Origin of the sequence: Bradyrhizobium prioriisuperbiae (assembly GCF_032397745.1) — a bacterium.
GTDB classification, from domain to species: Bacteria; Pseudomonadota; Alphaproteobacteria; order Rhizobiales; family Xanthobacteraceae; genus Bradyrhizobium_A; species Bradyrhizobium_A prioriisuperbiae.
Map to the genome: position 1 here is coordinate 7,101,029 of NZ_CP135921.1, position 461,373 is coordinate 7,562,401.

Below are 461,373 nucleotides of genomic sequence, written 5' to 3' on the forward strand. Positions count from 1 at the left end.
AATGCCGATGCTGCGGCACAGCACCCCAAGTCCCACGACGATGAAGAGCAGCATCATGACCCAGGCGGTGCCGACCAGCACGGCGAGCGCATACAAGGTCGCAACGCCGAACTTCGCCACGGTGAAGGCCATGGCGCCGAACGCGCCGATCGGCGCCAGCATCACCACGATATGCACCACCTTGAACACCAGTTCGCCGATCCGCTCCAGGCCGTTGCGCAGCGGCACACCGCGCTCGCCGAGCAGCAGCAGGCCGAAACCGCAGAGCAACGCCAGCACCAGCACCTGCAGGACATCACCGCTGGCGAAGGCGCCGGCAAAACTGTCCGGGATCATGTGCTGGACATAGGCCGACAGCGACGTCATGTGCGCCTGCGAATAGCGCGCCACCGTCTCCGCCTGTTGCGATGTGGCACGCGCGACGCCTGCGCCCGGCTGCACCCAGTGCACCACGGCGAGGCTGAACAGCAGGCACGCCGTGGTGACGGCCTCGAAATAAATGAAAGCCTTGAGGCCGATGCGGCCGACCGCCTTCATGTCGCCGACCTGCGCGATGCCGGTGACCACGACCACAAAGATCAGTGGCGTGATGGTCATCTTGATCAGCGAAATGAAGACATCGCCCAGCGGCTTGAAATCGACCGCCACCGCGGGAAACAAGGCGCCCGCCAATGCGCCCAGGGCCGCGCCGGCCACCACCAGCACATATTGCTCCCGCCAGAACGGCTTGCGGCGTTTCACTGCGGTCTGCGTGGGAACCGATGGATAGAGCTGCGTCTGCGCGATCTGCAATTGGATATCCTCCCACGAAACGACGGCCATGCAGGATGGCTCTATTTTATTCAGGGGCTTGAAGCCGGATTTACATTGGACCGGCGGCACGCGCGGGGCTAATGCCGTATTGGCATCATTTCAGGACAAAACGTTATCATGGACCTCATCTGGCTGGAGGACTTCCTCGCCATCGCCGAAGACGGCGGATTTTCGCGCGCCGCCGAGCGCCGCCATGTCACCCAGCCGGCGCTGAGCCGCCGGATCAAGGCGCTGGAGGACTGGCTGGGAACGCCGCTGTTCGAACGGAGTTCGCATACCCTGACACTGACGCCCGCGGGCGATGCGTTCCGCTCCGTCGCGGAAGACGTGCTGCGGCGTGTGGTGGCAGGACGCGACGAAGCGCGCGAGATCGCCCGGCTGAAGGCCGAAACCATCCACTTCGCGGCAACGCACTCCCTGTCGCAGACATTCTTCCCCAACTGGATCCAGCGCGCCGACAATGCGAGGGCCGGCGCCGCCGTTCAGCTCGTCGCGGCCAACTTCGCCGGTTGCGAAAAACTGCTGCTCGAGGCGCAGGTCCATTTCATGCTGGCACATTACGACATCTCACTGGCGACCCGGCTGGACGTGGATCGCTTTCAGCGCGTCGACCTCGAAACAGACATGCTTATTCCGATCAGTGCGCCCGCCCCGCGGTCGCAGGCCCGCGGAAGCCGCCGCAAACCGCGGGAGCCGCGCTACACGCTGCCCGGCTCGGCAAAGGCGCCGCTGCCTTATCTCGCCTATCATCCGGGCTCCGGCGTCGGCCGGATCGTCGCGTCGTTCCTGGCCGCCAAGGCCTCGCCCTGCTGGCTGACCCCGAGCTTCGCGGCCCCGGTCATGCTGCTGGCTGGCATGGCGCGCGAGGGCCGTGGCATCACCTGGGCGCCACGCAGCCTGGTGCACGAGGATCTCGCCAGCGGACGGCTGCTGCGCGCGGGACCGGAAGACTGGGACATCGCCATCCGCATCAGCCTGTTCCGCTCGCGCGCCCGCCTCACCCCGGCCGCGGAGACGTTCTGGAGCGAGGTGCAGAGACTGGAGAAGGATAAGCCGTCGCCTGGCGCAGCATCGCGGACGCGATGACAGCGTGGTAGCTCGGGTGAGCGCAAGCGATACCCGGGATTGATCGTCGCGCACCTCCCGCATATCGCTTCGCTCATGCGGGCTACTCTTGCTGACTTGCCATCAGCTACATCATATCACGAGACCACCGGCCATCCCTGAGCCTTTCAATCGTTCGGCCAGCGACGATGCGGTCGATGTCACCGGGGGTCAGGCCGATATCCATCAGCTCTCTGACACTCAGATCGTGCAAACCGACTCGCAACCTCCCGCGTTGGCGCCGCTCTCGAAACGCATGCCAATATCCCCGGAGCAAGCTCAAGACGCTCCGCGTCGATGCGACTGGTGGTCCGACCGCTTCCTTTTCCGAGAGAGCGTCTCTTAGCACTGCGATAGAGGCATCGGGGCACGCCTGGGCCAAAGCATCGCCCGTGGCGTCTTTCACCACAGCGATAGCCAGGTCGACGCGGCGCCCTGCGGCATCGCGCCCGGTCTCGGATGTGAGGTTTGTCTGTTGGGGTGGCATCGGATGCTCCTGCTGTTGTGCCGACAGGGAGCATGGCCAAACAAAAGGCCCCGTCCGATGCCGGCGGGGCCTGGTAAAGATCGCGTCGTCGAATTCCTAGCGCGCGACTCCGTCCATGGCCCAGCGAGAGCGGGTCATATGTTTACGGTTCGCGATGCGCACGACGTTGATCATCATGTGACGTTACCACGGAGACCGCGCAAAATCAAGGGATGTGCCGGTGCCACTCGCATCCTCGAGGCGAGCTCTCCTGGTCTGACGCAACGTCTGCTTTATGAACGCGAAGTTCCTGAAAGGGCCACTTCGCGTTCAGCCCACTAGACTGGCGTCCCGCCCGTGAGATCGATCTTGGTCAGCGTGGTCATGTCGCGACCGAACCAGGCGGTCAGCATGGCCTTGCGCGTGCCGAGATAATGCGGCTCGTCGCCATCGATCCGCATCGGAATGTCATGTCCGGGCACCACGATGGTTCCGGGCTTCCCGCGCCACATCCGCCAGATCGCAGCGATGGTGGCGCGACTGACGGCGGCGTCGTAGGTCATGTCGGTGTCGCCGGAAATCAATTCGGCGCGGTTCTTGGCAGCATCGCCGGTGAAGATCACGTCGCTGTCGCCGCCCGCGACCTTGAAGATCAGGCAGCCCGGTGTGTGTCCTGGTCCGAGATGGGCCGAGATCCCCGGAAGAACTTCTTCGCCATCTTTGACTTTGACCGCGGTCGGCCAGGTCAGCAGCGCGTTGGCATAGAGCTCGGCGACCGGCGTTTCACCCCATGGCTCGTCCACCGCCCAGGTCAGTTCGACCTCGCCGATCACGATGCGGGCGTGGCGGAACAGCGTCCAGTTCACCGCATGGTCATAGTGCGAATGGGTCAGCAGGACATCGGTCACGTCGGTCGGCTTGACACCGCGCTCGGCCAGTCCCGCGATCAGCAGGCCGCGCATGCCGAAATTGCCGGTGTCGATCACGGCGACGCGGCCATGGCCGCGCACCAGCGCAATGGTGCTCCAGCCGAGCCCGCCATGGCACACCGACTTGCCGGGAAAACCCTGGATCAGAATGTCGATGTCGTATCCGCCGATGCTCATCTTCATCGTGAAGGCCCCGCAAAATCGTAAAGATCAGCCGGATTGCCGACCAGGATCTGTTCGCGTTCAGGCACTGATGTCCAGCGCGCCAGCCGATGCAACGCCACCCCGTCGTCGATCGGCTCAAACGGCTCGACGCGGGCCGGATCGCGCTGGGCCCGCGGGCCGCTGCCGGTGTGCGGCCAGTCCGATCCCCACAGCACGCGGCCGGGATTGGCCGAGATCAACGCACGGACGAGTGGCGCGGCCCCTTCCCCCTCATCGGCCACACCGATGCGATGGGCCGCCGACAGTTTCACATACACCTTGCCGCTGGTCATGAGACCCAGCACGACGTCGCGCGCCTCGCGTTCACGGCTGAGATCGATCGCGGCATAGGCAAAATGATCGAGCACCACCAGCGTCGGCAGCCGCGCCAGCACCGGCGCGATCGCGGCCACCAGTGGCAATCGCGCATGGATCTGGATATGCCAGCCGAGGCCACCGACCTGCTCCGCGGTCTGCATCAGAAGCTTTGCGATCACGCCGGGATCGGCGTCGCCATAAGTTTCCAGATTGAGCCGGGCGCCGCGGACTCCCGCCGCATGCATCCCCCGCAAGTCGCCGGCGGTGAAATTCCAGTCGATCACGGCGACGCCGCGGGCACGCGGCCCGAGTTCGGCGAGTGCGGACAACAGCAGGCCGTTGTCGGTGCCATAGGGGCTCGGCTGCACCAGCACCACGCGACTTAACCCCAACGCATCGAGGAACTGCGTGAGATCCGTTACCGTGGCCGTCGCTGGCGTATAGGTGCGCCGTGCCGCCAGCGGAAATCTCGCGGGATCGAACACATGGACGTGGCAATCGCAGGCGCCGGCCGGCAGGACAAAGCCGGGATCGGAGTGGACGACGCCGAGCGCCAGCCGCTCAGCCGCCATGCCGCTGTTCCTCGATCTGGGCGGCCAGCACGAAACGGTGCGAGGCGCGGATGTGTTCGCGCATGCGCGTTTCGGCTAGGTCAGCATCGCGGCTTTCGATGGCGTCGATGATGGCGCGATGCTCGGTGAGCGCCTCCTTGGTGCGACCGGCGTTGCGCCGTGTGGTGTGGCCGGCCAGCGCCCGCAGCGCAGTAACGTTTTTGAGATGCGCGATCAGATAGCGGTTGCGCGAACACTCGTGGATCGCGCGGTGCAGCTGCTGATTATAGGCCACGCCGGCGATGAGATCGCGCTGGGATTTCTCCTCCAGCGCATGGAGCTGGCGCATGAAGCTGATGTCGGCATCGCCAGCAAACCGCGCGGCCAGCGAGGCCGCGTCCGCCTCGGCCATTTCCCGCGCGGTGAACAGCTCGGTGATTTCCTGACGCGTCAGCTTGACGATGCGCGCGCCGCGCTGGGCTTCCATGACAATGAGGCCATCGGCCTGCAGCCGCTGCAGCGCCTCGCGCACCGGCGTGCGGCTCATGCCGAGCGACAGTGTCAGCTCCACCTCCCGGATCAGCGTCCCCGGCCGCAGCCGCCCGATCTGGATGTCGGTGAAAATGGTCTCATATGCGCGGACGCTCAGCGACGTATCGCTCTGTTTGGCGTCGGCCTCGGACGGCATGCCTCTCCTCCGGAACAGATTCCTGCGGCCCGCACCTTGACGCGGGCGGGTTAATGAATTTAGCTGAATGACGTTGTATACAACTATACACAAAAATCAAGAACCGCAGGGCGCGCGTCAAAGAGCGCCAAGGGAAGACACAGCATGCCGGAGCCGACCAAACCCATTTCCGTTGCGACGCTTCGTGACGCCGTCACCGCGATCTTCGCCGCCCACGGCCTCACCGAGACCGATGCCGCGCGCGTGGCCGAATGCCTGGTCGAAGCGGATCTGCGCAACGTGTCGTCGCACGGCATCAACCGCATCCCGATCTACACGCGACGGCTGTGCGAAAAGCTGGTGGCGCCGCGGCCGGAGATGGTGCTGACGTGTCCGACGCCGGTGGTGGCGCGGCTCGACGGCGGCAACGGCATGGGCTTTCTGGTGGCGACGCGCGCCATGAGCGAGGCGATCGCACGCGCCAAACAATTTGGCGTCGGTGTCGTCTACGCCTCGAACAGCAATCATTTCGGCATGGCGGCCTGTTATCTGCGGCAAGCGCTGGCCGAGGGCATGGCGGCGATGGTGCTGACCAATGCCTCGCCTGCAATGCCGATCTGGGGCGGCCGCACGGCGTTTCTCGGCACCAGCCCGTTCGCCATGGCGGCCCCCGGCCCCACGCCGCTGCTGCTGGACATGGCAACGGCGGTGGCGGCGCGCGGCAAGATCAGGCGCGCGGCGGAGCGCGGCGAGCCGATCCCGCTGGGCTGGGCGCTTGATCCACAGGGCCAGCCGACCACCGACGCAGAGGCCGGCTATCGCGGCATCGTGCTGCCGGTGGGCGGACCGAAGGGCTCGGGGCTGTCGTTGATGATGGAAGCGTTCGCCGGCGTGATGTCGGGTGCGGCGTTCGGCGGCGAGGTCGGCAACCAGTACAAGGATTTCGAAACGCCGCAGAATGTCGGCCATTTCATCCTGGCGCTGAAGCCGGACCTGTTCGCACCCGACCAGAGCTATAGTGCGCGCATGGACGCGCTGGTCTCGCGCGCCAAGGCCACACCGCGTGCCGCCGGCTATGACGAGATCCTGATGCCCGGCGAACCCGAGGAACGCATGGCGGAAAAGCGCCGCCGCGACGGCCTCAATATTCCTCCGGCCGACCTCGACATGCTTCGCACCGAAGCGACGCAAGCCGGCCTCACCCCGTCCCTCTGATCACTCTCTGAGAAGCAAAGCACCCGACCATGAAACTCGTTGTTCTTCCCGGTGACGGCATCGGCCCCGAAATCACGGCAGTGACCATGGCCGTGCTCGATGCCGCTGCTAGCCGCCATGGCCTCGCCTTCGAGATCGAACAGCACGATGTCGGCCATGCCAGCCTCGCCCGTCACGGCACAACGGTGCGCCCGGATCTCTTGGAGCAGGTGCGCCGCGCCGACGGCTTCATCCTGGGACCGACCGCCACCTTCGATTTCAAGGATGAAGCAAAGGGACAGATCAACCCGTCGAAATTCTTCCGCAAGTCGCTGGACCTGTTCGCCAACGTCCGGCCGGCCCGCACCTACAAGGGCCTGAAGGCGCCGGTCGGCGACTTCGACCTGATCGTGGTGCGCGAGAACACCGAAGGCTTCTACGCCGACCGCAATCTTGAACAGGGCGGCAGCGAAATGCTGGTGACGCGGGACGTGGTGATCTCTCTGCGGCGCATCACACGTCTGTGTTGCGAGCGCATCGCGCACGCCGCCTGCGCCCTCGCCGCACGCCGGCGCAAGCGCCTCACCGTGGTGCACAAGGCCAATGTGCTGAAAATCGCCGACGGGATGTTTCTCGAGATCTGCCGCGAGGCGGCGACGCATTATCCCGGGCTCGCCGTCGACGAAATCCTGGTGGATGCCATGATGGCGCATGTGGTGCGCAACCCGGCCCGGTTCGATGTGATCGTCACCACCAACATGTTCGGCGACATCCTGTCGGATCTGACGGCCGAGCTGTCCGGCAGCCTCGGTCTCGGCGGCTCGCTCAACGCCGGGCTTGCGCATGCCATGGCGCAGGCGGCGCACGGCTCGGCGCCTGACATTGCGGGGCGCGACATCGCCAACCCGGCCTCGCTGATCCTGTCCGCCGCGCAACTTTTGGAATGGCACGGCGCGCGCAGGGATCAACCGCGCTTTGTCGAAGCCGCCCGCGGGATTGACGCCGCCCTCGCCGCTGCGATCGCGGCAGGACATGCGACGCGGGATTTAGGAGGCAACCTCGGCACTGCGGCGTTCGGGCAGCGTGTGGCGGAGATCGTTCGCGGTTAGCGGAGATAGGCACGCAGCTCAGGAAATTGGACTGCATTGTTTTAGCTCGTCATCACCGGGCTCGTCCCGGTGATCCCGCTTAGGGACGCACTGCCCTCCTAAGCGGGGTTGCCGGGACAAGCCCGGCAACGACAAAGGAAAGTGCATCACGCCTCCTCCAAATGAGGAGAAAAATTCAATAACGAAAAACATTGGGAGCGGAACATGAGCATTGCGCAGCAGGTGGCGACGGCGCCGCCGCAACTCGATCATTTGAGCGCACGGGAAAAGGTGGTGTTCGCCAAGATCGCCTGGCGCATCCTGCCGCTGCTCAGCCTCGCCTACATCATCAACTTCATCGACCGCAACAATGTCGGCTTCGCCGGCCTCACCATGATCAAGGACGTGGGGCTGACCCCGGCGCAGTTCGGTTTCGGCGTCGGCATCCTCTCGGCCGGCTATTGCCTGTTCGAGGTTCCCAGCAACATCGCGCTGTACAAGTTCGGCGCGCGGCGCTGGCTGGCGCGGATCATGATCAGCTGGGGGCTGATCTCGATGGCGACGCTGTTCACCGTCGGCCCCTATAGTTTCTACGGCCTGCGTTTCCTGCTGGGCGCGGCAGAGGCCGGCTTCTTCCCCGGCGCGGCCTTCTATTTGACCCTTTGGTTTCCCGCGGAATATCGCGCGCGGATCTACGCCTGGTTCCTGATCAGCATACCGGCCTCGACATTCGTGGCGGGGCCGCTGTCCAGCCTGCTGCTCGAGCTCGACCAGGCGCTGGGGCTTGCCGGCTGGCAGTGGCTGTTCCTGTGTGAAGGCCTTCCAGCCGTGATCGTCGGCGTGCTGTTGCTGTTCTGGCTGTCGGACCGGCCCTCGAGCGCGGCCTGGCTCAGCGACGAGGAGAAGGCCATTGTCGCCGGGCGCATCGGCGCCGAAAAGAAGGAGCGCGAGCGGCACAATATCTGGCAGAGTATCAGGGATCCGCGGGTGCTGATCCTGGCGCTGAACCAGTTCACCTTCCTGGTCGGCTCCTATGGCGTGGTGATTTTCCTGCCGCTGATCCTGAAGCAGCAGAATTTTTCCAACTTCACCGTCGGCTTTCTCGCCGCCGTCCCCGCGCTGATCGCCTGCGTCGCCATGATCTACTGGGCCGGCGTGGTCGACCGCAGCGGCAAGAAGATCGACCACCTGATCTACACGTGTTTGTTGTCGTCGGCCGGCATGGTGATCGCCGTCTATGCGCCGACCTTCATCATTCCCTTCCTCGGGCTCACGGCGGTGCTGGTCGGCACCAGCACGGCGCGCGCCATTCTCTGGACCATCCCGACGCGCTTTCTGTCAGGGATCGGCGCCGCCGCCGGCCTCGCTTTCATCAACTCGGTGGGCACGCTCGGCGGCTTTGTCGGTCCCTTCATCATGGGCTGGACCCGCGGCGAGACCGGCTCCTACAACGTCGGCCTGCTGGTGCTGGCCGGCTTCATGGTGGTATCGATGCTGCTGGGGCTGTCGCTCAAGCTGTTCATCAAGAACGAGTGAAACGAAAAAGAGCCGGAGGCTATTTCGTCCCGGTCATGTCCGGATAGATCACCAGCAGAGCCGTGCCGGCCGCCTCTTTCAAGGCGTCGAGCGAGCGCTCGCCGGTGTTGGCGCAATCCAGCAACGCAGTCGCGACAAAGGTCCGCACCTGATTTTGACCGACCGGCACGTCCCGACAGATGTCGTCAAGCACCTGGCGCATCAGTGCCAGGGTTTCAGTATCAAATGGCATGCCGCGTCTATAAGGGACCGCGGCGGCCGCTTCTGTGATCCAGATCACATTTTGGGGAAACACACGCTGTGCGCGCATGTAAGCGGGTAACCTCGTTGCCATGCCGTTGGCGCATATCACACGTCCGTAATCACCGGGACGTAGCCTGAACTTTTCGCCGCGCCGCACGCACGAAAGAGCGTTGGGACACAACAATTTAAGTGCCGGATCGCTCTCCTCCATTCGTACGAGCAGCTCGTGCCGGTGACCAGCGGACCCAAAGATGATGATCAAGACCACTCTGTTATTTTTTGGCCTGCTCGGCACCGGCCTCTCAGTCACCCATCATTACGAGGCGTTTCGCGCGCGCGACCTGCACTCGATTCAGAAGCAGGAAACGGCGAACCCCATCAAGACGGCATGCCGGTTGAAAGCAAGCCACGACTCGTCGCGCCTGCAGAACATCGAACAGTTAGCATCGCGGTGAACGCTTGCCCGTAGCCCGGGTGAGCGGAGCGACACCCGGGATTTTCACACCGATCCCACCCCGGATATCGCTGCACTCATCCGGGCTACGCTCCCAACACTTTGCTCACTCCTCGTCCGACGGCAATCTGAGACGGATGTCGGAGCTGCCCACCGTGCCGTGGTCCATGGTCACGATGGCCACGTCGGCAACCCGCAACGATCCCGGCCGCTCATAGATGTAGGTCAGATGCGAGGGAGAACTGAGCTCCGGGGTGACGATGAAATCTCCAGAGCGGATCACCCTGGAAATCAGCTTCAGCACCTCGGTGTTTTTCAGCTCCGCGCGCAGCAGGCTGTCCAGCAGAACCGCCAGCGTGGTGCCGTTGGTCAGCATGTAGCGCGCGTTGATGTCGCCATGGACATGCCGCAGCGCGCGGACAATCGCCGCGACAGTATCCGGATCGTTGAGCCACGCAGCCATTGTCCCATCATGGTTGCAGCCCCCGCTGCGAGACCATGCAGATTCTGCGCTGTTTGACCAGCCTGAGCGCAGACTGGCTAACATATTTCAGCGCCCTGCCTCCAACTCCGAGCCCTCTCGCTGATGTTTTCAAAACCATCGGTGCATTGCAACACGCGCGGCCACCAGCGGATGCAGCCGCCTCGCACGGGACGACATCTTGAACGTTAATCTAAAATGCCCGGTATCACGTTTAGAAACCGCGCCACGGCCGCGAACGAAGCGAGGCGTTACCGCGAACAGCATCGGACCGAGCGCTCATCGACGCCGTGAACTGCGAGATGCCAGTAAGAGGTTGCCGTGATCCGGCCCAACTCGTTAAGGCGATGCCGCAAGCTTACGGCGCCACCTTCGCGTTGGCCGATCCGCCGCTGTCGAGGGCGCGGCGCACGGTGCCGTCCGTCTTGGCGTCCTGCAGGAATTGCGCCGCCCACGCTTTGGCCACAGTTCGCCCTTTTGGCACGACCACCACTACGCCGGTGGACTGGATCACGCCGTCCAGCACCCGCGTGCCCGACAACTTGCGCGCAAGATCTTCCACGGCCTCCGTCCCCATCGCCAGCGCATCGAGCTGTCCCTGGCCGATCAGTTCGGCCGCCGCGTCGGCCTTTTCGAACTTCGTCAGGGTGGCGTGTTGCAAGGTCCTCGTCAGGGTGCGCGACGTCGCGGTACCTTCGATGCAGCCGACCCGCACGCCGGTACGATCGACCTGCGCGTTGGCGCTGATATCGGAGCCGGCGCGCACCAGATAACTGCTGGTGTAGGCCACATAGGCGGGCCCGTGGTCCACCATCACCTCGCGCCGAGCCTCGGCGGGAATGAACGAGATATCCCAGGCGTCCGTGTCGCCGGCGGCTGCGATCTCGTCCGAACTGCGGTATTCGACCAGTTGCAGCGGCACGCCCAGCCGGCCTGCCGCTGCTTTGCCGAGCTCGACGGTGACGCCGCGGGGCTTGCCGCTGGCGGGATCGCGCGTCGCCCAGAACGCCGATGCCGCGGGACCGACCGCAACCGCCACCCGCAGCGAGCCGGTGGGCGCGATCTCGCGCACGCCCTCCGCGCGCGCACCGACAGCGACGAGTGCCGAGCCCAGGACCAAAGCAAGCAAACTGCGTTGCAACACGGCGCACCTCCAGGAAAGGCGATCATACCATGCGCCGACTGCGCCATCGCAAGGGTTACGATGGATCACCGTTTGTCCGCTCGAAGATCTCGCCGGCAATGATGCGGGCCAGGCGCTGCCAGTCGTCGAGATCCGCCTTGTAGGTTTGCCCGGTCACCTGCCACCGCGTAGCCACCAGCCACAGGCGAAAGGCCACACCCATCCGGGTGTCGGTAATCTCCGATACCTGTCCCGCGACCAGAACGGAGACATAGAGTGATCGCCAGTCGTCCGGCTGTGGAATATCGTCGAAAGCCACCTGCCTGGTGTTGACCTCGTCGGTATCGACGATGTGGAACGGACCGCTGGCCCGGAGCAGAAGTCGAATCTCGCGCGAGATATCAAGTGCGGTTTGCGCGAGCCGTGGCGTTGTCGCAACGAAATCGGGAATCGCAAGTTTCAGCGGTGGTAGCGGTGTTACGGTCTCGAAATTGGGGATTGGTCCACGAATCATCCCGCGGCCGGTCTTCGCGGCGCTCGCGGCCGACAGCAGAACGCTGGTGAATCCAGCGGCACCGACGGCAAGCGCGCGGCGTCGCGTCAATCGCGTGAGCACGAATGGACCTCCATTGCGCCATCGAGCACACCCTTGAAACCAGAGGTCGAAAACATCCCGGTTCCTTTGTCAGTCCCACCTCTGTCAACGCCCGTAACTGAACTTTCCGCTCAAAATGAGACGCATTGGCAATTTCCGGATGGGGTAACGGTGACGGTGCATTAAATTTGGCTGACCTTCGGCAGCCAGATCAAATGACAGTTTAATGCACTGTCATCATAATCGAAGCTTGGAAGCTTGGGCTTGAGCCGATGCGATGAGGGGGCGGCGAGCGATTGAGGTTTGCATGGCGCGGATCATCCCCACTCCGTCATTGCCCGCGTTAAGAATTGAAGCATCTCGCCACTCTCGGTGTCATGCCCCACGAAAGCGGGGCATCCAGTATCCGGGAGCGGGCAAGATGAGAAGAATGCATCAGCAAAGCCCAGTGGCTGCCGCGTCGGACGCCGCCATTTAAGCCGCTGGCGTCACCACCTACTGGGTCCCCGGTCAAGCCGGGGGACGACACTGAGAATGACGAACCGCTCTCCGTTGTTCTGAATCTCCCCCCTCACACGATCTGCATCCGCTCCGCCAGCAGGCGGCGGCGTTGGTCGCGGGTTTGTTCGGGTTGCGCGGTGACCAGCTTGTCGAGGTCGTGCAATTCGCTGGGCACATAATAATGCACCTTGTCGCCGTGATAGGCGGCCCACACCGCGTCCGCCACGGCGCTCGGCGGCGACAGCCGCCAGAGGCCTTCTGCCGGCAGATGATCCCGCATCTCCTGCGACACCAGCGGCGTGTCGATCCAGCCCGGCAGCACGTCGGCGCAGCGAATGCCCAGGCGAGCAAGCTCGACCGACAGCGCCTCGGTAAAGCCCTTCACCGCATGCTTGGTGGCGGAATAGACCGAGATGCGCGCCGCGCCGAAGATCGCGGAGGCCGACGAGGTGGAGAAGCACAGCGCATTCGGCGTCGCCTTCAACAGCGGCATCGCGGCGTGCACGCCGCTGAGCACGCCAATCAGATTGATGTTGACGATCCTGAGCACATCCTCCCACGCCATCTCGTCGTAGAAACCGCCGAGGCCAATGCCCGCATTGTTGAACAGGATGTCCATCCGCCCGCCGGTGGCGCGGCCGAACGCGGCGATGGTGTCGAGATAGGCGGCGCGATCGCAAACATCGAGCCGCTGGAACAGTCCGGCATTGCCGCCGAGTTCGTCCTTGAGGGTCGTGAGACCGTCGTCATTGACGTCGTAACAGCCGACGAACCAGCCATGGCCGGCGAAGAGTTTGGCGGTCTCCCGCCCCATGCCCGAGGCCGCGCCGGTGATGAAGATCGATTTGCGTTCTGTCGTCATCACGCCACCTCCACTGTGGTGCGCGCGAACGCGAGCCCTTCGCAATCCCCCGCCTTGCGCCAGTTTTCGAGCACGGCGATGAACGCCGCGGGTCCCCGGCCATAGACGCCGTTCTGGATGTTGAGTTTCGAGAGCTGGCCCTCGGCATTGTAATAGCCGGGCGTACACTCCTCCTGGTAGGCGCGGCGCAACACACCGGCCTTCATGATCACCTCGGTCCAGGCGGCTTCGCCCTCTGGGGTCGGCTCCACCGCATCGCTATCCTCGGAGAGGCAGCGCTCGACGATATAGGCGATGTGGCGCGCCTGCTCGCTCAGCATGTGCGGGAAGTTCGGTGCCAGGCCCGATTGAAGCGTCGAGACGATGAAGCAGTTGGGGAAATCCCGCGTCATCAGGCCGTGCAGCGTCCTGGCGCCGCCGCTCCACTTCTGGGTCAGCGTCAGCCCGCCGCGCCCGCGTATCTCAAGCCCCGAGCGCCGCTCGTAGGAGGTGCCGACCTCGAAGCCGGTGGCGAAAATCAGACAATCCAGCGGATACTCGCGCCCCGCCACCACCACGCCCGCCGGCGTGATGCGCTCGACGCCCTGCCCCGCGGTGTCCACCAGCGTGACATTGTCGCGGTTGAACATGTCGAGATATTCGTCATGGAAACACGGCCGCTTGCAGAATTGCTTGTACCAGGGCTTTAGTGCCTCGGCGGTGGCCGGATCGCGCACCACGGCGTCGACCCGCCCGCGCACCTGCTCCATCTTGGTGAAGTCGGCCAGTTGCATCGCCTGCATCAGATCGCCGCCGCCCGCGTGTGGTCCGCGCTGCACCAGCTTCATGATGTCGGTCCAGCCGTCGCGGACCAGGTCCTCGTCCTGGGGAATGCCGGAGACGAGATTGTTGAAATTCTCCATCCGCCGCTGCTGCCAGCCCGGCGTCAGTTGCGCCGCCCAGGCGGGATCGGTCGGCGCATTGGCGCGCACGTCGATCGAGGACGGCGTGCGCTGGAAGATGAAAAGCTCCCTGGCACTCTCGGCCAGATGCGGCGCGCACTGGATCGCGGTGGCGCCGGTGCCGAGCAGGCCGACGCGCTTGTCACGGAGATTGTCGAGCCCGCCGAGCGACGAGCCGCCGGTATAGGCATAGTCCCAGCGGCTGGTGTGGAAGGAAAACCCGGCAAAGCTTTCCACGCCGGGAATGCCCGGCAGCTTCGGCCGGTTCAGCGGCCCCGTGGTCATCACCACAAAACGCGTGGTGATGCGATCGCCGCGGCTGGTACCGATGGTCCAGCGCGCCGCCGCGTCGTCCCAGTCCATCGCTTTGACTTCGGTCTGGAACAGCGCATCGCCATACAGATCGAAGTGCCGGCCGATCGCTTGGGTGTGCGCCAGGATCTCCGGCGCCTTGGCGTATTTCTCTGATGGCATCGCGCCGAGCTCTTCCAGCAGCGGCATGTAGATGTAGGATTCGATGTCGCAGGCGGCGCCGGGATAACGGTTCCAGTACCAGGTGCCGCCGAAATCGCCGCCCTTCTCGATGATGCGGATGCGCTTCAGCCCGGCTTCGCGCAGCCGCGCCGCCGTGATCAGCCCGCCGAAACCGCCGCCGATCACCACCACATCGACCGCGTCATTCACCGGCGCACGGCTGAAGCCGGCATCGACATAGGGATCCTCGGCATAATGGGCGAGTTCGCCCGCGATCTCGCGATATTGTTGATCGCCATCCGGCCGCAGCCGCCGCTCGCGCTCGGCACGGTATCTGGCGCGCAACTGCTCCGGATCGAAGGACGGTGTGTTGGACGAAACATCTGACATGGGGCGCGTCTCTCCAGGCGTGCGTTTCCAAAGTGCGGCGTCGGCCCGGCCTTGTGTCCGGCGGGTCCGCTTTGCTTGGGCACATTAAGGCCCCCGCGACGGCAAATGTCCGTGACACCATCCGCCAAATAGATGACATTAGGCGCCAGACGAGGCGGATTTTCGTGGCGGGAGATGACAAGATGAGGGCGATCGGCCGTGGTGTCGTAGCCCGGGTGAGCGCAGCGACACCCGGGAAATCCAGGCAAAGCCGTCCCGCATATCGCTCCGCTCATGCGGGCTACAGGCCCCTTCTCAAACACTAAGGCTCCCATGTCCGCCCTCACCATGACCTCGACCTGGATGAACGCGGTGCTGGACGGCATGGCGCGGGAGGGGCTGGATCGCGCCGCGCTGACCGCTGACATCCGCGGCTTCAGCGGCGGGCGCATTGCGGGCAGCGCGCGCATCGAAGTCTCGCTGGCGCGGCTGATCTGGCGGCGCGCGGCCGAGCTGAGTTCCGATCCGCTGCTGGGTGTGAAGATCGGCAGCCAGCTGCCGCTGCAGGCCGGCCATGTGATGACCATCATCCGCATCCACAGCGCAACCTTGCGCGACTTCCTCACCGCGATGGCGCGTTACCAGCCGCTGCTGAGCGAGGCCGGGCGTTACCGCATGACGCCGACGCGGCGCGGGCTGCGGCTGACTTATGTGTCGGCCGCAGCCGCGATCGCGCCGCATCCGCTACAGATCGATTCCGGCCTCGCGGCGCTGGTGAGTTATGGCCCGCGGCCGCAGCTCGTGCGTCTGATCGGCCGCGGCAACCAGGACCCCGCGCCGCAGGCACAATGGCTCAACTGCCCCGTCGCCTTCGGCGCCACCCAGGCGCAGGTGGACTATGACCACGCGGCGCTGACTGCGCGCACCGAGGGCACCGACCCGGCGCTGCTGGCACTCAACCTCGCTTATGCGGATTCGCTCTTGGCCGCGCACCGCCCCCTCGACGCGCTCTGCGACAGCGTGCGCGCCGCGATCGGCCGCCGCGGCCTGCACCACGCCACCGTGGAGAGCGTGGCGCGCGACATCGGCTGCTCGCCGCGCACCCTGCAGCGGCGCCTCGCCGGCGCAGGCTCCAGCTTCAAGGCGATCTTCGACAGCCACCGCATGGAGGAAGCGCACATCCTGCTGTCGAAGTCGCACGCCAGCATCGCCGAGATCGGCGAGCGCCTGGGCTATTCGGAATCCAGCGCCTTCTCCCGCGCGGTCACCAGCTGGTGGGGGCAATCGCCACGGGCGTTACGGAAGGCGCAGGCGTGAGGATGATTCAACTCGCGATCAACAGCATTAGACGTCTAGAGCGTGATGGATTTGAAGTTGAGCCATATTCCGTCATCCTGAGGTGCGCGCTCTTGCGCGCCTCGAAGGATGAACGGCCCCAGAATAGCCGCTCGGGCCGTCGCCCTTCGAGGGCCATGCTGCGCATGGCCACCTCAGGGTGACGGATCACATAGATCGAACCTCAACTCACCATGCTCTAGGAAAACTCCCCCTAGCCTGGGTGAGCGCAGCGATACCCGGGTCGGCACGCCCCTGAATCAACCACTTGCTCACCTGGCGAGCCGCATTATGAGTGGTTGACGGCGAAAACGAAACTTCGGAGATCGGACACATGGCGCTCAAACGGATGGACAATGTCGCAATCGTGGTCGAGGACCTCGCGGCGGCGATCGATTTCTTTCGCGAGCTCGGCCTCGAGTTCGAAGGGCGGGCCACGATCGAAGGCGAATGGGCCGGACGTATCACAGGACTGGGCGATCAGCGCGTCGAGATCGCCATGATGCGCACGCCTGATGGACACAGCCGGCTCGAGCTGTCCCGTTTCCTCGCGCCGCCTGTCGTCGCGGATCACCGCAACGCTCCGGTGAACGCGCTCGGCTATCTCCGCGTCATGTTCGCCGTGGATGACCTCGACGAGACGCTTGCAAGACTCCGCAAGCGCGGCGCGCAGCTCGTCGGCGAAGTCGTCGATTATAAAGACGTGTATCGGCTCTGCTACATCCGCGGGCCGGAAGGGCTTCTGATCGGACTGGCCCAGGAGCTGAGCTGACAGGAGCTGAGCTGACAAGGCCTGAGCTGACAAGACCTCGGCTGAGCGCAGAAATCCGACGGATCGAACCGGCGACGCGTCATAACGCGTCCCCCGGAGCCCCGACGCATGACAACCTCCCCGTGCGCGTGGCCGTCTGCGCGCACGCTCAAATGGGAGGTGACGGTGCGGCGGCTCAAACCTTGAAATAACCCGGCTGGCCGATGTCCGCGATCAGGCCGATCCCGCTGGGCGTCCAGCCCAGCCGCTGCCGCGTCAGGGCGCTGGAGGCCGGCATGTCCAGACCGGCGAACATCGCCAGCGGCCCGTAATAATCACCCGCCTCTTCCTTCCGGATCGAAACCACCGGCACGTTCAGCGCGCGGCCGACAACCTCGATAACCTCACGCATCGGCACGCCCTCCTCGCCGACGGCGTGGTAGATCCCGTCCACCGCGCCATTTTCCAGCGCAAGCCGGTACAGCCGGGCGACATCCAGCCTGTGCGCCGCGGCCCAGCGCTCAGTACCCTCGCCGACATAGGCGGCAGCACCTTTTTGACGCGCAAGTTCGACCAGGTAAGAAATCAGCCCGGCCTTGCCATCGGCGCCGTGAACCTGCGGCAGGCGGATCGCCATCGCGCGCACGCCGCGCGACGCATAAGCGAGGCCCGCCTGCTCCGAGACACGCGGCACATGCGGGCTGGAGTCGCGCCGCATCTCTTCGGTGATCAGCACACCCGGCGCAATCAGACCCGTTCCCGAGGTGACGATGAACGGCCTGTTCGTGCCCACCAGCACATCGCCGATGGCTTCAATGGCCGCCTTGTCGATGGCGCCATTCTCGGCGAATTTCGCGAAATCATGGATGAAGGCCAGATGGATCACGCCGTCTGCCTCCCTTGCACCGCTTTTCAGACTTTCGAGGTCCAGCAGCGAGCCCCGATGAATCTCCGCGCCCAGCTCCTTGAGCGTGCGGACGTTGTCGTCGGAACGCGCGAGGCCGATGACATGATGGCCGTGTGCGATGAGTTCTCTGGTGGTTTCGGTGCCGATAAATCCGGCGGCTCCGGTGACGAATACGCGCATGAGAAAGATCCCTGTTCAGTGCACCGGGATATTGGTAAGTTTCTCATTCGGGTAAAGATGTGAGATTATACAGGTATAATCGCTAACAGGATGACGGACACGAACTCGCTTGGGACCTATCTGAGGGATCGCCGCGCCAAGCTCGATCCCACGGCCTTCGGCTTCGCGCTGCAGCGGCGCCGCACGCCGGGACTTCGGCGCGAGGAAGTGGCGCAGCGCGCCAATGTGAGCGCCACCTGGTACACCTGGCTGGAACAGGGGCGCGGCGGCGCGCCCTCCGCCGATGTGCTGGACCGCATCGCCCGCGCCATGATGCTGACCGACGTCGAGCGCGAACATCTGTTCCTGCTCGGCCTGGGCCGGCCGCCGGAAGTCCGTTATCGCGCGCCTGAGGGTATTTCACCCCGCCTGCAACGCCTGCTCGACACGCTGACATACAGTCCCGCTTTCATTCGCACGGCGACATGGGATGTGGTCGCGTGGAACAGGGCCGCCGCGGCGGTCCTCACCGACTACAGCAGACTTCCCGACGGACAGCGCAATGTTCTGCGCCTGATGTTTCGCGACAGCCGCGTCCGCGCGGCGCAGCCCAATTGGCAAGGTGTTGCGCGCTATGTGGTGGCGTCGTTCCGCGCGGACGTGGCGCGCGCCGGCGCGGCGCGCAACGTGCAATCCCTGGTCGACGAGCTCTGCGCGACCAGCCCCGAATTCGCAGCCATGTGGCGCGACAACGATGTGCAGGCGCATGGCGACGGCGTGAAAACACTGCAGCATCCTGTCGCCGGATCGCTCTCGATGGAATTTTCAGGTTTCGCCGTCGACGGCCGGCCCGACCTCAGCATGGTCGTCTACAATCCTGTCACGGCCGCGGACGCGAACAAGATCCGCGCGCTGCTGAAGTCTCTGCCGAAGTAGGTTCGCGCTGATCCGGGCGTGGCTGCTGCAACAAGACTTGCCGTATATTGGCGGGCTGAAGAGACGATTTGACAGGCGACGGGATGAAGGGCACCAGTCAAATAGCAGAACTTTCGGCAGCCGGCGGAATGAGGAATGATAGTTAAGTGCACTGAAGATCATCTAGCCGGCCTTCGCAACACAGAAGGCGGTGGGGCTAATGTGAATTCGGCATCACCGAATCACTTTAGGCCACAAGGAGGCGAAGATGATGTACAGCGGGATTGATCTGCATTCCAACAACAGCGTTATCGCGATCATCGACGATGCCGATCGCGTTGTGGCGCAGAAGCGCCTGCCGAACGACATCACGAAGATCGTCGGATTTCTAACTCGATGGCAAGATGACTTGGCCGGCGTCGTGGTCGAGTCGACTTACAACTGGTATTGGCTGGTCGACGGGTTGCAGGACGCGGGACTCCACGTGCACCTCGCCAACACCGCCGCGATCAAGCAATACGACGGACTCAAGCACAGTGGCGACGAGACGGATGCGCAGCACCTGGCCCACCTGCTGCGGCTGGGTATCCTGCCGACGGGCACGATCCTGCCACGAGAGCACCGCGTCGTCCGCGATCTGGCGCGCAAGCGCATGCAGATGGTGCACTGCTGCACCACGCATGTCCTCGCGGTCGAGAACATCATGGCCAGGCAATTGGGTGGGCGGATGACCAGCAATCAGATCAAGCGCCTGACCGCCGACGCAATCGACAATATGCCGCTGGCGGCCGATGTCGGCCTGGCGATCAAGACCAACGTCGCGGTCATCGCGACCCTGCAGTCACAGATCTCGGTCCTCGAAAAGCGCCTGCAAGAATGCGTCAAACCCCGACCTCACTACGGCTTCCTGACTAGCGTACCCGGCATCGGCCCGACGCTCGCCACCGTCATTCTTCTGGAAACCGGTCCGATCGATCGGTTTGCCGGCGTCGGCAACTTTGCGTCCTACGCGCGCTGCGTCAACAGCGTGCACACCAGCAATCGCAAGAAGAAAGGCGAAGGCAACGTCAAGAACGGCAATAAGTATCTCGCCTGGGCGTTCGTCGAGGCGGCGAATTTTGCCGTGCGGTTTTGCCCAGAGGCCAAGCGTTTCCACGAGCGCAAGAAGGCCCGGACCAACAACATTGTCGCCACCAAGGCGTTGGCGCACAAGCTGGCGCGCGCCTGCTACCACATCCTGAAGGAGAGCAAACCGTTCGACGTAACGCGCTGCTTTGCCTGAAGGACGACGACGATCCGGCGAGCCACGTACGGTGACTGGGGTCGCAACCAGCTGCACTGAATTGGACGCCGGATCGCCGTCACCAGTTGCAGTGACGACGATCGCCCGCACCGCAAGCCATTCGGAGATTGGCGCCGGCACGCCGGTAGCCACGGTTCTGTGAAATTCTTTTGGATGCGGCTCGGTACCAACGTTCTTCTGGGGCGGCTATGCCGCCAGGGCGCAGGCCTCAATCGGGCCGATGCTTGATCCTCATGGGTGTCTGGCGCGATCCGTGATGCGGCGCAGCCACAAACCGAAGAAACGGGCGCGGCTCGAACACTATCGCTGGAACGACGAACGAAACATTGAGCAGCTCGCGCTGCTGAAAAGTAGTTTTGCACCCTTGACGAGGGGCCGGCTAATGGGTGTCACCGTAACCCTGTCACCGTAACCCTGTCCGTAACCCCACCGCGGTGATCGTCGGTGCCGAGGACCGGTTGACGCCGATCGAATTGTCCCAGGAAATTCACGCCCTCACGCCGGGATCGACACTTCACGTGATCCCCGGCTGCGGCCACCTCCCCCCGATCGAGGCGCCGGCCGCGCTGGCCGGGATCCTGGCAGAGCTCATGAAGCAAGACTCATGAAGCAAGCCTCGTAGCCCAATGAGCGAAGCGAGACCCGGGTCGGCACGCCGACCCATCTCCCGGACGTCGCGGAGCCTGTCATCGGGCCGCACTCTGCGCCGTTTTTTGCTCCTGACCTGCTTTCTTCCCGATGTCCCAAAGTCTATCTTGGTTGAAAGACACGAGAGGCAGCGAAATGCGACTGGAACCAATTCTTGATTGTTTCTACCGTTCCAGCGGGCTCTGCCTTCACACCTGGATCGTCGCGACTTTCGCAATCATGATGGCCTCCGCTCCATTGCAGGCTTCAGCTGCACCAAAAACGTCAGCGTGCGGCTACCTCGCTGGTCTGATTGATAAGGCACCGCCATCGGGGCCGTTGTTCCTGCCCAGTTATCCGACCGTCGAAGCGGGGCCTCTGCATGGCGCCGCCTACCTCTATGACAATGCGGCAGCCGCCATCGCATTGGTCGGTTGCGGTGAGCACGACAAAGCGTCTCGGATTGGCTCGGCTATACTCCGGGCCATCGACAACGACCGCATTTGGCATGATGGACGGCTCAGGAACGCTTACGCCGCGGGCGTGGTGGCGGATGGCCCCGTCAAACTTCCGGGCTGGTGGGACAAGACTCAGAACAAATGGTTGGAGGATCGATATCAGGTGGGCAGCGATGTTGGTAACATCGCATGGGCCATGCTGGCGTTGCTGTCGATGGATGATGTGAACACCGGCTCTCAGTTCCGCGATGGCGCAGCACGTCTCGGCGCTTGGGTCGCGCAATGGGCCGATACGCGCGGCACTGGCGGCTTCACGGGCGGTACGTTTGGGCACGAACCGACGCCGGACGTGCGGACGTGGAAATCGACAGAACACAATACGGACCTCGCCGCCGCGTTTGGCCTGCTTGCGATCCGTACAGGTGACCAGCGCTGGCGCGACAAGGCAACGATTGCCGAGCACTTCGTCAATACGATGTGGGATCCGGCATGCGCCTGTTTCGCCGCAGGGACCGCTGAAGACGGTGTCACGCACAATCCGATTTTGGCGCTGGATGCCCAGGTCTGGCCTTCAATGGCGCTCCCCGGAGCGGCCGGGAAATTTGCATCGGCAATGACGACCGCCGAACAGCGCATGAGTGTCGACGAGGGCTTTTCCTACGGTGAAGACCGGGACGGTGTGTGGACCGAAGGGACCGGCCAAATGGCTCTCTTAATGAAATTGCTCGGCAGGACCGGGAGGGCAGAGTCGTTGATCGCTGTCATCGAATCCCAGAGGTCGCCGGATGGTGGGTTGTATGCCGCAAGTGTCCACGAGTTACCGACCGGGTTCGTGTTGGACACCGATCCGACCAAGCCGCGACTCTATTTCCGATTGCCTCATCTTGGCGCAGCGTCGTGGGCGGCCCTCGCGGAACGTGGGTTCAATCCCTTTACGGTGACAAATGGACTTCCGTAGTTGAGCCGCAGAGCTTCTCGTCTCGGCCGTTTCGGTCGTAGCCCGGATCAGGAATGTGCTTGGGCGCCTCTAATAGTCTGCTGAATGCGGCCTCGCTTATCTCTCCACCCGCTACGATTACCGGCTGCACCGCCACGCGTTACCGCCTTGGCAGGCAGACATACAGGTTAAATCGCCGTTACACTGGGCCATACATTGCGCTCCAATGTTGCCCCGGCATGCGTTCGCTTTCCGCATAGCATCGACGCGGCCCGAATCGTAACGGGGTGCGCCGACCCCGTGCATCTCACGCATATATTTGTCAGAAATCCCCTTCCGTCTATAGGTGGTGCGACACTCTTGAATGTGACGTTTGATGTTACGGCAACCTTCCTTTGAAAGACCCCCAGGCCCGCACAAAACATCAGCCCGAGCCTGCATCTCTTCGAAATCGCATTGCTGAGCGCTCGTTGCAGACGAGGCGAAGATCGCGCAGAGCCCTAGAATTCCGATCAAAATGCGCATGTCACTCCCCTTCCATCAAGTTTAATATGAATAGATGCGTGAGCGCCGATATCACATGCCGCGCCCACCGTAATTTGCGTGGTTGAGTTACGATTCAAATTTCGACACCCTAAACATATCTTCCGTAGCGCGCTTGTACTCGATGAGCTCTGAAACCGCATCGTAGGAATGGTAACGGGCATAAACGCTTTTGGTTTTCCTTTCCCGCAGGTCGGCCAACGCCTCGGCCCAATAAGCGATCATGGCGCGGCGAACGCCGGGGAGACGGAATACCCGCTCCGCATTCGCGAAATCCTCTCGGAAACTGATGATTACGGCTCGATCGGCAGATGCGTAGTGGGCATCCTGGACCTCGCCATCATGTTTACCGATCCAGATAACGGTTTCTGGATAATCGAGGATGAGGCGATCAAGGATGAGGTGGTGCTCAAATTTGCCATCGATCGGCTTGAAAGTACTAAACGCCACTTCGTGAGGGCCGATGTTCAGCGTGAACCATCGACCTCCGCTGGTTTTAGGCAACAAACTCAGGGTCCAAGCCCCCTGAATATCTAAGCAGCCGTACAGTCCAGAAAGCTGGAAAAGCTTGAATAGATAGAGCCCAACGTTGCGGTCTCTGAAGAGCTTGTCGGCCCTCTCATGGTCCACCCGCAGCGCAACGTCCGTAAGCCGCAGTCGGCTCCTGGCTTCATGAGGTGGCACAGCAAAAAGCTCTCGGGTACCGGCGATCTCGCGGACGTTTCTTTCCGCAAAGTGGCGGTGCATACCGCCCTCTACCAAACGCCAGTCAATCACGTGGAGGAAGTCCGACAACTCCCACGGCCCGTGCTCGGCATAAGATTCGGTACCATTTATACCCCGCAATCGCTCGCTTATCGGACGCTCGGTGCCCCCGATCTTGATATGACTGCTGTTCGGCGAAACCAGAATGTAAACAAAGCCCTGCATCTGGAGATGGTAAGAGAGAAACTCCCGCCCGACAATTGGCCCTACCAATGTAAGATTTTAACTTGGGGCTTCGCCTCACGGGCGGAATGACAGCTAAGTGCACTGGACTGCAACTCACCGAGCAATCCCCCTCCACTGTCCTCCTGGATCTCACGATTGACTAATGCGCCTAGCCTCAAAACTCGTGTTACTCAGCCTCGAAAGCCATAGGTCAAAAACCAATCCCTGCCGCGATCTCGAACAGCGACATTCGCCATCGCATGTTTAAAGAGTGGAAGCTCTGAGAGATCAATATCCGGCTTGCTAGCGGGCTTGCCCAGCTGAACCACCGGGGACATAGACTCCGGCACGGCATCCCTTCGAAGATAGTTTTCGAGGGGAATAATTTTTGCCGCGCTCTGTTCTGGCTGTCGGTCTATGCCTTTTAGGGTATTGGAAAGTTGCTCAAAGCGCCGCTTTACTCGCTCTTTCTCCGCCCTAATAGGCCACACTCCAAGTTCGCGCATTCGCATTTCGGCGGTTTCTACACTGACGGAAGCATACATCGCGAGGCTTCTGGGAGATCGGAACTGAGTTACTACCGTTTTTGGGAGCAAAAACTCTCTCATGAAAAGGTTGGCTTCTCGTTCAACTCTTTTCGATTTTGCTCTGTTATAGAAACTGTGAGAGCGTTTCCCGTGCAACATCACATGACCGATCTCGTGCGCTAGCTTTTCCTTGTCGTACTCGTTGCCATCACCACTACCTCGATAAACTGCTTCCGAGGTGACAATTTTGTTCGCAAATCCGTGAGAAACGTTGGTATTTGCAACAAACCTATCTCCATGAGACGCATCGGCATCGACTTGCAGCACGAAGTTAGGATCGACTAGGTGAAGCTTGTTCTCAAGAACATCGAGAATTGAAATTGAGATCTGATTTCCAAGACCAAATGCTTCTCTAGCAAGTAGCGCTAACTTGCTGATCTCGCCATCGCGAAAACTGGATGCGCTTCCCGAAACGAGTGAACTTCTCAGGTGACGAAGACGCTCGATGGACGCGTCTATCAGATCCGAGTCTATGAACTCCCCCGCAGATTTTGATCCGATGCCAGCGCGGGCTAAATGATCGAGTTCCGCGCGCTCGTCGCTCGAAAGCTTTAGCCACTCTGCGAAAGCGGAAGGGTAATCAGATGGAACTTGGCGGGTTCCGCGCTCTATTGCGGAAATGTAGGCCACGGAACAGCGCAGCGCTTTCGCTTGATGATGCATCACCAATTCCCGTCGAAAACGATGTTGGCGGCAGGCAGTTCCAAAAGGCGTCAATCCAGCACTCATGCGAATCACCCCCTTGCGTACCTTCAGGCTACTTCCCCCCAGATGTAGATCAACAAAATTGTAGAAAGAATCTACACAATTGCGACCCCTCGCCAATTATGATATTGCCACAAGTGACATTATCACAGCAAAGGTTGGATGATGAGACCCGAACAGACCCGAATGGGGCGAGCCCTATTGAATTGGTCGCTCGATCAGTTGGCCGCTGCATCTGGCGTCCATCGCAACACCATTTCGAATTTCGAAACTGGAAAATACGGTGGCGACGCGGAGAAGCTTGCTGCAATCAAGAACGCGCTTGAGTCCTCCGGCGTAATCTTCGTGGACGAGAACGGAGAAGGCTCAGGGGTCCGACTGAGACGATTTAGGATCGGCGACATCGTCAGATTCAGGCCGCAAACGAGAGTGCGGCTCAGCTTTGACATCGCGGCCGACGATGTTGGCACGGTTGTAGAAGTGGAACCGCATCCTCCACAGACCGGCCCCACATATCGCATGAGCGTTCAATTTGCGCGCGTGCTTGTACCTGGCGTCTTCAGGTTTGAATATGAACTTGTAAAAGCAGCGCCAGCCTTCTCCATCCAAAGCTTCATTGAAAGCGGCGGAAGACCAATGATACCTCCGGGCAACTTCATAGCGAACCCCGTGCAAGATTTACCGGCACAACTTGAAACTGATTTGAATAGGCTGCCGCGGGAATTGGGGGCGCTCATTCTCGTACCTACATCAGACGTCAATCTGAGACGCGAGGTCGATGCGCGCGGCTTCTTCGTGAAAGAGAGCTCACAAGCTCTCGTGCTCCTGTTTCGTCAGTTTCCAGAGGGAGTTCTCTACACTGGATCCTGGACACCAACATGATATCTCGTCGGACTTCCGACACATCATTTGTGAATTGAAGTGTAGACATCTAAGTCAGCACACTTGTCGTCACCCATTGCGGCGACGGGGTGGACGGCACCCTGAACGGCACCAATGCGCCAAGATGGTCGTTGACACAACCCATCTGAGTGGAGCCGCCCATCCCATCACCTTAATTCTTCACCTAAGGCTTGGACTGGAGCCGATGTGATCGCAAGATGATCGGCGCAAGTGTCGGCACACCGGAAGCCGCGGTTCATCAATGCCCCTTACGGCTGTTCTGATATCTTCGCCTAATCTATGAGAGCGCTCAGTTCTGCAATCAGCGCAACCGCAGCCTCGCTGTTGCCCTCCTGTTGCATCCAGATACCAAAGAGCATGGGAAATAATTGCGCTGGCGACAATCCCAACTGGCTACACAAATTCGAATACCAGTCGTGATTCTCTGCCCCCTGTAGGCCGAATAGGATGACCCCAACATCATCTGAACCAGTAGCATTCATGAGGCGCTCCGGCTGCTGAGTGACGATTTCTCTTAAGTGAAGTTCGAGCGATTTGTCACCTGGGAGAAACGTTGAGAGGCGCCTGATATCTCCAGTTATGCTCTCGCGCATATCGCCGTCATAGCAACCTATGATTTTCACCTTTTGAAATTGATCATTTAGTTTTTTTAGAAGACTAGTTATATCTCCATGCCCATTGCGAATACTGATCTCTATTCGTCGCGAAAGAGCAGGTCGCACGCGCTCGAGCATTAGCCTCAAGAAGACCTGGGCAAGTTGATCTTCCACCAACACCACCACATCGACATGAGGATCTATGCCTATCGTTTTCATGAGCGCTGGAGGGGGCAACCCAGACCTAGTCTTTACAAGCGCCCCGTAGCGGAACAGGAAAACTAACTGCCCCTCAGAGAAGCTGTTTATGATCTTATGAGAATGACTAGTGAGCACAACGCTCAACCGCTTCTCTACAGCAACCTTCAAGAGATAGTGACTCAACGCCTCTTGAGAAGCAGGTGAGAGGTGGGTCTCAGGTTCTTCGATCAATAAGACGGCGTTGTCAGATGCGCGATCGATAGACCACCAAAGAAAAAAGAGCGCGACCTCTCCCGCTCCCATTGTTCTGCTATCGTATCTTTCGTTGCCATAGGAAACCTCGAAGAACGGCAGAGGGGAGCCATCGTTCTCAATTTCGTAGACTTTGACCTCTCGATAATCTCTTCGGCTAATATAATTAATTTCCTCGAGGCTCTTTGCGTCCAGCGTTCGGTGCCCTACTCCGTTGATCAGATCTTCAACCTCATTAAAGGCACAGAAATTGATCTGCTGCCTTTTCGATTCATCGGACGAATCCAGATGAATTACGTCAGTTGCAACACCAGCATCCCCGTCAACCTTCACTATTCCTTGAGTGAATGTGGCGACTGACGTCTTGGAAACTGAGTCTTGAACGTACGATAACGTTCCTTTCCCTACGCTGAGCTTGAGCTTCGTAGACGGATCATCATGCGCCAGAGCTGGCGCAGCAGCTGCCCAGAGCGCCCTCAACAAGGTGGTCTTACCGACACCATTCGGCCCGGCAAGCACAACTATAGGAGAGGGAAAAGGCAGTTCACCACTGCCAACGCTCGGGATATTCTCGAATTCGAAGCGCTCTAGCCGAATTGGCCATCCATGAGCAGATGCTTCTAGCCGCCTTTTGTAATCTTGGACCTGTGCCAGCTTCACGAAAGCCTGCTCCACTTTTCAGTGTTCACAAGCTGCGACACCGCGTACTCAAATGTCGCATCATTCCGTTGACTCAGTGCATCATGAACGCTGACGCACGCCCCCCTGTCCACGCTTACGGGAAGAGAGGCGTCGAGCGCATAAATATAAGAGTACCATAATGCAAAGTCCCGGTAGACGACTGAAGATACGTCGGTGACACGTAAGCTCGCCCTATTCTGGAAGACACTTGCTGCCTCAGGAATATAGTTCCGGGCGAATAGCCCGCCCTCACCTCCAAAGCGAGACATGAAAGAAAAATCGGGAGTCGGATCCTCTCTAAAGCGCGCAAAGAAGAGCAGCCAACTCAGCGCGCTCGCTTTATTCAGACGAATAGACGAGGCTTGCTCTCGCGACCTTGAAAATAGATTGATGCTGACCGACGCAGCAGAAACAGTTTCCGGGCTGAACTCATCTCGTTCTTTGAAACGCTGCGATATTAGGGTTTCCGTGCTCTTGATAGCGAACGTTCTTGCTTCGAGGAAAAACAACAAACGCGCTATAATATCATCGTAGGCCAATCGGGCGTTAGAGAAGCCAATCGTCTTCTTGCTATTGTCGCCGGCTTCAAAATCCCCGACCAGAGCCTTTAGCTGTTCTCTCGCCGGCCCATAAAACGCATTACGCTGCTCTCCCGCTGTCAGCATGCTTGGCTGATTTAAACGATAAAAAAGTTCACTCGGCTCATCGGGCAGGTAGTCAGTAATTCGGAAACATCGCAGAGTATATTGATCAAGTAGGCGCTGATCCGAGCGGCTAAGTGAACGATAGTACTTACCGTGAAGAGCAACTACGCGAGGATCGCTAGGAGTTATGTTGCCATCGATTGTGAATTCATTTTGAACGAAATCGCGGATGGCTGCGAGCCGTTGCTGGCCATCTAAAACGTCCATCCTGCCATCTGCCCGAACGACGAGGAAAACGGGAGGAATAGACCACCCTCGGATTATCGTATCGATTAGTTTCTTCTTCTTGCTTGGCGACCAAATCTCTTGCCGCTGAAATTCGGGCTGCAGGTCAATATCTTCATTATTTATTCTATCAACAACAGTTTTAAGATCCGGCTCCCAAGGAGTCATCTTCATGTAGAGCAATCCATTATTTTATTTACCCGGCGCTACCTGGACCACGACACTATCAAAGGCGGGTGGTCCGTCACCAATATTTGACACGTGCCCACACAGGCTTCACTCCACTAGCCGCCGCTCTTCGAGCCCCTCGTCAGGAATATTTCGCGGCAACTCCCTCACTCCGCCGCCACCACCCGCGGCCGCTCCCCCTCCGCCTCCTCCCGCAACTCCGGATCCAGCCGCCTCTTCAACCGCCGATCAATCCGGTCGAGGTAGATATAGATCACCGGCGTGATGAACAGCGTCAGCAGTTGCGACAGGCACAGGCCGCCGACGACGGCCACGCCAAGAGGCTGGCGCAGTTCGGCGCCGGCGCCGGTGCCGAGTGCGATCGGCAGGGTGCCGAAAATCGCGGCGAAGGTGGTCATCATGATCGGGCGAAAACGCAGCAAGGCCGCTTCGCGGATGGCGTGTTCGGCGCTGAGGCCCACGCGGCGGCGCTCGAGCGCGAAGTCCACCATCATGATGGCGTTCTTCTTGACGATGCCGACCAGCATGACGATGCCGATCATGGCGATCACCGACAGCTCCATGTTGAACAGCATCAAGGTCAGGATGGCGCCGATGCCGGCCGAAGGGAGACCGGAGATGATGGTGATGGGGTGGATGAAGCTCTCGTAGAGAATGCCGAGGATGACGAAGGCGGCGAACACCGCGGCGAGGATCAGGACGCCCTGCCCGCGCAGCGATTCCTGGAACACCTGCGCGGTGCCGGAGAAGCCGGTGACGATGGTCACCGGCAGGTTCGACTGCTGCTCCAGCCCGGTGATCTTGTCCACCGCATAGCCCAGCGAGACGCCGGGCGCGAGGTTGAACGAGATGGTCACCGCGGGCTGCTGGCCCTGGTGGTTGATCTGCAGCGGGCCGACGGTCGGCACCATGCGCGCCACCGCTTCCAGCGGGATGGTGCGGTTATCGGCCGTCTTCATGTAGAGCTTTGACAGGTCGGAGGGATCGACCCGGAACTGCGGCTGCGCCTCCAGGATGATCTGGTAGTCGTTGGAGGGCATGTAGATGGTGCCGACCTGGCGGGCGCCATAGGCGTTGAACAGCTGGTTGCGCACCTGGTCGGCGGTGACGCCGTAGACCGCCGCCTTCTCGCGGTCGATCTCCACCGTCATCTGCGGGTTCTTGATGTAGAGGTCGGTGGTGACGTCGAGCAGGCCCGGGATCTTCGCGATCTTGCTGCTCATGTCCGGCGCGAGGCGATAGAGCGCTTCGGTGTCGCCGCTCTGCATCACATATTGATACTGGCTCTTGGAGACCCGGCCGCCGATGTTGAGGTTCTGGATGCTCTGGAAGAACGCCTGCAGGCCCGGCACCTGCGTCGCCTTCTGGCGCAGCCGCGCGATCACCTTCGGCGCGGGATCGCGCTGGTCCTGCGGCTTCAGCGCGATGAACAGGCGGCCGTAGTTCGCGGTGGCATTCGGGCCGCCGGAGCCGACGGTGCTGTTGACGTACTCGATGGCCGGGTCCTGTTTCATGATGCCGGCCAGCACCTGCTGGCGCGCCGACATCGCCTCGAACGAGGTGTCGGTGGCGGCTTCGGTGACGCCGATCAGGAAGCCGGTGTCCTCCTGCGGGAAGAAGCCCTTGGGCACGACCGTGTAGAGCCACACGGTGCCGCCGAGCGTCGCGAACGTCACCAGCAGCATGACGAATTTGTAGGCCAGCACCCGGTCCAGCGCCCACTCATAGGCGCGCAGCCAGGACGCAAACATGGCTTCGAAGGCGCGCAGCACGATGTTCGGCTTGTGGTCGGGATCATGGGCTTTCAGGATGCGCGCGCAGAGCATCGGGGTCAGGGTCAGCGAGACGAAGCCCGACACCACGATCGCGATTGAAATGGTGACGGCGAATTCGCGGAACACGCGGCCGACGATGCCGCCCATCAGCAGCACCGGAATGAACACGGCGATCAGCGAGAAGGTGATCGACAGGATGGTGAAGCCGATTTCCCGGGCGCCCTTCAGCGCGGCCTCATAGGGCCGCATGCCGTGCTCGATGTGGCGGACGATGTTCTCCAGCATGACGATGGCGTCGTCGACCACGAAGCCGACCGAGAGCGTCAGCGCCAGCAGCGTCATATTGTTGATGGAGAAATCAAAGAGGTACATGAAGGCGCAGGTGCCGATCAGCGAGATCGGCACCGCCAGGGCCGGGATGAAGGTGGCGGAGGCCGAGCGCAGGAACAGGAAGATCACCATGATGACCAGCGCGATGGCGATCAGCAGGGTCTCCTCGACGTCGGCGACGGCCTGGCGGACCGAGACCGAGCGGTCCATCATGACGTCGACCTGGACCGAGGGTGGAACCTGGGCCCGCAGGGCCGGAATCTTCGCCCGCACGCCGTCGACCACCGCGACCGTGTTGGCATCCGGCTGCTTCTGGATGGCCAGCACGATGGCCCGCTTGCCGTCGAGCCAGGTGGCGACCTTGTCGTTCTCGACACTGTCATAGATCTTGGCGACTTCCTCCAGCTTGACCGGGGAGCCGTTGCGCCAGGCCACCACGACCTGGTTGTAATCCCGGGCCTTGTCGAGCTGGGCCGAGGCCTGCAGCGCGATGTCCTGCTGCGGACCGTTCAGCGTGCCCACAGGCGTCGAGGAATTGGCGCGCGACACGGCGGTGCGGATGTCCTCCAGCGACAGGCCGCGGGCGGCGGCGGCCTCCGGATCGGCCTGGACACGGATGGCGAACTTCTGGCTGCCATAGATCAAGACCTGGGCGACGCCCGGAATCTGGGAGATCGCCTGCCCCATGGTGATGTCGCCGTATTCATTGACGGCGGACAGCGGCAGGGTGTCCGAGCTCAGCGAGATGAACAGCACCGGGAAATCGGCCGGATTGACCTTCCGGAAACTCGGCGGCGTGGTCATCTCGATCGGCAGGCGGCGCTGGGCGATGGTCAGCGCGGTCTGCACGTCGAGCGAGGCCGCGTCGATGTTGCGGTTGAGGTCGAACTGGATGGTGATCGAGGTCGTGCCCTGGGACGACGACGACGACATCGAGGAAATGCCGGCGATGGTCGAGAGCTGCCGCTCGATGGGTCCGGCGACCGACGCCGCCATGGTGTCGGCATTGGCGCCGGGCAGCGTGGCGGAGACCTGGATGGTCGGGAAATCGACCTTGGGCAGCGCCGAGACCGGCAGCAGCCGGAAACCGAACACGCCGAACGCGATGATCGACGCCGTCAGCAGCGTCGTCATCACCGGCCGGCGGATCGACAGTTCCGACAGGTTCATGGCTTAGTGCCCCGCTTCTGAATTTTCCTGAAACATCGCCGCCCGCTCGTCATCCGTCATCCTGAGGTGGCCGTGCGTAGCGCGGCCCTCGAAGGACGACGGCCCGGGCCGTGCATCCTTCGAGGCCCGCTTCGCGGGCACCTCAGGATGACGGATTACTTTAATCGTCATGCCCTACGCTCCCGCCTTGCGCGTGCGGACCTCGACCTTGGTGCCCTCAGACAGCAGCAACTGCCCGTCGATCACCACCTGCTCGTCGCCCTTGAGGCCGGTCTCGACCACCGAGAGGCCCTGCGAGGTGCGCAGCACCGTCACCGGCTGGACATGGGCGGTGCCATCCGCGATCACGAACACGAAGTTGCCGGTCTGGCTGCGCTGCACGGCCACCGAAGGCACCACGACCGCATGTTCGGTGCGCACGGTCAGCCGGGTCGACACCAGCGTGCCCGGCCACAGCGTCTCGGTGGCGTTCTCCATGATGCCGCGCACGGTGATCATGCCGGTGGTCGCATCGACGGTGTTTTCCACCATGGCGATCTTGCCGGTCTCCGAGCGCTTGCTGCCGGGGATGGTGGCGACGACGGAGGAGCCGTCCGCCTTCATGGCGTCGCGCAGCTCGGCGAGCACGCGCTGGGGAATGGCGAAGGTCACATACACCGGCACCATCTGGTTGATAGTGGCGAGCGGCGTCAGGTCCGCCGGCCGCACGAAATTGCCGACCTTGACCATGGCGGCGCTGATCCGGCCCGCGATCGGCGCCTTGATCAGGGTGAAGGTCTTCTGGACCCTGAGATTTTCGAGTGCCGCCTCGTCGGCCAGGATGGTCCCCTTCAGGGTGTCGACCTGGGTCTTGGTGTTGTCGACATTGACCTGGGTGGTGGCGCCCTTGCCGATCAGCTCGGTGTAGCGGCGCAGGTCACGCTCGGCTCCGGCGAGCTGGGACTGATCCCGGGCGAGCGTCGCTTCGGCCTGGGCGATCTGGGCGTCGAGCTGGCGGCCGTCCAGGGTGAACAGCAGGTCGCCCTCCTTGACCCGGGCGCCGTCTTCGAAGTGCACCGATGTGATGGTGGTTTCCAGCCGCGACTTCAGCGCCACGCTGGAAATCGGGGTCACGGTTCCGATGGAATCGACGTCGACGGGAACCGGCTTGCGCTCGGCCTTTGCGACTTCGACCGACACCGTTCGCGCGCGGACCGGGGCCTGCGCGGCATCACCGCGCGTGAACCAGGATGGCTTGGTCTGGTAAGCGCCGAAACCGATGGCAACCAGCAACCCCGCCGCAATCAGCAGATGACGTGTCTTCATTACCCGTTTTTCTTTTATGTGCCGGCCAAACCTTCCCTCGGATGGACCGGTACCTCCCCCACGCGCGCTTCTTTCAGAAGCCGTTTTTGTCGTCCCGCTTATCGTCCCGTCTCGCGTCTTCTTATTATCTCGCTTGATTATATCGTTCTTATCGGCCGAAATCGCGGCCTCGCCCCACGGTAACCGGTGCCCGGCTTATCACAATCCCGCCATTCGTGGTACGCCAGACAGCTGTGATCTTGTAAAAATACCGCAGACGTCGTTACCAGCGCGCCATGCTGGCGCAAGGGAATGCGGGGTGCGACGCTACGACCTCAGGACCCGTCATCCTGAGGTGCGAGCCGAAGGCGAGCCTCGAAGGACGACGGGCCAATTCTTGAGAGGATTCGGCCGTGCATCCTTCGAGGCCCGCTTCGCGGGCACCTCAGGATGACGGTGCTAAGTTCCGTGCAGTAACTATCTGGTTGATTGCTGCGCTGCATTCCCTCCAGCCCGGCAACGACAAAGGAAGGGCGCCCCACCCCCGTTTGACTTTTGTCAATCGTCGTGACTATTGTCGAAGCCAGAGGGCGTGGACATGCCGATCCGGCTGGCGGAACAGATCATTCACAAGGCCGCGTGGCTTTATTACACCCACGGCCTTCGCCAGGACGAGGTCGCCGCAAAGCTCAACATCTCGCGCGCGTCGGTCGCGATGTATCTGCGCAAGGCGCGCGAGAGCGGCATCGTCAACATCTCCGCATCGACACAGCTGTTCGCTGAGGACGTGCTGGCCCGCGAACTGGAAGACGCCTACGCCCTCGACGGCGCCTGGGTGGTTCCACATGCTGAACCCACGGGCGACAAGGCCGATGTGCCGCAAGTGGCCGCCGCGGTGTTCGTGGAACAGGTGCAGCGCGGCGACCATATCGGCATCGCCTGGGGCCGCACCGTCTATGCCATTGCGGATGTGATGTCCTACGCGGACCTGCAGGATGTCACGGTCGTGCAGCTCTGCGGCAATCTCGGCGCGCCTTACGATTACCGTCCCGACCAGTGCACCATGGAAATCGCCCGCCGGCTCAACGCCAAGGGGCTCAATTTCTATGCGCCGCTGGTGCTGAGCTCGGAAGAGCTGGCCGACCGGTTGCGCGAGGAGCCGGTGATCCGCCAGCAGCTCGCCAGTATCAGCGAATGCAGCCTCGCGCTCCATTCGGTCGGCACCGTGGACGAAGACAGCCATGTGGTGACCTGCGGCGCGCTGGCGCCGAAGGCGATGCGCGCGCTGGCGAAATCCGGCGCCGCCGGTGTCATTGCGGGACAGATCATCGACGCGTCGGGACAAGCGCTGGACTGCAGCTACAACCGCCGGGTGATTTCCGCCGATCTCGGCTCCATCCGCGCCATCCGCAAACGCCTGATGGTGGTGCAGGAGGACGTCAAGCTCGCGCCGCTGAAGGCCGCGCTGGCCGGCGGTCTCTGTTCGCATCTGGTGACCACGGCATGGATGGCGCGACGGCTGGTTGATGATGCCGGCAAGGCGAGAGCGTGAGGAGATGACGTTCGATCGCGTTATCCGTTTTCTTTGTCGTTGCCGGGCTTGTCCCGGCAACCCCGCTTAGGGACGCACTGCCCTCCTAAGCGGGATCACCGGGACAAGCCCGGTGATGACAATGTGGGTGAAATGACTTCGCCTCTTGAAACCATGACACCGAAGTCTCTGAGCTTTTACACCCCGACATTCCGCCCAGCCAAACACCAGCAAGACGAACGAACATGAAAAACCTCTGGAACGACACCACCGCCGAAACGCTCATTGCCGACTACGCCAAGCGCAACATCGACCGCCAGCTCGCGTTGCGCGTCTACACCACCCGCCTGCTAGGCGGCGATCCGCGGCTGGTGCTGCATGGCGGCGGCAACACATCGGTGAAGATGAAAGTCACTGACCTGGTCGGCGACAGCTGGGATGTGCTGTGCGTCAAGGGCAGCGGCTGGGACATGGCGGTGATCGAGCCGCCGGGCCTGCCGGCGGTCAAGCTCGACGCGCTGCTCAAAGCGCGCAAGCTCAACAGCCTGTCCGACGAGGACATGGTGGCGCTGCAGCGCGCCAACCTGATCGATCCCTCCTCGCCCAACCCGTCGGTCGAAACCCTGCTGCATGCCTTCCTGCCGCACACCTTCGTCGACCACACCCACTCCACCGCGATCCTGGCGATCGTCGACCAAATCAACAGCGAGGCGCTGAGCCGCGAGGTGTTTGGTCCCAAGATGGGTTTCGTGCCCTACATCAAGCCGGGCTTCGATCTCGCCAAGGCCGCGGCCGATATCTATGACGCCAATCCGGCGGTGGAAGGCCTGATCCTGGACAAGCACGGCATCTTCACCTTCGGCGACACCGCGCGCGATGCCTATGACCGCATGATCCATTATGTGACGCTGGCGGAGGATTACGTCGCCAAACACGGCAAACCGGCGCCGCAATCGGTGGTGTTGCCGAAGCGGATCGCGACTGCGGCGGATTTCACATCCGCGCTGCGCGGCGCGGTCGCCGTCCATCACGGCGAAGGCCGCTTCGACCGGATGGTCAGCGACTTCCGCACGTCGCCGGAGATTATCGCGTTCCTCAATTCGCCGCGGCTGGCGGAGTTGGCCAGGATCGGCGTCTCCACGCCGGATCTGTCGATCCGCATCAAAACAGGTCCGATGGTGCTGCCCGCCCCCGACGCCGACCAGTTGGAGACATGGCCTGCGGTGATCCGCGAGCATGTGGGCCGCTTCGTGCACGACTACACGGCCTATTTCCAAGCCAATAACGCCCGCGACGATATCAAGCGCACCATGCTCGACCCGATGCCGCGCCTGACACTGGTGCCCGGACTCGGGATGTTCGGCCACGGCCGCACGCTCAAGGACGCGCGGATTGCCTCCGACATCGGCGAGATGTGGATCGAGGCAGTGCGCGGCGCCGAGGCGATCGGCAGTTTCAAACCGCTGACGCATCCGGAGCTGTTCGAACTGGAATACTGGTCGCTGGAGCAGGCCAAACTCGCCGCCAACAAGCCGAAGCCGCTGACCGGCCAGGTGGCCCTGATCACCGGCGGCGCCGGCGCCATCGGTGCCGCCACAGCCAAACTGTTCGCGACCAATGGCGCGCATGTGGTGGTGGTGGATCTCGACGTCGACAAGGCGGCCGCCGTGGCGAAAGCCACCGGCAACGATTCCATTGGGATCGGTTGTGACATCACGGACCCGGCGGCGCTGCGTGTCGCGTTCGACCGCGCTGTGGCGCACTACGGCGGTTTGGATATTTTGGTGTCCAACGCCGGCGCCGCCTGGGAAGGCGGCATCGGCGAGATCGACGATGCGCTGCTGCGCAAGAGCTTCGAGCTCAACTTCTTCGCCCACCAGAACGCGGCACAAAACGCCGTGCGGATCTTCAAACAACAAGGCACCGGCGGCGTCTTGCTGTTCAACACCTCCAAGCAGGCGGTGAACCCGGGCCCGAAATTCGGCGCCTACGGCCTGCCCAAAGCCGCAACGCTGTTCCTGTCGCGCCAGTACGCCCTGGAATACGGCCCCCTCGGCATCCGCGCCAACGCCGTCAACGCCGACCGCATCCGCTCAGGGCTTCTCACCGACGAGATGATCGCCAACCGCAGCAAGGCGCGCAGCCTGTCGGAAAAGGACTACATGTCCGGCAATCTGCTGGGCCTGGAAGTCACCGCCGACCATGTGGCGCAGGCATTTTTGCATCATGCGCTGGCGGAGCGCACGACGGGCGATGTGACCACGGTGGACGGCGGGAATATTGCGGCGGCGCTGAGGTAGGGTGCGGTCAATAGCTCCCCCTGGGCAGCACTTCATCAAATGTCAATAAATTTGACAATTGCCAGAGCAATCTCTAGCGTTTCGATGTCATGAACCCTCCGGAAAAGCGTGAGCCGGATGTGCGGACAGGTTTCGCGAGACAATCATGCGCCCTCGCGACAAACGCGAAGCGTTTGCGCTGACAAAGACACAGCACGAGGCCCGCTCCGCCTGATGACATCAGCGAGTCGAAGGTTTCGGCGACCCGGGAGGCCAACGTGACGACAACTGCGTTCGAACCGCTCACGCCGGACACACTGCCCGCGCGGCTGGGCAGCATCACCGCGTTGACGCAGCGCATCGGCGCGAACGCCTCATCATGGAGCGTGCGCGAGGTCGGCGACGGCAATCTCAACCTCGTGTTCATCGTCCAGGGATCAAACGGCTCCGTGGTGGTGAAGCAGGCGCTGCCCTATGTGCGCCTGGTCGGCGACAGCTGGCCGCTGCCGCTGAAACGCTCGTTCTTCGAATATCACGCGCTGACGCGCCAGGCGGCCCGCTCGCCGGGCTCGGTGCCCGAGATCCTGCATTTCGACCAGGCGCAGGCGCTGATTGTGATGGAGTACCTCTCGCCGCACATCATCCTGCGCAAGGCGCTGATCATGGGCCGCGAGCTGCCGCGCATCGCCGAGGATCTGGGCCTGTTCACCGCGCGCACGCTGTTTCGCGGCTCCGACCTGCATATGAGCGCGGCGACGCGCAAAGCGGACCTCGCGCTGTTCGCCGACAATGTCGACCTCTGCGACATCACCGAAAGCCTGGTGTTCACCGATCCTTATTTCGAGGCGCCGCGCAACCGCCACACCTCGCCGCAACTCGATGCCCTGGTGGCGAGCCTGCGCGCCGACCGCGACCTCAAGGTCGAGGCCCAGCGCATGAAGCATCTGTTCACGGCCAATGCCGAGACGCTGCTGCACGGCGACCTGCACACCGGCTCCATCATGGTGACCGACGAGGAAACCAAAGTCATCGATCCGGAGTTTGCGTTCTACGGACCGATCGCCTTCGACATCGGCATGCTGCTGGCCAATTACTGGATGTCGTATTTCTCGCAAGGAGGCCATGAGCAAGACGGCTCGCGGGACTCGATGCGCGCTTATCTCTTGCGCACCACCACCACGACATGGTCGGTGTTCCGTTGCGAGTTCGCCCGGCTCTGGCGCTCTGAGCGCAACGGCATGCTGTATGCGCGCAGCCTGTTCGAGGACGCCGGCGACCCGCTTGGCGCCGAGCAGGCGCTGGACACCTTCCTGCACCGTGTGTGGGAAGACCTGCTCGGCTTCGCCGGGGTCGAAATCCACCGCCGCATCCTCGGCCTCGCCCACAATGCCGAGTTCGAGACCATCGAGGATGCCGATTTGCGCGCCGCCTGCGAGACGCCGGCGCTCAGGTTCGGCCGCCATATCGCGGTCAACCGCCGCCATCTCCACAGCATCGACGAGGTCAACGCGCTGGTCGCGCTGATCGACCGGGAGAACCGTTTGTGAAAGTCGCCGACCGTCATTTCCGCACCATCTGGCTGAATGCCGACGGTCGTTCCATCGACATCATCGACCAGCGCTGGCTGCCGCACGATTTCCGCATCGCGACACTGACAACCGTGGACGAGGTCGCCACCGCCATCCGCGACATGTGGGTGCGCGGCGCCCCGCTGATCGGTGTCACCGCCGCCTACGGCGTCGCCATCCAGATGCGGAGCGATCCCTCCGAGCGCGCGCTGGATGCCGCCTGGGACAAGCTCCATGCCACCCGCCCCACCGCCATCAATCTGCGCTGGGCGCTGGACGCGATGCGCTCCGCGTTGCGGCCGTTGCCGGCCCCGGAGCGCGCCGCCGCGGCCTATCGGCTGGCCGCCGGCATCGCCGACGAGGACGTGATGCTGAACCGTGAGATCGGTGAGAACGGCCTCGCTTTGATCCGCGAGATCGCCAGCCGCAAGGCGCCGGGCGAGCCCGTGAACATTTTGACTCACTGCAACGCCGGCTGGCTCGCCACCGTGGATTACGGCACGGCGACGGCGCCGATTTATCTCGCCGTCGAACAGGGCATCCCGGTCCACGTCTATGTGGACGAGACCCGCCCGCGCAACCAGGGCGCCCAGCTCACGGCCTGGGAAATGGCCGGCCACGGTGTGCCGCACACTCTGATCGTGGACAATGCCGGCGGCCATCTGATGCAGCGCGGCGCGGTCGACCTGGTGATTGTCGGCACCGACCGCGTCACGGCCAATGGCGACGTCTGCAACAAGATCGGAACCTACCTCAAGGCGCTGGCTGCCCACGACAACGGCGTGCCGTTTTATGTGGCGCTGCCCTCGCCGACCATCGACTGGACCATCTCCGACGGAATGACCATCCCGATCGAGGAACGCTCGGCCGACGAGGTGTCGCTGGTCTGGGGCAAGACCGCGTCGGGCGAAATCACCCAGGTGCGGATCTCGCCGGACACCTCGCCCGCGGGCAACCCGGCCTTCGATGTCACCCCCGCCCGCCTCGTCACTGGTCTGATCACCGAACGGGGCGTGGCCAAGGCCTCGACCGAGGGCCTGCGCGCACTGTTCCCGGACCGGGCCGTCTGAGGCGCCGGGGGGTCGTTTCCAGCGGCAATCTCTTGCTGCGGAATGTGTGGGGAACGTGGGTAACGCCGCGCCAACCGCGCGGCCGATGCGGTATAAAAGCCGTCCCCGAACGCACGACTAGCCCGCTGACGTTGGACCCCCATGCGCATAGCCACCTGGAACGTGAACTCCATCCGCCAGCGGATCGACCATCTGGTGACCTGGTTGAAGGAGACCTCGCCGGACATCGTCTGCCTGCAGGAGATCAAGTGCCAGGACGAGGCGTTCCCGCGCGAGCCGATCGAGGCGCTGGGCTACAATGTGGTCACCCACGGCCAGAAGACCTTCAATGGCGTGGCGCTGCTCTCAAAGCTGCCGTTCGATGAAACCACCCCCGGACTGGCCGGCGATCCGGAGGATGTGCACGCCCGCTTTCTGGAGGGCGTCGTGTCGGTGAAGGGCGGGACCTTGCGGGTCGGCTGCCTCTATCTGCCCAATGGGAACCCCGTCGACACGGAAAAATACCCCTATAAACTCAAATGGATGTCGCGGCTTCTTGAGTATTCGAAGAAGCATCTTAAAGCGGAAGAGAAGTTCGTTCTTGCAGGGGATTACAATGTCATTCCGCAGCCGGGTGACGTGCACAACCCGGCCGCCTGGGCCAACGACGCGCTGTTCCTGCCGACCACACGGGAGCGCTTCCAGGCGCTGCTGGATCTTGGACTCACCGACGCGCTGCGCGCGGTCAGCGACGAGCCCGGACAGTATACGTTCTGGGATTACCAGGCCGGTGCCTGGCAGAAGAACAACGGCATCCGGATCGACCACCTGCTGCTGTCGCCGCAGGCCAGCGACCACCTGACTGCGGTCGGAATCGACAAACACACCCGCGGCTGGGACAAGCCGTCAGACCACGTGCCCGTGTGGATCGACCTCGATCTGGAAGCGGCCTGAGGCTTCGGCTCAGTCCCGGCGGCCCTGGACCCAGCGCTCGAGCATCTGCAGGGCCATGGCGCGGTCGTTCTCGGAGGCCTTGGACAGCGCCGCGTTGTAGCTTTCCTTGATCCAGGTCTCGTCGGTGGCTGCGCTGTCGCGGGCGAGCGTCAGCCACATCAGGCCGCGCGCCGCCTGGCGCTGCAGGTTGACGCCGTTGAACAGCATCTGCCCCAGCAGGGCCTGGGCCTGGTGCTGGCCCTTCTGGGCCGCGAGGCCAAGCCAGCGCACCCCGTACTTCGGATCGCGCGGGATGCCGACGCCGTCGAGATAGAGCCGCGCCAGATTGTACTGGGCCTCGGCGTTGCCGAAGTAGGACGCCGCGTAGGAGAACATCTCCCGCGCGCGCTCGGGATCGGACTTCACCCGGGTGTTGGGAATGCCGTCCAGATAATAGCGGCCGAGCGCCACAAAGGCGTTGGCGACGATGGAGGCCTGTGGCGCCGACGGATTATCTTCGGCGTGGGCGTTGGCGATCTTGCTGAAGTAATCGAACGCCCGCAGGTTGTCCTGGGTGACGCCGTCGCCGTTGGCGTACATCTGGCCGAGCTTCCACTGGGCCACCGGATGGCCGCCTTCGGCGGCGTACTGCAGCGACGTCAGCGCCGACGTGGGCGGAATGGCTTTCTTCAGGGCCGCAGCCGCGTTCGGCGTGGCAGAGACCACCGGGAGTGCGGCATCCGCGCCGGTGACGGCCGTGCCCTCGAAGGCAAACGCGGGCGCCGCGAAAACACCGACTACCAGGCCGATGGCGATATGGTCAGATATCCGCATATTGCTGTTTCTCGTGGGCCCCGCCGGGGTGCGTGACTGCGCCGCCGACGGCCGATCCCACCTGCTGGGCGTATTTCCAAAGGGCTCCCGATGTATGATTGGTCTCGCGCGGCTGCCAGGCCGCCTTGCGCTGTGCCAATTCCGCGTCCGACAGCCTGACATTCAGGGTGCCGACGTCGGCATCGATTTCAATGATATCGCCGTCGCGAAGCAAGGCGATCGGGCCGCCCACAGCGGCTTCCGGCCCGACATGGCCGATGCAGAAGCCGCGGGTCGCGCCAGAGAACCGGCCATCGGTGATCAGGGCGATCTTGCCGCCCATGCCCTGCCCGGTCAGCGCGGCGGTGGTCGACAACATTTCGCGCATGCCGGGACCGCCTCGCGGCCCCTCATAGCGAATGACGATGACCTCACCTTCCCTGTACGTCTTCTTTTTCACCGCCTCGAACGCGTCCTCTTCGCGGTCAAAGCAGCGGGCGGGTCCAGTGAACTTCAGGTTGGACATGCCCGCGACTTTAACAATCGCCCCTTCTGGAGCGAGATTTCCCTTCAGCCCGACAACGCCACCGGTCACGGTGATCGGCTTGTCCGCCGGACGGACCACATCTTGATGCGGATTCCATTTCACGGTTTTCAAATTCTCGGCAATGGTCCGGCCGGTGACGGTCAGGCAGTCGCCGTGAAGATGGCCGTGATCGAGCAATGTTTTCATCAGAAGCGGTATGCCACCAGCTTCGAACATGTCTTTGGCGACATAACGGCCGCCCGGCTTCAAATCCGCGACATATGGTGTCTTTTTGAAGATTTCGGCCACGTCAAACAGGTCGAACTTGATGCCGGCCTCGTGGGCGATCGCCGGCAAATGCAAGGCGGCATTGGTCGACCCACCGGAGGCAGCGACCACGGCGGCGGCGTTCTCCAGCGCCTTGAGGGTAACGATGTCGCGGGGGCGGATATTGGCCTTGATCAGCTGCAGCACCTGCTCGCCGGCGGCCATGCAGAAGGAATCGCGGATTTCATAAGGCGCCGGCGCGCCGGCCGAATACGGCAGGGCCAGGCCGATGGCTTCGGAGACGGTCGCCATGGTGTTGGCGGTGAACTGGGCGCCACAGGCCCCGGCCGACGGACAGGCCACCCGCTCGAGCTCGTCGAGGTCCTCGTCCGACATCTGGCCGACCGAGTGCTTGCCAACCGCCTCGAACATGTCCTGAACCGTCACCTGCTGGCCCCGGAAATTGCCGGGCAGGATTGAGCCGCCATAGATGAAGATCGACGGCACGTTGAGCCGGACCATGGCCATCATCATGCCCGGCAGCGACTTGTCGCAGCCGGCGAGCCCGACCAGGGCGTCATAGGAATGGCCGCGGATGGTCAGCTCGACCGAATCGGCGATGCATTCGCGCGACGGCAGCGACGAACGCATGCCGTCATGGCCCATGGCGATGCCGTCGGTGACGGTGATGGTGCAGAATTCACGCGGGGTGCCACCGGCGGCGGACACGCCCTTCTTCACCGCCTGCGCCTGGCGCATCAGCGAGATGTTGCAGGGGGCGGCTTCATTCCAGCAGGAGGCAACGCCGACAAACGGCTGGCGGATCTGGGCCGTGGTCAGGCCCATGGCGTAGAGATAGGACCGGTGCGGCGCCCGTTCCGGGCCCTCGGTCACATGACGGCTTGGCAGCCGGCTCTTGATGTCGGTCTTCGCGTCCATCCCACGCCTGTCTCCCCGACCATCCCGCCCAATCCCCGTGGTGATCCCTTACTGGAAGGATGTTCCACAGTGCTGGTTGTTATTGCGGCATCTGGCCTGCACTTACGGAGTCATGGAGGGGTGTGGCTAAATCGCGGCGGACACAAGGGCTAGCTCGGCCCAAGGTTAAATGTTCAATCAGTGTTGCACACACGCAACAACCGTTGCCGCCGAGCAACCCTGTACGCCACCCCTCCGCGGCTTTCTCAGGTTACGTCGGCGGCCGCGTTGAAAGGTTCAGCGACGCAGGGCGCGCCAGGCAAAGAGAATGATGATGGCGCCGACCGATGCCGAAATCAGCGTGCGCCAGAAGCCGAACACCGGCACCTGGGCGATTTCCGCCAGCTTGGCACCGACAAAGGCGCCGGCCACGCCGACCAGGATGTTGGTCAGGATACCGTGGTTGGACGAGGTCGCCCGCTCCGCGATCCATCCGGCGATCGCGCCGATCAGGATCATGGTGAAAAACCCGACGCCCGGCTGGCTGAGAAAGGCTTGCGCTTCGTTCATGCGATGTCCCCCAAAAAGACTGCTGCCTGAAGAGTTGGCCGACTCAAAGAGTAACGCAGCCGGCGCGAGTCGACAGCCGATCCGCCGGCGGCCGCGCCGAAATACACCGCAAAATAAAACGGCCGGCTGTGCGGGCCGGCCGTTGCGATCCACATTGACGGATCAGGTGGATCAGTGTCCCGCCGGCATCGGGCTCGTATTGCGATAGCGCGCCGCCTCGTCAAGCGCCGCACGCGGCGCGGCGGGACGCCATTCGTCGTAGGCGGCGCGCGCACGCGCGTCCGACACGGCGGCGCTGCGCGATACATGATGACGCGTGAGCTTATGCGGATCGCGGTTTTCCGTCGCACCTGCGGTTTGCGCTGTCACGGCCACCATCGCAGCCGCCCCAAGGGCTAAAAGTATTTTGCTTTTCATGATTGATCTCCGGCTTCCCATCTCGCACATGCGTGATGGTCTCTGGTCGAACCGCACGCGCCAAATGCGCTGCGTGCTCCCTGCGGAGATAGGTCGCGATCGTTTGCCGTCACCTGCGACAAGCCGCGCAGCGACGCAGGGTTACGCAAACGTGATGAAGGCCGATGATTTGTTAGTCAGAAAATTCCGGTGGCTGAATATTCAGCACGCGACACCAAGAGGCCCGCTACAGGCTTTGCGATGGAGCACCGCTCACGAGGGCGACGATGCGCGCGACTGGCGTATTCTTCCATCACCTTCCGGTCAACACGGGAGACAGCAAGTCGGAATTCGAAACTGGCGTGATTGCTTCGCAGGCAGATGACACGATGCTCATCCGCCTCGCGCATCACATGTTCAGCACGCGGCCGTAGGCATCCAGCACGGCTTCCTTCATCATCTCCGACAGCGTCGGATGCGGGAAGACCGTGTGCATCAGCTCTTCCTCGGTGGTCTCCAGATTCATGGCGACCACATAACCCTGGATCAATTCGGTGACTTCGGCGCCGACCATGTGGGCGCCGAGCAATTGACCCGTCTTCTTGTCGAAGATGACCTTGACCAGACCCTGATCCTCGCCGAGCGCAACCGCCTTGCCGTTGCCGATGAACGGGAAACGGCCGACGCGGATTTCGCGGCCGCTTTCCTTGGCCTTGGCTTCGGTCAGGCCGACCGAGGCAACCTGCGGATGGCAATACGTGCAGCCGGGAATGAGCTGCTTGTCCATGGCGTGCGGATGCAGGCCCTTGATGGCCTCGACGCAGATCACGCCTTCATGCTCGGCCTTGTGCGCCAGCATCGGCGGGCCGGCGACGTCGCCGATGGCGTAGATGCCGGGCACGTTGGTCTTGCCATAACCGTCGATCACCACGCAGCCGCGATCGGTCTTGACGCCGAGTTTTTCCAGCCCGAGGCCTTCGATGTTGCCGACCACGCCGACGGCGGAGATCACCCGGTCGACCTCGACGGTCTGCGGCTTGCCCTTGCCGTCGTCCAGCGTCGCCACCACGCTGTCGCTCTTCTTGTCGAGCCTGGTCACCTTGGTGCCGCTGAGGATCTTGATGCCCTGCTTCTCGAACGCCTTGCGCGCGAACGCGGCAATCTCGGCATCCTCCACCGGCAAGACCTGCGGCAGCACCTCGACCACCGTCACCTCCGCGCCCATGGTGCGGAAGAACGAGGCGAACTCGATGCCGATCGCGCCGGAGCCGACCACCAGCAGCGACTTCGGCATCTTCTCCGGCACCATCGCCTCGAAGTAGGTCCAGACCAGTTTCTTGTCCGGCTCCAGCCCCGGCAGGACCCGCGGCCGCGCGCCGGTGGCCAGGATGATGTGCTTGGCCTGATAGCTGCCGGCGCCCAGCGCGCCCTTCGGCGCCTCGACACCCGACGCCTTCACCGTGAATTTGCCGGGCGCGTCGATCGACGCTTCGCCCCAGATCACGGAGATCTTGTTCTTCTTCATCAGGAAGCTGATGCCGTTGTTCATGCGCGCGGCAACGCCGCGGGAGCGCTGCACCACCGCCTTTGGATCATAGGAGATGTTGTCGGCGGAGAGGCCGTAATCCTTGGCGTGCTGCATGTAATGATAGATTTCAGCCGAGCGCAGCAGCGCCTTGGTCGGGATGCAGCCCCAGTTCAGGCAGATGCCGCCGAGATACTGCTTCTCGACAATCGCCGTCTTGAAACCGAGCTGGGCCGCGCGAATGGCCGCGACATAACCACCTGGCCCCGAGCCGATGATGACGACGTCGAAGGATGTATCAGCCATTGCATGGATCTCTGTCTGAAAAGATTTGGGAGGCGAAAGCGACGAGAGTGGTGTGAGAGATCACACCACCATCATGATCGGGTTTTCGATCAGACCGCGGAACGCGCTGACCAGCTGGGCGCCGAGCGCACCGTCCATGGCACGGTGATCGCACGACAGCGTCACGCTCATGATGTTGGCGATCTCGATCTTGCCGTTGCGGACCACCGCCCGCTCCTCGCCGGCACCAACGGCGAGAATGGACGACTGCGGTGGATTGATCACCGCGGTGAAGTCCTTGATGCCGTACATGCCGAGATTGGACACCGCCGTGGTGCCGCCCTGATACTCTTCGGGCTTCAGTTTGCGGGCGCGGGCGCGGGCGGCGAAGTCCTTCATCTCGGCCGAGATCACCGACACCGGCTTGAGGTGGGCGTTGCGGATCACTGGCGTGATCAGTCCGCTCGGGATCGAGACGGCGACGCTGATGTCGGAGACCTTGTGCTTGAGCATCGCGCTCTCGGTGAAGGTTACGTTGGCATCGGGCACACGCTGCAGCGCCACTGCAAGCGCCTTGATGACGAAGTCGTTGACCGAGATCTTGTAGGCCGGCTTGCCGTCCTTGTCCTTCGGTGCCGCCGCATTGATCTCCTCGCGCGCCGCCAAGAGCTTGCCTATGTCGCAGTCGGTGGTGAGGTAGTAATGCGGGATGTCGCGCTTGGCCGCGGTCAGGCGCTGGGCGATGACCTTGCGCATGTTGTCGTGGGGCACGACCTCATAGCTGCCTTCAGCAAACAGCGCGCGGATCTGCTGATCCGTCGGCCCCGCCGGTGGCGGCGCCGACACGCCGGCGGCGGCAGGTGCTGCCGCAGCGGCCGGCTTGAGGCCCTGACCGGATTTGGCGCTCTCGACATCGCGCGCGACCACACGGCCGTGCGGACCGCTGCCGGTCACCCGCGACAAATCGAGGCCGGACTCCTTGGCGAGCCGGCGTGCCAGCGGCGACGAGAACACCCGCTGGCCAGGTGCGGACGCGGCCGCCGCCTGAGGTGCAGGTGCGGGAGCCGGTTTCGGCGCTTCGGCGGGGGCAGCTTTCGGAGCCTCCGCTTTCGGCGATTCAGCCTTCGGCGCTTCTGCCTTCGCAAGCGCCGGCGCAGCCGATGCGGAGGCCGCGGACTTGACGTCCTCGCCTTCGCTCGCAAGCACTGCGATCACGTCGTTGACCGGCACATCCGCGGTGCCTTCCGGCACCAGGATTTTCGCAATGGTGCCTTCGTCCACGGCTTCGACTTCCATCGTCGCCTTGTCGGTCTCGATCTCGGCGATAACGTCGCCGGACTTGACCTTGTCGCCCTCTTTCTTGAGCCACTTGGCGAGATTGCCCTTTTCCATGGTCGGGGAAAGAGCAGGCATCAGAATATTGATCGGCATTGGGAAGCCCTGCTCTTTCAGCGGTAACTAACGGCCTTGGCCGCGGCGACGACATCGGCCACCGACGGCAGCGCCAGCTTTTCGAGATTGTTCGCATATGGCATCGGCACATCTTTGCCGGAGACCCGGGCCACCGGAGCGTCGAGATAATCGAACGCGTGCTCCATCAGCCGCGCAGCGATCTCAGCACCGACGCCGGACTGCGCCCAGCCCTCTTCCACCGTGACGGCGCGTCCGGTCTTCTTGACGGAGGCGACCAGCGTGTCGGTGTCGAGCGGACGCAGCGTACGCAGATCGATCACCTCGGCCTCGATGCCCTCCTTTGCGAGTTCATCGGCAGCCTTCAGCGCGTAGGTCATGCCGTGCGACCAGGAGATGATGGTGACGTGCTGGCCAGCCCGCGCGATCCGCGCCTTGCCGATCGGCAGCACATAGTCGTCGAGCTTGGGCACCTCGCCGGTGTGGCCGTAGAGGATTTCGTTTTCCAGGAAGATCACCGGATTGGGATCGCGGATCGCTGCTTTCAACAGTCCCTTGGCGTCCGCAGCCGAATATGGCGAAACCACCTTGAGGCCGGGAATGTTGGAGAACCAGGCCGAATAGTCCTGGCTGTGCTGGGCGGCGACGCGGGCCGCGGCGCCGTTGGGGCCACGGAACACGATCGAGCAGGTCATCTGGCCACCGGACATGTACAGCGTCTTGGCGGCGGAGTTGATGATCTGGTCCATCGCCTGCATGGCGAAGTTGAAGGTCATGAACTCGACGATCGGCTTCAGCCCGGCAAACGCCGCGCCGACACCGACGCCGGCAAAGCCGTGCTCGGTGATCGGGGTGTCGATCACCCGCCGGTCGCCGAACTCCTGCAGCAGGCCCTGGGTGATCTTGTAGGCGCCCTGATACTCGGCGACCTCTTCACCCATCACGAATACGTCGCCATCGCGGCGCATTTCCTCGGCCATGGCATCGCGCAGCGCTTCGCGCACGGTCATGGTCACCATCTCGGTGCCGGCCGGGATATCCGGATCGGGCGCGACCGTAACAGCAGCTGCCGGCGCGGATGCCGGCTTGTCGGCCGCCGGGGCCGGAGCTTCAGCCTTAGCCTCGGCCGGTTTTTCAGCTCCCTTGGGCGCCGGCGCAGCGGCCTCCGCCTTGCCGAGGTCCGAGGCACTCTCGCCTTCGCCCAGGATCATGGCGATCGGAGTGTTCACCGCCACATCGGCGGTGCCTTCGGGAATCAAAATCTTGCCGAGGGTGCCCTCGTCGGTGGCCTCGACTTCCATCGTGGCTTTGTCGGTTTCGATCTCGGCGATGACGTCACCGGACTTGATGGTTTCGCCTTCCTTCTTCAGCCATTTGGAGAGGTTGCCCTTCTCCATGGTCGGCGAGAGCGCGGGCATCAGAACTTGAATTGGCATGGGTGCTCCAGAACTCTCAGCGGTAGATGTCGGTGTAGAGCTCGGACGCATCCGGCTCCGGATCGCTCTGCGCGAAGTCGGCGGCGGCGTTGACGATCTCGCGCACCTCGGCGTCGATCACCTTCAGATCCTGCTCGCTGACTTTCATTTCCAGCAGGCGGTTGCGGACCTGCTCGATCGGATCCTGATCGTGGCGGACCTTCTCGACTTCCTCGCGGGTGCGATACTTCGCCGGATCGGACATCGAGTGGCCGCGATAACGATAGGTCTGCATCTCGAGGATGAAGGGACCCTTGCCCTCGCGGCACCAGGCGACGGCCGCCTCACCTGCGGCCTTGACCGCGCGGACGTCCATGCCGTCGACCTGCTCGCCCGGGATGTTGAACGACACGCCGCGCTTGGAGAAATCCTGCTGCGCCGAGGAGCGCGACACCGAGGTGCCCATGGCGTAGCGGTTGTTCTCGATCACATAGATCACCGGCAGCTTCCACAGCTCGGCCATGTTGAAGCTTTCGTAGACCTGGCCCTGGTTGGCGGCGCCGTCGCCGAAATACGCCACGCTGACATTGTCGTTGCCGCGATAGCGATTGGCGAAGGCGAGACCGGTGCCGAGCGACACCTGGGCGCCGACGATGCCGTGGCCGCCGTAGAAATGCTTCTCCTTGCTGAACATGTGCATGGAGCCGCCCTTGCCCTTCGAATAGCCGCCGCGGCGTCCGGTCAATTCCGCCATCACGCCCTTGGCGTCCATGCCGCAAGCCAGCATATGACCGTGATCACGGTAGCCGGTGATCACCTGGTCGCCGTACTTCAGCGCCATCTGCATGCCGACAACGACCGCTTCCTGGCCGATATAGAGGTGGCAGAACCCGCCGATCGCTCCCATGCCATAAAGCTGGCCGGCTTTTTCCTCGAACCGCCGGATCAGCAGCATCTCGCGCAGCGCGCTCAACTCCTGCTCTTTGGTGAACTTGATGTCTGAGATCGAGCGGGCACCGTTCCCCGCCTCCTGAGCGACGCTTTTCTTGGCAGCGGCCATGATTAATCCGGGTGAGAGAAGATGAGAGTGGAGCGACCTCTCTACCTTAACTCAAACCGGGGTGGAAGGTTTGCATCGAGGTTTGATGCCGCATGATGTGGCGTCAAAACCGCCATCATCTCGCACTGCAGCGAAACCAGCGAAACTTTGCGCAAGCAACCGGCCCGCTTTTTGAAATTTAAAAAACTTGAAATCTAAAACAAGAAAACTCAGTGCGCGACGATGCGCACGAGATCGCGCGGGTGGACGTAGTCGAGCTGAAAACGCGCACGCTCGTCCAACATGTCGGGATCGACGCGATCGGAGCGCAGCAGCGAGACCCGCTGCTCGGCATCCGCGCGCTCCTTTTTCAGGCGCGCAAGCTCGTTGGTGAGTGCGATGATTTCCTGATCGAGTTCGACCCGCGCCGTCAGGCCGTACTTGCCGGTGTAGGCGTTGACGCCGAAATACGCGATCATCGCCGCCGCCATCGTATAGAGGGCGAGCCCGGTCATGATCGCTTTGAGGCGGGTGCGGGAAACCATATCCGCACGATGCAACGGCCTAGTTAAGGCTTTATGAACCGCGCGCGTCGGCTGATCGAAAACCTGTGATCACACCCTCGGTATGATCACATCAATGTCAGCGGCAAAGTCACCGGCAGGCCCGGCCCGCCGTCACCCCGCCTGTCATCCCTCAGGTCCGGCTGCGGACCTCGTTGAGCAGGAAGTTGCCAAAACGCTTGCCGCGGTTGCGCAGCACCTTGAGCGGTCCGGCATCGACGAAATAGGTCAGCAGGATGCTGTCGCGGGTCTTGACGCGGTTGTGGACGGGATCGGCGGAATGCCAAGTGTCCGTCCCCACCGCGAAGGCATAGCCCGAGTTGCGGGCGAACTTCATCTGCGCGGTCTTCGGCTTGCTGCCATCCGGCAGCACGTCGTGGAAAATGGTGCCGATGTCGGTGTTGGCGTTGTCGCTCGGCAGATAGAGCTGGACGGTAATGCCCTTCCAGCGCGTGTCGGTATGCGGCGGGATGCTGTAGCCGGGAATGTCCCGGGTCAGGATCGGGATCGGATACATTCCGACCGAGGCGAAACCCTTGCCGAAACGCTTTTCCAGGCCCGGCGCGAGCTTGCGCCGGAAAGCGTCCTTCACCGGCTCCGAGCACAACGTGGCGCCGACCACGCTCCAGACCGTGAGTTTGTCGCGCGGCAAATGGCGAATGTATTCGGGAAACAGATCGATCTTCACCCGGGTGTGGGTGCCGTCGGTGAGATCCTGGGCGCGGCTGCGGCCGTGCATCGGACGATAGTCCGTCGCGTTCGGCATCGCCGCCAGCATCGCGGAATAGACGTTCTCCGGGAAGACGTGATCGAATTCCAGATGATAGAACGGCTTCTCGACAAAGGTCGCCTTGTCGATCGATCCGGCGACGTAGTCGATCAGAGCCTTGGTGCTGCCGATACGGTCAGCCAAGTCAGGGACGGCCGTCTGATCCATGATATTCCACCGTGGTTGGGCCGGCGCGGACGCCGACCGGTCAATTCAGTCGGGGCGATTTATACCAGCTGATACCGCCACCGACACCAAGAAACGATCTAGCTAACAACCCGGGTTCAGCCCTTGACCCGGGCTTCCGCCCCCTTGATCGCCGCAAGGCCGCCATAACGCGCCTGGGTTCCCAGTTCCTGCTCGATGCGCAGCAGCTGGTTGTATTTCGAGGTGCGGTCGGAGCGCGCCAGCGACCCGGTCTTGATCTGTCCGCAGCCGGTGGCGACGGCGAGATCAGCGATGGTGGAATCCTCGGTCTCGCCGGAACGATGCGACATCACCGCTGTATAGGCGGCCTTGTAGGCCATCTCGACCGCCGCCAGCGTCTCCGTCAGGGTGCCGATCTGGTTGACCTTGATCAGGATGGAATTGGCGCGGCCGTTCTTGATGCCGTCGGCGAGCCGGGTCACGTTGGTCACGAACAGGTCGTCGCCGACCAGCTGGCACTTGCTGCCGACCAGGTCGGTCAGTTCCTTCCAACCGTCCATGTCGTCTTCGGACATACCGTCCTCGATCGAAACGATCGGGTAGCGCGCCACCAAGTCTGCCAGATACTTCGCCTGCTCGGAGCGGCTGCGGGTTTTGTTCTCCCCGCCATAGACGTACTTGCCGTCCTTGAAGAACTCGGTGGAGGCGCAATCCAGCGCCAGCATGACGTCGTGTCCCGCCTTGTAGCCGGCCTTGCCGATGGCCTCCATCACGAACTCGAGCGCGGCATCCGCCGACGGCAGGTTCGGCGCGAAACCGCCCTCGTCGCCGACGTTGGTGTTGTGGCCGGCCTTCTTCAGCTCACCTTTCAGGGTGTGGAAGATTTCCGAACCGCAGCGCAGGGCCTCGGCGAAGCTCTTGGCGCCGACCGGCATGATCATGAATTCCTGGAAATCGATCGGATTGTCGGCGTGAACGCCACCATTGATGATGTTCATCATCGGCACCGGCAGGGTGCGCGCCGAAGTGCCGCCGACATAACGATAGAGCGGCAGGTCGCTGGCCTCGGCCGCAGCTTTCGCAACCGCCAGCGACACGCCGAGGATCGCGTTGGCGCCGAGCCGGCTCTTGTTCGGCGTGCCGTCGAGGGCGATCAGAGTCTCGTCAATCAGCACCTGCTGCTCGGCGTCCATGCCGCCGATGGCCTCGAGAATCTCGCCGTTCACGGCGGCGATGGCCTTCTGCACGCCCTTGCCGAGATAACGCCCCTTGTCGCCGTCGCGCAGTTCGACCGCCTCATGGGCGCCGGTGGACGCGCCCGACGGCACTGCCGCACGCCCGAGCGAGCCGTCCTCCAACACCACGTCGACTTCCACGGTGGGATTGCCCCGGCTGTCGAGGATTTCGCGGCCGATAATGTCGATAATGGCGGTCATGGAGGTCCCTTCATGGCTGCGGGGGTAAAAGATGGGGTGCTTCTACAGGAAGCCCCGCGGTCGGAAAAGGCCGAACCCAAACGCTCTGGACAGGTGACCCGGCGGCCCGGATTCGCTATCAGGATCGCCACGGAGATTGTTGATTATGCCCAGAAAATCGCCCCCGCCCCTGCAGCTCGGCCAGGACGCCAAAATCCCGGCGTCCCCGGACGAGGCGCGGCTCGACCGTGTTCCCAATCCGCAGGCCGGCTCCGACTATCTGGTCCGCTTCACGGCGCCGGAATTCACTTCGCTGTGCCCGGTCACCGGGCAGCCGGATTTCGCCCATATCGTGATCGATTTTGTTCCCGGACAGTGGCTGGTCGAATCCAAATCGCTGAAGCTCTATCTGACCAGCTTCCGCAACCACGGCGCATTCCACGAGGACTGCACGGTGGCGATCGGCAAGCGGCTGGTGGCCGAGATCAAGCCACGCTACCTGCGCATCGGCGGCTACTGGTATCCGCGCGGAGGCATCCCGATCGATGTGTTCTGGCAGACCGGCAAACTGCCGAAAGGGTTGTGGCTGCCGGACCAGGGCGTGGCGCCCTATCGTGGCCGGGGCTGAGTTCTAGATTTTGCCCTTCGCGAGCTGATCGAACGCCATCAGCGTCTTCACCAGTCCTTCGAACTCGTTGAGCGGCACCATGTTGGGGCCGTCCGAGGGGGCGCGGTCGGGATCGGGATGGGTTTCGATGAAGACGCCGGCAACGCCGACTGCGACCGCGGCACGCGCCAGCACCGGCACGAACTCGCGCTCGCCGCCGGTTGAGCCGCCCTTGCCGCCCGGCTGCTGCACCGAATGTGTCGCATCAAAGATCACCGGCGCGCCGGTGCTGCGGGCCAGGATCGGCAGCGCACGCATGTCGGACACCAGCGTGTTGTAGCCGAACGAGACGCCGCGCTCGGTGACCATGACATTGCGGTTGCCCCCACTGGTCAATTTGGTGACCACATTCGCCATGTCCCATGGCGCGAGGAACTGGCCCTTCTTGACGTTGACGACCTTGCCGGTCGCCGCCGCCGCCAGCAGCAAGTCGGTCTGCCGGCATAGAAAGGCCGGGATCTGCAGCGCGTCGACCGCTTGCGCCACACGGGCGCACTGCTCCGCTTCATGCACGTCGGTCAGCACCGGCAGCCCGAGTGAGGACTTGATCTCGGCGAAAATCGGCAGCGCCTGTTCGAGCCCCATCCCGCGGACACCGGACACACTGGTGCGGTTGGCCTTGTCGAACGAGGTCTTGTAGACCAGACCGATCTTCAGCCTTGCGGCGATCTCCTTCAGCGCGGACGCGACTTCGAGTGCGTGCGCGCGGCTCTCCAGCGCGCAAGGGCCGGCGATAATCGACAGCGGCAAGTCGTTGCCGAACTTGACCGGGCCGACCTCGACGACGGGTGCGGGCGTGACGCTTGCGTTCAAGGGATATCCTCTCTTGCGATCGCACTCCGCCAAACCGAGTTGGCGGAATGCCTGTTCCCTGCCGGCTTATTTCACTGACGAAAATGCGGTCGGTGCCAGAAACTGATTGACGATATTACCAACGATCTGCCCGTCTTTCTCAGTCTCCGCCCGCGCACTGATCCATTCCGGATCGGCCATGAACGCGCCCCACTTCTTCTCGCGATCAGCCATCGAGTCCCATGCCAAGAAGTAAGTTAGCTCCTGATGGGATTCGCCAACCAGCGTAGTGAAGAAGCCGGCCTGACGGATGCCGTGCCTTTCCCAGATCTTCAGCGTGACGGTCTCGAACCGCTTCAGCAGCGCCGGCAGGCGTCCCGGCACACAACGATACACGCGCATCTCATACATCATCGGGCTGTTTCCCTGATTTGATTGTTCGCTTTACCTCCCCGACACTATTCGTGCTGGCGGGCTCCCCGGTCAATGGAAGAGTAATCAATGAATGCCTTATCGTGGCTAAACTTCAGCCCCCGCCGCCATTTCCGCCTCCGGTAGCAGGCAGTAGCTGCTCAAGCTCTTGGCGTACGTTCGCACAGTGTGACTTGGCAAAAGGCGACTTTTGAGCACGTTCACGGACGGCTTCAGGATAAAGCGATGGTTCGGATATCCCGGCTTCGAGCTCCTTCACGACCCGATCAAATTCGCCCCAGCTAATTTTGATCTCATTTTTAAAGATACAAAATATGGCCGCTGTAGCTTCAGCATTTTCTTGAAGCTCTCGCAACTCACTGGGAAACTTCTCGCGTACATTCGGATTTTTTCTTTGATCCAAGTATGCGCCTAGATTTGTCTGGATAATGGCTGGAACACGCCCTCTCAATGCAATGTCGCCATCCATAATAAACGTAGCGATTCTCACCGAATCGGAGAAAGCATGGCTATTCTTGCCTGCTTGATCCATAATCAACTCGGTTCTCGGAAGTAAAGCGCTGGTATTCTTAGTAAACTCAGCACTTTCGCGGCAAGCTCCTCGATCGTAATGACTGTTCGTTGACACGGAACCTTGATCCGGGTCCATGCCGCAATAATACTGCGTCGATCGAAGTTGGTATGCGACAGTTCCATACTGTAAAGTCGCCCAGTAGAAACGTTGTGCGATCATCAATCGCTCCAACGCATCCACATCTTGCTGGCGCCGCAGGGTAAAATTATAGATCAACACTGCAACGCCAATCGAGATTAAACTCACTCCAGCTGCAACGAGAGATCGAGCGAGATGATCTCGTCTTTTGTCTCTATCGCTGTGCCGGATAATCCAAACGGAAACCATCGCAAGCACTGCGCCGAGCAACACAAGGCAGCTGGCGAGCGCTGGAAGCAATTCGAACATTCTCCGCCCTTCTAAAGAATTTCAGAAAAAGCGTTTAAAAAAACAGGCCAACAACTTTAACGAGAACTTAGACAGACCGCAAGCAAAGCGCGAGATCAAGGAGAAACCGGCTATCGCGCCACCGCTTCTAATAGGCCAAAAACTTCACGGGAGCTCTGATCAAACCAGCCGGCTCTGCACCATCGCGGCCTGGACGAAAGACGCGAACAGCGGATGCGGCTCGAACGGCCGCGACTTCAGTTCCGGATGGTATTGGACTCCGATGAACCAGGGATGGTCCTCGTACTCGACGATTTCCGGCAGCACACCATCGGGCGACAGCCCGGAGAAGCGCAAGCCATGCTGCTCGAGCCGGTCCTTGTAGGCGGTGTTGACCTCGTAGCGATGGCGATGGCGCTCGGAGATTTCCAGCGCGTTGCCATAGATTTCCGACACCCGGCTGCCGCGTCTGAGCGCGGCCGGATAGGCACCGAGGCGCATGGTGCCGCCGAGATCGCCGGCGTTGCTGCGCTTTTCCAGTTCGTTGCCGCGCAGCCATTCGGTCATCAGGCCGACCACCGGCTCCGAGGTCGGGCCGAATTCGGTGGAGTTGGCATCAGAGATGCCTCCAAGATTGCGCGCCGCCTCGATCACCGCCATCTGCATGCCGAAGCAGATGCCGAAATACGGCACGTCGCGCTCCCTTGCGAAGCGGGCCGCGCGGATCTTGCCCTCGGCGCCGCGCTGGCCGAAGCCGCCGGGCACCAGGATGCCGTTGACGTGTTCGAGGAACGGCGCCGGGTCCTCGTTCTCGAACACCTCGCTCTCGATCCAGTCGAGATTGACCTTGACCTTGTTGGCGATGCCGCCGTGGGCGAGCGCCTCGATCAGCGACTTGTAGGCGTCTTTCATGCCGGTGTACTTGCCGACGATCGCGATCGTCACCTGGCCTTCCGGATTGCGGACACGCTCATTGATGTCGTTCCAGCGCTTCAGCACCGGCGGAGCCGAATCGCCCATGCCGAACGCCGCCAGCACCTCGTCGTCGAGGCCGGCGGCATGATAGGCCTCCGGCACTCCGTAGATGTTGTCGACGTCGCGCGCCTCGATCACGGCGGTCTCGCGCACGTTGCAGAACAGGCCAAGCTTGCGGCGCTCTTCCTTCGGAATCGGACGGTCGGTGCGGCACAGCAGAATATCCGGCTGGATGCCGATCGACCGCAGTTCCTTCACCGAATGCTGGGTCGGCTTGGTCTTCAGTTCGCCCGCGCTCGGAATGTAGGGCAGCAGCGTCAGGTGGATGTAGATCGCCGAATCGCGCGGCAGGTCGTTCTTGATTTGGCGGATCGCCTCGAAGAACGGCAGGCCCTCGATGTCCCCCACCGTGCCGCCGATCTCGCAGAGCACGAAATCATAGTCGTCGTTACCGCTGCGGATGAAATCCTTGATGGCGTTGGTAACGTGGGGAACCACCTGGATGGTGGCGCCGAGATAATCGCCACGGCGCTCCTTGGTCAGGATATCCTGATAGATGCGGCCGGTGGTGATGTTGTCCTGCTTGGTCGCCGGACGGCCGGTGAAGCGCTCGTAGTGACCGAGATCGAGATCGGTCTCCGCGCCGTCATCGGTCACGAACACTTCGCCGTGCTGATACGGCGACATCGTTCCGGGATCGAGGTTGAGATAGGGATCGAGCTTGCGAAGCCGGACCTTGTAGCCTCGCGACTGCAACAGCGCGCCAAGAGCCGCTGATGCCAAACCTTTGCCGAGCGAGGAAACCACGCCGCCGGTGATGAAAATGTACCGCGCCATGGGACTTTACCTTTAACGCTCCGCACGCGATTCGCAAAACGAATCGCGTTTTTCCGCGACCAAAATGCTACGTTGTGGGTGACTTCAAAAGCGAAGTCATTCCAGTGGGTTCGGGCGAACTATTCAGATCGCCCGAGAGGCAGACAATTCGCAGCAGCAATGCATTATTGCGAACGTGGTGCCTGGGGAGCCTGCGGCGTCTGCTGATCCTGCTTCTGGAGCTGATCCAGAATACCGCCGCTCGAGGACGGAGCGACCGGAGTTGCCGATCCAGGCGCCGAAATCGGAGCCGGGCTGCCGGTATTGATGATCGAGGACGGCTTGCGCTCGTAGCTCGCCAGCCAGGACAGGAACAGGCTGGTGACGAAGAAACCGGCCGCCAGAATCGCCGTGGTCCGGGTCAGCAGGTTGGCCGTGCCTCGGCTGCTCATGAAACCGCCGCCGCCGCCGATTCCAAGCCCGCCGCCTTCCGAGCGCTGCAGCAGCACGGTGGCGATCAGGGTTGCGACAATCATGAGATGAATGACGATAATGACGGTCTGCATCGGATCCTTCCGTCACAAACGGCTTCCACCGCGACGACGGCGGCCAGAGGTGTTTGCGGGAGTTGAAGTTGCGCGGTGTCTACACGATGGAAACGGCGAATGCCACCCCTGCCTGCATGCGGATCGTGCCCGCATCCGGGCAGAGAGGCTGCCGAACCTGTGCCCTCATTTAGGGACAGGCCGTTGCGATCGCAAGGAAATCAGCGGCTTTGAGGCTGGCGCCCCCGACCAGGGCCCCGCCGACCTCGGGCACGGCCATCAGTTCCGCCGCATTTGAGGGCTTGACCGAGCCGCCATAGAGGATGCGCACCCCCGCCCCGGCCTTGTTCAGCCGCTCGGTTAGCTTGCTACGGATAAAACCATGAACCTCCTCGACATCCTTGGTTGTCGGGGTCCGGCCGGTGCCGATCGCCCAGACCGGTTCGTAGGCGATTACAAGATTCGCCGTGGTCGCGCCGTCCGGGATCGAGCCCGCCAGCTGGCCCCCGACCACCTCAAGGGTCTTGCCGGCGTCGCGCTGCTCCTGGGTCTCACCGACACAGATGATCGCCAGCAGCCCGGCCCGCCAGGCGGCCTGCGCCTTGGCGTTGACCACGGCATCGGTCTCGCCGTGGTCGCTGCGGCGCTCCGAATGGCCGACAATGACCGCAACCGCGCCTGAATCCGCGAGCATTTCCGCCGAAATATCGCCTGTATGGGCTCCGGAGGCGGCCGGATGGCAGTCCTGGCCGCCCAGGGTCACTTTCGACCCCATCACGATGCCGGCGGCCCGCGACAGCAGCGTGGCCGGCGGGCAGATCATCAGGTCGACCTTGCGCGCCAGGCTGTCGCCCCCCTGCGCAATGGCAGCCAGTTCAATGGCCGAGGACTTCAGTCCGTTCATTTTCCAGTTTCCCGCGATCAGCGGACGCACGGCAGCGGTCATTGGTTCTCCCGATCGATTGGCACTTCTGCGCTAGCAGAGGAGATCAGCCGGCGCCAGTTGACAAGCACGACCTGCGACACCTGCACCATTTCCGGCCTCGCGCTGAGGTTGCGGGCACCGGGGGGCCACTTTATGATGCAATACAACACGGTGATGCGTATAACGCGCCCCGGTTCCCTCTCCTCAACACAAGATGGATTCAATGCTTCGAGGAATGCGCAAGGCCTCATCCAATTGGCTCGGCAAAACCATTATGGCCACGGTCATGGGGGTGCTGATCATCAGTTTCGGCGTCTGGGGCATTGCCGACATCTTCAAAGGCTTCGGCCAGTCGACGCTGGTCAAGATCGGCCGAACCGAGATCTCGACCGAGCAATTCCGCCAGCTTTATACCGACAAGCTGCAACAGATCGGCCGCCAGTTCGGACGCCCTTTGACCTCGGAGCAGGCCCGCCAATTCGGCGTTGACCGCCAGTTGCTGCAGCAGACCATCGCCGAAGCCTCGCTCGATGAAGGCGCGCGCCGCATGGGCCTCGGACAGTCGGACGCCGACGTGATCCGCTCGATCCAGACCGATCCCAACTTCAGGGGCCCCACCGGTACATTCGATCCGTCGCGTTTCGCGCAGCTGATCCGCCAGTTCGGCTACACCGAACAGCGTTACATCGCCGAACAGCGCCGGGTGGCGCTGCGCCGGCAGATAGCCGGCACCCTGAGCGCGAATCTGGAGCCCGCCAAGATCCAGCTCGATATCCTGAACCACTATCAGAACGAGCAGCGCTCGATCGACTATGTCCGGCTGACCGCGGCGCAGGCCGGCACCATCGAGCAGCCCTCGCCCGAAACGCTCGCGACCTATTTCGAGGATCGCAAGACGCTGTTCCGGGCGCCGGAATACCGCAAGGTCGGCATCGTCGTCGCGACGCCCGACGAACTCGCGAAGTGGTCCACGATCTCCGACGAAGACGCCAAGAAGGCGTACAACGAGCGGCTCGAGAGCCTCTCTACGCCGGAGAAGCGCCAGATCGCCCAGATCGTGTTCCCCAACGCCGACGAAGCCAAGGCCGCACGCGATCGGATCACCGGCGGCTTGTCGTTCGAGGACCTCGCCAAGGAACGCAATCTCAGCGCCACCGACGTTGATCTCGGGCAGGTGGCCAAATCGGCCGTGATCGACAGCGCCATCGCCGACGCCGCATTCGCGCTGGCCACCGGCGAGGTCAGCCAGCCGGTGCAGGGCCGCTTCGGCACAGCCTTGCTCAAGGTCGGCAAGATCGAGCCCGGCACCACGCCGGCCTATGAACTGGTCGCTCCCAAGCTCAAGCGCGATATCGCCACCGAACGCGCGCGGGCTTCGATCAGCGATCTCTACAACAAGATGGAAGACGAGCGTGGCGGCGGCGCCAATGTGGTGGATGCAGCCCAGAAGGTCGGGCTGAAGGTCGTCACCATCGATGCGGTGGACCGTTCGGGCCGCGGCCCGAACGGCCAGCCGGTCACCGGATTGCCGCAGGGCTTCGACGTGGTCACAGCGGCGTTCGCCAGCAACGTCAATGTCGAAAACGATCCGCAGCAGTACAGCGGTGGCTACCTCTGGTACGAAGTGCTCGACGTGATCCCCTCGCGCGAGCGCAATCTCGACGAGGTCAAGGACCAGGTGGAGACGCGCTGGAAGGACGATCAGGTCAGCACCCGCCTGCGCGACAAGGCGAAAGACCTGCTGGCGAAACTCGAAGGCGGCGCCAAGCTGGCTGACGAGGCGACAAGCGCCGGGATCAAGGTCGAGACCGCCGCCGCATTCAAGCGCGGCGCGACGGTCGAGAACGTGCCGGCAGCCGTGGTCGAGGCGGTGTTCAAGACCGCCAAGGACGGCTATGGCCAGGCCCAGGGAAGCGGCACCGAGACCCTTATCTACCGCGTCACCGCCATTACTGTGCCGCCACTCGACACCGCCTCCGAGGATAGCAAAAAGTTGAAGGACGCCCTGAAGCAAACGCTTGGCGACGAACGGGTCGGCCAGTACATCTCCAAACTGGAGACGGAGGTCGGCGTCACCATCAATCAGGCTGCGTTCGCGATCGCGACCGGCGCCGCCTCTCAAACAAATTAACGCTCATGGATGATCTCAAAGCCATCATCGGCAAGGTCGCGACCGGCGCCGTTCTGTCCCAGGAAGAAGCCGCAACCGCATTCGACCGGATGATGTCCGGCGAGGCCACGCCATCGCAGATGGGCGGCCTTTTGATGGCGCTGCGGGTACGCGGCGAAACCGTCGACGAAATCACCGGCGCGGTGTCTGCGATGCGCGCCAAGATGCTGACGGTCGAGGCGCCCTCGGACGCCGTCGACGTGGTCGGCACCGGCGGCGACGGGTCCGGCTCGGTCAATGTCTCGACCTGCGCCTCCTTCATCGTGGCCGGCGCCGGCGTGCCGGTCGCCAAGCACGGCAACCGCGCGCTGTCGTCGAAATCCGGCGCGGCCGATTGCCTGGCCGCGCTCGGCGTCAAGATCGACCTGGCGCCGGCCGATGTCAGCCGCTGCATCCGCGAGGCCGGTATCGGTTTCATGTTCGCGCCGGCGCACCATCCGGCCATGAAGAACGTCGGTCCGACCCGGGTTGAACTGGCGACGCGCACGATCTTCAATCTGCTCGGGCCGCTGTCCAACCCGGCCGGGGTCAAGCGCCAGATGGTCGGGGTGTTTTCCCGGCAGTGGGTGCAGCCGCTGGCGCAGGTACTGAAGAATCTCGGCGCCGAATCCGCCTGGGTCGTGCACGGCTCCGATGGCCTGGACGAGATCACCCTCACCGGCCCGACCTTCGTCGCAGCGTTGGAAAAAGGCGCTATCCGCACCTTCGACGTGACGCCCGAAGAGGCCGGCCTCGGCCGGGTCGAGGCCGGCGCGCTGAAAGGGGGCAATGCCGACGACAACGCCAAGGCATTGCAGACGGTGCTTGACGGAACGCCCAGTGCGTTCCGCGACGTCGCGCTGCTGAACGCCGCCGCCACGCTGGTCGTTGCCGGCAAGGTCGCCAACCTCAAGGACGGTGTTGTGATCGGCAGGAAATCGCTCGACAGCGGCGCGGCGGCGAAAAAGCTCGATCACCTCATCGCCGTCTCCAACGCCTGATCCGCAACGCCCGATCGGAACCGTCATGTCCGACATCCTCACCAAGATCGAAGCTTACAAGCGCGAGGAGATCGCGGCCGCCAAGCGCGCGCGGCCGCTCGCCGAGGTGGAAGCCGCGGCGAAAGCCGCCTCCCCGCCGCGCGGTTTCGCCAACGCCATCCGCGCCAGGCTCGCGCGCGGCGACTATGCGCTGATCGCCGAGGTCAAGAAGGCCTCGCCGTCAAAAGGACTGATCCGCGCCGACTTCGATCCGCCGGTGCTGGCCAAGGCCTATGAAGCCGGCGGCGCCGCCTGTCTTTCGGTTCTCACCGATACGCCTTCGTTCCAGGGCCATCTGGATTTCATGGTGGCCGCACGGGCCGCAACCGCGCTGCCGGTGCTGCGCAAGGACTTCATGTACGACCCCTACCAGGTGGTTGAGGCGCGCGCCCATGGCGCGGACTGCATTCTGGTCATCCTGGCGGCGCTCGACGATGCCGCGGCGAAGGACATCGAGGACAGCGCCCTCGGACTCGGCATGGACGTGCTGCTCGAGGTGCACAATCGCGAAGAACTGGACCGCGCGTTGAAGCTTCGTTCGCCGCTGCTCGGCGTCAATAACCGCAACCTGCGCACCTTCGAGACCACCCTCGCCACCAGCGAACAACTTGCGCCGCTGATCCCCGGGGATCGCATCATGGTCGGCGAGAGCGGCATCTTCACCCCTGCGGATCTGGCGCGGCTGGCGCGGGTGGGCATGTCGACATTCCTGGTCGGCGAGAGCCTGATGCGGCAGGCCGACGTGACGGCGGCGACTCGAACGCTGCTGGCGCGCGAGCCTGCGGCCGCGGCGCATTGACCACCTGACATGGCCAAATCGAGCAAGTCATTCAAGCAGACCGCCCTCACCCACATCGACGCCAAAGGTGAGGCGCGCATGGTCGACGTCTCGGCCAAGCCCGCGACCGAGCGTCTGGCGGTGGCCGAGGGACATGTGATCGTCTCCAAGGCGACACTCGATCTGATCGTGTCAGGCAATGCGGCGAAGGGCGATGTGCTGGGCACCGCGCGGATCGCCGGCATCATGGCGGCGAAACGGACATCCGAACTGATTCCGTTGTGCCATCCGCTGGCGCTGTCGAAAGTCACGATCGATATCGCGCCCGACAAGAAGCTGCCGGGATGCCGCGTCACCGCTACCGTCAAGGTGACCGGCCCGACCGGTGTCGAGATGGAAGCGCTGACGGCGGTTTCGGTTGCCTGCCTGACGATCTATGACATGATCAAGGCGGTGGAGCGCGGTGCGCGGATCGAGGCCATCCGCCTGATTGAAAAGAAGGGCGGCAAATCCGGGCACTTCATCATGACGGATGATGACACATCCCGTGATTCACGCACCGGCAAAGCGCGCACAAGAACGAAACAAGACTGACGGGAGTTTCCGATGGCGCTGATGCCGGTTGCTGATGCGCTCGCCGCGGTGGTGTCCGGCGTGGACCCGCTGCCGGAAGAATCTGTCACGCTCGAACAAGGCTACCATCGCGTTCTGGCGCGCGACGTCGCGGCGCGGCGGACCCAGCCGCCGAATCCGATGTCGGCGATGGACGGCTACGCGGTGCGCGCGGCTGACGTCGCCACAGTTCCCGCGCGCCTCACCGTCACCGGCGAAATCGCCGCGGGCCGTCCCTTCACCGGCACGCTGCAGCAGGGCAATGCCATCCGCATCTTCACCGGCGGCGTCATTCCCGACGGCGCGGACGCGGTGGTGATACAGGAAGACACCGATCGGGACGGCGACATCGTCATTGTCAACGAGCGCGCGGTTGCGGCACGCCACATCCGCCCCGCCGGTGTCGATTTCCGCGAAGGCGACGTGCTGCTGCACCGTGGGGCGCGCCTGACCGACCGCGCGCTGTCGCTGGCCGCTTCGATGAATCATACGACGCTGCCGGTGCGGCAGCGTCCCAAGGTGGCGATTCTCGCGACCGGCGACGAACTGGTCGCGGCCGGCGGCGCGCCTGGTCCCGGACAGATCATCTCGTCCAACGCCTATGCGCTGCAGGCGCTGGCGCGCGCGGAAGGCGCCGAAGCGATCGATCTCGGCACCGTCGGCGACACGCTCGAGGCCACAACAGCTGCGGTCCGGCGCGCGCGCGACAGCGGCGCGGATATCCTGGTGACCACCGGCGGTGCCTCGGTCGGCGATCATGACCTGGTCAAGTCCGCGCTCGATGCGGAAGGCGTCGAGATGGCGTTCTGGAAGATCGCGCTGCGCCCCGGCAAGCCGATGATGCACGGGCGGCTCGGATCGATGCGCATCCTCGGGCTACCCGGTAATCCAGTGTCCTCCTATGTCTGCGGCTTCCTGTTCATGGCGCCGCTGATCCGGGCCCTCTCCGGCCGCAGCGATATTCATCCGCCGCTGGAGGCGGCCCTGCTCGGCGGCCCGCTGCCGGAAAACGATCAGCGGCAGGATTACCTGCGCGCGCGTCTCGAGCTGCGCTCCGACGGTCTGCCGATCGCGACCGCGGTGAGCAAGCAGGACAGCTCGCTGCTCGGGAATCTCTCCGCCGCGCAGGCGCTGATCGTGCGGCCCCCATTCGCTGCAGCGGCAGCCGCGGGGTCATCGTGCTTCATCCTTAAGCTTCCCCTCTAGGCATTCTCCGATTTGTTGACCGTAAATTAAGAGGTTGCGGAACACATATGGAACATATAGTGTCCGTTCATGATTTGTTTCGAACGAGTCCCTGTTAAGCGCTTCGGCTCGATCGACTGAACTCAACTTGACAGACTCAACTGACAGACCTGCGGCTGTGACAGCGCCGTATTTTGGGGGAATGGTAAGATGCTCACGCGCAAGCAATACGAACTTCTCCGCTTCATCAATGAGCGGCTGAAGGAAGCCGGAGTGCCCCCCTCGTTCGACGAGATGAAGGACGCGCTCGACCTGCGCTCCAAATCCGGCATTCATCGCCTGATCACCGCTCTGGAAGAGCGCGGCTTCATTCGCCGCCTGCCCAACCGGGCGCGCGCGATCGAAGTCATCAAGATGCCCGAGCAAGCCGCCAACAACGGCGGCGGACGCCGGGGTTTCACCCCCAGCGTCATCGAGGGCAATCTTGGCCGGGTGGTTCGCTCCACCTCGGAAGATGAAGGCGGACGTCCGGTCGCCATTCCGGTGATGGGCCGCATCGCGGCCGGTACGCCGATCGAGGCGCTGCAGACCCGCAGCCACACCATCAACGTACCACCTGAGATGCTCGCCTCGGGCGAACACTATGCGCTGGAGGTCCGCGGTGATTCGATGGTCGAGGCCGGCATTCTCGACGGCGACATGGCGCTGATCCAACGCACCGAAGGCGCCGACACCGGCGACATCGTGGTCGCCCTGATCGACGAGGAAGAAGCCACCCTGAAACGCTTCCGCCGCCGCGGCGCCTCGATCGCCCTGGAGCCGGCGAACGCCGCCTATGAGGTGCGGATCCTGCCGCCCAACCGCGTGCGCATCCAGGGCAAGCTGGTCAGCATCTTCCGGCGTTACTGAAGCGTCTCAAGTTATCCGGCCCACAATCGCCCGGCGGAATGACATCCGCCGGGCATTTTTTGCGCGTGTGCATAGCCGACCGACGGCAGCAAGCCCGCAGCGCCTGTCCCGTCCATCATTAACGATACCGCGCGCAACACCCCCGGGTTCAAAGAATCAAACAATGGTTGATTCACCGTCGGGCCCTAGAATCCACCGGGTCGCGCCACTACGACGATTTGATCGATCCGGAGAGCTGCTGCAGATCGTGGCTCTCGCTTGCGAGGGACCTGCCAAATGTTTCGCATTCTCTCCTCGGTTCGGGAAGATGATGCGCCATTCTTGTTGATGTGCACAACGCTCGTCATCCTGTTCGGGATTGTAAGTATCGCCTGCGGCACCGCATACATCAGACAAATCAACGCACAAAAGATCGTCGCCGAAACGTCGCCGTCCCCTGCAACCATCATCTCCGCTGTTCCAATGAAGAGGAAGTACAGACCGCTTTATCCCAAATGGACCGAGGCGGTGATCAGGTTCGAGCGGCGCACGACGACAGGCATGGTTGCTTGCGAAGCGGTTCGGCTCAACTTCAATTCGTGGTCAACCGAATACCGTCCGGGAAAACTCTTCCAAGTTTATCCACGAAAAACGACGTGCGAAAATCCGATCTATGCCCCCGATATCCACGATCCTGCCAGGATCGGGTGGCTGGTTCTGATCACAACGACAATAACCGTACTTTTCGCCGGACTGATTGCCTACGGACTTTACAGGACGCGACAGCGCGAGATCGCGCTTGCAGCGACGCTCGCGATGCATTTCGATCGTCAGACTGACGACCGATTTCAGACGTGACGTCGACCGGAACCTCGACCGCATTCGAGCCCTCGAACGCCGCCTATGAGGTACGGATCCCGCCGCCCAACCGCGTGCGCATCCAAGGCAAGCAGGTCAGCATCTTCCGGCGTTACTGAAGCGAATTTTGAACCGAGAAAAAGCCGGCGGGCATTACGCCGCCGGCTTTGTTCCTGCGGCTGCCGGCCCGGCACTGTCCGGTTCCGCCGCGTATGGGCCGATGCTGGGCTCGGATGGTTAATCCAAGATTAATCCTCAACAGCAATCCCTTGCGATTTATTGGACGCCTCTTGCGCGCGTTCGGTTCAAGGTTGCCAGTGGCTCGTCGTCGCTCCCGATATCGCGCTAATCGTCAGACAGGCGATCGCTCTCGGCGGGTGTCACGTCCACCGGACGATCGCCGGTGCGATTGGGTGCGCTTGCCGCCTGCCCCTCCTCAATCGGCACAGCCGGCGCCCAGGGACGGTCGCGGCCTGCCGGCTTTTGCGCCTCGGCGATGAAGGTGCCGTCCCTGCGGCGCAGCGCCTGGGAGCCAGACCGGCGCAACCGCGCCTGATCGACCACGTACGCCGCGCAATCGGCAGGCGGCTGCCCGTGGGAGACGAGAAGCGCTGCTCTCGCGCAATCATCGGCGAACGCATCCGGCCTGATCGACAAGGCCACCAGAGACCCATCACGCATCTCGACCACGCAGCCGGCGCCGTCGCATGACACGCCTTCCATCAGGGACGGATCAGTCGCGATGCGTGCATCCGCATCCGCCGCGAGCCACTCCTTGACCAGGAAAGCATCCTTGCCGATGCGCATCAGATGCAGCCGTCCGTCCTTGCCACGCACGCCGATGTTCTGCCCGTCCGACGAGATCAGAATGTCTGGCTGCGGCGTGGCCAACGCCCACAGCGCCGCGACAGCGATCACGGCTAGACCCACGAAACGCAGCGGCGTCCGTAGCAGCCCCAGCATGATCATGCCGACCGTCGCAACCAGCAGTGGCCCGGTGCCGAACGCCGCCATCCGCCCGACCGCGCCCGGCAAAGCCGCGACCCACTGCGCAACCAGGATCATCCAGCCGATGCCGACATCCATCAATTGCCAAAACACGCCGTCGAGGCCGAACGGCATCGCGACCAGTCCCAGCAGCCCCGCCGGCATCACCAGCGCTGAGACCACCGGCATTGCCGCCAGATTGGCCAGCACGCCATAGGGCGTGATGCGATGGAAATGGAACGCCGCATAAGGCGTGGTGGCGAGGCCCGCGATCAGCGACGCCAGCATCAGCAGCATGAATTCGCGTCCGCCCCACAGCGCGATCCGCGTGGCCGTGGAATTGTCCGACGTTGCAAACAACGCCGGTAAACCGTTCGCCACCAGCGCGACCAGGCCGAGCGTCGCGGCAAACGACATCTGGAAGCTCGGGTGCACCAGCGCCTGCGGCGCAAGCACGAGCACCGTCATCGCGGCGATCGCCAGTGTGCGGAAAGTGATGGCGCGCCGGTCCACCATGATCGCGATCAGCACCACGGCCGTCATCAAGAACGAGCGCTGCGTCGCCACCTCGGAGCCCGACAGCAGGAGATAGAACGCGGCCGCGATCAGGGCCGCGACCGCCGACCATTTCTTGATCGGCGCGGAGACGGTCCACGCCGGCACCAGCGCCAGCAGGCCCCGCATGGCGAAGAACACGATGCCGGCCACCACCGCCATGTGATAACCGAAGATCGACAGCACGTGTCCCAGGCCCGAGATGAACATGGCGTCGTTCACCGGCGTGGTAATGGCGTCACGGCGGCAAGGAGTGCGGTGGCGATGGCGCGGGAATCGCCGCTCAGCGCAGTGCGGATACGGGCATCGATGGCGTCGCGCATACCCTGCAGTGTCGCCGCATAACGCAGCCACAGCCCGCCTCCGCTGGGCGGCGCTTCGGTGGCCTTGATGGCTCCCATCACGAAACCGGAGGCGCCGATGCCCTGGAAATACAGGTCGCGACCGAAATCGTAGCTGCCCGGCCGCAGCGGTGCGAGCGGCGGCGTCAGCCGTGCCTTCATCTCGACAAAGCTGCCGACGGCGGGCGCCAAACCCTTCCTGACCGACAGCCGCACCCGCGTCAGCTTCGCCTGCTGGCGCGGGCTATCCATTTCCTCGACGCGCAGCACAAAACGATCGGTGCGCTCGCGCTCCTCGTGAGTTTCGACAAACCCTTTCAAGGTCACACCGCTGATCGGCCGCGCCAGCACCGGGTGCGCCACCGGCGCGGTTTTCCAGGTCGCCGTTGCGAACCCCGCGGCCATTGCCGCGACCATGATCGCGATTGGGAAGACGGCACGTCCGCGCAGCAGCACGCAGACGCCGCAGAGGACTGCGGCCACCGTCGCCGTGACCCAGGCAACCGGCTCGCGGTCGGCGGCGAAATAGACGGCAATGCCGGCGCCGAAGGCGACGGGGACCCATGGCAACAGCCGTCCGGGGCCGGCTTCGGCGCGGATCCAGTCCCGCACATGGGAGGCCCAGGCCGGCCATGAGGCGCCAAAGCTTGCAGGGACCTGGGCACGCGCCGGCGTGGCCTGCGGCCAGGTCTCAGCTCTGCTTCGTGTCTGGCCCTTGTGCGGCGCCACGGCTCCCCCCGGAGGGAGAATGCTACACCAGCCGCAACCGCGCGCCAGACCGAAGCTTTACGAGCTCAAAGCCAAAGTGCGGCGGGTCAGCCTTCCGCCGCGACCTTGGCCCAGGTGTCCCGCAGACCGACGGTACGGTTGAACACCAGCTTGCCGGGCGAGGAATCCTTGTCCCGGCAGAAATAGCCCTGGCGCTCGAACTGCACGGCAGCGTCGGTGTTGTCCGTCGCCAACGCCCGCTCGACCATGCAGCCGGTGAGCGTTTCCAGCGACTCCGGATTGATCTGGGCGGCGAAATTCGTGGCCTCCGGCTGCTGGGCGCTGAACAGCAGATTGTAGAGCCGCACCTCCGCGGGCACAGCCTCGGCTGCGCTCACCCAATGCATGGTGGCCTTGACCTTGCGGCCATCGGGTGCGTTGCCGCCCCTGGTGGCCGGGTCATAGGTGCAACGCAGTTCGACCACCTCGCCATCGGCGTTCTTGACCGCCTCGCGGCAGGTGACGAAATATCCATAACGCAGGCGCACCTCCCGCCCCGGCGCCAGGCGGAAGAACTTCTTGGGCGGGTTCTCCATGAAGTCGTCGCGCTCGATATAGAGTTCGCGGCCGAAGGTGATGCGGCGGACGCCCTGCGACGGATCGTCGGGATGGTTCACCGCCTCGAGTTCTTCGCTCTCGCCTTCCGGATAGTTCTCAAGCACGACCTTCAGCGGCCGCAGCACGGCCATGCGGCGCAGCGCCGATTTGTTGAGGGTTTCGCGCACGGCGAAATCGAACATGCCGATGTCGACGGTGCTGTTGGCCTTCGCCACACCGATGCGTTTGACGAATTCGCGCAGTGCGGCGGGCGGCACACCGCGCCGCTGCAGGCCGGCGAGTGTCGGCATCCGCGGATCGTCCCAGCCGGACACATGGCCACTGCGCACGAGTTCGGTCAGCACCCGCTTGGACAACAGGGTGTGGGTCATGTTGAGCCGGGCGAACTCATACTGGTGCGGCCGCGACGGCACCGGAAGATTGTCGAGGCACCAGTCGTACAGCGGGCGGTGATCCTCGAATTCCAGGGTGCAGATCGAATGGGTGATGTGCTCGATGGCGTCGGACTGGCCGTGGGCGAAGTCGTAACTCGGATAGATGCTCCAGGCCGTGCCGGTGCGCGGATGATGCGCATGCAGGATGCGATAGAGCACCGGGTCGCGCAGATTGATGTTGCCGGAGCCCATGTCGATCTTGGCGCGCAGCACGCGGGCGCCGTTCGGAAACTCACCGGCGCGCATGCGCGCAAACAGATCGAGGTTCTCGTCGACCGAACGGTCACGGAACGGGCTGTTGCGGCCGGGCTCGGTCAGCGTGCCGCGGCTCAGCCGGATCTCCTCCTGGGACTGATCATCGACATAGGCCTTGCCGGCGCGGATCAGATCCTGCGCCCAGGCATAGAGCTGCTCGAAATAATCGGACGCGAAATGCAGGCCCTCGCCCCAGTCGAAGCCGAGCCAGCGCACATCGCGCTGGATGGCGTCGATGTATTCCTGCTCTTCCTTGGTCGGGTTGGTGTCGTCGAAACGCAGATTGCAGCGCCCGCCGAATTCCTCGGCAATGCCGAAGTTCAGGCAGATCGACTTGGCGTGGCCGAGGTGCAGGTAGCCATTGGGTTCCGGCGGGAAGCGCGTCACCACGCCCTTGGTCTTTCCGGACGCAAGGTCATCGGCCACAATATCGCGAATAAAGTCGCGGCCTGCGTCCGGGGTCGATTCGTCAGTCATCGTGGTCCTTTCAAGCTGCGCCCTATGTGCCAAATCGGCGGCCCCGCGCCAAGTGCCGGGCGACCCGCCCGCGCAGCTTTGTCGAACGGCCGGAGCGTCCGATTGTGCCGTTCAGTCCGGTATTTTCTCGGATTTTAGCCCGCGGACGGCACGATTAGCCCTGAGACAGGGTGCCGCCATTATGGTACATGGCCGCAAATAACCGCTTACCGAGATTCAACGCCCGAAATGACAGCACCGATCGTCACCCGCTTCGCTCCCTCGCCAACCGGCTTCCTCCACATTGGCGGCGCGCGCACCGCCCTGTTCAACTGGTTGTATGCACGCGGCCGCGGCGGCAAGATGCTGCTGCGGATCGAGGACACCGACCGCGAACGCTCCACCGAGCCTGCGATCGGCGCCATCCTCGACGGGCTCAAATGGCTCGGCATCGAATGGGACGGCGAGACGGTCTACCAGTTTGCCCGCGCCCCGCGGCATCGCGAGGTGGCGGAACAATTGCTGGCGGCAGGCAAGGCCTACCGTTGTTATGCGACCGCCGAAGAGCTGACACAGATGCGGGAGCAAGCGCGTGCCGAAGGCCGCGCCAAGCTCTATGACGGCCGCTGGCGGGATCGCGATCCCTCGGAGGCGCCGGCCAGCATGAAGCCGACCATTCGCCTGAAGGCGCCGCTGACCGGCGAGACCGTGATCGAGGACCAGGTCCAGGGCCGCGTGGTCTGGCAGAACGAGAACCTCGACGATCTCGTGCTGCTGCGAAGCGACGGCAATCCGACCTATATGCTGGCGGTGGTGGTCGACGACCATGACATGGGCGTGACCCATGTCATCCGCGGCGACGACCACCTGATCAATGCCGCGCGCCAGAAGCAGATCTACGATGCGCTGGGATGGGACACGCCGAGCATGTCTCATATTCCGCTGATTCATGGGCCGGACGGATCGAAGCTGTCGAAACGCCATGGCGCGCTGGGCGTGGATGCCTACCGTGCCCGGGGCTACCTGCCGGCGGCCGTGCGCAACTATCTGGTGCGGCTCGGCTGGAGCCATGGCGACCAGGAGATCTTCTCCACGCAGGAGATGATCGAGCTGTTCGACCTGCCGGCGATCGGACGCTCCGCTGCCCGGTTCGATTTCGCCAAGCTGGAAAATCTCAACGGCCACTACATCCGCAGCAGTGATGATGAGACCCTGGCTGCCGCATTCGAGGACGTGCTGGATTACAGTCCGGCCGGCGACGCGATCAAGGCCAAGCTGACCCCGACCACACGCGCGCAGCTGCTGCTGGCCATGCCGGGATTGAAGGAGCGAGCCAAGACGTTGCTGGAACTCGTCGACAGCGCCGGCTACCTCTTCGCCGACCGGCCGCTTGCGCTCGAACCCAAAGCCGCCGCCATCTTGACCCCGGAAACCCGGCAATTGCTGGGACGGCTCAAGGAGGCACTCGCGGCGGTTGAGCCCTGGACCGCAGAAGCGACGGAAGCGGCTGTCCGCACCTTTGCCGAGCAGCGCGAGCTCAAACTCGGCGCCATCGCCCAGCCGCTGCGGGTCGCCCTCACCGGCCGGACGACGTCGCCTGGTATATTTGACGTGCTGGCGGTGATCGGGCGCTCAGAATGCCTTGAAAGACTGGCGGACCAGGCTCAACTTAAGGTGTAAAGCCGCGCAATTCTGGCCATCTTGCAGCGCACACAGCAATGAGCTACCCATTTATTCCGGCGCTTCCGGCCAGCTCGCCGTGCCTCGTTTTCAGGCCCCTCGAGCCCGTCTCACAGTAACGATCACATCCGGGGACAATCGCGATGGATGCAACAACCAATACAAAGCAGGCGACGCTCAAGGTCGACGACAAGAGCTTCGATTTCCCGGTTTACAGCGGGTCGGTCGGCCCGGATGTCATCGACATCAGCAAGCTCTACGCCCAGACGGGCCTGTTCACCTACGATCCCGGTTTCACCTCGACCGCGAGCTGTGAATCCAAGATCACCTACATCGATGGCGACGCCGGCGTGCTCTTGTATCGCGGCTACCCGATCGAGCAGCTGGCCCAGGGCGACTTCCTGGAAACCTGCTATCTGCTGATGAACGGCGAACTGCCGAACGCCGAGCAGAAGAAGGATTTCGACCACCGCGTCACGAACCACACCATGGTTCACGAGCAGATGGCGCGCTTCTTCCAGGGCTTCCGCCGCGATGCCCACCCGATGGCTGTGATGGTGGCCTCGGTCGGCGCGCTGGCCGCATTCTATCACGACTCCACCGACATCAACGATCCGAAGCAGCGCATGATCGCGTCCATGCGCATGATCGCCAAGGTGCCGACGCTGGCGGCGATGGCCTACAAATACACCATCGGCCAGCCGTTCGTGTACCCGAAGAACTCGCTCGACTACGCCTCGAACTTCCTGCGCATGTGCTTCGCCGTGCCCTGTGAGGACTACGAGATCAATCCGGTGCTGGCGAAGGCGCTGGACCGCATCTTCATCCTGCACGCCGATCACGAACAAAACGCCTCGACCTCGACGGTGCGCGGCGCAGGCTCCTCCGGCGCCAATCCGTTCGCATGTATCGCCGCCGGCATTGCCTGCCTGTGGGGTCCCGCGCACGGGGGCGCCAACGAGGCCGCGCTGCAGATGCTGTCGGAAATCGGCACCGTCGACAAGATTCCGGAATTCATCGAGGCGGTGAAGAACAAGACCAGCAAGATCCGCCTGATGGGCTTCGGCCATCGCGTCTACAAGAATTACGATCCGCGCGCCAAGCTGATGCAGCAGACCTGCCACGAGGTGCTGAAAGCGACCGGCCACCAGAACGACCCGCTGCTCAAGGTCGCCCTGGAGCTGGAGAAGATCGCGCTCAGCGACGAGTACTTCGTCTCGCGCAAGCTCTATCCGAACGTCGACTTCTACTCCGGCATCACGCTGAAGGCGATCGGCTTCCCCACCTCGATGTTCACCGTGCTGTTCGCAGTGGCGCGCACGGTCGGCTGGATCAGCCAGTGGAGCGAAATGATCCAGGAGCCGAACTACAAGATCTCGCGTCCGCGCCAGCTCTATCTCGGCGCCGGCCCGCGCGACTACGTTCCGCTCGACAAGCGCAAGTAAATCGACCGACACATCGACAACAAAACGGCCGCAGCGATCATCGCTACGGCCGTTTTGCTTTGAGGGGAAGGCGTGACGACGATCAGCCCGCGGACGGACGCAGGGTCGCGAGCACGATCTCGGCACAGCGTTCGCTCGGCGACTGCGCCCCTGTCGACATGATGCCATCGAGCCGGCCGAAGGCTTCGACCTGCTTTCTCCGCGCTGCCGTATCGCCGAGAATATCACGCAGCGCAGGCACCAGCGTTTCCGGCACGCAGTCCTCTTGCATGAACTCCGGAACCACTGCTTCGCCGATGACCAGATTGGCCAGGATCACGGTCGGGATGCGCACCATCCGCCGCGCCACGAAGGCTTCGATCGCGGTGCCCTTGTAGGCTGTGACCATGGGCACGCCGGCGAGCGCCAGTTCCAGGGTCACGGTACCGGATTTGGCGAGGGCCGCGTGCGCGATGCGGAACGCTGCTTTCTTCTCGTCCTCGGTGACCGCCAGCCGCGGCTGCAACGGCCAGGTCTGCAAGGCGGCCTCGACCGTCGCGCGCAGATGCGGCGTGGTCGGCAGGATCAGATCGAACGACACCCCCTCCGAGCGCAGCCTGCCCAGGGTGTCGCCGAACACCTGCATGTGATGACGGATTTCGCTGCGGCGACTGCCCGGCAGCACCAGCAGCACGGGCGGCGCGGCATCGCGGCGGCGCTGCTCGTTCGCATCTGGGCGCAGCGTGCCAAGCTGCTGGATCAGCGGATGGCCGACATAGGTGCATGGCGGCCCGCCGAGGGTGCGATGAGCCTCCGGCTCGAACGGCAGCAGCGCCAGGACATGGTCGACGTATCTGCGCATGGCGCGCGCCCGGCCCGGCCGCCACGCCCAGACCGAGGGCGAGACATAGTCGACGATGGGGATCGACGGATCCGCCTTGCGAACGCGACGGGCCACGCGATGGGTGAAATCCGGACTGTCGATGATGACAAGGACATCGGGCTTGGCCTTCAGCACTGCCGCAGTGACCTGGCGGATGCGCCGCAAGATCATCGGCAGTTTACGCGCGATCGCCGCCAACCCCATGATCGAAAGTTCCTCGATCGGAAACAGCGAGGTCAGCCCCTGCGCGACCATATCGCGACCACCGACGCCGGCGAAGGCCACGTCGCCGACGCAGCGCGCCCGCAGCGCTGCCATCAGCGGGCCGCCGAGCCGGTCACCGGACTCTTCGGTCGCCACCAGAAAGATCGTGCGCGGCGGCGTTGTCATCGGGCCAACACGCCGGTGACGAACAGGCCGGCCTTGTCGGCGATGGCGATCATGTCCTGCGGTTCGGCGACAATCGCCCGGCCCGCCACCATGGCGACGCCGGACAGCCCCGCGGCGATCGCCCCCTCGACGGTTTTCGGACCAAAGGTCGGCAAATCGAAGCGCAGATCCTGAGTGGTCTTGGGAGCCTTGACCAGGACGCCGCGGCCGGACTTGGCACGGATGCGCCCTTGCTCGCGCAGACGGGCAATGCGCGCCAGCAGGCCGTCGGTGCCCTCGATGTCCTCGACCGCAACGACGTGTCCGTCGATCACCACCAGCGCCTGCCCGATGTCGAACGGGCTCATGGCATGAAGCGCCGCAAGGCCCTTTTCGATATCGGCACGATCATCGGCGCTCGGCACCGTGCGCGCAAGATCGCCCTCCGGCATCAACAGGTCCGGCGCGACGTCCTTGATCCCGAGCAGGCGAAATCCGTGCTGTTCGAAGATCCGCCCGATACCGGACAGCAGATGATCGTCGCCCCCGCGCAGTGCTGCGGCAATGCTGGGAATCACCCGCAGGGTGCCCCAGTCCAGCCGAATCTCGGACAAGGCCGGACGCACCAGCGCACCGATGAAAACGACATCACCGCAGTTCTCCGCACGCAACAGCCGCGTCAGCCGCCCGACCTGGCCCAGCGCAATCCAATGATGTCGGTAGGACTGAACGCGGGCGGGATCGCAGAAGCCCCGAATAGCGAAAATCGCCGGTTGCCGGCCATGCGCGCGCAGTGAATCCGCAACCGCGAACGGCAGGCTGCCGGCGCCTGCGATCACCCCCACCGAAGACTGCGATGCTGCGCTCATTCGTCTCCGGAGCCGGGGCGCCCTTCCGATGTCCCGTAGATATCCAGCGGCATACAGAGCGGGCGCTTCTTGCCGTCGCCGATGAACGTCAGAATGTCCGCGATCGCCGGATCCTCCGACGCCCGCTGCTGCGCGCGCGCAAGCCGCTCGGCGAACACGCCGGGGGTATGAAACAGATCCTGATAGAACGAGCGCACCAGTTGCAGCCGGGCATGGGAGAATTTCCGCCGCCGCATCCCGATCACGTTGAGGCCTTCGAGATGGGCGAACTGGCCGCTGACGATGCCAAAAGGAATGACGTCGCCGCGCAATCCCGAGACGCCGCCCACCATCGCCTGCGGACCGATGCGGACGAACTGGTGCGCAGCCGACAGGCCGCCGATGTAGACGAAATCACCGACCTCGCAGTGGCCGCCGAGGGTCGCGGAGTTGGCGAAAATCACGTCGTTGCCGACATGGCAGTCATGGGCGACGTGGCTGTAGGCCATGAAGAAGCCACGCGCACCGACGGTCGTCACTCCGCCACCCTTTACGGTGCCGACATTCATGGTGACGGATTCACGGATGGTGCAGCGTTCGCCGATATCGAGCCGCGTCGGCTCGCCGCGATAGCCCAGATCCTGCGGCGGTCCGCCAAGCGAGGCGAAGGGATGGATGACGCAGCCAGCCCCGATCGTGGTGTGGCCAGCTACGTTGACATGCGACACCAGCCGGCATTCCGGGCCGATCGTGACATTGGCGCCGACCACGCAGTATGGCCCGATCGAGACGCCCTCACCGATGATGGCCTCAGGGTCGATGTGGGCGGTGGAATCGATCATGTTCATCAATCAACTTTCCAGCAATCCTGTCCGGCAGGGCCCGACCTACGACGGATCGCCCGGCACGTGGAATCATGAATTGTTACGTCTGATGACTTCGAATTCAGACATGAGGCGAGGCCAAAGTTCTTTTGACGCGTTTTCTTCACGCGAACCCACTTCGCTCGAAAACGCTGCTGCCTTCAATCCGCCAGCATCGCCCCGATATCTGCCTCGGCCACCGTCACCCCGTTGACCTTGGCATCGCCGTGAAACCACCACATCGCCTTTTTCCGGGTGATCAGGCGCATATGGTACTCGATGGTATCGCCCGGCACTGCCGGCTTGCGAAACTTGCACTTGTCGATGGTCAGGAAATACACCGCGGTCGGCCGATCGGTCTCGCCCGTCGAGAGCATGCCGATGACGCCAGCGGTCTGCGCCATACCCTCGATCATCAGCACGCCGGGGAAGATCGGCCGCCCCGGGAAATGCCCGGTGAATTGTGGCTCGTTGACGGTGACGTTCTTGATGCCGATGCCGCTGAAATCGCTGCGAACATTGATGACCCGGTCGATCAGCAGGAACGGAAAACGATGCGGCAGGGTCTTGAGAATGAGGGCGATGTCCACGGCCTCGATGGTGATCGGTGCTGCGTCCATCAATCTTGTCCCTGCTTGTCGCTATCTGCGGCCTTCGCCTTGATGTCAGTCGATCTGGTATCTGCGGATTTGGATCCGGGAGCGCCAGCGCGCCCGAGCCGCTCGAGCTCAAACAGTTCGCGAAAGAACTGCTTGATCGGCTTGGCTGGCGAGCCGCCCCACTTGACCCCGGGCGGCACCTCGCCGACCACGCTGCTACGCGCAGCAATCTGGGCGCCGTCGCCGATCACAGCGTGATCGCTGACGCCGACCCGCGCCGCCAGCACCACACCATCGCCGAGCACAGAGCTGCCTGCAATGCCGCTCTGGCTGACCACGATGCAGTTTCGGCCAATGACGACGTTGTGGCCGACCTGCACGAGATTGTCGATCTTGGTCCCCTCGCCGATCACGGTGTCGCTCATGGCGCCACGGTCAACGGTGGTCCCGGCGCCGATTTCAACCGAATTCTGGATCAGCACCCGGCCGGTCTGGGTGATTTTGACATGGCCCGCCGGTCCCAAAACGAAGCCATAGCCGTCCTGGCCGATCCGACAACCGGGATGAACAATCACCCCGTTGCCGATCAGGGCGCAGAGGATCGAGGCCCCGGCCCCGATGCTGCAATCGCGGCCGATTTTCACATTGGCGCCAATCACCGCATTGGCGCCAATCACGGTACCCGAGCCGATCTCCACATTCGGACCGATCACCGCCAGCGGATCGACGATAACGCCATCTTCCAGATGGGCGGTCGGGTGGATCACCGCCGACGAAGCGATACCATCGTTGCCGAAGGTCGATTGCGGCCGCAGGCTGTCGGCGTAAAGTTCGTGCCCCACCCGGACGAAGGCGCGATACGGATCGGCCACGCGCAGCGCCACGACGTGCGGCGGAATGCTGGCCTCCAGGCGCTCACTGACCAGGCAGGCCCCCGCATGGGTGCGGGCGAGCTGGCCGGCGTATTTCTTGTTGTCGAAAAATGTCAGATCCCTGGGGCCGGCCCCCTCGAGGGCCGCAAGGCGGTTGACCCGCACATCAGCGCGACCGGCGTCCAGCAACTGGGCACCGGTCAGCGCTGCAATCTCAGCCAGCGTTGACCAGGCCGGTTGCTTGAAGAACGTCAGCTGCGTCATTCCACCCGCCGCAGTCCGGCTCGTGGTCGAACTTAGAATGTGGTGCCGCCTCCGAAGCGGAACTCCTGGGTCCGGTCGTTGGGCCCCTTCGACAATGGGACGGCGTAATCGAAGCGCAGCGGACCGAACGGCGACGCCCAGATCAAACCGACACCAACCGAGGAGCGGATCGCACGGGAGTCGCTATACTGCAGACCATACGGACCAACTTCACCGGTCGCCGCCCAAGAGGTTGGGCCTTTGTAGTCATAGAGACCACCGGCGTCCGCATACATGGCACCCTTCAGACCGACCTCCTTGGGCAGGAACCAGAACGGCACCTGCAGTTCGGCCGAAGCGCCCCAGTACATGGTTCCGCCCAGTGCATCGTTGGTGGTGCCATTGGTGATGTCACGCGGGCCGATGCCCTGCGGCGCGAAGCCACGCACCAGCTGCGGACCCATCTGGAAATGGTCGAGCATGCGCAGTTCGTCACTGCCGAGCTTGTTCAGCAAGCCGCCCTGCAAGTGGATCAAGCCAACAATGTCAGCAACCAGCGGCTGGTAGTACTTCACGTCGCCGGTGGTCTTCAGGTAGCTGACGTCGCCGCCCACGCCGGCGAAGTCCTGGCGGAAGTCAACCAGCAAGCCCGAGGTCGCGTTCTTGTTGTTGTCGAGGGTGTTGTAGGTCAGCGTGTAGCCCAGCGCCGAGGTGAGCGTGCGGCCACCCGCCAGCTCCTTGCGGATCGGCAGCGACGCTTCGCCGTCGAAATAACAGCCTAGGCCGTTCGTAGAAGAAAGATCCACGCCGTTTGCATTTGCGAAGGCAGGCGTATTGAACGTCGAGCTCAGAGAGTTATTGTTACAATTCGCCAGCTGGGACGGCAGCGAGATTTCCTGCTGATACAGCGAGTAACGCAGCTGCAGGGTGAGGTCTTCACGCAGCTGGAAACCGAGGCGCGTGCTGAAGCCCGCCGTCTTGGTGTTGTAAGAGACGTAGCTGTTGGCGAGCTGCTGACGCTGATAGACGTCGACACCGAAGGCAACGCGGTAATCGAGCAGATAAGGCTCGACGAACGACAGCGAATAGCCGCGGGCGTACTGGCCGTACTGGACCGAGGCCTTGGCGTACAGGCCGCGTCCAAGCAGGTTGCGCTCGGAGACGCTGACTTCACCAAGGAAGCCGTCCGAGGTCGAGTAACCACCCGACACCGAGAACTCACCGGTCGACTTCTCTTCGAGGTCCACGTTGAGAATCACACGGTCGCTCGATGAACCCGGTTCGCTGCTGATCTTCACCGTCTTGAAGTAGTCGAGATTCTTCAGCCGGCGCTCGGCACGATCGACCAGCGCGCGGTTGTAGGCGTCGCCTTCGGAGATGTCGAACTCGCGGCGGATCACGTAGTCGCGGGTACGGGTGTTGCCACGCACATTGATACGCTCGATGTAGGTGCGCGCGCCCTCATCGATCGCGAACACGATCGACACGGTACGCGCTTCGAAATTACGCTCGCCGGTAGGCCGCACGGTCGCGAACGCATAACCGCGGCGCGACGCCTCGATCGTCATATCTTCGACCGACTTTTCAATTGCCTCCGCATTATAGACCGAACCAACGCCGACCCGCGACATATTCGCCAGCGAGTTGCCGTCGAGCGAGCGAATGCTGGAGCGGAAATTGACCGAACCGACGCGATACTGCTGGCCCTCTTCGATCTTGAAGGTGACGATGAAGCCCTTGCCGTCCGGATCGTACTCCGTCAGCGCGGCGATCACCTGCACGTCGGCATAACCGTTCTTCAGGTAGAAGCGCCGGATCAGGTCACGGTCGGCCTCGACCCGGTCGGGGTCGTAGACGTCGTTGCCGCCGAGGAAGCTCAGGAGGTTCGATTCGCGAGTCTTGATGATGTCGCGCAGCCGGTAAGCCGAATATGCGCTGTTGCCGACGAAATTGATGGTCTTGACGCCTGTCTTGTTGCCTTCGGTGACCTCGAAGATCAGATCGACGCGATTGTTGGGCTGCTCGATGATCTGCGGCACCACGCGAACGTCATAGCGGCCGGAGCGGCGATAGATTTCAGAAATGCGCTGGGCGTCGGACTGCACCATCGGCCGCGAGAACGTGCCGCGCGGCTTGGACTGGATCTCGGCGGTGAGCTGGTCGTCCTTGACCTTCTTGTTGCCTTCGAACGCGACGCGACCAATCACCTGGTTCTCGACCACGGTGACGATGATCCGGCCACCGGCCTGGTTGATCTTGACGTCCTGGAACAGACCGGTCTCGTAGAGCGCCTTGAGGCCGTCATCGATCCGGCCGCTGTCCAGCCGCCCGCCCGGGCCCGGCTTGAAGTACGAGCGGATGGTCTCCGCCTCGACGCGCCGATTGCCTTCCACCACGATCGAAGAGACGGACTGAGCCGACACTGGCGACGCAACGAGCAAGCCCGTCACCGCACCAGCGACGGGCAGAGCGATCAACATCAGGGTCGCGAAAATGCCACCCCTAAGCACTCGCATTCCAACTTTCATGCGCCAAGCGACCTTATCATTCCAATCCCGGCCTGCTCCCCAGCGAGCCAAGAGATTCCCCAAATTCTGCGTTGCTTGTAGCCAATTTTCCCCGGCTGGCAAACGACCTTTCGCAGTGCAATTCCAATTTCTCACCAATACGTTGCCTATCGGCCACGCCGGCAAATTATTGCAATGAACCTGTCACGACCCACGCGAGTGCAAAATACCGCTGATGTCGTTGTAGAGCGTGAAAACCATCAACATCAGCACTAGCGCCAGGCCGAAACGAAAGCCCATTTCCTGCGCCCGCTCCGATAGCGGCCGCCCCCGGACAGCCTCAATGGCATAGAACAAAAGGTGACCACCATCGAGCAACGGTACCGGAAACAGGTTAAGGAGACCGATCGAAATCGACAAAACCGCCGACAGGTGCATCAGTGCGGCCAGTCCGAGGGTCGCAACCTGGCCCGAAATCTGGGCGATTCGAATCGGCCCGCCGATCTGGTCCGCGGCTTCGCGCCCGCCAAAGATACCGCCGATATAGGCCAGGGTCCGGTCGATCACGAACCAGGTTTCCTTGACCCCGAGCCAGACCGCCGTCAGCGGATCAACCGACTTGGTCACCGCTTCGTTCGACGAAGTGGCCCGGGTGATTCCCAGTATGCCCTGGCGATGGGTGTTGCCAAAATTGTCCTTGATCTCACGCAGCTCAGGCGTGGCCTCCAGCGTGACAGGCACCCCGCCCCGCCTGACCGTGAATGTCAGCTTCTCGCCTGCGTTGATCGCGACGATACGCTGCATGTCGGAGAAGCTCTCGATCTCCTTGCCATTGATCGCCGCAACCACGTCGCCCGACTGAAAGCCCGCCGCAGCGGCGGCGCTTCCGGGCTGCACGGTGTCGACCTGGGCCGTTGTCGAGGGCTTGCCGAAAAAGGTGAAAAGACCAGCAAAAATGACGATTGCCAGCAGGAAGTTGGCGATCGGACCGGCGGCAACGATGGCGGCACGGGGGCCGACCTTCTTGAAGTGGAAGCTCTGCGCGCGCTCCTCGTTGCTCATCTTGGCAAGCGAATCCGCCGACGGCGTGCTGGCTTCGCTCTCGTCCCCGAAGAACTTGACGTAGCCGCCGAGCGGAATCGCCGAAATCTTCCAGCGCGTGCCGTGACGGTCGTTGAAACCGGCGATTTCCGGACCAAAGCCCAGCGAGAACGTCAGAACCCTCACGCCGGCCCAGCGGGCGACCAGGAAATGCCCGAGCTCGTGAAAGAACACGACAATGGTCAGGACGAACAGGAACGGAATGATGTAGCCAACCAGAGTATGGCTCAACGCATTGAAAGTACTTAGAAGAATATCCAAAATCCGTTCCTCGTCCCAGGGCGCGTGGCGCCCCTCTCCAATCGTTTAGGATGCCTTTGCGGCAATTTGAGGCAAGAGGGTGGCAGCGATATTTCGCGCGTTATGGTCAATGGCGAGCGCGTCGTCGGCCGTTGTGGGCGCCTTCGCCGATCCATTGCTCACCGCGGTTTCGATCGTGGCCTCGACCAGCCGTGCGATCATGCCGAACTTGATCTTGCGATCGACGAACGCGGCGACGGCGATCTCGTTGGCGGCGTTGTAGACCGTGGGCGCTCCACCCCCGGTGCGCAGCGCCTCGAAGGCGAGCCGCAATCCCGGAAAGCGCTTCAAGTCCGGAACCTCGAATGTCAGCTGACCAATCGCCGCGAGGTCGAGACGCGCCGCAGGGCCGGGAATGCGATCGGGCCAGCCAAGGCAGTGGGCGATCGGCGTGCGCATATCAGGCGCGCCGAGCTGCGCCACCACCGAGCGATCAGAGAACTCCACCATGCCGTGGATGATCGATTGCGGGTGAACCAGCACGTCGATCTCGTCCGGCGACAGAGCGAACAGATGTGCGGCCTCGATCACTTCGAGGCCCTTGTTCATCATCGAGGCGGAATCGATGGTGATCTTCTGCCCCATTGACCAGTTCGGATGCTTCAGCGCCTGCTCCAGTGTCGCCTGCTCGATCTGCTCGACCGACCACGTGCGAAACGGCCCACCCGACGCCGTGATGATGACGCGGGTCAGTTCCTCGCGATTGCCCGATGACAGCGCCTGAAACAGCGCGTTGTGTTCCGAATCCGCCGGCAGCACTTGCGCGCCCGCAGCCAGCGCCCGCTGCATGAAGATCTCGCCGGCACACACCAGGCATTCCTTGTTGGCGAGCGCAACGGTGGCGCCGCGATCGACCGCGGCAAGCGCCGGCTTCAGTCCGGCCGCGCCGCTGACCGCCGCCATCACCCAGTCGGACGGACGAGCAGCCGCTTCGATCACCGCTACCTCACCGGCTCCGCAAGCGATCCCGGTGCCGGACAGCGCCGCCTTCAAATCGTCGAACCGGGTCGGGTCGGCAATCGCGGCGTATTCCACTTCGAACTCGCGGGCGAGCTTCGCCAGCGCATCGACATTGCTGTTCGCCGTCACCGCTGCAACGCGATAGCGATCGCGGCCGCGCCGCAGCAAATCCATGGTGCTGTCGCCAATCGATCCGGTGGCACCCAATACGGTCACGACCCGCTCCTGCTGCGGCCGCGACTGATCGATCGTCTTCAAAGGAACTGCACTCATATGACACTCACCAAATCATAAGACCGCGGCCGATACCATCGATACCGCCGCGCATGACACCAAACAGCGCCGCCACAATAATCGCCGCGACAAAACCGTCGAGGCGGTCCAGCAGCCCGCCGTGTCCCGGGATGATGTGACTGGAATCCTTCACGCCGAAGTTGCGCTTCACCGCGGATTCAAACAGGTCGCCCAGCTGCGACACGATCGACAGCAGCACCGCCAGCCCCAACAGCGGGACAAGTTTGCCAAATCCCGCCACCGCGAAGGCCGACGCCACCACGAGGCTGCCCACAAGCCCTCCGATCGCGCCGGCCCAGGTTTTTTTCGGGCTGACACGCGGCCAGAGTTTTGGACCGCCGAGACCGCGGCCCGCGAAATATCCGCCGATGTCGGTGACCCAGACGATCAGCAGGACGAAGACCAGCGCAAGAAAGCCCGAGGCCGGATCGCTCCGGACCAGAACCGACGCCAGCATGGCGAGGCCCGCATACACCAATCCGCCCGAGATCCAGGCCGACAGCGACGTGCGCAAGCCAGTAATCACCCCGGCGAGGACGCTGATCGCGACAACGGCAGCAGCAATGTCAATCCGACCGGCCGTCAGACAAAATCCGGACACCACGAGCGCCACCACGCCGATGGCCACCGCCATCACGTTGCGCGATGCGCCGACGATCATCAGCCATTCGACATAGAGGCCGATGGCAGCAAGCATCACCAGGATCGCCCAGGGCCAGCCGCCGGCATAAGCAATGGCGATGGTCAGAGGGGCCAGAATCACGGCGGCGATCACCCGCATCAGCAGGTTGCGCGATCCCTGATCGGTCGCCGCGGAAGGCGCGGTCATGATCCGGTTTTGGCGGCAAGACCACCAAAACGCCGCTCACGCCGGGCATATTCGGCAATCGCCCCTTCGAGGGCCGCTCTGTCGAAATCGGGCCAGTGAATCGGCACGAACACCAGTTCGCTGTAAGCCGCCTGCCACATCAGGAAATTCGACAGCCGCTGCTCGCCGCTGGTGCGAATGATCATATCGGGATCAGGAATGTCGGGGGCATCGAGATAGCGGCCGAGGGTGTCGGCGGTGATGGTCTCGACGGCGCGCTTGCCGTCGGCCACTTCCCGCGCCAGCCGCTGCGCCGCCTGGGCGATTTCCTGTCGCGAGCCGTAGTTGAACGCGACCACCAGTGTCAGCGCGGTGTTGTCCTTGGTCAGGTCTTCCGCCTCGGCCAACAGCGCGCGGATGTCCTGCTCGAGGCCTTCGCGCTCGCCGATGACGCGGACCCGCACACCGTCGCGATGCAGGGTCGCGAGATCGTTACGGATGAAGCGCCGCAGCAGGCCGAACAGATCGCCGATCTCGGTGGCGGGGCGCGACCAGTTTTCCGAGCTGAACGAATAGATCGTCAGATAGGAGATGCCCAGCTCATGGGAGGCACGCACCACGCGCCGCAACGCCTCCACCCCACGCCGATGGCCCTCGCCGCGCGGCAAACCACGGGCCGCGGCCCAGCGTCCATTGCCGTCCATGATGATCGCGACATGCCGCGGCGTCTCCGGTCGGGCCGGCTCCTCGGGGTGGGACGAAACACCGTTCGACATCGGATGATTCCTCAAACGGTGAGGATTTCCTTTTCTTTCGCGGCGAGCAACTGATCGATTTCCGTGATCGTCGCGTCGGTGGCCTTCTGGATGTCGTTGGCGAAACGCTCCTGATCGTCCTCGGAAATCTCGTGATTCTTTTCCTGCTTTTTGACGACGTCGAGCCCGTCGCGCCGCACATGGCGCACCGCCACGCGCGCGGCTTCGGCGTACTTGTGCGCGACCTTCACCAGTTCCTTGCGGCGCTCCTGATTGAGCTCGGGAATCCGCAGGCGCAGCACTTGGCCTTCCGTGGCCGGGCTGAGACCAAGATTGGAATTGACGATCGCCTTTTCCACCGCATGGACCATCGACTTGTCCCAGACCTGCACCGACAGCAGGCGCGGCTCGGGAACGCTGACCGTGGCGAGCTGGTTGAGCGGCATGTGGCTGCCATAGGCCTCGACCTGCACCGGCTCCAGCATCGAGGCTGACGCCCGGCCGGTCCGCAGGCCGCCGAGTTCGTGCTTGAGCGATGCGGTCGCGCCCTGCATGCGGCGCTTCAATTCGTTGAGATCGAAATTCGCGGTCGCCATGATTGTCATCCTTCTTATCGATAGTCGCCTCGACATTCGCCGGGCTATCCCGCGACGATGGTCCCCCGCCCGGTCCCGTTCAGGATCGCACTGATCGAGCCCGGCTCGGCAATCGAGAACACGATGATAGGCACGCCGGTTTCGCGGGCAAGCGCGAACGCGGTGGCGTCCATCACTTTATAGCCGCCTTCCAACGCCTGCGAGTGCGTCAGGCGCTCGAACCGCTTGGCGGTCGGATCCTTTTTCGGATCGGCGCTGTAGACCCCGTCGACATTGGTGGCCTTGAGCACCGCCTGCGCACCGATTTCGCCGGCGCGCAGCACCGCCGTGGTGTCGGTGGTGAAGAACGGATTCCCGGTTCCGCCGCCGAGCAGCACGATGCGGCCCTCGGACAGATATTTGTAGGCTGCGCTGCGGGTGAACAGCTCGCTGATCTCCGGCATCACGAACGCCGACAGCGTCCGCGCCGGCTGCCCCTTGCGCTCCAGCGCCGCGTCGAGTGCGAGGCAGTTCATCATGGTGGCGAGCATGCCCATGGTGTCGCCGGTCGGCCGCGACACGCCGCGATTGGAGACTTCCACGCCGCGGAAGATGTTGCCGCCGCCGATCACGACGGCAATCTCCACCCCAAGCTCACGGGCCTTGATCAGGTCGCCTGCGACCCGGTCGATCGTCGGCTGGTCGATGCCGAATGGCTGGGCGCCGGCCAAGTACTCGCCGGAGAGCTTGATCACAACACGTCGATAGACCGGCTCAGCCATGTGCGACAGCTCCCTTTCGAGGGAACCAACCCTCGACGACCCTCGTGGAACCGAAGCCTTGTCAGGCGGGCTTGTTGTTTTGCCCGCTGGCGGCAGCGACCTCGGCCGCGAAATCGGATTCCTGCTTCTCGATTCCCTCGCCCAGAGCATAGCGCACAAAACCGGCGACTTTCACCGGCGCACCGACTTTGCCCTCAGCTTCCTTCACGGCTTGGGCAACGGATTTGCCGGTATCGTGAATGAAGGCCTGCTCGAGCAGGCAGACTTCCTTGTAATAGGTCTTCAGGCCGGACTCGACGATCTTCTCGATCACGTTGTCAGCCTTGCCCTGCTGACGATACTTGTCAGCCAGCACGTCTTTTTCGCGGCGCACCACTTCGGGATCGAGGCCGGCGGCGTCCAGGGCGGAAGGATTTGCTGCCGCAATATGCATCGCGATCTGGCGGCCCAGTGCCGCCAGCTCATCGGTCGCGCCGGTCGATTCGAGGGCCACGATCACCCCCATCTTGCCGAGACCATCGGCCACCGAGTTATGCAGGTAGCTCGCGACCACGCCATTGCCGACCGACAGCTCGGCGGCGCGGCGCAGCGACATGTTCTCGCCGATGGTGGCGATAGCGTCGGCGATCGCCACCTCAACCGTGGCGGAGCCGACCTTGGCGGCCTTGATCTTCTCGACGTCGGCGCCAGTTTTCAGCGCGACCTGACCGATCATCTTGACCAGGCCCTGGAACTGCTCGTTGCGAGCGACGAAATCGGTTTCCGAATTGACCTCGACCAGCACGCCCTTGGTGCCAGCGAGCACTGCTCCGATCAGGCCTTCGGCGGCCACACGGCCGGCCTTCTTGGCGGCCTTCGAGAGGCCCTTCTTGCGCAACCAATCGACCGCGGCTTCCATGTCGCCATTGGTCTCGCTGAGCGCCTGCTTGCAGTCCATCATGCCGGCGCCGGTCTTCTCGCGCAGTTCCTTGACCATTGCCGCAGTAATCGCTGTCATTTGCATATCCTCTGCCTGAGAGCGCCCGATCCGCACCGACGGCGGTCATCAAGGGCGTCGCGTCCCGAATCGGACTTGCGGGAATTTAAGCGGCCAGTGTGTCCCGGCCGCGAAACCTGTGATCGGGACGGGATCGAGAGAGCCCCATCTGTGAGGCCCTCCCGACATCCACCCACGTGATCGTCACTCCGCTTCCGCGGTCAGTTCCTTGGCCTTGGTCACCCAGCTGTCGGCACGACCCGGCAGACCGACTTCTTCGCCGATGTGGTGGGCCTTGGCCTGATCGAGCTCGGCCAGCTGCCAGTAGTGGAAAATACCGAGATCGTTGAGTTTCTTCTCGATCGCGCCGGACACGCCGGTGAGCTTCTTGAGATCGTCGGCCACGCCGCGCGGTCCGGCCAGCCCCTGGAAGGCCGCCGTCTCCGCAGCCGCCGGAAGCTCTTCACGCACCGGGTTGGCCAGCGCACCGATGTCGATGCCTTGCTCGCCTTGAGCCCGTGAAATGCCGTCGATCGCGGCGCGCGCGATCAGATCGCAGTACAGGCTGATGGCGCGGCCAGCGTCGTCATTGCCGGGGACCAGATAGGTGATGCCCTTCGGATCGCAGTTGGTATCGACGATCGCCGCCACCGGGATGTTCAGCCGCTGGGCTTCCTGGATGGCGATGTCTTCCTTGTTGGTGTCGATCACGAAGATCATGTCGGGCAGACCGCCCATGTCCTTGATGCCGCCGAGCGAACGGTCCAGCTTGTCGCGCTCGCGCTGCAGATCAAGACGCTCCTTCTTGGTGTACTGCTGGCCCTCGGTCGACGCGAGGATCTCGTCGAGGTGACGCAGGCGCTTGATCGAGCCGGAAATGGTCTTCCAGTTGGTCAGAGTGCCGCCGAGCCAGCGCGAATTGACGAAATATTGCGCCGAACGCTTCGCAGCGTCGGCAACGCCGTCCTGGGCCTGGCGCTTGGTGCCGACGAACAGGATGCGGCCGCCCTTGGCGACAGTATCGCTGACGGCCTGCAGCGCACGGTGCAGCAAGGGCACGGTCTGCGCGAGGTCGATGATGTGAATGTTGTTGCGGGCACCGAAGATGTAATCCGCCATCTTCGGATTCCATCGGTGGGACTGGTGACCAAAGTGAACGCCAGCTTCAAGCAGCTGACGCATAGAAAAATCGGGAAGCGCCATTGTGTATTCTCCGGTTGGTTCCTCCGGAAACGTGTGAGCATAACGAGCCTCGCGGCCCGGATGCCACCGGACGGCCTTTCAAGCCATGTTTCCGTGTGAGATGGCGCGGTGTATAGCGGCGCCCCTGCCCCAAAGCAAGGATTTCCGACGGTTATTTGCCCGATCCGGGCCTTCGAAACCGGGCCGGCCAACCTCGGGATCGAGGTCCGGCCGGCCGCCATTTTCAGCATCGCGGAACGTTCGGCGGGCACTTCTTGGCGGCCGCCGGCGGTGCCGGGCGTGGCGGTGGCGGCGCAGCGCGCAGTGGCGGAGGTGCCATTCGCGGGGGCGGAGCCGGCCGCGCCATCGGGGGTGGCACCGGCCGTGGTGGCGGAGGCGCCATGCGGGGCGGCGGCGGAGCCATTCGTGGCGGAGGTGCCGGACGTGCGACCGGCGCCGGCCGCGGCGGTGGCGCGACACGCGTCGGCGGGGCTGGCCGCGGCGCCGGCGCGATTCGGGGTGGCGGCACAGGCCGCTGAATTTGCTGCCGAATCTGAGGTTGCGGCGCTGCCTGTGGTGCTGGCCGCGGCGGCGTAAACCCAGCTGCTGGCGGCGGCAGAACGCCCGGTCGGTGTGGAGCATTCGGCACGGCCGAGGGAAGCGGCGGCGGAGGGGCCCCCAACCGCGGGGGAGCGCCAGCAGGCGGCACGCCCCCGGGGGCGGCCGGACGCGGCGGATTGACAACAATAGGCGCCGACCCCGGCCCCTGGCCAGGCGTCGGTATATGGACCGCCCCCGGAGGGCGCCCCTGGAACCCGGCACTCGGGGGAGCCGGCGGCGCTCCCGGGGCACCCGGCATCGGAAGCACGTTGGCTTTCGGCAACCCTTGATTCGGGGTCTGCATGGGTTGCTGCCCGGGAAAGCTCTGCCCCGGAAAACCGTTTGGCCGCACGGACGGCGGAGAGCCCGGTGACCCACCGCTCGTCGGCTGCGGAGGCTGGAAGCCCGGCGCGCCCGGCCTTTGCCGTGGGTTGATCGCGGCGCTCGGAGGCACCGGCAGCTTGCCCTGATTGATAAGCGCAGCCCGCTGGGCGACTGCAGGCGGCAGCGACGGGCCTGCAGCCCCGGGCTGTGGCTGGAAACCGCCCCCGGGAGGCCCCTTGGCTCCGCCTGGCCCTGCGTTCGGACCGACACCACCCTTGGGACCAGCACCCCCAAAGCCCCCTTTGGGGCCAACGATGGGCCCACCCGGCCCCGGGGCAGGCTGCGGCGGGCGATTGATCACGGTGTTGATAATCGTCGTATTGTGGATGTTGTTGAAGATGAAGTTGTTCTGCGGCGGCCGGACATAGATCGGTGGCCGGACGTAAACCGGGATCGGCACGAAATACGGTTGCGGCAGAATGAATAGCCCTTCCGGCTCCGGCGGCGGCTCCAGCACGACGAAATCCGGTGGCGGCGGCGGCAGGAAAAACACCGGTGGCGGTGGCGGCGGCGCAAAGTCGAAGTCTGGATCGTTGAACATCAGCACCGGACGATCAACGTAGATGATTTCATCCTGCGGCGGCGGCGGCACGTCGTAATCAATCATCGCAAAACTCGGCGGCGGCTCCAGCGGCGCGGTCAGAATGGCAAGGCGGCGACGGGCGTCGGCAGCGTGCGGCCCGCGGGGATAACGCCGCAGATACGACCAGTAGCTTTCCGGCGTGTCGGCGCGGTAGGTGCGCCGCCAAGTGATCGCTTCGCGCCGCGCCGCGACGATGGCCCTCACCCGCTTGGCCAAGGGATCGCCGCCATAGGCGCCAAGAAAATCCTCGTAGCCCTGCAGGGTGTCGCGATCGAGCGCGGCGATGTAGGCGTCCTGTGCACCGAGTTCGCGGATCGGCTTGTCGCGCATGGCGGCCGCCTGATCGGGCGCGGCCGGCGCCGGCGCATCTGGCGCGCGATCGAAAAACATGAAGGGCACGCTGAGCTTCTGCGCATCCCAGGGTACCTGGGCCCCCTTGCTGGCCTCGTTGACGCGCAGCCGCAGGCGATTGAAGAGCTCCGTCAGCGGCAAGCCGCCGGTGCGGATCATCTCGGCCAGCGACTGGGCGTAGACGCCGTAGGAGCCCTGCTCGACCGGCGCGATGGTGCCCGGCGCGGCATTGTACGCGATCAGCATGTTCGTTTCCGGCTCGACCAGCGCAAGCCCGCTCGCGATCGGCAGGCCGCCTTCAATGAACGGCTGCTGCCGTGCGGCGTCCAGCACGACAATGCTGCTCTTCAGCGGCAGCGCGGCGAGCTGGCGGATATAGTCGCTGATCCGCAACCCTTCGATCGGGATGTCAGTGTCGCGATTGAGCGTCGAGTCGACGGGGATGAAATAGTTCTCGCCGGCAAGCTGCAGTCCGTAACCTGCGAGATAGACCATCGCAACGGTGCCAGGCCCGGACGCCTCCGCCTTCTGGACAAAATCGCGGAAACTCTTGCGCAAGCTGTCGCCATCAAGATCGCGGGCGCCAACGACGTCGAAGCCGGCAGCCTGCAGGGTCTGCGCAATCAGGCCGGCATCATTGGCAGCGGTGGCAAGCGGCGACTTCGCGTAAGCGCCGTTGCCCACGACCAGCGCGATGCGCTTTTCTTCCGGCTGCTGGGGCCCCCGCCGACCGGAGCAGCCCCGGCAGCGCGGAGACGATGATCAGGCAAACCGAGACGATCGACACAGCTTTGGTCAGGCGCATGGCTTTTCCATTCTGGTCGCGACAGGCGACTGCTCATTGAGCTGACATCAGCCTGAACATCGTTTGAATGAAAAGCGTTGCCAATATGGCATCTGCGCATAACGGCCCGGCGCCAGCGCACGATCCGGCGTGCACCGCAGCAGCAGAACCGTGAAGCTAAATGGTCTGCACGTCGACCACGCCGGAGACGGCCTTCAAGGCGCCGGCGATCTGCGGTGATACCTTGAAGCGGCCGGGCAGCTTCATCTCTACCTCGGTCTCGAGGTCGAGCATCATGACCAGCGTCACTTCGCCGTCGCCACCGGACCGTGCCGGCGCAGCACTGGCTACGAGCTTGGGCGCCGCCGGCCGCGCACCGGCGGCCGCGGGCTCCGGCATGGCCAGGCGCTTGGCGATCGAATCCAGCGGTTTGGCATCACGAACGAAGATCTTCAGCCCCATCGAGGTTTTGGCGGCGGCGTTGTCCAGCAGCTCGACATTGTTGATGCGGGCGCGAACGTCGTCGCCCTGCAATTCGGCCCCGAGCGACAGCAGCACCGCAAGCCCCGGCTCCAGCATCTCGCGAAACTGGCCCAGCGCCTCGGAGAACAGCACCGCTTCGAAATGCCCGGTCGGATCGGACAGGCCGATGATGCCCATCTTGTTGCCGGTTTTGGTGCGCCGCTCCATTCGCGACACCACGGTGGCCGCGACCTTGCCCGCGGTGCGGCCGTTCTTGACCGCTTGCGAGAACTCCGCCCACGACTGGGTGTTCAGGCGTTTCAGCACGACCTTGTAGTCATCCAGCGGATGGCCCGAGAGGAAGAAGCCGATCGCATCGTATTCGCGCTGCAGCCGCTCCGCCGGCAGCCACGGCTCGACTGCGGGCAGGATGACCGAGGGGGCGTCCGGCAGGCTGCCGAACATGTCGTCCTGTCCCATGGTCACCGCCGCATGGCTGCGCTGGCAGGCGGCGAGGATGGCGTCCGCGCCGGCGAACACGCGCGCGCGATTGCTGTCGAGTTCGTCGAAGGCGCCCGCCGCCGCGAGGCTTTCCAGCACCCGCTTGTTGATGGCGCGCGGATTGACCCGCGACGCGAAATCCGAAATCGATGTGAACGCCTTGTCGCCCCTCGCCTCGATGATCTGCTGCACGGCTTGGGCGCCAACGCCCTTCAGCGCCGCCAGGGCATAAAAGATCTTGCCGTCGCCGACCTCGAAGGTGACACCGGAGCGGTTGACCGACGGCGGCACCAGCTTGATCTCCAGCCGCTGGATCTCGGACCGAAACTCCGAGAGCTTGTCGGTGTTGCCCATGTCGAGCGTCATCGACGCCGCCATAAACTCCACCGGATAGTGCGCCTTCATGTAGGCGGTCTGGAACGAGACCAGCGCGTAGGCGGCAGCGTGACTTTTGTTGAAGCCGTAGTCGGCGAACTTGGCCAGCAGTTCGAAGATGGTGTCGGCCTGATCCTTCTTGATGTTGTGTTCGACCGCACCGGAAATGAAGCGCGCGCGCTGCTTTTCCATCTCGGCGCGGATCTTCTTGCCCATGGCGCGGCGCAGCAGGTCGGCTTCGCCGAGCGAGTAGCCCGACATCGCCTGCGCGATCTGCATCACCTGCTCCTGGTAGATGATGACGCCGAAGGTTTCCTTCAGGATCGGCTCCAGCATCGGATGCAGGTATTCCGGCTCCTCGTCGCCGTGCTTGCGCGCGCAATAGGTCGGGATGTTCGCCATCGGACCGGGACGATAGAGCGCGACCAGCGCGATAATGTCCTCGAAACGGTCGGGGCGCATGTCGACCAGAGCGCGGCGCATGCCCTGGCTTTCAACCTGGAACACACCGACCACTTCACCGCGCGCCAGCATCGCATAACTCGGCGCATCGTCGATCGGCAGCGTGCCGAGATCGAGGGTGATATCGCGTTGCTTCAGCAATTTGACGGCGACATCGAGCACGGTCAGCGTCTTCAGGCCGAGGAAGTCGAACTTCACGAGGCCCGCCGGCTCGACCCATTTCATGTTGAACTGGGTCACCGGCATGTCGGATTTCGGATCGCGGTAGAGCGGCACGAGCTCACTCAGCGGCCGGTCGCCGATCACCACGCCGGCGGCGTGGGTCGAGGCGTGACGGGTCAAGCCCTCGAGCTTCTGCGCGATGGCGAAGGCGCGCGCGACCACCGGATCCTCGTCGCGAAACGCCTGCAGCTTCGGCTCGCTTTCGATGGCCGCGGACAGGGTGACCGGTGCGGCAGGATTCTGCGGCACCAGCTTGGTCAGCTTGTCGACCTGGCCGTAGGGCATCTGCAACACGCGGCCGACGTCGCGTAGCACGCCGCGCGCCTGCAGCGTACCGAAGGTGATGATCTGGGCGACCTGATCGCGGCCATAGCGATCCTGCACATAACGGATCACCTCATCGCGGCGATCCTGGCAGAAGTCGATGTCGAAGTCCGGCATCGAGACGCGTTCCGGATTGAGGAAGCGCTCGAACAGCAGGCCGAAGCGGAGCGGATCGAGGTCCGTGACGGTCAGCGCATAGGCGACCAGCGAGCCCGCGCCCGAACCACGTCCCGGCCCCACCGGAATGCCGTGCGCCTTCGCCCACTTGATGAAGTCGGACACGATCAGGAAGTAGCCCGCATAGTTCATGCGGTTGATGACGTCGATCTCGAAGGCGAGCCGCGCGTGGTATTCTTCCTCCGCCATGCCCGGCGCAATGCCGTGCAGATCAATACGCGCCCGCAGCCCCTCTTCCGCCTGGCGGCGCAATTCGGCGGCCTCTTCGCTCGCCGCATCGCCGGTATTGTCGGCGCCGACGGTAAAGCGCGGCAGCAGCGGCTTGCGAGTCAGCGGGCGATAGGCGCAACGCTCGGCGATCTCCAGCGTCGATGCCAGCGCCTCGGGAATGTCGGCGAACAGCACCGCCATTTCGGCGCGGGTCTTGAAACGATGGTCCGGTGTCAGCTGGTTGCGGTCGGTTTCCGCGATCAGGCGACCGCCGGCGATGCACAGCAGCGCGTCATGGGCTTCGTAATCCTCCGCCGTGGCGAAATACGGCTCGTTGGTCGCCACCAGCGGCAGGCCCTTGCCGTAGGCGAGATCGATCAGGACCGGTTCGGCGCGACGCTCGCTGTCGAGACCATGACGCTGCAGCTCGATGTACAGCCGGTCGCCGAACAATTCGACCAGACGATCGCAACGAGTCGCGGCCAGTGCCGCCTGATCCGCGGTGATCGCCATCGAAATCGGGCCGTCGGGACCACCGGTCAAGGCGATCAAGCCTTCGGTCTCACCGAGCAGCCAGTCGAACTTGATATGCGGGGACTGATGCACCGGGGTTTCGAGAAACGCCCGGGAGTTCAGCTTCATCAGGCTGCGGTAGCCGGCCTCCCGCGCCGCCAGCAGCACCAGGCGGCCGTGGGAGGTCGCCAGCACGCTGCGCGATCCCTGCTCGACGTCGCCGAAATCGACCGCGACGGCGCAGCCCACGATCGGCTGGATGCCCGAACCGGCCATCTTGTCGGAAAATTCCAGAGCACCGAACATGTTGTCGGTGTCGGTGAGGGCCAGCGCCGGCTGATGATCGGCCTTGGCGAGTTCAGCGAGGCCGCCAATCTTGATCGCGCCCTGCAGCAGCGAATAGGCGGAATGAACGTGGAGATGAACGAAACCAGCAGAGGCCATGGGCAGTCGGCTCGGGAACAATAGGCTTGAGGACGTCCCTTGCGGGCCCGGCCGGGGCCGGAATCCGGCGCGCGATCATAGCGCTTGCCCGTTCACCCGACTCGGCCCATCGACAGTGAAGTCTTGGGACCGCCCTGTCCACGGCCGAGGGTCGGTACGGCCGACCTCTCCGGCTTTTCCCCAGGCCATGCTCCGCGGTCGCTCAAAGCTGCGGGATGACCTGCGCCCAGATCGCGACCATTCCGACGAACAACACGATCGACGTCAGCGCGGCGGCTTCTTCGACAAATGTTCTCAACATGGTGGACCCCTTTCAGGCTTTCGCGCTCAGCTTTGCGCGTTTTTGGGCTTTGGTGGCGTCCTTTGCGCGATTGACGAGCCAAGGAACATATGAAGAATAATGTTCCTTTTTTGTTCTAAGAGTCAAGCACCCGCTTTTGAGGGCCGAAATGAAAGGTGCACGTTGGTTAATTTGCCGGCGTCATCCAGAGGAACCCGGGCATCGCTGCCCGCTACGTCAAACCCGGTTACCGCCGATCCTTGTCCCGGTCTTTGGGCAGGAGCACGCCGGAGACCAGCGCGAGGCCGATGAAGGTCGCGCCCTCCAGGGCATCGCGGCGGATGATGTGGCCGGGAAATCCGAGTGCATCGTGGGCCAGATAGGCAAGGCCGAGAGCGATGCAGGTGGCCGTGGCGGCGAAAATCAAGACGTCGGCTGGGGAACGAAGCATCTCTCCAATATGTCCTCGCCCATACCGACTGCAACCCCGCCGCAGCCGGTTGAACCGGAACAGCGCCGACGCAACAAATGTAAATGGTTTTGCGGCCTTAAACGCACAAACGTGTCTTGACGGACCCCGGCTGGCACGGCTTCTTGCGCGCAAGACCTCTGAATTGTCGCGAGTCGGCAGGAGGGTGGAATGCGAAACGTCATATTGGCCGTTTTGGCCGCATTGGGGCTCGGATTGGTCGTTGGTTTCATGCCGCCACCGGCGACTGCGGCGTCGAGCTATCCGGTCTGTCTGTATGACCGCGACCGCAACGATTGCAGCTTCAGCTCCATGGGGCAATGCATGGCGGCAGCATCGGGCACCGGAGGCAGTTGCCGGGCCAATGCGGCCTACGCAGGGGGAGGACGTACGTCCTTCAACGATGAGCCGGCCCCGCGCGTGCGGGCCAAAAAGAAACGCTGGTACAAAGAGTACTATTGAGCTCGGAACGAGCCGCCAGGAGAGAATGGAATGCGAAGGATTTTGTTGGCTGGGGTTGCGGTCGTGGGCTTCGGAATGGGACTGGCCACATCGGTGACACCGGCCCAGGCGCAGACGGGCCCGATTTGCATGATCTGGAGAGAGATCACTGACTGCCGCTACTTCTCGATGGCGCAGTGCAATGCGTCGGCGTCCGGCATCGGCGCGGACTGCCTGTACAATCCTGGCTATGCGGGCCGTGTCGAGAGCGCCTACGACGACGAGCCGGCTCCCCGCCAGCGCCCGCGGCGCCGTCACCATCGGGATTATTGATCTCTCGACAAACAGTGCAAGCCATCGGCGCTAGCGCCGATGGATGTCCCACTTAATCCAGCTCCACCACGTGGCCGTCTTCGAGCGACACCCGGCGGTCCATGCGCGCCGCCAGCTCCATGTTGTGGGTGGCGATCAGCATCGCGACCCGCGTCGCCCGAACTAGCTGCATTAAAGCCTGGAACACGTGATCGGCGGTGTGCGGATCGAGGTTTCCGGTCGGCTCGTCGGCGAACAGCACCCGCGGCGCATTGGCGACCGCACGCGCGATGGCGACCCGCTGCTGCTCGCCGCCGGACAGCTCGGCCGGCCGGTGGGTGATGCGCTCGCCGAGTCCGAGGTAGGATAGGATTTCCTTCGCCCGCTGCACGGTCTCCGAGCGCTTCAGGCCGCGGATCATTTGCGGCATCATGACGTTCTCGAGCGCAGTGAATTCCGGCAGCAGACGGTGCGACTGGTACACGAAGCCGATGTCGGTGCGCCGGATCTGGGTGCGCTGGGCATCGGACAGGCCAGAGGTCGGCGTTCCCCCGACATATACCTCGCCCTCGTCGGGCGTCTCCAGCAATCCCGCGATATGCAGCAGCGTCGACTTGCCCGAGCCGGACGGCGCCACGAGCGCCACCGACTGCCCGGGCCACAGGGCGAGATTGGCGCCGTCGAGAATCGTCAGCACGGCTTCGCCCTGCCGATACTGGCGGCGAATGTCGTGGAGATAGACCACCGGCGTGTTGTCCGCGTCCTCCTGGGTCATCGTCATCGCCCTACTCGTACCGAAGCGCGTCGACGGGATCGAGGCGCGCTGCACGCCACGAGGGATAGAGCGTCGCCAGGAACGACAGCGTCAGCGCCATGATCACCACGGCGGCAGTCTCCCCGACGTCGACTTCCGCCGGCAGCTTGGACAGGAAGTACAGCTCCGGCGAGAACAGCTCGGTGTTGGTCATCCAGGAGATGAACTGCCGGATCGATTCGATGTTCAGGCAGATCAGCAGTCCGACCAGAAAGCCGACAATGGTGCCGACCACGCCGATCGCGGCGCCGGTGATCAGGAACACCCGCATGATGGAGCCCTGCGACGCCCCCATGGTGCGCAGGATGGCGATGTCGCTGCCCTTGTCCTTCACCAGCATGATCAGGCCGGAGACGATGTTGAGCGCCGCCACCAGCACGATCAGGGTCAGGATCAGGAACATCACATTGCGCTCGACCTGGAGCGCATTGAAGAAGGTGGCATTACGCTGCCGCCAGTCGACCAGGAAGATCGGCCGCCCGGCCGCCTCGGTCACGTTCTTCCGGAAGACGTCGATCTTGTCGGGATTGGAGGTGTAGACCTCGATCGCGGTGACGTCGCCGGAGCGATTGAAATAGGCCTGCGCCTCCGTCAGCGGCATGAATACGATCGAGGAATCGTATTCCGACATCCCGATCTCGAACACCGCCGCCACCTTGTACGGCTTGATCCGGGGCGTCGTGCCCATTGGCGTAATGGCGCCGCGCGGCGCCACCAGCGTCACGCTGTCGCCGGCATGAATAGACAACTGGTCGGCCAGTCGGCGACCGATGGCCACGCCCTGCCCCTCGTCAAAACCTTCGAGCGTGCCCTGCTTGATGTTCTTGGCGATCGAGGCCAAGCCGTCGAGATCCTTCGAGCGGATGCCGCGCACCAGCACGCCCGAAGCGTTGAACGGCGACGACGCCAGGGCCTGCCCCTCGACAATCGGCGCCGCCAGCTTGATGCCGCTGACCGCATTGATGCGCTCGGCAACCTCTTTCCAGTCGGTCAGCGGCGATTCCAGTGGCTGGACCAGCAGATGGCCGTTGAGGCCAAGAATCTTGTCGAGCAGCTCCTTGCGAAAGCCGTTCATCACCGCCATCACGATGATCAGCGTGGCGACCCCCAGCATGATGCCGAGAAACGAAAAGCCGGCGATGACGGAAATAAACCCTTCCTTGCGGCGGGCGCGCAGATAGCGCGACGACAGCATCCACTCGAAAGGAGCAAAGGGGGCGGTTCGGGCAGGCTCGCTCATCGTATCATCCACGTCATGGATTTCACACGATTGGGGCTAATTCGGGTCAGGTGGCCTTCGCGTCGCCGCTCTGGTGAATAACTCATGCGATCAGCCGGGCGAGCACGTCGTCCGGCGTCAGCAATTCCCGGCTGCCGTCGCTGCGCCGCTTCAGTTCGACCTTGCCTTCGGCAAGGCTCTTGGGGCCGACCATCAGCTGCCAGGGCACGCCGATCAGGTCAGCGGTGGCAAACTTCGCACCGGGACGATCGTCACGGTCGTCGTACAGCACGTCGATGCCTTTCGCGGTCAGCGCCGCATAGAGCTTCTCGCAAGCGGCATCGGTATCGCTGCTGCCCTGCTTCAGGTTGAGAAGAGCGACGCGGAACGGCGCCACCTGCTCCGGCCACTTGATGCCATTCTCGTCGTGGAAGGCCTCGATGATGGCGCCCACCAGCCGCGACACGCCGACGCCATAGGACCCGCCATGGATCGGCACTTCCTTGCCGTCGGTGCCCATCACCATGGCCTTCATCGCTTCGGAATACTTGGTGCCGAAATAGAAGATCTGTCCCACCTCGATGCCGCGGGTGTGCACGCGCTTGTCCTGCGGCACCTCGCTCTCGAAACGCGCGGCGTCATGCACGTCCTCGGTGGCCGCATAGAGTTCGGTCCACTGCTGGATGATCGGGGTGAGGTCGCCCTCATAGTCGACGCTTTCATCCGGCACCGGCAGGTCGAGCACGTCACGATTGCAGTAGACGCCGGATTCGCCGGTCTCGGCGAGCAGGATGAATTCGTGCGACAGATCGCCGCCGATCGGCCCGGTCTCGGCCTTCATCGGGATCGCCTTCAACCCCATCCGCGCAAAAGTGCGCAAATAGGCCACAAACATCTTATTGTAGGACAGACGCGCGGCGTCCTTGTCGATGTCGAAGGAATAGGCGTCCTTCATCAGGAACTCGCGCCCGCGCATCACACCGAACCGCGGACGCTGCTCGTCGCGGAATTTCCACTGGATGTGATAGAGATTGAGCGGCAGGCTCTTGTAGGACTTCACGTAGCTGCGGAAAATGTCGGTGATCATGTCCTCGTTGGTCGGACCGTACAGCAGCTCGCGCTTGTGGCGATCCTGGATGCGCAGCATCTCCGGGCCATAGGCATCGTAGCGGCCGCTTTCCCGCCAGAGATCGGCAAGCTGCAGGGTCGGCATCAGCAGCTCAACGGCGCCGGCCCGGTTCTGCTCCTCGCGCACGATCTGCTCGATCTTGCGCAGCACCCGCAAACCCAGCGGCAGCCAGGCATAGATGCCGGCAGCCTGCTGCCGCATCATGCCCGCGCGCAGCATCAGCCGATGCGACGCGATCTCCGCCTCCTTCGGCGTCTCCTTGAGGATGGGCAGAAAGAAACGCGACAATCGCATGGGAACACTCGGGAATCGTTATGGACAGGGATTTCCGCAGTGAAACCGGATCGGGGCCCAAAACACAAGCGTTCGGGTCCCCGAATCGGCGTTTTTGCCGGCCGGATGACTGGAATGTCATCCGATTCTGACGACCACCAGATCAGAATTTTCACCCTAACATCCGCGACATAGGGTCCGCCCCCAAGGAAACGGCTGCGTTGGGGCACACAAGCCGCGGCCGAGACGGGGCAGCGGACCCGGTACCGACTCCTCCAGAGCATTCACTGGGCGTGATCGACCGCGGCATCGTTCATGATGACCGTCCCCTGTCCTGGATCCCACCAAAGAAACGGCGCATTCACCACCTCACCCGCAGACCTGCATAGACCGCGCGGCCGGTGCCGGGCTCGAACAGCGGCGACGCCGCCGTAGCTTTGTCGATGATGCTGGACGAGGCGATGTAGGCTGTGTTGGCGATATTCCTCGCTTCGATATATCCGGAGTAAGGACCGCCATTGTCGAAGCCGGCCTTCAAGCCCCAGATCGCGTAGGCCTCGGTCATCAGGGTATTGGCGCTGTCGACATAGTAAGCTCGCGGAACCCACTCGACATTAGGTCCCAGATAAAATCCGGTCGGATGCTTGTAGAGCACCTCGGCGCGGAGAAAATGACGCGGCGCGCCGGGCAAAATATTGTTGCCGAAGATAGCATCACGATCGAACCGGAAATCGTTCAGCGTGTAGGCGAGATTGAGCCAGATCTTGTCGGGCTTGTCGCCCGGCGCCAGCAGCCCGCGAACAATCGCGGCGCCGACACCGGCTTCGATCCCCTGATGCACGGTGCGATCCGCGTTGGTGACATTGCAGTTGCCGAAGGCGCTGTAGAGACAGAGCAGTTCGTCGCGAATCTCGGCGCGATAGCCGGTCAGTTCCCAGGTGAAATCCGGGCGCCGTCCACGGGTGCCGATCTCATAGGTGGTCGCCCGCTGCGGCCGAATGCTGGTAAATGGAATGAACGGGATATTCGGACCGGACGAGCTTTCGCCAAAGCTCGGCACTTCCGCGCTGCGGGAGATGTTGGCGAATGCCTGCCAGGTTGGATCGATATCCCACAACAGACCGCCCTTCGGGCTCCACAACGCGAACGAGGTCGCCCCCGACTGGTCGCCATCGGACAGATAGCGATCCCAGCGATCGCGGGTGGCATAGAGAAACTGCGTGCCGCCGATCACCGCGACCGACGGCAGGACATAGAACGAGTCCTCCACATAGATTGAGGTGTTCTTCGAACGATCGACCGATGACGACAGCAGCGCACCCTTCTGGCCGCCGATATTGGCGAACTGCTGGTTGTCGATCCGGCCGTTGATGACGTTGATGCCGGCGATCAGCCGGTTGCGGTAACCGCCGATCAAGCGATCGTCGGTGATGCGCCCGAAACCGCCATAGTCGACATACTTGTAATCGAGCCACTGGAAGATCGGATGCATCAAATGACGATCGAGACCGAACACGCCGATGTCGACGGTGGTGTCATCGAATCTGAACGTCGTCTTGTTGGCGATGCGCACCGTATCGATGTTGCGCTGCTGGTCCTGTGCGATGTTGTTGACTGCCGCGGTCTCCGGTGACGTCAGCGCCGACGTCCGGCTGACCGAGCCGGGAATCCGCTGCCGCACCTCGTTGGCGTTGAGATAGAAGCGCGTTTCGAAATCCGGCGAGAATTGATAGCCGACATTGCCGCTGGCGCGGGTCGCATGACCGTCGCTATGGTCACGGAAGCCATCGGCGGCTTGGTTGGATGCCGTAAAGAATCCATCCCACGAGCCGTTCGCACTACCTACACTGGCCTGAAAACGGCGATAGCCGAATGCACCGACGTCAACGCTCGCACTGTTGACGAAGGGGTCACGGCCGGTGGGCGTAACGAAATTGATAGCGCCGCCCAGCGCGTTGGCGCCGAACCGCAGCGCGTTGGCCCCCTTATAGACCTCGACATATTTGTAGGCGGTCGGATCGATTTCCTGAAAGTCACCGTAACCGTCGGCGGTGTTGATCGGAATGCCATCCATATAGAGCTGCACGCCGCGCAGGTGGAAGTTGCGCGACAGGCCGGAGCCCCGGATCGACAGCCTTGTGTCATCCCCCCATTTGGGCTGGGCAAACACGCCCGGGACATAATCGAGAACATCCTTGATGGTGTTGGCGACCGATGAATTCCGGTACGCCTCCGCAGGCACGATGGCCACGCCACCAGGGGTCTGCTGGATGTCGCGCAACGCCTGCTGGACGGTTGGCACCGTCAAGGCGCCCGGCGCCGTTGCAGTGTGGACCGGTTGAGTTGCCGCCGCCGGATTGCGGGCGCGGGAGGCACGCGTCGACCGCGCGCCGCCCACTGGTGGACGAGTTGCCGCTGCCCGCTTTTGCTGGGGAGCGTCCACGGTCACAGGCGGCAGATGGCTTTGCGTGGCCTGAGCATGAGCGAAAGAAACGGAAAAGCATGCGGCGGCGGACGCAAGCAAAAGCCTGCGTGCCTGCATTGAGGCGAATGACATCGATGGCTCCCACCAAATAGATATGACGATTGCAATGAAGGGCGCCGAATGGCGCCGGTCGTCAGATCAGGACTGGTGGGCCACGGGGCTGATGATCGTGCGTTCGTGAAAATTCGACGCAACGCTTGATAAATTCAAACGCGAGCGGCGCAACGCTCGCGATCCGCTCCAGTGAGATCGGGCTGGGCGACGAAAGAGCGATGCCGGCATGATGCCCGATGCATAGCGGGCAATGAACAATCGCCCGCTTCTCTGTTTTTCCGGCGTCGTCGCGGACCGCTCGAATATCGGCACTGTTCGCGCAAAGCTCGTAACCGGCCGCGACAGCGGTCGGAGACAATGTCGCCAGCAGGATGCTGGAGAGGATGACATTCAGAACAAGCGCATAGGCGGCGGCCCCTGCCGCACACATGCCCAAAATACGTTTGCCCGAATATCTCACGTTCGCCCCAGCGGCTCAGTCAGCACATAACAAGAATAGATACCGCGAAGATCAGCGTGACCGCTCATCTGCCCGCGGCGGCCTGCTGGCTGGACCATTTTTCGATATCCGCCATCTCGGCTGTGCCTTCCATCGTCGTGACCTCTCCTCGCGCTGAGATCAACAGCGTCCGGGGAATATCGCCCTGCCATCCCGGATCGATCTCGAATCTCAGGCGCTCGACATAGGCGTCGTTGAAGATCCAGTTCTCCGCAGAGCCGAGACCGGATTTGTTCAGCATCGCGCGCGTGGCTTCGGGCAAGTCTGGAACGAGATCCGCGCTGATGGTCACCATGTCGACCGCGGGATGATCCTTCATGAACGCGCCGAGCAGCGGCAGCTCGACCTTGCAGGGGCCGCATGTCACGCCCCAGAAGTGCACAATGGTCGGCCGTCCGGCATGGGAGCGGACGATCTCCTGCCAGCTTCCGCGCGCGAACGGCTTCAACTGTTCATTTCCCGCAAACGCCGGTGCTGTGACCAGCAGGGCGAGCAGGAGCGCTCCACCCAGCAACCGCTCGTTCAGATATCGAAGCTTCATGGCTCATCCTCGATGGATTGAAAGCGATAGCCGTCGGCCTTGGTCATCCATGACAGGAATGTCCGCCGGCCGTCAGACACCAGCAACGGGTGATCGGAGGTATCCGATGTGCTGGCGATGGTTTTCGGCTGCGACCACGAAGCGCCGTCATCGCGCGACGTCATCAGGTTGATGCTGGTTTTTTCGCCGTCGAATTCCTTCCAAACCATCGCCGTGCCCTGCGCACTGGACACGACATAGGGCCGCGAGGGGCTGCGATCCGACCGGCCGATCGCAACCGGATCAGAGAAGGTTTTTCCTCCGTCCAGCGACCGGGCATAGAACAGACCCTTGCGCTTCTTGCCGGCGGTGTACCACGTCACGTGATAGGTCCCCGCCGCGGAGATCGAGAGGCTGGGGCCGTGATGCGGGCATGCCGCAATCTGCCAGTCATCCTCGCTGACCCGACGGACCTCGCCAGGTGTCGCCGGATCGGTAAACGTGATGACCGCATGATCCCGGATCCCGCCGTCAAAGATGTTCCGGAAAACAACGACGGGGTGGCCGGGTCCAGCAAACGCCAGCCCCAGACGACAGCACTCGCAAGTGTTGTCTTTTGCCAGCCTGGCTTCGGAATAGGTCGTCCCACCGTCAGTCGATGACGCGAAATAAAGCCCGGCGCCCTCATAGGCCCGGCCGCTCTCTTTCGCCGGGACACGGTTACGCTTGTCGAGCCAGGCGGCAAACACCGAACCGTCGGAATCCAGCGCCAGGGCTTCAAAACGCTGGCTCTCATTATTAGGCGTGATCGGTCGCGGCTCGGCAAAACTTTTTCCGCCATCGCTCGAACGGGTATAGAGCACCTGCCCGTTGAAGGCCTTGTCCCGGAAGGTCGAGAACGCCACGGCAACCCTGCCCTGCCGATCGACAACGATCTTCGGTCGCGCATCGGGGCCCCAATCCAGGTTGAGGGCCTTCTGCGTGACCTGCACCGGCGCCGAGACATTTCGGCCCGCGTCCTTCGAATTCGCAACAGAGACGCGTCCGCCGGCCATCCAGGCCAGCCACAGCGTGCCATCGGGACCGAAGGTCGGCGTCACCTTCGAGGCGCAGCGCAACGTCGTGTCATCGCATGCCGCCTCGGAGGCATGCTGATGGCTCATTTGGGCCAGCGCACTGCCGTGCCAGAACGCGATGGCCAGTGTCGCGAGGAGCGTTCTGCGAAGCATGTAATGCCCCCTGTGCTGTATGCTTGTCAGACCAATAGCGCGGACAGCCCGGGAACGCGTGGGCCAATTGGCGAATCCCCTTCCACACACCATCATTTGAACGCCACCTTCATGCCGGCGATGAAGGCTCGCGGGGAGCCCGCGTAGATTGTCACAGAACTCAAGAGCCCCTGAACACCTGCGCCGGTCACCGAATTTCCGAGATTGTTCGCGGAGGCGATGTAGGTCTTGTCGAACAGATTCCGGACCTCAACGTATACGTTCACGGCCTTGAAATAGTCCGACAGAAGATCCGTGCTGTAGTGCACATTGAGATTGACCAATTCATAGCCCGGCGCCTTCAGCAGATTGGCATTGTCCATGTAGAAAGAATCCTTCCACTGGACTTCGACGAATGCGCCGAGTCCCCGTAGCGACCCCGAGAGTTCATCGTAGGACAGCCGCGCGGTGAGCTCGTTCGGCGAGATGCCGGGGATCTTGTTGCCGGCACGATTGAAGCTGAACGTGTTGCCACCACCGGTGAGGTCCTCGGTATATTCCGTGTAAACCTGATCGAGGTAGGTATAGGCGACGGTCGCGCGCCAGCCTGCATAGATCCGCCAATCGGCGAGCAATTCGACACCGCGATGCTCCGACCGCGGCGCATTGAACATGTAGCTCGAATTCAGCGCGTTGGCCGGCGTCGCCTGGGAGACCAGTTCGTCGCGGAAAAATTCGTAGAAGCCGGTCAGGCTCACCTTGATCGCGGTATTGGGGGTCCAGTCGACACCGAGATCGTAACCGACGTTCCTTTGCGGATTGAGCTGGGTGTTGTTGCCGAACTTGCCGTCGGCAAGGATGAACATGTTGCCGACCTGGGGTGTGCCGTAACCGGAGGCAACGCGCGCCCGCAGCAGCCAATCGCTGTTGACCTTGTAGAGCAGCGCAAGCTCGGGGGCCGTATTCTGGAATTGCCGATCAGCCGTCGTCAACGATGGGTTGGAGCCGTAGACGTTGTTCGTTCCCTTCAGATGGGTATTTTCCCACCCGATGCCAGCAATCGCCGTCAGAGCCGGATTGAGCTTCAGCTCTTCCCGCGCGCGCAGCCCGTAGTTCGTGTGCTCGCCCTGCACATTGGAGACAAGGCTGCCGAGCGTGGCGTTGCCCCCGGGCATGACATTGCGCGTATCGCCCGACCAATTCAGCGTGTTGTAGAAGCCGCCGAAATAGGTCGTGGAGTCCATGCCAAAAATTTCGCCGCGGCGCGTCACATCGCTCATGTAGTTATACGAGGGATAATCCCCGATGGCCGATGTGGTGCCGGTCGGCTGGCTGATGTTGCGGTCGTCGAACACGAATTGATTGCGCCAGGTCGTCTGATTGTCGAAGTCGTGTTCCCATCGCCCACCAGCGATGGTGCGGCGATCGTTGCGGCCAAGTCCCGCCTGCTCCGCTGTCAGCGTATCCTTGATGCCGCTGGCGCCATTCCTGAACAGGCTGACCGTGGCGCACCCAGGCGCGGCACCAGCGAACGTCGCACAGCCTTGTTGGTAAGGATTCTGATTGAACTGATCGAGCGTGGAGCGGATCGGCAGGCGCGTATACAGGTCGTTGTTGATGATCTTGACCGTGAAACGATCGTCCGGAGTGGCCTGCAGGGTCGCCAGGAAGTTGACCGTCTGGGTGTTGAACCAGCTGTTGCCGATGAAGCCGTCGCCGCGGGCATCGCTGGCGAACAGCGAGGCCTCGAAATTGCCGACCTTGGTGCCCGCGGCCAGATAGTTGTTGAGGTAACCGAAGCTGCCGCCATCAATGCCGTATTCGAAACCATTGATGGTGCCGCCCGGGCGTGTCCGGAAGTTGAGCGCGCCGCCGGTGGCGTAGTTGCCGTAGAGCGCCGAGGACGGACCGCGGATCACATCGATCCCGGCATAGGCGTGGGGATCGATCAGGTCGCTGCGCGACAGGCCGTCCGGCTGGGTGACCGGGAACCCGTCCTCGAAAATCACGAGATTGCGGATGCCGAAACCGTTGCGGGCGTTGGAGCCGCGGATGGAGATACCAATGTCCCGCGGGCCATTGCCCTGCTTCACCGAAATACCGGGGCTGTCCCGCAGCGCGTCACCGACCGAGAACGATGGCCGGTTCTCGAATTGACTTCGATCGACGGTGGTCTGGGTCTGCCCGGCCGGAGCCTGGTTGAGATTGGCTCGCACGGTCGTCGCAGGGACAGGGACGGCTTGCGAGCGGGCCGCAGCGGCGACGCGGGCCGCGGGACGGGCCGACGGCCGCCCGGTCGCGGACCAGCGAATCCTCGGCTTGGCCACCGGTTTGGGGCGTTGTCCGGCGGTTTCGACCACCACCGGCGGGAGCGCGTTGGCGGCGGACTGGGCATGGGCGGGCGGAATCGAAAGCACAATCGCGGGCAAGGTGAGCCACAGGCGACGGGCCATCGCAGACGCGGATAACATCAGAAAACTCCAGGAAACTGAATTGACGCATGCAGATGCAGCAGCGCCGCGCACAAAGGCGCGGCGTTCGTCAAATCAGTGCCGGAGGACCGCGAGGACTAGTTTGGGTGAAGCGGAAAAATTGCTTGAGCCGAAGCTCGAAGGCCGCTTGCCGTGGCTGCGCCACGGCGATCCGGGCGAACAAGGCAGGCACCGAGGGGGGTGGGGTGACTGCCGCCAGCCCCGGACAGCAGAGCTTGCAATGGGCCGCCATGCGGCTCTTCGCGCCGCTGGCGTCTCTTTGGGCATCGATTTGGGCGTCGGATTGCCCCGCATCAGCGGATAAACTGGTGATGCAGAGCTCGTGACCCGCCGCAAAAGCGGAGACCGGAACCGCCGCGAGCAGAAACGAGGCCAGCATGACATTCAGGACAAACGCATAGACGGCCGCCCAAGCGGACCAAATTCCCATGCGTCGATGTCGCGGTATGCGTGCCACAGCAAGTTCCCCACGCGTTGCTAACACACGGCCATGGTCCCGGCTATGGCCGGACGGTCACAGGTGCGGCTCCGCGCCTAACGGGATACCCGCAAAAGCTGGTTCCGGAAGCTGCCGCAAATTCGAGCACAACTCTGGCGTGACAAGGAAACTGGGCACCGGCGCCCCACGTCCATGAAATTCAAATATTTGCGAGCTTTGAGACGACACAGCGAAGATTGAATTTTCATCTCTGGGTTGTATTGCACCCGATCGCACGGAGGGCCTTGAAATGATGATTTATCTGACGCCGATCTTTTAGACATTTATTGCCGAAAAGAGTGACAAACCAAAAAGTATCAGCTAGCGTGGGATTTCAGGCTGGACGTGAGGTTCAAGTCTGGTGGTCCAAGTCTCGGGAGGAGCCCTGACGCGCCGAAGCAGCGTCGCCCCGTTTAACAGCACCAAATCCAACTTATCGGGGATAATAGGGTCGACACAATTTTTAAGCAGGGCATGGCCCTGCTTTTTTTTGTCTTGAGCTCTGGCGATTGAGATATCGCTGATCACTGTCGCGCGTGTCGATCACAGCACGAGCGATTCGCAGCGCCTGTGATTCCTAAAACGGAATCCCCATCATCTTCGTCAGCCGCTCGACGTTGAAATATCCGGCCCGATAGGCCCACGTGCCCGCGGCGAAGATCACCAGCGAAATGAGCGTGGTCCAGATCAGCTTTTTCGCCATCAGCGGCAGCACCGGCGCACCGGGGTCGGATCCGGGCACGGCGTCGCCCTCCTCCATTTGGCTGCGCACGCCGAACGGCAGCACCGCGAACAGCACCACCCACCACAGCACGAAGTAAATCGCGATCGACGAGGATATCGACATCAGCGCGCCTTGGTTTCGGATTGATTCATTGTCGCGCTTTATCCTTTTGACGCGTTTTCTTCACGCGAACCGGTGTCCACTTCGCTTGAAAACGCTATGTGGCGTTACGTCTGCTCGATCTCGACCAGGGCGCCGGAAAAGTCCTTCGGATGCAGAAACAGCACCGGCTTGCCATGGGCGCCGATCTTCGGCACGCCGTCGCCAAGCACGCGCGCGCCCTCGCCGATCAGCTTGTCACGCGCCGCGATGATATCGGGCACTTCGTAGCAGACGTGGTGGATGCCACCGTCGGCGTTGCGCTCAAGAAATTTTGCGATCGGCGATGCCTCGCCCAGCGGCTGGATGAACTCGATCTTGGTGTTGGGCAGGGTCGCGAACACCGTGATCACGCCATGGTCGGGCAGCGGCACCGCAGCCGAGAGCTCGGCGCCGAACGCGCTGCCGTAGATCTTCGCCGCCTTCACCGCGTCATTCACGGCGATGGCGACATGATTGAGCCGGCCCAGCATGGCGTCCTCCGTCATCTTTTTGCACTGCCGATCGGACCCGACCGGAGCGCCTGTTCAATCCAATCAAACCGTCAGGACGTGCACGACGCAGAGCGGTTTCTTGCCCCACTGCTCCGCGATGGACGCCCGCACGGCGCGGCGTACCGATTCCGCCACCGCGTCCGCATCGCGGCGGCGCGCACGCGGCAGATTTTCGACGGTGGACACCACCAGATCGAAAACCTCGTCGGCGATCACCTCGCCCTCGGCATTGTTCTCAGGAATCCCCATCAGATCAACTTCGGGATCGTCCGCGAGTTCGCCGCTCTCAGTCAGGGCGATGGCGACAAAGGCGCAGCCGGCGAACGACATCCGCCGCCGGTCGGCGACTGCCCGTGACTTTTCGCCCTCGAGCAACAGTCCGTCTTTGTACAGGCGGCCCGACGGCACTTCGTCGATCACGGCGGGATCGCCCGGCCCGAGCCGCAGCAGATCGCCGTTCTTGCAGATGATGACCTTGGGCACGCCGGCGGCCCGCGCCAGCTTGGCATGCTCCGACAGATGCAGCGCCTCGCCATGGACCGGCACCAGCACCTGCGGGCGCACCCATGAGATCATGTCGCGCAGCTCGTCGCGGCGCGGATGGCCGGAGACATGGACCAGGTGGGTACGGTCGGTGATGACGTCGATCCCCTGCAGCACCAGGCCGTTGATGATGGCGCCGACCGCCTTCTCGTTGCCGGGAATGGTGCGCGAGGAAAAGATCACGCAATCGCCCTTGTTCAGGGTGATCTGCGGGTGATCGTCATTGGCGATCCGCGCCAGCGCCGCGCGCGGCTCACCCTGGCTGCCGGTGCACAGCGCCAGCACCTTGTCCGGCGGGAAATGGCCGTACATCTCGGCGCTGCGGAAATCCGGTACGCCGTCGAGATAACCGCATTCGCGCGCCACCTGCACCACGCGCTCCATGGCGCGGCCGACCACCACCACCTCGCGGCCGGCAGCCAGAGCCGCATCGGCCACAGCGCGGAGGCGCCCCACGTTCGACGCGAAGGTCGTCACCGCAACCCGCCCCTTGGCGCCGTCGATGATCACCTTCATCGCGGCCGCGACCTCGGTCTCCGACGGCGACCGGCCCTCGCGCACCGCATTGGTGGAATCGCCGATCAACGCCAGCACGCCCTCGTCGCCGAGCTCGCGCAGCCGCTTTTCATCGGTCGGCTTGCCGATCACCGGCGTCGGGTCGATCTTCCAGTCGCCGGTGTGCAGCACGGTGCCCGCGCTGGTCCGAATGGCCAGTGCGTGGGATTCCGGAATCGAGTGCGCGACGGGAATGAATTCGACGTTGAACGGCCCGAGATCAATGCGGCCGCCGGACGGCACCACCGTGACCGGGATCTGCGGCTGATTGCGCTCGCCCGCGCATTTGGCTTCGAACAGCGCCGCGCTGAAGGCGGTGGCGTAAATCGGCACCCGCAGCCGCGGCCACAGGTCGATGATGGCGCCGAAATGGTCTTCGTGAGCGTGGGTCAGAACCAGGCCGACCAGGTTCTTGCGCTCCTGCTCGAGGAAACGGATGTCCGGCATCACCAGGTCGATGCCCGGCAGACGGTCCTCGTCGCCGAACGACACGCCGAGATCGACCATCAGCCAGCTGCGCTGGTGGCGGTTGCCGAGACCGTAGATCGACAAATTCATGCCGATCTCGCCGACGCCGCCGAGCGGCGCAAAGGTCAGTTCATCGGGCCGCGCCATTACAGCGCCCTCGCCGAGGCGGCAGAGCCGAAATAGACGTCGCCGGCGGCGATCGGCACCCGGGCGCCGGTTTCGGTTGCGATGATCAGGCAGCCTGCTTCATCGATCGTCTCGAAAACACCCGTAATGGTCGATCCTCCGGACTTTACTGATACCTGCTCGCCAAGACCGGACGCGCGCTCCAGCCACAACTGCCGCAGCGCGCCGAATCCCCTGCCATTGTCCCACACCGACCGCAGTCCGGCCCAGGCGTCGGACAGCGCCGCAAACAGCTCCTCCGCACCGACATGGACGCCCAGCGCATGCAGGGCCGTGGCCGGAAACGGGGTGCCCTCCGGCGCCGCCACCACATTGACGCCAATACCGACCACGACCGCAAGCTCTCGTTTGCCGAAGGCCTCGGCCTCCAGCGAAATGCCCGACAGCTTGCGCCGGCCGGCGAGCACGTCGTTCGGCCATTTCATCTCGAATTTGGTGTCGTCGGAGTCCGGCGCGCGCAGCCGCGCCTCGATGCTCACCGCCTGCAGCGCCTGTTCCAGCGCAAGCCCGGCGGCAAATCCCAAGGTCGCGGCGACCGGCGGGGCGACATCCATCACCTCGACGATACTGGCGGCGAGATTGCCGCGTGGCGACACCCAGGCACGGTCGCGCCGGCCACGGCCCGCGGTCTGCTGCTGGGTGACGAACCAGGTCGGCCCGCGCTCACCTGCCCGCGCATGGGCCATCGCTTCGGTGTTGGTGGATCCGATGCTGTCGAACGCTTCCAGCCGATAGCCTGTCGATGCGGCCTTCGGACCGAGCGCGAACGCCATCAGAACAGGGACTTCGCCGCCGCCGCCGCCGCTTTCACGAGCGGCGCCGGATAGACGAAGAACAGGATGGTGAAGGTGCCGGCGATCGCCAGCACAGCGCGCAGCTCGATACGGACCGGGTCGACCGCGCCGACCGGCTCATCGAAGTACATGGTCTTGATGATGGTGAGATAATAGAACGCACCCACCACGCTCGACAGCACGCCGATCACCGCCAGCGTGAACAGGCCGGCCTTGATGGCGGCCAGGAACACGTAGAATTTGGCGAAGAAGCCGGCCAGCGGCGGAATGCCGGCCAGTGAAAACAGCAGCATGGCGAAAAAGAATGCCAGCAGCGGATTGGTCCGCGCGAGCCCTGCGAAATCCGCAATCTTCTCGACTGCCTGCCCCTGGCGTTTCATCGCCAGGATGATCGAGAACGAAGCCAGCGTCATCGCCACATAGATCGCGATGTAGACGAGCACGCCCTGGGCGCCCTCGGGCGTGCCGGCGGACAACCCAACCAGCGCGAAGCCCATGTGGCCGATGGAGGAATAGGCCATCAGGCGCTTGATGTTGGTCTGCCCGATCGCCGCGAACGACCCCAGCGCCATGGAGGCGATGGCCACGAACGCCACGATCTGCTGCCATTCATGGACGATGCCCGGGAACGCGGTCAGGGTCACGCGGGTGAACACGGCGAGCGCGGCCACCTTCGGGGCGGAGGCGAAAAACGCCGTCACCGGTGTCGGCGCGCCCTCGTAGACGTCGGGCGTCCACATGTGGAAGGGCACCGCGGAGACCTTGAAGCAGAGCCCGGCAAGCAGGAAGACGATGCCGAACACGATGCCGATGCTGCCTTCCTTGGCCGCCGCGGCGATGCCGGCGAAGCTCACGGTGCCGGTGAAGCCATAGACCAGCGAGGCGCCGTAGAGCAGCATGCCCGACGACAGCGCACCGAGGACGAAATACTTCAGGCCGGCTTCAGTCGACTTGGCGTCGTCGCGATGGCTCGCCGCCACCACGTACAGCGCAAGCGACATCAGTTCGAGGCCGAGATAGAGCATGATCAGGTCGCCGGCCGAGATCAGCACCATCATGCCGACGGTCGACAGCAGGATCAGGATCGCGAATTCGAAAATCCTCCGCGAGGAATCCGACAGGAATTCCCGCGCCAGAATCAGCGTGGTGCCGGAGCCGATCAGCGCCAGGATCTTCAGGAAACGCGCGAAGTCGTCGACGATGAAGCTGCCGTTGAACGTCGTCAGCTTGCCCGCCGGCAGCAACAGCACCAGCGCGCCGATCACGACCAGCAGCAGCACTGCAAGCACATTGATCAGGCCGGTGACCTGCTGGCCGCGGTAGGCGCCGAGCATCAGGAGCAGCATCGCACCCAGCGCCAGCACAATCTCCGGCAACACGGGAAGCAGGGAATATCCGGCGAAACTCATGATGTGCAATCCCGATCCGTCGCGGTTGGCATGGTCGTGTTCGAGACGCTTATGTTCAAAAAGCTCTTGTTCAAGAAGCTCATGGCAGCGCCGCCGCCTTCACGACCGTAATCGCCTGGCTGTAATTGGTGACAAGCTGCTGGATCGAAGCCGACGACATGTCGAGTATCGGCTTCGGATAAACACCGAACAGGATGGTGAGCACGACCAGCGGCACCAGGATCACGCCCTCGCGCAGGGTCAGATCCTTGATGCCGGCTAGCGACGGCTTGTCCAGCACGCCGAACACCACCTTGCGGTAGAGCCACAGCGCATACCCCGCCGACAGGATGACGCCGAGGGTGGCGACGGTGGCGGTGGGGATGCTGACCTTGAAGGTGCCCAGCAGGGTCAGGAATTCACCGACAAAGCCAGAGGTGCCGGGAAGACCGACATTGGCCATGGTGAACACCATGAAGACAAAGGCATACAGCGGCATCCGGTTGACCAGGCCGCCATAAGCCGCGATCTCGCGGGTGTGCAACCGGTCGTAAACCACGCCGACGCAGAGAAACAGCGCGCCGGAGACGATGCCGTGAGACACCATCTGGAACACGCCGCCAGCGACACCCTGCACGGTGCCGGCGAAGATCCCCATGGTGACGAAGCCCATGTGGGCGACCGACGAATAGGCGATCAGCTTCTTGATGTCTTCCTGCATCAGCGCGACCAGCGACGTGTAGACAATCGCGATGGCCGAGAGCGTGAAGACCAGCGGCGCGAAGTCGTGCGACGCCAGCGGGAACATCGGCAGCGAGAAACGCAGGAAGCCGTAGCCGCCCATCTTCAGCAGGATGGCCGCCAGGACAACGGAGCCCGCGGTCGGCGCTTCGACGTGAGCGTCCGGCAGCCAGGTGTGCACCGGCCACATCGGCATCTTCACCGCGAACGAGGCGAAAAAGGCGAGCCAGGCCCAGGTCTGCATGCCGCGCGGCACGGCGGTGTGCATCAGGGTCGGAATGTCGGTGGTGCCGGCATTCCAGTACAGCGCCATGATCGCCAGCAGCATCAGCACCGAGCCGAGCAGCGTGTAGAGGAAGAACTTGAAGCTGGCATAGACCCGGCGCGGACCGCCCCACACGCCGATGATCAGGAACATCGGAATCAGGCCGCCCTCGAAGAACAGGTAGAACAGCACGAGATCGAGCGCCGAGAAGGTGCCGACCATCAGCGTTTCCAAAAGCAGGAACGCCATCATGTATTCGCGCACCCGCATGGTCACAGATTTCCAGCTCGCGATGATGCAGAACGGCATCAGCGCGGTGGTCAGGATGACAAACGGCAGCGAGATGCCGTCAACGCCCATGTGATAGTTGATGGCCTGCGCCAGCCATGGGGCCTTTTCGACGAACTGGAAGTCCGGCTGCGCCGGATCGAAGCGCCAGACCAGGATCAGCGACACCGCGAAGGTGACCAGCGTGGTCCACAGCGCGATCCAGCGCGCATTGCGGCGCGCCGCCTCGTCATCACCGCGGCAGAGATAGACCAGGATCGCGCCGACGACCGGCAGGAAGGTGACGACGGAAAGAATGGGCCAGGTTGTCATTATTGGCCCCCGAGACCGAATATGAACCAGGTGATCAGCCCGGCGACGCCGATCAGCATCGCGAAGGCATAGTGATAGAGATAGCCGCTCTGAAGTTTGACGGCTCCGCGGGTGATATCGAGCACCCGCGCCGAGATGCCGTCGGGACCGAGGCCGTCGATGACGGCGCCGTCGCCTTTCTTCCAGAGGAAATAACCCAGCCGCTTGGCGGGCCGTACAAACAGGAAGTCGTAGAGCTCGTCGAAGTACCACTTGTTGAGCAGGAACCGATAGAGCATCGGATGGTCGTTGGCGAGCTCGACCGGCAGATAGGGCTTGGCGATGTAGAACACGTAGGACACCAGGAAACCGAGCACCATCATCACCGTCGGCAGGTAAGCGATGGTTTCCGGAATGTGGTGCATCTCCTCAAGGAGGTGGTCCTTCATCTTCAGCGACTCGCGGAAGAACTCTTCCACGCCATGGCCGGCGAACACTTCCTTGAACGGGAATCCGACAAGGATCGAGCCCGCGGCTAGCACCGCCAGCGGGATCAGCATCGTGAGCGGGCTTTCATGCGCCGCCTTGTGGTGCTCCTGATCGTGAGGATCGCCATGGAAGGTCTTGAAAATCAGGCGCCAGGAATAGAACGAGGTCAGACCGGCGGCGATCACGGTGGCCAGGAACGCGTAGAACGCGAACGGATTGTGCGCGACGTAGGCGGATTCGATGATCGCGTCCTTGGAGAAGTAGCCCGCCGTCAGCGGGAAGCCGGTCAGCGCCAGCGTGCCGATCACCATCACCGCATAGGTGAAGGGAATGCGATCCTTCAGCCCGCCCATCTTCCGGATGTCCTGTTCGTGGTGCATCGCAGTGATCACCGAACCCGAGCCGAGGAACAGCAGCGCCTTGAAGAACGCGTGGGTGAACAGATGGAACATGCCGACCGAGTAGGCCCCCGCCCCCATCGCCACGAACATGTAGCCGAGCTGCGAACAGGTCGAGTACGCCACGATCCGCTTGATGTCGTTCTGCACCAGACCAATGGTCGCCGCGAACAGCGCGGTGGTGCCGCCGACCAGCATCACGAAAGCCTGGGCATTCGGAGCCAGCTCGAACAGCGGCGACAACCGCGCCACCATGAACACGCCCGCGGTCACCATGGTCGCGGCGTGAATCAGCGCCGACACCGGGGTCGGGCCTTCCATCGCGTCCGGCAACCAGGTGTGCAGCAGGAACTGGGCTGATTTGCCCATCGCGCCCATGAACAGCAGCAGGCAGGTCAGCGTCAGCGCGTCAACATGCCAGCCGAAGAAATTGATGGTCTTGCCGGTGAGGCCCGCCGCGCCGGCAAAGATGGTGTCGAAGTCGGTCGAACCGATCAATGCGAAGATGGCAAAAATGCCGAGCGCGAAACCGAAGTCGCCGACGCGGTTGACCACGAAGGCCTTGATGGCGGCGGCATTGGCCGACGGCTTCTGGAACCAGAAGCCGATCAGCAGGTAGCTGGCGAGACCGACGCCTTCCCAGCCGAAGAACAGCTGCACCAGATTGTCGGCCGTCACCAGCATCAGCATGGCGAAGGTGAACAGCGACAGATAGGCCATGAACCGCGGGCGGTTCGGATCCTCGCTCATGTAACCGAGCGAATACAGATGCACCAGCGACGACACGGTGTTGACCACCACCAGCATCACCGCGGTCAGGGTATCAACCCGCAGCGTCCAGGCGACGTTGAGGTCGCCGGAGTTGATCCAGGGCAGCAGCGCGACGCGGGCATCATGGTGCATGAAGCCGACGTCGACGAACATCACCCACGACAGTCCCGCCGCGATCAGCAGCAGCGTGGTGGTGATCAGCTCCGCAGCGCGCGAGCCGGCAGCCGGCGGTTCGACCGCATGGTGGTCGTCGTGGCCATGATCGTCATGGCCGTGCGCATCATGGGCGACGGCGGCGTGAGCGGCATGATCATCGTGACCGTGATCATGGCCGTGGTCCATTTCGTCGCCGCTCGGGTTGCGCGCATGCGCGCCGAATATCGCGATCAGACCGGCGATGATCGCGCCCAGCAGTGGCAGGAAAACAATGGCCTGAATCATCAGCCGTCAGCCCTTCATCAGATTGATGTCTTCGACCGCGATCGAGCCGCGGTTGCGATAGAACACCACCAGCACGGCAAGTCCGATCGCCGCTTCCGCGGCGGCTACGGTCAGAACCAATAGCGCGAACACCTGCCCCACGATGTCATTGAGGAACGTCGAGAACGCCACCAGGTTGATGTTGACGGCGAGCAGGATCAGCTCGATCGACATCAGGATGACGATGACGTTCTTGCGATTGAGAAAAATGCCGAGAATGCCCAGCGTGAACAGGATGGCGGCGACCGCCAGATAGTGTCCGAGCCCGATGATCATCGCACCCACCCTTCGGCATCGGCGTCCTGCAGGCCCTGCCCGGACGCCACCTTGCGTACGTCCATCGCCATCTCCTTGGTGCGCGCGTTCTGCACCGGAACGCTCTGGCGCTTGACGCTCGCCTTGTGGCGCAGCGTCAGCACGATGGCCCCGATCATGGCGACCAGCAGCACCGCGCCGGCGAGCTGGAAGTAATGCACATACTTCGTATAAAGCACGAGGCCGAGCGCCTCGGCATTGCTGACATTGGACGGGATCGGCGCCACCACCGTCTTGACCAGCGCCGGGTTGATGACCCAGCCGCCGGCCACCAGCAGCAGCTCAGCCAGGAAGATCGCGCCGATCAGCAGGCCGACCGGCAGATACTCCAGGAAGCCCTGCCGCAGTTCGGCGAAATCGACGTCGAGCATCATGATCACGAACAGGAACAGCACCGCGACCGCACCGACATAGACCACCACCAGGATCATGGCGAGGAACTCGGCGCCCATCAGGATGAACAGGCCCGACGCGTTGACGAAGGCCAGGATCAGGAACAGCACCGAATGCACGGGATTGCGCGAGGCAATCACCATCACCGCGGAGGCGACGCAGATGCCCGCGAACAGATAAAAGAACAGCGCAGGAAGGATCATGCCCTCACCTCAGCGGTATGGCGCATCGAGCGCGATGCTTTTGGCGATTTCGCGCTCCCAGCGGTCGCCGTTGGCGAGCAGCTTGGCCTTGTCATAGAACAGTTCCTCGCGCGTCTCGGTCGCGAACTCGAAGTTCGGTCCCTCGACGATGGCATCGACCGGACAGGCCTCCTGGCACAAACCGCAATAGATGCATTTCACCATGTCGATGTCGTAACGCACGGTGCGGCGGGTGCCGTCGTTGCGGCGCGGGCCGGCTTCGATGGTGATGGCCTGGGCCGGGCAAACCGCCTCGCACAGCTTGCACGCGATGCAGCGTTCCTCGCCGTTGGGATAACGGCGCAGCGCGTGCTCGCCGCGGAAGCGCGGCGAGATCGGCCCCTTCTCGAACGGGTAGTTCAGGGTCGGCTTCGGTTTGAAGAAATACTGCATGGCGAGGATAAACGCCGAGACGAATTCCTTCAGCAGCAGCGAACGGGTTGCGGTTGCGACACTCATAAGGGCCTCATTTCGGCGCGAGCCCGCCGAATTGCAGCACGGCGGCGACGATCACCACCATGGCCAGCGAAATCGGCAAAAACACCTTCCAGCCCAGGCGCATCAGCTGGTCGTAGCGATAGCGCGGCACGATGGCCTTGGCCATCGCGAACAGGAAGAACATGAAGAACAGTTTCAGCACGAACCAGATCACGCCCGGCACCCAGGTGAAGGGCGCGAACGGGAACGGCGGCAGCCAGCCACCCAGAAACATGATGGCGCCCATGGCGCACATGGTGGCGATGGCAACATACTCGCCGAGCATGAACATCATGTACGGGGTGGAGCCATATTCGACCATGAAACCGGCGACGAGCTCGGATTCCGCTTCGACCAGATCGAACGGCGGGCGGTTGGTTTCGGCCAGCGCCGACACGTAGAAGATCACGAACAGCGGGAACAGCGGCAGCCAGTACCAACCGAACAGACCCACCTTGGTGTTCTGCGCCTCGACAATCGCGGTGAGGTTCAGCGAGCCAACGCAGAGCAGCACGCAGATGATGACGAAGCCGATCGAGACCTCGTAGGACACCATCTGCGCCGCGGAGCGTAGCGCGGCCAGGAACGGATACTTCGAGTTCGAGGCCCAGCCGGCCATGATTATGCCGTAGATCGACAGCGACGAGATCGCGAAGATGTAGAGGATGCCGACATTGATGTCGGCAATCACCCAGCCAAGATTGACCGGGATCACCGCCCAGGCAGCCAGCGCCAGCACGCAGGACACCAGCGGCGCCAGCAGGAACACGCCCTTGTTGGCGCCCGCCGGGATCACCGGTTCCTTCAGCACGAACTTCAGGAGGTCGGCGAAGGACTGGAACAGGCCGAACGGGCCAACCACGTTGGGACCGCGGCGGATCTGCACCGCCGCCCAAATCTTGCGGTCAGCCAGCAGGATATAGGCGATCGCGACCAGGAGGATCACCAGCAGCATCACGCTCTGCGCCACCATGATGATCAGCGGCCACAGATAGCTGGTCCAGAATTCGGCGAAGGTCATCGGCTTACTCCGCTGCCGTCAGGATACGGGCCGACGCCAGCCGCGAACACTCGGCCATCGTCGCGGACGCTCGCGCGATGGGGTTGGTCATGTAGAAATCCTCCACCGGGGAGACGAAGCCTGCCTTGTCGACGCTGCCGCCGCGCGCGGCGAGCGTGCCGACCGAGGTCGCATCCGCCGGCGCAATCTGGTCGACGCGCATCAGATGCGGCACCGCCTTGAAGATCGCCTGACGCAGCGCGGCCAGCGAGTCGTAGGGCAGCTTCTTGCCGAGCACGTCCGACAATGCGCGCAGGACCGCCCAGTCCTCGCGGGCATCGCCCGGCGGGAACCCAGCACGGTTGGCAATCTGCACCCGTCCTTCGGTGTTGACGTAAATCCCGGTCTTCTCGGTGTAGGCGGCGCCCGGCAGGATCACGTCGGCGCGGTGTGCGCCTCGGTCACCATGGGTGCCGATGTAGACCACGAACGTACTGTCCGGGACCTTGATCTCGTCGGCCGCGAGCGAAAACAGCACATCGAGCGCGCCGGCCGTCGTCATCTGCGCCGCGTTGAGAGCGCCCTCGCCCGGCGCAAAGCCGATATCGAGCGCGCCGACACTGGAGGCTGCCGACTGCAGCACGGCAAAGCCGTTCCAGTCGTCCTTGATGGCGCCGACACCGGCGGCAAGCTTGGCCGCCTGCGCCAGGATCGCGGCACCATCGGCGCGCGCGGTGGCGCCCGCGCCCACCAGCACGATCGGATGGGTGGCGCCGTTCAGCACCTGGGCAAACGAATGCTTGCCGGCGGCGAGATCGGCCAGCGTGTCGCTGCCGGCGCCGAGATAGTCATAAGCATAGGTCAGGTCGGCCTTCTCGCCGATCACGCCGATCTTGAGCTGGCCGGTGCGCCAGCGCTTGCGGATCCGCGCGTTGAGCACGGCGGCTTCCTTGCGCGGATTGCTGCCGACAATCAGGAGCGCATCGGCCTGCTCGATGCCGGCGATGGTCGGATTGAAAATGTAGGACGCGCGGCCCGCCTTCGGATCGAAGGCGCCTGCGCTCTGTGTCGCCAGATTGGACGAGCCGAGCTTCGCCAGCAGGTCCTTCAGGGCGAACATCTCCTCGACCGCGGCGAGGTCGCCGGCGATGGCGCCGATCCGCTTGCCGTCAGCACGGCCAACCTTGGCGGCGACGGCGGCGAACGCTTCCTGCCAGGAGGCCGGGCGCAACTTCCCGTTGTCGCGGATATAAGGCCGGTCGAGCCGCTGGGTGCGCAGACCGTCGACCACATGACGGGTCTTGTCGGAGATCCACTCCTCGTTCACGGCCTCGTTGACGCGCGGCAGAATGCGCATCACCTCGCGGCCGCGGGTATCGACACGAATGGCGGAGCCGACCGCGTCCATCACGTCGACCGACTGGGTCTTGCCGAGCTCCCAGGGGCGCGCAGCGAAGGCATAAGGCTTCGAGGTCAGCGCGCCCACCGGGCAGATGTCGACCAGGTTGCCCTGCAGTTCGGACGTCAGTGCGCTCTCGAGATAAGTGGTGATCTCCATGTCCTCGCCGCGGCCGGTGGCGCCCATTTCAGCCACGCCGCAGACTTCGGTGGAGAAGCGGACGCAGCGCGTGCACTGGATGCAGCGGGTCATCGAGGTCTTGACCAGCGCGCCGAGATACTTGTCCTCGACCGCGCGCTTGTTTTCGGCAAACCGGCTGGTGTCGACACCGTAGCCCATCGCCTGGTCCTGCAGATCGCACTCGCCGCCCTGATCGCAGATCGGGCAATCCAGCGGATGGTTGATCAGCAGGAATTCCATCACGCCTTCGCGCGCCTTCTTGACCATCGGCGAGCGGGTCGACACCGACGGCAATTCGCCATTCGGGCCGGGCCGGCAATCGCGCACGCCCCAGGCACAGCTTGCGACTGGCTTGGGTGATCCCTTCACCTCGACCAGGCACATGCGGCAGTTGCCCGCGATGGACAGCCGCTCGTGGTAGCAGAAGCGCGGAATTTCGGCGCCGGCGGCCTCGCACGCCTGCAACAGCGTGTACTCCGCGGGAACTTCGATTTCCTTGCCGTCGATGAGAAGCTTCGTCATCGTCTCACGACTTCCTCAATTTGCAATCCGGCGCAATCACGCCGGCCTGTTGCATCGATGTCTTGATCCATTGCTGCGCGCCGCCGCTGAAGGTCGCCAGGTAGGCCGGCTCCGCAACATTCTTTTCGCACAGGAACGGAAGGTGTGGTTTCAGGTCGTAATCGCACGACGCCTGCCACTCGCGCTTGTCGGCGAACGCCACGATCGCCTCCTCGCAGGAGTAGAGAAAATAGGAAACGAAACTCTCGTACTGCGCCAGCATCTCGCGACCGCCGGCCTTGATCGCATCCAGGTCCGGGACGGAAAATTTTGGATTCTTCAGCGCCAGATCGGTGTAGCCGAGAAACGCCTGACGCGCCGCAGCCGCACGGTTGTTGGAGCGGATCTCATTGATCTGGAACAGGATCGCGACAAAGCCGAGCAAGGCAACGGCCGCCTGCGCCATCTGCGCAAGCGTTCCGAACTTCTGCCACCATGCTGCAGCCGGTTGCGCCATGCCCTGATTACTCCGCAGCGACCATGTGGGCCGGATCAAGGATCCCAACATCATCGACACCGGCCTTGCGGGAGAAGTCATCGATGCGTCGCTCGATCTCCGGTCTGAAGTGCCGGATCAGGCCCTGGATCGGCCACGCGGCCGCATCGCCGAGCGCACAGATGGTGTGGCCTTCGACCTGAGTCGTGACCTCGAGCAGCATGCCGATCTCGCGCTTGTGGGCGCGTCCCTCGACCATGCGCGACAGCACGCGCCACATCCAGCCGGTGCCCTCGCGGCACGGCGTGCACTGGCCGCAGCTCTCATGCTTGAAGAAGTAGCTGATGCGCGCGATGGCGGCGATCACGTCGGTCGACTTGTCCATCACGATCACGCCGGCTGTGCCGAAGCTCGATTTCACGGCACGGGTGCCGTCGAAATCCATGATCAGATCCTGGCAGTCGGCCGCCGGGATCATGGGGCACGATGCGCCGCCGGGGATGATCGCGAGCAGATTGTCCCAGCCGCCGCGGATGCCGCCGCCGTGCTTCTCGATCAGCTCCCGGAACGGAATGCTCATGGCCTCTTCGACCACACACGGCGTGTTGACGTGTCCGGAGATGCCGTAAAGCTTGGTGCCGACATTGTTCGCGCGACCAATGGAGGCGAACCACGCCGCGCCGCGGCGCAGGATGTCCGGCGCCACCGCGATCGATTCCACATTGTTGACCGTGGTCGGGCAGCCATAGAGGCCCATGTTGGCCGGAAACGGCGGCTTCAGTCGCGGCTGGCCCTTCTTGCCCTCGAGGCTCTCCAGCAGCGCGGTTTCCTCGCCGCAGATGTAGGCGCCGGCGCCGTGATGCACATAGAGATCGAACGGATAGCCGTGAATGTTGTCCTTGCCGATCAGCTTTGCCTCATAGGCCTGATCAACCGCCGCCTGCAGGTGCTCGCGCTCCCGGATGAATTCGCCGCGCACATAGACGTAACAGACATGCGCGCCCATCGCCATGCTGGCGATCATGCAGCCCTCGACCAAGAGATGCGGATCATGACGCATGATCTCGCGGTCCTTGCAGGTGCCGGGCTCGGACTCGTCGGCATTGACCACGAGATAATGCGGACGGCCGTCCGACTGCTTGGGCATGAACGACCATTTCAGGCCGGTCGGGAAACCCGCGCCGCCGCGACCGCGCAGGCCGGACGCCTTCATCTCGTTGACGACCCAGTCGCGCCCCTTGTCCAGGATCGCCTTGGTGCCATCCCAGGCGCCGCGTGATCGGGCGCCTTCAAGGCCCCAATCGTGCACGCCATACAGATTGCGGAAGATGCGGTCCTTGTCGTCCAGCATCACACTTTATCCTTCAAAGTGGCGGTGGTCGAAGCGACATCCTGCAACGAGGTCTGTCCGCTGACGGGGGCTGCGAACTGCCGACCCGTCTGCGAACCCGGCTTCGGCGTCGTGCCGGCAGCAAAGCCGTCCAGCACCTTGTTCAGGCTGTCCACCGTCAGGTCTTCGTAAGTGTCCTTCCAGATCATCACCATCGGCGCGTTCACGCAGGCGCCCAGGCACTCCACCTCTTCCCAGCTGAAATCGCCGTCGGCGGAGACATGGAACGGATCATGATGGATGCGGTGCTGGCACGCCTTGATCAGGTCGCCGGCGCCGCGCAACTGGCATGGCGTGGTGCCGCAGACCTGCACATGGGCCTTCTTGCCCACGGGCTGCAGCAGGAACATCGTATAGAAGGTCGCGACTTCCAGCACGCGCACATAAGGCATATCCAGGAGATCAGCCACGGCGCGGATCGCAGGCTCCGACACCCAGCCTTCGTGCTCTTCCTGCACCTTCCACAGGATCGGAATCACGGCGGAGGCCTGGCGTCCTTCCGGATATTTCGCGATCTGGGCGTTCGCCCAGGCGAGAGTTTCCGGCTTGAACGTGAAGCTCGCGGGCTGCAGCTCTTTTGGTGCGAGGCGGCGGACGGACATCGGCTTTCAGTCTCTCAATGAACGCTGCGCCCGGCGCGGGCGTTCAGGTGATGGAAACGCTCTTCCCAGAACGCGCTCGAGGTCGCGAACACATTGTAGCCAATGTTGCGCGCGGTCTTGATGCGATCCAGCATCGAAAGTTCTTTCAGGGTCTCGAACCGGTTGCTCACCGGATCGTGGACGATCAGCTTCAGCTGCGTGTGATCAAGGATATAGCGCGACACCGTGTGGGCGCGATCGGAGCCATGCTCCTCGCACAGGATCACGGTGTCCGCCTGCAACAGCCGGGTGCCGCCCCTGATGGCGTCGATCTCGACGCCCTCGACGTCGAGCTTCACCAGATAGCGTCCGGTGGCGGCGATCTTGCCGTCGTCGATCAGGTTGTCGAGCGCGAGCACCGGCACGTCTTCACCGACTGCATTGGCCGGACCGGCAATGCTGAAGGCCTCGTGCTTGGTGCCCGACAGCCGCGCGGTGCCGCGGACCGCGCCGATTGCGCAGTTCAGCACTTCGAAACGGTTGCCGCTGATCGCCGCATTGTTGGACAGCTTGGCAAAATTGACCGAAGACGGTTCGATCGCGATCGCCTTATGGGCACCGAACGGCGCGCTCGACACCAGCACCGACCAGTAGCCGTAGTTGGCGCCGCAATCGATCAGCACATAATCGACGTCGCGGGAATCCAGAAACAGCAGTTCGAGCTCGCTCTCGTAGCTGAGCGAGCGATTGAGCAGCTTGCTCCAGTAACCGTCGCCATAGGGAAACGCAAAGATCGCGTCGGCGTTCAGCCGCATGGCGATGTCGCGCTCGGGCAGTGTCTTGCGCAGCAGGTTGGCGCACATGTTGTAGCCGCGATGGGCGAACAGCGACGACACCTTCGATCCCGCGATCAGTGTCAGCGCGGCAAGCTGCTCCCACGCGTTCGCCCCCTCGAGGACGCCCGTTGTCCGGTCGTACTGGATGGGAGCCAGCGCCATCAGCGATCGACCTCACCGAACACGATATCGAGCGAGCCGAGGATAGCCGAGACATCTGCCAGCAGATGCCCCTTGCAGATGAAGTCCATCGCCTGCAGATGCGCGAACCCGGGCGCGCGGATCTTGCACTTGTAGGGCTTGTTGCTGCCGTCGGCGACGAGATAGACGCCGAACTCGCCCTTCGGCGCCTCGACCGCGGCATAGACTTCGCCAGCCGGCACGTGGAAACCCTCGGTATAGAGCTTGAAGTGATGGATCAGCGCTTCCATCGAGCGCTTCATCTCGCCGCGGCGCGGCGGGAAGATCTTGCTGTCCTCGGTGGCGACTGGCCCCTGCGCATCGGCCAGCCGCAGTTTCTCGATGCACTGTTTCATGATGCGCACCGACTGGCGCATCTCCTCGACGCGGATGCAGTAGCGATCGTAGCAGTCGCCGTTCTTGCCGATCGGAATGTCGAAATCCATCTCGGCGTAACACTCGTAGGGCTGCGACTTGCGCAAGTCCCAGGCGGCGCCGGAGCCGCGCACCATCACGCCGGAGAAGCCCCACTCCCACGCCTGCTCCAGCGTCACCACACCGATGTCAACGTTGCGCTGCTTGAAGATGCGGTTGTCGGTCAACAGCGTCTCGAGATCGTCGACCACCTTGAGGAACGGATCGCACCAGTCCCAGATATCCTGAATCAGCGCCGGCGGCAGGTCCTGATGCACGCCGCCGATGCGGAAGAACGCCGCGTGCATGCGGCTGCCCGACGCGCGCTCGTAGAACACCATCAGCTTTTCGCGCTCTTCAAAGCCCCACAGCGGCGGGGTCAGCGCACCGACGTCCATCGCCTGCGTCGTGACGTTAAGCAGATGCGACAGGATGCGTCCGATCTCGCAGTACAACACGCGGATCAGCTGTCCGCGGCGCGGCACGGCGATGCCGAGCAGCTTTTCCGCGGCGAGGCAGAAGGCATGCTCCTGGTTCATCGGCGCGACATAGTCGAGCCGGTCGAAATACGGGATCGCCTGCAGATAGGTCTTCTGCTCGATCAGCTTCTCGGTGCCGCGATGCAGCAGGCCGATGTGCGGATCGACGCGCTCGACCACCTCGCCGTCGAGCTCGAGCACCAGGCGCAGCACGCCGTGGGCCGCCGGATGCTGCGGCCCGAAATTGATGGTGAAATTGCGGAGCGATGCCTCAGCCATTTTAACTGCCTGCCTTTCCGCCCGCCGCCTTCTCGTCGCCGGGCAGCGGATAGTCCGCGCCTTCCCACGGCGACATGAAATCGAACTTGCGGAATTCCTGATTAAGCTTGACCGGCTCGTACACCACCCGCTTTTCCTGGTCGTCGTAACGCACTTCGACGAAGCCAGTGAGCGGGAAATCCTTGCGCAGCGGGTGGCCGTCGAAGCCGTAGTCGGTCAGAAGCCGCCGCATGTCCGGATGACCGGTGAAGATCACCCCGTAGAGATCATAGGTCTCGCGCTCGAACCAGTCAGCGCCGGGAAACACGTCGATAATCGACGGCACCTGCGTGGTCTCGCCGGCAAACGCGCGCAGCCGGACGCGCTCGTTCAGGACCGGCGACAGGAAATGATAGACCACGTCAAAGCGCAGCTCGCGGCCCGGATAGTCGACCGCGGTGACGTCGATAAAGTTGACAAAGCGAAATCGCGGATCGTCGCGCAAGGTCCGCACGATCTCCACAATTTTGCCGGTCTCGACGGTGATCGTCAGCTGGTTGAAGGCGACGTCGTGCGCGAGCGCGGCGCCAGGCAGCGCTTCGACAATCGTCTGGCCCAAAGCATCCAGTTTGGCGTCGTCCATTCCTGACAGCCTTCAGCGTTGCAAATCTTTAGCGTTCAATCGTGCCGGTGCGCCGGATCTTCTTCTGCAGCAGCATGACGCCGTACAGCAGCGCTTCGGCCGTCGGGGGACAGCCCGGCACGTAGATATCGACGGGCACGATGCGGTCGCAGCCGCGCACCACCGAATAGGAGTAGTGATAGTAGCCGCCGCCGTTGGCGCAGGAGCCCATCGAGATGACGTAGCGCGGCTCCGGCATCTGGTCGTAGACCTTGCGCAGCGCCGGCGCCATCTTGTTGGTCAGCGTGCCGGCGACGATCATGACGTCGGACTGGCGCGGCGAGGCCCGCGGGGCAAAGCCGAACCGCTCGGCGTCGTAGCGCGGCATCGACATCTGCATCATCTCGACCGCGCAGCAGGCGAGCCCGAAGGTCATCCACATCAGCGAGCCGGTGCGCGCCCAGGTGATCAGGTCGTCGGTCGCGGTGACGAAGAAGCCCTTGTCGGCGAGTTCGTTGTTGACCTCGAGGAAGAAGCGATCGTCCGCCCCCACCGGCTTGCCGGTGCGCGGATCAAGTACGCCGGTTGAGGCCTGTGCGACAGCTGGCTGGATCAATCCCATTCCAGCGCTCCCTTCTTCCATTCATAGGCAAAGCCGATGGTCAGCACACCCAGGAATACCATCATCGACCAGAACCCGGCGGCGCCGAGCTTGCCGAAGGCCACCGCCCACGGGAACAGGAAGGCGACTTCGAGGTCGAAAATGATGAACAGGATGGCGACCAGATAGAAGCGCACGTCGAACTTCATGCGCGCGTCGTCGAAGGCGTTGAACCCGCACTCGTAGGCGGACAACTTTTCCGGATCCGGCTGCTGGTAGGCCACAAGGAAGGGAGCAATCAGAAGCGCCAGACCGATTACGACAGCGACGCCAATGAACACGACAAGGGGTAGATAACTCTGCAAGATGCCGCCCATCGGCGATCCTCGATCTCAGCGGAAGAACCGTTCCGCAGATTCGCGAAACTTTGGAATGGTTCTGGATTAGCGCAGTGCAACAGGGGTGGCAAGACAAGGTATTTTGAGGATTCCTGCCGGTGGGTCGAAGTCCGGGGACAAGTCTAGGTGCAAGTAGTGACAAGTCTTTTTCAGGCGGCTGGCCTGGACACAATTCCTTAATCCGAATACCCCCTCTCCGCCTCCAGCATGTCGACCGCCCGGGCGGTCAGACGGTCGATATAATCCAGCAACATTTGCTCCCGTTCCTCACTCAGCCCCTCCAGGAGGTGCTGCTGGCGCTCGATCGCACCGGCGACGATCCGGTCATGGGCCGCCAGCCCGGTTTTGGTCAGCGAGACCAGAATCTCTCGCGTGTCGCGTGCATTGACCGCCTTCGCGACCAGCTTGCGCGAAACGAGACCGGCCAGCGCCCGGCTGATCTGCCCCTTGTCCATGCCGACCGCATCCGCCAGCCGCGCGACACTCATCGGCGGCCGCCGGCCCAGTGACGCCACGAGGCCGAACTCGACCGACGACAGCCCGGCCAGACGCTTGTAGCGCAACAACGCGCCCCGCTTGAGCAGGTTGCCCAGCACAATCAGCCGCGACGACATCATCACCGTGATCGGGGCCAGCGCCGGATCGTCGGAGCCGCCGTCCGGGATGTGCTGCTCGCCTGTCGCTGGGGATCTCGCCATCCGCCGACCTCTGCCAAGAAAACCGCGTTTAGCCAAGAGCCGGCCGAGAGCAAACCGACAGTGCGTCACATATGAAGCGGACTGCCTATCCCCGCTTTAGCGGCTCCCTGCGTTAATCGTTGACATTGTCATCGATCTATTCTCCAATTTTGAAACGCTCAAAAAGCGCGGCCGCAGAAGTCGCATCCGGGGAGACCACGTCATGACCATCGGCACACACGACACCGGCACGGGCTATGAGATGAAGCCGCCGTCCTACAAGGCGGACCTGACCGAGGTTGGGCGCGGCAAGCCGATGGGCGAACTGTTGCGGCGGTATTGGCACCCGGTGGGACTGTCGCGCGATGCCGGCGACGTGCCGGTCCGGGTTCAGGCGTTGGGCGAAGACCTGGTCCTGTTCCGCGACAGGCAGGGACGGCCCGGCCTGCTCCACGCCCGCTGCTGCCACCGGGGAACCACGCTGTATTACGGCAAGGTCGAGGACAGCGGTATCCGCTGCTGCTACCATGGCTGGCTGTTCGACACGCAGGGGCATTGCCTGGAACAGCCCTGCGAGCCGGAGGGTGGCAGCTTCAAGGACAAGGTGCGCCAGCCCTGGTACCCGGTCGAGGAGCGCTACGGGCTGATCTTTGCCTATATGGGTCCGCCGGACAAAAAACCGGTGCTGCCGCGCTACGACTGCCTGGAGACCATGGACGGCGGCGAATTTGTGGAGGCCGACGATAGCTCCATCGGCGGCGGCGGCCCGGCGATCATCCCCTGTAACTGGCTGCAGCACTTTGAGAACGTCGCAGACCCCTACCATGTGCCGGTGCTGCACGGCTCGTTCAGCGGCCCGCAGTTCACCAACATGATGGCCTCGATGCCGGAGGTTCGTTTCGAGACCACCGACCGCGGCGTCGCAATCCGCTCGGTCCGCCCCCAGGACGGCGGCAAGGTGTTCTACCGGGTCACGGAAGCCATCTTCCCGACCCTGCGGGTCGTGCCCAATCCGCGCGTGGCACAGTTTGCGCGGGTGGAATCGATCGGCTGGATGCTGCCGCTGCACGACACCGCGTTCCGCATCTATGTCGCTGGGCGCGTGAAAACGTCCGGCGACATCGGCCGCATGCGCTCGAAGTTCAACGGCAAGTTCTGGTGGGACATGACCGAGCGTGAGCACCAGCAATTCCCCGGCGACTACGAAGCCCAGGTCGGACAGGGACCGATCACCCTGCATTCCGAGGAGCATTTCGGGCAGAGCGACCGCGGCGTGCTGATGGTCCGCCGCACGATCCGCAACCAGCTGGACGCGATGGCCGCCGGCCGCGATCCGGCCGGCGTCAGCTTCGATCCCGACGCACCGCCGATCGTGTTCGAAGCCGGCAACTATATCCGCGACGTGTAACGGCCTGCGCCCAAACGGGTGCAGATCTCATGACCGAAAAAAGCTCCGCACCGTCCCGGCGACGGCAAGCGGACCCCTCATAAAACGAAGAATATTTCGGGAGGATCACCATGGTCGACTTGGCTCCGCAGGCGGCCGCGCCGCCGCAGGTCAGCGCCGTCTCGCCGGTGCGGCGCTATTATGTGCTGGGGCTTTTGACTGCGATCTATGCCCTGAACTTTCTCGACCGCACCATCTTCAATGTCCTGATCGAACCGATCAAAAAGGAATTCGCACTCAGCGACACCATGATGGGGCTGCTCGCGGGCTTCGGCTTTGTTCTGTTCTATTCGACCCTCGGCATCCCGATCGCGCGGGTCGCCGATCGCATCAACCGCCGCAATATCGTCGCCGCGGCCCTGGCGTTCTGGAGCGCCATGACATTCTGCTGCGGTCTTGCCTCCAGCGTCACGTCGCTAGCGCTGGCGCGGATCGGGGTCGGCATCGGCGAGTCGGCAGGAACGCCGGCCTCGCAGTCGCTCGTCGCGAACCTGTTCAACAAGAACGAGCGTCCCCGGGCGCTCGGCATCTACGCCATCGGTACTTATCTCGGCGTGTTCCTGGGGTATTTTATCGGCGGCTGGGTCAACCAGCACTATGGCTGGCGGATGGCGTTCATGGCCGCGGGCCTGCCGGGTGTCGGGCTCGCCGCGGTACTGTGGCTGACGGTCTCCGAGCCGAAACGCGGCGCTGCCGATCCGGCGACGGCCGCGATCAAACCGGAGCCGCTCGGCGCAACGCTGTCGTTCCTGTTCACGCAAAAAACATTCGTGATCGTGCTGATCGGCTTTTGCCTGACGACCTATACCAACTACGCCACCTCGGCCTGGATTCCGCCCTTCCTCGCCCGCGTCCATCATTTGACCAGCGCGCAAATCGGCACCTATGCCGGAACGTTCAAGGGCCTGTTCGGCATGGCCGGCACGCTGGCCGGCGGCCTGATCGTGGCGCGGATCAGCCGCAGCGACGACCGCTGGAAGCTGTGGGCGCCAGCGATCATGTCCGGCCTCGCCGGACCGGTGTTTGCGGTCTGCATGCTGACATCGGATTTCAGCACCATGGTCGCGGCGCTGGCGCTCACCTCGTTTCTGGTCGGCTTCCATCTCGGGCCGATCTTCGCCATCGCGCAGACCGTCGCCCGCCCCAGCATGCGGGCGCTGGCCTCGGCGATCGTGCTGCTGACCGCCACCTGCTTCGGCCAGGGCGTGGGACCGCTGGCGGTGGGCATGATCAGCGATGGCCTGAAAGCGAGCTACGGCGCGGACGCCGTGCGCTACGCCCTGCTCTCCGCGGGCGTGACGACGACACTCGGCTCACTGCTGTTCGTGTGGGCGGCGCATGCGATCCGCGCTGATATCGCGCGGGCGGCATCATAACGCCGGGGATAAAATTCGCGGTGCCGAGCTTTTGCGCGGAATGGGACGACGCTCCCTGGCGAACATGCCACCACGCGCACGCCGTCAGGTTTGGTCAATTGCTAGACCGACAGCGTTTTTCCGATCCTCTTGGATCGGAAAAACGCGTCTTCTTAAAAGACAACGCATTTTCTTCACGCGAACCGGTATCCACTTCGCTTGAAAATGCGCTTGCAAAAAGCTCGTCGGCACGCGCCGCCGTCGGACATATTGCGTCCGGCGGCGCGCACCACGCCGACAACGGCTCTCAAAGATAGCCGCGCTTGGCCAGATTGGTCATCAGCGCGCCGATGCCGAATTGCCAGCGCTCGCATTCATCGCTGGTGCGCATCCGGTTGGTGAGCTTGCCGAGCTTCGGCGTCTCGATGGTGACGATATCGTCACGCTTGTGGGTGAACCCTTCGCCCGGCGCGCCGCGATCCTTGATCGGCGCGAACATGGTGCCGAGGAACAGCGCGAAACCATCCGGATACTGGTGGGTCGGCCCGATGGTCTGCTCCACCAGATCTTCCGGATCCCGGCTGATCTTGCTGATCGAGGAATGACCGTCGAGCATGAAGCCGTCCTCACCCTTGACCGTCATGGCGATGTCCATGGCCCTGATATCATCGAGGCTGAAGCTCTTGTCGAACAGCCGCAGGAACGGCCCGATGGCGCAGGAGGCGTTGTTGTCCTTGGCCTTGGACAAGAGCAAGGCCGAGCGGCCCTCGAAATCCCTGAGGTTGACGTCGTTGCCAAGCGTGGCGCCGACGATGCGGCCGTGGCTCGACACCACCAGCACCACTTCCGGCTCGGGATTGTTCCAGCTCGATTTCGGATGCAGGCCGGCATCCATCCCGGCGCCGACCGACGACAGCACCGGCGCCTTGGTGAAGACCTCCGCATCCGGACCGATGCCGACTTCGAGATACTGGCTCCAGGCCTGCTGCGCGACCAGCACCTCCTTCAGGCGCATCGCCTCAGCGGAGCCCGGCTTCAGCTTGGAGAAATCATCGCCGACCAGGCGGACCACTTCCGCCCGGATCGCGGCAGCCGAGGCCGGATTGCCCCGCGCCCGCTCCTCGATCACCCGCTCCAGCATGGAGACCGCAAAGGTCACGCCGGCGGCCTTCAGGACCTGCAGATCGACCGGTGCCAGCAACCAGGGCTTTGTCACATCGCGCCGGTCGGGTGGCGTGTTGGCGAGAATGCCGTCGAGATCACCGATGTGCACCCCGACGACGCCCCTCAGCGCGACCGCGGGATCAACCTCCTCCGCCAGCGCGCTGATGGTCGGGAAACGCGACGTCACATCGAAAACGCCGCCGTCGCGGATCGCCACCACCGAGGGGCCGGCAGCCGCTGGCAGCCAGACCCGGCCGACCAGCGTTCCCGCCGTGCCGTCATCGGGCAACACCGAGACCGCGTTCAAGGCCACCATCATTCATCTCCCCTTTTGTCGGATTGTTGTGTTGCTCGCTGCCCTATCATTTGCCGGGCGCGAGGCCAACCGGGCCTGCTGCAGGGCTGGCGATTTCGGATTGCCCCAGATTTTGGGATGCAATGTCCGGAGTTGGCGGCGGCGTTCGTCCGGCCAGGAGCCAGCGTTAGACCGCTTGCCCCGGCGCCTTCTTCAGAACGCATCCCACGATCTTCAGGCTGCCGTCGGGCTGCGGCTCGAGGGTGTACAGCGCCTCCCAGGCCTCACCGTCCGCATCGATGATGTGCACGTCCTGCTGGATCTGGCCCGCCACGTTGCGGGCATCGCCGAACTCGAAACTCTTGTGGCGATAGATCGGTGCGTAGCTGCGGCGGACCATCGACATGAAGATGTCAGCCTGTGGAAAGATGTTCTGGATGGCGGGTGCGGCGTAGGAATATGCGGCGGCGGCATCGTCACGGCCGAACGCTTCGGCTTGCGAGCGGATGGTGTTTTGTGTGGCAGCAACGACGTCAGCAACGGCCGGCGTCATCAAGCCAAGGACAAGCGCGAAGCATAGAAGCAAACCACGCACGGGCAGACCTCCTGTCGGACAATGTCCAGCACCAGGATATTCTGCCTGATTTCCTGGCCGGCAACCAACCCATCTGGCGCGCTCCGCGTTCAATCTTGATTTTCCGGCGCGAGTTCATCAGCATCGCGCCATGACCCATAAGATTGGCCGCCGGATTCAATGAGAACGTTCTTTCGCTGGATGACCACGCCGCCGCAGGCCTATGCCGTATATGCCGTTCTGGTGATCGCTATCGGCAGCCTGTCGTTCCTCGCCGGAACGCTGAAGCCCAAAAAGCCCCCCGGCGCGGCGCCACCTGCCGTGTCAGCCCCGCACAACTGAGCCGCATCCAGATCAGGGGAACATCGTTTCGCGGAAATCGCGCGACCAGCAGCCGAGATACGTAAAACCGCCCGTCCAGCTGGACGGTGCCATGGTCAAATTTTGCTAAGTCATTGAATTTGTTGGCGCGAGAGACGGGGCTCGAACCCGCGACCTCCGGCGTGACAGGCCGGCGCTCTAACCAACTGAGCTACTCCCGCAAGGACGGCGAACAACGCCTCCGCGATGGATGTGGGACTTAAAGGGGCGCCCCGCGCAAGTCAAGGCGAAGTCTTGATGAAGTTCCGGGAAAGCGTCGTCGAGATCGAACGGCGCGCGTTTCCCCCTTTTCTGACAGGGTTTTCGCAACCGCAATGCGAAAAATGCCCTGTTTAAAGGCTTTACAGCGTAGTCAGGGCACGGCCGAATCAAATAAGCCCGAATTTGGCTTCATTTTCGAGTGCCATAACCGAGGAGGGTCAACCATGGCGAAGAAAGCAGCAGCTACCCCAGCCACCGTCACGCTCAAGCACCTGGCCGCCGCGCTGGCCGAGGACCATGAGCTGTCCAAGAAGCAGACCGAAGCCATTCTCGGCGACCTGGTGACCCGCGTCACCAAGCACCTGAAGAAGGGCGAGCGCATCCGCATCGTCGGCCTCGGCATTCTCCAAGTTCGCAAGCGGGCTGCCCGCATCGGCCGCAACCCGGCGACCGGCGAACAGATCCAGATCAAGGCCAGCAAGAAGGTTGCCTTCCGCGCGGCCAAGGAACTCAAGGAAGCCGTCTGATATCGGCCTCTTTTCAGTTTATGATCGGCCCGGGGCAAAGCGCAGCGACTGCCCCGGGCTGATGTCCCTGTGATCGCTGCGTCGGCTTTCACAGTGACCCTCCCCCTCCCGTTTACCTACACGGTGACCGAACGCTTCGTGCGCTACGTCGCCATCGATACCCAGTCCGATCCGGACTCGCCGACCTGCCCCTCCACCGACAAGCAGAAGAACCTGGGCCGCCTGCTGGCCCAGGAGCTCAGGGATATGGGCATCAGTGACGCTCATCTCGACGAGCACGGCTACGTCTACGGCACGCTCCCGGCGACGACCTCCAAGCAGGTGCCGGTGATCTGCTTCTGCTCGCACATGGACACTTCGCCCGACTGCACCGGCAAGGACGTCAAGCCGCAGATCGTGAGCGATTATCAAGGCGGCGACCTCGTGCTGCCGGCGGATCCCTCGCAGATCATCCGCGTCGAGGAGCACCCGGCGCTGCGCGAGCAGATCGGCAACGACATCATCACCACCGACGGCACGACGCTGCTCGGCGCCGACAACAAGGCCGGCGTCGCCGAGATCATGGATGCGGCGCGCTTCCTGATCGAGCATCCGCAGATCAAGCACGGCACCATCAAGATCCTGTTCACCCCCGACGAGGAAATCGGCCGCGGCGTCGACAAGGTCGACCTCAAGAAGCTGGCGGCAGACTTCGCCTACACCATGGACGGCGAAAGCGCCGGCCATCTGGAAGACGAAACCTTTTCCGCCGATGGCGCCGTCATCGCCATCCAGGGCGTCAGCGCCCATCCCGGATTCGCCAAGGGCCGGATGGAACATGCGATCAAGATCGCCGCCCGCATCATTGAGCGGCTGCCGAAGGACACCTGCTCGCCGGAAACAACTGAAGACCGCGAAGGCTTCCTGCACGTCACGCGGCTCGAGGGCGGGCTCGACAGCGCGCAGATCAGCCTGATCGTACGCGACTTCACCGAGGCCGGTTTGAAGCAGAAGGAGGAACTGCTGGAGTCCATCACGCGGGATGTTTTCAGCGACTTCCCGCGGTCGTCCTACCGGATGGAGATCAAGCCGCAATACCGCAACATGAAAGAGGTGCTCGACCGTCATCCGGAGATCACCGCCCATGCCGAGGAAGCTATCCGGCGCGCCGGCCTGACGCCGGTCCGGACCAGCATCCGCGGCGGCACCGACGGCTCCCGTCTCTCTTTCATGGGACTGCCCTGCCCGAACATCTTCGCTGGCGAGCACGCGTTCCACTCGCGTCTGGAGTGGGTCAGCGTGCAGGACATGGAGAAGGCGGTGCAGACCATCGTGCACCTGGCGATGGTCTGGGAGGAAAACGCTTAGAGAGTGTTTCCAGGCAAGGATTCAGGTCAGTTCCTTCGGACCGGCCGGTGTTTCGATCAGCGCGCGATAACGCAGCTCGTCGCCCTGCCGCACGACCGGGGCGTTGGTCACGCCGAGATAACGGTAGAGCTCGGCCGCGCGGGCCGGGTCAGGATGTTCGACAGCAAACGAAGTCAGCTTCGCGCCGAGGTCCGGCATGGTCGGCGCCGGCGTGCCGCGTGCGCCCCAATCCATCACGGATGGCGCGAGGCCGCCGACGGGACGCGATCCGTCCGGCGACACCAGGAAATGCCAGGACCGGTCGCCGCGCGAGACTTTCGTCTTCAGGCCCAGGAAACGGCCGTAGTGGGCCTCCGCGGCGTCGAGGTCGTCGGTCCGTGCCACCCAGCCGCGCAGCCGTAGTCCCTGATCCCAGGCAGCGCGAACCTCGCCGGCATCGTCGAGGCCGAACCAGCGCGGACGCCCCGGGGACGGCGCGTCGGGATCGATGGCGATGACTTCGAGGAACACATCATCGCCGAGACGAAGCAGCCGATTGTGCGTCCCCATTTCAGGATGGGCGCCGCCGGTCGACATCTCGATATCGAGGCAAGCGCGCACATGGGCAACGCCTTCCGCAAGCGTCGGCGCGATGATGGTCAGATGATCGAGTTGCATCGCAGAATTTTCAAACCGTGGAAAAGCCGCCGGCATCCTATCACGATCGGCGGACCTCGCCTCCCTCAATCAGCGGAGACCGATCGCGTTACGAGCGTATCCAGCAGACGGCGGCGCCAGATTCTGCGTCAGGCTTTGCGGCAGATGAAAAAGATCTGCGAATTCGCCCACCAAGGCAGCGGCAACGGCGACAGGATTTCGGTTTCGATGACGAAGCGCTCGCGGATCAGCCCGCGCAGCCAGCGGAAATCGAAGCCCTTGTGGGTTGGATTACGCTCATCAGGGCGCGCGACCGGGCGTCCCGCGACGCCGGCGAGAAGCTCCGATGTCGAATAGTCGGATTTGCGCCGGAACAGGATGGAGCGGTTCAATTCCTTCAGCAGCAACGCGCCACCGATCATGATCGGCACCGAGATGATGAGCTTGCCGTCCGGCTTGAGCGCACGCCGGGACTCCGACAGGAACTGCTCGGCGTTGGCGTCACTCAGGTGCTCGCAGGACTCGAAGGCTGTGATCAGGTCCGGGCTCACCGTCAGCTTGTCGAAATTCGGGACGTAGTGAATGCGCGGATCGCTCGCCGCCGGCATGTAGGGCTCGATGGCGTAAAGCGTCGCGTCGGGCCGCTTGTCGCCCAGCGTGCTCAGGAACAGGCCGGTGCCCGCGCCGAAATCCACCACGACACCGTTTTGCGCCAGGTTCTTGTCCGCAAACGCCACCGATTTGGCAACGCGGCTCCTGTGCGCAAATCGCGCCAGAGGATTGGGGGAATTGATGGTTTGCCGATCGTAAGACACCATCGTCATCAGACCCGACCTTATATGCGAGAAGCGTTTCCGGCTGTCCCTGGACTATAACTGCCGAATGGACGGTCGATATTCGGGTTTCCCCGTAGAGAGCAGCTGGTCGCAAAACATGGTTTCCAGCCCAAACACAATCCCTGACCGCAATGATCTCGCGGTCCGAACGGCTTGCGTTCGGCTTGCCGGCAGGGCACAACACGGCCGACGGGCGGTTAGCTCAGCTGGTTAGAGCATCTCGTTTACACCGAGAGGGTCGGCGGTTCGAATCCGTCACCGCCTACCAGCAAAATCAACAACTTAGTACCAGTTGAGGCCTGAGCTAACCGTGAGTTCCACTGCGGTTGGATCGTCGCCGACTGGCTTGTCCAACTTATTCATCTGGTGAACGTGTTCGCGACACGTCGCGATTTCAGAATGTAGGGAATCCAGATCAAGGCCGCGACCGCCGTCGCAACCAGACGCCCGACCTCTTTCGAATCGAATTTTGCAACTTCTGACATCGACTGACCTGTCGCCGCCGACAACGTCACAACGACCCACAACGCGGCGGCGAGCGGTACGAAAATCGCAGCCAACCACTGATAGATGAAATAGAGCGGGAATTTGCGCGATTTGCGAAAGAACAAGAATGCCCCGTAGCTAAATAACGCGAGCAGCGCCAGGTTCAGCGCGGCTTCCCCATAAAGCGCGATCGGAAACTGCTGAAATAATTTTCCATCAACCTCGGCATAGTAGTTGACCATATCCGAGGCCAAATGAAGTACGCCAAGCACCTGGGCCAATTGCGACGAATATCAGCCAGCCACCGATGCCCGCGAGTTTAGGCTCGACGAACTTGAATTCAGTTGGATCGACCAAACCGACCGCCGGCTCCCCGGATCTTCTGCTCCGAAGAAGCGTTTGCAGCAACTCCGCAATTTCTTCGACCCGATCCGCAGGCTTCCAGTTCTCGAAGCCGTCCCGCCAGACCAGCGTCTGTCCCGGATCAGGCAGCCGGGACAGCGCTTCCGTTAAAGCAGCAAGCGTGACCGGCCCACGCGCTTCACCGCCGTCGGCATAATGCCAAATTTCGCTCATCTGAAGATCGAAGCCCCGTTTCCCCTTTTGACAGGGTATCTCCGTCCGGCTGCACGCGCCAGTTGAATGAGACGTCGTTTCTCTGCGCTTAAAACGTTATGGGCTTCAATTCGCCGACGGCACGATGTCGGCGCAATTGGTCCGGCCCGACATCACGCAATCCTGCATCCGGCTCGCTGCCGTCAACTCGCGGGCCAGCCAGAGTCCGACCAGCAGCAGAACCACGGCGATCCCCAACCCCACCAGCGCTCCGCGCCGATTGCCGCTCTGATCGTCGTCACTCATGAGCCAACAGTTACCAACACAGGTTGGTGACGAGGTTGCCGCGCTTGTCCCTGATCGCCATAGGACACTCTGCGCGCTTGAGGGCGGCTTTGGCATCCTCGTTGCCGAGCGCCGCCGCCTTCTCGTAGAACGCCTTCGCAGCGCTGGTATCCTGCGGACCGCCGCGTCCGCTCTGGGCGAACGCGCCCATCCGCTCCATGGCGCCAGCATGCCCTTGCGCGGCCGCCTTCTCGAACAGACCGCGCGCGGCCACGTCGTCCTTCGGACCGCCGACGCCGTCCGCCATCATGATCCCAAGCTGATACTGCGCCTCGGCATTGGTCTCCGCTGTTTTCGCCAGCAGCGTGCGTGCCTTGACCGGATCCGCCAGCACGCCGCCCTTGGACAGCGCCGCAAGATTGGTGACACCGCGCGGATTGCCCGCTTCGGCCGCGCGCTCAAACAGTTTTCGCGCCTGAGCTTCATCCGTCGTCCCGCCGGCTCCGGTCGCCAGCAGCACGCCGAGTTCGACCATCGCCGAGGTGCTGCCCTTGTCGGCCGCCTTGCGATAGGCGCTGACAGCCTCGGTCCCCTGTCGATTGGCGGCATAGGCGCGACCAAGCTGATACAGCGCCCGGCGCGAGCCCCCCGCAGCCACCCGGCAGAACTTGATCGCGGTCGCGACATCGGCTGGTGCGATCTCGGCGACACCCCTGACGTCAGCCGGCTTGTCCGGATCGCCGGGATCGGCGGCGACCCGGTCGCACAGCACCAGATCCGCCGACTGCGCACGAGTCGGCGAAGTCGCGGACATGCCGATCAGCGCCAGCATGCCAATCGTAGCAGTGACTGAAACTGCACAAAATCGTTCCATCATGATCGCAACAGGCTTCCTTGTACGGTGTCTGGATCGACCAGCCGACCTTACAGCGGCCGCTCCAAACAACAACGGCGCCCTTGCGGGCGCCGTCGTCATATTTGTTTGAACGTCGATCGATGCGACGTCAGATCAGTGAGCGGTCAAACCCGGCACCTCGTCCGCATCGGGCTTCGGCGCACGCGAGGTGTCCTCCTCCCACTCGATCGGCTCTGGTGCGCGAACCAGCGCGTTCTTGATCACTTCGTCCATGCGCGAGACCGGGATGATGTCCAGGCCGCCCTTGATGGCGTCCGAGATCTCGGTCAGGTCCTTGGCGTTCTCATCCGGGATCAGCACCGTCTTGATGCCGCCCCGCGCCGCCGCCAACAGCTTCTCCTTCAAGCCGCCGATCGGCAGCACCCGTCCGCGCAAGGTGATCTCGCCGGTCATGGCGATATCGTGCCGGATCGGAATGCCGGTCAGCACCGAGACGATGGTGGTCGCCATCGCCACGCCGGCCGACGGGCCATCCTTGGGCGTCGCGCCCTCCGGCACGTGCACGTGGATGTCGCGGCGGTCGAACAGCGGCGGCTCGATGCCGAAGGTGATCGCACGCGAGCGGACATAGGATGCCGCCGCCGAGATCGATTCCTTCATCACATCGCGCAGGTTGCCCGTCACCGTCATGCGGCCCTTGCCGGGCATCATGACGCTTTCGATGGTGAGCAGCTCGCCGCCGACATCGGTCCACGCCAGACCGGTGACCACGCCAACCTGATCGTCGCTCTCGATCTCGCCGTAGCGGTATTTCGCGACGCCGAGGAATTCCTCGATGGTCTTCTCGGTGACCTTCACGGACTTCTTCTTCGAGAGCATCAGCTCCTTCACGGCCTTGCGGGCCAGTGTGGAGAGCTCACGCTCGAGATTGCGCACGCCCGCTTCGCGGGTGTAGCGGCGGATCATCAGCAGCAACGCATCGTCGTCGATCGAGAACTCCTTGGAGTCCAGACCGTGCTTGGACACCGCGGTCGGGATCAGGTGCTTGCGCGCGATCTCGACCTTTTCGTTCTCGGTGTACCCGGCGATTCGGATGATCTCCATGCGGTCCATCAGCGGGCCCGGAATATTCAGCGTATTCGCGGTCGTGATGAACATGACGTTGGAGAGATCGTAGTCGACCTCGAGGTAGTGATCGTTGAAGGTCGAGTTCTGCTCGGGGTCCAGCACCTCAAGCAGCGCCGACGACGGATCGCCGCGGAAATCGGCGCCCATCTTGTCGATCTCGTCCAGCAGGAACAGCGGGTTCGAGGTCTTGGCCTTGCGCATCGACTGGATGATCTTGCCGGGCATCGAACCGATATAGGTCCGGCGATGTCCACGGATCTCCGCTTCGTCACGCACGCCGCCGAGCGACACGCGCACGAACTCGCGGCCGGTCGCCTTCGCGATCGACTTGCCGAGCGAGGTTTTGCCGACGCCGGGAGGGCCGACCAGGCACAGGATCGGACCGGTCAGCTTGTTGGCGCGCGACTGCACGGCGAGATACTCGACGATGCGGTCCTTGACCTTCTCGAGACCGTAATGATCGTTGTCCAGCACTTCCTGTGCGGCATTGAGGTCCTTCTTGACCTTTGACTTCTTGCCCCACGGGATCGACAACAGCCAGTCGAGATAGTTGCGCACGACGGTCGCTTCCGCGGACATCGGCGACATCTGGCGCAGCTTCTTCAGTTCGTGCTGCGCCTTCTCGCGGGCTTCCTTCGAGAGCTTGGTCTTCTTGATCTTGTCTTCCAGGTCGGCAAGCTCGTCGCGACCTTCGTCGTCGCCGAGTTCCTTCTGGATCGCCTTCATCTGCTCGTTGAGGTAGTACTCGCGCTGGGTCTTCTCCATCTGGCGCTTGACGCGCGAGCGGATCTTCTTCTCGACCTGCAGCACCGAGATCTCGCTCTCCATCAGGCCGAGCACCTTCTCCAGGCGCTGCGATACGGACAGCGTCTCCAGGATGGTCTGGCGATCGGAGATTTTCACGGCGAGATGCGAGGCCACCGTATCCGCCAGCTTGGCGAAATCGGTGATCTGCTGAACGACGCCGACGACCTCCGCGGAGATCTTCTTGTTCAGCTTCACGTAGCTTTCGAAGTCGGACACCACGGAGCGTGCCATCGCCTCCGCCTCGACGCTCTTGGCGTCGGTATCGGCAAGCGCGGTCGAGGCCGCCTCATAGTACTCCGAGCGGTCGGAATATTTGGTCACGCGCGCGCGCTCGAGGCCTTCGACCAGCACCTTCACGGTGCCGTCGGGCAATTTCAGCAGCTGCAGCACGCTTGCGAGCGTTCCGATCTCGTAAATGGAATCCGGGCTCGGATCATCGTCCGACGCGTTCTTCTGCGTCGCCAGCATGATCAGGGCATCGTTCTTCATCACTTCTTCGAGCGCACGGATCGACTTCTCGCGGCCGACGAAAAGCGGCACGATCATGTGCGGAAACACCACGATGTCGCGAAGCGGCAAGACGGGATAGGAGTGGCTTTCGCCGTGTACGATGGTCGGCCTGGTCTTTGAGGCAGTCATGCCCGTCATCCTTATGTTGCGCCCCCCTGCACGCAACCCGCCTTTGGGGCGCAGCTACCACAGGGTGCCAATGCGCCGGGCAGAACAGGGGCTCTTTTGAGCCATTGATCGCACCGCGATCCCCCACCTGCCCGGGTCGTCCGTTGCAGCGAATCTTGAGGGTATTTCGACGCCGCAACCGCCATTAGGTGGCTATCGGTGCCGGGGGTGTCAAGTGAACGTCGTATCGGGCTTAACAAGGCAAAAGTCGTGCCTGAGAAGGAGCGACAAAGCCGTGGGGAACTGCAGAAAGCCGAGCTTCGCAGGGAGCGAATCTCGCGCCATGGTCCTCTTCCCACCCCTGTTTGCGCTCCAAGATTCCAGAGGGATCACATGACACCTCGCCGCGTTCTGAACCGACGTACGCTGCTGGCTGCCGCAGCGGCCGTGACGGCCTCACCGGCGCTGGCCGACGCGTGCCGGATCGGCCCAGCGCCGCATGACAAGGGCCCTCTGGTCTGGATGGACCTGGACCAGGTTGAACTCGACGCGGCCTACGACCAGACGTTCTATTCGCCGCTGCAGTCGGAAATCGTCAAGCGGCTGGCCAGCAGCAGCGAACTGGTTCGCGGCCGACTGGGGCCACCGCAACGCGACTCCTACGGCCCCACCGCTGTCGAGAAGCTTGATATCTACCGCACTCCGCGTGCCGCCAAGGCCCCCGTGTTTGTCATGATCCATGGCGGCGCATGGCTGACCGGCGAAGCCAAGAACTATGCCTATCCGGCCGAGCTGTTCGTCAACGCCGGCACGCACTACATTGCCCTCGACTTTATCGACGTCCGCGCCGCCGGCGGCGATCTCCGGATCATGGTGGATCAGGTTCGCCGCGGCATCGCCTGGGCCTATCGCAATGCCGCCCGCTATGGCGGCGATCCGGAACGATTCTACATTGGCGGCCACTCCTCGGGCGGCCATCTCTGCGGTCTCGCCTTGGTCACCGACTGGCAGAAGGACTTCGCCCTGCCGCCCGACTTCATCAAGGGCGGCTTGTGCATGAGCGGGCTCTACGACATGAAGCCGGTGCGCCTGTCAAAACGCAGCTCGTACGTCAAATTTGACGACGCCAGCGAACGCGACCTGAGCGCCCAACGTCAGCTGGAGATGCTGCGGGCGCCGGTGGTCGTGACGTACGGCACCCACGAGACACCGGAATTCCAGCGCCAGAACCGCGACTTCGCGGCCGCGCTGAAAACGGTCGGCAAGCCCGTCGAGTTGGTCGAGGCCCCACACACCAATCACTTCGAGATGGTGGAATCCCTGAGCAATCCCTACGGCCCGAACGGCCGTGCGGCGCTCGCGATGATGAAATTGTCCGCGCCCTGACTGCGGCCTCCCATGGACAAAAAAACAGCGGCCCGACCGGGCCGCTGTTTTTTTGATTCGGAGATCGTCCTTTCGCGGGTCGCGAAAATCGATCAGGCGCTGGCGCTGCTCTCCACCGCGCGATCGGACCGATCGGCGTAAATGTACAGCGGGCGGGCGGTGGCTTCGACCACATCGCGCGAAATCACCACTTCCTCGACCCCTTCCAGGCCGGGCAGATCGAACATGGTTTCGAGCAGGATACCTTCCATGATGGAACGCAGGCCGCGCGCACCGGTCTTGCGATCGATCGCCTTGCGGGCAATCGCGCCCAGCGCCTCGTCGGCGAAGGTCAGCTCGATATTCTCCATTTCGAACAGTCGCTGATACTGCTTCACCAGCGCGTTCTTCGGTTCCTGCAGAATCTTCTTCAGCGAAGCCTCGTCGAGGTCTTCCAGGGTCGCAACCACCGGCAAGCGGCCGACGAACTCCGGAATGAGGCCGTACTTCAGAAGGTCCTCTGGCTCCACTTCGCGGAAAATCTCGCCGGTGCGGCGATCTTCCGGCGCCATCACCTGAGCGGCGAAGCCGATCGAGGTGGAACGTCCGCGCGCCGAGATGATCTTCTCGAGGCCCGAGAACGCACCACCGCAGATGAACAGGATGTTGGTGGTGTCGACCTGCAGGAATTCCTGCTGCGGATGCTTGCGGCCGCCCTGCGGTGGCACCGACGCCACGGTGCCTTCCATGATCTTCAACAGCGCCTGCTGCACGCCCTCGCCCGACACGTCGCGGGTGATCGAGGGATTGTCGGACTTGCGCGAGATCTTGTCGATTTCGTCGATGTAGACGATGCCGCGCTGCGCGCGCTCGACATTGTAGTCGGCCGCCTGCAGCAGCTTCAGAATGATGTTCTCGACGTCCTCGCCGACATAGCCGGCTTCGGTCAGCGTGGTCGCATCCGCCATCGTGAAGGGAACGTCCAGGATGCGGGCCAGCGTCTGCGCAAGCAGCGTCTTGCCCGAACCGGTCGGACCGATCAGCAGGATGTTGGACTTCGCGAGCTCGACGTCGTTGTGCTTGGTCTGGTGATTCAGCCGCTTGTAGTGGTTGTGAACCGCGACCGAGAGCACCTTCTTCGCATGCTGCTGGCCGATGACGTAGTCATCCAGCACCTTGCAGATTTCCTTCGGCGTCGGAATGCCGTCGCGCGACTTCACCAGCGAGGATTTGTTTTCCTCGCGAATGATGTCCATGCAAAGCTCGACGCACTCATCGCAGATGAAAACCGTGGGACCGGCGATCAGTTTGCGGACTTCGTGCTGGCTCTTCCCGCAGAACGAGCAATACAGGGTGTTCTTCGAATCGCTCGTACCGACCTTGCTCATTCCTATCTCCGTCTGCCGCTCGATCTTTTCTGGATCGCCATTCTCTAGGTCGTCTTGCTCTAGGCCGCCCTGCCCGTGTCTACACCGGGTTGGTATGTAAATAAGAGCAAAATCCGTACCAGAAAAGACCCCTCAAATCAGATGTCACACGAATCGGGGTTAACTCGTTTGCCCCAACAATACTACCCAGAATACTACCCAAATTGCTCCATCGAGCCATGGTGCCAGCCGACTATCAAGAATTCACTAATCGGATGGAAGTCCCAACAGCGTGAATCTACCGTGATTTGGGACATTTAGACGACCGCGATGCGGCAAACTCAGCGCAGCGTGGCGCGAATACCACCTCTGCACAACCCGGAACCTGGCTCAAGTCCTGAGCCAAGCAATGAATCCGCACCTGGAATATTTGCAAGCCGGTATCATTTCAGGGATCCAGGCGCCGAGTTCCAACGTCCGTCGGGCTCGGCACCTCCGCACCACGACTCGCGATGCGGTCTCTCGACGCCGCCTCTTACGATTTGGGCGCCGCCGGCTCTTCCGAGCGCTTTTCGATCACCTTGTCGATCAGACCGAAGTCCTTGGCCATGTCGGAGGTCAGGAATTTGTCGCGCTCCAGCGCGTCCTCGATCGCCTTGTAGGTCTGGCCGGTATGCTTGACGTAAATCTCGTTGAGCCGCTTCTTCAGGTTCAGAATCTCCTGAGCGTGCAGCATGATGTCAGTCGCCTGGCCCTGGAAACCGCCCGAGGGCTGGTGAACCATGATACGGGCGTTCGGCAGCGCGAATCGCATGTCCTTTTCGCCGGCAGTGAGCAGCAGCGATCCCATCGATGCAGCCTGCCCCGTGCACAGCGTCGACACCGGCGGGCGAATGAACTGCATGGTGTCGTAGATCGCCAGTCCCGACGTCACCACGCCGCCCGGCGAGTTGATGTACATCGAGATTTCCTTCTTCGGATTCTCGGCTTCCAGGAACAGCAACTGCGCGACAGCCAGCGTCGCCATGCCGTCCTCGACCGGACCGGTGAGGAAGATGATGCGCTCTTTGAGGAGGCGCGAAAAGATGTCGTAGGCCCGCTCGCCCCGGTTGGTCTGTTCGACCACCATCGGCACGAGGTTCATGTAAGTTTCGACCGGATCGCGCATGAATCACCTGAGGGTTGGCTGAAGCGTCCGTCTCCCGCGCGGGCAAGCCATGACCTTGCTTCGAGCGAACGCCCCGTAATGCAGGGGGTAGATATGAGCCGATTGACCGGCGACAAGTACGGCACGCGAACACGGGCCGGTTACGAATGGAAACGTCAGAAGCTGGAAACAGTTGAAGCTGATTCGGAAGACAGCAGCAAAGCCGGCCGCCACCTTGCCGCGCTGTTTCAGCGGGTATGCTTAATAGATGGCCCGGCTGGCTGACCGGCCGGGCCATCAGTTCGATCAGGCGGCGCTCTTCTCGCCGTCCTCGTCCTTGTAGAGCTCCTCGCGCGTGACCTTCTTGTCGGTCACGTTGGCGAGTTCGAGGATGAAGTCGACCACCTTATCTTCATAGATCGGTGCGCGAAGCTGGGCGAGCGCGTTGGGATTCTTGCGATAGAAGTCCCAGACCTCTTTTTCGCGGCCCGGCATCTGGCGGGCGCGATCGACCACCGCGCGGCTGACTTCGTCGTCAGTCACGGTGATCTTGTTCTTGTCGCCGATTTCCGACAGCACAAGGCCGAGGCGGACACGACGGTCGGCGATCTTGCGGTACTCTTCCTTCGCTGCGTCCTCGGTGGTGTTCTCGTCGGCGAAGGTCTTGCCGCTGGAGTCCATCTCGGCCTTGATCGAGTTCCACATCAGATTGAACTCTTCATCGACCAGCGACGGCGGCGGATCGAAGCGATGCGCCTCATCGAGGCGATCGAGCAGAACGCGCTTGACGCGCTGGCGCGTCGCACCGGCGAATTCCTGGGTCAGCCGCTCGCGCATGATCTCCTTGAGCTTGTCGAGTGATTCGAGGCCCAGCGTCTTGGCGAACTCGTCATCGATCACCGCATCCTTGGCGACTTCGATCTTGCTCGCGGTGGTCTCGAATTCCGCCGCCTTGCCGGCGAGCGTTTCGCTGGCATAGTTGGTCGGGAACGTCACCTTCAGCGTGCGGTTCTCGCCGGCGCCGATACCGATCAGCTGTTCTTCGAAGCCGGGAATGAAGCCGTTGGAGCCGATCACCACCTGGATGTCCTCGGCGGTGCCGCCGTCGAACGCAACGCCGTCGATGGTGCCCTTGAAGGACACGGTGACACGATCTCCGGAGGCCGCCTTGGCGCCCTCACCCGCCGCGTCGAACGGACGGTTCTGATCGGCAATGCGCTTGATCGCGTCATCGATATCGGCGTCGGTCACCTCGGCAACCGGCTTCTCGACATTGAAGCTCTTAAAGTCGGCGAGCTGGATCGCCGGCACCACTTCGATGGCGACCGAGTAGTTCAGGTCGGACTTGCCGGCGAGAACACCCTCGATTTCCTTTTCCTCCGTCGGCATGGTGACCTTGGGTTCGGTCGCCAGACGAAAGCCGCGCTCGGTGAAGATCTGCGCGTTGGTGTCGCGGATCATCTGTTCCAGGGTCTCGGCGACCACGGAGCGGCCATAGATCTTCTTCAGGTGCGCGACCGGCACCTTGCCCGGACGAAAGCCGTTGATGCGGACCTTGTCCTTCATGTCGACGAGGCGGGAATCGACCTTGGCCTCGATTTCGGAGGCCGGAAGGCTGACCTGGAACTCGTGCTTCAGTCCTTCGGCGACAGTCTCTTTCACCTGCATGGCGCTAATCTTCTTCCTTCGCCGGTCGAACGACCGGTTCGTTGCAAAATCCAATATCGATACGCGGCGTCGGCCCGTATCACGGGTCCTTCGGACATGCTCCCCCAGAGGGATTCGGTCCAAAAGAGGCTTACAAGTCTCGTCCGCAAAACGTGGCGCTGATGGTGCGGGCGGAGGGACTCGAACCCCCACAACTTTCGTCACTGGAACCTAAATCCAGCGCGTCTACCAGTTCCGCCACGCCCGCGAGGCGCATCACGTTCGGCGGCGATGCCGCGAGCGGCGGGCTTATAACATGCGCGCACCCGTTCGCAGCAAAAAAATGCCCGTTTTGGCCTGCTCCGCCCCCGGGCCGGCATGCGACCGGCTGGCGCTGGACAGGGTGGGCAGAAAATGGTCCGCATCGGGGGATGAAAAAGCACCCCCTTTTGCCGTCCCGGCGGCTTGTTCTGACCGGCCTCGGCGGCGCGGCCACCGCAGTGCTCGCCCCTCGCACTGCCGCCTTGGGGCAAAATCCGGCCAGTGCCGGCCGGCCGAGCCTGGATTTGCGCCTGCGCCCGTCAACGGCCGGCCTGCGCGACAATCAGCCGCCGTCGGCAATCTGGGACTTTGTAAGCGCGTCCGGAGCGCTGCCGACCGCCCAGGAATTTCGGCAGGGCGACGACCTCCAGCTCGCGCTGGCGAACGACCTCCCCGCCCCGGTCACCCTAAGCCTCCGGGGCCTCGTCGGCGTGGCCCAGATCGAGCCGCTGGCCGCTCGGCCACCGCTGCTGACGGGGCAGTCGTCCTCCATCAGCGTTCCGCTGCGCTTGGCCGGAACCCTGCTCTGTGACGCCAGGCTGCTGGGGGACGGACAGGCCCTGGCGCTGCCGGCTCGCGCGATCCGGGTCATGGAAAAACAGCCTGTCGCCGTCGACGCGGACCAGACCCTGCTGATCGAGGATTGGCGACTCAAACCGGACGGCAGCGCGGTGGCGCCGGGCAGCGATCCGGGTGGCGCCTCACCGCTGTTCACGGTCAACAGCAAACCCTCGCTCGACATTCCAGTCTGGACCAATGCACGGCTGCGGCTTCGCTTTATCAATGCCTGCCAACGCTCTGTGATCGCGCTTAAAATCGACGATCACGAGCTCCGCGTGATGGCCATCGATAGCCAGCCCGCCGAACCTTTTGTGGCGCGCAACGGCCAGGTCATCCTGGCTCCCGGTACACGGGTCGATGCGTTCGTCGATACCACCGGGAAACCGTCCACGACGGCAGCGGTCCAGTTGCACGACGGCACCTCGCCCCGGCCGATCGCCCGGCTGGTCTATGTCAGCGAGGGTCCGCTGCGCGCCGCTCCGCTGGCGGCTCCGGACCCGTTGCCCTCCAATGGACTGCCGGCAAAACTCGATCTGAAAAGTGCACTGCGGGTCGACCTGCCGGTCGATATCAAGCCCACCCCATCGGCACCTGAATGGCTGCTGCCGACAAACCTGGGCGCGTCAGTCGCACCCGCTTTCCGGATCAAGCGCGGCCGGGTCGCAGTTCTGGCCCTGGCCAACCGCGCGGCGACGCCTGCGGTGGTTCATCTGCACGGTCATCCATTTCGGTTGCTGGACCGCCTGGACGATGGCTGGAAGCCATTCTGGCTGGACACCCTGATTCTGGAAGCCGGACAAACCCAGCGCATCGCTTTCGCGGCTGAGTATTCCGGCTCGTGGCTGATCGAAGCGATGGGCACCGACTGGTCCGCGCCGCGGCTCACCCGGTGGTACGTGGTCGATTGAGAGCCAGCTCTCAGTAGTCGATCCCAAACCCATCCAACAGCCGCCGGAGCACCGCCGGCAGAACCTCCGGCAGATCTTCCGCAATCAGTCCCGGACCGGCCTCCTGGCCGGCCTCGCCATGCATCCACGCCCCGATGCAGGCCGCCTCGAATGCCGGCACCAGTTGCGCCAGCATGGCCCCGATCATTCCCGACAGCACATCACCCGACCCGGCAGTCGCCAGCCACGGCGACGCATTGGCTGATATCGCCGCGCGGCCATCCGGCGACGCAACCACAGTGTCCGGCCCCTTCAGTAACACCACCGCGCCCGACAGTTTCGCTGCTGCCCGCGCCTGCTCGAGTTTCGAATGAGTCTCGGTTTCAGTTTTTATCCTGCTGAAGAGTCTTGAGAACTCGCCTGAGTGAGGGGTGAGGATAACCTGTGGATTGTCTCGGCTTTTGATCTGTTCGAACAACAGTTCCGGAGCTTCGGCAAAACTTGTCAGCGCGTCCGCGTCCAGCACCACCGCCCTGTCTCCACCGAGCGCGGTCAGCACCAGGTCGCGGGTATGCGGACCGACTCCAGCGCCCGGACCGACGATGCAGGCGTTCAGGCGCCGATCGGCCAGCAGGTGAGCGAACTCGACCGGTGTGTCGCTCGCGCGCACCATGATGGCGGTCAGCGTGGCGGCGTTGACCGCCAGCGCCTCTCGCGGCGAGGCCACCGTCACCAGGCCTGCGCCCGCGCGCAATGCCCCACGTGCCGCCAGCCGGGCCGCGCCGGTCGACGCCACACCACCCGACACCACGACGGCATGGCCGCGGGCGTATTTGTGGCCGTCGATCCGCGGCACCGGAAACACCGCCTGCCACAGCTCAGGGATATTTTCGAACGCCACGGGGCGGATCGCGTGCAGCACCTCCGCTCCGATGCCGATATCGACCAGGCGAACCCGCCCGCAATGCAGCCGCCCCGGCAGCAGCAGGTGGCCCGGCTTGCGCCGGAAGAAAGTCACTGTCTCAGTGGCTCGCACCGCAGTCCCCATGACCGCACCGGTAGTGCCGTTGATACCGCTCGGCAGGTCGACCGCCAGGATCGGCGCCCCACTGGCATTCATCGCCTCGATGGCAACGAGCGGGTCGCCTTTCGCCGGGCGGTTCAATCCCGCGCCAAACAGCGCATCGATGATCAGAGCCGGATTCCCGATCGATTGCGGTTCGCACGGCAGCACCTCGCCACGCCACTCCCTCGCCGCCAGCGCCGCATCGCCTTTCAGGCTGGCTCGATCACACAGCAGGACCACGGAGACCGAGCGGCCGCGGGCAGCAAGCTCAGCCGCTGCGATAAAACCATCGCCGCCATTGTTGCCGCGACCGGCGACGACAACGATGGGGCCATCCTCGGCCAGGTGTTCGGCCGCCTCCGCTACGGCCTCGCCCGCCGCTCGCATCAGGGTTAAACCACCGATGCCGGAGGCGATTGTCAGAGCATCGGCTTGCTCCATCTCCATCGTCGTGAGCAATTCCATGCTACCGCCTCCCCAAATCGCCTCTTCCTCAGGCAATCCGCCAAAACTTGATCCACTCCGACGATCAAGTCATCCCATGACCGATCAATAATTAGGCAACAAGCCTATTTTGAAGGCAGAGCTGCGCCAGACGGTGACGCAAGAATGGTCGCACTTGCTGCCGTAACAAACTGATAATACTCTCGATTTCCCGCACTTTCCAACTTGGCACAGACCCTGCTTTTATGAGGCTCCAATGGCGTGTCGTGCCTATCGTCGAGTAACAAGCGTAACGAACAGTCGTTTGCGTGGCGGCACCCCGTGCCCCATCAGACGGCGACATGACCGCCAGCGATGACGACTTCAGCGCGAGCACGGCTGCGCGCAACAAACTGCAGATTCTGGAAGTGCCGGGGAGACGTTCAGTGAAGAAAATCGAGGCGATCATTAAGCCATTCAAGCTCGACGAGGTGAAAGAGGCGCTTCAGGAGGTCGGGCTTCAGGGCATCACGGTCACCGAGGCCAAGGGCTTCGGGCGCCAGAAGGGACATGCCGAGCTCTACCGCGGCGCCGAATACATCGTTGATTTCCTGCCCAAGGTAAAAATTGAAATTGTTATCTCCGACGAGTTGGTCGAGAAGGCGATTGATGCTATCCGCCGTGCCGCGCAGACCGGCCGCATCGGTGATGGGAAGATCTTCGTTTCCAACATCGAGGAGGCCATCCGCATCAGAACTGGAGAATCCGGCCTGGACGCCATCTAGGACGACGACCTTGTAACGCGAAGACCTTCGACCTCCCTCCCGAACGGCCGTCCTTTCCGCGGCCGCATCACCACGACCGACCAACCGACCAGTAGACCTGCAGACACAAGGGGTATTCATGAAGACCGCCAAAGACGTCCTGAAATCGATCAAGGACAACGACGTCAAGTACGTCGATCTGCGTTTCACCGATCCGCGCGGCAAGTGGCAGCACGTCACCTTCGACATCAGCATGATCGACGAAGACATCTTTGCCGAAGGCACGATGTTCGACGGCTCCTCGATTGCCGGCTGGAAGGCCATCAACGAATCCGACATGTGCCTGATGCCCGATCCGGCAACGGCCACGATCGATCCCTTCTTCGCAGAGACCACCATGGTCATCACCTGCGATATTCTCGAGCCGACCACCGGTGAGCCCTACAACCGCGATCCGCGCGGCATCGCCAAGAAGGCCGAAGCCATGGTGAAGTCCATGGGCGTGGGCGACACCGTCTTCGTCGGCCCGGAAGCCGAATTCTTCGTATTCGATGACGTGCGTTATTCGTCCACCCCCTACAACACCGGTTTCCGCCTGGACCAGGTCGAACTGCCGATCAACTCGGACACCGAATATGAGGGCGGCAACCTCGGCCACCGCATCCGCAACAAGGCCGGCTACTTCCCGGTCCCGCCGCAGGACAGCGTGCAGGACATGCGCTCGGAAATGCTCGGCGCCATGGCCAAGATGGGCGTCAAGGTCGAGAAGCATCACCACGAAGTGGCGTCCGCCCAGCACGAACTCGGCATGAAGTTCGATACCCTGACGCTGATGGCCGACCAGATGCAGATCTACAAGTACTGCATCCACCAGGTCGCGCACATCTACGGCAAGACCGCCACCTTCATGCCGAAGCCGGTCTATGGCGACAACGGCTCGGGCATGCACGTGCACCAGTCGATCTGGAAGGACGGCAAACCGGTGTTCGCCGGCAACAAGTACGCCGACCTCTCGGAAACCTGCCTGCACTACATCGGCGGCATCATCAAGCACGCCAAGGCCATCAACGCCTTCACCAACCCGTCGACCAACTCCTACAAGCGTCTGGTCCCGGGCTATGAAGCTCCCGTGCTGCTCGCCTACTCGGCGCGCAACCGTTCGGCCTCCTGCCGCATCCCCTACACCACCAACCCGAAGGCCAAGCGCGTCGAGGTCCGTTTCCCGGATCCGATGGCAAATCCCTACCTCGCGTTCGCCGCGATGCTGATGGCCGGCCTCGACGGCATCAAGAACAAGATCGATCCGGGCGCCGCCATGGACAAGGATCTGTACGACCTGCCGAAGGAAGAACTGAAGGAAATCCCGACGGTTTGCGGTTCGCTCCGCGAGGCGCTGGAAAACCTCGACAAGGACCGCGCCTTCCTGAAGGCCGGCGGCGTGTTCGATGACGACTTCATCGATTCCTTCATCGAGCTGAAGATGACGGAAGTCGCCCGTTATGAAATGACCCCGCATCCGGTCGAGTTCGAAATGTACTACTCGCAGTGAGTCCCTGATCGCGGCCCGTCCGCGACCAGCCTCGGCGATCGACACCAAAAGGCGCCCTCCCGGGCGCCTTTTCATTTTGGAACAGGTCGCCAAAACCTCTTCGATTGCTTGATCCGCCCGGCGCATTCAGCGAAGAATGACGCCCCGTAAAGACGAGGTGTCGAATGACTGCCGCTGCCGCCGACCCAACGCCGCCCCCGCGTTCGCTGGCTTGGTCAATCGCCATGGGCGGCTGCGGCATCGTCGCCTTCGCGGCGCTGCTGGGACTGGTGTGGTATTCCGCCACGACCCTGTTTCTGATCTTCGCCGGCATCCTGTTCGGCGTGTTCCTGAACGCACTGAGCCATCTGCTCAGCCGGCTGATCGGCGGCCCTTATCTGCTTCGGCTGGCCATGGTCTGCGTGCTGATCACGGGAATACTCTCCGGCGTCGTCGTGCTCGGCGGCGCGACCATTGCGCAGCAGGCCAGTGCACTGACGGCAACGCTGCGCTCCCAGGTCGGCACCGTCAAAGGTTTCCTTGAGCGGCGCGGCATCGATACCAGTTTTCTCGATCCTGCGATCACGCTGACGCCCGCACCGAATGCCACCACCACGATCCCGGTGGCTCCAGCCTCAACCTCGGACATCACAAACCGGCCCAAAACGCCTGACTTTCCGAGTGCAGGCACCATCGCTTCGGGGACCACCGCCCTGCTCGGCCAGACCGCTCGCATCCTGCTCGGCGTGTTCGGGACCGTCGGCAATATCTTCGTCGTCATCCTGCTGGGAGTGATGCTGGCGCTGCAGCCCGAGGTCTATCGCAACGGCCTGCTCGCCTTCGTCCCCGCCCGCCACTCCGCCTATGCGGCAAGCCTGATCGACGACATCGCCGAGACGCTGCGGCGCTGGCTACTCGGCCAAATGACCACGATGAGTGTCATTTTCCTGATCGCGTGGATCGGGTTGAGCATCATCGGCGTTCCCGGCGCGCTGGTGCTCGGTTTCCAGGCCGGCCTTTTGACTTTCATCCCCACCGTGGGGTCGCTGGTCGCGGGCATCATTATCGTGCTGGCCAGCCTCGGCTCCGGCTGGACGGCGGTGGTCAGCGCCTTCGGCCTCTATTTGATGCTGCAGTTCCTGGAAGGCAACATTCTCACACCGCTGATCCAGCGCCACGCCATCAACATCCCGCCGGCGACGCTGTTTGCGTCGCAGATTTTCCTAGGCGTGCTGTTCGGGCTGTGGGGATTGGCACTGGCGTTGCCGCTGATCGCCGTGATCAAGGTGGTGCTGAAGCATGTCTACGGCGAAGGCGAGCACGTGCCGGCATAACGCCGGCACGCTCTTGTCCTCAGTCGGTCGCGACCACTGTCTCGGTGTGCTCGACTTCTGGCGGCGAAGCGAAATACGGTCCGACCAGCGCGCGCCACTCGGCGAAATTCTCCGAGCCGCGAAAATCCACGGTGTGGGCTTCCACCGTTTCCCACTTCGCCATCAGCCGATAGCGCTGCGGCTTCTCGATGGAGCGATGCAGTTCGAAGCCGTGAAAACCCTTGGAGCGGCCGAACGCAGCTTTGGCCTTGGCGACCGCCGCCTCGAAATCCTTCTCGGATCCCGGCTTGACCTCGATCTGCGCGATTTCAGTGATCATGTCTTTATATCCCTTCCGTGGCAACGCATGCCCGCTGCCCCATTTTTGATTTTGCGATGGAGATGAGGCCTTTCGTCGCGCTTAGCTTATCTGCTTCACGCATCGGCAAGATGCATGCCCCTTCGGAACAAGAGAATCACGATCGCCTCTTGCCGTCGAGCGGATTTTTCAGGAACCTGCCGGAGCTACGCGATCGTCGACAAAGCTTCATTTGCGCACTTCGCTCGGTACGCATTTCACTGGATGCGAACTTACTTGGGGAGAACGACCCATGCTTCAAGCCACACCGCGAACGTATCTGTCCAAACGCGGCATCTCCGCCGCATTCGCTCTCGGGGTCGCCCTGTCCTTCGCTGGCTCGGGGTCCCCTGCACTGGCCAGGGATCTTGCTGCTGAAGCCGCAGCCCAGGCGGCGACACGCAAACCGAATGTGGTCATCCTTGCCACCGGCGGCACGATCGCAGGCGCAGGCGCCGATGTGGCGAACAGCGCGACCTACCAGGCCGCCAAGGTTCCGGTCGACAAGCTGATCGCTGGCGTGCCGGAACTGGGCAAGATCGCCAATGTCACCGGCGAGCAAGTCTTCCAGATCGCCTCGGAGAGTTTCACCGACGCGCATCTGGTTCAACTCGGCAAACGCGTCTCGCAGCTTCTCAAGCAAAGCGATGTCGACGGCGTGGTGATCACCCACGGCACCGATACACTGGAAGAGACTGCGTTTTTCCTCAACCTCGTGGTCAAGAGCGACAAGCCGATCGTGGTGGTTGGCTCCATGCGCCCGTCGACCGCCATGTCCGCAGATGGTCCCCTTAACCTTCTGGATGCGGTGACCGTCGCGGGCAGCAAGGAGGCCGTCGGCAAGGGCGCCCTGGTCGCCATGAACGACACCATCCAGTCCGGCCGCGACGTGACCAAGCGGACCAACGTCGTCCCCAGCGCCTTCTTCAGCCAATGGGGGCCGCTTGGAATGGTGATCGAGGGCCAATCCTACTTCTTCCGCACACCGTCCAAGCGCCACAACACGAGTTCGGAATTCGACATCGACACCATCGACAGCCTTCCGCTGGTGGCCATCGTTTACGGCTCCGGCAACATGTATCCCGGCGCCTACGATGCCGCGGTCCAGGCCGGCGCCAAGGCGATCATTCACGCAGGCACCGGCAATGGGTCCGTGGCGAATTACCTGGTCGATAAGCTCAGGGATGTTCGCTCCAAGGGCACACTCATCGTTCGATCATCGCGCGTTGGCGACGGCATCATCCTGCGCAATGCGGAGCAGCCCGACGATCAGTATGACTGGGTCGTCGCCCACGATCTGAACCCGCAAAAGGCCAAGATCCTCGCTGCCCTCGCTTTGACGAAGTCGAACGATACCAAAGAGCTGCAGCGGATATTCTGGGAGTACTAGACAAGGCTCGCCTGCACGCCGCAAGGCGCGGCGTCAGGCGCGTCGACTCCCACGCTGGCCGATACTCACCGCGCTTGCTCCCATCGCCATCCCCAGTTGTCGCAACGCGAGCGCGTTCAGCGGGAATTCGAGGACGATGTGCGCCAGGCTGAAGGCGAGCAGCACGGTGAAACCGAAGGCATAGTCATAGAAATATAGCGCGGTGGACGCCGCGCTGGCGGCAACGACGAGAAGCAGCCGGTTCCGCGTCATCATGGTCCAGCGGATCACCTCGGCTTTGATGAACCAGTTCAGGTAGTGATAGGTATAAACGAAGGCGAGCAGACTGGTCAGCCGGGTATCGAGCCGCAAATCCGAGATCCCGAGCAGCCGTCCGAGCGCCGGCGCCACATTGGCAAAATAATCCCGCTCTGCGGTTGCGAATGACGGGATCAGCGTTGTTGCCGTTGGCGGCACAACCAGGATTGCCGCAATCGCCGCAATATACAGCCCAACCATCAGCCACTGCATGCGAGCGCCGGACCGCCAGGCGCCCAGCGCCATGAACACCAAAGTGAACAGCGACACATGGATCAGCGTCGGCAGCAGGATGCCGAGCACGGCGATCGACAACCCGTTTGCCAGCATCACCACCGTCAGCAGCACCGCGACCATGAACAAGACCATGCTCTGCAGGGCAGATGTCGTCGCCGTGAACATGGCACACAGCACGAAGGCAGCCCACAACACGAAGCCGAACCAGGAGGCATTGTCGATCAGGGCCGCCGCAATGGCGATAACTGCGAGACCTATTGCGATACCCTGCTGCGGCAAGAAGTATTTGCGATCATGGAGCCAGGAGATCTCGGTCGCGTAGTGCGCCGGCCCGAGCACGACGTAGGCCAGCAGCAACAGTTCGAACGGCACCAGATAGGTCAGTCCAAGTGCCGCCAGCATCAAGCCGAGGTGCGCGAGGTCGATCCGCGTCGCCTTCATGCCAGGCCCTCCCCGGACAATCCACCGGGATAACCTGCGATGCCGCCGCGGGCGATCGCAACCACGTCCATGTCGGAGATCAAGCCTGAATCAATGGGCATGTAGAAGACAATATCTGCGGCCTGCGCGCCAACCGCCCAGGCAAAGCAAATGGAAAAAACAAGGGACGCCAGACATCCGGCCCACCAAATGGTGCAGCCCAGTACAGCACCGGTCGATCGAAAACAAAAGGTGGAAAACGAGGCCGATCGCCCTATCGGCTCAGCAGCAGCGCTGCGCCAGCAACGATCAGGGACAGTCCGATGAACATCATCAGCGGCACCCGGCTGGGCGGACGGCCATAGCGCCCTTGGGCGCGCCGCTCGGAAATCAACGCACGCTCATACTCGTCGGACGAGGAAAACAGGCAGGCAAAGCCGGTACGGGCCGAAGCGACCATCGCATCAAGCGCGGTCACGGCAGACTGGTGGTGCGGATCGGAGTTCGTCAACATCCATCGATGCTAGACCCGACATGGTAAATACAAGGTTACCGCGACCGGTTTCGGCTACGCCCCCGCTTCCGCGCCCATGCCCGGCACGGCGCCGGCCTGCCGCACGGCGCTGGTCACCCGCGCCAGCGTTGCCTGACCGACCAGCTTGCGCCGGCCGCTTTCGAGCGACAAAGGTTCCTCGACCGCCGTTTCCACGCGGTTACGCCCCGAGCGCTTGGCGCGATACAGCGCGGTATCCGCGCTCGCCAGCAGCACATCGAGCTCAGTGTTCGCCGGCCCTCCGGCGACGCCGATACTGACCGTGGTCGCGACCGGCATATCGTCCGCTTCGATACCGCAGTTCTGAAACGCCTCGCGAACCCTGTCGGCGGCGACCAGCGTCTCCTCGATCGAGCACGGCAGCATCGCCGCGAACTCCTCGCCGCCGATACGGCCGATCAGATCGGTGATGCGCAGATTTGCGTTCATGACCACCGCAAACAGTTTCAGCACCTCGTCGCCGGCGGGATGGCCAAAGCGGTCGTTGATCGATTTGAAGTGATCGATATCGAAGATCATCACCGTCACCGGACGGCCTGCCCTGGCTTCGCGCTCGATCATCCGCGCGGTCGCCTCGCTGAAACCGCGGCGATTGAGCAGGCCCGTCAGCGGGTCGATCGAGGCGGCGGCCTTGTGCGCACGCACCGTTCTATCATTCACCATCATGAAGATGATGAAGACGGTGCCGACCGCATAGAGCACGAGCTCGATTGCGAAAATCACCACCCAGGTGTTGTTGGTGGCGAAGGCCTCTTCCGGCCCGGCCAGCAGGCCGCCGAGCAGGATCGGCAGCATCAAGACCGCGCCGTGCAGCAGCGGAATGAGAATGGCAGGCCAGCGCGAGCGCATCGATTGCCGGCGATCGGACCACAGTTCGCTTGCCGTGGCCGTCGCATAGCTGGCGACGATGCCGGCCCCGATGACGGTGTGGAGGAAGACTGGACCAACGCCGAGCATAACATTGGTGACCGCCCAGACGACCGCACCGGCGAACAGCCCGGCCCAGTTCGGCGCCTTGCCGTGAAACACCCGCGCCGCGGTCCACACCATGCCGCACGCCACATATCCGATGATGTTGATCGCCAGCAATACCGGCTCGCCCAGGCGTGCGCCGAGCAAAGCCCAGACGCCGATCGACAGCGCGCCGACAAGATAAGCAGCGCCCCACCAGCCGAGTGCCGGTATTTTTTCCTGGCGCCAGAAGAACAGGAGCAATGCTCCGAGCATCACCGCGACCAACGTCGCAACAAGATACAGCGTCGAAATATCCAACGACATTGGTAAGCCCCAGCCAGACTTTGAAATGGCCTTCAAAAACCCGATGGAGCTGCTTTGGCCCCATTTTCACGCGATTTTAGAGAGATCACCTTCGGAAAACGTTTTCCGGGAGGTTGAAGTTTTCTCAAAAAAACGCGCCATCCGGCAAGGAACTGGAAACAATAAAAAGTCGTAGACCCTCGCGAAAAAAGCGGTCTGACAAAAGAAGAAGCCCAAAACGAAAAGGGCAGCCCTGCGGGCTGCCCTTCTGGAATTCGCTGCGCTGCAGTGCAGCGCAGAGATTGAATTAGCGCTTCGAGAACTGGAAGCTGCGGCGAGCCTTGGCGCGGCCGTACTTCTTGCGTTCGACGACGCGCGAGTCGCGGGTCAGGAAGCCGCCCTTCTTGAGCACGCTGCGCAGATCCGGCTCCATGTAGGTCAGCGCCTTGGACAGACCATGGCGCACCGCGCCGGCCTGTCCCGACAGACCGCCACCGGACACGGTGCAGACGATGTCGTACTGGTCCGCGCGAGCGGCGGTGGTCAGCGGCTGCTGGATCATCATGCGCAGCACCGGACGGGCGAAATAGACTTCGACCTCACGGGTGTTGACCAGGATCTTGCCGGTGCCCGGCTTGATCCAGACGCGGGCGACCGCGTCCTTGCGCTTGCCGGTGGCATAAGCGCGGCCGAGCTTGTCGACCTTCTTGATATACTTCGGTGCTTCCGCAGCCGCCGGCTTGAGCGACGACAACTGGTCGAGCGATTGAATGGTCTCGGCCATGATTACGCAGCCCTCGTGTTCTTGCGATTCAATGATGCGACGTCGATGAGCTCGGGCTGCTGTGCCTCGTGCGGATGCTCCGGACCGGCATAGACGCGCAGATTGCCGAGCTGCTTGCGGCCCAGCGGACCGCGCGGGATCATGCGCTCGATGGCCTTCTCCACCACGCGCTCCGGGAAACGGCCTTCCAGGATCGACTTCGCAGTGCGTTCCTTGATGCCACCGATGAAGCCGGTGTGGTTGTAATAAACCTTGTTCTCACGCTTGCGGCCGGTCAGCACGACCTGGGCAGCATTGATGATGATGACGTGGTCGCCATCATCGACGTGGGGGGTGTAGCTGGGGCGATGCTTGCCGCGCAGGCGCATCGAAACCAAGGTCGCGAGCCGTCCGACCACCAATCCCTTGGCGTCGATCAGGACCCACTTCTTCTCGACCTCGGCCGGTTTCGCCGAAAACGTTGTCATGTGAGATGATCCGTTGAAAAAAGGATCGCGGCGAAATGCGCCGCGCTGGCTGAGCTTCTAAAGAAACCAGCCGCCAGCGTCAACGCCTCGGCGCATTAAATAACTGTTTAAAAACAGTCACTTAAAAATATGGTGCAATATTACCTTTCAGAAACGACTGCGGATGGAATGGAGTATGTGGAGGTGACGTGAGCAATCGGGTCCGGTGAGGTGCCGGACAGCAAATTGACCTCCCCCACCGCCAGTCGTTTGCCGAGCTTCAGGAGTTTTGCCGCCGCCATCACGTCCTGGCCCGGCTGACCCTTGCGCAGGAAATTGATGTTGAGATTGGTGGTGACGGCGAGCCCCACCGGTCCGATGGCCGAGAGCAGCACCACGTACATGGCGAAATCGGCCAGCGCCATCAGGGTCGGCCCGGACACCGTTCCACCCGGCCGCAGCATCCGTTCATTGTAGGATTGACGCAGCAGGCAGGTCTGGCCGTCAGCGCTTTCGATCACAATATCCCCATTGCTGAACGCCTGAGGAAACTCCCTGTGAAGAAACTGCTCGAGCTCCGTCACGCTCATCTTCGCCGCGGCCATATTCCCTCAACCCTGCCCATCTCGCGCGGCTTTCGCCTCGCCTTGACCAACCGTCTACATTAGGGTGCCGACCATGAACACCCCTGTGACATTCCCATGACCGCCCAGCGCGTTGCCGTACAAGCCCCCACTCTCGAGATTCTCACCCGTGAGATCCTCGATTCCGTCGTCGTGCTGACGCTCAACCGACCCGCGGCACGCAACAGCCTCTCGGAGGGTTTGATCGCGGCGCTGCATGAAGCGCTGAATGCAATCCAGCACGACAAGACGGTGCGCGCGGTGGTGATCGCGGCCAATGGAACGGTGTTTTCGTCCGGCCACGATCTCAAGGAACTGACCGCCCGACGCAGCGATCCCGATCGCGGCCGCGCCTACTTCGCGCAGATCATGTCGTCGTGCAGCGCCATGATGCAGGCGATCGTGCGGTCGTCGAAGCCGGTAATCGCCGCCGTTCAGGGCGTTGCCACCGCAGCGGGCTGCCAGCTGGTGGCAAGCTGCGATCTCGCGGTTGCCTCCGAGGCGGCCACCTTCGCAACGCCGGGCGTCGATATCGGTCTATTCTGCTCGACACCGATGGTGGCACTGTCGCGCAATGTGCCGCGCAAGCACGCCATGCATATGCTGCTGACGGGCGAACCGGTGTCTGCACGCCGCGCGCAGGAGCTGGGACTGGTCAACGCCGTGGTGGCACCGGGCACCGAACGCGACGCCGCCATCGCGCTGGCGAACAGCATCGCACGAAAATCCGCGCACGCCGTGAAAATCGGCAAGGAGGCGTTTTATCGCCAGATCGAAATGCCGCTGGCGGAGGCCTATCGCTACGCCGCCGAGGTGATGACGGAGAACATGCTGGCGCGCGATGCGGAAGAAGGCATCAACGCGTTCATCGAGAAACGCGATCCAACATGGGAGGACCGGTAATTTTGCCGGACTTTGCGAATGAATCATGACCTCTACGACGACAATTACATCCGGGGTATCCTGAACACCGTCAAGAGCATCGCCATGGTCGGCGCTTCGCCAGTCAATGTCAGGCCCAGCTATTTTGCCTTCAAATATCTCAGCGAGCGCGGCTACGACATGATCCCGGTCAATCCGGGGCACGTCGGCAAAAGCCTGCTCGGCAAGCCGTTCGTGGCTTCGCTGCACGACATCGGCCGCCCCGTCGACATGATCGACATCTTCCGCAACTCAGATCACATCGCTCCGATCGTCGATGACGCCCTGCAGCTCTCCCCGCTCCCCCAGGTGATCTGGATGCAGCTCGGCGCGCGCAACGACGAAGCGGCAGCGAAAGCCGAAGCGCTGGGGCTGAAAGTCGTGATGAACCGCTGCCCGAAAATTGAATATGGCCGCCTCTCTTCGGAGATCCAGTGGATGGGGGTCAACTCGCGCACGCTGAGTTCCAAACGCGCACCGGCGCCCACCCACGGCATGCGACTGTCACTCAATCGACAAAGTCTCGCCGGCGGGTCAACCGTGGCCGCCGACCGCGCCAGCCAGACGCCCAAGCGCGACAACTAGGATTTGCGGCAGCCGCACGGCCACTCCCTCGTTCGCAGGACAAGAGAAAAGCCAGACTGCCGCATGCAGGTTTGTGGCAGATTTTTTTTGCCGCAACGCGGTGATGCAGCAACTCATTTGCGATTTCGGCTTTATGCCGTCGATCCGCTTGACGGCGCCTGAGGCGACCAGCAGCATGACCACGAACACCTTCGCGCCCCCACACCTTCGAGCAACCAATAGGGATCAATAATGACCGAACGTCCCCCCGGATTTTCCACGCTCTCTATTCACGCCGGCGCGCAGCCGGATCCGACCACCGGCGCACGCGCGACGCCGATTTACCAGACCACGTCGTTCGTCTTCAACGACGCGGACCACGCAGCCTCGCTGTTCGGCCTGCAGGCGTTCGGCAACATCTATACCCGCATCACCAATCCGACCACGGCGGTGCTGGAAGAGCGCGTCGCCGCACTCGAGGGTGGCACCGCGGCACTCGCCACCGCGTCAGGCCACGCGGCGCAATTCCTGGTATTCCACACGCTGCTGCAGCCGGGCGACGAATTTATCGCCGCGCGCAAGCTCTATGGCGGCTCGATCAACCAGTTCAACCACGCCTTCAAGAATTTCGGCTGGAACGTGGTGTGGGCCGATTCCGACGACATCTCGACTTTCGAAAAGGCCGTCACGCCCAAGACCAAGGCGATCTTCATCGAGTCGATCGCCAATCCCGGCGGCACCGTCACCGACATCGAGGCGATCGCCGCGATCGCACGGCGCGCCGGCGTGCCGCTGATCGTCGACAACACGCTGGCGACGCCCTATTTGATCCGCCCGATCGACCATGGCGCCGACATCGTGATTCACTCGCTGACCAAATTTCTGGGCGGCCACGGCAACTCGCTCGGCGGCATCCTGGTGGACGCCGGCACCTTCGACTGGTCGCGGGACGGAAAATACCCTGCGCTGAGCGAGCCGCGCCCGGAATATCACGGCATCAAGATCCAGGAGACGTTCGGCAACTTCGCGTTCGCGATCGCCGCGCGGGTGCTGGGCCTGCGCGATCTCGGGCCGACGCTGTCGCCGTTCAACGCGTTCCTGATCCTGACCGGCATCGAGACGCTGGCGCTGCGGGTGCAGAAGCATTCCGACAACGCCAAGGCGGTCGCCGAGTGGCTGGTGGCGCATCCCGCGGTGGCATGGGTCCGTTACGCCGGCCTGTCCGACGACCGCTACCACAACCTCGCACGCAAGTACTCTCCAAAGGGCGCCGGCGCGGTGTTCACCTTCGGCCTCAAGGGCGGCTACGACGCCGGCATCAAGCTGGTGTCGAACGTCAAACTGTTCTCGCATCTCGCCAATGTTGGCGATACCCGCTCGCTCATCATTCACCCGGCCTCGACCACCCACAGTCAGCTGGACGACGACCAGAAGGCGCTGGCTGGCGCGGGCGTCGACGTGGTCCGGCTCTCGGTCGGTATCGAGGACAAGGAAGACCTGATCGCGGACCTGGAGCAGGCGCTCAACGCCTAAGGCCACAGATCGTCATACGTAAAAAGCGCGACACAGAGTGTCGCGCTTTTTTATTTCGCTGTAATCCTGGGCCTCGCTCAGCCGTGCTGGCCGATCGCGACTGCCATCCCGGCACGGCCTTCGACTTCCCGGCTGCTCAGCCGTTCGGACTGCAGCAGAGCCAGCGTCAGCACAACGATCGCAACGCCCTGATGCGCCAGCGCGAGGCCGATCGGGACCATGTGCAGCAATGTCATGATGCCAAGCGCCGCCTGCAAGGTGACGGCCGCGGCCAGCCACAGCGCGCCGTTGGTGACCGGCGCGACCCGCGACCGCAGCGCATCGACCACATGCAGGATCGCGAGGATCCAGATCGCATAGGCCAGCATGCGATGGCTGAACTGCACGGTCAGCGTGTTGTCGAAGAAATTGCGCCACCACGGCTCTTCGAAGAACAGGCGTGCGCCCGACGGAATAAAGGCGCCGTCGATTGACGGCCAGGTGTTGAACACGCGCCCCGCCCGCAACCCCGCCACCAGCGCGCCGAAATAGAGCTGCAGGAACACCAGTGCGAGCAGCACCGTGCTGGTGATCCGCAGCCGTGCCGGCGCAACGAGACGCGCAGCGGGCTGCAATCGTCGCAGCGTCCAGACGATCGCCGAGAAGATCACCAGCGCCAGCATCAGGTGGACAGCGAGCCGATACTGCGACACCTCGACCCGGCCGGTGAGGCCGGACGCCACCATCCACCAGCCGACCGCGCCCTGCAGTCCGCCGAGCCCGAAGATGATCCACAGCCTGCGCTTGAGATCACGCCCCTGCAGCGAGCCGCGCCACAGAAACCAGAGAAACGGCAAGAGATACACCGCGCCGATCACCCGCCCCAGCAAGCGATGGCTCCACTCCCACCAGAAGATGGTCTTGAACTCATCGAGGCTCATGCCGTGATTGAGCTCGCGATACTGCGGAATGGTCTTGTAGGCCTCGAACGCCTCGGTCCATTTCTGCTGCGTCAGCGGCGGAATGGCCCCGGTCACCGGCTTCCACTCGACAATGGACAGCCCGGACTCCGTCAAGCGTGTCGCCCCGCCGACCAGCACCATGGCGACGATCAGCGCGGCAACAATCACGAGCCAGATCCGCACGGCTCGCAAGTGATGAGGGTGAGCGGCGCTGTCAGACATTGGAGCTTGGATGTCGCATTGTGATCAGGTACATGCGGACCTTATAATCGCGCCGCCCCCACCCGGAAAGCGCGTTCCCGCACCGAGACACACATTTCCGTCATGAAGATCCGCCAACGAAAGCTACTTGGAACCGTCGCGCTGCTGGTGCTGGTGGTGGTGTGGTCGTTGCTCGCCATGGCGCTGGCGCAGGCGCCTGTCATCGCCGGTTCGAAGCTGATCCAGTTGGTCTATTACATTGTTGCCGGCCTGGGCTGGGTGCTGCCCGCCATGCCGATCATCAGCTGGATGGCGCGGCCCGACCCGGCCTCATAGCCCCGACAGCCTGACCCGCAGCGCGCGCAGCGACGGCCGGCGCCCGTCCCAGGAGATACGCGGCAACGCCAGCACATGCGAGCGGCCGCCGCCCCACACCACGCCGGCCTGCGCCGAAACCGCGCTGGCGAAGCCCGCCTCCGCCGCCAGCATTGCTTCACGCGGTCCGGCGCTGTCCGGATCGCCGAACGGATAGGCGAAATGCTGTAACGGACGGCCGAGGGCGGCTTCGGCCACCTGCCTGCCCATGGTCATTTCGCGCAAGGCGACCGCGTCGGTCATGGCAGCCAGAGCCGGATAATTCACCGTCGCCGTTCCGATGGTCACCCGCGCGTCCGCAGCAAGCCTGCTTAGGTCGGCCCAGTCCATGGCCGCTGTTCGTGATATCGCCGCCAGATCGACGGCGTAACGGCTGCAGAGGTCGTGGATGGCATGGGTGAGTTCATCGGACGCCAGCCGCCGCATCCAGTTCGCCAGAAAGCCGTAGAGGTCGTGCTTATCGACGATCTCGGCAACGTCGAAATGCCGCTCGTTGCGGTCCATCACCAGACTGATGCGATCGTGGCTGGCAATCACCTGCTGCAGCGCCAGCCACCACATCGGCGCAATGCCATCGACAAACCCGGTCGGCACATAGACCGTAAACGGGACCTGATGCCGCGCCAGCACCGGATAGGCATGCATGACAACATCGCGATAGGCGCCGTCGAATGTCAGGCACACAAACCGCCGACGCCCCGCGGGCTCGGCCATGCGCCGGACCGCCTCCTCGATCGACACGACATCGAATTTCCAGCGTCGCAGCGCACGCACTAGCCGCTCGAGCCATTCGGGAGTGATTTCGTGGGCTTTCAGCGGCTGGAAACGGTCGTGGGATGCAGGGCGGACCCGCTGCAACCGAAGGATGACTCCGAAGCCGCCCCGGCGCGTTTCGAGAAGCCGTGCAACACCGCTGAAATAGGCGAGCTGCAGCGCCAGCCCGCCCGGTGCCCCTTCCCCCCACGGCACGACACATACTCCTCATTCCGCACGGCGCTCCGCGCATGCGGCACCATTCTCCTTACGCTTTGTTGACATTTCTTTGCAAAGGTCCAGATCTCCGGACAATACGGAAAATCCGACGGGATGCAGGTCCAGCTATGCCCTTGGCCGCAGTGATGGAAACCGACACCAGCCAGGGGGATATTGTGGCGAACGCGGCGCGCGTTGCGCACGTCGAGACCTTTCACCGCCTGGCAGATGTCGAGGCGGTCTGGCGGAGCATGGAAACCGCCGATCACCTGTTCACGCCGTTTCAGCGCTTCGATTTCCTCTCCGCCTGGCAAATTCATGTGGGACAGCGTGAAGGCGTCGAGCCGTTCGTCATCGTCGCCTCCGATGCGCAGGGGCGCCCGCTGGCGATGCTTCCGCTCGGCACCCGCACCGAAAACGGCGTCCGCACCGCAAGCTTCCTCGGCGGCAAGCACGCAACGTTTAACATGCCGCTGCTGACACGGGAGTTTGCGGCGACCACCGCCAAGGCCGACGTCGAAACGCTGCTCGAGCTGCTGCGTGCGCAACCGCGCAAGGCCGACCTCCTTGCGCTGGCGCGACAGCCCTCGCACTGGCAGGACATCGTCAATCCGCTTGCGCTGTTGCCGGGCCAGCCGTCCGTCAACGGCTGCCCGCTGCTCAAGCTGATGCCCAAGGCGGCGCCCACCGAGCGGATCAGCAACTCGTTCCGCCGCCGTCTGAAGAGCAAGGAGCGCAAGCTGCAGCCGCTGCCCGGTTTCCGCTACCTTGTGGCGCAGACCGATGACGAGATCCGTCGCATCCTCGAGGCCTTCTTTGCGATCAAACCGCAACGCATGGCGATCCAGAAGCTGCCCGACGTCTTCGCCGATCCCGGCGTCCGGGACTTCATCTTCTCGGCCTGCCTGGCGAAATCAGCCGGTCACGGCCACGCCATCGAAATTCACGCCCTGGAATGCGACGAGGAAGTGATCGCGATCTTTGCCGGCGTCGCCGACGGCCACCGCTTCTCGATGATGTTCAACACCTACACCACGTCCGCCAATTCGAAGTACAGCCCCGGCCTGATCCTGCTGCGCAACATCATCGATCATTACGCCGACCGGAACCATACCTCGTTCGATCTCGGCATCGGCTCCGACGACTACAAGCTGCTGTTCTGCAAGAGCGACGAGCCGATCTTCGACAGCTTCCTGCCATTGACCACCAAGGGCAGCATTGCGGCGCTCGGGCTGTCGTCGCTGACCCATGCCAAACGCCTGGTGAAACAGACCCCGGCGCTCGCCCAGATGGCGCAGCTGTTGCGCGGCGCATTGCACCGCTAAGGGCCCGCCGACAGGTTCTGTCGGGCCGCAATAACCGATCACGACAAACAACAACGGATTCTGAGGGCGACGCATCGCGCCGCCCTCAGAGCGCATTGACAATTCCAGCAGCCGATCGAATTAGGCCGCAGCCGTCGCCGGCCGCGCCTCGTCCGCGCCAAGCGGATCGGCCGGACCGTTCAGCATCGTCACTCCGACAAAGCCGGTGGCGCTCAGTTGCTCGCGCATGAAAGCACGCGCCTCTGCGGTCATCGCGGGATCGGGAATGACCACGGCTTGCGCATCCGATGACAACAACGACGCCGGAAGATCGGCTGCCGTGCCGGCGTCGAGCACCACGTGATCGTAGACCCGCAGCAGCGCATCGATGGCCAGCGCCAGCCGCGGCGACTGCAGCAACGAGCGATCCCTGGACGCACGCCCTGCCCCGACCAGATGCACCTGGGACAGCCGGTCCTTGGAAATGATTTGACCGAAGGTCGCCGAACCGAGCATCAAATCCGACAGTCCCGGCGCCATCGGATCGTTGGACACTGCGCCAAGCGTCGGCGAAGAGATCGACAGTTCGACCAGCACGACCTTTGCCTTGCGCACCAGCAGGCGCGCCAGCGTCAGCGCCGTCAGGGTCACACTCTCGTTCTGTCCGACTCCGATCAGCGTGATCTTGCGGGCGCTCACGCCGACAGTCTGCAGGTCCTGCGCCAGCCGCTCGATTTCGGTCACCGGTGCGGCGAGGCCGGGATGGGACACAGGCGGCTCTGGCGGCGAAGGAGGAGCCGGCGGCGCCGGCTGGTAAGTCATTTGCCGAGCCGCAACGGCAGGGGTGAAGATCCGCTCCGCGGTGAAGACCGGCTCGACCACGCTTGCGACCGTCGACCGCGGCTCCGCCGATGCGAAGGCCCGGGGCGCCGTCATGCGCAGCAGTTCGCCGGACGCGATCGCGCCTGCCGACAGCATCAACGTCGCCAGCGTCGCGATCAGCACGATCGGCAGCCGCTTCGGATAGGCCGGCGTGTTGGTCACGATTGCGCGCGAGATGATGCGCCCGTCGCTGGGAACAGTATCGATCGATTCACGGGCGCTCGCCTCGCGGTATTTTGCAAGATAGGATTCCAGCAGGTCGCGCTGGGATTTAGCTTCCCGCTCCAGTGCGCGCAGCTGCACGTCCTGCCCGTTATTGGAAGAGGCCTGACGCTTCATCTGATCGAGACTTGCCGTCAGGCTATCGACCCGCGCGCCTGAAATGCGAGCGTCGTTTTCCAGCGACCGCGAAATCTTGCTGGCCTCGTCACGCAACTGCCGGTCGAGGTCGGCGATCTGCGCCTTCAATTCCTTGATGCGCGGGTGGCCACCGAGCAGCGTCGAGGACTGTTCGGCCAACTGTCCCTGCAAAGTCACGCGCTGCTCGTTCAGGCGACGCACCAGTTCGGAATTGAGCACCTCGGACGCTTCGATCGGCTTGCCGGTCTGCAGCATCTCGCGGATCAGCCGCGCCTTGGATTCGGCATCCGACTTCTGCGCCCGGGCGTTGGTCAATTGCGTGTTGATTTCGCCGAGTTGCTGGGCCGAGAGCGTGGTGTTGTTGGTGCCGACAAAAAGGCTGCTGTTGGAACGAAACTCTTCGACGCGCGCCTCCGCATCCGCCACCTTCTTGCGCAGGCCGTCGATTTCACCGGACAGCCACTGCCCGGCCGACCGCGCCTGGTTCTGCTTGGCGGCCTGCTGCAGCACCAGATAACCGTCGGCAATCGAGTTGGCGACAGCAGCCGCGAGATCAGGGTCTTGCGACTGGAATTCGATCGCGATCACCCGCGACTTGTCGACGGCGTAGGCCGAAAGCCGCTCGTAATAGGCATCCAGCACGCGCTCTTCCGGGGTCTGCTTGAACGGGTCCTTGATGAAACCAAACAGCGCCAGCAGCGATTTCAGCGGTGACACGCCCTTGAGAACCTGATCGAATTCCGGCAGCTCCGCCAGCCTGTTCTTCTTGATGACGTCGCGGGCGAGATCGCGCGACAGAACAAGCTGCACCTGACTGGTCACGGCTTCGGGATCGAACGAAGCGCGATCGTCAGCCCGGTCAGCGTTGGGGCGCAGGAAGATGTTCTCGCGCCCATCGACCAGAATCTTGGATTCGGATTTATAACGCGGCGTAATCAGATTGACGGCCAGCAAGGACCCGCCGAGCGCCAGCAGCGTCGGCAGGATGACCCACCATTTCCGCCGCATCAGCGTGCGGCCGATCACGCGCAGGTCGAGATCTCCGGAGTCGGTGCCGAACACGGTGTCGCGGATCGTCCCGCGCTGCGGTTTCGCCTCGAACGCGGCCGGATCCGACGCCCTGAATTTCGGCTCGGGAGCCTCCGGCATAGCGGCCTGCGCCGACTCGACAGGCACCGCCCGGTCTTCCCGACGACGCCACAACCCGAAACGCATGAGCGAACTCCTACCGCACTGCGGACTCGACGCCCGACTGCGCTGATTACAGTCCATTAAGGTTGCTGGCGCGTTAATTGCGGCTGGTTTACCCGCTCCGGCGCCATTGATTTTGGCGCGAACCAGCCTGCGGTCATTTTTTGTTAACCATGAAAGCCCTTAATCAAAATATACTTTTTGAAATGGATTCCCCCGATGTGGGCTGTCCGCGCTTTGATCTTTAGCTTGCTCCTTGCACCTGTATTGTCGGGCTGTATGACTTTGCCTCCCCCCGTCGCAACGGTGACCGCGCCGACGTCGGCGCGCAGCGATCTCGATGCGCTGGCCTATGGCGGACCGGTCGGACCCGCGCCCGCGGTTGTCGCTCCCATCGCCTATTCCGCGGAGTCCGCTTATCGCCTCGATGCCGGCGATCGGTTGCGCATCGTGGTCTATGGCCAAGAAGGCCTCACCAACTCCTATGCGGTCGATGCCGGCGGCTCGATCACCATGCCACTGATCGGCGCGGTGCGCGCCCGCGGCCTCACGCCGGCGGAACTGGCCCAGGCCATCACCGTGAAGCTGCGCGGCGGCTATATCCGCGAGCCTTATGTCGCTGCCGAGGTCGAAGCCTACCGCCCGTTCTTCATCCTTGGTGAAGTGGCTGCGCCCGGCCAGTATCCTTATGTGCCGAACATGACGGTCGAAAGCGCTGTGGCGATCGCTGGCGGCTTCTCGCCACGTGCCCAGAAAGGCTCTGTCGATCTCACCCGTACCGATCACAATGGCCCGGTGCGCGCCAATGTGCCGCTCGGGACAGTGCTGCGGCCCGGCGACACCATTGTCGTCAGCGAACGCTGGTTCTGACCATGGCCGACGACAAACCGCTGCGCATCCTTCACGCCGTCCGCGCGCCGGTCGGCGGAATCATCCGGCACATTCTCGATATCGCCAATGGCCAGGCCGACCGAGGTCATGAGGTCGGCATTGTCGCTGATAGCCTGACCGGTGGCGAACGTGCGATCACCGCCCTTGCCGAGATCGCGCCGAGGCTCAAGCTCGGCGTCCATCGCATGGCCATCCGCCGGCCGCCACACCCCACCGACCTGCTGGTCTGGGCGCGATTTGCCTATCTGGCGCGGCGGCTCAAGCCTGACGTGCTGCACGCACATGGCGCCAAGGCCGGCGTGTTCGTGCGCTCGGGGCCGGCGCCAAAAAACGGCGTTCGGGTCTACACGCCCCATGGCGGCTCGCTGCATTTTCCGCTCCATACCATGGAAGGCAAAATCTACTCACGGCTGGAACGCGCGCTGATGAACCGGACCGAGCTGTTCCTGTTCGAAAGCGCCTTTGCGCGCGACACCTATTTGCGCCGCGCGGGTGAGCCGAAAGGTCTGGTGCGCTGCGTGTTCAACGGTGTCACGGCCGGCGAATTCGACCCGATCCCCCCGGCCCCCGATGCAACCGACGTCGTTTATGTCGGCGAGTTCAGACACATCAAGGGCGCCGACCTGCTGATCGATGCCGTGGCCCGGCTGCGCGCCAAAGGCCTTCCGGTCAAGCTGACGCTTGGCGGCGATGGCGAAGAAACCGAGCTCCTGAAGGCGCAGACCGAGCGGCTCAAGCTCGGCGATGCCGTGCATTTCGCCGGTCATGTCAAAGCGCGGTTCGGTTTTTCCAAAGGCCGCCTGCTGGTGGTTCCGTCACGCGGGGATTCGATGCCCTATGTGGTGATCGAGGCAGCCGCCGCCGGCATCCCGATGATCGCCGCCAATGTCGGCGGCATTCCGGAGATTTTCGGTTCCTACGACTCCGGACTGTTCGCCGGCAACAATGTTAGTGCAATCGCCGACGCCATCGAGGCCGCGATGAGCGACCCCGCCAGAACCCAGGAGCGCGCCCGCCTGCTGCGCGAACGCATCCTCACGCATTTCTCGCAGCAATCCATGGTCGACGGCGTCATCGCCGGCTATCGCGACGCATTGGCAAAGCGTTAACCAAACCTTCACTAACCAATTTTTCCGATTTGTCCGCTAAGCGAGATGCACGGCATCCTGCCGCGCATGAACTTGCCCTGCCAAGGCAGCAACCCAGTCCTCGCCGTGGAACCAACCGACGTACGCCCTCCCATCGACGCCGCCGCCGCAGCGCTCGCGGTCATGATCGGCGGCACCCTGCGGCAGGAACGCCGACGGCGCCTGACGCCGGCCGCGCTCGCCGTCACCAACCGAAAGGTCCTTTCGGCCTATTCGCCTGTGGTGATCACGGGCGTGGTTCGCCTGATCGACTTTGTTCTGATCACCATCAGCGGGCTTGCGGTCTATTTCGGCTATGTCACCCCGACCGCCGGCTTCGCCTGGCCCTACGTCTTCGCCGTGCTCGCCATGGCGCTGGCTGCGGTGATCAGTTTTCAGGCCGCCGAGATCTACGACATTCAACTGTTTCGCGGACGCATGCAGCAGTTGATGCGCATGATCTCATCCTGGTGCCTGGTGTTCCTGCTGTTCACAGGCGCAACGTTCCTCGCGAAATTCGGCGGCGACGTATCTCGAATCTGGCTGACCACATTCTTCGTGGTGGGCATGGGCGCGCTGGTCGTCGAGCGGCTGGTGTTGCGCGTCCTTGTGCGCCGATGGGCTCGCGAGGGCCGGCTCGACCGCCGGACCATCGTGGTCGGCGCCGACGAAAATGGCGAGCAACTGATCACCGCGCTCAAGAACCAGGAAGATACCGACCTCGAAATCCTGGGCGTATTCGACGATCGCGGCGACACCCGCGTGCAACCGACCTGTGCCGGACTTCCGAAACTCGGCAAGGTCGACGATATCATCGAATTCGCGCGGCGCACACGAGTGGACCTTGTGCTGTTCGCGCTGCCGATTTCCGCCGAAAGCCGCATCCTCGACATGCTGAAGAAGCTGTGGGTGCTGCCGGTCGATATCCGGCTGTCCGCGCACACCAACAAGCTGCGCTTTCGTCCCCGCTCCTACTCCTATCTTGGTGAGGTCCCGACACTGCACGTGTTCGAGCAACCGATCACCGACTGGGACCAGGTGATGAAGTGGTCGTTCGACCGCATCGTCGGCGCGCTGATTTTGTTCTTTCTCTCACCGGTGCTGGCACTGGTCGCGCTGGCGATCAAGCTCGACAGTCCGGGACCGGTGCTGTTCCGGCAGAAGCGCTTCGGTTTCAATAACGAGCGCATCGACGTCTTCAAGTTCCGCTCGCTTTATCATCATCAGGCCGATCCCTTGGCCTCCAAGGTCGTCACCAAGAACGATCCGCGCGTCACCCGGGTCGGACGCTTCATCCGCAAGACCAGCCTCGACGAACTGCCGCAGCTGTTCAATGTGGTGTTCAAGGGCAACCTGTCGCTGGTGGGCCCGCGTCCCCATGCAGTGCAGGGCAAGCTGCAGAACCAGTTGTTCGACGAGGCGGTGGACGGCTATTTCGCGCGCCATCGGGTCAAGCCCGGCATCACGGGCTGGGCGCAAGTCAACGGCTGGCGCGGCGAGATCGACAACGAAGAGAAAATCCAGAAGCGCGTCGAGTTCGACCTCTATTACATCGAGAACTGGTCGGTGCCGTTCGACCTCTACATTCTCTTCAAGACACCGACGGCGTTGTTGAAGACCGAAAATGCGTACTAAAGCGTTTTCAAGCGAAGTGGATACCGGTTCGCGTGAAGAAAACGCGTCAAAACAAAAGAATAGAGCGCGTTCGCGGCAGCTTTCAAAGTGAACGCGCTCGTTGCGTAGCAAGAGTATCTGATGGCGTATAGCGCGGCGGCCCGAGTTGTCGCCCCGGCCGTGGTCACGCCGGGCCTCACCGCCATGCAGCGGGGATTGATGTGGCTCGCCGGTGTCTCCGGTGGCGTGGTCATCATCGAGCCCTCGCCCTACGAACTCGTCATCGTCAGCGCGCTTGCCTTCTTCGCGCTGACCGGCCTGCGAATGGGGGCCGCGTTCCTGCCGCTGCTGTTCCTGCTGTTCCTCGTCAATATGGGCTACACGATCTGCGCGGCGTACCTGATGGACCAGACCAGGATCGTGAACTGGATCCTGACGTCTTGGTATCTCACGGTCTCCGCGCTGTTCTTCGCGATGGTGTTTGCCGAGGACACCCTCGGCCGGATCAAATTTCTCCAGTACGGACTGATGCTCGCCGCGCTGATCGCCTCGCTCGCGGCCGTCACGGGGTATTTCCATCTTATTCCCGGCCACCCCGAGGCCTTCACGCTGTACAACCGCGCCGCCGGCACGTTCAAGGATCCCAACGTGCTGGGCGCGTTCCTGATCCTGCCGGGGCTATTTGCCCTGCAAAGCGTGGTCTCCGATCCGTTTGGCAAAGCCGCCCGCAATGCCATCCTGTTCGGCCTCATCAGCCTCGCGGTGCTGCTGTCGTTTTCCCGCGCCGCCTGGGGGCAACTGGTCTTCACCTCGGCGATGCTGCTTTTCCTGACCTACGTGACCAGCCCGTCTCCATCACAGCGCGCCCGGCTGATCATCCTTGCGGTGATCGGCGTCGCGGTCGCGGCCTTTGCGATTGCCGTTCTCCTGTCGTTCGATTCGATCGGCAATCTGTTCAAGGAGCGCGCGTCGTTCGAACAGAGTTATGACTCCGGCCGGTTCGGCCGGTTCGGCCGCTATGTGCTCGGCTTCCAGATGGCGCTCGACCTGCCGTTGGGCATTGGGCCGCTGCAGTTCACCAAATTCTTCCCCGAAGACACCCACAATTCCTATCTGAACGCCTTCATGTCCGGCGGCTGGATTGCCGGAATCTGCTTCCCCGCGCTGATGTTCACGACGGTTATTCTGGGCTTTCGGCATGTCTTCATCCGCGTTCCCTGGCAACGCTGGTATCTGGCTGTTTTCACAGCTTTTCTCGGCAGCGTTGGCGAGAGCTTCATCATCGACATCGACCACTGGCGGCATTTCTGGATGATGCTCGGCATCATGTGGGGGATGTTTGCCGCAGCGTGGCAACATGTCGCACCACCCGTGCCAAATTCGACCGATCGATAATTTCTCGCCTCAGTCAGGATTAAAACCGGTTCGGCTTCGTATACCGGTTGATGAGCACCTTCGGACGGCATGACATCCTGGGATCGCTTCAAGCGCTGCAACGCTACGCGCGGGCGCTGACGCGGGATCATGGCCGCGCCGAGGACCTGGTGCATGATACCCTGCTGCGGGCGATCGAGCGGCGCTCGACCTACCGCGATGGCGAAAGCCTGATCAACTGGCTGCGCTCCATCCTGCACAACACCTTCATCGACGAGCGCCGCCGCGCCGATGCCGATATCAGGCACGTCCAGCAGGTCTCGTCGCAGACCGAGACGGAATCGCCGCCGGATCAGGAAAGCCGCCTGCATCTGCAGGAGGTCTCACGATTGTTCGACGACTTGCCCGAGGACCAGCGCGCCGCGCTCTATCTCGTGGTGGTCGAGGACATGAGTTACCGCGACGCGGCCGACAGCCTCAACATTCCCGTTGGGACCCTGATGTCCCGGATCGGCCGCGCGCGGGACGCCCTGCGCGCCGCCGGCGGTGCGGAGGCGCGCGAGCGACCGCCCTTTAAAAAAAACCTCCGTCTTCTGAGGAATGACCGATGACCATGGCCGACCCGATCGGAGACGACGATCTCCACGCCTATGTTGACAACCAGCTCAGCCCGCAGCGGCAGCTCGATGTCGCCGACTATCTGGCCGAGCGCCCCGATGCCGCCGCGCGCGTGTTTGCCGATATCCGCACTCGCGGCGCGTTGAAACTCGCCTTTGAGAGCGCCACGCCCGCACCGAGCCCGCGCCTCGTCTTCGCCGCGCGCCGGCTGCAGCGCGCCTTGACCTGGAAGGATGTGCGCCAATGGAGCGCGCGCGCCGCCGGCGTGGTCGCCCTGATCGGGGTCGGCTGGTACGCCCACTGGCAGGCCGGCGCCTTCAACATCCCTGAGAACGACGACACCCCGGCGTTCGTGGTCGATGCGGTTCACGCCTATCGCACCCACCTGGCGCGTGCCCAGACCAAAATGAACGATGCGGAAGAGGCCTTTTCCAAGACCCAGATCGCCATGCCCAATCTGAAGGGCGACTGGAAACTGTCGGACGTGCAGCTGTATCCGTCGCACGCGGGCTCGAGCATCGAAGCGACACTGCAGGCCGGTGAACTCGGCCAGCTCTCGCTGTTCGCCACGCGGACTGAAGGCTCGCATTCGATCGAGCCGAAGATCTCGCGCTCGGACAGCGAGACCACGGTCTACTGGCAGCGTGGTTCGATGTTCTATGCCGTCACCGGCAAGCGGCCGGAAAAAGTCATGCGGATTATCGCCGATACGCTGACGAAGGGCTGAGGCCCTGAGAGGACCAACGCCATGCCGACAGCCCTGCCCGTTAGACAGCGCCAGCCGTACGATTTCGCGGTGCTGCACCTGATCATGGTGCCGGTGTCGGTTCTGCTGTTTTCAACACTGATTCAGGGGGATGCCATTTCGATGACGACGGTGCTGCGCACATTGCTGCGTGGCGCAGAAGCAATTGCAGAAGCCGAACTCGGATTCGGCCGCGGGTGGATAATCGGACACATCTGACACCGACGCAGTGTTGCCGCGAGCGATCGCGGCGAACGTGCGATCGACAAACAACGCCAGTAGAGGCGGCGAAAAGGGAGCTAACGACTATGACGATAACTGCGTCTATACCCGCGGCGCGGGTTGGGGATGGTTACCGGTGGATGCAATTGACGATCGGCGTGATCTGCATGGTCATGATCGCCAACCTGCAATACGGCTGGACCTTCTTCGTTCCGGATATCCAGAAGAAGTTCGGCTGGGATCGCGCGGCGATCCAGTGGGCCTTCACTCTGTTCGTGCTGTTCGAGACCTGGCTGGTACCGATCGAAGGCTGGTTCGTCGACAAATACGGCCCGCGCATCGTGGTGATGTTCGGCGGCGTGCTCTGCGGCATCGGCTGGGTGATGAATTCGTATGCCGATTCGCTCAGCGCGTTTTATCTGGCGCAGATCATCGCCGGCATCGGCGCCGGCGCGGTCTATGGCACCTGCGTCGGCAACGCGCTGAAATGGTTTCCTGACAAGCGCGGACTTGCCGCAGGCATCACGGCGGCCGGATTCGGAGCGGGATCCGCGCTGACGGTGGCGCCGATCCAGAGCATGATCGCCACCAGCGGCTTTCAGGCGGCGTTCTTCAACTTCGGCATCGGCCAGGGCATCATCATCTTCGTGCTGGCATTTGTGCTGCTGGCACCGAAGCCCGGACAAGTGCCGGAAGTGGTGGCCAACGCCAATATCATTCAAACCCGACGCAACTACGGACCAGTCGAAGTGGTGAAGCAGCCGATCTTCTGGCTGATGTACTTCATGTTCGTGATCGTCGGCGCCGGTGGCCTGATGGTGACCGCCAACCTCAAACCGATCGCCGCCGACCTGAAGATCGACACCATTCCGGTGACGCTGATGGGCGTGACCATGACTGCCATCACCTTCGCCGCCACCATCGACCGCGTGCTGAACGGCCTCACCCGCCCCTTCTTCGGCTGGGTGTCGGACAATATCGGCCGCGAGAACACCATGTTCATCGCCTTCGCGATGGAAGGCATCGGCATCTACATGCTGTACCTGTGGGGCCACGATCCGCTGTGGTTCGTGCTGCTCTCGGGCTTCGTGTTCTTTGCATGGGGCGAAATCTACAGCCTGTTCCCTTCGACCTGCACCGACACGTTCGGATCGAAGTTCGCAGCCACCAACGCCGGCCTGCTCTATACCGCCAAGGGCACGGCCGCCCTGCTGGTGCCGTTCGCCAACTATATGCAGCAAGGCTCCGGCAACTGGAACACGGTGTTCCTGATCGCGGCGGGTGCCAACATTCTGGCTTCGGTGCTGGCGATCGCCGTCCTCAAGCCGTGGCGTAAGAAGGTGGTGGCCGCAGCACTGGCCAACTGACCCGCCTCACCCAGCTGCTCGAAGGACCGACGACGGTTTTCACGTAAAACCCAATCACGTAAAACCCAAGTCGGGCCTTCGACAGGACATGCTCAGCGGTTGACTGGGCGTGTGACTCCGGAAGACCACTTAAAGCCGCGCACCCGTGCGCGGCTTTTTTTCTTTCGACGTTTCGCTCGGCCGAGTAACCGTCACGTCCACGGCGTAGCCGGCGGAACGTCCTCGGTTACAGCCGGCACGTCCACGGTCTTGAAGTCGGCAGGGCTGACGATTTCCAAATACTCCATGTCCGGCGAGTAATCGAACAGGTAGTGCGTAATGCCCGGCCGCTGGTGCACGCAGTCACCGGCTTCCACCAAGGTCACCTTGTCCTCGTACATGAATTTGGCCCATCCCTTCGTCATCAGCACGATCTGGAAATTGCAGTCGTGACGGTGCCAGCCGGTGCCGTCGCTCGGCGGCAGGTTGGCCTTGACGAGATGGGCAATCACCTGGCCGCCGGTCGCGTCGGCGATGCCGAGGTCGCGGTACAGAAAGAAGTCGCGCAGCCCACCCCCCTCGAATTTGGTGTCGGCCGGTTTGACATGGGAGAATTTGTTGACGACGGCGTGTGTGTTCATCGCGGTCTCCAAGGGTTTGCGCGTGCGGGTTTTGCGCGTGCGCATATCGCTGGGATCGGCGACGCCCCACCCCCGGGACCGAGGCCGACCGGCTTCACACCATCCATGCGAAAACTGCGCCAGTTGCGGCAAATCCACGGCGAGCACCCATGACGCCACCGTCTCGAACGCGGAAAGACCTTGAGCCGTCGAGAGTTAGGCCAGCATGGTCGCGCGTCGAAAGGCGCCTGGCGCGGTTGCAGACCACGGCGCGCCGAGCAATGCCGTTGGATTCAAGTTGAGCAAACCGGATTTATTCCTGAGCATCATAAATTGAGCAGTCGCCTCCGGCGGCTGCCTAAAAATCGACCTCGAGCTCCTCGATATCGGCCGGCTCCAGCATGGCGGCAGCGATCCATTCCTGCATCTCGGGCAATTGCATGATGAAATCCGCATAGGTCGTAAGCCGCTCGCTGAGCTTCACGTCATAGGTCTTGAAGCGCGTCACCACCGGCGCATACATGGCGTCGGCCATGCTGCGCTCGCCGAACAGGAAGGGACCGCCGGATTCGGCGAGACAATCGCTCCACAGCATGACGATGCGATCGATGTCGGCCTGCGCCCGGGACCAGATCTTGAAGCCGGGGAAATGCCCCTTCAAATTGACCGGCAGCGACGAGCGCAGATTGGCGAAGCCCGAATGAATCTCGCCGCAGATGGAGCGGCAGCGGGCACGCAGAAGCCGGTCATCAGGCAATAAACCCGCCGCCGGTCTGACTTCATTGAGATACTCGGCAATCGCCAGGGTATCCCACACCACGGCACCATTGTGCCGGAGGCAAGGCACCAGGATCGACGACGACAGCAACAGGATTTCCGCCCGCGCCGCGGGGTCCTCCGGCGACACCACGATCTCGTCGAACTCCAGCCCGGAGAACCTGGTCAGCAGCCATCCCCGCAACGACCACGACGAGTAGTTCTTGCTGGTGATGGTCAATGTCGCCCTGTCCATGGCTCCTCCAAACGCTGACACACACGGCCAACCCGCCGCGCTGCGAACCCTGTGGCGACGGCCCTGCCCGTTGTTTGGGCCGCGGCTGTCGAGGGAAGGAGCAAACCACGTGCCAGTTCTGACGGCACCGCCGAGCCGGCTGGCGTTGAACTTGCATGACACGGGTCAAAAGGGGCCGGAAAACCTGAATGATGTACCAGGCTTTTGAAAACTACACTGCGCTAACCGCCCCCTGGCGGACCGGGGCCGCCACCGCACTTCAGTATCTCAACCTGATTCCGGCGGGGGTCTCCGACAAGGTCCTGCGCCGCCTGGCCGCGACGCTGGAGCTGATCACCCGCAGCTCGCTGAGCTACGCTCGTCCGGCCTACGGCATCAAGCCGGTGATGGCAGGAAATCGCGAGTGCGAGGTGACGGAGGAAATCACCTACGCGACCCCCTTTGGATCGCTGCTGCATTTCAAGAAAGACGGCGCCCCACCACAACCGCGGGTGCTGCTGGTGGCGCCGATGTCGGGACATTTCTCGACACTGCTGCGCAACACGGTGCAGACGCTGCTGCAGGATCACGACGTCTACATCACCGACTGGCACAATCCCCGCAATATTCCCCTGCACGCCGGTAATTTTGCGCTGGCCGACTATACCGACCATCTCATCACCTTCCTGGAGCAACTGGGCCCCAAGCCTCACATGGTGGCGATCTGCCAGCCGTCGGTCTCGGCGCTGGCGGCCGCAGCGCTGATGTCGGAGGACAACCATCCATCCCGGCCCGCGAGCCTGACCCTGATGGCGGGCCCGATCGACACCCGCATCCAGCCGACCAAGGTCAACGAATTCGCCAAGAGCAAGCCGCTGCGATGGTTCGAGCAGAACATGATCAATCACGTGCCGGTGCAATGCGCCGGCGCGTTCCGCAAGGTCTATCCGGGGTTCGTGCAACTGACCGCGTTCGTATCGATGAATCTGGAACGGCACATCAAGTCACACATGGAGCTGATGGAGCATCTGGCGAACGGCGAGACCGAGAAGGCAGAGGCCATCAAGACGTTCTACGACGAATATTTCGCTGTGATGGACCTCCCCGGCGACTTCTATATCGAGACGATCCGCGACGTATTCCAGGAGCACCTGCTGCCTCAGGGTAAACTGATGCATCGCGAACGGCCGATCAATCCCGGCGCGGTGAGCCGGATGGGCCTGCTCACGGTCGAGGGCGAGAAGGACGATATCTGTTCGATCGGCCAGACCGTGGCGGCGCAAGATCTCTGCACCGGTGTGCGCCAGTATCGCAAACAGCACCACATGCAGGCCGGTGTCGGGCACTATGGCGTGTTCAGTGGCCGACGCTGGAATACTGAGATCTATCCCCTGCTGCGGGATTTCATTCATCTCAATTCCTAGACGCGCAAGAATGGCGGCGATCGCGCAAAAAAAGACCGGCCGGAAGCCGGTCTTCCTTCATCTGTTCAAAACGTCGTAATCAGCCTCAGCACTTGAACCGGCATCGACTTCACCTCGTCCTTGCCCGCGCTCAACGCGGCATGGTCAGGATACCAGGCGTTGGCATCCGACTTGGTAGCGGTGGAATTGGCCATCGTAGACGATGAGGTCGAACTCGGGGGCGAGGTCGACGTCGAACCCACGGTGCGCTGGCCGTCCGTCGAGGGCACCGCCGCGGCGGCGGTCTTCACCGGCTCGGTCGACCATTTCAGCTTGTCGAAGCTCACCGAGATATAACGCTCGCCGACGCCAAGGAAACCGCCGACGCCGATGATCACATTTTGATACCGCCGCTGCTGTCGACGATCAGATCGTTGATGCTGCCGAGGCTTTCATTGCTGTCGTTGTACACATTGACGCCAACGAGCTTCGAGGCGCGCCACAGCCCCTGGTGACTTTGCGTCGCCACCGACGACGTTGCAGTGGTGTCGGTTCTCGGTGTGGGTGCCGTCTGCGCCCACGCGGAGCCAGTCAACAGCGCTGTACTCAAAAGTGTAGCTGCTGCGTATGTCCTGAACATCGCAAGATCTCCTTGTCGCCGATAGATGCAGGAAAACCCGGGAACATGGGGGACGTTCCCCGGCTGCGGCGAAAGCAGACCAAAGTTTCACAGGGGAACGCGCGACGTGATGTCGCGAATCAGGTTCAGATGCGGAACCGTGGTGAGGATCTCGACATGCTGGCGTGCACGCATGCATCGCAGAGCGGATTCATTGGGCTTCCAGCGTTGCGTCGGCGTCTTCTTGCAACAAAGTTGTTATCAAGGCAGGATACACCTTATTTATTTTGATGATCTGGCTGCAGCAGCCACACCCCGTGGCGTTTTTCCGGCGCGAACCGGAATGAAGCCGCGTTGTTTCACCTGTATGTGGTCAGCATCATTCGGCGGGGGGATTGGACATGGGCGGAAACAAAACACGCGTGGCAATTTTGGGCGGCGGAGTCGGCTCGCTGAGCGCCGCTTTCGCGCTGAGCGAAATCGATCCGAAAGGCGAAAAATACGAGATTACGCTGTATCAACTCGGCTGGCGTCTCGGCGGCAAGACCGCCAGTGGGCGCAACGCCGAATACGGCCAGCGGATCGAGGAGCATGGGCTGCATATCTGGGCCGGCTTTTACGAGAACGCCTTCACCATCATGCGCTCCGTTTTCAAGTCGCTGAATCCCCCTCCGGGTGATCCGATCACCACGATCGGCGACGCCTTCAAGCGGCAGAATCAGATCTACTATTCAGAGTTGTACGAGAACCAATGGCTCCCGTGGCCGTTCTGGTTTCAACCGGACCCGGATGAATCGGTATTTCCCGGACGCGACAGCATCTTTGCGCCGCCTGATCAGATCATGCCGTCGCTCTCGACCTTGCTGCTTCGGATGATTGCCGCAATCATCTTCAATCTGGATTACTACAAGAATGATTGGCCCGGTGATCAGCAAGCCGAAACGGCGGCCGCGCTGGCTGCCATGTCGCCTGAACGGCAGGTTCGGCTCTCCAGCCTACCTGTAACGAACACCAGCGGCCATCCCCTGCTCGCGCTGGCGCACGCCGTCGGCGAACGCCTGAAGAGCGATGTGGAGAATGTCCGCCGTGACGCAGAATCGGACATGATCGCGCTGCTCGGCGCTTTCCATGATCTCGTGAAGAAGTATCAAGACTCCGGCCTGGCAGAAGGCTTCAGGCGCTTTCTGGTGCTCGCCAATCTCGGCATGTGCATGTTGCTGGGCATCCTGAAAAACGGCTGCCTCTGGTTCGGGCTGGATGTTCTCGACAAGTATGAATTTCGGGACTTCCTCGCACAGGAAAACGAGGCCGCCGCGAACAATGCCATCGTGACCGCATTGTACGAGTATATTTTCGCGTATGTGGGCGGCGACCGCCAAAAGCCGTCCGTGTCCGCGTGCTCCGCCATCCAGGGGCTGATGCGCCTGTTCTTCACCTACAAAGGAGCGTTTTTCTTCAAGTCGGTGGTCGGCATGGGCGACACGATCTGCACACCGATTTATCAACTGCTCAAGCAACGAGGGGTCAAGTTCAACTTCTTCCACAACGTGACCGGCCTCGCACCAAACGCCGACGGCTCCAGCATCGGCACAATCCACATCGACCAGCAGGTCGCGTTTGTCGATGGTGTGGAGGAATACTATCCGCTGGTTCCGGTGAATGGCTTCGACTGCTGGCCATCGGAGCCGCTGTGGGACCAGATCAAGGATGGCAAGGCTCTGGAGGCGGCAGGCTACAATTTCGAGAATGCCTATGGCCCTCCCTTCCCTCCGCAGCCGGCGCCGGTCGCGCGACTGTCGCTGCAGCTTGGAAAGGACTTTGACAAAGTCATTCTCGGGATTCCGGTCGGCGCGCTCAGCAGCATTTGCCAACCGTTGATGCATGACAAGCCGGCCTGGGCAGACATGATCAACAACCTCCCGACCGTGCGCACCCAGGCCCTCCAGTTGTGGCTCAATTGCGAGGTCACCGCGCTCGGCGGACCGTATGTGACGCCCACGGTGCCACCAGCGATGGAGACGATGGGGCCGATCGTAACCACGTGCCAACCGCCGTTCGACACGTATTCGGATATGTCGCAACTGCTGCCCGCCGAGGCGTGGCCGGCCCCAGCCCCCCGCTCCATCGCCTATTTCTGCGCGGTGATGGAAGACGCAGGCGTGCCGAACAACGAGAGTCTCGCCGCCGGCAAAGTCAAGGCGGACGCTCTCGGCTGGATGACATCGTGGCTCGACACGATCTGGACCAATATAGGTTCGGGCACGAACTTCCGCTGGGATCTCCTGCACTCCCCAGGAAGTGCTGTGGGATCGGCGCGGCTCGATGAGCAATTCTGGCGAGCCAATATCAATCCGACCGAACGCTACGTCCTGAGCCTACCCGGCACACTCAAGCACCGCATGGAGCCGGGCAAATCAGGCTATGCCAATTTGTACCTGGCGGGCGACTGGACCAGGGTGCCTGAGATCAACGCCGGCTGCGTCGAAGTCGCGGCGATGTCGGGACTTATGGCCGCTTCAGCCTTGTCCGGGGTCTACATCCCGATCGTCACCATAGGCTCGGAGCCCTACAGGACGACCTCGGCACTCTCTACGACCAATCAATACGTCAACTATGGCGGATGGACGACGTTGCCTCCCCCACCCTATATCTGCAACGATTCGACGTTCTACGGGTTCGGCTTCCATGCGGATCGCAATGCCTGCCAGGACTTCCTCGATCGATCCTACAATCGCGTCGCGGGCGGCTCTCAATTCCGGGTCATGCTCGACATTGCGTTCCTGGTCGTCGTCCAATCCCGCAAGGTTGCCAACGCCACGGCACCGTTTTCGCTGGAAGGCACCATGGCAGAAACCGACATCGGTTTCTGGTTGCTGGTCGGCAACTACGATCCCGGCGCTTTGCTGCCCAAGTCAATCGCGTTTGTGCCCGCCTATCTGTTCATCGACAATGGCTGGTCCGCGGTCGCGGGGAACGACGTCTGGGGGTTTCCGAAATACTATGCGAGCATGAACTTGCCGGATACGGCCCCGTCCGACGGTCCTTTCGAGGTGTCTGCTCTGGCCATCCAGACGTATGCCCGGACGGCACAAGCGACCCAGCAACAGGTGCTCAAACTCACCGGCAGCCAGACGCAGGTGTCGTCGGCAGCTGATTTGGCTGCTTTGTCGTCAACCGATGTCTTCAAGAAGCTCTGCAGCGCGGCCGATTCCAAGCTGCTGAGCGACTTGGTTGACAACCCGGACATGCCGAAGTTCCTCGGCTCGACGGAGGGCATTCCATTTCCGGTGTTTTATCTCAAGCAGTCCAGATCGGCCAACAGCACGACAACGGCGAGTTATCAGTCGTTGCTGAAGGGAGATCTCGACCTGACGGCGATATCGCCCGGCAAGATCGGACTGCTGACAGGAAACTGGACACTCGAATTGGGCGCATTCGACAACCTGCCCTTTGTCCGCGATCTTGGCCTTGGCACGCCGACGAACGGTACAGTCACCCTGACGACCCCCATGGGTTTCTGGGCCGAGATTGATTTTACCGTGGGGATGGCAAGCCCGATCACTTAGAAGCAGGTCGCTGGGTCAGACTCAGCGACTTGAAGACTGTCCACGAATTGCGGTCTGGGGCGTTGCGAGCGAGCCAAGCAACGCCCTGGCCTCTTGCGCGAATGTCGCGGCGCTCTGAGCCTCGGCAATCACGATCGATTCCTGCAATGCAGCCGCCACCTCGTCCGGGCCAGTGCCGGGAATGCGGGTGAGGATCTCGGCCCGGCGGCGGTAGAGCGGCGACAGGAAGTAGCCATCACCATAGCGGCGCGCCGCGGCTATTGCCGCGTCGATCGTGCGCAACGCAGTCGCGACATCGCCGGTCGTGAGCTGCAGGCCGGCTACTTCACCAAGATAGAAGCCGGAAAAATGCATCATGCCCAGCTTCTCGAATGCCGGCAGATTACCTTGCGCCGTTTCGAGAGCCTGATCGGGCTGCCCGAGGTAGCCGCGGGCATGAGCCTCCAGGCTTGTCGACACCAGCTGATACAGCGAGAAACCATGCTCCCTGCAGATGCCCTGCGCCTCCTCCGCCGCCGACTGCGCGTCCGCAAAGTCGCCACGTGAACGTCTGTAAAACGAGAGCCACGACAAGGCCCAGGCGGCGTAGAAGGGGTGCGCAAGCAATCGCGCATGCGCAGCAAGCTCGGCCGCCACGCGTGTCGCGCCGGCCTCGTCACCCATCGCATGCAGCACCTGAAGGAGCGCGGCCAGACTGAGAATGAGCGGATCCTGAGTGGAAACCAGCGGCAACCGGGCGCCGTCATGGGTGGTGTAGACGTGAACCGCGGATTCGAGATGCCGCCGCGCCGCCAACAAATCACCTTTTGCGAACAGCACGTATCCCAGTTCGGCGTCGCTCTCGATGCGGTGTTCCGGAAGGCCGGTTTGCTCACCAATCGCCACGCAGAGACGCGCCGTCTCCTCGGCGCCGTCGAGATCACCCGCGATGGTCAGGAAATCGCAGATACCGCGAAGCACGGCAAACAGGCCGGCAACATTGCCGAGAGCATCGCAGATCGCCCGCGCTTCCGCGAGAATCTTCCCGACCTCGGGAACGGAGTAGCCGCGCGACGCGGAGAGGCTGACTGCGAGGCCAAGCAGCAGCTGCAGCTCCAACCCTGCACGCGTACCGTCCGCGGGTTGACGCCGCAGCAAGTCGAGCGCGGTCTGCAAATGCCGCGCCGCCTCAACATGCGCGGCGCGGGACGCAGCCCGCTGCCCGGCGGTCGTCCATAGAGAGATCGCCTCCTCGATCGCGCCGCTTTCGGTGAAGTGATAGGCAAGCAGTTCCGGTTCAGCCTCCCGGACTTCAGGAAACCGGTCCCGCAGCACGTTGGCGATCTTGCCGTGCAGTACCTGTCGCTCTCGTTTGAGAAGGGATTCGTAGGCCGCATCGCGGATCAAGGCGTGTTTGAACAAATAGGCGCTGTTCGGCGGCAGGCCGCTGCTCTCCACCAGCCCCGACTGGGTCAGGTCGCGCAGGCCCTGGCGCAAGTCGGCGTCAGGCTGCTCCGCGACCGCAGCGAGCAGATCATAGCTGAAGCGGCGGCCGATGGCGGCGCCGAGATTGGCGATCCGCCGCGCCGACCCCAGCCGATCGAGCCGGGCGACCAGAGAATCCTGGACCGACATCGGGATTTCGACCGCCGGGCTGCCATCCAGCGCCGGTGTCGTCGCCGTCGTCGCCTCAAGCACCGATTTCGTCATTTCCTCCACGAACAAAGGAATGCCGTCGCAGCGCTCAACAATCTGGCGCACAGTTGCAGCCGGCAGCGGAGACTCAGATCCGAGATGCGAGCAGATCCGCTCGGCGTCGCCGCGGTTCAGCCGATCGAGATGAAGGCGCGTGACATTGGCCTGTCCGATCCAGGTCGGTTCGTATTCCAGCCGAGCCGTGACCAGGATCAACCAGGGCCGATCCATCGAGCGTGAAATCGCGCGACTGAGCAGTTCCAGCGTTGTCGGGTCGCTCCAATGCGCGTCCTCGAGCACGAACAGGGCCGAATGAGCCGCCGCCCGCAGATCCATGATGCCGAGCAATGCGCTCTCCATGATCTCCTTTCGCTTCTCGACGGTCATGGCCTCGAGCCCCGTCCCCGCTTCGGCCGGCACTCCCAGCAGATCGGCAAGGACGCCCTGGCTCAAGGGCTCCGCCACTCCATATTGCGTCAGCAGGCGGCCGAGCTTGTCGCGGCGCGTCACGGCGCTGTCACTGCGGTCGAAGCCGGCGGCGCCCGCGAGCTGCTGGGAGATCGGATGCAGCGCGCTGTCGGTGTAGGTGGGGCCGCAGTACCAGATCATCTCCGGATGGAGAGGGTCAGCAGTGCGCTGCCGCAACTCCTCGACCAGCCGGGACTTGCCGATGCCGGGTTCGCCATGGAGCAGCACCACCTGTCCGCTTCCTGCCCGCGCCACGGCCCAACGGCCAAGCAGCAGGGCCAGTTCCCTGTCGCGTCCAACCAGCGGCGATGTCTCGCCGCGGGCGCGGGCATGGAACCGGCTTGCAACGGCCGTTGCCTCCACGACCTCGAATGCCTCGGCCGGGACTGTGAAGCCCTTGAGCTCGAATGTCCCGAGATCGCGATAGTTGAACAAGCCACGGGTGATTCGCTGAGTGGCCTTGGCGACGACAATGGTGTCGGGCGCGGCAATGGATTGCAGCCGGGCGGCAAGATTCGGGGTTTCGCCGACAATATCGACCTCACGCGCTTCCCGACGGGCGACCACATCGCTGACGACGACCAAACCGGTCGCCACGCCGACGCGCGTCCGCAAGGTCAAGCCGTGCGGGAGCCCCAGCCGTCCGACCGCATCACGTATTTCGATACCGGCATGCACCGCATTCGCCGCGTCATCCTCGTCGGCACGCGGATACCCGAAATAGGCCAGCACACCGTCGCCCGTGTACTGGTTGATATAGCCGCCATAGCGAGCAATGATATCTTCGCAGGTCGACAAATACGCATCGACGACATTGACCATGTCCTCGGGGTCGAGCCTGACGGTTAGGGAGACGGAATCAACGAGATCACAGATCAGCGCAGTAACCTGCCGCCGTTCGGCGCGGTGCGTGTCCCCTCGTCGTGACGTACGATCGATCGTAGTGCTCCGCGGCCGTGGCCGGAGCGCTCCACCGCAGCCGCTGCAAATGTCAGACCCGGGAGGGTTCTGAAGTCCACACGTTTCACAATCCATGGGCGCTCGGAACTCCCGGGAACGGCTCCGGAATGCGAACAAACGCCGTTGCTGTTGCCGATCGCCTGGATGCTTTTAGAGTTGACACTTCAGGCAGATCCAAAAGCTCAGTAACGGGCAAAATTCATACAATGTCCGGGACGGGGTGGCAACGCCGGCACGGCAGACCTGCCAGATCCCGATAAATCCTTAGCGCAGGCGGGTGCCCTCCACGTCGTTCGCCCCAAAAGGCACCCGGCCCCCCTCCCAGCCCGGGCTCTGACCTGCCCCACCCGCGTGCAAGCCCGGCAATGTTCAACTTGTGATTTTTCACACAGCGTCCCGGCGCCTCCCTCGTGCAGGGTAAGTGGTCCGGAACGACCACCCATCGGAACACCTGCAGGTCACCACAGAGGGACAGGGTCCTATGCCGCGCCCCATTCGAAAATTTTCCCTAGCCCGCGCGATTCGAAAGAACGCGAGAAATCTCGCTGAGGCGCAAAATACCTACAAAAAGAATGTGGTGGTCGTGAACACGTTCATCACCGGTGTCCTGAGCTCGTCATTGCCGTCCCTGAACGATCATCCGCCGGATTGGGAGGACTTCGTCACGGCCTATGAGGCCGCGACCGGGGACGCGCTCAACTGGGTCAACAACGTGATGGCCCGCCTGCTCAACGTTCCGGGCGAAGTGCAAAACTACGACCGCCTTGTCACCATGCTGCTGCAGGACGCACTGGCGCAGACCGCTCTGCTGGAATCCAATCCCAACAACCCCATGGCACTCGCCATCCTGAATAACGATTTGTCGAGCCTCAAGGACCAGTTGGGTCTGATCACGACCTTCATTTCCGGAGCAATTACGCAGCTACAGAATTTCAAAGATGTCCTGCCGGGCATGGCGACCCAACTGCAGGCGATTGCGACAACCTCGATCAACGCCTCCAACGCCGACCAGCAGCAGATCGCCAGTTTGAACACGCAGGTTCAGCAGCTTCAGTCCGACATCAAATCGATCACTGCCGCGATTATTGCGCTCGGCATCGCCGGTGGCGCCGCCCTGACACTGGGCATCGTGGTCACCATCGGAGCATGGCCACTCGGCGCGCTCGCCTGGATCGTCCTCGGTCCGGCCGTCGCCGTTGCAACCACTTTCATTGCGCTCGATGCGGAGAAAATCAAAGCCGACAAGTCGGCAATCACGACGCTCGAAAATCAGATCACCGGCATCACGGCCGATGTGTCCACCCTCACGCTGCTCTCGAGTGCCTATACGGCGATGGCTAACCAGACCGAACAGCTGCAGACTGATCTTGAGGTCATTCTCGATGAATGGCAGATGTTGAATAGCGACGTCTCGCAAGCCATTTCCGACATCCAGACGGCTATCGCCGACGCCAGCTCGGCGAATTTCACCGCCGTGGCAAACGACCTTAACGAGGCCGTGACCGAATGGACCGCAGCGTATACGCAGGCAGGCGCGCTCACCGTGCAGCTCAATGTCAGCAATGCGCAGCTCCAGGTCGGCATGTCCTCCGCCCAGGTTCAGCAAACACTGCAGCAAGGCCAGACAGTCGACATCATCACGTACTACAATCAGGTGAGTGCGGTGGCCAAGGCCAGGCGACTTGCACAGACGAACCTGAAGCGAGCCTCCTAGTCTGCGCGCGGGCTGGCGGCAGTCACGCCTCAATCGTCGGCAGCGTCGTCGACCATCCGGCGCAGCCGATTTGCGTCCAGCAGTTCGATCGCGCCGCGGCGGCGTGTGATAAGGGCCGCCCGTTCCAGCACGCCGAGCTCCCGTGTCACGGCCTCCCGATTGCCGCTCACCCTGGCTGCGAGCTCCGAATGAGTGGGCGGTGGCGAGACAACGAGCAAGCCCGACGTCCCCTGGGCCGGGCGCGCCAACCGCAACAGTTCGGCCCACAGCCGATGTTTCATACTCAAACCTGATGTCTCACTGGCACGGTTCGCCAGCATCCGAATCTGGCCGACCAGCACGGCAAGAACCTGGTCGCAGACATCAGGATGCTCATGGATGGCGCGTCGGAACGCAGCCGCAGGCATGCGCGCCAGCATCGAATCCGTGATGGCCACGATTCCCCCTGTTCGTGGCTTCAGATCAAGTGCAGCCAATTCGCCAAAATATTCGCCGGCCTGGAGATCGCGCAGAATCGTCTCTCGGCTCCCGACAGAAATCACCACACGCAGGTGCCCATGAAGCACAAAAAATACGTCGGTCCCTTCCGCATCGTGGTCGAGCACCCATTCCTTCGCCGCCACCCGGCGCCAGGCGCAGGAGCTCTCAACACGCTGCAGTTGCTGCTGATCGAGAGTCCGAAAGAGCGGAATCTGCGCCAGAGTTCTCGTCACCTGCGGCATTGGGTCCTCGGGATCAAAATACCTTGAACCTCAATTCCGATCGCAATCGGAACTGGCGGCTCCAGATTCTGCCCTTATGCACTTTCTGTGCGCGAACCGGTACCGGCTTTGCCGACCGATGATCAAGGCTGATGGCAAGGAAGGCGCTCAGAAAATCTCGCGCAGGAGATCTCGGCTCATGGCCAGCAGCGGAGCCGAGCGGCGCTGCACAAACCGCACGGTGCGGTGGCGTCGCGGCGGCTGCACGACAAACGCTTCAATCGGCACCCTGCCCGCCCGGGCCGCGATCAACCGGGAGCTGCGGGACAGCGAGACAAGAATAAAGGCCACGCTCGATGTCAGTACGATCCCGAGGAGCGCCGCGAAAATGACTATGGCGAACAGAATCGACATGGATGATCCGCGATCCGTGGTGGCCCTGAGCCTCAGTCGTTCAGATGAGACATCGCAACCAACCGGATGGTTCACGACAAGTTCCAGGGAAAGGAACCTGCGGAAAAAATAAGGCCGTCCGACGATCGCCCAATCCTGGCCCAGGCTCCGTTTCTACCGCGTAGCAACAAGACAAATTGTGTCGTCTTTTCAGATAGACAGACACAGATTGGTAACCAATTCGCAACAATTGATGGTCACTAAATAATCAACGACATCAGGAGAATTGATCGTGACCGAGCACAGTGCCGCCGACCCGGGCAGCAAAGCGAGCGACAGGGCCGACAACAGCCCCTCGATCGTCCCCGGTGTGTCGGATATGTCCGCCAAGGATGCTCCCGAGCCGGCGTCGACGGTACCCTCCGCCAGCACGCCCGCGGAATTTCAGGGATCGGCAGTTCCTGCCGATCCGGTCACCCCCGAAACCGACCGCGAGACCACGCGCAATTCCTCTAACATCATGATCCTGTGGCCCGAGCGTCCTGAAAGCTCGGCCAGTTCGTCCTATGCGGACGACGACGGCTTCACCCGCAAGCCGAACGCGCGAGCCAGCCTGCGCCGCCGGCGGCTGATGGCCATGGCAGCCGTGATCGCAGTCGCGGCGGTGTGCGGCGCCGCGGGTGGTTCGCTGGCGACGCTAGCGCTGGGTCACCTCTCCGCGCCGCAAGACACCAAGACGGCGGCCGTCGATGAGACAGCTCCGCTCCGGGACGCCGTCGCCCGCCTGACCGCCGACATCGGCGGGCTGAAAGCCGACCTCGACCGCACTGGCAAGTCCCGCACTGCGCAGATCGGCAAACTCGGCGACCGCCTCGAGAAGGTCGAAAAGTCGCAGGAGGACACCGCCACCAAGGTCGGCAAGATCGGCGACGCCCAGGAAAAGATGCAGGACAAGCTGCGCGCAGCCAGCGCATCCGCGGCACCCGAAACCACGGGTTCGATCGCAGCCACCCCCGCCAAGACCGACGCCGGCAAGAAGCTCGGGATTGTGGATGGCTGGACACTCAGCCGCGTCAGCGGCGGCGGCGCCATCGTCAACGGGCCGATGGGCGCTTACGAAGCCTATCCTGGCGATCCACTTCCGGGCCTCGGCCGCGTCGATGCGGTCCGCTATCAGGACGGCCGCTGGGTGGTGGTAACGCAAAAGGGATTGATCGTGCGCCGCTAAGCGCGTTCAACAGATCAACAGGATTTCACAAAAAAGCCCGGCGTCGCGCCGGGCTTTTTCGTTGACGGCTTAATCGTTGGCACCTGTTGCTGCTCAGAACCTCGCCCGCAATCCCGCATAGAACGCGCGCGGACGCGCCGGGCTGACGGAGCGAGCATCGGCGAATTGCCCGCCCGTGGCAAAATTTGGAACTGCATCGGTTTCGAAGAAGGTGCCGTGGGTGTAATAGCGGTTGTCGAGGAGGTTATCGATGCGGCCAAAGACCTGGAATGTCTTATTGATCTGATAGGAACCGTGCAGGTTGAACACGGTGTAGGAGCCGAGCTTCGCCTCCTGATTGGACCCGTCGCCGTCGAAATACTGGCTGCTGACAAACAGCATGTCGCCGCCGAGCTTGAAAGCATCGGTGACGTTGACATCGACGCCGGCCTTGACCCGGTGCCGCGGGACCGAGGGAATCTGGTTGCCCGGCAGGACCTGGATCACGCCGCCATTGTCTTCTGCCGTTGGGCTGTTGGAGCCCAGTACCATCGCGTCGCGGAAGCGCGCATCCACGAACGTGTAGCTTGCATAAAGTTCAAACCGGCTGGCTTTGAGATTCAGTTCTGCTTCCACACCCTCGCGCCGGGTCGAGCCGACGTTCTGGAAATAGCCGAAACCCTGCAGTTCGCTTGGGATGGCAAGGATGTCGTCCTTGTTGTCAGTGCGGAACACACCGAGCTTCCAGCTCAGCGCGCCGAACTCCGGCCCCAGATTACGGCTGCCGCGAACACCAGCTTCAATCGTGTGCGACACCACCTGCTTCAGCGGCGGGTCGGATACGAGGAAAGCCGCGATGGTGCATGGATTGTTCGGGTCGGCACAGCCGAGCTCAAGCGGGGTCGGAGCGCGGTTGGCCTCCGAGTAGCCGGCATAGACCGACAGCTCTGGCGTGATCTTGTAGGTGGCGCCAATGATCGGATTGAAGCGGCTGTAGCTGTGGTCGCCATTCAGCGCCGTACCGAGTTGATCTCGGAGGCTGATGTCGGCGGTGTTGAAGCGGCCGCCGCCGGTTACGGAGAGGCTGTTGGTCAGGTCCAGCGTATCGAGCGCATAGAGGCCGCCGTAAAGATTGGTGGTGCGCAGCGACACTGGCCCGATCGACAACGGGACACCTGACTCTCCAAGGAAGATGCCCGAGCCGGTCAGCACGTAGTTCGGCCCCAGCGTGCCGAGTTCGGCGCTGGCGTTGAAATTGGTGAAGCCATAATCAACGCTGCCGCCGAGCACGAATCGGTTGTTCAGCCCGAACAGCCGATCGGTGTTGGTCGCCTGCAGCGACGCGCCGGTCGTGGTCGAGCGAGTCGATGTGCGGTCGTTCTCGCCAAGCGTGGCGCCATCAGCAAACGGATTGTTGAGTTGCACGCCGTTCAGGCCGTTAGCCGGGATGGGGTCATCGCCGAAACAAAGCAATGTCGGATCGGCGCAAGGGATCGCCCCGGTCGGGTTGCCGTCCTGGGTCCTCTGACTGAACTTGCGGACACGCGCTGAACCTTCGAGTGTCCAGGTCGGCGTCGCCTCCACTTTGCCGGTCAGATTGAGATAGCCGACGCGGTTGCTGCTGGTCTGTGGTGTCGTATAAGTCGCGCCCCAGCCGCGCGCCTGCAGCAGTTCGACCGGCACCGTCGCGGCTGCGCCAAAATTGTTGTTGGCGAAACCCATGTTGAGATGAAATTCGCTGACGTCGTTGCGATAGCCGACGTCGCCGTAGAATCGACGGACGTCGGACTGCGAAAAATTGCGGAAGCCGTTGTCGTGCAGACCTTCGAACGCGCCGTAGACGGCGAAATTGTCGACCTTCTTCCCCCACTGAATCCCGCCCTGAACGCGGCCATAGGAGCCACCCATGATGGTGGCCTCCGCGCCCTGATAGCTGAAGCCGTCCTTCATGCGGATGTTCAGCGCACCACCGAGGGCGTTGAGGCCGAACGCAGGGTTGTTGGTCACGACGTCGACGGACTGGATCGCCAAGGTCGGGATCAGATCCCAGTTGACGGTGTCTCCGAACGCCTCGTTGATGCGCACGCCGTTCTGGTACACTGCAAGCCCCTGCGGCGTGCCCGCCACGGGCGAAGCGGTAAAGCCGCGGAACTGGACGTCGGGTTGAAACGGGTTGCCGGCGACTTCATTGATGATGACCCCCGGCACCCGCTGCAGCAGCGCATCGGTGATATTCATGGAGTCGGTGCGCTGGATGTCGTTGGCGTGAACCGTGGTGACGGCGGCCGGCACCTTGTCGGGATCCATGCCGGAACTGCTCAAGGGCGTGGTGGCAAAGACCTCGATGGTCGGAATGGTTGTGGCCGCTGATGTCGGCGGAGGCGCGGTCTGGGCGTCGGCACGTCCCGCCATGCAGGCGAGACACAGTGGCAGGACCGACAGATATCGAGCGCCCATATTAGCTTCCTCCCATCCCCTTTTGCCCGGTCTGATCGCCGGCTTGGGTGGTCGGGAAAAAAGCTAATGTTTCATCAGATGTCGGACACGCGAAAAAGGTCCCAACCTTCACGGGAAAACTTCCCAAACAGCCTCGAAAAGGCCCCGTCTGCGGCGATATCGCTCATGACGCCTGGGACAACCGACGATTGTGCATCAGTGTTGCATTCTTGCACTCATCGTCACCGGGGATCGTTGCTTCCACCGTCACACCGCGACCGGTCGACGTCACGGTCACATGACCTCCAAGCGCCATCACCCGCTCCCGCATTCCTGTCAGACCCAAGCCAAGCTTGTGATCGGCGGGCAGACCGCCGCCATTGTCCTCAACTCGCACCCGCGCCGCGCCGCGCCGCCGATCCGAGGGCAGCGGGATCAATTCGACCGTGACTTTAATATGGGTCGCGCCGGAGTGACGGAATGCGTTGGTCAGCGCCTCCTGCACCGTGCGGTAGATCGTCAGGTCGGCAGTCTCTCCGCTCCCGGGCGCAGGCGCGATACGCGCCTCGACCACGACATCCGGATGCACCTCGCGCCACAGCCGAAACAGGGCTGCGAGCGCCTCGTGCAACCCCAATTCTGCAAGTCCGACCGGCCGTAGCCGCTCGAGCACCCGCCGATTGGCCTGTTGCAAGGCATTCACTTGATCCAGCATGGCGCTTGCGTGCTTTCGCAACGCCTCGAGCCGTGGTGACGGCGTATCCGCCATCCGCATCAGCGAGGCGAGATGGGCCCGCAGCGCAAACAGATAGGGACCGAACTCGTCATGCAGTTCGCGCGCGATTTCCTTGCGCTCGACGTCCTGCAACGACACCACCCGCTCCGCCAGCAGCCGCTTCTCCTCCACCGCATCTCCCAGCGTTGCAGCCAGATGATTGAGCTTGCCGCAGATGGCGGCCAGTTCCGAGGAGCCGTCCGGCGCCACGCGGGTGTCGTAGTGGCCGGCTTCGATGCTCAGCATGGCCTGCGCCAGCGCATCAATCGGTGCCAGCGCCCGCTTCACCACCGTCATGGTCACCAGGAACAACAGCAGCGCGACCGCGGATCCCACCTCGAGCTGGGTGACGATGCCGTCCCAGATTTCGGCCATCTCGTCGTTGGGATGCGACGTCACCACCAGCGCCCCAAGCGAGCGACCGTTGGCAGCGACCGGAACCCGCACCGTGGTCTGCTCCGGATGGATCAGCGCGACGAACCATGCCGGTGGCGCACGCAGGTCGGGATCGTCCGAACCATCTCTCCCGACAAACTCAGGACTTCTTCCCGGATCACCGCCTTCGCGGGTGATGCTGACATGGCGCAGCCGGCTCAGATCCGCGGCAATTTGATTCAACCGCGCATCGGGATCGCCGGTCTCACCAAGGCCCGCGATCCGGCTCTCGATGAACTCCCGCGCCAACCGCACCGTACTGCGGTCCTCCGCCTGGACCCGCGGGCCCGCCTCCCACACCAGCCGCCCGATGTTGACCGCGAGGCCAAGCCCCAGCACCAGCGCCAGAAGCATGTTCAGACGCGCCCGCAAAGACAGCTTCCGCCACATCATCCGGCTCCGCTCATCCTGACATCTCGCAGCTTTCAAGACCAACATTGACAGACAAAAACTGCGGCTATCTAATTGAACGCGACTGCATTTTGTTTGCAATGGCTAACAGCAAGCGGATTGCCGATTGCCCGCATTTGCAGGGTGATCGCGTAACCGCGCCGCATTGCAGCAGAATGCGCTGCAACAGATGCAACAGATATGTGCCGGGTGCCCATGCGTGTCCTGATCGTCGACGATCATCCCATCATCGCTTCCGGCTGTCGCGCGCTGCTGGCGGGTGATTCCGACATCGAGATTATCGACGCCGCCGATGCGGACAGCGGCGAGCAAGTCTTCCTGGCGGAGAAGCCCGATGTCTGCGTGCTCGATATCAATCTCCCCGGCGTCTCCGGCTTCGAACTGGCGCGCCGAATCCTGGCCCACTCCGCGTCTGCCCGCATCATCATGTTCAGCATGAACGACGATCCGATCTTCGCCGCACGCGCGATTGAAGCCGGCGCCAAGGGCTATGTGTCGAAGTCCGGCGACCCATTCGATCTCGTCGAAGCGATCCGCGAAGTCGGCAAAGGCGGCGTCTTCCTGCCGCCAGCTATTGCGCGCGACATCGCCTTTGCCAAACCGGCCTTCGCCCAGAGCCCGCTGGCGAAATTGACCTCGCGCGAGATCGAAATCCTGCGGCTGCTGAGCGCCGGCAAGAGCCTGACCGAAATCGCCTGGCTGGTGCACGCGTCCTACAAGACGATCGCCAACACCTCGTCGATCATGCGCCAGAAGCTGGGCGTGCGGACCTCGGCCGAACTGGTACGGCTGGCGATCGAAAGCCGACTGACCTGAGCGCACGGCCGCGAGGCCGTGCCGGCATCTCCTTTGACGCTCGATCTCGCGGCCGTTCTATCTCAACAGCCGCAACAGCGCTTGCCCCGCCTTTGAGCGGAACTCTTTGCGATCCAGGGTCCCGTCGTTGTCAGGATCGGCGGCCCTGAAGCGCTGCTCGACAATCGCAAGATACTCGTCCTTGTCCAGCGTGCCATCACGATCGGGATCGGCGATCGCGAGTTCTCGCGCGGTCAGACGTCCCCGCACTTCGCGAACGTCGAGCGTTCCGTCGTGATCGGGATCTAATCTGTCGAACACCGCTGAAGCCACGTCCTTGACTTCGTCGAGATCGAGCGTGCCGTCATTGTCCGTATCGAAGATCCGGACAGGATCGAAACGGTGCGACGTCGCGAGCGCCGGCAAGCTGCCGCCGATCAGAGTGCTCGTCACCAACGTCAGCAGCATGGTACGGCGCGATATCATTTCAATGATCCCTTTCGATTCCGAATGCTCAATCACCAACACGACGCACGATTCGTGCAGCGTGTTATCCCGATACTACGTGCGAGTTATCCCGATACTACACGGGAATTGTCACAACAATTCGTTTGCCATGTCACGCCGCAATGCGGCAAGTACTTCGCGCGTTCGCATCACAAAAAACCTGCAAATCCAGCCGATCACACGAAGAAAAGCGCAGTTCAACAATTGCAATCTTGACGTTCTGTATAACCGTGCAATGCTTCGCATCATCGCAAGCAACACTCCCTTCGACATCAAGCCGAATTCCCGAATGCGGCTTGGAACAGAACCCACCCCATCCAGGCTCAAACGAAAATCGTTTGGGCGGAGACAACAAAAATGAAGACTCGCGCAGCCGTCGCGTTCGCCGCAAAGAAGCCCCTCGAAATCGTCGAGCTCGATCTCGAAGGCCCGAAGGCCGGCGAAGTGCTGGTCGAAATCAAGGCCACCGGCATCTGCCACACCGACGCCTACACCCTCGATGGTTTCGACAGCGAAGGCATCTTCCCCTCGATCCTCGGCCATGAAGGCGCCGGCATCGTGCGCGAGGTCGGCGCCGGCGTGCTGTCGGTGAAGCCCGGCGATCACGTGATCCCGCTCTACACGCCGGAGTGCCGGCAGTGCAAAAGCTGCCTCAGCGGCAAGACCAATCTCTGCACCGCCATTCGCGCCACCCAGGGCAAGGGTGTGATGCCCGACGGCACCTCGCGCTTCAGCTACAAGGGCCAGCCGGTCTACCACTACATGGGCTGTTCGACGTTCTCGAACTTCACCGTGCTGCCCGAGATCGCAGTGGCGAAGATCCGCGAGGACGCTCCCTTCGACAAAAGCTGCTACATCGGCTGCGGCGTCACCACCGGCGTCGGTGCCGTAGTCAACACCGCCAAGGTCACGCCCGGCGCCAATGTGGTGGTGTTCGGCCTCGGCGGCATCGGCCTCAACGTGATCCAGGGCGCAAGGATGGTCGGTGCCGACAAGATCATCGGTGTCGACATCAATGACGACAAGGCCGACTGGGGCAAACGCTTCGGCATGACCCATTTCGTCAACCCGACCAAGATCAGCGGCGACATCGTCTCGCATCTTGTGACGCTGACCGACGGCGGCGCCGACTACACCTTTGATTGCACCGGCAACACCACCGTGATGCGCCAGGCGCTCGAAGCCTGCCATCGCGGCTGGGGTGTGTCGGTGGTGATCGGCGTCGCGGAGTCCGGCAAGGAGATTGCCACCCGGCCGTTCCAGCTTGTCACCGGACGCGTGTGGAAAGGCACTGCGTTCGGCGGCGCGCGGGGACGGACCGACGTGCCGAAGATCGTCGACTGGTACATGAACGGAAAGATCCAGATCGATCCGATGATCACCCATGTTCTGAAACTGGAGGAAATCAACAAGGGTTTCGACCTGATGCACGAAGGCAAGTCGATACGTTCCGTCGTCGTTTTCTGACCAACAACAAACGCAGAAGGAGGATTGATCCATGACTGTTCACATCCACCCATCCGTCGATGGCGGTGTCCGCAAAGGCACCGGACACTTCGCCGGCGGAACTCTGGCCTGCAAATGCAGGGATAAGCAGGTCAAGGTCGGCATCAAGGGCGATATCGCCCACAACCACGCCTGTGGCTGCACCAAATGCTGGAAGCCTGACGGCGCCACGTTCTCGGTGGTGGCCGTGGTGCCGCGCGACAACGTGACGGTGCTGGAGAATGGCGACAAGCTCAAGATCGTGGACACCAGCGCCGCGATCCAGCGCCACGCCTGCACCGGCTGCGGCGTGCACATGTACGGCCGCATCGAGAACAAGGGTCATCCGTTCTATGGCCTGGACTTCGTCCACGCTGAACTGTTCACCGAACAGGGCTCGGCTGCCCCCGGTTTCGCCGCGTTCGTGTCGTCGGTGATCGAGTCCGGGGTCAATCCATCAGAGATGGACGGCATCAGGGCACGGCTCAAGGAGTTGGGGCTCGAACCCTACGACTGCCTGTCGCCGGCATTGATGGATGCGATCGCGACCCACGTCGCCAAGTCAAAGGCGGCCTGATCCGCAAGAGGCTGGCGGATCACCGCCGGCCTCCCCCCTTTGTCGGGCACGACACCTCGTCGCGCGATCCGCAATAATTTATTCAAGATCCCCCGCGACCAGCGGCCGGACCTGGAGACGTCATGACTATCGAAACGGTGTCGCTCAATCGATCGTATGGCGGCACGCAAGGCGTCTACAAGCACGCAAGCCGCGCCACCGCCACAACCATGACCTTCTCGGTCTATCTTCCGCCTCAGGCTGAGAAGGGCGTGACGCTGCCGGTGGTCTGGTATTTGTCCGGCCTCACCTGCACCCATGCCAACGTCACCGAGAAAGGCGAATTTCGCCGCGCCTGTGCCGAACTGGGATTGATCTTCGTGGCACCCGACACCAGCCCGCGCGGCGACGGCGTGCCCGGCGATCCGGCTGGCGCCTATGATTTCGGGCTCGGTGCCGGCTTCTACGTGGATGCCACGCAGCCGCCTTTCGCGCAGCATTACCGGATGTGGAGCTACGTCACCGAGGAACTGCCTGCGGTGATTGCGGAACACTTCCCGGCGGATCGGACGCGGCAATCCATTCTCGGTCATTCCATGGGCGGCCATGGCGCGCTAACGATCGCGCTGCGCCTTCCCGACCGTTACCGTGCGGTGAGCGCATTTGCGCCCATTGTCGCACCTTCCCAAGTCCCGTGGGGCATCAAGGCGCTGGGCGGCTATCTCGGAGACGATCGCAAAGCCTGGCGCCGGCACGATGCGGTGGCCCTGATCGACGACGGCGCGCGCGTCTCCGACCTGCTGGTCGACGTCGGTAATGCGGACCAGTTCCTTACCCAGCAGCTTCGCCCGGAGCTCCTGGAGCAGGCTTGCACCAAAGCAGGTATCCCGCTCACGCTGCGCCGGTCCGACGGCTACGACCACAGCTACTACTTCATCTCGACCTTCATGGATGACCATCTGCGCTGGCATGCGGCGCGTCTGAAGGTTTGAGGACGCCGTCCTCTCAGTGACGCACGCCGTAATTCGGCTCGAGCAGCCGGTTACGCAGCAGGAAGCTCGCGGTGCGCGCCCAGGATTCGTCGGTGTTGCCGCGAAAATCCGCGCTCATCGCGGTGACCTGCTGTCCCGTCTTCGCGTCACGCACATAGATGATCATGCTGAGAATGAGTGTCGAAATCTTGCGCACCACGCCGGTGATGGCGAGGTCGGCGCCGAGTTTCCTGGCGAGATCGACGTCACACTCCCCGCAGGCCTGCAGGTTGCTGTTGTGCGCTGCGGTGTTTACGGGGGCGATGTCGACGATAACGAATTTGCCCGACTCGGCGAGGCCCTTGCGCACCTGATCGCTGATCCGCATCAACCGGGCCTGCTCGTCGGCCTGCGGCCCATTTTTCTCGCCTTCGAGGCTGCTGTCGGCCAGTTCGAAATCGAACACCGCGGCTTTGGAGCCGGCCTGCGAATTTGATGCAGGCGCTTGCGCCCAGGCCGTCGAAGGCGGCACGATCATCAGCAGAATAATCCACCAAAGCACCCGCGTCACGGTTCCGCTCGCAGCCCGGCTACACCAAAATGTTCGTTGCAACTTAAGACGGATCGGCCATCTTGCAAGCAGGAAGTGCCCGAGAAGAATATTGTGGGAGGATGTGTTTGGCCCGATCGATATTGGGCGCGATCGCATGTGTGTGCGCGCTGATTGCAACCTCGCTTGTCTGCCCCTCTCTTGCTGCCGATCCTACCGAGATCCGGATCGGCTATCTCGGTCCTGCCGGCGTCAAGTCCACGCTCTCGCTGGCGGCACAGCCGGCGGAGAACAATGGCGTCGCCGGTGCACGGCTCGCGATCGAGGACAACAATACCACCGGCCGGTTCCTCAACCAGCGCTACGTGCTCGATGAGGTCCGCCTCAAGGATGGCGATGATCCCGCCGCCGCGGTCACCGCCCTCGCCAGCCGCAACGTCGCTTTCATCATCGCGGACCTGCCGGCGGATGCGCTGCTGAAGGCCGCGGATGCTGCCAGCAGCAACGGCGCGCTGCTGCTGAATGCCGGTGCCTCCGACGATCGGCTGCGCGAGGAAGATTGCCGCGGCAATGTGATCCACGTCGCACCGACACGCTCGATGCTGGCCGACGCGCTGGCACAATACCTGGTGTGGAAACAATGGAAGCGCTGGTTGCTGGTGCTGGGATCGCACCCGGAGGACAAACTGTTCGCCGATGCGTTGCGCCGCGCCGCCACGCGCTTTGGCGCCAAGATCGTACAGGAACGGGTGTTCGAGGATACCGGAGGCGCCCGCCGCACCGACAGTGGCATCACCCTGATCCAGCGCCAGATGCCGGTCTTCACCCAGCAGGCGCCGGCCTACGATGTTCTCGTTGCTGCCGATGAGAGCGAAGTGTTCGCCGCCTATCTGCCCTACCGCACCTGGGACCCGCGGCCGATCGCTGGCTCGGCCGGCCTGGTTGCGACCAGTTGGGACGCGGCGCACGATCAATGGGGCGCGATCCAGTTGCAGAACCGTTTCCTGAAGCTCAATTCACGGCGTATGACGGCCCTCGACATGCAGGCCTGGACCGCCGCGCGCATGATTGGCGAGGCCGCCGCACGCACCAATTCCGGCGATCCAAAAGCCATCACCACATTCCTCAAGAGTCCGAATTTCTCGCTCGCCGCCTTCAAGGGACAACCATTGACGCTGCGCGACTGGAACCTGCAACTGCGCCAACCGATCCTGCTGGCGGACGGGCGTATGGTGGTGTCCGTGTCGCCTCAGGAAGGCTTTCTGCACCAGGTCTCGGAACTCGACACCCTCGGCGTAGACAAGCCCGAGACCAAGTGCAAACTGCGTTAGGTTGAAATGGAGTCCCGAGACATGTGGCGCTGTTGTCTGTTGTCCGGAATGGCCGTCTGGCTCGCCGCTGCCACCCCGGCGGGCGCGGTCATGGCCTACGTCTCCAATGAAAAAGGCAACACCGTCACGGTGATCGATACCGACACCTGGAAAGTAACCAAGACCATCAAGGTGGGCCAGCGGCCGCGTGGCATCGAGTTCACCCATGACGGCAAATTCGTGCTGGTGGCGGTCGGCGACGACGACACCATCCAGATGATCGACGCCACGACCCAGCAGATCGTCGATACCCTGCCCTCGGGGCCCGATCCCGAGCTGTTTGTGCAGGACGCCAGCGGCAACATTCTCTATGTCGCCAACGAGAACGACAACACGGTGACCATCATCGACATCGCCAAACGCGCGCGCGTCGGCGATGTACAGGTCGGTGTCGAGCCGGAAGGCATGGCCATCAGTCCGGACGGCAAGTTCCTGATCAACACCTCCGAGACCACCAACATGGCGCATTTCATCGACACCACCACCCGCCAGATTGTCGCGAACGTGCTGGTCGACGCGCGGCCGCGTTTCGCCGAATTCAAGCGCGACAATTCCGAGCTGTGGATCTCGTCGGAGATCGGCGGCACGGTGGCAATCCTCGATCCGGACAAGCGCACGATCAAGACCAAGATCAGCTTCAATATCCCGGGCCTGCGGCGAGAGGCGATCCAGCCGGTCGGCATCGGCATCACCAAGGACGGCAAGACCGCGTTTATCGCGCTCGGACCGGCTAACCGGGTCGCCGTGATCGACGCCACGACCCATCAGGTCAGCAAATACCTGCTGGTCGGCCAGCGGGTCTGGCACATGGCCTTCACCCCGGACGAAAAATATCTGCTGGTCACCAATGGCGTGTCGAACGACGTCTCGGTGATCGACGTCGCGGCGCAAAAGGTGATCAAGACCATCCAGGTCGGCGAACTGCCCTGGGGCATCACGATCGCACCGAAATGACCGAGACCATCGCCCCCATTGCCAGTAGCACCGCACAGGCGCACGACCAAAGCGGTCCCGCCGACGTGGCGGCGCTGGCGATCGACGGGGTGAGCCATGCCTACGGCCGTCATCCCGCGCTGGAGAATGTCAGCTTCGCCGTGCGGCCGGCGAGCTTCGCCGCGCTGCTCGGGCTCAATGGCGCCGGCAAGAGCACGCTGTTTGCACTGATCACCCGCCTGTTCGGCGTGCAGAGCGGCGCGATCCGAATCTTCGGCCACGATATCGGGCGTGACCCCGGCGAAGCGTTGCGGGTGCTCGGCGTGGTGTTCCAGTCGCGCACCCTCGATCTCGATCTCTCGCTGATGCAAAACCTGCAGTATCACGCTGCCCTGCACGGCATCGGCCGGCGCGAGGCACGCGCCCGCGCCGAGGAGGTGCTGGCGCGCATCGATCTCACCGAGCGCGCCGGCAGCAAGGTGCGCGCGCTGTCCGGTGGGCAGATGCGCCGTCTCGAAATCGCGCGCGCGCTGCTGCATCGCCCTCGCCTGCTGCTGCTGGACGAAGCGACGGTCGGTCTCGACGTCAAGGCACGCGCCGACATCCTGCGCCATGTCCGCCGGCTGGTCAGCGAGGACGGCATCGGGGTGCTGTGGGCGACCCATCTGCTCGACGAGATTACGCCAAGCGACGATCTCATCATCCTGCATCGCGGCCGCGTGCTGACCACCGGGGTGGTGCCGCGCATCATCGCCGACACCGGAACGCCGGACCTGTCGTCCGCATTCATGAAGCTGACGGGAACGGCGACCGAACTTGCGAGCCCCACACCATGATCATCACACCATGACCATCGACGCCATCGCCCCGCGCCGTTCCGGATTTTCACTCGCGCAGTATGCCACCTGCCTGAACGGCATCGTCTGGCGCGAAGCGCTGCGTTTCCTGCATCAGCGCGAGCGTTTCATTTCGGCACTGGTGCGACCGCTGGTCTGGCTGTTCATCTTCGCCGCCGGTTTCCGCCAGGTGCTCGGCATTTCGATCATCCCGCCTTACGAGACCTATATCCTTTACGAGGTCTACATCACTCCCGGGCTGATGGCGATGATCCAGCTGTTCAACGGCATGCAGTCCTCGCTCTCGATGGTCTACGACCGCGAGATGGGCAACATGCGCACCCTGCTGGTGAGCCCGCTGCCGCGCTGGTACCTGCTGTCCTGCAAACTGCTGGCGGGCACCGCGGTGTCGGTGCTGCAGGTCTATGCGTTTCTGCTGATCGCCTGGTTCTGGGACATCGAGCCGCCACGGATCGGTTATCTCACGGTGCTGCCCGCATTGCTGCTGTCGGGACTGATGCTGGGCGCGCTCGGCATGCTGATTTCGTCGGGCATCCGGCAGCTCGAGAATTTCGCCGGCGTCATGAACTTCGTGATCTTCCCGATGTTCTTTGCCTCCTCGGCGCTTTATCCGCTGTGGCGAGTGCTGGAGGGCAGCCCGATGCTCTATTATGTGTGCCAGTTCAATCCCTTTACCCATGTGGTGGAATTGATCCGGTTCGCGCTCTACGGCCAGGTCAACTGGATCTCGCTGGCCGTGGTCGGCGGCTGCACCATCGTCTTCATGCTCGGCGCGGTGCTCGCCTACGATCCCTCGCGCGGCATGATCCGCCGCAACCCGGCAGGAGGTGAGGCATGAAATCGAAGGCTGTCCTGTTTGCCGTGCTGCTGCTCGCGGGATCGGCCGATCCCAGTGTCGCCGCCGATCCGCGTTATCCGGACTGGCCGTGCGCCCAGGCCAAGGTGCCGGAGGTGTCGCTCGCGGCGGTCTGGGCCGGCCCGGCCCTCGACGACGTCACGGACGCGTGGAAAGATGACACCGATGTTAGCACCCTGGTCGAACGCCTCGCCGCCCGGCGCACGCCGCTGGACGAAGCCGAGACCCTGATTTCAGGTTTCCTGACCGGTGATGTTTCAGCCAAAGCGACACGCGGCAAGCTGCTGTTTGCCGGCTTGTTCGAAACCCTCAATGCCCAGCGCTCGTCGGTGATGAACGGGCTCGAACGCGTCACCCGCAAGCAGCGCGCGGCCGCGGAAGCAATCCGGGCCGATGTCGTCGCCCTGCAGGCGCTACAGGGCGCGACCCCGCCGGATCAGGGCAAGGTCGAGCAGCTCGGCAACCAGCTCACCTGGCAAACCCGCATCTTCGAGGACCGCCGCCAGATCATCCGCTTTGTCTGCGATGTCCCTGTCGCGATCGATCAGCGATTGTTCGCGCTCGGGCGGATCATCCAGCAGCAGATGGAATAGCGCCCGGGTGAACGGGGTCAGCGATCAAGGCCAGGCCGCGTATGACGGCCTGCTGCGCGCGTGATCGAGCCGGATCTGCCGGCGATAGGTGCCGGGCGATGCACCATGATATTTCCGGAAGAAACGATTGAAGTAAGCCGGATCGCGAAAGCCGAGCCCGTAGCCGATCTGCTCCACCGGCAGATCCAGTTGCTGAAGCCGAATGCAGGCTTCATGCATCAGACGGTCGTGAACGATGGCGCGCGGGCCGCAGCCCTTCTCGCGCTGACAATGCGCATGCAGTTTGTCGGAGGTCACGCCCAGTACCGTGGCATAGCGAGCGACCGACCAGCCGTCTCGATAGTGCAGTTCGACCATCTGCAGGAAATTGCCGACCAGCGCCGCTCCACCACCCCTGCCCGCGGCATCATCGCGCTCATCGGACGAGGTCCCGAGCCGCCACAGATGCAGGCACATCACCAGAAGCTGCGACGAAATCATGGTCGCGCCGCCGTGGCCGGGATCGCGCAGCTCCGCCACGATCGCGCGGCAGGATTCCACCACCGCATGACGGGACGGTGCAACGAGCGTGTCCCCATCCAGCAGTGCGACTTTGTCGGTCGTCCGGCGCAAATGTAGCGCTTCGGCGCTGCTCGAGATGATCTTGATCAGAAAGTCGTCTTCCACGGACAGCAAAAATCCACTGGCGCCCGCGCCGGCCTCGATCGCGGCATCCATGTTGCCGGGCAGCCAGAGCAAGGCCGGCGCGGCGAGCGCAACCTGCGTGCCCTGCCACGATGCGACGCCGTGATCCGACAGCAGCAGCAGCAGATGAGCGCGGCGCGTCCCGCGTTGACGGATCAACCACGTGCGCGACGCCAACGCGGCTGAAAATGCTTCGGCCTGAACCGCCAGAGCGACCCCGACCGGCAGTCCCGTCACATCAGCCGACGCCAGCACCACACCCCCTCCTGAGACAAAACGCCGCCTGCCAAGGGGCGGGATTGCCGAAAACGTACAATCTTTCCCCGGTTTCGTCCAATTCCAAGCATCCGCACACGTCCTCTAACGTCCGGAGCGATCACGAGCGCCGACCAACGCGCCGATCAACCAAGCTGGGAGGAGACCATGAGGACATCCATCACACGTCGCGTCGCGCTGCTTGCAGCCGCCGGCGCCGCAGCCTTAGGACTGACCGGACCTGCCGACGCGCAGACCTCGATCAAGATCGGTTACGCGATCTCGCGCACCGGCCCGAACACGGGTGGCGCCGCGGTGACCACCCTGCCGAACTACGAGCTGTGGGTGAAGGAGGTCAATGCCGCTGGTGGTATCAAGCTCGGCGACAAGCGCGTCCCCATCGAAGTGGTGCAATATGATGACCGCTCGAATGCGGAAGAAGCCGTTCGCGCGCTGGAGCGGCTGATCAACCAGGACAAGGTCGATTTCATCCTGCCTCCGTGGGGCACCGGCCTCAATCTGGCGGTCGGCCCGATTCTCAACCGCGAAGGCTATCCGCATCTGGCCGCGACCGCCGTGACCGACCGCGCGCCGGAGCTCGCCAAGCGCTGGCCCAACAGTTTCTGGCTGCTCGGCACCAGTGCGGACGCCGCGAAGACGCTGGTCGAACTCCTGGTGAAGCTGCGCGACGAAAAGAAGATCGGCGAGACCGTCGCCATGGTCAGCGTCGCCGACGGCTTCGGCATCGATCTGTCGGCGGCGGCCCGCCCGGTGCTCACCAATGCGAAGTTCAAACTGGCCTACGACAAGAGTTATCCGGTCGGGACCCAGGACCTCGCGCCGATCATCAACGACGTGAAGGCCTTGAACCCGGATGTTGTGATCGCCTTCAGCTATCCGCCCGACACGCTGGCCCTGACCGAGCAATCCCGCCTCGCCGGCCTCAATCCGAAGGTGTTCTACACCGGTGTCGGCACCGCCTTCCCGCTCTATCGCCAGCGCTTCGGCAACAATGCGCAGGGCGTCATGGGCATCGGCGGCTGGAGCGGCGACAGTCCGGCGATCAAGGACTATCTCGCCCGCCACAAGGCCGCCGCCCCCAACAATGCGGAGCCCGATCGCTGGGCCAGCGCCGTGACCTATGCGAGCCTGCAGATGCTGCAGCAGGCCATTGAGAAGGTCGGCAAGATCGACCGCGCCGCGGTGATCAAGGAGCTTCAAACCGGTTCGTTCGACACCGTGATCGGCAAGGTCAAACTCGAGAACAACATGCCGACGCGATACTGGTGGGTTGGCCAGTGGCAGGACGGCGAGTTCTACGGCATCGCGCCGGCCGGCAACGACGGCGCACGCACAGCGATCGTGCCGAAGCCGGCATGGGCTGCTCCGTAACGCCGAGAACTCTGGCAACGCGACTGGCAATTGAACCATGACCAACGCCATTCTGACCGGCCTGATGCTGGGCGGCATGTATGCACTCACCGCCATGGGGCTGACGCTCCAGTATGGCGTGGCGCGCATCATGAACCTGTCCTACGGCGAGTTCCTGATCGCCGCCGCCTTTGCATCGCATTGGCTGTTCACCGGATGGGCGCTGAGCCCCTTCCTCGGGCTGGCGTTGGTCATTCCTGTCGCTTTTGCGGTCAGCTTCGCCGTCTACAAGCTGCTGCTCACGCCGCTGGTGCGCCGGGCGCGCACCCGCGACGCACTCGAAGTCGACAGCATCCTGGCGACATTCGGACTGGCCTTCATCGTGCAGGGAAGCATGCTCTCGCTGTTCGGTGGCGCGTACTACAGCTACTCGTACCTGGCTTTCCCCGTTCATTTGCTGGGTGAAACCATCGCGGCCAACCGCCTTGCCGCGCTGGCCGTCACCATCCTGCTGGGCGCTGTCCTGTACCTCGCGCTGACCCGCACCCGCGCGGGCACTGCCGTGCGTGCGGTTGCTGTCGATCCGTCCGCGGCCCAACTCGTCGCCATCGACGTCGCACGGACGTCCGCATTGACTTTCGCATTGGGGGGCGCGCTGGTCGCGGCCGCCGGCGTGCTGGTCAGCACATTCCTGACCTTCAGCGCGTCATCGGGCGTCGTATTCACGATGAAAGCGCTGATCATCGTGGTGATGGGCGGGATCGGCAACATCCTTGGATGCGTGATCGCCGGTCTGCTGCTCGGCGTCAGCGAAGCACTGGTCGCCTCATTCGTCGATCCCGGACTGACGCTCGCGGTCAATTTCGCGCTGTTCCTCACGGTGCTGCTGGTGAAGCCCGCAGGTCTGTTCGGCAGGGCCACGCGATGACCCCGCGTCATATCGCAACCGGCCTCGTCGCATTGGCCGCCCTCACGCTGCTGGCCTTGGTGCCGCGCCTGGTCAATCCGTATCATCTCGCCCTCGCCATCAGCCTGCTGCAATACACCGTGCTGGCCACAGCGTGGGGCCTGTTCTCCGGCCCGACACGTTATGTATCGCTGGCGACAACAGCCTTCTTCGGCATTGGGGCCTATACGGTGGCCGTGCTCGGCGAGGTGCTGCCCTGGCCCGTCGTTCTTCTGATCGCAGCCGCGCTGGGCATGGTCATCGCGGCACTGGTCGGGCTTTCGACCTTGCGGCTCAGCGGCGTCCATTTCGTTATCTTCACCTTCGGACTGGCCGAACTGGTCCGCCAGCTCGTGGTCTGGTTCGAGGTCAACAAGTCCCGCGTGCTCGGACGTTATGTCTTTGTCGACATCACCCAGAGCGACATCTACTGGCAGTTGCTGCTGCTCGCGGTCGCCACGTTCGCGCTGGGCTGGCTGATCAAACGATCGCGGCTGGGTTTTGCACTTCGCATCATCGGTGAAGACGAAACCGTCGCTGCCCATTGCGGGATCAACACCACCACCGCCAAGGTCGCCCTGTTCGCCATCAGTGCCACCATCATGACGCTCGCCGGCGCGATCATGGCGCCGCGCTGGACCTACATCGAGCCCTCGATCGCGTTCAACCCGATGATCTCGTTCCAGGTGCTGATCATGGCGCTGCTCGGCGGCACGCACCGCCTGTGGGGACCGGCACTCGGTGCGATTCCGCTCACCCTGCTGTTCGAACTGCTGGGTGCGCGCTTTCCGAACACCTTCACCATCATTTTCGGCTGCATCTTCCTGCTGATCGTCTACCTGCTGCCGCGCGGCGTCGCCGGCCTGCTTGAAAGCCTGCGCATCAAGCTGCGCGGTGCGCCTTCGCGACAGGTGGTGGCATGAGCAGCGGCCATCCCGGACCGGTTCTCGAGGTCGAAGGCCTCCGGCGCGCCTTCGGTGGCCTCATCGCGGTCAACGAACTCGGTTTCACGGTCGGAAGCCACGAGATTGTCGGCCTGCTCGGCCCCAACGGATCGGGCAAAACCACCGCACTCAATCTGATGTCCGGCGTGCTGCGCCCGGACGCCGGCACCATTCGCCTGGCGGGCAACGACATTTCCGGCCTGGCATCGTATCGGATCGCGCAGCGCGGTCTTGCCCGGACCTTCCAGCTCGTTCGGGTGCTCGACGGCATGGACTGCCGTGACAACGTCAAGGCCGGCATCGCCTTCCACAGGCCGCATCTCTCCGCGGCAGAGCTCGAAACACGCACGACCACGTTGCTGCACCGGGTCGGCCTTGGTGGGCAGGAGCTGCGGCCGGCGGCCGACCTGACCTATATCGACCGCAAGCGGCTGGAACTTGCGCGAGCGCTTGGACCGACGCCGCGGCTGCTGTTGCTGGACGAATGGCTGGCAGGCCTCAACCCATCCGAACTCACCATCGGGATCAACCTGATCCGGTCACTGAAGCACGACGGCATCGCCATCGTGCTGGTCGAGCACGTCATGAGCGCCGTGCGGGCGCTGTGCGACCGCTGCGTCGTGATGAGCAGCGGCCGAAAGATCGCCGAGGGAACAACTGTCGAGGTGCTTGCGAACCCGGCCGTAATCGAGGCCTATCTGGGCGGGATGGCAGCCGATGCTTGATGTCGCCAACCTCAGCGTCGCCTACGGCCAGCACCGCGCCCTCGACGGCGTCGCGCTGAACATTGAACGCGGGGAAATCGTCACCATCCTCGGCGCGAACGGCGCAGGGAAAACCTCGCTCCTGAAGGCCATCGCCGGGATGGTGCCGACGCTGCCCGGAAAGCGCGTGACTCTCGATGGTCATGACCTCGCCCCCCTCGCCGCCCACGATATCGTCGAGCGCGGCCTTGCGCTGGTTCCCGAAGGCCGCGGCATCTTCGGCGACCTGACCGTGAAGGAAAACCTGCTGCTGGGCGCCAATCCAAAACGCGCCCGCGACGGAGAAGCAGCGCGCCAGAAGCAGCTTTTCGACATGTTTCCGCGCCTGCAGGAACGCGCCGCACAGGTAGCGCGCACCATGAGCGGTGGCGAACAGCAGATGCTCGCAATCGGCCGCGCGCTGATGTCGAATCCGGTGATCCTGCTGCTCGATGAGCCATCGCTCGGCCTCTCCCCCGCCATGGTCCACGAACTGTTCGTCACGCTCCGGCGTATCCGCGAAACCGGCGTCGGCCTGCTGCTGGTCGAACAGAACGCCCAGGAAAGCCTGCGCATCGCCGACCGCGGTTATGTGCTCGAGAACGGCAGCATCGTCGACCACGATACCGCTGCCAGCCTGCGATCCAATCCGGCGGTCCAGCGCGCCTATCTCGGCGGGCCGGTGACCAGCCGCCCAATCACACCACAATGACCAGGGAAGGATATGCTCATGCATGAAATCTCACTTCTGCTCGACAGCAAGGACGTTCCGGCCGCGAACGGCGCCACGTTCGATCGCCTCAATCCGGTGACCGGCGACATCGCGAGCCGCGCCGCGGCGGCTCAGGTCGCCGACGCCCGCCGCGCCGCGGATGCGGCGGCCGCCGCCTTCCCTGCATGGTCATCGACCGGTCCCAGCGCCCGGCGTGCCATTCTGCTGAAAGCCGCGGATCTGCTGGCGGCAAAAGGTCCGCAGTTCGTTGAACTGATGGCCGTGGAAACCGGCGCGACGGCCGGCTGGGCAGGATTCAACGTCCCCCTCGCCGCCGGCATGCTGCGCGAAGCCGCCGCCATGACCACGCAGATTTCCGGCGAAGTGATCCCGTCGGACAAGCCGGGCTGTCTTGCCATGGCGATCCGCCAGCCGGCGGGTGTCGTGCTCAGCATGGCGCCGTGGAATGCGCCGGTCATTCTCGGCGTCCGTGCGCTGGCTTTGCCGCTGGCCTGCGGCAACACCGTGATCCTGAAGGCCTCCGAGATCTGCCCCGGCACCCATCGGCTGATCGCCGAATGCCTGCGCGATGCGGGCCTGCCGCCGGGTGTGCTCAACGTCATAACCAATGCGCCGGAAGACGCACCGGAGCTGATCGAAACCCTGATCGCACATCCGGCCGTGCGTCGCATCAACTTCACCGGATCGACCCGGGTTGGCCGGATCATCGCGCAGGTCGCGGCGAAATATCTCAAGCCGGCGCTGCTCGAACTCGGCGGCAAGGCACCGCTGGTGGTGCTCGACGACGCCGATATCGACGCCGCGGTTGCCGCCGCGAGTTTCGGCGCCTTCATGAACCAGGGGCAGATCTGCATGTCGACCGAGCGTCTCGTGGTCGATGAAAAGATCGCCGACAGCTTCGTGGCCAAACTTGCGGCCAAGGCCGGGTCGCTGGTTGCCGGAGATCCGCGCAAGGGCAATACGCCGCTCGGATCACTGATCGGAACCGATGCGGCAACCCGCATTCAGGCGCTGATCAGCGATGCCGTCGGCAAGGGCGCCAAAGTCGTCGCCGGCGGACGCAGCGAAGGCACCTTGATGTCGGCAACCGTGATCGATCGCGTCAACTCCTCGATGCGCATCTATGGCGAGGAGTCGTTTGGACCGGTCGTGTGCGTGGTCCGGGTCAACGGCGTCGACGAAGCCGTGCGCATCGCCAACGACACCGAGTACGGGCTGTCCGCCGCCGTGTTCGGCCGCGACATCGCCCGCGCCTTCGATGTCGCCAAGCGCATCGAGTCCGGCATCTGCCATGTCAACGGCCCGACCGTGCATGACGAGGCCCAGATGCCGTTCGGTGGCACCAAGGCCTCCGGTTATGGCCGGTTCGGAGGCAAGGCCGGGATCGCCGAATTCACCGAGCTGCGCTGGATCACCATCGAGACCGGCCCCCAGCACTATCCGATATGACGATGAGCGGCCCGGCCCGAGCCTACCGCCACAACCCGTAATCGGCCCACTTCGATTGCGGGATCAGTTCGCCGACCTTGTAGCTGAACGACTGCACCTTCAGATGGTCCGGCGATCCCTTGCAGACGAAGGCCAGCTTGTACCAGTGCCCCCGGTCGCGGAATGCCGCGCCCGGGGCGTTCAACACGTCGCCGGTATGTCGCGGCGGCGACAGGACGTCGGATTTCGCCCTGTCAGGATGAGCGGAACTGCCGTCTCGATGAATTCGCAGCATCGCCTCGAGATCGCAGACTTGCTCCAGACGTGTTCGCGGATCGAGACGGCTGAGGCTGGCGAAAAACCGTGAATCGGCTGCCTCAGCTGAATTGAAAGCGACAAGTCCGAGCAAGACAGCAACCGCAGTGATTTTCACGAGTCCGATTCCAGGATTTGAGTCTGAATCGGGACTTAGCATGCCTTGGACAGGACCGACATGGTTCACCGCGGCGTCAAGGTGATCGCCTCCCCGGTCGCGGCTTCAACGGCCGTGCGGCTGTAGAGCAGCGGAACGTACTGGCCGGTCGCCCACAGCGGAGCAAGGTCGCGGTAGTGTCCGCTGAATGGATCGCCCGACTGCCCGGGGGTATTGATGGTGCGGCTGGCGTCCCAGTTGCCGACGTCGAGTACCATGCGGAACGAGGCCCCCGAGGTCAGCTGGTAATCGGAGCGGCGATAGGTGGCGGCGTGCGGCACGTTGGCGGCGCCGCCAAGCGCCAGCGGCCCAACCGACAGCTGCGGCGCCGTCGCCTTGTCCGCCAGCGGCATCAGCGCGTGATTGAATTGCGCCTTGTGCAGCTTGCCCCAGGCCCAGCCGGTCTCGTCCGGCCCCAATTTAGCGGCGACCTCGGCGACGGCGGTGGCGAGACTGTCGCGCAGAATACTATCGCGCGCCGCCGCAGGATCGGATCCGAGCGTGGCGTCGGGACGCTCGAGGAAACCGACCACCGCCGAGATGCTGGCGGGATCGGGCGCGATGATGTCGGCTGCTTTTGGCGCCGCCACCTTGACGACTGCCGCCCCGAGATGATTGGCAATCCACACTTCGAAGACGGCCGCAGCTGCGCTGTCCGCCGTGTCGCGCGCATCCCAGGCCTTCAACAAAGTGAGCGCCTTTTTAACATTGGCGTCGTCCGACGTCAGCGGCTTCAGCAGCGCGATGAGCCGCCGTGCCAGCATCGAGGTATCGTCGTTCTGCAGGTCCATCGCATCGGCCAGCGTCACCTTGTTGTTGGCCTTCAGCACCTCGACGATACGCTGCCAGCGCGCGCTATCCGCCCACTCGAACCCGACCTTGCGCTCAGCAACGGGATAGTTATCCGGCAGGTTCATCTGGTTCGCCGTGGCAAACCAGCCCTGCTCCGGACGGTAAACACGCGGCAGGTCGTCGAGCCCGAGAAAGCCCTGCCACTCGTAACGGCCGTCGCCAGGCACCGGCATCAGACCGTCGTAGTTGCCCCGTCGCGGCGTCTTCGCACCGGGCACCCAGCCGATATTGCCCTTCACGTCGGCATAGACCTGGTTCTCCGACGGCGCGCCCCAGCGCCGCATGGCGGTCAGAAAACCATTCCAGTCCTTTGCCGTCATGTAATCGGATGAACCGAAATAGGCCGACGTCCCCGGCTCGGACCAGACGGTGCGAACGGCGAACGCCCGCTTGTTCGCCTCGTCGACCAGCAGGACCGGGCCATGCCGGGTGAACTTGAGTTCGATGTCCCTCGGCGCCTCGCCCTTGACCTCCTCGGTCTCGCGAACGATGCGCATCGTCTCCCAGCCGTCGCGATAACGGTATTGGGTCAGATCCGCCGGATTGAGCTCATACACGTAGAGGTCTTCCTGATCGACGTTGAAGATCGTCAGGCCGAAGGCGATCGTCCCGTTATGACCGATGGATATTCCGGGAAGCGCCGGCTCGCCCGCGCCGATCACCGACAGCCCTGGGGCATTGAGGCCGACGATGTAGCGCAGCGACGGCACGCTGTGTTCGCGATGCGGGTCGTTGGCGAGAATGGGACGCCCGGTCGCGGTCCGCGACGGTGCCACCACCCAGTTGTTGGATCCGATGGTGTCGCGCTGCTGATCCGCCTCCGCGAGATACGTATCGGGATCATGCGCCAGGGCAGTCTTCTGGCCCGGGCCGGCGAATGCCACCGGCCGCGTCGCCAGGTCGTAGGGCGCGAGCACGTCCTTGGGAATGCTGCAGGGATCGAGCCCCTCGGGAATCTTCGTGGTCCATGCCGGCTCGAGCTTGACCCGCAACCGGTCCGCCTCAAGTCCGGCGGCGCAGGCCACCAGCGATCGCTTGACCTCGGAGGCAACGTTTCTGGTCAGTCCATGACTGCGAATGCGGACCACATCTTCCGGGGACCAGAGATCCGGCATCGTCCCGGCGATCTTGAACTCTACCGGCCGCGGACGCCGACCAGCCCGCACATCGGCAACGTAGGCGTTGATGCCGGCCACGAAGGCCTCGGTATAGGTCTTGGCTTTCGGTCCGTAGGCCGCCCACTCGGTGGTCATATCGCCCCGATAGAGAAACAGCCGTAGCGCCTTATCCTGCTCGACATAAGCCGGTCCAAAATCCCTGGCGAGCACTCCCAACCCACGCTTGCGCCAGAGGTCGATCTGCCAGAGACGGTCGCGGGCCGCGTTGAAACCTTGCAGGAAAAACAGGTCGTGCTCGTTGCCGGCATAGATATGAGGGATGCCCCAGACGTCGACCAGGATCTTGCCCGGCGCCCGCAGTCCGGCGACGCTGCTGGTCGACAGCCGCGCCGCCGACGACAAACCTTCCTGGTCGCGCGCCTCGGCACCAAACGCCAGAACGGCCGTGAAGGCCGTTGCCGACAATAGCCCTTGCACGGCCTGCTTCATCCGCTTGTTCATCTCGCTCCCCTTTTTTGCCGGCGTCTTTCCGAACACTGCACGCGGCAGCGCCCGAGACGATCCTGGTCGCGCGTCTCGATACGACCGCACGGTCCGGCGAGTTGCACGCTATCTGTGCAAGGTACCCCGCCGATCCGGAGCTTCAAACAGCATCAGCGCAGATGTGAGTTGCAGCTTTCGCCGGTGCCGCGACCTCGGTCGCCGGATCGTTTGGGAATGAACAGCAAGCACGAGCATCGACGCGTAGCCTGCGCATTCATCGCAAGCACAGGGGCGGCCCTATCCGCGAGAGCGATCAGGCGACCGTCGTCAACAACATCTTTGCATGGCCCCGTATGAATTTTGCAATTGTCGTGTATTGTTTGCGACGTGCATGTCGATTCTCGACTTGCATAGATTCGTTTAGCCACTTTTGGACTGACAGAGGACAACATGGCGAAGAAAGCGAAGAAGGCGAAGAAGGCAGCGAAAAAAGTAGCCAAGAAGAAAACCGCGAAGAAGAAGAAGTAGTTTCCTACTCAACGAACAAATCGCTGTTTTCCACTCGGCGACGTGCTGACGCGGGGCGATGGACTTAGGTTGGCTACAGGCCAGTTAGCCGTCGGCATCGTGCAGCAACGAACGGTAGAGCCGGATCTTCATGCAGATAACTGCATGAGGGTCCGGTTTTTCGTTGATGAGGCTAAGCCCGCTGCCCGAAGCGGTGTCCTCGTATGGGATGAGACCTGATTATATTTGAAGATCAGCGAGATAGCCCAACGCCTCCACCCAACGCTCCTGTTGTCCGGTGCAGTTGGCGTTTCGTTTCTATTGCGTCGCAAAGATGAGCTGATGCGTTCGGTCGCATGAGGCAAGGAAGTCGCGCCCCTGGGTCTGGTGACCATACCGCTTCATCAGCGTCGTGCGCTGCGCCACGATCTTCTCACGCCATTCCTGCTGGCGTGTGATCACACGCCCGACCGACTCGCAGATCGACCTGGTCGAGAATGGATCGAAATAATCGGCAAGATCACCCGCCACCTCGCGAAACACCGCAATATCCGAGCACAAGACCGGCGTGTTCGCGGCCAGCGCCTCGATGATCGGCACACCAAAGCCTTCGGCAAAGCTCGGCATGATCACCCCATACGCGTCGGCGATCAGCGCCGCCTTCTCCCGCTCGTCGAGGTATCCAGTGTACCTGACATTGGGTGGCAACTGGTGTGTGACCTTGGTGCCGCCGGTGTAGCCGATCACGAAGAGGTCGGCGTTCGGAAGCGACTTGAAGGCCTGGATCACGCCGTGAAGGTTTTTTCTGTGCTCAGCCGACACGATGACGACGAAACTCGGCCGGACTGGTTCGTTACGGCCGGCGACCGACCGTGGCCGCGGCACCTCGAAACGGGTGCGCGGATAAACCACCCGCGACGGCAGATGTGCGAACTGAGGCAGCAGCTCGGCGAAGCGATCCCGGGTGTAGCGGGATACGAAGCGCAGTTCATCGGCTTGGCGCAGGCTTGTGATCAGTCGCAGCATGTAGATCCGTGTCGCGACATCGCTCAGCTTCAGGTCGGTGACCGGCAACAGATCGTGAACAACACAAACGACCTTGGTGTTCGGCCCGCGCCGGATTGTTACCCGCGTCGGCGCATCGATCAGCACGACGTCGTAGTTGCGCCCGTCCACCTGTGGCGGCGGCAAGTTCGCAACCGAGGATAGGCCCTGATGGCTGTAGATACCGGATTCGAGCTGGAATGCCTTGAACAGCTCGAGATGGCGCAGGTCTGCCGGCACATAATCGAACCCGCCTGCGCTGTTCTCGATCAGGCGGACCGGACGGCGAAACAGGCCGATCGACCGCAGCACTGACATCGCGAGATCGAGCGAGGCCGCCGCGCGTGCCCGCCTCATGACCCAGTCGATGCTTTGCCGCAGCGGGCTTAGCACCCCGCGCTCGCTCATGTCGTTCTCGTCAAGAAACCGGTAGAGGGCGAGCAATTCCACCAGACGTGACCCCGGCGGGAACAGCCGCACGCGATCCTGCTGGCGCTTCAGTTTGCGATAGCGCCGCGTCGTCTCGACGACCAGCGTCAGGCGATGGCCGTCGGCCTGCAGCGAGCGGACCAACTCGCGCGTGAAGTGAAAAATTCCGCGCTTGTGGTTCGGCTCCCCAAGGGATTCGCTGACGACAAGGATGTTCTTCATGCTCGCATCTCTTTCAATAATAATAAATCCGCTCCACGGTCGACATGCGTCGTCTGCGCAATGCGGCCATGATCGAGTTTGATGATGCTGGTGCAGATCCGGCGCAGCAGCGCGTGATCGTGCGAGGCGATGACCACGATCCCCGCCATCGAGATCAGCTTCCGCAGCCGCTGTTCGGCCTTGGCCGAGAACTTCTCGTCGACCACGCTGAGCCACTCGTCGAGCAGCAAAATGTCGGCGGGCAATGCGGTGGCCGTCGCAAACAACACGCGCATCAGCATACCCGAAGAGAACGTGCGCAGCGGTACGCGCCGCATGCGCTCATCGATCTCGGTAAAGGCCCAGATGTCATCGACGATCTTTGGCGTCGGCGTGCGACCACTGATGCGCAGCAGCAGGCGAATGTTCTCCTCCGCGGCAAAATCGAGATTGGCGCCGACGTTGAGGCCCAGCAGCGGCATGACATGCCCGGCGAGCGAGACGCTGCCACTTGTCGGCGGATAGACCCTGGCGATCAGGCGCAGCAATGTCGACTTGCCGGAGCCATTCGGTCCCTGGAGCCCGATCCGCGCGCCGACGTCGGCGCGAAACGAAATATGCTCCAGCGCGCGCACGACCCGCATCTCGCTCTCCTGCTTGAGAAGGCGTCCCAGCAGCCGGCGTTTCAGCAGGAAGTCGTAGGTGCCGTAGATCGGATAATCCAGGCAAACATCATGCAGTTGCAGATGTGTCATGGTCAGATCCAGAACACGGCTTTGCGCAACCGCGCGACGGCCACAACGCTGGCGATCGCCAGGATTGCTGCGAAGACAAGGACATAGACCACGCTCATGATATCGACGTGCCCGGTCGCCAGCGGGTCGCGCCAGACTGCGAACAGATGCGTCAACGGATTGAGGCGCAATACGATCGATCCGTGGCTGATGAAGTCAGTGGTCCAGATGATCGGAGCCGACAGGAACGCCAGTGTCAGAGACGATTCGATGATTGGTTTCAGGTCGCGGTAGCGGGTTGCGAGTGCCCCCAGCACCAGGCCGAGCCCGAGCGTGCAACCGATAAAAAGCACGAGACCCGGCATCGCGGCCAGCAGGTGCGCGGACCCGTGCCGCGCCAGCAGCAGCCAGAGCACGACCGGTACGCAAAGATTGTGCAGCGCGAACAGCCCCTGGCGGAATACGCATTGCAACAGGAAGATGATTGGCGGCAGGGCGCGATCCTTGATCAGACTGCCCGCCCCCTGCAATGCGCCGGTCGCGTCGAGCACCACGCCGCTCAGGAACGTCCATGCCGTCAGGCTGACCGCCAGCATCGGCAGCCGCTCGGCCGTGCCGGTATCGGACATCTGGCCGATCACGGAACCGAGCACCATCACCATGACCGCCATCTGCAGCGACATCCAGAACGGGCCGAGGATCGATCGGACATAACGATGACGCATGTCGGACCAGGCGAGCGTCGCCGCGACCCGGATCGAACTCGGCATCGCATGATCCTGACGGCTGGCTGGTTTGTGGCGCGCCGCATGGTCCGCGATCGCTCGGCGATAGACCGTATCGATCCCTTCCCGGAAGGTATCGACCGAGTAGACCGACCGTGCTCGCAGTCGGCCGGCGCGGCCCATGCGGTCACGCAGCTCTGCATCGTCCGCCAGGGTGTTGAGGGCCTCGGCGAGGCCCTCGTGATCGCCCGGCAGCACCGTGATCGCCTCGATCCCGTCGCGCGCGATCAGTGGAACCGCGGTCGCGAGTGACGTATTGACGATCGGAAGCCCCGCGGCCATCGCCTCGAGCTGGGCGAGACCGAACGTTTCCGCAGAAGTGACCGACGGCAAAACGAAGACGTCGGCCTTGGCCATCAGTTGCACGAGTTCGTCGTCGGGCACACAACCGAGCAACCGGACCCGCTCACCGAGGCCAAGGGTGCTGACCAATTGCTCAAGCCGCTCGCGCTCACGTCCCTCGCCCACGATCCAGACATCGAAGGTCTGGCCCGCGGCGGCGCGCAGCAGCACGTCGAAGCCCTTGTAGGGAACGAGCCGGCCGCAGGCGAGCACCACCGTCGGGTGCCGGGCGCGATCCTCACGTTCGCTGTCGCGCGCAAGCGCCGGCCGATCGTATGTCGAGGTGTCGATGCCAAACGGGACGACATGGACCTTGTCCGCGAACTCCCGCAACAGCGGCGTCTTGCGCAACAAAACGGCGTCAGAGACGATGATGGCCTCAGCACGCCGTAGCGTCCGGCGCATCAGCGGCTCAACCAGCGGACGCAGCGTGGCATGCGTGACGATGTCGGCATGCCAGTGCACCACCAGCGGGCACCTGCGACCAAAACCCAGCGCAAACACCAGATCGGCAAGCGGAAACGGTGCATGGAGCGCGCACAGATCGTGCCTCGCGATCCGCCGCCACAGCGACAGCGGATAGGTCGGCGCCAGCGGCATCGACAGGAGATCGCCGAACGACCGGACGCGCTCGACGGAAACGTCGTCCACTACGATGTGGCGGGGCTCCTTCGAACGCGAGCAAACCAGTGCTGCAAAGGCAAACCGGTTCTTCAGCCCGGCACAGATGTCACGGATCACCGTGAGCGTCCCGCCGAACAGGTCTGGATAATAGATCTTGAAGACGTGCAGAACCGAGGGGCGCCGGCGCAAGTCATGGATCGTTGTCATTGGCGATTTTCTGCTCAGCCGACCAACAGGGCGATGTCGTACGAGGCGACGATCAGCGAGAAAATGGCGGCGCTGCACAGCAGCGTCAGCAGAGCTGCACGCAACACCGCTTCGATCATCGGACTGTCGCCAATGTCAGCGCCGGGCTGAACGACGGGGTTCTCGGAACAACGGAACGGTCGACCCATGGGCGGGCTCTCCTCGTGTTTGGATGGCGCCAACCATATACGTGGGAAATTTTCACACGTCAACTGAGGTGGGATTGTATCCCACGCACGCCGATGCTAGAGATTGCCCTCATGATGGGCACGCCTCCCCGAGCTCCGAGGCCTGCATCGCCTCCCCCGATCGCCGCGCAGAATCTGCAGAGACCACTCGCGCGCCTGTTGCGGCCGCTGGTCAGGCTGTGCATTCGCGGCGGCATGACGTTTCCGACGCTGGCACAGCTTCTGCGCGAGCTCTATGTCAACGTCGCCGAACACGATTTCGTCCTGGACAAGAAGGAGCAGACCGACAGCCGCGTCACCCTGCTCACCGGTATCCACCGCAAGGAGGTAGCGCGGCTGCGTGGCGCAGGCGCCCCGGTCAATGAAACGCCCCCTGCTCTGTCCCGCACCAGCGCGATCATCGCCCGCTGGATTGCCGCGCCGGAATTTACTGGCCCCGATGGAAATCCGCTGCCGCTGCCGCGCACGGCTGGTGACGACGCGCCTTCGTTCGAATCGCTCGTTACCTCGATCACCAAGGACGTGCGTCCGCGCGCGGTTCTCGACGAATGGCTCGACCGCAATCTCGTCACGCTGAATGAAAACGACGAGATCGTGCTGGTGGATGCCGGCTTCGTCCCGCGCGGCGACGATGATCGCAAGTGGCACTATCTCGGCCGCAATCTTCACGATCACATCGCCGCCGCGGTCGACAACGTGTCGACCGCAACGCCACGTTTTCTCGAGCGCGCGGTTCACTACGACGGAATTTCGCAAAAGCTGGCGGCGCGGCTGGAGATTCGATCCCGCGAACTGGCGATGGAGGCGTTGAAGACCCTCAACCGTGAGGCCAACCGCGCGCTCGCCAAGGACGAAGGCGGCAACTGCCGATGGAATTTCGGCGTGTATATCTACCGCGAAACTGCCGACACCCCGCCCCGTGACGACAGAGACGCCCAATCATGACCAAGCGGCCGATCGTCTCGCGCAGGGCATTGCTGGCGGGACTCTCCTGGCTGATCACGCCTGGAGCGTGGGCTCAGACCCGGGGCAATGATCACGGGATCGGCGGCACCGGCGTCTCCTCCGCAACCTCGGGGGATCACGGCATTGGCGGGACCGGCATTGTCGGAGTGATCCAGCGCTTCGGCAGCATTTTCGTCAACGGCGAGCGGATCGGCTACGCGCCTGACGTGCCGGTGCGAATCGACGATCAGCCCGCCACAGCGAAAGCGCTGCGGATCGGACAGGTGGCACGCACGGTGGCAACACGCGGGGTCAACGGATCGCTGACCACCCGCGCCATCAATGTGGTCTCCGAGGTCGCGGGACCAATCGACGCGGTCCGCAAAGGCGAGATCACCGTGCTCGGACAACGCGTGCTGTGGAACGGCCGCGCGGACTGGCTGCGCCCCGGCACTGAGGTCGCGGTGTTCGGCCTGCGCCAGACCAGCGGCACCATTGTCGCGAGCCTGGTCGATCGACGCCAGGATGCGACCCCGCATGTGGCTGGCGTGCTGGAGCGCGATGCCGATGGCCTGCACATCGGCGCCCTGCGGCTCGGCGGCATGACTGGCGCCCTGGTCGGTCGGCGTGTCTGGGTCGAGGGACGCACCACGCAAGGTGTGATGCAGGTGTCGCGCGCGAGTGTTGATGACCTGTCCGATCTTGCCGGTGCCAACCGCCTGCTGATCGAAACCTACGCGCGGCGCGACGGCGACAGCCTGCGGCTCGGTTCGGGTTATGTCGCGCGCAACGCCTCACGCTACCAGCCAGCGACCGGCGGCGAAGCACGCTTGGTGATCTCTGCCGTCCGTGATGGTGCGCAGGGTCTGCAGATCGACACGGTGCGCTCCGCCCGTCAGAACGCGGGCTCGCCTTCCGGCACAACGCCGGGCAGCGGGACTGGCCGCGGCCCCGTTACGGCGCCCAATACACCGGGACACTCCCCCGGTGGCGCGCGCGGACCGGATAACTCCGCTGCACCACGAGGACCTGGCGGCTCCAGCGGACCAAGTGATTCCGGTGGGGCTGGCGGGCCTGGTGGTCCAGGGGGGCCTTTCGGACCCGGCGGGACCGGCGGCCCTGGGGGACCCGGCGGCATGGGCGGTGGCGGATTCGGCGGCGGGGGAATGGGTGGCGGTGGCCGGCGTTAGCCCCATCCATCCGCGAATCGCGCAGTAGCGATGCGCGCCGATGTATCCGATCGGCGACATTCCGGCACGCGCCGCACACAACGAGCCGCAAAGCAGCGACCTGCGTCACAGAAGCAAATGGGAAAGTGCGCTTGTTTCACTCAGCCGTTCAGGCTGGCTGGGGAACTAGGATTCGAACCTAGACAGGCAGAGTCAGAGTCTGCAGTCCTACCATTAGACGATTCCCCAACAGTAGCTGATCCGGCGGCTAAACCGCCTGATGCGGAGAATAACCTCCGCCTCAGCAAACGAAGCGTCTTGGCGCCCGATATAGAGTGCTCGAACGCTGCGGTCTACCCCACTTGTCGCCAGAAATTCGGTTCTGCCGATCGAATATGACAATGACCGCCGATTGGCCCGCGCCGAGATTTTGCAGACGAGATCTCGTGGCTCCAGCGCCATCGGTCCGTCGCACTCTATTATGGTGAATGGGGCGTTAAGCCCGCGGGGAACCTGCCCGGCCCTGGCTTTCCGGCGGTCAGAATTTACCTTTGAGAACAACATATTACCAAACCCGCCGCGATATTGGACGGAAAATCCACCGCAGGTTGCAGGGCGGTACCACCGAGGGTGGGGCCAAAGCTTAACATTTTGTCCAAACACCCCCTCCATAGTTGATCCAGAGATAAACAATAAAGAATACTGGTTCTTTCGATGCTGAGTTCGGCTCCCGCTGCGCAATTCGGGCGCGTCATTCTGGTCCGCGGGTCGCAAGCCCGAGTCGGTCTGCTCGCGGCGAGCCAAATGGGATTGGCCGAGGTGCGCGCCACGGTCGGGCGCTTCATCAGCATCCGCTGCGCCGGCTCCGCCATCGTTGCCATCGTCACGGAAGTCTCCTCTGAACATCTGCCGCCGGGCAGCCCTTACATGGCGGTCGCGTCGGTCGACCTGCTGGGCGAAATTCTCGGGAGCGGATCGTCACAGCGCTTCCAGCGCGGCGTCACCAGTTATCCCACCATCGGGGATTCCGCCGAGCTGACCACCAACCAGGAACTGCGGACGATCTACACGCCGGCCCGCTCCGACCACATCAATGTGGGAACGCTGCAGCAGGATCCGACCGTCATGGCCTATATCGACGTCGAGGAAATGCTCAACAAGCATTTCGCGGTGCTCGGTTCGACCGGCGTCGGCAAATCCAGCGGCGTATCACTGCTTCTCAACGAGATCCTGCTGGCGCGACCGAACCTGCGGGTATTCCTGCTCGACGTGCACAACGAATACGGCCGCTGCTTTGGCAGCCGCGCTTTGGTGCTCAACCCGCGCAACCTGAAACTGCCGTTCTGGCTGTTCAATTTCGAGGAGATCGTCGACGTCTTTTTCGGTGGGCGCCCAGGCGTGCCGGAAGAGCTCGAAATTCTCTCCGAGGTCATTCCCCTCGCCAAGGCGCTCTACACCCAGTACCAGAATTCCGACCGGCTCGGCCTGAAGCGGGTCGATCCCAAGACCGTGGGATACACCGTCGATACACCGGTGCCCTATCGCCTGGTCGACCTGATCGCCCAGATCGACGAGCGCATGGGCAAGCTGGAAAACCGCTCCAGCCGCATCATCTACCACAAGCTGCTGTCGCGCATCGAGACGGTCAAGAACGATCCGCGTTACGCCTTCATGTTCGACAATGCCAATGTCGGCGGCGACACCATGGCTGACGTCATCAGCCACCTGTTCCGGATGCCGGCCAACGGCAAGCCGATGACGATCATGCAGCTTGCGGGCTTCCCCGCCGAAGTCGTCGATTCGGTGGTGTCGGTGGTCTGCCGGATGGCGTTCGACTTCGGGCTGTGGAGCGACGGCGCCTCCCCCATGCTGTTCGTGTGCGAGGAAGCCCACCGCTACGCGTCAGCCGATCGCAGCATCGGCTTCGGACCGACACGCAAGGCGGTGTCGCGCATCGCCAAGGAAGGCCGCAAATACGGGGTTTATCTGGCGCTGATCACGCAGCGGCCGGCCGAACTCGACGCCACCATCATCTCCCAGTGCAGCACGCTGTTTGCGATGCGCATGGCCAACGACCGCGACCAGGCGCTGTTGCGTTCCGCAGTGTCGGATGCCGCCGCAAACCTGCTGTCGTTCGTGCCCTCGCTTGGCACCCGCGAGGTGCTGGCTTTCGGTGAAGGCGTGGCGCTGCCGACACGGCTGCGCTTCAAGGAAGTTCCACCGCATCAATTGCCCCGCAGCGAGGCAACGATTGCAACCGTTCCCACCTCCAGCCGCGGTCAGGACCTTCACTTCGTCACCACGGTGCTGGAGCGCTGGCGCGGCGCCACATCCGCCCGCGAAGTCCCCAACGATCCCGGCTTCCTCGAGAAGCCGCAATTGCAGCCGCGGACGGCGGACGCTCCGATGCTGCAGCCGTCGATGGGATTCGATCCCGACCGCTTCCAACTGCTGAAGAAACCCCTGCGCTGAGCTCTCCACGGTCGGAGCTATCCGGCGCGGCCGTCCTCGATTATCGTGATTCCCAGTCTGCCGGTGGTTTCGCCGGTACAATGGATCACAATCATGACACAGACCGAGACCAGCCGCTTTCCGATTCCCCAGCTCGAAACGCTGCCCGACGATATCCGCACGCGCATCCTCACAGTGCAGGAGAAGTCCGGCTTCGTGCCCAACGTCTTCATGGTACTGGCGCAGCGGCCGGAAGAGTTTCGCGCGTTCTTTGCCTACCACGACACGCTGATGGACAAGGATACCGGCCTCAGCAAGGCCGAGCGGGAAATGATCGTGGTCGCGACCAGCGCGGTCAACCAGTGCCTGTACTGCGTGATCGCACACGGCGCGGTGCTGCGCATCCGCGCGAAGAAGCCGCTGCTGGCCGACCAGATCGCCGTCAACTACCGCAAGGCTGATATCACCGCGCGGCAGAAAGCGATGCTGGACTTCGCGGTGAAGATCACCACGGAGTCGCACAAGGTCGGCGAACCGGATTTTGCCGCGCTGGCCGGGCACGGTCTCAGCAATGACGAGATCTGGGACATTGCCGCGATCTCGGCGTTCTTCGGCATGTCAAACCGCATCGCCAATTTCAGCAACATGATGCCGAACGACGAGTTCTACACCTTGGGACGACTGCCAAAGGCCTGACGCAGCCGCCGGCCGGCCGATCACAATTTGCTGACAATGGCGGCAGCCGGGTTTGGCAGCTTCGCACAAGCGTGCCTATGATGCGGGCCTTTGATCGAGGGATTTGCCATGACCGATACATCAAGCTCTCGCGCCGAACGGTTCAAGCTGGGCAAGGCGCTCCGCCGCAAGACGCCGCGTGAAGCGCATGCGCACCTGAAAGTGCCGCTGTCGCGCAATGCCGTGGCGATCCTGGCCGAGAGCGACCCCGATCGTGTGCCGGAGCTGGTCCCGGAACGTTATGCGCGCATGTCGGCCAACCCGTTCGCATTCCTGCGTGGAGCAGCTGCCGTCATGGCGACGGACCTCGCCGCGCAGCCGATGGCTGGACTTCCGGTGCAGGCGGGCGGCGACAGCCACCTGATGAACTTCGGCGCCTTCGTCACGCCGGAGAACAACATCCTGTTCGACGTCAACGATTTCGACGAGACATTGCCCGGCGTCGACTTCACCGTCGACCTGAAGCGCCTCGCCGCCAGCGTCGCGGTTGCGGCGCTCGGCTCGGATCTGTCACGCAAGGAAGCCCGCTCGCTCGCGGCCGCGACCGTCGGATCCTATCGGTTGCATATGACCAAACTGGCGAAACTGTCCCCGCTGGAAATATGGCACAGCCGGATCGACCTCGAACAGGAGATCGGCCGGATCGGCAATGGCGACCTGCGACGCAAGCTCAGTGTCGTGATCGCGAAGGCGCGCGGCGAAGGCCTGTCGAAGGACGACAATTTTCCGCATCTGGTCAGTGGCGATACGCCAAGGATCATCGACAAGCCGCCGACCATCTTCCATCTCGATCCGAAGGCCGACGCGAAGCATCGGCTCGGCGTCGACCGGGTGTTCGCCGCCTATCGCAAGAGCCTCAATCCAGCGGTGTTGCGGCTGCTCGACCGCTTCACCCTCAAGGACGTCGCCTTCAAGGCAGTGGGCGTCGGGTCCGTCGGAACGTTCTGCTGCATCGGCCTGTTCATGACGGGTGACGACGAACCGCTGTTCCTTCAGATCAAGCAGGCTCAGGCGTCGGTGCTGGAGCGACTCGGCGGCAAGCTCGGCTATAAAGGGAACCAGGGTCGCCGCGTGGTGCAGGGGCAGCAGATGATGCAGGCCGCCAGCGACTTCTTTCTCGGTGCAACGCAGGACGACGACACCGGCCGCCAGTTTTATATCCGGACGTTGAAGAATCGCAGGCTCGGCGGCATCAGCGAACTCAGCGAAGGCGAAGCGCTTTCGGACTATGCCCAGCTCTGCGGCCGCACCCTCGCACGTGCCCACGCACGTTCCGGCGATCCCACAGGAATCGCGGGCTACATGGGCCGAAGCGAGGCGCTCGACGATGCGATCGCATCGTTCGCGATGGCCTATGCCGACCAGACGATTCTCGATCATGCCGCTCTTCTGAAGGCAAAAGCTCCGGCAAAAACCGGCAAGAAAAAGAGCACGACCAAGAAAGCAAAGGCGGCTTAGCTTAGCGGGCGATTCCGACGCCGGCCGGGTTCCCGGAAACGTGTCTGAATGTGGCGCCATCGCAGGCCACATTCGCGCTATTCGGGCTTCCAATGCATGGCGCCGCGGCGCTATGCTGGCTGCAGAGACATCTCCCTTTGCAGGCCTCCGTTGATGCCAAGCCAGCAGCCGATCATGACGAGTGGCGAACACCGCGTCATCAAGTTCAGGCCGCGGACGCTGGCGAAACCTCCCGGTGATGGGCGAGCGGCGGTCCAGGACAACGTATCACCCCACAGCCTGCGGCGCGGGCCGGACGATCTCTCGCGGTTTCGGCGTCCGCTCGACGGCGAGGTCGACGACTATCGGCACCGCATGGTCATGAACATTGCGGCGCTGGCGTTCACGCTGGTGCTGACCGGCATCGGCGTCTGGCTGGCGACCACCATCGCCGACATGCGCCGGACCCAGGACTGCGTGCTGGTCGGCCGTCGTGATTGCGCCAAGATTCCCCCTCCCCAGGCCTTCCCGCCCCGGTCCGCCGAAAGCATCTGAAAGGGCTTGTGGGCGAACCCGGCTGGCATTGAACTCGGAGCGGCGCTCCGATATACGGGCATTCGACTTTTCACCGGCGGGTTGCGCCCCGCCCGGGACGGGATTCCCTGCGACCTGCCGATCGACGGCATTTCTCGCAAATATATCAAAGGCTTAACGATGACCGCCACATTCGACCAGGTCGCCACCATCATCGCTGAGACCTGCGATATCCCCCGCGACACGATCACCCCTGAGAGTCACGCGATCGACGATCTCGGCATCGACAGTCTCGATTTCCTCGACATCGCCTTTGCCATCGACAAGGCGTTCGGCATCAAGCTGCCACTGGAAAAGTGGACGCAGGAGGTCAACGACGGCAAGGCTACGACCGAGCAGTACTTCGTCCTGAAGAACCTCAGCGCGCGCATCGACGAATTGGTCGCCGCCAAGGGCGCGTAACGCCCCGCCATGAATCTCGAATATTTTCAGCTGATCGACCGCATCGCCGCCATCAATGTCGGTGAGCGGACGATCACGGTCGACGCCCAGGTCCCGCAGACCAGCACGATTTTCGAAGGTCATTTTCCCGGCTATCCCCTGATGCCGGGCGTGCTTCTGATCGAAGCGATGGCTCAGACGTCGGGCTGGCTGTTGATCGCGATGCTGAAGTTTGAGCGGATGCCGTTCCTGGCGGCCGTCAAGGAAGCCAAGATGCGGACCTTCATTGCGCCGGGCGAAGCGCTCAAGATCGAAGCCCGTGTCGCGCACGAGGGCTCCGGGTTTGCCGTCACCGAGGCGAAGATCTCGGTCGACGGCAAGCTCAAGTGCAATGCAACCCTGACATTCCGGCACGTTCCCTTCCCACATCCCGATTTGCGTGCCCACATGGAAGTCATGGCGACCAAGATCGGATTCCCGAAGCAGGCAATCGCGAATGGCTGACACTCCCTCCTCTCCGACGACGCCGCAACGCGAAGCCTGGGTCACCGGCATCGGCATCGCGTCGTCGCTTGGCATCGGGCTGGATGCGCATTGGGAGGCGTTAAGCGAGCGACGCGTCAATGTCGACGAAACCGGCTTTGCGCCGTATGTCGTCCACCCGATGGTCCCGATCGCGTTCGACACGCAGATCCCGAAAAAGGGCGACCAGCGCCAGATGGAAGCCTGGCAGCGCATCGGCACCTATGCGGCGGGCCTCGCCCTGGATTCCGCAGGCGTCAAAGGCAACAGCGATATCCTGTCGAAGACCGACATGATCGTCGCCGCCGGCGGCGGCGAGCGCGACTTGGCTGTCGACAGCGCCATTCTCAATGCCCAGGCGCAGGGCAATGCCGCACCCGGCTTTCTCAACGAACGGCTGATGAACGATTTGCGCCCGACGCTGTTTCTGGCGCAGCTCTCCAATCTGCTTGCCGGCAACATCGCCATCGTCCATGGCGTCACCGGCTCGTCCCGCACCTTCATGGGCGAGGAAGCGGCGGGCGTCGATGCCGCGCGAATCGCGCTGGCGCGCATTGCCGCAGGACAAAGCGACATCGCCCTGATCGGCGCCGCCCACAATGGCGAGCGCAAGGATCTCTTGATGCTCTACGAGTTCGGCGACTTCAACCTGAAGGACAAATATCAGCCGGTCTGGGAGCGCGGTGACAATCCGGGTTTTGCGCTGGGATCCGTCGGCGTGTTCTTGGTCATCGAAGCGAAGGAGCACGCGCAGGCGCGCGGCGCCAAGCCGTTCGCCCGGCTGACCAGCGTGGCCGCCGACCGCGCCCGCCGCAAGGACGGCGCGGTGAAACAGACCCTCGAATCGCTGTGGACCAAGCTCGGCCCCGCCAAGAACAACGTCGCCGTCATCACCGGCGCGACCGGCGCCGAGCCGGTCACCTCGGAAGAGCGTGCGTTTCTCCGGAGCCGTGAAACGATTCCCGTGCGCGCCACCAACACGATGTTCGGGCACACGCTGGAAGCGCAGTTTCCGCTCGGCCTCGCGCTTGCGGCGTTGTCGTTGTCGCGCGGCGAGATGTTTCCGCCGAACGATTCGAGCGGGCTCGAGATTGAAATCCCCGGTGCGCCTGACCAGATAGTGGTCGTCGGCACCGGCCATTGGCGCGGCGAAGGCATGGCACTGCTCGAAGCCATCCGCTGACTAGTACCGCCGATCTGAAGTTCCTGCACCACTTGCCGCAAACTCATCCCAGGAACTTCAGATCGAAAAGCGGTACTAGAAACATAGACTTGCTAGTGCCCCTGATGCATCCGAAGTTCGTGTCAGAGAGTGCTGCGATGTATCACGAACTTCGGATGCGGGGCACTAGTGTACGGAGGGGACGATGACATCCAAGCGTGACAGTTTCGGCAGGCCGATTGTCGTAGTAACCGGCATCGGCGTCGTGACGTCGCTCGGCGCGGGCAAGGCCGACAACTGGTCGAAACTGGTCGCAGGGCAGTCCGGAATTCGCACCATCACCCGCTTCCCGACCGACGGCCTGAAGACCACCATGGCCGGAACCATCGACTTCGTCCCGGTCGACCCGTTTTCCTCCACCGACCTCTCGGAACGTCTCGCCGACATCGTCACCGAGGAAGCGATCGCGCAGGCCGGCATCGGGACCAAGGGCGACTTTCCCGGCCCGCTGTTTCTGGCGGTTGCCCCCGTCGAAGTCGAATGGCCGCAGCGGCAGGAATTGGCCAAGTCCACCGGCACCACGTCGGATATCAACTACGATACCCTGCTGAAGGTCTGCGGCGGCGGCCAGTTCACCGGCTATCATCGCCGCTTCCTGTTCGGATCGGTTGCCGATCATCTCGCCGAGACCTTCGGCACCAAGGGCTCGCCGATTTCGCTGTCCACCGCATGTGCCTCGGGCGCCACCGCGATCCAGCTCGGCGTCGAAGCGATCCGCCGCGGCGAAGCTGATGCTGCGCTGTGCGTCGCCACCGACGGCTCGGTCAACCCGGAAGCCCTGATCCGGTTTTCGCTGCTCTCCGCTCTCTCCACCCAGAACGATCCGCCGCACGGCGCGGTCAAGCCGTTCTCCAAGAACCGCGACGGCTTTGTGATGGCGGAAGGCGCAGGCGCCCTGGTGCTCGAAAGCTACGAGGCTGCGACCGCGCGCGGCGCCAAGATCCTCGGCGTCGTCGCCGGCTGCGGCGAGCTTGCGGATTCGTTCCATCGCACCCGATCGTCGCCGGACGGCAAGCCCATCATCGGCTGCGTGCGCAATGCGCTGACGGACGCCGGCATGGTGGCGGAACAGATCGACTACATCAATGCCCATGGCACCGGGACGCCTGAAAACGACAAGATGGAATATCTCGGGGTCGCTACTGTTTTCGGTGATCGCACCAAGAGCGTTCCGGTGTCCTCGAACAAGTCGATGATCGGCCACACCCTGTCGGCGGCCGGCGCGGTGGAAGCAGTGTTTTCGCTGCTGACACTTGCCCACCAGCGCATTCCCCCGACCATCAATTACGATGTTCCCGATCCGGCCATTGCGTTCGACGTGGTTCCGAACAAGGCTCGCGACGCCCGCGTCACGGCAGTGATGTCCAACTCCTTCGGTTTCGGCGGGCAGAACGCCTCCCTGATCCTGACCGGCGAGCCGGCCTGAGCTCCAACGCGACTTCCGCAGGCCCCTCGGACGCCCCGGAAGCCCGCTCGGCTCCCGGCTTGGCCGGTTGACGCAGCACCCCGGACGGGTGATACGCAGGGCAGCCATTTCGCGGCTGTTTTCGGCCCCGAATCCCCTTTTTCAGGACGTCACAATGCGCGCGCTCACCCTCGTTGCCGACCGCCAGTTGATCGTGGCGGACATGGCGCCCCCGGCCTCACCCGGTCCCGGCGAAGTCCAGATCAGGGTTAGCGCCGTTGCCCTCAACCACATCGACGTCTTTGGCTATCGCGGCATGGCCTTCGCCAAGCGCAAGCTGCCGCTCGCCGTGGGCGCCGAGGCGTCGGGCGAGATCGCCGCCATCGGCGACGGCGTCACCCGCTTCAGGGTCGGGCAACCGGTCGTGATGTACGGCGCGCTGACCTGCGGCGTCTGCAAGGCCTGCCGCGAAGGCCGCGACAATCTCTGCGAGAATGTCGGGGGCATCATGGGCTTCCATGTCGACGGCTTCGCCCGCGAACTGCTGAACATGCCCGAACGGCTGGTGATCCCGGTGCCGGACGGCGTCAGCGCCCGCGACGCGGCCTGCGCGCCGATTGCGTTCTCCACGGTGCAGCACATGCTGTTCGACAACGCCAAGCTGGAGCCCGGCGAAACCGTGCTGGTGCAGGCCGGCGGCTCCGGCATCGGCACGGTCGCCATCATGATGGCGAAGGCGATCGGCTGCACCGTGATCACCACCGTCGGCGACGATTCCAAGATCGAAGGCGTCAAGGCGCTGGGCGCCGATCACGTCATCAACTATCGCAAGGATCGCTTCGAGCACGAGACCCGCAAGATCACCAAAAAGAAGGGCGTCGACGTGGTGTTCGAGCACGTCGGTGCGGACACCTTCAACGGCTCCCTGCTGACCATGAAGCGGGGCGGACGGCTCGTCACCTGCGGCGCGACCTCCGGACCGACCACCACCCTCAATCTGATGCAGCTGTTCCAGCAGCAATACCGCATCATCGGTTCGTTCGGAGCATCGATCCGCAACATCGCGGAAAGCCTCGACAAGATGGCCGCCGGCATGAAGCCGGTGATCGACACCGACGTGCCGCTGGACGACGTTGCCGCCGCGCTGAAGCGGATGGAAAGCCGGCAGGTGTTCGGCAAGATCATCGTTCAGTTTTGATGCTGCGGCTGTTTCTCCGCACGCGAGCCCTGCTCCGCGACGCCATCAAGCCCGCGGTTGAGGCCGTGGTCGGTGCGCTCGTGGTCGGACTGCTCAGCGCGACGCGCTATTTCGATGCGGAGCGCACCGCCAACGCGTTTGCGCGGATCACCCGCACCATCGGTCCCTACCTCAGCGAACACAAGATCGGCCGCACCAATCTCACCGCGGCGTTTCCCGAAAAATCAGCCGACGAAATCGAGGCCATCCTGCGCGGCGTGTGGGAAAACCTCGGCCGCGTCGGCGCGGAGTTCGCCCATCTCGATCACATCTGGGATTTCGATCCGGATTATCCGGGTCGCGGCCGGATCGAGTTGGCTCCAGGCACGAGGGAGCTTTTCGACAAGCTGCGCACCGACGGCAAGGGCGCGCTGATTTTTGCGTCCCACCTGGCCAACTGGGAGTTGCCGGCGCTCGCCGCTCCCGCTTACGGCATGCCATCCGCCGTGCTGTTTCGCCGGCCCAACATCGCCGCCGCCGACCGCGCCATCCAGAATATGCGTGCCGTCAACATGGGCACCATGATCGCGACCACCGCCGACGCGCCGCTGCGGCTCGCGCACGCGCTCGATGACGGCGTGCATGTCGGCATGCTGGTGGATCAGCATTTCAGCCGCGGCGTCGACGTCACCTTTTTCGGACGCAAGGCCAAGACCAATCCGTTGCTGGCACGGCTGGCGCGCCAGATCGATGCGCCGATCCATGGCGTGCGCATCATCCGCCTGCCCGGCTACCGCTTTCGCGCGGAACTCTGCGACGAGGTGATTCCGCCACGGGATGCGTCGGGCAAGGTCGACGTGCAGGGCACGATGCAGGCGGTCACCTCGGTGATCGAGGGCTGGGTGCGCGAACATCCCGAGCAATGGCTGTGGCTGCACCGCCGCTGGCGGTGAGCTGCTTGTCGTTCTATTGTTGACGCGTTTTCTCCACGACAACGCTACGCTATCAGCGCCCGGTCTTCACCCGTGTCCACAGCCGGTTGATGACACGCTGGACCGCCGGGTCGCGGGCCGTTATCACGAACAGCTTCTGCAGCGTCGCCTCGTCTGGATAGACGGTCGGATCGTTGAAGATCTTCGGATCGAGCAGCTTCTGGCTCGCCAGATTGCCGTTGGCATAGGACAGGAAATCGGAATTCTTCGCCGCCACGTCGGGGCGGTACAGGTAATTGATCAACTCGTAGGCTTCCGCGACGTTCTTCGCGTCGGCCGGAATGGCCAGATTGTCGAAGAACATCTGCGCGCCCTCCTTCGGGATCGCGTAGCCGATCTCGACGCCATTGTTGGCCTCGGCCGCCCGGCTCTGCGCTTGCTTGATGTCGCCGGACCAGCCGACCACGAAGCAGATTTCACCGGTCGCCAGCGCGCTCAGATACTCCGACGAATGGAATTTGCGAACATACGGCCGAACCTTGCCGACGACCTCGGCCGCCTTTTCCAGATCGGCTTGCGCCTGCGAATTGGGATCAAGCCCGAGATAATTCAGCGCCGCCGGCAGGATGTCGTCGGCCGAATCCAGCATGTGGATGCCGCAATCCTTGAATTTCGCCAGATTTTCCGGGCGAAACACGATGTCCCAGGAGTCGATCTTGGCGTCGGGACCGAGAATGGTGCGCACGGCCTTCGCGTTGTAGCCGATGCCGGTGGTGCCCCACATATAGTTGGCTGCGTAGGTGTTGCCGGGGTCGTACACCGCGAGCCGCCCCGTCACCACCGGCCATGCGTTGGCGAGATTGGGCAGCTTCGACCGGTCGAGCTTCTGGAAGATGTTGGCCTTGATCTGGCGCTGCAGGAAATAAGCCGTCGGCACCACCACGTCATAGCCGGACTTGCCGGCAAGCAGCCGCGTCTCCAGCGTCTCGTTGGCATCGAAGGTGTCGTAGACCACCTTGATGCCGGTCTCCTTGGTGAACGCGTCGAGCACCCCCGGTGCCATGTAGTTCGACCAGTTGTAGAAGTTGACCACGCGCTCCTGGGCCTGTGCGGAACACGACGCCACGATCGCAACCGCCACAATCCACCAAGTCTTCAAGCGCACGCCCCTCTCCTCAACCGCCTCGCACGGCGCGCGACAATCGCTCGAGCGCCGTGTCGATGGTGGAATCCTTTTTCGAAAAACAGAACCGCGCCACGGACGTCACGGGATCGTCCTCATAGAAGGCCGACACCGGGATGGCGGCGACCTTGTAGTCCGCGACCAATCGCCGGCAGAACTGTTCGTCGGTCTCGTTGAGGCCGAGCGGCGACAGGTCGACATTGAGGAAGTATGTTCCCTGCGATTTCAGCACCGGGAAACCCAGGCTCGACAGTCCCTCACTCAGCCGGTCGCGGCTGCGCGCCAGCTCCGCGCGCATGCTGAAGAAATAATCATCGGATTTGCCGAGACCGTAGGCCACCGCGACCTGCAGATTGGGCGGCGTGGTGAAGGTCAGGAACTGATGCGATTTCGCCAGCACGCGCAGCAGTGGCGGCGCGGCGCAGACAAAGCCGATTTTCCAGCCGGTCAGCGAAAAGATCTTGCCTGCGGAGCCGATTTTCACGGTGCGATCGCGCATGCCGGGAATACTGATCAGCGGGATGTGCTCGCGCCCGTCGAAAATGACGTGCTCCCAGACCTCGTCGCAAATCGCGATCAGGTTGAACTCCTGGCAGATGCGTGCCAGCAACTCCAGGTCCTCGCGCGGATAGACCACGGCGGAGGGATTGAGTGGGTTGTTGAAAATCAGGAACTTGGTTTTCGGCGTGATCGCGGCCCGCAGCGCCTCTTCGGGAATCCGCCAGTGCGGCGGCTCCAGCCGCACGAACTTTGGCACGCCACCGGCGCAGCGGATCAGGGGAATGTAGGCGTCATAGGCCGGCGGAAACACGATGACTTCGTCGCCACGCTGCACCAGCCCCAGGATGGCGCCCGCCACCGCTTCGGTTGCGCCCGAGGTCACCAGCACCTCGCTCATCGGATCGAGCGTCACACCATGCCAGTGGCCGTAATGCGTGGCGATGGCCTGCCGCAACTCGGGAATGCCCATCATCGACGGGTATTGATTGTAGCCGTCGAGCACGGCTTCCGCCGCTTTGCGGCGGATATCTTCCGGTCCCGCGTCGTCGGGAAAACCCTGGCCGAGATTGATGGCGTTGTGGTCGCGCGCGAGCTGCGACATCGCCTCGAAGATCGTGACCGGAAGGTCCGCGAAAACCGGATTCATGGCGCCGTTCAGCCGCCCGTCTTGGTGGGCAGGCCTGCGGCTTTCCAGGCCAGGATGCCGCCTTCCAGATGCGAGTCATAAGCCAGGCCATCGGCTTGCGCCGCCAGCGATGCAGTCACCGAGCGGCGGCCAGAGCGACAGGCGAACACCACGGTCTTTCCCTGCGGATCGGGAATGTCGGCGGGATCAAACGAGGACAGCGGCAACACCACCGCGTCCGGATAGGCCTCCGCGGCAACCTCGTTCGGTTCGCGCACATCGATCAAGAGGTAACGTCCGTCGGCAATACCGGCCGCAACGTCGGTTGCGGTCAAATCATGGACGCGATGGGCTTGGTCCGACACGCGGGCCTCCTTGAAATATTTCTGTTGTCGGCATGACGATCGAGGGAACGGTATTCCACCGTTCCGGATCGGGTGTCAGGCACCGCCAAAGTCTCTTGTTACGAGCGAAAAATCAAGCGGCGGAAAGGGTTTAAAGACAAAAGCCGCCCGCTGCCCGAGCAACTAGATCGACACTTGAGTTCCCACCTCGACCACCCGGCCGGTGGGAATCTGGAAGTAGTCGGTGGCGTCGTTGGCGGAGCGGCTCAGTGCGATGAATAGATGATCCTGCCAGCGCGGCATGCCGGACTGCGCTGCCGGCTTCAGCGCCCGGCGGGACAGGAAGAACGAGGTCGACATGATGTCGAACTGCCAGCCGAGCTTGCGGGCGATCGCCAGCGCCTTTGGAACGTTCGGCGATTCCATGAAGCCGAAGCGCAGAGCGACCCTCGTGAACGTCGCGCTGACTTCTTCCAGCCGCACCCGCTCGGAAATATCGATGCGCGGCGTCGATGCCGTTTCGATGGTCAGAATGACGTTCTTCTCGTGCAGCACCTTGTAGTGCTTCAGGCTGTGCATCAGCGCGGTCGGCGCGCTGTTGGGGTCGCTGGTCAGAAACACCGCGGTGCCGGAGACCCGCTGCGGTGGCCGTTTTTCCAGCATCGCCACGAGATCAGCCAGCGGCAGTTCGAGCTTGCGCGATTTCTCGAACAGCAGCCGGCTGCCGCGCCGCCATGTGTACATCAGCAGCATCACCAGTCCGCCCAGCGCCAACGGCACCCAGCCACCCTCGAACACCTTCAGCAGGTTGGCGCCGAGGAAGATCAGGTCGAGCAGCAGAAACGGTACGATGAGCGCGGCCGCTGCCAGCATCGACCAGCGCCAGACCTTCCAGATCACGACAAATCCCATCAACGCGGTCACCACCATGGTGCCGGTCACCGCGATGCCGTAGGCCGACGCCAGCGCGCTGGACGAGCGGAACAGCGCCACCAGCAGGACCACACTGATCAGCAGCAGCGTGTTGACCCGTGGAATGTAGATCTGTCCGGCGTGGCTCTCGGAGGTGTGGCGGATCTCGAAGCGCGGCAACAGACCGAGCTGAATCGCCTGGCGGGTCAGCGAATAGGCGCCGGTGATCACGGCCTGGCTCGCAATTACAGTGGCCATCGTTGCCATCGCCACCATCGGCAGCAGCGCCCAGTCCGGAAACATCAGATAGAAGGGATTTTCCAGCGCCTTCGGATTGCCGATCACCAGGGCGCCCTGCCCGAGATAATTCAGCGCCAGCGACGGCAGCACAATATAGAGCCACGCGGTCTGGATCGGCCGCTTGCCGAAATGACCGAGATCGGCATAGAGCGCTTCGCCCCCGGTCACCGCGAGAAACACCGCGCCAAGCGTCACCAGCCCGATCACACCGTGATGCAGCATGAAGGTGACTGCATGGACCGGATTGAAGGCGCCGAGCACCTCCGGATGCCTGGCGATATGCGGCAGCGCCGCCACCGCGATCACCACGAACCAGACCACCATGATCGGTCCGAAAAAAGTGGCAACCCGGGCGGTTCCCCGTGACTGCACGGCGAACAACGCGAACAGGATCACCAGGGTCAGCGGCACGACATAGGGGTCGAAGGCGGAGGTCGCGATCTTGATGCCTTCGATGGCGGACAGCACGGACAGTGCGGGCGTGATGACGGCATCGCCATAGAACAACGCACCGCTGATGATGCCGAGAAGCACGATGATGCTGCTGCGGCCGGACAAGGCGCGCTGGGCCAGCGCCATCAGGGCCAGCGTTCCGCCCTCGCCGTTGTTGTCGGCCCGCATCAGGATGAGAACGTATTTCAGCGTGACCACGACAATCAGCGCCCAGAGGATCAGCGACAGCACCCCCATCACCGCGTGGGGTGTCACGCCATCCATGCTGGCCGCAGCTGTCGCGGCCTCCCTGAAGGCATAGAGCGGGCTGGTGCCGATATCGCCATACACCACCCCGATGCTGCCCAGCATCAGCGCCCCGAAACTGGCGGTGGAATGGCTTTCGCCATGGCCATTCGCCGCCGGCGGTTCCGCGGCGGTCGCTGCGACCTCGGGTTGCATGAAGGACGGACCTCAAATTGCTACGCTGCACACTGGCAAGCGGCGGCTTATAGTTCCGCCCTCAACGCATAGGTTAGGCGATTTTCAGCGCCTAGGTATGCATGAATGCATAGCGAGTCAATCGCCGTTGCCAGACCTCTCGTTTCAAATCGTGACTTCAGATTGTGACTTGGGTCCCGACTTCAACCACCCGGCCGGTGGGGATCTGGAAATAGTCGGTCGCATCGTTCGCCGAGCGGCTCAGAGCGATAAAGAGATGATCCTGCCAGCGCGGCATCCCCGACTGCGCGGCGGGTTTCAGCGACCGCCGCGAGACGAAGAACGACGTCGACATGATGTCGAATTGCCACCCCAGCTTGCGCGCCACACCGAGCGCTTTCGGCACATTCGGCGATTCCATAAAGCCGAACCGAAGCGCCACCAGCGTGAAGCGCTCGCTGATGTTCTCGAGCCGGACCCGTTCCGAAATATCGACCAGCGGCGTATGCGCGGTCTCGATGGTCAGCACCACATTGTGCTGATGCAGCACCTTGTTGTGCTTGAGGTTGTGCAGCAGCGCCGTCGGCACATATTCGGGATCGCTGGTGAGAAAGACGGCGGTGCCCTGCACGATATGCGGCGGACGTTTCTCCAGGCTGGCGATCAGGTCGCGCAGCGGCACCTCGATCCGGCGGGTCTTGCTGATCAGGATCGCGGCGCCGCGGCGCCAGGTCCAGATGATCACCACCATGGCCAGGCCGAACAGCAGCGGCACCCAGGCGCCTTCGAACAGCTTGAGCAGGTTGGCGGAAAAGAACGTCATGTCGACAATGACCAGCGGCGCCACCAGCGCCGCCGCGGTGGCCACACGCCAGTTCCACAGTTTCCAGATCACCACGAAGCCCATGATGCCGTCGGCCACCATCGTGGTGGACACCGCAATGCCATAGGCGGATGCAAGCCCGCTGGAGGTGCGGAACATCAGCACCAGCAACAGCACACCGATCAGCAGCAGCGTGTTGACCCGTGGCAGATAGATCTGGCCGGCATGGGACTCGGAGGTGTAGCGCACCTCGAAACGCGGCAGCAGGCCAAGCTGCACGGCCTGCCGCGTCAGCGAATAAGCGCCGGTGATCACGGCCTGGCTCGCGATAACGGTCGCGGCTGTCGCCAGCAGGATCAGCGGCACCAGCGCCTTCTCGGGCACCATGCGATAGAACGGGTTTTCGATCGCGGCCGGGTGCTCCAGCAACAGCGCGCCCTGGCCGAAATAATTGATCAGCAGTGCCGGCAGCACGAAGAACAGCCAGGCAGACTGGATCGGCTTGCGGCCGAAATGCCCGAGATCCGCATAAAGCGCCTCGCCGCCGGTGACGGCCAGAAACACCGCCCCCAGCGTCACGAGGCCGATCGTGCCGTGAGTCAGCAGGAACTCGATGCCGTACAAGGGATTGATCGCAGCCAGCACGGTCGGATCATCGGAGATGTGGACCAGGCCCATGACCGTGATGGTGGCAAACCACACAAGCATCACCGGCCCAAATGCGCTCGCGACCCGCGCCGTGCCGCTGCTTTGCACCGAAAACAGAATCACCAGAATGACGACGGTGAGCGGGACGACATAGTGCTCGAGCGCCGGGGTAGCGAGTTTCAAGCCCTCCACCGCCGAGAGCACCGAAATCGCCGGCGTGATCATGGAATCGCCGATGAACATCGCGGCACCCACCACGCCAAGCGCCAGCAGCAGCCAGCTCCGCCGTCCCATCGCCCGCTGCCCGAGCGCCATCAGCGACAGCGTGCCCCCTTCGCCGTTATTGTCGGCCCGCAGCAGCAACAGCACATACTTGCCGGTCACAACGACCAGCAGCGCCCACAGGATCAGCGAGAGCACCCCCAGCACGATGGCCCGGGAGACCTCTCCGCCATGCGCGGCTCCGCCGACGGCTTCACGAAAGGCATACAGCGGCGACGTACCGATGTCGCCGAATACGACGCCGACGCTGCCGAGCGTCAGCGCCCAAAATCCGGTGGTCACCGGCGCCTCGGTCTGGCTTTCGGTTGATGTCTCGCTGGCAGCCATGATTGGAACGAACGCCCCATTCGTTGCTTCGATCCCGCTGCGCGGGCGCGCTCTTTGAGCAGAGAACGGGCGCTATTGGCAACGGTTGACTTTTCCGTTGCCCCTCGATTCGGCAGTTCGCGAACCGGTATTATAGTAGTCCGACACTCAGGGCTTGAGATTTGGCGGCAGCGGCGGGTCTTCGCGCATCAATGTGATGGTCACGCGGCGATTCGCCGCCAGCGACGGATCGTCGGGAAACAGCGGCTGGGTGTCCGATTTGCCGGACACCGCAAAGATATGGTTTGCCGGAAGACCCTCGCGTTCGAGAATCTGCCGCACCGCATTGGCGCGGTCCGCCGACAGGTCGAAGCCGTCATATCCGGTGCGCGGCGGCACGAATCCCGCAGCCGTGTGACCGGAGATCGAGATGCGCAGCGGCGTGGCCTTCAGCGGCGCCGCCAGTTTCTGCAGCAGGCTGCGGGTGCGCTCGTAGGGCTGCTTCGAGCCATCGGCGAACATCGAACGTCCTTCCTGGTCGATGATTTCCAGGTTGAGACCCTGCTTGGTCTCCTCGAACATGATGTGTTTGGAGATTTCCGTCAGTTCCGGCATGTCCTGCAGTGCCTGGCGCAGCGAGGCCGCGGCCAGCGCGAACTCGCGATCGCTCGTCATGCGGGCGCCGGCGATGCGGCTGTTCTCGTCCTGATCCGGCGTCGGCCTGTTGGAGGCCTCTTCCGGCGGAACATGCGCGACGTTCTTCAGTTTGGCGCGGGTTGGCAGGCCATCGCTTTCGATCACACCGGAATAGCGCGCCTCGTTCTGCACGCCGAAGGCATCGCGCATCGAACCCGCCACGATCTTGAGTTTCTGCGAGTCCTGGGTCGAGAACGCGACGAGCATCACGAAGAAGCTCATCAACAGACCCATCAGGTCGGCGAACGTGACATACCAGCCGTGGCCGCCAGCATGTGAGTCACCTTTTCTTTTCCGCGCCATCGCAGTCGCCCCCGAGCCCGCGACCGTTAAGCCGGAACGGGTTCATCGGCGTCGTGGCGATGCTTTTCAGGCAGATAGGCCAGCAGCATTTCGCGGACCAGTGCTGCGCTCTTGGAATCGCGGATCATCAGGATGCCGTCGATGATCAGAGTGCGATTGGTGTCTTCGTCGTGCAGCTTGAGGTGCAGTTTGTCGGCAATTGGCAGACAGAAGATATTGGCCAGCACGGCGCCGTAGAGCGTGGCGAGCAGCGCGGTGGCCATGAACGGCCCGAGCTTCGAGGGGTCGGTCATGTTGGCGAACATCTGCACCATGCCGATGATCGTGCCGACCATGCCGAAGGCCGGAGCGCAATCACCGATGGCGCGATAAATCTTCTGGCCCTCGTCCAGATGGCTCAGAAAATTGTCGCGGTCGCGCTCGAGATTGTCGCGGATAAAATCGACATCGTAGCCGTCCGCCACGTAACGGATTCCCTTGGCGAGGAACGGGTCGTCGATTTCGACCTTCTCGAGGCCCACAGGCCCCTGCTTGCGGGCGATCTCGGCGAGGCTCGCCAGTTGATCGACCAGTTCGCGCGCGGTGGTCCGGCGCATGGTGAAAGCGAATTTGGCGCCGAGCGGAAGCCCGTGCAACATCGAACTCAGTGGAAAGCGGATCAGGGTCGCGGCAAACGAACCGCCGAGAATGATGATCGCGGCATGGTCGCTGACGAACATGTGCAGATCGCCACCGAGAAGCATCATCAAAGCGATGACGCCCGTGCCTACGAGAAGGCCGATACCGGTGGCGAAATCCATGGGAAACTCCGACGCGTCCGCGTACTCACACGACCGTCGATCCTGGACGGCGACACGTCCGTTCTGGGCCGTGTAGCGACACCCTAGGTCAGCGCCATTAAAGAGCGGTAAAGTCCGGCGCATTGCGAACACGCACTGCGTTGTGCCGCAAGGACTTGAGCTGCCATTCGCACCCTTGGTGACATCAAGGCGATGCTGAAAGATGTGATAGCCGCGCCTGCAGGCTTCAGCGCGCTGGAAACGATCTGCTAACCATATTCCCGGGATCACCAGCGGCGAGATTCTGCCGGCGCGAACCAGGCGTCCACCGCGAAAAAAAATGCACTAATTCAGGCGCGGCGGACGGTCGTCCGACTGCGGTGATGTCGGCGGCGAATCAAATACCGCCGGCTGCTCGGACAAACTTGACGCAGGCGTCTCCGCGGGAGCCGCGGCAGCAGCAGCCGCCCGCTCGTGCCGGCGATACGACATGAAGCCGGCCGGCAAGGTCACCAGATAGATGATGGCGCCGGCCGAGAGCAGATGCCACGGATACCCGATCAGCAACGCGATAAAGAGGATCACCACCACGAAGACCGGCAGCACCATTTCCGGCGGCACCCGGGTGCTCATGGTCTTGCCGGAGAACACCGGCAACCGCGACACCATCAGAAACGCGATCAGCAGCGTGTAGAGCGCAACCAGCATGGTCGGCAGTTTCGGCAGGTCGAGAAACGACAGATAGATCGGCAGCAACACCAGAAGCGCGCCCGCGGGCGCCGGCACGCCGGTGAAGAAGCCGGCCGCAAACGCCGGCCGGTTCGGATCGTCGATCGACGCATTGAAACGCGCCAGCCGCAATCCGCCGCTGATCGCAAAGATCATCGCCGCGATCCAGCCGACATTGTTGAGTTCGTGCAGTTGCCAGAAGTACAGGATCAGGCCCGGCGTCACGCCGAAATTGACGAAATCGGCCAGGCTGTCGAGCTCGGCGCCGAACCGGGACTGCCCCTTGATGGCGCGGGCCACGCGGCCGTCGATGCCGTCCAGAACCGCCGCAAACACGATCGCCGCCAGCGCAAGCTCCAGCCGTCCTTCGGTCGACAGCCGAATGGCGGTCAGTCCGGCGCAGATCGCCAGCAGCGTGATGACGTTCGGCACCAGCATCCGCAGCGGGATCGGACGAAACCGGCGGCGCTTCAACTCGTCAGGCTTGGGTTCATAAGGCATCGACATCCACCCTATATAACAGGCGGACCCCTCCTCCGCCATGATGGCAAAGCAAGGGCCTAAGCGAGACCCGGGATTAGTTAATTGGGATTAGTCGACCCGGTAGGTGCGGCCACCGTCGCCGAGCCGGAAGTCGGCCAGCACGGTTTCCCCGGCGATTGCCGTCTGCCCCTCGGAGACCAGCGACTTCGAGCCCTCGGGCAGGAACACGTCCAGCCGCGAACCGAACCGGATCAAGCCAAAACGCTCGCCGGCACCAATCGTCTGACCTTCGCGCACGAACGAGACGATACGCCGCGCCACCAGTCCCGCGATCTGGATGACGCCGATCTGCCCCGCCGGTGTCGAGATCACCAGCGAATTGCGCTCATTGTCCTCGCTGGCCTTGTCGAGTTCGGCGTTGATGAACTTGCCGGGCCGATAAGCGATGCGTTCGATCCGGCCCGCGACCGGACTGCGGTTCACATGGCAGTTGAAGACACTCATGAAGATCGAGATGCGCGGCAGCGGCTTGTCACCGAGCCCGAGTTCGGCCGGCGGGACCACCTGGGTGACCATCGACACCCGGCCATCGGCCGGTGCGACAACGATGCCCTCCCGCACCGGGGTCACCCGCACCGGATCACGGAAGAACAGCGCGCACCACACCGTCAGCCCGGCGCCGATCCAGCCGAGCGGAGACCAGATATAGAACAACACCAGGCTCGCAAGCGCGAAGCCGCCGATGAACGGATAACCTTCCGGGTGGATCGGAGGAATTTGCGCGCGAATCGAATTGGCAATGGACATCTGTTCAACCTGAAAGGGGCAATGGGAGTGGACGCCAGCTACTCGGCAGCGTCCGGAGTGGCGAGCGGATCGTCGAGGTGCGGCGCGGCATGCGTCGGCGGATCGATTTCGCCGGTCTGCGCCAGCTTCTCACGCGCCTCTTCCGCCTCACGTTGCCTGTTCCACATGCTGGCGTAAAGCCCGTTTGCGGCCAAAAGTTGCGCGTGCCGCCCACGTTCGGTGATCTGCCCCTGATCGAGGACGATAATCTCGTCCGCCCCGACGATGGTCGACAGCCGGTGCGCAATCACCAGCGACGTCCGGTTGCGCGATACCCGTTCCAGCGAATCCTGGATTTCCCGCTCGGTGTGGCTGTCGAGCGCCGAGGTCGCCTCGTCCAGCAGCAGGATCGGCGGCGCCTTCAGGACCGTGCGCGCAATCGCGACACGCTGCTTCTCGCCGCCGGACAGCTTCAAGCCGCGCTCGCCGACCTCGGTCTCATAGCCCTTGGGCGACATGCGAATGAAGCCGTCGATCTGCGCAAGGCCGGCCGCCTCTTCGACCTCGGCGTCGGTGGCGCCCCAGCGGCCGTAGCGGATGTTGTAGCGGATGGTGTCATTGAACAGCACGGTGTCCTGCGGCACCATGCCGATCGACTCCCGCAGCGACGCCTGGGTCACGGCGCGGATGTCCTGGCCATCGATCAGGATGCGGCCGCCGCTGACATCATAGAGCCGGAACAGCAGTCGCGAAATCGTCGACTTCCCGGCGCCGGACGGTCCGACGATGGCCACCGTATGGCCAGCCGGAACGTCAAAGCTCAGGCCTTTCAGGATCGGGCGATCCGGATCGTAGGAAAAGAACACGTTCTCGAAGCGCACCGCACCCTGCGCTATCCGCAGCGGCTGTGCGCCGGGAAGGTCCTTTACCTCGGGATTTTTGGCAAGCACGTCGAACATCTTCTCGATGTCGATGACGGCCTGTTTGATTTCACGATAGACCATGCCCATGAAGTTCAGCGGCTGGTAGAGCTGGATCATCATGGAGTTGACCAGCACGAAATCACCAACGGTGTTGACACCCTTGCGAATGTCGATCACGCACATCAGCATGGTCGCGGTCAGGCCGCAGGTGAAGATCACCGCCTGGCCGACGTTCAGCCACGCCAGCGAGGTGTAGGTCTTGACGCTGGCGTTTTCGTAACGCGCCATCGAGCGATCATAGCGCTGGGCTTCACGTTCCTCCGCGCTGAAGTACTTCACCGTCTCATAGTTGAGCAGCGAGTCGATGGCCTTGGTGTTCGCCTCGGTGTCGGAATCGTTCATCTTGCGGCGGATTTCGATCCGCCACTCGGTCGCGACATAGGTGAAGTACATATAGAGCACGACGGTTAAGAGCGTCGCCAGCACGTAGCGCCAGTCGAACTGCCACAGCAGCACGCCCATCAACAGCACGACCTCGATGACGGTCGGCACCAGTTGCAGGATCACCATGCGCACGATGGTTTCGATGCCGGTGCGGCCACGCTCGAGAACGCGGGTCAAGCCGCCGGTCTTGCGCTCGAGATGGAAGCGCAGCGACAGTTCGTGCATGTGGACGAAGGTGAGATAGGCCAGACGCCGCACCGCGTGCATTGCCACCTGGGCGAAGATACCGTCCCGCCACTGCGTCAGCACCGCCATGACCACGCGCATGAAGCCGTAGCTCACGGTCAGGATCAGCGGCGAGGCGATCAGCCAGGTGGTCCAGTCCGCCGACGGGATCGGTGAAGTGTTGGTCCCGGTCAGGGCGTCGATGGCCCATTTGAAAGTGAACGGCACCGCCAGCGTCGCCAGTTTGGCGATCAGCAGCAGCACCATGGCCCAGACCACGCGCATCTTCAGGTCGGCACGGTCGCCGGGCCAGATATAGGGCCAGAGCCGGACCAGCGTCCCGAGCAGCGAACCGCGCTCGGCCGCAGCCGTTGGCGACTCCTGCGGAACCTGCGGTGGCAAAGAGGAAGTTTCGGTCATCAACCAGCCTGGAGCGGCCGGTTGCGGCCGCAAGCCTTCTTAAATCAGAGCGTTTCGGTCCCGATATAGTGGTTTTACCGCCACCAGACACCCTTGAAGAGAAAAAACTTTCCGCGCGACAGGCATTCGGAAACAAAAACGGACGGCACCGGGTCCATAATCGCACCCTGGCTCGTCTTGACGATGTCGCGATCGGGTGCCACATCGCCTGTATGGATACGATTTCCTCAAGGATTCGGACGGTCTGCGTCTATTGCGGCTCGGGCCCCGGCACCAACCCCCAGTTCATGGCAGCCGCCCAGGCTTTCGGAAAAGCCCTCGCTGACAACGGAATCGGCCTCGTTTACGGCGGAGGCTCCGTCGGCCTGATGGGGGCCGTTGCCGCCTCCGTGCTCGATCACGGCGGTCATGTCACCGGCATCATCCCGGAGTTCCTCAGGGCGAAGGAAAACGCCCTGAAGCGGGTCCAGGAGATGATCGTCACCAACAATATGCATGAGCGCAAGCAGCTGATGTTCGACCGTTCGGACGCCTTCGTGGCCTTTCCGGGCGGCATCGGTACGCTCGAAGAGCTGGTCGAGCAACTGACCTGGGCCCAGCTCGGCCGTCACAACAAGCCGATCCTGATGGCCAACATCGACGGCTTCTGGGAGCCCCTGCTCGGCTTGATCGACCACATGCGGTCGACCGAGTTCATCCGGCCGGGTCTCACCGTGCGCCTGCTGACCGCCAACACGGTCGAGGACATCCTGCCGAAGCTGCAGGAGGCCGCCAATGCGGCACCGACCGCCGTGCCGGCGACCAACGGCAAAGACGTCATCGAGAAGATGTAACGCGATCCGGCGCTACTGCGCCGGCGCGTCGGACTTCACCAGCTTGTACACCACGGAATCCATCAAGGCCTGGAATGAGGCATCGATGATGTTGGGCGAGACGCCCACCGTGGTCCAGCGCTCGCCGTTTTCATCCTCGCTCTCGATCAGCACGCGGGTGACCGCCTCGGTTCCCCCATTGAGGATACGGACACGGTAATCGACCAGCTTCAGGCCTTCGATGTACTTCTGATATTTGCCGAGGTCCTTGCGCAACGCGACGTCGAGTGCGTTGACCGGGCCATTGCCCTCGCCCGCGGAGATCAGGGTCTCGCCCGCCACGTTGACCTTGACCACGGCGAGCGCGGCCGTCACCTGTTGACCCAAAGCATTGTAGCGCTGCTCAACATTGACATCGAACTGTTCGACCCGGAAGTAATCCGGCACGCGGCCGAGTGTGCGCCGGGCCAGCAGATCGAATGACGCATTGGCGGATTCGTAGGAATAGCCCGCCGCCTCGCGTTCCTTCATCTCCTCCACCAAACGACCGAGCTTCGGATCGTTCTTGTCGAACGGAACATGGGAGCGTTCGAGTTCAGCCAGCACGTTGGAGCGGCCGGCTTGGTCGGACACCAGCACCTTACGGTGATTGCCGACGGCTTCCGGGGCAACATGCTCGTAGGTTTCCGGCTCCTTGAGGATGGCGGAGGCGTGGATCCCGGCCTTGGTGACAAACGCGCTCTCGCCGACATAGGGCGCATGCCTGTCTGACGGACGGTTGAGCATGTTGTCGAGGGCACGCGACACTTGAACCAGCGTGGCGAGCTTGTCCTGCGAGATATTGATGTCGAAGCTCTCAGCGAACTCCTTCTTGAGTTTCAGTGTCGGGATCAGCGAGCACAGATTGGCATTGCCACAGCGCTCGCCGAGACCGTTCAGCGTACCCTGGATCTGGCGCACCCCGGCACGCACCGCCGCCAGCGAATTCGCTACGGCCTGCTCGGTGTCGTTGTGGGCATGGATGCCGAGATTGGCCCCGGGGATATGCTTGACCACCTCGCCGACGATTGCCTCGACTTCATGGGGCATGGTGCCGCCATTGGTGTCACACAGCACCACCCAGCGCGCACCGGACTCATAGGCCGCCTTGGCACAGGCGACCGCATACTCCGGATTCGATTTGAAGCCGTCGAAGAAATGCTCGCAATCGACCAGCACTTCGCGCCCTCTGGTCTTCGCCGCCGCGACGCTGTCGCGGATCGAAGCCAGGTTCTCCTCATTGGTGGTCTCAAGCGCGACCTTCACCTGGTAATCGGAGGCCTTGGCGACGAAGCAGATCGCGTCGGCTTTGGCATCGAGCAGCGTCGCAAGCCCCGGATCGTTGGAGGCGGAACGCCCGGGACGCCGCGTCATGCCGAACGCCGTGAAGGTGGCGTGATTGAGCTTCGGATTGACGGCGAAGAAGTCTGTATCGGTCGGGTTGGCGCCGGGATAACCGCCCTCGACATAATCGACACCGAGATCGTCCAGCATCTGCGCGATCAGTCGCTTGTCGTGTACGGTAAAATCGACCCCATTGGTCTGTGCACCGTCACGTAGCGTGGTGTCGAACAGGTAAAGCCGCTCTCTGGGTGTCGCGGATGTCATTGCAGCGGGCCTTTCGGCGGTGCACCGGCCAAGGTTTTCTGCATGCGCGTGTTGGCCAGCCACTCGTCGCCCACCGAAAACGTGCTACGCTGCTGATCGACATAACCACGCTTACGGAAGAAGTCGTGAGCGTTATCGCTGGCATCGACCGTCAATTTGGTCGCGCCGCGCGTGGCTGCGAGCTTTTCCAATGCGTCGCAGAGTGCGGTGGCAACGCCCTGCCCGCCTGCGCTGGGATGAACGTAAAGCATCTCGATGTGATCGGCGCCTTTCAACGACGCGAACCCGACCGGCGACGATTGCAGGGTCGCGACCAGCGTCAGGTCCTTGCCCAGCCGCGCGCCAAACGCCTGTTCATCGTCGGCGGCCGACATCCAGGCCTGCTGCTGCGCCTCCGAATAGTCGTCGCCGGTCAGCCCTTCGATGCTTTCGACGAAGATCGCAGCGAGCAAAATGGCATCCGCCGGAAGATACGGCCGCAGGCCCACGGATGGTAGCGCTTGTCCCATAGGTCACCAGACTCCGAACAGTTTTAATGCGATCACGATTGCGACCGCGATGACGGCCCATTTGAGCACGATGTAGTAGCGCCAGTGCCGCGGAAAAGGCGTATCGGGTTTCGTCATCGCGCGACCTCCCAGGTGGTGACCGGCTTGCCGTCGGCACCCTTGCCGTCCTTCAGCACCACGCCCATGGCGACGAGTTCATCGCGAATTCGATCGGATTCCTTGAAATCCTTGCGAGCGCGCGCACTGGCGCGATCAGCGATCAAGCTCTCGACCTTCGCCGCATCGATGCCGGCATCCTGTTGTTTGCGGGATGCCCATGCTGCACGCGTCTCGGCCAACAGACCGACCAGCTTCAGCGACGCAGCGAACTCATCGCGCGCGCGTTCATCCCCCGCCACGGCAGATGAACGCAGTCCGTGCAGGGCCGCAATCATCTGCGGCGTATTGAGATCGTCAGCCAGCGCCTCGAGCACGCCCGTCGCGACACGTTCGCCTTTCGCGTCTCCGGCAGCGACATACCAGTCATCCAGGGTCTTCGCGCTCTCTTCCAGTCCCTTGATGGTCCAGTCGATGGGCGAGCGATAATGCGTCTTCAGCATGTTGAGACGCAGCACCTCGCCGGGCCAATCCGCCAGCAGTTCGCGAATGGTGACGAAGTTGCCGAGCGACTTCGACATCTTCTCGCCTTCGACCTGCAGGAAGCCATTGTGCATCCAGACATTGGCCATGCGCTCCTCGTGGAAGGCGCAGCAGGACTGGGCCAGTTCGTTCTCGTGATGCGGGAACACCAGATCGATGCCGCCACCGTGAATATCGAACTGTTGTCCCAGATGTTTCCACGCCATTGCCGAGCATTCGATATGCCAACCAGGGCGCCCTTCGACCGTGATGCCACCCGGTGACGGCCATGACGGCTCGCCCGGCTTCGCCGGCTTCCAGAGCACGAAATCCATCTCGTCACGTTTGTAGGACGCGACATCGACACGGGCGCCGGCCATCATCTCGTCCAGGGAGCGCCGCGCCAGCTGGCCGTAGGCCGGCATGGTGGCGACCGCGAACAGCACATGGTCCTGCGCGACATAAGCATTGCCGTTGGCAATCAGCTTCTCGATGATCGCACGCATCTCCAAGATGTGTTCGGTCGCCCGCGGCTCGACCGTCGGCCGCAGCGCGCCCAACGCATCAACGTCTTCGTGGAACTGACGCTCGGTCTGTTCGGTGACCTTGCGGATGGCATCGTTGAGCGGCAGGCCCGGAAAATCCCGCGCGGCGCGGTCATTGATCTTGTCGTCGACGTCGGTGATGTTGCGGACGTAGCTGACGTGGTCGGCGCCATAATGATGCCGCAGCAGCCGAAACAGCACGTCGAACACAATGACGGGCCGCGCGTTGCCGATGTGCGCGAAGTCGTAGACCGTCGGTCCGCAGACATACATGCGCACGTTGTTGCGATCGAGCGGCACGAAGGCCCGCTTGTCCTTGGTCAGCGTATCGTAGAGCTTCAGCTCCATAGGTTCCCACCCAGCAAGTTTGCAGCCGTCATCGGACCGGCTGGCCAGGCGTCTATCGATCTCTTGTGAGAAAAGACGACCTCAGCCAGCGAATCGCTAGCTAATAATCTCGCGGCAAATGCCGAAAATAGAGAAAAGGCCGTTCATGGGCGGCACCATGCGGCAGCGGGGGCGCCTGCGTCAAGGGACGGCCACCGCTTTGGCGCGCTATAAATCACCATTTCACTCCCGGGATGAGGCTTCCAAGACACGGTCTGCCGCGCGTTTGTGTGCTCCGGGCGGTTTTCCCGCCCCGGCCACGTTTTTGCCTTGGTTAATCATTTTTAAGACGACGGGTTTATCGCTGATGGACCTGCCCTCTTTTGGTCTGGTGATTGATGCGAGCTCTTTCCGCGCTGCAAGCCTGCCTGCTGATCTGCTCCGCCACCGTGGCGTTTGCGGACAGCCGGACGTTCGTGGTCGCCAACCAGCCGGACGGCTATGGCATCGACCAGTGCCTGGCCAATGGCGATCAGTGCGGCTCCTATGCCGCCCGCGCCTATTGCCAATCACGGGATTTTGCACAGGCCTCGACCTACCACCGGATCGACCCGGCCGAGGTCACCAGTGCCGTGCCGGCGTCGGCGGAAACCTGCAGCCATTCCGGCTGCAGCGAATACGTCGCTATTACCTGTCAGCGGTAAATCAAGGGCTCGTGTTTCCCGCCACGTCGGTGCCGTGGAAACGACGTGACGTTGCCCCGAGAAGCGAGTATGTGAAGCCGCGGGCGGCCTATTTTCCATTAAGCCGGAACATCCTGATTTGCTGATCTTTTCGCTTTCCCCAGGGGCTTTTGCCCGACGGCTTTTGGTCTGCGCCGCGCTCACCAGCGCACCGGTGTGGAACGCCGCCGTGATGGCCCAAGGATATCCGCCGCCAGGGCAGCCGGGCATGCCGCAGCAGGCTGCCAATCCGATGTGCCAGCGGCTCGAAGGACAGCTTGCCATCATCGACCGCGGTGGCGCGGACCCGGCAAAAGCCGACCAGATTCGCCGCTACGAAGAGTCGATGAACCGGCAGCAGGGGGAACTCGATCGCGTCACCATGCAGGCCAAGCGCATGGGCTGCGACAGCACTGGATTCTTCTCGCTGTTCAACGGGCAATCGGCGCAATGCGGTCCGGTGAACAACCAGATCCAGCAGATGCGCGCCAACCTGGATCAGATCACCAACAGCCTGCAGCAGCTGCGCGGCGGCGGAAGCTCCGATCGCGACATGCAGCGCCGCTCGGTGCTGCTGGCGCTGGCGCAAAACAATTGCGGACCGCAATACGCCGCCGCGGCCCGCGCCGCGCAGCCCGGCGGCTTCTTCGATAACCTCTTCGGCGGCAATAATGCCCCGCCTCCCCCCGGCGCCATGCCGGACGTCGGCGCACCGTCGGGAACCTATCGCACCGTCTGCGTGCGCAGCTGCGACGGCTACTACTTCCCGATTTCGTTCGCCACCGTGCCGGGCCGCTTCGGCGATGACGAACGCACCTGTAAGAGCCTGTGCCCCGCCGCGGATGCCAACCTGTTCACTTATCGTAATCCCGGCGAGGACATCAACCAGGCGGTCTCGATCAGCGGCCAGCCTTACTCGTCGTCACCAAACGCCTTCAAATATCGCCAGGAGTTCAGCCCGACCTGCAGTTGCAAGGCCGCCGGCCAGACCTGGTCTGACGCGCTCAAGAACATCGACGACAAGGCGGCGGCTGTGCAGCAGGGCGACATCATCGTCACCGAAGACCGGGCGAAGCAGATGTCGCAACCGCCAGCAACAAGAACCTCGGCCCAGAAAAAGGGCGGAGCCAGCACGACCGCGCCTGCCGCACCGCCAGCAGCCGCATCGACGGATCAAACGCCGCCCGCCAGCACCGGCGCAACCGGCGACAAGCCGATCCGTTCGGTCGGCCCGACATTCATCCCGGCTCGGTAAGTAAATCGTCCAGCGGGTTTCCGGCTTCCCCATCGGGAAGCCGGACCAATCAAATCAGCAAGATCACTCGTCGTAGCTGACCGAGCCCCGGCTGGCACGCGTCACCAGCGTTTCGTCCGGTGCCGGCAGCGGTTTGCCGGAATCACGAAACTTGTTGGTGATCGGATAGCGGCGGTCGCGGCCGAAATTCTTGCGCGTGACCTTCACACCCGGCGCGGCCTGGCGGCGCTTGTATTCCGCGATATTCAGCAGACGGTCGACCCGCGCGACCGTTTCGCGATCGAATCCCGCGGCCACGATCGATGCCAGCGGCTCCTCGCGCTCAACCAGCCGCTCCAGGATGCCGTCGAGGACATCATAAGGCGGCAGCGAATCCTGATCGAGCTGGTTCTCACGCAACTCTGCCGTCGGCGGACGCGCGATGATGTTGGTCGGGATCACCTCGCCCGAGGGACCAAACGCACCGTGCGGTTTCCAGCTGTTGCGCAGGCTCGACAGCCGGAACACCTGGGTCTTGTAAAGATCCTTGATCGGATTGAAGCCGCCGTTCATGTCGCCATACAGCGTGGCGTAACCGACCGACATTTCGGACTTGTTGCCGGTGGTCACCACCATCGCGCCCGACTTGTTCGAAATCGCCATCAGCAGCGTGCCACGGGTGCGCGCCTGCAGGTTCTCCTCGGTGATATCGCGGGCAAGCCCCTTGAACGGAACGGAGAGAATGTCCTCGAAACCGTTGACGGCCGCGGCGATCGGCAGGATCTCGTAACTGAAGCCGAGCGCAGTCGCGAGTTTTGCGGCATCGTCAAGCGACACCTGCGCCGTGAAGCGGAACGGCAGCATGATGCCGCGCACCCGATCGGCTCCCAAGGCATCGACCGCGATCGCGGCACACAAGGCAGAATCGATGCCACCGGACACGCCGAGCAGGATGCCCGGGAAACCGGTCTTGTTGACGTAGTCGCGCAGCCCCAGCACGCAGGCGGCATAATCGCCTTCATCGTCGCCGATCGGCGGCGCGATCGGGCCCTCGCAGCGCCAGCCGTCGCTGGTTTTGCGCCAGCTCAGCGTGGTCAGGTTTTCTTCGAACGACGGAAGCTGCGCCGCCAGGGTGCGGTCGCCATGCAGCACGAATGACGCGCCGTCGAACACCAGTTCATCCTGGCCACCCACCTGGTTGACATAGATCAGCGGCAGGTCGCTTTCGGTGACACGCGCGACCGCCATGGAGAGCCGAATGTCGGTCTTGCCGCGGGCATAGGGCGAACCATTCGGCACGATAAGGATTTCCGCGCCGGTCTCGGCGAGACACTCGACGACGTTCTCGTACTCCGGGGATTCCTCCATCCAGGTGTCTTCGCAGATCGGTACCCCGATCCGCACGCCCCGGATCGTCACCGGGCCGGCGGCGGGCCCGCGCGCAAACACCCGCTTTTCATCGAAAACACCGTAGTTCGGCAGGTTGGCCTTGAAGCGCAGCGCCGCGATCCGGCCCTCGTCCAGCAGCGCGCAGGCGTTGTAGAGCTTGCCGTCCTCGACCCATGGCGAGCCGATCAGCACCGCCGGTCCGCCGTCGGCGGTCTCCCGGGCCAATTCCTCGACCGCCGCACGGCAAGCCGCCTGGAAAGCCGGCTTGAGCACCAGGTCCTCCGGGGGATAGCCGGCGACGAACAGCTCGGAAAAGACGATCAGGTCGGCGCCATCAGCCTTCGCCCGGGCCCTCGCCTCGCGGGCCTTGGCGGCATTGCCGGTGACATCGCCCACGATCGGGTTGAGCTGGGCAAGCGTGATGGTCAGCTTCGCGGATTCGGTCATGACCGTCATGTAGCCTTTCGGGTCGGCTTTTCGCAATTGCACACGCTCACAGGAGGCCTATGCGCTCCGCGATGGCGACCAGCCAGACCAGCCCCGCGATCACCAACGCCACCCCGACTGCCGCCGACCCCATATCCTTGACCCGCCCGATCTGGGGATCGTGCTCAGTGGTCAGCCGATCGGCAAGCTTTTCGATGGCTGTGTTGAGCAATTCGACGGTCAGCAGCAGCAGCACCACCGCAATGAGCTCGACGCGGCGAACCGCCGTGGTGCCGACGAACCAGGCCAGCGGCAGCGCGATCACCAGCGCCACCAACTCCTCGCGGATGGCCTGTTCGGACCGGGTCGCGAATGTCAGCCCATTCCAGGTGTTGATGCTGGCCCGCCAGAATCGCAGCAACCTAAAACTCCGCCTCACATTCCCGATGCGACCGGCATCGGCCTGACCTTGCCGGCGCGGGACTGCTTGAGCAATTCGGCGATCAGGAAAGCCATGTCGATCGACTGCTCGGCGTTAAGGCGCGGATCGCAGACCGTGTGATAACGGTCGTTGAGGTCCTCATCGGTGATGGCGCGCGCGCCGCCGATGCATTCGGTCACGTCCTGCCCCGTCATCTCCAGATGCACACCGCCGGCGTGGGTGCCTTCCGCAGCGTGGATGGTGAAGAACGACTTCACTTCCGACAGGATGCGATCGAAGGGCCGGGTCTTGTAGCCGCTGGTGGCGGTGATGGTGTTGCCGTGCATCGGATCGCACGACCAGACCACGGAACGGCCCTCGCGCTGCACGGCGCGGATCAGGCCCGGCAAATGATCACCGATCTTTTCGGCACCGAAACGGTTGATCAGCGTCAACCGTCCCGGCTCGTTGTCCGGATTGAGAACGTCGATCAGCTTCAGCAGCTCCTCCGGCTTCAGCGATGGGCCGCATTTCAAACCGATCGGATTCTTGATGCCGCGGAAGTATTCGATGTGACCATGGTCGAGCTGCCGCGTGCGGTCGCCGATCCAGATCATATGTCCAGACGTGGCGTACCAATCGCCGGTCATGGAATCGACGCGCGTAAACGCCTGCTCGTATCCCAGCAGCAACGCCTCATGGCTGGTGTAGAAGTCCGTCGCGCGCAACTCCGGATGGCTTTCGAGGTCAAGACCGCAGGCGCGCATGAAATTCAGCGCCTCCGAAATGCGATCCGCCAGTTCCTTGTAACGGCGGGACTGCGGTGAGTCCTTGAGGAAACCGAGCATCCACTGGTGCACGCTGCCGAGATTGGCGAAGCCGCCGGTCGCGAACGCGCGCAGCAGGTTCAGTGTTGCCGCCGACTGGCGATACGCCATCATCTGCCGCTGCGGATCGGGCATGCGGGCTTCCGGCGTGAACGCGATGTCATTGACGATGTCGCCGCGATAGCTCGGCAGCTCGACGCCATTGATCTTCTCGGTCGGCGACGAGCGCGGCTTGGCGAACTGGCCGGCGATGCGGCCGACCTTCACCACCGGCAGCGCGCCGGCGTAGGTCAGCACCACCGCCATCTGCAGCAGCACCCGGAAGAAATCGCGGATGTTGTTGGCGCCATGCTCGGCGAAACTCTCGGCGCAGTCGCCGCCCTGCAGCAGAAATGCCTCACCGGCGGCAACCCGAGCTAGCGCCTTCTTCAGGTTGCGAGCCTCGCCCGCGAAAACCAGTGGTGGAAACGTTGCAAGCTGCGCCTCGACCTCGGCCAGGGCCTTGGGGTCCGGATACTCCGGCACCTGCACGACAGGCTTGCTGCGCCAGCTCTCGGGTGTCCACCGCTCGGACATGGTCAGCTCCTGAAAAACACCAGCCCGCAAAGCAATTTAAGGACATATCGGGCCGCGTGGCGGCGGTTATACACAGGCTGGTCCCGAACCGCTAGTTGCAATTCGGCGTGGTAAGTCAATGCCTTGCAGGGAAAGCCAAATTGACGCTAATTTAGCCGTGGGGACGACGGGGGTTTACTGTGGCTGACGCTGTCCTGGACGATGTTTTCATCGACGATTTTCAATTGCCGGCGGAAGACGGATTTTTACTGGCCGCCACGATCTACATGCCGCGCGGACCAAAACTCCACGCAGTGCTGATCAGCTCGGCCGCGGCCGTTCCGCGGAAGGTCTACAAGGGTCTCGCGAGCTACCTCGCGTCGCGTGGCTGCGTGGTGTTGACCTACGACTACCGCGGCATCGGCGGCTCGCGGCCGAAGTCACTCGCCGGCTTCAACGCCAGGATGGCGGACTGGGCCGAGAAGGATGCGACCAGCGCGGTCAGCTGGATGCGGGCGCGCTACAAGACCCTGCCGCTGAACTATGTGGGCCATTCCTTCGGTGGCCAGGCGCTGGGGCTGCTGCACAACAACGACCAGATCGCACGCGCGCTTCTGGTGGCCTCGCAAGCCGCATATTGGAAATTCTTCACGCCACCGGAAAGCTATCGCGTCTTCGCGCTGATGAACATCATTGGGAAACCCATCGCAAACATCATGGGCTACGTTCCCGGCAAGATCGGCCTGGGCGAAGATATGCCCAAGGGTGTTTTTCTGCAGTGGGCCCGATGGGTGAAAAGCGAACGCTATTACTTCGACGATGCCTCGCTCGCGGCAGCGCTGGCGAACTATGCGAATTACCGCAGACCGCTGCGGGCTTTGTGCATCGACGACGACCCCTGGGCAACGCGGCCTGCAGTTGATCTGCTGTGCTCCGCCTTCAAGGCGACATCGCCGGATATCGTCACCATCAAGCCTGCGGACACCGGCGCCACGTCGATCGGCCATTTCGGCTTCTTCCGGCCGGAGCATCGCGACACGCTTTGGAAAAACGCGGCGGACTGGCTTCTGACAAGCCAGGCCACAGGCCAGATCAGCAGCGAGGCTCTCCCGCGTTATTCCGCCGCTTCGCGCACGTAGCGGGCAAACGGCTTGCGCATGGTGACGAGCTCTTCGGCGGCCGTCGGGTGGACCGCGATGGTCGCATCGAAGTCCGCCTTGGTCGCCTTCAGCTTGACCGCAACGCCGACCACCTGGATGATTTCGCCGGCTTCCGGGCCAACGATGTGACAGCCGAGCACGCGATCGCTGATCCCGTCGACGATCAGCTTCATCAGGATGCGGGTGTCGCGGCCGGACAATGTCGCCTTCATCGGCCGGAATTCGGCCTTGTAGACATCGACATGGCTGTGACGCGCCCGCGCCTCGGCCTCGGTCAGCCCCACGGTGCCGACCTCGGGCTGCGAGAACACCGCGGTCGGGATGTCAGCGTGGTCGACGCGGGTCGGCCGGTTGCCGAATATGGTGTCCGCGAACGCATGACCTTCCCGGATGGCGACGGGTGTCAAATTCACGCGATTCGTGACGTCGCCAACCGCATAGATATGGGGCACGGAGGTCTGCGAATAGCCATCGACCGTGATGCCGCCGTTTTTCGGATTGATGGCGACCCCGGCCTTCTCCAGACCGAGATTGGCAACGTTGGGATGGCGGCCGATCGCAAACATCACCTGGTCTGACGTGACGCTGGAGCCGTTCGACAGATGCGAGGTGTACTCGTCGCCATGCCGGTCTACCTTGCTAACGGTGCATCCGGTCAGGATGTTGATGCCGGCCTTCTCCATTTCCGCGCGCAGATGCTTGCGGACGTCCTCGTCAAAACCGCGCAGAATGTTGTCGCCGCGATACACCAGCGTCACGTCGCTGCCCATGCCGGCGAAGATGCCGGCGAACTCCAGTGCGATGTAGCCACCGCCCTGGATCACGATGCGCCGCGGCTGCTTCGGCAGATAAAACACCTCGTTCGAGGAGATCACGTGCTCGATGCCTGGAATGGCGGTGCCATGATTGGGTGCAGCACCGGTAGCGACCAGGATGTATTTCGAACGAACGCTCTCCCCGCTCGACAATCGCAGCGTATGGGCGTCTTCGAACACGGCGCGCGCCTTGACGATGCGAGCGCCGGACTTTTCAACGTTGCTGATATAGGCGGCTTCGAGCCGGGCGATTTCCTTGTCCTTGTTGGTAATCAGCGTCGCCCAGTCGAACGTCGCTGACGGAATCGACCAGCCGAAACCGGCGGCGTCCTCGATCTCGTGGTGCACGTGGGATGCGTAGACCAGAAGTTTTTTTGGCACGCATCCCCGGATCACGCAGGTGCCGCCGACGCGATATTCCTCGGCCACCATCACCCGTGCGCCGTAGTCGGCGGCGATCCGCGCGGCGCGCACGCCGCCGGATCCGCCACCGATCACGAACAGGTCGAGATCGAAATCAGCCATTGGTGTTTGCTCCGCGATCAGATCTCTTTGCCGCGAGCCCGCATTTCAGCCCGGAACTTGGCTGCGACTTCGTTCGAAAACGCGCCGGCCCAGTCGTTCATGAAGGCAAGGCTGCCGGTGATCGACTTCGGCTCCTGGTCGAGAAACTTCTGGCCCAGCGGCGACTTGTAGAAGGTGACCAGATCCTTCAATTCCTGCTCGGTGAAGTTGGTCGCATAGATCAGCGCCATCGCCTTGGCGATGTCGTCACGGCGGCTGGCCAGTTCGCCGGCAAGCTTGACGGAGACTTCGTCGAGATCCTTCTGATAGTTCAGATTGTTCTGAAGGATGGCATCCTTGGTCCGCTGGATCACGGTCGGAACGATGTTCTGATAGACCGTGCTCGCCTTCTTGATGGCCAGCAGCTCGGTCGCAGCTGCCACCGCGCTTGCAGGGGGCGGCGGCGGCGAGGCCGCAGCCTTGGGAGCCTGGGCCCGCGCGCTCACCACGCTCAACGCGAGGCCGAACCCGACGGCCAGCAGTGTTTTCGAAACCTTCATCATTCCGCTTCTCCTTGACACGCGGCTCAGGGCCGCTCGATCGATCGAATTCCTGTCGGGCCCGCAAGCACCACTGTTGTCGCGAGCCTTATAAACAAGCCGTGCTCGACAACCCCTGGTATGGCGGCGAGCGACCGCGCCAGCGCAGCGGCATCGGGGATCGCCCCGAGATGGGCGTCGACAATCCAGTGGCCACCATCGGTGACAAAACCATGGCCATCCCGGCCTTTTCGAAGGTCCAGCCCCCCGGAAACGCCGTTGGCAGCGAAGGCGTCGGTGATCGCACGACGGGTCGCCGCGAGGCCGAATGGAATGACTTCAATCGGCAATGGAAAGCGGCCGAGCCGTTCCACCCATTTCGAATCGTCGGCGATCACGATCATGCGATCCGATGATGCAGCCACGATCTTTTCGCGCAGCAGTGCTCCGCCGCCGCCCTTGATCAAGTTGAGCTGGGGATCGACCTCGTCCGCGCCGTCGACCGTCAGATCGAGCCGCTCGAGTTCGTCGAGCGTGCTCAAAGGAACGCCGCAACGCTCCGCATCGGCCCGGGTGGCTTCCGAGGTCGGTACACCAACGACGTTAAGCCCCGCCCGGACTTTTTCTCCCAGCAGTTCCACAAAATGCTTGGCCGTGGATCCGGTGCCCAGCCCGAGTTTCATGCCGTCGCGCACGTGGTCGAGCGCGCGTGCTGCCGCCTGCCGTTTCAGCTCATCCATGGTCATCGAACGATCCTCTGCGGGAAAGACCGGGCCGACGGCCGCCGCTCCGGAGGCGCATATCTAGCCTCGATTTGCGGCGAGGAACAGGGCCGCGGCGGCCCTTTCACAGCCCTTCTGCGGTCCGATATTTCCGTGCTTGCGCGGTGGCACAAGTCCCGCTAGCGATCCCGTATGACTGCATTTCCCCTTATTGTTTTCGACCTCGACGGCACGCTGGTCGACACCGCGCCCGATCTGATCGGCGCCCTGAATTTCATCCTCGATCGCGAGGGATTGGCGCCACTTCCCTTCGCCGCCGCGCGGAAGATGATCGGCGCCGGCGCCCGCCGCCTGCTCGAGCGCGGCCTGGAGGCAGAGGGCCGCTCGCTGGGGCCGGACGACCTCGACCGGCTGACGCGCGATTTTATCGCCTACTACGCCGACCATATCGCCGACCTGTCGCGTCCGTTTGACGGGCTCACCGACGCCCTGGACGAGCTGGCTGCGCGTGGGGCCAAATTCGCCGTCTGCACCAACAAACTGGAATGGCTCTCCAAACGGCTGCTCGATCAATTGGAGCTGAGCCCCCGGTTTGCCGCCATTTGCGGGGCCGACACCTTCGGCGTCAGCAAGCCGGATCCGGTGATCCTGCGCCAGACCGTGGCACGCGCCGGCGGCAGCCTTGCGTCGACCATCATGGTCGGAGATGCCGGCACGGATATCGGTGTCGCACGGCGGGCCGGCGTTCCGGTCATCGGCGTGACCTTCGGTTACACCGAAACTCCGATCGAGGAGCTCAAGCCGGATATCATTATCTCTCACATGCGGGACCTGCCGAAGGCGGTTGGCCGCCTTCTGTCTCTGGCCTAAGGGCTTAACTAACTGAAATTCAGTCACATTTAATGTGGTATTTACGCACCATCGTTAACCTTTTCTGAATACCTTGTTCACCAAACGTTGCGCAGGCCGAATGACACTCTTATGGTCCGCGCGGGGACTGTGGCGGCTTGCCGCAACAAGAGACGGTGGATCATGCGTCGCGTTATACTTATCGCCGGTGCAAGCCTTTGGCTTGCCGGCTGTGGCTCTATATCAACGCCATCAATGGACTTTCTCAAGTCGACACCGCCGAGCGCGACGGTGCGGCTCGAATCGGTTCCGCCAGGAGCGGATGCCCGCACATCAGTGGGGCCCGGCTGTAAAACGCCGTGCGCCGTATCGGTCCAGGCAACAGACAATTTCACTGTCAGCTATACGCTGGATAAATATGAGCCGCAGACCGTTGCCGTGCAGGTCTTGCGACAGGGTGGAGACTTCGGAAGCGGCGTCTCGGTGACGACCGATCCGAATCCGGTGTTCGCCGAGCTGCAGCCCGCGGCTCCGCCCAAGCGGGCGATCAAGAGACCCGCCAAGAAGCGCGCTCCGAAGGCCACTGCGGCCCCGGCGGCGGCACCCGCCCCTGCTGCCGACAGCGCGTTCCCTCCACCGACCCGCTAAAACGGCTCGGGGGTCCGGAACTGATTGTATGCCAGCCGGCTGATGCTTACATTGTGATAAGCGGCCTTCGGGCCGCGGCTCACACCATTGCGTCAGGCCAGCTGGATGAACGGACCTTTTCTGCCGGAAATGATGACCGATCCGTTCGGCCGCACCATCAGCTATCTGCGGGTGTCGGTGACCGACCGCTGCGACCTGCGCTGCTTTTATTGCATGTCGGAAGACATGACCTTTCTTCCCAAAGCCGATCTGCTCACGCTCGAAGAGCTTGACCGGCTCTGTTCGGCATTCATCGCCAAGGGCGTCAGAAAATTGCGGCTGACCGGCGGCGAACCGCTGGTCCGCCGCAACGTGATGTTACTGGTGCGGTCGCTGTCGCGCCATCTCTCGACCGGAGACCTGGACGAGCTGACGCTGACCACCAACGGCTCGCAGCTGGCCAGGTTTGCCGACGAACTCGCCGCATGTGGTGTTCGCCGCATCAATGTTTCGCTGGACACGCTGGATCCGGCCAAATTCCGCGCCATCACGCGCTGGGGCGATCTGGACAAGGTGCTGGCCGGCATCGAAGCCGCCCGCGCCGCCGGCCTCAAGGTCAAGATCAATGCGGTCGCGCTCAAGAACATGAACGAAGACGAGATTCCGTCTCTGATACAGTGGGCGCACGGCAAGGACATGGACCTGACGCTGATCGAGGTCATGCCGATGGGTGAGATCGGTGAAGGCCGCATCGACCAGTATGTGCCGCTGTCATTGCTGCGAGCCCGTCTCGCCACCCAATACACCTTGACCGATCTCGACGAGAGCACGGGTGGACCGGCGCGTTATGTGCGTGTCGCAGAAACCGGCGGCAAGCTCGGCTTCATCACGCCGATGACCCATAATTTCTGCGAATCCTGCAACCGGGTCCGCATTACCTGCACCGGCACGATTCATACCTGCCTTGGCCACGAAGACGCGTCCGATTTGCGCAAACCGTTGCGGGCGTCCCCCGACAACGATCTTCTCAATGCCACTATCGATCGTGCGATCGGCCTCAAGCCCAAGGGGCACGACTTCATCATCGATCGCCGCCACAACCGGCCGAGCGTCAGCCGCCATATGAGCGTCACCGGCGGCTGAGTCCCGCCCCTCTTTTCGCTGGCACACACCATCAGATAACAAAAAGCCCGGCCGCGAGGCCGGGCTTTCCGTTTGATCCAGGCGCCTGATCAGCCGCGGGTGCGCGAGCGGATCATGAAGCTGTCGAAGGTGTATTCGGCAACCTGCCACCACAGATATTCGTCCGAGCGATAAGCCTGCATGGCCTCGATCGACTTCTTGAAATCGGGGTTCTTGGCGGAGATTTCGCCCCAGAGTTCGTTGGTCGCCTTGAGACAGGCTTCCAGCACCTCGTTGTTGAACGGCCGCAACTGCACGCCGCCGGCAACCAGCCGCTTCAAGGCCGTCGGATTCTGCATGTCGTAGCGGGCTGCCATCCAGGAGTTGGTGTTTGCCGCAGCGTTGGTCAGGATCGACTGATAGTTTTTCGGCAGCGCGTTGAACTTTTCCTGGTTGGCGAAGGCATGCACTGTCGGGCCGCCTTCCCAGAAACCGGGATAGTAGTAGTACTGCGCGACCTTCTGGAAACCGAGCTTCTCATCGTCGTAGGGACCGACCCATTCGGCCGCGTCGATGGTGCCCTTTTCAAGCGACGGATAAATGTCGCCACCGGCGATCTGCTGCGGCACGACGCCGAGCTTCTGCAGCACCTGGCCGGCAATGCCACCGATGCGGAATTTGAGACCCTGCAGGTCGGCGACGGTTTTGATTTCCTTGCGGAACCAACCACCCATCTGGGTGCCGGTGTTGCCGCAGGGGAAACCGACGATATTGAACTTCTTGAAGAACTCGTTGGCGAGCTCGTTGCCACCACCCTGGTAGAGCCAGGAGTTCTGCTGGCGCGCATTGAGGCCGAACGGAACGGACGCAAAAATCGCGAACGTCGGGTCCTTGCCGACATAATAATAAGACACGGTGTGGCTCATCTCGACGGTGCCGTTCGAGGTGGCATCGAGAGCCTGCAGGCCGGGGACGATTTCGCCCGACGCGAAAACCTGGATCTGAAACTTGTTGTCGGTCATTTCGGCGACTTGTTTGGCGAGATATTCGCCGCCGCCGTAAATGGTATCGAGCGATTTCGGAAAGCTCGACGTGAGACGCCATTTCACTTCGGGTGACGATTGCGCAATCGCCGGCGAGGCGACCGCGGCCACCGCTGCGCCGGTTGCCGATACCTTGAGAAAATCACGACGCTTCATTTAGGCATCTCCTCCTTGGGGACGTTTCTTGAACCAGAATAAGGCTCTGTAACACGGAACCTGGGCCGCGGAAAACGCGGCAAAAGGGATGACGTGTTGAATACAACCAAAGTAGGGGCCGGCAGCGAACCGCGCAATTTCACTCGAAATGGCGCACTGCACCCGGCCTGTTCGGCAGCCGGCTCAGGCCGCGGAAATGAACGGCTTCAGCTGCTCCCGTACCTTGGCGCCGATGGCGCGATAGAGCCCGGCATGGGTACCGTCCGCCTCGCTCTCCACCACCGGCGTGCCCGCGTCCGACGTGCTGCGAATCGACATGTGCAGGGGGATCTCGCCGAGGAACGGCACGCCCAGGCGCTCCGCCTCATGACGCGCCCCACCGTGACCGAAAATATCCGACCGCGTGCCACATTCGGGACACTGGAAATAGCTCATGTTCTCGACAATGCCGAGGACGGGCACATTGACCTTGCGAAACATCGCAATGCCGCGCCGCGCGTCAATCAGGGCCAGATCCTGCGGCGTCGAGACAATGATCGCGCCTTTCAGCGGGACGTTCTGTGCCAGGGTCAATTGAGCATCGCCGGTGCCAGGCGGCATGTCGACCACCAGCACATCAAGCGTGCCCCACGCCACATCCCGCAGCATCTGCGTGATCGCCGACATCACCATCGGCCCGCGCCAGATCATCGCGGTCTCTTCCTCCACCAGGAAGCCGATCGACATGATGGCGAGGCCAAAGCGCTGCAGCGGGATCATCTTCTTGGCCTCGTTGAGCTGCGGCTTGTCGCGCAGACCCGTCAGCCGTGGAATCGACGGACCGTAGATGTCAGCGTCGAGCAATCCGACCCGTAGCCCCTGGTCGCGCAATCCCAGCGCGAGATTGAGCGCGGTGGTCGATTTGCCGACACCGCCCTTCCCCGAAGCCACGGCGATCACAGCCGCAACGCCCTCGACCTCGGCCTGTTTCGCGGCTGGATGTTGCCCAGGCGCCCCGTGACTGTGCGGCCGATGTGCCGACACCGGCTGCACCCCACCCGCCGGACGCGCCGGCGCGGCCGGCGCTGTGCCGGGTTTGCGTTCGGCGGTCAAAGCCACCATCACCGTGGTCACCCCGGCAATGCCTCGCACGGCGGCCTCGGCCCGGTGGCGGACGTCTTCCCAGGCACGCGCCTCCGCCGCATCGACCCCGATCGAGAAAAACACCTTGCCGTCGGTCGCCGTGATCTCCGACAGCACGCTGGCCTGTGGCAGGGGGACACCACGCGGAGTCGGCACCTTTGCGAGCGCCTCCAGAACCTGTTGCTTGCTGACGGTCAAAACCTGATCTCCTGCCAAAGTCCGAAATTCCGGCGAGTCATCGCGCGTCCCCCGGACCGGGTCAACATCTGCATCCCCCGGTCCATGTCCCCCTGATTTGGGGCCTGATCACGGTCCTTGCAATCGAGACCGGTGGTTGGCAGGTTGCCGCACCGGCGGGATCAAAAAACCGAACAAACCGCCAATCTGCAGGGCCTGATCTCAGGGAATCAGGTGTTTTGCCGCGCAGCCGGAACGGGCCGCGGCGACGCCTCAACCGGCCTTGCGGTGCTCAAACCTCGGAACAAAGGTTCAAAAGATGGCTAAAGTCGCTTTTCTCGGTCTTGGAGTCATGGGCTTCCCCATGGCCGGACATCTCGTCACCAAAGGCAAGCATGAGGTCACGGTCTACAATCGGTCGGCCGCGAAGGCGCAGGCCTGGGCCGAGAAATTCGGCGGCCGCACGGCACCGACGCCGCAGGCCGCAGCCGATGGACAGGACTTCGTGATGGCGTGCGTCGGCAACGACGACGACCTGCGCCAGGTGACGATCGGGGCCAATGGGGCGTTCACCGCTATGAAGGCCGGCACCATTTTTGTCGATCACACCACCGCCTCCGCCGCTGTCGCACGCGAGCTCGACGCAGAGGCCACCAAGCGCGGCTTCAAGTTCATCGATGCCCCGGTGTCCGGCGGCTCGGCCGGCGCGGAGAATGGCGTTTTGACCGTGATGTGCGGCGGTGACGAAACCACCTACGCGCGCGCCGAACCGGTGATCGCGGCCTACGCGCGGATGTGCAAACTGCTGGGGCCAGCCGGCGCCGGCCAGCTCACCAAGATGGTCAACCAGATCTGCATCGCCGGTCTCGTTGAAGGACTGTCCGAAGGATTGCACTTCGCCAAGAAGGCCGGCCTCGACGTCAATGCGGTGATCGAGACCATTTCCAAGGGCGCGGCACAGTCCTGGCAGATGGAGAATCGCTACAAGACCATGAACGAGGGTAAATACGACTATGGCTTCGCCGTCGACTGGATGCGCAAGGATCTGTCGATCTGCCTGGAGGAGGCCCGCCGCAACGGCGCCAGCCTCCCCGTCACCGCACTCGTCGACAACTTCTATGCAGAGGTCCAGAAAATGGGCGGCGGACGCTGGGACACCTCGAGCCTGATGGCGCGCCTGCAGCGCTGATTGAGGCAAAGGACGGCCTGGAGCCTGGAGCCGGCCGGTTAAAACAGAGGGGCGGTCCACGGGCCGCCCTTCTATCGTTCGAGCGCCCCAAATCCTCTGGCCAGCCTTCGGACCGACATTTCTCGCTCGAAGCCCCAAAAATCGCATTTCGCCAGCGTTTCCAGGCGGCCACACGGCCATTTTAACCCGCTATTAACCCGATTGGGTTGGCCTTTAAGGCCCGCCTTAAGGATTTCTTGCCAGATATGGATAGCGGGAGCGTTGTCATGTGCGCGTGCGGGAAGCTGTTGAGTCGATGAGTGAGTCCGGCGAGATATCGAAAGTTGATCCGATGCCGGTCGAGCAGCCTTCCCTGTCGCCGGCACGTCACCGGCGCGCCGCCGCCCAGCGCGTACGCGAGGCCCGTGATCGCCTGACGTCGACCAGCGGAACCCGCCCCGCCTTCGACCATGAACTGCTGAGACAATACGCCCAGACGCGCATGTCCGCGTCGTTCGTGGTCATGCTGCTCGTGGTCGCGGCGGGATTGCTATCCGGCTTCTGGGTGCGGCCGATCGGCGCCGCGATGTGGACCTGCGGCATCCTCGCGATTCACGCCGTCATCATTCATAACTGCAGCAAATTCCTCGGCGAAAGCGCCGCCCCCGCGATCACCCGCAAATGGCGCGTGCGCTTCATCCTGCTCGATCTGCTGTACGGGCTGGCCTGGACCGTCATCCTGGTCCATCCGTCGGGACTGGACGTCGTCTCCAACACCCTGATGCTGTTCGTGATGCTGCTGGTGGTTGCGGTGTCCAGCATGCTGGCGGCCAGCCTGCCGATCGCCGCCCTCGCCGCGACCGTGCCGGTGACCTCGGCGATTGCGCTCAATTTCGTGCTGCGCGGCACCCTCGACGACTACATCCTGGCACTGCTGGCGGTGACCGCGGAAGGCTATTTCGCGCTGCTCGCGCATCGGCTGCATTCGACAACGCTGGCGACGCTGGAAGCCCGCGCTGAAAAGGACGCACTGATCGGCGAACTGGAACAGGCCAAATCGATCTCGGACGAGGCGCGCTACCGCGCCGAAGCGGCCAACGTGGCGAAATCGCGCTTCCTTGCCCAGATGAGCCACGAACTGCGCACGCCATTGAACGCGATCCTCGGATTCTCCGAGGTGATGAAGAGTGAAATCTTCGGCGCGCATGCCGTGCCGGTCTACAAGGATTACTCCGGCGACATTCACAATTCCGGCGTGCATCTCTTGAATCTGATCAACGAGATCCTCGACCTCTCGCGCATCGAAGCCGGCCGTTACGAGCTCAACGAAGAAGCCATCTCGCTGGTCCATGTGGTTGCCGACTGCCATCATCTCCTCAAGCTGCGCGCCTCCAGCCGCGGCATCACGATCCACGAGGTGTTCGAGCAGAACATGCCGCGGCTGTGGGGCGACGAGCGTGCCGCGCGCCAGATCGTGCTCAACCTGTTGTCCAACGCCATCAAGTTCACCCCGCAGGGCGGCGATATCTGGCTGAAGGTCGGCTGGACCTCATCCGGCGGTCAATATCTCAGCGTCAAGGACACCGGCTCCGGCATCCCCGAAGACGAGATCCCGATCGTGCTGGCATCGTTCGGCCAGGGCTCGAACTCGATCAAGTCGGCCGAACAAGGCGCGGGCCTCGGCCTGCCGATCGCCAAAAGCCTGGTCGACATGCACGGCGGCACGTTCACACTGAAATCGAAGCTGCGCATCGGCACCGAAGTGATCGTCACTTTCCCGCCGGAGCGCGTAATGTCGGCGCTGCCGCCGATGCATGAAGCCGCTCCGCCGCTGCAGCCCGGACGCCACAGCGCCGGCATGAGCACCGAGACTGCGCGGCGACGCAATGCTCCGATCATGAATGCGGGGACAGGACTGTGAGCGCAGCAAGCCCGCCCCCTCATTTCCGTTTGCCGTCAATGGCCAAATATGCATCAAGACATGAATGAGCATCGAAAGCCCCTGCATCAAGGTTTGCATCCTGGACGCGGCCAGCGGGCTTTGCCGCGGCTGTGCACGGACGCTCTCGGAGATCGGTGTGTGGGCGTCGATGCAGGACGCCGAACGGCGGGCGATCATGGCGGCGCTACCGGACCGGATGCGCACCGCAGGATTTCCCGCTCCGACCGCTCCCGCGGATCCCTCGACAGCAACATGACGAGGGCCTCATGAGCCGGGTCCTCGCCATCATCATTCTCATGGCTGCGACCTGTGGCGCCGTGCTGGCTTACGGCGATCCGGCAGACCTCGAGAAAGCCAGACATGCCGTGACCCACGTGTTCACCGCGCAAGCCGTCCTCAATAAACGCATCGCGGAAATTCCCCGCGGCACCGGCGGCGAGTTTGCCTTGCGCGCCAGGATCAACGGGGTCAACACACCGATGGTGATCGATACGGGAGCGAGCTGGGTCGTGCTCACCTACGACACCGCCAAGGCGGCGGGGCTTCCACTGGAACTGCTGGACTACAATGTCGACATCGAAACAGCGAATGGACGCACCCGCGCTGCGCGACTGACGCTGGATCGCCTCGCCATCGGCAAGCTGGTCGAACGCTCGGTACCGGCACTCGTGCTGCCGCGCGGCCAGATGAAAACCAACCTGCTGGGCATGAGTTTCCTCGACCGCCTGGAAAGCTGGGAAGTGCGCGCCGACAAGCTGATGCTGCGCGGCTATCCATAGACGACAAGCGAGCGGACCGCGCGTTACGCAGCCGCAGACACTGGCACCTTGTCGCCCACCAGCGCGACCGCGTCACGTAGCACCTCGACACCCGCACCCGCTCTGACACCCTGCTCGGCAAGATGCCGGCGAAACGCGCGCGCGCCCGGCACGCCGTGAAACGCACCGACCAGATGGCGGGTGATGGAGTGCAGCCGCCCCCCCTGTGCCAACTGCTCTTCGACATAAGGTACCAACGCATCGAGTGCGGCTTTCATGTCGGCACACGGCGCGCTCTCACCAAACACCACGGGATCAACCGCCAGCAGCCGCCAGGGATCCTGATAAGCCGCGCGTCCTAGCATCACGCCGTCGACATGGTCGAGATGCCGCCGCGCCTCCTCAATCGTTCCGATGCCGCCGTTGATGACGATGGGAACGTGCGGCATCGCAGCCTTCAGCCGATAGACGCGATCATAATCGAGCGGCGGGATATCGCGGTTTTCCTTCGGCGACAGACCATTGAGCCAGGCCTTGCGAGCATGAACGATCAGAACATCCGCCCCCGCCGCGACCACGGCCCGCGCCAGCGTATCCAGCGCCACTTCCGGATCCTGATCGTCGATGCCGATGCGGCACTTGACCGTGACGGGAATTTTGACGGCACGCTTCATGGCATCGACGCAAGTCGCCACCAGCGCGGGCTCAGCCATCAGGCAGGCACCGAAGCGACCGTCTTTCACGCGATCGGACGGACAGCCGACATTGAGATTGATTTCATCGTAGCCGAAATCTTCGCCGATCCTGGCACATTCGGCGAGCGCAGCCGGCTCGGATCCGCCAAGCTGCAGCGCGACCGGGTGTTCGCTCTGGTCGAAGCCCAGCAACCGTTGCCGGTTACCATGAAGGATCGCCCCGGTGGTCAGCATCTCGGTATAGAGCCGCGCACGCCGCGTCAGCTGGCGGTGAAACACCCGGCAGTGCCGGTCGGTCCAATCCATCATGGGTGCCACAGAAAAGCGATAGTCTTGCGATTCCAATCGTTTATCCAGTACTCTTAATAGGATGAAGCACGAACGTGTGCACTCCAAAATAGCCGAAATTGCACACGTTTGTACCTGTTTTGACCTCTCGGTGCACACACAGCGCACACGAAAGTCGGAGTGCACACGCGTGGCGACCTTCACTCAATTGGCATCAGGAAACTGGCGCGTCCAGGTCCGCCGCAAGACCCGTTATGTGGCCGAGACCTTCCGCCGGCGCAAGGACGGCGAGGAGTGGGCGCTCGAGATGGAGCGCAACATCGATCGCAACGGCTCACCCAGGCCACGCGCCCTCCGGAACATTCGCGCGTTCGGCGACCTGATCGACCTGCACGACGAGGACAGCGTGGCGACGCCTGAGCCCACCGAACCATCAAGTTAAACATGAACCGGGGTTCTGCAAAGAACCTACCGCTGAATAACGGGACAGCCAGACTTTCACATTCGAAACAACGGCGCACTCCTCGTCGGCGATCTATTTGTGCGACCCGTTTTTGTTCAGCTGGCTGCCGGCGCCACCACTGTTGCTCCTAGGGTCCCGGCTACGGACACCATAGAGGCTCTCGAAGCCTTACCCCCCACCTATCCAGCGCGCTGGTCAGGACGATCCACGATCGCATGATGTTGATCCTCAATCGCATGTGACGATCAGCAAGGCGCGCAAGGCCCCACCATGCCGCCTGCCTGTCGGCGAGACCGGGGGGTTCGGGAGCGAGATCTTGTTTGGACGTCAGCGCCGATTCGACGATATGCATCGGATCAAAGAAGACGACAAGATTGACGTTGTATCCATCTCAATGAAAATCGTAGATACAATTTCCGCGTGTCATTTTTCATGTCATCTACTTTTCACTTGCGCGACAAGAACGGTTTCGGCTAGCTTATGAATGGGTAAGGTGGGGCAAGCTTTCCCGTCTCGGCAATGACTTCCCATGTTACTCGCGGTGCGTGTAATCGTTCGCGCTGAGACGAGTGCTTGCGCGTCAAATCCGTGACGTGATTCCAGTGTTTTCGGCAGAGCCCGATTAAATTCTAAAGCTCAATTGACTGACCCTGGATCAGCGCGTCTTGCAGCGAGCGCGTGATTGCGCGCCTCAGGAAACGTCGTTCCAGCATCCGGCCAAAGTCAGGGAACAGCGCCGCGCATCGACGCGGTCTGTGACGACGTGAGAACTTTGTCTTGATACCTACGGTTCGCCGACGAAACGCGCGCTGGCGATACGCGGCCCGCGATCCTCCTGACGCAAACGGAGAGCGCCAAAAGCAACAGACAAAAAATGAATTGAAGCCGTAGCAATACGAGTTTTGCCGTGGAGCCGACCGGATCTGTTTGTGAGCCTTGCGAGAATTTGAATTCTTTTTTCAGAATATCGAACGCAGCGATGGAGATCGGGTCATCTGTCGAACATCCTCGACCCGCGATGGAGCAATCTGCCTGGGCGCAAGAGATTAGGTGGTGACAAAAATCACATCCGAAATAGTCACGAGCACCTAATAATTCGACGGCGAGAGCGAACGGCAGCACTATGAAATGAAGCCGTAGGAATACGAGTTGGCCATGGAGCTAATCAGATCAGTTTGCGAGCTTATTTGCCAAAGTTTGAATAGTTTTTTTCAGAACATCGATCGCAATGATGAAGATTGGGTCATTCTGTCGAACATCGTGGATCACGATGGAGCAATCTGCCAAGGCGCAAGAGATAAGATTGTTATGGTGGTGACAAACATCACACACGAAACAATCATAAGCACCTATAATTCGACTGCGAGAGCGAACAGCAGCACCTACGCAGTCGTCCAGCCGCCGCTCTATATCGACCTGTTCATCCTGTTCTTTGCGAATTTCCACGACAAGCGTTACGCGCAGGGTCTCGGAATGATCTCGAAGACTATCAGCTTCTTCCAGCAGAATCCATGGTTCACGCATGCCAACATGCCGGGCCTCGATGCGAAGATCGACAAGATCACCATGGAGATCACCAACCTTGATCTCCTCCAGGTCAACTACCTGATGGGCATGCTCGGCACGAAGTATCTGCCGTCGGTCTATTACAAACTTCGAATGATTCCCTTCTCGAGCGATGCGATGCAGGCGGCGGTACCCGCCGCGCAAGGCGTCGAGGCGCCGAAGGCACCGTGACGCCAAAGACGCCGTGACGCCAAGTGACGGGATGAAACGAGACGGAATGAAACGATAAGAAACAGGCCGCAACTGATGGGCAAGGTGGCGATGCTTCGGGGGCAAGACAGATGAATGGTGCGGCGCAAGCGGAGCAGGCTGCCAGACGGCGCTCGCTGAGGAGCGCGCCCCTGCACCGCAGGACATATTTCGAGCCGCTGATGCGCGTGTCGTTCCGGCACGCCTATTACAACCGTTTCGATGACGCCTGTCCGGACTTCGATGTCCACCCCACCGCGTTCACGCAACACCTGATGTCGTCTCTCGGTCTCGTCTTCAAGGACGAGGGAACCGGTTTCGCGGTCTTCTACGACAAAAATCGTAAAGACGATCTCGAATCGTATCTGCGGCGCCAAGGCACTGCCGAGCCGGGTATGCCCGAGCAGTTCTGGACACGGCTGTCCTTCGTGCTGGCCTCGCGAAGCCCCTACTTCCTCAACGTCACCGATGTCCCGATCGATATCAACCCGACCCAGCAGAATTTCTATTTCACCAACGAGGCCGCGCACCTCGAACCCGAGGTCGGGGTTATTCTCAATCCCAATCAGGCCGTCGGCGCCACTCAGCTTTTGCCGGTGATTCCGCAGCAGTATCCCGCCCCGGTGTCAGACGACATCGCCGGCATTACGGTGCGCGCCATTTCCGGCGAGGTGGTCTTGTGTGAGCCCCGGTGCATTCCCGATCAAGCAACGCCGTACCAGCCTTCCGCGGGCTGCAGCCACTGGCTCGCGTCGCTGCCGCCGACCCTGCCAAATCGCTGCCGCGACGTGATCTACCTCGATTTCTCACTGTTGCCGGAAGACAAGTACACGATCGAGTACATGGCCAATGACGGTCACGTCGATCGAACGGAAACGTGTCTTTATACAGCGGATGCCCCGACACCGCTCTGCCTGATCGACCTGATGTTCAGCAGGCCCAGCGCCGAGACGCCGGGAATCTACCCGGTGCAGAATCTCACCCCGAAAGGCGAGACAACGATGATCGGGGTCGACTACGTGCTGAATTTTGACGCCCGTTCGACATTCTGGACCTACTTCATCGTCCCCCAGCCCTCCCGCGTCACGTTCGACGATCTCTTCATCGAGAGCCTGCCGCCGGGCCCCTCCGCTTCCTTCGCCGGGCCGTTGCCCGTCGTGCTGGCCAATGGCGCTCCTGCTTACCAGTTTGTCTCCGAGCAGCCTCTGCTGCTGCAACAGCAATCGCCGTACCGCCTTCGCCTGAAAGGCAAGCGGTCCGACCGCCGGCTCGATGATGACACGCTTATCGATCGCCTGCCGGTTGCCGCAAATCAGCAGGTCCTGCCGCAGGCCAGCGCAACGGCTAGCCAGCCCACCCGGCGCCCGCGCAGCCGTGTGAAATCCATCCAACGTTCGACCACGCCATCGTATGCCGACGCTAATGCCGGCACCCGAAACTACTCGGATATCTACGTCTATGTCTGATTTTACTCACCAAGCGTAACTCTGTCGTGCCCACTCAGATGAGGAGCAGGTCATGTCTACCTATAAGAATAGAACGACCCCTGGCGTCTACGTCACCGAGTTCAGTGCGTTTCCCAACTCCATCCCTGGCGTCGCAACCGCGATCCCGGCGTTCATCGGTTATACCGAGAAATGCGAAGTCAGCGGCAAGCCCGCCTTCTTCACCCCGTTCCTGATCAATTCGCTGGCCGACTACAAGGCGATTTTCGGCGACGCTTTCAACTCCGTCTACGACATGAGCGAGACCGACCCCGACAAGAATGCGGTCACGGCGGACAATTGCGATTTTTCCGCCGATATCTGGGACGCGACCAGCAGCAAGTATGTGACGAAGTATTACGTCTATACACGGGAGAAAGCGCTGTTCTCCCCGATGACGGCGGACATCGACCTTGGCAAGAAAGCCGGGCTTCCGACCTACAATCTCTACGACTGCCTGCGCATGTTCTATGCCAACGGCGGAGGCACCTGCTACGTCGTCTCGGTCGGCGCTTACAGCGCTGATGGCACCATCTCGTACGACGACCTGTCGAAGGGGTTGACCGCGGTCAGCGAGCAGGTCGGGCCGACCATGCTCGTCATTCCCGACGCGGTTCTGCTGCCGGCAGATCAGCCGCCCGCGACGCCACCGCCGGGCTATATGCCGACATCGGAGAAATTCCAGCAGCTGTCCCGGGACATGCTGGCGCAGTGCACCGCGCTGCAGGACCGTGTGGCGATCCTCGATGTCTATGGGACCCAGGCTCTCAACCCCAAGAGCGCGGACTACAACGCGCAGCTGAGCACGATCATCGAGAATTTCCAGAAAGCCGTCGGCGACGCCGGGCTCAGCTACGGCATGTCGTATTTTCCCTTCCTGATCACCTCCATCATCCAGCCCGGCGAGATCACCTATCTGAATTTCGACACGTCGAAGCTGGAGGAGATTCTCAAGAGCGAAGCATCCTACCTTTATCCGTCCACCGACTCGACCAAGCAGGGCCCGGTGAACGACGACAACCCGACCTACCTGATGCTCAAGGGCTGGATCGAGGACACCGCGAAGCCGGAATATCGCGATGTTACGACCGATGCCGGCTGGAGCGCCATCACCAAGCTCAATCAGAATCTGGTGAACGGCATTCCATTGTACCAACAGATGTCGAATGTCCTTGCCTACATCATGTGCATGCTGCCTCCGAGCGGCACCATGGCCGGCATCTTCACCGCGAACGACGCCACCCGCGGCGTCTGGAATGCGCCGGCAAACGTCGTGCTGAACTCCGTGGTGCAGCCGAGCGTCAAACTCAACGGCGCGCAGCAAGGACCGCTCAACGTTCCCATCAACGGCAAGGCGATCGACGTCATCCGCGACTTCGTCGGCCGCGGGCCTGTGGTGTGGGGTGCACGCACACTCGACGGCAACAGCCGCGACTATCGCTACATCCAGGTCCGCAGGACGCTGATCTACTGCGAGACGTCGATCAAGACCGCGCTCAATCAATTCGTGTTCGCGCCCAATGACGGCAAGACATGGGTTGCGGTGGTCGCGATGGTTTCGGCGTTCCTGCAGAACCTGTGGGCGCAGGGAGGCCTGATGGGCAACAAGCCCGATGAGGCCTTCTCCGTGCAGTGCGGTCTCGGTAGCACCATGACGGCGATGGATGTTCTCGACGGCTACATGATCGTGCAGGTCACCCTGCAGATGATCCGTCCCGCCGAGTTCATTGAACTCACCTTCAAGCAAAAGATGGAAGGAATGAGCTGACGCTCACCGACGGTGCGCTTCGACTTGACTATACAATCCTACAACTCGCATCAGTCAATTGGAGAATGAAATGGCAGGCGAAGTCCAAGACCAGGTATGGCCGCTTCCTAAATTCTACTTCTCGGTGAAGCTCGGCGACGACGACAGCGTCAACTTCCAGGAGGTGAGCGGCCTCGACAGCGAAACCCGGCCGATCGAGTATCGGCACGGCAACAGCCCGAGCTTCTATCCGATCAAGATGCCGGGGCTCGGCAAGGTCGGCAACGTGACCATGCGCAAGGGCATCTTCGTCACCGATTCCAAACTGTGGAACTGGTACAACGAGATCAAGATGAACACCATCAAGCGCCGCACGGTGGTGATCAATCTGCTCGACGAGACCGGAAACCCGAAGATGGTCTGGACGCTCGGCAATGCGTGGCCGACCAAGATCACCGGCACCGACCTCAAATCGGAAGGCAACGAAGTGGCGGTCGAATCCGTCGAGGTCGCCTTCGAAACGTTGACCGTGGCGGCGCCGTAACGCGAGCAGGTTGATGACCGACACCTACTATCCCCCGCCGAGTTTCTACTTCACGGTAACCGTGCTTGGCGCGGCGACTCCTCTGGCCCTGGTGTCCGATGTCGACGCAAGCTTCCAGGAGATCTCCGGGCTCCAGTCGGAATTTCAGGTCGAAGAGGTCGCGGAGGGAGGCGAGAATCGCTTTGTGCATCGCCTTCCGAAGCAGACCAAGTTCTCGAACCTGGTCCTGAAGCGCGGGGCGGTCAGTACGCTGTCGTTCTTCGCCGAATGGTTCGGCGGGACCATTGGATCGACGCTCTCGATGCCGGTGCTCCCGCAGAACCTGCTGGTGTCGCTGCTCGGCCAGAGCGGCATTCCATCGATCGCTTGGGCGGTGGTGAACGCCTATCCGCTCAAGTGGAACGTTTCAAACCTGAGTTCGCAGGACAACAAGATTCTGATCGAATCCTTGGAGCTCTCCTACAACTACTTCGAACGCTTGAACCTGGGCGATCCGCTGACGGCCGCCGTTCAATTGGCGAAAGTGACCGCAAAACTGGCCGATCGAGCCTGATCGCGGCCTCGTGCCGCCTCGCCCGACGAATTGCACGGTGGATTATGAAGACGGGGAATGTCGATGACCATGGAGATCAATGAAATCGGCATTCGCATACGCGTGCGTGACACCGCGTCCGCCAGCGGGCAGGCTGACGTCAATGCCGCCGGAGCTGCCGGAGCCGGCCAGGCCACCGGAGAATCGATCAGTCGGGATGAGATCGTCGACGCCTGCGTTCGGCGCGTTCTTCGCGCGCTGAGAACATTGCAGGAGCGCTAGCATGGGCTACTCCGGCAGCCTCAGCAAAATGAAGATCATCGCCTACAAGAACGACAAGTTCACCCAGGAGCTTGGCCGGTTCTCGGTCTATATCAATCCCGCTTCCTACTCGCGCTCATACAAGATTCTCTACAACGACCCCCAGGCCCAGGGCAGCAATGGCGCGTCGCCCAAGTTCAACAAGACGCTGGCGGATACGGTCAAGTTCGAACTGGTGTTCGATGGCACCGGCGTAGTCGGCAGTCCCCTGCCCGGTGTGGTCCCGTTCATGTCCGACGGCATCAAGGACCAGATCAATACCTTCCTGAAGCTGGCTTTCAGCTACAACGGCGGCATCCACAGCCCGAATTTTCTCGAGGTGTCGTGGGGCTCGCTGTTGTTCAAGTGCCGACTGTCGACGCTCGACTTGAACTATACCCTGTTCAAGCCCGACGGCACGCCCCTGCGGGCGCGGGCCAACGCCATTTTCACCAGCTTCCTGAGTGAGACCGAACTTGCCCTGCTGGCCACGAAGAACTCGCCTGATCTGTCGCATGTGGTGACGGTCAAGGCGGGCGATACGCTTCCGCTGTTGTGTTACGACATCTATGGCAGCAGCGTGTATTATCTCGAGGTCGCCCGGGTGAACGGTCTCGCCCATTTTCGCGATCTGGTTGCCGGGATGCAGCTTCTGTTTCCGCCGCTGCGAGACTCTCCGACATGACGGCCCCCTCACCTGTTCTTGCCGCGGGCTCGCTGAGCAGCTTCTCGATCAAATCCGAGGGCAAGCCGATCGACAGCTCCTTCCAGGTGGTGTCGATTGAGATCTGGAACGCCGTCAACAAGGTGCCGAAAGCACGGGTCGTTCTGTCCGATGGAGATCCGGCCGAGCAGGATTTCGAAATCAGCAATCTGCCCACCTTCATCCCCGGCAAGAAAATCGAGATCGCCGCCGGCTACGACGGCACCAATCGCACGATCTTCCGTGGCGTCGTCGTCAAGCAGGGGATCGAGATCAGCGACAACGGCAGCTCGCAACTCATCGTCGATATCACCGATGAGGCGATCAAGATGGCTCTGGAGCGAAAGAACGCGCTTTTCGACAAGATCACCGACAGCGACCTGATCGGAAAGCTGATCACCGGCAACGGTCTCAGCAAGGATGTGGCCGCCACCAACACGGTCCACGAGGAAATCGTCCAGTACTACGCCAGCGATTGGGACTTGATGCTGACACGGGCGCAGATGAACGGCTTTGTGGTCGTGGTGGAAAACGGCAAGGTCGTGGTGAACACGCCCGACAACGGGCAGTCGCCGGTTCTGACCGTGGAATATGGCGACTCCATCCTCGATCTGCGAGCGGAGATCAACGCCGCAACCCAGTACGCGTCCACAGCCATCAACAGCTACACCTGGGACCCGGACTCCCAGAAGCTCGCCGAGGCGGGTCCAGGCCCGGTCAAGGTGACCGAGCAGGGAAACCTCTCCTCTGCAGATCTGGCCAAGGTCTTTGGCGTGAAGAAATTCGCGCAGCAGACCGGCGCACCGATCGAGAAGACCGCACTGAAGGACTGGTCGTCGGCGGAGCTGCTCAAGTCCAAGCTGTCGAAAATTCGCGGACAGGTCAGCTTTCAGGGCAGCGCACTGGCGCAGACCGGCAAAACCATAGCGCTCGCCGGCCTCGGCAATCGTTTTAACGGCAACGCCTACGTCAGCGGCGTCCACCACTGCATCACCGATGGTGAATGGCTGACAACGACCTATTTCGGACTGTCCGAGCGCTGGTTCGCTGCTGAAGCGCCCGAGATCGCCGCGCCCGAAGCGTCCGGCCAGTTGCCTCCGATCAAGGGCCTGCAAACCGGCGTTGTCAAGAAAGTGGCGGGCGATCCCAACGGCGAGTTTCGCGTTTTTGTCGCCCTACCGCTGCTGCAGGACGACGCCAAGGGCGTTTGGGCCAGGCTTGGCACGTTCTACGCCTCGAACAAGGTCGGAGCGGTGTTCTACCCCGAAATCGGTGACGAGGTGGTGGTCGGCTTCATGAATGAGGATCCCCGCTATGCGGTCATTCTTGCCAGCGTCTACAGCAAGAAGCTCGCCCCTCCGATCCAGCCGGACCAGAAGAACAACAAGAAGTCGCTGGTGACCCGGAGCAAGCTGGAGATCAGCTTCGATGAGGAGAGCAAGATCATTGAAATCAAGACTCCCGGCAGTCACAGCATCAAGCTCGACGACAAGGGCAAGGCGATCACCATCAAGGACAGCAACGGCAACACCGTTTCGCTGTCGAAAAGCGGCATCTCGCTCGACAGCGCCTCCAACGTCAATATCACGGCGAAAGGCAACATCACCATCGCAGCCAAGGGAAATCTCAAGCTCAGCGCCAAGGCGAACGCGACGATGGAGGGACTACAAGTGGCCCACAAGGCGCAAACGAAGTTCTCCGCCCAGGGTACCGCACAGGCCGAAGTCACCGCGTCTGGCATGCTGACCCTGCAAGGCGGTCTTGTAAAGATCAACTGAGATGAAGCCCCAGCACCGGAGCATGGCATGCCCCCCGCCGCCAGACTGACCGATTTTCACCAGTGCCCGCTCAGCACGCCGATGGCGCCGACGCCGATCCCGCATGTCGGTGGGCCGATTGCAGGTCCGGGCGCGCCAACCGTGCTGATCGGCGGACTGCCGGCGGCGAAGGTCGGCGACCTGGCGATCTGCATCGGACCGCCCGACGCCGTCATCAAGGGGTCGACCACGGTGACGATCATGGGCATGCCGGCTGCACGCATGGGCGACAAGACCGCGCATGGCGGCACCATCATGCTGGGCTTCCCCACCGTCATGATTGGCGGGTGATGGACGATGGCAAGCGCGGACACATCCTTTCTGGGGACGGGCTGGAGCTTTCCACCGACGTTTGCGCGCGCCAGCAGCTCGGTCGTCATGGTCAGCGATGACGAAGACATTCGCGAGAGTCTGTGGATTCTGTTCTCCACTTCGCTCGGAGAACGCACCATGTTGCCGACTTATGGCAATCAGCTCTGGAAGATGGTTTTTCACGGCATCACGACGACCCTCACGACGCAGCTCCAGAGCATGATCGCGCAGGCGATCCTGTACTGGGAGCCGCGCATCAATGTCGACGATATCAAGGTCAGCACCGACGTCTCCGTCAGTGGCCTGCTGTTGATTACCGTCGACTACACCATCCGCAAGACCAATATCCGCAGCAATCTTGTTTATCCCTTCTACACCCAGGGAGAGCAGACCATCCCACCGCCGCCATACTGAGTCATGAGCACGCACGCGGGAAAAATCGTCATCAACGGCGCCACCAGCCAATATGATCGCTGGCTGCCGGCCTTGCGCGACGGTTATGCGAATGTCGATGACCGCAGCCTCGCCGAGCTGTTGGAGTTTTCCGTCTCATTCGGCCGGCTGATCAATTTTTACGACCTGGCAAACGAGGTCGACGGCGACTGGGTGGATTTCTTTGCGATCGATCCGACCATCGCCCTCGCCAGCATCGAGACAATCGGCCTCGCGAATGCCGAAACTGTCTTCTTCGATCTCGAGCACCGGACACTGGAAGCCAGGCATTTCGCGCATAAATTCGATCTGTTCCAGCAGATGTTCGCGACGATCGTGCGGCTCGCCAGGCAAGTCAACGGATGGCTGATCGGACTTGGTCCACGCCCTCAAAGCAAGGCGGCGGGCCAGCTCCGCCGCCAGATCGCCGCCGCCGTTGAAAATTCGCTCGGCCCGCAGCTTCGCCTGCTCACGTCCTATGCCCAGGGGGCCGGTTTGCCTGACGCGCTGGGCCAGTCGATTCCTCTCGACCTGCACGACTTCCTGCCGATCTGGCAGCTGCAACGGATCGGCTCCGACGGCTCGATCTATCGCGGTCCTTCGCGGCAGCGAAAGATCGATCATGCATGCCCCGCCGTCAACGAGATCTTCACGCAATCGCTTGACACGCTGTCGTATCTTCAGGCTTCCGCGCGAGCGAGCTTCGCCGCGTCGCTCGAAGACGCCGACCACACGCCCCAGACGGCGCTCTACGTCGCGTTTGCCAAGCTGTTTGAGACGGCTCAGGCCACGGCCAACACGATATCGAGCCGCTACATTCACTTCTACTATCATGGCATCTTGCGCGAGGACCTCCGTCCGGCGGTTCCGGACAGCGTACATCTCACCTTCACATTAGCAGCCGATCAGGGCGTCACCAGCACGAGCGTTCCACGCAACACACTGTTCGTGGCGGGGCGTGACCCCAACGGCCTCGACATTCTCTTCGCCGCCGACAAAAGCCTGCTCGTGACGGGCGCAAGCATCGCGAAGCTGCGCACCCTGCGGGTCACCCGCGGCCCCCTGTTACCGCCCGCGCCGCCACCGGCCGCACCGCCCCGCGCCGTCATCCAGCGCGTGCTCGGCACGGACATCGCCACCGGCAACGCGAGCGGAGCAGCTGCCGGCACCGGCACGAGCGCCTGGAGCACGTTCGGCGAGACCCAGCCGGGCGCCACGGACATCACGGTCACGACACCTGCGACGATGGGATTCGCCATCGCCTCGCCATACCTGCTGTTGACGGGAGGTGATCGCGTGGTGACGCTGCGCCTGAGCTATTCGCAGAGCTCGGCCGCCCGGATGGCCCCGCTGCTCGAACAGCTCGCCGAGGCCACCAAGCTGACGCCCGCCGAGGTTTTTCGCGACGTGCTGCTGCAGGCCTTCACGCTCTATCTCTCGACCGCAACGGGCTGGCAGCGCATCGAAGGACGTTACGACATCCTCCTGAGCGACAAGACAGCCGGTGACCCGGGCTTCGCGCTGACGATCACGCTGCCCGCGTCGGTGCCGCCGATCGTGGCCTATGACCCGGCCGCGTCAGCGGATGGCGGCGCGGCCCCGTCGGCGACGGCGCCTACCGAAAGCGCCAATCCGGATCCGACCCTGCCGACACTCAAGGCCTATCTCAACCAGGAACTGATTCCGATCGGCTCCGATCCCAACCAGGTGCGGATCTATCCGCTTTCGCTGCTGTCCGAGCTCGACCTCATCGGCTGGGAGCTTCGCACCGACGTCAAGAGCCTGTCGGCGCTGCAGGTCTCCAACACCGACGGGCCGGTCGATGTCAGCAAGCCTTTCCTTCTGCTGGGCTCTCCCGTGGTCCTGGGATCGTTCCTGGAAATTCGCCATCTGGAATTGTTCGCCAAGACCCTCGACACACTGCAGGTCACCATCAAGTGGTTCGGCCTGCCGCAGAACGACGATGGCTTCAAGGGCTGGTATCGCGACTACGTACTCGGACTGAACGGCACGCCGCAGCCGGATCTGTTCAACAATCAGGTCTTTCGTGTCGGCATCTGCGTCGTCAACCCGGGGAGCTGGCAGCTCAGCGATGGGACATCCGGCAGCGCCACGCCGTCTCCCTGTGACAGCGGCCTGCTCTATCTGTTCCGCAGCAAGAGCCAGGTCTCCACGACGCCCGATTGCGCGGACACCTTTCCGGCCCAGCCGCTTTGTCCATCGACGCGGTTCGATTCATTGACGGTCACCGCCAAGACCCCTCCGGCCTACTACAACGCGGCCGACAGTGCCGTCCGCGTTCAGCTGACCGCACCGCCCTATGCTTTTGGCGATGATCTTTATGCCCAGAATGTCCTGAAAGCCGTCATCGACGATCTTCCCGATCCCACCCCACCGCCCACGACCCCACCGCCACCGGCCAAATGTCAGCAATGGAAGGAGCTGTGGGATGCCTCCCAGCTGATCCTGCAATGCCTCGAGGCCTGCGCGAAAACACCCGTCGACGGATTCCAGGCATGCATCACCCAGGGCTTGGTGACATGCCTGAAAACGCTGCTGGAGATGGCCGTCGCCTGCATCTTGGAATGCCTGACCAAAGCGGAGACCATCCCCGGCGCGCAACGGATCGATCAACTGCAGCAGACGTTTGCTGCCCTCAGCGACCCGTCCAAGAGCGACGCCGCAGCCGGCATCAGGCATTGGATCGAGACCACTCAGGCAACGCTCGATCCCGCACTCGCACCTGTGCTGGGCGAATGCCTCAAGAAATGCGCGATGCTGATCGAAGCGGTTCTGAGCATCGAGGCCTGCGAGCTCGATGCTCAGAATGAGCCGCCCCCAGCCTATCGGCGCATGATGACGTCATGTCTCGAATCCTGCGCGGCCAAGCTGGCGGAGCCCTACGTCGATTGTTGCGAGACTTTCAAGTATCCGAACCAGCCATGGATACCGCAGGCGGACAGCGTGAGCGTGGACTATTCCGCTGCCTGCACCGGCACACCGGGCAGCGACAGCAAGTCCACCGGTCGCTTTTTCTACCTGATGCCGTTCGACGGTTATGGCGAGCCGCCGCCTGAACCTGTCCCACCGGCCTTGCTGCCCCATTTTTCCTATGAAGGAAACCTTTACATCGGCTTCTCGGGTCTCGATCCGCCGCAGCCGCTGACGCTGCTGTTCCAGATGACGGCGGCCGGCGCCGTGGGCTGGCTCGAGAAAGCTCCATCCGTCGTGTGGCAGTATTTGCGCGGCAGTCAGTGGGCCAGCTTCGAGCCCGCCCAGATCCTGACCGACGGCACCAACGGCCTGCAGAACTCCGGCGTGCTCGCACTCAACCTGCCGACCTATCAGGCCAGCCACAACACCCTGCTCGGCGCCGATTGCCAATGGCTCAGCGCCGCAGTCGCCGCGGACGCGTCGCTGTTCCCCGAAACCAGCCATATCTATCCGAACGCGCTGCTGGCGACCTGGAGGGATAACGGCAGCTTCGAACACCTCAACCAGCCATTGCCGCCGCACACCATCAAGGCATCCGTCGAGGAGCTTCCCTATGTCGCGACCATCGACCAGCCGATGCAGTCGTTCGGTGGACGCCCGCCGGAAACCGGACGCAGCTTCCAGACATGGATGGGGGAGCGGCTGCGCCACAAGGATCGCGCGATCCTCGGCTGGGACTACGAGCGACTGGTGCTCGAAGCCTTTCCGACCATCTGGAAAGTCCAGACGCTTGCGGCCCGCAACATGCGGCGAGGCGCCGCCCCAGGTGATGTGCTCGTGGTGGTCGTTCCCGGCGCTGACAGTATCGAGGTGATCGATCCGACGGCGCCACTGGCAAGTGCGGACATGCTGGCGCAGATCGGCGCCAGCCTCGCCGCGGCCACCAGCCCCTTCGTCCAGCTGAGCGTGAGCAACCCGATCTATGTCCGCATCACGGTGACCGCGAAGGTTCAATTCTCTGAGGACGAAGATCCGGGTGCGTGCATCCGCCGTCTCGATACGGAGCTCGTGCAGTATCTGTCACCGTGGTTCTACGATGCGGCCCGCGCCACCAAAGGTGGCAATTATGCATCGGAGGACGAGATCATCGAGTTCGTGCAAACAAGAGCTTATGTCGATGCCGTTGTTTCAATCGCGTTTGACTATCATCCACAACCCCAGAACCTGGAATGGTACTTTCTCACATCCGCCAAGCAACATGCCATCGAAGCCGTCAATACTGAACCCGCGGCAATGTAGATGAGGTCGCAAGGCAATATGACGATCGTCGTGCGTTCATCGGCAGGTCCAAAGTGGAGACAACAATGCACACATTCTCAGTATTGCGATCCGGCGGCCAGGCTGAGCAATCGACCGGAGCTGCCGCAAGGAGCGATCTGTCGCACGCGGCCGTGACGCCGGCTGTCACGGCACAGTTGCGCCAGGCCATGAATGAGAGCGCTGCGGCCAGCGCGATGACGCAACTGAAGCAGTCGCTCAATCAGTGTCCCGCAGTCGTGGCACAGAGACAGGCCGCCCAGGACCTTTCAAGCCGCTCGATTGTCCAACGCTACACTTATGTGAGTGAAGGCAGCTTCCGCGGAAAACGGTCGCAGTATGGTCGCTATGTCACCGGCGAAGACCTGTCGGAAATGTATGCCCGGCCTGGCAACGACGTCGAACGAAGCACCAAGACGTCAGAAACGGCGGTGATCGATGGACGGGACTACGATGTCTGGAAGCCCTCGTTCGACGTGATCCAGGACTGCGTCGCCGCCATGGAGGAGCTGATGCACGGGGAGAAGCTGAAATACGGAGCGCCCGAGCTCTCGGCGTTCCGCGACAGCACGAAGTCAACGCGGTTCTTTGGTGATTCCGACCAGAGCAACAGAACACTCGGCAAGGAAACCGATCTCGGAGCCTCCGCCGATCCCGGTCTGCTGGAGGGTTTTGTGATCGCACGGCAAGGATACAAGCGCAAGGAGGCCCGCCCGCAATTCCACGGTGCAACCGTCGTCGCCCAGGACGGCAACGACAGCGTCACGCTTGAGACCACCGCACCGACCTCCGGCTCGATCTCGAGAACCCGCGTGGATGCAGTGTACGACATGTATGGAAGCAGCAAGACCAAGAAGCAGTCATTCAAGCATGCCTACCAGGCGGAGTATGGCAGCGATGCGACGGTCTCCGTCATTGAGCCCGTCAAACCGCTTCCCAAGGGCACAACGGTGCCGATGTCAGAGAAGATGGTGATCGACTTTTAGAGCGCCCCCGGCTGATGCAAGGGCGTCAGATTGATGATGAATGAACAAGGGAGTCCTAATCATGCCTGACTTTCTTCGGATCGCGCAGACCGGTCGACCGGCCCGGGATACAGCCATGCGCTCAGGGGACAACGCGGCTCATTCCGACCAGACGCCCGCGGCGACGCTCCAGACGAAACTCGCGCAGCAGTTGAACGCCGGTGTCGCCGTGCAAGCGCAGATGCAGCTTGGAGAGGCGCTCAACCAGCGCCCGAGCGTGGCGGTGCAGAGAAAGCTGTCGAGCGCGCTATCCAGCCGCACGGTTCAGCGCGAGACCATGCCTGACGACGACGAACTGATGCAGGGCAAGTTCGAGCCGGTTCAGCGGCAAAGCGGCGGCGACAGTCTTGATCAGGTCGACGACGAGGAGCCGGTGCAGGGGCAGTTCGCGCTGGATCAGAGCGATGTGGTCTCGGACGAGGACGAGCTTCTGCAGGCGAAGCGCGGGCCGGTCCAGCGCCAGGCATCTTCGGACGACGAGCTCGTGCAGGCGAAGCCCGCACCGGCGCAGCGACAGCCGCAACCCAACCGGACCGGCCTGCCCGACCACCTCAAGAGCGGCATGGAGAACCTGTCCGGCTTCGCCATGGACGATGTCCGTGTCCACTACAATTCGCCACAACCCAAGCAGCTGCAGGCGCTGGCTTTCGCGCAAGGGTCCGACATTCATGTTGCGCCGGGGCAGGAGCAGCATCTGCCTCACGAAGCCTGGCACATCGTGCAGCAGAGGCAGGGGCGCGTTCAGCCGACGCTGCAGATGGAGAACGGCGTCCAGGTCAACGACGAGACCGCGCTGGAGCGCGAAGCCGACCAGATGGGGAGCAGGCTTTCGTCAGAAAGGCAACCGGCCAGCGTTCAGCTCAAGAACAAGGTATCGTCAAGCTCGTCACCTGTTCAGGCCAAAATCGCGTATCCCATCGCAACCGGCGTTGGCCCCATCAAGAACGAGTCCGCGCTGCTGGCATTCCTCGAGAGTCGCTACGGATCGACGACACCCGTGCAGATGTTGGATCGCTACGTCCAGGATCTGGAGCGGCAGACAATTGTCTACTCCGACATCGGCGACGTAAACCATCAGGTCGAAACTCGCATTCGATACGACGCCCTTGGAACAGAGAAGTGGCGCGAATTTATCGATGCCAAAGACCACAAAGCCGCGCTCGCCGCGGCCGAGCGCGGCGCGATCAAGCATCCTGGCCAATACTACGATTATCGGAAGCTTGGTCCGGACGACGAACTCACCAAGACCGGAGATCACTACAAGGCCTTCCTGGACGCCGACGCGTTCGTCAGCGCGCGATTGAATACGAAAATGAACGCCGCCGAATACCTTCACATCCAGGCACTGGCCGCCCAGGGATTAAGTTCCTCAAAACAGGGATTGAGGAAGGGAGACGCAACCTGGGCACTCCCTCCGGGCGCGAGCAAGAAACAGCTGGACGCCCTGAAGGCTAAAGGATTGGAGAATTTGACGCCGGATCTCGCAAAAGGCGGGTTAACCGTACATGTCCCGCTACCACGAGACGGCCTCGTAAAACACATCCAGAAACAATTCGATACCTACTACACGACGCTGGATCTCTCCAGGGACAGTATCTCCCGTCTCTCGACCATTATCACGTTGTACGAATCTCTTGAAGCCGTGCACGCGTTCGAAGACGCGACCTCAAGGACCAACCATCTGGTCTTGAACAAGCTGTTGACAGAGAATGGTCTCAATCCAGCAATCCTGAACGAACCAAACAGTCCGACCAGCGACGAAGATGAGTTCGGGCGGCATGTTGTTGAAGGGATCGAGCAGACGCGTGACATAGCCAACATCGTACCCCAAACAGACAGGTTGGGCTCGATCAAGACGCTCGCAGAGCATCGAAAAGAATCAGACCTGGATGCCGAAGTTGCACGGCGGTTTGGGACAAGCGCGAGCGATCCGGGACGTCCGACGTTTGTGTCAAGACGTGATACGCTCGTTGAACCGTTTCATGCAGATCTGGACCGTTTGATGGGCGACGGCGAGCGCGAACACATCGAGCGGCTAGCGCCGATCCCGAAGAAAGAATCAGAGCAGGATGATGCACCCCGAACTTCCAGGGTGAAAAAAACCCTGAAAAGAGAGGAAGAAAGGGGAGCGCGATTGATTCTCGGAAATCGGCGGATCGACGAGCATCTCAGATACGGAAGCAGCAAGCAGAAATAGCAGGGCGCACTTCAGTTTGATCATTCAACATGCGGAAAGTTGAGCCTAAAGGCGGTCATTTGCATAAATTTCAGTAGTGCCGAACGTAGCGTCAAGAGAGCCATGAACCTGGAGAAATCTTCGATAAACCCTGCGACGCCCGCCAACAAGGGGCTCGACTACACCTGGCTCAAGCAGGCGGGTACGGAACTTATTCAGCAATTGGCTGGCGACATCTGGACCGATTACAATGAGCACGACCCTGGTGTCACCACCCTCGAACAGCTCTGCTACGCGCTCACCGACCTGTCCTATCGCGCCGAATTCCCGCTCGATGCACTGCTGATCGATCCCCGCAGCGGCCGCATCGATACCCGGCGGCAGGCGCTATTCGTTCCGCGCCGCATCCTGCCGTGCAATCCCCTGACCCAGAACGACTACCGCAAGCTTATCGTGGACCGGGTCGAGGGCGTCGCCAATGCCTGGCTGACGCCCCACCCTGTGACCGACGCCGAGCCCGTCAACGGCCTCTACGATATCGCGCTTTACGCGCCTGGGGCCGATCCTTGCGCATGCGACGGGGACTTCCAGCCCGATGCCATCAGCGCGCGGACGGAACGGGTCTATTGCCGGCATCGCAATCTCTGCGAGGACGTTTACGCCATCCACATTCTCGAGCCGCTCGTGATGCGCGTCGGCGCCGCGGCGAGCATCGACGACAGCCGCACGCCGGAATCGATCCTCGCGGCCTTGCTGTTCAATCTTGGCAATTTCCTCGCGCCCGAGTTGCGGCGCCGCCCGCTGGACAGCCTGCTGGCCGCCGGCATGACGACGGATGCCGTCTTCAATGGCCCGCTGCTGCGCAACGGCTTCATCAGCGACGATCAGCTTACGCCGAAGGCCGCCGAGATCCCGGTGTCGGGCATCGTTCGCGTGATGGTTCGCACGCCGGGCGTCACCGGCCTACGCGACGTATGGGTGCGTGTCGGCGACGACGACCACAGCTACAGCGGCGGCGAGCTGATTCCGGTGCCGGCCAAGGACATCCCGCAGCTCGACACCCGTCCCAGCCGCGATGGCTACACCATTCGACTGTATAGAAAGGGCATCGAGGTGAAACCCGATCCGGCGCGGGTCCGGCGCGAGCTCGACCGGTTGTGGGCCGGCTATCGGCGGACCTACCCGCTGATGCCGCAATATCTGCAACACTTTGCCGTTCCGCAGGGCCGTTACCACGACGTCAGGTCGTACTATTCGATCCAGAACCAGTATCCGAACACATACGGAATCAACAGCAATGGGCTTCCCGACGATCCCACGCCGACGCGCCAGGCCCAGGCCAAGCAACTCAAGGGCTATCTCCTGGTCTACGATCAGCTGCTCGCCAACTTTCTCGCTCAGCTGAGCCATGCCAAGGATCTGTTCTCGACCGAGCGGGATCTTTCGCAAACCTACTTTTATCAATACCTGAATCGCTCCGTTCCGGACGTGGAGCCGCTGTTGCGACCGGACTACCGCGACGGCCTTGCGGCCATCGTGCGCAGCCAGGACCCGGTGATCGCGCGCCGCAATCGCTTTCTGGATTTCCTGCTCGCGCTGAGTGGTGAAACGCTCGGCTCGTTGGCGCTCGCCGAAGACGGACGCAATGGAGGGCAGCAGCCGGCAGCAGGTCAGCAGGAGATGGATGCGAAGCTTGCGCTGCTGCATCGCTTGGTCGCGAGCACACGCGGCCGCGGACGTGGCTTCGATTACCTCGCGCCTGCATCGCCCGCCAATATCGCCGGCATGGAAATCAAGAGTCGCATTCAGCTCGGCATGGACCTGCACAAGTCTCACAGGCACGAAGATGTTTTCGTGGAGCTGGCGATCGAGATTGTGGCTTCCGACGCCGAGGCCTCGATCGGCCGGCCGCTCGGCGACGACACGGACTTCACCGAGGACACGTCCGTCGCCCCACCGTCGGTGGACGAGCAGCCCAGGGTCGTACGCGACGACGCCATGCATCCCTCACCCCTGCGCGGGCAAAAGGTGACGGGAGATTTCCTGCGTGCCGCCGCAATCCCTGGAAACTGCCGGATCGGATCGCTGCCGGGACGCGAAGGCATCGCCGTCGTGTGCAGGTCGCACGACCAGACCCGGTGGTACTTTGTCGGCAGATATGCCGATCAGGAGCGGGCGCGCATCGTGGTCGATCAGCTGATCGAATTGGCAGGCCAGCTCTGCCGCCACGCGCACGAGCTCCACATCGTCGAGCACACGCTGTTGCGGTTCGGTCGCTGGGAGGGCAACCTCGACGAGCCAGACACGAAGCCGCACCACGGCGAGCAGGTGGAGCCGACCCCGTTCGTCTACAGTTTCACGATGACGGCCGTGCTCGCGAGCCCCGATGACGGGGTCGACCCTGATGATTATCGAAGATGGGTCCATGAGGTGATCCGGCAGAACAGCCCTGCCCATATCGTGGTCGACTACTGCTTCCTGCGCTTCCGGGAGATGCGGCATTTCAAGACGCTGTACGATGCCTGGCGGTGGGCGCTTCGGCGCGGAGACAGGGAGAGCATCGTCGTCACCTCGCGGCGTCTGCGCCGCTTTCTCGCAAGGCATCAAGGTGATGCCGACGACGCTGGCGAAGCGCGGGAGCCATAGACGTGCGGCATATGATCCGGCAACAGATCCTCGACTTTGACGTTGACAGCGAGGCACTGGCGCTGGCGCTGCAGCCCGGCATCGCGGACATCAACCGGCGACGCATCCTGCCGCTGATCGAACGGGTGCTCGACGAGCTTGCGCCGTTCGGCCAGCGCATCAAGATCGCGCGGCTCGACATCGATCTCGGCGATCTGCCCATCGAAAATCTCGAGCAGGCGATCGAGGATGCTCTTTATCCGGCGTTGCGCGACGCCGTGGAACAGGCGCTGCGAAGCGCCTCCAATGACGCGTCGGCAGATGTCCGGGTGCAGCCGGAGACGATGTCCCAGCTCGATCTGCTTGAGCACTATTTGCTGGGTGGGACGCTGCAATTCCTGGCCAGCGGCCAAACATTTTCGGCAGAAGAACTCGTGCTGGAACTGTCGAGCCGCGATCCGGCCAACCTCGTCGCCATGATGCGACGCCACGCACACGACCAGCGTTTTCTGGAACGGATTGTCCTGCAGCTGGATGGGACATCAATCGGACGCCTGCTGCATTTGCTCGCGCCCGAGCATGCCGCCCTGATCCTGGCCTATATGCTGGATCTCCGGCACATCCATCGTATCGAACCGCTGCTGGGCCTGCATGACGATGAACTCAAACGGCTGTTGTGGGTTCTGGTTCTGAGCTACGTGCTCCGCGATCCAGGATCGCACTTCAATCGCAAGAGCTTCTTGCGATGGCTGCTGGAAGGGGTCGCGCAATCCGCTACGCTCGACTATGGCGACCTCGTCAAGACACTCCAGCGCGGCCTGGATGAAACGGAACGGCATCAATCGCTGACATCTTCCCTACCCGCGGTCCTCAATGAGTTGCTGCAAGAGCTATCTGCGGAGGATACCGAAAGCTCACGGGACGAGGCGACCGCGGAAGCTTGGGATAAGCGGGCGCGAGAGTTCGCCCCGCCGCTCGGGCACGGCGGCGCGACTTCGCGATTGGCGTCTCTCACGCAGTTTCTCCTGCATGGAACGTGGCCGTCCTCCGGCCCGGCCCGGTCGACCGAACAGCGGGTGCTGGAGCTCCTGCAAGCCGAGCCGGACGGTCTGCGCGACCTCATCCGCCGGCACGGCGCGCGCAGCGGCCTGATCCAGCGGCTCGTCGGCGCGCTCAGCGAGGCAACGCTGCAGCGGATGCTCAATCTGCTCGATCATGAACATGCGGCGCTCATCCTCACCTACCTCGCCGACATCAGGCGGGCCCATCGCGCCGCCCCGCTGATGCCGCTCACCGACGATCGCTTCGCGCAGCTGTTGTGGATTCTGAGTTTGACCTACGTCGTGCGCGACCCAGGCACGCAGTTCAACCGCAAGAGCTTCGTGCATTCGCTGCTGAAAGACATCGCACAACGCGAAGGTCTCGACCTTGCCGATTTGTCCCGGACGTTGCAGCTGGGATTGCAGGCGGTCGAGGCCCATCCAGCCCCCGCATCCTCGCTGCTGGGCATCATCCGCGAGCTCGCCGATGACCGCGTGCTGTGGCCCCTCGATCCGTCGCGGAGTGACGCAGAGGTCGAGGCCGACCATGAAAGCGATCTCGACAACTATCTGTCCCACCGGCGAATGCTGGCCGGCTGGGAGGCTGCCGACGCCGGCGCCCGGCTGCGAGATCTGCTGGTTGAAGCGGCCACCACGGGTGTGACCAGCGTCGCCGATCTGCTTCGGCGCCTTGCACGCCGGGCGGGCCTTCCCCTCTCGGCGCTCATCAACCGGCTGCTCCTGGACATGGAACCGGCCGAGCTGCTGGCGCTGATGGCGCCGGCACATCAAGCGGCGATCACAGACTTGATCGGGCGCATCAGCCAAGACCAACAACCCGCCGGCTCTGCGGCGGCGACACAAGATGCGCTGTGGGTCGCCGCCCTGGACCATCTGCTCGGTCACGCCACCGGAAGCCTGAACCTCGCAGCGATGCATCGTCATATCGTCGCTGCGGTGCGCCCCGATGTGGAGGCCGTCCTGCCGGACGAGTCCAGCTCTTCGGTGCCAGCGCGGGATGACCGCGCTCATGCCCTGATCAGCGCCCCGATTCGCGCGTTCGCGGCCTACGATCAGGCCGAGACCCTGCGTTATGTGCTGCGATACGGCTTGCTGCCATGGGCCGCGCTCCTGCGAGACACCCACATTACCGTCGAGCGCAGTTTTGCCGATCTCCTCCGGCTGTCACCCGCCGCGCTACAATCAATCGTCGCTGGCGTCCCGGTCGGCGAGCAGGCGATCATGGCCACGCGCCTCGCACACGCGTTACCCGAGGACACTCTGCTCGCACTGCTGCTGCGCTTGCTCCCGCCGCCGGGAGAAACGGACAGCCCCTTCCGCTCGTCGCTGATGACCTTCGCCGACCAAGCCAACGATCGACGCGTCTTCTACGCGAGCGTCATCGCCGCCATGCTCGACGGCCGTGTCGTCGACCTCGATGAACTGACTTCCAGATCCGCGCCTGGGGCCGCCGTCGGGCCGATCCTCGCCGACGACTTGTCGAACGCCGCCCCTCACGCCATCAAATCCGTGCTGACCGGACGACTTCGTGCTGGCGCGGATGTCTTGCCCGCCGAACCGACAACGGCCACGCTCCTGAAGGCATTGATGACGCGCGATCCGGACGATGCCCGGGATTTCCTCCAGGCGGCCGGTGAGCAGCGGGACCTGCGCGCCGCGCTGGCGCGGCAGGATTCCGCGAACGTTCTCCAGGCCGTCATCGACGCGCTTTACCCGGCCGAGGCTGCAGTGCTGCACGCCATCGTTCGCTCCCTTGCAGCGCCGTCGCCGGGTCGCCGTTTCGACGCCGATCCAATCCACGGTGAGCTGCTGCTCGAAGGCGTACTGAGCCTGGCCACCGGCCGGCGGCTCACGGCAGACTTCCTGCGCCGCCTGCTAAACGTGTTATTTGGTGAGCCGCTGCCGGACCAGGCACGCGCAGCGCTCGCGCGAGCGCTCCCCCTATGGCGACAATCGAGCCCGCTGCTGGCGACGCAAGCGGATTCCTTTGCCGCGATCATCGCCAACGACCAATGGAATTTCGGCGCCCCTGCGCAGACGCAAAGCCCCTCGCGGACCGATGCCACCCCCAGGCTGGAAGACGCCGTTCTCGCCTTTCTACGCGACGACAGTCCGGACCTTTCCGGAGCAGCGGACGCGGCGGGATCGGACCGGTTTTCCGCCGATATGCTGACCTATGCGCTCGGCCGCATGCTCGACTCCAATATGAATGAGGTCGCCGATGTCGTCCGACAAGCTGTCGCCGACCGGCGGCAACGCGAACGATGGATCCAAGTCCTGCCAGGTTCGGCCCTGGCGCGGCTCGCCTATCTGATCGAGCCGAAGCAGCACCACGCCCTGCTGACGGCCGCGGAGATTCTGGTCGCAGCCTGGCGGCAGAGCGCACCGCATGGATCTGCGAGCCCCCACGCGCAGCTCTGGGGTGCCTTGCTCGACTTCCTAGCCGAACACCAGAGCGCCGACAGGTCCGTCGAGCAACTCGTGACCGATTTTCTCGCGCGCAGCGCCGCCGTCGCCGAAGACTTCGCCGCACGATGGTTCGTGCAGGCAGGCCGCCTCGCCCAGGCCGCAGGCCACACCCAGCTGGTCGCCGCCCTCGGCCGGACCCACCCCAGCATCTCGAAAGCCACTACCGCCTTCGACCCTTCAGCCGCTGAAGCGCCGGCCAACGACACCGGCAAACCACCGAATGCGCCCCACTTGCGTCCCGCCACGCCGAAAGGCAATCGGTTGAACACGAAGACCGCTTTCAGCCTCCTTGCGGAGGACGCTCGGGCCGGCGGCGAGCCGATCTATATCGGCAATGCCGGCCTGGTGCTGACGAGCCCGTTTCTGCCGCACCTGTTCCAGAAGCTTGACCTGCTGGGGCAAAACGACAAAGGCCGCCCGCGCCTGCGGGACCGGCAAGCGATCTCGCGAGCCGTTCACCTGTTGCAGTATCTGGTCGACGGACGCACCGCGGCACCAGAGCCGCTGCTGGTACTCAACAAGGTTCTGTGCGGGGTGCCCATCTCCACGCCGGTCGCCCGCGAGATCACGCCGACGGACGACGAGACGAGGCTGTGCGAGTCGCTGCTGAAATCCATGATCGCGAGCTGGCCGATCATCGCCAGCACTTCGGTCACCGGCCTGCGCGAAACGTTCCTGCAGCGCGAGGGAAAGCTGCAGCGCCTCGATGACGGCTGGAAACTGCGGGTTCAGCGCAAGACCGTCGACGTGCTGGTCGATCAGGTGCCATGGAGCATTTCCATTCTGTTTCACGCCTGGATGCCGGAACCCCTTCATGTGAACTGGTAACGTCATGAGCACCGAAAGACTGGCCGACAACGCCGCCGTCATCGATCGCGAAATCGCCTGGTTCCGCGACATCCTGGACTCGCGCTTCAAACATCATGGCCAGGAAACGGCCGGGCCCGACCCGCTCGACCATATCGCGCCCCCGTCCCTGTCACGCAGCAAAGCGCCCTATGCCACCGTCATCCAGGCCTTCAAGATGGGCGCCGCCGAGCGCCTGGCCCTGATTCTCGCCTACATCCCGCACATCAAGCCCGAGATCCTCGATCCCTTCCTGATCCACAATCAATCGGTCCAGCGCCGCTTCACGGAGTTTGGCGGTCTCACCGGTCAATCCCATGGCGGGTTCCTGCCCACCGGCGAGACCACCATGTTCATGCTGGCGGGCAGCAACACCCGGGCACGCCTGCGCTTCCATCATCTGTTCAGCAGCGAGCATTACTTCCGCAGCCACAACATCATGGTGCTCGATCACCGTCATCAGGACGAGCCGCCGCTGTCGTCCGCGCTGCGTCTGACCGCCGAGTATGTCGAGCGCCTCACCACCGGCCTTTCCTTTCAGCCACCCTACAGTCCGGAATTTCCGGCGCAGCTCATCACCACGCCGTTCGAATGGGACGATCTCGTGATCGACGCGGCGACGCGGCAGGACCTGCAGGACATCATCACGTGGGTGAAGAACCACGACATGCTGATGAACGACTGGATGCTGAGGAAGCGGCTCAAGGCAGGCTACCGCAGCCTGTTCTATGGACCGCCGGGGACCGGCAAGACGCTGACCGCATCCCTGCTCGGCAAGATGACCGGGCTGCCGGTCTATCGCATCGATCTGTCCAAGGTGGTGTCGAAATACATCGGCGAGACCGAGAAAAATCTGGCCAGCCTGTTTGACCATGCTCAGCACCAGAACTGGATCCTGTTCTTCGATGAAGCGGATTCCCTGTTCGGCAAGCGCACAGAAACGCGCAACGCCAACGACCGCGCGGCCAATCAACAGGTGTCGTACCTGCTGCAGCGGATCGAGGATTTTCCTGGCGTCGTCATTCTCGCCACCAATCTGCGGACCCAGCTCGACGAGGCCTTCACCCGGCGCTTCCAGTCCGTCACCTTGTTCCGCATGCCGAATGCCGAGCAGCGGCTGCGCCTGTGGGAGGATAACTTCAGGGACAAGCCCTATCACCTCGCGTCCGACGTGAACCTGGAACAACTAGCGCGAGAATACGAGTTATCAGGCGGCAGCATCATCAATGTGCTGCGCTATGCCTGCCTGCAAGCCGTCACGCGCAGCCCGCAACTGATCCTTGCAGAAGACATGATTTACGGCGTGAGACGGGAGTTGCACAAGGACGGCAAGTTCCTGAGCTGAGAGGCGATGCGTGACCCGGAACGGGCCGGGCTCAACAGGGCCTTTCTTACATGCTGTCGTCGTCAGATCCCTCGTCGTCCTCGTCCGACATGTCTTCCTCCGATGTCGCAACCGGCTCAACCATGCGGGGAAGGAGCGCTTTGACATTGCCGTAGAAATAAGCCGCCTCCAGTCGCTTCTCACCGCTATCCAGCAGCGCGACGATTCTTTGCATCATCTCCACCTGCGGACCATAGTGGGTCGATTCCTTGATCCTTGCGATGCGCGCCTTCGTGGTCGCAAGCTGACCTTGGGCAGATGGCGGCGTCCCTGCACCCGTCTTCTCAACCACGTTGCTCATGACGCGTGCCCAGATCACCCGCGCGAGATATTCGACGATCCCTTCGCGCACGTCCGACTCGATGCTTTCAGGCAGTGCATTGGCGAGAAAGTCCGCGAACGCCGGATGTTCGGCGCTATGCAGGGCTTCGTGGATCAAGGTCTGATAGAGCTCCCACTGGTCCTCAAGCGAGATCTTGGTCTTGTCGGCTTCGATGTAGATATCCGGGCCATAGGTGATCGGGCCCCAACTCAATCGAAGTTGGGCCAGCTTGGCCAGGATGGCCTTGACGCCCGGTTTCTCGCGCTCGTTCCAGATCGCTTGCGCATAGGCCTCCCGCACACGGCCGATGGAGGATTCCCCATGCGATCGCTGCTGCACCTGGGTCAACACATGTTCGACCTGCGGGATGCTGGACATGGTCCAGTGCAACGCCTTCTCCGCAGCACTCTCCTTGGCTTCCGGACTGGCGTTGCCCCAACGCGCTGTCGCATGGTGCAGCCGCGCGTTCCGGAGGTTGTCGAGCGCCCTCGTATCGTGGCCATGGAAAGCAGTGGCATAGAGCATCTTGACGCCGTAACTTTCGAGAATGTCGCTAACCGCCCGGACAAGGATCGCGGTGCGCTCCCCCGACAGATCGATCTCCGGTTTGTCCCGCTTTGGGATCTGCTGCACTCCGGCCGTTGCATATCCATCGAGAGCGATAACGATTTCGCGCGCCGCATCGGAAGAGATGTCCTGTGCAGGAATCGGGGGATCCACAGCGGTCGCGGTGTCTTGGCCCAGCAACAAGCTCTTGATCGGCTCGGATTGTTCCACCCCCAGTGGCGGGAAATACTGGTACCCGGCGCGTTCACTGAACCTTTCCAACGCCTCACGGAAAATCGTCCCGTCCCAATCGGAGCTCTCACCTGCTCTCCATTTTTGGCTCAGTTCCACGATCAGGTTTCGCAGCGGGACAAGGTTAGCTCCATGCTTTTCATTGAACGCATTCCAGAATGGGACGGTGTCCGGCTCGACCGACGGTGGATCGAACATCTCCGGAGCGGATTCGCCGCGCACATCGGTGGCTGGAAATCCAACCGGATCCAGCTGCATGTTTTCCTCCCCGAGACCGAGAAGAGCCCGCAGTTGGTCGAGAAAACGCTTGAACGCAGACCAATCTCCGCTGTCGAGGCGGTAGTCATCATGCTCGTCGATCATCACCTGCAGTGCGGCGACGATTTGCTGTGTCAAGACCTCGGAACCTGCAGTGGGATGCAGCAACTGCCACTCGCTGACGATGCGCCCGTAACGCCGGGGCGTATATTCAGCGAGAAACCGCTGTGTCTCCGCAGCATCGTTGAAGAATTCGACGCGATTGCTGAGGGGGATATATGAGATGGTCCGCTGGACGATCCTATCGTCTCGACTACCGGCCACATCAGATGCGGAACGATCGGCAGCACCTGTCGCCCTTCCCGGGTTCAGGACACGCTGCAACACGCGCTGTGACTGGACACGCGGGCTTCGATCGAGCGACTGCCGCATCTGCAGCAGCGATTGCACGCGCGGGCTATGGTTCAACGACACGCCCATAGTTTCGGCAACAGCGGCCGGATCGCTCCCGTCGGCTGACTGTTGCAGAGCCTGCGCCCGATCCGCGTGTGCATAGCCGCTCACGATACCCGTCCGTGCTGCCGCGCCTGATCCGCAGCTATGATCATCGATGGCGCCTGAAGACGCAACTATTTCGTCACGGCTGGCTCGAGCATGCCGGTCTTGGGAAGCGGCTCCCCGAGCAAACCCCGACAAACTATGCTATCCTTCATTAATTCTTTTCACATCGGCAGCGATGGCACGAAGAAGATCGCTGCTATTGCACGCGTAGCCCAGGTCCGGATCTCCTTTAAGGAGTCTTTGCCAGGTTATTTTATCATAAATTTTATTCAGGGAGTCATTTTGTGCCGTAAGCTTCAGCTGCCAGATCGTAGATAGCCAACTTTCTAAACCCTTATGACGCGGGACTATCTCGGATAGCGCGATGAAGAATCCGTGCAGGTTATTGCCCTGGGCATTGGTCATTGCAGCCTGGTAGATTTCTCCGAGAGCTGGGTGTTGCCAATCGAGGTCCTGTTCGTCCTGCGCCGGCGCGCTCAGCTTCCCATCAATCAAGCTGACAATCGCTTCAACCGCCAACTCATCGACTCGTGGTGTCTGAAAATTTTGCGCGATGCGTTCAGGATTGCTCGAGCTCGCCACCTCGCCGAAACCGTAATGCGACGCCCAGATCGTCCGCGCCTGGGTTTCGTTGACACCCAGTTTTTGCAGTTGCTCGGCTTCCTCCGACGTAAAAGCAAGACCGGCACGGAGGCCATAAACGCTGTCGATGATTTTGTTGCCGGCGGTTTCGAGCTTGTCGCGGGCGCGCAATCCGCTGCCCACCTGCGTTTCGGCCTTTATGGTTTCCAATGAATCCTGAAGCATGATGATATGTTCCAGTTCCGATTCATCTATGCCATCCAAATCATCACCGGACACGTTCGAAAGGCCGCCTGCCTTCACCAGGCCCATCGCGATATACTTGTTGATTGCTCGAATGTTCGCCGCAAGATCCTCGGTATGCTCATGAACCATCAGAATGTCTATGTAACCCAAGCGCTCCAGAGCTTCCCTGATGACATCTTCGATGAACGTCTTGGTGGCAGCGTGACCGACCTTGTATACGACCTTGAAGTCTCCCCGCGCCAATCCTGCTTCCTCGCAGGCGGCCGCCAAATCACCGACACTGAAACCATACGTCTTGGCAGCGTCGAAGCAGCGGTATCCCACCTTGATTGCCGCCATGACCGCGTCTTTGTTCTTGCCATCAAGGCCGAAAATCTTGCGATCTGATACTCCCCTTCCCCACTCCTGCGCCCGTACGGCCGGCGGTTCTTCGACGCGCCTCAGGATATTATCGGCATCTCTAATGACCAGCGGCGTCTCGCCTCGCGCCAGGCCCAACGGCTGCGCGTAAAATTCCCAGGTTGGGTCCCCGCCAAGAGGAAATCGTCGTGTCTTGAGATATCTTGGGCCGACGACATCATCGATCTCGTACCATTGCCCCACTTTGATATCGTTGGGGTCCATAAGCTGGATGGTCCCGAGACCGTGCGCAACCGACGACAGCGCGTAGGCGTTCCGGTCGACTGATTTCGTTTGCAAGGCCGCCTGTCCCCTGTCTGCCTCGACAGCGATCCCGTCATTCTTCTCAAGCGTCGGCGGCGCGCGGCTGTCCCTGTGCTGCACCACATGCCGGGCCTCGCGCGGCAGGTCAGCATCTTGCCTTCCCGGATTCAAGACACGCTGCAATACACGTTGTAATTGGACCCCGCGACTTCGATCGAGCTCCTGGCGCATTTGCAGCAACAATTGTACGCGCGGGCTTTCATTCAGTGACATGCCCACGGTCCCGACGACAGCGGCCGGAGCGTTGTCGTCAGCCGACTTTTGGGGAACCTGATCCGCCTGCGTATAGCTGCTCATGACGCCGCCGTTCTTGGTGCCTTGCATGGTCGACAGCGATCATCATCGATGGCACCCGAAGGCGCAACGTTTTTGAACCGCCGGCGTGCCGCCCGGTTCGGCAAACCACTATTGCGCCCGCGCACAGACTAATGGTCCGCCCGGCACCAGCCTCGATTGCAAAATCGCCGGCAAACCCGGTAGGCGTAAAGAAGGCGCCCGCCGAGCCATCGACGCGGCTCGCGCCCTCGCCTCCCCATTGGTCACTTTGGCCATCGGGAAAGTCTCACTTTTCGAAGCCAAGGGAGGGGTGCGTGACAGTCGGCCAGGCGCGCATGGCAACGATGATGAGCCAAGCAGGAAGCGCGGTTGAAGCGCATCAGGTGCCTCCCGCGATAAGCGAACGTTTGTCGCAATGAAAAAGCCCAGCTTGTCGGAGTGGAAAGTTTTAAAACTATTCGCGCTCCAACTCATCATTCACTTTGGGGAGCGGTCGCGTGGGGTACGAGGGCCTCCGATCCAAGCATTCCATGATGTTGTAGGGAGCTTACAACTTCGCCAAAGCCGTTTGAAAGGCCCCCCGTCGTCTCGATTTTCAAACGAATGAACAGTCGCGACAGATTGACGCATTTGGTGGGCGCACCAGGGCTCGAACCTGGGACCCGCTGACTAAGAGTCAGCGGAACAACTTCACCGCCTCCATTCTCGATGACAAACTTCAAAATATCGACTCGCTGTCGACATTTCGACGCATGCGACGCCGCGATGCACACAGAGCACGCCCGGAAAAAAGGCGTGGAAACACGCGGCAATCGCGCACCGTGATGAGTCCAGGCTATCAATCCGTATGCACGTCCCTCTACCGACTCAATCTCGTCGTCGGTGAGATACTGCTCTGTTTGCCGTCATCCTTGCGGCGGCGCTCATCGTTCGCCGGCACGTCGAGCGTGCTGGCGGTCCGCCTCTCCCGTCGTCAGCTATCGCTTGAGATTGAGCGAAAACCGTAAATTAAGCGGCTGCAGCATTTCAGGTGGCGGCGCTTCGCCGATGTTGCCCCGCGTCAGGATCGTCCGCAAATCCGCATCCGCGCGGGTGTCCTTCAGCGCGGGAAACGATACCCGTTCCACCGTACCATCGGGATTGAGCCAGGCCTTGACCACCAGTGACTGCGGCAATCCGTCGTCCTTGCCGGCCCGCTCGCTTGCGTAGGCACGAAACCGATTTGCGGTTTCGTTATCGGCCCCGATCCATGTTTCGAACCGGTACTGCACCAGTTTCGCAAACTGCGCCCACGACGGCGGCGCCTTGCTCGGGTCACGATAGTCGAGACTCTGACCCGACACAGAAGCCGGATGCAGCAGGAACCCGGCACATAACGCGAGCGCCACGACGATCGGCCGCCACCGCATTCCGAACCGCGAACTGACAATGAGCATTGGAGCAACAGACCTGAAGATTAAGAGCAAGGCGGGAAGATCCCGACTTTGAACGTCTAATTTTGCAGACAGGTGACACGGGCCGAGATCGAAGCGGCGCGGTTCGCACGCGACGCACTGCCCGCTAGCTGAGGCCTGTCGTCCTCGTCGAAGCGGACACCATTTCCGGCAAGAAATGTCTTGGCTTCGGCGGCCCCCACCGCGAGCACACGGTTGACCATGGTGCGGCGGCTGATCACGCCTTCCACCAGGCCGCGGCTATCCAGCACCGGTGCTCCGCTCGCGCCGAACGTGACGTTGGAATCGATCACGAGATAACCAGCTTCGCTACCGCCGAAATTCGGCGTGACGGTTGCATTGGCAAGGGTTCCGCCGCCGGCCTGCATGCCCGACAGCTTGTCATAGGCAGACACGAACACCATGCGGTTTGCGACCGCGGTGACGTTGCGCGGAAACACCGCCGCGAGTCCGAGCGTCCTGGGTACCTTGATCAGGGCGATATCAAATCGGTCAGACAGCGCGACAACACGTGCCGCAAGGGTGCGGCCTTCCTTGTCGACCACGACCCGCAGGCAATCCTCCACCGCGTGACGGGCCGTTATCATTGATCCCGAATTATCGACAAAAAACGCCGTGCCGGACTTTTCACGCCGGCCGCCGGCGGACTCCGGAGACCGCGACAGTGGTTGCGGCGCGACGTGGTCGTGCATCTGCACAGGCTGCCAGAACTGGGCCCGCACGGGCACGGCGGCAAACGCGGTGAACCCGCACAGCAAGATCAAACCGCGTATCATCACACCTTACCGCCGTCCATGGCGAATCGCATGGTTGTGTGTCGCGCCGTCGCGACCTCAAGCGAACGGCCGCCCTGCGCCATCCCCATTCATCGATGCCCAAGCGGTGACACATAAACCGGCGCAGGGGGCCGGTAGGGATAGACGGAAACTCCGAAATTCCGGCCATATTGCTGCTGAACGCCGGGAATGTTCACGACACCGATTTTCGGATCAGAAGACTTGGCGTCGATCGGTGGCGTATTTGTTACAGGCGGATTCACGCGATTGACCTCTTGTTTCAGCTTTTGGTTGAGGCAGCCTAACGATCGCTCGCTACCGCTCCCGCCGTCGCAACGCTCCGGCGACCCGCGCGAGACGCCCGCTCCGGGCGAAACGCTCGGCCCCACGGTGGGGGCATTCGGCGGCGGCGCGCCGACAATAATTTCCGGCAGCGCGGTTCGCTCTTCCGCTTGTGCGGGCATGACCACAACGACCGCAATTGCCGTAGCAAAGATGATTGTTCTCATCGAAAGCTCCTCGCGAGCCGATCGGTCGTCACCACATTGTCCGAAGACGAATTACCGAAAAATGGTCACCGGCGGCGGCGAGATCAATGCGGTCCTATCGCCCTCCCCGCACCTGAACCACAATCGCACTGAGCCGGGTATTGAGTGCTGCGAGATCGACCCTTCCGATCTGCGACCCACCGAGGCCACGGCACCTGCGGCCGCAACTGCTGCCGCCGCCACCACCCGGTTGACCGAAAGTAGCGACTGGAACGTTGCCCGTGACCTGGAACCCGCGGGCAACGAGCTTGGACCGCACCGCCAGGCAATAATTGACCGAGAGATAGGAGAACCGGGTTTCGCCGTGGCCAGCCCGGTATTTCATCACCGCAGTGCAGAGATCGCCGCCGGCAAGACGCCATGCCTGCGCGAGATACATCGTGCCATAGCGGATATTGGTCTCCGGCCCCGCAAGATCCGCGAGCGAGCCGTTGAACCCAAGCATCCGGGCTGTCGATGGCAGGATCTGCATCAACCCGATTTCGCCGACGCCTCCGATGGCACCGGGATTGTAGCCGCTTTCCACGCCCATCACCGCTTCCGCGATTTCCGGCGCAAGGCCCGTCCCCGTCACCGCCTTCTCGATCAGCGCGCGATAACGCGCGCGTGCATCAAGGCCGCGTAGCGCGGGCGCGTCATCCTTTGCGGAACTTTCGATGTTCTTGTGCGGATCGGATGGTCTCTTGGGCGTCGCATCATCGGCTTGCGGCGGCGCTTCGATCGCCGCAAAGCGGGTATCGAACGAGGTCGACGGCGTCGACGCCTCGGCAAAAGCGGCCACAGGCGCAAGAACAACGCCGGCAAACAGAGCGCATGCCACCAGCCATCCGGACGCGAAGCACGGTCGAAACGGAGGCAAGCTGCGAGCGGCCTTCGACATGCTATTTCCCTTGCGCCGGCTGGTCGTTGGGGCGAAGGGTCAATCGCAGGTGGAGAGGCTGCAGCATGTCAGGCGGTGGCGCGCCAACATCGCCTCGGATGAGCAGCGTGCGCAGGTTGATTGAAGCACCCTGATCAAGGCCCTCGAATTCTACGCGCTCGATCCTGCCGTCAGGCTGGATCCAAGTGCGTACGGTAACCGCAACCGGCGCGGTGCCTCCGGACCCGGTGCGCTGTTCGAGCTGAGCGTGAAACAGTTGAGCGGCATCATCATCGGCCGCGAGGCGTTGCTGGAACCGGCCTTGCAACTGCCGGGCGAACGCCTGCCACGCTGCAGGTGCGGACGCCGCGGCCCGGTAGTCACTTCGCTGCGCAACCGCCGGCGTTGTCCCGGTCGTCACAGTGGCCCCCAGCAGCCCTGTGACGGTGCCGAGCCAGCCGAACAGCCCACCCCACCGCCCGCCCTGGTTCGCGCTGTTCTTCACCATATCGTCATCCATCGCGGCGCACGCCCGGTTGTCCGTGGTGCGGTCCGCGTCACTCCCGCGACTTACTGAATAGTGGCGGGTGCACCAAGATCCGCAGCACGATCGAGCGCCGGTTCCTCGGCTTTTGCCGCTGGTTGCGCGACGGGGGCCGTCGCACCATTGGTCGCGCCCAGTTTGCGCAGTTCTTCACGCAGATAGGCAATCAACTCCTGGACCAGCCGATCCCAGATTTCGATCTGCCCGCGCAGATAATTCGGCGCGACACCGCCGGCGACCGAGACATCGAGGCAAAATACCAGGAACGGATGGCTGACCTGCAGTCGTCCGAAACGGCGGGTCGCATTCCAGCGATTGACCAGATCGAGCGGCAATTCACCCTGCACCTGGAGCGCTGCGACAAGAGCGACGTCGGCAAACGCTTGCTCTTCGCCGACGAACTGGTTGCCCGGACGGATATCGAACGCCAGGCCCGCGGTCGCCGATCGCAAATATTGAATATTGGCGACCGGATCGGTCAGCGCCTCGACGCGGTAACCGGCGCTCTGGAAACCCTCGCGCAGCGTGTCGAGGGAGAGCTTAGTGATGACGGCATCAGTCATGGAATTCTCCAGATGTTATTTTCGGGAGTTGTCGAGCAGGTTCGACAACGCGAGTTCGTTGAGCACCGGCGGATTCTGCTTTTGCAGATCCGCGAGATAAGCGCGCCGCAGCATGGTCGCGCGCTCGGAGCGAATTTGCTGCACGAGCTGTTCGCGGACTTCGGGTAGCGTGCGGGTGTAGGATGCCTTGGTATCGATCAGCTTGAGGATGTGCCAGCCGTCGTCGAGCTTGACCGGATCGGACACGGTATTCTTTGTGAGCCCCATCACCTGAGTGCGAATTTCGGGCCTGATCTGATTTTCGGCGACCCAGCCAAGATCGCCGCCGTCCTTCGCGTCGTTATTGCTGGAGCTGGCAATGGCGCCAAAATCCGCGCCAGGAACCTTCAGTTTGCGGACGACGTCATCGAGCTCTTGCTTGGCCTTGTCCTCGGCAGCCTTGTCGGCCTCCTTTGGCGCAGCAATGAAGATCTGCGCCAATTGGAACTGGCGCGGCATCAGGAAGGCGCTGCGATTGGCGTCATAGACCTTCTGCACATCATCATCGCTGGGAAAGTTGGCGGGCGGGGTCGTGACCGACTGCAGATAAAGCTCGACCACTGCGCTTTCGCGCATCCGGTCGAGTTGCGCAGCGACCGCGGGCTTCTGGTCCCATTTCTTGGCCAGCGCCTCCTGCAGCACCAGCCGGTTGGCGAGCAGCAGGCGCACAGCCTGGCTGAGCAACGCCGGATCCTTGGCCAGGGCGGCCTGCTCGCGCGGACCGAGCGCCGCTACATAGCTGCGCAAATCGTCCGCCGATACGTTGACGTTGCCGACGCGCGCGATGACGTCCTCGCCACCCGCTGCCTTGCCGGTCGCTAGACCTTGCGTGGTTCCCGAAATGGTTCCCTGCGCCGCCTGCACCGGCACCGGCTGCGATTGAGCCGCCGTCGGTTGTGGCGCGGGCTTCGGCTTGGCCTGCGCCTGGACTGGGCGCGGCGCCGGCGGCGTCAACGTCTGCGCCAGCGCAACCATTGGGGTGCAGAGCACGGTCGCGGCAACGGCCGCGATGCCGGCGGATTGCACCACTTTGATGAGAACGGATGCGTTGGTCATGGGTTCTCCTTCTGATCGAGGAACTTGTCGTAGGTGTCCTGCAGCTGGTTCTGCATCTCGACCCGGCGCAGTTCCAGTACCGGCTCGCGGGCGACGATGGTGTCACCGATGGTCACTTCCTTGTAACGCTGCACCAAGTCCTTGCCGGCTTTGATCAGCAGGGTGTTCTTGGCCAGGCAGCTCTTGGTGCTGGCCTTGTAGGTGGTGGCTTCGCTTTCGAACTTGGCGCGCTCGGCATCCTTGGAACGCGCGACAGTGGCGGCCTCCTCATAGGCGGCCTTCCACTTGTCCAAGGTTTGATCGCGTTCGGTCAGGCGTTGGTTGAATTCGTCCACCGCTTCACGATGCTCCTTCTCGATCTTCTTGACCTGCGCTTTGGCGGCGTCGATTTCGGCCTTTGCCGCGGCTTTTTCGCGATCAGCGTCGGTAAGTTTAGCTTGCAGCGCCGTACGCTGGTCTTCCAGCGCACGGGTCTGCATGGTGGCGCTGCGCAAGGCCTCGCGCAGGCGGTCGGTTTCAGACTGGGCGAGCGCCATGCTGGACACGAGTGTCGCCGCCGCGATCACCACGAGATGGATGCGGATACGCATGATTAGAACCTGGCGTTGAGATCGACTTGCAGGACGTCGACGGCGTAGGGGGTGCCGGCGATGTTGTTTGCACTCATCCAGCGCAGGGTCGCCCAGACGTTCTCACTGAGACCAAGATTACCGCCGAGGAAGTAACCCTTGAGATTGGTGCCACCAAGGCCGAAATCGGAGTCCGCGAACGCATCGAGCGTGGCATCGGACTCAAGATACTTGTAGCCGGCGTGAACATTCCAATCCCATAGATGCTTGATCTCCTTGTTGCCGACGGTCAGGCGTCCCATCCAACCCTGGTTGCCGCCGTTGAACACTTGCGGAGAACCGTTCACCGAGGAAGTAAGGTTGTTGACGATGAGGTCAGGATTCATGAGGCTGCGTTTGAAAGCCGTGTTGATCACGTATTCGCCGTCGAGAACGATGTGGAAAGGATGGAAGTGACCAAGATCAAGCTGGCCGCTTACGGTCAGCGGCCGGTATTGGCTCACTAACCCAAGATACTGAAAGAGACCTGGTCCCTGCCCGTTGTTGTTGGCGACAGTCGGGATGATGCTGCGCAGCGGCATGTAGGTGTTGCCTTTCTGCGCAAACGATGGCCGGGTCAGGTCGGTATCGCAAATATCCGACGCCGAGTTGACCGAGCAGGGACTGGAGATTTGCCCCTGCACATTGGTGAAATCGTAATAAGCCACGCCAAATTTGAACGTGTATTCAGGGCTAAACCGAGCGTTGAAACCGACTTGGCCGCCAAAGAGCCATTTATCATGGCTCGGGAACCTTGCAGTATCCGTGCTCAGGTTGATCCCGGCATTGAAATCGGTGTTGTAGATCGGAAACGCGCCAGCCACCGCAAACGGCGTGAAGCCCTCGAACACCTCATGCTTGGCTTGCACGGCGAAACCATCGAAACCGAGCTCGCGGTACCAGACCAGATCGGTTGGCGACCAGAACGGATTATCAAACCGACCGGCGGAGATCTTCAGATCGCCATCCCACGTCTGATAGCTCAAATATCCACGATCGAGCCACAGCGCATATTTTGAGAAATTGCCACCGTTGTTGCCGAACGTCTGGTTGGTCGAGATCGGCGAACTGTTCTCCCCGGTGGCAATGCGCAGGCCAGCGGTAAAGCCATTATAAAGATCCGCCTCCATGCCGAGTCGAGCGCGAAGCCGGAATTGGTCACGATTTTGAGTGGAATTATAGGATGGTGGAATAATGCCATTGGCATTGAAGGGATCGAAAGGTGAACCGGTATTGATCGCATTGTAGTTTTGCGTACCGAACGGATCGTTCCCCGTCGGAAACATGCTGCCCTGATAACGCACGCGCGCATCGCCGTAGAAACGGATACGCTGCGCCCATTCCGGATAAGCGCCGGGTGACGCCCAGTTTTCCTTCTGTGCCTTAGCCATCACCTCTTTCTTAATCTCGTCACGTAACTGTCTTTTGACAACTTCGGGGACGTAGGTGACGTGACGGGTTCCAGGTGGCTGGGCTGCGGCCGACGCGGCGCTTGCCGCCTTCGCCGCATCGTCGGCTTTGGCAGTGGCATCCTTCGCCGCCTGGCGCGAGACATAGGCCTCGTCCTCGGCCTGCTTGATCAGCGTCTGGGCCTGCTCTTCCTTAAGAACCCCCTGCTGCACCAGCAGGTTGACCAGGTTGATGGTGGCGTTCGGCGAACTCGGCTTGGCGTTCGATATCGCCGGTCGCTTTTTTGCCGGCGCCGGTTCCGCGGCGGTCTGCCCCGCAGTCTGGCTCATGGCCGGCGTGGCGCAGGCGAGCGCGCACAGCGACACCGCAAGCGGGATCGCGCGCCAGTCTGCGTCTGCTCTCATCTTAAACATCAGTCCCCCAGTTCTCACTCATCACGTCAGGTGTCGGAAAATTTCACTCGGTCAGCTCGGCCGTCGCGCAGTGACACGGGTCACCACGGGCATCGGCATGTCCTTGGGTGGCGGCTCGCGCAACGTCAGGCTGCCGATCACCTCGTTGCGAAGTGCCGCATCGACCTCGGCACTGCCGGTCGATGGCGTCAGAATGACCCGGCTGATACGGCCCGAGCTGTCGGCCCACAGCCGCACCTGTATCTGCGCGGACATGTTGCGGGTTTTCGGATTGGACCGGATCGCCGCCTCGATCTGCGACGTCACAATGGTGGCGTACCAGCCCCAGCGGCTGCCACCGCCTCCTCCGCCGTAAGGATTGCCGCCGGGTTTGCCGCCGAGATTGAACAGGTCACCTGGCCCCGTCGCCTTGGCATCGAGCGAGAGCGGACCGGGAGGCTCGGCGTTCTTCGCATCCTTGATCGGCTCGTCCTTCGGCTTCTCAAGCGGCTTGTCTTCCTTGAACTCCGGCTCCGCCATCTTCGGCTGCTCGACCATCTTCTGCTCGGGCATCTGCTGCGGTGGTGGAGGCGGTGGCGGCGGAGGCGACGGCAGGATGTTGACGATGGTCAGCTCGCGAACCTGGCGTGGCGGCGGCATGTCGTCATGACCAAGGAGGTAGTAGCCGGCACCGCCGAAGATGATCGCCATCAGCGCCAGTGCGATGCCATAACGCTGGAACGAACTGCGCTCCTTGCCGGCAACCGGTTCGGACTTCGCAGCCGTTTCCATCGGCGGCTTGCCGGTTGCGGACTCGCTCGGCGAGCTTTCCGACACAACGGTCCTGCGCGCAATCAACGAGTTCTGATCTCTCGCCAGCTGATTCATGATGCGGCCCCCAAGGCTGTCGATTCCGAAAGCCTGCCGGCGACGTACTGCATGACGAACCTGACGAGTGTATCGAAGTCAGTCGTCTCCATCGATACGACCGTATCGGGCGCGGCCTCGATAGCGACGTGATATGCCGATTGACCACCGCGGATTTCGACATAGGCGGTACGGTCGATCCACAGCCGCGCCGCGGGATAACGCGACATCGTCAACATCAGCGGGTTCCGATCCGGGCCACGATCCTCGATCCGGTTGCGCAGAACCTCAGCAAGTTTCACCAGCAGCGCTTCGCCGTGAATCGGAAATGGCAAGATTGCGTTGCGTGCATCGCCGTCCGTATTCTGCTGAACCTGCTCGCGAATTTGCGTACCGACTTGAACGCCGCCGCCACCGTTCATCGCGCGCAACGACGCGTTGGCACGGGCGCGTTCATGATCGAAGGACGAGACCACATCACGCAGCCGCGACCAGAGCGTCCTTCGCTGCGGCTGAGCATCGTGCGGCAATTGCATGATCATGGCGGAGCCCGTTTGCCCGTTCACTTCACAAGCGGCTTGGTGGCAAGTCCGACCTGGGTGAGACCGATACGTCCCAGCAGGTCGAGCACGTCCATCACGTTCTGATACTGCGCCTGCGCGTCGCCGCGCAGCACAACCGGGAATTCCGGTGTCAGCGCCTTCTGCTGCACCAGGCGCTGTTCGAGTTCCGGCAACGTCACCGGAATGGTGTCGAGAAAGATCTTGCCGTCGTTGGCCACCGTAATTGCCTTGGTGGTCTGGGTAGCGAGGCTGGGCGCGGCCGACGCCTTGGGCAGATTGACTTTCTGGCCCTGCACGGTCGCCGTGGTCATGATGATGAAGATCACCAGCAGGACGTAAGCGAGATCCAGCATCGGAGTGATGTTGATGTCGTCATATGGCTTGCTGTCGCTCTGGATCTGCATCGCCGTTACTCCGCGGCGATGCGATGTTCGGCCGGACCGGGCCGATCGGCAGAGTAAAACTCCGCCATCTTGGTCACGAACTCGTCGACGAACACCTGGATGTCGCTGGTCAGGTCCTTGATCCGGGAGATCAGGTAGTTGTAGCCGAAAAGTGCCGGGATCGCGACGCCGAGGCCGGCGACGGTGGCGACTAGCGCCGCGGCGATGCCCGGTGCGATGGCATTGACGTTGACGTCGCCGCTCGCGGCAATCGCCGCGAAGGTGATCATGACGCCGACCACGGTGCCGAGCAGGCCAAGAAACGGTCCGCCGGAGATCGCAATGGTCAATACCACCATCAGCCGGTTAAGGCGCTGCATCTCCTTGACCACGCCGCTGTCAAGCGCGGCACGAATGGCGGCGATCGACACCGCGGACAGCACCGGTGCGCGGGTGCCGTTTCCGACAAAACGGTGACGGATTTCCGCGGCGCCGATGTGATAGATGCGGTAGAGCGACGAGGACCTCATCATCTTGGCATCGGCCTCGGTCAGGCGCCCGCCCAGCGTCGAGACCTCGTCGGCATCGCCGCGATCCAGCATCGTCAAATCCGAAGCGATCTCGCGAAATCCCTTCATGAACTGCGCGTTGGCCCTGGCCTGCTTGTTCAGATACGAGGCCCGGTCGTACATCACGACCCAGCTGACCGCCGCCATGATCATCAGGATTCCGATGACAACCCAGCCGTCGAGGGTGACTGATTTCAGGATCACCGCGAAATAACCCGACAGCCAGCTCGCGGTTTCCTCGTCGACGCTGAATGACATCAGCTTGGCCTGATCGGGGCCCTGCCCGATCGCGGCGGCCTTGATGAACCCGCTGGGACGCACGATCTTTGCGATCTGCAATTCATCGATGTCACCAACAAAGCCGGCCATCGCAGCGGCAGACGCCGGAGCTGTGGCGACAGCATCGGGTGCCGCAGCAGGTGTTGAGCCACCGTCCGCAGCCGGCACAGCAGGGGTCTCAGACTGTGGGGCTGCGGACGGCGCCGTCGCGGGCGTAGCCGGGGAAACACTGGGGGCCGAGGTGTCTCCCCCAACCAAGGCGACGGTATTGAGTGCGGGCAAAGCCGCGGCGAGCGACGCATAGGAAGCGCCGTCGAGATAAAGCGTGATCTGGCCATTACCGGCAACGACGGCCAGGTGATGCCAGCCGTTCGGTGCAAGCGGCGCGCCGGGGCCACTGCGCTGCGCGGCCCCGGCGTTGGTGACTTCGACGAACGGCACGCCGCTGTCGAGACCAATCACCAGTGCGCTGGCACCATCGCGGCGGCTGTAGAGAGCAGCATTTGGCTGCAGTGCCGCCGGCTTGATCCAGGCGGACCACGTCAACGACGCGTTGTCCGCGAGCGCAAGCGATGATGACGCCGGCAAGCTCAAGGCGGTGCGGCCGTCAAGCCGAAGGCCGGTGCCGATCAGCGAGCCATCCGCCGGCTGGCCGACGCTTTGGGCATTGTTGGCCCACACCGAGGAGTCGAGCGCCGGCGTGCCGCGTTCGCTGAAATGATAGACCAGCTGCGTATCGGGATCATAGGTCCCCTTCGCATCGTTGGTCGCCAGCGCTTTCTTGTTGCCGTAATAAAGCCAGATATCGGTCTTAGCGCCCGACGGCAAGCCGGGCACCGCAACCCACACCAAGGCCTCGCCGAGCAGCGAGTCGAATTTTTCAAGATGATGCTTCAGTGGCGTCTTGTCGTCGCCGGCGACGAAACGCAGATCGCTGCCGTCTTCCTTCGCCGAGGCGAACCGGAAATTCCCGACATGCAACCGCACCAGCACCGGCGAGGCGCCGATCGGATCGGTGATATTGGCGCCGGAAGCGCTGGTATCGACCGTGATCTTCTTGCGCAACTGCCATTCGTCGTTCCACCAGGCCTTCGCCGGCGACGGAAGCAGCATCGTCACAGCCGCAAACCCGAGCAGCACGGCTGTCAGAGCCTTTGCGGTCGCCCGCTGAAATGCCGATCGGCGCGTGCGCCACATATCCCACCCCATTGTCATCAGAATTCACCCCAGATCCGGAAATTCACGCGCGGATCCCGCGCTTGTGTGTAAGTTTGACTGACCATCGGCACCGAGTATGCGACCATGCCGCTGACGTAATCGAACACCTTGAAGCGAGTGCCGACGCCGTAACTCCAGACGTCGAATTGCGACACCTGCTCAACGAGCGGCCTCAACACCGTTGCGTGCCCGCCATCCGCGAACACGAAGAACCGCCAGTCATTGAACGTGGTGAAACGCGGCGCGCCCTTGCCGGACTCGTTCTTGAGCTGTGCCTGCAATAAACTGCCGATGTTGGGGCTGCGTAGCTCGAGATTGCCGGCCACGCCGCTGTCACCAAGCACTTCGGATTCAAGGTAACCGCGCACGGTATCCAGCCCGCCGAGGCTGAACTGCTCGCTCGACACCAGCGGCCCATCGGCCAATTGACCCTGGACTTTGGCATAAACCTGGAAGCCCTCGGTCAGTTCATGGGTGTGGGAGACATCGAGGTTGAGATGGGTGAAGCTCGCCGACGCATAGGTGCGCTTATTGTCGAACTCGTCCCACGGACTGCTCGGCGTCCGCAAATTGTAGGTGATGCCGGCATTGAACTGGGTGGTGAACGTTTCATTCTGGAATGTCGCACCGTAACTTGCGACCACCGGGTAATACGTGACTGGCGACGAGAAGCCATCAAGGCCGATACGCACGGTCTGGTCGAAGTGTTTGTAGTCGAGCCCCACCGACAGCGTATGGAACAGGCCATCGCGGGTCGGCAGTGTCATCACCGCGCGGCCGCCGACGATCTCGCCCGGGCCGACAATGTTGGTGCCACCCACGGAGGCGACATTGCTGCTCGACTTGACGCCGTAGAACAACAGGTTGAGCCAGTCGACGTCCGGAACCCGTGCTAGGTACGATCCGGAAAATACCTCCGCATCATGCGGACGCTCCGGGGCCACCTGATAGGTGAAGCTCAGCGAATGGCCGAGCTGCCACAGATTGTCGTAATGTACGGTAGAGCTCAGGCGCGTCGCCGTCGTGCTGGGCGACTGCCGATTGTTGACTTCGATGCTGGCATGGAACGGGGACTTGTCTTCGACATTGAGGTCGACATCGACTGTGCCCGGCGTCACGCCCGCACGCAGCGCCGGCGTAATCCGCCGATCGGGCCACTGATTCAGCGAGACGATGTCCTTGGTGACCTCGCCGAAGTTCGGCACCGTCCCCTCTTTCAGGGACGGCGCACCACCCTTGATCCGGCCGAGATCGAAATAACGCGAATTCTTCACCCGCAACCGGCCGACCTTCAGCTCAGTCACCTTGAGTGTAACGACGCCCCCTTGCACGTTCTGCTGCGGAACCGCGACACTGACGGTTTGGAAGCCCTTGTCGTGATATGCCTTTTCCAGTGCCGCCCGCGCCTTCTCGACATCATCGGCGCTCTTGTTCGGGCCGAGGAACTGATAGATGGCTTCCTCGATCTCGATCTGCGGCAAGGTATCGGCCCCCTGCACGGCGAAGTCATCGATATCAAAACGCTGCGTCGCCGCGGGCTTTTGCCCCGGAGCAGCAGCCGGCGGTGCCGTGTTGGCGGAACCCGAGGCAGGCGCCGTAGCCGTGGCCGCCTGCTTCGCTGCGTGAGCCGGAAAAGCTCCGGCAGCAAAAATCCCAATGCACGTTACCGCCGCGACACCCAGCCGCAGCTCCTTCCGGCATCGCACCCGATGCCGGCGATCCTTGTTACCACTTCGACTTCGCACAGACGTCCGCTCACTTCTTGCAGGCGCACGCGACCGTGGCAGGAACACCGCGACGACGAGGCCTCATTCAAGAGACGATTGGGCGAGCGCAAACCCGCAAAACTTTTTTCGAAAAAAGAGAAGAAATTTGGCGTTTCTTCAGGAATCGCCTTAGGCCGACACGAACTCGGCCTTCGTGCTTAACTCAGGAGCACGACACCGCCCGGAAGCGATGTGATGCGCGCACCGAAGAGTTGCTCAACTTGAGCAACGAAATTCTCGAGCTTGTCGAGCTGGAACGTGCCGTTGACAAGCCGGCGCTTGAGTTCTGCATTGGTAATGATGATTTTCCCCGAGCGATAGCGATTGACCTCGTCCACGACGCTGGTCAGGGGCCGGTCACGGAAAATCAACAGCCCCGCCTGCCAGGCCGAAACCTGGGTCGCATCGACCGGCACGGACGCTTCCAAGCCAGTGCGCGAGTACGTAACTTGCTCCGCCTTGCCAAGCCGCGCCGTGCGGCCTCCTAACTCAACCGTCACAATCCCGCTTAGGCACGTCACCGAGACGAGCCCATCGAGGCAACGGGCATTGAAATTGGCCTGCAACGCGGAAATGCGACCTTCTCCCGCGAGCATCACCAACGGCTTCGCCGCCGACAGCTTCGTGGTAACCGCAGCTTCGCCGGAGATCAGTTCGATCCTGGTTTCGCTTGGCGCGGATCGCAGCGCTATGCTTGTTTGGGTGTTCAATTCCACGGAAACCTCAGGCGCCACCACAACCTTGCGCTGCTCGCCCTTCCCGGTCCGGTAGTCCGCCGACAATTCTTCGATCGAGGGCCACAGACCGAGCGGCGGACGAACCATCACATAACCCGCCGCCGCGGCGACTGCCCCACCCAGCACCAACCGACGGGAAAGCAGGCGCGGCGGCCGTTGCGGGGCTGATACGATCTCATCAGCCTGCTCGCCGGCAAGTTCACGAACTGCGATTCCTGCATGGCGATAAAGCCGCGCAGCCTGCCTGAAAGCCGCCTCGTGTGCCGGGCTCCGCTGTCGCCAGCGTTGCAGTGCGTCAACATCGGCCTGCGTGGGCGCACCGGTTTTCAACCGAACGACCCAGTCAAGGGCCTCGTCCAACAATGGAGATGGTTCGGATGTGTGGGTCGGCACGGTCACGATTGATCGCTCATTGCCATCCTCGCCAAACCAAAACCTCCTGGTAGGCCGAAGGCATTGCGTTGATTATATAGATGATTCCATGCGAGGCAGGTGTTTCAACGTGTTGCCGCAGCCGCCGGAGGTACGAACGACCGGTGCACGTCAACGCGCGAGCGTAGGAATCCCTCATTGGAGACCTGGTCGATCCCGCCGATGGACGCTCGCCGATTGATATTGCTTTAACGTGCTTCGTCATCTCCCCCCGAAACCTCGTCCGGATCGCGCCCATCCATGATTTGCACATGGGTCCCTATTGCATAGACGATTGAAAGCCGCCTATCCCGCAGAATAATCCCGCAAAAAGTTGAGAAGCTCAGGTTTTCCGTGCTGCGATCGGGCTGAAAACGCACGAACAAAACCGCGTGCGACGGTTACATTATTGTTCTGGCAATGAATTGTTCTTGCGAATGATATTGAAGCCGATTGAACTTATGAGCGCGGGCGCGGTCCGCCGAGGCGACGGATCAGCGTGTGATCCAGACTATCCGCACAATGGTTCAGCGCCCGCTTCAAATCACTCTCGACCGTTCGAACACTGACGCCCAGCCGTACCGCGACTTCATGCGGCGAGCGTCCGTCGATTGAAATACTCTGAAGGACGTCGCGAGGCCGGGATGGCAATTCGGACAATGCTCGCTTGAAAGCTTCGATTTCGGAACGCGCCTCCGCGACCCTTGCCGGATCCGGCCCATCATCGCTTACATCAAGAAGCGTATCGATTTCGGATGCGCTGACTCTGCGATTTTGAGCTTTCTGGCGGTCCTTTGCGATGTTGATGGCGGTACGGAAAATATAGTCGGCAGGGCTACGAACCGGCACCGCATCCGTCACCCGGTCCAGGCGCAAAAACGTTTCATGCAAGGCTTCATAAGCGAAGTCCGACGACCCCAAGCGGCGCGTCAGCTTCCTGACAAGACCGTCGTAATTGTCGACGAGCTGGCCACGTAACCGCACTCGGTTGATATCAGCCACGTTTCACGGGCCCCCAGCCCTAACGCCCAGCCTCGAGCCTGCATTTTCGAGACTGCCGTTTTGGTAACGGCGGCAGACTACATATTTATGACGGCAACAGGACACCAACCAAAGTGAGAGTGAAGCGCGGATTTTTGAACACACCTACGGCCACTGGGTGGCGTCACGACGGTTCGAAAACAAGCGTCACCCGTATGTTCAGCCGGTCCGGCAGCCCGGACGGGATCGATGGCAGCGGCTGGGCTCGCCGGATCGCATCGACAGCCTCGCTGTCGAGCACTGCCTGGCCCGAACTGGTCTTGACCCAGACCCCGAGCAACGTGCCGTCACGTCTCATGGAAAACAATGTCTCCACCGAGCCCTGCAAGCGCCCTAGCCTGGCCGCATTCGGATAACGCTGATAACGCGCCACGTGGCGCAGCAATGCCTGCTGAAACCTGATGGCAGCACTGCTCGGAGGCGCATCCGCTGGCGACGGTGTTGGACGAACGCTTGGCGCAGCGATTTCTGCCGGCGTCGAATCCCGCGCTGGCTGCGTTACCGTCAAGTCGCTAATAGCAGTAGAATCAGACGGATCGATCGGCACATCGGTGCGGTTGGCCACACTCGCGGCTATCGGCGGCGATTCCAGCCCCACCGGAATCGGAGCAGGATCTGATCTTGGCAACAGACGAACCTGTACGACCGACGCTCTATCCTGCCCCGTCGGACCAGCCGGAAGCTGCTGGCGAACCCAGTAAATTCCGCCGACGAAAAGAACCGCGGCGATGGTCGGGACCAGAAACAAGCGCAGCACCTCACCCATCGACCAAGCACTTGGATCGTCACGATAAAATGCGGGCGAAGCCCGAACGACCCCGGAAGTCCGTTCGCTGGGCGTACCAAGATTCATTGCAGCGACTTTACAACGATAACGACGCGGACTGGTTGCGGCGTATTCGTTGGGGCTGGCCGGCTGATTGTGAGGCCACGAAGCGCCGACGCCACAGCTGTATCGCGCTCTTGATCGCCCGTGGAGCGAAGCAGTTCGGTTCGCTGAACCGTACGGGACGGATCAATCCATAGATCAAGGACGGCTCGATAGTTGCCGCCGCGGGTCCTGTTGTTCTTCTGCAACGCCTTCTGGATGTCGATCTGAACGCTCTCGCTGTAATCGTGGAGCCGACCGATGTCCTCGCCGTCGCTTGTTGCACGCACCCGCAACGTCCCCAACGACAGGTCCGCGCTAGCGAGCGGACTAACAGGAGGCTTGTCATCCTCCGCAGACGGGAGAGAAAGCGTAATGGCATCCGGCCGAATGTACTGGACCCTCAGTTCGGTTCCCGCCAGCAGCCGGTTGAGCGCGTCCTCCGGCGCGAAATCTCCCTCGACAGCTGCCGATTTCCGGCCGATCGCGGAATTGCTTTCATAAAGAACCTGAACCCCGGTTTGTTCTCCATAGAGCTGCAACGCGTTTGCCAGAGGTTGGGCAGCGATATGAAAGGTGATGGGTTTGGGCGTATCAACTGCCCGACGCTCTTCCGCGACAGCGACACACAACCCGGCAATCGCCAAGGCCGCCGAGACGACGGCAAAGCGCCCCGGGCCAGAGAAACCCTGCGCCGGACCACGCTGGCCAGCCGTCACGCCCCAACCTGCGACATAGGATCTGATCGCCGTCATCCCCCTGCTTCCGCCAACGATGTCCGTGACCCAATCTGCATTCCTAGCCTTCCGCCCGCCCATGTCCAGAACAACCACAGGTCAGCGAAAGACAGCAATGTTCTATATATAAAATATGTGACAGATATCTAACCTGCGCCTGCGACGTTGGACAGACGATGGTTGCCTCGGCTGCCGCAACAGCCGCCTGTTCAATTTGGTGCCTTCAATCACAACGACATACGCTTGCAACGATTTGCAGTGTCCGAGTTCTCTTCTTGATCGTGGTCTTGCCGACTTTGCCAAACACGCTTCACACGCTGGCGCATGCACGTCGCACGAGCGCGCCACAAATCTGCAATGGTAAGAATGCTATCCTTCGCCATCAAACCCACGCGGGCAAAATTGCGATGACATGTCGGCGGTACGGGAATTCTCATGTACAGCATATTGTATCAAAAGCTCGTCCTGGCGGCGATCGTTGCGACGGTGTCATTCACCGCAAATGCCGCTGATTTCACTATCGTCAACGCCTCCCAGGTTTCACTCCAGCGCCTCCATATTTCGCCCTGCGGAGCGAGACAGTGGGGTCCCGACCAGCTCATCGAACCGCTTCCGCCTTCTCGGCATTTCACGATCTCCGACATCACACCCGGTTGTTACGACGTCGAGTTCGTGGTCGCTCCCTGGAACGTTTGCGTTCTCGCCGGCGCGGATCTGCGTCGACACAAGGTCTGGAAAGTCACTCAGTGGACCGTATTCGGCTCGCAGAGCGGCGACTGCTCCCATGTCGCCGACTACGCTTCCGTAGGACGACGACCCTGGACCTGGTGACCAGCATTGGCCCTTCAAACAAAAAGAGAGTAACGTGACAAAGGTGCTGGTAACCGGCGGTGCCGGATTTCTTGGCTCGCATCTGTGCGAGCGGCTGATCGAGCAAGGCGACGACGTTCTGTGCGTCGATAATTACTTCACCGGCAGCAGAGCCAACATCGCACACCTGATCGGCAATGCACGTTTCGAGGTGATGCGCCACGACGTCACGTTTCCTCTCTATGTCGAAGTCGACAAGATTTACAATCTGGCCTGCCCTGCCTCGCCGATCCACTATCAGTTCGACCCGGTCCAGACGACCAAGACGAGTGTGCACGGCGCGATCAACATGCTGGGCCTCGCCAAGCGCGTGAAGGCAACGATCCTCCAGGCTTCAACTTCCGAGGTCTACGGCGATCCGGAAGTTCATCCACAAACCGAAGCATACTGGGGACGCGTCAACCCTATCGGCCTGCGCTCCTGTTATGACGAAGGCAAGCGCTGCGCCGAGACCCTGTTCTTCGATTACTGGCGTCAGCATGAGCTTCGGATCAAGGTGGTACGGATCTTCAACACCTATGGGCCCCGCATGCATCCCAACGACGGCCGCGTGGTGTCGAACTTCATTGTCCAGGCGCTTAAAGGCGATGACATCACAATCTATGGGGACGGACGCCAGACCCGCAGCTTCTGCTATGTGGACGACCTCATCGAAGGCATGATCCGGGCCATGAACACACCGGATGACTTCACCGGCCCGGTCAACATCGGCAATCCACGCGAATTCACGATCCGTGAGCTTGCCGAAGAAGTCATCGCAATGACCCGGTCAAGAAGCAAACTGGTGTTCATGCCGTTGCCTTCCGATGATCCTCGTCAACGCCAGCCCGATATTTCACTGGCTCGCGCCGCGCTCGACTGGACACCAACCGTCGATCTCAAGAGCGGACTGGAGAAGACGATAGCGTATTTTCGCGGCCAGATGCGAGCTGCCGCCGAATAATTTTCACCTGCCCCTCATGAGGTCCTGCGGCGCCAGAAGGCATGCAGGGTCAGATTGACCTTCAAGATCGGATCCGCGACCGCCCGCTCGCCGGAGCCGCTCGGCTGCATTAGAAGTGCGTCGACGAAGACATAGGGAGCGCCGCTTTCAAGCCGGTAGAGCAGCACCTGCAAAGCGGGAAGCGTCGCGTTCAAAGCGATTTGAAGCCGGATTGCGTCGCTCTTGTCGTCGCGATCATTCGACGGAATTCCCGACGAGACCAGAACAGCCTGCTGATCCGTGACGATTTGCGACAGATAGGCCTGGAACTGGGCCGTGGCGAGTCCGCTGGTGGGCGCATCGAGAAATGCGAGCGCAGGAGCTGCCGAATTTCCTATCCGCCGGCGCCGATCGGCAACCGATCGTGTCCGCGCCTCGAGATTCTCGAGCCGATCACGCCCCTCGGCGAGCTTCCCCAAAGCCTCGGCCCTGGTCTGCAATGCTCCCGCGACCACCAACGCGCAGATAATCAGGAGCCCGCAGAAGCCGCCGACCGCGAATGCCTGTTCACGGCTAAGTTTGAGCATGGCCTAGCCTCCCTCAACCTTCATATGCGGCTCGACCCGGGCCTCGATGTGAAACACAAAGCGCCTGCCGTCGGCGCCACGCGTGGTCGGTGCGAAAAAACGCACGTCCTTGAGATGGCCCGATTGTTCAAGGAGAGCGATCAGCGAAGGCGCATCGTCGGCCAAGCCAACGAGGCGCAGTGTCGCGCCATCGAGGTTCAACTCGGTGAGGTAGGACGTGTCCGGCAGCGAGCGTGAAAGTGCTTCCACAACGACCACCGCTACGGGCGAGGTTTCCTTCAAGGCCCACGCACGCTCCGGAGGAGCCAGCGCAGCGATCGATTGCTGCGGGAGGGTGCCCCGAACCTGACGCTGCAGTGCCGCAACGCGCGCTGCAACATCGTCGCTCTCGCCATCCGCAGAGGCCGCGGTCATGAAAGCCCAGACACTCACGCTCATGGTCAAGCAGAGCGTGGCCGCGATGAGACCACCGATCATCCAGCGCGCTCGTGCGAGACTATTTCCGGATGCGTCCGCAAGACGAGACCACAGCGTGACAGGAGCTGCTGCATCCGCAAGACGCTTCCCCGCCACGACGCGATCAATCCGCAGCCCCAGCGCGCCGAGGCGGCTGCAGGCATCCTCGAGCTGGGCGCGTGAAGTGATGAGAACACGCACGTCGAGGCTGGTGGCGTCGGCGCCTGCCCGCACATCGAACCCATAGGCCGCCTGGCTGGCACGCCAGGGCGACAGACGCTCGATCTGATTGCGCACGATGCCTGGCAACAGGTCACGAGCCTGGGCGGGAACAGTCATGCGACGCGAGATGACCTCGTCGGCGTCGAGCTCCAGGACAACAAAACTCTTTTCCGCCGCGCGCGCAATCTCGACAGGAAACGGAGTGCCGGCAGGAACGGTACCGAGCGCGACTTCCTCTTGCCCTTTCATCTGTTGAATGGTCAGCCGATCATGCTCCTCTGCGACCTTCAGCGAGTGCCGCGCGCGTTGCCCCTCCTGCCAGCCGAGCAGCAAGCCGGCCAAACTATCGATCCAGCGCATGACGATCGCATCAATACGCATCAGCGAGCTCCTAACTGCGCGGTAAACTCATCCCGGACGAACCGCAACACCGGATTCCAGGCAAGGACCCGATAGGGTTGCTTGTCGTCGGAGAGCAACACGATGAAGGCCTTGGCTGCGGCTGTATAGCCATCAGTCGTGCTGGCGACCAGATCCACCGCGATGACCTGCGTGGGTTGGGCCTTCAGATATTTTTGTGCCGGACCGAGCAGAAAAGCGAGGCGCTCGGGATCCACTAAAGGCTGACGCCGCATGCTGAGGAAGGCCTCCAGCCGCGCCTCGTCGACAAACGGCAGCGCTCGAATGACGGCGACGGGCGCTGTGAGCGGGTTCACGCCATCGCTCCCGAACACCGTGATCAGCGGCGCTATTGCGGCCAGCCATTCCGCTTTCATTCCCGGAATGCCGGCAAGCTGCCGCACATCGGTGAACACCGCGGGAGAAGGAGCCGCCGCGGGCGTATCTGGCTTGCCGTCCGCCTGCCGTTGCGCCAAGCCGTTTTTCGCCAAGTCATTTTTCGGCCCATCACCTGTTTGGGCCTGTTGGGCCGTGCCACGCAGATCGAGAATTCTCCGTAAAACGATATCGGCGTCGTCATCGTCGGCACCGACATAACGCAGCAGTGATGCCAGCAGCGCGACCGGCGCCTTGCCGATGTCGATGCGGCCGCCCTCATCGCTCACATTGACGCGCACCGACCCCGTCGACAATGACAGCGTGGTACCCCGCTCGGTCAGCGGCGCATCCTGCACGGCTCCCGCGATGCCGGCCGCAGCCTCAAGCCCCGCGCTCAGCAGCGCGTCGGCCTGCACGCGGTCGCGATCGATCGTCACGATGCCGGTAAGGCCGCGGAACGTGGTCGACGTCGACATGGCGAGCGCCGAGCAGAAGGCGATCGCCCACAGCACCGTGAACAGTATCATGCCGCGCCGGGAGTCGTAGCTGCTCATCCCCGCCCCCTGTCCGGCGAGTCCTTGGCAGGTTCCTTGGCCGGCTCGTTCTGCGGCTTGTCGCCGGCCAGGCATGTGGCTTTGGCCCCCGACTGTGCGCAGCCGATTGGCGCGTCGGCGCGCAGCACGAACTGTGCGCCGGGAATGAGGTCCGCGCCGCTGGCGCGGTCGCGGACCGTCAGCCGCACCATACGCGGCAGCAAGGGCTGTCCGCTCCAGGCTTCGCTCCAGGTCGTCGTGCCGTCGGCCGCGATGCGCGCGAAAGCAAAGGCGATGTCGATCCGGCCGTCGATCAAATTGACGGGATCGCGTAACATCACGCTGTCGAGCAATGTCCGCGGACCTCGCCATGCCGCGCGGCGCCGGACCAGCCGGCTGGTGCCGTCACTCTCTTCGACAGTGAGGCTGATCACCTCTTCGCCTTGCGGCCCGGCCGCGACGCCGCCGGCGGCGACGAATTTGATTTGGGTGGGGCTGCCGGCAAAGGCGCCCGTCGCATGGCCTTGCCCGCCGGACGGCACCAGGCGGGCCGAACCGAAATCCGCCGCGAGACGCTGCACGGCGAGCAGCAGGCGATCCGCCCGGCCGACGGTGCCGGTGCCGCGGTCGAAATTCAGCGCGACGTTGTGGATCAACGCCGCGGTGGCGACGATCACGACTGATGCGATCGCAAGCGCGGCGAGCACTTCGATCAGGGTGAAGCCGGCGGTTCCCCACGGTTGCGATCGGGTCATTCGTCGAGCCCCAGCCGCATGGTTTCGGCGCTGACCATCTGGCCGGGGCCCCACGAGACCTTTGCGATCAGGCGGAAGGCGGTCCAGTTTGGACGCGGCTCCGTCGCCTTAGCCGCCGCAGTCTGCACCAGACCTCGCTCCATCGGGACCATGGCGTCGATAAACATTGGTTCCGCGGCGACCGACCAGCGCAGGCCGCCGGTCTCGCCGTCGCGCGGGCCCTTGGCCAAGGCCGTACGATCCACCGGCGCATCCAGGATGGCGCGCAGCAGCACTTGCGCGGCGACCCGGCCGTCGACATGGTCGGCGATACGGCGCGCGTGGAACAGATGCGGCCCCAGCACCGACAGAAATGCCAACAGCAGCGCCAGCGCCACCAGCGTCTCGATCAACGTGAAGCCTGCCCGGCCCTCGCCACTGTTACGGCAGGTCGGTCGCGACCCCACCGCTGTACCAGTCGACATTGACCTCATAACGCGCTCCTTCCCACGCATAGCTGAGTTTCGCGCCGGTCGAAGCGCCATCGGGCTCGAATCGAACCACCGCCTGGCGTCCCGACCATACTTCGTCCACGCCGACGACATCGACCACCACGTCGCGCGGAATCACGACAACCCCGCTTTCCCCAACCAGTTTTCGCGCCCGGCCGTCGAGCGAGATCCGCCGGCTCTGCCCGGTCAAAATCGCGCCCAGGCGCTCGCGCCGCAGCAGCGCCGCGGTATCCAGTGTCAGCACCTTCAATTGCGCCCGGCCGGTGCCGGGAACCATGGTCACCACCAGCGCAGCAATGATTGCAATGATGAGCATCACTGCCATCACTTCGATCAGAGTGAAGCCCGCGCGCGCATGGTCGGCCAGGGAATGCGACATCGGTCCCCTACATCGCCAGCTCGGTGATGCTCAGAAGCGCGCTCATGATCGACACCACCAGCCCTCCGATCCCGACACTGACCAGAACGATGGTCGCCGGCCCAATGGCGCCCATCAGGCGGTCGAGGCCGATGGCCAAGCGTTGTTCATAGAACTGCGCCGCATGCCGCGCGATCGCTGACAGATCGCCGGTCTCGTCGCCGACACGGAGCATGCGCACCGCCAGCGGCGGCACCAGGTCGCTGTCCGCCAACGCCTCGATAAAGCGGCGGCCGTTGCGCACCTGCTCATGCACCTGCTCGATCGCCGCCGCGTAGCGTGGTTCCGTGATGATATCGCGCAGGATTTTCAGCGCCGCCGGCAGCGCCACGCCGTTCTCGACCAGGAGGCCCAGCACGCCGATGAAACGCGCGGTGCGGCGGTCGTTCATCGGTCCGGAAATTCCGGGAACCCTCGCCAGCATCCCCACAAGCCGGGCACGCGCGGCCGGCTGCCGCAGGATCATCCAGCCACCCACAACAATGGTGGCGCAGCTCACCAGGAACACCGTGAGATTATCGCGCAGCCAGCTCGAGGCCACCAGCGCAAAGGCCGCTCCGGAATTGAGCCGCCCCTTCAGATCCGAGAACACGGACTCGAACTGCGGCACCACATAGAGCAGGAAAAAGAACAGGATAATGACCGCCGACCCGACCAGGAACATCGGATACTGGATCGACGAGCTGATCTTTTGCGAGAGGTCGTCGCGCTGGGTGCGGTCCTCGACAATCGCCTTCAGCACCACTTCCAGCTTTCCCGAGGCCTCGCCGGCCCGCACCATCGCGATATAGATCGGCTCCACGATCGAGGCATGGCGCTCCAGCGCCTCGGCAAAGCCGTCACCGCCGGAGACCGCCGAGCGCAGCTCGCCGGCAAACCGCGCCACCGCCTTGTTGCTGTCGTCCTCCAGGGTCTGCAGCCCGGCCTCGACCGTCAGCCCGGATCGCAGCAGCAACGCCAGCAGGCGCAGGAAGGTGGTGAGCTCCCGCGACTTCGGCAATCCGCGGCCCGACAGGCCGGCGCGCGCCGCCTTGCCGCCGGCGATATCAGCCTCGATCGGCAGGTGTCCCAGATACTCGATGCGCCGCAGCACCTCCTCGCGCGACGGCGCCTCGACGTCGCCGAGAATGATCTCGCCGGACTTGGTCAATGCGCGGTAGCGATAGTGCGGCATCGTGGCCCTACAGGCTCATGGTCAGGCGGAAGATCTCATCGATGGTGGTCTGGCCGGCGCGGATCTTGACCACGCCGTCCTGGGTCATGGTGGTCATGCCTTCACCCCGCGCGATTGTCTCGAGATCGGCGGCATCGGTCTTCGGGCCGATGCCACGGCGCACGGCCTGGCCGATTTCCATGATCTCGAACACGCCCTTGCGGCCGCGGAATCCGGTGAAGTTGCACCACTCGCAGCCCTTGGGCCGGCAGACCACCTCGCCCGCCTCGAAACCGAGCGCCGCATACCGCTCGTCGGCGGCGAGATCGGATGCGGTCAGGCGGTGGGTCTGCTTGCAGTGATCGCAGAGGATTCGCACCAGACGCTGCGCCACGATCACCCGCGCCGACGAGGCCAGCAGGAAACTTTCGATTCCCATGTCGATCAGGCGCGTGATGGCGCCGGCCGCGGTGTTGGTATGCAGTGTGGTAAGCACCAAATGTCCGGTCAGCGCCGCCTGGACACCGATGCGCGACGTCTCGGAATCGCGCATCTCGCCGACCATGATGACGTCGGGGTCAAGCCGCAGGAACGAACGCAAAGCGGACGCGAAGGTCAGCCCGATGCCCGCATGGACCTGGGTCTGGTTGATGCCGGGGATTTGATACTCGACCGGGTCCTCGATGGTCAGGATCTTGCGGGTCGGCTCGTTGATGGCGGCAAGCGACGCCGCCAGCGTCGTGGTCTTGCCCGATCCGGTGGGACCTGTGACGATGATCATCCCGAACGGCGCCTGCAGCGCCCGGCGCAAAATGGCTTCGTCGCGCGCGCCGAGGCCGATCTGATCCAGCGCGACCAGTCCCGCGCCCTTGCGCAACAGACGGATGACGGCGCATTCGCCATGCATGGTCGGCATGGTGGCGACACGCAGGTCGATCTCGGCGCCGGAAACCACGATGCGCGCGCGTCCGTCCTGGGCCAGCCGCCGCTCGGTGATGTTCAGGCTGGCCATGATCTTGAGGCGCGACAGGATGCCCTTGGCCATGCTCATCGGCGGCGCCGGCACGTTTTTCAGCATGCCGTCGATCCGCAGCCGCACCTGAAGGGCGCCGCCATAAGGCTCGATATGCAGGTCCGTCGCCCGTTGTTCCACCGCCAGCCGCAGCAGGTCGTCGAGCGCGCGCACCACCGGCGCGCCGCGTGCGAGGTCGCGCAGATTGTCGAGATCGTCCTCGCCGGCGCCCGTCGCCGCCTGCGGCGCATCCTTCGGCTGGTCGGCCTCGAGTTTCAGCGACAGCGCGGCTTCGAGATCTTCCACCGTCGCCACCGCCAACGTAACGGTCTGGCGCAGCGCAAGCTCGATCGCCCGCAGCGTCTCCTCCTCGATCGGGGCCGCGACCGCGAGCCTCAGGCTGCCGGGCGGATTCTCATAAGGAAACAGCCGTCCCTCCCGGAGGAACCTGGTCGACATCTCGGCGCCGGCAAAACGGCCTTCGACGAGATCGTCACGCTTGACCCGGTCGCAGCGGTAGAACAGCGACAGTTCGTCGGCCAGCCCCGAAGGTGTCAGTTTGGTGACCGCGCTCCAGTCGAGATGACCAGCGCCGTCGCCATTTCGCGCCGCCTCCGCGCTCTGTCCCTCACGCAACGCCCCCTTGCCGGCGAGATACCCGATGAAATCCGCCGGCAGCGGGGCGCGTGTCTCACGCGCATCATTGACAGTGGCGATGATGTTCATGGGAGTTTGCCGGGGTGATGGGGTGGAGCGATCTGAAGTTGTCCATGCCGGGGCAATGTTGCGCGCGGCTCCCTCCCCCCTTGTGGGGGAGGGTTGGGGTGGGGGGTGCCCCAGCATTCTGATATGAGAGGTCGCGTGACGCAGCCGATCAATCGCGCGACGGATCTGCTGTTACCCCCCTCCCTAGCCCTCCCCCACAAGGGGGGAGGGAACGACGGAGCAAGATGATGGCGCTGATCGACGACGAAGCGATCGATAATAAAGCCGACACCACCACCCTGCGCGACGCCTTGCGGCCGAACGGCGCTGTGCTGCTGGTTGGCACCGTGGCAGTGGCTTTGTTGTCCGCAACGACCCTTCCGTGGCCGGATGCGATCGCGTCGACGGTGCTCGGAGCGCTCATGATTGCCGGCGCCGATGTCGATGCACGCAACTTTCTGCTTCCCAATACAGTCACCGGCGGCGCCGTGTTGTGCGGACTTGCCGCGGCCGCCGCGCTGGAACCGTTCGATCCCTGGCTCGGCTTCACGACCGCAGCCGGCGGCGCGCTGGTTGTCGGCGCGGCGCTCTGGCTGGTGCGCTGGATTCATGCGCGGATACGCGGACGCGAGGGTATCGGCCTCGGCGATGTCAAACTCGCCGCCGCGATCGGCGCCTGGCTGCCACTCGACGCCGTGCCGGTCTGTCTTACGCTGGCAACCGGCGCCGCGCTGATTGCCGTGCTTGCGGCACGCTGGCGCGGCGAAACCGTGGAGCGAACCGCGCGCGTGCCGTTCGGCGCATTTCTCTGCCCGGCGCTGTGGCTGGTTGACTATGCGACGCGACTGCAATCGGGATGATGCATTGTCAGCGTCGAAGCGCGTTGCAACATACTCCGTCGTGGCCGGACTTGTTCCGGCCACCCCGATCAGGGACGCAGTGCCTTGCGGCTCCAATATCAAACGCAGTGCCCTCCTACTCGGGGTCACCGGGACAAGCCCGGTGACGACGAAATGAGAGTCAGAGCGCTTCCCACACAGCCCGGTGACGACGAAATCAGAGTGGGAGGAGAATCTTTTCCCCGGCAACGTCATCACGCATCACCTGCCCCCGCCGAGCGGCCATCGGCGGACGAAAGCGCTGTTGTCCGGCGCCACAACGCGGCGTGCATGGGAGCGCAGATCGAACGGACCCTGGCGCCGATGTGCGGCGCCCGGCAAACGAACGCCCCGCTCGAGACGCACCGCGCAATGCGCCAGCGCCTGCTTGATCTCGACCTGGACGGTGCGCACACTGATGCCGAAACGTTCCGCGATCTTGCGCAGCGGAACTTCGTCCACGAAGGCGGCCATCAGGATGTCGCGGCGGCGATCCGGCAGTTCCTGGATCACCCGCTTGAGCGCATCGATCTCGGAGCGCGCCTCGGCTATCCTGTCCGGGCCCGGGCTCTCGTCGGGCAAGTCGAACAGTGCATCGGTTTCCGACACGGTGAGACGGCGGCGCTCCGCCACGCGCCGGTTGCTGGCCACACTCATCGCGACCCGAAACAGATAAGCGCGCACGTCGCGCACCGGTTCGGTGACGGTGGCGTTGCTCAGGCGCAGGAACGTATCCTGCAGCACTTCGTCCGCGAGATCCGCGGATCCCGCTCGTCGTGTCAAACGTTGCTTGAGATCGTCGTAACTTGCGACGAGCAGCGTGAGCAACGCCGTCCGATTGGTGTCGCTCATTGCAGGGGCCCCATCCCCGGCTGCGGCGCATAGCCAACTTGTTTTCGCCGTCGCAATTTCTAGCCACGGTTGATGACATCGCAATGAAATCGCCGCGTGTGTTCGCGCCCCACCACGCGCCGCTGTGCGCCAACTCACCTGCTTGATATTGCGCGCACAAATCGCTCCGGATGCGCGAGCAGCGCGGCTGATCGCAGATCGTCCCTGTGCATATCTCGTTGTCGGCACGGCATACCGCTCGCGCCCCATTTTGTCGCATCCGCAAAGCGCGGCGCGGCTCATGACATGGTGGCCGCGGGCGTGCGCGCGAGCTGCGCCTGCTCGTATCCGCGCAACGCCGCCGCATGGGTTGCATTGACTGCGAGTGCACTCCGGAAAGTCGTCTCGGCCTCGCCTGGGCGTTCCTGTGCGAGATAGAAGTCGCCAAGGGCGCAATGCGCCGTCACGCGCTGCGGATCGAGCATGAGCGCATGCTGCAGGCTGATTTCCGCACCCTGCGCGTTGCCGCGCGCGGCGCAGGCGCGCCCCAGTGCCTCATAGAACTCCGCCGACTGCTGCTGGTTGATTTTCGTCGCCGCCAGGAAATGCATCATGGCCTGGTCAATATCGCCGAGTTCGCACAGCGCCAGGGCATACTGGGCATGCACGCCGTCGTCATTGGGCACAAGCTCCAGCGCCTTGCGGTAATGCTGATGCATCGCGCGCCTGACCGCATCCGGTTCCATTCCGGTCGCAGCCTCGGTCCCGCTGAGCTTGCGCAACGCCGCCGCGTAGGCCATTTGCGCCGCCACGCTGGTCGGCGCGAGGTCGATCGCCTTCTGATACTGGGCAAGCGCCTGTTCGATCTTTTTCGCATCGAGCAGCACATCGGCCAGCACGATTTGCGCCGGTACAAGATCAGGGGCCTCCGCCACGGCGACCTGCAGCATCGCGAGCGCGCGCGCGCCACGACCCATGCTGAGTTCCAGCGCACCGAGATTGCACAGCGTATTGACATGCCCAGGGTCGAAGGCAAGAACCTGCTCGAACAGCGTCCTCGCGCGTTCGACGTGACCCGCACGATGCTGCCGGCAGGCTTCGACGAACAGCGCATCGCAAAGAACCGGGTCGCTTGCGCGCGGCGCCGCCGTCATCCGCAACGCCGAGGCCGTGACCGGGTCAACGATCCTGTTCATCGGCGACGAAGCACTGGCACCCGCGAAGAACCACAGCGCCTCGCGCACCCGCGCGACCACGCCGGCCCAGTCGCCAGCCTCCGTCTGCCGGAACAACCGCGCCTGCGGATACCAGGGCGTGTCCTCGCGATCCCTGAGCCAGCGCCAATCACTGAAGCCGGCGAGCAGGATCCAGACCGGCTTTCCCATCGCGCCGGCGAGATGGGCGATCGCGCTGTCGATCGTGATCACGAGATCGAGATTGGCGATGATTGCCGCCACATCGGCAAATGACGTCGTATCGATCCCCGCCGAAGGATCGACGACGAGGCCTGCGAAGGACTGCACCTGGTGCGCTCCCGGGCCCACCTGCAGGCTGACAAAGCGCGCCCCCGGACAATCCAGCAACGGCCGCAGGCGATCGAGCTGCAGCGAGCGGCGCCAGTCGTAGGGGTGCGCCGGATTGCCCTGCCAGACCAGGCCCACGGAAACACCGGAGTGCGCGCCAAGATCAACATTGAGCCGCGCGCGCCACTGCGCGACCCGATCCGGATCGGGCGTGATGTAGGGAACCGTTGCTGGAATCGTATCGCTTTGCGTGTCGAAGATCAGCGGCAGCGACACCAGCGGCACCTGCACGTCGAACGCCGGCACCTTCGCCTCGTTGTCGAAAACCTCATCGACACCGGCCACGGTTCGCATCAACGACATCAAGGGCTGTGGTGCACGCAGCACCACGCGGCCGCCCCGCGCCTTGACCATCGGCGCATAGCGCACGAACTGGAGGATGTCGCCGAATCCCTGCTCGTATTGCAGCAGGATCGTCTTGCCGGCGAGATCCTCGCCTTGCCAGCGCGGCCGGTCGGTCGGCAACAGGTGCTTGCTGACCTCCGGCTGCTTAAACCGCCACTCGTTATGCGGCCACGCAGCGCGCCAGTCGCCGCGGAGGAACAGGCAGACGAACAGCATGGTGTTCAGATTCGCATGCTCAGGGTGCCGCGCCAGCGCGTCCTGCACCAGCTCAACCGCCTCGTCCGTCCGGCCCATCTCGTTGAGCAGCGCGGCGAAGTCGACCACGGGCTCGGCATAATCGGGCGCGCGTGCCAGCACATCGCGGAACGCGTCATGGGCGAAGCTGATCAGATCCAGCTTCGTCAGCGTCTGGGCCAGGCCGAACAGCGCCGCCACGTTGTCCGGCTGCAGTGTCAAAGCCGCCGCATACGCGGCCAGCGCTTGCGGATGCTGGCAGGTCTTGAGCAGGAGCACGCCCATATTGGCGTGAGCCTCGCCGTGCGCGGGATCGAGCTGAATCGCCTCATCCAGCAGGTCCAGTGCCCGGTCGTCCTCACCGCGCTGCAGCGCGATCACGCCGCGGAGGTGCAACACCCGCTGCCGCGCCAGCGGCTCCTGTTCCATGCTCTCCAGCAACACGTCGGCGCTGTCGAACTGGCCGCTGTTGTAAAGCCCGACCGCGCGGCCCATCACGGACTGGATGAATTCCATGCGCCGCTCGGACGGCGCCTGTTTCAGCATGGCGAGGCCCGCACGCAACGCCTGCGCTTCGCTGATCGCTGCTTCCGACATGTGCGAAGTCCTTCAATGAGAATGTAGGGCGGATTAGCGCAGCGTAATCCGCCATTTCGTTCGCAACGCATGGCGGCGGATTACGCTGCGCTAATCCGCCCTACCCGCTGAGTCAGGCCGCATCCTTTGCGTTCTTGGCCTCGCACCACTCGGCCCACAGCCGCATCAGTTCGCGCGACAGGTTTGCCGCAAACCGCGGCGGGTCGCAGACGGGCGAGGCGGCGATGCGATCGCGCAGGCCGCGGCGCAGCTCGGCGAGTTCGTCGCGGCGACGGGTCCAGCCGACAGCCATGGCCACATAGTCGTCGACGCTGTGGGCGCAAAAGCTGCCGAAACCGGCGGCCGTCAGGTGCGCCGCCGAGTGGCGGCCGGCGAAGGTGTCGCCGACGAAGGTGACAGTGGGCACGCCCATCCACATCGCCTCCAGCGTGGTGACACCGGCGGAGTAAGGGAACGGATCGAGCGCGAGATCGACCTCGCCATAGGCCTGCAGCAGCTTGATCTGCTCGCCCTCGCCCACGAGCTCGACGCGCTCGGTCGGCACCCCGCCCTCGCCGAGCACCCGATGGATGGCGTCGCGGGTGCTCGCCTCGCCGAGGCCGCCATAGACCATCAGGATGCGCGAGTCCGGCACCTCCGCGAGAATGCGCGCCCAGGCCTTGCCGACTTCGGTATTGAGCTTCGCCGGGCGGTTGAAGCAGCCGAAGGTGAACCGGCCGCCGTTCACGCTCGGCAGCGGCGGAACCTCCGGCGCATTGGTCGGCGGGTGATAGCAGACGTAGCAATCCGGCAGGCGGATGGGACGCTCGACATAGGTCGCGTCGTGCTCCGGCGGAATTTCCACCGGATCCGCGATCAGGCCGTCATAGGTGTCGAGACCGACGGTGCCGACATAACCGGCCCAGCCGAGCTGGATCGGCGCGGCGCGCGTGGCGAACAGGGACAGGCGGTTACCGGCAGTGTGGCCGGAGAGATCGAACAGGATATCGACGTTATCCTCGAGGACCCGCCGCCCGAGCGCCCGATCGTCCATCCCGGACACATCGTGCCAGGCAACCGCGATCGCCTTGTAGCGCTCGCTGAAATCGTCGTCCTGCCGCTTGCTGTCGGTCTTGTAGCAGCAAATCTCGTAGCCGAGATCGGCGAGCGCTTCGAACGCGCGCAGCACGAGGAATGACACCGCGTGACGATGCAGGTCCGCCGACACGAGGCCAAGCCGCGGCTTGCGCGCCGGATCCGGCGTGTTCGGGAAGGCGAGCCGGTCAAAGGGCGCGCTCGGCCGATAGAGCGTCGCCCAGCGCTTGTGCTCGCGCAACAGCTCCTCGCGGGTGACGCCGGGCTTGTGCTGGAGCGCGAACAGCAGGGTTCCGGCGATCCCGGCGTTGGCGGGATCGAGCTCGCCCGCACGCCGATAGGCGGCGACGGCTTCCTCGACGCGACCCTGCCCCAGGAATCCGAAACCGCGGCCGACATGATGCTCGGCCTGCAGCGGATCGAGGGCCAGCGCGCGGTCGACATAGCTGAGCCCGCGCTCGAACTGGCGGTGACTGATCAGGAAGTGGCCGTACATGTATTGCGGCAGCGCGACGTTCGGGGCGCTCTCGGCGGCCAGTTCGAACAGCCGCGCCGCCTGATGGTTGCGCTCGGCCGCGCCGAAGCTCATGCCGAGCTCGAGGATCGCCCTGTAGTTCTGGCTATCGATGGTGGAGGCCGCCTGCAGGTCCTCCACCGCCTTGTCGAACTGGCCGTCCATCACATAGGCAAGGCCGCGGGTGCGGTAGGCTTCCACATAGGCGCCATTGAGCGCGATCGCCTTGTCGAGGGCCGCAAGCGCTTCGTTGCGCCGGTTCTCGGTGAGCAGTGCGAGGCCGAGGCTGTATTGCGCGAGCGGCATATTGGGTAAAAGCCGCAGCCCTTCCTGAAGATAGGGGATGCCGTCGCGGGTGCGTCCGGTGCGCGCGAGACAGGTGCCGATCTCGGCCAACGCCGGCGCGTGGGTCGGGATCACGCGCAGTTCAGCCATGAACGCGTCGCGCGCATCGTCGAAGCGGTCGAAGCGGCACAGCGCCACGCCCTTGCAATAATTGAAGCTCGGCTGGTCGGGCGCGAGCCGCACCGCGTCGTTGAACGCACGCAGCGCCTGGCGCCAGCGATCCTGCCGCGCGTGGGCGACACCCTGCTGGTGCAGGTCCTGCGCGCGCTGCAAATTGGATGACGGACGTCCGCTGCTTCCATTCGTCGGCGGCTGCGGCACCGGCCGCGCCAGAATTGCATGGCCGCCATGCTCCACGCGAAGCGCAAGTCGCCCGCTCGAATTGTCTTCCATGTGGGAGGCCCCGTTTGAGACGAATTCCCGCGAAGGTGGCGTTGTCAGAGACACCATCAGGTCGGGAGTCCATAGATCAACTCTCAGCGTATTGCCAAGATATTTTTCGGATCGTGTTCAAAATTTTCTCTGCGCGACGCCGATGCTCGTGTTGTCTATTGGATGTTAGCCAATCATCGACGACGGAGACTTGAACTTCGACGCGTGAGTGACTTGCAATCTTCATAAATCCATCTCTCGATTGTGAAGATATGCATAATATTACTTCATGACATCTTGAACATTACTTTTAGCTCTCGTGACGACGGGATGACGACGCACGCCGGTGATCAACCCCACAGGATAAATGAAATGAAACTGCAATCCTCGACCAAACACCTGCTCGGCACCGCCTCGGTGCTGGCCATGCTCGCGTCGGCGGTGGCCACGCCCGCGAACGCCGCAGCCACCAAAGGCATCTATTTCGGGGGCAGCACGCTCGCCTCGGAAGCCTTCCGCGCGATTTTCGACTGCTATATGGGCGCCACCGTCGGCGCGACCGGCTGGACCGATGGCTTCCAGTTCGGCGTCACCCCCCTGCCGGCCACCTGCACGAACTCGACGTCCAACACCGTGATCACGCTGGGCGTGCAGGGCATGTATGCCGGCGTCGGCTCGGGCAACGGCGTGCGCGGCTACATCGCCAACGATCCGAAACAGTGGTACGGCGGCTCGATCACGCCTTCGCAGACGTTTACTCTGACCAACTCGGCCTCCACGACAGTCCAGCCACCCTTCCCCGCCGTCCAGCCGCCGTTTGCCGACACTCTCAACACGACCTTCGGCGCCTATCCGTATCCGCGCGTGGACGCCGGCCTGTCTGACTCGCCGCTGCCCGCAACCCTCGCGGCCATGACGACGACGTCGATCACCTTCAATACGGTCACCTGGACCCCTCCGGCTACGGTGACTGCGAGCGGCAGCTCTGTCGTCAGCTACACCACGACGGTCACTTATGGCACCCCGATCCAGATCCCGGCCTTCGCGGTCAACGTCGCGATCCCGGTCAACACGGCCGGGCTCACCGTCAACTCGGCGATCGCCCAAGGGACGATCAACCCCACCAGCCCACCATGGGACCAGAACAACCAGGGTGCCGCCATCCAGCTCTCGGAGGCACAGCTCTGCGCGATCTTCTCGGGCAAGGTGACCAACTGGAACAGCACCGCCAACATTCCGTTCATTGACTCGACCGGCGCGGCCTCAACCAGGCCGTTCTACTATACCAACGTCGGCAACGGCATCGGAACGGCTGCGCAGTATACCACCGCGAGCCTGCCGATCACCGTGGTGTATCGTTCGGATGGCAGCGGCACGAGCTTCATCCTGACCAACTATCTGAAGGCGGTCTGCCCGCAGATCGATGCCAGCTACGCCACGATCTTCGGCGCCACGAACCTGCCGAGCACCAACTTCAGCGCCCTGATCGCCAACATCGCCAACGCGGGCATCACGGGAAGCTGGGTTGGTGTCAGCGGAAGCGGCAACGTCCAGAGCGCTGTTGGCGTCACCTCCACCCAGGGTGGCCGCATCGGCTATCTCAGTTCCGACTTCGTCAAGCCCTACGCCATCGCTGCCCAGGCGCCGTCTGCCGCGGCTGTGCAGAACGAACAGCAGCGCGCCGCCGGGGTCGAGCTTCCGATCACGACCGCGACCACAAGCCCGACGTTCATCGCAGCGACGCCGGCCGCTGCCGAACTCGCCTGGCAGGACGGCCGGCTGCAGGCGCCGAATGCATCTTCGACCTGGAACGACTACAACGTCTACGGTTACGTCTTCCCGTCGGGGACCCCCATCCAGGGCGGCGTGACTGTGGACGGCAAGTCGGTGCTGCCGCTCACCAACGTGGCGGGCGCCTATCCGCTCGGCGGCACCGCCTTCCTCGACCTCTATAGCTGCTACAGCGTCGCGGCGGACAGCGCCCGCGTGACCAACCTCAAGACCTTCCTGTCCTGGTACTTCCAGGACGCCGCCAACAACGCCCTGGCCACACAAATCATCCAGGCCAGCGGCTTCCAGCCTCTGAAGGACACCATCAAGGCCGTCATCCGGACGAAGTACCTCGGCACGGTCAACGCGACCCGCATCAACGGGGCACCCCCCTCGGGCCCGGGCGGCTCGACTGCTGGAGGATGCAACGGCGTCACCGGCGGCGCCGGCGCGCTGTAAGCTCACGTCGACGACGAACTGACAACACTGACCGGGCGCCTCGATCGAGGCGCCCGTTTTTTTTGGGGGCGGGCATTTTGTAGGAAACGCTTCGACATCCACTTCGTCGTCACCGGGCTTGTCCCGGTGGCCTCGATTAGGGAGGCACTGCGTCCCTGATCAGGCCGGCAAACGCACTGCGCCCCTCGCCGGGGTTGCCGGGACAAGCCCGGCAACGACGAAGGAAATGTATTGCGTCCCTGATCGGGATGGCCGGAACAAGTCCGGCCATGACGGAGAAGGAAAGTTGCGCCGCGCGCTAGCTCGTAATCTCGTCATACAGGTCGCGCCACGTCGGGTTGCTCTCCGCGATCAGGCGCGTCTTGTACGCCCGCGGCCAGTGCTTGATATTTTTCTCGCGCTGAAGGGCGTCGCGGATGGATTCGAAGATTTCGAAGTGAACCAGGTGCTTGATGCTGTAGGTGCGGGTGTGCCCGGCAACCACGCCTTCGCGGTGCTCGTAGACGCGGCGGACAAGATCGTTGGTGACGCCGACATAGAGCGCGCCGCCCGGCCGGCTTGCGAGGATGTAGACGTAGCAGGACATCGGCGGACGATGATGGAGGATCGGGGTGGGTCCTGCAAGCGCATCAACACCCACTCCGTCGTCACCGGGCTTGTCCCGGTGACCCCGATTGGTTTGTAGCCCGGATGAGCGCAGCGATATCCGGGATCTCATGCGATACGCCATCCCCGGATGTCGCTGCGCTCATCCGGGCTACACGACTGCGGATTTAGTTCATCGCAATCGTCCATTATCAACGCTCCCGGTTACTGGATCGCCCGGTCCTTCGGCCGGGCGATGACATCGTTGGGGACGATGCGTCTCGTCGCAACAAGCGCAGTCATGACAACGAGACGACGATTGCGCGCGTGCATCGAAAAGTCGGCGCGCCCACAAAAATAAGGCAAAAATCGCTGCGCTTCGTCTCGATTCAAATTGTCTAAGACAATGTGAGCACTGCACTGGCGTCGTTGTCGATACGGCGCGGAGGGTTGTGAGGCCCTGCGCGTCTTGCCGTCCCATGATCTTCAAGGACTTCCCAAAGGTCTTCTTCAGCAACATCCACTTCGCATCGAACAAGATCCTTCCGGTCCCGAGACCATGAGCGGGTCGCGCGACGCCGCATCACGCTGTCAAACAGGGAGTTAAAAAATGACGACGACATCCTTTGCCGGGCGCCTGCTGGGCTCGACCTCGCTGGTCGTGCTGTCGGCCGCCGCCGTGATCGGCGCGGCCCAGCCGGCCGCGGCCCAGACCGGCCTCTACGGCGGCGGCAGCACGCTGCCCTCGCTGGCGCTGCGGCAGATCTTCGACTGCTACGAGGGCGCCACCCTCGCCAATGACGGCCAGACCTTCTCGCCGGGCTTCACCTTCTCGCCGCCGAGCCCGAACCAGCTGCCGACCAGCTGCACGCTGGTCTCGACCTCGGTCGAGGGCCTGTTCGCCGCCGTCGGCTCCGGCAACGGCCAGCGCGCCTACATCGCCAACGACGCACGCCAGCTGTTCCGCGGCAGCCCTGATACGGCGCCGGCGCTGGTGAGGAAGCCCTCGGCCAAGCCGCCGTACCGCGACACGGCCAACGCCAATTTCTCGAGCTATCCGTATCCGCGGCTCGACTTCGCGGCGAGCGACGCACCGCTGGCCAGCACGGTCGCCAGCCTGACCACCGTCTCGTTCGGCAGCTTCGTGCCGACGACCAACTGGCAGAACACCCTCCTGATCGGCGCGAAGACCAGCACGGTCGTGAGCTTCAACACCGCGGCTGTCGGCGCGCCGATCCAGATCCCGGCCCTGCAAGTGCCCGTCGCCATCGCGGTCAACACCGCGAACTCCCTCGCCGGCGCGACCTGGACCAACCAGTCGGCGCTGTCGCCGAACACCCAGGCCGGCGGCGCGCTCCAGCTCTCCGCGGCGCAGCTCTGCGCGATCTTCTCGGCGACCGTGACGGACTGGCAGGACACCACGACGCTGATCCCCACTCTCGATGCGGACGGCGTGCAGCAGTTCCAGCACTTCTATGACGACAACACCAACGGCACGCTGACCCCCGTCAGCTACACCAGCCGCCGCCTGCCCATCAAGGTGGTGTACCGCTCCGACGACGCCGGCACGAGCTTCATCCTGACCAACTACCTCGCCAACCTCTGCCCGCTGCTCGACCCGACCGGCACCTACAACTACAAGAAGATCTTCACCGGCGTCGGTGTCGGCGGCGCCACCACGGCCAACCTGCCGTCGAGCAAGTTCCGCAACCTGCTCAAAAACATCAAGGCGGTGAAGGGCGAAGCCGACGACCACAACGATCCGTACGATGTGGACGACGATCAGGAGCGGCCGGATCCGCGCTGGATCAGCGCCGAGGGCGCCAACCAACAGGCGCTCAAGATCGGAACCGGCTCGCTTCTCGCCGGCCGGATCGGTTACCTCAGTGTCGACTTCACCCAGCCCTATGCGCAGACCGTGACCGAGGAAATCGCCGGCGTCACGATCTCCGCCCCGGCCCCGCTGTCGGCCAGCGTCCAGAACGAAGTGCAGCGCATCTTCGGCGTCTATCACCCCGGCCAGACCGGTCTCGACGGCGTGGCGGCGAACTTCGTCGCGCCGACGCCGACCAACGCCGCACAGGCGTTCTCCGGTCTCGTCGCTCCCGGGCCGAACAGCAACCACAATGCCTGGAACATCTATGGGCAGGTCTATGCCAGCGGAAGCGTGGCGGGTGGCGTGACCTATGACGGCCTGTCCGTCATCGGCATCCCGCTGCAGACGGAGACCGACTATCCGCTCACGGGCGCGAGCTATGTCAACGTCTACAGCTGCTACAGCGATACCACAGGCGCCCGGGTGCCGGCAGTGAAGAACTGGCTGGCCTGGTTCTTCGGCGGATCGCTCGGCTCGTTGCCGCCCTACAACCCCGCGACGTCGAATCCCAACGCCCCCGGATTTGATCCCAACGTCGCCAAGGTCATCCGCAACAACGGTTTCCATGAGGTCGACGGCGCATGGGCTGGTAGCGTGGTGCAGACCTACCTGAGGACGAGTGCCGCGGGCGGCCGGACCAGCGCGATCGCGGCCTACAATGCGTCAGGCACGCAGACCGACGGCTGCCAGGGCGTCACCGGCGGTGCGAAGTAAGCAAGGATGAGGTCGAGATCCGGTGAGAGATCACCGGATCATGATCGCAGCAATGACAGACGATAACGGCCGGGTTCTCGATGAGGCCCGGCCGTTTTTTGTTCGAGCCGACACAATATTTGTTGAATTCGCGGCGTCGTCACCGGGCTTGTTATTACAGGCGCATCATCCCCGATGTCATCGCCCGGCCGAAGGACCGGGCGATCCAGTAACCGAGCGCGTTGATAATCGCGGAATACAACCAACCAGAACGTACCGCTTCATTTCATGATTGATTTCGGCGTGTACTGGATCGTCCGGTCAAGCCCTATGACGTTCACACATCTTCGCCATCGGTTGATCCCTGACCCTCCGCCGATGCAAAGAGCTGTTCCCTCCCCCCTTGTGGGGGAGGGATAGGGAGGGGGGGGGGCGCTCTGGTGGTACGGTACAAACTGGGCTGAGTCCTGACAATTTGACCCGGGTTGATTCCTGACAGGCAAGCTTCGTCTGATTCGATGGAGGATCAGGCGATGCCTTTCAGGGAGAGCAGTCCTATGGAGGAGCGTATCGCGTTGTTTCGGAGTACGAGACGGGAGCATTTTCGGTGACGGAGCTGTGCGCGCGGTATGGCATCAGCCGGGAGACCTTCTACGTGTGGAAGCGCCGCCGCGCGAGCGGGGAGCCGCACTGGTTCGAGGAGAGAAGCCACGCGGTGGAGAGCTGTCCGCATGCGACGGCTAGCCAACTGGCCGACTGCCTCATCGCGACACGGCGACGGTTCCCGCATTTCGGCCCGAAGAAGGTCAAGGCATGGCTTGAGCGCGGGCGGCCCGAGATCGACTGGCCTGCGGCGTCGACGATCGGCGACATCCTGAAGCGGGAAGGCTTGGTCGAGACACGCCGTCGCCGACGTCGAGCGATTGCACAGGGCGAGGTGGTGGCGCCGGCAAGCGTCCCCAATGAGGAATGGTCGATCGACTTTAAGGGCTGGTTTCGAACCCGCGACGGGACACGCTGCGATCCGCTCACCATCACGGATGCTGCGAGCCGCTTTCTTGTCGAGGTCCGCATCGTCGATCCGACCTGGGCTGGCGTTAAAGGCGCGCTGGAACGCGTTTTCGCGGACATTGGCCTTCCCGATGCGATCCGCTCCGATAACGGTACACCGTTCGGATCCACGGGGCGGGCGGCCTTTCGGCACTCTCGGTGTGGTGGCTCAAGCTCGGCATCGAGCCGCACTACATCCCGCCGGCGAGTCCGCAGGACAACGCCCGGCACGAGCGCATGCACCGCACTCTGAAGGCTGAGACCTCGAAACCGCCGGCGGCAACGGCTGCCGAGCAGCAGCGCCGGTTCGACGTCTTCCGCCACCACTTCAACCAGGAGCGGCCGCACGAGGCTCTCGATCAAGCGCCGCCCGCCAAGCTCTGGCAGTCGCCGTCGCGCGCCCTGCCGAGCCATCTCCATGACCCCTGGTACGATGCTTATCATGAGGTCCGCCGTGTGCGTTCCTCCGGCGAAATCAAATGGCGCGGCGAGCTCGTGTTCGTCGGTGAAGCGCTTGCAGGCGAACTCGTTGGTCTCGCCGAACGCGACACCGGCGGCCACATCCTGCGCTTCTGCGACCGGGATCTGGGGGTGATCGATCGTGACCACCGTTTCCTCCGCTTTGCTCCCCCGCGCGCCCGGTTCCGTGTTCAGCAGAAAACGGCAGCGACAGCAAAACAATGACCGAATACTGTCAGGCATCAGCCCGGTCCAAAATGTCAGGAATCGACCCGGTCGGACCTCTGGAACTCAGCTCATCGATGGCTCACACGGCTCATTTCAATCTCAGAGTACTGGGTACCCCCCTTCCCCCCACCCTCCCCCACAAGGGCAGGGGAATCGCATATGGCTTTGCGTCCCCTATTGCATTGGAAGGCAAGACGGATTCTGAACATGACTCCCGGATCACGGAGGGAGTCGGATGGAGCAGTTCAGGAGCAGTTTTCGGCAACTGCCGGACCCGCGGGCGGAGAATGCAAGGCACGACCTGCTGGAAGTGTTGTTCATCGCGCTGGCGGCAACGTTGTGTGGGGCGGAGTCCTGCTCGGATATGGCGGACTTCGGCCAGTCCAAAGAGGGGCTGTTGCGGCTGTTCCTGCGTCTGGAGCATGGCATCCCGAGCCACGATACGTTCAGCCGGGTGTTCCGCCTGCTCAAGCCGCAGGCCTTCGAGAACGCATTCCGTCGTTTCATGGCCGCCTTTGCCAAGGCCAATGGGCTCAAGCTTTCTGGAGTGGTGGCAGTCGACGGCAAGGCTTTGCGCGGGGCCTACGAACGCGGTGGCAAGGCCACGCCGCTGCATCTGGTCAACGTCTTTGCGGTGGACGCCCGTATGGCTTTGGCCCAGCAGAAAGCACCCGGTCGCAACGAGACGGCGGGCGCTTTGGAAGTGATCGAGCTTCTGTCCCTCGAAGGCTGCATCGTTACAGCCGACGCACTGCATTGCCACCGAGCCTTTGCGGCAGCGGTGCGCGAGCGTGGCGGCCACTATGTTCTGGCGATCAAGGCAAACCGCGGGCATTTGTTCACCGCGGTTACGCAACAGTTTGCGCGATCGGGCAAGCGCAGCGTCGCCGAGCAGATCAACCAATCCACCCACGATCGGCGCGAAGCTCGGCGCGCGACCATCATGCGCAATACCAGCTTGGCCACCCTCTACGGCTTCCCGGGCGCGGCTGCGGTGGGCCGCGTCACATCGCGCAGGCGCTTGCGGGGTCGGCGGGCCGATGCCCCGGCCGTGCGATACTATTTGCTGTCCAAATACATCTCCCCCAAGCGGCTGCTGCACGTCACGCGCAGTCACTGGGGCATCGAGAACCAGCTTCATTGGGTCCTCGACGTCCATTTCGCCGAGGATGGCAATCGTGCGCGAAAAGACAACGCTCCCGAGAACCTCGCCATTCTGCGAAGGCTGGCCCTCAACATTCTGCGAACTCACCCGGATCGAGCTTCTCTGCGCCGCAAAATCAAGCGCGCCGGCTGGGACGATACCTTCCTCATGCAGATCCTCAGCCATATGCGATAGCCCTGCCCACAAGGGGGGAGGGAGCCGCAAAATCATCGTCTCGACATCAAGACGTCGCGGATCGAGATGTGTGCATCTCGTAGGGTCAAGCCGGACGATGACACTGAATTTGCCGAGACACAGCGACGCTCACTACGGTTTGCTCGACTCTCTCCATTGCTCACAACGGATCGTAATGCAGATGCGGATTCGGCTTCACCCGCGGCTCGTCATGCCGGGTTGTTTCGTTGAGCACCAGCGCGGCGATCCAGGCGAGACCGCTCAGCAGCGCCATTCCGGTGAGCATCCCAAGCAGGAAAGTCATTGTTACTCCATTGGTACGACGGACACGTTCGACTCCCACTATGTCGTCACCGGGCTTGTCCCGGTGACCTCGCTTAGGGAGGTAGAGCGCTGCTGATCGGAAGCGGCACCGCACTGCGCCCCTGATCGGGGTTGCCGGGACAAGCCCGGCAACGACAGAGAAAAAATCGTCGGGCGGTTGAACGCCACCGTAACCCGCCATCATGATCAGCGCGCGACATCAATGGCGGTTACGCTGCGACTAACCGCCCTACAAACTACTGTTGCCCTCGCCGGCGGCGCTCATCATCACCGCTGTCGACACCACCACCACTGCCGCCATAACCCACCACCTCGACAATGATGATGGAGGGCTGCTCGTTAGGCTTGGCAGCGCCGGGCTGGCCGGACTGCTGGGTCGCAGCTGTCACGTTGGTGGGCGCGGTCAGCGCGGCGTTCGGCACCGGCGCGGTCGCGAGACCGGTAACGGTGCCGGTGGACTGGGCGTTAAAGGAGTTGAGCACGATCGGTGCGACAATGAAGATGTCGTTGCCACGCACGCCGGCAGAACCGAGGTCGATGGTGCCACGGGGCGCGACCAGCGTCACGTTGCTCTTGGTCTTGTCCTGCCCCGGCAGCGTCACCAGGGCGGCGATGCCGGCGCCGGTGACCAGGCCCTGCGGATTGGTATAGCAGTAGCCAAAGGCGGTGCAGATCATGCTGACCGCCGGGCTCGAGGCATAGGTCTTCGGCCCCGAGCCGGCGTTGATGTCACCGTTGGCGACGAACAGGCTGACGTCGCCGCCCTGCTGGGTCATGATGCGGCTCTGGTTGACCAGGATGGAGTCGTCGGTGAAAGTACGGACGGTGCCGCCGGCAAGCGTCAGGATGCCCTCCTGGTTCGGCTTGAGCGTGTCGAGGGAGGCATGACCGACAGTGATGCCGCCACCCGGCCCCAGGATGTTGATGTCGCCGCCCATCTGGGTCTCGACCAGCGAAGCCGCGACATTGAGTTTGCCGGTCGCGATCTTGACGGCCGCGCCGTTGCCGCTGCCGGTGGCGTTGTCGGTGTAGCCGTTGCCGGCCGGGAACAACGTCGAAATCGCCTGATAGGCGCGAGCGTATTGCTGATAATAGGTGCTCGACGAAGTCTCATGGTCCCTGCCCACCTGGGCCACGAAATCCATGAAGTTGCGGTTGATCGACAGATCGATCTGCCGTTGCTGCTGCTGCAGGCCGGCGATATCCGCGGCCTGCAGATTGAACGTCAGCTGCGGAAAGCCCGCCTTGGCGGCGAGACCATTCAGCACCTGATTGATCTGCGCCGTCGACAGGGCGCGGTACACCACGGCGGCCTCGCTCGCCGTCAAGGTGACGTCGACCTTCGGATCGGAGATGCCGGCGGCGATCGCACGCAGCCGGATCAGTTGATCGACCAGTTGATCGAGCTGCCGCGCGATCGGAAGTATGAAATCGATGCCGGTATCGGCCGCCACCTTCGCATCGGCGTAGGCCGCAATCGCGGCCACATAATCGATGCCGGGCTTGACACCGAACAGCAAGTTGATCCGGGCGCCCTGCGCCGGCAAATAGGGCCGGAGAGCGTTGGTGGCGGACAGATTGGCGAACGTGCTGCCAATAGCACTCCCGTTGCCGAACGTGGCAATGCCCGAGGTTGATGTGGCCAGCGGCGCACCGGAGGGCGCGAACGGCCCCATGTCATGCCCGGCCTGCAGCACGAAGTCGCCGGGACCGTAGAGATAATAGGAGCCGCCGACCAGATCGTGGCCCGCCACGATGCTGGTGATGTCGCCGACATTGTTGTTCTGGCCGATGAACCTGAAACCAGAGCTCGACGCGCCATTGCCGGTTGTCTGGAGCTCTCCTCCCTGGACCAAGCCCGCATAGATGTTGTTGCCCGCCTCGATCCGCGCCGGCTTGATCAGGGTCAAATTGGCGGCAAGGCCGCGGTCGGCATCGACGGCATAGATATCCTGCCCGGCCGCAATGATCACCGGATCGGGATCATTGGCATGCAGCGCCAGGGTCAGGCTGGGCAACGGCACCCCGAGCGGGCTGATGTAGTTGGCATAGTCCAATAGATTCGAGTTCCGGCCGACATATTGCGTGGTCGCGGTGCCGAGATCAGGCATCGCCAGGCCAAGCCCGAGATCAATCGAGCCGGCGGCGACAAGGCTGATGGTCCCGGTGTCGCCTCCGGTCTGGGTCGGGTACGGCACCAGGTTTGCGTTTCCGAAGATGTTGGTACCCGTCTTGTTGACGGCAATATCCCCGCTGAGCGCCGCCAGCTCGAGGGTGGCGGGCAGCAGCAGCCCGACGGTGGTGGATGGCACAAGGCTGCCTGGGGCGAAGGCCGGATTGTGGACAAACAGACCGCCGATGACGGACGGAGAGACCGTCAGAGCCGTGACGTCGCCGGTGACGCTGGTCAATGAGACGCCGCTGCCCGGACCGTAACTGGTGAAGAAGTTGCTCCAGAAGCTATTTTCGGTGGTGCCGCCCGGCAGAGCCGTGAGCGGCGTCTGCACCACGGCACCGAGTGGCAGCGAAGCGGGGTCGTAGACATTGCCGAGGGTCACCGAACCCCGGGCGATCAGGTCGATGAAGCCGTCCTGCACCGCGAGTTGCAGCGGCAGCGCATACGAGCTGATGACTGGACCACCCCTTGTGATCCCGATGGTCGGCTTGCCCTGGTTGAGCGGATTGCTGGTGGTGGCCTGCACCTCCCCGCCGACCTTGATCAGGCCGCTGCCGCGGCCGACCAGCAAGTTACTGCTCAGGAGATCGCGGCCGGCGGTGACGCTGAGGTTGCCGCCGCCATAATAGACGGCCGTGGGCCCGATCAGGTTGCCGCTGGCATCGCGGGCGCCGGTTCCGCCTCTCACGACCAACGTCTCCGGCAGCGAGGCGCCGATATCGATGATATCGGCGCCCGCCGCCAGCGTGATGTTGCCGCCGCCGAGCGCGCCGAAGCCCTGGAAGAAGGTGGCGTAGTTGATCCAGGCGGCGGTCTGGCAGGCGACCGAACTCGCGACCGCGCAAGCCGCGAACGGCGTGGTGCTGCCGTCCGACTGGCCGTAATGGATGTACCAGTCGCTCCAGAGCTGGCCCGTCAGGGCGCCGGTCACGCCGGTCTGGCTGCCGTCGGTGTCCATCGGCATTTCGATGCCGATGATCGAGCCGCCGGCGGTTACGGTGACCGCACCGCCGCCGACACCCCAGGCCGGCGTGCTGACGAGGCCGTTCGGGCTGTTGGTATAGGCCGCCGGCAGGGTCGGCGCCCTGAAATCGGACGGCGTGTCCACTGCGGCACCGGCGGTATAGACCGCGCCCGGCGCCACCTGGTCGAGCAGTTCGACATTGCCGGCGGCCGCGATGGTGATGGAGCCGGTGCCGGTGCGCACCAGGGTCGGGATGACGATGGTCAGACCGTTCCTCTGGGCATTCGCGTACGAGGTGTGCCCGTCGATCGCCACGTTGCCCGTCAGCGTGGACGACAGCGACGATGTCGCGATCACCGCATTGGGATCGACCGACGGCGCAGTCCCGGTGAAAGCGGCGCCGGCGACGAGGTCATAAGAGAAGCTGCCCTTGCCGCTGAGGGCTGATGACATCAGTTGCGACGCGGACGTAGTATTGAAGGCCGCCGCCCCTGTCACGCTGTCAATCGCGGGGTTGTTGGCGATCATGTTGGCCGGCGGTGGCGGTGCCGGCACCGGTGCCGGCGAGGCCACGTACGTGTCCGGGAACAGCGTGAGATAGGCCAGCGGCGAGGATGGCGGCGTGACCGCATAACAAACGAGGCAGGTTGGAGCGTCGATGCCTGCGACATTGGCGAGTGTCTTCGGCTTGCCGTTCAATGCCGCGTCCAGCGATGTGGGAACACCGAATTGAATCCTAGAAGCATTGACTAAATTCGCATCAACGACACCAAAGAAATAGTTTTGCCATTGCGACACATAATCCATGCCCGTCCCAGGCTGGGCGCCGGATTTGATGTTATAATAAAGGTAAGGATTTGTCGCATTCGGAGCTACGGGAATGGCAGATGGAACGGCCGGCGCTCCGCCGGTAAATTGCGTGTACAGATCCGGCAGAGCAGCATAAGGCACATAGGCGCCAAACCCCGGCGGAAGCCCAAAAAGCGGATCAGTGGCCGCATTCGTATTCACCTGCACGATCTCGGTCATGTAGGCGTGATACATGTTCACGTACTGAATATAGAACTGGTCGTATTGATCGATCACCCGGGTGTCGCCGGTCAGGCTGCCGATGCTTGTCGGTTTCTGCAGATGAAATTGCAGGGAATTAAATAGCGCAAGGTTTTCTGGCGTATCGGCAAGATTGAAGAACGCCGCGTCCACGCGCGAGGACGTGAAACCAGGAAAGCCGACAACGTCCATAGTCGAGCCGCTGTAGAACAGGTCCCCACCGACAAACAGATTCTCATAGTCGCGGAAAGCCGACGTGGCCGTTTCCTGGTCGTAGGCGTCCGCCGCGCCGCCTGCGGGCGGCGGCGGCGGCGTATAAGGCTGATAGAAGCCGTCGGTGATGGTGGCGTTGATCACCACGTTGTTATACGCGCGGAGCGCCAGCGTTCCCGGTTCGCCCAGGCTGGTGCGATAACTCAGCGTGGTGTTGCCGGATCTGTCGGTCACGCCCGCGCCGAGATTCCAGTTGCTGGCGACGGTGATGTTGCCGTTGTTGATGGTCGAACTCGGATTGACCAGGTCGATCTCGGGCCGCAGGTGGAGCATCGACGACGGCAGCGGCGCCGCGGCAGAGTTGCCGACCCGCAGCCTGGCGCCGGCGAAGCTGGCGGCCACCGCCGTGGTGTCGAACGGATTGTTGACAAAGCGCAGCAGCGTGTCCTGGTAGAAATCGACATGGGGCCGATACGCCCCGGTGGCCGGATTCGTCAACGTCGAGGTCGGATAGAGACCATTGCTGGCAAAGATGATCTGGGTCGGCTTGCCGTTGGTCAGCGAGGCATCGAAGAATCCCGCGGGATCGATGATGCCGTCGAAATGCTGCCGCAGCTGCGCCTGCTGCTCGGGCGTCAGGGCATTGTAGGCCGCAACGGTGGTGACACTGCCGCAGCCGCCGGCGATCAAGGAGCAGCCGTCGGTGGTGCTCCACACCGCATAGGCGTTGAGCACCACGCCGCTGCCGCTGGGGTTGCCGTTGATATCGGCATTGGTGACGACGGTGCCCTTGAAGTCGACATTAACGCCGCCGCTGGTCAGGATCGGGGCGCGGATGATCACCGAGCCGCCGGTGTTGTCGATGTTGGGGCCGCCGGCGCCGCCGCTGACATTGAAGGTGGCGCCGTCGGCAACGATGATCGCGCCCGACGTCGACACGTTCTGGTAGCCGTATTGCGCATTGAGAGTGCCGTCGGGCGTGCCCGTCGTGCCCAGCGTGATGGTGCCGCCCTTCTGCACCAGATTGGCCGTGCCCTTGGCATACAGCGGATCGAGCTTGTCGTAGGGCTTGAAGGATGCATCGAGCACCGCGCCGCTGTTGACGGTGACGCCGGCGCCGCCATACAGCGCGATCTGGCCATTGGCTCCGCTGGCATCGATCGTGCCGTTCACGGTCACGCTGCCCTTGTCGGACAGCAGCAGCACCTTGCTGGAGACGAGATTGTCGACGACGATGTTGTCGCTCACGAGCCGCATGGCGAAGCTGCCGGTGAAGCCCACGATCCCCGACAGGCTGGGATTGGTCAGGCGGTCGGCCTGAAGCGTGAAATCACCGCCCAGCCCCTTGAATGCGGCATGGCCGTCGATGGTGCCGTCAAGCGTCGCTTTGTTCGCGGCCAGGATGGAGACCGATCCGGCATAACCGTTGCCCGCCGCAGCCACGCTGACGACCGCGCCCGGATTGATCACGACATCTCGGGTGACCGACGCGAGCTGCACGTTGCCGCCCGGCGTATCCTGGACGATATCGAGGATGGTGATGCGCGAACCGGAGGCATCGATCAGCGCTCCGGCACCGAGCAGGACGTTGCCGGCTGTCGCGGTGAGGCTGACATTGCCCGACAGCGCGCGGATCACGGCGGTGTCCGTGATGGTGCCGCCGGCGATGGCGAGCGCGCCGCCGATATTGGTGGCGACGCTGGCCGGCGCGGCCCCCGCCCCGGTCTGAAGCGTGACATCGCCCGACGTCACGAGCGACTGCGTCGCGCCGCTGTTGACCACGATCACCGGCGCGGACAGCACCACGTTGGCTGGACGACGGTTTCCGCCGGAGAAGCTGACGGTCGGAACACTGGTATAGCCAGAGCCCCCGTTGGTCAGCGCTAACTGACTGACGCCACCGCTTGCGATCGCCGCCGTGGCCGTCGCACCCGCCCCTCCACCGCCCGCGATCGAGAGTGTGGGAACGGCGGTGTATTCATCGCCCTGGTTGGCAATGGAAATACCGACAACGCCGAGCGAAGCCGTGAGCGTGGCGCCGCTGCCTCCATGGGTGTTGGTAACACTGACCGCGGTAATGGGGCCGGTATAGCCGGAACCCGTGGCGGTGATGTTGACGCCAATGACCGTACCGTTGACGTCGACCACGGCGGTGCCGGTGAACCCCTGCCCGCCGGCTCCGGTGATCGTGACCAAGTCGCCATTGCTGTAGCCCGAGCCACCTGCGGTCACCGCAATGCTGACGACCCCCAGCGACGCCGTGGCGGCGGCAGCCGGTGCCGCATTGAGGCTGCCGGAGCCGCTGAAGGCGATGGCCGATCCGGCGTTCAAATTGATCTGGCCGAAGCCGCCCAGGCTCTTGGCGCCGACGTCCTCGGTGATCGTCCCTGCAGCGTTGAGCGTCAGCGTGCCGCCGACATCGGTGGTAATATTGAAGCAATTCCCGGCGACGCAATTGCCGGTGACGCCGCGGCTGTTGGCCAGGGTGATGTTGGTGGCATTGACCGTGGTGCTGCCGCCCTTGCCGTACAGCCCGGCGCTGTCAAAGATCAGCGTGCCGATGGGATGGCTGGCATCGCCGATCTGCAAACCACCGGCATCGTAGAGATTGATGACGGAGGCGCTGCGCAGGCGGAGCGAGACCGCATCGTTGAAAGCCGCGAGCCGGTCCGTGCCCAGCACGATGCCGGAACTGCTGCCGCCGATGTTGTTGCCGATGTTGATGACCGAACCGGCGATATCGTAATTCCTGGCCTTCAGCACCGCGTCGGAGGCGAGCGCGCCGTTGCCGCTGGTATCGAGGGTCAGGGCATTGCCGCCGTCGATGTTCGCACCGGCGCCGATCGAGAAGGCGCCCTGGGCGGTACCGGTCGGCGGCGTGCCGGGGCCGGCGTATTGGCCGGGCACGAAGAACCGCGTCACGTTCACCGTGCCGCCGTTGGAGACGCGCACCAGCGCGCCATCGCCGTTGATCCCGGCGGTGTATCCGGTCAGCTTGCCAGTGTTGTCGAACTGGGCAACGGGATCGGCCCCGAAACTGATGTCGCGGCTGGTGCCCGCCGGCACCGCGCCGGCCGCTGCGATGAAGCTGCCGTCGTCGACCACGACGCCGCGGCCGCCGGCCTTCGCGACCAGCAGCAGTTCCGGCCCGGTCAGCTTGTGCGCCTCGTCGGTCAGGATTTCGAGATTGAGTGCCGTGGCGGTGATGCTCTGCACGCCGTTGATCACGGTGGCGGTGCCGCCGATCAGCACCGAGGACGCCCTGAGATTGCTGATCTGGTCGGCATCGAGCAGGAGATAATTCGTTGCATCCGTACAGCCGGCAGCACTTCCGCCAACGCAGACGCCGGCCGGCAGATCCTTGTCGGCGGCAAGCACCAGGATGTTCCGGCCGCCGATCTGGACCTGGCCGCCGCCGCCCACGAGGCCCGGCGCGAGAGCGCTGATCCCCGGCGCAAAGCGGTTGGTGCCGGCAAGGTCGAGCGCGTTGATGGCGCCGAGCACCAGCACGCCGCCGTCGATCGGCAGCGGCGGCGGCGCCTTGCCCGCGGCCAGCGCCTGGTTGCGGAAGAAGGCCGTGCCCGAGGTGATATCGATGCGCGAATATGTCGACCACGCTGCCTGCGACTGCAGCTGGAACATGGCGGTCTGCGACGACTTCGCGCCGGTGATCGAATTGCCGAGGGTACCGGTGACGTATTGCGAGCCGTCAGGGCTGGTGAAGTTCACGGGCGTGTTCGGGTTGACGTTGCCGGCCACCTGCACCACGCGGTAAGCGCCGGGCAGCGTCGCATACATGCCGGGCAAGAGCGTGTAGGTGCCGGCCGGGATGCCGTTGCCGCCGGCGATGGTCACCGACTGGCCAGGAGTGAGCGCATTGGCGTAGGGCTGCGCGCTGTTGGCCGTGGCGCTGCTGCCATTCGGCACGACCAGGCCGGAATAATAGGTGTAGGCGAAATTGGGATCATACGCCGCGACCTTCGCCTGATAACTCGGGACCAGGGCATAGACCTGGCGTCCGTCGGCATAGGTCGGCGTCAGGGCGCCGCTTGTGAGATCCTTCTGATAAGTCGCGAGCACGTTGCGGGTGCCGCCGGTGCCGGCGACATATTCGGTGGCATAGATGTCACCACCGCCGTTGAGATCGAGCACCGCGCCCGCACTGGTGGTCACGCTGCCGCCGAGCAGGCTGATCGCCTTGGACGGCGGCGCCGACAGCACCGGCGGCACATTGCCCGAACCGCTGCTGGGGACGCCCTGATACCAGGTGGTGCCGTCGATGGTGAAGCCATCGGGAATGACAAGGCCCGCCGCGGACACCGACGTGAGACTGCCGGCGCCCAGGGTCACGCTCTTTGTCTTTGTGTCGACCAGGCCGTTCGGGTTGGCCAGCAGCACCGAGAGGGCCGCCGGAAGCGCGGTCGGCGTACCGATGACGATGTTGCCGAGCGGCGCCCACAGCGTGCCGTCCTGCTCGATGGTGCTGGCGCTGAGCACGAGGCCGCCACCGGCCGACAATGGAATGGTGGCGGGGCCGTTCGGCAGGATGGTCAGCTTGCCGTCTGATGCCGTCGAGGCCAGCAGGAACTGGGTGTTGCTGGCCGGATAGATCTCGGCCGCGCGCAGCGTGAGATTGCCCGGCACAAGCAGCGCCCCGGCGAAGGTCGTGATGGTCGAGTTTCCGAGGCCCGTGACGAGACCATAGTCGTACGGCAGCGCCCGGATGGCGGAGGCGCTGGTGAGCGTGGCGTTGCCGACGTGGTCGAGCGCGATCGCGCTCTGCAGATCGATCCATTGCGCTGAGATATTCAAGGTGCCGGTGCCGGCAGCCGGCGCTGTCAGCCCAGCTGGCGCCACGTTGACAGTCCCCTTTCCGACAATGCGCACATAGCCGGCGTTCAGGTTCACCGTGCTGGCGTCGGCCAGCGCGAAGTGCCCGCTGCTGGCGTAGAGGGTCAGGGCGCCCGGAAGCGTGATGTCGAGCGAACCGCCGAACTTGATGGTGCCGCCGCTGGCGGCATTCAAGGTGACGGAATCCAGGCCGCTGTTGCTCAGGGTATCGACACCGATGAAGACGCCCGGCGTGGACGCGGCACGCAAAGCGGACAACTCCGCCGCGACAACACCCGCGCGCTCCACCACGATCGTGGTCGGCGTCGGCTGGGCTTGAGTGTTGACGATGCTGCCGACGGTCAGACTGCCGCCGCCCGCCAGCGGCGCACCGCCGGCGGCGTCGAACGTTCCGGCGAAATAGACGTTGGTGCCGAACAGCTGCAGGTTGCCGCCATTGCTCCAGGCCGCCTGCCCGACCAGACCGGGCGCGAGGCCGCCCTGCGGCAGCTGGATCAGGTTGCTCTCCGCCGACACTGCAGCGCCCTGCAGATCGAGCCGGGCTCCGGACTCCACCACCACGGCGCTGTCCGAATCCGCCCCCGTAAGCGTACCTGCAAGGGTGATGGTGCCGCCGTCGAGCACCGTGCCGGTGGCATAGGCGATCACCCGCGGATCGGGCACGAAGGTGCCGCCGACATCGAGCTCGGCGGTGGCGCCGATGTGAACCTCGTTGCCGGAGATGGCGATGGTGCCGCCCGGCGCGACGATGCTGCCGAGAACTGTCGCCTCCGCCCGCGCAACCAGCGCGCCGAATTGCGGCCGGGTTGCGTTCAGGGTGATGGTGGCCCGCGGATCGGCCACGATGCTGCTGCCGAGGTCGATCAGGATACCGGTCTGGGAATTCAAGGTGAGGCCGGCCGGCTGGCGCAGGCCGACGGGCAACAGCCCGACGGAGGCGAAGCTGCGTACCAGCGTGCCGGTGGGAATCTGCGCCACGGCGCCGGTGGGCAACGCATTGGTCTGCTGCAGCACCACCTGCGTGCCTGATGTGATCGTGGTGCCGCCATAGATGTCGCTCAGCACATATTGCGAGAAGCCGCCGCGGAAGAACGATGTCGGCAGCACGAGCTGGCCGGCCCTGGCGTCCGACACCACGGCACCGGCCGCCGGCAAACCGCCGAGCGCATCGGCCGTCGCGCCGGACACATAGGACGTGACCTCTCCGGCCGCGCCATCGATCACCACGGTCGGCACCTGCAGCGTCAAGGTGCCGCCGCCGTCGAAGCCGCCCGCATAGATGGTGCCGCCCAGCAGCACATTGGCCTGATCGGGATGGTTGACGCTGCCGTCGGGGTTGGTGCCGTGAGGGACGACGTTGATAGGGCTGGTCCCGCCGCCAGCCGTGGTCGCAATCAGGCCGGGGAAGCCGCCGGCATAGCTCGTCAGTGTCAGGCTGCCGCCCCTGCCGACCGGCAGGCCGTCGGCGCCGGTCTTGAGCGTGCCGGAAGGCGTGACATAACCGCCGCCCGACAGGTCGATGACGCTGCCCGACGACAGCACGATGCTTTGGGTGACGTCCACGAAGGCGCCGTCATCAATGCGCGGCCCGTCGCTGGCTGCGATGGTCGAGATGCTGACCGAGCCGCCATTGACGAAGGCCGCGCCCTGCATCTGATCGAGCCCGAGGCCGGCGTCGTTGACCCAGAGGCCGTGCACATCCAGCACCGCGTGCGACCCGATCACCAGCGCCGCGGTCGGCGGCCGCTGTGGCTGGTTGAGCGGATATGTGAAACCGGTGAGGCTGATCTTGCCGCCGGGCGCGCTGAGCGTGCCGTCGATGGTCGCCACGCCGTCCAGGGTGATGCTGCCGCCGGGACGCACCGACAACACCGCATCCGTCGCCATGTCGAGCTGATGCGCGCCCTTGATCGAGATGGCGTTGAACGACGCATGCGACAGCAGGTCGGAGAACACCGGGAACAGGCCGTTGGTCAGGGTCGGTGACCAGGTCGAGGCATTGGCAAAGCTGAAGCCGCTCAGGCCATAGGGATCCGGCCCAGTGTCCGCCTGCGGCCCGAGCACCACATTGTACAGGCTGGGGCCGCCGACTCCCGTGAAGGTGAGGTTCAGCGAGGCGCCGGTGGGCATCGCATCGAGGCCCGCGCGCTGACGCCTGCCGGCGATCAGGTCGGCAACGATCTCGCCGGCCAGGATCGGAGCGGTGGCGGTGATGTTGATCGCACCGCCGTTGGCGCCGGAGACATAGCCCTGCTCGTAGTGGCCGCCCTTGCCGAACGGGCTGAGATAGACTTCGGTCAGCGTCGGATCGAGGGTGCCGTTGCGGTTGTGCAGGACCGTGAAGCCGTTGGCGATGCCGACATAGGTGATATTGGGATTGGCGCTGCCGATGTCGTAGACGCGCCCGTCGGCGCCGAGCAGGCGCGTGGTGTTGATGACGCCACCGCTGTACTGGACATAACCGGCGGAGACGTTGATCACGGAGCCGGGCTGCTGGATGACGTTGATGGCCGATGTGGTGAGCGTGCCGCCACGGGTGAGGATCTGGCTGATGCCTTGCGGGACCAGGCCGGCATAGCCGGCCGCCGTGAGCAGCGGCGAGCCGACCCAGCGGAAGCCGTCGGCGCGGGTGCCGCTCAGGCGCAGGTCGATGGTGACAGTCTTGCCGATCAGGCTCTGGGCCAGCGGCGTGTCGGCGACCTCGGCGGCAGTGACCTTGAACGTCACCAGGTTGTTCGACATCGGCAGCGTGACGCCGGCAAGGCCGGAGAGATCGATGGTGCTGCCCGGCTCGAGCAGCACGGTGGCTGCGCTGATCGTGACCGCGGCGCCCGGCGCCTTGATTTGCGCACCGCCGAGGCCGGCGCCATTGCCCTGAACGTCGACGCTGCCCGCCGCCTGGATGGTGATCTGCGGCTGCAGCACCGTCTGGAAATACGGCGCGTTGGTCGCGCCATTGGCGCTGGTGGTGGAATTGACGGTCGAGGTCGGCAGCGTGGTGCTGGTCTCGTCCGGCAGGATCGTGGTCAGGCTGGACGCCCCGAGCACGATATTGCCATTGGCGCCGCTCGCGCAGCTCAGCAGGCAGGCCGCGCTCATGGTGATCGAGCCGGTGCGCGTGGTGCCGGTGGTGGCGACGATGCCGCCGAGCTGGTTGATCGATCCGCCCGCCAGCGTAACCGCGCCGGCGTTGGAGATGAGCAGGCCGCTCGCCTCGTTGGTGACGACGCCGCCGCCGGCCAGCACCTGGATCGCGGTCCTGGTGCCGACAATGGGCGTGCCGTTCGGTGCGCTGGTCAGCGGCGTGATCAGCGTGATGGCGCTGTCCGACGCCAGGATGATCTGGCGGTTCTGGGTGGTGATGGCGCCGGCATTGCTGACACCGCCGTCGGCGAGCAGCGCCACATAACCGCCGTCCCCCGTCGCGGTGATCTTGCTCGTGGTGTCGATGATGGCGCCGGCCTCGACCCGGATCTTGCCGCCACCGCCCTGATTGAAGATCGCGGCGCCCGCGCCGGACAGGCCGTTGGGAACGGGGTTCGAGTACAGCCCGCTCTGCAGAAACGCCTGATCGCTGATGCCAAGGCCCAGCGTCGAGGCGACCAGCGTGTTGACATTGATCTGGCTGGAGCCGCTGAAGACGATGCCGTTCTGGTTGATCAGATAGACCGCGCCGTCGGCCTTGATGGCGCCCTGGATCTGGCTCGGCGCGGCGTTCGGGCCGATCTTGTTCAGCGCCGCCCAGTTGGCGTTGCCCTTCTGGTCGAAATTGACCGTGGTGTCGCGGCCGACATTAAAGGTCTGCCAGTTCAAAAGCGCGTTTTGCTGGGTCTGCTCGATGTTGACCGTGGTCTTGCCGCCGTTTGAGGTTTGGGTCGGCGTGTTGGCGCCGACCCAGGTGGTGACGGGATTGGCGACGCCGGGCGATTTCAGACCGCTGTCCGGCACCAGGCCGCCGATCACAAGGCCGTTGGGAACCGAGCTCGGCGCATTCATCGCCAGCGCCCGTGCCGCGCTTTGCGCCGCCTGCAGCGCCTGGATCGCCTTGGTCGCGCGCGCCAGCGACTGCTGCGAATTCTGCGCCGCCAGCAGCGCCTGCTGGGCGGCATCTTGTGCCGCGCTCGAGGCGGCCGCTGCCGGCGTCGGCGCACTGCCGTTGAAACCGAACGGGCGCGCGCTGGCCCCCGAACTCACCACCATCGCGACCATGCTGACGCCGGCAAGAAACAGAGCACGACGCGAACGGGACAAAAGATGGGGACGCATGCGAGGGCCTTCCAAAACAGCAGGTGATGCGAGATCAAATACGACAGCGCAAAGCACCGCGGCCGGCCTGGAAACCAGCAAACGCGATGCCCAAGGACCTCATGAGACAAGTCTCATGATCGGCCCTCCCCCGGCCCGTCCACGCGCAACACCTGCGTCCAAGCACGCGCGCAACAACCGGGAGATGCCTCTCCTCCCTCTAAAGACAGTTTGGGACGGTCTAACGCGAAGCCATTCGGCAAAATTATTTCAAAAAAATTTACACGTCGCGGCGCGTGCCAGCCGGCGGCCATCAGCCGTGCAAAAAATACGTTGCGTCAATCACTTGGAGGCACCGTTCGGATCTGCCGGAGGCGCCGTTCCAGGCTCTTGACCGCCGCCGATTTGGCGGGCTTGGCCTCGGCGGCTTTTGTCGCACCGCCAAACAGCGCGAAATCGACCGAGCGTTCGCCCTGGGTCAGCACCAGCCGGCGCGGCTCGACCCGCTCCACCTTCCAGCCGTCGACATCATCCCCAGCCCGCACCCGCACCACCTTGTCGCTGGCGCGGATGGCGGCGCGGCCGTCGCCGTTCTCGCTGACGATGCCGAGCAGCACCACGCTCGGCGGCGGAGACGGCGGTAGCGGCGGCGCGCTGACGACGACAGGCGCGACCGGTTTCGGCGGCGGCCGCCGGGACGGCGAGAACAGCGGCCGGCCTGTCGTTGCCGACAGTTGCTGCAGCGATTGCAGTTCCACCGGATTGTTGACGACGGGATCCGTGCCGGGTTTATCGTCCGCCGCGCACGCGAGCGACACGTTCAGGCAAAGCGCAACCGCCATCGAACCTTGCCGCCAGGCGCGCATGGGTCGCTCCTCTTGAGTCTCTTCTGATCTCGTATGCGGACTTTAGGTCTCTTGCGTCACACGAATGTGTCGCAGCGGTGCGACACCGCACAGACGCGGCCGGCAACCTGCGCCACGCAACACCACGTTGCAAGTCTCATCGATGCGAACGGATAAAACACGCGCGCGAAAAATCTGTTTGCGTCAAATCGATGAACATGAATCACGATTGCACATTCGCGCCATGCGTCGCGTGCGGGCGCGGCTGCCACAACGGCGTCATCGAAGCCGAACACACTCCGCGCGATTTCAGCGGAAGCCTCTCGCCGACGCTGCGCCCTCACTCGACTCATAAACATCGACACAAAGACGTTGCGTCATGCGTTCGCGTCGCATCTCTGCCGCCCTTGCGCCGATGCTGTTCGGCGTCGCGCTCTTGGCCGCGTGGTCCGGACCGGCTGCCGCTGCGTGCGAACTGCGTGCACGCGGCGGCGCGATCAAGCGCATCGTGCAGATCCAGCTCGACAATGTACACCTGCGGCGCGATGTGGCCAACGTGCCCTCGGATCTCGAATTGATGCCGCATCTGCGCGACTTTCTGATCAGTGACGGCACGCTTGGTGGCAACCACCAGACATCGCCGCTCGCGCAACAGGTCCCCGACGCCCTCACCATCCTGACCGGTCTTTATGGCGATCGCACCGGCGTCCCCATTGGCGACAGCTACGGCAGCTTCCGCAGCGACGGTCGCGTCGGTTTCGCCACCGCGTTCGCCTACTGGACCGCGACCGGCGGCGACGGCAAGCCCTTGATGCTGGCGGACACCGGCAGGACCGTATCAGCGCCATGGGTGCCGTTCACGCGCGCGGGCTGCGACGTCGGCGCAGTCGCCACCACCGGCCTCGCGCTGATGGATCTTGCGCCCGACGTGACGAACGTGTTCGGCGCGGCCGACAATCCAACCAACGCAAGCGCAGACCTGCTCGGCATCGCCATCCATTGCGCCCGTGGCAGCGCCTTGTGCGCAGGCGGCCGCGCGCGTCCCGACCGGCTGCCGGATGAACCCGGCGGTTATGACGGCTTCAACGTATTATTCGGCGATCGTGATGTGCGGCCGGTGATTTCGCCCGGTGGTCCGGTGAAAGATATCAACGGCCAGATCATTGCCGGCTTAGCAAACCCATTCGCACCGACGGCGGCGCAGTCGCTCGGCTACGCGGCGGCCATGCTCGAAGCCGGCGTGCCGGTTGTTTATGTCTCGATCGGTGACGCCCACACCCAAGGCGCACAGCGCTCGCTCGGGCCTGGCGAGCGGGCCCATGTCGAGCGGCTCGCGGCCGATGACAAGGCGTTCAAGACATTCATCGACCGGCTTGCCGCCGGCGGGATCAGCCAGCGCAACACGCTGTTCATTGTGGTGCCCACAGGCAACGATCGTTTTGTCGGCGGATCGCCGAGCCCGCCGGATTGCAACGGTGTCACGCTGCCTTGCACTTATCCGCAGACCGGCGAGATCGACACCGCAATCAACCGGCTGCTCGCCACCCAGCGCCGCAACGTCAGCGCATTCGATATTGCGTTCGGCAGCGCACCGCCGTTCTATCTTCAGGGAAATCCGCAGGCCACCGATCCGCTGATGCGCACGCTGCAGCAGGACGTCGGCAAGCTGACCGTGCTCAATCCCATCACCAACAAGACCGATCGTCTGGCGGCGATGCTGGCGGATCGCGCGCAACTGCGTTTGCTGCACATGATCACCGCGAGCCCGGCGCGCGCGCCGAGCTTCCTCATGTTCGGCGATCCGCAATATTTCCACCAGACAAGCCCCTCCTCCGCGGACTGCGCGCAGCCGCCCGCCTGCGCGGCGATCAATCCCAGCTTCGTGTGGACCAGCGGCGACATCCAGCGGATCGCCGGCGACAGCTGGTTCGGCATCGTCGGCCCGGGTGTGACGCATCTCGGGCAGACCACCGACATCCGCTCCCATCACGCCGACCTGCGGCCAACGATGCTCGCCCTGCTCGGCCTGAGCGACAGTTATGCTCATGACGGCGCCGTGCTGGTGGACGCCCTCGACACCACCGCGCTGCCGCCGGAGCTCGCAAGCGGCCGCGACACCTTCGCCGCGCTCGCTCGCGCCACCAAAGATCTCGACGATCCACTCGGACGGCTCGGCCGCTACAGCCTTGCATGGTCGACCCAGGCGATCCGGGGCGGCGACATCGGCTACCGGCGCTATCTCGACGCGATCGGCGCAATCACGGCCCGGCGCGACGCGCTGGCCGGCGAGATGAAGGCGCAGCTCGACGGCGCGGCGTTCGCGCGTCGCCGGATCAATCCCGCCGATGCAGGCAGCCTGGTCGCGCGCGCCGAGACGCTGATCAACGAGGTCGAGGATCTGGCCGGCGGCAACATCGCGCCCGCCGCGCGTCCCTGGAAAGCGGCAAGCGGTCAGCAGTGATAATTGGGCTGCCGGCTGTGCCGGCACGTTCGAAGGAGAGCAGTCGTGCAGTGGTTCGAACGGTCCCGTCTTCCGCGTGCAGCGTCGATCGGCGCAACCATCGGCCTGTGGTTCATGGTCGGCGGCGTGCTCAGCGGCTGCATGATGGACAAGAGCATCGATCTGCCGGGGCGAGATCAGGTCATCGACCCGATCCGCGACGCTGATCTGCGCGCGCGCTGGACCGGTCCGGCTGGCGGCGCGCAGCCCGGCATGGGAGCGCCCGGCCGCACAGCCGCGCAACCGATGGTGTATCCGGGGGTCGAGCAGGATCCGGCGCCAGTCCCGACGCGCGAGACCACCGCCTCGGCGCGCGTTGCCTCGGTCTCGGCCGCGGACAATGACATCGTCACGGAGGGCGGCGGTGTCGAACTGAACTTCGACAATGCGGATCTGCAGACGGTTGCGAAATCGGTGCTCGGCGATGGCCTCGGGCTGACCTATGTGGTCGATCCGCGGGTCCAGGGCACCATCACGCTGGCGTCGGCGCAGCGGATCGCGCGCAAGGACGTGCTGCCGCTGTTCGAGAGCGTGCTGCGGATGTCGAACGTCGCGGTGCTGCGCGACGACAATCTGGTCAAGCTTGTGCCGCTGCCCGAAGCTTCCGGCGCCGGTCCCGCGACGTTGGGCGCGGGACAACCGGGTTACGGCGTCTCGATCGTACCGTTGCGCAATGTCTCGGCGGCGACGGTCGCAAAGACCACGGAAAACTTTCTGTCGCGGCCCGGCGCCGTCCGCGCGGATCAGGCCCGCAACGTGCTGCTGATCCAGGGCACCGTGTCCGAACGCCAGGCCGCGCTCGGCGTCATCGCCACCCTCGATGTGGAATGGCTACGCAGTCAATCGGTCGGGCTCTATCCGCTGAAATCGACCGCCCCCGAAACCATGATCCGCGAGCTGGAAAAAGTGTTCGACACCGCCGAGGGCGGCAATGGCCAGGGTGTGATCAAATTCCAGCCGGTCTCGCGCATGAACGCGGTGCTGGCGGTGAGCCGCAACAGCAAGGTGCTGGAGCGCGCGACCCAGTGGGTGCGCCGCCTCGACCGCTCCGACCCCACCGGCACCACCGTGCGGGTCTACAGCCTGCGCAACGGCAACGCGCGCAGCGTCGCCCGCATCCTCAACGAAATGTTCGTCGGCCGCTCCGGACAGAGCGGGCAGGACAGCCCGACAAGCCCCACCGCGCCGGGACAAAACGCAACCGCCTCGCGGCTTGATTCACTCGGCAGCGGCACGCTCAGCAGTAACAACAACCAGGGCACGACAGGCCAGAGCGGCACCGACCCGAATGCGGGCGCCAGCCGCAGTGGCGCGACCACGGCCGGCTTTTCCGATCGCAAGGACAAGGACGACGATCAGGACGCCTCGGCCGCAGGCTTCGGCGGATCGGGCGGTGGCGCGATGCCGAAAGGCGTATTCCAGAATGTCCGGATCACCGCCGACAAGGCAACCAATGCGATCATGGTCTACTCGAATCAGGAAGACTACCTCGTGATCGAGCGGGCGATGGAGTCGCTCGACCGTCCGCGCTTGCAGGTCGCCGTCGACGCCATGGTGGCGGAAGTCACGTTGACGGACCAGTTGCAGTTCGGCGTGCAGGCCTACCTGACCAGCGCCAACGCCGGCGCCGGTCAGGACAAGGGATCCGTCGGCCTGTTTGCTGCCGCCCAATCAGCGGCGCAAACCGCCCTGCTCGCGCGCGCCCTGCCCGGCTTCAACCTGCTGCTGGGCGCCGAATCCAATCCCAAGTTCGTGCTGAACGCCCTCTCCAACCTGACCTCCGTCAAGGTGTTGTCCGCTCCCTCCCTGGTGGTCGCCGACAACCAGCCGGCCATCCTCGAGGTCGGCGACCAGGTGCCGATTTCGACCGGCAGCACCATCACCGGACTGAATGTGACCAACAGCATCAGCCGGCAGAACACCGGCATCATCCTGAAAGTGCTGCCGCACGTGCATCCCAACGGATCGATCGAACTGGAGATCGAGCAGGAAGTCTCCAATGTCGTCAATCCAGGCGGCTCTACGGCCCAGAACCTGACGCCGACCATCTCGCAACGGCGCATTCGCTCGACGATCGGAACCGCGAGCGGCCAGACCGTGCTGCTTGGCGGCCTGATCAAGGAAGACGACGAGCGTTCGGTCGCCGGACTTCCCGGTCTTAACCAGATCAAATATCTCGGCGACATTCTCAGCCAGAAGTCCGACACCAAGACCCGCTCCGAAATCATCGTGTTCGTCACCACCAGGCTCGTGCGCAACAACCATGACGCACAGGTGGTCGCGGAGGAATTCAGGGAACGGATGGACACGATGCGCCGGTCCCCAAGCGTGGTCAGCGCACCTGAGGCAACCCCGGCGCGGACCGTGCGCAAGTGACGAGGATGTGAGTCCGATGCGGGTTCGCAGCCTCACGCTCAGCCTTCTTGGAGCGCTTGTCGCGAGCGCAACCGCGGCCGCCAACTTGGCCGTGCTGGACCTGCAGGACGACACGAGCATCATCGCGCTGAATGGGGATATCGCGAGCGGCAACGCCGAGGCCGCCGAGACGCTGATCAAGGCCGCCAACGATGGCGGCCGCCTGATCTCGGCCGTACGGCTCGATTCTTCCGGCGGAAGCCTCACCGAGGCGATCCAGCTTGCCGACCTGATCCACAGAGCGAAGCTGCCGACCATCGTGGCAGCCGGATCGCGCTGCGCGTCGGCCTGCTTCATCGTGTTCGCGGCCGGGATCGATAAATTTGCCAGCTATGACGCCGCGATCGGTGTCCATGGCGCCTCCGATCGTTTCGGCCACGAAACCGCGCGCACCGAGGCTGCGACCCTCGCCATGGCCCGGATCGTGGGCGCGTACGGTGTGCCGCCGCGCGTCATCTCACGGATGATCGCGACATCGGCGCAAAGCATCTCCTGGCTGACGCCCGCGGACCTGCGCGCCATGGGCGCGATCATGACCGGCCGGCCGGGACGCACCTCACCTTCCCCGGAGCCAGCACATGGCATCGGCGCGCTGCCGAGCGCGGCATTGCCCACGCGCGACTGAGCCTCCGAGCCTCGGCATCGCGGCCGTCGCCGACACGGCCGACAGGGATCGCGGCCGCTCTATCGAAGCCTCTGACGAAATTGCCGACGTGCCGACAGGTCTGCCGCCCGCGCCCCACGCGAGGCGGCTAGAGCCTTTTCCGTTCTGGTTGAATCACAACAGAGGCTCTAGCTTTTTGTTTTGACGCGTTTTCTTCACGCGAACCGGTATCCACTTCGCTCGAAAACGCTCTAGTCCCAGGACCAGGTAGAGAAGTCGTTCTCGTATTGCGGGACGTCCTTCCACACACCCTTCAGCTTCTTGTTCGCAATGGTGATCAGTTGCGGCTGGAACAGGAAGCCGGCGACCGCATCGGTGGCCAGCATGCGCTGCGCGTCACCGAGCAGTTTGGCGCGACCGGCCTCCGCAGGCGTTGCCGTGATCTGTTGATAAAGCGCATTGAACGCCTCGGACCTGTAACCGAGATAGTGATCGGGCTCGGTCAGCTTCACGAGATCGAACGGTTCGACATGCGACACGATGGTGAGATCGAAATTGTGCGGGCCGTTGGCCGCGAAGACCTGTGACAGCCACTGCGCCCACTCCACGTTCTCGATCCTGGCGATGATGCCGACCTTGGCGAGCTGGGCCGCGAGAACTTCGCCGCCCTGCCGCGCATAGGACGGCGGCGGCAGCTTGAGGCTGAGCTCGAGCGGCGTGGTGACGCCGGCTTCCGCCAGCAGCTTCTTGGCCTTTTCGGGGTCGTAGGGATTGACGCCAGTGGTGTCGACATAGCCCAGCGATCCCGGCGCATAGAAACTGCCGATCGGCACGCCCAGGCCGTCGACGGCGCCCTCGATCATGGCCTTGCGATCGATGGCGGCCAGGATGGCGCGGCGAACCCGCACGTCATCGAGCGGCTTCTTGCGTTCATTGATGCCGACGATGGTCTTGGCCCTGGAGCCGCCGATCTGCACGGAAAAACGCGGATCGGCCTTGAACTGCGCCAGACTGCGCGCCGCCGCGACCCGCGGGAACGCGTCGATATCGCCCGACAGCAGAGCCGCGACCTGCGCCGACGGCTCGCTGATGAAGCGGATGATCACCTTGGAGAGCTTGATCGCGGCGGCGTTGCGATAACCGGGCCATTTGTTGAGCGTAATCGACGATCCCTTGGCCCAGGCCCCAAGCGTATAGGGTCCGGTGCCGACCGGCTGCGTCGCATCGGTCGGCGCGCTCTTCGGCTCGACGATCGAGCCGGATGCCTGGCCCAGCAGGAACGGCAGGTTCGGTTCGGAATATTTCAGCGCGACCACGATGGTCTCCGCATCGGGCGCGGTGACCGACTCGAACGCCTGGTACAGGCTCTTGTCCTTGTTGGTGCTGGTCGGCGCCGCATTGCGATCGTAGGAGAACTTGACCGCCGCGGAATCGAACGGCTCGCCGTTATGGAATTTGACGCCCTTGACGAGCTTGAACGTATAGGTCTTCAGGTCGGCCGACGCCTGCCAGCTCTCGGCGAGCAACGGCGAGACCGAACCGTCCTCGTTGATCCGGGTCAGCGTCTCATAGACGTTATAGAGCGTGACCTCGGCGACCGCCGCAGCCGCCGCGGTGGTGGGATCGAGACCCGGCGGCTCCAGCGTCATGCCCATGACGACGCTGTCCTTCTTGCCCTGCGCGAGACCCGGCAGCGGCGTTGCGGCAAACGCGGCGACCACAGCAATAATGGTCAGTGTCTTCAGCATATCTGTTCCCCAACCTGTCTCGGACAACCTACTTCAGTCCTATGCAAAAGGCTAACCCTCCGCCGACACCGGCGGCAACGCCATCACGGCCTCGGCGTGGTGACAAGCGGCAAGATGCGCCGTGCCGACGTTGCGCAGTGCCGGCGCGGTGTCGCGGCAATGCTGGTCGGCCAGTGAACAGCGCGATGCGTAGGCGCATCCGGTCGCGCCGGCCGACTGGGACGCGATCACCTGCGCGCCGCGGCGGCGGACCCCGCCGGCGCGGGCGCGCGGCACGGCCTCGAGCAACGCCCGCGTGTAGGGATGGGCGCAATGCGCGAACAGATCCTCGGGCCGGCCCTGCTCGACGATCCGTCCCAGATACATCACCGCGACCTCGTCGCAGAGATAATCGACAACCGCGAGATCGTGGCTGATCAGGATGTAGCTCAGCCCGAACTGATCCTGCAGGTCCTGCAGCAGATTGAGCACCTGCGCCTGCACCGAGACGTCGAGCGCGCTGACCGGCTCGTCGGCGACAATCAATTTCGGCTGGGTGATCAGGGCGCGTGCGATCGCGATGCGCTGGCGCTGGCCGCCGGAGAATTCATGCGGGAACTTGTCCATGTCGGCGTCGCGCAGCCCGACCTGCCGCAGCACGCCGGCAACGCGCTGGCGCAGCGTGGCGCGATCCATGCGCCCGAGCGCGGTCAAAGGCTCGGCGACGATGCGCGCAATGGTCTGCCGCGGATCCAGCGAGCCATAGGGATCCTGAAACACCATCTGGAAATCCCGCCGGGCGCGGCGCAATTCGTCTGCCGGCATCCGGTGCAAGTCACGGCCCATCAGCGACACCGACCCCGACGACGGCTGTTCCAGCGCCATCACCAGCCGCGCGAAGGTCGACTTGCCCGACCCGGATTCGCCGACCACGCCGAGGCTGCGGCCGGCCATCACCTGGGCGGTGACGCCGTTGAGCGCATGCACCTGCCCGGCCGGCTTGAACACGCTGTCGCGCGGCAGCGTGTAGCGCTGCACCAGATCCCTGACATCGAGCAGCGGCGGCTCGGCGGTTGGCGGAGTCTGCGCGAGCATGCTCATGCGCCCGAAACTCCCACCGTCTCGGCCATCGATACATCCGTCCTGAGACAACGCACGCCATGGCCCGTGCCGACGTTCACCGCGGCCGGCAACGCCGCGCGACAGCGGTCCTCAACGATCGCGCAGCGGCCGGCGAAGGTGCAGCCGGCGGGCAGGTCGGCAAGTTCGGGCACGGTGCCGGCGATGGTCGTCAGCCGGGCGCCCTTGCGTGCTCCAAGGCGCGGACGCGCCCGAAACAGGCCCTGCGTATAGGGATGTCCCATGCGCGTGAACACAGCATCCGTCGCGCCGCTTTCGACCACGGTGCCGCCATACATCACCATCATGCGCTGGACATTCTCGGCGATGACGCCGAGATCGTGCGAGATCAGGATCATCGCCATGCCACGCTCGGCGACGAGGTTCGCAATCAGATCGAGAATCTGCCCCTGGATGGTGACGTCGAGTGCCGTGGTCGGCTCATCAGCGATCAGCACGTCGGGCTGGCAGGCCAGCGCCATGGCAATGGTCACGCGCTGCCGCTGCCCGCCGGAGAACTGGTGCGGATAGGCATCGACGCGCCTCGCCGCATCGGGAAGCCCGACACGATCGAGCAAGGCGATCGCCTCCTTGCGTGCCTCCGCCGCCGAGCAGCTGGTGTGGCGCCGCAACGGCTCGGCCACCTGATGGCCGATGGTGTGCATCGGATTGAGCGCGGTCATCGGCTCCTGGAAGATCATGCTGATGCGATTGCCGCGCAGCCTGCAGTAATTCGCATCCGGCAGGCCGACCAGTTCGCGGCCGTCGAGCCGGATGCTGCCGCTGATGACGGCGCTCTCGGGCAAGAGGCCCATCAGCGCGAGCGCGGTGACGGACTTGCCGCATCCGGACTCGCCGACAAGACCCAGGGTCTCGCCGCGCTTCAGCGCGAAACTGACGCCGCGAACCGCCTGCGCGGGGCCGCGGCTGGTGTTGAGCCGGACGCCGAGGTTTTCGACTTCGATCAGAGGCGCATTGGCTGATAGGCTCATGCTCAACGCTCCCGCGCCAGCCGGGGATCGAGCAGATCGCGCAGCCCGTCGCCGAACAGATTGAGGCCAAGCACAGCGATAGCGATCGCCGCGCCGGGATAAACCGCGAGCATGGGCGACTGGAACAGCAGCGTCTGCGCATCGTTCAGCATGCGCCCCCAGGACGGCTGCGGCGGCTGCGTGCCGAGCCCGAGATAGGACAGCGCCGCTTCGGCCAGGATCGCAAGCGCGAACTGGATCGTCGCCTGCACGATCAGGATCGGCAGGACGTTCGGCAGCACGTGCTCGATGGTGATACGGAAGCCGCCCTTGCCCGCGGCGCGCGCGGCCAGGATGAACTCCCGCGCCCAGATCGCGTTGGCCGATCCACGGGTGATCCGGACGAAGGTTGGAATCTGGAAGATGCCGATGGCGGTGATCGAGGTCACCATCCCCGGACCGGCGACGGCGGCCAGCATAATGGCCGAGAGCACCGCGGGAAACGCGAAGGTGAAGTCGCTCATCCGCATGATGAGCTCTTCGGTCCAGCCCTTGCGCGCGGAGGCGACCAGCCCCAGACACACCCCGAAGGTGAGGCCGATGCCGACGGCGATGATGCCGACCATGATGGTGGAGCGGGCGCCCACCAGCAGCAACGAGACAATATCGCGTCCCAGCACATCGGTGCCGAGCCAGTGCGCGGCCGACGGCGGCCGCAGCTTGGCGGCCATGTCGATGTCATAGGCCGACCACGGCGTCCAGACCAGCGACAGCAGGGCGGCGCAGAACACCAGCAGGCTGAGCGCGCCGCCCACGACAAAGCTGCGATGGCGCAGCGCGCGGCGCCAGAAGCCGGCGGCAAGCCGCGGCCGCGCGGTGGCGGCTCCAACCTCGGCCGAAACGCTCAGCGGGGCGCTCATAGGTTGTGCACCTTGATGCGCGGATCGATGAAGGCGTAGAGCACATCGACCACGAAGTTGACGATCACGACCACGGCCGCCAGCAGCATCACGCAATTGCGCACCACGATCAGGTCGCGATTGGCGATCGACTGGAAGATCAGCCGGCCAAGACCCGGCAGATAGAACACGTTCTCGATCACGATGGTGCCCGCCAGCAGGTTGGCGAATTGCAGGCCCATCACCGTCATCACCGGGATCATCGCATTGCGCAGCACATGCCGCCACAACACGTCGCGCTTGCTCAGGCCCTTGGCGCGGGCGGTGCGCACGAAATCCTCGCGCAGCACCTCGAGCACCGCGGAGCGCGTGACCCGCGCCAGGATCGCCGCCTGCACCACCGACAGCGAAATCGCAGGCAGCAGCAGCGACTTGATCCCGGCCATGACGCCGTCGTCCCAACCAGCAAATCCGCCGGCCGAGAGCCATTGCAGCTTCACCGAGAACAGCAGGATCAGCAGGATGGCGAACCAGAAATTGGGCAGCGCGATGCCGAACTGCGTCAGCGCCATCACCCCCACGTCGCCGAGCCTGTTGTGATTTGCCGCCGTATAGATGCCGGCAGCGAGCGCCAGCACGACCGTCATGGACATGGACATGATCGCCAGGGGGATCGTCAGCACCAGGCGCTCCGCAATCAGTCCTGCAACGGGAGTGCCATAGGCATAGCTGTCGCCGAGATCGCCTGTCAGCATTCCCCCGATCCAGTGGAGGTAGCGAACGTGCAGCGGCTGATCCAGCCCGAGCTTGACCGTCAGCGCGCGGATAGCATCAGGCGAGGCATCCGCCCCCATCAGCATCTGCGCGGCGTTGCCGGGCAAGGCATCGAGGACAAGGAAGATGATCAGCGACGCGCCGACCAGCGTCGCGATCAGCGTCAGGAAGCGGCGGAAAAAGAAGACGCTCAAGCCCCGTTTCTCCTGTTCGCGGCCAATTCGCCTAACCGTCCACGCCCGGCCAGCGGCCGAGAAGATCCTGCGAGGCCTCGAACAGCGCGCTGACGCGCAGCAGTTCGACGTCGCCGCGGAATCTGCCGACAAGCTGAATGCCGATCGGCAGGCCGTCCGCGCCAAAGCCGCAGGGCAGACTGACCGCCGGATGGCCGGTCATGTTGAACGGCATGGTCCATGGAAACCAACTCGGCCGAACGTCGCTCAGCACCTGGCCGTCGATCTCGATCGTGCCGAACAGGTCCTGATCGATCGGCAGCGCGGTGCGGGTGATGGTTGGCATCGCAAGAATATCCATCCTCTGCAGCAATGTCTGCACCAGCCGGAACAGCGACGTACGGTCAAACATCGCCTGCTGATAGTCAACACCGCGGACCTCCGTGGCCAGCGCCAGCTGCTTCATGAAAGTCTCGCTCAGCACGTCGCCATGATCGGCCGCGAGCGTCGCGAACCGCGCGCGCCAGGCGGTGTGATTGATGGCGCGCCAGATCGGCTCCACCTCGAAGCCGTCGGGAGACATTTCCTCCACCTCGGCCCCGAGATCTTCCAGCCTGGCAAGCGCCGCCCTGAACGCAACGGCGACATCGGCCGCGACCGGCCGGCCGCGCGGCGCAAGACAGAATGCAATTTTGCGCCCGCGCAGATCGCCGCTCGGTGCCGATCCCTCGATAAAATTTCCCCTCGGAATTCCGACCGACCAGGGATCGGACGCGTCTTCGCCCGACATCGCCTGCATCATCAAGGCGGTATCAGCGACGGTGCGCGTCGTCGGGGTCACATAGGTCTGGTTGCCGAACGCGTCATGCACCTGGCTGTGGGGAATGACGCCGTTGCTTTGTTTCAGCCCGACAACGCCGTTGCAGGCCGCCGGAATCCGCGTCGAGCCGCCGCCGTCCGTCGCAATCGCGAGAGGCGCGATGCCGCTGGCCACCGCAACCGCCGCTCCCCCGCTTGACCCACCGCTCGAGCGCGCGCCACTCCAGGCGTTGCGGGTGCGACCGAACAGCGGCGAATCCGTCAGGCACTTGGCGCCGAACTCCGGCGTCGTGGTCTTGCCCAGGAGAATGGCACCCTCTGCCCGCATCCGCGCCACGGCGACCGCATCATGGTCGGGAACGTTGTCCTTGCAGGGGACCGCACCGAAGGTGGTTCGCACCCCCCTGGTGTTGACCAGATCCTTCACGGTGAATGGAATGCCGTGCAGCAGGCCGAGCGGCGCTCCGGCCATGACCTCACGCTCCGCAGTCCTCGCCGCAGTCATAGCCTCATCGCCGCACAGCGTGATGAAGCAGTTCAATTCGGGCTGCAGGCGCTCGGCGCGCGCAAGAACGGCACGCATGATCTCAACCGGCGAAACGTCCTTGCGGACAATGCGCGCGCGCAGTTCGTTCGCGGGCAGCAAGCACAGGTCATCGCTCATCGCGCTCAAGTCCCAAGCATCGAATTCAAGCATCGAATTCAGGGGTCGATGACGCAAGGATGACATTCACATTGACTTCAGGTCCAATACCATTGCACAACCAACCCATACGATTTCGGTATGGCAAAAATGGATCTCCGGCGCCTCCGCTATTTCGTTGCCGTCGCGGAAGAACGCAGCGTCGGCCGGGCGGCCGTCCGCCTGCGCATGGCGCAGCCGCCGCTGTCGGTCCAGATCCGCAAACTGGAAGCTGAAGTCGGAACCTCGCTGTTTCGTCGCGGCACGCGGGGCATGGAGCTGACGGCGGCCGGCCGCGCCCTGCTGTCGCGCGCGCGTGAAGCGCTGGCCCTGACAGCTGAAGGCTTCGAGGCGGCCCGCGCGGTGGCGGCGGGGCGCCGGGGACGATTGTCGGTCGGCTACATGTTCGCGCTGGCCTACGCCGTGCTGCCGAAGCTCGTGCCGGAACTACGAAGGTCCCTGCCCAAGGTCGACCTGGAGTTCATCGAACTGAGCGCATCGACGCGCGAGGCGCGGCTCTTGGACCACAGCGTGACTGTGGCGCTGTGCATGCCCGCCATTCGTCATAGCGAGATCGAGGTCGCCACGATCGGCAAGCAGCGATTGCTGCTGGCCATGCCGGCCGGCTCGCAACTGGCGCGTGCGACGGCCGTGCCGGTGAAAAAGCTGCAGGGCCGCCCGCTGATCAGTTTGCCCTGGCCTGCCGAAGATCCGGCGACCTCCGTCGTCACGTCGCTTCTGAGGCGGAATCAGATCAGCATGCCCATCGCGAACCGGGTCGAGACGGTGCACTCGGCACTCAGCCTTGTGCTTGCTGGAGAGGGCATGGCGATCCTTCCCGCCTGCGCCCAGCTTGGATGCCCGACCGGCGTCGTGTTCAGGCCCTTCCTCGACGCCGACGATGCCATCGACGTCGCGGTGTGCTGGCGCCGGGACTCTCTCAATCCGCTGGTTCGCAATTTCCTGAAGTGCGCGGAAAAAGTGATCCGCCAGGTCTGAGCGCTGGCCGGCTTGCTGACCAAGGCGTCAGGCAAGGAACTGGCCGACACCGAGACTCGTATCAACGCCATCGCGTCTGCCGTCATCGCCACCGATCTGACGAAACAGATGTCATCGGAGACGTATCAGACAGTCCTCGCGAAGATCCCGCTCGGCCGGGGGCAGCCGGGCGACCTACTGAAGCATGTCCAACCGGCCTACGGATGAAGGCAGATTGGCTTAACGCCGCATGTTCCTGAATTTTCCTTGATCGCCATGCGTCCGATGCCCTTCAACTGGTCCTTAGACATTGCAGGCGCCCATGGTAGTTGACGGACATGGATGCACTCATAGGCACAGCCCGCACACTGTCGGCACCCGAAGCCGCAACCGCATGCTTTTGGGCCGTCGCCATCCGTTCGGATGCGCCGCGGACAGCGCCGCCCACGCTGCGATGGCTGTCCCAGTCCGGTGACGACACCATCGCCACCGGACTCGCACCTGGCGAGATCATGCTTTGGATCGCCGCGGTTACCGGCTCTCGAGCTAAGGAGACCCGAGACGCACTCCCGCTGCGGGAAGCGGCGGCCCCCCTCGGCTCCGATGAATTCGAGCGTCTGCTGAAATTCGTTCACGAAGAGGATCGTCGCTCCTATGCCGCGGCCCATGGCGGCGCACGCAGATTGCTGGCGCGTATCTTACAGCGACCGCCCGAAGCGCTCCGGTTCTCCACCACGGCTCACGGCAAACCGGTGCTGTCCCCGCCGGTCCCTGCATTGGATTTCAGCATCAGTCATGCGCGAGGTGTCGTCGCCGTGGCAGTTGCCCAGCATCCGGTCGGGGTCGATGTCGAACCGCTGCGGGCATTCGACGGAATGGACGGCATGAGCGATCTTGTCCTCAGCCCGCAGGAACAAGCCAACCTCCGCAGCGCATCGGCCCCCCTTCGGCCAAGACTCTTCCTGCGCTACTGGACGCTCAAGGAGGCGCTGCTCAAGGCCGCGGGGGCTGGTTTCAGCATCGCACCGAACCTGATCACCCTCGACGTCGGTGCAGCGCCAGCGGCCCTATCCGTACCGGCCCAGCTTGGCGATCCGGCGCAATGGCAGCTGACAGCGTCCGAGCTTTAAACGTGATGTGTTCAGGTTAAATCGTTCTCGTCATCCTGAGGTGCCCGCGAAGCGGGCCTCGAAGGATGGAGGGCCCAGACGTTTAACGTATGGGCCGTCGTCCTTCGAGGCTCGCCATGCGGCGCAAGCGCACCGCAGGGCTCGCACCTCAGGATGACGGATTACATGTGTGAACTGCATCTCATCGCGCTCTAAGCGATCAGTTCGCGCCGCTGGATCGACAGCAGCAGGGAATCGGCAATCTCCTGCGAGCGCAGCGCCAGCACCGACAGCAACGTGTCGCTCAGGCCATGCGAGGCTTCCGAATAGCCCTGAAGATGGATTTTCGGCTTGAAAGCGGGGCTGGTGACGAGCCGGTAATTGCGATCCAGTGTCGGGCTCTGCACGTAGCGCTGGATCGGCTCCAGGAATGCATGACGGCTGTCGCGATCGTAACCCGTCGCCAGCAGCACCGCATCGTAGGCAGACCGCTTGCTGGTGCCGGCAAACCGGTCGGAGGTGGCGATCTCGATGCCGGCCGGCGTGGCGCGGATATCGGTAATGTCGCTGCGCGGATAGAGCGTCACCTCACTGCCACCTTCGACCCGCTGCTGGTAGATCATCCGATAGAGCCGATCGAGCAGATCGGCATCGACGACGGCATAATTGGTATTGCGGAAACTGCGAACAATCGCCTCCCGCCGCGCCTCGGGCTGCGCGAAGATGAAATCCGTGTAATCCGGATTGAAGATCTCGTTCACGAACGGACTGCTGTCCGACGGCTTCAGCGCATGCCCGCGGAACACCAGATCGACGTTCAACTGCGGGAAGCGCGAGCGCAGGTCGACGGTGACTTCGGTCGCGCTCTGTCCGCCGCCGATCACGGCCACGCGCTTGCCCGCGCCATCGAGACCGAGACGATCGATCTCACGGAGATACCGGCTGGAGTGGATCAGCCGGGGGTCCTGCGCAACCGGCTCGAACATCGCCGGGATGTACGGACCGCCGCCAACCGCGACCACCAGGTTCCTGGCCTGCCGGACGATCTCCCCGCCCCCCTGGGTGCGCGAAAACACGCGCAGCGACGTCACCAGCTGTCCCGACATCACCGGCTCGACGGAGACGACGCTCTCGCCGTAGGCGCTCAGTTTCTCGTAGTGCCCCGCCACCCAGCGCAGGTAGTCGTTGAACTCCACCCGGCTGGGATAGAATGTCCGGCAATTGATGAAGGCCTCGAGACGCCCCTTCTTGTGCAGATAATTCACGAAGGTGAGCGGACTGGTCGGATCGCGCAGCGACACCAGGTCCTTCAGGAACGAGATCTGCATGTCGCTGTCGGGCAGCAACATGCCGCCATGCCAGGTGAACTGCGGCTGCTTCTCGATAAACAGCGACAGACACCTGATGCGCGACTCGCGCGCACGCTCGTCCAGCGCGATCGCCAATGCGAGGTTTGACGGCCCGAAGCCGACGCCGATGAGGTCGTATTCCATGACATGGTGAGACGACATGCGAACTCCCGTTGCGGCTTTCAGGCCCGGACCGCCGCTTCAGTTGCGGCCGGCAGCCAGAGCCGGTCGCCAAAGAAGCGCTCACGCAGGAGCATCACCAGCGTCGCCCGCTTGTGCGGAAAATCGAAATTCTTGATCGTTGCAAATCCAGACCGCTCGAGATTGCGAAGCTGCTGAACATGTGCAGCCGCAGGCTCGCCAACAATACGCTGGGTCCGGCAATCATCCAGGAACATGTAATGCATCAGCGACGGCAGCCATGCGCTGATGAACTGGCGTCCGCGGTAAGCGTCCTCTCCGACCACCACATGCCAGCCACGATCATAATCACCGGCATCGTAAAACGGCGCGATCCGATTCTCTTTCGCCCAATAGATTTCGAAATAGCTGAACGGCACATCGTCGAAGCAGCCGATCAGCGGCAGCATATGCGGATCCGCCTGCAGCCTGGCGATATAGGCCCGGTGCTTGTCGAGATCGCCATCCTCGTCCCAGAACGCGGCAACGCGGGGATCGTTCATCCAGCGATGGAACAGCGGCAGATCCGCTTCCCGATCCAGCGCGCGGAACGAGATGGTCTGCGACAGCCAGGGAATGAAGCGGGCATAAACCACACCCTCCGGCTTGACCGGGCGTCGTGGGTGCCGTTTGCCGTCGGTCATCACATAGTGCAGCGGCAATGGCGGCCGGTCGGCGTCGGCGAGCCAATTGTCCGGGCGCTGCATGACAAGTCCGGGCTCGACCACGAACTCGGATCCGCGGGCCTCCATAAGGCCGTGCTTCAAAAGATGCGCGATCAACTGCGGTCGATTACCCAGATCCAGAACAAATTGTGCGGCAGCTGGAGACCACCCCAGGGCGGCCTCTGTCGCCGCAGACAATGCAGGCAACGCGCGTTTCGGATCGCCCGGCCCATCGAGCAGAGACAGTCGCGACGCCGCTTCATCAAACTTCAGGGACATCACGGGTGCGCCGCCGGATACGACACGCAACTGCGCACCATTGCGCAGGGTCACGATTGCCGGCGTCAAGCCGAGCGGAAAAACATTTTCCGAAACACTTGCTTCGTCAGAGATCAGGGAGCGTGAAACTACAGTCATCCCAGCTCCTTGCGTCACAGACGATGTTGCCCCGATACAAGCGTCGCTCTCGCTTCGGGCTCTTTGCTCGCGTGTGGTGTAATCACCGTGCCCGGGGATGACAAGAAATTGCCGGGCACCAAAGTTTAGATCTTATAAAAACAGATCGATGTTCCGAAATATCGCCGGACGAAACAAGATATGCGCTGTCGTCGCGGCATTCACGCAACTGACGCATTTGATCTGCATTTTAATTTCACGCCGGCTTCGCAAGCTTACGTGGATATTTCCGTCGGCTGCGGTGTCACAAGAGTCGTCTCCGTTGCATGCGCGACGATTCGCCCCTGCTTCAACCTGATAATGCGATCGGCCGCACCGAAATACCTGTCGTCGTGGGAGATCACGATGATGGTCTTGCCGAGCCGTTTCAGGTCGGGCAGCAGTTCCGTATAGAAGATCTGCCGGAAAGCGGGATCCTGATCAGCCGCCCACTCATCGAACACCAGAACCGGCCGGCCTTCGAGCCATGCATTCATCAGCGCCAGCCGCTTGCGCTGCCCGGTGGAGAGATCGGTGGTGCTGAAGACGCCATCCTCGACCGACACCTTGTGCGCGACCTCCAGCCGCTCCAGGTAGCGCTCCGCGACGTCGGGCACGATGCCCGGGCCGCGCAACAGATCCTCGAACAGATAATAGTCGGCGAACACCGTGGTGAAGAGCTGTCGATAATCGTCCCGATCCTCGGCCGTCACCGGGGCACCGTCCCGCAGCACCACGCCATTCTGGGGCGCGTAGAGGCCGAGCAGCAGTTTGATCAGCGTGGTTTTGCCGCTGCCATTCTCGCCGACAATGAAGACAATCTCGCCGCGCTGGACACGGAAGTCGATGGGACCGAGCACGAACGGCTGGCTTCCAGCGACCTGCTGAAACGCATAGGACACGCCGCGCATCTCGATCGACTGGACTTCAAGCGCGGGCGGCTTGGCCGGCGCCAGCAGATCGGCCTCCGGCGTCGAGAACAACTCCGACAATTCGGCAATGCGGCGCATCGCCACCTGCGCGCGCCCGAGCGCCGGCAGGATGCCGATCACCTGATCGACGGGGCCGCGCATGTACAGCAGCACCAGCACAAAACCGCTCGACACCGAGGCCGGGCTGTCCGGCCACAGCCACTGACGCAGCGCCAGCGCGATGCCGATCACCAGGAAAAACAGCATCGTTCCCAGCGCACGCGCCGTGACGAACAGGTTGATCGATTCGATCTGGACCGCGCTGATCCGCTCGACCGTCCCCTTCAGCTGCTCGGCATAAATCCGATGCCGACGCTGCCGGTTCATTCGCAGCTCCTTGGCGCCCTCGGCAATCGAGCGATAGTGCCGCTGCAATTCATCCTCGGAATGCCGCGCCGCGTGAAATCCCTTGACGCCGCGGGTTCGCGCATAGGCCTGCAGCAGCGATCCCACGATGATCACGAAACCCGTCACCAGGAACATCGGCCACGACAGCACGGCAAGATAAACGAGGCAGCCGGCGACGATGATCAGCGACACGAAGAACGATGAGATGTAGAACGCGAAATCGCTGATGGTATCGACGTCGTGGGTCAGCACCGGGATCAGGCGATGGGTCCGATAGCGCTCGAGCTGATCGATCGGTGCGGCAAGAATTTCCGCAGCCAACGACGTGCGCAGCGAACCGATGATGCGCTGGCCGACAAAATTGGCGCTCATATCCGCGCCGATCGAGCCGACCAGAATCAGCAGGCACAGCCCGCCAAAAACCAGCAGCAGCGACATTACGTCGCCCTGCGGCGCGTGGAGGCCGCGATTGACCACCGCCAGCAGCCCCGCCACGCTGGCGCCACCGACCACGCCCAGCAGGCTGCCCCCGAGCACGATGGGCCAGAAGGGCCGCAGCAATTGGACGATCTGTGCCGAGAGGCCGTGCCGCGCGTTCATAATCACCACAAGACTGAGCAGAACTGGATCAAGAAAAGCCGCGACGAACTTACGCCGTGTCGACGCACGCCTAGCGCTGCCCGGGTCGATACAAGGATGCGCCGACAATGTCAGTGGCACATTGGGTTTTGAGGCCTTGGTTTCGAACGATTCTAATATGAATCCGAACCTGTGCTGGTAAACAGCGCCCACGAAACGTGCGCTGTTTGCGGGCGTTTTCGACATATCGCAGCGGGCATCATGGTCACGACGGAACCATGCGCGTGAGATCGCCGTGCGGACGTTTTAACCGGCCGTCGAGATCACAGCTGTGTCGGGCAGATGGGTACCGGGCGAGATGGAGGACGGGTTGGGATTGCTGATTTCCGAAGCGCGCATCCCGTTCGCCGATGCCGCTGGCCTCGCCTCCCGCATGATCGATCATCTGGCCGAACACAATGTGGCGTTCGAAGCCCATGATGGGCTGATGATCGCGCGGCTGTCGTTCGGGACCAGCACCCTCGCCGTCGAACCCTCCGCCATCAATGTGCGCGTCGAGGCGTCCGACCTGGGCAACCTCGAAGTGCTGCGCTCGATTCTCGCCTCGCACATTATCGAATTTGCCGGAGACACCCCGCCGACCATCGTCTGGCAGGGGCACCAATCGAACGGCGAGACGCTGGCCAACTTCCGTGAAGTGCGGCTCAAGTCCGCGATCGACCTGACGCCGCATATGCGGCGCCTCACCTTCACCGGTGGCGACATCGCGCGGTTCGCCAGCGACCGGGAACTTCATGTCCGGCTCTACTTCCCACCGCCCGACCTCGCCAAGCCGGAGTGGCCGCGGCCGGCGCCGGACGGCCAGATCCTGTGGCCGCCCGACGACCGCAGGCCCCTCACCCGCTACTACACGATACGCCGCATCGACACGGCGACCCGCGAAATCGATATCGACTTCGTGCTGCACGATCACGCTGGCCCCGGCGCTCGCTTCGCCATGGACGCCCACCCGGGCGCCATCTGCGGCATGGCCGGCCCGCTCGGCCGCAGCGCGCGGCCCGCACGCTGGATGCTGCTCGCCGGCGACGAAACCGCGCTGCCGGCGATCGCGCGCATCCTTGAAAGCCTGCCGGACACCACAGCGGGGCATGTGTTGATTGAAGTTGCCGATGCGCGCGAAGAGCTTACGTTGACGGCGCCATCGGGCATGACGGTCCGCTGGCTGCATCGCGACGGCGCGACGCCGGGATCGACACGCCTGCTGATCGACGCCATCAGGGACGTGCGCTGGCCGGACCACCGCGACGTTTTCGCTTGGGTCGCGGCCGAAGCGCAAACCATCAAGGAGCTCCGCCTGCATGCACGCGACATCCCAGACGTCGCGCGCGAACAGCTGCTCGCGGTTGCCTATTGGGGGCTGCGGCGTGCGTAATCCAGACACTTTCGAGACGTGATCCCATGCAGATGCTCCAGCCGGCCGCGGCAGCCGAGACCTCACAGGCGATCGCCGAGCCCTTGTTCGAGCTGGATGGCGTCAGCTTTGCCATTCCCGAACGCACGCTGCTGGAGCCGCTGACGCTCAGCCTGCCGGCGCGCAGCGTGGTCGGCCTGATCGGGCACAACGGATCGGGCAAATCCACCCTGCTGAAACTGCTGGCACGGCAGCAGCCGAGCTCGGCCGGCACCATCCGTTTCGAGGGGCGGCCGCTGAAAGACTGGAACGACCGGCAGTATGCGCGCAAGGTGGCTTACCTGCCGCAGCAGGCGCCGCCCGCCGCGGGCATGCTGGTCAAAGAGCTGGTGGCGCTGGGACGCTATCCCTGGCACGGCGCGCTCGGACGTTTCAGCGACACCGATCGCGCCAAGGTCGCCGAGGCCATGGCGCTGACCGACATCGAACCATTCGCGGACCGGCTGGTGGACACTCTGTCCGGTGGCGAACGGCAGCGCGTGTGGATCGCGATGCTGGTGGCGCAGGACGCGCAATGCCTGCTGCTGGACGAGCCGATTTCAGCGCTGGACGTGGCGCATCAGATCGACGTGCTGTCGCTGGTGCAGCGCCTTGCTCGGGAGCGCAACCTCGGCGTTGTCATCGTGCTGCACGACGTCAACATGGCGGCCCGGTTCTGCGACGAGATCATCGCGCTGCACAGCGGCAAGCTGATCACGCGCGGTGCCCCTGCCGCGATCATGACGCCGGATGAACTCGAGGCGATCTACGGCATCGCGATGGGCGTCATTCCCTCCCCGGACAGCGGACACCCGATCAGCTTCGTGCGTTGACGGGCCCCCGCCGACGGTTCGTCACGCGCGCCGCGGCCGCAGCAGCCACATCAGATAGGGACCACCGATCAGGGTCGCGAACAGCCCGGCCGGCACCTGATACGGGAAGATGATCACGCGCCCGGCCCAGTCCGCCAGCACCATCAGGATCGCGCCGATCACCGCGGCCAGCGCGATCTGATGCAGCGCGCGCTGAGCACCCATCATCCGCGCCATGTGCGGCGCCATCAGCCCGATGAAACTCAGCGGGCCGACGACGAGCGTGGCGGCCGCCGTCAGAAGCGCGGTGACCAGCATGACCGCGACACGGCTGGCCGCGACCGAGACTCCAACCGCATGGGCCGTGACCTGTCCCAGCGGCAGAATATCGAGCCAGCGCGACAGCACCGGCGTGAACAGCAACAGGACCGCGGCGATCACGAGCAGCACGGAGGCCTCCGCACCGCCGATCTGATAGGTCGACCCGGCCAGCAAGGTGAGCAACTGCCCCATGCGCGGATCGCCGGTCGCCAGCGCAATGGCGATGACGGCCCCAAAAATTGCTGACATCGCGACACCGGCCAGCAGCAGGCGATCCGGATTGAACTCGGAGCGGCGGCTGAACAGCAGCACCAGGGCCAATACGGTGAAGGCGCCGATCGCGCCGGCCGCGATCTGCAGCAGCCGGCTGTGCGCGGGAAACACAAACAGGAGAACGATCAGTCCCATCGCGGCGCCGGAGCTGATTCCCATCACCTCGGGGGCCGCCATGGGATTGCCAGTCATGCGCTGCATCAGGGTGCCGGCCACGGCCAGCATGGCGCCGGCGGCGAGCGCCGATGCGACACGCGGCCAGCGCCACGGCAAGAATTCGTGGATGCCGCCGAGACCGCTCCAGCGCCAGCCATCCGAGCCCACGCCCAGCGCGAGCGCGATCCAGACCACCAGCAGCAGCGCAATGAATCCTGCGAGCACCAGCCGCCACGGATGCGCGCTGCGCGGCACGACCACCTCGCTCACGCCACCGACGGGCGCCGTGGTCCGCAGCCGGGGCAGCAGCAGCAGCAGCATCGGTGCGCCGAGCAGCGCAGTGGCGGCTCCCGTCGGCATTTCGCGATAGCCTGATGGGATCAGCAGCACCAGTTGATCCGTCAACCAGAGCAGCCCGGCGCCACACAGCGGCGCCCAGATCAGCCGGTCGCGAAAGCGACGCGCGCCGGCCAGCATGACCATCGCCGGCGCCGCAAGCCCGACAAAGCCGAGTACGCCGACCAGGCTCACCACTGAGGCGCTGAGCGCAATGGCCACACTCAGCGCGCAGACCCGCGCCCCGGTCAAGCCAAGCCCGAGATTGCGCGCGGTCTCGTCATCGAAGCCGAGCAGTGTCAGCGGCCGCACCATCAACGCAATCAGCACCGCGGCGATCAGCAGCCGCGGCGCGAGAAACGTGACCCCGCTCCAGTCCTGCTGGTTGAGAAAGCCGGCGCCCCAGATGAACAGGCCGATCAGATAATCATGGTTGAACAACACCAGGACGTTGGTGACGGCGCCGCAATAGAACGCAACGATCAGCCCGGCCAACACCAGCGCCACCGGCGACAGCGCGCGGCGCCAGGCCAGCGCGAACACACACAGCACCGCGGCAAAGCCGCCGAGCATGGCGACCCATTCCTTGCCGAACACAAACAATGACGGCGCCCACAATGTCGCCGATGCCACGGCCAGCTGCGCCGCCGCCGACACGCCCAGCGTGGTCGGCTCGGCCAGCGGATTGCGCAGCACCTGCTGGCAGACGGTGCCAGCCAGCCCGAGCGCGGCGCCGCTCAGCAGCGCCACGGCCATCCGCGGCAGCACGGTGTAATGCATCAGCATCTGCCGGGCATCGTTGACGTCAGGCGCCTGCAGCGCGGCGCCCCATGCGGAGATGGGCAACAACGCCGTCCATTGACGCCAAGCCAGCGCCGCGGCCGCCGCGAACAGAATCACGATCAGCAGCGCCGGGCGCATCACGCCCCTGATATCCGGCTGCAGCGGCAGCGCATCAGCCTTTTGCATGATTATCTTTCGGCAGACGTTCGGCCAGCATGCGGGCGAAACGTTCGGCGGCAGGCACGCCGCCATAGAAGAAATGATTTGAGAGCACCGTCATCTGGCCGGTGCGCAGCAGCGGCAGGGTTCGCAAGACCGGCGTGGTGGTGAGCAAGGCCTCGATATCGGCCAGCCGCGCACTCAGCAGCAGCAGCCGCGCGGCAGGCACCGCGGCCAGTGCCTCCAGGCCGATGGTGGCATGGCCCCACAGGCTGGTCTGCCCGGCCCAGGCATTCTTCAATCCGAGACGGTCGAGCACGTCCTGATAAAGACTGTTTGGACCGAAGATCAAAGCGCGGTTGCGGATCAGCTCGCTGACCAGGCAAAGCGGGCCGCCCTGATAGTCACGGAGCTGTACGGCATAGCGCTCCATCGCGGTGTCGAAATTGGCAAGGTAAGCATCGCACGCGGCCTGCACACCAATGCGGCGCGCCAGCGTGGCGGTCGAGACGCGCGCGGTATCGAGCGGACGACGGCCGGGAACGAAGATCGTGAATAACTCGACAGGGGCAATCAGCTTCAGCCGTGGCATCGCGGCCATGAGACTGGGATCGATGATGATGATATCAGGCGCGAAACTCTGCAGCAGTTCGAGATTGGGCTCCGAGCGCAGGCCGATTTCCTGCACGGTGGACGGCACCTCCGGCTCGACCACAAGCTTGCCATAGCGCTCGATCTCCGGGACGACTTGCGGCACCACACCGAGCGCCAGCAGGGTCTGGGCGCAGGCCCAGCCCAGCGCGGCAATCCGCGGTGTCGCCGAGGATGCCGCGGCTGCGGGCCACTGGCCCAGCAGCATGCCGCCGCCCACGGCCGCGCCCGCGCCAAACAAGGCGCGCCGCGAGATGAGACCGGGTTTGCTGGTGTCAGACATGCTGCAACACCTTCGCCGGCGACACGCCGAATGCGGCAACAAGGGCCTCGGCAATCACCGCCTGCGCCCGCAGCGCATCCGGCACCACATTGCCCATCCGCAGGAATTCATGAATCATCCCGGCATATAGCCGCAGATCGACGTCGACGCCTGCTTGCTTGAGCCGCGACGCGTAGTCGCGCCCCTCGTCCACCAGCGGATCATACTCCGCCAGCACCAGCAGCGCCGGCGCAACGCCTGACAGATCCTGGGCCGACAGCGGCGAGAACCGCCAATCGGTCCGATCGCTGTCGTCGCGCAAATACTGCCCAAAGAACCAGTCGATGGTCTCGCGCGCCAGCAGGTACCCGGAGCCATAGCGGCTATAGGACTCCGACTGCGGCCAGGCGCTGAGGCCGGGATAGGCCAGCACCTGCAGCACCGGCTGCGGCAGGCTCTGGTCGTCCCGCGCGGCAATGGCCAGAGCCGCAGCGAGCGTGCCGCCGGCACTGTCGCCGCCGACCGCGATCCGGCTGATATCGAAGCCCACGGCAGGCCCTTCCCGGCCGATCCAGATCAGCGCATCCAGCGCATCCTCGAAGGCGGTCGGAAACTTGTGCTCGGGCGCCAGGCGATAGGCGATCGACAACACCGCCGCGCCACTCCCCTGCGACAGACCCCGGCACAGCGGCTGATGGGACTCGAGACTACCAACCACAAAGCCGCCGCCATGCATGTAGAGCAAGACCGGCAGCGGCGTCTCCGGGTTGGGTGCCGCCGTCGCGAAAAGCCGCGCGGCGATGGTGGTGCCATCACGCATCGGCAGCGACAGCGTATGCTCGAAGGCCAGCGGGTCCGGATCGACATCGAGCAGCGGCGACGACACATCGAAATCCGCGCGCGCCTGTGCGGCGGTCAACTGCGGGAACGGAATGCGGTCGCCGCTGACGGTGCCGGCCTCCACCATCTCCAGCAAAGCTTCGATGTCGGGATCGAGACTCATGGTCACTCCGCGGGTTCGGGCATGCTGAACCGCGTTTCAGCCGGTCCGGTTTCGGGCCGCAGCAAGACGTCGATCGCGTCAAGCCACGCCGCATGTTTGAGAATGCCGAAATGGTCGTCGCCGACAACACCCTGGTCGCTAGCGTTGACCATCACGGCCTCGAGGCGCGTTCGCGCGTCGAGACGACCGGCAGTCCACCAGCAGCGGGCCGTCGCTTTCAGAGACGACGGCAGCGAGGCCTGTTGGGCCAGATCGCGCAGGTGCCGGCCGACGGCGAAGGCCCGCACGATATCGTCTGCACCGGGCAGGCCTTGACGCAGAGCCGGCGACAGCGCGCCATCCTCCAGCGCCTGGGTGATGACCTGCTGGATCGCCTCCGGCGTTTCCGCCGTATTGGCCATCCGCAGTGTTTTTGCCCGCAGCCTGACGCCGGCAACCACCGGCGCCGGAAGGATTGCCGACAACAAGCCGGCGAGTTCGTCGGACCAGTGCGTGGCCGCCGGACCGGTTGCCGTCGTGGTCTTATTGCTCGGCACGAAACTGTCCACCAGCGCAAGGCAGTCAACACTGGCGCCGCTTCGTTCCAGCTCCGCCGTAACCAACGCCGCCAGCAATCCGCCGAGCGACCAGCCGACCAGCGTGTAAGGCCCCTGCGGCTGCACGCGGCGGATCTCGGCCGCATAGTCGACGGCCATGGCCGCAAGCGATGGATCATTCCATGACGAAGAGATCAGCATGCGCGACTGCAGGCCGTAGACCCGCCGGCGTCCGTCCAGACGCGTTGCCAGCCGGTCGTAATCGAACACCGTGCCAAAGCCGCCGTGCAGACAGAACACCGGCCGCGCGGTGGTGACGGCCGCATTGAGCGGCAACAGCGCCGACGGTTTCGTTGGAGCTGCCGCGGTCGCCGCGTCAGCTCCACCCAGCAACTCGCGAATGGTCGGCTTCTGCAGGAGATCGCGCAGCTTGATCTCGACACCCAGTGTCTTGTCCTGGCGCACCCGCGCCACGACCTTGAGGCTGAGGATCGAGTTGCCACCGAGCTCGAAGAAATTGTCGGTAACGCCAACCTCCGGCAGCTTCAGGATCTCGGCCCACAGCCGCGCCAAACCGATCTCGGCCGGCGTCTGCGGCGCGACGAAGGCTTGTGTCTGCACCAGATCAGGCGCCGGCAGCGCCTGGCGATCGATCTTGCCGCTGGGCATCACCGGCAGGCGCTCCAGCACCATCATCCGCGCAGGCACCATGTAGGCCGGCAGGTTTTGACGGAGATGATCAGTCAGCCGCGCGGCGAAACGCTCAGCGCCCTCGCCTGCGGCCTGCGCGCTGTCCTTTGGCGCCACATAAGCCACAAGCTGGCTGCCGGCTGCGGCTGATAACGCCACCACCGCGGCCTGCGCAACCTCGGTGATATCAAGCAGGCGTGTCTGGATTTCGCCGAGCTCGATCCGGAAACCGTTGATCTTGACCTGGTCGTCGGTGCGGCCGAGATATTCGATCACACCATCGGCACGCCAGCGCGCAAGATCGCCGGTGCGATAGAGCCGCGCGCCCGGCTCAATGGCGAACGGATCCGGCACGAAACGCTCCGATGTCATCGCAGCACGGCCGTGATAACCGCGGGCGAGCCCGGAGCCGCCGAGATAAAGCTCGCCGGCCACACTGGCGGGCACGATGTTCAGTGCGGCATCGAGGATATAGGCGCAGCGATCACCGACCGGCAGTCCAATCGGAGCATACGGCGTATCGCAGCTCTCATCGGCACCAACCTTCCACACCAGCGGCGTCACCACGGTCTCGGTCGGGCCATAACCGTTGATCATGATGCGGGGCTTCAGCACCCGCTTCAGCTTGTCGAACCCGGCCTTGGGCATCGCTTCGCCGCCGAAGGAATAGAGCTTCATTGGCGGCGGATTGCCGGTTTGCTCTACCCAGTCGGCCAGTTGCTGCAGATAGGCCGGCGGCAGGCCGATATGGCTGGCGCGGTGCGCCCGCAACGCGTCGGCGGTCTGTTCCGGAGTCCAGAGCTCGCCGTCGCGCATCAGCAATCGCGCACCGTGGGTGAGCACGGTCAGCCAGCGCTCGTGGGCGCCATCGAAGGCGAGCGAGAGGAAGTGCAGCTCGCAGGAGCTCTGGTCGATCTCATAAAGAGCGCCGGTTGCGAGGCAATGCATTGCCAGCGGCCCGTGCGTCACCGCCACACCCTTGGGCTGCCCGGTCGAGCCGGACGTGTAGATAAGATAAGCCAGGTTTTCCGTGCGCAACGCCGGCTGTGGCGCGTGATCCAGACCGGCCTCGAAATCGAAGCCATCGAGCCGGATGGTCGTGACACCGTCAGGGATGGTGAGGCCCGCGACGGCACGCGCGGTCAGCAGGAGCGAGATCCCGGCATCGCTGGCAATGTATGAAAGGCGCTCCACCGGATAGTCCGGATCGAGCGGCACATAAGCGCCACCGGCCTTCAGCACCGCCAGCAATGCGATCATGGTCGCAGGCGTGCGCTCGACCACGATTCCGACCCGCTGTTCGGGCCGCAATCCCCTTGCAATCAGTGCATGTGCCAGGTGGTTGGCGCGGCGGTCGAGATCGCCATAACGAACTTCATCGGCGCCGATGATCAGCGCGACCGCCTGGGGATCGCGCGTGGCGTGGGCCGCGATCGCTTCATGCACCATCGGTGTCGCAACCAGCGGCGTCGCGTGGCTGTTGCAGGCGTCGGCAAATTGCCGGTCCCGGGCCGTCACCGGATCGATCCGGTCCAGCATCAGGGACGCATCGCCGGTCAGCGTTTCCAGCAAAAGCTCGAACTGTGTCCGGATCTGCTCGGCTTGTTCGGCGCTGAAGTGACTGTTCAGGTAGGTGTACTCGACCTGCAGCACGTCCTCGACCAGCACCGACAGATCCATCGGGTAATTCGTGACGTCGACATTGCTCAGCCCGCTGAACGTCAGTCCGTGATTGCCCCGCTCCAGCATGCCGCGTTCGATGGGATAGTTCTCGAACACGATGATGCTATCGAACAGCGGCTGGCCGGCGCGGCCGGCCCAGCCCTGGATCTCGTAAAGCGGCGTCTGCTCGTAGTCGCGGATCGCGGCATTGCGTTGCTGCAACGCGCGCAGCCAGTCACCGATCGCAACCTCCGACGGCGGGGTTTCAATCACCGGAAGCGTATTGATGAAGAGACCCAGCATCTCCTGGGCGCCGTCGAGTCCCGCCGGACGGCCCGCCACGGTGACGCCGAAGGTCACCGTGGGCTGGCCGCTGTAGCGCCGCAGCAGCAACGCCCAGACACCCTGGATCACCGTGTTCAGGGTGACGCGTTCGCGCCGTGCGAAAGCCTTCAGCACGGAGGTGCGCTCCTGGTCGAGCCGGGTGTAGCAGCGGCCATGACCAGCCGAAGAACGAGGCTGGGCGCCGAACGCGTCGGCCAGCTGGGTTGGCGCGTCGAAGCTTTGCAGTTGCTCGCGCCAGAAGCGCTCGGTGTCCGTGGCATCCTGCTGCGCCAACCACGCAATGTAATCCCGGTAATGCGCCGTCGTTGCCGCGGACGGCGTGCCGTCATAGCTGGCGAAGATATCGGCGATGAAACGCGCCGAGCTCCAGCCGTCCATCAGAATATGATGGTAGGTCCAGATCAGCCGCGTGCGATCCTCGTCAAGCCGCAGCAGCCTGACACGTTGCAGCGGCGGCTTCGACAGGTCGAATTCGCCGGTACGCTCACCGGCAACGGCCGTCTTGATGCGCGCCTCGTCGACGGACTGGCCACGCCAGTCGTCGACCGTGATCGCGGGCTGGGCCTCGCGGTACACCGCCTGCAGCGGCGATCCCTGCAGTTCACGCCAGAGGAAGCCGGTGCGCAGGATGGCATGACGTGCGGTCACCTCGCGCCAGGCCGCCTGCAGGCGGTCGACATCGAGGCCGCGGATCTCGACACTGATCTGGTTGACATAGATGCCGCTGCCGGCATCCCGCAGCGCATGGAACAGCATGCCCTGCTGCATCGGCGACAACGGATAGATGTCCTCGATGCCGCGGCCGTCGAGATCGAGGGCGGCAAGCTGCGCCTCGTTCAGGCCGGAGAGCGCGCCCCGCGCCTGCACGGCTTGCACCACGGTCGGCCGCTCGTCTGCGCGCGCAACCAGCGCGAGCGCCTCCAGGGTCTGATGCTGGAACACATCGCGCGGCGCGATCACCAGCCCCGCCTGGCGGGAGCGGCTGATCATCTGCAGCGACACAATGGAGTCGCCGCCGAGTTCGAAGAAGTTGTCGGTGACGCCGACGACCTCTTGCCTGAGCAGGTCGGCCCAGATGACGGCAAGTGTCTGCTCGATGGGATTGCGCGGCGCGATGCGCTCGGCTGTCGCCGCAAGCGCCTCCGGCGCCGGCAGCGCCTTGCGATCGACCTTACCGTTGGGCGTCAGCGGCAGCCGCTCCAGCACCAGGATTCGCGCCGGCACCATGTAGTCCGGCAGTTGCGCCGCCAGAGCCCCGCGAAGATTCGTGGTGTCGAGATCGCCCTCGCCCGTGACATAGCCGACCAGTTGCCGGCCGGCCCCCGCCTCGCGCGCGACCACTACGGCATCGCGCACGCCGGTCTGAGCCCGCAGCCGCGTCTCGATCTCGCCGAGTTCGATGCGGAAGCCGCGGATCTTCACCTGGTGGTCCGCGCGTCCGACATATTCCATGACGCCATCGGCACACCAGCACGCGAGGTCGCCGGTGCGGTAGAGCCGCTCACCGGGCTTGGTTGCGAACGGATCCGGGATGAACCTCTCCGCGGTGAGCCCGCCGCGCTGCCAGTAGCCGCGCGCCAGTCCCTCGCCGCCGATGTAGAGTTCACCGGCCACGCCGACCGGCGCAGCGTTGAGATCACCGTCGAGGATGTGCAGCGTGGTGTTGCCGATCGGACCGCCCAGCCGCGGGCGATCGTCGCTTGGGTCGAGCCGATGCCGCGCCGACCACACCGTGGTTTCGGTCGGCCCGTACACATTCCAGACCTCGCCGGCCTGCGCCACCAGCCGTCGCGCCAGATCCGGCGCCAAAGCTTCACCGCCGCACAGCACCCGGCAGGTCGAGGGAAGCGGCGTTCCCTCGTGGTCGGCCAGCATCCGCCAGGTCGACGGTGTCGCCTGGATCACGGTGACGGCCTCGTCGATCGCAATCGCCTTCAGTTTGGCCGGATCATGGGCCGCGGCCCGGTCCACCAGCACGATACGTGCGCCGACGGTGAGCGGCAGCCACAGCTCCAGCACCGCGATGTCGAACGACAGCGAGGTCAGACCGAGCACACGATCGTTCGCTGTAATCCCCGGCTGCTCCGCCATGGTGGCCACGAAATTGGTCACCGCGTCGTGACGCACCATTACGCCCTTGGGTTGGCCGGTGGAGCCGGAGGTGTAGATCACATAGGCCAGGCTCTCCGGGTGGATCGCGACATCGAGGTTGCTGCCATCGAGATTGCCAGCCTGTTGCGGATCGTCGAGCATCCAGGCCTGGACCCCGGCGCCGGCCAGCATCGGAGCCAGCCGGTCCGACAGGCTGTGCTGCGTCAGCACCAGCGCGGCGCCGCTGTCGCGCAGCATGTGCGCCAGCCGGTCCGCCGGATAATCCGGATCGAGCGGCAAATAGGCCCCGCCGGCCTTCAGCACCGCGAGCAGCGCCACCATCATGGTGGGGCTGCGCTCCAGCGCCAGGCCCACCAGCCGATCCGGGCCGACGCCATGGGCGCGCAGCCGCCGCGCCAGCCGGTTGGCCCGCGTATTCAGTTCGCCATAGCTGACGTGGTCGTCGCCGAACACCAGCGCCACCGCATCCAGATGCAATACCGCCCGTGCTTCGATCTGTGCCACCACGCTCGTCCGCGGACGCGCGTCGACCGTCGCATTGGCTTTCGCCAACAGCACTCGGTCCGCAGCATCCTGGGTCGCGATCATGCCCAGCGGCCGCTCGGCGTCGCGGCTGAGCTGATCCAGCAACTGTACCAGCGCGTTCTGCAGCCGCGCGATCTGCGCGGCGTCGAAATGCTGGAGCTGATAATTGAACACCAGCCGCAACTGCTCACCCAGCGCCACGCTGACGAACAACGGATAGTTGCTGGTTTCGACGATCCTGGTTTCACCGGCCGAGACGCGCTGGCTCTTGTCTTTGAGCGCCTGATCGACGGGATAATTCTCGAACACCAGGATGCTGTCGAACAGCGGCCGGCCGGAGCGCCCCGCCACACGCTGGATCTCGTTGAGCGGGGTCCAGCCATGCTCGCGCAAGGCGAGGTTCTGCTCCTGCAGGTCGCGCAGCCAGGCGCCGACCTTGCCTTGCGGGTTTGCGGCATCAACCACTGGCAAGGTGTTGATGAACAGGCCGACCATCTCTTCAGAGCCGGCAAGTTCCACCGGCCGCCCCGACACGGTGGCACCGAAGCTGACCACGCTTTGGCCGGTGTAGCGGCGCAGCAGCTGCGCCCAGGCGCCCTGCACCAGCGTGTTCACCGTCACCCGCTCGCGCTTGCCGAAGGCCTGCAAGCGCTCGGTCAGATCGCTGTCGAGCGCAAGCGGGAGTGAACCATGACCGGTGTTTGAGCCATCGGCCGGCGCGCCCAGCGCATCGGCGAGGAAGCTCGGCTCCTCCAGCTGCGCCAGCGCCTCGCGCCAGAACAGCGTCGACGCGGCGTGGTCGCGCGCCGCAAGCCAGCCGATGTAGTCGCGATAACGCCCCTGCACCGCCGACAGCGCGCCGCCGCCCTGGTGCTGCATCACCTCGGCGATCAGCCGCGCCGAGCTCCAGCCGTCGAACAGGATGTGATGATGGGTCCAGATCAGCCAGTGGCTGTCGTCATCAAGCCGGATCAGCCGCACCCGCTGCAGCGGCGGGCGCGCTAGGTCAAATCCCTTTGCTCGCTCGGCACGGGATGCCTCGGCAAGCGCTGCGTCGCGTTCGCGGCGATCGCGCGTGGCCGCCCGCTCGCTCCAATCCTCCTCGATGAACGGCACACTGACCTGGCAGAACACCACCTGCTGCGCCGCCCCCGACAGTCCCTGCCAGACAAACCCGGTCCGCAACACCGCATGACGGCCGCTCACTGCCTGCCAGGCGGCGCGCAGCTTCGAAGCATCGAGGCCGCGCACCTCCACCGAGACCTGATTGACGTAGAGTCCGCTCTCAGTGTCCCCCAGCGCGTGGAACAGCATGCCCTGCTGCATCGGCGACAGCGGATACACGTCCTCAACGTTGCGCCAGTCGAGCTGCAGCGCATCGAGCTCGGTCTGCTTCAAGCCGGACAGTGCCACGTCCGATGGGGTGACACCACAGGCGCCGCCGGTGCAGTGATCCACCAGTTGGCGCAGTGCTGCCGCATAAGCCTCCGCCAGCCGCTCGATGGTCTCGCGACGGTAGCGCTTGCGGCCATAACCGAACGACAGCCGCAGCTGCCCCTCTCGCACCTGGCCATTGATGCTCAGCCAGCGCGCCAGTGGCGCGGAAGGGCTACGCGCCGGCCCGGCGCTCTCGCTCGCCAGGCTGAACGGTGAGCCTTCGCCTACGCTGGCGTCGACCTGACCGAGATAGTTGAACACGATCTTGGGATCAGTGATCGCGGACAGTGCGTGCCGCTGTTCGTCGGTGCCGAGATAACGTAGCACACCGTAACCGAGACCGCGTCCGGGAATACTCCGCAGTTCCTCCTTGACCGTCTTGATCAGTGCCGCATCGTCCAGCGCACCGCCCTTGAGCCGCACCGGGAAGGCAGTCGTGAACCAGCCCACCGTGCGCGCAATCTCGGCGTCCGCAAAGATATCCTCACGGCCGTGACCTTCGAGTTCGACCAGCACCTCGTCGAGCCCGGCCCACTGCCCCACCGCCCGCGCCAGCGCAGCCAGCAGCAGGTCGTTGACCTGAGTCCGGTACGCCGACGGCGCATCCCTGAGCAGCCGCGACGTCAGTGCCGCATCGAGCACCAGCGACGCGTCTTCCGCGTCGGCGACGCGATCGATCCCGCCGTGATCCTCATCGCAAGGCAATACCGCAGACGACGCCCGCGCCTGCCAGTACGGCAGTTGAGCAGCGAGATCATCGGTCTTTGCATAGGCCTCTAGCCGCGTGCCCCACGAGGCAAACGACTGGCTCTTTGGCGGCAGCGTGACCGCCGTACCAGATGACAATTGCCCGTAGGCCGCCGCCATGTCCTCCAGCAGCACCCGCCACGACACGCCATCGACAACAAGATGGTGAATGACCACCAGCAGCCGCTGGCTGCCGTCGACCAGATCCATGCCCACGGCCCGCAGCAGCGGGCCCGACAGCGACAGGCTGGCCTGTGCCGATGCGGCGACCGTCGTCACCGCAGCGCTGTCGGCAACGCCGCCGCGCACCCACAGCAGCTCGGATATCGCCGGCGCCGCGCCGTGTTCGGCGCTCCACACGCCGTTGGTCTCGGTGAACCGCAACCGCAACGCATCGTGATGCTCGACCACCGCCGCCAGCGCCCGGCCCAGCAACGCCCAGTCCAGCCGCGCCCGCGGCTGCAGCAGCACGGCCTGATTCCAGTGATGCCGCTCGCCCGCGTCCGCATTGAGGAACCGCAGCTGGATCGGCAGCAATGGATGCGGGCCTTCCACAAGACCTTGTTCCGCAACCGGCCCGGCCTGCGCGTTCTGGTCAGTCCGCGCCGCCAGTGCCAGGGCTTCCAGCGTCTGATGGCGGAACACATCGCGCGGCTCGATCAGCAGTCCCGCCTGCCGTGCCCGGCTCACCATCTGCAGCGACACGATGGAGTCGCCGCCGAGTTCGAAGAAATTGTCGAAAACGCTGACAGTCTCCTGCCCCAGCAGCGCGGCCCAGATCGCAGCGAGCGTTATCTCTACCGCCGTGCGCGGCGCCACATGCTCCGCCCCCGCAGCGATCGCCTCCGGCTCCGGCAATGCCTTGCGGTCCACCTTGCCGTTCGGCATCAGCGGCAATTGCTCCAGCACCATGATCCGCGCCGGCACCATGTAGTCCGGCAGCACGGACGACAGCGCCGTGCGCAGCTCGGCGCCGTCCAGTGCGTCATCTCCCGCAACATAACCGACCAGCTGACGCGAGGCGCCCGCCTCGCGCGCCACCACCACCGCGGCGCGCACGCCGGCCTGCTGCAACAGCCGCGCCTCGATCTCGCCGAGCTCGATGCGGAAGCCGCGGATCTTCACCTGGTGGTCGCTGCGACCGACATAGTCCACCACGCCATCGGCCCGCCATCGCGCCAGATCGCCGGTGCGATACAGCCGATCCCCCGGTCCACCGAACGGATCGGGAATGAAACGCTCCGCCGTCAGTCCCGCACGGCCCCGGTAACCGCGCGCAAGTCCGACGCCGCCGAGATACAGTTCACCGGTGACACCGGCCGGAAGCGGGTTCAAATCGGCATCGAGAATGCGCGTCACCGTGCCAGGAATCGGCGGCCCGATCGGCACGCGACGGCCGTCGTCCCGGCAGGTCCAATAGGTCGCGTTGATCGAGGCTTCGGTCGGCCCGTAACGGTTGTCGAACCGCACGTTGGGGAACGCCATCAGCACCCGCGCCTGCAGCTCCGTCGACAGCGCTTCGCCGCCCGAGAACAGCCGGGTCAGGCTGCTGCAGTGGCGCGACTCCGGCTCGGCAATGAAATGCTCCAGCATGGCCGGTACGAAGTGCAGCGTGGTCACCTTGTATCGGCGGATCGCCTCCACCAGCCGCCGCGGCTCGCGGTGCGCGCCGGGTTCGGCGATCGCCAGCCGCGCGCCCACCGCCAGTGGCCAGAACATCTCCCAGACCGAGACGTCGAACGAGACCGGCGTCTTCTGCAGCAACGTCTCGCTGTCCCTGAGATCATACTCCGCCTGCATCCAGCCGAGACGTCCCGCCAGCGCGCCATGGCTGCAGCCTGTGCCCTTGGGGATGCCGGTCGAGCCGGACGTGTAAATGACGTAGGCCAGGCTCTCCGGATGGATCGACAGACCGAGGTTGCTGCTGTCGCCCTGCTCGCTCGATGGCTCATTGTCGAGCCTCCAGGCTTCGACACCGCTCTCCGCCAGCACCAAAGCAAGACGATCCTCCACCTCGCGATGAGCGAGGAGGAGCGATGTGCTGCTGTCGCGCAGCATGTGCGCGAGCCGCTCCGCCGGATAATCCGGATCGAGTGGCAAATAAGCGCCGCCGGCTTTCAACACCGCCAGCACGCCCACCATCAACTCAACACTACGCTCCAGCGCCAGGCCGACCAGTTGGTCGGGGCCGATGCCACGCGCCTGCAGCCGCCGCGCCAGGCGATTGGCGCGCGCGTTCAGTTCGCCATAACTGACGCTGGTTTCGCCGAACACCAGCGCCCTCGCCGATGGCGTTCGCGCGGCGTGGACCTCGAACTGGGCCACGATGCCGTCGCGGAATACGGATGCTGCCGGCGGCAGCTGGTCGACGTTACCGCTCCAGGCCAGCACCTGGCGCGCGATTGCTCCCTCCAGAGACCCCAGTTCGCCCAGCGCCCGCTCGGCATCATCGGCCATGCGCTCCAGCAGATGGCGGAAGCTGCGCTGCACATGCTCCACCTGCGCTTCGTCGAACCGGCTGCGGTCGAAGCGGAAGCCGAGATTGATGGTCTCGGCCGCAGCGAACACCGCCACCGTCATGGCGTAGTTGGTAAAGGAGACATGCTCCACCCGGCCGAAACGCGGGGTCTCGCCATCCCGGCCGCGCAAGGCCTGGTCGACCGGATAGTTCTCGAACACCAGGATGCTGTCGAACAGCGGCCGTCCCGGCCGGCCGGCGAGACGCTGGATCTCGTTCAGCGGCGTCCAGCCATGATCGCGCAAAGCGAGGTTCTGCTCCTGCAGGTCACGCAGCCAGGCGCCGATTGTGGTCAACGGGCTTGCGCCGTCCACCACCGGCAGGGTGTTGATGAACAGGCCGACCATTTCCTCGGAGCCCGCAAGTTCCGTCGGCCGCCCGGACACGGTGGCGCCGAAGCTGACCACGCTCTGCCCGGTCAACCGCCGCAGCAGTTGCGCCCAGGCGCCCTGCACCAGCGTGTTCAGCGTCACCCGCTCGCGTCGGGCGAACGCCTGCAGCCGTTGCGTCAACTCCGCATCGATCGACAGCGGCAACGAGCCATGGCCGGCGCGATCGGTATCCGCGCGTTCGCCGCCAGCGAGCGCATCGGCGAGCAGGCTCGGCTCCTCCAGCCGGACCAGCGCATCGCGCCAGAATGTTGCCGATGCATCGCGGTCACGCGCTGCAAGCCAGCCGATGTAGTCGCGATAGCGTCCCTGCACCGCCGGCAGCGCGCCGCCGCCCTCGTGCTGCATCACCTCCGCGATCAGCCGTGCCGAGCTCCAGCCATCAAGCAGAATGTGATGATGGGTCCAGATCAGCCAGTGGCTGTTGTCGCTGAGACGGATCAGCCGCACCCGCTGCAGCGGCGGCCGCGACAGGTCGAAACCTTGCGCCCGCTCCGCGCGCGAGGCCTCCGCAAGGGCCTGAGACAGCGCCGCGCGGTCGAGCGTCGCCGCGCGCTCCCGCCAGTCTTCCTCGACGAATGGCACCTGCACCTGGCGATACACCACCTGCTGCGCGGTGCCAGACAATCCCTGCCAGACAAAACCGGTCCGCAGCACCGCATGGCGGCTGCTCACCGCCTCCCAGGCCGCTTGCAATTTTGCCGGGTCGAGATTTCGCATCTCGACCGCGACCTGGTTGACATAGATGCCGCTCTCGCCGTCGCGCAGGGCGTGGAACAGCATGCCCTGCTGCATCGGCGACAACGGATACACGTCCTCGATGGCGCGCCAGTCGAGGCTCAGCACATCCAGCTCGCTCTGGCTCAGCCCCGACAGCGGCAGGTCCGACGGCGTCACACCGCAGGCGCCGCCGGTGCAATGCTCCACCAGTTGCCGCAGCGCCAATCCATAGGCTTCCGCAAAGGCCTCGATGGTCTCGCGCCGGTAACGCTTGCGGCCATAACCGAACGACAGCCGCAACTGCCCATCCCGCACCTGGCCATTGATGCTGAGCCACCGGTTCAAAGGCGCGCTCGCGCTGTGTGCGGGTCCCGCGCTTTCGCGCGCCACCGCAAACGGCGATGCCTCACTGAGGCTGCCGTCGAACTGGCCAAGATAATTGAACACGATCTTGGGGTCGGCGATCGACGACAGCGCCTGCCGCTGTTCGTCGCTGCCGAGATAACGCAGCACGCCATACCCCAGCCCACGGCCGGGAATGCCGCGCAGCTCTTCCTTGACCGTCTTGATCAGCGTCGCATCGTCCAGCGACCCGCCCGCGAGCCGCACCGGGAACGCGGTGGTGAACCAGCCGACCGTGCGTGTGATCTCCACGTCTGTGAACACGTCCTCGCGGCCGTGGCCTTCCAGCTCGACCAGCACCTCGTCCAGCCCGGACCACTGCCGCACCGCCCGTGCCAGCGCCGCCAGCAAGAGATCGTTGACCTGGGTGCGATACGCCGATGGCGCGTCCCTGAGCAGCCGCGCCGTCAGCGCGGCGTCCAGCAGCAGTGAGACGTCCTCGGCATCGGCGACACGATCGATGCCGCCGTGATCGCGATCGCAAGGAAGTAGCGTCGCAGATGATCGCGCCTGCCAGTATGGCAGCTCTGCAGCAAGTTGTTGCGTCGTTGCATGAGCCTGCAGCCGTGCGCCCCAGGAAGCAAACGACTGGCTCTTGAGCGCAAGCGCGACAGCCGCAGCGCCGGACGCCAGCTGTCCAAAGGCCGCCGCGACGTCTTCCAGCAGCACCCGCCAGGAGACCCCATCGACCACCAGATGATGGATCGCCACCAGCAACCGCTGGCTGCCATCGGCCAGATCCATGCCCACCGCGCGCAGCAGCGGACCTGACGACAGCGACAGGCTTGCCTGCGCCGACGCGGCCTCCGCCGTGACCTCGGCCGCATTCCTGATATGGTCGCGGACCCACAACAGCTCGGACACCGCCGGTGCCGCGCCATGCGCGGCACTCCACACGCCATCGGTTTCAACAAAGCGCAGCCGCAGCGCGTCATGGTGATCGACCACCGCCGCCAGCGCCTGGCCCAGTACGGCCCAATCCAGCCGAGTTCGTGGCTGCAGCAGCACCGCCTGATTCCAGTGATGCCGCTCACCGGCGTCCTCGCTGAAGAACCGCAATTGGATCGGCAACAGCGGATGCGCGCCCTGGACAAGGCCCTGCTCCGCAACCATTCCGGCCTGCGCGTTATCGTCGGTCCTTGCCGCCCGTGCCAGCGCCTCCAGCGTCTGGTGACGGAACACGTCGCGCGGCTCGATCACAAGCCCGGCCTGCCGCGCCCGGCTGACCATCTGCAACGAGACGATGGAGTCGCCGCCGAGTTCGAAGAAGTTATCAGTGACGCCGACGCTCTCATACCCCAGCAGTTCGGCCCAGATGGCGGCGAGTGTCGTCTCCACGCCCGTGCGCGGGGCCACATGGTCGGTGCCCGCTGCAATCGCCTCCGGCTCCGGCAACGCCTGCCGGTCGACCTTGCCGCTCGGCATCACAGGCAGACGATCGAGAACCATGATCCGTGCCGGCATCATATAGTCCGGCAGCAGCGATGACAGCGCCGCGCGCAATGCAACGCCATCAAGCGTCGCGTCACCCGAGACGTAGCCAACCAGCTGACGCGCTGCGCCAGCCTCGCGTGCCACGACCACCGCGGCGCGCACGCCGGCCTGCTGCAGCAGCCGCGCCTCGATCTCGCCGAGTTCGATGCGGAAGCCGCGGATCTTCACCTGATGATCGCTCCGCCCGACATATTCGACCACGCCGTCCGCGCGCCACCGCGCCAGGTCGCCGGTGCGATACAGCCGGCCGCCCGGCCCGTCGAAGGGATCGGGAATGAACCGCTCCGCGGTCAGTCCGGCACGATCCCAGTAACCTCGCGCCAGTCCCTCGCCGCCGATATAAAGCTCGCCCGTCACGCCGACGGGCACGAGATTGAGATCGTCATCGAGAACGTAGGCCGACCGCGCCCCAACCGGACGGCCGATCGGTGCGTAGCTGCCCTCGAAGCCGGTGCCTGCGGCCACCTTCCACACCAGCGGCGTCACCACCGTCTCGGTCGGCCCGTAGCCGTTGAGCAGCGTGCGCGGCTTCAGCGCGCGCGCGACCTTGTCGAAGCCGGACCTCGGCATCGCCTCGCCACCGAATGAATAGAGCGACACCGGCGGCGGATTGCCGCGCCAGTCGGCGAAATCGGCGATCTGCTGCAGATAGGCGGTTGGGAAGCCGGCGTTGGTGACGCGCTGCGCGCGCATCACTTCAAGGGTGCGTTCGGGCGACCACAGCTCCTCGTCGCGCATCACCAGCGCCGCACCGCAAGCCAGCGCCGTCCATAGCCGCTCGTGCGCGCCATCGAAGGTAAAGGACAGAAAGTGCAGCTCGCGCGACTGCCGGTCCATGTCGTAGAGCGGCGCCGTCACAGTGCAATGCATGGCGAAGGGGCCATGCGCGACCGCAACGCCCTTCGGGATGCCCGTGGAGCCCGAGGTGTAGATCACGTAAGCGAGACTTTGTGAATGAACCGCGACGGCTGGATCAACCGCCGGCTCATCAGCGAGATCGGCGGCATCGAGCGCAATAACGGCCACATCAGGCAGGTCCGGCAGCGCCAGTGCAGCACCCTCGTTCGCGAGCACCACACGGGCGCCGGCATCACGCACCGCCTGCGCCTGCCGCGCCGGCGGATGATCCGGATCGAGCGGGAGATAGGCCGCGCCGGTCTTCAGCACCGCAAGCAGGCCCGCGACCAGCGACGGCGCACGCCGTGCGGCGATGCCGACGAGATCGCCGGGGCGAACGCCACTCCGGATCAGCCGCTGCGCCAGACGATTGGCGCAGCGATCGAGTTCGCCGTAGGAGATGACATCGTCGCCGAATATCAGCGCCGGCGCTCCCGGTGTGCCGACCGCATGGCGTGCCACTGCCTGATGCACCGGTGGATAGGTTATCTGTGCCGTTTCCTGCTGTAACGCGTTCCAACCCTGGATGGCGGCGAGCTCATCGGCAGACAGCAGCGCGATATCGGCAATGGCGCTGGTGGGATCGGCCACCATCGCCTTGAGGATCGTGATCCAGTGCGACGCCAGCCGTTCGATGGTCGCGGTTTCAAACAACGCCGTGGCGTAGCTGAAAATCGCCGAGACCTCGCCGGCCGCGCTTTCCTCGGTGTCGAGGGCAAGATCGAACTTCACCGTTTCGATCTCGGCGCCGAGTTTCTCGATGGTCAATCCGGTGCGCGTCGGCGGCGCCGTCGCGCCACGGCGCTGGTGGTTGTAGAGCACCTGGAACAGCGGCGACTGGCTCAGGCTGCGCTGCGGCTGCAGCACCTCGACCAAACGCTCGAACGGCAGGTCCTGGTTGTCCTGCGCCTCCGCCGCGGTGTCGCGCACCTGCGCAATGACGTCAGTCACGGACTGCCGGCCGTCAAGGCGGCTGCGCAGCACCTGGGTGTTGACGAACAGGCCCATCATGCGCCGCGTCTCGTCGCGATGACGGTTGGCGACGGGCACGCCGACACTGAGGTCGGACTGGCCGGTGTAGCAGCGCAACAGCAGCTTGAAGCCGGCCAGCAGCACCGTGAACAGCGTGGTCCGCTGCGCGCGCGCCAGCTGACGCATGCCCTCCACCAATGCCGGATCGAGTGCCAGGCGCACCACGGCGCCGCGCTGATCGGGCTCCGCCGGCCTGATACGATCGAGCGGCAGTTCGAGCCGCACCTGTTCGCCACCCAGTCGTTCGGTCCAGTAGGCAAGCTGGCGTTCACCGTCGACGGCGGAGGCCCAGAGACGCTGCCACAACGCATAATCGGCATATTGAACAGCAGGCGCCGGCAGCGCCGCCGGCTGGCCCTGCGCATGGGCGTCGTAGAGTTGCCAGAATTCCTCGATCAGAACGCCCATCGACCAGCCATCGGCGATGATGTGATGCAGCGTGACAACGAGAATGTGATCGTCCTCGCCGAGTGCCAGCAGTGCAACGCGCAGCAGCGGCCCGCGTGCGAGATCGAACGGCTCCGCCGCCTCGCTGCGCACCAGCCGGCGCGCCTGTGCTTCGCGGTCATCTCCCCCGAGCGCGACACGCCGGATCGCGACGGCCACCGGATCCTGGACGATCTGCTCGACCTGGTCGCCGTCCTGGCCAAATACCGTGCGCAACGACTCGTGCCGGCGTACCAGTTCGTCGAAGGCCTGCTGCAGCGCAGGGACATCGAGGCGGCCACGCACGCGCACCGCCACCGGCATGTTGTAGGCCGCACTCGCCGGATCCATCCGCCACAGGAACCAGAGCCGCGTCTGCGCGAACGACAACGGCGCCCGCGTTGTCTCCAGGCGCGGGATCGGCAGCATGGAGAGATTGACGCCCTTGGTCGCCAGCTGCTTCAGGAAGGCCTGCTGCTTGGCCGGATCGAGGCGCATCAGGCGCCGCGAAATCTCCAGCAACTGAGCATTTTGCGAGGCGGCAGTATCAGTCATCGGAAAACTCGACTTCCTTGAGCATGTCGAACATCGCGGCGATATCGCCCGCGCGCTGCTCGATCAGGCTGTCCGGCTGCAGCACAATGAGCTCAGCCGCCATGGTTTCAACAGATGTCATCTCGAACAGGCGGCGCAGCGGCAGTTCGCAGCCGAACTCCCGCTTGATGCGGTCGACCACCTGGACGGCGACCAGCGAGTCGCCGCCGAGTTCGAAGAAATTGTCGGTGACGCCGACGTCGGGCTGCTTGAGCAGATCGGCCCAGATCGCAGCAAGCTTCACCTCAGTGGGGTTACGCGGCGCCACGCGCTCAGTTGCGGCCGACAGCGCGTCGGGCGCCGGCAGCGCCTTGCGGTCGACCTTGCCATTCGGCGTCAGCGGCAAGCGATCCAGTATCACCGTCCGTGATGGCACCATGTAGTCGGGAAGCTGGGCTGCCAGAGCGGCGCGAAGACTCGTTGGGTCGAGATCGTCCTCGCCCACCACGTAGCCCACGAGCTGCCGCCCCGCACCTGCCTCGCGTGCGATCACCACCGCGTCACGCACACCGGGCTGGGCACGCAGCCGGGTCTCGATTTCGCCAAGCTCGATGCGGAAGCCGCGGATCTTCACCTGGTGATCGGCGCGGCCGACATATTCCATGACGCCATCGGCGCACCAGCGTGCCAGGTCTCCCGTACGATACAGCCGCTCGCCGGGTTTGGTTGCGAACGGATCCGGGATGAACCGCTCCGCCGTCAGCGCCCCGCGCCGCCAGTAGCCACGCGCCAACCCCTCGCCGCCGATATAGAGTTCGCCGGCCACACCGACCGGCGCTGCATTAAGATCACCGTCAAGGATGTGCAGTGTGGTGTTGCCAATCGGGCCACCCAGCCGTGGACGGTCGTCGCGTGGATCGAGCAGGTGGCGCGCCGACCACACCGTGGTCTCGGTCGGGCCGTACACGTTCCAGACCTCACCGGCCTGCGCCACCAGCCGCCGCGCCAGATCCGGGGCCAGTGCCTCGCCGCCACACAGCACCCGGCAGGTGGAAGGCAGCGACGTTCCCTCATGGTCGGTCAGCATGCGCCAGGTCGATGGTGTCGCCTGGATCACGGTGACGGCTTCGTCGGCCGCGATGGCCTTCAGCCTGGCGGGATCATGGGCGGTGGCGCGGTCGACCAGCACGATGCGCGCGCCGACGGCCAGCGGCAGCCACAGTTCCAGTACCGCGATGTCGAAGGACAGCGAGGTCAGGCCGAGCACACCATCCCGTGCATCGATCCCCGGCTGCCCCGCCATGGTGGCCACGAAATTGGTCACCGCGTCGTGGCGCACCATCACGCCCTTGGGCAATCCCGTCGAGCCCGAGGTGTAGATCACATAAGCCAGGCTCTCGGGATGGATCGGGAGGCTCAGGTTGCCGCTATCGATCTCACTGCTTTGCTGTTCGTCGAGCATCCATGCCTCGACCTCGGCTCCAGCCAGCACTGGGGCCATCAGGTCCGCGAGGCTGCGCTGGGTCAGCACCAGCGTCGCACCGCTGTCACGCAGCATGTGGGCGAGACGTTCCGCCGGATAGTCCGGATCGAGCGGCAGATAGGCGCCGCCCGCCTTCAGCACCGCAAGCAGCGCCACCATCATCGAGGGATTGCGCCCCAGCGCCAAGCCCACCAGCCGGTCCGGCCCGATGCCATGCGCCTGCAGCCGCCGCGCCAGCCGGTTGGCCCGGGCGTTCAGCTCGCCATAGCTGATACGATCGTCGCCGAACACCAGCGCCACCGCATCCAGATGCAACGCTGCCTGTGCTTCGATCTGCGCGACGAGGCTTGCATGTGGTCGGAATTCCGTCGTCGCGTTGGCCGCCGACAGCAGCGTCCGATCCGAGGAATCCTGCGCGGCGATCACACCCAGCGGCTGCTCCGCATCGCGGCTCAGCTGATCCAGCAGCCGTATCAGCGCACTCTGCAGACGCTCGATCTGTGTCTTGTCGAAATGCTGGAGCTGATAGTTGAACACCAGCCGCAAGCGGTCACCCAGCGCCACCATCACGAACAGCGGATAGTTGCTGGTCTCGACGATCTTGCTGTCGCCGACCGAGACACGCTGACTCTTGTCCCGCAACGCCTGGTCGACGGGATAATTCTCGAACACCAGGATGCTGTCGAACAGCGGCCGTCCCGGCCGCCCGGCCAGCCGCTGGATTTCGTAAAGCGGCGTCCAGCCGTGCTCGCGCAAAGCGAGATTCTGCTCCTGCAGGCCACGCAGCCAGTCCCCAACCCGGGTCTGCGGGTTTGCGTCATCGACCACCGGCAGGGTGTTGATGAACAGCCCGATCATTTCCTCGGAGCCTGCCAGATCCGCCGGCCGGCCCGACACCGTAGCGCCGAAGCTGATGGTGTTCTGCCCGGTGTAGCGCCGCAGCAGTTGTGCCCATGCGCCCTGCACCAGCGTATTCAGAGTCACCCGCTCGCGTCTGGCAAAGCTCTGCAGCCGATCCGTCAGCTCCGCATCGAGTGACAGGGGCAGTGATCCATGGCCTGTATTCTGGTCGCCGGCCGGCGCACCCAGCGCATCGGCCAGAAAGCTCGGTTCGTCCAGTCTGGCCAATGAGTGGCGCCAGAACGTCGCCGACGCGTCGGGATCGCGCTGACGCAGCCAGCCGATGTAATCGCGATAATGCCCCTGCACTGCCGGCAGCGCACCACCGCCCTCGTGCTGCAACACTTCGGCGATCAGCCGTGCCGAGCTCCAGCCGTCGAGGAGAATGTGATGGTGGGTCCAGATCAGCCAGTGGCTATCATCCGTCAGGCGGATCATCCGCACCCGCTGCATCGGCGGGTGCGACAGGTCAAAACCCAACGCCCGCTCCGCCTGCGAGGCGTTCGCCAGCGTTGCGTCCAGTGCGGCACGATCGAGACCTACGGCCCGCTCTCGCCAGTCCTCTTCAGCGAATGGCACCTCGACCTGGCGATACACCACCTGCTGCGCGGCACCCGACAGTCCCTGCCAGACAAAGCCGGTTCGCAGCACCGCATGGCGCGCACTGACGGCCTGCCAGGCTACGCGCAGCCGCGCCGGATCGAGCCCGCGCACCTCGACGGCCACCTGGTTGACATAGACGCCGCTCTCGGCGTCGCGCAAGGCGTGGAACAACAGGCCCTGCTGCATCGGTGACAACGGATAGATGTCCTCGACATTGCGCCAGTCGAGCTGCAGCGCATCGAGTTCGCTCTGGGTCAATTCCGACAGCGCCACATCGGAGGGCGTCACGCCAGCGACGCCACCGGTGCAGTGATCGACCAGCTGCCGCAGCGCCGTCGCATAGGCCTCCGCCAGACGCTCGATGGTCGCGCGCCGATAACGCTTGCGGCCATAGCCGAACGACAGCCGCAGCTGGCCGTCCCGCACCTGGCCGTTGATGCTCAGCCAGCGGCCAAGGGGCGCGCTGGCACTGCGCATCGGCCCCGCACTCTCGCGTGCCATGGCAAACGGCGAGCCCTCGCCGACGCCGGCGTCGAGCTGGCCCAGATAATTGAAGACGATCCGGGGATCATCGATCGCAGCAAGCGCCGCGCGCTGTTCGTCACTGCCGAGATAGCGCAGCACACCATAGCCAAGGCCGCGGCCGGGAATGCTCCGCAGCTCTTCCTTGACCGTCTTGATCAATTCGGCATCGTCCAGGGCGCCGCCCGAAAGCTTCACCGGGAATGCAGTGGTGAACCAGCCGACCGTGCGTGCGATCTCCGCACCCGCGAACACATCCTCGCGGCCATGGCCTTCCAACTCGATGGGCAGCTCATCGAGACCGGCCCACTGCCGCAGGGATCGCGCCAGCGCCGCGAGCAAGAGGTCATTGACCTGGGTCCGATACGCCGACGGCGTGTCCTTCAGCAGCCGGGACGTCAACGCGGCATCGATGACCAGCGACACCTCGTCGGCATCAGCCACGCGATCGACACCATCGTGGTCGCCGTCACAAGACAGCTGAATGTTACTGCGCCGCTCCTGCCAGTATGGCAGCTCCGCGGCCAGCTCCTCCGTTGTGGCAAAAGTCTGCAGCCGTGCGCCCCACGAGGCGAACGACTGGCTCTTTGGCGGAAGCGCGACGGCCGTCGCACCGGATGCCAATTGGCCGTACGCCGCCGCCACGTCCTCCAGCAACACCCGCCACGACACGCCATCGATGACAAGATGATGGATCACCACCAGCAGCCGCTGGCTGCCGTCGACCAGATCCATCCCGACCGCCCGCAGCAGCGGGCCTGACAACGACAGGCTTGCCTGGGCCAATGAGGCGACCGCAGTCACCTCGGTCGCGTCCGTGATCCTCTCGCGCAGCCACAGCAGTTCGGACACCGCCGGCGCGGCCCGGTATTCGGCGCTCCAAGCTCCGTTCGTCTCGGTGAACCGCAGCCGCAGTGCATCGTGATGATCGACCACCGCTTCAAGTGCCCGGCCCAGCATAGCCCAGTCCAGCCGCGTTCGCGGCTCCAGCAGCACGGCCTGATTCCAGTGATGCCGCTCTCCGGCGTCCTCGCCAAAGAACCGCAACTGGATCGGCAACAGCGGATGCGAGCCTTCGACAGGGCCCTGCTCCGCGACCGGCCCTTCGTGCACGCTCTCGTCGGTTCGCGCAATCAGTGCCAGGGCTTCCAGCGTCTGATGCCGGAACACATCCCGCGGCTCGATGATGAGGCCGACCTGCCGCGCCCGGCTGACCATCTGCAGCGAGACAATGGAGTCGCCGCCGAGTTCGAAGAAATTGTCGGTGACGCTGACGGCCTGCTGGCCCAAAAGCTCCGCCCAGATCGCCGCAAGTTTGGCTTCGACGGGGTTGCGCGGCGCGACGTGATCGGTTGCGGCTGCAATCGCCTCCGGCTCCGGCAAAGCTTTGCGGTCCACCTTGCCATTCGGGGTCAGAGGCAACTGGTCCAGCACCATGATCCGCGCCGGCACCATGTAGTCCGGCAGCAGGGCCGACAGCGTCGCGCGCAGCTGCGCACCATCGAGCCCCGCATCGCCGCTGACATAGCCGACCAATTGTCGACCGGTACCGGTGTCACGCGCCACCACCACAGCGGCGCGCACACCGGCCTGCAACAACAGCCGTGCCTCGATCTCGCCGAGCTCGATGCGGAAGCCGCGGATCTTCACCTGGTGGTCGCTGCGCCCGACATACTCGACCAGGCCATCGGCACGCCATCGCGCCAGATCGCCGGTGCGATAGAGTCGTTCGCCGGGATTGCCGAATGGATCAGGAATGAATCGTTCGGCCGTCAGCCCGGCACGACCCCAGTAGCCCCGAGCGAGACCTTCACCGCCGATGTAGAGCTCGCCGGTCACACCCGCGGGCACGAGATTCAAATCGTTGTCCAAAATGTAGGCGGAGCGCGCCCCGACGGGGCGACCGATCGGTGCATAGGCTCCGGGGGTCAACATTGCATCGTCGACCGGCCAGGCCATCGGCGCAATCACCGTCTCCGTCGGTCCGTAGGCATTGACCAGCAGATCGATGTCGGTGACGGCGCGCAGCGCCGCGATCCCGCTGTCCGACCAGGCCTCGCCACCGACGATACAGGCGCGCAGCTTGAGCTGATGACCGCGCCGCTGCAGCGTGCCGCTCAGCTGGTTGGCATAGGCCGGCGGCAGGAACAGCACCGAGACGGCGCGCGCCTCGACTTCCGCGATCAGGTCATCGATCGGCAGGTCCCGCCCGCGCGTCAATACCAGCGCGCCGCCGGTGGTCAACGGCACCAGCCAGCGCTCGTGCGCAATGTCGAAATTGATCGATGCGAATTGCAGCTCGCGATCGCTCGCGGTCATGCCGTAGAGACGAGCGATGGCCGCGCAGTGCATCGCCAGTGGCCCGTGCGCCACCGCCACGCCTTTGGGCAGGCCGGTCGAGCCGGAGGTGTAGATCACATAGGCCAGACTTTCGCTGATAATCGGCAGATCGAGATTGCGGTTGTCGATCCCTTCGCTCGATGGCTCGTCATCGATGGACCACGCCGTGACGCCGGCTTCCGCCAGAACAGGCGCAAGACGGTCCGCCAGCGCGCCGTGCATCAGCACCAGCGTGGCGCCGCTGTCGCGCAACATATGGCCGAGACGGTCCACCGGATAATCCGGATCGAGCGGCAGATAGGCTCCGCCGGCTTTCAGCACGGCCAGCAACGCCACGATCATCTCGGCGCCGCGCTCCAGCGCCAGACCGACCAGACGATCCGGGCCGATGCCGTGGGCGCGCAGCCGCCGCGCCAATCGGTTGGCGCGTGCGTTCAACTCGCCGTAGCTGACGACATCATCGCCAAGGATCACCGCAGCCGCCGACGGCGCCTGCTTCGCCCGCGCCTCGATCTGCGCGAGCACCGTTTCCGAAAAACCCCGGGCATCCGGATTGGTCGCGAGGCCCAGCAGTCGGGAGCGCTCGCTCGTGCTCAGGAGATCGATCGTGCCGACCGAGCGGTCTGGCGCATCGGCCACCAGCGTCAGCAGGTCGCGGAATGCTTCGCTCCACGCTTCAATCGTCGAGGCATCGAACAGATCGATGGCGTAGCGCAGGCTGCCGTGCAGCGCGCCATCGACCCCCTCCGTCGTGGTGAGCTCCAAGTCGAACCGGCAGGCGCGGCTGTCCGGCTCGACGAACTGCCAGTCGAGCGCGCCCGTGCTCCTGCGGCCGCTGAGCGCCGGCTCGTGGCTGTAGCTGACCTGGAACAGCGGGTTGTGGGTGACGGTCCGCTCGGCACGCAGGGCCCGCACCAGCCAGTCGAACGGCAGATCCTGGTGCGCCTGCGCACCCATCACCGTCTCGTGCATTTCGGCCACACAGCGACGGAAACTGAAATCCGGCATCAGCGGCGTGCGCAGCACCTGCATGTTGACGAACAAGCCAATCACGCGCTGCAGTTCGGAACGGCCACGGCCGGCCGCGGGCATGCCGATGTGCGGATCCGGCCGTCCTGTCAGCCGATAGAGAAACAGCGCAAACGCCGCGGCCACCACCGTGTAAATCGTGGTGCGGCTGGCAACGCCCAAGGCCTTCAGGCGCGCCGTCGTGGCCGCATCGAGTGAAAACGCGATCGCCGCGCCGCGGTGGCTTGGCTGATCCGGCGGCGGCCGGTCGGCGGGGAGCGCAAGCTCCTGCTCGCTCCCACCCAGTTTGTCCGACCAGTAGGCAAGCTGACGCTCGCCCTCGCCAGCCTCGAGCCAGGCATTCTGCCAGGCGGCATAGTCGGCGTAACGAACACCGCTGTCCTTTGGCTGAGGTGCGCGTCCGAGGCTCAGCGCGTCGTAAAGCCCGATCAGCTCATCGAGCAGCAGCGGCATCGACCAGCCGTCGAACACGATGTGATGGATGGTCAGCCGCAACAGGTGGTCGTCCGGGGCAAGCCGGATCAGATGAACCCGCAGCAGCGGACCGTGCTCCAGGTCGAACGGCGCGGAGGCCTCCGCGATCGACAACGGCTCGATCGCGGCTTCGCGCGCCTGCGCATCGAGATCACCGAGGTCGCTCTCGGCGATCGACAGCGAAGCAACCGCTGCCACCTGCTGCAACACACGGTCATCGTCCTGAACGAAAGTGGTCCGCAGCCCCTCGTGGCGGGCAAGCAGCCGGTCGAACGCCTGCGCAAGTGCCGTCACGTCCAGTTGGCCGCGCAGGCGCGCGGCCCCGGAGATATGATAGGCGGCGCTGTCCGGCTCCAGCTTCCAGAGAAACCACATCCGACGCTGCGCATGGGACGCGGCGCTGCGGCCAGCCGGCGCGATGTCAGGCGGGATCGGCAGCAGCGAGAGATCAAGGCCCGACGCGCGCGCCTGCTCCAGGAAGCTGCGCCGCTTGTCGGCGGGCAGCTCGATGAAGCGTCGCGACAGCCGCGATGTCTGCTCGGGTGTCATTCCGCAGCCGCCTCCAGCGAGGACAGCAGCGCATCGATCTTGTCGACATCGGCGGCCTCGGATGCGCCGCCATTGTCGCCTTCGATCCGGCGGGCCAGCCGTTCGATCGACCCGCTCTCGAACACCTCGCGCAGCGAAATCGTCGACTTGAGCTGTTCACGCACATGCGCCACCAAGCGGATGGCCGTGATGGAGTCGCCGCCGAGCTCGAAGAAGTTGTCGGTGACGCTGACAGCCTCCTGTCCCAGCAGTTGCGCCCAGATCGCCGCAAGACTGCTCTCGACCGGCGTGCGCGGTGCGACGTGTTCGCTACCTGCGGCAACGGCCTCCGGCTCCGGCAACGCGCGACGATCCACCTTGCCGTTCGGCATCAGCGGCAACCGCTCAAGCACCACGATCCGTGCCGGCACCATGTAGTCCGGCAAGACAGGGGAAAGCGCCGTGCGCAGTTGCGCGCCGTCAAGCCCATCCTCGCCGCTGACATAACCGACCAGTTGCCGGTTCGCGCCGGTTTCGCGCGCAACCACCACAGCGGTCCGCACGCCGGCCTGCTGCAACAGCCGCGCCTCGATCTCGCCGAGCTCGATGCGGAAGCCGCGGATCTTGACCTGATGGTCTGACCGACCGACATATTCGATCGCCCCGTCCGCGCGCCAGCGTGCCAGATCGCCGGTGCGATAGAGCCGGTCTCCCGACCCGCCGAACGGATCAGGAATGAAACGCTCCGCCGTCAGTCCGGCCCGGCCCTGGTAGCCGCGCGCAAGCCCGACGCCACCGAGATACAACTCGCCGGCGACACCGGCCGGCAGCGGGTTCAGATCGGCGTCGAGGATTCGTGTCACCGTGCCCGGGATCGGCGGGCCGATCGGCACGCGACGGCCATCGTCGCGGCAAGTCCAATAAGTCGCGTTGATAGTCGCTTCGGTCGGACCGTAGCGATTGTCGAACCGCACTTTCGGGAACGCCGCCAGCACCCGCGCCTGCAACGCCGTGGACAGCGCCTCGCCGCCCGAGAACAAACGCGACAGGCTAACGCAATCACGCGCTTCTGGCTCGGCAACAAACTGCTCCAGCATCTGCGGCACGAAGTGCAGCGTGCTCACACTGTGCTTGCGGATCGCCTCGACCAGTTGCCGGGGTTCACGATGCGCGCCGGGCGCGGCGATCGCCAGCCGTGCGCCGGCCGCAAGCGGCCAGAACAGCTCCCACACCGAGACGTCGAATGAAACCGGTGTCTTCTGCAGCAGTGTCTCGCTGGCTTTGAGGCCATATTCGGCCTGCATCCAGCCGAGCCGTCCCGCCAGCGCGCCGTGGCTGCAGCCGACCCCCTTGGGGATACCGGTGGAGCCGGAGGTATAGATCACGTAGGCCAGACTGTCGGGATGGATCGACAGATCGAGATTGCTGCCGTCGGTGCCTTCGTCTTGTTGCCGATCATCGAGCATCCAGGCTTCGACACTCGTCTCCGCCAGCACCTGGGTCAGCCGATCTTCCACATGGCCGTGCGTGAGAACGAGCGAAGTACCGCTGTCGCGCAGCATGTGTGCGAGACGCTCCGCCGGATAGTCCGGGTCGAGCGGCAGATAGGCGCCGCCGGCTTTCAGCACCGCCACCACGGCCACGATCAACTCGAAACTGCGCTCCAGCGCCAGGCCGACCAGACGATCCGGCCCGATGCCATGGGCACGCAGCCGCCGCGCCAGCCGGTTGGCCCGTGCATTCAGTTCTCCGTAGCTGAGGCTCCGGTCGCCAAACACCAGCGCAGTCACCGATGGCGCCTGCACCGCCCGGACCTCGATCTGTGCCACGATCCCGTCGCGGAACACGAACGCCGACGATGGCAGCCGGTCCACAGCGCCGCTCCACGCCAGCACCTGGCTCGCATCCTCCAGAGCACCGAGATCGCCGAGCGCCTGCTCGGCGTTGTCGATCATGCGCTCCAAGAAATGTTGGAAGCTGCGTCGCAGATCCTCCACCTGGCCATCATCGAATCGGCTGCGATCGAAGCGGAAGCCGAGATTGATCGTATCGGCTGCGGCAAACACCGCCACCGTCATGGGATAGTTGGTGGTGGAGATATGCTCCACCCGGCCAAAGCGCGGCGTCTCGCCGTCCTTGCCGCGCAGGGCCTGGTCGATGGGATAGTTCTCGAACACCAGGATGCTGTCGAACAGCGCGCGTCCGGACCGGCCGGCGAGACGCTGGATTTCATAAAGCGGAGTCCAGCCAAACTCACGCAGTGCCAGGTTCTGCTCCTGCAGCGTCCGCAGCCAGGCGCCGACTTTGGTCTGCGAGCTGGCGGAGTCCACCACCGGCAAGGTGTTGATAAACAGCCCCACCATTTCCTCGGAACCGGTCAACTCCTCCGGACGACCGGACACCGTGGCGCCGAAACTCACGGCATGCTGCCCGGTGTAACGCCGCAACAACTGGGCCCAAGCGCCCTGCACCAGCGTGTTCAGCGTCACTCGCTCGCGCTTGGCGAACGCCTGCAGCCGTCCAGTCAGGTCGGTATCCAGCAAAAGTGGGAGTGATCCATGACCGCTACGTTGGCCATCAGCCGGTCTCTCCAGCGCATCGGCCAACAAGCTCGGCTGCTCGAGTGCGGCCAATGCGTCGCGCCAGAACTTCGCTGACGCATCACGGTCGCGCGCCTCGAGCCAGCCGATGTAATCGCGATAACGTCCCTGCACCGCCGGCAGCGTTTCGCCGCCCTCATGCTGCAGCACCTCCGCGACCAATCGCGCCGAGCTCCAGCCGTCCAGCAGAACGTGATGATAGGTCCAGATCAGCCAGTGGTTGTTATCGCCCAAGTGGATCAATCGCACACGCTGCAGCGGTGGTTGCGACAGGTCGAAGCCTTGTGCCCGTTCCGCACGCGAGGCCTCCGCAAGTGCCGCATCCAGCTCAGGGCGATCAAGCGTCGCCGCCCGCTCGCGCCAATCCTCCTCGGTGAACGGCACTTCGACCTGGCGATGGACCACCTGCTGCGCCGTGCCCGACAGTCCTTGCCAGACAAAGCCGGTTCGCAACACCGCATGGCGGCTGCTCACCGCCTGCCAGGCGATCCGCAGCTTCGACGCATCGAGCCCACGGATCTCCAGCGCGACCTGATTGACATAAACGCCGCTCTCGGCGTCACGCAGGGCGTGGAACAACATGCCCTGCTGCATCGGCGACAGCGGGTACACGTCCTCGATAGTGCGCCAGTCCAGTTGGAGCGAATCGAGCTCGCTCTGGTTCAGGCCCGACAGCGCCACGTCCGAAGGCGTCACGCCGGACGCGCCGCCGGTGCAGTGCGCCACCAGTTGGCGCAGCGCCGAACCATAAGCCTCCGCCAACCGTTCGATGGTCGCGCGCTGGTAGCGCTTGCGGCCATAACCGAACGACAGCTGCAGCCGCCCGTCCCGCACCTGGCCGTTGATGCTGAGCCAGCGTCCGAGCGGCGCAGCTGCGCTGCGCATCGGACCTGCGCTCTCGCGCGCCACGGCAAACGCCGCCCCCTCACCGAGGCTGCTGTCGAACTGGCCCAGATAATTGAACACGATGCGGGGATCGTCGATCGCCGACAGCGCCTGACGCTGCGTGTCGCTGCCAAGATACCGCAGCACACCGTAACCGAGCCCACGGCCGGGAACGCCGCGCAACTCTTCCTTCACCGTCTTGATCAGCGCCGCGTCGTCCAGCGCGCCGCCCTTGAGCCGCACCGGGAACAGCGTGGTGAACCAGCCGACCGTGCGGGAAACCTCCGCGCCCGCGAACACATCCTCGCGGCCATGGCCCTCGAGCTCGACCAGCACCTCGTCGAGTCCGGACCACTGCCGCAGCGATCGCGCCAACGCCGCCAGCAGCAGATCGTTGACCTGGGTTCGATAGGCCGACGGCGCGTCCTTCAGCAGCCGCGATGTCAGCGCGGCGTCGACGACCAGCGACACCTCTTCGGTATCAGCAACACGATCGATGCCACCGTGGTCATCGTCGCAGGGCAACCTCGTTTCGCTGCGTCGCGCCTGCCAATACGGCAGCTGCGCGGCCAGCTCATCCGTCCCGGCATAGACCTGAAGCCGTGCCCCCCATGAGGCATACGGCTGGCTCTTGGGCGGAAGCGTGACCGTCGCGCCGGAAACCAACTGGCCATAGGCCGCTGCGACATCCTCCAGCAGCACACGCCACGACACGCCGTCCACCACCAGATGGTGGATCGCGACCAAGAGCCGCTGGCTCCCGTCAATGAGATCCATCCCCACGGCCCGCAGCAGCGGGCCCAACGACAGCGACAGGCTGGCCTGCGCTGATGAGGCGACCGCAGTGACCTCGGTGGCGGCCTTGATTCTGTCGCGGACCCACAGTAGCTCCGAGGCCACTGGCGCAGCGCCGTGCTCGGCACTCCACACGCCATTGGTTTCGGCAAAGCGCAGCCGCAGCGCATCGTGATGGGCGACCACCGCTTCGAGGGCCCGACCGAGGACGTTCCAGTCCAGCCGATCCTTCGGCTGCAACAGCACGGCCTGATTCCAGTGATGCCGTTCGCCTGCATCCTCGCCAAAGAATTTGAGTTGAATCGGCAACAGCGTGTGCGGGCCTGCCACCTTGGCTTCATCGGAAGGCGCCTTGCCCGTCTTCCTTGCGGCTGGCGGCGCGACCTTGGCCGCGATCTCCGCCAAACCCGCGATGGTCTGTCGCTCGAATACCTGCTTCGGCGTCAGCTTGAGGCCGCGCTTGCGCAACCGCGCGATGATCTGCAGGCTGAGAATGGAATCGCCGCCGAGCTCGAAGAAATTGTCGTCGCGGCCGATCTGGTCGCGTCCCAGCACCTCGCCCCACACCGCTGATATCGCCTGCTCGACCTCGCCCTGTGGCGCCGCATAAGCCTTGGCGGCAACGTCCAGGTCCGGCACCGGCAGCGCCTTGCGGTCGACCTTGCCGTTTGCGGTCAGCGGCAACCGCTCCAGCAGCATGATCCGCGCCGGCACCATGTAGTCCGGCAACACCATCGCGAGCTGCTGCTTGATTGCCTCGGCATCCAGCGCTGCGCCGGCGCCAGGCACGCAATAGGCAACGAGGTGCTGGCGGTCTTCCCCGTCAGCAACATTGCGCACAAGAGCAATCGCATCCGCCACGCCGTCGAGCGCCTTGAGCACACGCCCCACTTCGCCAAGCTCGATACGATAGCCGCGCAGCTTGACCTGATCGTCGCCCCGGCCGAGGAATATCAGGCGACCGTCCTGGTCGCAGCGGACGAGATCGCCGGTGCGATAGAGACGCTCACCCGGCGCTCCGAACGGGTCCGGCACAAAACGTTCGGCCGTGAGATGCGGCGCACGGCGATATCCCCGGGCGAGGCCAGCCCCGCCGATGAACAGCTCGCCGGTGACACCGATCGGGACTTCGTTCAGCGCGTCGTCAAGCACGTAAGCGCTGAGATTGGCGAGCGGCAGGCCGACCGGAATCTGCAGGGACGCATCCACCACATCGCATTCGTGGGTCAGCACACCGACCGTGGTCTCGGTCGGACCATAGTGGTTGATGATGCGGCAGTGCGGACGCAGCCGCCGCACCTCCTCCACCAGCGCTGGATCGCAGGCTTCACCGCCCAGCACCAGGACATCGCGCGGCAGCAGATCGACTGAGCGCGAGGCCTGCAGCAAGCCGCGCAGATGGCTCGGCACAATCTTGAGGATGCCGACCTCGCCGTCCCGCATCGCCTGGGCAAAGGCATCGGCATCGAACACCTTGTCCGGCGGCAGCAGATGCAGTGTTGCACCCGAAGCGAGCGCGCCGAACAGCACGGTGTGACCGAGATCAGCCGCCACCGTGGACACCATGGCCATGCTGGCCCCCGGCGCCGGCTGCAACCGCCGCAGCAGCGCCTGCACATAATTGGCCAGGGCGCCGTGCGACACCGCCACGCCCTTGGGCTTGCCGGTCGAGCCGGATGTGTAGATCACATAGGCGGACTGTGCCGGATGGATCGCAACCGCGGGAGACGTCGTCGGCAAGCCGTCGAGCGTCGCCGGCGCATCGAGGTCGAGCACCACACCATCCAGGGTGCGGGCCTGCGGCAGCGTCTCGCCGGCCGCCAGCACGATCCCGATCCGGCCATCCCTGAGCACCTGCTGCACGCGCTCGACCGGCCATTTCGGATCGAGCGGCACATAAGTGCCCCCCGCCTTCAGCACACCGAGCAGAGCCGCGACAAAAGTGATCGAGCGCTCGATCCAGAGCGCCACCGGTTGTTCGCGCGTGACGCCCTCGGCGATCAATCGTTGCGCAATAAGATTGGATTGCCGCGCGAGGTCGGCGACTGTCAGCACCTCGTTGCCACAGCGCAAGGCGATGGCGGACGGGCGATCGGTGGTTGCGGCCTCGCGCAACGCAAGGATATCGTCGAATGCAAATGCCGCCGTCTCAGCGGCGACCGTCTGCCGATGCGAGGCCTCGATGGTGAAGGACGACAATTGCCGGCTTGCATCTTCGGCGACCTGCCGCAGCAGAGCGCCGAACTGGGTCGCCATCCGCGAAATGGTCGGCGCGTCGAACAGATCAGTGGCGTAATTGAAGGTCGCCCGCATGCCCTTCGGACCATCGACGATGTCCAGGGCCAGATCGAAGTGCGAGCCGGCGAGATCGATGATGCGGGTCTCTGCAGCAATGCCGTCGACGGCTGCAAAGCCGCGCGGCGCGGCCATATAGTTGAACTTGGCCTGGAACAGCGGATTGTGGCTGGTGCTGCGATCGGGCTGCAGGCCGTCGACCAGCATCTCGAATGGCAGATCCTGATGCGCCAGCGCGGCGATGACCGCGTCCTTGGCCTGCCGCAGCAAGGCGGGAAATGCGATGTCGTCGGCAATCTCGGCGCGCAGCACCAGGGTGTTGACGAAGAACCCGATCAAGCGCTCGACCTGCGCATGACGGCGACCGGCGACCGGCACCCCGATCCGCAGATCGGTCTGGCCGGTGTAGCGATACAGCAGGGTCTGATACGCAGCGAGCAGCAGCATGAAGACGCTGGCCTGGTGACGCCCGGCAAGCGCTCGCAGTTGCGCCGCCAGGGCCGCGTCGATGTGCAGCTCCAGTGTGTCACCGTGATGGCTCTGCACCCTCGGCCGCGGCCGATCCAGCGGCAGTGCCAGCACAGGATGGCTATCACTCAACTGAGCGCGCCAGTAGGCCAGCTGCCGCTCACCCTCACCCGCCGACAGCCACGCGCGCTGCCAGGCCGCATAATCGGCGTATTGGATCGCGAGTTCGGCTGATGGCACCGCATGGCCCTGAACAAAGCCGCGGTAGAGGCCGGCGAGTTCGTCCAGCAGGACGTTCAACGACCAGCCATCGACCACGATGTGATGCGCCAGCAGCAGCAGTTCATGGTCCGTATCGGCGAAGCGGAGCAGATTGACACGCAGCAAAGGTCCCTGGACCAGGTCGAAGGGTTTTGCCAGTTCCTCTTTAGTCAGCGTCGCGGCCATCGCCACGCGCGCCGCTTCAGGATGACGACCAAGGTCCGTCTGCGCAAACGGCGCCGGCAGCGCATCGTGAATGACCTGCATGCCCCGCCCCTCATGGGCGAGGAACGTGGTCCGCAAGACTTCATGGCGCCGCACGATCTCAGTGACCGCTTGTGCAAGCGCCTGCGGATCGAGCGCTCCCGTCAGCCGGATGGCGCCGGCCACCGTATAGGCGGTGCTGGCCGGATCCATGTTCCACAGAAACCAGAGCCGCTCCTGGGCGTGGGACAAGAGCAGCCGATTCTCGCCGGTCGTCTGCACAACCTGCGGCACCACCGTCGTCTTCGTCTGCATCAACGTCGCGACGTGCGCGGCAAACGCTGCGAGTACCGGCGTATCGAAGAAGCTTCGCAGTTCCAGTTCGACGTCGAAACTGTCACGGATCGCCGAAGCCACCTGGCCGGCGGCGATCGAGTTGCCGCCGAGCGCGAAGAAATCGTCTTCCAGCCAAACACGTTCGACACCGAGCGCATCGCACCAGATCGCGCCGATGGCCTGCTCCTGCTCCGTCGCCGGTGCGGTGCCCGTTCGTTCCGGTGCGGCCTCGCCACGCGGCCGGCCGTTCTCGAACACCATGAAGCTGTCGAGTTCGCCAGTCGCCCAGCGTGCACTGCAGGCGGAGCGCTGTCGCTTGCCGCTGGTCGTCAGCGGCATGCCCTGCGGATTGAGCAGCACCACGACTGCGGGATGCTCCTGACACTGTCTGACAACAGCATCGCTGATCTCGCCGGCAAGCTGTTCCGGCGCCAAACGCTTGAGGGTGCTGCGGCTGAATTCAGCGGCCACGCCAATGCCTTCGCGGCCTTCGACCTGAACCGGAAACACCGCGACGCGGCCGCTGCGGACGGATGTCACCTCGGATTCGACGGCCTGTTCGATATCGAAGGGATAGACATTCTGGCCACGGACGATCAGCAGGTCCTTCAGCCGCCCGGTGACGACCAGCAGGCCATCGCGCAGAAAACCGAGATCGCCGGTGCGCAGCCAGCGCACGCCGTTATCCGTCACAAAGACGGCCTGGGTCGCTTCGGGGTTGTTCCAGTATCCCTGAGCCAGACTTGGACCCGCGACCCAGATTTCTCCGATCGTATCGAGCGCCTGCTCTCCCGAGCCGTCCGTTCGCATGATCCGAACGGCATGGGCGGGCGCCGGCCGGCCACAGAATGCAAGCTCGGAGACCTGTGAAGCTGGCTCGGCCGCCGCCACTTCAACCACCCGCCCTTCGGTCAATGCGACGGATTCAATCGCAAGGCTTACCGGGCCGTCGGTCCGGCAGCCACCCGCCACAAACAAAGTGGCCTCGGCGAGGCCATAGCAGGGAGTCAAGGCACGGCGATCGAACCCGGCCATCGCAAACCGTGCCGCAAACCGCTCCAGGGTTTGCGGGCGAACGAACTCCGATCCGGAAAACGCCACGCGCCATCGGCTCAAGTCGAGCTGGGACAGGCTTTCGTCGGAGACGCGATCCGCGCACAATGCAAACGCGAAATCAGGACCGCCGCTGATGGTGCCGCCATGGCGCGCGATGGCCTCGAGCCAGCGCCGCGGCCGCTCCAGGAAGTTGCGCGGCGACATCAAAACGGATGGAATGCCCTTGTAGAGCGGGCTGATCAAGCCGCCGATCAGTCCCATGTCGTGATAGAGCGGAAGCCAGCTGACGAAGATATCGTCATGTGTCGAATTGTGCGCGACATCGATGGCGACGGCATTGGCAGCCAGATTGGCCTGCGTGACGCAGACGCCCTTGGGCTGCGACGTCGAGCCGGACGTATATTGCAGGAATGCGACGGCGGCGTCCTCGATCGAGCCAGGCTGCCAATCGTCGGCACCGACGAATGGAAACGTATCCAGGTGCAGCACATGGACGCCGGGCGCATCGGACAGAAGGGCTTCGATCCCCGCCTGCTGATGGGACTCGGTCAGGATGAAACGCGGCGTGGCATCGCGCAGAATTCCGTTCAGGCGGCCGGCATAACGATCGGTGCCGTCAGGTGGATAAGCCGGAACGGCGATCACGCCCGCGTACAGGCAGGCATAGAACGCGGTCACATAGTTCGCACCGGTCGGCAGCAGGATCACGGCACGCTCGCCGACGCCACCCAGTTGCTGCAGCCGCGCCGCCAAGGCGCGGATCCGGGCATCGAGCTGGGTGAATGTCAGCTCCGTGGCGACCGCATCGCCTTCAAGAAAGCGCAGGGCAAGAGCATCCGGCCGCGATCCGGCATGGCTGCGCAGGCGTTCGACGAGAGTGTCGTTATGCATCGGTCCGTCAATCCAGTCCGGTGCGCAGCCAAAAGCCGGCGCACGCTTGCCACGAATATCGATCAAGCTTGCCGGTGTGCCTCAGCCATGGCGACAATCACCTTGCGCGGCCCCTTGAAGGGCGCCCGCGCATGCGCGGTGAGCATGTTGTCCAGCATCACCACGTCGCCGGTCTGCCAGGGGAAGCTGATCTTGTGGGTCTCGAGCACGCCGCGCACGGTGTCGAGCGTCTCGTCGTCGATGGGTGTACCGTCGCCATAGAGCACGTTGCGCGGCAGATCGACCTCGTCGCCGACAATGTCGAGCAGGCTCTCGCGCACCTCCGGCTCCAGGTTGGAGCTGTGGAACAGATGCGCCTGGTTGAACCAGACCCAGTCACCGGTGACCGGATGCTTTGCGGCGCCCTGGCAGACCTGGCGTGTGCGCAGCTCGCCATCATCTTTCCATTCGCAGTCGATGCCATGGCCGGCACAATACGCCTCCACCTCGGACCTGGATTCGGTGCCGAACACCTGCTGCCAGTCGACATCGAGGCCGCTGCCGTAGTTGCGGACATACATCAGGCCCTTTTCGACAAAGCGCGCGCGGATGGCCTGGGGCATGTCGCGATAGATGGCGCGGCTGTCGGCGATCGGGGTCTCGCCGCCCTCCTGCGCCGCCTGCATGCAGTAGAACCAAATCTTCATCGGCCAGTCGCGGGTGTAAGCCTGCTCGTTATGCAGCGGGATATGCTGGTGCGCCGGATATTCGGTCGAAGTGTACACGCCCTTGGTGACCAGCGACCGCGGGGTCGAGCCGAACTCATAAGTGAGCAGCGGATGGCCGAAATCGGCGGCGAAGGCGCGAAAGGCGTCCGGGCCGTCGAGGGCGAAATCGCGGAAGACCACGCCACCGCAGTCCAGCAAATGCTTGTCGACGGTGTCGCGCAGCAGCGGCAGCGCTTCACCCAGCGGCTGGCCTGCCGCCTCCCCGGCCTGCAGCAGGAGCGGCAATGGCTTGCCTTCGATCAGCGGACGGACGGAAAAAGCGCTCATGATGTCTTTCCTGCGAGAGCGAATGCCTCGGTTGACGAATTCGAAACTCGGGCCCAGCGATCACGGCCGACGTGCTGGACTTAAGCCTTGGCCTGAAGCCTTGGCCCGAAGTCTTGGCTTGAAGTCTTGGCTTGAAGTCTTGGCCTCAAGCCTGCCGGCTGAAATCCTGCGCCGGAAACATCCGTGCAGGCGGCGGCCGCCCGCCCTGCTCCACCAGCGCGGCAGCAACCAGCTTCAGGACGTCCGCCTGCTGGGCGTGGATGAAAAAATGATGCCCTTCCACGACATCGATCGCGAAGCCAGCGGCGGTTTCCTGGTGCCAGGCCTCCAGGGCCTCGCGGCTGGTCTTGTCATCGCTGCCGCCGAGCACCTGGATCGGACACGGCAGCGGCCCGCGCGGCCGATAGCCATACGCGCCGCACATCAGAAAATCGGCGCGCAGCACCGGCAGCGCCATCCGCATAATCTCGGGGTTGGACAGCGCCGCATCGGGCGTGCCCTGCAGGTCGCGCAACTGCCCGATCAACTCCTCGTCGCTCAGCGGCTGTTCCCACTTGCTGCCGTCGCGCACGGCCGGCGCTTCGGTGCCCGAAGCAATCAGCAGACGCGGCGCTTGCACGCCGCGATCGAGCAGCTCATGCGCCAGCTCGAACGCGATCAAGGCACCGAGGCTGTGCCCGAACAGGGCATAGGGTCCATCGATGCGGGGCAGAAGTTCGGCAGCGAGCATGGCCGCCAGACGATGCGGATCGGTGAGCAGCGGCTCGTCCAAACGAACGCCGCGCCCCGGCCATTCCACCGGCTGCACGTCGATCCATGACGGCAACAGCCTGCGCCATCGCGCATAGGCCATCGCACTCCCGCCGGAATATGGCAGACAGAAAAGCCGCATCGGAGACGATCTCCGCAGGTTATGAGGCGGATGACGAAGCGTTGTCGTCCATGAACTTGCGCAACGTCAGCGGGCGCATGTCGGTCCAGACCTGCTCGACATACTCCAGGCACTCCTTCTTGGTACCGGTCTTGCCGACGGCTTTCCAGCCGTTCGGAATGTCCTTGTACGTCGGCCAGATCGAATACTGTTCTTCGTGGTTGATCACGACGGTGAAGGTGACGTCGTCTCTATCGAAAACCATCATGATGTCTCGACCCCTTTCGCACCTGCAACGCAATTGCACAGAGGCTGACTAAGGCAGTTGCAAAGGAGGGTCAAAGCAATATCGATGCGCGAGTTTTTAATAGCTCCAAGGTACGATTTGTCTCAAATGCACTACGGAGCCTGCACGATTTGACAGTTGTTCAACGATGCGTGCGGCGCAGAATACCTCCCGACGAGATGTGTGACACAACAACATTGTCTTATCAGAGCCCGCGACGACACGAAAACGCCGCCGCGGTATTCCGCGGCAGCGCGATAGTTCTGCTGTACTATCGACCTCAGAAATTGAACGTGGTCGACACCAGATAGGTTCGCGGCGCACCGAGTGTAATGACGCCACTGTAGGCGGACGCCCAATAGGCTTCATTCAGCAGGTTCTCGACCTTGGCGCGGACGACGATTGGCTTGCCGTTCCATGGCGAGTCGAAGGCGTATCGCGCTCCGATGTCCACCCGGGTCCATGACGGCAGCTGAAGGGTGTTTATCTCGTTCGCGTACTGCTGGGCGGTGTAGATCACAGCACCCGTCAAGGTCAGGTCGCGGATGAACGGAACATCCCACTCGGCTCCCAGATTGACGTTCAACGTCGGCACGCCGATAGCCCACTTACCATCATTGAGGCCCCCTTGCGTCTTCGTCTGCCTGCCATCAATCCATGCCAAACCGCCGAGCAGCCGGATTGACGGAATGATTTCACCAAAGACGTTGAGCTCGACGCCGCGGTTGCGCTGCTCACCGTCAAGCTGCTGCGTATTCGATGCAGCCAAGGTGATCACGTTTGGCTTGGTGATGTCGAACACACTCAAGGTTGTCGTGAAGCGGCCCAGATCGACCTTCACGCCAGCTTCGGCCTGCTTGGTCTGATAGGGAGCAAAGATCGTCCCCACGTTGGCAAAGCCACTGCCAACGACAATGGCTGACTGAAGCCCTTCGATATAGTTCGCATAAAGCGAAATATTCTCGACCGGCTTGATCAGAACGGCATAGGCCGGGCTCCAGACCGAGCTGTCGGCCTGCGGCCTGCTCCCCGTACTCAAATAGCTGGTAACCTCGGTTCCGGCCGTCTGGCGCCGAACACCGACGGTAACCTGAAGTCGCTTGTTGAACATCGACATCGTATCAGAAACGCCGATGCTCGATAGCGAGACATCCGTCGCCTGGTTTACCTGCGGAATGGCTCCGTAAACTGGGCTTATGCTGCTGGGCGTAGAATAGAGATTCCAGGAGACGGCAGGCGCAGTTCGAACGACCTGAGTGTAGGTACGATCGTTCTCCGAATAATTCACATTCAACGCGTGATTGATCGGACCGGTATCCACCGAGGCGCGCACACCAGCTTCACCGGCGAATGTCTCGAAGGTTTCGTGCCCCAGGAAAGGCGTTCCTCGCAAACCACCCAATTGGAACTGGGTGAGCGTGGCATTTCGATTGGTCAGGGTCGGCGAGACCATGCTGTAGTCGATTTTGCTGTCGTGATAGCCGAAAGCGCCATACACGGTCGCCCAGTCCGTCACGTCGACTTCGCCGCGTACAGTGGTGAACGTATCGGTCGGCCTGTAGTAGGCCCAGTCCGGCTCAAAATTGCTGCCTGCCTTGGGCGCCGGCGGAATCGCGAACACCGTCGTAGGCGAAATCGTCAGGAAGCGCATCGGCCGGGTCAGATTATCGGATTGGTATCCGACGTCTGCGCTGACGCGAACCCGTTCGCCGCGATAATCGAGGCCCAGCACGGCATTGCCGAATTCGTCGGTCTGGTTCCAGGGAGTTTTGCCGTTGCTGTAGCCGCCGTTGAACCGAACACCCCACTCCTTGTTCTCGCCGTAACGCCTGGCAATGTCGGTCTGCAGGCCGAACTGGGATTTCGACGCATAGGTCGCAGTCAGCTGGGTAATGTCGAAATCCGGGGCGTGCTTGGTGACGAGATTGACGCTACCGCCAACCGCACCGCCGCTGGCAACACCGGTGCCGCCCGCCGTCATTCCGTTCAGCAGCGCGCTCGGCCCCTTCAGCACCTCGACGCGGTCGACGAAGTTCGCTTGCGTGGAATAGTACGGCGCGATTCCGTAGAGGCCGTTCAATCCATAATCACCGCTGTCGTAGTAGAAACCGCGGATGAACAAGCCGTCGGCACCGCCACCGGCGGCCTGGATCACCCGCACCGAGGGATCGTTGATCAGCACGTCGCGAATCGTGCGCGCCTGCTGGTTCTGGATCAGTTGTGCGGTGTAATTGGTCTGGTTGAACGGTGTGTCCATCACACCGCGGTTGCCGAGCAGTCCGAGGCTGCCGCCCGTCGCAACCTGCCCGCCCGCATAGGGCGCCGGCGGCGCGCCGAGGGCCGCGGTCGAGGGTGACAGAAAACGAACCGGTTCGACCTGATGCGGCGCCGGAGCCGCGGCACGGCGGCGCACGGGGCCGGCTGCCGTGGCGCGCGACCTTGTCGCGGCTCGCCGCACGGCGGGTTTCGGCGCATCCACCGTCACCGCGGGAAGATTGCCCGCGGTCTGCGCATGCGCGACACCGCCAACAAAATCAGGTGAAAGAACGAGATAGCTCGCCGCACCGAGCAAAACCGCGCGTCGAACTCTCCTGGAAACAAGGTCGTGCATTGATCGTAGAACCCCAAAATCGCCGCACTGCGCGGCTCCCCAGGGTCCCCTAGCACGAACTTTTTTTATGCGTATCGCTGACGGTCTTAGAAGCCATCTAAGACACTATTTGGAACTGATCTAATGCTTCGCAGTAATGTTTTCCAAAGTTTGCTGAGCGAAGCAAGATGCCGATTTCTGCGCGAGATTCGCGAACGCGCGGACTTTGATCAAAGCGTGAGCGACCGAACGTCGCATCAGCAGATTGGAGTTATTCTATTCTCGGCTTACGATCTATTAGAGATCGCCCCTCGGGGCGGGTTCGATTCGGCGAAGAATCGCGACCACCATCCCAAACCAGCCCGGCCTCGAGGCCAGTGTCAGGGCAACGGCAATCGCCGCCACGCTGATCAGACACGACCACAGCAAGACTCCGAAGCTCGCGCCGTCGTGGGACACCGACATCGCAAACGTGGCGGCCAATGCCAGCCACCCCATGATGCGAAGCCGCCGCGCGACATGTGGCGGACAGCGGCTGGTCTCGACCATCCGTGTCCAGTGCTTGGCCTGGCTCAGCGCGAGAGACATGAAGCCACAATAGACGATGGCCGAGAGGCCAGTGACGAACAGCAGGTCACGCACGCTGCTCCTCCCCTGCAGGCCGGACGTTCGCGGGTCGCACCACAACACCGCGCAGCTTCAAGGTCGCGACAATGGCGAAGGCGGCGCCGAGCAGCAGCAAAAGATCCATTCCCGCGACGGGCCACAAGTAACGATGGCCGAGGGTCCGCAGCAGGGAATCGCCGGTGGTCACGGCGTTGAGCAGCACGGCCAGGATGGCGAGCCCGGCAATCGCCGCGCTCTGTTCGCGCCAGCCTTTGCGCCCCGACCGCAATCCGGCATGAATGAGGCTCGCGATCCAGACCGCATAGAATGTTTCGATCTCGACAGCCGACCGCCCGCCGAGCCCGAGCGGCAGCAGGCGATTGATCACGAAGAACGCGAGCGTCGCGACAATCAATCCGGTGACGCTGGCGGTTGCCAGCGTTTCGACCACTCGTACGCCGGACAGGCCCAGCACCGCATGACGCTGGCGGCGCGAATCAAGCCAGAACAGGAAGCCGGTGCCGATCAGCACGCAACCGGCAATGCCCAGCACAAAATAGAGCCAGCGCAGGGTCCAGTGGTGAAACTGGATGGCATGCAGGCCATAGAGGAAACGGAAGGTCGTCATCACCGGGGCGAGCTCGGCCTGCCGGAACAGCAGCGCGCCGGTGCCCGCGTCAAAGAACGCAGCCTTCGGCAGGCTCGTCACCTGCTCGATCGTCGAGGTGTTGATCTGGACGAACGCGGCCGCATCGCCGGGATAATACACCGTCACCGACGCGATCTGGTCCTGCGGCCAGAGCCGATGCACCTCAGCCGCCATGGTGTCGAACGAAGCAAGCGGTGGCCCCGGCTTGTTGCTCTTCGGACGCGAAAACGCGCCATAGGTTTCCTGGGTGAAGACCCGCAGCTTGGTCGGACCGTAAGCCGCGATCCAGCCGCTCGGAAAGTACAGGTTGAAGAAGATCACCAGCCCCGACAGCGTGATGACCAGATGAAACGGCAGACCGAGCACACCGGCCAAGTTGTGCAGATCAAGCACCGCGCGCCGGCGATTGCGCTGCGGCCGGAACGTGAAGAAGTCGACGAAGATCTTGCGATGAATGATGACGCCGGAAACGCAGAGCACCAGCATCGCCATCCCAGCCGCGCCGACCAGCCAGAAGCCGATATTCAGCAGGTACAAATGCAGGTGGTAGTGGAAGGGATAGAGAAAGCCCGATCCCGCCAGCGTGCCCGGATCCGGCAATTGATTGCCGGTCGCCGGATCGTTGTAACGCAGCACAACGCCCGCGGTCCCGCGCCAGCCGGTGCGCACCACCGGCAGGCGGTCGTTGGGCATGAAGATGTTCCAGGTCGGGGCGCCTACTGCGGCCGCTTCAGCATAGGTCGCGCGCTGGGCATCCAGCGAGATCACAGCCGACGGCATCTCCAGCCTGGTGGTCGGAGCCATCCAGCGGTCGATCTCCTTATCGAACACCGACAAGGTCCCCATCCAGAACACAGCAAACAGCACGGAGCCGAGCACGACACCCGCCCAGGTGTGGAGCCAGTTCATCGACTGCCGAAAGGTTGGCTCCATCTCAGTGACCATACGGGCCGATCAGGGCCGCCAACCCAAGACTGCCCGCACCCAACGCAGCAAAGAGCAGAAACAATCGCGGCAACCTCTGCATCGAAAACCCGCAGATCAACAGCGCGAGATAGAACAGGAAGCCGAGCATCGAGGCGAGGACGACCGCTTCGTTGCGCGCGATCCCCGCAGCCAGCGGCAGGCCGGCGGCGATCAGCGCAACAAGCCCGGACGCCACGGCATAGCCGCCGACAACAACAAGCACGATCCGCACCACAACAGACACGCCGATCTCCACTGCTTCCCGCCGACGATAGGCAACCAACACCATGACAATAGAATTAAACCGGGCCTCAATACCAACCATCATGCCGGAAAAACAGCGGCAAATCCTGAATGCAGCATTGCTCTGAACAAGCGATTGCTCCCGCGACTCTCCCCGTGGCGGCAGGCATCGGACAATCATGAGAATTGAACAGACAGCGGCTTAGCGCCCGCGGCTATCGCGCGATCCCGGAATCGAGAAAGCCCTCAAATAGATTGGCGAGCGGAGCTCCCTTGTATGATTTCATGAGTTCATCGGGATGAATGAACTCATCGCTGAACCATGGAAAAGTACGGGCGTCGAACGCCTCCGCGGTCCAATCGATCAGCCGGCGCACCCGCGGAATTTGAGCCGCGTCCGGATGATACGCCAGCCATATGTCGTAGGGAAAAACGTGACCGATATTCACCGGCATTACGCGCGCGCCAATGGCCATCGCGTAGGTGGGCAACCAGCCAATGCCGGCACCCTTGGCAATTGCCCAATAGTGCGCGCTGCTGACGTTGTTGGTCATCGATACGAAACCGAGCTGCGGAACGCCCGGGAACACCTGATCATAACACTCGCCGGCCCGCGTCCGGTCGGCCATCTGAAGCACGATGCGATGTCTCAGCAGCTCTTCATGGGATGTCGGGCAACCGTAGGTGTCGACATACGAGCGCGATACAAACGGGAAAATATGCATCCGGCCAAGACGCACGCTCTTGAGATCCGGCGAAGTCGGCCGTTCAAGCTGGATCGCCACATCGGTTTCGACATCATCTGATATCATCGCACAGTTGAGATCGATGAGAAGTTTCGGATAGGCCCGCTGAAATTCAACCAGTCGCGGAACGACCCAGAATGTGCCCAGCCCTTCGGTGACCGTCAGCCGGACCCTGCCCTCGATCGGCTTGCTGCGGTCGCTCGCTTTGGCAAAACTGAACGAAGCCGTTTCCATCTGCGCAGCGATCGTCAACAATGGCTGCCCCTCGGGCGTGACCGTTACTCCTGTCACTTGCCGCGTCAGGAGTTTGAGCCCGAGCGCGTGCTCCAGATCCATGATGCGCCGGCGCAGCAGATTGATCGAAACATTGGTTCGTTCCGCCGCAGCACGAAAACTGCCGCAGCGGGCAACCTCGAGGAACCAGCGAATACTCTCCCAGTCAGGAGATGTCCTGCGGGAGGACTCGCCGCGGTTTCCCGATGGAGCGCCCCGTTGCCGATTTGACTGCATGCGTCTCCTCGCCTGCGGAATATCTTCGCAAACTAATCCTGCGAGAACAACGGCGATGGTGGATCGTGACTAACGAGACGCTCGTTGGTATTTATGTGTGGGAACATCATCCCAAGGCAGGCTGCGGTATCGCGATTCCTGTTGATGCGCGGTCGCGAAAAGTTCTGTTGTCGATAATCGCACGTCGCGTGCCGATGGACTTGGCGCAGGAATAGCCGGCAGGATCACACATGCTGATCATCGAAAACCGCGAAACTGCGTTGATATGAACGCGCACGCGGACTGGCGCTGAGAAATGAAACAACATCGAGACCAGTCGATCATTGACGATCTGGCCAGAGGACCATCGTGATCGTCCCAAGCCGATCCTGCCGCAAGGCTGCGGGCACATCAGCATCGAAAGGCCGGTAGGGCGCAGGAGATCAGCCGCCCGTAAAGATAAGGTCGCGAAGCAAAAAACGGCGGGTTGAATGCCAGCGATCCGCCGGAGCCTGTCGTTCGAATTCAATCAGAACGGAGTGAGCTCACCTGACAGCCAGACTCGGATCTGGGTCCATCGATCCCAGGCAGCCAATTGATCCGGCTACCGGCGCCCGAGCGTTACTTGTCGGCCAGTTTTTCGCAGAGATCGACAACCAGATTCTGAACGCTGGCATCCTTGATCCGCGCGAAATTCTTCAGCAGGGTGATCGCGCGCGTACTGGTGATGAACTCCTGCACGCCAATATCACTCGAGCGAGAGCCAGGTTTGGCGTACCGATCCTCTCCATAGAACGAGCTGATGGGCATCTTGAGGGCGAGCGCGATCTCGCGAAGCCGCGACGCGCTGACGCGATTTTCGCCTCGCTCATATTTCTGCAGTTGTTGAAATGCCACGCCGAGGCGATCGGCCAGATCTTCTTGTGACATCGATCTCGAAAGCCGCTGAGCACGGATTCTCTTGCCGATTTCGAGGTCATAGGCGCCAGTCTTGCGATTCATCGGCTCAAGCATGTCCTTTGTACCTGTCTAATCCCGGATATGAGACGATATCCGGTGACGTTGCGAACGCTTCCCTCGCCGGTCGGCAGAGGAATCGTCTTAGACTTTAGACAGAGTATTGTTTGCCTCGGAAACACTCCAGAGGATGCGGGTGTTTTGCGCAAATTTATGGTGTTCCACTGGTGGAACGCATGGCCTTTGCGGTGTCACGGCCTCGCGATAGCCAAGCAACCACCCCTGCCGATTACGCCGTGGACGCGCATCGCCATTGATGATCAAGCTTGTTGGCAGACTTGCAAAACAGGCACAAATCCGCCTTGCCGCTTCATAAAGAATACCATTTGGGGCAATCGATTGGCAACATAATTGCGCGGTTGCGCCCCTTGTCCGGCGCATTCAAAACTTGATCGTTTCATTTTACGCGAGGCGGCATGTCCCTGCCCGGCGCCGGGACATGGCCCGGCCTCGGCACAAGCGACAATGGGTATCACGAGATCATTGCAACCCTGCCGGTGGCAAGTTCATAAATCCCCCCGGCCACCAGCACCTTTTTCTCCGCCACGGCCTTGCTCAAAATCGGTGTCGCGGTCCTGAGCGCCTCCATGGTCCGGATCACATTGCGACGGGTCGCATTGTCGAGCAGGTTTCCGGGCTGATTGAGTACGTCTTTCACCGACGGGCTGAGAGCCTCGACAAGGGACGGCAGGTGGCCGGGCAAGGTCGTATTGTCCTGGATCGATTTGATCGTCGCGTCGACCGCGCCGCAGGCCTGGTGACCGAGCACGAGGATCATCGGCAGCGCCAGCACGTGCACGGCATATTCGAAGCTGGCAATGCTTTCGGCGTTGGCGAAATTCCCGGCGACGCGGCAGACAAAGAGATCGCCGCGCCCGGTATCGAAACAGTATTCCGGCGCAATGCGCGAATCCGCGCAAGAGAGAATGCCGGCGAAAGGGTTCTGCCCGAGGGTCAGCGGCTCGCGTTCATGCTTGAAGTCGTGGCGCCTGGACACGCCCTGGACATAACGTTCATTCCCCTTCATCAGCCGCGACAATGCGGCATCGGGCGATAGTACGTTGTCCGGTTTGGGCGGCGGCTTGTCCTTCGCAAAACCGGGACCACTCCACGCCAGCCCCGCCGTCACCCCCGCGGCGACCGCCAAAAAACGGCGCCGGGCAAAACGCAGACGGCGCGTGGCGGAGTTCGTGTCATGGGCCGCGTCCACATCGCATTGCAGGCACATGCTCACCCCTCGTGAATGAATAAAACAAGATGAAACCACCGGCGCACAAAGCTAACGGCCCGGCCAAAGCTTATTTACGATAATCATCGCATGGGACGCTCGCGTCCGTAGAAGCCCGCGTCAGCGGTTTCCAATTCTCGTGCGTGTCATGACACCGCTGTGGATCGCCTGAAGCGAGGCGACAGCATTGTGCAAATGCGAAGATGCACAACAAAAGGTTATCGCGCATCACTATAACCTCACGTCCCTCCGCCTCTACATTGGCAAAAGTCCATGACTGCACCGACCTCGATGGCGGCCAACCCTAAACCTGACGCTACATCGTCGACGTGACCGAGACCGGCAAACCGGACGATGTCATCGGTTGTCGCCGACCCGCGCCCCCTAGGCATTCGTCTATGTCCCCTGGGGAAGAGCCGTTTGAAAGTCGCGCCCCTTTACCTTGCTGCCGATCCAGCCAAACAAACGCGACACCATCGCGGCGGTTGCCACCTGGGTTAAAAAATAGAGACCCCCGAAGAAAATGATCTGAAGAGCTGCAGGCCAGTCGGATGAACTGACGGACCAGTCGGGTGACGTGGTGGATGTGTCGCTAATGAGGACCCCAAGCAACAGCGTCCCGAGCAAGACGAGACACATTGCCAGGACCGGAAGAAGCCACACTAAAAAAAATGCTTTAAGAATGAGCCACAACTGTCCCCGCGTGTCGGCAATGGCATTGTCCAGCGACGCACCACTTGCATCAACCGCAATCGCAGGAAAGAGGACAATCATTCGTAACAATGGAATGCACAGAAGCAACGTTCCGACAAACGCAACTATGCTCCATTGATCCGCTGACGTTATCAGGCTCACCACATAGGGCGGGAGAACAATGACGCCCCACCAGCAGATAGTCCAGATCAGCAATCGTTGGAAGCGATGGTCGAACGGATCAAGGCGATAACGAGACGCGGCTTCACCGAGAATCAGCAGCCGATAGATTGCGACATCGAGCGGCAAGAGCAGGATGGAACAAACCAGATTGACGGGCTCCTGGAGCGACAAGCGATCCGACAAGGCGAGAACCTTGATAGCCTCCGCACTCAAAATGATCAGAAGGCCGATCAATGAGAGCCATCGCAGTCGGGTCATCGCGTCAATCGTGTCGCGCCAAATCGCGCGGAATGACGGCGGCGAGGTGTCGATCACGAAACCAGCCTTTCATTCTTGCCGGTATTGCCAAGATGCTTCGCCAGAAACGTATCGGCTCGCGCCCGAAAAAAACAGCGGGGCGTCGACGATAAATTTGCCCTGCAGAGCCCTTGTCCAAGCCGGATCGAATGCCTAAGCGCTCCGCGCCACAACAGATCCGCCGCGAATCCGGACAACCTGACGGCCTATTGGTCCAGCTTCAAACCAAGCTTACCGATCACGTCGCCCCATTTGACGATTTCGGACTTCACATAACGGTTGGCCTGCTCGACGCCGCCGCCGACGGCACGGAAGCCGATCTTGCCGAGCTGCTGCTGCACCTCCTTGTCCGACACCACTGCATTGACGTCGGCATTGATCTTCTCGACGATCGCCGACGGCGTTTTGGCCGGCAGGAAGAACGCCACCCAGGTTGCGTCCTCGTCGTCGGCGAGCCCCTGCTCCCGCGCGGTCGGCACATCGGGCAATGCCGCGATGCGTTCATTGCTGGTCACAGCCAGAGCCTTGACCTGGCCGCCCTTGACCAATTCCACCGCGGCCGGCAGTGCGACACTCGCAAGCGGCGTGTGGCCCCCCACCACCGAGTTCAGCGCCGGCCCGGCGCCGGTGAACGGCGTGTGCAGGATCGGCACCTTGGCGACGATGCTGAAGATCTTCTCCGCCGACAGATGCGGCGTGGTGCCGATGCCGGCGGTGCCGTAGGTCATCGGCTGGGCCTTGGCCGCCTTGATGGCGTCGGCCAGGGTCGCGAAGGGAAGATTGGGCGCGCCGACAATCAGGTTCGGCGTGGTGGCGGCGATGACGGCGACGCGAAATTCGTCGGGCGAATAGCCGGCTTTCGACGACAGGCTGGGATTGACCGCGAACGCGCTGGTGGTGACCAGGATGGTACTGCCGTTCGGCTCGGCCTTGGCGGCCTGTACGGCCGCGATGTTGCCGCCGGCGCCGCCGCGATTTTCTATAACCACCGGCTGCCGCCAGTGTTCGCTCAGCTTCTGGCCGACAATGCGGGCAATGATATCGGCCGGGCCACCCGGTGCGAAACCGACCAGCAGCTTCACCGATTGCGACGGATAGGTTTGCGCCGACGCACCGTTCACATAAGCGCCAAGCGCCATCACCACAGCAGCGCATCCAAGCCAGCGCCGCGACACCACAAGCATTGCTTCCTCCTCTGATTTTTATGCGCGCTATTTTTGGCGCGTTTGGATTCTTGTTCTGACGCGTTTTCTTCACGCGAACCGGTACCCACTTCGCTTGAAAACGCTAGCGTTGGTCTTTGGCCTCGTCCTCGAACTGTGTCAGCGTCGCCGCGACCTGCTCGCGCAACAGCCGGATGTGCAGCCGAGCCAGCGCTTCCGCCCGATCTGGATCGCGCGCTTCGATAGCATCGATGATGTCATGATGTTCGCTGAGCGACTGCGGGCCGCGGTTGAGCCGCTCGATGAAACGAAGCCCCGCCATCTTGAGATGACCGAACGATTGCCAGGTGCGCTCCAGCAGCAGGTTGCGGCTTTCCTTGATCAGCAGCGCATGAAACGCCGCATTGGCCGTCGCGTAGTCGGCCGGTCGCGCCGCAATCGCGTCCGCGTCGAAGCCGGCAAAGACCGCGCGCAGCCGCTGCGCGACATCGGGTGCGCCATCGCGGGCGGCCTCGCGCGCCGCCAGCCCCTCCAGCATCTCGCGGATCGCGAGCCACTCCAGATAGCCTGGCAGCGAGGTCGGCATCAGCCGGGCGCCGCGCCGGGGCTGGACGGTGATGATGCCCTCCAGTTCCAGGCGCCGCATCGCCTCCCGCACCGGGGTGCGGCTGACTCCCAGCGCTTCCGCCAGTTCCTCCTCCCGCACCCGGATCGGCACGGTGAGGTCCACGGCTAGTTCAGCCAGCCGGGCTTTCAGGGCGGTGTAGACTTCGTCCCGGAGGTACGGACGCGGCGCGATGCGAGATATGCTCATGCTTCTTGTATATGTATACAAAAACATAATGTCCATCGCGAGAATGCGGGAATCGCTGGAGATTTTGTCACCACCGGTGGCTGACAGATGATATTCCGGCGGCACCGTCCTCCACGACAGACGAATCGCCCGACTGCCGGTCGAGAAAGGGTTTGGTGTTGCTCAACGGTATCGGCGCCCCGCTGCGCATCGCCCTGTTCCGCCGGATCTGGCTCGCGAGCCTCGCCACCAATCTCGGTCTGATGATCCATGGCGTCGGCGCCGCCTGGGCGATGACCCAGATGACGTCCTCAGCCGACATGGTGGCGCTGGTGCAGACCGCCTTGATGCTGCCGGTGATGCTGCTGTCGGTCACGGCCGGCGCGATCGCCGACATGTTCAACCGCCGGATTGTCGCGCTGCTGGCGCTGTCGCTGGGCCTGACCGCCGCGACCACCCTGTCGGTGCTCGCCCATTTCAGCCTGCTGACGCCCAACATCATCCTGGCCTTCACCTTCCTGATTGGTTGCGGCATGGCGCTGTTCGGGCCGTCCTGGCAGGCCTCCGTCAGCGAACAGGTGCCGCCGGACACCCTGCCCTCCGCGGTCGCGCTCAACGGCATCAGCTACAACATTGCCCGCAGCTTCGGTCCTGCGATCGGCGGCGTGATCGTGGCAACCGCGGGCTCCGCCGCCGCCTTCGTCTGCAACGCCCTGCTCTATCTGCCGCTGCTCACCGTGTTCTTTCTCTGGCGCCGTGTGGTGGAGCCGTCACGGCTGCCGCCGGAGCGCCTCAGCCGCGCCATCGTGTCCGGCGTGCGCTACATCGTGCATTCGCCCTCGCTGCGCGTGGTGTTGTGGCGGACGCTCGCGACCGGCATCGGCGGCACCTCGATCCTGGCGCTGATGGCGCTGATCGCGCGCGACATGCTCGGCGGCGGCGCGCAGACCTTCGGCATCATGCTCGGCGCGTTCGGCATGGGCGCGGTGGTCGGCGCACTCAATGTCGAGACCATGCGCCGGCAGTTCAGCAGCGAGGTCGCGATCCGGATCTGCCTGCTGACCATGGGGATCGGCATCGGCGTCGTTGCGCTGAGCCGCACCCCGGCGCTGACGGCCGCGGCCCTGGTGGTGGCCGGCGCCGGCTGGATGCTGGCGATCACCATGTTCAACCTCAGCATCCAGCTGTCGGCGCCGCGCTGGGTCGCCGGCCGTGCGCTCGCCATCTTCCAGGCCGCGATCTCAGGCGGTGTCGCCATCGGAAGCTGGGGCTGGGGCCACGTCGCCGACGCGATCGGCACCGACCATGCGCTGATGATCTCGGCCGCGGTGGTGCTGCTCTCGCCGCTGCTCGGGCTGTGGCTGCGCATGCCGGCCGCCGGCGGCCGCGACGACCAGGCGGTGGATCCGCTCGCCGATCCCGAAGTGGCGTTGTCGATCAAGGCACGTAGCGGCCCGATCGTGATCGAGATCGAGTACCGGGTGGATCAGGAGCGGGCGCGCGAGTTTTTTGGCGTGATGCAGCAGGTGCAGTTCACCCGCCAGCGCAATGGCGCCTATGGCTGGTCGATCGCACGCGATCTGGCCGACCCCGAATTGTGGACCGAGCGTTATCATTGCCCAACCTGGACGGATTTTCTGCGGCAGCGCAATCGCTCGACCCAATCCGAGCGTGCGCTGCACCAGAAAGCCGCCGATTTCCATCTCGGCCCCGATCCGGTGCGCGTCCGCCGCATGCTGGAGCGGCCGTTCGGATCGGTGCGCTGGAAGGACGAGACGCCCGATCGTGCCACGACCGAGCTGCTGCCGGTGCAGACCAACGTCACCAGCGGGACCTGACCGCACAGACCGTCATGGCAGACCCCCTTGTGGAAGCTGCGGCGACTTTGGCAATTGACGCCGCCGTGCAGCGCCGCGCAAGCTGGACCCAACCTGCACGTTGAAAGCCGGGACGGCGTTATGGACAAGCCCAAGAAGACGACCGCGGAGCTGGTCGCGATTGCGTTGGCAGAACTGGGGGATCACGGCATCCACCCCAACGGCATCAGGATCTCGGTCATCCCCGCCGGCGACGCCTGGGAGTTCCGGACATCGGCCGATGCCGAAGCGGAAGCGGCACCCGGCTACGCCGATCGCGTCGCCAAGCTTGTGCAGATCGGCGACCACCTCAGCAGCCAGTTCGATTGGGCTGGCTGAGAACGCCTGGCGACTTTCCGCACCGATGTCACGAGGCTGTGAACGCGCGACAGGCCGGACTCGCGCCTGGATTGCTTCCGGATATTCGCAAAATCGTCAGATTTGGCGCCGATTATGACCGTGCCGGAACAAGGATAATGGCCAAGGAAGCGAAAACCGACACCGAACTCGAAGCCATGATCGGCGAGCGCATCGCCGTCGGCGGTGTCTTTGTGTCGGTCCGCAAGGATGCGCTGCTCGGCTGGCGCGCCACGGTCATCACCGCACCGAAGAGCGCGACCTACGCCCAGCAGCTGGCCGACCAGGTTGCAGCGGAGCTGCGCAAGAAGTTCACGTTGAAGGACTGAGGGCGGCGTGACCGCGGTGTGCACAATGGACGAGACGCGGATATTTCTATTGCCATTGCCGCGACATTCCGCTCATCATGCACGCAACCAACTCGGTTCGGTTGTGGGCACCGAAGCGCTTGCATAAATTGGCAACGTGCTCCTTCACCGTCTGATCTGAAATGCCCATCCCCCGCGCAATCTGCTTGTTGGTCTGGCCGCGGCAGACCAGAACGGCCACCTGGGCAGAGCGCGGCGGAAGTTTTCCTTGAAACGCAGCGAGAGCCGGCTGCGCCGGAAGATGACGTGCCGCGGATTCGGCCTGCCGGCCAAAGTCCAGATGGCCGGTGTTGATCATGTTGGTCAGTGCCAGTGAGCCGGCGCGGCAGAGCATCTCCATCCGCTGCCGCAGCAGAGGCGTGTATCGCGCACTGCTGCGGGTTGCCGTGAACAGCACGCCAACGATCCTGTCGTCGTACCAGAGCGGGCCGCCCATATTGCAGCTGAACCCCCAGTGCCGCAGCATTTCGAAGGACATGCTGCGCGGCCAATGCTGTTCTCCCAACAGGGATGCGCCGTCGACGGTCCGTCCGGCAGTCAGGATGCAGTCGAGCACCGGATCGGACTTCCAGAATCCGGCCTTGTAGTTGTCGAGGAAATCGTCCGCAACATGCCGGCTATAGACGAGTTCGGGTTCAACGGTCTCGAGCAGATAGAGCCCGACCGTCGATGACCCCGTCAATTCGCCGATCGCCGAACAACAGGCGTCACCGAGCATCGGCACGGAGCGGCTCTCCGCGACCGACATGATGCGATCGGCGAGGTGGGATTCCGAAAGGTCGTAAGCCAGTGACACGTTCCGCTCTTGCCACTCTTGTCCGGGTACGCAGGCTCTCGCGGAGCCCGATCCCCCGTCAAGTGAAAAAAACTGGCACGGACTGACGCAAGAACCGCCGCTGCGGCTCATTCCCTGCGCAGCACCTTCGCCGTCCAGCGCCGAGGAACGACAACCAGCCCCCCATCATGGGGGATTGCCGGTCCCCAGCCGCATTCATAGCGTCCAAATTCGAGACACTGCGATGCCGCGAACGCATCCAGCCCACCAAGATCCCTCCCCGTGTTGCAAGCCGTGCGTTTCCCCGCCGGGAGCGCACGCCCGGAAACACGTGTCCACTTTCGATTGGAGAAACTCGATCATGAATTCGCCCCTGAAGCACGCCGTGCGCGCCGCCGCCACGCCAGCCGCGGACTTTCACGCCCGCGTCGACAAGCTGCTGCCGCAGATCGAGGCCAAGGCGAACGAGGCCGAGGCGCTCGGCCACCTGACCGACGACGTGGTCGCGGCGATGCGCGCTGCCGGGCTCTACACCATGCTGTTTCCAAAAGACGTCGGCGGGCCCGAACTATCGCCGTTCGAGGCGATGACGGTGATCGAGCGCCTGTCCTATGCCCACGCTTCCGTCGGCTGGTGCGTCCTCGGCAACAACATGGAGGGGACAACGATGGCGATCTACATCGCCGACGAAGGCATCCGCAAGGTGTTCGCGGGCGGACCCGACATCACCATTGCCGGCAACGGCGTGCCGAGGGGATTCGCTCGCCCGGTCGAAGGCGGCTTCATGATCCGCGGCAACTGGGCCTACGGCAGCGGCATCCAACATGCCGAATGGGTGCATTCGGGGTGTTTCGTCACTGATCCGGAGGGCAAGGACATGGTGATCCAGCCCAACGGCCAGCCCAAGATCGTGGTCACCCATCACCCGCGCGCGACCATCAAGCTGCTCGGCAACTGGGACGTGCTGGGACTGCGCGCGACCGGCAGCTTCGACTACACCCTGAGCGTAGGTGATGAGCTGTTTGTCCCCACCCACATGACCTACGACTTCGACATCGGCGCGCCGCGCCGCGGCGGCCCTCAGGGCGCGCTTGGCCTCGCCGGCTACAGCGCCTGGGCGCATGCGAGCTGGGCGATCGGCGTCGGTCGCAGGATGCTCGACGAACTGGTGAAGGTGATCGTGCCGCGTCGCGATCCGTTCGGCCCGTCATGCGAAAGTGCAAGTTTCAAGTTCCAGTTCGCCCAGGCCGAAGCGCGTTACCGCGCGGCGCGCGCTCTGGTCTACGAAACCTGGCGCGATGTCTCCGACAGTTGCGGCCGCGGTGAGACTCCCTCGCTCGACCAGATGACCATGATCAAGCTGTCGCTGCGACATATCCACGATGTGATCTCGGACGTCGGCACCTTCGCCCATCGCGCGGCACGCGGCGCCTCACTGCACAACACGCCGATGCAGCGCTTCTATCGGGACATCCATGCCGGCACCCAGCACATCCTGATGGCGGATCAGATCGTCGAGGAATGCGGCCGCGCACTACTTGGACTGCCGGGCCCGAACGCACAATGGACGGTGTTCGGGGTCACCGGCTGAGCGCGAGGTCAATCGTGTCACCCCAACGCATCATCGGCTTCTGCGGTACCAGTTGGCGACCCGCCAAAGCGCGGGCGCTAGTCGAGGCCGTCGCCGCCGACCTGCAGCAACGATACGATATCGCCGTGGACGTGCTCGATCTGCTCGACGCAGGGCCAGGCCTCTGCGCCTTCACCCGCGACGGCTTAAGCGACACGGCGCGCGCGGTGATCGAAGCAATCGAAAGCGCCGATGGGCTGGTGATTGGTTGTCCGGTGTTCCAGGGCTCCTACCCCGGCCTGTTCAAGCATGCCTTCGATCTGATCGGTGCCGGCGCGTTGAAAAACCGTCCGGTATTGCTGACGGCCTCGGGCGGCGGCCTGCGCCATTCGCTAGTGGTCGAGCATCAGCTACGGCCGCTGTTCGGCTTCTTCGAGGCCTGCACGATATCGACCGCGATCTATGCCGGCGCGGCCGAGTTCAGCGCCGGCCACCCGAACGCGCCGATGACGATGGCACGCATCACCGACGCCGCCGACCAGTTTGCCGCACACCTGACACAGCGCCGTGAGGACGCATGACAGGCCTCTCGGAGGTCCTTTCAATGAAACGGAGAGTTCGACCATGACGTCGCGCATGACCGCGGTAGCCGCCAACCCCACAACCGACATGACCGGGTTCGAGCGCGCTGAATACACCATCAACGGTATCAACACCGTGGTTCACAGCATCGGGCGCGGACCGGAACTGGTGTTCCTGCACGGCACCGGCACCTTCACCGGCTTCGAGGTGGCGCGAACCTGGGCCACGCAGCGCAAGGTTATCATTCCCTATCATCCGGGATTCGGTGAGTCCGGCGACGCCGAGGCATTCGACACCATTGACGACCATGTCCTGCATTACATGGAGCTGTTCGATCGTCTTGGCCTCGACGGTTTCGATCTCTGCGGTTTCTCGCTTGGCGGCTGGTTGGCCGCAGAATTCGCGATCCGCCAACCACAGCGGCTGCGCCGGCTGGTGCTGGCCGCACCCGCCGGTCTGGTTGTCAACGACGCACCGGCGCCGGGCCTGTTCGATATCGCGCCGCAGGACCTGCCGTCTTATCTCGCGCATGACCCCGCCGCGGCCCTGCGCTATTTCCCGAGGGCGCCAGACCCCGCCTTCGATGCGGCGCTTGGGCGGGAGGTCGGCGGCTTCGCAAAACTCATCCGCGACAATCCGCAAGGCAACCCGAAACTCGCGCAATGGGTTCACCGCATCCGCGTTCCAACCCTGGTGCTGTGGGGCGCCGAGGATCGCCTGCGTCCCACCGCCCAGGCCAAGGCCTGGATGGCGCGCCTTCCCGATGGACACCTCAAACTGGTCCCGGCAACGGGCCACCTGGTGTTCGAGGAGACACCATCGGCCGGCGACCTCGTCACCGCGTTTCTCGCCGGCTGACCCGGCGTTCATCCCCAGAAGGAGACAATCCATGATCGACATGCCTGCCGGCATCACCAGCGCCGAGGAAGCCCTCGGCGGCACCGCCTGGAGCATCCTGGGTCAGACCTACACACTGAAGCAGGAGTCAACAAACTCGATAGCTTGGCACGCCGTCTTCCCGCCCGGCACGTTTGTCCCGCCGCATGTCCATCCCACCCAGGACGAATTCATCTACGTGCTGAGCGGCCGCTACGACCTGTGGCTCGACGGCAAGGAAAGCATCGCCACGGCCGGCGATCTCGTACGTATGCCCAAGGGCATCCCCCACGGCATCTTCAACAAGTCGGGAGACACCGCCACCAGCCTGTTCTGGGTCGCACCGACGCGCTCGCTAAAAACACTGTTCGAACGCATCCACAATGTGCCTGACCCAGCCGAGGTCGTTCGGATCGCAGCCGAACACGAGGTCAATTTCCTGCCGCCTCCGGCCTGACGCCGCCGCCTTCACTCCCCCTGCCGGGATCCGCCCAACCACAGAGGATCGACCATGAACTGGAACACGATTTCCGAGTCCGATCGGATCCGGATCGGACAATGGCAGAAATGGATGCTGGCGCTCGCCATCCTGTGCGAGATTTTCCTGGCGGCCGACTGGTACGCCTTCGCGGCCGTCATTCCCTTCGTGTCGGAGACGCTCGGATTGAATCCGGCGCAAGCCGGCCTCGCCCAAGGCATCTTCGCACTCACCTACGGCGTCGGGATGGTGGCGTGGTCGCCGGTCAGCCGCAACATGTCCGCCCGTACCATGCTGTTGATCGGCCTCGCCGGCACCGGCATCGGCATGGTGCTGCAGGTGTTTGTGCAGAATTATACACAGCTCATCATCCTCCGCCTGCTGATCGGCTTTTTCGACGCCGGCATCTTCATCGGCAACATGAAGCTGATCTTCGGCTGGTTTCCGCAGCAGCGACGCGGGGCGGTGGTCGGCATGATCCTCGCCGCCTACAGTCTCGCGATCACGCTGGACTTCGCGCTCGGCATTCCATTGACGCTCGCCACCGGCTGGCGCGTCTTCTTTGCCGTGCTGGCGGCCGGCACTCTGCTGGTCGCTCTGATCGATGGGCTCATGGTCCGCAATGGCCCAGCCGAGATCGGCATCGCCGGATTCAAGTGGGAGAACGAGCCGGCAACGATCGCCAGCATGCCGCTGACCGAGATCTTTCGATCGAAATGGATCGTGGTCGGCGGCCTCGGCATCGCTGCCTGCACCTTCGCCATCGCCGGGACGGCAACATGGGTGGTCCCCGCCTTCATCGCCGTTCAGCACATGCCGGTCGAGGCCGGCGCAATCATCGGCACGCTGATGGGCCTGTCCCAGGTGGTGTTCCTGATCATCGGCGGCTACATGGCCGACAGCCTGGGAAAGCCCTTCATGATCAAGCTGAGTGCCTTGCTGGCGCTGTTGACCGCGGTCATGTTCCTGTCCAGCACGATCTATCCAGTGAGCTTTGCAACACTCGTCGTATTTGCCGCGCTGAGCGGCCTCGCGGTGCTCGGCGGCGGCGCGATCTTCTCGTTCCTGAGCGAGAAATATCCGGACGCACTGGCGCCGGCGGCGGTGGGCTATGCCGAGGTATTCGGCATTCTGTCGAGCTTCGCATCACCGTGGCTGATGGGCGCGATCATCGAGGGCTCCGGCGGCGCTTTCAAGCAGGCGTTCGCCGCATTCGCGATCATCGAGGCGGCGTTTCTCGTGCTGCTCATACTGCTCGCACGCGAGACGGCGCAGCAACGCTCGCTCGTCGAGCCGGCGGAGTAACGCGCGGCTTCGGCCTCGCCTTACGCAACTGCCTTGTTCTGTCTCAGCCGCGCAATGTCGTCAGCGCCATAGCCCGCCTCGCGCAGGATCTCGTCGCTGTGCTGGCCGATCGCTGGCGCCGCGCGCGGCTCGGCTTTCTCGACGCCCTCGAGAGTGAACGGGCTGCTGACGGTAAGCATAGCGCTATCGGCATAAGACACCAGCGCACCTGCCTCACGCATCTGCAGGTCATCGGGGATGTCGTCCAGCGTGCCGGTGACGCCGAAGGTGATGCCGACGTCGTCGAGCCGCTTGCGCCAGTCGGCGAGATCGCGGGTGGCGAAGATCTGGTCGAACAGGGCAATCAGCGCCGGCGAATTGCTCCGCCGCGACTCGAGCGTCGCAAACCGCGGATCGTCCAGAATATCGCGGCGGCCCATCGCCTCCAGCAACGGCTCGAACTGCCGTGCTTCGTTGAGCATGGAAATGGTCAGCCAGCGGCCGTCGCGGGAGCGATACATGTTGGTGCAGGCATTCGGCAACTGCTCGCGCGGCGGCCGCGGGATCATCCGCGCGCCGCACAGCTGCGCCTGCACCAGCACGCCATTAGCCCACAGACCATTGGCGATCAGCGATGAACTGACCAGGCCGCCCTTGCCAGTGCGATCGCGCCGATAGAGCGCGGTGACGATCGCGCTGTAGAGCGCCATGGCGCTGGGATGATCGCCCATGCCGGCGACGGAGCGCGCGGGTGCGGCGTCCGCATGCGGCTTGACATTGTCCATCAGTCCGCTGCGCGCCCAGTAGGCGGTGGAATCGAAACCGGTCTTTTCGGCTTCCGCACCGGTCTCGCCATAGGCGGTGAACGAGGCATAGATCAGCCTGGGATTGCGCGGCCCCAGATCCTCATAACGGATGTTGAGGCGCCGGCGCACCGGCAGCGGCATGTTGGTGACGAACACGTCGGCCTGGTCGACCAGCCGATGCAGCACCGCAAGCCCCTCCGGCGACTTCAGGTCGAGTGCGATGCTGCGCTTGTTTCGTGACTCCAGGATCCAGGCATAATTGTGCTCGCTGACCGGATAGCCCGGCGCCTGGCACAGATTGCGGTAGGCATCGCCCTCGCCCGGCGGCTCGATCTTGATGACATCGGCGCCGAAGTCCGACAGCACCGTGCACGCCGCAGGCGCCGCAATGAAGCTCGCGCAATCGATCACTTTCAGACCCGCGAACAAATCCTTGTCCATGCCGTTTCCTTCGGTCTCCGACCGGTTCACCCGATCCTGCTTGTCGTGATTGCGGAAGCTTGCTCAGAAATCGATGTCGAACAAGACACCGTCATAACCGGCATCCGCGGGAATGCGCAGTTGACGCTGGCCTTTGTCACCCTTGACGATGTCGGGCATCACCGTCACCACCGGCTCTGTGCGAGCCAGCGCGATCGCTTCCGCCGCCGTCCGGCTGCGCGCCAGCTTGATCAGATTGCGGGTGGTCGGGAACAGGATCTTGAAGCGGCCCGACTTGGCCTCGTCCAGCGCCTGCTGCGGGGCAATCCAGATCGAATCCACCGTCTCCTTGCCGTCGTGCACGCCGACCTGATCGGCCGGCGCGACGGCGAGGAAGAAATGGGTGTCGAAGCGCTTGGGCATCCGCACCGGTGTAATCCAGTGCGCGAACGGCACCAGCAGATCGAGCGCCAGCACGAGATCCTCGGCGGCGACGAGATCGGCGAACGAGATCTTGCCGGCATCGAGATCCGCGCGGCGCGCCTCATCGATGGCCTTCAGCCGCTCGGCGCCGACCAGCGCGGTCGATCCGCGCGGGCGCGCCAACAGGATGCCGCATTCTTCGAAGGTTTCGCGCACGCCGCCGATCCGCAGCGCCAGCACATCCGGATCGATGCCCTCGCCGCCGGCGAACAGCTCGGGACGGCCCGCGATGGCGCGGTCGCCGGGCTCGACACTGCCGCCGGGAAACACCAGCGCACCGGAGGCGAAATCGATCTCGTGGTGACGCACCACCATGAAGATCTCCATGCCATCAGCACTCTCGCGCAGCAACAGCATGGTGGAGGCCAGCCGCGCCGCCACCTCGGGCTGCGCGGACGGTTTGTCGGGGGCCGGTGTCTCTGTCATCGTTACCTTTCAAAACCGGCGCGCGGCCATTTTATTGTCGTCGGAAAAGAAGATCTCGCCGGCATGCTCGGCGATGTCCTGCGCCTGCCAGGCACTGGTCGACGGTTTCCATCCCTGCATTTCCAGCATCTTCATCTCGCGCACGCCGCGCGGGCCGGAGACGCCAAGGATCTTGCCGGTCTGGTCGCCGGAGAGCGAGGAGACCATATAAAGCACCGCCGGTGCGATCTGGTCGGGACCGAACGCTGCGCCCGGATTTTCGATATAGCGCGGCAGGTCCGCCGTCATGCGCGTCAGCGCACCCGGCGCCAGGGTCCAGATCCGGATGTTGTACTTGCGGCCTTCGATGGCCAGCACATTGCTCAGGCCGAAGATGCCGCCCTTGGCCGCGCCATAGTTGCTCTGGCCGAAATTGCCGATCAGGCCGGAGGTCGACGAGGTGTTGACGATGACGCCGCCGCCATTGTCCTTCATCCAGCGGAACACGGGGAGCGTGGCGCAGAACGTTCCCTTCAGATGCACCGCGATCACCTTGTCCCAGGTCTCCTCGGGCATTTTGGCGAAGGTCACGTCGCGCAGGATGCCGGCATTGTTTACCAGGATATCGGCGCGGCCGAAATGCCTGATGGCATCGTCGAACACCGACTGGCCTCCGGCCATGGTGGCGATGTCGGCGCCGTTGACCACGGCGCGGCCACCTCCGGCCACAATGGCGTCGACCACGGCCTGCGCCATCGAGAGGTCACGTCCGCTGCCGTCGCGCGGACCGCCGAGATCGTTGACCACGACGGCGGCGCCTTCGCGGGCGAACAGTTTGGCGTAGGCTTCACCCAAGCCGCCGCCGGCGCCGGTGATGATCGCGACCTTGCCGTCCAGCAGACCCATGACGCTCTCCCGCAGCTGTCTTGTTATGATTGGCCGTCAAGCCAGAACGGTTTTTCCGTTCTTGATCACGGTAACGTTGCGTGCCTTGACCTGGGCTTCGAACGACACGACATCGCCGTCCTTCCACAGATCGACCGTCACCGTCTCCCCGGGAAACACCGGTGCGGAAAATCGCACCGCGTGCTGGCGGAACGCGCCGGCGTCGTAGTCGGCATAGGTCTGCAGCACCGCGCGGCAGGTCAGGCCATAGGTGCACATGCCGTGCAGGATCGGCCGCGGAAATCCGGCCTTCTGGGCGAACTCCGGATCACTGTGCAGCGGATTGCGATCGCCGCAGAGGCGGTAGATCAGCGCCTGATCCGGGCGGGTGGTGATATCGACGGAACGGTCCGGTGCCCGCTTGGGCACCGCATGCGGCGCCGGCTGTCCCTCCGACGGACCACCGAAGCCACCATCGCCGCGTGCGAAGGCCGAGCTGATCAATGTCGCAAGCTTATCGCCGCCTTCATCCCTGAGCACCGTTTCGCGGGTGACCACGGCGCCCTTGTCCTTGCCCTTATCGTAGACGGCAAGAATGCGGGAATCCGCGGTGATCTTCGCAGCCACCGGCAACGGCTTGTGGAAGGTGATGTCGCGTTCGCCATCCACCACCAGCAGGCGGTTGATGCCGAGGTCACCCGGGCTCGCACCCCAGGCGGCCACGGAGGCGAAGGTCGGGACCACCTTGAGCGGACGCGGCGTGAAAGTTGCCTCGTTGACGAACGCCAGCTCCCGCTCATCCATCGGATCAGCGCTCAGACCGATGCCGTAGGCGTAGAGCATGACCTCGCGGTCGGTCCATGAATAAGGGTCGCCCTCCCGCTTCAGGTTCATGATCTCGGGATATTTGATCGGCATTGGCGTTTCCTCGTTGGCGGCTTGGCCGCTCTGTTATCAGGCGACGGGGGTGAAGAACGGCAGCGGCGCTCCCTCGGTCGGCTTGAACACCACCTTGACGCGCTGGCCGATCTTCAGCGTCATGGGATCGCAGTCGACGAAGTTGGTCAGCAGCGACGGCCCCTCCTTCAAAGTGACATAGCCGATCGCATAAGGACCGGTGGGCGACTTGCGCATCACGCTGAAGGTGTAGATTTCGCCCTCGCCCGCGCTCTCTTCCCAGACCGTCTGGTCGGAGAAGCAGAACGGGCAGATCGCGCGCGGAAAGTAATGCGGCTCGTTGCAGGCGGTACAGCGCTTGATCAGGAACTTGCCCTTGACGGCCGCATCCCAGAACGGCTGGGTCTCGGGATTGCCTTGGGGCTTGGGATAGGTTTTCGTCTCGCTCATCACACGCGCTCCAGAATGGCTGTCGAGGCGGCATGGCGCACGCCGAGCAGGCCGCCGGTGCCGTGGGCAACGGCGAGATCGCAGTTCGGCACCTGCACTTTGGGATGCGCCTCTCCGCGCAACTGGCGCACCGCCTCGAGGATCTTGGTCAAGCCGCCGCGATTGACCGGATGGTTGCTGCAGAGACCACCACCGTCGGTGTTGAACGGCAGCTTGCCGACGCCCGAAATCAGGTTGCCGTCGGCGACGAACTTGCCGCCCTCGCCCTTCCTACAGAAGCCGAGGTCCTCGAGTTGCATCAGCACGGTGATGGTGAAGCTGTCGTAGATCGAGGCGTACTTGATGTCCTTGGGCGCGACGCCGGCCTCCTCGAACGCGCGCGGGCCAGACCACACACCGGCGGAATGGGTCAGATCGAGATCCTTGCCGCCGCGCGGGCCCTTCATCGCTTCGCCATGGCCGATCAGCCGCACAAGCGGCTTCTTCAGACTCTTGGCGATCTCGGGAGTGGTCACGATGAAAGCGCCGCCACCGTCGGAGACCACGCAGCAGTCCATGCGGTGCAGCGGATCGGAGATCATCGGCGAATTGAGCACATCCTCGACGGTGACGACCTCTTTCAGCATCGCATGCGGATTGTATTGCGCGTGATGCGACGCCGCGACCTTGATCCAGGCCAGTTGCTCACTGGTGGTGCCATAATCGTGCATGTGCCGCAGCGCGCACATGCCGTAAGCATTGTGGGTGGTCGCGCCATAGGCGGCCTCGAAATCGGCTTCCGCGCCGGCGGCGCGCGGCGCCATTGCGCTGGTGCGCGGCTTGCCGGCCAGCGTCACCAGCGCGATCGAGCACTTGCCCGCCGCGATGGCTTCGGCCGCATGCCCGAGATGGATGATGTAGGAGCTGCCCCCGGTCTCGGTCGAATCGATGTGGCGCACTCGCAAGCCGAGATAATCAACCATCGGCCAGGCACCGCCCGGCGCGTCGCCCGCGCAAAAATAGCCGTCAACGTCGGCGCTGGTCAGCCCGGCATCCTCCAGCGCGCCCTTCGCCACTTCGGCGTGCAGCTGCGCGGTCGACTTGTCAGGTGCGTGCCGGGTCGGATGTTCGTAAATTCCGGCGATATACGCCTTGCCCTTGATGCTCAAACCAAGCTCCGCTGGTGTTGTCTTCCCAGCCAATTTTTTGAACCGCGACGGAGAGATTGGCAAGCATCATCCCTGCCCTCCATTCCGCCATGCGAAATAGAACGAGGGGAAACGCGGCAAGACATGGCCACATGCGAATTTGAGGGAGCGCGTCACCCGCGATTAAACGCGGGAACGCGCTCCGGAAACCCGCGGCTTACTCCGCCGCCATCTGCGGCGCGACCCGCGGCGGCGGGTTGATGAGATCGCGCATCAGTTCGTCATAACGCTTACGCGCATCGGTCACGGCCTTCTCCTTGACCGGGCCGTAGCCGCGGATCCGGTCGGGCAGCGACAGCAGTTCGATCGCGGTGTCGATGGTCTGCGGCGACAGCTTGTCCAGCAGGGAGACGGCATGCTTCTCATACCCTGCGATCAGATCGCGCTCCAGGCGGCGGTCGGCGGAGTAGCCGAAGATGTCGAGCGGCGTGCCGCGCAGGACGCGCAGCTTCGCCAGCAGGCGGAAGCCGCGCATCATGCCGGGGCCGAACGCGCGCTTGCGCGGACGCCCCAGTGCATCCTTGCCGCCGCCCAGCAGTGGTGGCGCCAGATTGAAGTTCAGGGTGAAATCGCCCTCGAACTGGTCTCGGATGTTCTGCTCGAACCGGCCGTCGGTGAACAGACGGGCGACTTCATACTCGTCCTTGTAGGCCAAAAGCTTGGCGTAGTTGATGGCCACCGCGCGCGGCAGTTCCTCGCCGAAACCGGCGTTCGAAGCGGCCAACTTCACACGCTCGACCAGATCGCGATAGCGCGTGGCGAGTTTCTCGTTCTGATAGTCCCGCAACAGCGCGCTGCGGTGGTCGATGATCTCGGCCAGCGACATCTGCTCCTGGGTCTTCGGCGGCGCCACCTCATCCTTGAGCATGGCGTGCAGCCGCGCCGGATCGATCACAGCCAGCCGTCCCAGCGCAAACGCCAGCGTGTTCATCTTGATGGACACGCCGTTCAGCTCGATCGCCTGCATGATCGCTTCGGCGGTGACCGGCAGCAGGCCTTTCTGGTAGGCGAAGCCCAGCATCATCACATTGGTGGCGATGGAATCTCCGAGCAGGCCTTCGGCCGCGTGGGTGAAGTCGAGGAAGATCGAATCCTGGCGCAGCGCGCCTTCGAGAACCCGGTTCACCTTGCGGCGCTGGAAATCAAAATCCCGGTCGCGCACGAAGTCGGCGATCGGGATCAGATGGGTGTTGATGATGCCGTGGGTGCGCTGGGCCTCGCAAAGCGTGATGGTCTCTTTGGCGATCGCGACCACTTCATCGGCGGCGATCAGAAGATCGGCGGTGCCGGTGACAATGCGCGAGCAGGTCACATCCTGTGTGTTCTGCGAGATGCGGACGTGACTGAGCACCGCACCACCCTTCTGGGCCAGCCCCGACATGTCGAGGATCATGCTGGCCTTGCCCTCAATGTGGGCGGCCATGCCGAGCAACGCGCCGATGGTCAGCACGCCGGTGCCGCCGACGCCGCCGACCGCGATGTTGTAGGGCTTATCCAGCGGCCGCAGCGAAGGCGCCGGCGGCAACTCGCCAATGGCGCCAAGATCAACGGGAGCCTTCTTGCGCAACTGGCCGCCATGGACGGTGACGAACGATGGGCAGAAGCCTTTGACGCAGGAGAAATCCTTGTTGCAGCTGGACTGGTTGATGGCGCGCTTGCGTCCGAGCGCGGTTTCCAGCGGCTCCACGGAAATGCAGTTCGATTGCACCGAACAGTCGCCGCAGCCTTCGCAGACCGCGGAATTGATCACCACCCGCTTTGGCGGATCCTCCAGCAGGCCGCGCTTGCGGCGGCGACGCTTCTCGGCGGCGCAGGTCTGCACGAACACGATCGCGGAGCAGCCGGGCGTCTCGCGCAGCGTACGCATGACGGTATCGAGCTCGTCGCGATGGGCGAGCTTGGTCCCCGGCGCGATGGTCGATGCCGGATAGCTGTCGGGGTTTTCCGAAACCAGGTAGATCTCTCGAATCCCCTCGGCGTGCAGCTGGAAGGTGATCTGCTGCGGCGACAGGTCGCCGTCGTGGCGCTGGCCGCCGGTCATGGCGACCGCGTCGTTATAAAGCACCTTGTAGGTGATGTTGGCCTTGGACGCGACGGACTGGCGGATCGCCAGGCTGCCGGAATGGAAATAGGTGCCGTCGCCGAGATTGGCGAAGATATGCTTCTCGTCGGTGAACGGCGCGATGCCGACCCACGGCACGCCCTCGCCGCCCATCTGGGTGAAGGTCTCGGTGCTGCGGTCCATCCACAGCGACATGAAGTGACAGCCGATGCCGGCCAGGGCGCGGCTACCCTCCGGCACCTTGGTGGAGGTGTTGTGCGGGCAGCCCGAGCAGAAATACGGCGTGCGGGTAACCGGCGCGATCGCCTGCACCTGGGACGCCTGCCGGCCGTTGAACCAGTCGGCCTTGGCGCGCAGCATGGCCACGATTTCGGGATTGAGGTCCAGCGTCAGCAGCCGCTCGGTCAGCGAGGTAGCGATGGTGGCGACGCTGAGTTCCTCGGAGAACGACAGGAAACGCTTGTCGTGGTGGTCCATCTTGCCGACGATGCGCGGGCGCACGTCGTCACGCCAGTTGAACAGCTCCTGCTTGACTTGGTTTTCGACGATCTCGCGGCGTTCCTCGACCACCAGGATCTCTTCGAGGCCAACCGCGAATTCACGCACGCCCTGCGGCTCCAGCGGCCAGGGCATGCCGATCTTGTAAAGGCGAAGCCCGATCTTGGCGGCAACTTCAGGCGTAATGCCGAGCTCGCGCAGCGCCTGGCGCACGTCCTCATAACTCTTGCCGGACGCCATGATGCCGTAGCGGGCGTTCGGCGAATCCATGGTGATGCGATTGATCTTGTTGGCGCGAGCGAACGCGATGGCAGCGAAGCCCTTGTAGTCCTGCAAACGGCGGTCCTGGGCGTAACGGTCATCCGGCCAGCGCAGGTTCAGGCCATCCGGCGGCAGCTCGAAGTCCGGCGGGATAATGAAAGGCGTCATCTCGTCGGTCAGGTCGATCTCGGCCGTGGTCTCCACCGTCTCGGTGATCACCTTCATGCCGACCCAGCAGCCGGAATAGCGCGACATCGCGATGCCGAGCAGGCCCATCTCGATCATTCCATGGATGCTGGATGGATAGAGATAAGGCATCAACGCCGACATGAAGGCATGGTCGGACTGATGCGGCACAGTGGAGGATTTGGCGCCATGGTCATCGCCGGCGAGGCATAGCACGCCGCCGTGCTTGGCGGATCCCGCGGCATTGCCGTGGCGAAATACGTCGCCGCAGCGGTCGACGCCCGGCCCCTTGCCGTACCAGATGCCGACCACGCCGTCCTTCCTGGCGCCCGGCGACAGATTGAGCTGCTGCGATCCCCAGATCGCCGTTGCGGCCAGATCTTCGTTCACGCCCGGCTGGAATTTGACGTCGTACTGCGCCAGATGCGCCTTGGCCGCCATCAGCTGCTGGTCATAGCCGCCGAGCGGCGATCCGCGATAGCCCGAGATAAAGGCCGAGGTGTTCAGACCCTGAGCGCGATCCCGGCGGATCTGCGCCATCGGCAGCCGCACCAGAGCCTGGATGCCCGTCATGAAAACGTGGCCCGACCCCTGGGTGTATTTCTGGTCGAGGCTGATCGGCCCTTGATTGATTCCCATCGCGACGTTTCTTTCTTGCTCTTGTTCTGGCTCGTACTGCGCCCGGCTCGTGGGTCCGGATCGAGTCCCTTTAGAACCAGTCTATGTCGCTTTTGATCCCCCCTGCACCAAGAATCGGAACTGCCCTCCGCCTTGTGAAATAAACGCAATTTCGTTCCGAGAGGTGCCGTCGGGGTTGCCGCTTATGTCGCAGGGGCTGCATCCCTAGAACAGAAAATTCGCGATCAGTCCCGGGAGATCGGGACAATCTCATCCAGGATCCGGAACAGATCGCCTTCCCGGAACGGCTTTCGCAGCACCGCCTTGTGCCCCGTCAGCCGTTCCCGCACTGCACTCTCGAGCAGCGAGGTCATCACCACCACCGGGATCTGTTTGGTCCTGGGATTCTCGGCCATCGCGGTCACCAGGCCCGCGCCATCCACAAACGGCATCATGAAGTCGGTCAGGACCAGATCGGGTGTCTCATGATGCAGGATATCGAGGGCCTGCCGCCCGTTGCTCGCGGCGAGAACGTGATAACCGCGCTCGCTCAGCAGGACTTCCAGCCAATCCGCGATGGCCCACTCGTCCTCGACGACCAGCACTGTTTTCACATTCACTCTCCGGTCAGACGCGGATCCGCCGAAGGCAGCTGCGGGTTGCCGTTCTGGTGACCGATATCCCGCAGAATGCGTTCCGCGCGGCCATAGTCCTCATCCAGGGTGATGCCGCCCTCAGCGATCTCGAAGCGACGCATGCGCATGTCGGTCTTGCTGTCGCGAGCCTTGAGCACGGTCATCAATCGATGGGTCTCCGACCGCAGCGGTGCAAGCCGCAAAGCAATGATGTTTTCCGCAACCGGCGATAGTCCCGTCGGTGCGACACCGGCAAGCGGTTGTCCGGGGATCACCCCGATGTGGTCCGTCTCGGCTGTCACAAGGGTTGTAATGCCTTGCGCCCTTAACTCGTTGCAGAGCGCCGACAAAAAAGCTGTCACCCGTTTCCTCTCGTCGGTCAGCTTAGCAAAACCCTCAATGCCGTCGATGACCAGACGCCGCGCGCCGAACTGCTTGAGCGACGACAGCAGTTCCCTGGTCACCTCGTCGAGAATCGCCTCGGTCTGCGGGCGCCACAACAGATGCAGCTTGTCCTTGCGCGCATCGATCGGCAGCTTCAAAGCGCGCGCTTTCAACGTCAGTGCCATCGGACTTTCGTGAAAACCGAAATGAACCGCAGGCTCCTCCGGCGGCCCGCCAAACAGGAACTGTAGGCCCGCGGTAGTCTTGCCGCTGCCGGCCGGCCCCATCACCACCGACACCGAATGCTGGTCAACGCCGCCACCCAGCATGCGGTCAACGCCGGCAATGCCGATGGACACCTTTGGGCCGTCGGCGTTGTCCCATACGCTCGGGGTTGCCAGAACGGCTTCGGTCCGGGGAAAGGCCGCGATGCCACCGTCGGTGATCCGATAGGAATGGCGGCCACCCATGAACCAGCCGCCCCGCAGCTTGTGCACCTGCATTTCCCGCTCGGCGCGGCGACCGTGCAGCGACGTCTGCAGTTCAATCAGGCCGTCCACCATGGTGTGCTCGGGCGGGAATTTCTGGCCGTCGAACGCGCTGGTCAAAAGGAACATGGTGCAATCGGTGAAGGCGGCCTGGGCCTGCAACTCGTGGATGAACTTCTTCAGTTCGAGATCCGACGAGGCCTTTTCATGGACGGTGATCAGGCCATCGAGCACCAGGGTTTTGATCTGCCGCGCCCGCACTTCGCGCCGAACCACGTCGAGCAGCCCGCGCAAACCGTCGTCATCGAGAATCTTGAAGGCGCCGATAAAGGACACACGATCGGGAATCGCCCCCTGATCGAAGAACGACAGCCGCTGCATATGGCCGATCATGCGCGAGTGGCTTTCGGCCAGCAATGTGATGTAGAGCGCGCGACGACCGGTGGCCGCATGGGCAAAGCAGATCTGGTTGCCGAGGATCGTCTTGCCGGCGCCCGGCGCGCCCTGAATGATGTAGATGCCGCCGTGGAAAACGCCGCCGCCGAGGATGGTGTCCAGACCGGCAACGCCGGTCGGAAGTCGATCACTCTGACTAGCCATGAACTCATTGCCCCGTTTGATGTGCTCTCACCGCGGGTTGCCACCGGACCCGCGCCATGAAGCGACTAATGACCGCCGACGTTCTGCGCCCAATTCCTCGCCGCGAGCGATTCCCACCTCACTCGCACGAATCTCCGGTCGCATTTTGTCGGTCTCCAGCTGTTCCCGTCCAGCCGCATTGACGTGAAAAATTCAAACCCCGGAAGAACTTAAAAGTTCCCAAAAATCTCATAGCCGACCTCCGGCGAAGCTCCAGTTCCATGGGGAACGGTCATGCCGAGCTGCGGGTTGTCCCGGAACGACAAAGAAGCTCGGGAGGAAATGATGGTCCGGCACACGGATGCAGACGAGAAGGTGAATACGCCGCTGATGTACGGCGATCAGCACGTCGACAAGCCCAAGAAGGCTGCCCTGGGGCTAGGCTTGCTCCTGGCGATCGCCCTTGCCCTCTATGGGTTCAATACGGCCCACAGCGCGGGAGATGCCACGCGCACGCCGTCTGCCGCATTGCAGAACGCACCTCTCCCCGGTTGGTTCGACTCCGCCCACCTCGCCCCGCGCGAGGATACGTCGCTGCGCTGACCGCCTCGGGAAACCCAAGGAAGCCCCCCGGGAACATGCGCAGCGCTCAATGATTGATCCGCAGTGATAGAAATGGAGGAAGTCATGGCCTTTCCACGTGAACCAGACGACGCCTATCGTTCGGCCCAGAACGAGATGCCGCCCCGACCATCGCGTTTTGATGACGAGTTGCAACGCGACCTCGAAATGTCCGAAGGTCCAGCCGGCTCCGGACGGATGGCCACCTACTCCATTGCGGCACTGCTGATCGTCGGCGCGGTGCTCTACGGCATTGCGCACACATCGACGACCGACACGGCCTCGACAACGCCGCCTCCGCCCGCGAGCAACACGGCTGCGAACACGCCGGCTCCACTGCCGCCGCCGGCGCGTGACGTGACCCCGCGCCCCAACACGGAGCCGGGCACGACGACGGGTGCCGCACCGTCGGCAACGCCGAAGGCACCCGTTGACGGAGCGACCAAGTAAGAGCAACGAGCAAAACGAAGATGATCATCGGCGGTGGGAGACTCGACATCTCCTGCTGCAGCAAGTTTCGCGCGGCGGGCATGGATCGAATGTTCGCCGCGTTTTTCCTTTTTATCTTTTGAATCATTTTATCTTTTGCGGCTGGCGGAGCATCGCGATCAAACTCCACCGATTTTCACAACATTGCAGTTGCTCTCCTCGATCACGCGCGACAAACAGTTGTCACAACTAAGTGATCTGATCCGCCGCGTTGTTCGCACTCTGCGGACTGAGGGGGTTTTCACATGCGCTTGACGTTTGCGCTCACAACTTTCGTGCTGCTCGCAAAACTTGTGTCCACATCAACCGAAGCATCGGCGCACGATCATAATCAGTCGCCGCAACTTGGCCCGCGTCCGTTCTATCTCGTCAGCAAAATGAAGGACGGCCCACTCAAGTCGCAGCTGCAGCAGTGCACCGGCCCCTTCCGCAAGACCGATTTCTCCATCGCCCATCGCGGCGCGCCGCTGCAATTCCCAGAGCATTCGAAAGAATCCTATGAAGCCGCCGCACGCATGGGCGCCGGCGTGATCGAGTGCGACGTCACCTTCACCAAGGACCGTCAGCTGGTCTGCCGCCACTCGCAGTGCGACCTGCACACCACGACCAACATCCTGCAGGTGCCTGATCTGGCCGCGAAATGCACCTCGCAGTTCAGCCCGGCCGACAAGGCCAGCGGCAAAGCGGCCTCCGCCAAGTGCTGCACCAGCGACATCACGCTGGCAGAGTTCAAGCGCCTGCGCGCGAAGATGGACGGCTTCAATCCCAACGCTACCAATGTCGACGACTATCAGAACGGCACGCCGCCCTGGCGCACCGATCTCTACGCCAACTCGGGCACGGTGATGACCCTCGACGAGAGCATCGCGCTGAACAAGCAGCTCCGCGTCAAGTTCACGCCGGAACTGAAGGCGCCGGAGGTGCCGATGCCGTTCGGCGGGGATTACACCCAGCAGAAATATGCCGCGCAGATGATCAACGCCTTCAAGCGCGCCTATGTCGACCCGAAGGACGTGTTCGCGCAGAGCTTCAATCTCGACGACATCCTGTTCTGGATCAAAACCGAGCCGGCCTTTGGCAGGCAGGCGGTGTTCCTCGACGGCCGCTATGAACTGCCGGGCTTCGACTACACCAAGCCCGAGACCTGGAAGCCGAGCATGAAGCAGCTCTCCGACCAGGGCGTGCAGATTATCGCACCGCCGATCTACATGCTGCTGGCCTTGAACGACCGCAAAGAGATCGTGCCCTCGACCTACGCCCGTGCGGCGAAGAAGGCCGGCCTCGACATCATCGCATGGTCGCTGGAGCGCGATGGCCCGCTCAACAAGGGCGGCGGCTTCTATCATCAGTCGGTGAAGGAAGTCATCGACCGCGACGGCGACACGCTGACCGTGCTCGACGTGATGGCAAAGCAGGTCGGCGTGCGCGGCGTGTTCTCCGACTGGCCTGCAACCACCTCGTTCTACGCAAGCTGCATGGGCATGAGGTAAGGCGGTTCTCTGTCGGCATCGAGGCGCGCCGTGATTCGGCGCGCCTTATGTTCAGCTAGATGAATGCAGCGTGATCAAACAGCAGGCATTGCGCGTTCGCTACACCATCGAAGAATGATTCCGCATTGCGAAGTGCCGTCCTGCAAGAGGAATTTGCTTTATTCACCGCGATCGCTTTGGCATTCTCGCGTCGCCGCCGCCTTGGCGGAATCACCTGAGGATAACGCCATGAAGACATTTGTTGCTGCCGCATTCCTGGTCATTGCCGGCGCGAGTTTTGCCAACGCGATGCCGCTCGCGCCGACAGGCCCGGCGGCCAACGGTGACGTGATCCAGGTCGCCGGCGGTTGCGGTCCCGGATTCCATCGTGGTCCCTACGGCGGCTGCCGTCCCAATCGCGGCCCGGTGATCGTCGCCCCGCGCCGAGTCATCGTCGAGCGTCCGATCATTGTCGGCCGTCGCTGCCCGCCCGGCATGTTCTGGCGCCACGGCCGCTGTCGCTGATCGGCCTGCTTTTGCACGACAACGAAAGCCCTGCTTCGGCGGGGCTTTCTTGTTTTTGAGGCTGCCGCTGCGTCCGCTGGTTGGGCCCTGTTGTTCTGCCGCCCTTCGGCCTCGCTTTGACTCTTCGCCTAAATAGGTGTATATACACTTTTATGGCGCGATCGATTTTCGAACCCTGTCGCGGATGTGCGTGCACCGCCCTGCGCAAAGCAAGCCGTGCAGTGACACAGCATTTCGAAGCCAGTTTCCGCGGCACCGGCCTGCGGGCAACGCAGTTCACGGTGCTGTCGACCCTTGCCCAGACCGGTCCGATGCCCATCAGCCGACTGGCGACGTTTCTCGGCATGGAGCGCACCACGCTAACCCGAAACCTCGCGCCGCTGGAACGCCGTGGCCTGGTCAAGATCGCCGCTGAGGATACCGACGCCCGCATTCGCCGCGCCAGCATCACCGATGCCGGCGAACATGCGGCCCGCCAAAGCCTGCCCGCTTGGCGCAAAGCCCAAGCCAGCGTGCCACGCGTGCTGAAGCAGTTCGGCCTCAGCGATATGCCGACCCAGATCGTCCTCTAATCGCCCAAGGAAGTCCCGGCCCGATGTCGTCGTTCAGTTAAGTGTACCTACACGGAAAGAACGCCATGACCTTCGATGTGACATCTCACGCGACATTCGACCTGATCGCCACGGTCATTTTGACCGCAAGCGCCGCCATCTGCATCGCCACCCTCGCCATCGGCTTCGCCGGCAGCGTGGAGCAGCGCATCCGCCTCGCCACGATCCTGACCGCGTGGTTCAGCATCGTGGTCTTGTTCGCCGCGCTGCGGCTGTTTTCAGCCGATCGCGGTCCGCTCGCGTCAGCGGGATTTGGTCTGTCGATCCTGGTGCCGACCATCGCCCTGACGCTGATCGTTGCGCGCAATGCGAAACTGCGCAGGCGTCTCAGCGACATCGCCCTGCCCGCGCTGATCGGCATGCATGCCGTGCGTGTGCTCGGTGTTCTCTTCCTTGTGCTCCATGCCCAGAACCGCTTGCCGGCGGAATTCGCCAACATGGCCGGCTGGGGCGATATCCTCGTCGGCCTCACCGCGCTTCCGGTGGCCTGGCTGGTCGCCCGCAACCATCCCTGGTCGCGATCGATCGCACTGCTCTGGAACGTGGCAGGCCTTGCCGATCTGCTGGACGCAATCTTTCTCGGCCTCACCTCCGCGCCCGGCCCGGCGCGGCTGATCTTCGGCGAGGTCTCCTCCGTCATCATGGCAAGCCTGCCCTGGTTCCTGATCCCGGGTTTCCTGGTGCCGGTGTTGCTCGTCAGCCATTTCGGGATTGTGTGGCGGTTGCTGCGGCCGAACCGCGGCGAAGCCGACGTTGATCGCGCCGGCCCGCGTACCACCGTGATGGTGTGAAGCACCGAACTCGCTCAACGCCCCCGGGAGGCACCAGACGGCGCCTCCAGGAAGCGTGATCTTCAGCGGATGAAGCGGATCTGCTCCAGCGCGCCGAGAGGTGCCCTCGGGCCGTCATCGAGGCCCTCGTCGCTGCCGGCCAGCGGATCGACGCTGGCGAGCTTGCCGAAACTGATGCCGGCGCGCGTCTCGATGGAGCGGATCGAGACTTGCGTGGCAACCTGAAGCTGCGGCGAGGTGAACGCGCCGAACACGAACTCCTCTTCGGGCTGCAGGCTCTGCTCCTGGTTCATCTCGTAACCAGTGGCGCACAGCTTGCCGGTGTCGTCATGGATGAATGCGATGATTTTCCAGAATGCTCGCGGGATCCGCACGCCGTACATCTCCGGATCCTTGTCTTGGAAATACGGCCCGGTGAACACCGAGATCTTCATGTCGTCTTCCTTGGCGTGTCCCAGCGCATAATCCTCCAGCGCCAGCCAGATCGGCGCATTGAAGGCCTGCATCTGCGGGGTGGTGTTGGTGACGTGCATGGAGTCTTCATTGCCACGCTTGGCGGTTGCGGCATCACCCCAGCCCGGATCCTCCCGTCGGGTCATGTGGCCACGGCTGAATTTCGGCGGCGAGCCATAACACTCGTTCATGATCTGCTGCTCTCTGGGAATGCGCGGATCCCACTTCCAGCTGACCCGCTTGCTTTTCTTCGACAGGTTGCCGTCGATATTGCAGGCGCTGAAGAAGCACATGCGTCGGCTGCGGCTCATCACCACCGAATAATGCTCATAGCGAAGTTCGGTGTCGGACTTTCCGTCGACCTCGAAATCGAGCACATCGCCCGCGTCACGATCGACCGATGGCAGATCGACCTTGAGTTTCTTGCCCAGGAAATCCGGCTGATAGCCCTCCCGGTCGCGATAATCGGCGGCGACCGCCTCATCACCACCCGCCGCATCATCGGCCGCCGGAGCGGTCGAGACCGCATATCCCCGCGACGGCGCCAGGCGATCGCCGATGTCGCCAATGGACACCGTCACGGTCAGCGGGATGGTCACCGTTGCGCTGCGGCCCGGTCGCGACCGCGCCGCGCCGGAGACGATCCCGCCGGACGGCGGCGGCAGCGGCAAGGTCGGCGACTTTGCGCGGACCGGCGTTTCCGGGCGGGCGCGGCCGGAACGGACATCGGCCAGCAGCTTTTTGACGATGTCGGCGCGGACTGCATAGTTCGTGGTGAGGAACGTGCCGCTGAAGTGCAATCCCAGCGCCTGACCGCTGTCGAGATCGAAAACGACAGAGCCGGAATTGCCCCCAAGAGTGGTGCAGTTGTGCAGAAGGCGCGTCTGCTCGACCTGGGTGACGCCGCCGGGCGCGAGGCGCTTCTTGTTGTAGAGCTTGCCGTAGATCTGCTCCATCAGATCCGGCTCGGGGATTCGGCTGTCATAGGCCGGATAGCCGATAACAGCGACATTCTCGGTGACGCCGATCTTGCCCGCGAGCTGAATCGGCGTCGCGAGTTTCGGATTGCCCCCGACCACCTCGACCTCGAAGAACGAGATATCGGGTCCGGGCTCCTCCTCGATGTGCAACGGCCTGATCAGCTGGAACACCAGGGTGTCGGGATTGTCGATCTCCTGCAGAAAATCGACCGACGCACGAATCGGACCGCTATTGCCCATCCGGAAGGTGAAGCCTTCGCCCTTCCGCATCGCGAAGGCATTGGCCACATGGCGGTTGGTCACCATGATACTGTCGGACACCAGCCAGCCGGTGCCGACCCAGTCCATCTGGGCGCCCTTCAGCTCGATCCGGCCGACCGCGCGAATGGCGCCGTCCAGGAATGGCTTGGCCTGTTTCAGTCGAGCGTCCCAGATCGCGCTGTCGGCCTTGTCCACGAAAACGAGCTGGGCTTCATTGGCCCTGATGGCCAGGACCGGACGCTGGCGCCGCAGCACGATGCTTTCCAGGCCGACATCCTGCTCGATCGCCTCCGGCGGCCGCTCGAGATCCAGTCCCTCCAGACCACTGTTGATGTCAGCGCTTTCTTCAGCCAGTTTTGCGTCACCCTGGGTGACCCAGGTGTTGAAACGGCGTAGCCGGGCCAATCGCTCCTTCAGCGCACTCATCGCAACCTCCATTTGACGCTCCCATGCAGGGCGTCCAAAACGTTTCTGAAAATAACAAGTTATATAAAAACGATCGCAATCAACGGTGTGCGTGGCCCGTCGCTGTTTGGTCCGACAAAGCACCGATGACGTTCAGGGCTTGTCGAGCGATCCGCAATCCGAAGCAGCAAGAGAACCATATCAACTGAATGGCGGCTGTCGAGCAGCCAAAAGTCGTCCGGCGCAGCAAAGCTGCGGCTGAACGTCCCGCCGCGTCACAGCGGTGTCACGAGCCGGCTCCCCTCACTCGCGGTCGTAGACGAACTTCGGCATTTCCCAACGGAAGCGGATCGCCAGCAGGCGGAAGGTGAGCCCGATGCCGAGCGCCACCAGCGTCACCAGGTCCGGGCTGATGTCGAGACGCTGCCCCATCACATAGATCAGGCCGGTGACAATCGACACACTGGCGTAAAGCTCGGCGCGGAACAGCAGCGGCACGTCGTTGCAGAGCACATCGCGCAGCACGCCGCCGACGCAGCCCGAGATCATGCCGGCAACGATGACGATGGCGAGGTGCTGGTTGGTCTTCAGCGCGATGTCACAGCCCTGGATGGTGAATACGACCAGGCCGATGGCATCGAGCAGGAAGAACAGGTTGCGGAAACGATGGATCACCGGCGCCAGCGCGATGGTGGCCAGCGCCGCTGCGGTCGTGACCGCCAGCAGATACGGCTGCTGCACCCAGGCCAGCGGGTAGTTGCCAAGCAGCGTGTCGCGCGTCGAGCCGCCGCCGAGCGCGGTGATGCTGCCGAGCAGCGCCACCCCCACCCAGTCCATGCTGCGCCGCCCCGCCACCAATGCCGCCGTCATCGAGGCCGCGATCAGGCCGATGATGGAGAGCGGCAGCAGCAGGGCTTCGCTATGGGGCATTGCCTGGGGCGCCGTAGATGAATTCGCTCACAACGGCAGATTATCGTGTTTCTTCATCGGCACCTCGACATGCTTGTCCTTCAACATGGCGAGCGCGCGCGCAATCCGCTTGCGGGTGGAGTGCGGCATGATGACGTCGTCGATGTAGCCGCGCTCGGCGGCGACGAAGGGTGACAGGAAACGGTCCTCGTATTCCTTGGTGCGCGCCGCGATCTTTTCGGCATCGCCGATGTCCTGGCGGAAGATGATTTCCACCGCGCCCTTGGCGCCCATCACGGCGATCTGCGCGGTCGGCCAGGCGTAGTTCATGTCGGCGCCGATTTCCTTCGACGCCATCACGTCGAACGCACCGCCATAGGCCTTGCGGGTGATCACGGTGACCAGCGGTACGGTGCACTGGGAATAGGCGAACAAGAGTTTCGCGCCATGCTTGATCAGGCCGCCGTATTCCTGGGCGGTGCCCGGCAGGAAGCCCGGCACGTCCACGAAGGTCACGATCGGGATGTTGAAGGCATCGCAGAACCGCACGAAGCGCGCGGCCTTGCGCGAGGCGTCAGAGTCGAGGACGCCCGCCAGCACCATCGGCTGGTTGGCGACGAACCCCACCGTGCGGCCGGCGACGCGGCCGAATCCGGTGACGATGTTCCTGGCAAAGGTTTCCGCGATCTCGAAGAAATCGCCCTCGTCCACCACCTTCAGGATCAGTTCCTTGATGTCGTAAGGCTTGTTCGGGTTGTCCGGGACCAGGGTGTCCAAGGACATGTCGACCCGTTCGATGTCGTCGAAGCTCGGCCATTCCGGCACGCCGTCGGTGTTGTTGGAGGGCAGGAAGTCGATCAGGCGGCGCATCTGCAGCAGCGTCTCGACGTCGTTCTCGTAGGCGCCGTCCGCGATCGAGGACTTGGTGGCGTGCACGCTGGCGCCGCCCAACTCCTCGGCGGTCACCACCTCGTTCGTGACGGTCTTCACCACGTCGGGGCCGGTGACGAACATGTAGCTGGTGTTCTTCACCATGAAGATGAAGTCGGTCATCGCCGGGGAATAGACGTCGCCGCCCGCGCACGGGCCCATGATCACACTGATCTGCGGGATCACCCCCGACGCCTGTACGTTGCGGCGGAACACGTAGGAATAGCCGGCCAGCGCCGCCACGCCCTCCTGGATGCGGGCGCCGCCCGCATCATAGAGCCCGATGATCGGCGCACGCGCCTTCATCGCCATGTCCTGCAGTTTGGTGATCTTCAGCGCGTGAGTCTCCGACAGCGAGCCACCGAACACGGTAAAGTCCTTGGCGAACACGAAGGTCTTGCGGCCGTTGACGGTGCCCCAGCCGGTGACCACGCCATCGCCGGGCACCTTGTTCTTCTCCATGCCGAACTCGACCGAGCGATGTTCGACGAACATGTCGAATTCCTCGAACGAGCCCTTGTCGAGCAAGAGCTCGATGCGCTCCCGCGCGGTCAGCTTGCCGCGGCCGTGCTGCGCCTCGATCCGCTTCTCGCCACCCCCCAGCTTGGCGCCGGCGCGACGGGCTTCGAGCTTTTCGACGATATCCTTCATGCTTGTCCCCCGGCGGCAGGCCTGCCGCCTTTGCGATTGACCGATTGGGGATTTATCTAGCACGTGGCCTGCGGACAGGAAAACCGGCTTGGCGTCGGCTCTGGCGCCAATCTGGACGGCATGGAACGTGAGCCATAGACTGGCTCTCCTGAGATTCGGTGAGAATGGCAATGACGGTATCGAAGGATCAGCCCCCAGGGGGCGTGACCGGCGTCCCCAAACTTCTGCTGCAGCTGGAAGGGCTGGCGCTCATCGGCGCAGCAGTGACGCTCTACGCCCATTCCGGCGCATCCTGGTGGCTTTTCGCGGTGCTGGCGCTGGCGCCGGACCTGAGTCTTCTCGGCTACCTGGCCGGGCCGCGCGTGGGCACCGTGGCGTACAACACGTTCCACACCACTTTGGTGCCGATCGTGCTCGGGGCCGCGAGCCTTGCGCTCCTCGGCCCGCTGGCACTGCACCTTGCCCTGATCTGGCTCGCCCATATCGGCCTCGACCGCGCACTTGGCTACGGCCTAAAATACGACGCGGGTTTCGGCTTCACCCACCTTGGCCGGATCGGCAAGCAGGCGGCAATTGAGCCTCAGCCTTAAGGCTCACCCGGCTTGAACGGCTCCTCCTTGCCGGGCGGTGTCGTTTCCTCCGCCATCGCCAAGAGCATCGCCACCGAGACGTAGCAGCCCGCCACCGAGGTCAGGTCCACGATCTGCTGATCGGTAAACAGCTTTTTGGCGCGGGCGAACAGCTCGTCCGAGACCACATGCTTGGTGGTGAGTTCGGTGACGAAGTCGTACACCACCGCCTCGTCCTCCGACATGGTGGCGGGGCGCTTGTTGTCTTTCAACTCGGCAATGATCTGCGGCGAGAGTCCGGCCTTCTGCGCCAGCGGCGCGTGGGCATACCATTCGACTTGCGAGCGCCATTGCCGGCCGATGATCAGGATCGCGAATTCGTTGAGCCGGGTCGGAACTGACGTTTCCCAGCGCAGATAGTGAAAGAGATCGAACAGACGCTGTCCCAGCACCGGGCTGCGCATCATCGGATTGTAGGGACCGCCGAGACCGACGCTGGAGACCTTCATCACCTGCTCGCCCAACGGCTTTTGCGCCGCCGTGAGCTGGTCCATGGTCAGTTGCGGAAAGCGCGGCTCCTTGCTCCGGGCGGGAGGCGCGAACACGGTCGCAGCAAGCCAGCCGACGCCAGCCGCCATCATCAGTGAGCCGAGCCAGAGCGACGATCGCAGCATGGGTTCCTCCATTGTTCTATTTATGGAGGAAGGATAGGCGCGGCCCTGCCCGCTGCCAATGCCGGAATAGCGTGATGCGCCCCGGTAAATTCTCATGGCGCGCGGGGATCGCCCCTAAGCTGCAACCGCGCGCCGGTTGAAGGTCCACAACCCGAACGCAAAGGCGAGCAGCAGGAGGCCCGCGAGCAGCACGGTGATCGGGGTGGCGCCGAGCTTCTCGAACCATTGGGTGTAGAAATGCAGTGCGGCGAACACCGCCACGATGTTGACGATCCAGCGGCGGTTGACCTTGACCGCCCACACGCCCGCGGCAATCAGCGCCACGGCCCAGCCGATGCTGAACGCCAATGGCGAGATCATCTCCGAACGTGCGGTGTAGTCGTGCAGGATCGAGGGATCGCTGCTGATCAGCGAACGCAGCCGCAGCAGGCGATCGCCCCACAGCGAACCAACGAGGAAGCCGAAATTGATCATCAGCACGGCGGTGCGCGCGGCGATCAGCGCCAGCCGCTCGTACTTCGAGGTGAGCCGCAGTGACGCCAGATAGCAAGCCAGCGCGATCAGGGCGAACACCACGATGGTGAGTGTCGGTTCCTCCACCGTCAGCGAGTACATGGCGTGGCGATAGTCGGAGCTGCTGCCGAGACAGGCACCGATCACCAGCACCGACGCCGCGATCAGCAGGCCGGAACGCGCCAGCACCGCGGCACCCGCGAGGATGACCGCGATCGCGAGCATCACCCGCAGCGATCCGCCATCGAGCATCGCGATCCCGCCGCAAAACGCCAGCGCACCGATGACGATGCAGATCTGCGCCAGCAGCTCCCAGGCCGAGGCCTTCGACGACATCAGGGCGAAGCCGAGCACGAACATCACCGCGCCCAGCGCCACCGCGGTGAGCGGCGACGGCAGCAGCGCGCCGGCGCCGGCGGCCACCGCCACCACGCCAAAGCCGACCAGGATGTTGATGCCGAGCGAGCCGGTGTCGCGCGCGGCCAAGGCGCGCAGCCGGTCGGCTTCGGCCGTGGTCAGTTTCCCCGTTTCCACGAGGTCGGTGAGATCGAGGGTGATTTTCATGATGCCGGTGCCAGAGAGAGACCAAATCGCAAACGTTGGACGCATCTCACCAGCAAATGGTTCAAAGCGCTATCATTTCTCGCGCGGCGGCCGGCTTGTGACGAAATAACTGTCCTTGCTGACCACCTTGCCGTCGCGAAGCGTGATCAGGTCGATCAGCTCCATGGTCACCGGCGCGCCGTCCGGCGTCGTCGCCGTGATGATGGATTCGGCGACGAAATGATCGTCGCTGCCGTGCAGCGAGACCGGCTCGAACTTCAGCCCCGGCAGGCCGGAAAAATCCTTGCCGAACTGCTCGGCCACCGCCTCCTTGCCACGAAAGATCCGGGCGCTGCCATGGCGGCGATAGCTGGTGTCGTCAACATGCATCGCCATGATGGCGGGAATGTCGTGGGCATTCCATGCCGCCGTGTAACGGGTGGCGATTTCCTTGTAGGATTGCTGAGCTGACATGACGATCTCCCCAGTATTTCGTTAATTGAACGGTATTGAAGCCGATCGGGAGCCCGGCTGTCCAGCGTTCGCAACGACGCAGCCCCGCAACCGTTGCGCGGCGCCTCCTGAAAAATCGCAATTGACGGCGAATCCCAGCGCACCTCTAATGAGGCCAATGAGATGCCCGCGGCAGCGATGACACGCGGCAAGAAAAATCAGGGAGAGAGCGATGCGACGGATGCTGCTGCGTGCCGTGCTGGTTGGCCTCACCGCCATGTTTGGTTTTGCGGCGCACGCCCAAACGCCCCCCAACGCCGACACGGCGCAGCGTGTCGAGATTCATCCGATCCCCTCTCTCACCCTCACCGACCAGCAATTCCTGACCGGCGATGCGTCCGGCAAGCCGGTCACCGTCACCGGCGAATTCCGCATTGCGCAGGGCACGGGACGGCTGCCGGTGGTCA

367 protein-coding genes, 4 tRNA genes and 3 pseudogenes (2 of these 374 only partly in view) are annotated in these 461,373 nt (G+C 63.4%); 147 read left to right on the forward strand and 227 right to left on the reverse strand.

The annotated features are described in order from the left end of the window. Nucleotides 1-822, reverse strand: the 5' portion of a protein-coding gene (locus RS897_RS33305) for a cation:dicarboxylate symporter family transporter (RefSeq protein WP_315832920.1). Its footprint begins 522 nt before the window's first position; the window shows 822 of its 1,344 coding nt (coding positions 1-822); it begins with the start codon at nucleotides 820-822; its stop codon lies off the left edge, out of view. Between the two features lie 108 nt (nucleotides 823-930). Here RS897_RS33305 and RS897_RS33310 point away from each other — a divergent pair, with 108 nt between their 5' ends. Beyond that, nucleotides 931-1,899, forward strand: coding sequence for a LysR family transcriptional regulator (locus tag RS897_RS33310; RefSeq protein WP_315832921.1), 969 nt, complete (start codon nucleotides 931-933; stop codon nucleotides 1,897-1,899). An 822-nt stretch (nucleotides 1,900-2,721) separates the two neighbouring features. Here the strand turns inward: RS897_RS33310 and RS897_RS33315 are convergent. From RS897_RS33315 to RS897_RS33325, 3 genes are read right to left on the reverse strand one after another with little or no spacing between them, the layout of a single operon-like run. Continuing rightward, entirely contained in the window at nucleotides 2,722-3,495 is a 774-nt protein-coding gene (locus RS897_RS33315) for an MBL fold metallo-hydrolase (protein ID WP_315832922.1), read from the reverse strand. Beyond that, nucleotides 3,492-4,406, reverse strand: coding sequence for an amidohydrolase family protein (locus tag RS897_RS33320; RefSeq protein WP_315832923.1), 915 nt, complete (start codon nucleotides 4,404-4,406; stop codon nucleotides 3,492-3,494). The genes RS897_RS33315 and RS897_RS33320 overlap by 4 nt, the downstream gene beginning before the upstream one ends. Further along, nucleotides 4,396-5,073, reverse strand: coding sequence for a GntR family transcriptional regulator (locus RS897_RS33325; RefSeq protein ID WP_315832924.1), 678 nt, complete (start codon nucleotides 5,071-5,073; stop codon nucleotides 4,396-4,398). Before RS897_RS33325 ends, RS897_RS33320 begins: the two co-directional genes overlap by 11 nt. A 144-nt stretch (nucleotides 5,074-5,217) precedes the next feature. Between RS897_RS33325 and RS897_RS33330 the strand changes: the two genes are divergently transcribed. The 3 genes from RS897_RS33330 (at nucleotide 5,218) to RS897_RS33340 (ending at nucleotide 8,870) form a co-directional block, all read left to right on the forward strand. Continuing rightward, nucleotides 5,218-6,267 (forward strand): Ldh family oxidoreductase, encoded by a 1,050-nt coding sequence (locus tag RS897_RS33330; RefSeq protein WP_315832925.1) that lies wholly within the window; start codon nucleotides 5,218-5,220, stop codon nucleotides 6,265-6,267. A gap of 29 nt (nucleotides 6,268-6,296) precedes the next feature. Next, complete coding sequence (locus RS897_RS33335; RefSeq protein ID WP_315832926.1) at nucleotides 6,297-7,355, forward strand: isocitrate/isopropylmalate dehydrogenase family protein; 1,059 nt, start codon at nucleotides 6,297-6,299, stop codon at nucleotides 7,353-7,355. A 204-nt stretch (nucleotides 7,356-7,559) separates the two neighbouring features. Next, nucleotides 7,560-8,870 (forward strand): MFS transporter, encoded by a 1,311-nt coding sequence (locus RS897_RS33340; RefSeq protein ID WP_315832927.1) that lies wholly within the window; start codon nucleotides 7,560-7,562, stop codon nucleotides 8,868-8,870. 19 nt (nucleotides 8,871-8,889) lie between these two features. Here the strand turns inward: RS897_RS33340 and RS897_RS33345 are convergent, their stop codons facing one another. After that, on the reverse strand, nucleotides 8,890-9,324 hold the full coding sequence (locus tag RS897_RS33345; RefSeq protein WP_315832928.1) for a hypothetical protein: 435 nt from the start codon (nucleotides 9,322-9,324) through the stop codon (nucleotides 8,890-8,892). 40 nt (nucleotides 9,325-9,364) lie between these two features. On the opposite strand from RS897_RS33345, the gene RS897_RS33350 reads away from it, so the two are divergent. Further along, nucleotides 9,365-9,568 carry a hypothetical protein gene (locus tag RS897_RS33350; protein WP_315832929.1) on the forward strand — a complete coding sequence of 68 codons (204 nt, stop codon included), beginning with the start codon at nucleotides 9,365-9,367 and terminating at the stop codon, nucleotides 9,566-9,568. Nucleotides 9,569-9,673: 105 nt separating this feature from the next. On the opposite strand, the gene RS897_RS33355 is transcribed toward RS897_RS33350, so the two are convergent. The 5 genes from RS897_RS33355 to RS897_RS33375 all read right to left on the reverse strand — a co-directional run bounded on the left by RS897_RS33355 (nucleotide 9,674) and on the right by RS897_RS33375 (nucleotide 14,934). Then, nucleotides 9,674-10,030 carry a hypothetical protein gene (locus RS897_RS33355; RefSeq protein WP_315832930.1) on the reverse strand — a complete coding sequence of 119 codons (357 nt, stop codon included), beginning with the start codon at nucleotides 10,028-10,030 and terminating at the stop codon, nucleotides 9,674-9,676. A gap of 376 nt (nucleotides 10,031-10,406) precedes the next feature. Further along, on the reverse strand, nucleotides 10,407-11,192 hold the full coding sequence (locus tag RS897_RS33360) for a transporter substrate-binding domain-containing protein (protein ID WP_315832931.1): 786 nt from the start codon (nucleotides 11,190-11,192) through the stop codon (nucleotides 10,407-10,409). A 55-nt stretch (nucleotides 11,193-11,247) separates the two neighbouring features. Continuing rightward, nucleotides 11,248-11,787 carry a hypothetical protein gene (locus tag RS897_RS33365; protein ID WP_315832932.1) on the reverse strand — a complete coding sequence of 180 codons (540 nt, stop codon included), beginning with the start codon at nucleotides 11,785-11,787 and terminating at the stop codon, nucleotides 11,248-11,250. Between the two features lie 550 nt (nucleotides 11,788-12,337). Next, a complete protein-coding gene (locus RS897_RS33370; protein ID WP_315832933.1) occupies nucleotides 12,338-13,129 on the reverse strand; it encodes an SDR family oxidoreductase in 792 nt (263 codons plus the stop codon). Then, nucleotides 13,129-14,934, reverse strand: coding sequence for a flavin-containing monooxygenase (locus tag RS897_RS33375; RefSeq protein ID WP_315832934.1), 1,806 nt, complete (start codon nucleotides 14,932-14,934; stop codon nucleotides 13,129-13,131). Before RS897_RS33375 ends, RS897_RS33370 begins: the two co-directional genes overlap by 1 nt. A gap of 312 nt (nucleotides 14,935-15,246) precedes the next feature. On the opposite strand from RS897_RS33375, the gene RS897_RS33380 reads away from it, so the two are divergent. After that, entirely contained in the window at nucleotides 15,247-16,230 is a 984-nt protein-coding gene (locus RS897_RS33380; protein WP_315832935.1) for a helix-turn-helix transcriptional regulator, read from the forward strand. A gap of 352 nt (nucleotides 16,231-16,582) precedes the next feature. Further along, entirely contained in the window at nucleotides 16,583-17,020 is a 438-nt protein-coding gene (locus tag RS897_RS33385) for a VOC family protein (protein ID WP_315832936.1), read from the forward strand. A 175-nt stretch (nucleotides 17,021-17,195) separates the two neighbouring features. Here RS897_RS33385 and RS897_RS33390 read toward each other — a convergent pair whose 3' ends face one another. Continuing rightward, on the reverse strand, nucleotides 17,196-18,086 hold the full coding sequence (locus RS897_RS33390) for an SDR family oxidoreductase (RefSeq protein WP_315832937.1): 891 nt from the start codon (nucleotides 18,084-18,086) through the stop codon (nucleotides 17,196-17,198). A 90-nt stretch (nucleotides 18,087-18,176) separates the two neighbouring features. Between RS897_RS33390 and RS897_RS33395 the strand changes: the two genes are divergently transcribed. The 4 genes and pseudogenes from RS897_RS33395 (at nucleotide 18,177) to RS897_RS33405 (ending at nucleotide 22,326) form a co-directional block, all read left to right on the forward strand. After that, the gene (locus RS897_RS33395) at nucleotides 18,177-19,001 is read left to right on the forward strand and encodes a helix-turn-helix transcriptional regulator (protein WP_315832938.1); all 825 of its coding nucleotides are present in this window, start codon (nucleotides 18,177-18,179) and stop codon (nucleotides 18,999-19,001) included. A gap of 247 nt (nucleotides 19,002-19,248) precedes the next feature. Further along, nucleotides 19,249-20,262 (forward strand): IS110 family RNA-guided transposase, encoded by a 1,014-nt coding sequence (locus RS897_RS33400; RefSeq protein ID WP_315832213.1) that lies wholly within the window; start codon nucleotides 19,249-19,251, stop codon nucleotides 20,260-20,262. Nucleotides 20,263-20,714: 452 nt separating this feature from the next. After that, nucleotides 20,715-20,891: pseudogene (locus RS897_RS42375) on the forward strand (alpha/beta fold hydrolase); the annotation flags it as partial. A gap of 175 nt (nucleotides 20,892-21,066) precedes the next feature. Further along, nucleotides 21,067-22,326 carry a hypothetical protein gene (locus tag RS897_RS33405; protein WP_315832939.1) on the forward strand — a complete coding sequence of 420 codons (1,260 nt, stop codon included), beginning with the start codon at nucleotides 21,067-21,069 and terminating at the stop codon, nucleotides 22,324-22,326. Between the two features lie 591 nt (nucleotides 22,327-22,917). Here the strand turns inward: RS897_RS33405 and RS897_RS33410 are convergent. Beyond that, complete coding sequence (locus RS897_RS33410) at nucleotides 22,918-23,778, reverse strand: GIY-YIG nuclease family protein (RefSeq protein ID WP_315832940.1); 861 nt, start codon at nucleotides 23,776-23,778, stop codon at nucleotides 22,918-22,920. A 191-nt stretch (nucleotides 23,779-23,969) separates the two neighbouring features. Next, complete coding sequence (locus RS897_RS33415) at nucleotides 23,970-25,094, reverse strand: ImmA/IrrE family metallo-endopeptidase (protein ID WP_315832941.1); 1,125 nt, start codon at nucleotides 25,092-25,094, stop codon at nucleotides 23,970-23,972. Between the two features lie 177 nt (nucleotides 25,095-25,271). On the opposite strand from RS897_RS33415, the gene RS897_RS33420 reads away from it, so the two are divergent. Next, nucleotides 25,272-25,952, forward strand: a complete 681-nt coding sequence (locus RS897_RS33420; protein WP_315832942.1) for a helix-turn-helix domain-containing protein — start codon at nucleotides 25,272-25,274, stop codon at nucleotides 25,950-25,952. Nucleotides 25,953-26,245: 293 nt separating this feature from the next. Here the strand turns inward: RS897_RS33420 and RS897_RS33425 are convergent, their stop codons facing one another. The 4 genes from RS897_RS33425 to RS897_RS33440 all read right to left on the reverse strand — a co-directional run bounded on the left by RS897_RS33425 (nucleotide 26,246) and on the right by RS897_RS33440 (nucleotide 33,401). Further along, nucleotides 26,246-27,682, reverse strand: coding sequence for an ATP-dependent nuclease (locus tag RS897_RS33425; protein ID WP_315832943.1), 1,437 nt, complete (start codon nucleotides 27,680-27,682; stop codon nucleotides 26,246-26,248). After that, entirely contained in the window at nucleotides 27,679-28,806 is a 1,128-nt protein-coding gene (locus RS897_RS33430) for a DUF262 domain-containing protein (protein ID WP_315832944.1), read from the reverse strand. The genes RS897_RS33425 and RS897_RS33430 overlap by 4 nt, the downstream gene beginning before the upstream one ends. 161 nt (nucleotides 28,807-28,967) lie before the next feature. After that, nucleotides 28,968-32,096 (reverse strand): efflux RND transporter permease subunit, encoded by a 3,129-nt coding sequence (locus tag RS897_RS33435; protein WP_315832945.1) that lies wholly within the window; start codon nucleotides 32,094-32,096, stop codon nucleotides 28,968-28,970. Nucleotides 32,097-32,270: 174 nt separating this feature from the next. Then, the gene (locus RS897_RS33440) at nucleotides 32,271-33,401 is read right to left on the reverse strand and encodes an efflux RND transporter periplasmic adaptor subunit (protein ID WP_315832946.1); all 1,131 of its coding nucleotides are present in this window, start codon (nucleotides 33,399-33,401) and stop codon (nucleotides 32,271-32,273) included. 577 nt (nucleotides 33,402-33,978) lie between these two features. Here RS897_RS33440 and RS897_RS33445 point away from each other — a divergent pair. From RS897_RS33445 to xth, 5 genes are all read left to right on the forward strand, one after another. Next, entirely contained in the window at nucleotides 33,979-34,932 is a 954-nt protein-coding gene (locus tag RS897_RS33445; RefSeq protein ID WP_315832947.1) for a sugar-binding transcriptional regulator, read from the forward strand. 224 nt (nucleotides 34,933-35,156) lie between these two features. Continuing rightward, nucleotides 35,157-37,211, forward strand: coding sequence for a bifunctional aldolase/short-chain dehydrogenase (locus RS897_RS33450; protein ID WP_315832948.1), 2,055 nt, complete (start codon nucleotides 35,157-35,159; stop codon nucleotides 37,209-37,211). Between the two features lie 257 nt (nucleotides 37,212-37,468). Next, nucleotides 37,469-38,737 carry an S-methyl-5-thioribose kinase gene (mtnK, locus tag RS897_RS33455; protein ID WP_315832949.1) on the forward strand — a complete coding sequence of 423 codons (1,269 nt, stop codon included), beginning with the start codon at nucleotides 37,469-37,471 and terminating at the stop codon, nucleotides 38,735-38,737. Further along, complete coding sequence (gene mtnA / locus RS897_RS33460; RefSeq protein ID WP_315832950.1) at nucleotides 38,734-39,828, forward strand: S-methyl-5-thioribose-1-phosphate isomerase; 1,095 nt, start codon at nucleotides 38,734-38,736, stop codon at nucleotides 39,826-39,828. The genes mtnK and mtnA overlap by 4 nt, the downstream gene beginning before the upstream one ends. Before the next feature lie 141 nt (nucleotides 39,829-39,969). Beyond that, complete coding sequence (gene xth / locus RS897_RS33465; protein ID WP_315832951.1) at nucleotides 39,970-40,761, forward strand: exodeoxyribonuclease III; 792 nt, start codon at nucleotides 39,970-39,972, stop codon at nucleotides 40,759-40,761. Between the two features lie 9 nt (nucleotides 40,762-40,770). Here the strand turns inward: xth and RS897_RS33470 are convergent, their stop codons facing one another. The 11 genes from RS897_RS33470 to eno all read right to left on the reverse strand — a co-directional run bounded on the left by RS897_RS33470 (nucleotide 40,771) and on the right by eno (nucleotide 52,819). Further along, on the reverse strand, nucleotides 40,771-41,574 hold the full coding sequence (locus tag RS897_RS33470; RefSeq protein WP_315832952.1) for a tetratricopeptide repeat protein: 804 nt from the start codon (nucleotides 41,572-41,574) through the stop codon (nucleotides 40,771-40,773). Continuing rightward, nucleotides 41,561-43,285: a dihydroxy-acid dehydratase gene (gene ilvD / locus RS897_RS33475; protein WP_315832953.1), complete on the reverse strand. Its 1,725-nt coding sequence runs from the start codon at nucleotides 43,283-43,285 to the stop codon at nucleotides 41,561-41,563. The genes RS897_RS33470 and ilvD overlap by 14 nt, the downstream gene beginning before the upstream one ends. 276 nt (nucleotides 43,286-43,561) lie before the next feature. Beyond that, nucleotides 43,562-43,834: a GlsB/YeaQ/YmgE family stress response membrane protein gene (locus RS897_RS33480; RefSeq protein ID WP_315832954.1), complete on the reverse strand. Its 273-nt coding sequence runs from the start codon at nucleotides 43,832-43,834 to the stop codon at nucleotides 43,562-43,564. Between the two features lie 171 nt (nucleotides 43,835-44,005). After that, complete coding sequence (locus RS897_RS33485) at nucleotides 44,006-44,251, reverse strand: hypothetical protein (RefSeq protein ID WP_315832955.1); 246 nt, start codon at nucleotides 44,249-44,251, stop codon at nucleotides 44,006-44,008. Between the two features lie 388 nt (nucleotides 44,252-44,639). Then, nucleotides 44,640-46,061: a dihydrolipoyl dehydrogenase gene (gene lpdA / locus RS897_RS33490; protein ID WP_315832956.1), complete on the reverse strand. Its 1,422-nt coding sequence runs from the start codon at nucleotides 46,059-46,061 to the stop codon at nucleotides 44,640-44,642. Between the two features lie 60 nt (nucleotides 46,062-46,121). Next, entirely contained in the window at nucleotides 46,122-47,471 is a 1,350-nt protein-coding gene (locus tag RS897_RS33495; RefSeq protein ID WP_315832957.1) for a pyruvate dehydrogenase complex dihydrolipoamide acetyltransferase, read from the reverse strand. A gap of 17 nt (nucleotides 47,472-47,488) precedes the next feature. Further along, nucleotides 47,489-48,886: a pyruvate dehydrogenase complex E1 component subunit beta gene (locus RS897_RS33500; RefSeq protein WP_315832958.1), complete on the reverse strand. Its 1,398-nt coding sequence runs from the start codon at nucleotides 48,884-48,886 to the stop codon at nucleotides 47,489-47,491. 16 nt (nucleotides 48,887-48,902) lie between these two features. Next, nucleotides 48,903-49,925, reverse strand: coding sequence for a pyruvate dehydrogenase (acetyl-transferring) E1 component subunit alpha (gene pdhA / locus RS897_RS33505; RefSeq protein ID WP_315832959.1), 1,023 nt, complete (start codon nucleotides 49,923-49,925; stop codon nucleotides 48,903-48,905). A 209-nt stretch (nucleotides 49,926-50,134) separates the two neighbouring features. After that, nucleotides 50,135-50,449 carry an FtsB family cell division protein gene (locus RS897_RS33510; protein ID WP_315832960.1) on the reverse strand — a complete coding sequence of 105 codons (315 nt, stop codon included), beginning with the start codon at nucleotides 50,447-50,449 and terminating at the stop codon, nucleotides 50,135-50,137. Nucleotides 50,450-50,600: 151 nt separating this feature from the next. Continuing rightward, nucleotides 50,601-51,404, reverse strand: coding sequence for a hypothetical protein (locus RS897_RS33515; RefSeq protein ID WP_315832961.1), 804 nt, complete (start codon nucleotides 51,402-51,404; stop codon nucleotides 50,601-50,603). 116 nt (nucleotides 51,405-51,520) lie between these two features. Continuing rightward, a complete protein-coding gene (gene eno, locus RS897_RS33520; RefSeq protein ID WP_315832962.1) occupies nucleotides 51,521-52,819 on the reverse strand; it encodes a phosphopyruvate hydratase in 1,299 nt (432 codons plus the stop codon). Nucleotides 52,820-52,964: 145 nt separating this feature from the next. On the opposite strand from eno, the gene queF reads away from it, so the two are divergent. Then, complete coding sequence (queF, locus tag RS897_RS33525; protein ID WP_315832963.1) at nucleotides 52,965-53,426, forward strand: preQ(1) synthase; 462 nt, start codon at nucleotides 52,965-52,967, stop codon at nucleotides 53,424-53,426. A gap of 3 nt (nucleotides 53,427-53,429) precedes the next feature. Here the strand turns inward: queF and kdsA are convergent, their stop codons facing one another. The 6 genes from kdsA to tpiA form a co-directional block, all read right to left on the reverse strand. Beyond that, nucleotides 53,430-54,278 (reverse strand): 3-deoxy-8-phosphooctulonate synthase, encoded by an 849-nt coding sequence (kdsA, locus tag RS897_RS33530; protein WP_315832964.1) that lies wholly within the window; start codon nucleotides 54,276-54,278, stop codon nucleotides 53,430-53,432. 66 nt (nucleotides 54,279-54,344) lie between these two features. Next, nucleotides 54,345-54,671: an NIPSNAP family protein gene (locus RS897_RS33535; protein WP_315832965.1), complete on the reverse strand. Its 327-nt coding sequence runs from the start codon at nucleotides 54,669-54,671 to the stop codon at nucleotides 54,345-54,347. 112 nt (nucleotides 54,672-54,783) lie between these two features. Then, entirely contained in the window at nucleotides 54,784-55,650 is an 867-nt protein-coding gene (locus tag RS897_RS33540) for a hypothetical protein (RefSeq protein WP_315832966.1), read from the reverse strand. 159 nt (nucleotides 55,651-55,809) lie between these two features. Then, nucleotides 55,810-57,441 carry a CTP synthase gene (pyrG, locus tag RS897_RS33545; RefSeq protein ID WP_315832967.1) on the reverse strand — a complete coding sequence of 544 codons (1,632 nt, stop codon included), beginning with the start codon at nucleotides 57,439-57,441 and terminating at the stop codon, nucleotides 55,810-55,812. A gap of 164 nt (nucleotides 57,442-57,605) precedes the next feature. After that, nucleotides 57,606-57,986, reverse strand: coding sequence for a preprotein translocase subunit SecG (gene secG, locus RS897_RS33550; protein WP_315832968.1), 381 nt, complete (start codon nucleotides 57,984-57,986; stop codon nucleotides 57,606-57,608). Between the two features lie 169 nt (nucleotides 57,987-58,155). After that, nucleotides 58,156-58,911, reverse strand: coding sequence for a triose-phosphate isomerase (gene tpiA / locus RS897_RS33555; protein WP_315832969.1), 756 nt, complete (start codon nucleotides 58,909-58,911; stop codon nucleotides 58,156-58,158). 202 nt (nucleotides 58,912-59,113) lie between these two features. Here tpiA and RS897_RS33560 point away from each other — a divergent pair, with 202 nt between their 5' ends. From RS897_RS33560 to RS897_RS33595, 8 genes and pseudogenes are all read left to right on the forward strand, one after another. Beyond that, nucleotides 59,114-61,021: a peptidylprolyl isomerase gene (locus RS897_RS33560; protein WP_315832970.1), complete on the forward strand. Its 1,908-nt coding sequence runs from the start codon at nucleotides 59,114-59,116 to the stop codon at nucleotides 61,019-61,021. A 5-nt stretch (nucleotides 61,022-61,026) separates the two neighbouring features. After that, nucleotides 61,027-62,040: an anthranilate phosphoribosyltransferase gene (gene trpD / locus RS897_RS33565; protein WP_315832971.1), complete on the forward strand. Its 1,014-nt coding sequence runs from the start codon at nucleotides 61,027-61,029 to the stop codon at nucleotides 62,038-62,040. 25 nt (nucleotides 62,041-62,065) lie between these two features. Continuing rightward, nucleotides 62,066-62,878, forward strand: coding sequence for an indole-3-glycerol phosphate synthase TrpC (trpC, locus tag RS897_RS33570; protein WP_315832972.1), 813 nt, complete (start codon nucleotides 62,066-62,068; stop codon nucleotides 62,876-62,878). Nucleotides 62,879-62,887: 9 nt separating this feature from the next. Further along, nucleotides 62,888-63,451 (forward strand): cyclic pyranopterin monophosphate synthase MoaC, encoded by a 564-nt coding sequence (moaC, locus tag RS897_RS33575; protein WP_315832973.1) that lies wholly within the window; start codon nucleotides 62,888-62,890, stop codon nucleotides 63,449-63,451. Between the two features lie 12 nt (nucleotides 63,452-63,463). Beyond that, nucleotides 63,464-64,675, forward strand: a complete 1,212-nt coding sequence (locus RS897_RS33580) for a molybdopterin molybdotransferase MoeA (protein WP_315832974.1) — start codon at nucleotides 63,464-63,466, stop codon at nucleotides 64,673-64,675. A gap of 189 nt (nucleotides 64,676-64,864) precedes the next feature. Next, nucleotides 64,865-65,563 (forward strand): transcriptional repressor LexA, encoded by a 699-nt coding sequence (gene lexA, locus RS897_RS33585; RefSeq protein ID WP_315832975.1) that lies wholly within the window; start codon nucleotides 64,865-64,867, stop codon nucleotides 65,561-65,563. A 276-nt stretch (nucleotides 65,564-65,839) separates the two neighbouring features. Further along, a complete protein-coding gene (locus RS897_RS33590) occupies nucleotides 65,840-66,400 on the forward strand; it encodes a hypothetical protein (RefSeq protein ID WP_315832976.1) in 561 nt (186 codons plus the stop codon). A gap of 8 nt (nucleotides 66,401-66,408) precedes the next feature. Then, a pseudogene (locus RS897_RS33595) lies at nucleotides 66,409-66,519 on the forward strand (transcriptional repressor LexA); the annotation flags it as partial. Nucleotides 66,520-66,745: 226 nt separating this feature from the next. Here the strand turns inward: RS897_RS33595 and RS897_RS33600 are convergent. Beyond that, a pseudogene (locus RS897_RS33600) lies at nucleotides 66,746-69,033 on the reverse strand (ComEC/Rec2 family competence protein). Between the two features lie 65 nt (nucleotides 69,034-69,098). Then, nucleotides 69,099-70,775 carry a glutamine--tRNA ligase/YqeY domain fusion protein gene (locus tag RS897_RS33605; RefSeq protein ID WP_315832977.1) on the reverse strand — a complete coding sequence of 559 codons (1,677 nt, stop codon included), beginning with the start codon at nucleotides 70,773-70,775 and terminating at the stop codon, nucleotides 69,099-69,101. Nucleotides 70,776-71,003: 228 nt separating this feature from the next. Here RS897_RS33605 and gltX point away from each other — a divergent pair, with 228 nt between their 5' ends. Beyond that, on the forward strand, nucleotides 71,004-72,434 hold the full coding sequence (gene gltX / locus RS897_RS33610) for a glutamate--tRNA ligase (protein ID WP_315832978.1): 1,431 nt from the start codon (nucleotides 71,004-71,006) through the stop codon (nucleotides 72,432-72,434). A 143-nt stretch (nucleotides 72,435-72,577) separates the two neighbouring features. Further along, a complete protein-coding gene (gene gltA / locus RS897_RS33615) occupies nucleotides 72,578-73,879 on the forward strand; it encodes a citrate synthase (protein WP_315832979.1) in 1,302 nt (433 codons plus the stop codon). An 82-nt stretch (nucleotides 73,880-73,961) separates the two neighbouring features. On the opposite strand, the gene lpxB is transcribed toward gltA, so the two are convergent. The 17 genes from lpxB to RS897_RS33700 all read right to left on the reverse strand — a co-directional run bounded on the left by lpxB (nucleotide 73,962) and on the right by RS897_RS33700 (nucleotide 95,898). Next, nucleotides 73,962-75,131, reverse strand: a complete 1,170-nt coding sequence (gene lpxB, locus RS897_RS33620; protein WP_315832980.1) for a lipid-A-disaccharide synthase — start codon at nucleotides 75,129-75,131, stop codon at nucleotides 73,962-73,964. Beyond that, entirely contained in the window at nucleotides 75,128-75,979 is an 852-nt protein-coding gene (locus RS897_RS33625) for an LpxI family protein (RefSeq protein WP_315832981.1), read from the reverse strand. The genes lpxB and RS897_RS33625 overlap by 4 nt, the downstream gene beginning before the upstream one ends. Beyond that, nucleotides 75,976-76,806 (reverse strand): acyl-ACP--UDP-N-acetylglucosamine O-acyltransferase, encoded by an 831-nt coding sequence (gene lpxA / locus RS897_RS33630; protein ID WP_315832982.1) that lies wholly within the window; start codon nucleotides 76,804-76,806, stop codon nucleotides 75,976-75,978. The genes RS897_RS33625 and lpxA overlap by 4 nt, the downstream gene beginning before the upstream one ends. 176 nt (nucleotides 76,807-76,982) lie before the next feature. Further along, nucleotides 76,983-77,441, reverse strand: coding sequence for a 3-hydroxyacyl-ACP dehydratase FabZ (gene fabZ / locus RS897_RS33635; protein ID WP_315832983.1), 459 nt, complete (start codon nucleotides 77,439-77,441; stop codon nucleotides 76,983-76,985). Next, a complete protein-coding gene (gene lpxD, locus RS897_RS33640; RefSeq protein ID WP_315832984.1) occupies nucleotides 77,441-78,556 on the reverse strand; it encodes a UDP-3-O-(3-hydroxymyristoyl)glucosamine N-acyltransferase in 1,116 nt (371 codons plus the stop codon). Before lpxD ends, fabZ begins: the two co-directional genes overlap by 1 nt. Nucleotides 78,557-78,588: 32 nt before the next feature. Next, complete coding sequence (bamA, locus tag RS897_RS33645; protein WP_315832985.1) at nucleotides 78,589-81,063, reverse strand: outer membrane protein assembly factor BamA; 2,475 nt, start codon at nucleotides 81,061-81,063, stop codon at nucleotides 78,589-78,591. A gap of 183 nt (nucleotides 81,064-81,246) precedes the next feature. Further along, the gene (gene rseP, locus RS897_RS33650) at nucleotides 81,247-82,404 is read right to left on the reverse strand and encodes an RIP metalloprotease RseP (protein WP_315832986.1); all 1,158 of its coding nucleotides are present in this window, start codon (nucleotides 82,402-82,404) and stop codon (nucleotides 81,247-81,249) included. Nucleotides 82,405-82,449: 45 nt separating this feature from the next. After that, entirely contained in the window at nucleotides 82,450-83,676 is a 1,227-nt protein-coding gene (gene dxr, locus RS897_RS33655) for a 1-deoxy-D-xylulose-5-phosphate reductoisomerase (RefSeq protein ID WP_315832987.1), read from the reverse strand. Nucleotides 83,677-83,683: 7 nt separating this feature from the next. Further along, nucleotides 83,684-84,526, reverse strand: coding sequence for a phosphatidate cytidylyltransferase (locus RS897_RS33660; RefSeq protein ID WP_315832988.1), 843 nt, complete (start codon nucleotides 84,524-84,526; stop codon nucleotides 83,684-83,686). After that, nucleotides 84,523-85,281 carry an isoprenyl transferase gene (locus RS897_RS33665; protein ID WP_315832989.1) on the reverse strand — a complete coding sequence of 253 codons (759 nt, stop codon included), beginning with the start codon at nucleotides 85,279-85,281 and terminating at the stop codon, nucleotides 84,523-84,525. Before RS897_RS33665 ends, RS897_RS33660 begins: the two co-directional genes overlap by 4 nt. Before the next feature lie 11 nt (nucleotides 85,282-85,292). Further along, entirely contained in the window at nucleotides 85,293-85,856 is a 564-nt protein-coding gene (gene frr, locus RS897_RS33670) for a ribosome recycling factor (protein ID WP_315832990.1), read from the reverse strand. Between the two features lie 44 nt (nucleotides 85,857-85,900). Further along, on the reverse strand, nucleotides 85,901-86,617 hold the full coding sequence (pyrH, locus tag RS897_RS33675; protein WP_315832991.1) for a UMP kinase: 717 nt from the start codon (nucleotides 86,615-86,617) through the stop codon (nucleotides 85,901-85,903). 61 nt (nucleotides 86,618-86,678) lie between these two features. Continuing rightward, nucleotides 86,679-87,614 (reverse strand): translation elongation factor Ts, encoded by a 936-nt coding sequence (gene tsf / locus RS897_RS33680; protein WP_315832992.1) that lies wholly within the window; start codon nucleotides 87,612-87,614, stop codon nucleotides 86,679-86,681. 183 nt (nucleotides 87,615-87,797) lie between these two features. Continuing rightward, nucleotides 87,798-88,796: a 30S ribosomal protein S2 gene (locus tag RS897_RS33685; protein ID WP_315832993.1), complete on the reverse strand. Its 999-nt coding sequence runs from the start codon at nucleotides 88,794-88,796 to the stop codon at nucleotides 87,798-87,800. A 223-nt stretch (nucleotides 88,797-89,019) separates the two neighbouring features. Continuing rightward, entirely contained in the window at nucleotides 89,020-91,377 is a 2,358-nt protein-coding gene (locus RS897_RS33690; RefSeq protein WP_407654359.1) for a caspase family protein, read from the reverse strand. Nucleotides 91,378-91,654: 277 nt separating this feature from the next. Beyond that, nucleotides 91,655-95,167, reverse strand: a complete 3,513-nt coding sequence (gene dnaE, locus RS897_RS33695) for a DNA polymerase III subunit alpha (protein WP_315832994.1) — start codon at nucleotides 95,165-95,167, stop codon at nucleotides 91,655-91,657. Between the two features lie 527 nt (nucleotides 95,168-95,694). Then, nucleotides 95,695-95,898 (reverse strand): hypothetical protein, encoded by a 204-nt coding sequence (locus RS897_RS33700; RefSeq protein ID WP_315832995.1) that lies wholly within the window; start codon nucleotides 95,896-95,898, stop codon nucleotides 95,695-95,697. 189 nt (nucleotides 95,899-96,087) lie between these two features. Between RS897_RS33700 and RS897_RS33705 the strand changes: the two genes are divergently transcribed. Next, nucleotides 96,088-96,378: a DUF3551 domain-containing protein gene (locus tag RS897_RS33705; RefSeq protein WP_315832996.1), complete on the forward strand. Its 291-nt coding sequence runs from the start codon at nucleotides 96,088-96,090 to the stop codon at nucleotides 96,376-96,378. Nucleotides 96,379-96,408: 30 nt separating this feature from the next. After that, complete coding sequence (locus RS897_RS33710; RefSeq protein ID WP_315832997.1) at nucleotides 96,409-96,690, forward strand: DUF3551 domain-containing protein; 282 nt, start codon at nucleotides 96,409-96,411, stop codon at nucleotides 96,688-96,690. A gap of 52 nt (nucleotides 96,691-96,742) precedes the next feature. Here the strand turns inward: RS897_RS33710 and RS897_RS33715 are convergent, their stop codons facing one another. The 30 genes from RS897_RS33715 to RS897_RS33860 all read right to left on the reverse strand — a co-directional run bounded on the left by RS897_RS33715 (nucleotide 96,743) and on the right by RS897_RS33860 (nucleotide 128,334). After that, the gene (locus RS897_RS33715; RefSeq protein WP_315838826.1) at nucleotides 96,743-97,444 is read right to left on the reverse strand and encodes an ABC transporter ATP-binding protein; all 702 of its coding nucleotides are present in this window, start codon (nucleotides 97,442-97,444) and stop codon (nucleotides 96,743-96,745) included. 10 nt (nucleotides 97,445-97,454) lie between these two features. Next, complete coding sequence (locus RS897_RS33720; RefSeq protein WP_315832998.1) at nucleotides 97,455-98,723, reverse strand: lipoprotein-releasing ABC transporter permease subunit; 1,269 nt, start codon at nucleotides 98,721-98,723, stop codon at nucleotides 97,455-97,457. Nucleotides 98,724-98,805: 82 nt separating this feature from the next. Next, nucleotides 98,806-100,125, reverse strand: coding sequence for a proline--tRNA ligase (proS, locus tag RS897_RS33725; RefSeq protein WP_315832999.1), 1,320 nt, complete (start codon nucleotides 100,123-100,125; stop codon nucleotides 98,806-98,808). A 340-nt stretch (nucleotides 100,126-100,465) separates the two neighbouring features. Beyond that, nucleotides 100,466-102,661, reverse strand: coding sequence for a TonB-dependent receptor family protein (locus RS897_RS33730; RefSeq protein ID WP_315833000.1), 2,196 nt, complete (start codon nucleotides 102,659-102,661; stop codon nucleotides 100,466-100,468). A gap of 61 nt (nucleotides 102,662-102,722) precedes the next feature. Further along, nucleotides 102,723-103,103: a DUF2946 family protein gene (locus tag RS897_RS33735; RefSeq protein WP_315833001.1), complete on the reverse strand. Its 381-nt coding sequence runs from the start codon at nucleotides 103,101-103,103 to the stop codon at nucleotides 102,723-102,725. Nucleotides 103,104-103,167: 64 nt separating this feature from the next. Beyond that, nucleotides 103,168-103,683: a TlpA family protein disulfide reductase gene (locus tag RS897_RS33740; RefSeq protein WP_315833002.1), complete on the reverse strand. Its 516-nt coding sequence runs from the start codon at nucleotides 103,681-103,683 to the stop codon at nucleotides 103,168-103,170. Then, complete coding sequence (locus tag RS897_RS33745; protein ID WP_315833003.1) at nucleotides 103,680-104,891, reverse strand: sialidase family protein; 1,212 nt, start codon at nucleotides 104,889-104,891, stop codon at nucleotides 103,680-103,682. Before RS897_RS33745 ends, RS897_RS33740 begins: the two co-directional genes overlap by 4 nt. Nucleotides 104,892-104,983: 92 nt before the next feature. Then, entirely contained in the window at nucleotides 104,984-107,341 is a 2,358-nt protein-coding gene (locus RS897_RS33750; RefSeq protein WP_407654360.1) for a TonB-dependent receptor family protein, read from the reverse strand. 70 nt (nucleotides 107,342-107,411) lie between these two features. Next, nucleotides 107,412-107,792: a DUF2946 family protein gene (locus RS897_RS33755; protein WP_315833004.1), complete on the reverse strand. Its 381-nt coding sequence runs from the start codon at nucleotides 107,790-107,792 to the stop codon at nucleotides 107,412-107,414. A gap of 625 nt (nucleotides 107,793-108,417) precedes the next feature. Beyond that, on the reverse strand, nucleotides 108,418-108,687 hold the full coding sequence (locus RS897_RS33760) for a DUF1467 family protein (RefSeq protein WP_315833005.1): 270 nt from the start codon (nucleotides 108,685-108,687) through the stop codon (nucleotides 108,418-108,420). A 104-nt stretch (nucleotides 108,688-108,791) separates the two neighbouring features. Next, nucleotides 108,792-109,196 carry a methylmalonyl-CoA epimerase gene (gene mce, locus RS897_RS33765; protein WP_315838828.1) on the reverse strand — a complete coding sequence of 135 codons (405 nt, stop codon included), beginning with the start codon at nucleotides 109,194-109,196 and terminating at the stop codon, nucleotides 108,792-108,794. Between the two features lie 63 nt (nucleotides 109,197-109,259). After that, nucleotides 109,260-110,930 carry a ribonuclease J gene (locus RS897_RS33770; protein ID WP_315833006.1) on the reverse strand — a complete coding sequence of 557 codons (1,671 nt, stop codon included), beginning with the start codon at nucleotides 110,928-110,930 and terminating at the stop codon, nucleotides 109,260-109,262. Next, nucleotides 110,930-111,742, reverse strand: coding sequence for a biotin--[acetyl-CoA-carboxylase] ligase (locus RS897_RS33775; protein ID WP_315833007.1), 813 nt, complete (start codon nucleotides 111,740-111,742; stop codon nucleotides 110,930-110,932). Before RS897_RS33775 ends, RS897_RS33770 begins: the two co-directional genes overlap by 1 nt. Then, the gene (gene nuoN, locus RS897_RS33780; protein WP_315833008.1) at nucleotides 111,742-113,172 is read right to left on the reverse strand and encodes an NADH-quinone oxidoreductase subunit NuoN; all 1,431 of its coding nucleotides are present in this window, start codon (nucleotides 113,170-113,172) and stop codon (nucleotides 111,742-111,744) included. The genes RS897_RS33775 and nuoN overlap by 1 nt, the downstream gene beginning before the upstream one ends. Nucleotides 113,173-113,251: 79 nt before the next feature. Continuing rightward, nucleotides 113,252-114,757, reverse strand: a complete 1,506-nt coding sequence (locus tag RS897_RS33785) for an NADH-quinone oxidoreductase subunit M (protein ID WP_315833009.1) — start codon at nucleotides 114,755-114,757, stop codon at nucleotides 113,252-113,254. Next, a complete protein-coding gene (gene nuoL / locus RS897_RS33790; protein WP_315833010.1) occupies nucleotides 114,757-116,835 on the reverse strand; it encodes an NADH-quinone oxidoreductase subunit L in 2,079 nt (692 codons plus the stop codon). Before nuoL ends, RS897_RS33785 begins: the two co-directional genes overlap by 1 nt. Nucleotides 116,836-116,841: 6 nt before the next feature. Continuing rightward, entirely contained in the window at nucleotides 116,842-117,150 is a 309-nt protein-coding gene (nuoK, locus tag RS897_RS33795; protein WP_315833011.1) for an NADH-quinone oxidoreductase subunit NuoK, read from the reverse strand. Further along, on the reverse strand, nucleotides 117,147-117,785 hold the full coding sequence (locus tag RS897_RS33800; RefSeq protein WP_315833012.1) for an NADH-quinone oxidoreductase subunit J: 639 nt from the start codon (nucleotides 117,783-117,785) through the stop codon (nucleotides 117,147-117,149). Before RS897_RS33800 ends, nuoK begins: the two co-directional genes overlap by 4 nt. A 9-nt stretch (nucleotides 117,786-117,794) precedes the next feature. Beyond that, nucleotides 117,795-118,283 (reverse strand): NADH-quinone oxidoreductase subunit NuoI, encoded by a 489-nt coding sequence (gene nuoI / locus RS897_RS33805; RefSeq protein WP_315833013.1) that lies wholly within the window; start codon nucleotides 118,281-118,283, stop codon nucleotides 117,795-117,797. 7 nt (nucleotides 118,284-118,290) lie between these two features. After that, complete coding sequence (nuoH, locus tag RS897_RS33810) at nucleotides 118,291-119,322, reverse strand: NADH-quinone oxidoreductase subunit NuoH (RefSeq protein ID WP_315833014.1); 1,032 nt, start codon at nucleotides 119,320-119,322, stop codon at nucleotides 118,291-118,293. 4 nt (nucleotides 119,323-119,326) lie between these two features. After that, the gene (nuoG, locus tag RS897_RS33815) at nucleotides 119,327-121,402 is read right to left on the reverse strand and encodes an NADH-quinone oxidoreductase subunit NuoG (RefSeq protein ID WP_315833015.1); all 2,076 of its coding nucleotides are present in this window, start codon (nucleotides 121,400-121,402) and stop codon (nucleotides 119,327-119,329) included. A gap of 4 nt (nucleotides 121,403-121,406) precedes the next feature. After that, nucleotides 121,407-121,898 (reverse strand): hypothetical protein, encoded by a 492-nt coding sequence (locus tag RS897_RS33820; RefSeq protein WP_315833016.1) that lies wholly within the window; start codon nucleotides 121,896-121,898, stop codon nucleotides 121,407-121,409. Between the two features lie 7 nt (nucleotides 121,899-121,905). Continuing rightward, nucleotides 121,906-123,228 (reverse strand): NADH-quinone oxidoreductase subunit NuoF, encoded by a 1,323-nt coding sequence (nuoF, locus tag RS897_RS33825; protein ID WP_315833017.1) that lies wholly within the window; start codon nucleotides 123,226-123,228, stop codon nucleotides 121,906-121,908. Further along, nucleotides 123,228-123,869 (reverse strand): NADH-quinone oxidoreductase subunit NuoE, encoded by a 642-nt coding sequence (gene nuoE, locus RS897_RS33830; RefSeq protein ID WP_315833018.1) that lies wholly within the window; start codon nucleotides 123,867-123,869, stop codon nucleotides 123,228-123,230. The genes nuoF and nuoE overlap by 1 nt, the downstream gene beginning before the upstream one ends. 14 nt (nucleotides 123,870-123,883) lie before the next feature. Continuing rightward, entirely contained in the window at nucleotides 123,884-124,846 is a 963-nt protein-coding gene (locus RS897_RS33835) for an FkbM family methyltransferase (protein WP_315833019.1), read from the reverse strand. Continuing rightward, complete coding sequence (locus RS897_RS33840) at nucleotides 124,846-126,036, reverse strand: NADH-quinone oxidoreductase subunit D (RefSeq protein WP_315833020.1); 1,191 nt, start codon at nucleotides 126,034-126,036, stop codon at nucleotides 124,846-124,848. Before RS897_RS33840 ends, RS897_RS33835 begins: the two co-directional genes overlap by 1 nt. 1 nt (nucleotide 126,037) lies before the next feature. After that, nucleotides 126,038-126,658, reverse strand: coding sequence for an NADH-quinone oxidoreductase subunit C (locus RS897_RS33845; protein WP_315833021.1), 621 nt, complete (start codon nucleotides 126,656-126,658; stop codon nucleotides 126,038-126,040). Nucleotides 126,659-126,686: 28 nt separating this feature from the next. Then, nucleotides 126,687-127,280 (reverse strand): NuoB/complex I 20 kDa subunit family protein, encoded by a 594-nt coding sequence (locus RS897_RS33850; RefSeq protein ID WP_315833022.1) that lies wholly within the window; start codon nucleotides 127,278-127,280, stop codon nucleotides 126,687-126,689. Beyond that, complete coding sequence (locus tag RS897_RS33855) at nucleotides 127,250-127,615, reverse strand: NADH-quinone oxidoreductase subunit A (protein WP_315833023.1); 366 nt, start codon at nucleotides 127,613-127,615, stop codon at nucleotides 127,250-127,252. The genes RS897_RS33850 and RS897_RS33855 overlap by 31 nt, the downstream gene beginning before the upstream one ends. 197 nt (nucleotides 127,616-127,812) lie before the next feature. Further along, nucleotides 127,813-128,334 carry a MarR family winged helix-turn-helix transcriptional regulator gene (locus RS897_RS33860; RefSeq protein WP_315833024.1) on the reverse strand — a complete coding sequence of 174 codons (522 nt, stop codon included), beginning with the start codon at nucleotides 128,332-128,334 and terminating at the stop codon, nucleotides 127,813-127,815. A gap of 202 nt (nucleotides 128,335-128,536) precedes the next feature. On the opposite strand from RS897_RS33860, the gene RS897_RS33865 reads away from it, so the two are divergent. After that, complete coding sequence (locus RS897_RS33865) at nucleotides 128,537-129,721, forward strand: Rieske 2Fe-2S domain-containing protein (protein ID WP_315833025.1); 1,185 nt, start codon at nucleotides 128,537-128,539, stop codon at nucleotides 129,719-129,721. A 110-nt stretch (nucleotides 129,722-129,831) separates the two neighbouring features. Then, nucleotides 129,832-131,136, forward strand: a complete 1,305-nt coding sequence (locus tag RS897_RS33870; RefSeq protein WP_315833026.1) for a spinster family MFS transporter — start codon at nucleotides 129,832-129,834, stop codon at nucleotides 131,134-131,136. A gap of 286 nt (nucleotides 131,137-131,422) precedes the next feature. Here RS897_RS33870 and RS897_RS33875 read toward each other — a convergent pair whose 3' ends face one another. Then, a complete protein-coding gene (locus RS897_RS33875; protein ID WP_315833027.1) occupies nucleotides 131,423-132,595 on the reverse strand; it encodes a fumarylacetoacetate hydrolase family protein in 1,173 nt (390 codons plus the stop codon). Nucleotides 132,596-132,761: 166 nt separating this feature from the next. Continuing rightward, nucleotides 132,762-133,127: a DUF4864 domain-containing protein gene (locus RS897_RS33880; RefSeq protein WP_315838829.1), complete on the reverse strand. Its 366-nt coding sequence runs from the start codon at nucleotides 133,125-133,127 to the stop codon at nucleotides 132,762-132,764. Nucleotides 133,128-133,328: 201 nt separating this feature from the next. Between RS897_RS33880 and RS897_RS33885 the strand changes: the two genes are divergently transcribed. After that, a complete protein-coding gene (locus RS897_RS33885) occupies nucleotides 133,329-133,490 on the forward strand; it encodes a hypothetical protein (RefSeq protein ID WP_315833028.1) in 162 nt (53 codons plus the stop codon). A 123-nt stretch (nucleotides 133,491-133,613) separates the two neighbouring features. On the opposite strand, the gene RS897_RS33890 is transcribed toward RS897_RS33885, so the two are convergent. Then, nucleotides 133,614-133,690 (reverse strand) — tRNA-Asp (locus RS897_RS33890). A gap of 264 nt (nucleotides 133,691-133,954) precedes the next feature. Here RS897_RS33890 and RS897_RS33895 point away from each other — a divergent pair. Both RS897_RS33895 and pepT read left to right on the forward strand, forming a co-directional pair. Next, complete coding sequence (locus tag RS897_RS33895) at nucleotides 133,955-134,257, forward strand: HU family DNA-binding protein (protein WP_315833029.1); 303 nt, start codon at nucleotides 133,955-133,957, stop codon at nucleotides 134,255-134,257. A 93-nt stretch (nucleotides 134,258-134,350) separates the two neighbouring features. Beyond that, nucleotides 134,351-135,604, forward strand: coding sequence for a peptidase T (gene pepT, locus RS897_RS33900; RefSeq protein ID WP_315833030.1), 1,254 nt, complete (start codon nucleotides 134,351-134,353; stop codon nucleotides 135,602-135,604). 21 nt (nucleotides 135,605-135,625) lie between these two features. Here pepT and RS897_RS33905 read toward each other — a convergent pair whose 3' ends face one another. Together RS897_RS33905 and RS897_RS33910 are read right to left on the reverse strand one after the other, a co-directional pair. Next, nucleotides 135,626-136,261: a VOC family protein gene (locus RS897_RS33905; protein WP_315833031.1), complete on the reverse strand. Its 636-nt coding sequence runs from the start codon at nucleotides 136,259-136,261 to the stop codon at nucleotides 135,626-135,628. A gap of 128 nt (nucleotides 136,262-136,389) precedes the next feature. Continuing rightward, the gene (locus RS897_RS33910; RefSeq protein WP_315833032.1) at nucleotides 136,390-137,064 is read right to left on the reverse strand and encodes a class I SAM-dependent methyltransferase; all 675 of its coding nucleotides are present in this window, start codon (nucleotides 137,062-137,064) and stop codon (nucleotides 136,390-136,392) included. A gap of 203 nt (nucleotides 137,065-137,267) precedes the next feature. Between RS897_RS33910 and RS897_RS33915 the strand changes: the two genes are divergently transcribed. After that, nucleotides 137,268-137,344, forward strand: a tRNA-Val gene (locus RS897_RS33915). Between the two features lie 91 nt (nucleotides 137,345-137,435). Here RS897_RS33915 and RS897_RS33920 read toward each other — a convergent pair. From RS897_RS33920 to lon, 5 genes are all read right to left on the reverse strand, one after another. After that, the gene (locus tag RS897_RS33920) at nucleotides 137,436-137,804 is read right to left on the reverse strand and encodes a DUF2569 family protein (protein WP_315833033.1); all 369 of its coding nucleotides are present in this window, start codon (nucleotides 137,802-137,804) and stop codon (nucleotides 137,436-137,438) included. Next, nucleotides 137,779-138,138 (reverse strand): DUF4339 domain-containing protein, encoded by a 360-nt coding sequence (locus tag RS897_RS33925; protein WP_315833034.1) that lies wholly within the window; start codon nucleotides 138,136-138,138, stop codon nucleotides 137,779-137,781. The genes RS897_RS33920 and RS897_RS33925 overlap by 26 nt, the downstream gene beginning before the upstream one ends. 105 nt (nucleotides 138,139-138,243) lie before the next feature. Continuing rightward, on the reverse strand, nucleotides 138,244-138,423 hold the full coding sequence (locus RS897_RS33930) for a hypothetical protein (protein WP_315833035.1): 180 nt from the start codon (nucleotides 138,421-138,423) through the stop codon (nucleotides 138,244-138,246). Between the two features lie 10 nt (nucleotides 138,424-138,433). Next, nucleotides 138,434-139,234, reverse strand: coding sequence for a tetratricopeptide repeat protein (locus RS897_RS33935; RefSeq protein WP_315833036.1), 801 nt, complete (start codon nucleotides 139,232-139,234; stop codon nucleotides 138,434-138,436). Between the two features lie 177 nt (nucleotides 139,235-139,411). Beyond that, nucleotides 139,412-141,832: an endopeptidase La gene (lon, locus tag RS897_RS33940; RefSeq protein ID WP_315833037.1), complete on the reverse strand. Its 2,421-nt coding sequence runs from the start codon at nucleotides 141,830-141,832 to the stop codon at nucleotides 139,412-139,414. Nucleotides 141,833-142,204: 372 nt separating this feature from the next. Between lon and RS897_RS33945 the strand changes: the two genes are divergently transcribed. After that, entirely contained in the window at nucleotides 142,205-143,197 is a 993-nt protein-coding gene (locus RS897_RS33945; protein ID WP_315833038.1) for an alpha/beta hydrolase, read from the forward strand. Between the two features lie 92 nt (nucleotides 143,198-143,289). Here the strand turns inward: RS897_RS33945 and clpX are convergent, their stop codons facing one another. Both clpX and RS897_RS33955 read right to left on the reverse strand, forming a co-directional pair. Next, on the reverse strand, nucleotides 143,290-144,564 hold the full coding sequence (clpX, locus tag RS897_RS33950) for an ATP-dependent Clp protease ATP-binding subunit ClpX (RefSeq protein ID WP_315833039.1): 1,275 nt from the start codon (nucleotides 144,562-144,564) through the stop codon (nucleotides 143,290-143,292). A gap of 514 nt (nucleotides 144,565-145,078) precedes the next feature. Continuing rightward, on the reverse strand, nucleotides 145,079-145,711 hold the full coding sequence (locus tag RS897_RS33955) for an ATP-dependent Clp protease proteolytic subunit (RefSeq protein ID WP_315833040.1): 633 nt from the start codon (nucleotides 145,709-145,711) through the stop codon (nucleotides 145,079-145,081). A gap of 93 nt (nucleotides 145,712-145,804) precedes the next feature. Here RS897_RS33955 and RS897_RS33960 point away from each other — a divergent pair, with 93 nt between their 5' ends. Then, nucleotides 145,805-145,975, forward strand: coding sequence for a hypothetical protein (locus tag RS897_RS33960; RefSeq protein WP_315833041.1), 171 nt, complete (start codon nucleotides 145,805-145,807; stop codon nucleotides 145,973-145,975). 21 nt (nucleotides 145,976-145,996) lie between these two features. On the opposite strand, the gene tig is transcribed toward RS897_RS33960, so the two are convergent. Together tig and RS897_RS33970 are read right to left on the reverse strand one after the other, a co-directional pair. After that, nucleotides 145,997-147,358, reverse strand: a complete 1,362-nt coding sequence (gene tig, locus RS897_RS33965) for a trigger factor (protein ID WP_315833042.1) — start codon at nucleotides 147,356-147,358, stop codon at nucleotides 145,997-145,999. Between the two features lie 162 nt (nucleotides 147,359-147,520). Continuing rightward, nucleotides 147,521-147,605, reverse strand: a tRNA-Leu gene (locus RS897_RS33970). Between the two features lie 163 nt (nucleotides 147,606-147,768). Here RS897_RS33970 and RS897_RS33975 point away from each other — a divergent pair. Beyond that, nucleotides 147,769-149,127, forward strand: a complete 1,359-nt coding sequence (locus tag RS897_RS33975) for a multicopper oxidase family protein (RefSeq protein WP_315833043.1) — start codon at nucleotides 147,769-147,771, stop codon at nucleotides 149,125-149,127. Between the two features lie 10 nt (nucleotides 149,128-149,137). On the opposite strand, the gene RS897_RS33980 is transcribed toward RS897_RS33975, so the two are convergent. Beyond that, nucleotides 149,138-150,637: an NAD(P)H-hydrate dehydratase gene (locus RS897_RS33980; protein ID WP_315833044.1), complete on the reverse strand. Its 1,500-nt coding sequence runs from the start codon at nucleotides 150,635-150,637 to the stop codon at nucleotides 149,138-149,140. 404 nt (nucleotides 150,638-151,041) lie between these two features. Between RS897_RS33980 and RS897_RS33985 the strand changes: the two genes are divergently transcribed. From RS897_RS33985 to RS897_RS33995, 3 genes are all read left to right on the forward strand, one after another. Continuing rightward, a complete protein-coding gene (locus RS897_RS33985) occupies nucleotides 151,042-151,380 on the forward strand; it encodes a P-II family nitrogen regulator (RefSeq protein ID WP_027537227.1) in 339 nt (112 codons plus the stop codon). Between the two features lie 118 nt (nucleotides 151,381-151,498). Continuing rightward, the gene (glnA, locus tag RS897_RS33990; RefSeq protein WP_315833045.1) at nucleotides 151,499-152,908 is read left to right on the forward strand and encodes a type I glutamate--ammonia ligase; all 1,410 of its coding nucleotides are present in this window, start codon (nucleotides 151,499-151,501) and stop codon (nucleotides 152,906-152,908) included. A 164-nt stretch (nucleotides 152,909-153,072) separates the two neighbouring features. Further along, complete coding sequence (locus RS897_RS33995) at nucleotides 153,073-154,221, forward strand: AI-2E family transporter (protein ID WP_315833046.1); 1,149 nt, start codon at nucleotides 153,073-153,075, stop codon at nucleotides 154,219-154,221. Between the two features lie 19 nt (nucleotides 154,222-154,240). Here the strand turns inward: RS897_RS33995 and RS897_RS34000 are convergent, their stop codons facing one another. After that, nucleotides 154,241-154,540 (reverse strand): antibiotic biosynthesis monooxygenase family protein, encoded by a 300-nt coding sequence (locus tag RS897_RS34000; protein WP_315833047.1) that lies wholly within the window; start codon nucleotides 154,538-154,540, stop codon nucleotides 154,241-154,243. A 271-nt stretch (nucleotides 154,541-154,811) separates the two neighbouring features. Between RS897_RS34000 and RS897_RS34005 the strand changes: the two genes are divergently transcribed. Next, nucleotides 154,812-155,948: an asparaginase gene (locus RS897_RS34005; protein WP_315833048.1), complete on the forward strand. Its 1,137-nt coding sequence runs from the start codon at nucleotides 154,812-154,814 to the stop codon at nucleotides 155,946-155,948. Nucleotides 155,949-155,981: 33 nt separating this feature from the next. On the opposite strand, the gene RS897_RS34010 is transcribed toward RS897_RS34005, so the two are convergent. The 6 genes from RS897_RS34010 to RS897_RS34035 all read right to left on the reverse strand — a co-directional run bounded on the left by RS897_RS34010 (nucleotide 155,982) and on the right by RS897_RS34035 (nucleotide 160,547). After that, nucleotides 155,982-156,923, reverse strand: a complete 942-nt coding sequence (locus tag RS897_RS34010) for a hypothetical protein (protein ID WP_315833049.1) — start codon at nucleotides 156,921-156,923, stop codon at nucleotides 155,982-155,984. 253 nt (nucleotides 156,924-157,176) lie between these two features. Next, nucleotides 157,177-157,416 carry a hypothetical protein gene (locus tag RS897_RS34015; protein WP_315833050.1) on the reverse strand — a complete coding sequence of 80 codons (240 nt, stop codon included), beginning with the start codon at nucleotides 157,414-157,416 and terminating at the stop codon, nucleotides 157,177-157,179. Between the two features lie 54 nt (nucleotides 157,417-157,470). Then, nucleotides 157,471-158,733, reverse strand: a complete 1,263-nt coding sequence (locus RS897_RS34020) for a GGDEF domain-containing protein (RefSeq protein ID WP_315833051.1) — start codon at nucleotides 158,731-158,733, stop codon at nucleotides 157,471-157,473. 286 nt (nucleotides 158,734-159,019) lie between these two features. Beyond that, the gene (gene rpsI / locus RS897_RS34025; protein WP_315833052.1) at nucleotides 159,020-159,496 is read right to left on the reverse strand and encodes a 30S ribosomal protein S9; all 477 of its coding nucleotides are present in this window, start codon (nucleotides 159,494-159,496) and stop codon (nucleotides 159,020-159,022) included. A gap of 2 nt (nucleotides 159,497-159,498) precedes the next feature. After that, on the reverse strand, nucleotides 159,499-159,963 hold the full coding sequence (rplM, locus tag RS897_RS34030; protein WP_315833053.1) for a 50S ribosomal protein L13: 465 nt from the start codon (nucleotides 159,961-159,963) through the stop codon (nucleotides 159,499-159,501). 140 nt (nucleotides 159,964-160,103) lie between these two features. Further along, nucleotides 160,104-160,547, reverse strand: a complete 444-nt coding sequence (locus tag RS897_RS34035; RefSeq protein WP_315833054.1) for a PaaI family thioesterase — start codon at nucleotides 160,545-160,547, stop codon at nucleotides 160,104-160,106. Between the two features lie 96 nt (nucleotides 160,548-160,643). Between RS897_RS34035 and RS897_RS34040 the strand changes: the two genes are divergently transcribed. The 3 genes from RS897_RS34040 to RS897_RS34050 all read left to right on the forward strand — a co-directional run bounded on the left by RS897_RS34040 (nucleotide 160,644) and on the right by RS897_RS34050 (nucleotide 163,583). Beyond that, nucleotides 160,644-161,468 (forward strand): enoyl-CoA hydratase, encoded by an 825-nt coding sequence (locus RS897_RS34040; RefSeq protein WP_315833055.1) that lies wholly within the window; start codon nucleotides 160,644-160,646, stop codon nucleotides 161,466-161,468. 18 nt (nucleotides 161,469-161,486) lie between these two features. After that, on the forward strand, nucleotides 161,487-162,071 hold the full coding sequence (locus tag RS897_RS34045; protein WP_315833056.1) for a CoA-binding protein: 585 nt from the start codon (nucleotides 161,487-161,489) through the stop codon (nucleotides 162,069-162,071). A gap of 231 nt (nucleotides 162,072-162,302) precedes the next feature. Then, nucleotides 162,303-163,583, forward strand: coding sequence for an O-acetylhomoserine aminocarboxypropyltransferase (locus tag RS897_RS34050; RefSeq protein WP_315833057.1), 1,281 nt, complete (start codon nucleotides 162,303-162,305; stop codon nucleotides 163,581-163,583). A gap of 77 nt (nucleotides 163,584-163,660) precedes the next feature. Here RS897_RS34050 and RS897_RS34055 read toward each other — a convergent pair whose 3' ends face one another. Further along, the gene (locus RS897_RS34055) at nucleotides 163,661-164,746 is read right to left on the reverse strand and encodes a COX15/CtaA family protein (RefSeq protein WP_315833058.1); all 1,086 of its coding nucleotides are present in this window, start codon (nucleotides 164,744-164,746) and stop codon (nucleotides 163,661-163,663) included. 102 nt (nucleotides 164,747-164,848) lie between these two features. Between RS897_RS34055 and RS897_RS34060 the strand changes: the two genes are divergently transcribed. Beyond that, nucleotides 164,849-165,061 carry a DUF2842 domain-containing protein gene (locus tag RS897_RS34060; protein WP_315833059.1) on the forward strand — a complete coding sequence of 71 codons (213 nt, stop codon included), beginning with the start codon at nucleotides 164,849-164,851 and terminating at the stop codon, nucleotides 165,059-165,061. On the opposite strand, the gene RS897_RS34065 is transcribed toward RS897_RS34060, so the two are convergent. Next, complete coding sequence (locus RS897_RS34065; protein ID WP_315833060.1) at nucleotides 165,056-166,069, reverse strand: polysaccharide deacetylase family protein; 1,014 nt, start codon at nucleotides 166,067-166,069, stop codon at nucleotides 165,056-165,058. The two genes, RS897_RS34060 and RS897_RS34065, sit on opposite strands and share 6 nt — an antisense overlap. 131 nt (nucleotides 166,070-166,200) lie before the next feature. Here RS897_RS34065 and RS897_RS34070 point away from each other — a divergent pair, with 131 nt between their 5' ends. Continuing rightward, nucleotides 166,201-167,397, forward strand: coding sequence for a GNAT family N-acetyltransferase (locus RS897_RS34070; RefSeq protein WP_315833061.1), 1,197 nt, complete (start codon nucleotides 166,201-166,203; stop codon nucleotides 167,395-167,397). 120 nt (nucleotides 167,398-167,517) lie between these two features. On the opposite strand, the gene RS897_RS34075 is transcribed toward RS897_RS34070, so the two are convergent. Next, complete coding sequence (locus RS897_RS34075) at nucleotides 167,518-169,833, reverse strand: GumC family protein (RefSeq protein WP_315833062.1); 2,316 nt, start codon at nucleotides 169,831-169,833, stop codon at nucleotides 167,518-167,520. Between the two features lie 195 nt (nucleotides 169,834-170,028). Here RS897_RS34075 and RS897_RS34080 point away from each other — a divergent pair, with 195 nt between their 5' ends. The 8 genes from RS897_RS34080 (at nucleotide 170,029) to oxlT (ending at nucleotide 177,767) form a co-directional block, all read left to right on the forward strand. After that, nucleotides 170,029-170,679, forward strand: a complete 651-nt coding sequence (locus tag RS897_RS34080) for a polysaccharide biosynthesis/export family protein (RefSeq protein WP_315833063.1) — start codon at nucleotides 170,029-170,031, stop codon at nucleotides 170,677-170,679. 2 nt (nucleotides 170,680-170,681) lie between these two features. Then, the gene (locus tag RS897_RS34085; RefSeq protein WP_315833064.1) at nucleotides 170,682-171,809 is read left to right on the forward strand and encodes a glycosyltransferase family 4 protein; all 1,128 of its coding nucleotides are present in this window, start codon (nucleotides 170,682-170,684) and stop codon (nucleotides 171,807-171,809) included. A gap of 162 nt (nucleotides 171,810-171,971) precedes the next feature. Next, nucleotides 171,972-173,462, forward strand: a complete 1,491-nt coding sequence (locus RS897_RS34090) for an undecaprenyl-phosphate glucose phosphotransferase (protein ID WP_407654583.1) — start codon at nucleotides 171,972-171,974, stop codon at nucleotides 173,460-173,462. Nucleotides 173,463-173,582: 120 nt separating this feature from the next. Further along, nucleotides 173,583-174,836, forward strand: a complete 1,254-nt coding sequence (locus RS897_RS34095; RefSeq protein ID WP_315833066.1) for an O-antigen ligase family protein — start codon at nucleotides 173,583-173,585, stop codon at nucleotides 174,834-174,836. Nucleotides 174,837-174,886: 50 nt separating this feature from the next. Next, nucleotides 174,887-175,426: a sigma-70 family RNA polymerase sigma factor gene (locus tag RS897_RS34100; protein ID WP_315833067.1), complete on the forward strand. Its 540-nt coding sequence runs from the start codon at nucleotides 174,887-174,889 to the stop codon at nucleotides 175,424-175,426. Then, a complete protein-coding gene (locus RS897_RS34105) occupies nucleotides 175,423-176,160 on the forward strand; it encodes an anti-sigma factor family protein (RefSeq protein WP_315833068.1) in 738 nt (245 codons plus the stop codon). Before RS897_RS34100 ends, RS897_RS34105 begins: the two co-directional genes overlap by 4 nt. A 21-nt stretch (nucleotides 176,161-176,181) precedes the next feature. Then, nucleotides 176,182-176,397 (forward strand): hypothetical protein, encoded by a 216-nt coding sequence (locus tag RS897_RS34110; protein WP_315833069.1) that lies wholly within the window; start codon nucleotides 176,182-176,184, stop codon nucleotides 176,395-176,397. Nucleotides 176,398-176,486: 89 nt separating this feature from the next. Beyond that, a complete protein-coding gene (oxlT, locus tag RS897_RS34115) occupies nucleotides 176,487-177,767 on the forward strand; it encodes an oxalate/formate MFS antiporter (RefSeq protein WP_315833070.1) in 1,281 nt (426 codons plus the stop codon). Nucleotides 177,768-177,958: 191 nt separating this feature from the next. Here oxlT and RS897_RS34120 read toward each other — a convergent pair whose 3' ends face one another. Together RS897_RS34120 and RS897_RS34125 are read right to left on the reverse strand one after the other, a co-directional pair. After that, on the reverse strand, nucleotides 177,959-178,387 hold the full coding sequence (locus tag RS897_RS34120; protein ID WP_315833071.1) for a cupin domain-containing protein: 429 nt from the start codon (nucleotides 178,385-178,387) through the stop codon (nucleotides 177,959-177,961). A gap of 337 nt (nucleotides 178,388-178,724) precedes the next feature. Further along, nucleotides 178,725-179,378, reverse strand: a complete 654-nt coding sequence (locus RS897_RS34125; RefSeq protein WP_315833072.1) for a glutathione S-transferase family protein — start codon at nucleotides 179,376-179,378, stop codon at nucleotides 178,725-178,727. Between the two features lie 188 nt (nucleotides 179,379-179,566). Here RS897_RS34125 and RS897_RS34130 point away from each other — a divergent pair, with 188 nt between their 5' ends. After that, entirely contained in the window at nucleotides 179,567-180,781 is a 1,215-nt protein-coding gene (locus RS897_RS34130; protein WP_315833073.1) for a polyhydroxyalkanoate depolymerase, read from the forward strand. A 65-nt stretch (nucleotides 180,782-180,846) separates the two neighbouring features. Here RS897_RS34130 and RS897_RS34135 read toward each other — a convergent pair whose 3' ends face one another. Continuing rightward, a complete protein-coding gene (locus RS897_RS34135; RefSeq protein WP_315833074.1) occupies nucleotides 180,847-181,158 on the reverse strand; it encodes a hypothetical protein in 312 nt (103 codons plus the stop codon). Continuing rightward, entirely contained in the window at nucleotides 181,155-181,400 is a 246-nt protein-coding gene (locus RS897_RS34140; protein ID WP_315833075.1) for a PRC-barrel domain-containing protein, read from the reverse strand. The genes RS897_RS34135 and RS897_RS34140 overlap by 4 nt, the downstream gene beginning before the upstream one ends. 380 nt (nucleotides 181,401-181,780) lie before the next feature. Here RS897_RS34140 and RS897_RS34145 point away from each other — a divergent pair, with 380 nt between their 5' ends. Then, on the forward strand, nucleotides 181,781-184,945 hold the full coding sequence (locus tag RS897_RS34145; protein WP_315833076.1) for an NAD(P)-binding protein: 3,165 nt from the start codon (nucleotides 181,781-181,783) through the stop codon (nucleotides 184,943-184,945). 21 nt (nucleotides 184,946-184,966) lie between these two features. On the opposite strand, the gene RS897_RS34150 is transcribed toward RS897_RS34145, so the two are convergent. Continuing rightward, entirely contained in the window at nucleotides 184,967-188,122 is a 3,156-nt protein-coding gene (locus RS897_RS34150) for an ATP-binding protein (RefSeq protein WP_315833077.1), read from the reverse strand. 406 nt (nucleotides 188,123-188,528) lie between these two features. Between RS897_RS34150 and RS897_RS34155 the strand changes: the two genes are divergently transcribed. Then, nucleotides 188,529-189,761: a hypothetical protein gene (locus RS897_RS34155; RefSeq protein ID WP_315833078.1), complete on the forward strand. Its 1,233-nt coding sequence runs from the start codon at nucleotides 188,529-188,531 to the stop codon at nucleotides 189,759-189,761. A gap of 29 nt (nucleotides 189,762-189,790) precedes the next feature. Here RS897_RS34155 and RS897_RS34160 read toward each other — a convergent pair whose 3' ends face one another. Beyond that, the gene (locus RS897_RS34160; RefSeq protein WP_315833079.1) at nucleotides 189,791-190,483 is read right to left on the reverse strand and encodes a Crp/Fnr family transcriptional regulator; all 693 of its coding nucleotides are present in this window, start codon (nucleotides 190,481-190,483) and stop codon (nucleotides 189,791-189,793) included. 147 nt (nucleotides 190,484-190,630) lie between these two features. Continuing rightward, complete coding sequence (locus tag RS897_RS34165; RefSeq protein ID WP_315833080.1) at nucleotides 190,631-190,876, reverse strand: hypothetical protein; 246 nt, start codon at nucleotides 190,874-190,876, stop codon at nucleotides 190,631-190,633. Between the two features lie 271 nt (nucleotides 190,877-191,147). Here RS897_RS34165 and RS897_RS34170 point away from each other — a divergent pair, with 271 nt between their 5' ends. After that, the gene (locus RS897_RS34170) at nucleotides 191,148-192,083 is read left to right on the forward strand and encodes a hypothetical protein (RefSeq protein ID WP_315833081.1); all 936 of its coding nucleotides are present in this window, start codon (nucleotides 191,148-191,150) and stop codon (nucleotides 192,081-192,083) included. 93 nt (nucleotides 192,084-192,176) lie between these two features. Here RS897_RS34170 and RS897_RS34175 read toward each other — a convergent pair whose 3' ends face one another. Together RS897_RS34175 and RS897_RS34180 are read right to left on the reverse strand one after the other, a co-directional pair. Further along, on the reverse strand, nucleotides 192,177-194,519 hold the full coding sequence (locus RS897_RS34175) for a TonB-dependent receptor (protein ID WP_315833082.1): 2,343 nt from the start codon (nucleotides 194,517-194,519) through the stop codon (nucleotides 192,177-192,179). 163 nt (nucleotides 194,520-194,682) lie between these two features. Then, nucleotides 194,683-196,098, reverse strand: a complete 1,416-nt coding sequence (locus tag RS897_RS34180; RefSeq protein ID WP_315833083.1) for an ATP-binding protein — start codon at nucleotides 196,096-196,098, stop codon at nucleotides 194,683-194,685. A gap of 216 nt (nucleotides 196,099-196,314) precedes the next feature. Between RS897_RS34180 and RS897_RS34185 the strand changes: the two genes are divergently transcribed. Further along, nucleotides 196,315-196,935, forward strand: coding sequence for a response regulator transcription factor (locus tag RS897_RS34185; RefSeq protein WP_315838830.1), 621 nt, complete (start codon nucleotides 196,315-196,317; stop codon nucleotides 196,933-196,935). 57 nt (nucleotides 196,936-196,992) lie between these two features. On the opposite strand, the gene lanM is transcribed toward RS897_RS34185, so the two are convergent. Beyond that, nucleotides 196,993-197,400 carry a lanmodulin LanM gene (gene lanM, locus RS897_RS34190; RefSeq protein ID WP_315833084.1) on the reverse strand — a complete coding sequence of 136 codons (408 nt, stop codon included), beginning with the start codon at nucleotides 197,398-197,400 and terminating at the stop codon, nucleotides 196,993-196,995. Between the two features lie 378 nt (nucleotides 197,401-197,778). Between lanM and RS897_RS34195 the strand changes: the two genes are divergently transcribed. The 3 genes from RS897_RS34195 (at nucleotide 197,779) to fghA (ending at nucleotide 200,454) form a co-directional block, all read left to right on the forward strand. Then, a complete protein-coding gene (locus RS897_RS34195) occupies nucleotides 197,779-198,888 on the forward strand; it encodes an S-(hydroxymethyl)glutathione dehydrogenase/class III alcohol dehydrogenase (RefSeq protein WP_315833085.1) in 1,110 nt (369 codons plus the stop codon). 31 nt (nucleotides 198,889-198,919) lie between these two features. Next, the gene (gfa, locus tag RS897_RS34200; protein ID WP_315833086.1) at nucleotides 198,920-199,483 is read left to right on the forward strand and encodes an S-(hydroxymethyl)glutathione synthase; all 564 of its coding nucleotides are present in this window, start codon (nucleotides 198,920-198,922) and stop codon (nucleotides 199,481-199,483) included. 122 nt (nucleotides 199,484-199,605) lie between these two features. Beyond that, nucleotides 199,606-200,454: an S-formylglutathione hydrolase gene (gene fghA / locus RS897_RS34205; protein WP_315833087.1), complete on the forward strand. Its 849-nt coding sequence runs from the start codon at nucleotides 199,606-199,608 to the stop codon at nucleotides 200,452-200,454. Nucleotides 200,455-200,467: 13 nt separating this feature from the next. Here the strand turns inward: fghA and RS897_RS34210 are convergent, their stop codons facing one another. After that, the gene (locus tag RS897_RS34210; protein ID WP_407654584.1) at nucleotides 200,468-200,971 is read right to left on the reverse strand and encodes a DUF3280 domain-containing protein; all 504 of its coding nucleotides are present in this window, start codon (nucleotides 200,969-200,971) and stop codon (nucleotides 200,468-200,470) included. Nucleotides 200,972-201,105: 134 nt separating this feature from the next. Between RS897_RS34210 and RS897_RS34215 the strand changes: the two genes are divergently transcribed. The 5 genes from RS897_RS34215 to RS897_RS34235 are packed head-to-tail and all read left to right on the forward strand — an operon-like array spanning nucleotide 201,106 to nucleotide 205,592. Then, the gene (locus RS897_RS34215; RefSeq protein WP_315833089.1) at nucleotides 201,106-202,314 is read left to right on the forward strand and encodes an ABC transporter substrate-binding protein; all 1,209 of its coding nucleotides are present in this window, start codon (nucleotides 201,106-201,108) and stop codon (nucleotides 202,312-202,314) included. Between the two features lie 21 nt (nucleotides 202,315-202,335). Beyond that, on the forward strand, nucleotides 202,336-203,307 hold the full coding sequence (locus RS897_RS34220; protein WP_315833090.1) for a YVTN family beta-propeller repeat protein: 972 nt from the start codon (nucleotides 202,336-202,338) through the stop codon (nucleotides 203,305-203,307). Further along, a complete protein-coding gene (locus RS897_RS34225) occupies nucleotides 203,304-204,122 on the forward strand; it encodes an ATP-binding cassette domain-containing protein (RefSeq protein WP_315833091.1) in 819 nt (272 codons plus the stop codon). Before RS897_RS34220 ends, RS897_RS34225 begins: the two co-directional genes overlap by 4 nt. Nucleotides 204,123-204,132: 10 nt before the next feature. After that, entirely contained in the window at nucleotides 204,133-204,981 is an 849-nt protein-coding gene (locus RS897_RS34230) for an ABC transporter permease (protein WP_315833092.1), read from the forward strand. After that, a complete protein-coding gene (locus RS897_RS34235; RefSeq protein WP_315833093.1) occupies nucleotides 204,978-205,592 on the forward strand; it encodes a hypothetical protein in 615 nt (204 codons plus the stop codon). The genes RS897_RS34230 and RS897_RS34235 overlap by 4 nt, the downstream gene beginning before the upstream one ends. A gap of 24 nt (nucleotides 205,593-205,616) precedes the next feature. Here the strand turns inward: RS897_RS34235 and RS897_RS34240 are convergent, their stop codons facing one another. Further along, nucleotides 205,617-206,531: a helix-turn-helix domain-containing protein gene (locus tag RS897_RS34240; protein WP_315833094.1), complete on the reverse strand. Its 915-nt coding sequence runs from the start codon at nucleotides 206,529-206,531 to the stop codon at nucleotides 205,617-205,619. Between the two features lie 168 nt (nucleotides 206,532-206,699). Here RS897_RS34240 and RS897_RS34245 point away from each other — a divergent pair, with 168 nt between their 5' ends. The 6 genes from RS897_RS34245 to RS897_RS34270 are packed head-to-tail and all read left to right on the forward strand — an operon-like array spanning nucleotide 206,700 to nucleotide 212,717. Next, nucleotides 206,700-207,923 (forward strand): amino acid ABC transporter substrate-binding protein, encoded by a 1,224-nt coding sequence (locus RS897_RS34245; protein ID WP_315833095.1) that lies wholly within the window; start codon nucleotides 206,700-206,702, stop codon nucleotides 207,921-207,923. Between the two features lie 37 nt (nucleotides 207,924-207,960). After that, the gene (locus tag RS897_RS34250; RefSeq protein WP_315833096.1) at nucleotides 207,961-208,830 is read left to right on the forward strand and encodes a branched-chain amino acid ABC transporter permease; all 870 of its coding nucleotides are present in this window, start codon (nucleotides 207,961-207,963) and stop codon (nucleotides 208,828-208,830) included. Continuing rightward, nucleotides 208,827-209,771: a branched-chain amino acid ABC transporter permease gene (locus RS897_RS34255; protein WP_315833097.1), complete on the forward strand. Its 945-nt coding sequence runs from the start codon at nucleotides 208,827-208,829 to the stop codon at nucleotides 209,769-209,771. The genes RS897_RS34250 and RS897_RS34255 overlap by 4 nt, the downstream gene beginning before the upstream one ends. Next, on the forward strand, nucleotides 209,768-210,517 hold the full coding sequence (locus RS897_RS34260) for an ABC transporter ATP-binding protein (protein WP_315833098.1): 750 nt from the start codon (nucleotides 209,768-209,770) through the stop codon (nucleotides 210,515-210,517). The genes RS897_RS34255 and RS897_RS34260 overlap by 4 nt, the downstream gene beginning before the upstream one ends. Further along, complete coding sequence (locus RS897_RS34265; RefSeq protein WP_315833099.1) at nucleotides 210,510-211,247, forward strand: ABC transporter ATP-binding protein; 738 nt, start codon at nucleotides 210,510-210,512, stop codon at nucleotides 211,245-211,247. Before RS897_RS34260 ends, RS897_RS34265 begins: the two co-directional genes overlap by 8 nt. 18 nt (nucleotides 211,248-211,265) lie before the next feature. Then, the gene (locus RS897_RS34270; RefSeq protein WP_315833100.1) at nucleotides 211,266-212,717 is read left to right on the forward strand and encodes an aldehyde dehydrogenase; all 1,452 of its coding nucleotides are present in this window, start codon (nucleotides 211,266-211,268) and stop codon (nucleotides 212,715-212,717) included. A 22-nt stretch (nucleotides 212,718-212,739) separates the two neighbouring features. Here RS897_RS34270 and RS897_RS34275 read toward each other — a convergent pair whose 3' ends face one another. The 5 genes from RS897_RS34275 to RS897_RS34295 all read right to left on the reverse strand — a co-directional run bounded on the left by RS897_RS34275 (nucleotide 212,740) and on the right by RS897_RS34295 (nucleotide 220,494). Next, nucleotides 212,740-213,129, reverse strand: coding sequence for a DUF930 domain-containing protein (locus tag RS897_RS34275; protein ID WP_315833101.1), 390 nt, complete (start codon nucleotides 213,127-213,129; stop codon nucleotides 212,740-212,742). A 65-nt stretch (nucleotides 213,130-213,194) separates the two neighbouring features. After that, complete coding sequence (locus tag RS897_RS34280) at nucleotides 213,195-215,639, reverse strand: penicillin acylase family protein (RefSeq protein ID WP_315833102.1); 2,445 nt, start codon at nucleotides 215,637-215,639, stop codon at nucleotides 213,195-213,197. A gap of 807 nt (nucleotides 215,640-216,446) precedes the next feature. Next, complete coding sequence (locus RS897_RS34285) at nucleotides 216,447-217,823, reverse strand: glycosyltransferase family 4 protein (RefSeq protein ID WP_315833103.1); 1,377 nt, start codon at nucleotides 217,821-217,823, stop codon at nucleotides 216,447-216,449. Continuing rightward, a complete protein-coding gene (locus tag RS897_RS34290) occupies nucleotides 217,820-218,557 on the reverse strand; it encodes an ABC transporter ATP-binding protein (RefSeq protein ID WP_315833104.1) in 738 nt (245 codons plus the stop codon). The genes RS897_RS34285 and RS897_RS34290 overlap by 4 nt, the downstream gene beginning before the upstream one ends. 2 nt (nucleotides 218,558-218,559) lie before the next feature. Next, entirely contained in the window at nucleotides 218,560-220,494 is a 1,935-nt protein-coding gene (locus RS897_RS34295) for a glycosyltransferase (RefSeq protein WP_315833105.1), read from the reverse strand. 302 nt (nucleotides 220,495-220,796) lie between these two features. On the opposite strand from RS897_RS34295, the gene RS897_RS34300 reads away from it, so the two are divergent. Both RS897_RS34300 and RS897_RS34305 read left to right on the forward strand, forming a co-directional pair. Beyond that, nucleotides 220,797-221,666, forward strand: a complete 870-nt coding sequence (locus RS897_RS34300) for a DUF6502 family protein (RefSeq protein WP_407654585.1) — start codon at nucleotides 220,797-220,799, stop codon at nucleotides 221,664-221,666. Next, nucleotides 221,663-222,856, forward strand: a complete 1,194-nt coding sequence (locus RS897_RS34305; protein ID WP_315833106.1) for a hypothetical protein — start codon at nucleotides 221,663-221,665, stop codon at nucleotides 222,854-222,856. The genes RS897_RS34300 and RS897_RS34305 overlap by 4 nt, the downstream gene beginning before the upstream one ends. A 154-nt stretch (nucleotides 222,857-223,010) precedes the next feature. Here RS897_RS34305 and RS897_RS34310 read toward each other — a convergent pair. Next, a tRNA-Gln gene (locus RS897_RS34310) sits at nucleotides 223,011-223,084 on the reverse strand. Between the two features lie 465 nt (nucleotides 223,085-223,549). Between RS897_RS34310 and RS897_RS34315 the strand changes: the two genes are divergently transcribed. The 10 genes from RS897_RS34315 (at nucleotide 223,550) to RS897_RS34360 (ending at nucleotide 233,712) form a co-directional block, all read left to right on the forward strand. After that, a complete protein-coding gene (locus RS897_RS34315; RefSeq protein ID WP_315833107.1) occupies nucleotides 223,550-225,307 on the forward strand; it encodes an ATP-binding protein in 1,758 nt (585 codons plus the stop codon). A 93-nt stretch (nucleotides 225,308-225,400) separates the two neighbouring features. After that, nucleotides 225,401-225,982 carry a peroxidase-related enzyme gene (locus RS897_RS34320; protein WP_315833108.1) on the forward strand — a complete coding sequence of 194 codons (582 nt, stop codon included), beginning with the start codon at nucleotides 225,401-225,403 and terminating at the stop codon, nucleotides 225,980-225,982. 108 nt (nucleotides 225,983-226,090) lie between these two features. Next, complete coding sequence (locus RS897_RS34325) at nucleotides 226,091-227,479, forward strand: DUF2252 domain-containing protein (RefSeq protein WP_315833109.1); 1,389 nt, start codon at nucleotides 226,091-226,093, stop codon at nucleotides 227,477-227,479. A gap of 153 nt (nucleotides 227,480-227,632) precedes the next feature. Then, nucleotides 227,633-228,013: a hypothetical protein gene (locus RS897_RS34330; protein ID WP_315833110.1), complete on the forward strand. Its 381-nt coding sequence runs from the start codon at nucleotides 227,633-227,635 to the stop codon at nucleotides 228,011-228,013. Nucleotides 228,014-228,172: 159 nt separating this feature from the next. Further along, the gene (locus RS897_RS34335; protein WP_315838832.1) at nucleotides 228,173-228,454 is read left to right on the forward strand and encodes an acyl carrier protein; all 282 of its coding nucleotides are present in this window, start codon (nucleotides 228,173-228,175) and stop codon (nucleotides 228,452-228,454) included. Nucleotides 228,455-228,463: 9 nt separating this feature from the next. Next, entirely contained in the window at nucleotides 228,464-228,937 is a 474-nt protein-coding gene (locus RS897_RS34340; RefSeq protein WP_315833111.1) for a 3-hydroxyacyl-ACP dehydratase FabZ family protein, read from the forward strand. Further along, entirely contained in the window at nucleotides 228,930-230,138 is a 1,209-nt protein-coding gene (locus RS897_RS34345) for a beta-ketoacyl-ACP synthase (protein WP_315833112.1), read from the forward strand. The genes RS897_RS34340 and RS897_RS34345 overlap by 8 nt, the downstream gene beginning before the upstream one ends. Nucleotides 230,139-230,322: 184 nt before the next feature. Then, complete coding sequence (locus RS897_RS34350; RefSeq protein WP_315833113.1) at nucleotides 230,323-231,603, forward strand: beta-ketoacyl-ACP synthase; 1,281 nt, start codon at nucleotides 230,323-230,325, stop codon at nucleotides 231,601-231,603. 154 nt (nucleotides 231,604-231,757) lie between these two features. Beyond that, nucleotides 231,758-232,780: a zinc-binding dehydrogenase gene (locus RS897_RS34355; protein ID WP_315833114.1), complete on the forward strand. Its 1,023-nt coding sequence runs from the start codon at nucleotides 231,758-231,760 to the stop codon at nucleotides 232,778-232,780. Further along, a complete protein-coding gene (locus RS897_RS34360; protein WP_315833115.1) occupies nucleotides 232,780-233,712 on the forward strand; it encodes a lipid A biosynthesis lauroyl acyltransferase in 933 nt (310 codons plus the stop codon). Before RS897_RS34355 ends, RS897_RS34360 begins: the two co-directional genes overlap by 1 nt. Nucleotides 233,713-233,764: 52 nt before the next feature. On the opposite strand, the gene RS897_RS34365 is transcribed toward RS897_RS34360, so the two are convergent. From RS897_RS34365 to RS897_RS34410, 10 genes are all read right to left on the reverse strand, one after another. After that, on the reverse strand, nucleotides 233,765-234,856 hold the full coding sequence (locus RS897_RS34365; RefSeq protein WP_407654361.1) for a polyamine ABC transporter substrate-binding protein: 1,092 nt from the start codon (nucleotides 234,854-234,856) through the stop codon (nucleotides 233,765-233,767). Nucleotides 234,857-234,866: 10 nt separating this feature from the next. Beyond that, complete coding sequence (locus RS897_RS34370) at nucleotides 234,867-236,021, reverse strand: aminotransferase (RefSeq protein ID WP_315833116.1); 1,155 nt, start codon at nucleotides 236,019-236,021, stop codon at nucleotides 234,867-234,869. Nucleotides 236,022-236,029: 8 nt separating this feature from the next. After that, the gene (locus RS897_RS34375) at nucleotides 236,030-236,365 is read right to left on the reverse strand and encodes a rhodanese-like domain-containing protein (protein ID WP_315833117.1); all 336 of its coding nucleotides are present in this window, start codon (nucleotides 236,363-236,365) and stop codon (nucleotides 236,030-236,032) included. A 162-nt stretch (nucleotides 236,366-236,527) separates the two neighbouring features. Continuing rightward, on the reverse strand, nucleotides 236,528-238,450 hold the full coding sequence (locus RS897_RS34380) for a potassium transporter Kup (protein ID WP_315833118.1): 1,923 nt from the start codon (nucleotides 238,448-238,450) through the stop codon (nucleotides 236,528-236,530). 157 nt (nucleotides 238,451-238,607) lie between these two features. Next, a complete protein-coding gene (locus RS897_RS34385; protein ID WP_315833119.1) occupies nucleotides 238,608-240,509 on the reverse strand; it encodes a potassium transporter Kup in 1,902 nt (633 codons plus the stop codon). A gap of 147 nt (nucleotides 240,510-240,656) precedes the next feature. Next, entirely contained in the window at nucleotides 240,657-241,487 is an 831-nt protein-coding gene (locus RS897_RS34390; protein ID WP_315833120.1) for a flagellar motor protein MotB, read from the reverse strand. A 26-nt stretch (nucleotides 241,488-241,513) separates the two neighbouring features. Beyond that, entirely contained in the window at nucleotides 241,514-242,287 is a 774-nt protein-coding gene (locus RS897_RS34395) for a motility protein A (RefSeq protein ID WP_315833121.1), read from the reverse strand. A gap of 324 nt (nucleotides 242,288-242,611) precedes the next feature. Next, nucleotides 242,612-243,496 (reverse strand): CDP-alcohol phosphatidyltransferase family protein, encoded by an 885-nt coding sequence (locus RS897_RS34400; protein WP_315833122.1) that lies wholly within the window; start codon nucleotides 243,494-243,496, stop codon nucleotides 242,612-242,614. Between the two features lie 90 nt (nucleotides 243,497-243,586). Then, nucleotides 243,587-244,285 carry a phosphatidylserine decarboxylase gene (locus tag RS897_RS34405; RefSeq protein WP_315833123.1) on the reverse strand — a complete coding sequence of 233 codons (699 nt, stop codon included), beginning with the start codon at nucleotides 244,283-244,285 and terminating at the stop codon, nucleotides 243,587-243,589. Between the two features lie 38 nt (nucleotides 244,286-244,323). Further along, nucleotides 244,324-246,276, reverse strand: a complete 1,953-nt coding sequence (locus tag RS897_RS34410) for an ABCB family ABC transporter ATP-binding protein/permease (RefSeq protein WP_315833124.1) — start codon at nucleotides 246,274-246,276, stop codon at nucleotides 244,324-244,326. A gap of 212 nt (nucleotides 246,277-246,488) precedes the next feature. On the opposite strand from RS897_RS34410, the gene RS897_RS34415 reads away from it, so the two are divergent. After that, nucleotides 246,489-247,109 (forward strand): LOG family protein, encoded by a 621-nt coding sequence (locus RS897_RS34415; RefSeq protein WP_315833125.1) that lies wholly within the window; start codon nucleotides 246,489-246,491, stop codon nucleotides 247,107-247,109. A gap of 12 nt (nucleotides 247,110-247,121) precedes the next feature. Here the strand turns inward: RS897_RS34415 and cimA are convergent, their stop codons facing one another. The 3 genes from cimA to cysS all read right to left on the reverse strand — a co-directional run bounded on the left by cimA (nucleotide 247,122) and on the right by cysS (nucleotide 250,755). Then, nucleotides 247,122-248,735: a citramalate synthase gene (gene cimA / locus RS897_RS34420; protein ID WP_315833126.1), complete on the reverse strand. Its 1,614-nt coding sequence runs from the start codon at nucleotides 248,733-248,735 to the stop codon at nucleotides 247,122-247,124. Further along, nucleotides 248,732-249,244, reverse strand: coding sequence for a GNAT family N-acetyltransferase (locus RS897_RS34425; protein ID WP_315833127.1), 513 nt, complete (start codon nucleotides 249,242-249,244; stop codon nucleotides 248,732-248,734). Before RS897_RS34425 ends, cimA begins: the two co-directional genes overlap by 4 nt. A gap of 113 nt (nucleotides 249,245-249,357) precedes the next feature. Beyond that, a complete protein-coding gene (gene cysS, locus RS897_RS34430) occupies nucleotides 249,358-250,755 on the reverse strand; it encodes a cysteine--tRNA ligase (protein WP_315833128.1) in 1,398 nt (465 codons plus the stop codon). Nucleotides 250,756-251,132: 377 nt separating this feature from the next. On the opposite strand from cysS, the gene RS897_RS34435 reads away from it, so the two are divergent. Together RS897_RS34435 and RS897_RS34440 are read left to right on the forward strand one after the other, a co-directional pair. Then, the gene (locus RS897_RS34435; RefSeq protein ID WP_315833129.1) at nucleotides 251,133-251,438 is read left to right on the forward strand and encodes a hypothetical protein; all 306 of its coding nucleotides are present in this window, start codon (nucleotides 251,133-251,135) and stop codon (nucleotides 251,436-251,438) included. Nucleotides 251,439-251,649: 211 nt separating this feature from the next. Next, nucleotides 251,650-252,711 carry a DUF2865 domain-containing protein gene (locus RS897_RS34440; RefSeq protein WP_315838834.1) on the forward strand — a complete coding sequence of 354 codons (1,062 nt, stop codon included), beginning with the start codon at nucleotides 251,650-251,652 and terminating at the stop codon, nucleotides 252,709-252,711. A gap of 63 nt (nucleotides 252,712-252,774) precedes the next feature. On the opposite strand, the gene RS897_RS34445 is transcribed toward RS897_RS34440, so the two are convergent. Genes RS897_RS34445 through RS897_RS34455 form a run of 3 tightly spaced genes read right to left on the reverse strand, consistent with a single transcriptional unit; the run spans nucleotide 252,775 to nucleotide 256,329 of the window. Then, the gene (locus RS897_RS34445) at nucleotides 252,775-254,526 is read right to left on the reverse strand and encodes an NAD+ synthase (RefSeq protein WP_315838835.1); all 1,752 of its coding nucleotides are present in this window, start codon (nucleotides 254,524-254,526) and stop codon (nucleotides 252,775-252,777) included. Between the two features lie 46 nt (nucleotides 254,527-254,572). After that, nucleotides 254,573-254,926, reverse strand: coding sequence for a diacylglycerol kinase (locus RS897_RS34450; RefSeq protein ID WP_315833130.1), 354 nt, complete (start codon nucleotides 254,924-254,926; stop codon nucleotides 254,573-254,575). A 14-nt stretch (nucleotides 254,927-254,940) separates the two neighbouring features. Continuing rightward, a complete protein-coding gene (locus RS897_RS34455; protein WP_315833131.1) occupies nucleotides 254,941-256,329 on the reverse strand; it encodes a class II 3-deoxy-7-phosphoheptulonate synthase in 1,389 nt (462 codons plus the stop codon). 179 nt (nucleotides 256,330-256,508) lie between these two features. On the opposite strand from RS897_RS34455, the gene RS897_RS34460 reads away from it, so the two are divergent. Beyond that, nucleotides 256,509-257,447 (forward strand): alpha/beta hydrolase family protein, encoded by a 939-nt coding sequence (locus RS897_RS34460; RefSeq protein WP_315833132.1) that lies wholly within the window; start codon nucleotides 256,509-256,511, stop codon nucleotides 257,445-257,447. Here RS897_RS34460 and gor read toward each other — a convergent pair. From gor to rpiA, 3 genes are read right to left on the reverse strand one after another with little or no spacing between them, the layout of a single operon-like run. Further along, a complete protein-coding gene (gor, locus tag RS897_RS34465) occupies nucleotides 257,423-258,808 on the reverse strand; it encodes a glutathione-disulfide reductase (RefSeq protein ID WP_315833133.1) in 1,386 nt (461 codons plus the stop codon). The genes RS897_RS34460 and gor overlap by 25 nt on opposite strands. Before the next feature lie 17 nt (nucleotides 258,809-258,825). Next, nucleotides 258,826-259,350, reverse strand: coding sequence for a DUF2059 domain-containing protein (locus RS897_RS34470; RefSeq protein ID WP_315833134.1), 525 nt, complete (start codon nucleotides 259,348-259,350; stop codon nucleotides 258,826-258,828). Nucleotides 259,351-259,373: 23 nt separating this feature from the next. Then, the gene (rpiA, locus tag RS897_RS34475; protein WP_315833135.1) at nucleotides 259,374-260,072 is read right to left on the reverse strand and encodes a ribose-5-phosphate isomerase RpiA; all 699 of its coding nucleotides are present in this window, start codon (nucleotides 260,070-260,072) and stop codon (nucleotides 259,374-259,376) included. Between the two features lie 168 nt (nucleotides 260,073-260,240). On the opposite strand from rpiA, the gene RS897_RS34480 reads away from it, so the two are divergent. The 3 genes from RS897_RS34480 to moaA all read left to right on the forward strand — a co-directional run bounded on the left by RS897_RS34480 (nucleotide 260,241) and on the right by moaA (nucleotide 262,667). After that, nucleotides 260,241-260,918 (forward strand): HAD family hydrolase, encoded by a 678-nt coding sequence (locus RS897_RS34480; protein WP_315833136.1) that lies wholly within the window; start codon nucleotides 260,241-260,243, stop codon nucleotides 260,916-260,918. Nucleotides 260,919-261,152: 234 nt separating this feature from the next. Continuing rightward, nucleotides 261,153-261,545: a hypothetical protein gene (locus RS897_RS34485; RefSeq protein ID WP_315833137.1), complete on the forward strand. Its 393-nt coding sequence runs from the start codon at nucleotides 261,153-261,155 to the stop codon at nucleotides 261,543-261,545. A 105-nt stretch (nucleotides 261,546-261,650) separates the two neighbouring features. Next, nucleotides 261,651-262,667, forward strand: a complete 1,017-nt coding sequence (gene moaA / locus RS897_RS34490) for a GTP 3',8-cyclase MoaA (RefSeq protein WP_315833138.1) — start codon at nucleotides 261,651-261,653, stop codon at nucleotides 262,665-262,667. An 89-nt stretch (nucleotides 262,668-262,756) separates the two neighbouring features. Here the strand turns inward: moaA and RS897_RS34495 are convergent, their stop codons facing one another. Continuing rightward, nucleotides 262,757-263,845, reverse strand: coding sequence for a TRAP transporter substrate-binding protein (locus RS897_RS34495; protein WP_315833139.1), 1,089 nt, complete (start codon nucleotides 263,843-263,845; stop codon nucleotides 262,757-262,759). A gap of 183 nt (nucleotides 263,846-264,028) precedes the next feature. Next, nucleotides 264,029-265,165 (reverse strand): Mrp/NBP35 family ATP-binding protein, encoded by a 1,137-nt coding sequence (locus tag RS897_RS34500; protein WP_315833140.1) that lies wholly within the window; start codon nucleotides 265,163-265,165, stop codon nucleotides 264,029-264,031. A gap of 298 nt (nucleotides 265,166-265,463) precedes the next feature. On the opposite strand from RS897_RS34500, the gene RS897_RS34505 reads away from it, so the two are divergent. The 4 genes from RS897_RS34505 to RS897_RS34520 all read left to right on the forward strand — a co-directional run bounded on the left by RS897_RS34505 (nucleotide 265,464) and on the right by RS897_RS34520 (nucleotide 269,033). Continuing rightward, nucleotides 265,464-266,333 carry an NAD(P)-dependent oxidoreductase gene (locus tag RS897_RS34505; RefSeq protein ID WP_315833141.1) on the forward strand — a complete coding sequence of 290 codons (870 nt, stop codon included), beginning with the start codon at nucleotides 265,464-265,466 and terminating at the stop codon, nucleotides 266,331-266,333. A gap of 295 nt (nucleotides 266,334-266,628) precedes the next feature. Continuing rightward, nucleotides 266,629-268,233 carry a sensor histidine kinase gene (locus tag RS897_RS34510; protein WP_315833142.1) on the forward strand — a complete coding sequence of 535 codons (1,605 nt, stop codon included), beginning with the start codon at nucleotides 266,629-266,631 and terminating at the stop codon, nucleotides 268,231-268,233. A 64-nt stretch (nucleotides 268,234-268,297) separates the two neighbouring features. Next, complete coding sequence (locus RS897_RS34515; protein WP_315833143.1) at nucleotides 268,298-268,510, forward strand: DUF1289 domain-containing protein; 213 nt, start codon at nucleotides 268,298-268,300, stop codon at nucleotides 268,508-268,510. Nucleotides 268,511-268,520: 10 nt separating this feature from the next. Next, nucleotides 268,521-269,033 carry a TIGR02281 family clan AA aspartic protease gene (locus RS897_RS34520; RefSeq protein WP_315833144.1) on the forward strand — a complete coding sequence of 171 codons (513 nt, stop codon included), beginning with the start codon at nucleotides 268,521-268,523 and terminating at the stop codon, nucleotides 269,031-269,033. Between the two features lie 23 nt (nucleotides 269,034-269,056). On the opposite strand, the gene dusA is transcribed toward RS897_RS34520, so the two are convergent. Next, nucleotides 269,057-270,052, reverse strand: coding sequence for a tRNA dihydrouridine(20/20a) synthase DusA (gene dusA, locus RS897_RS34525; RefSeq protein WP_315833145.1), 996 nt, complete (start codon nucleotides 270,050-270,052; stop codon nucleotides 269,057-269,059). A 133-nt stretch (nucleotides 270,053-270,185) separates the two neighbouring features. Here dusA and RS897_RS34530 point away from each other — a divergent pair, with 133 nt between their 5' ends. From RS897_RS34530 to RS897_RS34610, 17 genes are all read left to right on the forward strand, one after another. Next, nucleotides 270,186-270,437: a hypothetical protein gene (locus RS897_RS34530; protein WP_315833146.1), complete on the forward strand. Its 252-nt coding sequence runs from the start codon at nucleotides 270,186-270,188 to the stop codon at nucleotides 270,435-270,437. 1,176 nt (nucleotides 270,438-271,613) lie between these two features. Further along, nucleotides 271,614-272,195 carry a Pvc16 family protein gene (locus RS897_RS34535; RefSeq protein WP_315833147.1) on the forward strand — a complete coding sequence of 194 codons (582 nt, stop codon included), beginning with the start codon at nucleotides 271,614-271,616 and terminating at the stop codon, nucleotides 272,193-272,195. A 110-nt stretch (nucleotides 272,196-272,305) separates the two neighbouring features. Further along, entirely contained in the window at nucleotides 272,306-273,679 is a 1,374-nt protein-coding gene (locus tag RS897_RS34540) for a hypothetical protein (protein WP_315833148.1), read from the forward strand. A gap of 52 nt (nucleotides 273,680-273,731) precedes the next feature. Then, entirely contained in the window at nucleotides 273,732-275,465 is a 1,734-nt protein-coding gene (locus tag RS897_RS34545) for a phage tail sheath family protein (protein WP_315833149.1), read from the forward strand. Nucleotides 275,466-275,535: 70 nt separating this feature from the next. Beyond that, complete coding sequence (locus RS897_RS34550) at nucleotides 275,536-275,988, forward strand: phage tail protein (RefSeq protein ID WP_315833150.1); 453 nt, start codon at nucleotides 275,536-275,538, stop codon at nucleotides 275,986-275,988. 13 nt (nucleotides 275,989-276,001) lie between these two features. Continuing rightward, nucleotides 276,002-276,541 carry a phage tail protein gene (locus RS897_RS34555; protein ID WP_315833151.1) on the forward strand — a complete coding sequence of 180 codons (540 nt, stop codon included), beginning with the start codon at nucleotides 276,002-276,004 and terminating at the stop codon, nucleotides 276,539-276,541. A 63-nt stretch (nucleotides 276,542-276,604) separates the two neighbouring features. Next, entirely contained in the window at nucleotides 276,605-276,802 is a 198-nt protein-coding gene (locus RS897_RS34560) for a DUF5908 family protein (RefSeq protein ID WP_315833152.1), read from the forward strand. Between the two features lies 1 nt (nucleotide 276,803). Continuing rightward, nucleotides 276,804-277,505 (forward strand): CIS tube protein, encoded by a 702-nt coding sequence (locus tag RS897_RS34565; protein ID WP_315833153.1) that lies wholly within the window; start codon nucleotides 276,804-276,806, stop codon nucleotides 277,503-277,505. Then, complete coding sequence (gene vgrG, locus RS897_RS34570) at nucleotides 277,502-279,301, forward strand: type VI secretion system tip protein VgrG (RefSeq protein WP_315833154.1); 1,800 nt, start codon at nucleotides 277,502-277,504, stop codon at nucleotides 279,299-279,301. The genes RS897_RS34565 and vgrG overlap by 4 nt, the downstream gene beginning before the upstream one ends. A 27-nt stretch (nucleotides 279,302-279,328) precedes the next feature. Continuing rightward, nucleotides 279,329-279,631: a PAAR domain-containing protein gene (locus tag RS897_RS34575; protein WP_315833155.1), complete on the forward strand. Its 303-nt coding sequence runs from the start codon at nucleotides 279,329-279,331 to the stop codon at nucleotides 279,629-279,631. Nucleotides 279,632-279,637: 6 nt separating this feature from the next. Next, nucleotides 279,638-280,066, forward strand: a complete 429-nt coding sequence (locus RS897_RS34580; protein WP_315833156.1) for a GPW/gp25 family protein — start codon at nucleotides 279,638-279,640, stop codon at nucleotides 280,064-280,066. A 3-nt stretch (nucleotides 280,067-280,069) separates the two neighbouring features. Beyond that, nucleotides 280,070-284,317 (forward strand): baseplate J/gp47 family protein, encoded by a 4,248-nt coding sequence (locus RS897_RS34585; protein ID WP_315833157.1) that lies wholly within the window; start codon nucleotides 280,070-280,072, stop codon nucleotides 284,315-284,317. Between the two features lie 65 nt (nucleotides 284,318-284,382). Next, on the forward strand, nucleotides 284,383-285,321 hold the full coding sequence (locus tag RS897_RS34590) for a hypothetical protein (protein WP_315833158.1): 939 nt from the start codon (nucleotides 284,383-284,385) through the stop codon (nucleotides 285,319-285,321). A 61-nt stretch (nucleotides 285,322-285,382) separates the two neighbouring features. Continuing rightward, the gene (locus tag RS897_RS34595) at nucleotides 285,383-287,557 is read left to right on the forward strand and encodes an eCIS core domain-containing protein (RefSeq protein ID WP_315833159.1); all 2,175 of its coding nucleotides are present in this window, start codon (nucleotides 285,383-285,385) and stop codon (nucleotides 287,555-287,557) included. A 102-nt stretch (nucleotides 287,558-287,659) separates the two neighbouring features. After that, the gene (locus RS897_RS34600; protein ID WP_315833160.1) at nucleotides 287,660-290,182 is read left to right on the forward strand and encodes a hypothetical protein; all 2,523 of its coding nucleotides are present in this window, start codon (nucleotides 287,660-287,662) and stop codon (nucleotides 290,180-290,182) included. A gap of 11 nt (nucleotides 290,183-290,193) precedes the next feature. Further along, a complete protein-coding gene (locus RS897_RS34605; protein ID WP_315838836.1) occupies nucleotides 290,194-294,519 on the forward strand; it encodes a contractile injection system tape measure protein in 4,326 nt (1,441 codons plus the stop codon). 4 nt (nucleotides 294,520-294,523) lie between these two features. After that, nucleotides 294,524-295,882 (forward strand): ATP-binding protein, encoded by a 1,359-nt coding sequence (locus RS897_RS34610; RefSeq protein ID WP_315833161.1) that lies wholly within the window; start codon nucleotides 294,524-294,526, stop codon nucleotides 295,880-295,882. A gap of 46 nt (nucleotides 295,883-295,928) precedes the next feature. On the opposite strand, the gene RS897_RS34615 is transcribed toward RS897_RS34610, so the two are convergent. From RS897_RS34615 to RS897_RS34710, 20 genes are all read right to left on the reverse strand, one after another. Continuing rightward, on the reverse strand, nucleotides 295,929-297,863 hold the full coding sequence (locus RS897_RS34615; protein ID WP_315833162.1) for a hypothetical protein: 1,935 nt from the start codon (nucleotides 297,861-297,863) through the stop codon (nucleotides 295,929-295,931). A 138-nt stretch (nucleotides 297,864-298,001) separates the two neighbouring features. Then, nucleotides 298,002-299,735, reverse strand: coding sequence for an aldo/keto reductase (locus RS897_RS34620; protein ID WP_315833163.1), 1,734 nt, complete (start codon nucleotides 299,733-299,735; stop codon nucleotides 298,002-298,004). Between the two features lie 929 nt (nucleotides 299,736-300,664). Then, complete coding sequence (locus RS897_RS34625) at nucleotides 300,665-301,096, reverse strand: hypothetical protein (protein ID WP_315833164.1); 432 nt, start codon at nucleotides 301,094-301,096, stop codon at nucleotides 300,665-300,667. Nucleotides 301,097-301,179: 83 nt separating this feature from the next. After that, nucleotides 301,180-301,917: a S1 family peptidase gene (locus tag RS897_RS34630; protein WP_315833165.1), complete on the reverse strand. Its 738-nt coding sequence runs from the start codon at nucleotides 301,915-301,917 to the stop codon at nucleotides 301,180-301,182. 89 nt (nucleotides 301,918-302,006) lie between these two features. After that, nucleotides 302,007-302,426: a hypothetical protein gene (locus RS897_RS34635; RefSeq protein WP_315833166.1), complete on the reverse strand. Its 420-nt coding sequence runs from the start codon at nucleotides 302,424-302,426 to the stop codon at nucleotides 302,007-302,009. A 94-nt stretch (nucleotides 302,427-302,520) separates the two neighbouring features. Beyond that, nucleotides 302,521-303,288 (reverse strand): lytic transglycosylase domain-containing protein, encoded by a 768-nt coding sequence (locus RS897_RS34640; protein WP_407654586.1) that lies wholly within the window; start codon nucleotides 303,286-303,288, stop codon nucleotides 302,521-302,523. Nucleotides 303,289-303,346: 58 nt separating this feature from the next. Further along, nucleotides 303,347-303,844: a hypothetical protein gene (locus tag RS897_RS34645; protein WP_315833168.1), complete on the reverse strand. Its 498-nt coding sequence runs from the start codon at nucleotides 303,842-303,844 to the stop codon at nucleotides 303,347-303,349. Between the two features lie 50 nt (nucleotides 303,845-303,894). Further along, nucleotides 303,895-304,431, reverse strand: coding sequence for a YbjN domain-containing protein (locus RS897_RS34650; protein ID WP_315833169.1), 537 nt, complete (start codon nucleotides 304,429-304,431; stop codon nucleotides 303,895-303,897). Nucleotides 304,432-304,446: 15 nt separating this feature from the next. Next, on the reverse strand, nucleotides 304,447-305,526 hold the full coding sequence (locus RS897_RS34655; RefSeq protein ID WP_315833170.1) for a peptidylprolyl isomerase: 1,080 nt from the start codon (nucleotides 305,524-305,526) through the stop codon (nucleotides 304,447-304,449). Continuing rightward, nucleotides 305,523-306,116, reverse strand: a complete 594-nt coding sequence (locus tag RS897_RS34660; RefSeq protein ID WP_315833171.1) for a hypothetical protein — start codon at nucleotides 306,114-306,116, stop codon at nucleotides 305,523-305,525. The genes RS897_RS34655 and RS897_RS34660 overlap by 4 nt, the downstream gene beginning before the upstream one ends. 2 nt (nucleotides 306,117-306,118) lie before the next feature. Then, nucleotides 306,119-307,957, reverse strand: coding sequence for a putative porin (locus RS897_RS34665; protein WP_315833172.1), 1,839 nt, complete (start codon nucleotides 307,955-307,957; stop codon nucleotides 306,119-306,121). Between the two features lie 51 nt (nucleotides 307,958-308,008). Beyond that, entirely contained in the window at nucleotides 308,009-308,728 is a 720-nt protein-coding gene (locus RS897_RS34670) for an energy transducer TonB (protein WP_315838837.1), read from the reverse strand. 92 nt (nucleotides 308,729-308,820) lie between these two features. Continuing rightward, on the reverse strand, nucleotides 308,821-309,345 hold the full coding sequence (locus RS897_RS34675) for a hypothetical protein (protein WP_315833173.1): 525 nt from the start codon (nucleotides 309,343-309,345) through the stop codon (nucleotides 308,821-308,823). 20 nt (nucleotides 309,346-309,365) lie between these two features. After that, nucleotides 309,366-309,770 carry an ExbD/TolR family protein gene (locus tag RS897_RS34680; protein ID WP_315833174.1) on the reverse strand — a complete coding sequence of 135 codons (405 nt, stop codon included), beginning with the start codon at nucleotides 309,768-309,770 and terminating at the stop codon, nucleotides 309,366-309,368. A 5-nt stretch (nucleotides 309,771-309,775) separates the two neighbouring features. Then, nucleotides 309,776-311,812: a DUF2341 domain-containing protein gene (locus RS897_RS34685; protein WP_407654362.1), complete on the reverse strand. Its 2,037-nt coding sequence runs from the start codon at nucleotides 311,810-311,812 to the stop codon at nucleotides 309,776-309,778. Then, nucleotides 311,812-313,503: a ShlB/FhaC/HecB family hemolysin secretion/activation protein gene (locus RS897_RS34690; RefSeq protein WP_407654587.1), complete on the reverse strand. Its 1,692-nt coding sequence runs from the start codon at nucleotides 313,501-313,503 to the stop codon at nucleotides 311,812-311,814. Before RS897_RS34690 ends, RS897_RS34685 begins: the two co-directional genes overlap by 1 nt. 236 nt (nucleotides 313,504-313,739) lie before the next feature. Next, nucleotides 313,740-314,717 carry a FecR family protein gene (locus RS897_RS34695; protein ID WP_315833175.1) on the reverse strand — a complete coding sequence of 326 codons (978 nt, stop codon included), beginning with the start codon at nucleotides 314,715-314,717 and terminating at the stop codon, nucleotides 313,740-313,742. Between the two features lie 471 nt (nucleotides 314,718-315,188). Beyond that, a complete protein-coding gene (locus tag RS897_RS34700) occupies nucleotides 315,189-315,731 on the reverse strand; it encodes an RNA polymerase sigma factor (protein ID WP_315833176.1) in 543 nt (180 codons plus the stop codon). 163 nt (nucleotides 315,732-315,894) lie between these two features. After that, complete coding sequence (locus RS897_RS34705; RefSeq protein WP_315833177.1) at nucleotides 315,895-316,536, reverse strand: energy transducer TonB family protein; 642 nt, start codon at nucleotides 316,534-316,536, stop codon at nucleotides 315,895-315,897. Between the two features lie 83 nt (nucleotides 316,537-316,619). Further along, nucleotides 316,620-317,393: a secretin and TonB N-terminal domain-containing protein gene (locus RS897_RS34710; protein WP_315833178.1), complete on the reverse strand. Its 774-nt coding sequence runs from the start codon at nucleotides 317,391-317,393 to the stop codon at nucleotides 316,620-316,622. A gap of 417 nt (nucleotides 317,394-317,810) precedes the next feature. Between RS897_RS34710 and RS897_RS34715 the strand changes: the two genes are divergently transcribed. Next, nucleotides 317,811-318,206 (forward strand): hypothetical protein, encoded by a 396-nt coding sequence (locus RS897_RS34715; RefSeq protein WP_315833179.1) that lies wholly within the window; start codon nucleotides 317,811-317,813, stop codon nucleotides 318,204-318,206. A gap of 34 nt (nucleotides 318,207-318,240) precedes the next feature. Continuing rightward, the gene (locus RS897_RS34720; RefSeq protein WP_315833180.1) at nucleotides 318,241-319,188 is read left to right on the forward strand and encodes a UDP-glucuronic acid decarboxylase family protein; all 948 of its coding nucleotides are present in this window, start codon (nucleotides 318,241-318,243) and stop codon (nucleotides 319,186-319,188) included. 14 nt (nucleotides 319,189-319,202) lie between these two features. Here the strand turns inward: RS897_RS34720 and gspM are convergent, their stop codons facing one another. Genes gspM through RS897_RS34760 form a run of 8 tightly spaced genes read right to left on the reverse strand, consistent with a single transcriptional unit; the run spans nucleotide 319,203 to nucleotide 326,297 of the window. Beyond that, nucleotides 319,203-319,754 carry a type II secretion system protein GspM gene (gene gspM, locus RS897_RS34725; RefSeq protein ID WP_315833181.1) on the reverse strand — a complete coding sequence of 184 codons (552 nt, stop codon included), beginning with the start codon at nucleotides 319,752-319,754 and terminating at the stop codon, nucleotides 319,203-319,205. Nucleotides 319,755-319,757: 3 nt separating this feature from the next. Next, nucleotides 319,758-320,765 (reverse strand): PilN domain-containing protein, encoded by a 1,008-nt coding sequence (locus tag RS897_RS34730; RefSeq protein WP_315833182.1) that lies wholly within the window; start codon nucleotides 320,763-320,765, stop codon nucleotides 319,758-319,760. Nucleotides 320,766-320,812: 47 nt separating this feature from the next. After that, nucleotides 320,813-321,763: a type II secretion system minor pseudopilin gene (locus RS897_RS34735; protein ID WP_315833183.1), complete on the reverse strand. Its 951-nt coding sequence runs from the start codon at nucleotides 321,761-321,763 to the stop codon at nucleotides 320,813-320,815. Further along, entirely contained in the window at nucleotides 321,760-322,497 is a 738-nt protein-coding gene (locus tag RS897_RS34740; protein ID WP_315833184.1) for a PulJ/GspJ family protein, read from the reverse strand. The genes RS897_RS34735 and RS897_RS34740 overlap by 4 nt, the downstream gene beginning before the upstream one ends. Beyond that, complete coding sequence (locus RS897_RS34745) at nucleotides 322,494-322,961, reverse strand: prepilin-type N-terminal cleavage/methylation domain-containing protein (protein WP_315833185.1); 468 nt, start codon at nucleotides 322,959-322,961, stop codon at nucleotides 322,494-322,496. The genes RS897_RS34740 and RS897_RS34745 overlap by 4 nt, the downstream gene beginning before the upstream one ends. Next, the gene (locus tag RS897_RS34750) at nucleotides 322,918-323,367 is read right to left on the reverse strand and encodes a prepilin-type N-terminal cleavage/methylation domain-containing protein (protein WP_315833186.1); all 450 of its coding nucleotides are present in this window, start codon (nucleotides 323,365-323,367) and stop codon (nucleotides 322,918-322,920) included. Before RS897_RS34750 ends, RS897_RS34745 begins: the two co-directional genes overlap by 44 nt. Before the next feature lie 7 nt (nucleotides 323,368-323,374). Further along, the gene (locus RS897_RS34755; protein ID WP_315833187.1) at nucleotides 323,375-324,580 is read right to left on the reverse strand and encodes a type II secretion system F family protein; all 1,206 of its coding nucleotides are present in this window, start codon (nucleotides 324,578-324,580) and stop codon (nucleotides 323,375-323,377) included. A gap of 7 nt (nucleotides 324,581-324,587) precedes the next feature. Then, on the reverse strand, nucleotides 324,588-326,297 hold the full coding sequence (locus tag RS897_RS34760; RefSeq protein ID WP_315833188.1) for a GspE/PulE family protein: 1,710 nt from the start codon (nucleotides 326,295-326,297) through the stop codon (nucleotides 324,588-324,590). A gap of 227 nt (nucleotides 326,298-326,524) precedes the next feature. Between RS897_RS34760 and RS897_RS34765 the strand changes: the two genes are divergently transcribed. Further along, complete coding sequence (locus RS897_RS34765; protein WP_315833189.1) at nucleotides 326,525-327,136, forward strand: prepilin peptidase; 612 nt, start codon at nucleotides 326,525-326,527, stop codon at nucleotides 327,134-327,136. A 240-nt stretch (nucleotides 327,137-327,376) separates the two neighbouring features. On the opposite strand, the gene RS897_RS34770 is transcribed toward RS897_RS34765, so the two are convergent. From RS897_RS34770 to RS897_RS34780, 3 genes are all read right to left on the reverse strand, one after another. After that, the gene (locus RS897_RS34770; protein ID WP_315833190.1) at nucleotides 327,377-328,006 is read right to left on the reverse strand and encodes an RNA polymerase sigma factor; all 630 of its coding nucleotides are present in this window, start codon (nucleotides 328,004-328,006) and stop codon (nucleotides 327,377-327,379) included. Nucleotides 328,007-328,284: 278 nt separating this feature from the next. After that, nucleotides 328,285-330,744 (reverse strand): tetratricopeptide repeat protein, encoded by a 2,460-nt coding sequence (locus RS897_RS34775; RefSeq protein ID WP_315833191.1) that lies wholly within the window; start codon nucleotides 330,742-330,744, stop codon nucleotides 328,285-328,287. A 112-nt stretch (nucleotides 330,745-330,856) separates the two neighbouring features. Next, nucleotides 330,857-333,070: a tetratricopeptide repeat protein gene (locus RS897_RS34780; RefSeq protein WP_315833192.1), complete on the reverse strand. Its 2,214-nt coding sequence runs from the start codon at nucleotides 333,068-333,070 to the stop codon at nucleotides 330,857-330,859. A gap of 351 nt (nucleotides 333,071-333,421) precedes the next feature. Here RS897_RS34780 and RS897_RS34785 point away from each other — a divergent pair, with 351 nt between their 5' ends. Next, nucleotides 333,422-335,278 carry a substrate-binding domain-containing protein gene (locus RS897_RS34785; protein WP_315833193.1) on the forward strand — a complete coding sequence of 619 codons (1,857 nt, stop codon included), beginning with the start codon at nucleotides 333,422-333,424 and terminating at the stop codon, nucleotides 335,276-335,278. 298 nt (nucleotides 335,279-335,576) lie between these two features. Here RS897_RS34785 and RS897_RS34790 read toward each other — a convergent pair whose 3' ends face one another. Then, nucleotides 335,577-335,864: a GIY-YIG nuclease family protein gene (locus tag RS897_RS34790; RefSeq protein WP_315838840.1), complete on the reverse strand. Its 288-nt coding sequence runs from the start codon at nucleotides 335,862-335,864 to the stop codon at nucleotides 335,577-335,579. 609 nt (nucleotides 335,865-336,473) lie between these two features. Here RS897_RS34790 and RS897_RS34795 point away from each other — a divergent pair. The 4 genes from RS897_RS34795 to RS897_RS34810 all read left to right on the forward strand — a co-directional run bounded on the left by RS897_RS34795 (nucleotide 336,474) and on the right by RS897_RS34810 (nucleotide 341,508). Continuing rightward, the gene (locus RS897_RS34795; RefSeq protein WP_315833194.1) at nucleotides 336,474-338,453 is read left to right on the forward strand and encodes a substrate-binding domain-containing protein; all 1,980 of its coding nucleotides are present in this window, start codon (nucleotides 336,474-336,476) and stop codon (nucleotides 338,451-338,453) included. Nucleotides 338,454-339,039: 586 nt separating this feature from the next. Then, complete coding sequence (locus tag RS897_RS34800) at nucleotides 339,040-339,735, forward strand: DDE-type integrase/transposase/recombinase (protein ID WP_315833195.1); 696 nt, start codon at nucleotides 339,040-339,042, stop codon at nucleotides 339,733-339,735. Then, the gene (locus tag RS897_RS34805; protein WP_315831059.1) at nucleotides 339,720-340,166 is read left to right on the forward strand and encodes an integrase core domain-containing protein; all 447 of its coding nucleotides are present in this window, start codon (nucleotides 339,720-339,722) and stop codon (nucleotides 340,164-340,166) included. Before RS897_RS34800 ends, RS897_RS34805 begins: the two co-directional genes overlap by 16 nt. A gap of 238 nt (nucleotides 340,167-340,404) precedes the next feature. Then, entirely contained in the window at nucleotides 340,405-341,508 is a 1,104-nt protein-coding gene (locus RS897_RS34810; protein WP_315833196.1) for an ISAs1 family transposase, read from the forward strand. A gap of 160 nt (nucleotides 341,509-341,668) precedes the next feature. Here the strand turns inward: RS897_RS34810 and RS897_RS34815 are convergent, their stop codons facing one another. The 3 genes from RS897_RS34815 to RS897_RS34825 form a co-directional block, all read right to left on the reverse strand. Continuing rightward, the gene (locus tag RS897_RS34815; RefSeq protein ID WP_315833197.1) at nucleotides 341,669-341,812 is read right to left on the reverse strand and encodes a hypothetical protein; all 144 of its coding nucleotides are present in this window, start codon (nucleotides 341,810-341,812) and stop codon (nucleotides 341,669-341,671) included. 256 nt (nucleotides 341,813-342,068) lie between these two features. Further along, entirely contained in the window at nucleotides 342,069-355,352 is a 13,284-nt protein-coding gene (locus tag RS897_RS34820; RefSeq protein WP_315833198.1) for a filamentous haemagglutinin family protein, read from the reverse strand. A gap of 317 nt (nucleotides 355,353-355,669) precedes the next feature. Further along, the gene (locus tag RS897_RS34825; protein ID WP_315833199.1) at nucleotides 355,670-356,197 is read right to left on the reverse strand and encodes a hypothetical protein; all 528 of its coding nucleotides are present in this window, start codon (nucleotides 356,195-356,197) and stop codon (nucleotides 355,670-355,672) included. A gap of 358 nt (nucleotides 356,198-356,555) precedes the next feature. On the opposite strand from RS897_RS34825, the gene RS897_RS34830 reads away from it, so the two are divergent. Genes RS897_RS34830 through RS897_RS34840 form a run of 3 tightly spaced genes read left to right on the forward strand, consistent with a single transcriptional unit; the run spans nucleotide 356,556 to nucleotide 361,716 of the window. Next, on the forward strand, nucleotides 356,556-358,637 hold the full coding sequence (locus RS897_RS34830; RefSeq protein ID WP_315833200.1) for a hypothetical protein: 2,082 nt from the start codon (nucleotides 356,556-356,558) through the stop codon (nucleotides 358,635-358,637). A 45-nt stretch (nucleotides 358,638-358,682) separates the two neighbouring features. Then, on the forward strand, nucleotides 358,683-361,052 hold the full coding sequence (gene gspD, locus RS897_RS34835; RefSeq protein WP_315833201.1) for a type II secretion system secretin GspD: 2,370 nt from the start codon (nucleotides 358,683-358,685) through the stop codon (nucleotides 361,050-361,052). Nucleotides 361,053-361,068: 16 nt separating this feature from the next. Beyond that, the gene (locus RS897_RS34840) at nucleotides 361,069-361,716 is read left to right on the forward strand and encodes a COG3904 family protein (protein WP_315833202.1); all 648 of its coding nucleotides are present in this window, start codon (nucleotides 361,069-361,071) and stop codon (nucleotides 361,714-361,716) included. A 230-nt stretch (nucleotides 361,717-361,946) separates the two neighbouring features. On the opposite strand, the gene RS897_RS34845 is transcribed toward RS897_RS34840, so the two are convergent. The 6 genes from RS897_RS34845 to RS897_RS34870 are packed head-to-tail and all read right to left on the reverse strand — an operon-like array spanning nucleotide 361,947 to nucleotide 368,841. Beyond that, a complete protein-coding gene (locus tag RS897_RS34845; RefSeq protein ID WP_315833203.1) occupies nucleotides 361,947-363,443 on the reverse strand; it encodes an ABC transporter substrate-binding protein in 1,497 nt (498 codons plus the stop codon). Nucleotides 363,444-363,494: 51 nt separating this feature from the next. Further along, nucleotides 363,495-364,523, reverse strand: coding sequence for an ABC transporter ATP-binding protein (locus tag RS897_RS34850; protein ID WP_315833204.1), 1,029 nt, complete (start codon nucleotides 364,521-364,523; stop codon nucleotides 363,495-363,497). Then, the gene (locus RS897_RS34855) at nucleotides 364,520-365,533 is read right to left on the reverse strand and encodes an ABC transporter ATP-binding protein (RefSeq protein ID WP_315833205.1); all 1,014 of its coding nucleotides are present in this window, start codon (nucleotides 365,531-365,533) and stop codon (nucleotides 364,520-364,522) included. Before RS897_RS34855 ends, RS897_RS34850 begins: the two co-directional genes overlap by 4 nt. Nucleotides 365,534-365,535: 2 nt before the next feature. Next, a complete protein-coding gene (locus RS897_RS34860) occupies nucleotides 365,536-366,432 on the reverse strand; it encodes an ABC transporter permease (RefSeq protein ID WP_315833206.1) in 897 nt (298 codons plus the stop codon). Next, on the reverse strand, nucleotides 366,429-367,379 hold the full coding sequence (locus RS897_RS34865; protein WP_315833207.1) for an ABC transporter permease: 951 nt from the start codon (nucleotides 367,377-367,379) through the stop codon (nucleotides 366,429-366,431). The genes RS897_RS34860 and RS897_RS34865 overlap by 4 nt, the downstream gene beginning before the upstream one ends. A gap of 31 nt (nucleotides 367,380-367,410) precedes the next feature. Continuing rightward, nucleotides 367,411-368,841 carry an amidase gene (locus tag RS897_RS34870; RefSeq protein ID WP_315833208.1) on the reverse strand — a complete coding sequence of 477 codons (1,431 nt, stop codon included), beginning with the start codon at nucleotides 368,839-368,841 and terminating at the stop codon, nucleotides 367,411-367,413. 129 nt (nucleotides 368,842-368,970) lie between these two features. Here RS897_RS34870 and RS897_RS34875 point away from each other — a divergent pair, with 129 nt between their 5' ends. The 3 genes from RS897_RS34875 to RS897_RS34885 all read left to right on the forward strand — a co-directional run bounded on the left by RS897_RS34875 (nucleotide 368,971) and on the right by RS897_RS34885 (nucleotide 370,967). Next, on the forward strand, nucleotides 368,971-369,858 hold the full coding sequence (locus RS897_RS34875; RefSeq protein ID WP_315838841.1) for a LysR family transcriptional regulator: 888 nt from the start codon (nucleotides 368,971-368,973) through the stop codon (nucleotides 369,856-369,858). A 12-nt stretch (nucleotides 369,859-369,870) separates the two neighbouring features. Next, nucleotides 369,871-370,065, forward strand: a complete 195-nt coding sequence (locus tag RS897_RS34880; RefSeq protein WP_315833209.1) for a Rossmann-fold NAD(P)-binding domain-containing protein — start codon at nucleotides 369,871-369,873, stop codon at nucleotides 370,063-370,065. A 284-nt stretch (nucleotides 370,066-370,349) separates the two neighbouring features. Further along, nucleotides 370,350-370,967, forward strand: a complete 618-nt coding sequence (locus RS897_RS34885; protein WP_315833210.1) for a 4'-phosphopantetheinyl transferase family protein — start codon at nucleotides 370,350-370,352, stop codon at nucleotides 370,965-370,967. Between the two features lie 191 nt (nucleotides 370,968-371,158). Here the strand turns inward: RS897_RS34885 and RS897_RS34890 are convergent, their stop codons facing one another. The 3 genes from RS897_RS34890 to RS897_RS34900 all read right to left on the reverse strand — a co-directional run bounded on the left by RS897_RS34890 (nucleotide 371,159) and on the right by RS897_RS34900 (nucleotide 375,494). Further along, entirely contained in the window at nucleotides 371,159-372,457 is a 1,299-nt protein-coding gene (locus tag RS897_RS34890; RefSeq protein ID WP_315833211.1) for a lysine N(6)-hydroxylase/L-ornithine N(5)-oxygenase family protein, read from the reverse strand. A 20-nt stretch (nucleotides 372,458-372,477) separates the two neighbouring features. Next, on the reverse strand, nucleotides 372,478-373,575 hold the full coding sequence (locus tag RS897_RS34895) for a GNAT family N-acetyltransferase (RefSeq protein WP_315833212.1): 1,098 nt from the start codon (nucleotides 373,573-373,575) through the stop codon (nucleotides 372,478-372,480). A gap of 236 nt (nucleotides 373,576-373,811) precedes the next feature. Beyond that, entirely contained in the window at nucleotides 373,812-375,494 is a 1,683-nt protein-coding gene (locus RS897_RS34900; protein ID WP_315833213.1) for a cyclic peptide export ABC transporter, read from the reverse strand. 349 nt (nucleotides 375,495-375,843) lie between these two features. Between RS897_RS34900 and RS897_RS34905 the strand changes: the two genes are divergently transcribed. Together RS897_RS34905 and RS897_RS34910 are read left to right on the forward strand one after the other, a co-directional pair. Further along, on the forward strand, nucleotides 375,844-376,905 hold the full coding sequence (locus RS897_RS34905; RefSeq protein ID WP_315833214.1) for a siderophore-interacting protein: 1,062 nt from the start codon (nucleotides 375,844-375,846) through the stop codon (nucleotides 376,903-376,905). A gap of 32 nt (nucleotides 376,906-376,937) precedes the next feature. Beyond that, a complete protein-coding gene (locus RS897_RS34910; RefSeq protein WP_315838842.1) occupies nucleotides 376,938-377,756 on the forward strand; it encodes an ATP-binding cassette domain-containing protein in 819 nt (272 codons plus the stop codon). A gap of 21 nt (nucleotides 377,757-377,777) precedes the next feature. Here RS897_RS34910 and fhuB read toward each other — a convergent pair whose 3' ends face one another. The 19 genes from fhuB to RS897_RS35005 form a co-directional block, all read right to left on the reverse strand. Next, nucleotides 377,778-379,790, reverse strand: coding sequence for a Fe(3+)-hydroxamate ABC transporter permease FhuB (gene fhuB, locus RS897_RS34915; protein ID WP_315833215.1), 2,013 nt, complete (start codon nucleotides 379,788-379,790; stop codon nucleotides 377,778-377,780). Continuing rightward, nucleotides 379,777-380,697, reverse strand: coding sequence for an ABC transporter substrate-binding protein (locus RS897_RS34920; RefSeq protein WP_315833216.1), 921 nt, complete (start codon nucleotides 380,695-380,697; stop codon nucleotides 379,777-379,779). The genes fhuB and RS897_RS34920 overlap by 14 nt, the downstream gene beginning before the upstream one ends. Then, nucleotides 380,690-381,679, reverse strand: a complete 990-nt coding sequence (locus RS897_RS34925) for an alpha/beta hydrolase (RefSeq protein WP_315833217.1) — start codon at nucleotides 381,677-381,679, stop codon at nucleotides 380,690-380,692. The genes RS897_RS34920 and RS897_RS34925 overlap by 8 nt, the downstream gene beginning before the upstream one ends. A gap of 2 nt (nucleotides 381,680-381,681) precedes the next feature. After that, complete coding sequence (locus RS897_RS34930; RefSeq protein WP_315833218.1) at nucleotides 381,682-398,166, reverse strand: non-ribosomal peptide synthase/polyketide synthase; 16,485 nt, start codon at nucleotides 398,164-398,166, stop codon at nucleotides 381,682-381,684. Beyond that, entirely contained in the window at nucleotides 398,159-406,045 is a 7,887-nt protein-coding gene (locus RS897_RS34935) for a non-ribosomal peptide synthetase (protein ID WP_315833219.1), read from the reverse strand. Before RS897_RS34935 ends, RS897_RS34930 begins: the two co-directional genes overlap by 8 nt. After that, nucleotides 406,042-415,815, reverse strand: coding sequence for a non-ribosomal peptide synthetase (locus RS897_RS34940; protein ID WP_315833220.1), 9,774 nt, complete (start codon nucleotides 415,813-415,815; stop codon nucleotides 406,042-406,044). The genes RS897_RS34935 and RS897_RS34940 overlap by 4 nt, the downstream gene beginning before the upstream one ends. 62 nt (nucleotides 415,816-415,877) lie before the next feature. After that, nucleotides 415,878-416,849, reverse strand: coding sequence for a TauD/TfdA family dioxygenase (locus tag RS897_RS34945; RefSeq protein WP_315833221.1), 972 nt, complete (start codon nucleotides 416,847-416,849; stop codon nucleotides 415,878-415,880). A 145-nt stretch (nucleotides 416,850-416,994) separates the two neighbouring features. Next, nucleotides 416,995-417,741 (reverse strand): thioesterase II family protein, encoded by a 747-nt coding sequence (locus RS897_RS34950; protein ID WP_315833222.1) that lies wholly within the window; start codon nucleotides 417,739-417,741, stop codon nucleotides 416,995-416,997. 19 nt (nucleotides 417,742-417,760) lie between these two features. Next, nucleotides 417,761-417,988 carry an MbtH family protein gene (locus RS897_RS34955; protein ID WP_315833223.1) on the reverse strand — a complete coding sequence of 76 codons (228 nt, stop codon included), beginning with the start codon at nucleotides 417,986-417,988 and terminating at the stop codon, nucleotides 417,761-417,763. A gap of 298 nt (nucleotides 417,989-418,286) precedes the next feature. Next, nucleotides 418,287-420,617 carry a TonB-dependent receptor gene (locus RS897_RS34960; protein WP_315833224.1) on the reverse strand — a complete coding sequence of 777 codons (2,331 nt, stop codon included), beginning with the start codon at nucleotides 420,615-420,617 and terminating at the stop codon, nucleotides 418,287-418,289. Nucleotides 420,618-420,893: 276 nt separating this feature from the next. Next, nucleotides 420,894-421,238, reverse strand: a complete 345-nt coding sequence (locus RS897_RS34965) for a DUF3325 domain-containing protein (protein WP_315833225.1) — start codon at nucleotides 421,236-421,238, stop codon at nucleotides 420,894-420,896. Further along, the gene (locus RS897_RS34970; protein WP_315833226.1) at nucleotides 421,231-422,784 is read right to left on the reverse strand and encodes a PepSY-associated TM helix domain-containing protein; all 1,554 of its coding nucleotides are present in this window, start codon (nucleotides 422,782-422,784) and stop codon (nucleotides 421,231-421,233) included. Before RS897_RS34970 ends, RS897_RS34965 begins: the two co-directional genes overlap by 8 nt. Nucleotide 422,785: 1 nt before the next feature. Next, complete coding sequence (locus RS897_RS34975) at nucleotides 422,786-423,145, reverse strand: hypothetical protein (RefSeq protein ID WP_315833227.1); 360 nt, start codon at nucleotides 423,143-423,145, stop codon at nucleotides 422,786-422,788. 130 nt (nucleotides 423,146-423,275) lie between these two features. Next, entirely contained in the window at nucleotides 423,276-424,316 is a 1,041-nt protein-coding gene (locus RS897_RS34980; RefSeq protein ID WP_315833228.1) for a LysR family transcriptional regulator, read from the reverse strand. A gap of 600 nt (nucleotides 424,317-424,916) precedes the next feature. Then, complete coding sequence (locus tag RS897_RS34985; RefSeq protein ID WP_315833229.1) at nucleotides 424,917-425,297, reverse strand: helix-turn-helix domain-containing protein; 381 nt, start codon at nucleotides 425,295-425,297, stop codon at nucleotides 424,917-424,919. Between the two features lie 487 nt (nucleotides 425,298-425,784). Continuing rightward, nucleotides 425,785-426,540 (reverse strand): carbonic anhydrase, encoded by a 756-nt coding sequence (locus RS897_RS34990; RefSeq protein ID WP_315833230.1) that lies wholly within the window; start codon nucleotides 426,538-426,540, stop codon nucleotides 425,785-425,787. Nucleotides 426,541-426,936: 396 nt separating this feature from the next. Further along, nucleotides 426,937-427,731, reverse strand: coding sequence for a hypothetical protein (locus tag RS897_RS34995; RefSeq protein ID WP_315833231.1), 795 nt, complete (start codon nucleotides 427,729-427,731; stop codon nucleotides 426,937-426,939). A 188-nt stretch (nucleotides 427,732-427,919) separates the two neighbouring features. Further along, on the reverse strand, nucleotides 427,920-428,897 hold the full coding sequence (locus RS897_RS35000; protein ID WP_315833232.1) for a Bug family tripartite tricarboxylate transporter substrate binding protein: 978 nt from the start codon (nucleotides 428,895-428,897) through the stop codon (nucleotides 427,920-427,922). Between the two features lie 103 nt (nucleotides 428,898-429,000). Next, a complete protein-coding gene (locus RS897_RS35005) occupies nucleotides 429,001-429,795 on the reverse strand; it encodes a GntR family transcriptional regulator (RefSeq protein WP_315833233.1) in 795 nt (264 codons plus the stop codon). Nucleotides 429,796-429,845: 50 nt separating this feature from the next. On the opposite strand from RS897_RS35005, the gene RS897_RS35010 reads away from it, so the two are divergent. The 3 genes from RS897_RS35010 to RS897_RS35020 all read left to right on the forward strand — a co-directional run bounded on the left by RS897_RS35010 (nucleotide 429,846) and on the right by RS897_RS35020 (nucleotide 432,211). Continuing rightward, on the forward strand, nucleotides 429,846-431,507 hold the full coding sequence (locus tag RS897_RS35010) for an MFS transporter (RefSeq protein ID WP_315833234.1): 1,662 nt from the start codon (nucleotides 429,846-429,848) through the stop codon (nucleotides 431,505-431,507). A gap of 120 nt (nucleotides 431,508-431,627) precedes the next feature. Continuing rightward, nucleotides 431,628-431,864, forward strand: a complete 237-nt coding sequence (locus RS897_RS35015; protein WP_315833235.1) for a hypothetical protein — start codon at nucleotides 431,628-431,630, stop codon at nucleotides 431,862-431,864. 137 nt (nucleotides 431,865-432,001) lie between these two features. Continuing rightward, a complete protein-coding gene (locus RS897_RS35020; protein ID WP_315833236.1) occupies nucleotides 432,002-432,211 on the forward strand; it encodes a hypothetical protein in 210 nt (69 codons plus the stop codon). Nucleotides 432,212-432,257: 46 nt separating this feature from the next. Here the strand turns inward: RS897_RS35020 and RS897_RS35025 are convergent, their stop codons facing one another. Further along, nucleotides 432,258-433,157, reverse strand: coding sequence for a LuxR C-terminal-related transcriptional regulator (locus RS897_RS35025; RefSeq protein WP_315833237.1), 900 nt, complete (start codon nucleotides 433,155-433,157; stop codon nucleotides 432,258-432,260). 229 nt (nucleotides 433,158-433,386) lie between these two features. Here RS897_RS35025 and RS897_RS35030 point away from each other — a divergent pair, with 229 nt between their 5' ends. From RS897_RS35030 to RS897_RS35050, 5 genes are read left to right on the forward strand one after another with little or no spacing between them, the layout of a single operon-like run. Beyond that, nucleotides 433,387-434,616, forward strand: coding sequence for an acyl-CoA dehydrogenase family protein (locus RS897_RS35030; RefSeq protein ID WP_315833238.1), 1,230 nt, complete (start codon nucleotides 433,387-433,389; stop codon nucleotides 434,614-434,616). Then, nucleotides 434,589-435,176: an NAD(P)H-dependent oxidoreductase gene (locus tag RS897_RS35035; protein ID WP_315833239.1), complete on the forward strand. Its 588-nt coding sequence runs from the start codon at nucleotides 434,589-434,591 to the stop codon at nucleotides 435,174-435,176. The genes RS897_RS35030 and RS897_RS35035 overlap by 28 nt, the downstream gene beginning before the upstream one ends. Nucleotides 435,177-435,219: 43 nt before the next feature. Beyond that, entirely contained in the window at nucleotides 435,220-436,035 is an 816-nt protein-coding gene (locus tag RS897_RS35040) for an alpha/beta fold hydrolase (RefSeq protein WP_315833240.1), read from the forward strand. Nucleotides 436,036-436,066: 31 nt separating this feature from the next. Then, nucleotides 436,067-436,510: a cupin domain-containing protein gene (locus RS897_RS35045; RefSeq protein WP_315833241.1), complete on the forward strand. Its 444-nt coding sequence runs from the start codon at nucleotides 436,067-436,069 to the stop codon at nucleotides 436,508-436,510. Nucleotides 436,511-436,564: 54 nt separating this feature from the next. After that, nucleotides 436,565-437,836, forward strand: a complete 1,272-nt coding sequence (locus RS897_RS35050) for an MFS transporter (protein WP_315833242.1) — start codon at nucleotides 436,565-436,567, stop codon at nucleotides 437,834-437,836. 20 nt (nucleotides 437,837-437,856) lie between these two features. Here the strand turns inward: RS897_RS35050 and RS897_RS35055 are convergent, their stop codons facing one another. From RS897_RS35055 to RS897_RS35095, 9 genes are all read right to left on the reverse strand, one after another. Beyond that, on the reverse strand, nucleotides 437,857-439,062 hold the full coding sequence (locus RS897_RS35055) for a CaiB/BaiF CoA transferase family protein (RefSeq protein ID WP_315833243.1): 1,206 nt from the start codon (nucleotides 439,060-439,062) through the stop codon (nucleotides 437,857-437,859). A gap of 63 nt (nucleotides 439,063-439,125) precedes the next feature. Next, nucleotides 439,126-439,950, reverse strand: a complete 825-nt coding sequence (locus RS897_RS35060) for an NUDIX hydrolase (RefSeq protein WP_315833244.1) — start codon at nucleotides 439,948-439,950, stop codon at nucleotides 439,126-439,128. 9 nt (nucleotides 439,951-439,959) lie between these two features. After that, on the reverse strand, nucleotides 439,960-440,835 hold the full coding sequence (locus RS897_RS35065) for an SDR family oxidoreductase (protein ID WP_315833245.1): 876 nt from the start codon (nucleotides 440,833-440,835) through the stop codon (nucleotides 439,960-439,962). A gap of 36 nt (nucleotides 440,836-440,871) precedes the next feature. Then, nucleotides 440,872-441,732, reverse strand: a complete 861-nt coding sequence (locus RS897_RS35070; protein ID WP_315833246.1) for a MaoC/PaaZ C-terminal domain-containing protein — start codon at nucleotides 441,730-441,732, stop codon at nucleotides 440,872-440,874. A gap of 36 nt (nucleotides 441,733-441,768) precedes the next feature. Then, the gene (locus RS897_RS35075; RefSeq protein WP_315833247.1) at nucleotides 441,769-442,161 is read right to left on the reverse strand and encodes a Zn-ribbon domain-containing OB-fold protein; all 393 of its coding nucleotides are present in this window, start codon (nucleotides 442,159-442,161) and stop codon (nucleotides 441,769-441,771) included. Then, on the reverse strand, nucleotides 442,161-443,309 hold the full coding sequence (locus tag RS897_RS35080) for a thiolase domain-containing protein (protein ID WP_315833248.1): 1,149 nt from the start codon (nucleotides 443,307-443,309) through the stop codon (nucleotides 442,161-442,163). Before RS897_RS35080 ends, RS897_RS35075 begins: the two co-directional genes overlap by 1 nt. A 196-nt stretch (nucleotides 443,310-443,505) precedes the next feature. Next, nucleotides 443,506-446,994 carry an indolepyruvate ferredoxin oxidoreductase family protein gene (locus tag RS897_RS35085; RefSeq protein WP_315833249.1) on the reverse strand — a complete coding sequence of 1,163 codons (3,489 nt, stop codon included), beginning with the start codon at nucleotides 446,992-446,994 and terminating at the stop codon, nucleotides 443,506-443,508. A gap of 224 nt (nucleotides 446,995-447,218) precedes the next feature. After that, entirely contained in the window at nucleotides 447,219-447,587 is a 369-nt protein-coding gene (locus tag RS897_RS35090) for a response regulator (protein WP_315833250.1), read from the reverse strand. A gap of 2 nt (nucleotides 447,588-447,589) precedes the next feature. Continuing rightward, nucleotides 447,590-449,080 (reverse strand): RAD55 family ATPase, encoded by a 1,491-nt coding sequence (locus tag RS897_RS35095; protein WP_315833251.1) that lies wholly within the window; start codon nucleotides 449,078-449,080, stop codon nucleotides 447,590-447,592. A 324-nt stretch (nucleotides 449,081-449,404) separates the two neighbouring features. On the opposite strand from RS897_RS35095, the gene RS897_RS35100 reads away from it, so the two are divergent. From RS897_RS35100 to RS897_RS35125, 6 genes are all read left to right on the forward strand, one after another. Continuing rightward, nucleotides 449,405-449,662: a hypothetical protein gene (locus RS897_RS35100; protein ID WP_315833252.1), complete on the forward strand. Its 258-nt coding sequence runs from the start codon at nucleotides 449,405-449,407 to the stop codon at nucleotides 449,660-449,662. An 84-nt stretch (nucleotides 449,663-449,746) separates the two neighbouring features. Further along, nucleotides 449,747-450,130: a hypothetical protein gene (locus RS897_RS35105; protein WP_315833253.1), complete on the forward strand. Its 384-nt coding sequence runs from the start codon at nucleotides 449,747-449,749 to the stop codon at nucleotides 450,128-450,130. Between the two features lie 284 nt (nucleotides 450,131-450,414). Further along, nucleotides 450,415-451,659, forward strand: a complete 1,245-nt coding sequence (locus tag RS897_RS35110; RefSeq protein WP_315833254.1) for a glycerophosphodiester phosphodiesterase family protein — start codon at nucleotides 450,415-450,417, stop codon at nucleotides 451,657-451,659. A 228-nt stretch (nucleotides 451,660-451,887) separates the two neighbouring features. Then, nucleotides 451,888-452,163 (forward strand): GCG_CRPN prefix-to-repeats domain-containing protein, encoded by a 276-nt coding sequence (locus tag RS897_RS35115; RefSeq protein WP_315833255.1) that lies wholly within the window; start codon nucleotides 451,888-451,890, stop codon nucleotides 452,161-452,163. Nucleotides 452,164-452,384: 221 nt separating this feature from the next. After that, nucleotides 452,385-452,735 (forward strand): MarR family winged helix-turn-helix transcriptional regulator, encoded by a 351-nt coding sequence (locus RS897_RS35120; RefSeq protein ID WP_315833256.1) that lies wholly within the window; start codon nucleotides 452,385-452,387, stop codon nucleotides 452,733-452,735. 65 nt (nucleotides 452,736-452,800) lie between these two features. Continuing rightward, nucleotides 452,801-453,565: a hypothetical protein gene (locus RS897_RS35125; RefSeq protein ID WP_315833257.1), complete on the forward strand. Its 765-nt coding sequence runs from the start codon at nucleotides 452,801-452,803 to the stop codon at nucleotides 453,563-453,565. Between the two features lie 62 nt (nucleotides 453,566-453,627). Here the strand turns inward: RS897_RS35125 and RS897_RS35130 are convergent, their stop codons facing one another. The 3 genes from RS897_RS35130 to RS897_RS35140 all read right to left on the reverse strand — a co-directional run bounded on the left by RS897_RS35130 (nucleotide 453,628) and on the right by RS897_RS35140 (nucleotide 458,154). Next, nucleotides 453,628-455,685 carry a DNA/RNA non-specific endonuclease gene (locus tag RS897_RS35130; protein ID WP_315833258.1) on the reverse strand — a complete coding sequence of 686 codons (2,058 nt, stop codon included), beginning with the start codon at nucleotides 455,683-455,685 and terminating at the stop codon, nucleotides 453,628-453,630. 282 nt (nucleotides 455,686-455,967) lie between these two features. After that, nucleotides 455,968-456,594, reverse strand: coding sequence for a trimeric intracellular cation channel family protein (locus RS897_RS35135; protein ID WP_315833259.1), 627 nt, complete (start codon nucleotides 456,592-456,594; stop codon nucleotides 455,968-455,970). Nucleotides 456,595-456,621: 27 nt separating this feature from the next. Continuing rightward, entirely contained in the window at nucleotides 456,622-458,154 is a 1,533-nt protein-coding gene (locus RS897_RS35140; protein WP_315833260.1) for an acyl-CoA carboxylase subunit beta, read from the reverse strand. A gap of 170 nt (nucleotides 458,155-458,324) precedes the next feature. On the opposite strand from RS897_RS35140, the gene RS897_RS35145 reads away from it, so the two are divergent. Further along, complete coding sequence (locus RS897_RS35145) at nucleotides 458,325-458,744, forward strand: DUF4260 domain-containing protein (RefSeq protein ID WP_315833261.1); 420 nt, start codon at nucleotides 458,325-458,327, stop codon at nucleotides 458,742-458,744. Here the strand turns inward: RS897_RS35145 and RS897_RS35150 are convergent. From RS897_RS35150 to RS897_RS35160, 3 genes are all read right to left on the reverse strand, one after another. Next, complete coding sequence (locus tag RS897_RS35150; RefSeq protein WP_315833262.1) at nucleotides 458,741-459,397, reverse strand: carboxymuconolactone decarboxylase family protein; 657 nt, start codon at nucleotides 459,395-459,397, stop codon at nucleotides 458,741-458,743. The genes RS897_RS35145 and RS897_RS35150 overlap by 4 nt on opposite strands. A 114-nt stretch (nucleotides 459,398-459,511) precedes the next feature. Then, nucleotides 459,512-460,474 (reverse strand): hypothetical protein, encoded by a 963-nt coding sequence (locus tag RS897_RS35155; RefSeq protein ID WP_315833263.1) that lies wholly within the window; start codon nucleotides 460,472-460,474, stop codon nucleotides 459,512-459,514. Between the two features lie 72 nt (nucleotides 460,475-460,546). Then, the gene (locus RS897_RS35160; RefSeq protein WP_315833264.1) at nucleotides 460,547-460,927 is read right to left on the reverse strand and encodes a nuclear transport factor 2 family protein; all 381 of its coding nucleotides are present in this window, start codon (nucleotides 460,925-460,927) and stop codon (nucleotides 460,547-460,549) included. A 211-nt stretch (nucleotides 460,928-461,138) separates the two neighbouring features. On the opposite strand from RS897_RS35160, the gene RS897_RS35165 reads away from it, so the two are divergent. Continuing rightward, on the forward strand, nucleotides 461,139-461,373 hold the beginning of the coding sequence (locus RS897_RS35165) for a dienelactone hydrolase family protein (protein WP_407654363.1). 752 nt of this gene lie beyond the right edge of the window; 235 of the gene's 987 nt are visible here — the first part of the coding sequence; it begins with the start codon at nucleotides 461,139-461,141; its stop codon lies off the right edge, out of view.

What these genes read in the sequence shown, in the direction of transcription:
- RS897_RS33310 (WP_315832921.1), top strand. Translation starts at nt 931, where the DNA reads ATGGACCTCATCTGGCTGGAGGACTTCCTCGCCATCGCCGAAGACGGC.
- RS897_RS33315 (WP_315832922.1), bottom strand. Translation starts at nt 3,495, where the DNA reads ATGAAGATGAGCATCGGCGGATACGACATCGACATTCTGATCCAGGGT.
- RS897_RS33320 (WP_315832923.1), bottom strand. Translation starts at nt 4,406, where the DNA reads ATGGCGGCTGAGCGGCTGGCGCTCGGCGTCGTCCACTCCGATCCCGGC.
- RS897_RS33325 (WP_315832924.1), bottom strand. Translation starts at nt 5,073, where the DNA reads ATGCCGTCCGAGGCCGACGCCAAACAGAGCGATACGTCGCTGAGCGTC.
- RS897_RS33330 (WP_315832925.1), top strand. Translation starts at nt 5,218, where the DNA reads ATGCCGGAGCCGACCAAACCCATTTCCGTTGCGACGCTTCGTGACGCC.
- RS897_RS33335 (WP_315832926.1), top strand. Translation starts at nt 6,297, where the DNA reads ATGAAACTCGTTGTTCTTCCCGGTGACGGCATCGGCCCCGAAATCACG.
- RS897_RS33340 (WP_315832927.1), top strand. Translation starts at nt 7,560, where the DNA reads ATGAGCATTGCGCAGCAGGTGGCGACGGCGCCGCCGCAACTCGATCAT.
- RS897_RS33345 (WP_315832928.1), bottom strand. Translation starts at nt 9,324, where the DNA reads ATGGAGGAGAGCGATCCGGCACTTAAATTGTTGTGTCCCAACGCTCTT.
- RS897_RS33350 (WP_315832929.1), top strand. Translation starts at nt 9,365, where the DNA reads ATGATGATCAAGACCACTCTGTTATTTTTTGGCCTGCTCGGCACCGGC.
- RS897_RS33355 (WP_315832930.1), bottom strand. Translation starts at nt 10,030, where the DNA reads ATGGCTGCGTGGCTCAACGATCCGGATACTGTCGCGGCGATTGTCCGC.
- RS897_RS33370 (WP_315832933.1), bottom strand. Translation starts at nt 13,129, where the DNA reads ATGACGACAGAACGCAAATCGATCTTCATCACCGGCGCGGCCTCGGGC.
- RS897_RS33375 (WP_315832934.1), bottom strand. Translation starts at nt 14,934, where the DNA reads ATGTCAGATGTTTCGTCCAACACACCGTCCTTCGATCCGGAGCAGTTG.
- RS897_RS33380 (WP_315832935.1), top strand. Translation starts at nt 15,247, where the DNA reads ATGTCCGCCCTCACCATGACCTCGACCTGGATGAACGCGGTGCTGGAC.
- RS897_RS33385 (WP_315832936.1), top strand. Translation starts at nt 16,583, where the DNA reads ATGGCGCTCAAACGGATGGACAATGTCGCAATCGTGGTCGAGGACCTC.
- RS897_RS33390 (WP_315832937.1), bottom strand. Translation starts at nt 18,086, where the DNA reads ATGCGCGTATTCGTCACCGGAGCCGCCGGATTTATCGGCACCGAAACC.
- RS897_RS33395 (WP_315832938.1), top strand. Translation starts at nt 18,177, where the DNA reads ATGACGGACACGAACTCGCTTGGGACCTATCTGAGGGATCGCCGCGCC.
- RS897_RS33400 (WP_315832213.1), top strand. Translation starts at nt 19,249, where the DNA reads ATGATGTACAGCGGGATTGATCTGCATTCCAACAACAGCGTTATCGCG.
- RS897_RS33405 (WP_315832939.1), top strand. Translation starts at nt 21,067, where the DNA reads ATGCGACTGGAACCAATTCTTGATTGTTTCTACCGTTCCAGCGGGCTC.
- RS897_RS33410 (WP_315832940.1), bottom strand. Translation starts at nt 23,778, where the DNA reads ATGCAGGGCTTTGTTTACATTCTGGTTTCGCCGAACAGCAGTCATATC.
- RS897_RS33415 (WP_315832941.1), bottom strand. Translation starts at nt 25,094, where the DNA reads ATGAGTGCTGGATTGACGCCTTTTGGAACTGCCTGCCGCCAACATCGT.
- RS897_RS33430 (WP_315832944.1), bottom strand. Translation starts at nt 28,806, where the DNA reads ATGAAGATGACTCCTTGGGAGCCGGATCTTAAAACTGTTGTTGATAGA.
- RS897_RS33435 (WP_315832945.1), bottom strand. Translation starts at nt 32,096, where the DNA reads ATGAACCTGTCGGAACTGTCGATCCGCCGGCCGGTGATGACGACGCTG.
- RS897_RS33440 (WP_315832946.1), bottom strand. Translation starts at nt 33,401, where the DNA reads ATGAAGACACGTCATCTGCTGATTGCGGCGGGGTTGCTGGTTGCCATC.
- RS897_RS33445 (WP_315832947.1), top strand. Translation starts at nt 33,979, where the DNA reads ATGCCGATCCGGCTGGCGGAACAGATCATTCACAAGGCCGCGTGGCTT.
- RS897_RS33450 (WP_315832948.1), top strand. Translation starts at nt 35,157, where the DNA reads ATGAAAAACCTCTGGAACGACACCACCGCCGAAACGCTCATTGCCGAC.
- xth (WP_315832951.1), top strand. Translation starts at nt 39,970, where the DNA reads ATGCGCATAGCCACCTGGAACGTGAACTCCATCCGCCAGCGGATCGAC.
- RS897_RS33470 (WP_315832952.1), bottom strand. Translation starts at nt 41,574, where the DNA reads ATGCGGATATCTGACCATATCGCCATCGGCCTGGTAGTCGGTGTTTTC.
- ilvD (WP_315832953.1), bottom strand. Translation starts at nt 43,285, where the DNA reads ATGGACGCGAAGACCGACATCAAGAGCCGGCTGCCAAGCCGTCATGTG.
- RS897_RS33480 (WP_315832954.1), bottom strand. Translation starts at nt 43,834, where the DNA reads ATGAACGAAGCGCAAGCCTTTCTCAGCCAGCCGGGCGTCGGGTTTTTC.
- RS897_RS33485 (WP_315832955.1), bottom strand. Translation starts at nt 44,251, where the DNA reads ATGAAAAGCAAAATACTTTTAGCCCTTGGGGCGGCTGCGATGGTGGCC.
- lpdA (WP_315832956.1), bottom strand. Translation starts at nt 46,061, where the DNA reads ATGGCTGATACATCCTTCGACGTCGTCATCATCGGCTCGGGGCCAGGT.
- RS897_RS33495 (WP_315832957.1), bottom strand. Translation starts at nt 47,471, where the DNA reads ATGCCGATCAATATTCTGATGCCTGCTCTTTCCCCGACCATGGAAAAG.
- RS897_RS33500 (WP_315832958.1), bottom strand. Translation starts at nt 48,886, where the DNA reads ATGCCAATTCAAGTTCTGATGCCCGCGCTCTCGCCGACCATGGAGAAG.
- pdhA (WP_315832959.1), bottom strand. Translation starts at nt 49,925, where the DNA reads ATGGCCGCTGCCAAGAAAAGCGTCGCTCAGGAGGCGGGGAACGGTGCC.
- RS897_RS33510 (WP_315832960.1), bottom strand. Translation starts at nt 50,449, where the DNA reads ATGGTTTCCCGCACCCGCCTCAAAGCGATCATGACCGGGCTCGCCCTC.
- RS897_RS33515 (WP_315832961.1), bottom strand. Translation starts at nt 51,404, where the DNA reads ATGGATCAGACGGCCGTCCCTGACTTGGCTGACCGTATCGGCAGCACC.
- eno (WP_315832962.1), bottom strand. Translation starts at nt 52,819, where the DNA reads ATGACCGCCATTATCGACATTATCGGCCGCGAAATCCTCGACAGCCGG.
- queF (WP_315832963.1), top strand. Translation starts at nt 52,965, where the DNA reads ATGCCCAGAAAATCGCCCCCGCCCCTGCAGCTCGGCCAGGACGCCAAA.
- RS897_RS33535 (WP_315832965.1), bottom strand. Translation starts at nt 54,671, where the DNA reads ATGATGTATGAGATGCGCGTGTATCGTTGTGTGCCGGGACGCCTGCCG.
- RS897_RS33540 (WP_315832966.1), bottom strand. Translation starts at nt 55,650, where the DNA reads ATGTTCGAATTGCTTCCAGCGCTCGCCAGCTGCCTTGTGTTGCTCGGC.
- pyrG (WP_315832967.1), bottom strand. Translation starts at nt 57,441, where the DNA reads ATGGCGCGGTACATTTTCATCACCGGCGGCGTGGTTTCCTCGCTCGGC.
- secG (WP_315832968.1), bottom strand. Translation starts at nt 57,986, where the DNA reads ATGCAGACCGTCATTATCGTCATTCATCTCATGATTGTCGCAACCCTG.
- tpiA (WP_315832969.1), bottom strand. Translation starts at nt 58,911, where the DNA reads ATGACCGCTGCCGTGCGTCCGCTGATCGCGGGAAACTGGAAAATGAAC.
- RS897_RS33560 (WP_315832970.1), top strand. Translation starts at nt 59,114, where the DNA reads ATGCTTCGAGGAATGCGCAAGGCCTCATCCAATTGGCTCGGCAAAACC.
- trpD (WP_315832971.1), top strand. Translation starts at nt 61,027, where the DNA reads ATGGATGATCTCAAAGCCATCATCGGCAAGGTCGCGACCGGCGCCGTT.
- trpC (WP_315832972.1), top strand. Translation starts at nt 62,066, where the DNA reads ATGTCCGACATCCTCACCAAGATCGAAGCTTACAAGCGCGAGGAGATC.
- moaC (WP_315832973.1), top strand. Translation starts at nt 62,888, where the DNA reads ATGGCCAAATCGAGCAAGTCATTCAAGCAGACCGCCCTCACCCACATC.
- RS897_RS33580 (WP_315832974.1), top strand. Translation starts at nt 63,464, where the DNA reads ATGGCGCTGATGCCGGTTGCTGATGCGCTCGCCGCGGTGGTGTCCGGC.
- lexA (WP_315832975.1), top strand. Translation starts at nt 64,865, where the DNA reads ATGCTCACGCGCAAGCAATACGAACTTCTCCGCTTCATCAATGAGCGG.
- RS897_RS33590 (WP_315832976.1), top strand. Translation starts at nt 65,840, where the DNA reads ATGTTTCGCATTCTCTCCTCGGTTCGGGAAGATGATGCGCCATTCTTG.
- RS897_RS33605 (WP_315832977.1), bottom strand. Translation starts at nt 70,775, where the DNA reads ATGACTGACGAATCGACCCCGGACGCAGGCCGCGACTTTATTCGCGAT.
- gltX (WP_315832978.1), top strand. Translation starts at nt 71,004, where the DNA reads ATGACAGCACCGATCGTCACCCGCTTCGCTCCCTCGCCAACCGGCTTC.
- gltA (WP_315832979.1), top strand. Translation starts at nt 72,578, where the DNA reads ATGGATGCAACAACCAATACAAAGCAGGCGACGCTCAAGGTCGACGAC.
- lpxB (WP_315832980.1), bottom strand. Translation starts at nt 75,131, where the DNA reads ATGACAACGCCGCCGCGCACGATCTTTCTGGTGGCGACCGAAGAGTCC.
- RS897_RS33625 (WP_315832981.1), bottom strand. Translation starts at nt 75,979, where the DNA reads ATGAGCGCAGCATCGCAGTCTTCGGTGGGGGTGATCGCAGGCGCCGGC.
- lpxA (WP_315832982.1), bottom strand. Translation starts at nt 76,806, where the DNA reads ATGAACATGATCGATTCCACCGCCCACATCGACCCTGAGGCCATCATC.
- fabZ (WP_315832983.1), bottom strand. Translation starts at nt 77,441, where the DNA reads ATGGACGCAGCACCGATCACCATCGAGGCCGTGGACATCGCCCTCATT.
- lpxD (WP_315832984.1), bottom strand. Translation starts at nt 78,556, where the DNA reads ATGACGCAGCTGACGTTCTTCAAGCAACCGGCCTGGTCAACGCTGGCT.
- bamA (WP_315832985.1), bottom strand. Translation starts at nt 81,063, where the DNA reads ATGAAAGTTGGAATGCGAGTGCTTAGGGGTGGCATTTTCGCGACCCTG.
- dxr (WP_315832987.1), bottom strand. Translation starts at nt 83,676, where the DNA reads ATGAGTGCAGTTCCTTTGAAGACGATCGATCAGTCGCGGCCGCAGCAG.
- RS897_RS33660 (WP_315832988.1), bottom strand. Translation starts at nt 84,526, where the DNA reads ATGACCGCGCCTTCCGCGGCGACCGATCAGGGATCGCGCAACCTGCTG.
- RS897_RS33665 (WP_315832989.1), bottom strand. Translation starts at nt 85,281, where the DNA reads ATGTCGAACGGTGTTTCGTCCCACCCCGAGGAGCCGGCCCGACCGGAG.
- frr (WP_315832990.1), bottom strand. Translation starts at nt 85,856, where the DNA reads ATGGCGACCGCGAATTTCGATCTCAACGAATTGAAGCGCCGCATGCAG.
- pyrH (WP_315832991.1), bottom strand. Translation starts at nt 86,617, where the DNA reads ATGGCTGAGCCGGTCTATCGACGTGTTGTGATCAAGCTCTCCGGCGAG.
- tsf (WP_315832992.1), bottom strand. Translation starts at nt 87,614, where the DNA reads ATGACAGCGATTACTGCGGCAATGGTCAAGGAACTGCGCGAGAAGACC.
- RS897_RS33685 (WP_315832993.1), bottom strand. Translation starts at nt 88,796, where the DNA reads ATGGCGCTTCCCGATTTTTCTATGCGTCAGCTGCTTGAAGCTGGCGTT.
- dnaE (WP_315832994.1), bottom strand. Translation starts at nt 95,167, where the DNA reads ATGGCCTCTGCTGGTTTCGTTCATCTCCACGTTCATTCCGCCTATTCG.
- RS897_RS33700 (WP_315832995.1), bottom strand. Translation starts at nt 95,898, where the DNA reads ATGCTTCGTTCCCCAGCCGACGTCTTGATTTTCGCCGCCACGGCCACC.
- RS897_RS33705 (WP_315832996.1), top strand. Translation starts at nt 96,088, where the DNA reads ATGCGAAACGTCATATTGGCCGTTTTGGCCGCATTGGGGCTCGGATTG.
- RS897_RS33710 (WP_315832997.1), top strand. Translation starts at nt 96,409, where the DNA reads ATGCGAAGGATTTTGTTGGCTGGGGTTGCGGTCGTGGGCTTCGGAATG.
- RS897_RS33715 (WP_315838826.1), bottom strand. Translation starts at nt 97,444, where the DNA reads ATGACCCAGGAGGACGCGGACAACACGCCGGTGGTCTATCTCCACGAC.
- RS897_RS33720 (WP_315832998.1), bottom strand. Translation starts at nt 98,723, where the DNA reads ATGAGCGAGCCTGCCCGAACCGCCCCCTTTGCTCCTTTCGAGTGGATG.
- proS (WP_315832999.1), bottom strand. Translation starts at nt 100,125, where the DNA reads ATGCGATTGTCGCGTTTCTTTCTGCCCATCCTCAAGGAGACGCCGAAG.
- RS897_RS33730 (WP_315833000.1), bottom strand. Translation starts at nt 102,661, where the DNA reads ATGTCATTCGCCTCAATGCAGGCACGCAGGCTTTTGCTTGCGTCCGCC.
- RS897_RS33740 (WP_315833002.1), bottom strand. Translation starts at nt 103,683, where the DNA reads ATGAAGCTTCGATATCTGAACGAGCGGTTGCTGGGTGGAGCGCTCCTG.
- RS897_RS33745 (WP_315833003.1), bottom strand. Translation starts at nt 104,891, where the DNA reads ATGCTTCGCAGAACGCTCCTCGCGACACTGGCCATCGCGTTCTGGCAC.
- RS897_RS33750 (WP_407654360.1), bottom strand. Translation starts at nt 107,341, where the DNA reads ATGTTATCCGCGTCTGCGATGGCCCGTCGCCTGTGGCTCACCTTGCCC.
- RS897_RS33755 (WP_315833004.1), bottom strand. Translation starts at nt 107,792, where the DNA reads ATGGGAATTTGGTCCGCTTGGGCGGCCGTCTATGCGTTTGTCCTGAAT.
- RS897_RS33760 (WP_315833005.1), bottom strand. Translation starts at nt 108,687, where the DNA reads ATGTCGATATCCTCGTCGATCGCGATTTACTTCGTGCTGTGGTGGGTG.
- mce (WP_315838828.1), bottom strand. Translation starts at nt 109,196, where the DNA reads ATGCTGGGCCGGCTCAATCATGTCGCCATCGCCGTGAATGACGCGGTG.
- RS897_RS33770 (WP_315833006.1), bottom strand. Translation starts at nt 110,930, where the DNA reads ATGGCGCGGCCCGATGAACTGACCTTTGCGCCGCTCGGCGGCGTCGGC.
- RS897_RS33775 (WP_315833007.1), bottom strand. Translation starts at nt 111,742, where the DNA reads ATGGCGTTCGCGCTCGGTCCGAAGGCCGCATCGACAGGCTATCGGCTG.
- nuoN (WP_315833008.1), bottom strand. Translation starts at nt 113,172, where the DNA reads ATGAGTTTCGCCGGATATTCCCTGCTTCCCGTGTTGCCGGAGATTGTG.
- RS897_RS33785 (WP_315833009.1), bottom strand. Translation starts at nt 114,757, where the DNA reads ATGACAACCTGGCCCATTCTTTCCGTCGTCACCTTCCTGCCGGTCGTC.
- nuoL (WP_315833010.1), bottom strand. Translation starts at nt 116,835, where the DNA reads ATGATTCAGGCCATTGTTTTCCTGCCACTGCTGGGCGCGATCATCGCC.
- nuoK (WP_315833011.1), bottom strand. Translation starts at nt 117,150, where the DNA reads ATGATCATCGGGCTCGGACACTATCTGGCGGTCGCCGCCATCCTGTTC.
- RS897_RS33800 (WP_315833012.1), bottom strand. Translation starts at nt 117,785, where the DNA reads ATGATCCTTCCTGCGCTGTTCTTTTATCTGTTCGCGGGCATCTGCGTC.
- nuoI (WP_315833013.1), bottom strand. Translation starts at nt 118,283, where the DNA reads ATGAGTGTCGCAACCGCAACCCGTTCGCTGCTGCTGAAGGAATTCGTC.
- nuoH (WP_315833014.1), bottom strand. Translation starts at nt 119,322, where the DNA reads ATGACCTTCGCCGAATTCTGGACCAGCTATCTGTGGCCGCTGATCATC.
- nuoG (WP_315833015.1), bottom strand. Translation starts at nt 121,402, where the DNA reads ATGACGAAGCTTCTCATCGACGGCAAGGAAATCGAAGTTCCCGCGGAG.
- RS897_RS33820 (WP_315833016.1), bottom strand. Translation starts at nt 121,898, where the DNA reads ATGGCGCAACCGGCTGCAGCATGGTGGCAGAAGTTCGGAACGCTTGCG.
- nuoF (WP_315833017.1), bottom strand. Translation starts at nt 123,228, where the DNA reads ATGCTGGACGACAAGGACCGCATCTTCCGCAATCTGTATGGCGTGCAC.
- nuoE (WP_315833018.1), bottom strand. Translation starts at nt 123,869, where the DNA reads ATGTCCGTCCGCCGCCTCGCACCAAAAGAGCTGCAGCCCGCGAGCTTC.
- RS897_RS33835 (WP_315833019.1), bottom strand. Translation starts at nt 124,846, where the DNA reads ATGGCGCTGGCTCCCATCCAGTACGACCGGACAACGGGCGTCCTCGAG.
- RS897_RS33840 (WP_315833020.1), bottom strand. Translation starts at nt 126,036, where the DNA reads ATGGCTGAGGCATCGCTCCGCAATTTCACCATCAATTTCGGGCCGCAG.
- RS897_RS33845 (WP_315833021.1), bottom strand. Translation starts at nt 126,658, where the DNA reads ATGGACGACGCCAAACTGGATGCTTTGGGCCAGACGATTGTCGAAGCG.
- RS897_RS33850 (WP_315833022.1), bottom strand. Translation starts at nt 127,280, where the DNA reads ATGGAAGAAGGGAGCGCTGGAATGGGATTGATCCAGCCAGCTGTCGCA.
- RS897_RS33855 (WP_315833023.1), bottom strand. Translation starts at nt 127,615, where the DNA reads ATGGGCGGCATCTTGCAGAGTTATCTACCCCTTGTCGTGTTCATTGGC.
- RS897_RS33860 (WP_315833024.1), bottom strand. Translation starts at nt 128,334, where the DNA reads ATGGCGAGATCCCCAGCGACAGGCGAGCAGCACATCCCGGACGGCGGC.
- RS897_RS33865 (WP_315833025.1), top strand. Translation starts at nt 128,537, where the DNA reads ATGACCATCGGCACACACGACACCGGCACGGGCTATGAGATGAAGCCG.
- RS897_RS33870 (WP_315833026.1), top strand. Translation starts at nt 129,832, where the DNA reads ATGGTCGACTTGGCTCCGCAGGCGGCCGCGCCGCCGCAGGTCAGCGCC.
- RS897_RS33875 (WP_315833027.1), bottom strand. Translation starts at nt 132,595, where the DNA reads ATGGTGGCCTTGAACGCGGTCTCGGTGTTGCCCGATGACGGCACGGCG.
- RS897_RS33880 (WP_315838829.1), bottom strand. Translation starts at nt 133,127, where the DNA reads ATGACGCCGGCCGTTGCTGACGTCGTTGCTGCCACACAAAACACCATC.
- RS897_RS33885 (WP_315833028.1), top strand. Translation starts at nt 133,329, where the DNA reads ATGAGAACGTTCTTTCGCTGGATGACCACGCCGCCGCAGGCCTATGCC.
- RS897_RS33895 (WP_315833029.1), top strand. Translation starts at nt 133,955, where the DNA reads ATGGCGAAGAAAGCAGCAGCTACCCCAGCCACCGTCACGCTCAAGCAC.
- RS897_RS33905 (WP_315833031.1), bottom strand. Translation starts at nt 136,261, where the DNA reads ATGCAACTCGATCATCTGACCATCATCGCGCCGACGCTTGCGGAAGGC.
- RS897_RS33910 (WP_315833032.1), bottom strand. Translation starts at nt 137,064, where the DNA reads ATGACGATGGTGTCTTACGATCGGCAAACCATCAATTCCCCCAATCCT.
- RS897_RS33920 (WP_315833033.1), bottom strand. Translation starts at nt 137,804, where the DNA reads ATGGTCAACTACTATGCCGAGGTTGATGGAAAATTATTTCAGCAGTTT.
- RS897_RS33925 (WP_315833034.1), bottom strand. Translation starts at nt 138,138, where the DNA reads ATGAGCGAAATTTGGCATTATGCCGACGGCGGTGAAGCGCGTGGGCCG.
- RS897_RS33930 (WP_315833035.1), bottom strand. Translation starts at nt 138,423, where the DNA reads ATGAGTGACGACGATCAGAGCGGCAATCGGCGCGGAGCGCTGGTGGGG.
- RS897_RS33935 (WP_315833036.1), bottom strand. Translation starts at nt 139,234, where the DNA reads ATGCTGGCGCTGATCGGCATGTCCGCGACTTCGCCGACTCGTGCGCAG.
- lon (WP_315833037.1), bottom strand. Translation starts at nt 141,832, where the DNA reads ATGACTGCCTCAAAGACCAGGCCGACCATCGTACACGGCGAAAGCCAC.
- RS897_RS33945 (WP_315833038.1), top strand. Translation starts at nt 142,205, where the DNA reads ATGACACCTCGCCGCGTTCTGAACCGACGTACGCTGCTGGCTGCCGCA.
- clpX (WP_315833039.1), bottom strand. Translation starts at nt 144,564, where the DNA reads ATGAGCAAGGTCGGTACGAGCGATTCGAAGAACACCCTGTATTGCTCG.
- RS897_RS33955 (WP_315833040.1), bottom strand. Translation starts at nt 145,711, where the DNA reads ATGCGCGATCCGGTCGAAACTTACATGAACCTCGTGCCGATGGTGGTC.
- RS897_RS33960 (WP_315833041.1), top strand. Translation starts at nt 145,805, where the DNA reads ATGAGCCGATTGACCGGCGACAAGTACGGCACGCGAACACGGGCCGGT.
- tig (WP_315833042.1), bottom strand. Translation starts at nt 147,358, where the DNA reads ATGCAGGTGAAAGAGACTGTCGCCGAAGGACTGAAGCACGAGTTCCAG.
- RS897_RS33975 (WP_315833043.1), top strand. Translation starts at nt 147,769, where the DNA reads ATGAAAAAGCACCCCCTTTTGCCGTCCCGGCGGCTTGTTCTGACCGGC.
- RS897_RS33980 (WP_315833044.1), bottom strand. Translation starts at nt 150,637, where the DNA reads ATGGAATTGCTCACGACGATGGAGATGGAGCAAGCCGATGCTCTGACA.
- glnA (WP_315833045.1), top strand. Translation starts at nt 151,499, where the DNA reads ATGAAGACCGCCAAAGACGTCCTGAAATCGATCAAGGACAACGACGTC.
- RS897_RS33995 (WP_315833046.1), top strand. Translation starts at nt 153,073, where the DNA reads ATGACTGCCGCTGCCGCCGACCCAACGCCGCCCCCGCGTTCGCTGGCT.
- RS897_RS34000 (WP_315833047.1), bottom strand. Translation starts at nt 154,540, where the DNA reads ATGATCACTGAAATCGCGCAGATCGAGGTCAAGCCGGGATCCGAGAAG.
- RS897_RS34005 (WP_315833048.1), top strand. Translation starts at nt 154,812, where the DNA reads ATGCTTCAAGCCACACCGCGAACGTATCTGTCCAAACGCGGCATCTCC.
- RS897_RS34010 (WP_315833049.1), bottom strand. Translation starts at nt 156,923, where the DNA reads ATGAAGGCGACGCGGATCGACCTCGCGCACCTCGGCTTGATGCTGGCG.
- RS897_RS34015 (WP_315833050.1), bottom strand. Translation starts at nt 157,416, where the DNA reads ATGTTGACGAACTCCGATCCGCACCACCAGTCTGCCGTGACCGCGCTT.
- RS897_RS34020 (WP_315833051.1), bottom strand. Translation starts at nt 158,733, where the DNA reads ATGTCGTTGGATATTTCGACGCTGTATCTTGTTGCGACGTTGGTCGCG.
- rpsI (WP_315833052.1), bottom strand. Translation starts at nt 159,496, where the DNA reads ATGGCCGAGACCATTCAATCGCTCGACCAGTTGTCGTCGCTCAAGCCG.
- rplM (WP_315833053.1), bottom strand. Translation starts at nt 159,963, where the DNA reads ATGACAACGTTTTCGGCGAAACCGGCCGAGGTCGAGAAGAAGTGGGTC.
- RS897_RS34035 (WP_315833054.1), bottom strand. Translation starts at nt 160,547, where the DNA reads ATGGCCGCGGCGAAGATGAGCGTGACGGAGCTCGAGCAGTTTCTTCAC.
- RS897_RS34040 (WP_315833055.1), top strand. Translation starts at nt 160,644, where the DNA reads ATGACCGCCCAGCGCGTTGCCGTACAAGCCCCCACTCTCGAGATTCTC.
- RS897_RS34045 (WP_315833056.1), top strand. Translation starts at nt 161,487, where the DNA reads ATGAATCATGACCTCTACGACGACAATTACATCCGGGGTATCCTGAAC.
- RS897_RS34050 (WP_315833057.1), top strand. Translation starts at nt 162,303, where the DNA reads ATGACCGAACGTCCCCCCGGATTTTCCACGCTCTCTATTCACGCCGGC.
- RS897_RS34055 (WP_315833058.1), bottom strand. Translation starts at nt 164,746, where the DNA reads ATGTCTGACAGCGCCGCTCACCCTCATCACTTGCGAGCCGTGCGGATC.
- RS897_RS34060 (WP_315833059.1), top strand. Translation starts at nt 164,849, where the DNA reads ATGAAGATCCGCCAACGAAAGCTACTTGGAACCGTCGCGCTGCTGGTG.
- RS897_RS34070 (WP_315833061.1), top strand. Translation starts at nt 166,201, where the DNA reads ATGCCCTTGGCCGCAGTGATGGAAACCGACACCAGCCAGGGGGATATT.
- RS897_RS34075 (WP_315833062.1), bottom strand. Translation starts at nt 169,833, where the DNA reads ATGCGTTTCGGGTTGTGGCGTCGTCGGGAAGACCGGGCGGTGCCTGTC.
- RS897_RS34080 (WP_315833063.1), top strand. Translation starts at nt 170,029, where the DNA reads ATGTGGGCTGTCCGCGCTTTGATCTTTAGCTTGCTCCTTGCACCTGTA.
- RS897_RS34085 (WP_315833064.1), top strand. Translation starts at nt 170,682, where the DNA reads ATGGCCGACGACAAACCGCTGCGCATCCTTCACGCCGTCCGCGCGCCG.
- RS897_RS34090 (WP_407654583.1), top strand. Translation starts at nt 171,972, where the DNA reads ATGATCGGCGGCACCCTGCGGCAGGAACGCCGACGGCGCCTGACGCCG.
- RS897_RS34095 (WP_315833066.1), top strand. Translation starts at nt 173,583, where the DNA reads ATGGCGTATAGCGCGGCGGCCCGAGTTGTCGCCCCGGCCGTGGTCACG.
- RS897_RS34100 (WP_315833067.1), top strand. Translation starts at nt 174,887, where the DNA reads ATGAGCACCTTCGGACGGCATGACATCCTGGGATCGCTTCAAGCGCTG.
- RS897_RS34105 (WP_315833068.1), top strand. Translation starts at nt 175,423, where the DNA reads ATGACCATGGCCGACCCGATCGGAGACGACGATCTCCACGCCTATGTT.
- RS897_RS34110 (WP_315833069.1), top strand. Translation starts at nt 176,182, where the DNA reads ATGCCGACAGCCCTGCCCGTTAGACAGCGCCAGCCGTACGATTTCGCG.
- oxlT (WP_315833070.1), top strand. Translation starts at nt 176,487, where the DNA reads ATGACGATAACTGCGTCTATACCCGCGGCGCGGGTTGGGGATGGTTAC.
- RS897_RS34120 (WP_315833071.1), bottom strand. Translation starts at nt 178,387, where the DNA reads ATGAACACACACGCCGTCGTCAACAAATTCTCCCATGTCAAACCGGCC.
- RS897_RS34125 (WP_315833072.1), bottom strand. Translation starts at nt 179,378, where the DNA reads ATGGACAGGGCGACATTGACCATCACCAGCAAGAACTACTCGTCGTGG.
- RS897_RS34130 (WP_315833073.1), top strand. Translation starts at nt 179,567, where the DNA reads ATGATGTACCAGGCTTTTGAAAACTACACTGCGCTAACCGCCCCCTGG.
- RS897_RS34140 (WP_315833075.1), bottom strand. Translation starts at nt 181,400, where the DNA reads ATGTTCAGGACATACGCAGCAGCTACACTTTTGAGTACAGCGCTGTTG.
- RS897_RS34145 (WP_315833076.1), top strand. Translation starts at nt 181,781, where the DNA reads ATGGGCGGAAACAAAACACGCGTGGCAATTTTGGGCGGCGGAGTCGGC.
- RS897_RS34150 (WP_315833077.1), bottom strand. Translation starts at nt 188,122, where the DNA reads ATGGATTGTGAAACGTGTGGACTTCAGAACCCTCCCGGGTCTGACATT.
- RS897_RS34155 (WP_315833078.1), top strand. Translation starts at nt 188,529, where the DNA reads ATGCCGCGCCCCATTCGAAAATTTTCCCTAGCCCGCGCGATTCGAAAG.
- RS897_RS34160 (WP_315833079.1), bottom strand. Translation starts at nt 190,483, where the DNA reads ATGCCGCAGGTGACGAGAACTCTGGCGCAGATTCCGCTCTTTCGGACT.
- RS897_RS34165 (WP_315833080.1), bottom strand. Translation starts at nt 190,876, where the DNA reads ATGTCGATTCTGTTCGCCATAGTCATTTTCGCGGCGCTCCTCGGGATC.
- RS897_RS34175 (WP_315833082.1), bottom strand. Translation starts at nt 194,519, where the DNA reads ATGGGCGCTCGATATCTGTCGGTCCTGCCACTGTGTCTCGCCTGCATG.
- RS897_RS34180 (WP_315833083.1), bottom strand. Translation starts at nt 196,098, where the DNA reads ATGTGGCGGAAGCTGTCTTTGCGGGCGCGTCTGAACATGCTTCTGGCG.
- RS897_RS34185 (WP_315838830.1), top strand. Translation starts at nt 196,315, where the DNA reads ATGCGTGTCCTGATCGTCGACGATCATCCCATCATCGCTTCCGGCTGT.
- lanM (WP_315833084.1), bottom strand. Translation starts at nt 197,400, where the DNA reads ATGATATCGCGCCGTACCATGCTGCTGACGTTGGTGACGAGCACTCTG.
- RS897_RS34195 (WP_315833085.1), top strand. Translation starts at nt 197,779, where the DNA reads ATGAAGACTCGCGCAGCCGTCGCGTTCGCCGCAAAGAAGCCCCTCGAA.
- gfa (WP_315833086.1), top strand. Translation starts at nt 198,920, where the DNA reads ATGACTGTTCACATCCACCCATCCGTCGATGGCGGTGTCCGCAAAGGC.
- fghA (WP_315833087.1), top strand. Translation starts at nt 199,606, where the DNA reads ATGACTATCGAAACGGTGTCGCTCAATCGATCGTATGGCGGCACGCAA.
- RS897_RS34210 (WP_407654584.1), bottom strand. Translation starts at nt 200,971, where the DNA reads ATGATCGTGCCGCCTTCGACGGCCTGGGCGCAAGCGCCTGCATCAAAT.
- RS897_RS34215 (WP_315833089.1), top strand. Translation starts at nt 201,106, where the DNA reads ATGTGTTTGGCCCGATCGATATTGGGCGCGATCGCATGTGTGTGCGCG.
- RS897_RS34220 (WP_315833090.1), top strand. Translation starts at nt 202,336, where the DNA reads ATGTGGCGCTGTTGTCTGTTGTCCGGAATGGCCGTCTGGCTCGCCGCT.
- RS897_RS34225 (WP_315833091.1), top strand. Translation starts at nt 203,304, where the DNA reads ATGACCGAGACCATCGCCCCCATTGCCAGTAGCACCGCACAGGCGCAC.
- RS897_RS34230 (WP_315833092.1), top strand. Translation starts at nt 204,133, where the DNA reads ATGACCATCGACGCCATCGCCCCGCGCCGTTCCGGATTTTCACTCGCG.
- RS897_RS34235 (WP_315833093.1), top strand. Translation starts at nt 204,978, where the DNA reads ATGAAATCGAAGGCTGTCCTGTTTGCCGTGCTGCTGCTCGCGGGATCG.
- RS897_RS34245 (WP_315833095.1), top strand. Translation starts at nt 206,700, where the DNA reads ATGAGGACATCCATCACACGTCGCGTCGCGCTGCTTGCAGCCGCCGGC.
- RS897_RS34250 (WP_315833096.1), top strand. Translation starts at nt 207,961, where the DNA reads ATGACCAACGCCATTCTGACCGGCCTGATGCTGGGCGGCATGTATGCA.
- RS897_RS34255 (WP_315833097.1), top strand. Translation starts at nt 208,827, where the DNA reads ATGACCCCGCGTCATATCGCAACCGGCCTCGTCGCATTGGCCGCCCTC.
- RS897_RS34260 (WP_315833098.1), top strand. Translation starts at nt 209,768, where the DNA reads ATGAGCAGCGGCCATCCCGGACCGGTTCTCGAGGTCGAAGGCCTCCGG.
- RS897_RS34265 (WP_315833099.1), top strand. Translation starts at nt 210,510, where the DNA reads ATGCTTGATGTCGCCAACCTCAGCGTCGCCTACGGCCAGCACCGCGCC.
- RS897_RS34270 (WP_315833100.1), top strand. Translation starts at nt 211,266, where the DNA reads ATGCATGAAATCTCACTTCTGCTCGACAGCAAGGACGTTCCGGCCGCG.
- RS897_RS34280 (WP_315833102.1), bottom strand. Translation starts at nt 215,639, where the DNA reads ATGAACAAGCGGATGAAGCAGGCCGTGCAAGGGCTATTGTCGGCAACG.
- RS897_RS34285 (WP_315833103.1), bottom strand. Translation starts at nt 217,823, where the DNA reads ATGAAGAACATCCTTGTCGTCAGCGAATCCCTTGGGGAGCCGAACCAC.
- RS897_RS34290 (WP_315833104.1), bottom strand. Translation starts at nt 218,557, where the DNA reads ATGACACATCTGCAACTGCATGATGTTTGCCTGGATTATCCGATCTAC.
- RS897_RS34295 (WP_315833105.1), bottom strand. Translation starts at nt 220,494, where the DNA reads ATGACAACGATCCATGACTTGCGCCGGCGCCCCTCGGTTCTGCACGTC.
- RS897_RS34300 (WP_407654585.1), top strand. Translation starts at nt 220,797, where the DNA reads ATGGGCACGCCTCCCCGAGCTCCGAGGCCTGCATCGCCTCCCCCGATC.
- RS897_RS34305 (WP_315833106.1), top strand. Translation starts at nt 221,663, where the DNA reads ATGACCAAGCGGCCGATCGTCTCGCGCAGGGCATTGCTGGCGGGACTC.
- RS897_RS34315 (WP_315833107.1), top strand. Translation starts at nt 223,550, where the DNA reads ATGCTGAGTTCGGCTCCCGCTGCGCAATTCGGGCGCGTCATTCTGGTC.
- RS897_RS34320 (WP_315833108.1), top strand. Translation starts at nt 225,401, where the DNA reads ATGACACAGACCGAGACCAGCCGCTTTCCGATTCCCCAGCTCGAAACG.
- RS897_RS34325 (WP_315833109.1), top strand. Translation starts at nt 226,091, where the DNA reads ATGACCGATACATCAAGCTCTCGCGCCGAACGGTTCAAGCTGGGCAAG.
- RS897_RS34330 (WP_315833110.1), top strand. Translation starts at nt 227,633, where the DNA reads ATGCCAAGCCAGCAGCCGATCATGACGAGTGGCGAACACCGCGTCATC.
- RS897_RS34335 (WP_315838832.1), top strand. Translation starts at nt 228,173, where the DNA reads ATGACCGCCACATTCGACCAGGTCGCCACCATCATCGCTGAGACCTGC.
- RS897_RS34340 (WP_315833111.1), top strand. Translation starts at nt 228,464, where the DNA reads ATGAATCTCGAATATTTTCAGCTGATCGACCGCATCGCCGCCATCAAT.
- RS897_RS34345 (WP_315833112.1), top strand. Translation starts at nt 228,930, where the DNA reads ATGGCTGACACTCCCTCCTCTCCGACGACGCCGCAACGCGAAGCCTGG.
- RS897_RS34350 (WP_315833113.1), top strand. Translation starts at nt 230,323, where the DNA reads ATGACATCCAAGCGTGACAGTTTCGGCAGGCCGATTGTCGTAGTAACC.
- RS897_RS34355 (WP_315833114.1), top strand. Translation starts at nt 231,758, where the DNA reads ATGCGCGCGCTCACCCTCGTTGCCGACCGCCAGTTGATCGTGGCGGAC.
- RS897_RS34360 (WP_315833115.1), top strand. Translation starts at nt 232,780, where the DNA reads ATGCTGCGGCTGTTTCTCCGCACGCGAGCCCTGCTCCGCGACGCCATC.
- RS897_RS34370 (WP_315833116.1), bottom strand. Translation starts at nt 236,021, where the DNA reads ATGAATCCGGTTTTCGCGGACCTTCCGGTCACGATCTTCGAGGCGATG.
- RS897_RS34380 (WP_315833118.1), bottom strand. Translation starts at nt 238,450, where the DNA reads ATGCAACCCGAGGTCGCAGCGACCGCCGCGGAACCGCCGGCGGCGAAT.
- RS897_RS34385 (WP_315833119.1), bottom strand. Translation starts at nt 240,509, where the DNA reads ATGGCTGCCAGCGAGACATCAACCGAAAGCCAGACCGAGGCGCCGGTG.
- RS897_RS34390 (WP_315833120.1), bottom strand. Translation starts at nt 241,487, where the DNA reads ATGGCGCGGAAAAGAAAAGGTGACTCACATGCTGGCGGCCACGGCTGG.
- RS897_RS34395 (WP_315833121.1), bottom strand. Translation starts at nt 242,287, where the DNA reads ATGGATTTCGCCACCGGTATCGGCCTTCTCGTAGGCACGGGCGTCATC.
- RS897_RS34400 (WP_315833122.1), bottom strand. Translation starts at nt 243,496, where the DNA reads ATGCCTTATGAACCCAAGCCTGACGAGTTGAAGCGCCGCCGGTTTCGT.
- RS897_RS34405 (WP_315833123.1), bottom strand. Translation starts at nt 244,285, where the DNA reads ATGTCCATTGCCAATTCGATTCGCGCGCAAATTCCTCCGATCCACCCG.
- RS897_RS34410 (WP_315833124.1), bottom strand. Translation starts at nt 246,276, where the DNA reads ATGACCGAAACTTCCTCTTTGCCACCGCAGGTTCCGCAGGAGTCGCCA.
- RS897_RS34415 (WP_315833125.1), top strand. Translation starts at nt 246,489, where the DNA reads ATGGATACGATTTCCTCAAGGATTCGGACGGTCTGCGTCTATTGCGGC.
- cimA (WP_315833126.1), bottom strand. Translation starts at nt 248,735, where the DNA reads ATGACATCCGCGACACCCAGAGAGCGGCTTTACCTGTTCGACACCACG.
- RS897_RS34425 (WP_315833127.1), bottom strand. Translation starts at nt 249,244, where the DNA reads ATGGGACAAGCGCTACCATCCGTGGGCCTGCGGCCGTATCTTCCGGCG.
- cysS (WP_315833128.1), bottom strand. Translation starts at nt 250,755, where the DNA reads ATGGAGCTGAAGCTCTACGATACGCTGACCAAGGACAAGCGGGCCTTC.
- RS897_RS34435 (WP_315833129.1), top strand. Translation starts at nt 251,133, where the DNA reads ATGCGAGCTCTTTCCGCGCTGCAAGCCTGCCTGCTGATCTGCTCCGCC.
- RS897_RS34440 (WP_315838834.1), top strand. Translation starts at nt 251,650, where the DNA reads ATGGCCCAAGGATATCCGCCGCCAGGGCAGCCGGGCATGCCGCAGCAG.
- RS897_RS34445 (WP_315838835.1), bottom strand. Translation starts at nt 254,526, where the DNA reads ATGACCGAATCCGCGAAGCTGACCATCACGCTTGCCCAGCTCAACCCG.
- RS897_RS34455 (WP_315833131.1), bottom strand. Translation starts at nt 256,329, where the DNA reads ATGTCCGAGCGGTGGACACCCGAGAGCTGGCGCAGCAAGCCTGTCGTG.
- gor (WP_315833133.1), bottom strand. Translation starts at nt 258,808, where the DNA reads ATGGCTGATTTCGATCTCGACCTGTTCGTGATCGGTGGCGGATCCGGC.
- RS897_RS34470 (WP_315833134.1), bottom strand. Translation starts at nt 259,350, where the DNA reads ATGATGAAGGTTTCGAAAACACTGCTGGCCGTCGGGTTCGGCCTCGCG.
- rpiA (WP_315833135.1), bottom strand. Translation starts at nt 260,072, where the DNA reads ATGACCATGGATGAGCTGAAACGGCAGGCGGCAGCACGCGCGCTCGAC.
- RS897_RS34480 (WP_315833136.1), top strand. Translation starts at nt 260,241, where the DNA reads ATGACTGCATTTCCCCTTATTGTTTTCGACCTCGACGGCACGCTGGTC.
- RS897_RS34485 (WP_315833137.1), top strand. Translation starts at nt 261,153, where the DNA reads ATGGACTTTCTCAAGTCGACACCGCCGAGCGCGACGGTGCGGCTCGAA.
- moaA (WP_315833138.1), top strand. Translation starts at nt 261,651, where the DNA reads ATGAACGGACCTTTTCTGCCGGAAATGATGACCGATCCGTTCGGCCGC.
- RS897_RS34495 (WP_315833139.1), bottom strand. Translation starts at nt 263,845, where the DNA reads ATGAAGCGTCGTGATTTTCTCAAGGTATCGGCAACCGGCGCAGCGGTG.
- RS897_RS34505 (WP_315833141.1), top strand. Translation starts at nt 265,464, where the DNA reads ATGGCTAAAGTCGCTTTTCTCGGTCTTGGAGTCATGGGCTTCCCCATG.
- RS897_RS34510 (WP_315833142.1), top strand. Translation starts at nt 266,629, where the DNA reads ATGAGTGAGTCCGGCGAGATATCGAAAGTTGATCCGATGCCGGTCGAG.
- RS897_RS34515 (WP_315833143.1), top strand. Translation starts at nt 268,298, where the DNA reads ATGAGCATCGAAAGCCCCTGCATCAAGGTTTGCATCCTGGACGCGGCC.
- RS897_RS34520 (WP_315833144.1), top strand. Translation starts at nt 268,521, where the DNA reads ATGAGCCGGGTCCTCGCCATCATCATTCTCATGGCTGCGACCTGTGGC.
- RS897_RS34535 (WP_315833147.1), top strand. Translation starts at nt 271,614, where the DNA reads ATGGAGCTAATCAGATCAGTTTGCGAGCTTATTTGCCAAAGTTTGAAT.
- RS897_RS34540 (WP_315833148.1), top strand. Translation starts at nt 272,306, where the DNA reads ATGAATGGTGCGGCGCAAGCGGAGCAGGCTGCCAGACGGCGCTCGCTG.
- RS897_RS34545 (WP_315833149.1), top strand. Translation starts at nt 273,732, where the DNA reads ATGTCTACCTATAAGAATAGAACGACCCCTGGCGTCTACGTCACCGAG.
- RS897_RS34550 (WP_315833150.1), top strand. Translation starts at nt 275,536, where the DNA reads ATGGCAGGCGAAGTCCAAGACCAGGTATGGCCGCTTCCTAAATTCTAC.
- RS897_RS34555 (WP_315833151.1), top strand. Translation starts at nt 276,002, where the DNA reads ATGACCGACACCTACTATCCCCCGCCGAGTTTCTACTTCACGGTAACC.
- RS897_RS34560 (WP_315833152.1), top strand. Translation starts at nt 276,605, where the DNA reads ATGACCATGGAGATCAATGAAATCGGCATTCGCATACGCGTGCGTGAC.
- RS897_RS34565 (WP_315833153.1), top strand. Translation starts at nt 276,804, where the DNA reads ATGGGCTACTCCGGCAGCCTCAGCAAAATGAAGATCATCGCCTACAAG.
- vgrG (WP_315833154.1), top strand. Translation starts at nt 277,502, where the DNA reads ATGACGGCCCCCTCACCTGTTCTTGCCGCGGGCTCGCTGAGCAGCTTC.
- RS897_RS34575 (WP_315833155.1), top strand. Translation starts at nt 279,329, where the DNA reads ATGCCCCCCGCCGCCAGACTGACCGATTTTCACCAGTGCCCGCTCAGC.
- RS897_RS34580 (WP_315833156.1), top strand. Translation starts at nt 279,638, where the DNA reads ATGGCAAGCGCGGACACATCCTTTCTGGGGACGGGCTGGAGCTTTCCA.
- RS897_RS34585 (WP_315833157.1), top strand. Translation starts at nt 280,070, where the DNA reads ATGAGCACGCACGCGGGAAAAATCGTCATCAACGGCGCCACCAGCCAA.
- RS897_RS34590 (WP_315833158.1), top strand. Translation starts at nt 284,383, where the DNA reads ATGCACACATTCTCAGTATTGCGATCCGGCGGCCAGGCTGAGCAATCG.
- RS897_RS34595 (WP_315833159.1), top strand. Translation starts at nt 285,383, where the DNA reads ATGCCTGACTTTCTTCGGATCGCGCAGACCGGTCGACCGGCCCGGGAT.
- RS897_RS34600 (WP_315833160.1), top strand. Translation starts at nt 287,660, where the DNA reads ATGAACCTGGAGAAATCTTCGATAAACCCTGCGACGCCCGCCAACAAG.
- RS897_RS34605 (WP_315838836.1), top strand. Translation starts at nt 290,194, where the DNA reads ATGATCCGGCAACAGATCCTCGACTTTGACGTTGACAGCGAGGCACTG.
- RS897_RS34610 (WP_315833161.1), top strand. Translation starts at nt 294,524, where the DNA reads ATGAGCACCGAAAGACTGGCCGACAACGCCGCCGTCATCGATCGCGAA.
- RS897_RS34620 (WP_315833163.1), bottom strand. Translation starts at nt 299,735, where the DNA reads ATGCAAGGCACCAAGAACGGCGGCGTCATGAGCAGCTATACGCAGGCG.
- RS897_RS34625 (WP_315833164.1), bottom strand. Translation starts at nt 301,096, where the DNA reads ATGCGGTGGCGGCCGATCGTCGTGGCGCTCGCGTTATGTGCCGGGTTC.
- RS897_RS34630 (WP_315833165.1), bottom strand. Translation starts at nt 301,917, where the DNA reads ATGATACGCGGTTTGATCTTGCTGTGCGGGTTCACCGCGTTTGCCGCC.
- RS897_RS34635 (WP_315833166.1), bottom strand. Translation starts at nt 302,426, where the DNA reads ATGAGAACAATCATCTTTGCTACGGCAATTGCGGTCGTTGTGGTCATG.
- RS897_RS34645 (WP_315833168.1), bottom strand. Translation starts at nt 303,844, where the DNA reads ATGGATGACGATATGGTGAAGAACAGCGCGAACCAGGGCGGGCGGTGG.
- RS897_RS34650 (WP_315833169.1), bottom strand. Translation starts at nt 304,431, where the DNA reads ATGACTGATGCCGTCATCACTAAGCTCTCCCTCGACACGCTGCGCGAG.
- RS897_RS34655 (WP_315833170.1), bottom strand. Translation starts at nt 305,526, where the DNA reads ATGACCAACGCATCCGTTCTCATCAAAGTGGTGCAATCCGCCGGCATC.
- RS897_RS34660 (WP_315833171.1), bottom strand. Translation starts at nt 306,116, where the DNA reads ATGCGTATCCGCATCCATCTCGTGGTGATCGCGGCGGCGACACTCGTG.
- RS897_RS34665 (WP_315833172.1), bottom strand. Translation starts at nt 307,957, where the DNA reads ATGTTTAAGATGAGAGCAGACGCAGACTGGCGCGCGATCCCGCTTGCG.
- RS897_RS34670 (WP_315838837.1), bottom strand. Translation starts at nt 308,728, where the DNA reads ATGGAAACGGCTGCGAAGTCCGAACCGGTTGCCGGCAAGGAGCGCAGT.
- RS897_RS34675 (WP_315833173.1), bottom strand. Translation starts at nt 309,345, where the DNA reads ATGATCATGCAATTGCCGCACGATGCTCAGCCGCAGCGAAGGACGCTC.
- RS897_RS34680 (WP_315833174.1), bottom strand. Translation starts at nt 309,770, where the DNA reads ATGCAGATCCAGAGCGACAGCAAGCCATATGACGACATCAACATCACT.
- RS897_RS34685 (WP_407654362.1), bottom strand. Translation starts at nt 311,812, where the DNA reads ATGACAATGGGGTGGGATATGTGGCGCACGCGCCGATCGGCATTTCAG.
- RS897_RS34705 (WP_315833177.1), bottom strand. Translation starts at nt 316,536, where the DNA reads ATGGGTGAGGTGCTGCGCTTGTTTCTGGTCCCGACCATCGCCGCGGTT.
- RS897_RS34710 (WP_315833178.1), bottom strand. Translation starts at nt 317,393, where the DNA reads ATGACGGCGATCAGATCCTATGTCGCAGGTTGGGGCGTGACGGCTGGC.
- RS897_RS34715 (WP_315833179.1), top strand. Translation starts at nt 317,811, where the DNA reads ATGTACAGCATATTGTATCAAAAGCTCGTCCTGGCGGCGATCGTTGCG.
- gspM (WP_315833181.1), bottom strand. Translation starts at nt 319,754, where the DNA reads ATGCTCAAACTTAGCCGTGAACAGGCATTCGCGGTCGGCGGCTTCTGC.
- RS897_RS34735 (WP_315833183.1), bottom strand. Translation starts at nt 321,763, where the DNA reads ATGAGCAGCTACGACTCCCGGCGCGGCATGATACTGTTCACGGTGCTG.
- RS897_RS34740 (WP_315833184.1), bottom strand. Translation starts at nt 322,497, where the DNA reads ATGACCCGATCGCAACCGTGGGGAACCGCCGGCTTCACCCTGATCGAA.
- RS897_RS34745 (WP_315833185.1), bottom strand. Translation starts at nt 322,961, where the DNA reads ATGTCGACTGGTACAGCGGTGGGGTCGCGACCGACCTGCCGTAACAGT.
- RS897_RS34750 (WP_315833186.1), bottom strand. Translation starts at nt 323,367, where the DNA reads ATGTCGCATTCCCTGGCCGACCATGCGCGCGCGGGCTTCACTCTGATC.
- RS897_RS34755 (WP_315833187.1), bottom strand. Translation starts at nt 324,580, where the DNA reads ATGCCGCACTATCGCTACCGCGCATTGACCAAGTCCGGCGAGATCATT.
- RS897_RS34760 (WP_315833188.1), bottom strand. Translation starts at nt 326,297, where the DNA reads ATGAACATCATCGCCACTGTCAATGATGCGCGTGAGACACGCGCCCCG.
- RS897_RS34765 (WP_315833189.1), top strand. Translation starts at nt 326,525, where the DNA reads ATGGCGCTGATCGACGACGAAGCGATCGATAATAAAGCCGACACCACC.
- RS897_RS34770 (WP_315833190.1), bottom strand. Translation starts at nt 328,006, where the DNA reads ATGAGCGACACCAATCGGACGGCGTTGCTCACGCTGCTCGTCGCAAGT.
- RS897_RS34775 (WP_315833191.1), bottom strand. Translation starts at nt 330,744, where the DNA reads ATGTCGGAAGCAGCGATCAGCGAAGCGCAGGCGTTGCGTGCGGGCCTC.
- RS897_RS34780 (WP_315833192.1), bottom strand. Translation starts at nt 333,070, where the DNA reads ATGGAAGACAATTCGAGCGGGCGACTTGCGCTTCGCGTGGAGCATGGC.
- RS897_RS34785 (WP_315833193.1), top strand. Translation starts at nt 333,422, where the DNA reads ATGAAACTGCAATCCTCGACCAAACACCTGCTCGGCACCGCCTCGGTG.
- RS897_RS34790 (WP_315838840.1), bottom strand. Translation starts at nt 335,864, where the DNA reads ATGTCCTGCTACGTCTACATCCTCGCAAGCCGGCCGGGCGGCGCGCTC.
- RS897_RS34795 (WP_315833194.1), top strand. Translation starts at nt 336,474, where the DNA reads ATGACGACGACATCCTTTGCCGGGCGCCTGCTGGGCTCGACCTCGCTG.
- RS897_RS34805 (WP_315831059.1), top strand. Translation starts at nt 339,720, where the DNA reads ATGCACCGCACTCTGAAGGCTGAGACCTCGAAACCGCCGGCGGCAACG.
- RS897_RS34810 (WP_315833196.1), top strand. Translation starts at nt 340,405, where the DNA reads ATGGAGCAGTTCAGGAGCAGTTTTCGGCAACTGCCGGACCCGCGGGCG.
- RS897_RS34815 (WP_315833197.1), bottom strand. Translation starts at nt 341,812, where the DNA reads ATGACTTTCCTGCTTGGGATGCTCACCGGAATGGCGCTGCTGAGCGGT.
- RS897_RS34820 (WP_315833198.1), bottom strand. Translation starts at nt 355,352, where the DNA reads ATGCGTCCCCATCTTTTGTCCCGTTCGCGTCGTGCTCTGTTTCTTGCC.
- RS897_RS34825 (WP_315833199.1), bottom strand. Translation starts at nt 356,197, where the DNA reads ATGCGCGCCTGGCGGCAAGGTTCGATGGCGGTTGCGCTTTGCCTGAAC.
- RS897_RS34830 (WP_315833200.1), top strand. Translation starts at nt 356,556, where the DNA reads ATGCGTTCGCGTCGCATCTCTGCCGCCCTTGCGCCGATGCTGTTCGGC.
- RS897_RS34840 (WP_315833202.1), top strand. Translation starts at nt 361,069, where the DNA reads ATGCGGGTTCGCAGCCTCACGCTCAGCCTTCTTGGAGCGCTTGTCGCG.
- RS897_RS34845 (WP_315833203.1), bottom strand. Translation starts at nt 363,443, where the DNA reads ATGCTGAAGACACTGACCATTATTGCTGTGGTCGCCGCGTTTGCCGCA.
- RS897_RS34850 (WP_315833204.1), bottom strand. Translation starts at nt 364,523, where the DNA reads ATGAGCATGCTCGCGCAGACTCCGCCAACCGCCGAGCCGCCGCTGCTC.
- RS897_RS34855 (WP_315833205.1), bottom strand. Translation starts at nt 365,533, where the DNA reads ATGAGCCTATCAGCCAATGCGCCTCTGATCGAAGTCGAAAACCTCGGC.
- RS897_RS34860 (WP_315833206.1), bottom strand. Translation starts at nt 366,432, where the DNA reads ATGAGCGCCCCGCTGAGCGTTTCGGCCGAGGTTGGAGCCGCCACCGCG.
- RS897_RS34870 (WP_315833208.1), bottom strand. Translation starts at nt 368,841, where the DNA reads ATGAGCGATGACCTGTGCTTGCTGCCCGCGAACGAACTGCGCGCGCGC.
- RS897_RS34875 (WP_315838841.1), top strand. Translation starts at nt 368,971, where the DNA reads ATGGATCTCCGGCGCCTCCGCTATTTCGTTGCCGTCGCGGAAGAACGC.
- RS897_RS34885 (WP_315833210.1), top strand. Translation starts at nt 370,350, where the DNA reads ATGCTTTGGATCGCCGCGGTTACCGGCTCTCGAGCTAAGGAGACCCGA.
- RS897_RS34890 (WP_315833211.1), bottom strand. Translation starts at nt 372,457, where the DNA reads ATGTCGTCTCACCATGTCATGGAATACGACCTCATCGGCGTCGGCTTC.
- RS897_RS34900 (WP_315833213.1), bottom strand. Translation starts at nt 375,494, where the DNA reads ATGAACGCGCGGCACGGCCTCTCGGCACAGATCGTCCAATTGCTGCGG.
- RS897_RS34910 (WP_315838842.1), top strand. Translation starts at nt 376,938, where the DNA reads ATGCTCCAGCCGGCCGCGGCAGCCGAGACCTCACAGGCGATCGCCGAG.
- fhuB (WP_315833215.1), bottom strand. Translation starts at nt 379,790, where the DNA reads ATGCAAAAGGCTGATGCGCTGCCGCTGCAGCCGGATATCAGGGGCGTG.
- RS897_RS34920 (WP_315833216.1), bottom strand. Translation starts at nt 380,697, where the DNA reads ATGTCTGACACCAGCAAACCCGGTCTCATCTCGCGGCGCGCCTTGTTT.
- RS897_RS34925 (WP_315833217.1), bottom strand. Translation starts at nt 381,679, where the DNA reads ATGAGTCTCGATCCCGACATCGAAGCTTTGCTGGAGATGGTGGAGGCC.
- RS897_RS34930 (WP_315833218.1), bottom strand. Translation starts at nt 398,166, where the DNA reads ATGACTGATACTGCCGCCTCGCAAAATGCTCAGTTGCTGGAGATTTCG.
- RS897_RS34935 (WP_315833219.1), bottom strand. Translation starts at nt 406,045, where the DNA reads ATGACACCCGAGCAGACATCGCGGCTGTCGCGACGCTTCATCGAGCTG.
- RS897_RS34940 (WP_315833220.1), bottom strand. Translation starts at nt 415,815, where the DNA reads ATGCATAACGACACTCTCGTCGAACGCCTGCGCAGCCATGCCGGATCG.
- RS897_RS34945 (WP_315833221.1), bottom strand. Translation starts at nt 416,849, where the DNA reads ATGAGCGCTTTTTCCGTCCGTCCGCTGATCGAAGGCAAGCCATTGCCG.
- RS897_RS34950 (WP_315833222.1), bottom strand. Translation starts at nt 417,741, where the DNA reads ATGCGGCTTTTCTGTCTGCCATATTCCGGCGGGAGTGCGATGGCCTAT.
- RS897_RS34955 (WP_315833223.1), bottom strand. Translation starts at nt 417,988, where the DNA reads ATGATGGTTTTCGATAGAGACGACGTCACCTTCACCGTCGTGATCAAC.
- RS897_RS34960 (WP_315833224.1), bottom strand. Translation starts at nt 420,617, where the DNA reads ATGCACGACCTTGTTTCCAGGAGAGTTCGACGCGCGGTTTTGCTCGGT.
- RS897_RS34970 (WP_315833226.1), bottom strand. Translation starts at nt 422,784, where the DNA reads ATGGAGCCAACCTTTCGGCAGTCGATGAACTGGCTCCACACCTGGGCG.
- RS897_RS34975 (WP_315833227.1), bottom strand. Translation starts at nt 423,145, where the DNA reads ATGATGGTTGGTATTGAGGCCCGGTTTAATTCTATTGTCATGGTGTTG.
- RS897_RS34980 (WP_315833228.1), bottom strand. Translation starts at nt 424,316, where the DNA reads ATGCAGTCAAATCGGCAACGGGGCGCTCCATCGGGAAACCGCGGCGAG.
- RS897_RS34985 (WP_315833229.1), bottom strand. Translation starts at nt 425,297, where the DNA reads ATGAATCGCAAGACTGGCGCCTATGACCTCGAAATCGGCAAGAGAATC.
- RS897_RS34990 (WP_315833230.1), bottom strand. Translation starts at nt 426,540, where the DNA reads ATGTGCCTGCAATGCGATGTGGACGCGGCCCATGACACGAACTCCGCC.
- RS897_RS35000 (WP_315833232.1), bottom strand. Translation starts at nt 428,897, where the DNA reads ATGCTTGTGGTGTCGCGGCGCTGGCTTGGATGCGCTGCTGTGGTGATG.
- RS897_RS35015 (WP_315833235.1), top strand. Translation starts at nt 431,628, where the DNA reads ATGGACAAGCCCAAGAAGACGACCGCGGAGCTGGTCGCGATTGCGTTG.
- RS897_RS35020 (WP_315833236.1), top strand. Translation starts at nt 432,002, where the DNA reads ATGGCCAAGGAAGCGAAAACCGACACCGAACTCGAAGCCATGATCGGC.
- RS897_RS35025 (WP_315833237.1), bottom strand. Translation starts at nt 433,157, where the DNA reads ATGAGCCGCAGCGGCGGTTCTTGCGTCAGTCCGTGCCAGTTTTTTTCA.
- RS897_RS35030 (WP_315833238.1), top strand. Translation starts at nt 433,387, where the DNA reads ATGAATTCGCCCCTGAAGCACGCCGTGCGCGCCGCCGCCACGCCAGCC.
- RS897_RS35035 (WP_315833239.1), top strand. Translation starts at nt 434,589, where the DNA reads ATGGACGGTGTTCGGGGTCACCGGCTGAGCGCGAGGTCAATCGTGTCA.
- RS897_RS35040 (WP_315833240.1), top strand. Translation starts at nt 435,220, where the DNA reads ATGACGTCGCGCATGACCGCGGTAGCCGCCAACCCCACAACCGACATG.
- RS897_RS35045 (WP_315833241.1), top strand. Translation starts at nt 436,067, where the DNA reads ATGATCGACATGCCTGCCGGCATCACCAGCGCCGAGGAAGCCCTCGGC.
- RS897_RS35050 (WP_315833242.1), top strand. Translation starts at nt 436,565, where the DNA reads ATGAACTGGAACACGATTTCCGAGTCCGATCGGATCCGGATCGGACAA.
- RS897_RS35055 (WP_315833243.1), bottom strand. Translation starts at nt 439,062, where the DNA reads ATGGACAAGGATTTGTTCGCGGGTCTGAAAGTGATCGATTGCGCGAGC.
- RS897_RS35060 (WP_315833244.1), bottom strand. Translation starts at nt 439,950, where the DNA reads ATGACAGAGACACCGGCCCCCGACAAACCGTCCGCGCAGCCCGAGGTG.
- RS897_RS35065 (WP_315833245.1), bottom strand. Translation starts at nt 440,835, where the DNA reads ATGGGTCTGCTGGACGGCAAGGTCGCGATCATCACCGGCGCCGGCGGC.
- RS897_RS35070 (WP_315833246.1), bottom strand. Translation starts at nt 441,732, where the DNA reads ATGCCGATCAAATATCCCGAGATCATGAACCTGAAGCGGGAGGGCGAC.
- RS897_RS35075 (WP_315833247.1), bottom strand. Translation starts at nt 442,161, where the DNA reads ATGAGCGAGACGAAAACCTATCCCAAGCCCCAAGGCAATCCCGAGACC.
- RS897_RS35085 (WP_315833249.1), bottom strand. Translation starts at nt 446,994, where the DNA reads ATGGGAATCAATCAAGGGCCGATCAGCCTCGACCAGAAATACACCCAG.
- RS897_RS35095 (WP_315833251.1), bottom strand. Translation starts at nt 449,080, where the DNA reads ATGGCTAGTCAGAGTGATCGACTTCCGACCGGCGTTGCCGGTCTGGAC.
- RS897_RS35100 (WP_315833252.1), top strand. Translation starts at nt 449,405, where the DNA reads ATGGTCCGGCACACGGATGCAGACGAGAAGGTGAATACGCCGCTGATG.
- RS897_RS35105 (WP_315833253.1), top strand. Translation starts at nt 449,747, where the DNA reads ATGGCCTTTCCACGTGAACCAGACGACGCCTATCGTTCGGCCCAGAAC.
- RS897_RS35110 (WP_315833254.1), top strand. Translation starts at nt 450,415, where the DNA reads ATGCGCTTGACGTTTGCGCTCACAACTTTCGTGCTGCTCGCAAAACTT.
- RS897_RS35115 (WP_315833255.1), top strand. Translation starts at nt 451,888, where the DNA reads ATGAAGACATTTGTTGCTGCCGCATTCCTGGTCATTGCCGGCGCGAGT.
- RS897_RS35125 (WP_315833257.1), top strand. Translation starts at nt 452,801, where the DNA reads ATGACCTTCGATGTGACATCTCACGCGACATTCGACCTGATCGCCACG.
- RS897_RS35130 (WP_315833258.1), bottom strand. Translation starts at nt 455,685, where the DNA reads ATGAGTGCGCTGAAGGAGCGATTGGCCCGGCTACGCCGTTTCAACACC.
- RS897_RS35135 (WP_315833259.1), bottom strand. Translation starts at nt 456,594, where the DNA reads ATGCCCCATAGCGAAGCCCTGCTGCTGCCGCTCTCCATCATCGGCCTG.
- RS897_RS35140 (WP_315833260.1), bottom strand. Translation starts at nt 458,154, where the DNA reads ATGAAGGATATCGTCGAAAAGCTCGAAGCCCGTCGCGCCGGCGCCAAG.
- RS897_RS35145 (WP_315833261.1), top strand. Translation starts at nt 458,325, where the DNA reads ATGACGGTATCGAAGGATCAGCCCCCAGGGGGCGTGACCGGCGTCCCC.
- RS897_RS35150 (WP_315833262.1), bottom strand. Translation starts at nt 459,397, where the DNA reads ATGCTGCGATCGTCGCTCTGGCTCGGCTCACTGATGATGGCGGCTGGC.
- RS897_RS35155 (WP_315833263.1), bottom strand. Translation starts at nt 460,474, where the DNA reads ATGAAAATCACCCTCGATCTCACCGACCTCGTGGAAACGGGGAAACTG.
- RS897_RS35160 (WP_315833264.1), bottom strand. Translation starts at nt 460,927, where the DNA reads ATGTCAGCTCAGCAATCCTACAAGGAAATCGCCACCCGTTACACGGCG.